This is a genomic window from Arthrobacter mangrovi, from assembly GCF_026011795.1.
GTDB lineage: Bacteria > Actinomycetota > Actinomycetes > Actinomycetales > Micrococcaceae > Crystallibacter > Crystallibacter mangrovi.
In genome coordinates, this window is sequence record NZ_BRVS01000001.1 from 1 (window position 1) to 455,717 (window position 455,717).

A 455,717-nucleotide genomic window follows, 5' to 3' on the forward strand; every position below is an offset into this window, starting at 1 on the left:
CCGCTATGGCCTTCGACGGCGGCGTCCTCGCCCTCCGCGGTGGCCGTGAGCCAGAACCAGCCCTCTTCTTCCGAGTAGCCGTACGGCTCGATCTTCTTGACGAGCTTCAGGGTCGTTTTGCAGCTGACCTCATTAACGACGACGAACTCGTTGGCGCCATGGTCCAGCTCGAAGGTTCCGACGCCCTCTTTGCTCTCGAGCCAGCAGCTGTCGGGGAGGTCGGTCTCCTCCTTGATCGTCACGTCCTTGCCGCGCCGGTAGTCGGCGTAGTCGTAGCCCCACTCGGCGTCGCTGAACTGGTCCTCGTCCTTCGGCTGCGAGAGCTTCAGGTCGGCGTCGAAGCCGTCGGGCTGCTCCCCCTCGGCGTAGTACTCGCCGTCGATGTACCACTTCTTGTCCACGCGGACGGAAGCCTCTTTGCCGTGGCCGCCGGACTCGTCGTCCTCGGATTCTTCCTCGTGCTCGGCCTCGTCCTCGGCTTCCTGCTCGCCTTCGGCCTCAGACTCCCCCTCGGCTTGCTGCCCGAAGTCCCCGCCCTCGGGGCCGGTTCCTGCCGCGGTTTCGTCGACGGGGGCCGCCTCGGGCGCGGCCGCGGCGGGCCCCGGAACCGGGCCGGCTTCCGCAGCGGGCGCCTCGGCCGCAGCCGGGTCGGCCGGCGCCGGAGCGGGAGCCGGCTCCACGGCGGCCGCTTCCGCAGGCGCCTGTGCCGCCGGGGCCTCCGCCGCGGGCTCGCTCGCAGCCGTCGGCGCGGCCGGCTCTGCCGGCTCTGCTGCCGCGGCTTCGGTGACCGCGGCTCCGGCCGGTGCGGCCGCCGCCTTTTTGACCAGCTCCGCCGCGCTGTCGGCGGGAGGTGAGCCCCCGCCGTCGTCCGCTAGAGCTGCCGGCATGACGCCGCCGACGGTCAACGCGCACACCGCCGCAGCGCCCAGCGCCCCTCGCAGCCGCCTGCGCGCCGTGTTGCCGCCGGACCGGCTTCCACCGTCCCCGTCCGGCCGACCGTACCAATGCATGGAATCACCCATATCGAAGTTCCCTCTCGCCGGCCCGTCAGCGGGCCGTCCCAGGTGCGAATGCGCGGACCCGTTCCCCCGTCCGCCTGACACATGAGCGCGCCGAAGCACGCTGCGGCCGCCGTCCCCGCCGGCCGCACCACGCAGCCTCCCCCAGAGGCTGCGTCCCCAACGGCCGCCTCCGTCCGCACTGCAGTGCGCACAGAAGCCACCGACCGCCGGCCGTCCTGACGGAGCGGATCGGGCGGTATTCGAAAGCGTAGTGGCGCACCTGCGGCGGGGCTAGGTGAATCCATTAGTTAGTTGGCCGCGGGGCCGGTTTCCCAAGGATTCTTCAAGGTTTTTCGCCAGCCGGCCGGGGCAAAGGGCCCATGACACCCGGTGCAGTGATTGGAATACTGGGGGCCATGCAGGCGAGCGGCAAGGACCAGCGGGGCATGTCGGACCGGAACCTTGCCCTGCTGGCCGACGGCTTGCTTGCGGCCGTGGGGTACGACGCCGTGCTCCGGCCCTGGATGCGCAACTGGGGAAGCACCGCCGCCGAGCGGACGATGCGGCTGGCGGGCGACGACGTTCCCGCGGACGTGCGGGAGCACTATACGAAGGCCGTGACCATCGAGGCCGACCCGGAGGACGTCTGGCCGTGGCTGGTGCAGATCGGCGACCGGCGGGCCGGGTTCTACAGCTACGACTGGCTCGAGCGGCTCCTCTTCCCCGGACTGATGCACTACGCGGAAAAGACGCACTCGGCGCGGCGGATCCACTCGGAACTGCAGGACCTGCGGCTGGGCGACCGGATCAATACCGGCTCCATCGGGAAGCTATCGGTCGGTGCCGACGTGACCGTCCTGGAGCCCGGCCGGGCGCTCGTGGTGGGAACGTGGGCCTTCATCCTGCAGCCGATGCGCGGCGGCCGGACACGCCTGCTGGTCCGGGACAGGGACACCGGCTGGCTCAAGCTGCTGGTGCCGCGGCGGTTTGCGCTGGCGCGGCTGGGACTGGGCCTCATCGACTACCTGGTCGGCGATCCGCTGCACTTCGTCATGGAGCGCCGCATGATGCTGGGGCTCAAGCAGCGGGCGGAGAGCAGCCGCCGACTCGAGACCCTGCTGAGCGCGTAGCGGCGGAAGCCGCCCTTCCAGCTCGACGGCTGGGCCCATCGACGGCGCGGGGGCAAAGCCCCGACCCGCCAATGACTGAACCGCTGGCACCCTTTCCAGGAAGGGAAAGGGCACCAGCGGCTCAGTCAATCCGAGTGGTCCGTCAGTCGGGGCCAGGGCCGGCGTCAGGCCTTGCCGTCGAACAGGCTGGTGACGGACCCGTCGTCGAACACTTCGCGGATGGCGCGGGCAATCAGCGGGGCGATCGACAGCACGGTCAGCTGCGGGAACTGCTTCTCCGCCGGGATCGGCAGCGTGTCGGTCACGACGACCTCGCGCGCACCCGACTCGGCGAGGCGGCGTGCGGCCGGGTCGGAGAACACGGCGTGCGTGCAGGCGATGATGACGTCCTTGGCGCCGGCGTTCTTCAGCACCTGCACGGCACCGGAGATCGTGCCGCCGGTGTCGATCATGTCGTCGATGAGCACGCATTCGCGGCCCTCGATCTGGCCGACGACCTGCTTGGACACGGCCTGGTTCGGCACGTTCACGTCGCGGGACTTGTGCACGAAGGCCAGCGGTGCGCCGCCGAGCCGCTCGGCCCACTGCTCGGCGACACGGACGCGGCCGGTGTCCGGGGAGACGACGGTGACGTTGTCCAGGTCCACGCGGGTCCGCATGTAGTCGGCCAGCAGCGGGATGGCCATGAGGTGGTCAACCGGGCCGTCGAAGAAGCCCTGGATCTGCGCGGTGTGCAGGTCCACCGAGATCAGCCGGTCGGCGCCGGCCGTCTTGTAGAGGTCAGCCACCAGGCGGGCGGAGATCGGCTCGCGGCCGCGGTGCTTCTTGTCCTGCCGGGCGTAGGGGTAGAACGGAGCGACCACGGTGATGCGCTTGGCTGAGGCGCGCTTGAGCGTGTCCACCATGATCAGGTGTTCCATCAGCCATTCGTTGATCGGGGCCGGGTGCGCCTGGATCACGAAGGCGTCCGTGCCGCGCACGCTCTCTTCGAAGCGGACGTAGATCTCGCCGTTGGCAAAGTCGTAGGCGCTGGTGGGGAGCAGGTCGATCTCCAGCTCCTTCGCGATCTCCCTGGCAAGCTCCGGGTGGGCCCTGCCCGAGGCAAGGACGAGCCTCTTTTCGCCTTGGGACTTGATTCCGGTCATGAATGATCACTTTCTGATGGGGTGGGGGTGGGGGAAGTCTGCTGGGCGGACTGCGCTGCCTCGGCGGCCGTCGCGGCGGCGGTTCCGGCGCGGTTCTGCTGGACCCAGCCCTCGAGGTTGCGCTGGGCGGCCACGTTCAGGGCCAGCGCGCCGGGCGGCACGTCCTTGCGGATCACGGCGCCGGCACCGGAGTAAGCGCCGTCGCCGATCTGCACGGGCGCCACGAAGACGGTGTTGGAGCCGGTGCGCACCTCCGAGCCGATGACCGTGCGGTGCTTGTTCACGCCGTCGTAGTTCGCGGTGATGTTGCCGCAGCCGATGTTCGAGTTCTCCCCGATTTCGGCATCCCCGGCGTAACCGAGATGACTGAGCTTGGAGCCCTTGCCGATGATCACGTTCTTGGTCTCGTAGAAGGCGCCGATCTTGCCCTTCTCCCCCAGCTGCGTGCCCGGCCGCAGGTAGGTGAACGGGCCGACCTTGGCGTTCGGGCCGATCCGGCTGTCCGAGCCGTGGGTGCGGGTGACGGTGGCGCCTTCGTCGATGACCACGTTGGTCAGCGTGCAGTCCGGACCAACGACGGCGTTGGCCGCCACGTGCGTCGCCCCGTGCAGCTGGGTGCCGGGCAGCAGCGTCACGTCCGTACCGAAGGTCACGGTGGAATCGATCCAGGTGGTGGCCGGATCCACGATGCTCACGCCGGCACGCATTGCCGCCTCGCACACGCGGCGGTTGTGCTCCGCGCCGAGCTGGGCCAGCTGGACGCGGTCGTTGGCGCCCTCGACCTGCCACCGGTCCGTGGTGACCACCGCGGCCACCCGGCCACCGGCGTCGTTGGCGATGGCCAGCACGTCCGTGAGGTACTTCTCCCCCTGCGCGTTGTCCGTGGTGATCTGCTTCAGCGCGTCGCGCAGCATCTTCGCGTCGAAGGCGTAGATGCCCGAGTTGATTTCGCGGATGGCGCGCTGTTCCTCGGTGGCGTCCTTGTGCTCGACGATCCCCTGCACGGTGCCGTCCGCGCTGCGGATGATCCGCCCGTAGCCGGCGGCATCGTCCAGCACGGCGGTCAGCACGGTCACGGCGTTGCCGTCCCGGTCATGGGTGGCGACGAGCTCGCGCAGCAGGTCGGTAGTGAGCAGCGGCACATCGCCGTAGGTAACGACGACGGTGCCGTCCAGCTCCGCGGGCAGCGCCTCGAGGCCCACCTCCACGGCGCGTCCCGTGCCCGGAACCTCGTCCTGGTCCACGATCAGCGCGTCCGCGTCCAGGTCCTGGATGTGCTCGGCGACGCGGTCCCGTTCGTGGCGGACGACGGCGGCCAGCATCTGGGGTGCCAGCCCGCGGGCCGCGGCGAGGGCGTGGCCGACCATGGAGATGCCGCCGATTTCATGGAGGATCTTCGGCTTTCGCGACTTCATCCGGGTGCCGGCGCCTGCGGCGAGAACGATGACCGCCGCCGGATTCTGCGCCGGCGCTGGGTTGGCTGGACTGTTGTCTGTGGGGCTCACTAAGTGGCACTCCTACCCGGATGGGAATCCGTCTTGAAGCTCAGCAGGGACTAAAAGCCATGCTACTTGCCGGAAGCGGCACCGCCCGCGGCGGGCCGTCCGCGTTCCGCCCCTAGGACTCGAACCTAGACTCCACGGCTCCAAAGGCCGGGGTGCTGCCATTACACCAGGGCGGACCGTGCCGCGCTGCGCAGGGGCGGAACACCCCGTGCTGCTTGGCACAAGAAATCATTTTGCCACGTTTGCCGAGCCCGACGCGACTTGCGACCTGCGCGGCGCACAAGCCGCGCCGGCCGTATCCGGGTCAGTTTCCGGCGCCGGCGTCCTCGGCGAACTGCGCCGTGGCAACGGCGACGCCCTGCTCGATCTCCTCGGCCGTCGCGGTGCCCGAGGCTTCGGCGGCAGCAGCCCAGGCATCGATCGACTGCCGCGAGGCCTCCCGGACCTCCCGTGAGTTCTCCCACTCGCTGGGATCTCCCGTGAACCGTCCGGCGAGGAACAGGCCGAGGGCCACGAGCGCCAGGTCCCAGCCCGGACCGACGAAGAGCGCGCCGGCACCGCTGCCGGCGGTTTCCAGATCCACGGTGTGTTCGAATTCCAGGGCCGTGTGGCTCCCGTGCTCGGCGAGCCTGATCTCCACCACGCTGGTCGGGCTGCCGAAGGTCAGCCGCAACAGGGCCGGCGCCTCGCACTTGAGGATGCTGCCGGCGGCGTTCCCCTCCAGCTGAAAGGTTCCGCCCGGCTCGAGCTCGCCGGAGACCGGCAGGAACCAGCGCCGCAGCATCGCGGGATCCGTCAGGGCCTTCCACACGTCCTCGGCGGCGGCCTGGTACTCACGGCGCAGCAGCAGGCCGATCCCCTCGATGCCGTCCGCCCGGACCTGGTGGACGGAACGCTGCAGGCCGTTGAGTTCGCTGGTGATATCCATGCTTCCATCCAAACATGCGGCACTGACGCCAACGCCGGCAAGGCATACTGAAACCATGAAGCAGCTGCTCGTCTTCCTGGCCATTGCCGCAATCGTCCTGCTGGTCCTGGGCCTCGCGGTGCAGACGGTCCGGCTGCTGGTCTATCTCGGCACCGGCGTGCTGATCGTGGCCGGAATCCTCTATTTCCTTCGGCGGGATCGGGACTGACCGGACCTGCGGCGCCAGCGGCCTGCCTTTGATCACCCTGCTGCCTGCTCGTCCGCCGTGCGGTCCTGGATCAGGGAACTGGCGGCGCAATTGCGGGTGGTGTTGATGGCATCGACGGCGTCCGATTTTGACCCGTGGGGAACGGACTCGGCGACCAGGCGGCCGTCGTCGTCGAGGATCCTGAAGCGGAACTTTGCATCGGAGTCCTGATACAGCTCGAATGCGCCCATGTCGGACCTTTCTTCGCGTACTCGCCGGTGAGTAGGGGAAGCCTAGCACTACCAGCCGGTAGCTCCGCCAGGGGAAGCCCTAGCTGGCGCCGCGCTGCCGGGTCTGCTCCACGGCGGCAGCCACCCCTCCGCTCCATGGTTCGCCATGGCCGGGCAAGGCAGCCCGGGCACCGGTCGCAGCCAGCGCCTGGAGGGATTCCAGCGCCCGGCGGGTGTCGGCCGTCGCCGCCGCGGAGACAATGTGCGGTCCCTTCGTTCCGGTGTAAGGGTCCAGGGTCACCAGGGCGTCGCCGGTCAGGACAGCGTCCCGATCCGGAAAATGCAGGGCGCAATGGCCCGCGGTATGGCCCGGCGTGTAAATGACCTGCGGCCTTCCGGGCAGGGCGCTGACGGCCCCATCCTGCAGGGAGCGCACCTTGCCGACGCCCTTGACGTTCAGCGCCCCGCCGGCCGCCATGCGCGCCAGGATGGGAATACAGCGCGGATACCTCACCGGATACAGCAGCCGGCTCTTTTCGTGCCTGTAGCGGTAAGGATGGGCGGCTATGTAGGCGTCGCCGGAATGCACATAGATGGGTATCCCGAGCTCACGCTGCAACCTGGCGGCGAACCCGACGTGGTCGAAGTGCCCGTGGGTCAGGATGAGAGCTTCTACGTCCCGCGGCGAGCGCCCAAGATCGCGGATCGCCTGTCCGGTCATCCGCCACATAGCGGGCAGGCCGGCGTCGACGAGCAGCAGGCGGCCTCCGTCCTCCACGATGTAGCAATTGACGTCTGCATGCTCGATCAGATGGATTCCGTCGGCGACACTGCGGTGGAACATGTGCTTCTCCTGCCTCCCGGGGTGATGCAGCCTCCTCCCCATCGTGGCAGCAGGTCGGCCTCTAGGGCAGGTGATCGGGCATCTCGCCCTGGAATTCGCGGACTTCCACCGGCAGCGTCGTGGCCCGGGCAAGCTTGCGGGCCCAGCCGAGGGCTTCCTTGAAGTCCCGCGCCTTCAGGATGGTCAATCCGCCGACGTGTTCGCGCCCTGGATCGTAGGGCCCCTCGGCGATCACGACCTCGCCTTCCCGAAGGCGGGCGACGGCCGCCGCAGCGGGCGGCTGCAGGCCCCCGGCGAAGACCCAGGCGTCCGCTGCCTTCAGTTCGGCGTTGAACGTCTCGACATGCCGCATGATCGGCTCCAGCACCTCGGGCGCAGGCGGACCGCCGTCGGGCTGCTGGATGGCGAGCAAAAAGTGCTTCATGCGGTCAAGGTACTCCCTCTTGCTTGGAGCCACCTTAGCTCTTGGCCCAGATCCCAATGCCGCAATAGGCCTAGCTGGGACTGTGCCCCGGGAGTACGGTCGGTTGCAGATGGAAAGGGGTGTTGTCATGGCAAATACATCAGGTAACGAGACTCCGAACACACCGAATGTAAGCGAGTCCGAACTGCGCGGGATGAAAGCAGATGAGCTGCGGGAGGAAGCAAAAAAGGCAGGTATCAGCGGCGTCCATGACATGCGCAAGGAAGAACTGGTGGACGCGGTCGCCCAGGCGAGGTCCGGCAGGGATTCGGGGCAGAGGGAGGACGACGCGGGCGCCGGCCCCGACGGCGGCAAGCTGCGGACGGGACCCGGGACCTCGGATTCGCTCAAGTACTCGCAGGAGGTGACCTCTCCGGAGGACGAGCCGGAACGCGAAGGGCGCAGTCTTGTCACCACGCACCACGAGGTAATCAAACAATGGGCGGAGGCGCGCGATGCGGTGCCGGCCACCGTTGAAGGCACGGAACACGAAGGCCATTTGGGCGTGCTGCGCTTCGACTTCGGCGGAGACAATAAGGACCTGCGGCATGTCAGCTGGGACGAGTGGTTCGCAACCTTCGACGAACGCCGGCTGAACTTCATCTACCAGGAGCAGCGAAGCGACGGCTCGGAGTCCAACTTCTTCCAGCTCGAGAATCCCGAGCGCGAAGACGCCTAAGCCGGTTGGTCAGGCCAACGGCGCTCATGCGTGGGCGGCAGGACCGGCGGTGCTGGGGCAAAAGTCCCGGTCTAAAGGAGACTTCGTACACCGCCGGCCCTGCCATCTTACGAACTGCGCGCTGCGGCTACCCCCTGCCGGCGCAGTCCGGAACGAGGTCGTCCGCCAGCGCCGGTGCGGGTCCTGCGAGGGCGGACTCGGCCCGGCCAACGGCAGCCGCGAGCGCCGGCGCCGGACTGCTGAGCGCGGCGGCGAGCGCCCGCCGGCTTCTGACCTGCAGCTTGTCGTAAACGCGGTAAAGGTGGCCTTCCACCGTCCGCACCGGGCTGCCGAGCTGTTGGGCGATGTCCGGGCAGCGGAACCCGCAGGCCGCGAGCGTGGCCACGGAGCGTTCCCGGACGGTGAGCCGGCCGGGAACATGGACCTCATCCAGCTGAAGCAACGAAACCACTCCGGGCAGCTGCCGGCGGAGTCTCTGCAGCAGCCGCACCGCATCCCGGTAGCGGCCGCCCATCCCCTGCCCGGCCAGCAGCCGGGCTGCGTGCCGTGCCGCCTCTGCCGCCAGCAGCAGGTAGCCCGAGTCCGCTGCCGTCCGCGCCATCACCAGCAGCGCCTCGCCGTCCTCCGCCAGCAGGGCCTCTGCAAGGACGTGCAGGAGTTCCTGCTCCATCCCTCCTCCGCCGGCGGTGGTATCGCGCAGCCGCGGCAGGGCGTGCCCGTCCCCCAGCCGCAGGCGCAGCAGCTGGACCTCGGCCTCTTCGGTAATGCGTCCGGCCCCGGCCAGTGCCGCGGCCAGCACGGCCAGCTCCCGCCGGGAGGCGTGCTCCGCATCGGCCCGGGCCCTCTCGGGAGGTGGAGAGGCCGGCACGGCTTCGAGGGCGGAAGGAACACCTGCCGCGGCACCGGCGGCAATAATCCGGGCCCGCGCCGTCACCGGCATCGCCGCGTGGACGTTCCGGCGGCCGTGCAGGAGCAGATCGCGGAACGCCTCTGAGCTGGCCGCCAGGATGTCCGGTTCGTCCAGCTGCCCGGCCGCATCGGCGGTCAGCCCCAACGCATACTGCAGCAGCTGGTGGGGATCCTGCAGCCGAAAGGCCTGGACGACGGCGGTCAGCATCGGGAGTGCCTCCTGCAGCCGGCCCTGCCTGAACGCAATCCAGGCGCGCAGGAATTCCACCGTGCCGCCGAAAACCCCCAGCGCCTCCAGGCGCTGGTGCTCGAACAGGTCCAGCTGTGCGGCGGCGGCCGCCAGGTGCCCGGCCCGCACCAGGCAGCGGATGTTCCGCAGCGCCAGCGAGTTGTGCAGGATCGCCTCCGTCCCGGCCGGCGCCTGGAGCCGCCGGAGGGTCTCCGCGGCCAGCTCGGCCGCGGCGGAGTGGCCTCCGATGGCGAGTTCGGCTTCGGCAAGCAGGCTGCGGGCGACCAGCACCGGATCGCCGTCGTCGTTGGCTTCCGCAGTCAGCTGCCGCAGCCCGGGGAGGCTTTCCGCGTAGCGCCCCTCCAGCTGCATGGCATGGTGGCGCAGTAGCCGCCCGATGCGGCGCTCGCCGCGCAGCTCCGGCGTGCGGGCCGCCGCGCGGGTCCATGCATGGTCCAGCCGCTCCAGATCGACGGTGCTCCCGCCGCTGCGCACCACGGCTTCCTGGCCCAGGAGCGCCGCCCGGCGGAGCAGCTCCGGCTCCGTTGCCCGCGCCAGCACGTCCATCAGCCGCAAGGCTGCACGGCCCGCGTAGCCTTGGCGGAGGTAGAGCCGGACGATCTCGACCTCGGCGGCCGGCCTCAGCTCCGGTGCCGACACGAGCGCGGCGCTCCGCAAGGCCAGGGCGGTGTCGCGGCTCCGGTTGGCCAGGCGTGCCGTCTCGACCAGCACAGGGTCAGGCAGCGTCAGGTGAAGGTCCAAGGCCCAACGGGCCGGCCCGACACCCTGCGCAACCAGGTCCGGGGAAGCGGAGGCCGCGGCGCAGTACCGCTCGAAAAGTTCCCGGCTCAGGTCGGCGGGGACGATCCGGCGCAGCGGCGGTGCCGGGAATGCCGGCGCCAACCGCACCGCCGGTCCCCGTGCCAGCTGTGCATCGTCGTCCGCCGGCTCGAAATCCAGTACGCCTTGGGCCTGCAGCGTCTCGAACAACCGGGGCCCGGCAATCCTGGCCAGCAGCGGCAGCCGCAACGGGCCGGCCAGCGCTACGGTGTAGACGGCGCGGCGCTGGGCAGCGGTCAGCCGCTCCAGCTCACGGCGCAGCACGTCCTGCAGCACGGCGCCGGACTCCGGCAGCACTCCTGCCGGCAGCCAGCAGCCGTCGCGCTCGACCACGCGGTGCTGCCGCCGGCTTTCATCGAGCAGCGCCACGAGGTTCCGCGGCGACCCGCCGGCGGACCGGGACAGCAGCAGCGCGACGGCCGGCAGGACCGGTCCGCCCAGGACCTGCCGGCACAGCGCCAGCGCCTCCCGCTGGTCGAGCGGACCGAGCGTGTGGCGGCTGAGCAGCCCCTCGTTGGCCAGTTCCGCCAGCCCGTAGTGCAGTTGGGCACCCGGCCGGGCAGACAGCAGGATCCGGACCGCGCCGCTGCCGGCCAGCCTGGCCAGCAGCTCGGCGCTTCCCTGGTCGAGCTCCGCCGCGTCGTCGACCACCAGCACCGGCGCCTGCGGCAGCCCGGACAGGCGGGCGATCATCTGCCGAAGCGCCGCCAGCGAGGGCATCGCGTACGCGGACGTCCGGTCGCCGAGCAGCGGGGCCAGCGCATTGAACGACGGCGGGACAGGCGCGGGTCCAGCTGCATCCTTTGCCAGACCTGTCGGACCGGCCAGACCAGCCGGACCTGCCGGCACAGGCACCAGCGCCGGCACAGGTGCGCACGTCAGGCGGATGAACCGGAACTCGCCGGCCAGCTGCCCGGCCACGTGCCGCAGCATGGTTGTCTTGCCCGCCCCGGGTGCCCCGACGATCAGCGCGCCCCGGACGGCGTCATTGTGCAGGCTCGCGGCCAGTTCCAGGACCGCGCGAGCACGCAGGATGTGCTCCCCCATGATGACTCCCCAACGTTCCCCTTCAAAGATGCTCGCCGCCCGCCGTCGTCGTCAAGAAGACGCGGCGGACGGTTTGCCTCCCCCGGATCCAGGCCGACGAGCCGGCCGAAGAAACCGGTGGTCCAGCCTGCTGTTTCCGATAGTTCCGCGGCAGCTGCCCCGCCGTGCGGGTGGACGGCTGCCACCGTGCCGCGATCTCCGCGATGCCGGAACACGCCGCAGCGGCGGCGGTTTGCCGTTCCCGTCCGCCCGGCGTGTTCCGTGTACTGCCGGCCCGCGGGGCACATTCCCGCGGCCGGCCCGACATCCTGCTAACCGCACGCCCAAGCCGGCGCGCGGAGTGGAAAAGCCGGTCCTCCTGGAACCGGCCGATGGCCCCGTCCCGGGCTCCGGGGGTGGACGGGGCCATCGCGGCGAGGAACCGGATCCCGCGCGGGAGGCGTGAGGATCCGGGCCGCTGCGCCGGTTTCTCGGGAGAGGCCTGAACCCGCCCGCCCACCGGTAGGAGGACCGGGGGCAGGCCGGGCGGCATGGATGGTGGCTGTTGTGGGTGCGAGTGGTTGCTCAGCATCGTACGACCCCATTGGCTAAAGCTCTGTGTTTCGAGCCTAGGACCGGCGGGACACCACGTCTTGCGTATGACCTACCGGTCCTTGGAACCGATGGAAGGACAGTACTCGGCGGTTCTTGCAAAAAGCCGGATGCCGGCGCGGGCCCGGTACTCGACCGGTTACCTGCGGTCTGGCCGCTGCGCGGGCCGGCGGGCCCCTCAACCCAAATGGGCCACATCGAGTTCGTCCCGGCTGCCGATGTGCAGCTTGGCGAACATCCGGTAGATGTGGCCCTCCACGGTCCGCACGGACAGGCCCAGCCGCTCGGCGATGTCGGCGTTCTGCATTCCTTCCAGCACCAGCGTGCCGATTTCGTGCTCCCGCCGGGTCAGCTTCACGGGCGGAGTCTGCGGCACGTCGACGGCGGTCCCGGCGGCCGCGGTTCCCGCGGCTCCGGCTGCAGCCGAAGTCCTCCGACCGGCCCCCGGATGCCCTGCGCCGCCGGCTCCGGCAACGCCAGTGCGCCCCCCACCGGCCGGCCGGCGACCGGGGCCGGACCGACCGGCCCCGGCGGCGGTTGCTCCCGCCGCCCCGCTTCCCGCCGGGCCGGCTGCCGCAGCAGCGCCGCCGCCAGCCTTCGCCGCGCCGCCGCCAGCTTTCGCCGCGCCGCCGACAGCTTTCGCCGCGCCGCCCTTGCGCCCGCCGCCATGAACACCGGCCGGGCCCGCGTCAGGCTCCGCCGGCAGGGACTTCTGCAGCTGCCGCCTGGCCTGGGCCAGGAAGTCCCGCTGGCTCGGAGTCCCGCGGGCTTCCTCGGCCGCCAGCACCGGCGAGCGCAGGCTTAGCATCGTCGCGCGGAGCAACGGGCGGGATCCTGCGCCGTCGACCATCCGCAGCAGGGCGGGCATGTCCTCATCGCGCAGGGCACGAACCAGCGCGGTCAGCTGTGCCGCGGCGGCTCCCTCGGTGAACTCGGCCAGTTTGACCAGCTGATCGAGTCCGCGCAGGCTGCCCAGCCGCAGCGCCAGCACCCGCAGGTCCAGTTCCTCGCTGAAGCAGCCGCGCCGCCTGGCGTCTTCGACGAGGTCGAATAGCCGGTCCAGCTCCGCGGGCTCTTTCCGCAGCCGGAACCCGGCGGCCGCCGCAAGCCCGTCGCCCATCAGGCGCACGCGCTGCCGCGCCTCGTCTGCGACCTCCGCATAGCCCGCCAGGTATCCCTCCGCCAGCTCGCTCCGGCCGGCGGCAGCGGCGGCGTGGGCGCCGGCGGCGAGGGCCAGCGGCAGCAGGTGCTCAAGATCGAGCTGGCGCAGTCCCTCGACCGCCGCGGCCAGCAGTGCCAGCCCCGGCACCGTCCTGGACTGCATTATTTCCACCGCGGCAGAGGCCAAGGCGACCGTGCCGCTGTAGTAGAAGAGGCCGCGCAGCCCGGTGCCGGCGTAGCGTTCCAGTTCGCGGGTGGCGTCGTCGTACTCCCCCAGCCGCAGCAGCGCGGTCACGTGCGGGACCAGCACGAATTCGTAGTACCCGAGCAGCGTGCCCTCGTTCGCGTGCAGCAGCTCCAGCCCGCGCCGCGTCAGGGCGGCCGCGGAAAGCAGCCGCCCGGTGGCACCGTAGACCTCCGCCAGCAGCGTCCGCGCCACGAGCTCGATTTCGGGGCCGGGATCCGCACCCTCCAGCACCTGCAGCAGCTCCGTCTCGGCGCCGGCCAGCTGCCCGTCGTCGATCCTGCCGCGGATCCGCAGCAGCCGGCAGCCGGTGCGGGAGTGTACGACGGCGGGTGTCCCGGCCAGGCGCGGGTGTTCGGCTTCCAGCCGGTCCAGGGTGGCGGACCACTCGTCGGCGAGGGCCCCGAGCTCGGCGGCCCCTCCGCGCCGGAAGAGCAGCAGCTGCGCGCTGAGGACGGCCGCCGACTTCGCGGCCGCCAGGTCCCGGGCATGCTGAAGCACTCCGCCGAGCAGTTCTTCCGCCAAGGCGAATTCGCCGTCGTGGTAGTGCGCCCAGGCCATTTCCACCTGCGCCGCGGGCCGGTAGCGCCCGGGCGGGACGGCGCCGGCGGCGCGAAGGGCGAAGCGCGAGTTGAACAGAGCGTTGGCCAGCCGCGCCGCCTCCACCAGCCGGCTCGCCGGGACCGGGAGGCCGCACTCGAGCGACCAGTCGACCTGCCGCAGCAGCGACTGGAGCGTAGGGGGGCCGGAAAACAGGCGTGGAGCCAGCTGCTGCCGCAGCCGCAGGCTCCGGGCGGCCGGCACCATCGCCCGCAGCACCTGCCCGTACAGCGGGTGCGCCACCCGGACCAGCCGCTCCGCGTCGTCGCCGACGGTCACCAGCCGCGACTCCACGAGCGCATCCACCAGCCCGCCGTCGGCCGATTCCAGCAGCAGCCGAAGCGGGATCGGATCGGCCAGCGCCACCGTCTCCAGCACCTGCCGCTGCTGGGGCGTGCACCCGCTGAAGTGCCCCTTGATCAGGTCGGTCAGCCGCCGGTCCGGCCGCGGCGGTTCACCGGTGAGCAGCCATACACCGTTGCGTTCGACCAGCGTTCCGTCGCGGCGTTCCTGGGCCAGCAGCGCTAGCATGAACATCGGGTTTCCGCCGGAGGCCGCAACCAGCGACTCGCTGAGGCAGGGCAGGATCTGCCCGCCCAAGGCCTGCCGGCAGAGGTCGAGGGCCGCGCCCGAGTCCAGCGGCTGGAGCGGCCGACGAACGATCAGGCCGTCCGAGGCCAGCGACTCCAGTTCCGGCGGCACCGCCGGAACCGTCCGGCTCATCGCCAGCAGCTTCACCGCCCCGGATGCCACCAGTTGGGCGGCCAGCATGGCGCTGGACTCGTCCAGGTCGTGCGCGTCCTCGATCACCAGCAGTACCGGTCTCTGCCCCGGCGCCAGTGCGTTGATGTGCGCCAGCACCGAACGCATCGCGGCCAGCACCGAGCTGGTCTGGTCTTCCGGCAGCGAGGCCAGGTACGGCGCCAGCGCCCCGAACGGTATCCGCGACAGGGTCGGGCTCGCGTGGATCCACAGCGGAACGACGCCGTCGCCCAATTCGGCCAGCACGGCCTTGGACACGGCGGTCTTGCCCAGGCCCTGGTCCGCCACCAGCAGCGCGCCCCCGCCCCCGGTCACCGCGTCGACGACGGCCCGGACGTCAGCGTCCCGGCCGACCAGAGAGAATCCCCCGAATCCCTCCATGGCGGCTACGTCAGCAACTCGGCGAGTTCGGCGCGGCTGGAAACGTGCAGCTTCACGTAGATCTTGCCCAGGTGCCAGTCCACGGTGCGCGGCGAGAGGTTGAGCTCCTTGGCCAGCTCGGAACTGCTTTTGCCGCCCGCGGCCGCCACGGCCAGCTCCTGCTCGAACCGGCCCAGCATGCCGAACCTGCGGCGCAGTCCATGCTCCGGGCGGAGCCGCCGGAAGCTGGCGTTGGCCAGCTCCCGCGCCTGCCGCGCGGCCAGCTGGTCGGCCGCATACGGCTGGGCCGCGGCCGCCGCCTGGCATGCGAACAGGTCGTTGCCCTCCGCGGAGGCGAGCCGCGCCGCCTGCAGCAGCGCGGCGCCGTCGTTGCGCAGCAGTCCCGCCGCGAAGAGCTCGCCCAGTTCGCCCGCCGGCCCGCAGTCCTGCGGCGCCTCTGCGAGCAACCGTGCTGCGGCCTCGGTGTCCCCGAGCCGGGCGGCCGCGGTCAGGAACGCGCCGCCGCTGGCGGGGAGGCCGAGCCGGGCGGCGTGTTGAGCCTCGGCCAGCAGTTTGGCCGTGAACCGGCCGGGGCCGGCGGCCTCGGTTGCCTTGGCCTGGCGGGGGCCTTCCCCCACCACGCCGAAGCCGGCGAGCGCCGCCCGCGCCAGCACCTCGAAATACCGGGTCCACGAGCGGATGCTCCACGCGAGTTCCTGCTCCGAACGTTCCAGCTCGTACAGGCAGCGCTCGGCCCGCCCGGCGTCCCCCTGGAGCGCGCTGGCGTAGGCCGCAGCGGCCAGCGCGAGCGGGGCCGTGCCCGCCGGATCCCGCCGCTTCAGCTTGGCCAACGCCGGCAGCAGCAATTCCAGCGCCTCGTCCGGATGCCCGCAGGCGGCATGCAGCAGCCCGGCCGCCAGCTCCCCGGCGGTGCCGCGGGCCGCGCCGACCCGGCCGGCGCCCGGCTGCGGGGCCAGCAGCTCCCGGCAGCGCCGCCACTGCCCGCTGGCCAGCAGCACCTCGAAAATCCGGACCAGCACCGTGTCGCGCATCGACGGCGAAAGCGAGGGGTTGGCTGCGCCTGCCTCCAGCCAGGCGACGATGGCCAGGGCGTCCCCGCACCGGCCGGTCAGCACCCACGCCTCGGCCAGCAGGCAGCCTGCATAGAGCCGCATGCCCAGCGGCAGCGACTCGTTGCCGTAGAGGTCCTCCAGTTCAGGCGGAAACTGCGCGTGCCGGCCCTCGAACGCGGCGAACTCCGCCTCGAGCAGCACGGCCTCCCAGGCCAGCGAGGCACCGCCGTCGTTATTCCCCGGGGCGGCGGCAGCGGCCCGGCGAATGGCCGCGACGGCGTCCGCGGCCTCCGGTGCCCGGCCCGGCAGCCGGCGCAGCACGCGGTGCCGTTCCACGCCCAGGCGCACCCAGAGCCGCAGGTCCGCCTCCGCACGCGGCTGCACCGCCTCGAGCACGGCCGCGGCTTCCTCGAGCCTTCCCAGCGCGTGCAGCGCGGACGCTTCCTCCAGGACCAGTTCCGGCTCCAGCGCGTAGCCGGGCACGTTGCGCACGAACCGCAGGGCGCTGGCCGGATCCTGCAAATGCCGGGCGCGGCGGGCCGCCCGAATCGCGGTGGGGGCCGCCAGCGGCACCCCGCACGCGATGCTCCACGCCGCAAAACCCAGCAGTGTTCCGGCGGGAATCTCCACGGCGCTAACGACGGCGGCGAGCGCCTCCCACAGTTCCCGGCTGCGGGCCGGCGGCACGGATTCGCGGACCACTTCGGCCATCAGCCGCTGGTTCAGCTGGACCGCCGGCGGGATGCTGGGCAGGACGCGCAGGTGCCCGTCCTCCTCCAGCCGGTCCAGTTCGAACGGGTCGGACAGCCGCAGCAGTACTTCCAGGGGCAGCTCACCGGCGAAGGCCAGCAGTTCGATGATCCGGCGCTGGCCCGGCTCCAGCCGTGCCACCTGCGCGCGGACCACGTCGGCGATCTCGCCCGACCGCACCATCGGCGCGACCAGGTCCCACACGCCGTCCTGCAGGACCAGCGACCCCGCCTCGCGCTGTTCGCGGACCAGCAGGCGCATGTACAGCGGGCTCCCCGCGGTATGGGCCCACAACTCCTCGGCGGCGCTGCGCGAGACCAGCCCGCCAAGCAGGCGGGAGGCCAGTGTTTCCGCCTCCGCCGGAGTGAACGGGGCAAGGTCGAACCGCTTCAGCCGCCCGTCCGACCACAGCTGCACGAACTCCTCGGCCGCGCCGGTGAGCCCGCGGGCCAGCACCAGCAGCCGGGCCTGGCCCGACAGCGCCAGTTGGATCACCGCCGTCACCGACAATGCGTCCAGTTCATGGGCGTTGTCCACCAGCAGCAGCACCGGCCGGCCCGCGGCCTTTCGGCGCAGCAGCCGTGCCAGCCCCTGGTAGGCCAGTACCGGATGCGCCAGCGCGGGTTCCGGCAGTTCGCTGAGCAGGTAGCCGAGCGCGCCATAGGGCAGTTTCGACGACACGGCGCTGCCGCGGACGTGCACTATATGGTGGGTCTCCTGTACGGCCTGCAACGCCTCGAGTGCCAGCACCGTCTTGCCGATGCCAGCACCGCCGAGCACCAGGGCGCCTAGCCGTGCCGGGTCGCGCAGGGCAGCAGAAACGCCGTCGAGCTCTTCTCCGCGGCCTATGAAAACGCCGCGCGGCCGCGCGGCTCCGTGGCCCCGTCGGACGGCATCTGCGTCCGCGGCGGGATCGGCCGCGGCCCCCAAGGCACGGCTCTCCACGGATCTTTGCACTGGTTCACTGCTCACACCTGCCACACATTCCCCAACGTCGGCGCTTTGCATCTGCGCGCTAGCATACTGACCGCACGTCGAAGTGGCCAGTAGTCTGCTTAAAGCTGTAACGCAATAGTGACACGGCAATCCGCCTTTGGGGAGCCCCCGCGTGCCGCCTCCGGTTCACAACCGCCGGTTGTGGCCCATAGGCTGGGCACATGTCTGATCCAGCCTCACCGACCACCGTGAACGAACGCGAAATTGCCGACCCTGCGGCCCATGCCCCGGCGGAGCCTGGCGAGGCGATCGGGAGCCCTGGCCCGGAGTCCGAGGATCCGCCCGCGGAGCCGGCCGCGGCTGCCGCCGTCATCGACGGCCGTCACTTCGCACCCGTATCCAACACCGCCACCGGCGAGGTCGGCGCCACCACGGTCTTCCACTACCACCAGGACGGCAAAGTCATCTGGGCCGAATACTCCGGAGGGGCGGTCGTGCGCGGCTATCTGGTCGGCACCCGCAGCGGCGACCGGATGAGCTTCCGCTATTCGCACCTGAACATCGACCTGCAGACGGCCAGCGGCGTCTGCGAGACCCGCATCGCCGTGCTCGACGACGGACGGGTCCAGTTCCGCGAAACGTGGCAGTGGGAGTCCAGGCCGGAACACGGGACCAGCATCGTGGAGGAGCTAGCCGTGCCGGGAGAACGGCCGTGAGGTTCACCATAGTTGGCCCTCTGACCGGGGGTTTTGCCGCCTACGGGCTTGGCTGCCTGCGCAAACACGATACTCTACAACGGTAGAGTTGATCGAAGATGCCCGCACCATCAGGAGAACACTTGTCCGTGGAACCTTTATTGTCCGCTGCCCAGGCGCGTGCCGCCGCCTCGGTCCCCATCCCCGCCTCCCCGGAACCGGAGCCGCGCACGGAACGGCGCACCCTGATCGCCGAGGCCGGAACCGAGATCATCGCCCATGAAGGCCTGCGCTCCCTGACCCACCGCGCCATCGACACGCATCTCGACCTGCCGACCGGCTCCACCAGCTACTACTACCGGACCCGGGACGAACTGCTGGAAGCCATCGTCAACTACCTGCGCACGCGTTCGGCCGCGGACTATGAGAGGGCCACGCTGGAGGTGCCGAACGCGATCCACGGCGGACGCGACATCGAAGACATCGCCTCGCACATCGCGCACTACCTGAACATCCAGCTCAGCACTCGGCCGCACCACATCAAGGCACGCATCGCCCTCACGCTGGAACTGTCCGAGCGCGATGAATTCGCCGGCATCATTTCCGACGTCCTGGTCTCCCAGCGCCAAATGCGCGAACTCTTCGACTCCCTCGGATCGGCCGAGCCGGACATGCTCGCCAAGGGCTTCACGGCACTGGTCGAAGGCCTGGCCTTCCGCAGCCTGCTGGAATCGGACCACCAGGAGCCGGACGCCCGGACACGCAGGGTGGCCATCTTCCGGGAAGCCATCGCCTCCTACCTGCTCGGCGTCGGCGAGTAATCACCCGCACAGCCGTAACAGGCCCGACCTGTTACGGCGTCCGGCGGCGGAACCGCCCTTGGCACATCAGGTCAGGGCGAGAATAATACCCCACGTCAGGGCAGCCGCCCCGAACACGATCAGCACGACACCCACGGCCAGCACCAGCCGCCGTCGGGCTTCCTGACGCTCATTCACCTGGAACTCGACCCTTTCACGCGAGTCAATCTGCATAACCCCGTCCTCCCCATAGTATTCCCCCGGGAAACGCGGCGCCGCGCCGCCCTTCCCCTGCCCCGAGCGTACCGGCGTTCGCGCGAAACCGCGGGACGCTTTCCACAGTGCCGCCCGGCGTGGCCGCCCGCGGTATCCGCCGCCGGCCCTTGGCCGCCATACTCCCGGGCCGCCCCTTGGAAAACCTTGCCCCGCCCGGCCGCCTGCCAGCTGTTCCTTCGCCCCGCAGAACTTTGACCTGCGGCGTTATGTAGCCGCGGCCCTGTTGCGGGGTTAGCATATGCGTGTGCATGTGCGCTGAATCACACGTGCAGGCGGGACCGCCAGGTTCCGTGACGGCTCGAAGAGGAGTCCTGGATGGGCAACGCCGCCGCAGTCATGACCGGCCTGAACAGCATCGAGATCCAAGAGCGCCCCGTACCTGAACCCGCTCCGGGCCAGGCCGTGATCAGGGTGGAAGCCGTGGGAGTCTGCGGCTCGGACGTTGCATATTACCGCTACGGCAAGATCGGCCCGTTCGCCGTCGACGGCCCCTTCGTCCTGGGCCACGAGGTCTCCGGACAGGTGGTGGCGGTCGGTGATGGAGTCGAAAATGTCCGCGTCGGCGACCGGGTGGCCGTCGAACCGGGCACACCGGACCGCACCTGCGACCAGTGCCGGGCCGGACGCTACCATCTCTGTCCCGATCTGGAGTTCCTGGCGACGCCGCCGTATGACGGCGCGCTGCTGCAGTACCTGGCCATGGACGCCCGCTGCTACTTCCCGATCCCGGACTCGATGAGCTACGAGGACGGCGCGCTGATCGAGCCGCTGTCGGTGGGCCTGTGGGGCTGCCAGCGGGCGAACCTGAGGCCGGGCGATGACGTGCTGGTCACCGGCGCCGGGCCGGTGGGCCTGCTCGCCGCGGAGGCGGCCCGGGCCCTTGGGGCCGGGAGCGTCACGCTCACGGACATCTCCGACTACCGGCTCGGCGTCGCCCGCGACCACGGGTTCGGCGTGGAGAAGAGCGATCCTCCGGCCTCGCGGACCTTCGACGTGCTGCTGGAATGCTCGGGCGCCAACGGCGTCCTCGCCGCCGGCCTCGGCCGGTTGCACGAGGGGGGACGGGCAGCGGTCATCGGGCTGGCCAAGACAGACGAGGTCCAGCTGCCGCTGTCGATGCTCAATTGGAAAGAGATCACCATTTCGATGGTGAACCGCTACAACAACACCTGGCCGCTGGGCATCGCCCTGGTTTCCTCCGGCCGGATCAACCTGGACGGCCTGGTCACGCACAGCTTCCCGCTGTCCCGGACCGCGGCCGCCCTGGAAAACACCTCCACCGAACCCGAATCGCTCAAGGCGATGATCTACCCCCAGCGGCTTTGACCGCAGTGCGCCACGCAGCTATCGGCAACGGGGCAACCACCAGCAAAGAGGAGTTCCGATGAAGAAGCACCTACGGGGAATCCTGGGCCTCACCACCGCCCTGTTTCTGGCCGCAGGAATGACCGCCTGCGGGAACGGCGGCGGAGGCGGCAGCGGCGAGACAGGAGGAGGGGGCGGCGAAGCCTCGGGCAAGATCGCGTTCCTGATGCCGGACCGGGCCTCCACCCGCTACGAGCAGCAGGACAGCCCGCTGTTCAAGGCCAAGGTCGAGGAGCTCTGCAGCGAATGCGAGGTGCTGTACCAGAACGCCGACGGCGACGCGAACAAGCAGCAGCAGCAGGCCAACGCCATGATCACCCAGGGCGTGAAGGTCCTGGTGCTGGACGCGGTAGACAGCACCGCCGCAGCCTCGCTGGTCAGCACCGCCAAGGGCCAGGGCATCAAGGTCGTCACCTACGACCGTCCGGTCCCGGACACCCCGGCCGACTTCTACGTCTCGTTCGACAACAAGAAGATCGGCAACCTCATCGCCACGGACCTGGTCAAGAAGCTGGACGCGGACGGAGACAAGACCGGCGGCGTGCTGATGGTCAACGGCTCCCCCACCGACCGCGCGGCGCAGCTGATCAAGGAAGGCGCCCAGGAGGCCATCGATGCGAGCCAGCACCCGGTGCTGGCCTCCTATGACACCCCGGAGTGGCAGCCGTCGAAGGCCCAGGACTGGGTCGCCGGCCAGATCACCCAGTTCGGCGACAAGATCACCGGCATCGTAGCCGCCAACGACGGCACCGCGGGCGGCTCCATCGCGGCACTGAAGGCCGCCGGCGTCTCCCCGTTCCCGCCGGTCACCGGCAACGACGCCGAAGTCGCCGCCATCCAGCGCATCATCAGCGGCGACCAGTACAACACCATCTCCAAGCCGATCAAGATCGTGGCGGAGAAGGCCGCCGAGGTCTCGGTGCAGCTGCTGAACGGCGAGACGCCGGAGCCCGACGCGACGCTCTTCGACACCCCGTCGGCGCTGTTCGTGCCGACCGTGGTCACCAAGGACAACGTCAAGGAAGTGATTTTCGACGGCGGCATCTACAAGGCGTCGGAAGTCTGCACCGGCGAATACAAGAAGGGCTGCGACGAGCTCGGCATCAAGTAGCTCAGCGGCCGGCGGTGCCGCGCCCACCGCGGCACCGCCGTCGTTACGGGAAGGGGAAGGCAGTGTCCACTCTGTCAGCGGAACGGCCGGAGGCAGCCGCACCGGTGCTGTCCATGCGGGGCGTGAGCAAGCACTTCGGTGCCGTTGCCGCCCTGACCGACATCGACCTGGACGTCCACGCCGGCGAAGTCGTCGCGCTGGTCGGGGACAATGGCGCCGGGAAGTCGACCCTGGTCAAGATCCTGGCGGGCGTGCACCCGCAGGACGCCGGGACGGTGAACTTCGACGGCAAGGACGTGACGATCCACTCGCCGGTTGATTCCATCCAGCTGGGCATCGCCACGGTCTTCCAGGACCTGGCGCTCTGCGACAACCTGACCGTCGTGGACAACCTCTTCCTGGGGCGGGAGCTGGGGCCGTGGCGGCTGAACGAGGTGGAGATGGAGGTGCAGTCGTGGAAGCTGCTGCGCCAGCTCTCGGCCAAGATTCCGTCGGTCCGGATCGCGGTCGCCTCCCTCTCCGGCGGCCAGCGGCAGACCGTCGCGATCGCCCGGTCGCTGCTCGGCAGCCCCAAGCTCATCATCCTCGACGAGCCCACCGCGGCGCTCGGCGTGGCGCAGACGGCCGAGGTGCTGAACCTCGTGGAACGGCTGCGTGAAAACGGCCTCGCGGTGATCATGATCAGCCACAACATGCAGGACGTCAAAGCCGTCTCCGACCGCGTGGCGGTGCTGCGGCTGGGCAAGAACAACGGCACCTTCCGGATGAAGGACGTCTCCACCGACGACCTGATCGCCGCCATCACCGGCGCCACCGACAACGTCGTGACGCAGCGGGCGGCACAGGCCGGAGCGGCACAGGCCGGGGCGGGAGAGACCGGGGCGGCGGGCGCGGGGGCCGCGGCCGGCTCTGATGCCCTGGCCGACGAGGGCGCGCAGGACTCGCGCCCGGCCGACTGGCCCGGCGAACCCAACGAAGGACCGGGCGGGCAGGGGCCGGGCGGGCGCGGACCCGGCGGGGGCGGCCTTCCGCCCGGACAGGCGGGCAGCGCAGGGCAATCGGGGCCGGGGGCAGCACCGGAAGAAGGGACCGTACCATGACAACGAATCCAGCCAGCCCGGCCATCCCGGTGGCTACCGACCTGCAGGACGAACGGCTGATCCGCACCGAGGGCTTCAAGGGCGCGGTCAAGGTCGGCATCAACCGGGTCCGCGGCGGCGACCTGGGCGTGCTGCCCATCATCGTCGGCCTGCTGGTTATCTGGACCATCTTCCAGCTGCTCAACCCCTTCTTCCTTTCCAGCGCCAACCTGGTGAACCTGCTGCTGGAAAGCGCGGCCGTCGGCGTCATTGCGCTTGGCATCGTCTGCGTCCTGCTGGTCGGCGAGATCGACCTCTCCGTCGGCTCGGTCAGCGGCCTCTCGGCGGCGATCGTCGGCGTCACCTTCGTGAAACAGGACTGGCCGGTCGGGCTGGCGATCCTGGCCGCGATCGCCGTGGGCGCCGCCATCGGACTGCTCTATTCGTTTGTCTACACCAAGTTCGGGGTTCCGTCCTTCGTGATCACGCTGGCCGGCCTGCTGGGCTTCCTCGGCCTGCAGCTGTTCGTCCTCGGCGTCGAGGGCACCATCAACCTGCCGTTCGATTCCTTCCTGGTCTGGTTCGGCCAGCAGGCGTTCGTGCCGGTCTGGCTGTCCTACGTGCTGGCCGTCCTCGGCGTGGCCGGCTTCTTCCTGAGCCAGCTCTCGCTCTCCCGCCAGCGGGTCAAGGCGGGCCTCTCCGGGCGGCCGATGCGGCTGGTCGTGGTCCAGACGATCGTGCTGGCCGTGATCCTGCTCTTCGCCGTCTGGTACCTGAACCAGGCCCGCGGCGTCGGCTGGATGTTCGTCTTCTTCGCCGCCCTGGTGCTGGTGATGCACTACGCCTTCACCCGCACCAAGTGGGGCCGCTCCGTCTACGCCGTCGGCGGCAACCGCGAAGCGGCGCGCCGGGCCGGCATCAGCGTGAACCGCATCTACGTCTCCATCTTCATGCTCTGCTCGACGTTCGCGGCCGTCGGCGGCATCCTCGCCGCGGGCCGGCTGGCGGCCTCGGCGCAAAGCAGCGGCACGGGCGACGTCAACCTGAACGCCATCGCCGCCGCCGTGATCGGCGGAACCAGCCTGTTCGGCGGCCGCGGCTCCGCCTTCTCGGCGCTGCTCGGCATCCTGGTCATCCAGTCCATCTCCAGCGGCCTGACCCTGCTGAACCTCGAGTCGTCCTTCCGCTACATGATCACCGGCCTGGTCCTGCTGCTGGCCGTGATCCTCGACGCCGTTTCGCGCAAGTCCCGCACGTCGCACGGCCGCGCCTAGTGGCGGGCCGTCGCAGCGCCATGTTCCTGGGCATCGACATCGGCACGGGCAGCAGCAAGGCGGTGCTGGCCGATGCCGAGGGGCGCGTCCTGGACAGCGCGACCGCCACGCATGACGTCTCCTACCCGCGCCCCGGCTGGGCTGAGTTCGACGCCGAGGGCGGAGCATGGGCGGAGGTGGTCCGGCTGTGCCGGGAGCTTTTCGCCAGGAACGACGCCGGGGCTGTCGCCGGCGTGTGCGTCAGCGCGATGGGCCCCTGCCTGGTCGTCACGGACGAGGACCTGATGCCGCTGCGCCCGGCGATCCTGTACGGGATCGACGCGCGCGCCGTCGTCGAAATCCGCGAACTCACCGAGGAGTTCGGCGCGGAGGCGATCTTCCGGGACGCGGGAAAGGTCCTGTCCTCGCAGGCGGTGGGGCCGAAGCTCCGCTGGCTGCGCAACCGGGAACCGGAGGTATTCGCCCGCGCCCGGAACTGGCACAGCCTCAACTCCTTCATCCTCGCCAAACTGACCGGCGAACTGGTCCTGGACCACCACACCGCCAGCCAGTGCGATCCCCTGTACGACCTGCGCGGCAACCGCTGGCACGAGCAGCGCTACGGCGCCGTCGCGGGCCACCTGCCCCCGCCCCGGCTCGCGTGGCCGGCCGACGTCGGCGGCCGCGTCCACCGCCGGGCCGCCGAAGCGACCGGGCTGCCGGAGGGCGTCCCGGTCTGCGCCGGCACCGTGGACGCGTGGGCCGAGGCCTTCAGCGCCGGTGTGCGGCGTCCCGGCGACCTCATGCTGATGTATGGCTCCACCATGTTCTTCGTCCAGGTCCTCGGCGAGTTCCGCGCCGAACCCAAGCTCTGGACCACGGCCGGGGTGGACCCGGGTTCCCTGACGCTGGCCGCCGGCATGTCCACCTCGGGCAGCCTGACCACGTGGCTGCAGCGGCTCTTCGGCGAGGTTCCGTTCGAGCAGCTCGTCGCGGAGGCGGCCGCGGTGCCGCCGGGTTCTGACGGCCTGCTCCTGCTGCCGTATTTCGCCGGCGAGCGGACGCCTGTGTTCGACCCCGACGCCCGCGGACTCGTCACCGGCTTGTCGCTACGGCACGGCCGGGGCCATCTGTTCCGCGCCGCCTATGAGGGTATCGGTTTCGGCATCCGCCAGATCCTGGAGTACCTCGAGAACGCCGGCGAACCCATCCGTCGCGTCGTGGCTGTCGGGGGCGGCACCAAGGCACGGCTGTGGACGGAAATCGTCAGCAGCATCACCGGGCGCGCACAGCTCGTCCCGGAACAGACCATCGGGGCCAGCTACGGAGATGCCCTGCTCGCCGCGATCGGGACCGGGGCGGTGCCGGCGGAAACCGACTGGGCTCGGACCGCGGCGGTGGTCGAGCCGGACCCGTCCACCGCGGCGCTGTACGAGAAGCTGTACGCCACGTACGGACAGCTCTACCCCTCCAACCGGGAGCATATGCACGTGCTCGCCGCCCTGCAGGAGCCCGGCGGCCCCTAGGCACGCGGATCAAGTGGACAGGAGAGCAGATGCCACCGCATTGCGACACCATGGACGGTCCCGTCGTCAGCGCCGCCAAAACAGCCCTGGAGAAGAGGAACGTCGACCTGGTGCTTCCGTTCGTCCCGGACGCAGCGGAAGAGGAAATCCGCGGGGCCTTCGAGCGCACTATCAAGGCGCGGGTCCTCGGTCCGGAAGCCCGCGAGGTCAGCGACCTCTACCTCTTCGAGACCGTGGTGCGGACACACCGGATGGGCGAGGGCGCTCCGTACACCGGACTGAAGCCCGCGGGCCAGTCCGAAGGGCCGGCAATTCCCCTTGCCGAAGCGGCTGTTGCGGGCGGCTCCGTTGCAGAAGTCAGCGCCTTCCTCGCGCAGGAACTGCATGCCGAGCTCGAACGGCGGCTCGAATCCGTCAGGGCCCTCGCGGGCCGGGCCGACGAGTCCGTCGCCGCTGCACGCGAATATGTCGAAGCGATGCTCGGCTTCGAGGTGTACACCCACAAGACCTACCTGGCTATCCACGCCCAAGGGCACCATCGGCCGGACGACGGCCGGCACTGAGCGGCGTGTCAGCCCGCAGCAGGCAGCGGGATGATGGTGCGGTACTTCCCGCCGACGCTCTGTTGCGGGGCTTCGGCCACCGGTTCCACGTCGACGTGGCCCAGGCCCAATTCGGCCAGCAGGGCCCTGACCGCTTCCCCTGCCGCTGCCCGGACGGTTCCCGCCTCCGAGCCCGGCGCCGGGATCACCCGAACCCGCAGCTGCGTCGGCGCGTCCTGGACGATCTGGAACAGCCCCACCCCGGGAATGCGGTCGATAACCGTGGCCAGGGCGAGGGGCGGGACCGGCACCTTGCCCTGCCCGTCCGCCGTCGGGAACAAGAGGACATCCGATGTCCTGCCCTGCACGCGAAGGGCGGGGGCAGGATCCCCGCACGGGCAAGCATCCGGCCGGACCAGGACGCGGTCGCCGACGTCGTAGCGGATGATCGGCTGGACGCGGTTGGCCAGGTTCGAGATCAATAAGGTGTGCGAAACCGTGCCAGCCGGCACCGGGCGGTAGCTGGCATCGACGGGCTCCACGATCACCCAGTCCTCGAGCAGGTGCAGCCAGCCTTCGGTGCAGCTGCAGGCGGCGTAGCCGGACTCGGTGCACCCGTAGACTTCGCCGACGACTGCGCCGAAGGCCTGCTCCACTCGCGTCCGCTCTGCCGGCGGCAGCCCCTCGGCCGTGCTGACCACCAAAGCCGGGCGCACGTGCAGCCTCCCGGCCTGCTGCTCTGTGGCGAGCAGGCGCAGGATGCTGGCATAGCCTCCGAGCAGGGCCGGTTTGAAGGCGTTCAGCTGATCCACCAGTTGAGGAAGGGGTGTGTGGATGGAGAACACTCCCAGTCCCCGGTGACGCCGCGGCTTCTCGCGCCGCTCCCGGGTACTTGCGGCGACGGACAGGAAGTGCCCGCCGGTGGCTATGACCGCCGCCGAGCGTCCTCCGCCGCGCAGCAGGCGCACCAGGTCGCGCCAGGACAACCACTTCCGGGCGAGGATGCCCATCATCCCCGAGGTCACCGCCCAGTACCGGTCGTCGAGCACAAAAATGCCGCGCAGCCCGGTGGTGCCGGCAGTCGTTGCCACCAGGTATTTCCCCGCGAACCGGCCACCGACGCGGCCCCGGTCGGCCACGAATTCCCGGACCGAGTCCAGGGTCACCGCCGGATCGGTGGCGACCTCGTCGAAGTGGAACATCAGCTCCCGCTTGTTCGTCACGGGCAGTTCGGCGACGTCCTCGATACGGTCCGGCAGGCCCTGGTAGAGGCGCCGGTAGTAGCCGGAGTGTTCCCGCGCGAAGGACACCTGGTCCGCGAGCCGCTCCCGCTGCCGCTGCCGGATGGCTTCCGGGCCCCGGCGGCGGATCCGGACGGCCTCCCACCACAGCCGGGCCGCGCTGCCCGCCCGATCCCCGTCCCTCGTCCGTCCTCGTGTACGCACAGCACCATCGTAGGAACCGCCGGCTGCCCGGGGAACGGCAAAAAGCCCCGGCCATCGGACTCGTGGTCCGATGGCCGGGGCCTGCGGGTGCGCCGGATCTGCGGCGCCGAAGTTCCTTGGAACCTAGTTGGAGGCGACGGCGGCCTCGGCGCGGACGGCCTCCATGGCGCGGGTCCACGGGATGAGCTGGTCCAGCATCGGAGCCAGGGTGCCGGCGTTCTGCTCGGTCGGCTTGAACTCGGAGAAGTTCTCGAAGTCGGTGAAGAGGGAGAACATGACCTGGTTGCGGACATGGGCGATCTGCAGCTCGGAGAGCACGTTGCGCAGGTGCTCGGCGGCGCGGGCGCCACCCATGGAGCCGTAGGAAACGATGCCGGCGGCCTTGTTATTGAACTCGACGTTCAGGTAGGACAGGGCGTTCGCCAGGGCCGGGGTCAGCGTGTGGTTGTACTCGGCGGTCACGAAGATGAAGCCGTCGAACTCGCTGATCTTGGCGGACCATGCCTTAGTGTGGTCATTCTGGTAGTTCTGGTAAGCGGCCGGGTAGGCCTCGTCCAGCAGCGGGAGGTTGAAGTCTGCGATGTCGACAAGTTCGAATTCGGCGTCGGTACGGCCGGCGGTCTGGGACAGAACCCAGTCGGCTACGCCCTTGTTGTTGCGGCCCGGACGGGTGCTGCCGGTGACGATAGCGATCTTGGTCATGTGGTAAACCCCTTCAGGTTGTTGACACGTCATCGTTTGTTGACATGTCAATCATGCACGAAGGAAACTTGAAATGTCAACCATGGAGAAAGGGAAGCCCACTGTGAGCTCCGACACCCGCTGGCTCAGCGAGCACGAGCAGGAGGTCTGGCGCGCCCTGCGCGAGCTGCTGTGGGGCTTCGAATCCGCCATGGACCGCCAGCTGATTCGGGACTCCGAACTCTCCGCCGTGGAGTATTCCGTCCTCGCTGCGCTTTCGGAGGCCGACGACGGCGTCCTGCGGGCCCGCGACCTCGCCCGGCAACTGGACTGGGAGCGCAGCCGCCTCTCCCACCTGCTCAAGCGCATGGAAACCAAGGGCCTGGTCACGCGGGCCGAGTGCCCCTCCGACCTCCGCGGCTACAACATCATGATGACCAAGGCCGGCCGCGACGCGATCGTGCAGGCTGCCCCCGGCCACGTGAGCTTCGTCCGCGAGAACGTCTTCGATCCGCTGACCGACGAAGAACGCGAGGCTCTCCTCTCCGCGGCCACCAAGATCCAGGCCTCGATCCGGGATGCGGGCCTCTGGCAGAACCCGGGCGGCCAGAAGGGCTGACCTGCCGCGTCCCTGGCGCCCGGGGTACCGCTGCGCTCCCCCGGGAGGCCGGCACCACAAGACACCGGAAACCGGACAGGTGCTGCTTGCTACTCGAGGACCTCTGAGGCCTCGAGCCACTCCATCTCGAGCTCTTCCTGTTCGGATGAGACATCCTGCAGCTTGGCGTTCAGGTCGGCCAGCAAGGCGAAGTCCACGTCCGCCTTGGAGCCGGCGTCGTTCATCTGTTCCTTGAGCTTGTCCGCCTGCTGGGCGAGCTTGGTCAGCTGCCGCTCGATCCGGTTCAGGTCCTTCTTGGCCTGCCGCTTCTCGGCCTCGCTGTGCGAGGACTTTGCGGACTGGGCCGGGGAGCCGCCGGCGGCAGCACCGGACTGCCCCTGGCCCGAACCTGCGCCGGTCGCCGTCGCCGTTCCTGCGACCTCCCCCGAGGCGAGCGCCTCTTCGCGCAGCTGCAGGTACTGGTCCACGCCGCCCGGCAGCCCGCGGAGCTTGCCATCGCCGAGCAGCGCCATCTGGTGGTCGGTGACGCGCTCGAGCAGGTAGCGGTCGTGCGAGACGACGACGAGCGTGCCGGGCCAGCCGTCGAGCACATCCTCGACGGCGGCGAGGGTGTCGGTGTCCAGGTCGTTGGTCGGTTCGTCGAGCATCAGCACGTTGGGCTCGCCGACCAGCAGACGCAGCAGCTGGAGCCGCCGCCGCTCGCCGCCGGAAAGGTCCCGCACCGGCGTCCACTGCTTCTCCTTGGAGAAGCCCAGCTGTTCGACCAGCTGCCCGGCGGACACCTCGCGGCCGCCGACGCTGAAGACCTGGCGCTCGCGCTGGATGACTTCGATGACGCGCAGGTCCAGCACGTCGTCGAGCTCCCGGACGTCCTGCGTCAGGATGGCGGTCTGGACGGTCTTGCCGCGCTTGAGCTTGCCGGAATCCGGCTGGATCTCGCCGTTGAGCAGCCGCAGCAGCGTTGTCTTGCCGGCGCCGTTCACGCCGACCAGGCCCAGCCGCTCCCCCGGCGCCAGGCGCAAGGTGATGTTGTCGAACAGGGGCGCACCGCCGTCGTTCCCGGCGTCTCCCTCGCGCGGCGGCGGCGTGTAGCTGACCTTCTCCAAATCGAGGACGTCCTTGCCGAGCCGGGCCGTGGCCATCTTGCTCAGCGCCACCGTGTCCCGGGGCTCGGGCACGTCGGAGATGAGGTCGTTGGCCGCCTCGATCCGGAACTTCGGCTTTGAGGTACGCGCGGGCGCGCCGCGGCGGAGCCAGGCCAGCTCCTTCTTCACCAGCTGCTGGCGCTTGCTTTCGACGACGGCGGCCATCTTGTCGCGTTCGGCGCGGGCCAGAACGTACGCGGCATATCCGCCCTCGAACGGATCCACGGTCCCGTCGTGGACCTCCCAGGTGCGGGTGCAGACCTCGTCGAGGAACCAGCGGTCGTGGGTGACGACCAGGAAGGCGCCCTCGTTGGAGCGCCAGCGTTCCTTCAGGTGCCGGGCCAGCCAGGCCACGCCTTCGACGTCCAGGTGGTTCGTCGGCTCGTCCAGCATGATCACGTCATGCGGCTCGATCAGCAGCTTGGCCAGGGCTACGCGGCGGCGCTGCCCGCCGGAGAGCGAGGAGATCTTGGCGTGCCACTCCACGTCCTCGACCAGGCCGGCCATGATTTCGCGGATCCTGGGGTTGGCGGCCCATTCGTGGTCCGCGGCCTCGCCGACGATCGCGACGCCGACGGGCAGGTCCCCGTCGAGGACGTCCTGCTGGTCCAGATAGCCGATGTTCACATCGCCGCGCTTGGTCACGCGGCCCTCGTCCGGCGTCGTCCTCATGGCCAGCAGGCGCATGAGGGTGGATTTGCCGTCGCCGTTGCGCCCGACCATGCCGATCCGGTCGCCCTCGTTCAGGCCAAGGGAGACCGAGTCCAGGACGGTGCGGATGCCGTAGGAGACGCTGATGTTCTCAGCGCCGAGCAGGTGGGCCAATGTCTGTCTTTCTGTTGGTGGCAGGGCCGGGTCAGGCCATAATGCGGGCGCCGTGCACGGGCCCATGGACCGCCAGGGCCGCGACGCCGGCCACGTCCGACAGCCGCTGGGACAACTCCTCCGCGTCCAGCCGGTCCGCGGCCAGGAACGCCAGCGTGGGGCCGGAACCGGAGACCAATCCGGCCAGCGCGCCCTCGGCGATACCAAGGTCAAGAATATCCGCCAGTTCGGGAGCGAGCTCAATCGAGGCGGCCTGCAGGTCATTGCCCAGGGCGTTGGCAAGGCTGTCCACGTCCCCGGCGTGCATGGCCTTCAGGATGCGAGGGTCCACGTTATCCGGGTCCGTCGCGGTGAAGCCGGCCTCTTCGCGCAGCCGGTCCGCGGTGGCGTAGACCTTGGGAGTGGAGAGTCCGAACGAGGCCGGCACCAGCACCCAGTGCAGGTCGCGGCGGGCCAGCGCCGGGGTCAGCTGGTCCCCCACGCCGAGGCCCACGGCCACGCCGCCGAGCAGGGCGAAGGGCACGTCGGCGCCGAGGTCCGCGGCGATGCGCACCAGCTCGTCGCGGGAGAACCCGGTGTCCCAGAGCGCACTGCAGGCGACCAGCGCCGCGGCGGCGTCCGCGGAACCGCCGCCCATGCCCCCGGCGATCGGCACGCGCTTGACGATGTCGAGATGGACGCCCGTGGATCGGGCGGTCATGGACCGCATCAGCTCCGCCGCCTTGACGGCGAGGTTGGATGAATCCAGCGGGATGTCGTCCACGTCCAGCGGCAGCGGCGAACCATTGCGGACGCTCACTGTCACCTGGTCGTCGTCGCGCCGGGTCGCCGTGACCTCCTCGTAGAGCGAGACGGCCAGGTACACGCTGGCGACCGAGTGGTAGCCGTCCGGCCGCGGCGGACCCATCCGGAAGGACACGTTGATCTTGCCCGGGGCCATCACGCGGACGGATCGGGTCTTGCTCATCAGGCTGCCTCCACAGTGCGAATTTCCAGCTCAGGCCACCGGGGGCCGCTTGTATTCGGCGATCCGGGCGAAGGCTTCGACATCCAGCACCTCGCCGCGTGCACCGGGATCCACATTAGCCGCGCGCAGGGCAGCCTCCGCCTCCGCGGCGCTCCCGGCCCAGCCCGCCAGCGCCGCCCGCAGCGTCTTCCGCCGCTGGGCAAAGGCCGCGTCGATCACGGCGAAGACCTCCTGCCGCGTTGCCCGGGTGGCCGGCGGCTCGCGCCGCGTGAACCCGACCAGCCCGGAGGCGATCTTCGGCGCCGGCCAGAACACGTTCATGCCGATCACGCCGGCCTTGCGCATCTGGCTGTACCAGGCGGCTTTGACGCTCGGCACGCCGTAGATCTTCGAGCCCGGCACGGCCGCCAGCCGGTCCGCCACCTCGTCCTGCACCATCACCAGTCCGTGCCGCAGCGAGGGGAAATGTTCCAGCAGGTGCAGCACCACGGGCACCGCCACGTTGTAGGGCAGGTTGGCCACCAGCGCGGATGGCTCCCGCGGCAGTTCCGTCACCCGCATCGCATCGGCCAGGACGACGTCGAGACGTCCGTTCGCGTCGGGCCGGAACTTCTGCGCGGTGTCCGGGAGCTTCGCCGCCAGCTTGGGGTCGATCTCGACCGCCACGACGTGCGCGGCCGCATCCAGCAGGCCCAGCGTCAGCGAGCCCAGCCCGGGTCCGACCTCCAGCACCGTCTCATCCGGCTCCACGTGGGCGGCCGCGACGATCCTGCGGATGGTGTTGCCGTCGATCACGAAGTTCTGCCCCAGCGTCTTCGTCGGCCGGACGTCCAGTTCCTCCGCCAGCCGGCGGATATCCGCAGCCCCCAGCAAAGGCATGGTCCCACGCTGCGCCCCGGCCCCGTCGTCGTGCCCGGGCTCGGACTGGGGCTGGCCAGGCAGGCCGGAGGCATTCGCATCTGTCACTGTGCCATCGTAGCCATACAACCCCGCCCGCCCGTTAACCGGCCTGTAAACCCTCGGCGCCGTTCGGAGCGCCGCGGCGCGCCAACGAAGCATCGCCTTCTAGCCCGTCCTGCCGCTCCTCCGGCTCGCACGGCCCGGTTAAACGCGTCGGACCCCCGGTGTCCCGGGGATCCGACGCGACGCGGCCGGCGGGGCGGAGCAGACGCCCGCGCCCGGCGGCGGGCTAGAGCAGCCCGAGCTTGGCGGCGCAGGCCGGCCAGTGGCCCCAGCCGCCGTTGCTGCGGAGCACCTCGGCCGTGGCGATCTGCTCGGCAGCGCTGGCCATGTGCGGCAACGGGGCGTACTTCCCGCCGCCGGCGCCCAGCCAGGAGCTCTGGTTGAACTGCAGGCCGCCGTAGTAGCCGTTGCCGGAGTTGATGGACCAGTTGCCGCCGGATTCGCACTGGGCGAGGGCCTGCCAGGTGCCTCCGACGTTGGTGTTGTCGGTCTTGGGCTCCGGCTCCGGCCGTTCCTTGGTTCCGACGGAGACCTTCTCGCTGACCGGCTCGGTGGTGACGCGGTCCTTGACCAGCTCGCGCTCCGTTTCCTTGCCGTCGACCAGCACGAGCGCGTAGGTCTTGGTGCGCTCACCCGCAATGCCGGTGCGGGTGACGACCTTTTCGTCCTCGTACATCGAGGAGTCCTTCTTGGTCTCGGTCTCGAACGCGATCGGTTCGGTGATCTCGATCTTCTGGTCGCGGTCGATGCGCGTGATCTTGAGCTTCAGCTTCTCTTTGACCGGCGTGGACTTCGGCTTGGACAGCTCGTCGTCCTTGCCCAGCGTGATCTTCTGCTCCGTGAGCAGGTCGCCGACGGTCGCGGCGGTGGTGATCTTGTCCTTCGTCTTGCCGTCCACGGTAATGGTGACGGTCTTGGGCGTGGAGATCACCACGTTGCTGACGGAGGCCAGGTCGGCGTCCAGGGGCGCGGAGAGATCGGAGTCTTCCTCGACGCCGAGTTCGTTGATCAGGTCCTTGACCGTGGCTGAGGTGGATTGCACTATCTTGCTGGCGCCGTCGAGGGTCAGCTTCACGGGCTTTGCGGTAATGACCTGGATGCTGCCGCCGTTGCTGATTTCGCTTGCGACGGCGGGAGTCACCTCGTCGTATCCGTCCACCTGGACGCCGGCTTCGTCGAGCACGTCCTGGACCGTGGTCCCGAAGGTGGAGACGTTGCTGGCCTGTCCGTCGACGGTCAGGGTGACGCTCTTGTTGTTGCCTACGAAGGCCACGAGGCCAAAAACGAGTGCGGTCATCACGATCACCTGCCCGGTGATTTTCACCCAGCGGTTCTTCAGTGCGTTTGCCACGGTACCCAACTTTGTCTCGAACATCCGGGCACGGGGACATGAAGACACGAGCAGAAGCGCGCCGAATCCCACGGCACGATGCGTTGTGCAGGCAAACCAAACTGGAGAGTGTTTGGGCGTACGAACGGAACGTCCAACCAACCTCGGATGCGGGAGTGTACTGTCCGGATGCCTTCCCCGACCCCGGCCAATAGTCCCCTACCGTAACCGAACCGTGACTTCGCGCAAAACCGGATCCGGGCACATGTCACGGATCGGACACGCGGCGAAGGCCCAAGTCAGCGCCGGTGAAACGCGTGAAACGCCGGGCTGACTAGGAAAAATACCGGCCGGTAGCTTAGTCGTTCCATCGTCCGTAAATTTTTTCCGTGTTGCCCGCCACTTCCTCACACAACAAGCCGAGGTCCTTGTCGAGGACCTCCGCCATCGAGCGCAAGGTGTACGGAACCATGTAGCTGGCGTTGGGCCTGCCGCGGTACGGGTGCGGGGTCAGGAACGGCGCGTCGGTCTCCACCAGGACCAGCGCCGGATCGGCCACCAGCAGCGCATCCCGGAGGTCCTGGGCGTTCTTGAACGTGACGGTGCCGGCGAAGGACATCATCCAGCCATTCCGATTGCAGGTCCGGGCCAGCCCGGCGTCGCCCGAGAAGCAGTGGAAGACCACCTTCTCCGGGGCCCCCTCCTCGCGCAGGACCCGCACCACGTCGTCGTGCGCGTCACGGTCATGGATCTGCAGCGCCAGCCCCAGCCGCTTGGCGATGTCTATGTGCCGGCGGAACGAGTACTCCTGCGCCTTGAGACCCTCCCCCTGGGTGCGGAAGAAGTCCAAGCCGGTTTCGCCGATGGCCCGGACCCGCGGGTGCGCGGCCAGACGTTCGATCTCGGCGAGGGCCTCCTCGAGCTGCCCGTCGGCGGCGAGCGGCGGGGCGTCGTTGGGGTGGAGCGCGACGGCGCCGAGGAGCCTCGTGTCCGCCTCCACCGCCTGCACCGTAAAGCGGGAGGACTCGAGGTCGCAGCCGACCTGGACGGCACCCTTGACCCCCAGGGCCTCGGCGGCGTCCAGCGCGTCCCGGACGGTCACGGAGACGTCGCCGTCGCCGAAGTCCAGATGGGTGTGGTTATCCATGACCGGCACCGGCAGCGGCTCGGGTGCCGGCGGATAGTCCAGGCGGCGGCGCCGGCCGCTCTTTTCCTCTTCGGGACTACGGGTGCGGCCTCCGTCCGGCGCGGCTTCCTCCGGACGGTAGGCAGCGGGTGTCTCTCCGGGCACGGCTAGGGCGTTCTCAGGCATGATTCAACATTACGGCTGCCGCGCCTCCGATATGCGAAAGAGTCGTTTCAGGCTCTACCGCGGTGAAACTTCTGCCAGTACTGTGGTTACATCCCGCCTGCGGGGAAGGCGATGCGGAAGGTTCGGCATGGATATCCAGCAGCACACTGCAGCCACCGGTTCCGTCCATTCCGGATCTTCCGAGGAAGACACCGGCGGACCGGGGCCGGCCGACCGGCTGCCGCTGGCTGATTTCCATGACGCCTGCGGGCGCATCCTCGCCTCGATCAACACGGTCATCGAGGGCAAGCAGGAAGCCGCGCGGCTGGCGCTGACCGTCCTGCTCGCCCAGGGCCATTTGCTGGTTGAAGACGTGCCGGGCGTGGGCAAGACCATGCTGGCCAAGACGCTGGCCCGGACCATCGACTGCAGTGTCCACCGGATCCAGTTCACCCCGGACCTGCTGCCCTCGGACGTCACCGGCGTCTCCATCTACAACCAGGACAAGCACCGCTTCGAGTTCCGCCCCGGTCCGGTGTTCGCCAACATCGTGATCGGCGATGAGATCAACCGGGCCTCCGCCAAGACGCAGTCCGCGCTGCTCGAATGCATGGAAGAACACCAGGTCACCGTGGATGGCCGGTCCTACACGCTGGATGCGCCGTTCATGGTGGTCGCCACCCAGAACCCGATCGAGATGGAGGGCACCTACCCGCTGCCCGAGGCCCAGCGCGACCGGTTCATGGCGCGCATCTCCATGGGCTACCCGGATCCGCGGGCCGAAATGCTGATGCTGGAGACCCACCAGTCGATGTCGCCGCTGCGGGAGATCCGCCCGGTGGTCGGCGTCGGGGAGGTTCGGGCGATGGTGGCGACAGTGCAGGACGTGTACGTCTCCCCCGCAGTGAAGGAGTACGTCGTCGGCATCGGCCGCGCCACGCGCGAGCACCCGCACCTGCGGCTGGGTGCCAGCCCGCGCGCGCTGCTGCAGCTGCTGCGCGCCGCGAAGGCCGCCGCCGCGCTGGACGGCCGGGACTTCGTGCTGCCGGATGACGTGGGCTCGGTGGCCGAATCGGTCCTGGCCCACCGGCTCATGCTGGACCGCAAGGCCATCACGGCCGGCGAAAACGCCTCCGGGATCGTCGCCGGCATCCTGGCCAAGGTTCCGGTGGGCGCCGAAGCCCGCCGCACGGCCTCCTAGGTCAGGCCATGGACCGGCTCGGCTGGCTGCCCACCCGCTACATCACGCCGCGCGGCTGGGGCATGATCGCCACCGCCGCCGCCGTCCTGTTGCTGGCGCAGGTCCTGGGCCGGCGGGACCTGCTGACGCTGGCGGTCTTCCTCGCCGCGCTACCCCTCACCGCCGCCGGGGCGATGGTCCTGCTCAAGCCGCGTTTCGCCGTCGAGCGCAGGTTCCGCCCACCGTCGGTGGAAACCGGCCTCGTGACGCAGGTCCATCTCACGCTGCGCCGGGACAAAGGCTTCGGCACGGCCTACATGGAGGAGCAGCTGCCCGTGCGCTTCGGCCGCTCGCCGTCCTTCCGTTTCCCCGCCCGCTTCCCCTCGGCCTCCGGCGAAAGCGTGTACGAATACCGGCTGCGCTCGGCCCGGCGCGGAGTGTTCGCGATCGGGCCGGTCACGGCCGACTTCCAGGATCCGTTCGGGCTGGCCCGGCATCGGCACAGCCTCGGCGCGGCCTCGCGCCTGGTGGTCACGCCGGCGCCGCTGGAACTGCCGGCCACCTCGCTCACCGCCGCCCGCGGCACCGACGGCACGGCGACGACGCGCCGGCAGGCCAACCCGAGCGACGACGATGTGATGACGCGCGAGTACCGGCACGGCGACCCGATGCGGCGCGTCCATTGGCCGGCCACGGCGCGGCAGGGCGAACTCATGGTCCGCCAGGAGGAGTCCGTCACCACGCCGCAGGCCACGATCATCCTGGACCAGCGAGCCTCACTCTTCGAATCCGGTTTCCTTCCCTCGCACGCCGGCGCGCATGAGGACGACGGCGATCTGCTGCACACCTCGCCGTCATTCGAATGGGCGATCACCGCCGTCGTCTCCGCCGCCCACGACTTCATCCAGCGCAACTACACCGTCCGCCTGCTGGACTGCCACGGCGAACCGGGCACCCTCCGGTCCCCGTCGGCCCCCTGGCCCGGGGACGAAAGCTTCACCGGGCTCCCGGGCTACCAGAACCTGGCCGAGGGGCTTGCGGCGTTGGGGCTGGCCGCGGAACCGCACCGGCGGACCGAGCGCCCGCACGCCGGGAACGAGGCGTTCAGCGACCGGCTGATGGACAAGCTCGCTGCGCACAAGCTCAAGGGGCCGCTGCTGGCGGTGCTGGGCGACATCGGGCCGGAGGACGCTGCACGGCTGGCGCCCGCGGCGGAGTTCGGATCACACGCCTTTGCCCTGGTTGTCTGCGACCACCCGCACGATTCGCCGGCGCTCCAGTCACTGCGCGACGCCGGTTGGCGGGCCGTCGCGGTGAGCGCCAAGGCATCGCACGCCGCGGCGTGGAGCCATTTCGACGGCGGATCCCCGGTCAGCGAGGCCACCGCCCGCGGCGGCTGGCGCCGGCACGGCGCAGCCCCCGACCCCGCCGAGGCGGGGCGATGACTGCCATGCTGGACCGGCCCGTGGCGCCGGACCGGCCGTCCCGGGGCGGCGAACGGCGACGCGCCCCGGGATTTGCACCCTGGCTCATGTCCGGGGCGGTTGCCTTGGCCACGATCCTGGCGGCGGCGAACATCCACGGCGTGATCGAACACTGGAGCTGGCTGTGGCCGGTGATCATTACCGTGCTGGCCGTAGAGGCAGGACCGGGCCTGGCCAGGGCGATGCGCTGGTCCCCGGTCGCCGGAACGCTGCTGGGCCTGGTTGGGCTCGCCGGCTCCGTGACGGCACTCTTCCTGTCCTCGACGAGCATCCTCCTCGTGATCCCCGGACCGGGAAGCCTGCGGGCGCTGGAGTTCCTCATCGCCGACGCGCAGGACGCGGTCATCTCCCAGGTGGCGCCGGTGCTCGCCTCGCCGGGGATCGTCATGGTCGCCTGCGTCGGCGTGGGCCTGGTCGCCCTGCTGGTGGACACCATGGCCGTGCCGCTGCAACTGCCGGCCGCATCGGGCTTCGGCCTGCTGGCCATCCTGGTGGTGCCGGCGATCATCAAGCCCCACAGCCTCGGCCCGGCGGGCTTCCTCGCCGCGGCCGCAGGCTACCTGGCGATCCTTGCGGCGGCACAATGGCTGGACGGACTGGACGAGGCGCCGCCCGGCCGGACCGCCGCCGGACAGTTCGGCCGCGCCGCCGGCATCGGCGCCGGTGCGCTCGCCCTCGCCCTGCTGCTGCCGCTGGGCATCCCCGGCTTCACCACCGGCGCCTTCCCGCAGGGTTCCCGGCTGGACTGGCTCGGCGCGCCGACGGGCCTCAACCCCATCCTGAGCCTCGGCGACAACCTGCGCCGGCCGGGCGCCTTCGGCCGGATAACCTATGCCACCGACTCGAAGACGCCGCTGTACCTTCGGACCGTCACCCTGGAGAACCTCACGGGCGCCCGCTGGAGTCCCACGGACACCCGGGATGAGCAACGCGAAGGGGTGGAAGAGATGGGCACCCCGCGGATCCGCGAACTCCTGGACGAGGGAACGGTGACGACCACCGCCATCGAGACCCGTTCCTTCACGAGCCCGTGGCTGCCGGCCCCCTACGCCCCCGCCGAGATCATCGGCGTCGACGGCGATTGGTCCTGGGACCCGGGAACGCTGGCGGTCCAGGCGTCGCTGGGCACCAGCAGCGCCAACCAGGACTACATCGTCCGCAGTGTCACTCCGGACCTGACCCGGGAGAACCTGCAGGACGCGGATCCGCTGGACTCTCCGCGCGTGGACGGGATCTTCACCAGCCTGCCCTCGGACATGCCGGACATCATCGTCGACACCACCGAGGAGGTCCTGGACGGGCTGGAGGATCCGTACGACCAGGCGATGGCCATCCAGAGCTATCTGCGCGGCCCCGGCTTCGTGTACTCCGAGCAGGCGCCCGTGGACGGCGGCTATGACCAGAGCGGCTTCGAGGTGGTCGCCGCCTTCCTGGAAGAGAAGGCCGGCTACTGCGTCCACTACGCCGCCACCATGGCCATCATGGCGCGCGAGGCCGGCATCCCCAGCCGCATCGCAGTCGGCTATGCTCCCGGCCGCGAAACCGGCGAGACCGTGGAAGTGGACGGCCGGGAACTGACCGAGCACGAGGTCGACTCCCGCGACGCCCACGCCTGGCCCGAGCTCTTCTTCGAGGACATCGGGTGGGTCGCCTTCGAACCCACCCCTGGCCGCGGGGCCGTCCCCGCCTACGCGCAGCAGCCCACGGCGCCGGTCCCGGACCAGGCGGAGCGCGAAAACCTCAATCCCGGCGGCAACCGCGTTCCGAGCCAGCCCTCGCTGCCCCGGGCCGGGGGTTCCCCGGACGGTTCGGCCGCCGCGCAGGACGCCCCGGCTACCGGACCGTGGACCGCAACCGGCCTCGGCATCCTGGTGCTCGCGCTGGCCGCCCCGGCCCTCATCCGCCGCTCCCGCACCCGCCGCAGCCGTAACCAGCTGCTCACCGCCGACAGGCCCAGCCGGGACACCGCCCTCGTGGCCTGGCGCGAGGCGCGCGACGCCGCCGCCGATTACGGCATCAGTGCCGCGCCTGAGGAGTCAGCCCGTGCCTTCGAGCGGCGGCTCGGGCAGGAGCTTGACGGTGGCGCCGCCGCGGCACTGGCGCGGCTCCGCGAAGACTACGAGATCGCGGCCTACGCCAACCCTGCCGCTCCGCGTCCAGGCTCCATTGGGGCCCGCGGCGCCGCTACGGATGCCGGGGGCGGAACCGGGAGCCAACGGCAATGGAGCGACGTCGAGTCGGTCGCGGGCGGACTGCGCAGGAACAGCACGTGGCAGCAGCGAATGCTCGGCCTGCTGTTCCCCCGCTCGCTGTTCATCCGCCGATGATGTGCCTCTGAAGATCCGCCACGGCAGCGTCCACACCTGGTCAGATGCTGCGGACGATCTTGGCGGGATTGCCGACGGCAATGACATTCGCCGGAAGGTCCTTGGTGACAACGGCCCCGGCCCCGATCACGGTGTTCTCGCCCACGGTGACTCCGGGCAGGACAATGGCCCCGCCCCCGATCCAGACGTTGTCCCCGATGACGATGGGCTTGGCCGCTTCCAGCTTCTCCCGCCGCAGCTCTGCCTGCACCGGGTGGGTGGGAGTCAGCAGCTGCACGTTCGGGCCGATCTGCACGTCGTCTCCGATGGTAATGGGCGCGACGTCCAAGGCGGTCAGGTTGTAGTTGATGAAGGTCCGGGCGCCCACGGTGATGTACTTCCCGTAGTCGACGAACAGCGGCGGCCTGATCTCCGTGCCCTCGCCGATCGAGCCGAGCAGTTCCCTCAGCAGTCCCGCCGCTTCCTCCCGGTTGCCCGGCCAGACCCGCGCATACCGGTCCGCCAGCTCGAGGGCTCGCACGCTGTCCGCGGCCAGTTCCGGGTCGTCGGCGATGTACAGGTCGCCGGCGAGCATCCGCTCCCGCATCGACCGGTCGTCGCCATCAAAATACTCGTCCACGTCCATGCGTCCTCCTGCACCTGCCGGTTCACGGGCCAGTCTACGCACCCGCAGCCTTCCCCGCCCGGGTGGGCAGCGCCGTCGTTCGCTCCCCGCCCGGGTGGGCACCGCCGTCGTCAACCGTCCGCGACGGGGCCCGGAGTTAAACGGCAAGCGGGGCGGCAGGCCGTGGCCCGCCGCCCCGCTAGTGCAGGTCGGTTACTGCTCGTCCGCGTACGGATCGGCGATGCCGACGTACTGGGTGTAGAGGTACTCCTCGATGCCCTCTTCGCCGCCCTCGCGGCCCAGGCCGGACTGCTTGACGCCGCCGAACGGTGCGGCGGCGTTGGAGATGACGCCGGCGTTCAGGCCGAGCATGCCGGTCTCCAGCTTCTCGCTCACCCGCAGGCCGCGGTTGAGGTCCTTGGTGTAGACGTAGGCGACCAGGCCGTACTCGCTCGCGTTGGCCAGCCGGACGGCGTCCTCTTCTGTGCTGAAGGTGACGATCGGGGCGACCGGGCCGAAGATCTCCTCGGCGAGGATGCGTGCCTTCGGCGAGACGTTGGTGAGCACGGTCGGCTGGTAGAAGTAGCCGGGGCCGTCCACCGGAGCGCCGCCGGTCACGGCCTTGGCGCCGTGGGAGATGGCATCCTCGACCAGTTCGTGCACGCCGTCGCGGGCCTTGCCGTCGATCAGCGGTCCGACGTTCGACTCGGGCTCGGTGCCGCGGGCCGGGGTCAGTGCGGCAATCTTGGCGGCGAACTTCTCGGCGAAGGCGTCGGCGATGGAATCCTGCACGATGAAGCGGTTGGCCGCGGTGCAGGCCTCACCCATGTTGCGCATCTTGGCGGCCAGCGCGCCTTCAACGGCCTTGTCCAGGTCGGCGTCCTCGAAGACCAGGAACGGGGCGTTGCCGCCGAGCTCCATAGAGGTACGCAGGACGCGGTCGGCCGAGTCGCGGATCAGGGCCTGGCCCACGGGAGTGGAACCGGTGAAGGAGAGCTTGCGGAGCCGCTCGTCCTTGATCAGCGGGCCGGTGACCTTGCCGGCGGTGGAGGTCTGGATGACGTTCAGGACGCCGGCGGGCAGGCCGGCTTCCTGCATGACCTGGGCGAAGAGCAGGCTGGTCAGCGGGGTCAGAGTGGCCGGCTTGAGGATCGCGGTGCAGCCGGCGGCGACGGCGGGCGCGATCTTGCGGGTAGCCATGGCCAGCGGGAAGTTCCAGGGGGTGATGAGCAGGCAGGGGCCGACCGGCTTCTTCTGGACCAGCAGGCGGTTCTTGCCGTCGGGCGCGGTGGCGTAGCGGCCGCCGACGCGGACGGCTTCCTCGGAGAACCAGCGCAGGAACTCGGCGCCGTAGGCCACCTCGCCGCGGGCCTCGGCCAGCGGCTTGCCCATTTCCAGGGTCATCAGCAGAGCGAAGTCTTCGGCGCGCTCGGTCACGAGCTCGAAGGCACGGCGCAGGATCTCGCCGCGCTCGCGCGGAGCGGTCTTGGCCCAATCGGCCTGGGCGGCCGCGGCTGCGTCCATCGCAGCGGCACCATCTTCCGGCTGCGCGTTGGCAATGGTGAGCAGGACCTTGCCGGTGGCGGGGTCTTCGACGTCCAGCGTCTGGCCGCCGGCAGCGTCGCGCCACTCGCCGTTGATCAACAGACCGGTGGGAACCTTTGCGAGCAGTTCCGCTTCGCGGTTGGCGGTTTCAGCCATGGCGGTGCCTCCAATGTTGGTAAGTGATTGGTCGGGCTTCGGTGCCCTACTGCATCCACCGTAGGTGCTGAGCCTCACGCCGGTAAATGCGGTACTGCACTACATTACATCCGAGGTGCTGTGCAGATAGACAAAGGATCTTTGTACGATCCTGTATGACGAAACGGCCCTCCGCCCGGGCCCCGCGCCGGGGAAACCCGAGGTGCTCAGGCCTTGGGCGGCCGCGCGGCAAGGACCGCGGAGTAGAGCTCCCGCTTGCTGATCCGGGCGTCGGCGGCGACCGCTGCGACGGCGTCCTTCAACCGCGAGCCTTGGCCGATCAGTTCGTTGACCTCCGCGACGTGGTCCTTCGCCTGCTCGGGCGGGGCCTCCGGGGCTCCCGCTACGACGACGGCGATCTCGCCGCGGACCTCGGAGGCCTCGGCCCATTCCAGCAGCTCGCGGACGGGGCCGCGCAGGACCTCCTCGTGCAGCTTGGTCAGCTCCCGGCACACGGCGGCGCGCCGCTCCGGGCCGAAGGCCGTGTCCAGGGCCCGCAGCATCGGCTCGAGGCGGTGCGGGGCTTCGAAGAACACCATCGTGCGCTTCTCGGCGGCGAGTTCGGACAGCCGGGCCTGCCGCTCGCCCTGCTTGCGCGGCAGGAACCCTTCGAAGGTGAAGCGGTCGGTCGGCAGGCCGGACAGCGCGAGGGCGGTCAGCACGGCGGACGGCCCGGGGACGGCCGTCACCACCAGGCCGTCGGTGACCGCGGCCTCCACCAGGCGGAAACCCGGGTCGGAGACGGCGGGCATGCCGGCGTCCGTCACCATGACCAGGGTGCTGCCTCCGCGGACCAGGTCGAGCAGCTCGGCCGTACGCGTGGCTTCATTGTGCTCGTGGTAGCTGATGATGCGCCCGCTGGCCGTGATGCCCAGGGCGTGCAGGAGCTTGTGCAGGCGACGGGTGTCCTCGGCCGCCACGACGTGCGCGGTCTGCAGCAGTTCAACCAGCCGCGGCGAGGCGTCGCCGATGTTGCCGATCGGCGTTCCCGCCAGGACGATCTGGCCGGGGCCGCCGGCTGCCTGCTCATTCACAGCATCAACCCTACCGGGCCGCGCACCGGACCCGGAGCCTGCGGCGACACAGCCCGCGGCGGGACAGCCCGCGACCTAAGCCGGCGGACAGAGCGGCTACGCGTAGAGCTCCTACGGGTAGAGCAGGTCCGCGGGGACGCTGCCGAAGCCGCCGGTGTCGTAGTACTTCGCCACCTTCTCCATGTAGCCCGTCCACTGCGCGCCGGCGATCGAGGAGCCGTCCACGAACTCGCGGGCCACGCCGTTGACGGGCACGTAGTTCAGCGAGGAGTAGGACTGCCAGGTGCCGACCCAGGACGCCGTCGAAATGCCCTGCGTGTAGCCGACGGTCCAAGTCTGTTCGGAGAGGTCGGTGGTGCCCGTCTTCGCGGCCGCCGGCACACCGATCGGCTCGATGCTCCCGGGCGCGTTTTCCACGAGCTTCTGCAGTGGCTTGCTGATGGCGGCCGCGACCTCCTTGGAGATGGCCTGGCTGCACTTCTGGTCCGGTACGTCGTAGTTGGTGCCCTGTGAGTCCGTGACTTCCAGCAGCGCGATCGGCTCGCAGTAGCGGCCGCCGGAGGCGAACGTGGCATAGGCTGCGGCCATGGTCATCGGCGCAACCTCCTGGCCGCCGATGATGAAGGACGGGCTGGCGACCGACAGCGGCTTGCCGTCGACGGCCCGGTGCACACCCATCCGGGTGGCGGCGTCCTGGATGTCGCAGAGGTCAAGCTGGGCCGCCTGCGCCGCGGTGGCGGAGTTGACCGAATCCGTCAGGCCCTCGCTGACCGTCATGGGCCGGGCATAACCGGGCAGCGCGTTCTTGAAGCTCCACTGGCTGAACACGGTGTTCTTCGGGGCGCAACTGGCCTTCCAGTCATAGCCTTCCGGGTAGAAGGTCCGGCTGGCGTCAACCACCTCGTTCAGCGCCCGCCCCGCTTCCAGCCAGGCCACCGTCGTGAACGGCTTCATGGTCGAACCGGGCTGGAAGCCGTAGGGGGTTCCGCCCTTGGAGGCGTCCACGTTGAAGTTCAGCTCGGTGTTGGAGGCCGCGGGTTCCGGGCTGTAGTTCGTGTTCTGCGCCATCGCCAGGATCTTGCCGGTGCCGGGCTCCACCGAGACCATCGAGGAACCGGCCCCGGACTCGTCGCCCATCGGGACCTGCTTCTCGATCTGTGCCTGGGCCTCCTTCTGCAGCCGCGAGTCGAGCGTGGTCTTGATGGTCAGTCCACCGCGGGCCAACAGCCTCGCCCGCTCGGTGGCGTCCTTGCCGAACACGTCCGACTGCAGCACGAGGTTCTCCACGTAATTGCAGAAGTAGTCGCCCATCGTCGCGGCCGTGCAGCCGGAATGGATCGGCTGCGGGTCCAGGTCCAGCCCGGACGCCTTGGCCTCCTTGTATTCGGCCTCGGTGATCTTGCCGTTCTTCAGCATCGCCGCCAGGACCATGTTGCGGCGTTCCTTGGTCACGTCCGGGTTGGTCACCGGGTCGAAGTAGTTCGGCGACTGCACCATGCCGGCGAGCATGGCCGACTGGGCGATGTTGAGTTCTTTGGCGGGAATCCCGAAGAACGACTGGGAGGCCGCTTCCACCCCGTAGGTCTGGCGGTTGAACAGCACGATGTTCAGGTAGCCCTGCAGGATCTCGTCCTTGGAGTACTCGCGTTCCACTGTGACGGCCAGCTTCGCCTCGCGCACCTTGTCCGCTATTGACTTGGTGCCGCTGATCGTCAGCTCCTCGACCGGCTTGCCCGCCTGTACGCCCGCGTCGATCAGGACGTTGTTGACGTACTGCATGGTGATCGTCGACGCGCCCTGCAGCCCGCCGCCCGCTGCGTTGTTCACCAGCGCCCGTGCCATGCCCTGCAGGTCCACGCCGCCATGGTCGTAGAACCGGGCGTCCTCGATCGAAATGATCGCATCCTGCATGTGCTGCGAGACATCCTCCAGCTTCACCGGTTCGCGGTTCTCGGCGTAGAAGGACGCGATCAGCTTCCCGTCCGCGCTGTAGATTTTCGACGGCGCGTCGAGCGGCGCGCGCTCCAGCTCGCCGGGAAGGTGCTCGAAGAGTTCCGCGATCTGGCTGCCTCCCGACGCCGCCACCGCCGTGGCCGGAACCAGCAGTCCGGCAGTGAGGACGCCGCACAGCATGCTGACCGCCAGGAACAGGGCGATCTTCCCGCGCTTGGTGAGGGAATCCGGCAAGGACAGACGAGGCTTAGGCACCCTGTAAACGTTATGGCAACCGGCTGAGAGGATTCTGGAAGCCACGCCACCCCCGAAACGCGGCGTGCCGGCGCGGGCCGGCAGATGCCCTAGAGTCGGAGGGTGGCTTCATGCGTCCCCGGGTCGATCCGCCGCCCAGACGGCGGCTCCCCGCGGCGCACTCCCGAGGTTACCGGCGGGTAGGATGGCGGACGTGAATTACGCCACCGGCGCCGCGCGGGCCCCCGAACGGCGCTGGATCGAATCCCCCGCCCGCGCGTTCTCCGAAGCGGTGCTGACGCGGCGCCTGCTCGGTTCCCCCGCGTTCTTCGGGAAGTGGGGCTGGCTTGTCCCCCTGCTCGTCGCGGCCATCGGCGGCGTCCTCCGCTTCTACCGGCTCGGCGAACCGGGCTCCCTGGTCTTCGACGAAACCTACTACGTCAAGGACGCCTACTCCTACCTCCATTTCGGCTACGAGCGGGAGTGGCCGGACGACGCCAACGATGCTTTCAACGCCGGCAGCCCCGGACAGCCCCGGGACGAGCCCGAATACGTGGTGCATCCCCCCGTCGGCAAGTGGATGATCGCCTTCGGCATGGCGCTCTTCGGCACCGACAACGCCTTCGGCTGGCGGTTCGGCGCGGCCCTGACCGGAACCGTCTCGATCCTGCTCATCGCCTTGATCGCGCAGAAGCTGTTCAAATCGACGGCGCTCGGCGGCGTCGCGGGGCTGCTGACCGCCATCGACGGCCACCACCTGGTGCACTCGCGCACCTCCCTGCTCGACATTTTCCTCAGCTTCTGGATCGTGGCCGCGTTCGGCGCCTTGCTGCTGGACCGGGAACACGGACGACGGCGGCTGGCCGCCAAGGTGGCGGCCCTCGCCCGGGGCGAGGGTACTCCCCGGGAGTCGGACCTGCTGTATGGGCCGCCGGTGCTGTGGCGCCCCTGGCGGCTTTCGGCCGCGGTGTGCCTGGGCCTGGCTGTGGGCACCAAATGGTCGGCGCTGGCCTTCCTCGCGGCCTTCGGACTGATGGCGGTGCTGTGGGACATGAACGCGCGCCGCGTCGCCGGCATCCGGCACTGGTTCGCCGCCGGCGTGGTGCGGGACGGGCTGCCCGCGTTCTTCACCATGATTCCGCTCGCCGCGGCCACCTACCTCGCCACATGGACCGGCTGGTTCCTCTCGAAGGACGGCTATGACCGGCAGTGGGCCCGCGACCACGGCGGCGGCATCTGGGGCTGGGTCCCCGACCCGCTCCGCTCGCTGGCCGAATACCACCGCAGCGCCTACACCTTCCACAGCGGCCTGGATTCCTCCCACCCGTACGAATCCAGCCCGTGGTCCTGGTTGTTCATGGGACGGCCGACATCCTTCTACTACCAGGGCGAAGAGCAGGGCGTGAACGGCTGCCCCGTGGCGGACTGCTCCACCGCGGTCACCGTGGTGGGCAACCCGATCATCTGGTGGGCGGCCGCACTGGCGCTGATCGCCGTCGTCTTCGCCTGGCTGGGACGGCGCGACTGGCGGGCCGGCGCCATCCTCTCGGGCATCGCCGCCGGATACCTGGTCTGGTTCCTCTACCCGGAGCGGACCATGTTCTTCTTCTACGCCATCGCCTTCCAGCCCTTCCTCATCCTCGCGCTGACCTACGTGCTGGGGCTGGTGCTGGGGCGGAGCACCGACCCGCCATGGAGGCGACGGCAGGGCCTGGTCATCGTGGGCCTGTACCTGGTCACCGCGCTGCTGGTGGCTGCGTTCTTCCTGCCCGTCTGGACCGCGGAACAGATTCCGTACCAGGACTGGCGGTGGCGGATGTGGATGCCAAGCTGGGTATGACGGGCGCACGAGACCAACTCCTCAACGACGAAAGGCGCGCAGATGCGGGAAGCAGCGACTGAACTTCTGGCCCGGATGCCCGAGGGCACCAATATCACCGATCTGCTGGTGTCCCGGCAGCGGCGGGAGCCCGGACGCGCCCTCTACGCGGTCAAGCGGAACGGGGCCTGGACCGACGTCTCGGCGGCCGAGCTGCACGGCCAGGTAAGCGCGCTGGCGAAGGGCCTGATCAACGCCGGCGTCGAGCCAGGCGACCGGATCGCCGTCATGTCCAAGACCCGCTACGAGTGGACGCTGGTGGACCTGGCCAGCTGGTACGCCGGCGCCGTCGTCGTTCCCATCTACGAGACCTCCTCGCCGCACCAGGTCCAGTGGATCCTCGCCGACTCCGGCGCCAAGCTGGTCTTCGCAGAGGACGCCGCCCGGGCCGGGACGGTGCAGAGGTCGATGCAGGAGCTGCCCGAGCCGCTGCCGGTGTGGACGATGACCGGGCCCGGTTCCGGGCTGCTGGAGCTGCAGGCCAAGGGCGCGGACGTCACGGATGACGAGCTGGAGCAGGCCCGGACGTCGCGCACTTTGGAGGACCCGGCGTCGTTGGTGTACACCTCCGGTACGACGGGCCGGCCCAAGGGCTGCATCATCACCCACGGCAATTTCGCCGAACTCGCCGTCAACACCACCGAGTTCCTCGCCGAGATCCTCAAGGAACCCGGCGCCAAGTCGCTCATGTTCCTGCCGCTGGCCCACGTGCTGGCGCGAGCCGTGCAGGTCATCTGCCTCGCCGCCGGCGTCAAGATGGGGCACACGGGCAACATGGGCGAGCTGATCGAGGACCTGGGCACCTACAATCCGACGTTCCTGCTAGTGGTGCCGCGCGTGTTCGAAAAGGTCTATGCCACCGCGCGGCAGAAGGCCGAGGACGGGGGCAAGGTCAGGATCTTCGACGCCGCCGCAGCCACCGCGATCGCCTGGTCCAAGGCGGTGGACGCCGAATCGCGCGGCGAGGGTGTGGGCCCCTCGCTGCTGCTCAAGGCCAAGCGGGTCGTGTTCAACAAGCTGGTCTATGCCAGGCTCCGCGCGGCCTTCGGCGGACAGGTGGGCTTCACCGTCTCCGGCGCAAGTGCGCTGAGCCCGGAGCTGGCGCACTTCTTCACCGGCATCGGCATCCCGGTGCTGGAGGGCTACGGACTCACCGAATCCACCGCCCCGGCCACGGTCAACCTGCCGAACCGCAATAAGATCGGCACCGTCGGCCTCCCGCTGCCCGGCACCACCGTCCGGATCGCCGACGACGGCGAGGTCCTGATCAAAGGCATCGGCATCACCCGCGGCTACCACCACAATGACGAGGCCAACGCCGCCGGTTTCGCCGACGGGTTCTTCCGCACCGGCGATCTCGGCCGGCTGGACGACGACGGCTTCCTCACCATCACCGGCCGCAAGAAGGACCTGCTGGTCACCGCCGGCGGCAAGAACGTGGCGCCCGGTCCGCTCGAAGATGCCCTGCGCGAGCATCTGCTGGTGGCGCAGGGCGTGGTCATCGGCGAAGGCCGGCCCTTCGTCGCCGCCCTGCTCGGCCTGGACCCCGAGGGCCTGGCCCGCTGGTGCCGCACCCACGGCAAGCTGCAGCTGGACATCGGCGCCGCAGCCACGGATCCCGACGTCCTCGCCGAGCTGCAGCGGGCCGTGGACCATGCCAACCGCCTCGTCTCCCGCGCCGAGCAGATCCGCAAGTTCAGCGTGCTGCGGCAGGAGCTGACCGAAGCCTCGGGCCACATGACCCCGTCCCTCAAGCTCAAGCGGAACCAAGTGATCGAGGACTTCGCGACCGAGGTCGAGAGGCTCTACGGGAAGCCTTAGCCGCCTTGGGGGACGCCGGTACGCCGGGCCGGGTTACCGGGCCTGCTCCGGCTCCCCCATGTACCGGGCCCGGGTGGCCTCGAGCTTCTCCGAGCTGCGCACGCGCCGGGACTTGGTCGGCCAGGTGAAGGCCATGACCAGCGACGACATCAGGAAGACCAGCACCCCGATTACGATCCCGGCGTCCATCCAAAACTGCCCCGGGAACAGCCGGATCAGCGTGTCGTTCGTGAAGAACGTCCAGGTTCCCTCGGCGAAGAAGATCCTGTGAAACTCAGTGAAGAACAGCTGCCAGTTCAGCGCGCCCAGCACGCCGAGGACCACGATTAGCAGCACCGTCGCCACTGACCCGGCGAACAGCCCGCGCCGGATCCCTCCGGGGTAGTGCCGCGCCAGGTAGATCGCGCACAGGATGGCCAGCACCAGCAGCACGGCGCCGCCGATCCAGGCCCCCATGATGACGGCCTTTACGTCCGCCATGTGTCCCACTTCGGTGTCGAGGAAGAGCTGCCGCCCGTCCGTTCCGACGAGGTCGCCGAGGTACCGCGGCCCGGACCAGTTCAGCAGGTAGTCGACGGCGTACGAGCCGTAGGTCATCCGGTCATCGGTGCTGAAGCCGAAGCCGTCCGCGGGGAAACCCGGGCGGTTGTACTCGGCCCACAGGAACAGCGGAGTGCATACGAGCCGGATCGCACCGATCAGCAGCAGGAACGGGAAGCAGACGGCGAGCACAACCTGCAGGATCCGCCCCGCCACCGGCTTGGCCCGCAGCGCCTCCTCACGCTGGTTGGCCCGTTTGATGACCTCCGAGCGCGGCGGGCTGGTGGGCAACGAGCCGGTGTCCGGATTTGTCTCGTCGGAGGGGGCGCCCCCGGCGGGCCGGGCGGGACGGCCGGTCCGGGCCCGGTCACCGGTCTCTGCCGCATTCCGGGCTCCACCGGTTTCGTCGGCCGTGCGCGGCTCTTCGTCCCGGGGCGGCTCACCGGCTTCGCCCGGTTTTCCGGCGGTTCCCCGCTTGGCGGCCTGTGCGGCTACGGCCGCAGCGCCGGCGACGCCAACTGCGGCGGCGCCCACCGCCACACCAGACGGCTTCGTAGCGGACGACGACGGCGTTCCACCCGCGGGTGTGCCGTCGCCCTTGGTTTCGGGGCGGACTTCTATGCCGGCCTTCTCTTTCCCGGCCCGGGTTTCGGGACGGCCTTCGCTGCCCGGCTTCACTTCCTCGGCCCGGATTTCGGGACGGCCCTCGCTGGCCGGCTTCTCGCCGTCGGCCGGTGTCTCGAGCCCGCCCTCGCTGGCCGGTTTCGCTTCCCCGGCCCGGGCCGGGGTAGCAGGAGGCGTCGAAGCACGGGTGAAAGCCGCTCCCCCGGCCGCGAGACGGGCAGCCTTCTTCAGGTCGGCATCACGCGATTCCTCCCGCGCGGCAGAGGACGGGGCACTTGGCTGGCCCGGCCGCCCCTGGTCGGCTTGATCGGCCTGCCGCTCCTGGTCGGCCTGCCGCTCCTGATCGGCCTGCCGCTCCTGGCCGCCCCGATCGGCCTGTCCTTCCTGCCCGGCCTGGTCGACCGGCCGCTCCCGGGCCCCTGCGTCGCTTGGCAGTTCGGCATTGCCACCGCCGTTCTGGCGACCGTGGCGTTCGGCTTTGGCCTGTTCCCGGCCTGCCCCGAACATTCCGCTGAGGAAGCGGATCTTGTCGGCACGGTTCGATCCGGTGGAGGCCGCGGGCTCTTCATTCCGACCGGGGGCTCCCCCGGCTTCCGGACCGCCCGCGGCAGCGGCAGTGCCTGCTGTTGCTCCTGCCGCCATTCCGGGAGGGGTCGGCTCGCCCCAGCCGGGAACGGCGTCCGGGCGGAAGCCTTCAAAAGACCTGCCGCTCCGCGGTGCCTCGCCCAGCCCGGCCTTCACCCCTTCGTTCGCCCCGCCGGTCCGCCCGGTGGACTCCGGCGGGACTGGAGTGGACCCGGCGCTGCCTTCGGACAGCCGTCCCGTGTTCCGGTCCGACCCGCGGTTCACCTCGAACCTGTCGGCATTCCTGTCCTCGCGCGCCACGTTGTCCTCTTTCCTGGAATAGCTCTGCTGACCCTCACTATCGACAGTACCCGCGTCACCCTCGGCGGCTGCGGAATGCCACGGATGCGGAATGCCACGGAACCGCCGAGCCGTTCTGCGGGACGCGCAGCACCGCCGTCGTTCCGGCTGCAAGGGAAATCCGCCGCCGCAGGCTCCGGAACACCGGGCACTGCGTCAGCTGGTCCGGACGACCTCACCGGCGTCGAAACGGCCCAAGTCCCCGCGTTCGCCCGCCGCATACGCGCGCCGGCCAAGCACCAGCGTGTACACCCAGTACCCGGCAAGCACCAGCGCGCCGATCCCCAGCCGCGCCCAGTGCGGCAGCCCGCTCGGCGTCACGAAACCCTCGACCAGCCCGGACACGAAGAGCACCAGCACCAGGCCGAGCGCCACCGTGATCAGCGAGCGGCCCTCCCGGGCAAGCGACGCCGACCGCTTCATCCGTCCCGGCGACACCCACGCCCAGAAAATCCGCAGCCCCGCTGCGCCGGCGATAAAGATCGCGGTGATCTCCATCAGGCCGTGCGGCAGGATGTACAGGAAGAAGGTGTCCAGCTCGCCGTAGGCCGCCATCATGCCGCCTGACATGCCGACACCCTGGGCGTTCATCCACAGGATGAGCGGCACCCATACGCCGGTCACGCCGAAGGCCACGCACTGGGCCGCGATCCAGGCGTTGTTGGTCCACACCATCCCGGCGAAGGACGCCTGCGGGTTCTCCGAGTAGTAGTTGACGAAGTCCTGCTCCACGTAGCGGCGCAGCTCGGCGTCCGAGCCCATTGCCTTGATGACCTCGGGGTTGCCGGCCACCCAGGCTCCGAACAGCCAGGCGACCAGGATGAAGGCGGCACCGATGATGACCGTGAGCCAACGCAGCCGGTAGAACGCCGCGGGCAGCGCGAAGACGAAGAAGTTGGCGACGTCCTCGGTGAAGTTTGAGCGCGCGCCCGTGAACCGGGTACGGGCGCGGGAAATCCGGGTGGAGAGCGCAGCAGAGAGCTGGCTTTCGGGCGCGATGGAGCGGATCATCGACAGGTGCGTCGAGGCACGCTGGTAGAGGACCAGCAGCTCGTCCGCCTCCGCGCCGGTCAGCCGGCGTTTGGCGCTGAGCTCATCCAGGCGCTTCCAGTCATGCTGGTGCACCGCTGTGAAGGCATCGATATCCACGATCCCAGCCTATCGGCAGCAGTGCCGCCCGAGGTGCGCGGCCGCCCGCGGCCGCCGCGCGCCGTCGTCGTTGTTTTGAGGCAGTGCACGCACGCGGAGCGCCGCTAGAGTGAAGGTATGAGCAACATCGTCACGGGCGAGGCCGTTGTCCTGGAGCTGCGGCCGGCGTCCTTCGGGGTGCGCGCGGTGAGCTCGATCATCGACTGCGGCACGAACTTCCTGCTGCTGGTACTGGCCATCGCGTTCTTCGCCGAGACGCTGCAGCTGAACTTCGACGCGGCCGCGGCGCAGGCCCTGAGTTTGACGCTGTTCGTGTTCTTCCTGGTGATCGTGCCGGTGGGCGTCGAGACACTGACGCGGGGGAAGTCGCTCGGACGGCTGATCATGGGGCTGCGGATCGTGCGCGACGACGGCGGTGCCATCCGCTTCCGGCATGCCCTGATCCGGGGGCTCGTAGGGGTGTTCGAGCTCTACCTGCTGCTCGGGTCCGTCGCGTTCCTGGCGGCCCTGTTCAATGACAGGTCCAAGCGGGTCGGGGACCTGCTGGCCGGCACGTACAGCATGCGGGAGCGGGTCGGCGTCATCCACCAGCAGCTGCCGCACACCCCGCCGCAGCTGGTGCCGTGGGTCAAGCTGGCGGACATGGGCCGGCTGCCGGAATCGCTGGCGCGCCGGGTCTCGCAGTTCATCACGCAGGCGCCGAAGATGATCCCGGCCTCGCGGCAGCACCTGGCCGTAGACCTGGCCACGGAGACGGCCCAGTATGTGTCGCCGGCCCCGCCGCCGGGCACCGCGCCGGAGATGTTCCTGATCGCGGTGATGGCCGAGCGGCGCGAACGCGACTTCGCCCGGCTGACCCGGCAGTACGAAAGCTCCCAGCAGCGCAGCCAGCGGCTCCACTCGCTGCCCTTCCGGGACTAGCCCGCGGGCCGAGCCGGGCGGTGCACCCTACGGCTGCAGTGCTGTCTCCGCCTGGACGAGGCCGAGGCCACCGAGCTGTCCACGTTTGAAAGGGCCCCTCGGCATCGCCGCAGGTCAGCGCGTTGCTTGAAGCTGAAAGTTGGACAGTTAGGCCTAAACGTGGACCGGAAGGCGGCGGCGCAGGCAGGGGCCAGCCGGACGGGACGCGAACGGCGGGCAAATGCGCAGCGTCGCGACGGACGCACGGCGGCCACGGGAGCCACACCGACCGGACGCGAACGGCGGGCCGGCCACGCGAAGGTGGCCGGCCCGCCGTCGTAAGCGGAAACCCGGAGGCGGAGCGCCTCGGCTCAGTAGCGGTAGTGGTCCGGCTTGAACGGGCCGGCCGCATCAACATCCAGGTAGGCGGCCTGTTCCTTGGTCAGCTGGGTCAGCTCGACGCCCAGCGCGTCCAGGTGCAGCCGGGCGACCTTCTCGTCCAGGATCTTCGGCAGCACGTAGACCTGCTTGGCGTACTCGGGCTCTCCGGTGGTCGAGTCCGCGGCGGGCTTGCCGGCCTTGGTGAACAGCTCGATCTGCGCGATGGTCTGGTTGGCGAAGGAGTTGCTCATCACGAAGGACGGGTGGCCGGTGGCGTTGCCCAGGTTCAGCAGGCGGCCCTCGGAGAGCACGATGATGGATCGTTCGCGGTCGGTGCCGGCGTCGAAGGTCCACTCGTGCACCTGCGGCTTGATCTCGACCTTGCGGACGCCGTCGATCTTCTCCAGGCCGGCCATGTCGATCTCGTTGTCGAAGTGGCCGATGTTGCCCACGATGGCTTTGTCCCGCATCCTGGCCATGTCGGCCGCCATGATGACGTCCTTGTTGCCGGTGGTGGTGATGAAGATGTGGCCCTCGCCGACCACCTTGTCCAGGGTGGTGACCTGGTAGCCGTCCATCGCGGCCTGCAGCGCGCAGATCGGGTCGATCTCGGTGACGATCACGCGGGCGCCCTGGCCGCGCAGCGCTTCGGCGGCGCCCTTGCCCACGTCGCCGTAGCCGCAGACGACGGCGATCTTGCCGCCCATCAGCACGTCGGTGGCGCGGTTGATGCCGTCCGGCAGCGAGTGGCGGATGCCGTACTTGTTGTCGAACTTGGACTTGGTGACCGAGTCGTTGACGTTGATCGCCGGGAACAGCAGCTGGCCCTGCTCGGCCAGCTGGTAGAGGCGGTGCACGCCGGTGGTGGTTTCCTCGGTCACGCCGAGGATGCCGCCGGCGGTCCGGGTCCACTTCTGCGGGTCGGCGGCGAGGGACTTGCGCAGCACGTCGAGGATGATCGTGTACTCGTGGGCGTCCTCCGCGGTGGCCTCCGGCACGGCGCCGGCGGCTTCGAACTCCACGCCCTTGTGCAGCAGGAGGGTGGCATCCCCGCCGTCGTCAAGGATCATGTTGGGGCCCAGCTCAGGGTTCTCGGCGGCGCCCGGCCAGGTCATGATCTGCTCGGCCGTCCACCAGTATTCCTCGAGGGTCTCGCCCTTCCACGCGAACACCGGGACGCCCTGCGGGTCTTCCGTAGTGCCGTTGCCGACGACGACGGCCGCGGCCGCCTCGTCCTGGGTGGAGAAGATGTTGCAGGATGCCCAGCGGACCTCGGCGCCGAGCGCGGTCAGGGTCTCGATCAGCACCGCCGTCTGCACGGTCATGTGGAGGGAGCCGGCGATCCGCGCGCCCTTGAGCGGCTGGCTGGCACCGAACTCCTCGCGCAGGGCCATCAGCCCCGGCATTTCGTGCTCGGCGAGCCGGATCTGGTGGCGTCCGGCCTCGGCCAGGGAGAGGTCCTTGACCTTGTAATCGAATGACATGTGGGCTCCTGGGTAGTGGTGCGGAAAGTCAGGCGTAGTCGGTGTTCAGGCGCTGTGCGAGGTGCGCGGATTCGCCTCGCGGGCAGCAGCCAGCAAATCCGGCGGAAGCAGCAGCGGGATGCCCTGGTCGATCGGATACCGCCGCTTCTGCCCGTCTGCGCCGACGCCGGTGGTCACGAGTTCGCTGCCCTCCTGCACGAGCGAACTGCCCGTGACGGGACAGCGCAGGATGGCGATCAGTTCCGGGGAAAGGTTGGCCATGGGGGTCCGTTCTTGTTGGTCTTGGCGCCTACTGCGGCTCGCGCAGGATGCGCAGGTGCCCGCGCCGTGCGCCGCCCGGTTCTGCCGGCGGTTCCAGCGGTTCGCGGTGGCCGCGCTGCGCGGGCGGCTCTTCCACGGGCGCCGGCTCCGAGCCCGCCTCGCGGACGGCCTTGGCCAGCGCCATCAGGTCATCCGTGTTGGGCACCGGGGCCTGGTCCGGCAGCGCCAGCCGCAGCACCTCCCAGCCCCGCGGGACGGTCAGCCGCTGCGCGTGGTCGGCGCACAGGTCGTAGCTGTGCGGCTCGGCATAAGTGGCCAGCGGCCCCAGCACTGCGGTGGAATCGGCATAGACGTACGTCAGAGTTGCGATGGCCGAACGCTGGCAGGCCGAGCGTGAACATTGACGTATGGATCCCACGACTAAGCATCTTACCTGCCAATCCAGCCGGGTCGGGAAAGCGGCACGGCCGAGGCTGGAATACGCCCCGGGCTCCACGCGGGCTTGTTCCGTGCGGGGGCCGTGCGGACGGCAGCGGCTCCACGTTGACGACGCCGGTCCCTCCCCTGCCGTCGTGCGTTCGGCGGGGTGCGGGGCTAAAGTCGGTATATGGAAAACGGACCTTCACTCAGCATCAGAGTGGGCGATTCGGCGGAACCAGCAGCCACGCCGCGTTCGTTTGGGGAACGACGGCGGAACCGCCATGGGCGCGGACTGCGCGGTCCCCTGCTGCCCGCCCATCTGCCGGGCAACCTCAGCCGGGCCGAACGGTTCGAGGGCTGGGTCTCCGATTCCGCGGAACGGCTGCACTATTTCTGGGGCGATCCGATCGAAGCCGCGCAGTTCGTGGTGGCGGACATCCCGCCGGATCTGGAAGTCCTCGTCGCGCGGGGCGATCCTGCCCCGCTCGGAAGCTTCACGCCGGCCGGCCCGGGGCGGCCGGCCGTGGTCACCGTGTACCGCAGGCCGGTGGAGATCGCCGCCCACAGCCGGGAGGAACTGCCGGAACTGGTGCACGACGTCGTCGTCGAACAGACCGCTCACCTGCTCGGGATGTCTCCTGAAGCTGTCGATCCCGGCTACGGCCACTCCTGACCCTTCAGGACTTCGGTCAGTAGCCGATGACGACCGGCACGCTCTGCTGGCCCTGGGTGCCCTGCGGGATCGGCAGCACCGAAATGTCCGGCTTCGATCCGTTGGTGACGACCTGCGAACCGTAGACCGCATCGCCCGTGGCACTGACCAGGAGCGCGGCAGGATCGCCTCCGTCCTTGGCATCGGCCGTCACTGTGGTCCCGGCGGGCACCGAAATCTTCCGCTCCGCCCCGATATTGCCCTTCACGTCCACCGGGCGCAGGCTGATTTGGGCATCGCCGTCCGGCGCGGTGAAGGACAGCTTGGAGCTTCCGGCCGGCGGCAGCACGGCCAGGTGCTCGCTTCCGAGCCTCCCAGACGAGGGCGCCCAGCCGAAGTCCACCGGCTTATCGGTGCCCGTGCCGCGGCTGACGCGGGCAGCAGCGTTGATCGAGACGTTGGACGAGATGTCCGCCGAGTACGTTCCGGCCGGCAGCGAGTCCAGCGGGATGGAGAGCACGCTGCCCCCCGCGGCCGTCAGCACGCCACCGCCCGGCAGCTCAACCTGGCCCTTGGGACCGAACAGGCGGACCTCGAGCGTGGCATCGCCGCTGCCCGGGACCACCACTTCAAGGGCCGGCGCCGCCTTCTCGTAGCCGCTCTGGCCGCGGATCTGCCGGGCCACCTTCGCGTCCTGGACCTCGATGCCCGTGACCACCTCGCGCAGGCCCGGGCCGTTGCCCGGCTGCAGCAGTTCGACGCCGCCCGGGGTCAGCCCGCGCAGCACGCTCTGCTGGATGGTTCCCGCGACCGCCCCGCCCGAGGAACTGACGTGCACGGCCAGCGATTCCTGGCCCGCGGCGAGCCCGGCAAGCACCCAGGAACGGCTCTCCCCCGGTGCCAGCAGCAGCCCGCGGCTTCCCGCGGCCTGGATAGGGCCCTTGGATCCGATCAGTTCAAGGTCAACGGTCGACGGCGTTTCGCTTGCGTTGTAGAGGTTCAGCACGGAACTGGCACCCACGGTTGTGGAGGCGCCGAGCAGCCAAAAGTCATTCGATGGGGTAAGGCAGTTGGCTGCCGCCAGGCCGCGCAGGTCGCCGTCAGAAGCGGTGTAGCTCATGGCGGCTCCGGCGCGCGCGTGCTGTTCGCCCAGCGGTTCCACCGACAGTACCGTCGGCGCCGTAATGTCCTGCCCGGCCACCACCTTGGCCACAACCTTCGTCTCTCCGGCCTCATTGCTTCCGCTGGAGCCGGCCTTCCCCGTGAAGTCAGCGATCTCGATCAGTGGCGAATCCGCACCGAGTTCGGTGAGGGCGCTGCCCGGGATGGTGCCGCCGAGGTCGCTGAAGACGGTGGCGCGAGCCTTCGTGACGGCCGTCTTCGAGACCGGGCTGAATTCGGGGTCCACTTCGTCGGCGGCGCTGTCCAGCAGCTTCAGCGGCTCCGGGCACACGGCGGTGAGGTTGCCGGCAGGGACTGCTGCGGAGATGGGATCAAGCTGCGCGGCGCCGCGCGGCGGCTCGAAAAAGCTGCCCGCTGCAACCGCGCCGACGCCCAGCAAGAGAACTCCGACGCCGGCCGCGGCCCCGAGCAGGGGACCTTTCCGCCGGGCGTTCCGGGGTTCGCCTCCGGCCCCCGGGATTGCGGAAGAACCGGAGGAATCGGGGGCCGATGCCGGGACCGGATCGGATCCCGCGGAACCCGCCGGCGGGACAGTCGCGGCTGAGGCGGAAGCATCCATGTCCGGAGGCCCGGCGGCTGCCGCGGTGGCAGCCGCCCCGGCAGCCGTGGCCTCGCCAGCCTGCCCGGCGGCCGTCGCCTGGTCAGCCTGCCCGGCGACCGTCGACTGGTCGGCCTGCGCGGCAGCCGCGGCCTTGTCGGTCTTGCCGGTCTTGCGCGCCTTCTTCGCTGCCTTGGCTTCCTTGGCGGCCTGCGCCTTATCCGCTGCCTTGGCGGCTTTGTCCCGGGTAGCTTCCCGCGCTGCCCGGGCCTTCTCGGCTTCCCGCGTGGCCTTCCGTGCCTGGCGCCCCTGCGCCGGGGCAACGTCCGGCTCCGGCAGTTGCTCTTCTCCTGGCTTGTCCGCCATGGCTATGTGTCCTTCCCGGCCGTGGCAGGCACGGAGTCGTCCCGGCGGTCATCGTCAGCGCGGGCGCTGTCCGGCTCCGGTCCGGCTCCAGCCCCGGCGGCCGGACTCTCCTGCCGGTCCTTTCCTAGGCCCTCTGTCAGGCCATCGTCCGGACCTTCCGCCAGGCCTTCCGCCTGGCCTTCGCCCCGGTAGTCCTCGATGCGGTCGATCTCGTGCGCCGCCACCTGCAGTTCGCCCGGGCTGCTGTCCGAGCCCGTGGTCTTCACATGGTCGATCCGCCGCGGGACGAACCGCCGGCGTGCAGGGATCGGCACTGCCAGCAGCACGGTGACTCCGATCAGCAGCACCTGTACGGTCCCGATCCAGACTCCCCAGGGGTTGCTCAGCCAGATCCTCAGCTCGCCACCGGCATTCTCGGGAATCCTGAACCCCTGGGCCCACCCGTTGTCCGCCACCTCCAGCGGCTGGCCGTCCAGCGTGGCCCGCCAGCCTGGGTTGATCCTTTCCGCAAGCATGACGGTGCGCCCCGATGGACCTTCCGGAACGGTGGCCCCGGCCGAAACCCAGGATGAGTCGATCGTCTGCAGCAGCTTGCCGTTCGCGTCGACAACCCGCACCCGGCTGGTCGATGTCCCGGCCGCGGGATCCTCCTCCGTGCCTTCCGGAACCACGCGCCAAAGCCAGCCCGCGTCCGTGCGCCCCACGGCGGCCAGGCCGGGGACGGAGTCGATCTTGTGGGCCAGCAATTCGGCAGCGGTATCCGACTGCTGCAGCACGACGAAACCTACTCCGAGGCGTGCGAGCTCTTCACGCGGATCGGCGCCGCTGGCAGCGGCCAGGATCGCGACCGTATCCCGCGTCGCCGCCGCCGCACCGTCGTCTTCGCGCCGGACCGCATCCAGCAGGCCTCCGGTGATGGGCCGGGCGGCGTAAATGCTGGACAGTTGGTCCATGGTCGTGCCGCCGCTGTGCATCACGGCCGCCGAAATTTCCCCGCCCTCGGTTCCCAGTACCAGCGTGCGGGTTCGCTCCGCCGACATGCCGCGGTCCGTCGCGGTCGCCGGCAGGATCCGTTCGCCGCCGGGGGCAACGAGCATTCGCGTGCCGAAGTCCGTGAGCGTCCGGCCCTCGGCCGCTACCGCCTCCTCCTGGATCAGCTGCGGAAGCAGCCAGTGTGCCAGGTTGAGGACCGGCCCCGCGGCCAGGACAACGACGGCGATGGTTGCGATCGCGCGGTAGGCGCCTTGCCGTGTGCGGCCCAGGCCTTCCACGCGCGCCAGCCAGCGGTCCGCTCCGACCAGCGCGGCGACGGCCAGCAGGAAGAGCGCGAGCGAGACGAACGGCCCGGTAAAAGGGGTGACCATGGTGCCCGGAGCGATGCCGGTGGCCACCATGGCGGAAACCCAGCTGGCGGCCAAGGTGGCTGCGGCACCCAGCCAGGCCACACGTGCCACGCCGCGCCCTGGACCCGGCAGCAGTGCCCCGGCCGCCGACAGCACGAGCATGGGCACCGCAGTCAGCAGCGCGAAAACCAGCGCCCAGGGCGCCGCGGCCCACGACTCCAGGAGACCGAAGGCACCCAGTCCGGCACTGGCGTCGAACTCCACGGGGAAGCCCATCACCTGCTGCCAGAGCGGAGCGGCGTCGAAGCCCAGCGGCACGCCCGGGTCCCCCAGCAGCGCGCGCGGCGTGTCCAGCGCGGAAATGACCATCGGCAGCGCGAGGGCCAGAGGGGGCACGAGCGCCCACCAGACGGTGCGGGCGCGCCGGCCCAGCGACAGGCTGATGACGCCGACGAAGACAATGATGACCGGCAGCAGCGCCGGGGCGGAAGCGGTGATGACAGCGAAGGCCAGGCCGCCCGCCGCCGCGGCAGTCCAGGACGGGATGCCGTTGATGCCGGGCTTGTGCACGATCTCGGGGCGCGGCTTCAGCGGGTCCGGATTCTGCCGCTGGAGGGCCGACCCCGTCGCGCGCGCCAGGCCGAGTACAGCCCACGGGATCATCAGGTGGGCAATGAGGGCTCCGAGACGCCCGGAGCCGAGCGCCACCTGGAGCGCGGGCAGCGCAGCCCAGAAGAACGCAGCCCATAAGCGCAGGGCGCGCCGCTGGGTGAAGGCACCGGCGGCCATCCATGCCGCGACACCGGCCAGCGGCATCGCCAGCAGGACCAGCGCCAGGACTGCGGCCGACCCGTTGCCCAGCCCGAGCAGGGCAAGCAGCCACAGCACATAGCCGAACGGGTCGCCGTGGCCGGGAAGGCCCGAGCCCAAGCTGATCCACCACGTTGAGGCGTTGTTCCAGATTTCGCCCAGGTCCGCGGAGACGGGCCGCAGGGCACCGCCGGCCAGCGCGGGCACGCCGAGGAAACCGAACATTCCAATGATGGACACCAGGGCAAGGACCAATGCGGCAACCACGGCGCCGGTGCCTACCCAGGAGCGCAGCGGCGCCGCGAGGGCGGCGAAATCGTCCGAGCCGCCGGTCGGCTCGTGGCTCCCGGCGGAGTCCGTGCCGGTGCCGTCCCCCACCACGTGCTCGGCGCTCAGCGACTCCATCAGCGACCGGCGGTAGGCGAAGACGTCCTGCCGCCGGACCATCAGCGGGCGCACGATGTTGCGCGAGGTTGCACGGGTCCGCGCGGCCTGCTTGCGGGACTGGAGGAAGTCCATCGGCCGGAACAGCGCCTGTAACGTCGCAATCAGCTGACGCAAGCCGTGTCCGGGATCCTTGGCCACCGTGCTGGCGACGAAGCTGAACAGCCCGCCCAGCAGGCTTCCGGCCCACAGGAACGGCAGCTTCCACAGCGGAGCGTGCTTCAGGCGGAGGTGGACCTGGGCCCGGCGGGCGGCCATGGCGGACGAATGGTGGTTGGCCCGGGCCGCCGTCGCGTGCCGGACGATCGCCGTCGGAACGACCACTACCCGGTGCCCGGCGAGCCTGTTGCGCCAGCAGAGGTCCACGTCGTCGCCGATCCCGGGAAGCCCCGGGTCGAAGCCGTCCAGCTGGTCGAACACGTCGCGCCGGATGAGCATGCCGGCGGAATTCACGGCAAAGAAGTCGCTGCGGCCGTCGTACTGGCCCTGGTCGAGTTCGTCCAGGTCGATCATGGTGAGCCGCTCGGCGCCGCGGCTGATGGTCAAGCCGGCATCGATCAGCTTGCGCGGGTTGTCCCAGTCCACCTGCTTGCAGCCGGCAATGGTCACCGACGGCGCGGTTTCGACGGCGAGCAGGAGTTCTTCCAGAGCCTGGGGTTCCGGAGCGGAATCGTCATGCAGCAGCCACAGCCATTCCTGCACCTTGCCGCCCGGGCCGGCCTCCCCGCCGGCCATGTCCGCCTGCTCAAAGGGATGCCTGCCGAGTTCCTCCACCGCAACGCGGACCGCGGCGCCGAAACCGTTCCGGTCCGGCGCCGTCGCCACCGGGCTACCCTGCGGCAGGGCCGAGCGCAGCACGTGGCCGGACGCGTCGGTCGAACCGGCGTCCACGCCGATGTGGAAGTCGGCCTTGCGGGTCTGTGCGTCGAGGGCTTTGAGGGTGCGGGGCAGGTAGCCGGCGCCGTTATGGGCTACGACGACGGCCGTTACGCGAACTTGCTGGTGAATCAGACTGCTCTCTTCCGTAAGCGGCGGCGCTCGCGCTCCGAGAGCCCGCCCCAAATGCCGAACCGTTCGTCGTGTTCCAGCGCATACTCCAGGCATTGCGCCCGCACGGTGCAGGAACCGCAAACCTTCTTGGCGTCCCGGGTGGAACCGCCCTTTTCCGGGAAGAACGCTTCCGGGTCAGTCTGGGCGCACAGGGCGTCCGCCTGCCAGGCCAGTTCCCCTTCGTCCGCCGGATCCAGGCCGGGCAGGCCGATCCAGACAGCCTGCTCCTTGCGCTCCGGTGCCTCGCGCAACCGGCGGCCCGGCTCCTGCAGCCCCTCGGCTTCCTCCGGAGCGTCGCCTGCGCCGGCGTCCAGCGCCTCGTGCGCGGCCAGGAAGGCGGTCGCCGCGTCGTCCAGGGAGGGCCGGCTAGCCTCCCGGTAGCGGTCCGCGGCGGACGGGTCGGCCGGATCGACATACCAGTCTGCAGGTACGCCGCGGGAACCGTAGCTGACTGAAGCCTGCGCTTCCAAGTCTTCACGGTATTGAATTCGCTCTGCCTGCCCCATGAGCCCTCCCGGTTCTGATGTACCAGCCTGATGCCAAGATGCGCTTCTGCCCGTTCGCAGACGCCGCGGCCGTTGCTGTTCCACCCATAATTACATTGGTGTAATACGGCTAAGTCAAGCGAAGGCGGGAATCTTAGCCATTGGCCATCGCAATTTGCGTGTACGCCACGCCCGGGCGCGTGGGATGCTTTGTGGCAACAGGCCGACCGAAGCCCGCCGATCCTTGACGATAGCTTTAACCGAGTACAGCTGCCACCGCCTGTGTCCTTCCGCACAGGCCGATTTTCCACAGGAGAAACCGTGAGCCAAGCCCGCACCATCGACCAACTGCTTGCCCTGCTGCGCCCGGACTCCTCCCCCGCGCTCGTCTGGTACGGCCCGGACGGCGAACGCGTGGAACTCTCCGGCCGCGTGCTGGACAACTGGGTGGCGAAGACGGCGAACCTGCTGGCCGAGGAACTGGACGCCGAACCGGGCGCGGTGGTCAGGCTGGCCATGGCACCGCACTGGCGGTCGGTCGTCTGGGCGCTGGCGAGCTGGCAGGTGGGCGCGACGGTGGATGTGGCCCCCGGAGGCAACGCCCGCGCGGAAGGCGCGGACGTCGTCGTCAGTTCCGATCCCGCGGCGCTGGGTGCGGGTCCCGCCTACCAGGTGGCCGTGGCCGAGGGCGCCCTGGCTCTGGGCTGGCCCGGCGAGCTGCCGGACGGGGTGCTGGACTACGCGGCCGAGGTGCGCTCGTATGCGGATGTGTTTTTGGGGGCCGGGTCCGCGGATCAGCATGCCATCGCCCTAAAGCACGACGGCGGGGAGGTCACCTTTGCGCAGTTGCTGCAGCTCGAACCCGCGGCGCGAAACATCCTGGTGCCGGCTACGGCGGACTGGGCGGACGTGCTCCGGACCGCGGTGGCGACCTGGCTCGGCGGCGGCACGACCGTGCTGGTGCACCCGGCGGCACACAGCCCCCACATCGTGGAGAACGAGCGGATCAGCGAGCAGCTTTAGCCCGCCGCCAGCCGGGCCCGTCAGCGTTCCGGCGTGCTGCCGGCCCCGGGACGTTTCGGGGCCTTTTCTCCCGGCTGCGCCCCGTGGCTGCCGTGCCGGCCGTGCGGGGCCTGGGCGGGCTCCTCGTCGTGCTCGAAGATTTCGTGGTCATGCGCGAATTCCGGCTCGGAGTCCAGCTCCGCGTTGAAGACGAGGAAGCGGTAGGCGAAAAAACGGACCACGGTGGCCAGCACGGTGCCGAAGACGCCGGCCGCCAGCAGCTCGGTCCGCCCGTCGATCTCCAGCAGGTACTTGGCGACCCAGACGCAGCCCGCCGAGATCAGCATGCCGATGACATTGATCACCACGAACATGATGAGTTCCCGCACGGGATTGGGCTGCCGCCGGTCCCGGAACGTCCAGTAGCGGTTGGCCAGCCAGGAGAACAGGGTGGCCACGGAGGCCGAAACCAGCCGGGCCTTGACCTCGCTCTGGGACATCGGGCCATTAATGAGCCACCAGTACAGCCCGTTGTCGATAACGAAGGCGACGCCGCCTACCGTGCCGAATTTCGCGACTTCGCGCCAGAAGAGCGAGACGAGGCCCCGGATGCGTTCTGCCATCGTTCTGTGCATAAGCTGCGCTTCGATTCCTCTCATGGATGCGGGCGGCACGGGCGGACGCCAACGGCCCATTGTAGGACCGCCGGCTGGATGGTTCCTAAGAGCGGCCCGCCCTGAACGGGCGACGCGCGCGCTTGCCAGCCGGTGCTCAGGCGGGTTCGGTACGCTTACTGAGTGACTTTCCCCGTAATCGGCGTGGTTGGCGGAGGCCAGCTCGCGCGCATGATGGCGCCCTGCGCAATTGCCCTGAACTTCGAACTCCGCGTCCTGGCCGAGGCCGAAGACGTCTCGGCGGTCGCCGCCGTCGCCAATGCCCCGGTGGGCGACTATAAGGACCTGGACACGCTGCGGCGCTTCGCACAGGGCCTGGACGTGATGACGTTCGACCACGAACATGTCCCCACCGCCCATTTGCAGACCTTGATCGCCGAGGGCGTGAACGTCCAGCCGCATCCGGACGCCCTCATCCACGCGCAGGACAAGCTTGTGATGCGCTCCGTGGTGGAGAAGCTGGGGCTACCCAATCCGGCCTGGGCAGCCGTGTCCACCGTGGAAGAACTGGTGGAATTCGGCGATAAGGCCGGCTGGCCGGTGGTGCTGAAGACGCCGCGCGGCGGGTACGACGGCAAGGGCGTCCGCATCATCGACGGCCCCGAAGCCGCCGCCGAGGCCGCCGGCTGGTTCACCGGCACGCCGCTGCTGGCCGAAGACAAGGTTGACTTCAGCCGCGAGCTGTCGGCGCTGGTCGCCCGGACCCCCTCAGGGGAAGCCAAGGCGTGGCCCGTGGTCCACACCATCCAGGTGGACGGCGTCTGCGACGAGGTCATCGCCCCCGCGCCGGAACTTCCCGCCGAGGTGGCCGAGGCAGCCAGCCAGGCAGCGCTGCGGCTCGCGGAAGAACTCGGCGTCACCGGAGTCATGGCCGCCGAGCTCTTCGAAACCCCCGGCCAGGGGGCCGGCTTCGTCATCAATGAGCTGGCGATGCGCCCGCACAACACCGGCCACTGGACCATGGACGGCTGCGTGACCAGCCAGTTCGAGCAGCACCTGCGCGCCGTCCTCGACCTCCCGCTCGGGGGCACCGAACCGCTCGGGGACGTCGTCGTCATGAAGAATTATTTGGGCGGCGCGAATACGGACCTGTTCAGCATGTATCCGCAGGCCCTGGCCGCGGAACCGGACGTCAAGGTACACGGTTACGGCAAGTCCGTGCGTCCGGGACGGAAGATCGGACATGTTAACGTGGTGGGCCGAAAGGCTTCGGCCGTTGACGAGCTGCGCCGCAAGGCATCGCGCGTGGCTGCCATCATCCGCGACGGGATAGACCCGCAGGAAGGTAACTAATGAGCGAAACCCCACTTGTCGGCGTCGTTATGGGCTCCGATTCGGATTGGCCGGTGATGCAGGCAGCTGCCGACGCACTGGCGGAATTCGGCGTCCCCTACGAAGCCGATGTGGTCTCCGCGCACCGCATGCCCGAGGACATGATCAATTACGGCAAGCAGGCGCAGGACCGGGGGCTTCGCGCCATCATCGCCGGAGCCGGAGGAGCCGCGCACCTGCCGGGCATGCTGGCATCCGTCACGGCGCTGCCCGTGATCGGGGTGCCGGTTCCGCTGAAAACCCTCGACGGCATGGATTCGCTGTTGTCGATCGTGCAGATGCCGGCGGGCGTGCCCGTAGCGACGGTCTCGATCGGCGGCGCCCGCAATGCCGGGCTGCTCGCGGTGCGCATGCTTGCAGCGGGCACGGACGACCTGGCCGCGCGGCTGCGTCCCCAGCTGGCGGAGTTCGCCACCCAGCTGCGGCAGAGCGCCTATGACAAGGGCGCGGCGCTGCGGTCCAAGTTGTCATGAGCACGGACAGCGAAGGCGGCAGCCGCCACAGCGCCTACGGGTCCACCGACCCCGTCCGCTACCCGCAGAGCGCCGCGGCGCCGGTCCGGACCAAGCGGGCTTTCGTCCTGCTCCTCCTGACCGTCTTCATCCCGGGCAGCGCCCAGCTTGTCGCCGGCAGCCGCAGCCTCGGCCGCAAGGCGCTGGCCGTCACGCTGAGCGTCTGGGCCGTGCTCATCGCCGCCGGCATCATCGCCTTGATCAACTGGCCCTTCCTCGTCACCCTCGTCACCCACCGGTGGACCTCGCTGATCCTCGTGGGTGTGCTGGCCGTCCTGGCCGTGTTCTGGGCACTGCTGTTCCTGGACACGCTGCGCATCATCCGCCCGAAACTGCTGGCGCCGGGGATGCGGCCGATCATCGCCGTCAGCCTCGTGGTGCTGATGGGACTCACGGCCGGTTCGCTGGGCTACTCGGCCTACCTGCTCAATGTCAGCCGCAACACGATCGGCAGCATCTTCGAGTCCCGGCCCGCGTTCGATCCGGTGGACGGGCGCTACAACTTCCTGCTGATGGGCGGGGACGCCGGCGCCGGCCGCACCGGGCTTCGGCCGGACAGCATCCAGGTCGTGAGTGTGGACGCCGAGACCGGACAGACGGTCATGTTCGGCATCCCCCGCAACCTGCAGAACGCGCCTTTCCCCGACAATTCGCCGCTGAAGCAGGTTTACCCCAACGGCTTCGACTGCGGCGACGAGTGCATCATCAACGCCCTCTACGAGGATGTCGTCCAGAACCACGCCGACCTCTACCCCGGCGCCAAGGACCCCGGTGCCGAGGGCATGAAGGACGCGGTCAGCGGCGTCCTCGGCATCGAAATCCAGGCGTACGCGCTGGTGGACATGGGCGGCTTCGAACAGCTCGTGGACGCCATGGGCGGCATCACCGTCGACGCCGGCAACTGGGTTCCGATCTCCAACCGGTCCATTCCGGGCACCAACCAGCACTATCCCCCGAAGGGCTGGATTGCCCCCGGCGTCCAGAAGCTCGATGGCTACCATGCCCTCTGGTACGGGCGGTCGCGCGAATTCGCCACGGACTACGACCGCGTGCAGCGCCAGCAGTGCGTAATGCAGGCGATGGTCAAGCAGCTCGATCCGGGCACCGTCCTGACCCGCTTCCAGCAGCTAGCGGCCGCGGGTGAGCAGGTCGTGGAGACCGACATTCCGGGCGAGCAGCTGGGCAGTTTCGTCTCGCTGGCGATGAAGGCCAAGGGCGAGAAGATCGAGAGGCTGACCGTCGGCCCGCCGGACTTCGGCACCGCCGCCGACAACTTCGTCACCTACCCCGATTTCGATAAGGTCCACTCCCGCGTTCAGGAGATGTTCATCCAGAAGCAGGAGACTAAGAGCAAGGCTGCGTCCAAGCCCAAGGAATCGGGCAACGACGACGGCGGCAGCACCTCCGCAGACCAGGGAACCTCGGGCGGCGGCACCGGCGGGGAATCGTCCTCGCAGGAAACGCCGGCGGAACAGGCCCCGGCCACCCCCGAGCCCGAGATCACCGAGGAGTACCTGCAGCAGCTGGCCGAGATCGGCGACACCGCCACGCTCGGGGCGCTGCTGGCGGACAACGGCAACTGCAAGGTGCCCTAGGCTTACCCCTAGGGAGGTCCCCGGCCCTCGGGCTGCAGGACTCCACCGGCAGGCAGGTCCGCTGCGGCGGCAGGATCCGACAGAAGAGGCATCAAGCATGTATCGGTTGACCAACGTGATGCGACCCTACGCATGGGGTTCGCTGACCGCCATCGCGGACCTGTTCGGCCGCAAGCCCTCGGGCGGCCCCGAAGCCGAACTCTGGATCGGCGCACACCCCGATTCGCCGTCGACCGTTACCTTGCCGGACGGGGAGGAACAGCCGCTGACGGACTTTATCGACGACGCCCCCGGCCTCGCCCTCGGCGACGACGCGATGGGTCTGTTCGGGCCGAAGCTGCCCTTCCTCACGAAGGTGCTCGCCGCCGAGGAGGCCCTGTCCCTGCAGGTGCACCCCACGCTGGAGCAGGCCCGCGCGGGGTATGCCCGGGAGAACGAGGCCGGCATCCCGTTCACCGCCCCGGAGCGCAGCTATCGCGATGACAACCACAAGCCGGAAATGATCTTCGCGCTGACGCCGTTCCAGGCACTCTGCGGCTTCCGCGATCCGGCGGAGTCCGCCGCGCTCTTCCGCAACCTCCTCGAGCACCTGGTGACGGCCGACGCCCAGACCGACCTGCTGGAGCGCGTCATCGCGCTGCTCGAGGGACCCGAGCCCTCTGCCGCCATCCGGGACGCGTTCGTTGCGCTGCTCGACGGCGGCGCCGACGCCGCAGCCCTGGTCGACAGCACCGCCAACGTCCTGGACAAGCTGCCGGAGGGCGGCATCGGGCCCGAGCTCACCACGGTCCGCTGGCTGATCGAGCTGTACCCGAAGGACCCCGGGACCTTGATCTCGATGCTGCTCAACCTGGTGACCCTGGAACCGGGCGAGGCGCTCTACCTCCCGGCCGGAAACGTCCACGCGTACCTGAACGGCCTGGGCATCGAGGTGATGGCCACCAGCGACAATGTGCTCCGCGGCGGCCTCACCCCCAAGCACATCAACATTCCGGAACTGCTCACGATCACGGACTTCCATCCGATCGAGCCGCCCTACGTCCGGCCCCAGTTCACCGACGCCGGCCAGGAAATCTACTGCCCGCCGTTCGCCGAGTTCCAGCTCCAGCGGATCGAACTGAACGACGGCGCCACCCCCGTGGCGCTGGCGCAGCACGGTCCCGCCGTGGTGCTGGCCGTCAGCGGCGGGGCTATGCTGGACTCGCCGGTGACGGACCTGACCCTGCGGCGCGGCGACTCCGCGTTCATCCCGGCCTCCGAGCAGCCCGTGCTGGTCCATCCCGTGATCGACGGCGGTTCCCCCGCCGTGCTCTTCGCCGTGACCTGCGCAGGCAACGCCGCTGAATTTGACGAACAACGAACGGAAACCTACGAATGACTTCCTCCATCCTGCAGTCCGCCGCCTGGGCCATCTTCCAGCGCAGCCTCGGGAAGAAGGTATTCGAACAAAGCGGAGACGGCTGGTCCTTCCTGGCCATCCAGGAGAAGACCCCGCTGGGCAGCTTCCTCTACACCCCCTACGGCCCCACGGCGGCCGACGTCCCCGCCCTCGACAGCGCACTCGAAGCCCTGGCCGCATTGGCCAAGGCCGAGGGCGCACACTACGTCCGGGTTGAGCCCGTCGGCGCGGATCTAGGTGCCGACGCCGCCGCCGTGCTGTCCGGCCTCGGCCTCGTGAAGGCCCCGGCCGACATCCAGCCCCATCTGACGTGGATGGTGGACCTGACCCAGGACGAAGACGCCATCCTCGCCGGGATGCGCAGCACCAGCCGGAACCTCTACCGGAACATCCACAAGAAGGGCGTGACCTTCGAGGTTTCCACCGATCCGGAAGACATCTCCATCCTGCTCGGATTCCTCCACGACGTCTCCGAGCGCGCCGACTTCAAAGCCCAGTCGGACGACTACCTCACCCACGCTGCCCGCACCCTCATCCCGGCCGGCGCCGCCAAGCTCTTCATCGCCAAACTGGACGGCACCCCCATCGCGGCAGCCCTCTCGTACGATACGGAGACCACCCGCGTCTATGCCCATGCCGCCGCCGACGACAGCCACCGCAAGCTGAACGCCGGCATCCCGCTCGTCGTCACCATGATGATGGACGCCAAGCAGGCCGGCATGAGCCGGTTCGATATGTGGGGCGTCTCCCCCGAAGACGAACCCGACCACAAGTGGGCCGGCTTCTCCCGCTTCAAGCGCTCCTTCGGCGGCTTCGAAGTGGCCTACCCCGGCTCCTGGGACCTCCCCGTCAACAAGACCATGCACACCGCCTACGGCATCGCCCGCCGCCTGAGGGACGCCGCCGGCCCCGCGCTGCACAAGGCCCGCGCTGCCGCCGGCCCCGTCCTGCACAAAGCCCGCACCGCCGCCGGTCCCGCGCTGCAGAAGGCCCGCGCTGCAGTCGGCAAGGTCCGCAGCAGCCGCTGACCGCCCGGCGGGGACGCCGCGACTCGAGCACCCACCCGGCCTCCCCGCCCGCCAGCCACCCCGGCTTCCCCGCCCACCGGCTCGGCCTTCCACGTCCGCGGACCGCCCCGGGCTCGCCTTCCAGCCACCCTCGCGTCGGCCATCCCGGCCCTCCACCCATCGGCTCGGCCTCCTTTGCACGCCCAACTGTCCACGTTTAAGACGGGCCACTGGCATCGCCGCAGGTCAGGGCCTCGCTTGAAGCGTAAACATGGGCAGTGGGTCCTAAACGTGGGCAGTTCAGCCCGGCAGCTGCCCTGCCCCGGCACCCAGGCCCCTGCACCCTGACCCGGAGCCCGGCACCCAGGCCCCTGCGCCCTGACCCGGAGCCCGGCACCCCCGCAGCCGCCCCAACCCGGCGCTCGCACCCCGGCAGCCGCCCCCGCCCCTCCCCGGAACGCAAGGAACCCGCCGCGACCCGGAGGTTCCACCCCCAAGAGGCGGTCACCGCCCTGCCCAAGGCCTCCCTCACGCCCAACTGTCCACGTTTAAAACGGGCCACTGGCATCGCCGCAGGTCAGGGCCTTGCTTGAAGCGTAAACATGGACAGTCAGGCCTAAACGTGGACAGTTCAGCCCGGCAGCTGCCCTGCCCCGGCGCCGGGCACCCGCCCCGCCTCGGCGCCCTGGCCCCCGCCCCAACCCGGCGCTCGCACCCCGGCATCCGCCCCCCCCCGCCCGCTCCCGGCACCCGCCGCCTCGCCCCTCCCCGAACGCAAGGAACCCGCCCCGGCCGAAGCCGAGGCGGGTTCCTGGAAGCCGGAAGGCTCAGCGCTTGCGCGCGTAGGTCTCCCACTTGTCCGCACGGTGCTCGCCCTCGACGAAGCGGATGGTGCCGGACTTCGAACGCATGACGATGGACTGGGTCAGCACGCGGTTCGGCTTGTAGCGCACGCCGCGCAGCAGGTCGCCGTCGGTGATGCCGGTAGCCACGAAGTAGCAGTTGTCGCTGGTGACCAGGTCGTCCGTGGTCAGCACCCGGTCCAGGTCGTGGCCGGCGTCGATGGCCTTCTGCTTCTCCTCGTCGTTGGTCGGCCACAGGCGGCCTTGGATCACGCCGCCCAGGGACTTAATGGCGCACGCGGCAACGATGCCTTCCGGGGTGCCGCCGATGCCCATGAGCACATCCACGCCCGTGCCTTCGCGGGCCGCGGCAATCGCGCCGGCCACGTCGCCGTCCATGATGAACTTGGTGCGTGCGCCCGCGTCCCGGATCTCCTGGACCATCGGCTTGTGCCGGTCGCGGTCGAGGATCATCACGACCACCTGGTTGATCTTCTTGCCCTTGGCCTTGGCGATCAGGTGCAGGTTCTGCTTGATCGGCAGGCGCAGGTCCACGAGGTCGGCGGCCTCCGGGCCGGTGACCAGCTTCTCCATGTAGAACACGGCGGACGGGTCGAACATGGTGCCGCGTTCGGAGACAGCAAGCACGGAAAGCGCGTTGTTGATGCCCAGCGCGGTCAGCCGGGTGCCGTCGATCGGATCCACGGCCACGTCGCACTCGGCGCCGGAGCCGTCGCCGACCCGCTCGCCATTGAAGAGCATCGGTGCTTCGTCCTTCTCGCCTTCGCCGATCACCACGACGCCGTTGAAGTGGACGGTCGAAAGGAAGGAGCGCATGGCGTCGACGGCGGCGCCGTCCGCGGCGTTCTTGTCGCCGTAGCCCACCCAGTGGCCACCGGCGATCGCCGCGGCTTCGGTGACCCGCACCAGTTCCAGCGCGAGGTTGCGGTCCGGTTCATCATCGCGCACCGCCAGGGACGGCGAAAGCGTGGAGTACTGGGCGGCCTGAACAGCTTTGGACACGAGAACCTCATCTTCGAGCGGTTGGACACGGTTGTGCTTCACTTTCGATCATAGTCCGCCGCACCCGCCGCGACGTTTGTGACTGTGCACACGCAACCGGCAACCGCGTACGACGGCGGTGCCCGGCCCGTGCGGGTTAAGGGACAATGGAGGGGTGAGTGAAGTGCGTCCCGAAGCGACCGACCAGCCGGCCCCGACCCCCGTCCTGACGGCCAAGCAGGCCAAACGCGCCAATGCGACCGTCACCGGCATGCTGATCGCGATCGGGTTGACGATCGCCGTCTTCCTCCCGGTCTTCTTCCTCAACCCGGGCAGTAAGTCGGAAGTCTACGAACGTAACATTGACGTCCCCGGCGTGGCCGCGCAGGCGGAGGGGGCCGCCGGCTACCTGCCGCTCTCGGTCGAACTGCCGGAGCCGTGGCGCGCCAACTATGCCCGCTGGAACTCCGGCAGCAGCAGCCGGGTGCCGGCGTGGGAGGTCGGCTACCTGACGCCGAAGGGCCAGCACATCGCCCTGGTCGAGACGGACAAGGCCAACCCCACGTGGACGGCGCAGGCAACGGACAACGCCCCCGTCACGGGCGACCGAAAGGCCGGCGGCGAATCCTGGGAACTCCGCGACCGCGGCGAAGGCGAGAAGCATTTGGTCCTCGAGAAGGACGGCTACACGGTCATCCTCAGCGGGGCCGGGGAACTGGACGAGTTCGACACCGTGGCCGCCGCCGTCGTCAAGGAACTGGACGCCCCGGCCTCGCAGTAAGGTAAGCAGGGTGACTACCAACCTCACCCCCTCAGAAGCCTGGAAGAAACTGCTCGAAGGGAACGCCCGCTTTGTGTCGGGCGAGTCCGTCCATCCGAACCAGGATGCCGCCCGGCGCAGTTCGCTGGTCAATGAGCAGAATCCCTTCGCCATCATCTTCGGCTGCTCCGACTCCCGGCTGGCCGCGGAAATCATCTTCGACCTAGGCCTGGGCGACGCCTTCGTGGTCCGTACCGCCGGACATGTCCTGGACGAGGCCGTGGTCGGCTCGCTGGAATACGGCGTGGACGTCCTCGAGGTCCCGCTGATCGTCATCCTTGGCCACGACAGCTGCGGCGCCGTGACGGCCGCCAAGGAAACCGTGGACACCGGCGAGATGCCCCGCGGCGGTATCCGTGACCTGGTCGAGCGCATCACGCCGTCCGTGCTCTCCGCCCGCCGGGCCGGCAATGACACCCTCAACGACATGGTGATCGAAAACGTGCGGCAGTCCTCGGCGCGCCTGCTGGACAGCTCGCGGGCCATCTCGGAGGCCGTCGACGCGGGCCGGACGGCCGTCGTCGGCGTCGCCTACCGGCTTGCCGACGGACGCGCGGACCTGGTCGCCGGGCACGGCGCCCTCTAGTTCCGCGTCCCATGCCGAGCGCCGCCGCCGGGTGCGCAACACGATTCGGACCCGGCGCGGCGCAGGCATAAGCTTGGAGCCATGACTTCCACGACTGCCGACTCCGTTGAGTACCGCATTGAACACGACACCATGGGCGAGGTCCGCGTTCCGGTAGACGCCCTCTACCGCGCCCAGACCCAGCGTGCCGTCGAGAACTTCCCGATCTCCGGCAAGACGCTCGAGCGCGCGCACATCGAGGCACTCGCCCGCATCAAGAAGGCCGCCGCGACCGCCAACGCCGAGCTGGGCGTGCTGGACGGCGAGCTGGCGAAGGCCATCGAGGAAGCCGCGGACAAGGTCGCCGGCGGCGAATTCGACGGGCACTTCCCCATCGACGTGTTCCAGACCGGCTCCGGCACCTCCTCGAACATGAACACCAACGAGGTAGTCGCCGAGCTCGCCACGCGTGCGCTGAAGGATGCCGGCAGCGACAAGGTCGTCCACCCGAACGACCATGTGAACGCCTCGCAGTCCTCCAACGACGTCTTCCCGACTTCGGTCCACGTCGCCGCCACCTCCGCGCTGATCAACGACCTGATCCCGGCGCTGGACTACCTGGCTGCCTCGCTGGAGCGCAAGGCCGAAGAGTTCAAGGACGTCGTCAAGTCCGGCCGCACGCACCTCATGGACGCCACCCCTGTCACCCTCGGCCAGGAGTTCGGCGGCTACGCAGCCCAGGTCCGCTACGGCATCGAGCGCATCAACGCTTCCCTGCCGCGCGTGGCCGAGGTCCCCCTCGGCGGCACCGCCGTCGGCACCGGCATCAACACCCCGGCCGGCTTCTCCGCCCGCGTCATCGAGCTGCTCGCCGCGGATACCGGCCTGCCGCTGACCGAGGCCCGCAACCACTTCGAAGCCCAGGCCAACCGCGACGGCCTGATCGAAGCCTCCGGCCAGCTGCGCAACATCGCCTATTCCTTCATGAAGATCAACAACGACCTGCGCTGGATGGGCTCCGGCCCCAACACCGGCCTGGGCGAGATCGCCATCCCCGACCTGCAGCCGGGTTCCTCGATCATGCCCGGCAAGGTCAACCCCGTCATCTGCGAAGCCGCGATCATGGTCGCCGCGCAGGTCGTCGGCAACGACACGACCATCGCCCTGTCCTCCACCAACGGCGCCTTCGAGCTCAACGTCGGCATCCCGGTCATGGCGGCCAACCTGCTCGAGTCCATCCGCCTGCTCGCCAACACCTCCCGCGTGATGGCGGACAAGATGATCGACGGGCTCACCGCCAACGTGGAGCGCGCCCGCTTCCTGGCCGAGGCCTCGCCGTCCATCGTGACCCCGCTGAACAAGTACATCGGCTACGAGAACGCCGCCAAGATCGCCAAGCACTCCGTCAAGGAAGGCCTGACCGTCCGCGAGTCCGTCGTGGCCCTCGGCTTCCTCGAGCGCGGCGAGCTCACCGAGGAGCAGCTGGACAGCGCCCTGGACGTGCTCTCGATGACCACCCCGCCGCAGGCCAAGTAGCAAGCCTCCGGCCTCCCGGCGCCCCCGGTCCCCTGCGGACCGGGGGCGCCGCTGTGTTTCCCGCCATATTGTTGTGCACTTTCACTTCATGAGTGCAAAACTTTACTCTCGTGAGTGGGAGTGCAAAGTACGACGGCGGCGGGCTGAGGGAGCGCAAGCGCGCGGCTACCCGCCTGGCCATCACCGATGCCGCCCGTGCCTTGACCGCGGCACACGGGATCAGCGGCTTCACCGTGGAACAGCTGTGCGAAGAGGTTGGCGTTTCGCGCCGCACATTCTTCAACTACTTCCCCGGCAAAGAAGATGCCATACTCGGTGATCCGACCGACAGCATTCCGGAAGCCCTGGCCAGGGCCTTCGTCGAGGGCGGCCGGAAGTTTGCCCCCGTGCCGCAGACCGGCGCCCTGACGCCAACGCTGCTCGACGACTTCATCGAACTGGCCGCCGCCATGACCGAGCGCCTGGCGATGAGCCGGAAGGAACTCCTGCGGCTGCAGCAGGCCATTTCCAGCGAACCCAAGCTGATGGCCAAGGCCACTCACGGTACCCGGCAGGCGCAGGACGCCTTTGCCCAACTGCTGGCCGCCCGCGAGCGGCTGCTTCCCGAGGACCGCCGCATCCGCCTGGCCGTCAGCCTCCTGTCCGCCGTCGCCGAGCGCGCCGGAGCCGAATTCTTCGCCGAGTGGAACACCCGCAGCTACCGCGACATCCTTACCGACACCGTCAACACCGCCCGGGCCCTCCTGGCCCCCGAACAAGGACCCCTGTGAAAACTAACGCAGTCACCGCTGCACCCACTGAACCGCTGCTGCTGACCCAAAAGCGGATCTGGATCATCTTCTCCGCCCTGATTGCCGGCATGATGCTCTCCAGCCTCGACCAGACCATCGTCTCCACCGCCATGCCCACCATCGTCGGGCAGCTCGGCGGGGTGGAGCACCAGACCTGGATCACCACGGCCTATCTGCTCGCGACCACCATCGTGATGCCGATCTACGGCAAGTTCGGCGACGTCCTGGGCCGCCGCAATCTCTTCCTGTTCGCGATCGCCATCTTCACCCTGGCCTCGGTCGGCTGTGCCTTCGCGCCGGATTTCTGGACCTTCGTCGTCTTCCGCGCCATGCAGGGCCTGGGCGGCGGCGGGCTGATGATCCTCTCGCAGGCCATCATCGCGGACATCGTGCCGGCCAACGAACGAGGCAAGTACATGGGCCCGCTCGGCGGCATCTTCGGCCTCTCGGCGGTGGCCGGTCCGCTGCTCGGCGGCTACTTCGTGGACCACCTGACCTGGCAATGGGCGTTCTACATCAACATCCCCATCGGGATCGCCGCGTTCCTCATCGCCTATTTCGCCCTCACCCTCCCCACGAAGAAGGCACAGAAGCGGATCGACATGGCCGGCGTCGTACTGCTGTCCGCGGCCACGGCCTGCCTGATCTTCTTCACCGACTTCGGCGGGCGCAATGACTACGGCTGGGATGCGCCGCTGACCTGGCTGTTCGGCGCCGGCATGGTCCTCGCGGGAGTCCTGTTCGTGCTCGCGGAGCGCCGGGCCGAGGACCCGATCATCCCGCTGAGCCTGTTCCGCAACCGCATCTTCGTCAACAGCACCGCCATCGGGTTCACGCTCGGCGTCGCGATGTTCGCGGCCATCGCGTTCGTGCCGACCTTCCTGCAGATGTCCTCGGGCACCTCGGCCGCGGTCTCCGGCCTGCTGATGCTGCCGATGATGGTAGGCATGATGGGCACCTCGATCTGGTCCGGCATCGCCATCACCAAGTCGGGTAAGTACAAGGCCTACCCCATTGCCGGTGCCGCCGTCGTCATTGCGGCCATGCTCTGGATGACCACGCTGGCCGCGGCCACGCCGATCTGGGTGATCTGCGCCCAATTGTTCCTCTTCGGCGCCGGACTTGGCCTGATCATGCAGGTCGTGGTCCTCGTGGTGCAGAACTCCGTTCCCGCGGACCAGATCGGCACCGCCACGAGCTCGAACAACTACTTCCGCGAAGTCGGCGCGGCCCTCGGCGTCGCCATCTTCGGCGCGATGTTCACCTCCCGGCTCACCACGTCGCTGACCGAGGTCTTCTCGGGCTTCGGCGCCTCGGCACAGGACGCCGCCAACGCCACGGCCACCCTCGAGCCGCACGCCATGAGCCAACTGCCGGAGCAGCTCCGGGAGGGCATCGTCACCGCCTACGCGGAGTCGCTGGCACCGGTCTTCTGGTACCTGGTGCCGTTCCTTGTCATCGCGCTCGTCCTGGCCCTCACGATGAAGCAGATTCCGCTCTCCGACGTGGCCGGCATGGTGGCCCGGGGCGAGGCCATCGGCGGCGAGGAAGCAGAGCGGCTGGAAGCAGAGCGGTTCGCATCGGACCGCCGGGGCGGCGTTGACCGTACGGAGGTCGAACGGGAGCCGGCTTCCCGCCCCTAGGCAGCCCGGAAGGCGGCGGTCGGGCCGTTCGTAACGCATGCCGTCATGCCCGTAACCCCCAACTCTTTCCGGTGGGGGTTACGGGCCTTCCCGCAGCCTGCAGCCCGGGCGCCCACCGGCCCGCCCTCCCCCGCCATTCCGCCGAAAACCAAGGATGAAGGCGTCCGGGAACCGCCGCCGTCGGGCTCTTCCCGCCACCCTCCCTTAGCAGGTGCGATGGCCCGTTCAACCCCCAAACGTGGGGGCCGCTGTTTTCCCTCACCGGGGGTAGCCCGGTGCTACTGTAGGGGACATTCCGAGCAGCAACTCTGGACGGCCAGGCTCGCAGGTTTCGTCCACGGGGGAGTTGGTGCGCGCTCGCCCTTGGGGGGACCATGGCGTACGTACTTGGCATTGATGTCGGCACGAGTTTTACGGCCGCGGCGGTAGCCCGGACCGGCTCGCAGGGACCGGCAGGACCGCAATCGTTTCACCTCGGCCAGCGCGCCGCGACCATCCCGTCGGTGGTCTTCCTCGGCGGGGACGGCCAGGTCCTGGTCGGCGACGCCGCCGAGCGGCGCGCCGTCGACCAGCCCGAACGCGTGGTGCGCGAATTCAAACGCCGCGTCGGCGATTCCGTACCCATCGTCGTCGGCGACCGGTTCGCCGCCCCGGAAGAACTCCTTGCCACCATGGCCCGCTGGGTGGTGGACCGCGCAACGGAACGCGAGGGTTCCGCGCCGCTGGCCGTCACCGTATCCCATCCCGCGTCCTGGGGCGGCTACAAGTCCGAACTGCTGCGCCAGGCCCTGGCCCAGGCCGGCCTCGCGGATGCCGCCCTGGTCAGCGAACCCGAGGCCGCGGCCCTGCACTACGCCTCGCAGGAGCGCGTCCCGGAGGGCAGCCTTGTCGCCGTCTACGACCTCGGCGGGGGCACCTTCGACGCCGCGGTCCTCCGCAAGGACAGCAGTACCAGCTTCAGCCCGCTGGGCAGGCCGGACGGCATCGACCAGCTTGGCGGCGCGGACTTCGACGAAGCCGTGTTCAACCACGTGACCGCCAGCGCGGCCGAAGCCTTCGACGGACTCGACACTGCCGATCCCGCGGTCCTGCTGGCGCTCGCGCGGCTGCGCCGGGAATGCACCGAAGCCAAGGAAGCGCTGTCGTCCGACTCGGAGGCGACTATTCCGGTGCTGCTGCCCGGGGCGCAGACCCAGGTCCGGTTGGTGCGGCAGGAATTCGAGGCCATGATCGACGACGCCATCGGGCAGACCATCGGCACGCTCCGCAACACGCTGGAGGCGGCCGGCGTCGATCCCGTGCAGCTCAGTGCGGTGCTGCTGATCGGCGGCTCTTCGCGCATCCCGCTGGTGGCGCAGCAACTCTCGGCCGAGCTGGACCGGCCCCTTGCCATCGACGCCGACCCGAAGGCCTCGATCAGCTTGGGTGCCGCGCTCGCTGCGGCCGCCGCCCTGCCCGTTCCCGCGGCCGGGGATCCGGAGGCAACGGACGACGGCGGCAACGGCCCGGGCGCTGATCCTACCGATGCGGAGGAGGGCCGGGATGTGCTGTTGCCCGGTGCCGCCCCGACGCACCGGCCGGCGGAGGCCAAGCCCCGCCAGCACACCGCCGTGCGGGTCGGCGCCGTGGCCGCAGCGGTCGCCGGCCTGGCCGTGCTCAGCGCCACCGCCGCCCAGGCGCCGCTGGACCTTGGTTCCTTGGCGTCGATCGCTGGCGCGGGCACCGCCGACGCCGCCACGCCGGAAGGAACCGCCGGAACCTCGGGCACCGGCGGCGGGGGCGGCACCGCCGCAGGCGGCGGCGCCGGAGCCGTTCCCGCCTTCCCGCTCGGACCCGACGGTATGGGTCTGGACGGCAACGCCGGCCCCGGCTCCTCCCCCAGCCCGTCGACCCTGGCCGGAGGAGGCGATGCCCCGCGGATTCCGACGGGCGGCACGGATCAGCAGCAGGCCCCGGCGTCCGCGAGCCCGAGCGCGCCCGCCGCCGACGGGGTGTCATCTCCTGCGGCACCATCCTCCGGGACACCTGCCGCCGTCCCCTCCTCGGCACCGCCGGGCACCCAGGCACCCGCGCCGTCGACCCCGGTGACGCAGCCGGAGGCGCCCGCCCCGGCGCCGCAGCCTACGCAGCCGGCGGACCCTGCACCCGTCGATCCGGGGCCGGCACCGGATCCCGTGCCCGCCGACCCGCCGCCCGCAACCGACCCGGCCCCCGTCGAACCGCCGCCCGCAACCGAGCCGGCCCCGGTCGAACTGCCGCCCGTCACCGACCCGGCCCCCGCCGAACCGGTGCCGGTGCCCGCACCTACGGTCGCGCCCGAAACGGTGGCGCCGACCTCGGAGCCCGCGACCGTGCCTCCCTCCGACCCGGCACCGCCGGCACCGGAAGGGTGAGCCGGTTTGAATCCCGCGACGTCATCGCGCAGTTCTTCCTGCCTTCCGCCGGCTGCTGCCTGGGGCGGCCTTCTCGGCGACGCCGAGTCTGTTCCCCCGGGCAGGCTGTTGGCGGCCATCGCCGGCGCCGGAGGAACCGGCAAGAGCGCCCTGCTCGACGAGCTGGAAAGCCGGTTTGCCGCGCGCGGTGTTGAGGTCAGGCGCATCCGTGACGACCAGGGCTGCTGCGCCTTGCCAACGCGCGGGGCGGTCCTCGTCGACTCGGCCCAGATGCTCGGCGACGACGCGCTGTCTAGGATCCACGCCCTCGTCGCCGCTCCTGAGGTGAGCCTGGTGGTCGCTTATCGTCCTCGGCGGATATCGAACGCCTTGGAGCTGCTGGTGCGCGAACTCGAACAGCACCATGCCCCCGTGGTGCTGGGGCCGCTCACCGCCGTCGAGGTCGCCGAACGCGCCTCCCGGCTCCAGGACGTGCCGGAACCGGAGGCCTTGGCCCGCGTGGTTGTCGAGGCTACCGGCGGACTGCCCTGGCTGGTGCATCGATATCTCGCCGCCGCGACCGCCGGTTGGCGCGGTGCCTTTTCGAAGGACAACGACAGTCAGCTCCCGCCCGGCCTGCTGGACCAGCTGGCTTACGAGCTCGACAGGCTGGAGCCCACGCTCCGGCAGCTGCTGCTGCTTCTTGCCGTGGGCTTCGACCTATCGGCCGCCGCCCGGCCGGTGGAGGAACTCGGCAATCCCGACCTGCTCGTGCTCGAGGCCAAGGATGCCGGCCTGATGCTCCCCGATGGCCGGCTGGTCCCGCTGCTGCGCCGTGCCCTGCTGGAGACGACGCCCGCCCACCAGCTGCACGGCCTGCAAAGGGCCCTGGTCGACTCCCTGACTGCCGGTGGACTTCCTCTTGGCCGCGCGGCCCGGCCGCTCGCGCACAACGGGCTTAGGGACCCCCGGGTCGCGGCCGCGCTGGAGCGTGCGGCAGACCGTGCCCTTCCCACCCAGCCCGGCCTCGCTGCGGAGCTCTACGACGAAGCCCGGGCAGCGGGAGCGGAGGGGCTCGAGACCGCGGCCCGGCGCGCCCAGGCGGCCTATGTGCTGGGCGACCTCGACGGCGCCGGCCGGATCCTGGACCGGTTGCTGGTGCAGGACGATGCCCCGGACGTGCTCCGCGCTGCCGACGTCGCCGCGGCAATGTGGGCACAGCGCGGCATGTTCCTGCGCGGAGCCGATGTCTACCGCTGGCTCGGTCCGGAGCGAGCCGGCGCCTCGGCACCGCTGGCGGTTGTCGCCATGGTCGCCACCGGGGACCGCCATGGAGCGGAGGAGATGGCCGCCGCTCCGCCCGCGACCGGTTCGCCCACGCTGAAGGCCGTGGCCGTCCGGCTGATGGCCCAAGGCACCCTGGCGACCATCGGCGATGCGCCCGCGCAGGTCCTGCCGACATTGATCCGGGCCTCCGACATGATGACCGCATCCGGGTCGCTCGACCCAGTGCCCGAACTGCCCGCGGCCCTCGCCGCGCTGGCCGCGTTGCATGGCGGCGAACTCGAGATTGCGGATTCCGTCCTCACCGCGGCTATCGACGGCGGCCAAGGCGGAACCGTCGGCCGCCGGCGACTGCTGCTGCTTCGGGCGTGGTCACGCATGCTGCAGGACCGTCCCGAAGGTGCCCGGGCCGCCATGGCCGAGGCCGCCGCCGTCGATCATCCCGTCGCGCCGCGCGACGAACTGCTGCTGCTCGCCCTCGACGTGGGACTCGCCCGCCGGACGGACGACGTCCCGGCGCTGGTGCGGGCCTGGCGGCGGGCTCGCGAAGGCCTTCTCCACGTGGCCATCGACCTGTTCAGCCTGCTGCCTCTCGGCGAACTGATGGTGGCAGCGGCAAGGCTCCGGGAGACCGCCAGGCTGGAGCCGCACCTCGCCGAGGCGTGGTCATTGCTGGACCGGCTGGGCGACCCGCCCCTGTGGGCCGTTCCGCTGCACTGGCAGGCCGTCCAGGCCGGCATCCTCTCCGAGCGCCCCGCGGATTTGGCACCGCACGCCGCTGCCCTGGTCAGAGCCTCGCGCAGCAACCATCTGGCCGCCGTGCTCGCGGCCGCCGGCCGGGCCTGGGTGCAGGTGCTGTCGGGGCAGGTGGAGGCGGACGCCGTCGAGACCGCCGCCAGGGGGCTGGCCACAGTCGGCTTGACCTGGGACGGTTCGAGGCTCGCGGGCCACGCAGCCGGACGCGCGGAGGAGCGCCGCGATACCACGAGGCTCCTCGCCTGCGCGCGCGATCTCCATCCGGGATCGGCCGACACCATGGATCCGGTCCAGGCGCCGGCACCGGCCGAGCCGCCGCTGGAGCGGCGCCCGGCCGCCCTCGGCAGGGCTGGCCTGCCGCCTTCGCTGTCGCAGCAGGCAGATTCCGGGCAGAGCTCGCGGCTCAGCACGCGCGAGCGCGACGTGGCCCGGCATGTCCTGGCCGGGAAGACCTACCGGGAGATTGGCGAGGCGATGTTCATCTCGCCGCGGACCGCCGAGCACCACATCGCGCGGATCCGCCGGCGGCTCGGTGCCTCCTCACGCTCCGAACTGCTAGACCAGCTGCGGCTTGAGCTCGTTGACGAGGCCCCCTCATCCGGGGGTCCCCCACCCCCCGTGCCTTAGGGCCCCTCCCTCCCTAATCGGGGGCGGCCGGATCCCCCCACCATCGGGGTTTCGGTAGGGGAACTATCACCGATGCCGGCCCCGCTCGCCCGGACCTACGTTGGAACCAGCCAAGCACCGAGCCTGGCGAACGACCTTCACACGCACATTCGAATGAGGAGTTTGCAATGACGACTTCGATCACGACCATGCTGGTTGATTTCCTCATGGACCTGTTCCGCGACCCGGACAAGGCCGCGGAATTCCGCGACGATCCCGAGCGCGTACTCCAGGAGGCCGGCCTTGAGGGGGTCTGCAGCCGGGATGTCGACGCAGTCCGCCCCGTCATCCTGGACTTCGCTCCGGTTTCCGTCGACTCGTCCTTCGACCGGGAGTACAACACCGGCCGCAACGAGTCCTCCATCGAGGACAACAACCCGTTCAACCCGGTCAGCGGCGGCAACGACGACAACGGCGGAGGCGGCGGCTGGGACCGGGACGACGACGACAACGGCCGGCATGACGACGATGACGACCACGACTGGGACGACGACGATGACGACGATGGCTGGGATGACGACCATCATCACGCCGTCACGCAGCTGACCCACATCCTGAACCACTACTCCTACACCTCGGAGGTTGACGACCGCGACACCATCGTCGACCAGTCCGTGAACCAGAACATCTGGGCCGACGGCGACGTCCACCAGATCTTCGACAACGATTCCGTGGTCGCCTCCGGCGATGACGCCGTGGCCGCAGGCGACGACGCGAACGTGGCCAACGGCGACGACTCCATCGCTGCCGGCGGCGACGTCGACCAGGACAACTCGGAAGACAACTCCACCAACATCGATGTCGAGGGCAACGCGGACGTCGAAATCGACAGCGACGACACCCTGGTCAACGATTCGTTCAACACCGACGTCGACATCGACGACTCCTACAACGAGGACAACAGCGAAGACAACGACGGCATCGACGGCAACGGCAACACCGTGGACATCGATGAGACCAACGTCGATGTGTCGCTTGAGGACTCCTTCAACGACAACTCCGACAACTCCGTCAACGACTCTTACAACGACGAAACCGAAGTCGCCATCGAGGACTCCTTCCAGGACAACTCCGAGGTCGACAACTCCCACAACCTCGACAATGTCGGCAACGAGGAGATCAACGTCGACATCGAGGATTCCTTCCAGGACAACTCGGAGGTCGACAACTCCGACAACCTGGACCTCGTCGTCGAGGATTCCTTCCAGGACAACTCGACCGACGTCGGCGACGTCGACGTCACCCAGACGGAAATCGGCGACATCGACGCCGAGTTCACCGAGATCGAGGATTCGACCATCGTTGCGGACAACGAGGTGGACGTCGAAGCGAACACCGAGGTCACCGTCGAAGACTGATCCTTTCGGACTTCACGGCGCACAGCCGGCCCGGCAGGAAGGGAGGGAGTTCCTGCCGGGCAGGTCTGTGCTTAACGCTGGCACGCAGGAGGAGGCAGGTATGGCTGAGTTGGCCAAACTCGTGGAGCAGAGCATCGCACTGGCAGCGGAGGCCGATCGGACGGATCTGCGCCGGAGGCTGGAGCAGACCCGGCGGCGGGTGCTCGATCCGGCCGTCCGCGTCATCGTGGTCGGCGAGTTCAAGCAGGGCAAGAGCAAACTGATCAACGCGCTCGTCAACGCCCCCGTCTGTCCGGTCGATGACGACATCGCTACCTCCGTGCCCACCGTGGTCCGGCACGGAAGTCCGGCCTCCGCCAGGATCATGGTCCCCCGGGACGGCGGCGAGGACACCGGCGGCGAGCCCGAACTCGAGCGCCGCGAGGTGCCGATCGAGGACCTGGCCCGCTACGTGTCCGAGAACGGCAATTCCGGCAACCGGCACCGGCTGGCCGCCGCGGAAGTCTTCCTCCCGCGCAAGCTCCTCTCCGGCGGGCTCACCCTGGTGGACTCCCCGGGAGTCGGCGGGCTCAATTCGACCCACTCCTTCACCACGCTCACCGCGCTGCCGACGGCGGATGCCATGCTCCTGGTCTCCGACGCCTCGCAGGAGTACACCGAGCCGGAGATCCGCTTCCTGCGCCAGGCCATGCGGATCTGCCCGAACGTCGCCTGCGTGCTGACCAAGACGGACCTCTACCCGCAATGGCGGCAGGTGGCCGCACTCGACCGGACCCATCTGGCGGAGGCAGCCCCCGGCGTCGGGCTCTTCCCCGTCTCCGCCGACCTGCGGCTGCATGCCGCCCGGCTACAGGACACCGAGCTCAACGCCGAGTCGGGGTTCCCGGAGCTGATCGCCTACCTCCGCCAGGACGTGCTCGGGCGCGCCGAGCAGCTGCAGCGCCGCTCGGTGGCGCAGGACCTGCTCTCGGCCTCCGACCATCTGCGCCTGTCGCTGCAGTCGGAGCTCAGCGCCCTGCAGGACCCGGAGAGCACGCCCGCGATGATCGCCGGGCTGGAGGCCGCGAGGCAGCGCGCCGACGACCTGCGCCGCCGCTCGTCGCGCTGGCAGGTGACGCTCAATGACGGGATCAGCGACCTCATTTCCGACTTGGAGCATGACCTGCGCGACCGGCTGCGGCGGATCCAGCGCGAAGCGGAGGAGGCCATCGACCTCTCGGATCCGGGCAAGATGTGGCCGCAGTTCGTCGAATGGCTCGAGCAGCGCAGCGCCGCCGCCGTCTCCGACACCTTCGTCTGGACCAGCGAACGCGGCCAGTGGCTGGCCGCCGAGGTCGCGGGGCACTTCGCCGAGGACGAGCCGCCCCTGCCCATGCTCCGGGTCGAAGACACCGAGGACGTGCTGGACCCGGTGGAGCTGGTGCCTGAGCTGGACCCGGGCCGGCTCGGACCCATCGAGAAGGTGCTGATCGGCATGCGCGGCTCCTACGGCGGCGTGCTCATGTTCGGCCTGCTCACCGGGCTCATGGGCATGGCCCTGGTCAACCCGCTCTCCGTCGGCGCGGGCCTGCTGCTCGGCGGCAAGGCCTACCGCGAGGACAAGGAAAACCGGCTCAAGCGGCGCCAGGCCGACGCCAAGAACCTGGTCCGCCGCTACATCGACGACGTCATCTTCCAGGTCGGTAAGCAACTCAAGGACCGCCTCCGCCTGATCCAGCGCGCCACCCGCGACCACTTCACGGAGATCGCCGAAGAGCACCACCGCTCCCTCGGCGATTCCGTGGCCGCCGCGCAGAAGGCGGCGACCACCTACGCGAAGGAGAGCGAGCAGCGCATCCGGGCGATCCAGCTCGAACTCAGGAAGGTCGAGGCACTGCATAAGCAAGCCCAGTCCCTCGCGCCGGAGTCGGCGCTGGCGGGCCGGCCGTGACGCTCCGGCCGGCTGCCACGGGCCCCTCCGGCATCGGTGCGGAGGTCGCCGCCCTGGTGCGGGACGCCGCCGTTGTTTACGACGGCGACGCGCACGCGTCCGCTCTGCTCGCCGGTTACGCGCAGCGGCTTCGGGAGCCGCTGCGCGTGGCCATCGCCGGCATGGTCAAAGCCGGCAAGTCAACCCTGCTGAATGCGATCATCGGCGAAGAGATCGCGCCGACGGACACCGGCGAGTGCACCAGGATCGTCACGTGGTACCGATACGGCGATACCCCGGGGATCACCCTGTACCCGGCCGATCCGGCGGCCGAGCCCCGTTCGCTGCCGGTGCGGCGCTCGGCCGGCCGGCTGCAGTTCGACCTCGGCGGGTTCCGGGCCGAAGACGTGGCGCGGCTGGTGGTGGACTGGCCGGCCCGCAGCCTGCGCGAGCTGACCCTCATCGACACCCCCGGGATCGCCTCGCTGTCCACGGACGTGTCCGCTCGGGCCAGCAGCTTCCTGCTGCCGGAGGACAAGCCTTCCGAGGCGGATGCCGCCGTCTACCTGATGCGCCACCTGCACGCCTCGGACCTGAACTTCCTGGAGGCCTTCCGGGATACCGCCACCGGGCAGTCAGGCACGGTCAATGCGCTGGCCGTGCTCTCGCGTGCGGACGAGATCGGCGCCGGACGGATCGACTCACTGCTCTCGGCTGCCGGCATCGCCGAACGCTACCGGCAGGACCCCGGGCTGCGGACGCTGGCCCTGGGCGTGGTGCCGATCGCCGGCCTGCTCGCCCAAAGCGCGCGCACCCTGCGCCAGCGGGAGTTCGCCATGCTGCGGGACGTTGCCCGGCTGGACCGCAACGCCCGCGAACGGCTGCTGCTCTCCGCGGACCGCTTCGTGCGAGCCGGCGGCGCAGGAGGCACCGGCGGAGAAGCCGCCGGCTTCGGAGGCACCGAGCGGGAGCGCGCCGAGCTGCTGGACCGGTTCGGACTGTTCGGCATCCGCCTGGCCGCGGTGCTGATCCGCGGCGGCACCGCAGATCCCACGGAGCTGGCCCACGAGCTGGCGCGGCGCAGCGGACTGGACGACCTGCTGCAGCTGCTGGCCGGCCAGTTCAGGGCCCGCGCTGAGCACCTCAAGGCCCGCACCGCGCTCATCGGCGTGGAGAAGCTGCTGCGCGAGCGGCCGCGCACGGGGACCGCGCCGCTGGAGGCAGCGCTGGAGAGGATCCAGTCGAACGCCCACGAGTTCCGCGAGCTGCGGCTGCTGGCGGACGCCCGCACCGCAGGCCTCGGTCTCGCTCCGGCAGACGCCCGGGAAGCCGAGCGGCTGATCGGCGGCCAAGGCGTGGGGCCCGCCCGGCGGCTGGGACTGGACGAGGACGCCACCGGCGCCGAGCTGCGCGAACGGGCGCTGGAAAGCCTCCACCGCTGGCGGGCGCTGGCCGCCAACCCGCTCACCGGCCGGTGCGCCGCCGGCGTGTGCCAGGTGGTCCAGCGCAGCTGCGAAGCGCTTCTCACCCAGCTGCCTCCTGCTCCGGGCCGGCCGCAGCAGGAGGCAGCGGGAAAGTCCGGGCTGCCGGTGCCGGCGGGTTCAGTTAAGGCCGGGGTCCAATGACGCCGTAACGCGCGTCATTGCAGCCTGCGGCGGGTCGGCTCGTGCGTGGCCCGGAACCACCGCTCCGCCCCCGGCAGCAAGCTGGTCAGCAGCCCGGCGGCGGCGAGCGCCAGCTGGGCCAGGAGCAGCACGCGGAGATAGGGTCCCTGCTCGGCGACGTCCACCAGGACGGCGTCGGCGAGCACCGTAGCGCCGCCGTGGAGCAGCAGGACTCCCAGCTGGACCCACCGGACGCCGCTGCGCCGGCGCATCAGTGCGGCCAGGAGCACCATCTCCACCAGCACCACCAGTCCCACGACGGCCAGGCTGCCCCAGAGTACCGCGGAGGCCACGGCGTGCAGCGTGTCCGCGTCCGCCTGCTGCATCCCGTTGATCAGCTGGCGCAGCCGCTCCAGTTCCTTGTCCCTGGCGAAATAGGCGATCGTCCCCATCAGCGCCGCCGCGAGGAAACTCAGGATCCATGCGGCCCGGGCGGCCTTGATGGTTCCGGGCGGCGGGATGCGCGCGTGGATCGGCGCCGGCGTAAGGTCCGACATTTGCGGCCGGCGCGGCATGGTGCGCTCCGGCGCCCGCTGTTCCCCCAGACGGCGTGAAGCGGAATCCCCCGGTTCCTGTCCTTCAGACATGGCCTGTAATGTATCCGCCGCGGGGGCGGGATGCAACCACTGTCCGAAATTAGCGGACGAACTCCGGAACGCCGCTGGAGCGCAGCGCCGCCTGCAGCCGGTCCTGGTGGTATGCCGGCAGCGGCGGCAGGTCATCGAGCGGAAACCAGCCCACCTCGGAGGACTCGTCGTCGTTCACCCTTGCCTCGCCGGACACGTAGCGGCAGCGGAAGGTCAGCGTCAGGAACTGCGCCCGGTCGCCGTTGACGAACTCCATCGGCCCGCCTGCATAGACCTCGGCCAGGTGTTCGACCTCGGCTACCACCGAGGTCTCCTCGTAGATCTCGCGGACCATGCCCACCGCCGGCTGCTCCCCCGGCTCGAGGATGCCGGTGATCAGCGTCCACACCCCGTTGTCGGCGCGCCGGCCGAGCAGCACGCGGCCCTCCCCGTCGAGCACCACCGCGGTGGTCCCGGGCAGCCAGAGCAGGTCGTGGCCGATTTTCTTGCGCAGCTCAAGGATGAAGTCAGGGGTGGGCATTCCCCCAGCCTACTGTCCGGCGCCCGCCGGCCGGCGCAGCCGGGCTCACCCCGACGCCGGGAGCGCCAGCGTCAGCAGCGCGCCCGCAATCATGAACGGCCCGAACGGGATGGCCGATTTCAGGCCTGCCCGCCGCAGCGCCATCATCGCGACCCCGTACAGTCCGCCGAGCAGGAACGCCGCGAACGTCCCCCACAGCAGCAGGATCCAGTCCACGTAGCCCAGGTACAGCCCCAGCACGCCGGCCAGTTTGACGTCCCCGAAGCCCATCCCTGCCGGATACACGAACCGGACGGCAAAGTAGAAGAGCCACAGCAGCGCCCCGCCCGCCGCGAGCCCCCACAACCGGCCCGGCTCGCCGCCGGCGAGCGCCGCCGTGCCCAGCAGGACGCCGGCAACCGGGTAGGCCGGGAAGACGATCCGGTTGGGCAGCCGGTGGGTGCGCAGGTCTATCCAGCTCAGCCGCGCCCCGATGACCAGCAGGTAGGCTCCGGCGGCCAGCAGCGCGCCGAACGCGAGCGGGTATGCCGGCCACAGCCGCGCCAGTTCCAGGAGCATGGTCCCAACGTACTTCACCGCCGGCGCACAGCCGGGGGCGAAGACCTACACTGTGGATATGGTCAGCCCGACGGACGCCGAACGCTTCCGCTGCCTGTGCCGCTCCTCGCCCTGGCGCTGGCAGAGCCTGCGCTTCGAGTACCACGCCCTGCCCTCCGGTTCCGAAAGCCAGGACGCTTCGGCAGCGGCCGGCCTTCGCGCCTGGGCCCGGCGGCCGAACGCGCTGCGCGTCGAATCGATCGACGGCCTGCTGCTCTACAGCACCAAGGACATCAACGATTCCAAGGACGACTTCTATGTCAGTGCCACCCGCCGCTCCTGGCTGCTGCCTCCGCAGCTGGTCCATCCCGTCTACACCAACGAGGGCCTGGTCCGCCGCCGCCCGGAGGCCGCCTACGGCGAACCCGTCTTCGGCAACGGCCGATGGTCGTCCATGCTGGACCCGGTGGAGCTGGCCGGCCCGGCGCCCGTGTCCTTCGAGACGCCGTATGCCAACGTAGCGGAACTGCTGAGCGTCGAGGAGGCTGAGCACGAGGGCCGCGGGGTGCTGGAGGCCATCCTCTCCCCGAACCAGGGCTATCGCCCGTACGACGCCGGCCATCCGCTACTTGCGCCCGGCAGGACTTTGGTGCGGCTCGACCGCGAGACAGCCGTCTGCGTCTACAGCCTCGCCCTGGACGGGCCCGGCGCGGGCGCCGGCCACAGCCTGGCCATCCGAGGCGTCGACGAATACATGCTGGACGACCTGTTCGTCGAGGTGAGCATGAACCTCACCGATGTGCGCGCCCACATCCCCTGGCCGCTGCAGCCCGGGCCGCCCTGAGCCCTCGAGGGTTCCCGGCGAGCACGGGAAACAGCGTGACGGCGGGAAAGCCGCAGGCACCGTAAGCCGCCCGAAGAAAAGCCCGGGCCCCGGCGTTTGGGGGCGATGCCGAGGCCCGGGTTCTTTCATCGACGGCACCTTCCGGTGCCACCTGCGCGGTTGCCGGACATCCGTCCTGCCCGGCAGCCGCAGCTGCAGGTTCCCCAACCATGGCCCGGCCCTATTGGGAAAACCCTTGGCCGGTGAACCGATAAAGGGTGATCCGCGCCACCCCCCAACATTAGGGGGCGGGATGGGGCAAATTGGGGGTTGTTACTCGTATCACCAACCAGCACTATGGAACCAGCATTCGTTGGGGGTGCTTACTACGAGGGGGACGTCGTGGAGCAAATGTCAGTCGGGCATGCCATGCCCATTTCCGTCAAAATCATTGGCAACCTGCAGGTCCACCGGGGTGAAACGGTCTTGACCGCGGCCTCGCTGGGCGGCCCGAAGCCCAGGCAGATCTTCGAAATCCTGCTGCTGAACCTGGGCACGCCGGTGTCCAAGGACCGGCTCATCGATCTTCTCTGGGGCGGCCGCGCACCCGGCGAAGCGTTGGCCACCTTGGAAAGCTATGTCAGCGTGCTGCGGCGCAACCTGCAGCCGGGCTGCGCGAAGACCGGCCCGCTGCGGACCGCGAACGGCGGCTACGTGCTGGAGCAGTCGCTCGTGGACCTGGACCTGCACCGGTTCAACGCGCTGATGCTCCGCGCCGAGCACAGCACGCCCGCCGAGGCCTACCCGCTGCTGGTCGAGGCGCTGGCCCTGGCGACCGGGCCGCTGCTCAGCGACGAACTCGCACCGGAGTGGGCCGGAGAGGCGCGGGAAAACCATGCCGCCGATGTCACGGCCGTGCAGATCATGGCGGCGGAGGCCGCGCACGCCGCAGGCCAGGCCGACAAGGCCGTGCACTGGAGCCAGCAGGCCGTGGCGGCCGAGCCGCTGAACGAACGGGCCTGGTCCGCGCTGGTCAGCGGATACGAGGCGGCCGGCCGCTATTCCGAGGGCCTGCAGGCCTACGACAAGTGCCGCCGGCTGCTCGACCGCGACCTCGGCTGCACCCCGGGCCCCGGGCTCCGCGCCGCGCACGCCCGGCTGCTGCAGGCCACGGCGGCCTCCGACGGCGACCTGTCGGAAGTGCTCGAGGCGCTGCTGTATCTCAATGACCAGATGCACAGCCATACGCTGCAGCCGGCCGCCCGGGCGGCGGTTCCGGCCAAGTCCCGTTCATTCCCGGCAGGCGCCGGGCACGAACGGGCCGGCAGGGTCATCAGCACCTTCCTGAACCGCGCCCTGGCCACCGCCTAGGCGCAAGAGGTGCGCCGGCGCCGTCGTACTTGGCTAGCTGCATACGCGACCGGACGCGCCGCCACAAGGCGTCATCGACCCTTGTGGCGGCGCGACCCGCCATCCGCGGCTATGTACATCGGTTCAGCCATGGCGCATACTGCATTATGACCGTGTCGGGGGGCTTGGGTTGGGGACTTGCTATGGCCGAAGGAATACGGGATACGTCCCGAGTCGTGGTCGTTGACGACCATACGACATTTGCGGAACTGCTGTCGGATGCATTGGACCGGCAGGAGGATTTGGAGAATGCGGGCACCGCCAGCGGCGTCCGGGAAGGCATCGCCCTGTGCCGGGCGGAACAGCCGGACGTGGTGGTCATGGACTACCACCTGCCGGACGGCAACGGGCTGGACGCGGCGCGTGAAATCCTGGCGGACCGTCCGGATACCAGGATCATCATGCTCACCGGCAATGCCGCCGCGGACATCCTGGCGCAGGCGGCAGGGTCGGGCATCTGCGGTTTCCTGCCGAAGGACGGATCGCTGACCACCTTGCTGGACACCCTGCGGCACGCCCGGAGCGGATCAATGGTGATCCATCCGTCGCTGCTCGCCATGATCGGCAAGCAGACGGTGCCGGAGCAGCCTGACGCGCCGGCGTTGACCACGCGCGAACGGCAGGTCCTGACGCTGATGGCCCAGGGGCACGATGTGCGGGCCAATGCCAAGCACCTGGGCATCACGGAGAACACCTGCCGCGGCTACGTGAAGTCCATCCTTGCGAAGCTGGACGCGCACACGCAATTGGAAGCTGTCGCCGTCGCCGGCCGGCTGGGGCTGCTGGCCTCCGGCCACCATGAGTAGCACGCTCGAGGTCCGAACACCCGAGCAGCGCGATCCGGAACCGGGCAGCAGACCCGGCAACGGGACGCGCCGGCGTGCCCGGCGCGGGATGCCTGCCCGCCTCGCCGGTTTCGTCCGCCGGTCCGATCCTGCCGGGTTCGGCTCGGACCGCGCTGACCGTTCGGAGCTGCACAAGGCCATGCGGCGCTTCGCCATCAGCACCTTCGCAACGCTGCTGATCGTCGTCGTACCGGTGGTGTTCGGTGCCAGCGCGATCGCGCGGGAGCAGGCGCTGGACCACGCGATCCAGCGCACGCAGGGAACCGCGGACTTCGCCGTCGGCCCCTTCGTCACCGAACACCTGGTGCAGCGCCACCCGGAAGACCTGGCCTGGATGGACCGCCTGCTCGCTCCGCGGTTCGAACGCAACGCGATCATGCGGATCAAGATCTGGTCCAGTGACGGCACCATCCTCTATTCAGACCAGCATTCGCTGATCGGCCGGAACTTCGGGCTGCCGGAAGGCTCCGACCGGCTGCTGGCCGGGGGCCCGGGCTTCGCGCATTTCGAGGAACAGAGCGAGTCCGAGAACCAGCTGGAGGCCGGTTCCGGCAAGCTCGTCGAGGTATACGTCGGCACGAACAGCGCCGCCGGGGAACCGATCATCTTCGAGATCTACTACACGGCGCACGAGGTGGAAGCGGACCAGCGGGGCATGATGCTCGGCATCCTCCCGCCGATCCTTGGCGCGCTGGCCGTCCTGCAGCTGGTCCAGCTGGTGCCCGCCCTGCGCATGGCCCAGCGCCTGCAGCGGGACAACGCCACCAAGCGGGCCCTGCTGCAGCAGGCCATCGACGCCTCCGAAGTGGAGCGCCAGCGGCTCGCCCGCGACCTGCATGACGAGGTGATCCAGGACCTCTCCGGACTGGCCTACTCGCTCGAATCCTACGAGCTGCAGGACCGCCCGCCCGGCCGGGAGTTCCTGGGCCGCACGCGCATGCTGGTGCAGGACAACATCAGCACCCTGCGCGGCATCACCACCGAGCTCTACCCGCCGGACCTGGCGGCCCTCGGCCTGGCCGGAGCCCTGGAACGGCTCGGCGACCCGGTGCGCGCCCGCAACATGGCCTGGTCGCTGCGGCTCCACGGGGCGCCGGAGACCGACGAGCAGCAATCCGCGCTGCTGTACCGGGCGGCCCGGGAGGCCGTCACGAACGCCGTCAAGCATGCTGGTGGTGCGAGCCTGGTCAGCGTTTCGCTCACGCGCACCGCCTCGGGGCACCTCGAGCTTGCGGTGTACGACGACGGCGAGGGGTTCGTGCCGGCCGCCGCCGAACGGGCGGGGCACTTCGGCCTGCAGATCCTGCAGGACACGGTGCAGGCCGCCGGAGGAACGTTGTCGCTGCATTCGGCACCCGGACAGGGGACGGAGGTCCTGGTCAGGCTGCCCGCGTGATACACAAGGGAGATGACGCGACTGACCGAGCTGTGGCCGCTCTTCGGCCTGACCCTGGGGGCCGGCGACCTGACGTTGCGTCCGGTCGCCGATGACGACCTTCCGCCGCTGGTCGATGCCGTCCTGAGCGGCATCCACGAGCCCGGCGAGTCGCCGTTTGCATTCCCGTGGACCGATGTCCCGCCCGAAGACCTGCCGCGCAACACCGCCATGCATGTCTGGCAGCTGCGCTCGAAAACCAGCCCGGGCAGCTGGTCGCTCCTGTTCGGCGTGTGGCGCCGCGGGGAATTCCTGGGCTGCCAGGAACTGCTCGCGTCGAGCTTCGCCGAGACCCGGACCGTCAGCACCGGCTCCTGGCTTAGGCGATCGGCACAGGGGCAAGGTGTCGGCACCGGGATGCGCGCCGCCGTCGTCGGTTATGCCTTCGACTACCTGGGCGCGGAAGTCGCGGAGAGCGAGGCGATGGACTTCAACAAGGCTTCCCTAGCCGTGTCCCGGTCGCTCGGCTACAAACCCAACGGGGTCTGGCGCCATTCCGGCGGCCGCAGCCAGGTCACCAATATGCAGCGGATGCGCCTGGTGCCCGAGGACTTCCGGCGGCCGGAATGGACGCTCGAGGTTGCGGGCCACCCGGAGGCGGCCCGCTTCCTCGGCGTGCAGGCTGCCTAGATTTCCGCGCCCTCGAGCAGCTCGGTCACCAGCGCCGCGATCGGCGAGCGCTCGGACCGCGTCAGGGTGATGTGGCCGAAGAGCGGGTGGCCCTTGAGGGTCTCCACCACGGCGGCGATACCGTCGTGCCGTCCGACCCGCAGGTTGTCCCGCTGCGCGACGTCGTGGGTCAGCACGATCTTCGAGTTCTGGCCGATCCGGCTCATGACCGTCAGCAGGACGTTCTTCTCCAGGGACTGCGCCTCGTCGACGATCACGAACGCGTCGTGCAGGGAGCGGCCGCGGATGTGCGTGAGGGGCAGGACCTCGAGCATGCCCCGGTCCATCACTTCCTCGACCACCTCGGTGGAAACCAGCGCGCCCAGCGTGTCGAAGACGGCCTGCGCCCAGGGGTTCATCTTCTCCGACTCGGAGCCCGGGAGGTAGCCCAGCTCCTGGCCGCCCACGGCGTACAGCGGCCGGAAGACCACCACCTTGCGGTGCTCGCGGCGTTCCAGCACGGCTTCCAGGCCGGCGCAGAGGGCCAGCGCCGACTTGCCGGTACCGGCGCGGCCGCCCAGGGAAACGATGCCGACCTCCTGGTCCATCAGCAGGTCGATCGCCAGCCGCTGCTCGGCCGAGCGGCCGTGCAGCCCGAAGACGTCGCGGTCCCCCTTGACCAGGCGGACCTGCTTGTCGGCCCCGACGCGGCCCAGCGCGGAGCCGCTGTTGGACAGGAGGACCAGGCCGGTATTGCTCGGCATCTCGGCCGCCGCCGGGATGAAGACGGGCTCGTGGTTGTACAGCGCGTTGACGTCGTCCTCGAAGACCTCCAGCTCGGCGACGCCGGTCCAGCCCGAGTCCTTCACCAGCTCATTTCGGTACTCGTCCGCCTGCAGCCCCATCGCAGAGGCCTTCACGCGCATCGGCAGGTCCTTGGAGACCACCGTGACGTTCTTGCCCTCGTCGGCGAGGTTCTTCGCCACAGCCAGGATCCGGCTGTCGTTGTCGCCGCCGCGGAAGCCCGCGGGCAGCACGTCCGGCGAAATGTGGTTCAGCTCCACCCGCAGCGATCCGCCCTCTTCCCCGAGAGGGATCGCGTGGTTCAGGCCGCCGTGCTCGACCCGCAGGTCGTCCAGCAGGCGCAGCGCCTTCCGGGCGAAGTAGCCAAGTTCCGGATCGTGCCGCTTGGCCTCCAGCTCGGTAATGACGACGACGGGCAGGATCACTTCGTGCTCCGCGAAACGTTTCAGGGCGAGCGGGTCGGACAGCAGGACCGACGTATCGAGCACGAAGGACTGGGCCGTTGGCGCCGCCGGTTCCAAGCCGGGCTGCCCTTCCGGACCGGAAACAAGAGGACCGGCGGCAGCGGCGGAAACATCCGGTTCCTTCGCCGCGCGGCCGGTCCTGGCAGCTTGACTCGTCATTTCAAAGGTGGCCACATTAACTCCCGTCCGGAGCGCAGTTGCTCCGAATCGTTCGGATTGGGGCGACTCGGCAAGGCCACCTGGCCGGTACCGGCCTCCCCCCATGCTTCTGCATGTGGCGACCTCCCGATCAATCGGCGGGGTTGCCGATCGATACCCTCAAACTACGCCCTTGTAATTCGGCGGCACAATGCCCCCGGCGGGACGATTGGGTAAATTCCCTGTGAACGCCGGCGTCAGGCGCCGAAACGCCGCTGGCGGCTCGCGTAATCGCGCAGCGCGCGCAGGAAATCCAGTCGGCGGAAATCGGGCCAGAGCGCCTCGCAGAAGTAGTACTCGCTGTACGCGCTCTGCCACATCAGGAAGCCCGAGAGACGCTGCTCCCCCGAGGTCCGGATGACCAGATCGGGGTCCGGCAGCCCCCTCGTATAGAGATAGCGGGAGATGTCGTCGACCTCCAGGGTCTCTGCCACGGATTCGACGTCGCGGCCGGCCTTCCCGGCGGTCCGGAGCAGTTCCTTGACGGCGTCCACGATCTCCTGCCGGCCGCCGTAGCCGACGGCCACGTTCACGTGGACGCCCTGGACCTCGGCCGTCTGCTCCGCCAGCGCGCGCAGCTTGCCGGACAGGTACGCGGGCAGCGTCTCGAGCGCCCCCACCGGCCGCACCCGGACGTTCTTGCCCTCGCCCAGCCGGTCCAGCGTGTTGGCGATGATGCCCATCAGCTGGTCCAGCTCCTCGCTGGAGCGGTTCATGTTGTCGGTCGAGAGCATGTACAGCGTGACGACCTTGACGCCGAGCTCGTCGCACCAGCCAAGGAACTCGAGGATCTTGTCGGCCCCGGCCTGATGGCCCTCGCGGGTGGGGCTTCCCGCCAGCTTCGCCCACCGGCGGTTCCCGTCAACAACGACGCCGATGTGCCGGGGAATGCGGTCAGCGGCCAGGGAACGCTGCAGCCGGCGCTCGTACATGCGGTAGGCAACTGCGGGGAATCTCAAACCGCTCCCGCCTTTCCATTACCGCGATCGAGGACAGCCGCCGGACAGCGGACACCGGGAAAGATTCTATCGCCTCGGCTCCGACGGAACGGACGCGGCCAACCCGCCGCCACCCATTCCCCCTTTATTCCGACTGTTTTCGGCCGGTAAGCCGGTGCCCTTCGGCGGCGGTAGAATCGGCCCATGAACCCGCGCGGCCCTGTCCCTTCGACCCAACCGGCCGGGGGTCCGGATCGCATAGACGGCCCTGTGGAAACCGCCGTCGAGAGCCTTGCCGACGCCCTCAATATCAAGCCCAAGTTCCGCGGCTGGCTGCATGCGGGAGCAACGCCGCTGGCCCTCATCGCAGGGCTTGTCCTCGTCGCCCTGGCCCCTACGGCGGCGGGAAAGACGGCCTCGGCCATCTACGCAGTCACGGGTCTGCTCCTCTTCGGCGTCAGCGCCGTCTACCACCGGGGAAACTGGCAGCCGAAAACCAAGCTGGTCCTCAAACGGCTCGACCACAGCAACATCATGCTGGTCATCGCCGGCACCTATACGCCGTTGGCCTGGGCGCTGCTCGAGCCGTCCAAGGCAACACTCCTGCTGTGGCTCATCTGGTGCGGCGCTATCGCCGGCGTCGCCTTCCGCGTCATCTGGACGCACGCGCCCCGCTGGCTCTATGTCCCGATCTACTGCGCCCTCGGCCTCGCCGCACTCTTCTACGTGCCGGACTTCTTCGCAGCCAACCCCGCCGCGGCCGTCCTGGTCATCGCGGGAGGCGTGTTCTACATTGCCGGCGCGGTGTTCTACGGCATCAAGAAGCCCAACTTCTCGGTCACCTGGTTCGGTTTCCACGAACTCTTCCATGCCTTCACCGTCGTCGCCTTCAGCTGCCACTTCGCGGCCATCATGCTCGCCGTCCTAGGCCGGTCCTAGCTGTCCTCGGGACAGCCCGATACAGCCCGCACCGCGTCCGATCCACCGTGCCCGGTGCGCCTGCTGACAGCCCGATTCCGGCAAGAAGGCCCCTGCAGACTCACCCCCGCCTCCGCCGGTTTCCGTCCGCTACCGGCCGGATGACAGCTCGGCCAGCAGCTCGTCCACGGTGGCGACCGGGCGCCGGCAGACCATGCCTCGGCACACATAGGCCAAGGCTCCGGATTCAGGGGCCGACTTGCCCATAAGGAGGGGCACGCGTTCAGCACTGTATCCGGGAAGCTCCGGTCCCGCGCCGGCCGGTTCCCGGGCCTGCGCTATGTCCTGAGCCTGCGCCGGCTCCCGAGCGTCCGGGGTCCTGCTGCTTTTCCGTACGGCAATGACCAGGCCGGGACTGCCCGTGGCCCTCGCCGCGGCAACCAGCTCTTCCGCCGGCCCGGGCTCCCCTACGACGGCCAGTTCCACCGGTCCCGCCCGCAGCGCTTCGGCGACGGCCAGGCCCCATCCCGCTACCCTGGGAACCTTCGGGGCAACACGCCCAAGATACTGCAGCAGCTGCTCGGCCAGCTGCCTGTGCCGGGAGGAGCCGCTGTAGCCGGCATAGGTCAACAGCACTCCGGCCAGCAGGTTGGTGCCGCTGGGCGTTGCGGTTTCGAACGGATCGGCCGGATTGGCCGGGCCGCTGGCCGCGGCCAGCTGGCTGGGCTTGACGGCGGAGTCATTGAGCACGCCCTCATTGAGGAAGGTCCGCTCGGCCTCCAGGACCAGCCGTTCGGCGAGCACGTACCAGCGGTCTTCTCCGGTGGCGGCATAGAGCGCGAAGAGGCCTTCAGCGAAGCCTGCATAGTCCTCCAGGAGCCCCTGGACCGCACCGGCGGTGCCGTCGTGGGAAACCCGGAGGAGCGTTCCGTCGTCGTCAAGGTGCACACGCCGGACGTACTCCGCCGCCCCGGCGGCAGCCGCCAGGAGGTCCTGGCGGCCAAGGAGCCCGGCGGTCTCTGCCAGCGCGGCGATGGCGAGGCCGTTCCAGCCCGCTACCACCTTCTCGTCCCGGGCCGGCTGCGGCCGCCGGTTGCGGACTGCGAGAAGCGCCGGCCTGATCCTGGCCCACCGCCGCTGCCCTTCCGGGTCCAGCCGCCGTCCGGGATGCAGCGGCGAGCCGGTCGCGGTCACGGTACCGGCCTCGCCGACTCCCATGATGTCCGCAACCCACTCGGCGTCCTCGCCAACGGCCTCCCGCAGCTGATCGAGGCTCCACAGGTAGGTGCCGCCCTCCTGGTGCCGGCCCTCGATCACCGTGTCCGCGTCCAGGGAAGAGGCAAAACCCCCGCCGGGCAGGCCGAGCCGGCCGATCATCCAGTCGGCCGTTCCGGCGGCAACGGCCCGGGCGAAATCGCGATCGGCCGCCTGGCCGGACTGGGCGGCCCACTGGGCGTAAGCGCGAAGCAGCTGCACATTGTCGTACAGCATCTTCTCGAAGTGCGGGACGGACCACTGCCGGTCGACGGCGTAGCGCGCGAAGCCGCCCTCGAGCTGGTCGTAGAGGGCCGAGGTCGCCATGGCGTCCAAGGTCCGTTCGGCGAGGCCGAGGGCCGGTTCTGCGGCGGATTCCCTGTCCGCGCGGTCCCCGCCGGATGCCGGGCCCTCGGTCCTGGGCCGGGCGGCGGCGTGGCGGAGCAGGAACTGGATGATTGACGACGGCGGGAACTTCGGCACGTCTCCAAACCCGCCATAGTCGGGGTCTTCCTCTCCGGCCAATACCAGCACGGCGTCATCGAGCATCGGGCGCGGAAGGCCCAGCGCGGTCGGCCTCTCGTCCGGGTCGAACGGCAGGAGATTGCCCATCAGCTTGCGGTTGTTATCCGCGGCGCCTTCGAGGACCTCGACGAGGGCGGCCGCGCTGGCCTCCACGCCGGACCGGCGCTGGTGCCAGGCATCGTTGACCGCCTCCAGCAGCTGGCCGAAGGATGGCATACCCGGCGCCGGCCGCGGCGGATAGTAGGTTCCGGCGTAGAACGCCCGGCCGTCCGGCAAGGTGAAGACGCTCATGGGCCAGCCGCCCTGGCCGGTCATCGCTTGGGTGGCCGCCATGTACACGGCGTCCACGTCCGGCCGCTCCTCGCGGTCGACCTTGATGCTCACGAAGTGTTCGTTGAGGTAGTCCGCGGTCTCCTGGTCCTCGAACGATTCGTGCGCCATGACGTGGCACCAGTGGCAGGCGGCATAGCCCACGGAAACGAAAACAGGCACGTCGCGCAGACGTGCCTGTTCGAAGGCCTGGTCACCGAAGGGCCACCAGTCAACCGGGTTTTCGGCATGCTGCCGCAGGTAGGCCGAGGCTTCGCTGCGCAGTCTGCCGGCCATGGTCAGCTCCCGGCCGGCCCGTTGTCGGTCGGACGGCGTCCGGACGCGCCTTCCGTCGGCGAACCCGGATCCCTGCGGCCCGTCACCTTGTCATTGAGTTCTTTGTCCAGGCGGCGCCGGCGCTCTTCCTCGGTCTCCCTGCGCTCCCCTCGGCCGGAGGCGGCAGGAGAGCTCCCGCCGTCGGACGCGGAAGGCGCGCGCTCCCCCTCGGCTCCAGCCCGCTGCGCGTCCTGCTCCATCTGCTCGCGGTACCTCACCCTGCGGATGCGCCGGGTCATATCCCAGATCAGCAGGATCACCACCACCGCGAGGCCGAAGGTGATGAAGAAGCCCCACGGGCCGGGCGTGACCTGGTTCGGGTCCAGGCCCGGCTTCAGTGTCGGTTCCCCGCTGGGTCCGGCGGCGGCGAGCAGGTGCAGCAGATGCAAGATGGATCTCTTTCTGGCAAGGGCCGGACCGCCGCGGCGGTCCGGAAGTTCAGCGGCTGGCTTCCTCTATCGTATGCCCGCGAAGAAGTCGGTTTCAGGCAGCGTGGTCTCCACCCTCGCATCCACGAGGGTGTAGTCCTCCCAGGGCCAGATCCTGCGCTGCATGTCCGGCGATACGGCGAAGAAGAACCCTTCGGGCTCGATCTGGGTCCGGTGCGAGAGCAGGGCGCGGTCCCGGTGCTCGAAGTAGTCCCCGCAGTCGATCTGGGTCGTGGTCCGGTGCTTGGGCATCGGCGGCTGGTGGCCCTCCGCGTCCGCTTCCTGCCAGGCGGCCAGGCGCGCGGCGTAGGGCGACTGCAGGCCCGCTTCCTCCAGGGCGAAGTGCAGGGCGCGGAAGCGCTCCGGATTGAAGGCGCGGTCGTAGTAAAGCTTCAGCGGAGTCCAGGCTTCGCCGGCCTCCGGATAACGCTCGGGGTCAGCGGCGGCGTGGTAGGCCTCGACCGCGACCTTGTGGGCCATGATGTGGTCCGGGTGCGGGTAGCCGCCGTTCTCGTCGTAGCTGATGATGACGTGCGGCTTGAAGGACCGGACCAGCCGCACCAGCGGGGCGGCCGCCCGCTCCAGCGGCAGGGTCGCGAAGCTGCCGAACGGCAGGGGCGGCAGCGGATCGCCCTCCGGGAGGCCGGAATCGACGAAGCCCAGCCAGCGGTGGGCGACGCCGAGTTCGCGGGCGGCCTTGGCCATCTCCCGACGCCGGAGTCCGGGCAGGTCGCGCAGCGCGTGCGGCTCTGATGCGGCCTGCGCGTTGAGGATGTCCCCCCGTTCGCCGCCCGTGCAGGTGACGACCATGGTCTCGACGCCGGCGGCGGCGTAGCTGGCCATGGTGGCCGCACCCTTGCTGGACTCGTCGTCCGGATGGGCATGCACCGTCAGGAGGCGCAGGCCATCACCACGGCGGACTTCCGGGGCTCGTTCGGCAGCTTCTGCGGGGATGCTCAACTCAGACTCCTGGTGATCGGACATAACGTGCAACACGGTAAGGTTGTAGGCGTGAGCACTACCGGCCCGACTCCCACGCACCCTACTTCTTCAGGGATAAGCGTAGCCAATCGGTACGGGGCCCCAAAGCAGCGGCTTAGCCGCGGAGCCAAGCGCGGCCTGGCCATCGCCGCGCTGGCGGTCGCTGTCGTGCTGGCCGGCTACTTCGCCTTCCTGCAGAGCAAGCCCGCGGTCTCCGGCACGGACGTTGGCTTCAATGTGTCGGATCCGCACCACGCCATCGTTGATTTCCAGGTCACCAAGGACCCGGAAGCGACCGCCCAGTGCGCCATCCAGGCCCTCAACGAAACCTACGCCGTGGTCGGGTGGAAGGTCGCGACCATCCCTCCCGCGGCGGAAGGCGAGGGGAACGACGGCGGACGCACCACCGTGCACCGGATTCAGCTAAGGACTGAATCGCCTTCTGTCACCGGCGGCGTCAACGCCTGCTGGATCGTTAAGTAGCTATCGGAATCGTCCCGGTTCTTGGGAAATGGCCGCGGGACTGACTACACTTATTCAATACATTCTGCCCCGCCCATACGGTGGTCTCGCCGATTCAGTTATGAACGAGTCACCAGTGAGCGGGGTCTTTGCTTGATGTGGCGGCCCTCAGCGGCCCGTCGGGCGAGGGAGTACCCATGCTGAGGCAGCGGGAAGCCGCCGCTTCAGGCCATACTAAGGAGAAGTACGTGTCTACATCCAGCGCATCCGTGGCTTGGCTCACTCAGGAGTCTTACGACCGCCTGAAGGCTGAACTGGATTATCTGTCCGGCCCGGGCCGTACGGAGATCGTCGCCCGCATCGAGCAGGCTCGTTCCGAGGGGGACCTGAAGGAGAACGGCGGCTACCACGCCGCCAAGGAGGAACAGGGCAAGGCCGAGGCCCGCATCCGCCAGCTGACTGAACTGCTGCGGAACGCCCATGTCGGCGCCGCTCCCGCGGATGACGGAGTCGTCGAACCGGGCATGGTCGTGGAGGCGAAGATCGCCGGGGACACCGAGACGTTCCTGCTCGGCAGCCGCGAGGTTGCCGGCGACGCCACCATCGACGTCTACAGCGAGAAGTCCCCGCTGGGCGCGGCGATCAACGGCAAGAAGGCGGGCGAAACCGTCGCCTACACCGCGCCCAACGGCAAGGAAATCAAGGTGGAGATCATCTCCGCCAAGCCGTACGCAGGCTAACCGGGCGCGCCGGACCATAACCGGCGCAGTCCACAGCTCTGTCCCCGAACCGTCGGGCTGCAGGCGAAGGGCGGGCCGGTTGCTCCTCGAGCAACCGGCCCGCCCTTCTGCTATCGCAGCTGGTTCCGGCTGCGGCCGCGGACCCGGTCCTTGCGCATCAGGACGGCGGCCAGCACTCCCCCGGCCGCGCCGAACAGGTGCGCCTGCCAGGAAACCCCTGCTCCCGCCGTCGGCAATAGGCCCAGCAACACGGAGCCGTAGAACAAGAAGATGACGACGGCGAGCAGGACCTGCCGCCAGCTGCGGTTGTAGAACCCGCGGACGAGCAGGTAGGCGAGGAAGCCGAACACGATGCCGGAGGCCCCGACCGTCAGGCCCTGGCCAGTCAGCCAGACCCCGATCCCGGACACCAGCCAGCTTGAGGCGAGTACCGCGGCGAAGCGCCGGGCGCTTTCGAGGAACACGAGGAATCCCAGCACCACCAGGGGCAGCGTGTTGCTGGCCAGGTGGTTGGCGTCGGCGTGCAGCAGCGGCGAGAAAAGGATGCCGTCCAGGCCCTCGACCCGTCGCGGGATATTGCCGAGCAGGTAATAGACCTGGCCCCCGGCCAGCAGGGTCAGCAGGAAGACCGCCCACAGCACCCCTGCCATGCCCAGCAGGGCGCCGAGCGCGCGCCGTGCCCGGGACCCCCGGCTGGCCGCCCTCACTGACTGCGCTCCACCTGGTGCATGGCCTAGTGCACGACGACGGGCTGGAAGCCCTCCGCACGAAGGCTGCCGAGCACGAGTTCGCAGTGCTCGTGGCCCTTCGTCTCGATGTCGATGGTGATCGCCACGTCGCCCATGCTGATCGAGCCGCCGATGCGCGTGTGGTCCACGCGGGTGACGTTGGCATCGGATTCGGCGATGATGCGCGAGATCTTCGCCAGGGAGCCGGGACGGTCGTCGAGCATGATCCGCACGGAGAGGAACCTGCCGGAGGCGTAGAGGCCGCGCTGGATGACCTTCAGCATCAGCATCGGGTCGATGTTGCCGCCGGAGAGGATGACCGCGGTGGTGCCGGGGTTCTCGATGACGCCTTCCATCAGCGCCGCGACGCCGACGGCGCCCGCCGGCTCGACCACCAGCTTCGAACGCTCGAGCAGGAAGATCAAGGCCCGGGCCAGGGCGTCCTCGCTGACCGTGACCACGTCATCGACGAGTTCCCGGATGATCGAGAACGGCAGCTGGCCCGGCCGGCCCACGGCGATGCCGTCCGCCATCGTCGAGACCTTCTTCAGCGGGACCAGCGCGTCCGCAGCGAGGGAGGGCGGGTAGGCCGCGGCGTTTTCCGCCTGCACGCCGATGACCCGGATGTCCCGGCCGAGCTCCTTCGCCCGGGCTTTGACGGCGGTGGCGACGCCGGCCAGCAGCCCGCCTCCGCCCACCCCCATGACGATGGTGTCCACGTTGGGAATCTGGTCGAGGATCTCGAGGCCGATGGTGCCCTGGCCGGCAATGATGTCGGCATTGTCGAACGGGTGGACGAACACGGCGCCCGACTGCTCGGCGAAGCGCTGGGCCTCGGCCAGGGCCTCGTCGACGTTGTGGCCGTGGAGCACGACCTCGGCGCCGTGGCCGCGGGTGGCGGCCAGCTTCGGGAGCGCGACGCCGAGCGGCATGTAGATCCGTGCCTTGATGCCCAGGCGCGCGGCCGCGACGGCGACGCCCTGGGCATGGTTGCCGGCCGAGGCCGCGACGACGCCGCGGGCCTTCTCTTCTTCGCTCAGCTTGGCCATGCGCACGTAGGCGCCGCGGACCTTGAAGGATCCGGCGCGCTGCAGGTTCTCGCACTTGAAATAGACGTCGGAGCCGGTCATGCGGCCCAGGGCCCTGGACTGCTCGATCGGCGTGGTCTCAATGACGCCGTCGAGCAGCTCGGCGGCGTCCATCACATCGTCCACGGTGACCGGCAAGGTCTTCAGATCTATCATTTCGGCAGTTCGTTCCTGTCCTCAGTGGCGGTGCCACTCTCGTCCCCGCCCGGGGCTTCTTTCTGGCGCTTGGTTCTGGCGGTCGTCCGTGCTGTCCCGGCTTCGGCCTGCAGGACCGGATCGGGTGGCCGCAGCCGGCCGCCCAGCGCGTCGTCGTGCTCCCAGCCGCGGGCGGCAATGTATTTGACCACTGTATTCAGGATGGCCATCACCGGAACGGCGAACAGGGCGCCCGGGATGCCGGCGACCATGGTGCCGCCGGCGACAGCCAGGACCACGGCGAGCGGGTGCAGCGAGACGGCCTTGCCCATGATCAGGGGCTGCAGCACGTGGCTTTCCAACTGCTGTACGCCCAGCACGATGGCCAGCATGATGATGGCGTTGACCCAGCCGTTGGCGACGAGCGCGAGCAGGACGGCGACGAAGCCGGTGACCAGGGCGCCCACGATCGGGATGAAGGAACCCAGGAACACCAGCACGGCCAGCGGCAGGGCCAGCGGCACGCCGATGATGGCCGCGCCGACACCGATGCCAACGGCGTCGACGGCGGCTACGAACACCTGGATGCGGATGTACTGGACCAGCGAAGTCCAGCCCTTGCGGCCTGCACCGTTGGTGGCCGAACGGGCGCGGCGGGGCATCAGCCCCACGAGGAACATCCAGATCCTCTCGCCGTCGAGCAGGAAGAAGATGAGCGAGAAGATCGCCAGCAGCAGGCCGGTCACAAGGTGGCCGGCGGTGGAGCCCACGGTGAGGGCGCTGGAGAGGATCGTGCTGCTGTTGTTCTGCAGCTGGACCAGCAGGTCGTTGATGTAGTCGTTCAGCTGTGCCGAGGTCAGCCGCAGCGGTCCGTCCATCAGCCACGTCTGGATCTGCCGCACGCCCTCGAGCACCTGGCCCCACAGCTCGCGGAAACCGAAGTAGAGCTGACGTCCCACGAGCGACAGCGCCCCGCTGACCAGGCCCAGGAAGCCAAGGATCGTAATGCCGACGGCCAGGCCCCTCGGCACCTTGGCCTTGAGCAGGAACCGTACGACCGGCTGCAGCAGGCCGGCCATCAGCGCCGCGATCATCACCGGGATGAGCAGCAGCGACACGTAGCTGAGCAGCCAAATGAGCACCCCGACCACGACAATGACGAGGCCGATCCGCCAGGCCCAGGACGCCGCGATCCGCAGTGCGTACGGAACATCGTCCCGGGTCGAGTCCGGCACGCGCGGCGCAGGACCGGCGGGGCCCTGCGGGTTGTTGTCAGGGATAGGCCGACTCATAGAGACAATAATTTCACATCCTCAGCCGGCTACGGCCGGATGAAGCCGGCCACTGATGCCCCAGCTGCCGCCGAAGCGCCCGCCCGGCTCGAGCCAGACAAGCCCGTCGCCGGAATTCAGTGCGTTGGCCGGCGCCGTCATGGGCTCGACGGCGACCGCCAGCGTGCGCCCGGGGAACGTGTCGGTCACGAAAACCTGTACGTAGGGGAACGATTCATCCTGCCACAGTGTGACGGAGCGGCCGTCGGCAGATGCCAGGGTCGTCTCTGCCCGCCCGTCCGCGGCTGCCAGGTCCGTGTAGGCGCGGTCCAGCTTCCGCAACTGCCCGACGGCGGCACCGCCCCGCAGGTCCATCTCCCCGGCGACCGGCGCGGAACCGGACGGAATGAGCGTCTCGTCCGCTTGCAGGAAGGTGGCTCCCGGGACGGTCAGGGTCAGGTCTGCCGCTTCCAGGTCCCCGAGCCGCAGGTAGGGATGGGCACCCAGCGCCACCGGCGCGGCGGCCGCCGAGTGGTTGACCAGCTCCTGCGTGACCTCCAGGTCCCCGGCCTCGTCGATCCGGTAGCGGACCACGTGGGTCAGCCGGAACGGGTAGCCGTGCTGCGGGAAGATCCCGGCCGACAGCTCCACCGCGTGCTCGCTGCGGTTGACCAACCGGTAGCCGGTGTTGCGCAGCAGGCCGTGGCTGGCGTGCCCGCGCGTCAGCTCGGTGATGTCCAGCTTCTGCACCTTGCCGTCCAAGGTCCACTTGCCGTTGGCCACCCTGTTCGGCCACGGCGCGAGCAGGATGCCGGACGCGCCCGGCGGGATGTCGCCGTCGTCGAAGGACTCCGTGAGCTGGACGCCGTCCTTCACGAAAATGCGCAGGCAACCGGCCAGCTCGGTGATCACCGCATACGAGTTGCCCCGCTCGATCCTGAACTGTTCGCCGGTGGCAAAGGTATGGTGGCTCATAGCTAAAACGTACCGGAGAATCCTCGCAGGAGCCGCGATGACCATCATGACCCCCACCAGGCTGTCGGATGGCCGGGAACTGCTGTACTTCGACGCCGGCGAGGAAGCGGCCGGGCGGCACCGCGACCCGGAACAGGTCCGCGACCGCAGGAGCCTGCCGGCCCGCGGCACGGACGCAGGCCAGGTCCGCTTCGACGAGCTGATCGGGGAATGGGTCGCCGTCGCGGCGCACCGCCAGGACCGCACCCACCTTCCTCCGGAGGATGAGTGCCCGCTCTGTCCCTCGGACGGAGCCCGCCGGACCGAGATCCCCGCCGGCTACGAGGTGGCGGTCTTCGAAAACCGGTTCCCGTCCTTCGGTCCCCGGCACGGCATCCTCCCGGCGGATCCCGGCCCCGAGGTCGGCGAGGTAGCGGAACCCGCCTACGGGCGCTGTGAGGTCATCGCCTTCACCGACTCCCACACGGGCTCCTTCTCCCAACTTCCCTACGACCGGGTGCGCACGGTGGTCGACGCCTGGGCGCAGCGGACCGAGGCGCTGTCGGCCCTGCCCGGAGTGCAGCAGGTGTTCTGCTTCGAGAACCGCGGCGCGGAAATCGGCGTCACGCTGCACCACCCGCACGGGCAGATCTACGCCTACCCCTACGTCCCGCCGCGCTCCGTCCGGATGGCCAAACAGGCCCGGCGGCACTTCCTCCGCTCCGGCGGCCTGGAGAGCCAGACCGCTGCCATCCTCGCCGCCGAGCGCGCCGACGGCTCGCGGATGGTGCTCGAGGGGCGGCACTTCAGCGCCTACGTCCCCTTCGCCGCGCGCTGGCCGCTCGAGGTGCATCTGGTGCCGCACCGCCAGGCGGCGGACCTGGCCGGGCTCCACGGCGAGGAACGCGACGAGCTGGCCGAACTGTACCCGGAACTCCTGCGCCGGTTCGACGCCCTCTACGACTCCCCCACGCCCTACATTGCCGCCTGGCACCAGGCTCCGGTGGACGCCGAACTGCGCCCGGCCGGCCATCTGCACCTGCAGCTCACCTCGCCGCGCCGCGCCGCCGGGAAGCTCAAGTACCTGGCCGGGTCGGAGGCCGCCATGGGGGCCTTCATCAACGATACGGTGCCGGAAGAGACCGCGGCGCGGCTCCGTGAGGCGGCGACGGCGTGACCGGCCCGGCCGCCGACAGCGCACGTGCGGTGCTGGCGGCGGCCGCCCGGGCCGGTTTCGCCGCCCGCTACGGTTCGGCCCCGGACGGGCTCTGGGCCGCCCCGGGCCGCGTCAACCTGATCGGCGAGCACACGGACTACAACCAGGGGCTGGCCCTTCCGCTGGCCATCGACCGCACGACGGTTGCCGCCGCCGCGCTGCGCCGGGACGGGACCGTCCGGGTGTCCACGTCACTGCGGGACAGGAACGACGCCGTGAGCCTGCCTGCCGCGGGGATCGCGCCGGGGGCGGTGTCAGGGTGGGCGGCCTACCCGCTGGGCGTCGTCTGGGCCTTCGCCGCCTCCGGCTTCCCGGTGCCCGGCCTGGACCTGCACCTGGAGACGGACGTTCCCCTCGGGGCCGGGCTGTCCTCTTCGGCGGCCGTCGAGTGCGCGGTCGCGGCGGCTTTGGAGGACCTGCTGGGCTCCGGGTTCGGGAGCGCCAGACTGGCCAGGCTGTGCCAGCAGGCGGAGAACGAGATGGCCGGGGCGCCGACCGGCCTGCTGGACCAGACGGCGTCGCTCGGCGGGCGCCGCGGCCATGCCCTGCTGGTGGATTTCCGCAGCGGCACCGCCCGCCCGGTCCCGCTTCGATTGCAGGAGAGCGGGCTGAGCCTGCTTGTGATGGACACTAAGGTCACCCACGCCCATGCCGGCGGGGGCTATGCCGGGCGGCGCCGCGACTGCGAACGGGCCGCCGCCTTGCTGGGGGTGGGTTCCCTCCGCGAGCTATCCGGCGAGGACCTGGCGGGCGCCAAGGCCCGGCTGGATGCGCCGGCCTTCCGCCGGGCCCGCCACGTCGTCACGGAGAACGAACGGGTGGAAAGGGCCGTGCATCTGCTGGAAGCCTGCGGGCCGGGAAGCATCGGGCCGCTGCTCGCCCGTGGCCATGCCTCGCTGCGCGACGACTACGAGGTCTCCTGCCCGGAACTCGATCTCGCGGTTGACACCGCCCTCGGGCACGGTGCCCTGGGGGCACGCATGACCGGCGGCGGCTTCGGCGGCTCCGCCCTTGCCCTGGTCCCCCGGTCTTCCGCCGCCGCGGTGGCAAACGCCGTCGTTAATGCCTTCCTGGCTGCCGGATACGCCCGGCCGGACGTCTTCCCGGTCGCGACGGCTGACGGCGCGGGCCGGCTGGCCTGAACCGCCACGAACACGCGGCTTCCGCCAAGGACGGGCTGTTAAACGGCCGTGGGACCCCGCCTCGGCGGAGTCCCACGTTATTGTTCCGGACGCCCGGTCTTAGTCCTCTGCGACGGCGCGCAGGATGGCCAGCAGGCGCAGGATCTCGACGTAGAGCCAGATCAGCGTGACGGTCAGGCCGAACGCGGCGGTCCAGGAGTACTTGCGGTCAACGCCCTGGCGCACGCCTTCCTCGATCGAGGTGAAGTCCATGATCAGCGAGAAGGCCGCCAGACCGATGGCGAAGATGCCGATGATCACGCCCAGGGGAATGCCCATGACCTCCATGCCGCGCACGCCCCACGGGGTGTCCAGCACGCCGAACAGCTGCAGGCCGAGGTTGACCAGCGAGAACACGGCGTAGCCGATGATCGCGATCATGAAGAACTTCATCGCCTTCGGTGTCGCACGCACCTTGCCGCTCTTGAACAGCAGCAGGGTGACGCCGAAGACGCAGACGGTGCCGAGCACGGCCTGCGGGGCGATGCCGGGGTACATCCCGTCCAGCACGGCGGAAATGCCGCCGACAAACAGGCCTTCGGCCGCTGCATAGCCCAGGATCAGGCCCTTGGAGGGCTCCCTCTTGAAGGCGTTGACCAGACCCAGCACCAGGCCGACGAGCATGCCCGGGATCATCAGTGCGGGGATCATCCAGCCTACGGCCGCACCGGCGAGGACGAGGGCCAGGCAGGCCAGCGTCTTCATGATGACGTCGTCGTAGGTCATCCGCCCGGTCTGGGCCGGACCCGCCGACGGCTGGTTGTACAGGTCCTGCAGCTGCTGGCTGGACATCTGCGACTGGCCGGCGAGCATGCCGGTGCCGGCGTTCGCGGAACTGTGCGGTTGGCTGCGGAATACGTTGGGATTACTGAATACGGGATTTCCACCCATGGCCATGTTTGTCCTCCGATCAGGGGGTACGAGCTACTTCAACCCTACCAATGCAACGTCCGGCGCCTCCGGTTCTATCCCGCCGGATTCCCGCGGCCTGCGGGGAGCTTAGACTGTTGGCGTGAATCCTCGCCCCGCCGCCGAACGGAACCAACGCACCGCGCCCGCCAACCTCCCGCTGCGAATGCTGCACGACCGCATCTTGGTCGCTCCGGACAAGGACAGCAGCGAGCGCCGCTCCTCGTCCGGAATCGTGATTCCGGCGACGGCCGCCATGGGCAAGCGCCTGGGGTGGGCCACCGTGGTGGCCGCCGGCCCGAACGTGCGGCAGGTCGGCGTCGGCGACAAGGTGCTGTTCGATCCGGAGGACCGTGCCGAGGTGGAGGTCAACGCCGCCGACTACATCCTCCTGCGCGAACGGGACATCCACGCCGTCGCCGAACCCGAGGAAGCGGACAAGGGCACCGGCCTCTACCTCTAACCTCCGGGCGAACCTCCGGAGGGCACCGCCCTCGTGCCCTTCACGTGGGGCAGTTGTTATGCGATCGCGACCTAAAGCAAGCATTTCGCAACATGCTGAACACATTCCCCGAGTAACATGAACGACACGTCAGTGACCTGGTTCACACGGCGTGGTCAGCGTTGCCGGTTCCTGGGGGCCGGCAAGCCCCCACTGTGGAGGTTCATAACTTGAGAAGATTGCCGAAGCTTGCCCGGCCGATGGGACTGCTGTTCGCGTTACTCGCGGTTTTCGCAGCCCTGCTGTTATCGGCACCGGCCGGGCAAGCCCAGACCTTGGCCGCACCGCTTTCCACCTCGACGCCGGCACCATCGCCAGCCGAATCGACCGGGCCCCCCGAATCCTTCCCCAATACCATCAACGGCGTCCTGCGGAATGCCGGGCAGCCGGTGGCCGGGGTGACCATCCGGGCGACCGGCGAAGGCTTCAGCGGCGAGGCCGTCTCCTCCGCGACCGGCGGCTGGAGCATCGGCGTTCCGGTCCAGGGCACCTACGAGGTGGAGCTGGACGTCAGCACGCTTCCCGAGGGCGTCACGCTGGCCGAAGGGGCACAGAATCCGCGCCAGGTCACGTTCGCCAACACGTCCAACGCCGGCGCGATCTTTCCGCTCGGCGCAGGAATCGTGGTCCAGACCCAGTCCTTCGGGGAGCTCCTCGTCGAACGCATCCTGGCGGGCCTGAGCTTCGGCCTGCTGCTGGCGCTGGCCTCCGTGGGCCTGTCGCTCATCTTCGGCACCACGGGCCTGACCAACTTCGCCCATGGTGAGATGGTGACGCTCGGGGCGGTGCTGATGTTCTTCTTCAGCGGGCTCGGCATGCCGGTCTGGCTGGCGGCCGTCCTGGCCGTCGTCGGCGGCGGCCTCTCCGGGTACCTCCAGGACTCCGGCCTGTGGAAGCCGCTGCGGCGGCGCGGGACCGGCATCATCCCGATGATGATCGTCAGCATCGGCCTGGCCCTCGCGGCCCGCTACACCATCCAGCTGTTCTTCGGCGGCAGCACCCAGCAGCTGCCGGGCGCGCGAAGCCCCCAGATCGAACTGGGATCGGTATCGATTTCCCAGAACACGCTGATCTCGCTGGTCATCAGCACGGTCGTGGTGCTCATGGTGGCCTTCCTGCTGCTGAAGACACGGATCGGCAAGGCGACGCGCGCGGTGGCCGACAACCCGGCGCTTGCGTCCGCCTCCGGCATCGACGTGGACGGGGTAATCCGGATCGTCTGGACGGTCGGCGGCATCCTGGCCGGGCTCGGCGGCATCCTCTGGGCCTACTACCGGCCCGGCGTGACCTTCAACATGGGCCAGCAGATCCTGCTGCTGATCTTCGCCGCGGTGGTCCTGGGCGGCCTGGGCACGGTCTTCGGCGCGCTCGTCGGTTCCATCATCGTCGGCATCTTCGTCGAGGTATCCACGATCTGGCTCGAAGCGGACCTCAAGTTCGTCGGCGCCCTGCTGATCATGATCATTGTCCTGCTGTTCCGGCCCCAAGGCATCCTGGGCCGCAAAGAGCGCGTAGGTTAGGAGGCTCGGAATGGACTTTCTCAATATTCTCAGCGGTGCCCTCGGCGAGGTCATCAGCCCGACGACGGCCGCCTACGCCCTGGCTGCCCTCGGCCTGGCCGTGCACTTCGGCTATACGGGCCTGCTCAACTTCGGACAGGCCGGCTTCATGGCCATGGGCGCCTATGGATTCGCCATTTCCATCCTGACGTTCAACGCGCCGTTCTGGGCCGCGGTCCTGGTCGCGCTGGCCTGCTCCGTAGGCTTCGCCTTCCTGCTGGGCATCCCGACCCTGCGGCTGCGTGCGGACTACCTCTCGATCGTGACGATCGCCGCTGCCGAAGTGGTGCGCTACATCGTGACGACCAACAAGCTGACGGATGTCACCGGTTCCGCCGGCGGGCTCAACGGCTTCGCCGGCGGCTTCTACGCGCTCAATCCCTTCCCGGAGGGAACCTACGACCTCGGCTTCGTGTCACTCAGCGCTCGGGACCTTTGGGTCCGGGTCGCCGGATGGGTGCTCGTGGCCATCTGCTGCTTCCTGGTCTGGCTCCTCGTCCGCAGCCCCTGGGGCCGGGTGCTCAAGGGCATCCGCGAGGATGAGAACGCCGTCCGCTCGCTCGGCAAGAACGTCTACTCCTACAAGATGCAGGCGCTGATCATCGGCGGCCTGCTGGGCACGCTGGGCGGAATACTCTTCACCCTTCCCCGCAGTTCCGTCCAGCCGGCCAACTACGGCACCGAGCTGACCTTCTTCCTGTGGACCTGCCTCCTGCTCGGCGGCGCGGCCACGGTGCTCGGACCGGTGCTCGGCGCCATGCTGTTCTGGGTCGTGCTCTCGCTGACCCAGGGCCTGCTGTACGGCGCGATCAGCGCCGGGTACATTACTTTCATCTCCATTCCCCAAGCCGGCCAGCTGCGCTACATCATGGTCGGTATTGCGTTGATGCTGCTGATGATCTTCAGACCGCAAGGCATGCTGGGCAACAAGAAGGAGCTGGTGTTCTCGTGAGCATGGCCAATGCAACGCCGGACGAGTCCGGAACCGCCGGCGCCCGGACCGACACCGTCGACTACATGACCGACACGCGCCCCATCGCTTCCGAACCGGCAGCCCCGGGCTGCCGTAAACGGGACCCGATCCTGGTGGCCAAGAACGTGACCCGTGCCTTCGGCGGAATCAACGCCGTCGATGTGGAGTACCTCGAAATCCCGCGGCACAAGATCACGGCCCTGATCGGCCCCAACGGCGCCGGCAAGACCACGTTCTTCAACCTGCTGACCGGCTTCGACCAGCCGAACTCGGGCGAGTGGACCTTCGACGGCACATCGCTGCACGGCGTCCCGTCCTACAAAGTGGCCCGCATGGGCATGGTCCGGACTTTCCAGCTGACGAAGGTCATGGGCAAGCTCACGGTCATCGAAAACATGCGCCTGGGCGCAACCCGGCAGGAGGGCGAGAAGCTCTCCAAGGCCCTGTTCAAGAACATCTGGGGCGGCCGCGAGCGGGACATCACCCGGCATGCGGACGGGCTGCTCGAGAAATTCAAGCTGGATGCGAAGCGGGAGGACTATGCCGCCTCGCTCTCCGGCGGCCAGCGCAAACTGCTGGAGATGGCCCGGGCCCTCATGGCCGATCCCAGGCTGGTGATGCTGGACGAGCCAATGGCAGGAGTGAACCCGGCCCTGACCCAGTCGCTGCTGGACCATGTCCGGAACCTGAAGTCCGAAGGCATGACGGTGCTCTTCGTCGAGCATGACATGCACATGGTCCGGAACATCGCCGACTGGGTCGTGGTCATGGCCGAGGGCAGGATCGTGGCCGAGGGCCCGCCCGCTGAGGTCATGAAGGACCAGGCCGTGATCGACGCCTACCTCGGCGCGCACCATGACGTGGACCTCGGCGCCGCCGAGGGCATCGAGGCCCTGGAACAGCAGCTGTCCCAGGACGAGGAGTCCGTCGTCGGCACCGCGGACGAGGGCATCCTCGGCCACGCAATCACCGAACAGGACGGCCGTGGTCCGGACGAAGATGAGGGCCGGGACAGGAAGGACGCACCATGAGCCAGCAGACTCCGGAGGGCGGCAGCGCCGTCGTCACGGTAACGGACCTCGTCGCGGGGTACCTGCCCGGCGTCAACATCCTCAACGGCTGCAGCATCGAGGCCCGCCCCGGGGAGCTGATCGGCATCATCGGCCCCAACGGCGCGGGCAAGTCCACGCTGCTGAAGGCCATGTTCGGCCTGGTCAAGATCCACTCGGGCAAGGTCGTGGTCCGCGGCGAGGACATCACCGGACTCAAGGCCAACAAGCTGGTAACCCAGGGCATCGGCTTCGTGCCCCAGACCAACAACGTCTTCGCCACCCTGACCATCGAGGAGAACATGCAGATGGGCATGTTCCAGCGGCCGAAGGACTTCAAGGAACGCTTCGACTTCGTCACCGGCCTCTTCCCCGAACTGGGCAAGCGCCGCCAGCAACGGGCTGGTTCACTCTCCGGCGGCGAGCGCCAGATGGTGGCCATGGGACGTGCGCTGATGATGGATCCCGCCGTGCTGCTGCTGGACGAGCCCTCCGCGGGCCTCTCCCCCGTCAAGCAGGACGAGACATTCCTGCGCGTGCACGAGATCAACCGCGCCGGCGTCTCGGTCATCATGGTCGAGCAGAACGCCCGGCGCTGCCTGCAGATCTGCGACCGGGCCTACGTGCTGGACCAGGGCCGGGACGCCTACACGGGCACCGGGCGGGAGCTGCTGAAGGACCCCAAGGTCATCCAGCTCTACCTGGGCACCTTGGCCGAATCCGCCTAGCCGCCCCGCTGCCGCAGCGTCAGACGGCGGTCTCCCCCGGTGCGGGGAGGCCGCCGTTTCCGGCTGCCGCAGGCTGCCGCAAAGAGCGGACCGGACCCCCGCCGGTCACGAGGAAGCCCCCGCCGGCGCTTGGACCGGCGGGGGCTTCCTGCTTCAGTGCGAGTGAGGTACCGAAGCTCTAGAGTTTGCCGAACTCCTCGCGGGCCGGCTGCGGGACGTTGTTGGAATCGTAGTTGTAGATGCCGATGTAGGCCTCGCTCGGGTCGCCCTTGTCGCTGAACGTGACCGGTCCGGAGAGCCCGTCGTAGTCGATGTCCTTGCCTTCACGCAGCAGGGTCACGCAGCTGGCGAAGTCCGTGCACTTCTCGCCGTCCTTCGAGATGCCCTCCAGCTCCTTGGCAATGTCCTTGCCATTGGTGCTGCCGGCCGCCTCTGCGGCCAGGGCGATCATCGTCGTAGCGTCATAGGATTCGCCCGCGTACGCGTAGTCCTTCAGTCCGTCATCCACCGTCTTGAGGTCCGCCCGGAAGTCCTCCTTGGCGAAGGTGCCCGGGATGGTTCCCTGTGCCCCCTCCATTGCGCCCGGATCCAGGTCCTTGCTCAGGTCGGCGGTGTTGCCGTCCACCAGGAACAGCTGCTTCGGGTCCACTCCCTTGGCGAGCAGCAGCGGGGCGATGCTCTTGATCTCGTCGAACGTGATGACCGCGATCGCGTCCGGCTTGGCCGCCACCACCGCGTCCACCTGCGAGCTGAACTGCGAGTCGCCGGTGTTGAACATTTCCTCTGCGACGACCTGCCCGCCTGCGCCCTCGAACGCCTGCTTGACGTTGGCCTGCAGGCCCGTGCCATACGGGTCGTTCAGGACAATCATGCCCAGGGTCTGGGCGCCGCAGGAGATCATGTAGCTGCCCAGTGTCCGGCCCTGCAGGACGTCCGACGGCGCCGTGCGGAAGTAGAGCCCGTTGTCCTTGTAGTCGGTGAAATCGGGCGACGTGTTGGCCGGCGAGAACTGGACCACGCCGGCGTTGGTGATCTGGTCGATGACGTTGAAGGAGACGCTCGACGAGGCCGCACCGACAATGGCGCTGACATCCTGGCCCAGCAGGTCCGTCACGGACTGGGTGGCAATGTCGGTCGTGGTGTCGCCGGAATCGCGGTGGACGACATCCACGTCCTTGCCCAGCACGCCGCCGGCGGCATTGATTTCCTTCACGGCCAGGTTGGCGGCAGCGATTTCGGGCGGACCGAGGTAGGACAGCGTACCCGTGGTCGGCAGCAGCGTGCCGATCTTCAAGGGCTGGTCCGTGGAACCCTTGCTCGCGGGAACGGCGGACGGATCGCCCTTGGTGCGCTTGGCGCCCGCGCCGTTCTGCGTGGGTTCGGGGCAGGTCAGGCCCGAAGCGGCGGCCGGGGCCGACGACCCCCCGCCCTGCTCGGGCGTGCTGGAACCGCCACAGGCTGATGCGAAGAGGGCTACCCCCAAGCCAAGCGCCGCCAGCTTGGCGCCACGCGCGCCATTGCCGAACAGCACTGCATTACGTGTTGCAGTCATAAAGTCTTCTCCTCGATCACAAGGTCCGCGAACCCTTGATGCAACCACCATGGATTCGGTGATTATGAGAAGAAACTAGTGCAGAAAGCAACAAAAAATAAGGCTATTGGGTTACATCCTTGTAACGCTCATCACAGCACGCGACTCCGATCGGAAACAAACCGTTCAGAGTTGCCGGGGCGGTCCATCGGTACCCCAGGTGGGACTCGAACCCACACTGAAACGATTTTAAGTCGCTTGCCTCTGCCATTGGGCTACTGGGGCGGGCCCCGTGTGAAGGGCTCCATCCAGCGTACTGGATCGGGGGCCGGAGCACGACGGCGGCGCTACCGGCACGGGAGCCGGGGCACGCGCTTCGCGCCGAGGCCAGGAACCCGGCGGGAGCCCGAGCCTACGCGGGCAGCGCGGTCAGAGCCTCGAGAAGGGCTCGGCGTAGCGGAAGGGGCCGGCGGGGACGTCGCGGTCCGCCAGCCGCAGCGCCATGAAGTGCTCGCCCCACTGCGGATCCGGTGCCTGGATGCCGAGCTCCGCAGCGGGACGGTAGCCGAAGCGCGGATAGTAGCCGGTGTGCCCGAGCAGCACGATCACGCAGTCGCCGCGGGCTTCGGCGCGGATCCTGGTCTCTTCCAGCAGGGCGGCACCGATGCCCCGTCCCTGGAATCCGGGCAGGACCGAGATCGGTCCGAGGCCCAGGGCCGGCTGCCCGTCGATCCAGCCGCGCGTCGTGATGGAGTGGCCCGCGAGCACGGACGCGCCGCCGGGCTGCCCGGCGACGGCCACGATGGACAGGTCCGGCAGGTACTCGTCGCAGCCGAAAAGTTCGGAAAGCAATCGCACCTCCACGGGTTCCCTGCCGTCCCGCCCGTCGAAGGCGCGCGCCGTCAGCCGGAGCACTTCGTCCCGGTCCTCCGGCCGTTCGCTGCGCAGTTCCACCGTCTTGCCGGCCTCGACTGCCATCGCTCTTCCTTCCATCGGGCGGGGGTCCGCCGTGCGGTTAACGCCCGACGGCGGGACCAAAGGTTCAGCTGTAAGCGCTGCCTCTGCCCCGCCGTCGTTGTGGTCCAGGTCCGGACCGGACCGATGCTACCGGGAGTCGGCGGGCGCCTGCGTGCCGGCCTTGTCCTCTGCCTTCTGGCCGTCCTTCGCATCCTCGGCCTTGTCCGCCGGCTTCTTGGCGGGGGTGGCGGCGGACCGGAACGCCCGGTACGGGGTCTCCAGGTCGGCGATCTCGGTGGTGTCGCGGCCGAGGACGGCGTTGAGGAACCAGTCGGCGATGACGCGCACCTTGCGCTCCCAGGTCGGCATGGCGAAGCCGTGGTACCCGCGGTGCGCGAGCCAGGCCAGCGTGCCCTTGAACTTGATGCCCATGACCTTGGCGACGCCCTTGTTGATGCCGAAGCCGGCCACGGCCCCGAGGTTCTCGTGCTTGTACTCGGTCACCTGTCCCACGCCCCAGCGCTCGGCGTAGATGTTCTTGGCCAGGTGCTTGGCCTGGCGGACGGCGTGCTGCGCGTTCGGGACGCAGAAGCCGCCGACGCCGCCGCCGGTGAGGTCCGGCACGGCCGCTACGTCGCCGGCGGTCCAAGCGCCCTCGACCGGCTGGCCGTTGTCGTCGATGATGCGCAGTTCGGCGTTGGCCTTGACCCGGCCGCGCTCGTCCAGCGCGAAGCCGAAGTTGCGCACCACCGGGTTGGCCTGCACGCCCGCGGTCCACAGCAGGGTGTCCGCCTCGAAGGTCTGGGCCGGGGTCTTGTCCGGCATATTGATCAGCTCGAGCTTGCCGTCCACCGCGGAGGCCAGCGAGGTGTTCAGCAGGACCTCGATGCCGCGCGAGCGCATGTGCTCGACGACCCACTCGGCCTGGTGCTCGGTGACCTCGGGCATGATCCGGCCCATGGCCTCGACCAGCACGAAGCGCAGGTCCGAGCGCTTCAGGCGCGGGTTCTGCTCGGCCGCGTGGCGGGCCATGTCCTCGATCTCGGTCATCGCCTCGATGCCGGCGAAGCCGCCGCCGACGCCAACGAAGGTCAGCGCGCGCTTCTTCTCCGGGCCGTCCGGCAGGATGGAGCCGGCTTCGATGCGCTCCAGCACGGTGTTGCGCAGCTCGAGCGCTTCCTCGATGGTCTTCAGGCCGATGCCCCGCTCGGCCAGGCCCGGGATCGGGAAGGTGCGGGTCACGGCGCCGGCGGCGATCACGACGTCGCGGTACGGCAGCTCGAAGGTCACGCCGTCTTCGGAATCGATGGTCGCGGTCTTGTTGGCGTGGTCGATGGAGGTGACGCGGCCGGTAATGACCTCGGTCTGCTTCAGGTGCATCCGGTGGGAGACCACCGCGTGGCGGGATTCGATGGAGCCGGCTGCCACCTCGGGCAGGAACGGCTGGTAGGTCATGTACGGCAGCGGGTCCACCAGGGTCACGATCCCCCCGTGTTCCCGGACCTTCTTCTGGAGTTTGAGAGCCACGTAGAGGCCGACGTAGCCGCCGCCGACGACCAGGACGCGGGGACGGTCTGAGAGCGCAGGAGTGTATGCCATGGCACCAGTGTAGCCCCTATTGTGAAAGTTTTCACGAACTCATGCAGCCGCATATTTCAGCCCGCCGGGGCGTGCTTTTCCGGCCTCGCCGTACCCCGGCCTCAGCGGCCGGCTGGGTCCGCGGACCCTCCGGACTTGCCGCCCTCGGGGCCTGCCCCGGTGCCTGCCCCGGTACCTGCCCCGGTGCCTGCGTGCCTGCGTGCCCTGACCGTCTGCTGGACGCCCAGGACCACAATCACCAGCAGCAGCGCACCGAACCCGATCACGAGGATGCCGGGCAGCACGTCGCCCTGCAGCCTGGGCTCCTCGGCCGCGGGCGTGGTGGGCTCGGGAACCGCCGGCTCTTCCTTGACGTTCTTGTGCACGGGCGCCTGGCTGGGCGGAGCGACCTCGCCCCTGCGGTGGATGGTGATCCACTGCGCGAGGGACCCAAGCGGATTGGCGCCCGCCTCGGGCACGTCCGCGTTCAGGGCGGCGTCGGCATCGAGGATGCCGAACCCGTAGATGGGATCGTGGCCGGGAACACCGGCGTCGGACGCCGTGGAAATGATCCGGTTGATGACCTGGCCGGCGCTCATCTGCGGATACTTCGACCGGATCAGCGCGGCGACCCCGGAGACCAGCGGCGTCGCGCCGGAGGTGCCGGACCAGTCCGCGTATCCTCCGCCGGGCAGGCCGCCGACCAGGTCCTCCGCCGGGGCGGCGACGCCGATGACGATGCTCTGCGCGGAAGCCTTCTGGCTGGCCTTGCCGTCGCGGTCGAGTCCGGCCACGGTCAGCACGCCGGGAATCGTGGCGGGGGCACCGGACTGCTCGGTCCCGCCGGCCCGGTTGCCTGCCGCGGCCACGATAACGACGTCGTTCTGCTCCGCGTAGAGGAAGGCATCGTCCCAGCTTTCGGGCCAGGAGGTCGTGGAACTGGTTAGCGACATGTTGATGACCTTCGCGCCGCTGTCCACGGCCCAGCGCACGGCGGCCGGGATCTGTTCCTCGATGCCGACCCCGGCGGGGTTCGGCGAGCCGAGCCAGGTGGAGACGGCGAGCAGCTCCGCCTTGGGTGCCACCCCGATGACCCCGTCGGAGCCGGCACCGACGCTGCTCGAGCGCTTTTTGCCGTCCTGCTTTTCCTCGTCCGATGCGTGGCCGCGTCCGGCCAGCAGGGTCGCGACCAGCGTGCCGTGCTCCGGCGTCTGGCCGATACCGCTCTGCCCCTCAGGGTTTCCCGCCCCGGAGACGTCCGTACCGCCGGCCACCGCGCCCTTGAGATCCGGGTGCTTTGCGTCGATGCCGCTGTCGATCACGGCGACCTTGACGCCCTCGCCCTGCGAGGTCTTCCAGGCCTCCCGGATGCCGGAGGAATCCAGCCAGTATTCCTGGTCGCGGTACTGGTCCGCGACGGCGGCGGGGGCGAATACGGCGCCGCCTGCCAGGGCCAGCACGGAGACCATGGACAGCACGAGGGTGCGGGCCGCGCGCCGCATGGAGCCCTGTCCGGGCCGGAGGCTCCGGCGCGCGGCTCGCGGCAGCTTGTCGTCCATTTCTTCCACTTTCCGGATTCTGCGCTGCGGCTAGTTGGCCTGGGAGCGCGGCCGGGCGGCGCTCAGGGCAATGCCATCGAGGATATCGTGTTCGCTGGCGGTCGCGCCGTCGACCCGGCCCGAGGTCAGCTCCCCGACCCGGTCGTTGATGGTGCGCCAGATGAGGGCGCCCGCTCCGATGACGTCGACGCGCCCCGGGTGCATGTAAGGCAGGACGGCCCGTTCGGCGCGGCTCATCTCCAGCAGCGACGTGCAGGCCTCCCTGGTCTTGGCGGCGTCCAGGGCCGTGCCGTGGATGGCGTCCGGCTGGTACTCCACCAGGCCCAGCGCGTGCGCGGTCACCGTGGTGATCGATCCGGCGACGCCCACCAGCCGGTCGGCCTCCCCCAGCGGCACGTCGTGGAGCACCTCGTCGATGTAGGCGTTGATTTCCTTCTCGGCCGCCGCGATCTCTGCAGCCGTCGGCGGGTCGGAGGCGAGGTGGCGCTCGGTGAACCGGACGCAGCCCATGTCGGTGCTGCGTGCTGCCAGCACGCCGGCCCCGTTGCCGAGGACGAATTCGGTGCTGCCGCCGCCCAGGTCCACGACCAGGATCCGCTCGTCGGGGCCCGCCGACAGGGCGCTGGCCGCCCCGACGAAGGACAGCTCCGCCTCTTCCCCGCCGCTGACGACTTCCGGCTCGACCCCGAGCCTTTCGCGGATGCCGTCGACGAAGACCTGGCGGTTGCCGGCGTCCCGCGTGGCCGATGTCGCCACGAAGCGCAGGCTTTCGGCGCCGTGTCCGCGCAGCTCCCCGGCGTAATCCTCGGCCGCGGCGAACGTTCGGGCGAGCGCCTCGTCCGCCAGGATGCCGGTTGCGTCCACGCCCTGGCCCAGCCGCACGACCTTCATGGTGCGCACCACGTCGGTAAGGCGTCCGCCGTCGTCAATATCCGCAATCAACAGGCGGATGGAATTGGTTCCACAGTCAATGGCTCCGACCCTCATGACAGTCCTTCCTTCCCGGCATCCTGCCCGGCTTCCCGGGCGGCGCGGCGTTCGGCACGCTTGGCTTCGAGTTCCTCAGGGCTGAGCCCCTGCGTCTTGGTGTGCCGGCTCAGGTCCCGATCAGGAGCGGGGCCGGATTCGTCCCAGGCGCCGGCGCAGTAGCAGCGGTCCGTGGTCCACCATTCGGCGATGCCGTCGAGCGCCTCGTCCCCGAGCGGGTTCACGCCGCGGCCGGCGGCAAGCGAGTGCCCGACCAGCACGTGCAGGCACTTGACCCGGGACGGCATCCCGCCGGCGGAGACGCCCGCGATTTCCGGCACCGCGCCGACGCCGGTACGCTGCCCGATCTCGTCCCGGCTGCGCAGGTAGGCGTCATGGGCACGCCGATAGGCCGCCGCAAGCTGCTCGTCCTGCTCCAGCCGCTCCGTCATGTCGGTCATGACGCCCGCGGCCTCCAGCCGGGAGACCGCCGAGGTAATGACGGGGTGGGTCAGGTAGAACGTGGTCGGGAACGGGATCCCGTTGCCCAGCCGCGGTGCCGTGGTGGCAACCAGCGGGTTGCCGCAGATGCAGCGAGCCCCGATTTCCACGACGTCGCGGGCGGGACGGCCCAGTTGCCGGCTGATGGTTTCGAGGTCCGCCGGGGTGGGCGTGCGCTGGGCGGTATCCATGGCGCGGTGGTCCTTCCAGATGGTTCTTGTCGAAGACTGGTCGCGCTTCGAGAGGCGATGCGGCGTCGGCCGGCCGGCTAGTCCTGGGCCGGCTTGTCCGTGGCCGCGCGTTTGACCGAGTCCCACAGGGCATCCACCCACGGCAGTTCGGCCGGAGCCGCCTCGGAGGCGTGCTCTTCGGAATCAGCCAAGCCTTCGGCGCCGGTCACCAGGTAGCGGGTTTCGCCCGGCATTACATAGAATATGCGATCCCGCGCCTGCTGCTTGATGTAGGCCGGGTCGTCCCAGCGGGCCAGTTCCCGCTCCAGCTTGTCCTGGCGTTCCTGCTGGGCGCTGATATCCCGCTGCAGCGCTGCGATCTCGGAGCGCTGCTCGATGAAGACCCGCACCGAGGGGGCCAGCAGGACGGTGATGGTCACCAGCACGACGGCGAGTGCCAGCATGCGGCCCGAGAACGCCTTCGCGGGAACCGGTTCGGCATTGTCGTCGTGCCGTTCCAGGAACTTCGGCTCCCCGGATGCCGGCCGCTTCCCGCCCGGCTGCCTGATGGCCTCCGACAGTTCCTGCCGCTCGGCGGCCCGCGCCTCGGACGGCGTGGGCTTCGCCCTGTCGGCGGGAGCGCGCGCCGGCTTCCCCGGCGCCCGATGCCTCTCGGATGAAGGCTTTTCCGGAGCATGGTCCTTGCCGCCGTTGAAGTCGGCGCGGATGACTTTTCCTCCGGAAACGCCGTCACCCGACGCCCCGTGGTCCGGACCATGTGGTCCGGACCCGTTGCCTCCGGCCGGACGAGCGGCCCGCGGCACTTTGGGACGTCGGGTGGACATGCAACTCCTTGGGACTTCCGTCTAGGTCAGCGCCGCTGAGGCGCCGTCTTTAAGACGATACCCAGTCCTGCGGCGGTTCAGGCTTTGAAACGCGGGAAAGCCGAAGCACCGGCGTAGCGTGCCGCGTCGTCGAGCTCTTCCTCGATGCGCAGCAGCTGGTTGTACTTGGCCACCCGCTCGGAGCGGGCCGGGGCACCGGTCTTAATCTGGCCGGCGTTGGTGGCGACGGCAATATCGGCGATGGTGGTGTCCTCGGTTTCGCCGGAGCGGTGCGAGGTGATGGTCGTGTAGCCGCTGCGCTGGGCCAGGGCCACGGCCTCCAGGGTCTCGGTCAGGGAACCGATCTGGTTGACCTTCACCAGGAGCGAGTTGGCGGTCCTGGAGTCAATGCCCTGCTGCAGGCGCTCCGGATTGGTGACGAACAGGTCGTCACCGACCAGCTGGACCTTGTCGCCCAGGTCTGCGGTCAGCTTGGCCCAGCCCTCCCAGTCGGATTCGTCCAGCGGGTCCTCGATGGAGACCAGCGGGTAGTCGGCCACGAGCTGGGCGTAGTACTCGCTCATTTCCGCGGCGCTCAGGGACTTGCCCTCGAACTGGTAGCCGCCGTCCTTGTAGAACTCGGAGGAAGCGACGTCGAGCGCCAGCGCGATGTCCTTGCCCGGGGTGTAGCCGGCGCGGGTGATGGCCTCGGAGATCAGGTCCAGCGCGGCACGGTTGCTCGGCAGGTTCGGCGCGAAGCCGCCCTCGTCGCCCAGCCCGGTGGACAGGCCCTTCTCGTTCAGCACCGTCTTGAGCGTGTGGTAGACCTCGACGCCCCAGCGCAGGCCCTCGGAGAAGGTGGCGGCACCGATCGGCGCGACCATGAACTCCTGGATGTCCACGTCGGAGTCGGCGTGCGAGCCGCCGTTCAGGATGTTCATCAGCGGCACCGGCAGCACGTGCGCGTTCGGCCCGCCGAGGTACTTGTACAGCGGCAGGTTCGAGGCCTCGGCCGCGGCGTTGGCGACGGCCAGCGAGACGCCCAGGATGGCGTTGGCGCCCAGGTTCGACTTGTTGGACGTCCCGTCCAGGTCGATCATGGTCTGGTCGATCAGGCGCTGGTCGGTAGCGTCGATGCCCAGCAGCGCCGGCTGGATGGTGTCGATGACGGCGTTGACGGCTTCGCTGACGCCCTTGCCCAGGTAGCGGTCCTTGATGCCGTCGCGGCGTTCCACCGCTTCGAATGCACCGGTGGAGGCACCGGAGGGCACTGCGGCGCGGCCCATGGAGCCGTCCGAAAGCAGAACCTCGACCTCGACCGTGGGGTTACCGCGGGAATCGAGGATCTCGCGCGCATGGATGGCATCGATAAGCGCCATTGATTTGCTCCTGTTCGTTGGAACTCAAGAGGGAACGAGACATTGGATTCTCGTCATGACAGCCGCCAGCGGCAGCACTGTCGCTCTAAGCGTAGTCGAGAAGGCCGGTCCCTCACGGGCCCGTTACGTCGCGTTGAAACCGCCTCACTGCCGCGCGCAACGCCTGCTCGGCGTCGACTCCGTTCGCCGTGGCGCGGCGTACGACGTCGAACAACAGGTTGCCGACGTCCTCTTCCGTTACGGGGCCGGGCGCGCTGGCTTCCTCCGCCCCGTCGGTCCCGGCCGTCCCGGCCCGCGCAGCACGGTCCAGCGACTTGGCCGCGAGCGTGAGCGCCGGCAGGGAGCGCGGGATGCCGTCGAACGGTGTCCGCCGCCCGGGCTTCTCCACCGCCTTCGCCGCGTCGTACCCGGCCACGATCTCCTCCACCGCGGCCGGAAACGAATCCTGCAGGGTCCCGTCGGGCCGGAACACATGCCGGTTGCGGCGTACCAGCTTGTCGGTGAGGAACCGCGCGACCTCGTCGAAATCGAAGCTGCCGCGTTCCTGCTGGATCCGGGCGTGCAGCAGTACCTGGAAAAGGACATCGGCCAGTTCGCCCTTGAGCTCCTCGGCGTCCTCCGTACGGGTGTGGCCCGTCTCGATCGCCTCAGCCAGCTCGTAGGATTCCTCGACCAGGTACTCCACCAGCGACTCGTGCGTCAGGGCCGCGGTCCACAGGCAGTGTTCGCGCAGCTGCGCCACGACCTCCACGAGCCGGGCCACCGCCGTCGACCCTCCACCTGCCGTCCCGCTTGTAGGCGCTCCGCCCATGCCAGGCCTCAGCCCTGGGCCGCGCGGAATCCCTCGGCGATGTACTCGACCAGCGCCTCGCGCTCCTCCAGCGGCAGGAATGCGGCCTCGGCGGCGTTGAGCGTCAGCTGGAGGAGGTCGTCGAGGTCGTAGTCGAACGTCTCCACGAGCAGCTCGTACTCGTCGGACAGGCTCACGCCGCTCATCAGCCGGTTGTCCGGATTGATGGTGACCTTGAAGCCGGTCTGGTACAGCAGATCGAACGGGTGGCTCTCGATTCCCTCGCCGAAGACCGAGATGGCGCCGGTCTGCAGGTTCGACGACGGGCTGCACTCGAGCGGAATGCCGCGGTCGCGGACCCACGCGGCCACGCGGCCGAGGGTCACCATGCCGACTTCGGCCTCGTCCTCGGAACCGTTGTCGCCGGAGAAGTCGACCTGGATGTCTTCGGCGATCCGGACGCCGTGGCCGAGGCGCAGCGCGCGGCCGCTGACCAGCGCGTCGACGATGCTGTCCAGCCCGGCGGCCTCGCCGGCGTGGACGGTGACCGGGAACTGGTTCTCGGCCAGGTAGGTGAAGGCGTCCTTGAAGCGGTAGGGCGGGAAGCCGTCCTCGGCCCCGGCAATATCGAAGCCCACGGCACCCTTGTCGCGGTGCCGGACCGCCAGCTCGGCGATCTCCTGGCCGCGGTCCGCGTGGCGCATGGCCGTGATCAGCTGGCCTACCTGGATCGGCCGGCCGGTGGCTTCCACCGCGGCCACGCCCGCTTCCAGCCCGGCCTCGACGGCTTCCACGGCCTCGTCCAGCGTCAGCCCCTTGGCCAGGTGCTGCTCCGGTGCCCAGCGCACCTCGCCGTACACCACGCCGTCGTCCGCGAGGTCCTCCACGAACTCCTTGGCGACCCTGAACAGGCCCTCCTTGGTCTGCATGACGGCCACGGTGTGGTCGAACGTCTCCAGGTAGCGCTCCAGCGACCCCGAATCGGCCGACTCGAGGAACCACTCGCCCAGCGCGACCGGGTCCGTCGACGGCAGCTGGTGCCCTGCTTCGGCGGCCAGTTCGATGATGGTGGCCGGCCGCAGCCCGCCGTCCAGGTGGTCGTGCAGCGAGACCTTCGGCAGGCTGCGGATGTCGATATCGACGTCGGGGGCGGGTTCGGCAGAGAAGTTAGGCTCAGTCACAGGCACCACCATACGCGACGGCTCCGGCCCGGTAACCCCCGTGCGGCAAGCGGCTACGCCGCGGAGGCATCCTCGCGGGCGTCCCCGGGCATCCCGTCCGCTTGGCCGCGTTCCGCCGCCGCGGCCTCGGCCGCCCGCCTGGCCTTGCGGGCACGCCGGCGGTAGGCCAGTTTCAGTCCGTGGTCCACCAGCACGCCAAGCAGCAGGGCGAGCACGATGGCGATGCCCGCGGCGACCAGGCTGTGGTCATGGAACCACTGGCCGGCCAGCGCGCCGATGGCGACTGAATAGGCGGACCAGGATATGCCGGCAATAACGCTGAAGAAGACGAATTTGCGCTGGTCGAAGCCCGTGGCGCCCGCCGTCATGTTCACGGCGACGCGGCCGACCGGGATGTAGCGGGCGCTGAGGATCAGCAGCGCGCCGCGGCGGTCCAGTTCCTTGCGGGCCCAGGCGAAGGCCGAGATCACGCGCGGCCGCTGCGACCAGCGGAAGCCGCGGGTGCCGACCTTGCGGCCGATCAGGAAGGCGACGTTGTCTCCCGCAATGGCGCCCGCGGCGGCCACCAGCGCGACAAGCCAGAGGTTCGGGGCGCCGGAGGACACCGCCAGCGCCGCCAGGGCGACAACCACGGATTCGCTCGGGATCGGTGGAAAGAACCCATCGACGAAACAGCAGACGAGGAGCACCGGATAGACCCACCACTGGGCGGCCGCATCGATAACGAAGACGTTGAGGGCGTCCATGAAAGCCTGCACGAGAAAGTCCTATCCGCTGGTCGGTAGTTCCAACGGTTTCACATCGGAATTAGTGCCGCCATCGGGTGTCGCCCTGATCCGGCCCTCAGGAAGTCCCCTCAGGAGATCCGGTCGATGATCAGCTGCTGGGCCGGCCGGTCCCCCTCGGGAGCGATCAGGACGGCTTCCGCCAGGGCCTCGCGGGCGCGATCGAACTTGTCCGGGGTATCGGTCAGCAGGGTCATGAGCGGCTCGCCCGCGCGGACCACCGCGCCCGGCTTGGCGTGCAGGCGGACTCCTGCGCCCGCCTGCACCGGGTGCTCCTTGCGGGCCCGGCCGGCGCCCAGCCGCCAGGCGGCGACGCCGACGGAGAGCGCGTCCAGTTCCAGCAGCACCCCGTCCGCCGGGGCGTAAACGACGTCGGAATGCTTCGCCTCGGGCAGCTTGGCCTTCGGGTCTCCGCCCTGCGCGGTGATCATCGCGTTCCAGACGTCCATGGCGCGCCCGTCCTTCAGCGCCGCGGCCGGATCCGCGCCGGAAACCCCGGCGGCCTGGAGCATCTCGTCGGCGAGCCGGACGGTCAGCTCCACGACGTCCTCGGGGCCGCCGCCGGCCAACACTTCCACGGCTTCCTCGACCTCGATCGCGTTGCCGGCGGTCAGGCCGAGCGGGGTGGCCATATTGGTCAGGAGGGCGACGGTGTTGACCCCCGCGTCCTGGCCCAGGGCGACCATGGTCTCGGCCAGCTCGCGCGCGCTGTCCTCGTCCTTCATGAAGGCGCCGGAGCCGACCTTGACGTCCAGCACCAGTGCCCCGGTGCCCTCCGCAATCTTCTTGCTCATGATGGACGAGGCGATCAGCGGGATGGCTTCTACGGTGCCGGTGACGTCGCGCAGCGCGTAGAGCTTCTTGTCTGCGGGAGCGAGCCCGGCCCCGGCGGCGCAGATGACCGCCCCGACGTCCGACAGCTGGGCCATCAGTTCATCGTTGGACAGGTCCGCCCGCCAGCCGGGAATGGACTCCAGCTTGTCCAGCGTGCCGCCGGTGTGCCCGAGTCCGCGGCCGGAGAGCTGCGGGACGGCGACGCCGAAGACCGCAACCAGCGGAGCCAGCGGCAGCGTGATCTTGTCCCCCACTCCCCCTGTGGAATGTTTGTCCGCCGTCGCCTTGCCGAGCGAGGAGAAGTCCATCCGTTCCCCGGAGGCGATCATCGCCGTCGTCCACCGCGAGATCTCCGCCCGGTCCATCCCGTTGAGCAGGATGGCCATGTTCAGCGCGGACATCTGCTCGTCCGCGATGACGCCCCGCGTGTAGGCGTCGATGGTCCAGTCGATCTGCTCCGCGGTGAGCGTGCCCTTGTCCCGCTTGGTGCGGATGATGTCGACGGCGTCGAAGTTCTCGGTCACTGGCTCTGGCTCCTTCTCAGGTGAGGTTCTCTGGTCCGAACGCGTCCGGCAGTACTTCGTCCATGGTGCGGACCCCGGAGACGGTCAGCAGCACCATGCCCGGGGCACGGAATTCGTACAGCAGCTGGCGGCAGCGGCCGCACGGCATCAGCACCTTGCCCTTTCCGTCGACGCAGCTGAACGCCGCCAGCCGGCCGCCGCCGGTCATGTGCAGCTGGCTGACCAGCGAGCACTCCGCGCAGAGCGTGAGGCCGTAGGAGGCGTTCTCGATGTTGCAGCCCGAGACGATTCGGCCGTCCTCGGTCAGCGCGGCCGCCCCGACCGGGTACTTCGAGTAGGGCACGTAGGCCCGGCCCATCGCCTCCCGCGCGGCCTGCAGCAGGGCGTCCCAGTCGACGTCGGGCCCTGCGTTGCCACCTGTCTTGACGGTATCCATGCCGCTCCTTCTGTCAGCCCTTGATGTACGGAATGCCGCTGGCGGCCGGCGCCCGGGACTTGCCGACCAGCCCGGCGACGGCGAAGATCGTCACCAGGTACGGCAGCATGGCCAGGAACTGGTTGGGTACCGGCGTCCCGAGGAAGCTGAGCACGGACTGCAGGTTGGTCGCGAAGCCGAACAGCAGCGCTGCGAAGAAGGCACCCAAGGGGTTCCAGCGGCCGAAGATCAGCGCGGCGAGGGCGATGTAGCCCTGGCCGGCGGTCATGTCGCGGCCAAAGCTGGAGACCAGGACGAGCGTGAAGAAGGAGCCGCCGAGGCCGGCAACGGCTCCGCCCAGCAGCACGTTGGTGAACCGCATGCGGTTCACCTTCACGCCCAGGGTGTCCGCCGCCTTCGGGTGTTCGCCGACGGCCCGCGTCCGCAGGCCCCACTTCGTGTGGTAAAGAGCGACATAGATCACGGCCACCGAGAGGTACATCAGGTAGCCGACGATCGACTGCTCGAAGAGGATCGGGCCGATCACCGGGATGTCCGACAGGAACGGGATCGCGATCGGGCTCAGCCGCGGCGGCGAATTCCAGGTTTCGGCATCCGCGCTCATCACGGTGGAGAAGAGGAACCCGGTCAGGCCGGAGACCAGCACGTTGAGCACGACGCCGACAATGACCTGGTTGACGATGTACTTGATGCTGAAGACGGCCAGCACTGCGGACACCAGCATGCCCGCGAAGACAGCGGCCAGCAGGCCGACGAACGCGCTCCCGGTCAGCGAACCCGCCACCGCCGCCGCGAAGGCGCCGGAGAGCAACTGGCCCTCGATCGCGATGTTGACCACTCCGGAGCGCTCGCACAGCACGCCGGAGAGCGAACCGAAGATCAGCGGCACCGCGAGGGTAACGGAGCCGGCCAGCAAGCCGTAGAGGGCGACGTTCGGGGTCTCGGCGCTGCCGACCACCCAGGTCAGGAAGCCCGCCACGAAGAAGACGGAGTAGACGGCCACCAGCCAGACGGGCACCGTTCGGCCTGCGCGCACCAGGACGAACGACCACGCGGCGGCGGCCAGCAGGACGAGCGCGCAGACCCAGCCGGTCACCGTTGCCGAGACGACAATCGGAGGCAGGACAATCGGATCGTTTTCCCCGGTGAGGCGGAACGTCACGTCGTTCGAGGGGGCGCCGATGGCGAAGACCAGCAGTGCGGCGATGGCCAGCACGATCAGGATCACCGGCGTCTTCCAGTTGCGCACCTCGGTGACCGTGGTGCCGCCCGTTTCCGGGGCGGTGGACGTAGCCGTGCTCATGCTGCACCTCCAGCGGTAGCGTTCTTGCGGGCCTTCGGGCCCTTGCGGACGGCGCCGGGCGCCGGCAGCCGGAACACCGAGCGGACCAGTGGCGGGGCGGCGATGAAGAGCACGATCAGCGACTGCACGACCAGCACGATGTCGATGCTGGTGCCGGTGTTGGTCTGCATGACCACGCCGCCGGCGCGGAACGCTCCGAACAGCAGGCCGGCCGCGAACGTGCCCCACGGGGTCGACCGGCCCAGCAGGGCCACGGTGATCGCGTCGAACCCGAAGCTGGCCGCGACGCCGGCGGTCAGCACATGTTCGGTGCCGGCCACCTGCGCCACGCCTGCCAGGCCGGCGAGCGCGCCCGCGATGACCATGACGACCACGTAACCCTTGGTGACGCTGATTCCCGCGGTGCGCGCCGCCGTCGGATTTGCCCCGACCGCGCGCAGCTCGAAGCCGATCGTGGAGCGGTTGAGCAGCCACGAGACCAGGACGGTCAGCGCGATGGCAACCACGAAGCCCCAGTGCAGCCGGAACCCGTCGCCGAACATCAATGGATACAGCGCGGTGTCGTCGAGCTGCGGACTGATCGGATTGGACGAACCCGGCCGCTGGAAGGCGGGGGTGGTCAGCAGGTACAGGACCAGGTTGATGGCCACGTAGTTGAGCATGATGGTGAGGATGACCTCGTGCGCGCCGGTCTTGGCCTTGAGCAGGCCGACGATGCCGGCCCAGAACGCGCCGCCGACGATGCCGGCAATGATCACCAGCAGCAGGTGCAGTCCGACCGGCAGGTGCCAGGTGAAGCCCACCCAGGCGGCAAGCGTCGCGCCGATGATCATCTGGCCCTGGGCACCGATATTGAAGAGGCCGGCGCGGAACGCCAAGGCGACGCCGAGGCCCGCGCAGATGAGCGGGGTCGCCACGGTGAGCGTCTGGGTGAGCGGATAGATCATCCCGGCGAAGGTGTCCGCCTCCCAGTTGAAAACCGCCCCCTGGAAGAGCGCCAGGTAGGCCTCCGAGGCCGCCGTCCAGGCGGCCGAGAGCATGTCCCCCGGGCGGGCGAAGAAGTAGCCGGCGGCCTCGGCCACGCGCTCGTCGGTGATGGCGATCAGCAGTCCGCCCAGGATGAGCGACATGATGACCGCCAGCACCGCCACCAGCGCGTTGCCGGTCGCGATCCGCTGCATCAGGCTCTGCGACTCGCGCAGCCCGGGCTGCAGCTCGCCGCTCTGTGCCCCGGCCGGCACCGCGGGCGGAGCCTGGTTCCCGTCGCCGAGTTCGGCTGCGGCCTCGAGCCGGACCTCTTCGTCGTGGGCCGCGGTGCGGCTGAGCTGCCGTTCGGTCTTCTGCTCGTTGCTCATAGCTCCCCGCTTCCGGGCTCGGTTCCGAATTCCTGTTCCTGCCCGAGGGCTTCTTCCGCAGGCATGCCGGCCATCATGAGGCCGACGACGTCGCGCGAGGTGTTCCCGGGAACAATCCCCATCAGCCGGCCCCGGTAGAGCACCGCGATCCGGTCCGCCAGCTCGAGCACCTCATCCAGTTCGGTGGAGACGATCATGACCGGGGTGCCGCCGTCGCGCTCCGCGACGATGCGCTTGTGCAGGAACTCAATGGACCCGACGTCGACGCCGCGGGTCGGCTGGGAGGCGATGAACAGCTTCAGCGGGCGCGACAGCTCGCGGGCCATGACGACCTTCTGCTGGTTGCCGCCGGACAGGGTGCCCGCCGCGGCCTGCGCCGACTGGGTGCGGACATCGAACTCGGCGATCTTCTCCCGCGCGTTCTGCTGGATGACTGCCGGTTTCAGCCCGAGGCCCTTGGCGAAGGGCTCCTGGTCGTAGCGGTTGAGGATAAGGTTCTCGGCCACGGAGAACGGACCGACGAGCCCCTCGACATTACGGTCTTCGGGAACGAAACCGACGCCCGCGCGAATGATCTCCTTCACGCTGCGGCCGACGAGCTCGTGGCCCTCAAGCGTGATGGAACCGCTGACGTGGCCCTGCAGGCCGAGGACGGCCTCGGTGAGCTCGGTCTGGCCGTTTCCCTGCACTCCGGCGACGGCGAGGATCTCGCCGCGGCGGATTTCGAGGCTGATGCCGTCCACCACGCGCTGGCCGTTAGGCGCGAGGACGGTCAGGTCGGTGATGCGGAAGGTCGCCTCGCCGGGCTGGGCGGGAGCCTTGTCCAGGGTCAGGCTGACCGCGCGGCCGACCATCAGGGATGCCAGCTCGGTGGTCGAGGAGTCCGGATCCGCGGTGCCGACGACCTTGCCGCGGCGGATGACGGTGATGAGGTCCGAGACCTGCTTGACCTCGCGCAGCTTGTGCGAGATGAAGACGATCGATTTGCCGTCCGACTTCAGCTGGCCCATGATCGCCAGCAGCTCGTCCGTCTCCTTCGGGGTGAGGACCGCCGTCGGTTCGTCCAGGATCAGCACCTCGGCATCGCGCACCAGGGCCTTGATGATTTCCACGCGCTGCTGGACGCCGACGGGGAGGTCCTCGACGATCGCGTCGGGATCCACGTCGAACCCGTACTGGTCGGAGATCGCCTTGATTTTCGCGCGGGTCTGGCTGAGGTTGAGCATGCCGGTGGCCTTGGTCGCCTCGTTGCCGAGCGCCACGTTTTCGGCGACGGTGAAGACCGGAACGAGCATGAAGTGCTGGTGGACCATGCCGATCCCGGCGGCCATCGCGTCGCCGGGACCGCTGAATGACACGGGCTGCCCGTCGACGAGGATACGTCCCTCGCTCGGCTCGTAGAGCCCGTACAAGACGTTCATCAGCGTGGATTTACCGGCGCCGTTCTCGCCGAGCAGGCTGTGGACCTGGCCCGGCTCGACCACCAGGTCGATGTGGTCATTGGCCACCAGAGAGCCGAACCGTTTGGTAATTCCCTGCAGTTCCAGTTTCACAACCGAACCAACCTGTTCCTGAGTTTGCTTCAACGTTCTTGCACGCGAACATGGTCAAGCTGTCCCCAGCCTAGACCGCTCGTGCGCCAAACAGCACGGACCGCCGCCTGCTGCCGGTGAATTTCCCGGCGCAGACGGCGGTGCAGTTACTGCTTGGTTACTTGGGGCTGGCCTTGGACTCGACCTTGATGTCGCCGGAGATGATGCCGGCCTTGATCTCGTCCAGCTCCTTCTTCAGGTCGGCCGGAACCTTGGAATCGAAGTCGTGGAACGGCGCGAGCGCGACGCCCCCGTTCTCGAGCGTGCCGACGTACGGCGAGCTGTCGAACTTGCCCTCGACGTCGGTGGAGATGACTTCCTCCACTGCCTGGCCCATCAGCTTCATGACGGAAGTCAGGATGTATTCCTCGGCCTTGCCGGCCGTTTCGTAGCCGTCCGAGTCCACCCAGACGACCTTGACCTGCTCTTCGGCCGGCTTGCCCTCGTTGGCTTCGATGACCGCGTCCAGCGTGCCCAGGCCTACGGGGCCGGCCACCGGCATGATGACGTCCGCGCCTTCATTGATGAAGTTCTGGGTGTCCGTCTTGCCCTTGCCCTGGTTGTCGAAGCCGCCGTTGAAGGTGCCGTTCTGCGACTCCTTGTTCCAGCCCAGCAGCTCGACGTTCTTGCCCTTCTGCTCGTTGTAGTAGGCCACGCCGTCGGCAAAACCGTCCATGAAGATCGTGACGGTGGGGATGTTCAGGCCGCCATAGGTGGCAACCTTGCCGGTCTGGCTCATGCCGGCCGCCGCATAGCCGGCCATGAACGCAGCCTGCGCAGTGTCGTAGACGATCGGCTTGACGTTGTCGCTGAACTCGGGGTCCGAGTAGTCGACGATGGCGAAGTTCGTGTCCGGGTTGTCCTTCGCGGCTTCCTTGGTGACGTCGCCGAGCAGGAAACCGACGGTCAGAACCATGTCGCAGCCGGCCTGGACCATGCTGTCGACGTTCGGGCCGAAGTCCGTCTCCGCCTGCGATTCGGCTTCCTTGGTCTTGATGCCAAGGTCCTCCTCGGCCTTCTTGAGGCCCTCGTAGCTGGACTGGTTGAAGGACCGGTCGTCGAAACCGCCGGCATCGGAAACGATGCAGCCCGTGTAGTCGACGGCGGAAGGAGCAGCGCTGCTGCCGCCTTCCTCGGGCGGCGCGCCACAGCCGGAAAGGACGAGTGCGGCAGACGCGAGCACGGCGGCGGAGAGGCCGGTGCCACGCTTGGTCATGCGCAGTGAATTCTTCAATGTTCCTCCAGGAAAGATGCGATGCTCCGTGCCCGTGGTCCGCGGGCGGCGGCTACAGCCACCCTAGTGGGCCGGACGCGCGAGTGTAACGAATCCATCGCGATGGCCCGACATTGTTGAAAAGTTGTTACTTTTCGGTAGCTGCCGGAATGTTCAGTATTCCTTGCCGTGGCAGGCCAGCACGGCGGCGGCAGCCATCACCCGCACGCCGACCCCGATGGCGTGCTCGTCCGGGGCGTAGTCCCCGCGGTGCAGGTCGAAGGTCTCTCCGCCGGGCGTCCTCGTGCCCAGCCGCATCATGGCCCCGGGCACCAGCTGGGTCATCCAGGCGAAGTCCTCGCCGCCCATGGACTGCGGCGTCAGCGTCACCGCGCCGCCGCCGAGTTCGAGCCGCGCCGCGGCCTCGATCAGGCCGGTCTCGCGCTCGGTGTTGACCACGGGAGGCACGCCGCGGATATGTTCGAGCTTGACCTCCACGCCGAACGGCGCGGCCACCTGCTGGACCACCTCGTCCAGCAGCTCGCCGGCCGCGTGCCAGGCGTCCCCGTCCAGGCAGCGCATGGTGCCGGCCATGAAGCCGTGGGCCGGGATGGCGTTCGGGGCGGCGCCGGCGCGGATCTGGCCCCAGACCACGGACACGGCACTGCGCACGTCGATCCGCCGGCTGAGGACGCCGGGCACGTTGACGGCAATCTCGGCCAGCGCGAACACGAGGTCTTCTGTCAAATGCGGCCGGGAAGTGTGGCCGCCACGGCCGGTCAGTTCGATCCGGATAGTGTCGGACGCGGAGGTGATGGCGCCGATCCGCGTGCCCACCTGGCCGACGTCGACGCGCGGGTCGCAGTGCAGTGCCAGGATGCGGGGAACCGCCTCGAGCACGCCCTGCTCGATCACGGCCAGGGCTCCGCCGGGCATCGTCTCTTCGGCCGGCTGGAAGATGACCCGGACACGCCCGCCCAGCTGGCCCTCCTCGTGGAGCTTGCACAGCACCAGCGCCACACCCAGCATGACGGTGGTGTGGATGTCGTGGCCGCACGCGTGGCTGATGCCCTGGTTCACCGAGGCATATTCGAGCCCGGTCTCTTCCATGATGGGCAGCGCGTCGATGTCCGCGCGCAGGCCGATCGCGATCGGCCCCTCCCCGATATCCACGTACAGCCCTGTGCCGTCCAGCGGCACCGGGTCGAGCCCGGCAGCGCGCAGGCGCTCCAGCAGCTTGGCCGTCGTCTTGAATTCCTTATGCGAGAGCTCCGGGTGCTGGTGCAGATCCCGCCGGAACCGCCGCAAACCATCCACGAACGGTGCGGCCCACACGCCGATCCGAGGAATGCTGTCCGAGGTCTCCGTAATTGTCTGCACACACAAACTGTACCCAGTGCCGTCAGGCCGCGCCCTCCCCGGCACGGAAATCCGTCCGGCGCGGCGCACGGCCGGGAGCAGCGTCCTAGAGGACGTCGGTGTCGCCGCTGGCGCGGAGGTGTTCGACGGCCTTCTTGACCTGCTGGGCGTGTTCCTTGGTGGTCACCAGCAGCGCGTCCGGGGTATCGACGATCACGACGTCGTCGATCCCGATCAGCGCGATCACGCGTTTGGTATCGGAGACCACGACGCCGGTGGCCTTGTCCGCGTACACCCTCGCCCCGTCGCCGAGCACGGTCAGGTTGTTCGTCTCCGACGCCGCGTTCAGCCGCCCGATCGCGGCGAAGTCCCCGACGTCGTCCCAGGAGAACACGCCCGGGACCATCGCGACGTCCCCGGCCGCCGCGGCCGGCTCCGCCACCGCGTAGTCGATCGCGGTCTTCGGCAGCCCCGGCCAGACCCGGCGCACCACCTCGCGCCGCTTCGGCGTGTCCCACGCCGCGGCGATCTCCATCAGCCCCGCATACAGCAGCGGCTCGTTCGTCTCCAGGTGCTTCAGCAGCAGGTCCACCGGCGCGACGAACATGCCCGCGTTCCAGTGGTACTCCCCGGACGCCACGTAGGCCTCCGCGGCCTCTTGGTCCGGCTTCTCCACGAACTCCGCCACGCCCTGGGCCGTCGGCGCGCACTCGATGCCCAGGCTGCCCGAGGTCCGGATGTACCCGAACCCGGTCGACGGGTGCGTCGGCTTGATCCCGATCGTCACGATGTACCCCTCGGCCGCGGTATGCACCGCCGCCCGCACCGCGTCCTGGAACTGCTCCACCGGGTTGATCACCTGGTCCGCGGCGAACGAACCCATGATGATCTTCGGATCCCGCCGGTACAGGATCGCCGCGGCCAGCCCGATCGCCGCCGCCGAATCCTTCGGCTCCGACTCCAGCACCAGGTTCGCCTTGCCCAGCTCAGGCAGCTGCGCCATCACCGCCTTCCGGTGCAGCGCCCCGGTCACCACCATCGTCCGCCCGTCGCACAACGGCCGCAGCCGCTCGTACGTCGCCCGGATCAGCGTGCTCCCCGAACCCGTCAAATCATGCAGGAACTTCGGCGCCGCAGCCCGCGACAGAGGCCACAACCGGGTCCCCACCCCACCGGCCGGAATCACCCCGTAAAACCGGTCCAGCACATCGTCTTCAGCCGGGTCCTGGCCCAGCGGCCTGTCAGTAGTCATCACTCCAAAGGTAAACCAGCCGCTGCCTCGGCGGGTCATTCCTTAGGCTGATTTCACTGAAGGCGGCACAGCTCCCGCTATAGGGGAAACACGCCGCCGGAGAGGAAATTAGCGCACAATTAAGTTGCGTAAATCGTGAAGCCATCCCCGCGCGGGCCGCGCCATTCCGCGCCACCTCGGCGGAGGTGTTAAAAAGCTCACACCGCGAGTTCCCAAATTGAATAAGCTCTGAGCGAAGCCTAGATTAGATCTGACAAAGAGCACTCTCGCACTGGCGTAATTCTGCGTGGTCCACGCTGGCGCCGTTGCGATGCAGGGAGGTTAATTCAGTGTCGAAGACACCAGCAGGGACCCTCTACCGCGGCCGCGAAGGCATGTGGTCCTGGGTAGGACACCGCGTCACCGGCGTCGCAATATTTTTCTTTCTCTTGGTACACGTCCTGGACACCGCTCTGGTGCGCGTATCGCCTGAGGCATACAACGTCGTGATCAATACGTACAAGAATCCGATCATGGCACTCCTGGAAGCCGGCCTCGTTGCCGCGATCGTCTTCCACGCCTTCAACGGCCTCCGCGTGATCCTCGTGGACTTCTGGAAGAAGGGCCCCAAGTACCAGGCCAAGCTGCTCTGGGGCGTTATCGGACTGTGGGTCGTCGTCATGGTTCCGTTCCTCATCCGTCACCTCACGCTCGCCTTCACCGGGGGTCACTAATCATGGCAGCAACAACTGAAATCCAGGCGCCGCGTTCCGGGCGCATCGCTCCCGAGTACAACCGGCACGGCAGCAGCCGCGGCAACTTCGAGATGTTCGCATGGCTGTTCATGCGCGTCTCCGGCCTCGTGCTCGTCGTACTCGTCTTCGGGCACCTGTTCGTCAACCTCATGGTCGGCGAGGGCGTCCACGCCATCGACTTCGGCTTCGTCGCAGGCAAGTGGGCCGACCCGTTCTGGCAGGTCTGGGACCTGGCCATGCTCTGGCTCGCCATGCTTCACGGCACCAACGGCGTCCGCACCATCATCAACGACTACGCGGAAAAGGACGGCACCCGCTTCTGGCTCAAGGCCGTGCTCTACGCGGCGACCGCCGTCATCATCGTCCTTGGAACCCTGGTGATCTTCACCTTCGATCCGTGCCCGCCGAACGCGGCAGCCGACTTGCTGCCGTCCTTCTGCCCGGCACCGTAAGGGCATGACGGGCGCTGCCAACCGCAGCGCCCGTTTCCTTGAGAAGAACCTTTAGTTTCAACAGAAAGAGCATCCAGTATGCAGGTCCATAAGTACGACGTCGTCATCGTCGGTGCCGGTGGCGCCGGTATGCGCGCAGCCATCGAATCCGGCCAACGCGCGCGAACCGCAGTACTGACCAAGCTGTACCCCACCCGCTCCCACACCGGTGCAGCACAGGGCGGCATGTGCGCCGCCCTGGCAAATGTCGAGGAAGACAACTGGGAGTGGCACACCTTCGACACCGTCAAGGGCGGTGACTACCTGGTAGACCAGGACGCAGCCGAGGTCATGGCCAAGGAAGCCATCGATGCCGTGCTGGACCTGGAAAAGATGGGCCTGCCGTTCAACCGCACCCCCGAAGGCAAGATCGACCAGCGCCGCTTCGGCGGCCACACCCGCGACCACGGCAAGTCCCCGGTCCGCCGGGCCTGCTACGCCGCGGACCGCACCGGCCACATGATCCTGCAGACGCTGTACCAAAACTGCGTCAAGCACAACGTCGAGTTCTACAACGAGTACTACGTGCTCGACCTGCTGCTCGTGGAGGAGGACGCAACCCGCGCCGATGGCACGCCGTACAAGCAGAAGCGCGTTGCCGGCGTCGTTAGCTACGACCTCGCCAGCGGCGAGATCCACGTCTTCCAGGCCAAGTCGGTCGTGTTCGCCTCCGGCGGCGTGGGCAAGGTCTTCAAGACCACCTCGAACGCCCACACCCTGACCGGCGACGGCATGGGCATTGCCTTCCGCCGCGGCCTGCCGCTGGAAGACATGGAGTTCTTCCAGTTCCATCCGACCGGCCTCGCCGGCCTGGGCATCCTGCTCTCCGAGGCCGCCCGCGGCGAAGGCGCGATCCTGCGCAACTCGGAAGGCGAGCGGTTCATGGAGCGCTACGCACCGACCATTAAGGACCTCGCGCCGCGTGACATCGTGGCCCGTTCGATGGCCAACGAGGTCCGCGAAGGCCGCGGCTGCGGCCCGAACAAGGACTACGTCCTGCTCGACCTGACGCACCTGGAGCCGGCGCATATCGACGCCAAGCTGCCGGACATCACCGAGTTCGCCCGCACCTACCTGGGCGTGGAGCCGTACACCGAGCCGGTCCCGGTCTTCCCGACCGCGCACTACGCCATGGGCGGCATCCCGACCAACATCAAGGCCGAGGTCCTGCAGGACAACGACACGGTGGTCCCGGGCCTCTACGCTGCCGGCGAGGTCGCCTGCGTGTCCGTCCACGGCTCCAACCGCCTGGGCACCAACTCTCTGCTGGACATCAACGTGTTCGGCAAGCGCGCCGGCATCGCCGCGGCGGAGTACGCCAAGTCCGCCGACTTCGTCGAGGTCCCGGAGAGCGCCGACCGCTTCACGATCGACCTGGTCGAGGGCGTCCGCGCCGCGAACGGCACCGAGCGCGTGGCCCAGCTCCGCAAGGAACTGCAGGACACAATGGACGCCAACGTCCAGGTGTTCCGCACCGAGGAGACCCTGAACGAGACGCTGAACGTGATCGCCTCGCTGCGCGAGCGGTACAAGAACATCAGCGTCCAGGACAAGGGCCGGCGCTTCAACCTGGACCTGCTCGAGGCCGTCGAACTGGGCTTCCTGCTGGACATGGCCCAGGTCATGACCGTCGCTGCGCTGCACCGCCAGGAGTCCCGCGGCGGCCACTTCCGGGAGGACTTCCCGGACCGCGACGATGTGAACTTCATGAAGCACTCGATGGCGTACAAGGACGAAACCGCCGAGACCGAGCATGTGGCCGGCATCCGCCTGGAGACCAAGCCTGTTGTCTTCACGCGCTACGAACCGATGGTGAGGAAGTACTGATGACCACCCCGACCGAAATTCCCGAAGGACCGTCGAAGGTCGAACTGGCTCCCGGCGTCGGCGGCGGCGGAGAAATCCCCAGCTTCGACATCACGCTCAAGGTCCGCCGGTACGATCCCGAGGTCTCCGACGAGGCCCGCTGGGACGAGTTCAAGCTGACCATGTACGGCACGGACCGCGTGCTGGACGCCCTGCACAAGGTCAAGTGGGAACACGACGGCTCGGTGTCCTTCCGCCGCTCCTGCGCCCACGGCGTCTGCGGCTCGGATGCCATGCGCATCAACGGCCGCAACCGCCTCGCCTGCAAGACCCTGCTGAAGGACCTGGACACGGACAAGCCGATCCTCGTCGAGCCGATCAAGGGCCTGCCGGTGGAGAAGGACCTGATCGTGGACATGGAGCCGTTCTTCCAGTCCTACCGCGAGATCATGCCGTTCCTGATCAACTCGGGCCACGAGCCGACGCGCGAGCGCCTGCAGTCGGCCGAGGACCGTGAGCGCTTCGACGACACTACCAAGTGCATCCTGTGCGCGGCCTGCACGTCGTCCTGCCCGGTCTTCTGGACCGACGGCCAGTACTTCGGCCCGGCCGCGATCGTCAACGCGCACCGCTTCATCTTCGATTCGCGCGACGACGCCGGCGACATGCGCCTGGAGATCCTCAACGACAAGGAAGGCGTGTGGCGCTGCCGCACCACCTTCAACTGCACCGAGGCGTGCCCCCGCGGCATCCAGGTGACCAAGGCCATCGCCGAGGTCAAGCAGGCGGTCCTGAACCGCAAGATCTGATCCCCCGGCGGGATCACGCGGCCCCTCGAGGGCCCGAACTTCGGCCTGAGGTGCCGGCTCGTCGAGCCGGCACCTCAGGCGCTTAAGCGCAGCCATCCGGTGAAAGGGAACCCCGATGCCGTCCATCGAATCCGTCAAGTTTCCGTCCGTCAGCGGTGCGACGCTGGCCGGGGTCGTGGACGTTCCCGACGGCGAGGTGAGGGCGTGGGCCGTCTTCGCCCACGGCTTCACGCTGGGCAAGAACAGCGCCGCCGCTTCGCGGATCTCGAAGGCCCTGGCGCGCCACGGGATCGGGGTCCTGCGCTACGACGCGGCGGGCCTGGGAAGTTCCACCGGGGACTGGTCGGAGACCACGTTCTCGACCAAGGTCGACGACATTAAGCAGGCCGCCGCCTTCATGGCCGAATCCGGGCGGCCAGTCTCGCTCCTCATCGGCCATTCTTTGGGCGGAGCGGCCGTCCTCGGCGCCATCGGCTCCCTGGAAGAGGTCAAGGCCGTCGTGACCATTTCCGCGCCGTTTGAGCCGTCCCACGCGCTGCATCTCCTCGACGAGGCGATGGACGACGTCGAGCGCGAGGGCGTCGGCGAGGTCACCTTGGGCGGCAAGCGCCTGCAGATCCGGAAGCAGCTGGTGGACGATCTCCGCCGGGCGGATCTGAGCGCCTGCATCCACGGCATGCACCGGCCTCTGCTGGTCATGCACTCCCCCACCGACCAGACCGTGGGGATCGACAACGCCGGCCAGATTTTCGAGACGGCCAGGCACCCGAAGTCCTTCATCTCGCTAGAGGGCAGCAACCATCTGCTGACCGACAAGGTGCAGACGGATCGCGCCGCCCTGCTCATCACGGCCTGGGCCGACCAGTACCTGCCCGCTGGCTGAACCGGGTCAGGCGCCGGCGTGGGTGGCCCGCCGGTGGCGGAGCCGCGGGCGGTGCCGGCCGTGCAGGCGCCTGGACTCCTGCCGCGCCGACCTGGCCCGCCTGCGCACGTCCCTGTTGCTGACCGGCGCGCGGGCGTCGGCCATTCCCACCGCGCCCCAGGCCACGGCGACCAGATAGACCTGGCTGAGGAAGAAGAACCAGACGAACAGGCCCAGGACCACGGCGAACGGCGCCAGCAGGGGATTCTTGGCCACGCCGTCGAGCAGTGCCGACGCAAAAAACCGCAGAGCGGCGCTGCCGGCTGCCACGATCAGCGCAGCCTGCCACATGACGGCCCGCTTCATCTGCAGCCCTGATGCGAGCCGGAACAGCACCACCGCCACCGCCATGTCCAGCAGGAGCATAATGAGCAGGCCGGTGGCCACGGCCAGCGGCTCCGCCCATGCACCGACAAACCGCAGCCAATGGGCCACCGCGTCCAGCAGGCTGCCGGCGACAATGACCAGGATGGATGTGAGCACCAGTGCTAGGGCCAACAGCAGCAGCACGCCCAGGTCCTTGGCCTTGATCAGGAAATAGTTCCCGGTCATCCGTGGCACGCCGAAGATGGCCCGCATGCCGTCGCGCAGGCCTGCGATCCAGCCCAGCGAGGTCAGGAGCAGCGTGATGGCCGAGATCACCAGGGTGAGGCTGAAGGTTGCCCCGTGGGAGAAGAGCTGCTCCGGGGTGACGAACCCGCCGTCTCCGGTGTCGATCAGGCCCGGAACGGAATAGTTGAGCACCGAGATAATGGCAGACTGCAGCCGCGGCGTGTTGGAAGCGACCAGCCCGAACACGGCAAACCCGGCCACCAGCATGGCCGCCACCGAAAAGAACATGTTGTAGGCGCTGCCTGCCGCCATCAACGGTCCTCGGCGCATGAGGTAGAGGTTCCAGACCCGCATCGGCCGGGTCGCGTTGAACCAGGCCGTCACGTAGCTGCCCAGGACCACCAGCTGCCTGGGGACGCCCGCTTCGTGCCGGGACCGGGCGAACTCGCGCCGGCGCCGGAACACCTGGTTGCGCAGCTGACCGCGCTTGAGCGGAAGCGGCTCCGCGGACTCAGTCCCGGCCGCCTCCGGCACAGCCGGTATGCTCCGGCTCCGCGTCAAAGCTCAGCTCTTCCCGTAGGATCCACACGCCCGATTGGTCGTGCTCGTACAAGCCCATGCTACTGACCGTGAAAGTCGAGGCATAGTCGGCCAGCTTCTCCTCGGCGGCGTCCATCCCGGCCTGGCTGACATCGTGTGCCACGGTGAGGTGCGGGTGGAAATCGAACTCCAGGTCGCGTTCCAGCGGGCCGGACTGCAGCTTGCCGTGCAGCGCCACGCAGTCCTCGAAGCCTTCGGCGATGTTCAGGAAAACCACCGGGGATACCGGGCGGAAGCTGCCGGTACCGCGCAGTCCCACCGTGAACGGCGCCTGCGTCTTCGCGATGCGGCGCACGTGTTCGGTTGTCTCCTCCCAGTCGTCAACAGGCGTCGTGGTGACGAGGGTGATATGCGGCGGGATGACGGCCGCGAGCGGATCTCCGAACGATGCGCGCCAGCTTTCGAGCTCGCCCGCCAACGGCTCGGGGATGGAGATGACCACGCCGACGCAGCCGCTCCGGGCACCCGGGCGGGGATCGCCGTCGTTAGTGGCGGTAGCTTTTTTGGACTGCAGGTGCTGCCCGCACATTGCTAGCGCCTGGCTCCCGCGGGGAGGAAACCTACCTTGTCGTAGACATCCGCCAGCGTGGCAGACGCGATGGCGCGGGCCTTCTCCGCGCCGCGGGCCAGCAACCGGTCCAGCTCGGCCGGATCGTCCAGGAGCTCCTGGGCCCGGGCCTGGATGGGCGCCAGCCGCTCCACCACAAGCTCGGCCAGGTCCACCTTGAGGTGCCCGTACATCTTGCCCTGGTAGTCCGCGACGATCGAGTCGATGCTCCTGCCGCTTAGCGTCGAGTAGATGGTCAGCAGGTTGGAGATGCCCGGCTTGGCCTCCCGGTCGAAGCGGATCTCCGTGCCGTCATCCGTGACCGCCGACTTGATCTTCTTCGCCGCGGCCTTCGGGTTGTCCAGGATGTTGATCAGGCCGGCCGGGGAATCCGCCGACTTGGACATCTTGGCGTTCGGGTTCTGCAGGTCGTAGATCTTGGCGCCCTCGGCCGGGATCACGGCCTCCGGCACGACGAACGTTTCGCCATAGCGGTGGTTGAAGCGCTGGGCCAGGTTGCGGGCCAGCTCCAGGTGCTGCCGCTGGTCCTCGCCCACCGGCACGCCGTAGGGGCGGTAGAGCAGGATGTCGGCGGCCATCAGCACGGGGTAGGCGAACAGTCCGACGCTGGCGTTCTCCGAACCCTGCTTGGCCGACTTGTCCTTGAACTGCGTCATCCGCGAGGCCTCGCCAAAACCGGTGATGCAGTTGAGCACCCACGCCAGCTCCGCGTGCTCGGGTACATGGGACTGGACGAACAGGGTGGACTTCTCGATGTCGATGCCGCCGGCGATGTACTGGGCCACCGTGACCCGGGTGCGCCGGGCGAGATCCGCCGGGTCGTACTGCACTGTGATGGCGTGCATGTCCGGGACGAAGTAGATCGCCTCGTATTCGTCCTGCATGCTGACCCAGTTGACGAGCGCGCCCAAGTAGTTGCCCAGGTGCAGGGAATCCGCAGAGGGCTGCATGCCGGACAGCAGCCGCCGCCGCGTGGTCTGTGCGAGGCCGGAGGCGGCCGCAGGACTGCCGCTGGTTTCGGGCTTTCCGCTGGTTTCAGTTGTGCTGGTCATCTCGTCCTTAGAACTGGTAGTCCACGACCACGGGGGCGTGGTCCGAGAAGCGGGCGTCATAGCTGGCGGCGCGGTCGACGACCGCATGCGCGGCCAGCTCCGCGAGTTCGGGGGTGGCCATCTGGTAGTCGATGCGCCAGCCCGCGTCGTTGTCGAAGGCCTGTCCGCGCCAGGACCACCAGGTGTAGGGGCCGGCCACGTCACCGGCGAAGACGCGCTGGACGTCCTTCCAACCGAACTCGTCGCCGAAGAACCGGTCGAAGTAGGCGCGTTCCTCGGGCAGGAACCCGGACTTCTTGACGTTGCCCTTCCAGTTCTTGATGTCCAGCGTGGTGTGGCCAACGTTCAGGTCCCCGACCACCAGCGCGTAGTCCTTGCCGTTCCTCAAGTCCGCGAGGCGGCCGGCCATGACATCGAGGAAGCGGTACTTGTCCAGCTGCTTGGGGGTGTCCGCCTCGCCGGAATGCACGTAGGCGCTGACGACGGTGAGCAGCTTGGTGCCCCCGGCATCCGGAACCTCGAAGTCCGCTTCGACCCAGCGGCCGGATGTCAGGAAGTATTCGTCCCCGATGTGGTCGCGGGTGGCGACCGGGGCGACGCGCGAAGCGATGGCGACGCCGGCGCGGCCCTTCGCTTCGGCCTCGGCGTGGAGGATGTGCCAGCCGTCTCCGAGCAGGCTGCGGACAATTGCGTCCGGAGCGCGCACTTCCTGGAGGCAGAGAATGTCCACGTCCCGGTCCGCCAGCCAGTCCCCCATGCCGCGCTTGTAGGCGGCGCGGATGCCGTTGACATTGACCGTTGCCACCCTCAGCCGGTGCCCCGCGGGCATGCCTGTTGCCGCTGCCGAGCCGGTGGTTTCCTCAATGACGATTTCGGGTGCCAAACTCACTCGACTACCTTACCCAAGCCCGCGGTTCAGTTGATAACCGTGCCCGTGACGGGGCCCTCGCCGTCGTTGTCCTTGATCATGCCGCGCCCATTGTGCGCGGTGATCTCGATCGTCTCGATCGCCCGGGCCACCATGCCCTCGTCCTTGCCCAGATGGTCGCGGATCACTTTGGCCTGCACCTGCACGATCTTGAAGCTGTGGTCCAGCTTCTCGTCGCGGACCGAGTTGGCCCGGGCCACATGTTCCTCCACCAGCGTGGTTGTGCCGGTCGAGGCGGCGGCCTGCTGCGCGGCGAAGCCGGCCTGCGCGGTGGCGAACTTCTCCTTCGCCTTCCTGGTGGCGCCGCGGACGCTGAAGACCACGAACGCGGCCAGCACCAGCCAGCCAAGGGCGATGATGGCCACGATCCAGCCGATCACATCGTTCTGGTTGGCCGCGAACACCACGGCGAAGAGGAACACCAGCACCATCACGGCGATGCCGATGTTTCCGGCCTTGAAGGGGACGGCCCGGCTGGCGGACGTATTCGGGGATGAGCTGCCCAAGGATTGCATGCGCCTATTCTCTCAAACCGGGGCGCCTGACACGGCCGGCTTCCACCGCAGGCGAACGGATGCAGCCGGCTGCCCGCTGGCCGGGTGTCACGCCGCGTGGGTGTCCAGCCCGAGTGCGGCTCGATGGGGAGGGTGCTCCATTCCGACGCCCGGTTGTGGAAAACTCCTGCGGCCGGCCCGCGAAGCAGGCCTAATAGTGGGATGAACCGCCGTGTCCCGCTGCCGGAGCCGCTCGGCTCAAGGCCTTTCCTGCTCTCCGAGTCGGATGGCTTGAGCGTGCCGCGCCGCCGCACTGCCGCGAACGACGTGCGCACTCCGAGCCGGGCTATTCGGGTCCCGGTCGGAGTGGAGTTGTCGCTGCTCCAGCGATGCCGGCCCTATACCGACGTCACCCCTGGCTCTGTTATCAGCCATTTCACCGCGGCCCGAATCCATGGCTTCCCGATGCCGGTCGACTTTGACTGGCCCCCGCTCCTGGATGTGGCACGTCCGCGTGGGGCGGCAGCTCCGCGGAGGAAACATGTCCGGGGCAGGCGCCTTCGGTTGGACGAGGGCGACATCGTCACGCTGGATGGCGTCGCGGTGACATCAAGGGCACGGACCTGGCTGGACCTCGGCAGCGTATTCGGTGTGGGAGATCTGGTCGTCATAGCCGACTACCTGGTTTCCGAGCACAACCGGAACTTCGGCCCTGCCCGGGAGGCGATGGTGCCGCTGGATGAGCTGCGCGCCTACATCGAGTCGAAGTCGCGCATCCCGGGGCTGGCAATGTGCCGTCAGGCCCTGGGCCTCGTCCGGGTCGGCGTCGATTCGCCGCAGGAATCACTCCTGCGGCTGATGCTGCAGCGGGCCGGCCTACCGGAGTTCCATCCGAACTACCCCATCTGCGACACATCCGGGTACCCCAGGATATGGACGGACTTGGGCTGTCCCGAGTTCCGGACCTGCGTGGAATACGAGGGCACGCATCATCTGTCCGCGGAGCAGCAGGCCTCCGACCATGACCGCGATTTCACCACGTCATCATTGCTGTGGCATCAGGCGAAGATCAACAAAACGGACATGAAGCGCGGCGAAGTCCACGTGGTGGGCAAGGTCAGCCGGATGCTGAAGCGCGGGGGTTGGGAGCCGAAGGCGTGACCCCGGAAGTGCCGAGGCTGCGCGGCCCATCGTGTGAGCCGAGGCGTGCACCCGCGGGCCGCCGGGATAGCCCAGGCTCCGTGACCCCGGGGAGAGCCGAGGCGTGCACCCGCGGCCGCCCGTTTCGTGAGCAGATCACCACAGTGATGGGGGTCCCACATTGGGCTGATCTGCGCACGAAACGGCAGGGGGCCTCGCGCACGGGGCTGATCTGCGCACGAAACGGCAGGGGGCCTCGCGCACAGGGCTGATCTGCGCACGAAACAGCCAAAGCGCCTCCCGCACGGGGCTGATCTGCGCACGAAACAGCGGCTGGAACCGGTCAGCCGCTTTTTGCGCCGCCGCTGGTCCCGCCGAGCCGTGTTGGCAGCGACTGGTGCCGGCCGATGTGCTGCAGGACGCCGCAGGGCTACTTCAGGAACAGCGAACGCAGGCGGCCGGTGGTCAGCACCAGCCCGAGTCCGATCATGACCACGTAGTACAGCACGTGGATGCCGGTGGCCGCGGTGAACGCGCCGGCGCTGATCTGGCGCAGCAGCTCCACGCCATGCCACAGCGGCATCGCCTGGACCAGCCATTGGATCGGCTCCGGGTAGACGCTGAGCGGGTAGAACGTGGCGGAGAACAGGAACATGGGCAGCATGATGAAGTTGATCCAGTCCATCTGCTGGAACGTCTTCATGAAGCTCGTGATGCCCATCCCGAACGAGGCGAAACCGAAGGCGATCAGCACGGAGGCCGGGATCATCAGCAAGGCCCACGGCGTGGTGAGCAGGCCCATCAGGCCCATCACGGCGGTGAAGCCGGTGGCGTAGAGCGCGCCGCGCAGCAGGGCCAGCGTGATCTCGCCCAACGCTACGTCCAGCGGCCCCAGCGAGGTGTTCAGCATGCCTTGGTACAGCTTGGCGAAGTTGAGCTTGAAGAACACGTTCCAGGTCGAGTCGTACACCGCGCCGTTCATCGCGGACACCGCCAGCAGCGCCGGCGCGATGTAGGCGATGTAGCTGATCTCGGTGCCGCCCGGCCCCTCCACGGTTCCCACCAGCGAGCCGAGCCCGATCCCCATGGCAATCAGGTACAGCACCGGTTCGACGAAGCCGCTGGCCATGACCGCCCAGTTGCTCCCCCAGGTCGCCTTCAATCCACGTCCGACGACGGCACGGACGTTTCCGGAGTAGAGGGACCCGAGGGGGCGGCGCGAGAGGCTCAGCCGGATTCCGCCGGCGGGCGGGGGCGGCTGTCCGGCCTGGTCATGGCGGAGGCTCATATGCCCAGCCTCCTGGTGTAGTTGCGCTTGGCCAGGACCCAGCCGGCGGCAGCCAGGACGGCGAGGTAGAGCACGTGCGCCGCGGTCAGCCAGGCGGGTTCGGCATAGCCGTAGCTGAGCACCCGGCCGAGCTCGGTGGAGTGCCACAGCGGCGAGATCCAGCCGATCCACTGCACGGCCCACGGCATCGACGCGAGCGGGAAGAAGGTGCCGGAGAACAGGAAGAGCGGCATGACCACGAAGCGCTGCACCATGGCGAACTGGCCCTTGTCCTCGACGATGCTGGAGGCGTACGCCATCAGCGGCAGCCCGAAGGCCATGCCGCCCAGGGCCGCGGTGAAGATCATCAGCCAGCCGGCGGGGTCGGGGACGGCGCCAAACAGCAGCAGGAACAGGTAGTAGAGCCCGGTCGTCAGGAGCAGCCGGAACAGCACGCCGAGGCTATGCCCGTTGACCAGCTGCGCGCTGGACAGCGGCGACGCGTTCGGACCGTAGTAGGTCCGGCGCCACTTGAAGCCGGACATCACCGAGTAGGTGTTCTCCTCGGCGGCGACCATGATGCCGGCCGTCGCGAGCAGCGCGGGCGCCACGAACACCAGGTAGGGCAGGCCGTCACCGCTGCCGCCGCCGAGGGAGGCTCCGGTGTTCGCGTCGATCAGGGTCGCGAGCCCGACGCCCATGGCGAAGAGGTACACCAGCGGCGTCCCGACGGCGGTCATCACCACGGTCCAGCCGTAGCCGCGCATGGTGCGCAGCCAGTGCTCGGCGAAGTACAGGGAGCCGAACCGCCGCGCTTTGGCGGCTGACTCTTCCGGGGTCAGCGGCACCCGAAGGGAAAGCAGCGGCGCCGTCGCGTCGGCCTCCCGGAGCGTGGGCCGCTGCGGCTCAGTCAACGAGGCTCCTGCCGGTCAGCCGGAGGAAGACGTCCTCCAGGCTCGAGCGGCGCACCAGCGAGGTCACCGGATGAAGCCCCCGGTGACGGACCTGCTCAAGGGCCGCTTCGCCGTCGTTCGCGTAGATCAGGACCCGGTCCGGGAGGGTCTCGAGCCGTTCGCCGATGCCCTCCAGCTGGCCCGCAACGGTGGAGTTGCGCTGCGACCCGAAGCGCAGCTCCAGAACCTCCCGCGTGGAGTACTCCTGGATCAGCGATGCCGGCGAGCCTTCCGCCATGATCCGGCCCTTGTCGACGACGATCAGCCGGTCGCAGAGCTGCTCCGCCTCGTCCATATAGTGCGTGGTGAGCACCAGCGTCACGCCCTGCTCCTTCAGCCGGAACAGCCGGTCCCAGAGGATGTGGCGGGCCTGCGGGTCCAGGCCGGTGGTCGGCTCGTCCAGGAGCAGGATCTTCGGCTCGTTGATCAGCGAGCGGGCGATGGTCAGCCGGCGCTTCATGCCGCCGGAGAGCGAGTCCACCCGCGCCTTCGCCTTGTCGGTCAGCTGCGCGAACTCCAGCAGCTCGTCCGCCTTGTGCCGCAGGTAGCTGTAGGGCAGGCCGAAGTAGCGCCCGTAGACGATCAGGTTGTCGCGGACCCGGATCTCGTCATCCAGGTTGTCCTGTTGCGGCACCACGCCCAGATGCGCCCGCACCTCCGGCCCGTTCCGTTCCGGGTCCAGCCCCATGATGGACAGCTCGCCCGATGTGCGCTGCGAGACGCCGCCGATCATCCGCATCGTGGTGGACTTGCCGGCACCGTTGGGCCCGAGCAGGCCGAAGGACTCCCCCGCCGGCACGTCGAAGGAGATGCCGTCGACCGCGGCGAAATCACCGTACTTTTTGACGAGCTTGCGGGCCGAAATCACGGTCTTGGTCAGCTGTTTCGGGACTGTGGCATGGGACACGCCACCAGCCTAGAACAGCGCCGCGATTGAGGAAAGCCAATCGATGCCCGATTTGCTTGACTTATCCACTTTCACCAACAACACTGGCCCTATTCGAGCCCCTCGACGATGCGGGGCGCATGTTGGGGATGTGGTGAATATGCAAATTCCTGCTGCCTTCGATTACGTCCGTGCCAGCAGCATCGACGACGCCCTGGCGCTGCTGCAGCAGCACGGCCCGGAGTCCCGCGTGCTGGCCGGAGGGCACAGCCTGCTGCCCATGATGAAGCTCCGGCTGGCCCGGCCCGAGTGGCTGATCGATATCAATGAACTGACCGAGCTGGACTATATCCGGCGGGACGCGGACGTGCTGCGCATCGGCGCGATGACCAGGCATACCACGCTGCTCGAATCCCCCGACGTGGGCCGGCTCTTTCCGATCGTCCGCGACGCCGAGCAGGTGATCGCCGATCCCGTGGTCCGCAACCGGGGGACGATCGGCGGTTCGCTCTGCCAGGCGGATCCGGCCGAGGACCTTTCGACGGTGTGCAAGGTGCTTCGCGCCGAGGCCGTGATCCGGGGGCCGAACGGCGAGCGCGTGCTCCGGATGGACGAGTTCCACCGCGGCCCCTACGAGACGGCGCTCGAGCAGACCGAGCTGCTGTGCGAAGTCAGGCTGCCCGTCCGGCAGCGTTCCGGCAGTGCCTACGAGAAGGTCGAGCGCCGGGTCGGCGACTGGGCGGTGGCCGCCGCGGGGGCGGCGGTCGCGCTGGCACCGGACGGAACGATCGAGGACGCCGCCGTCGGGCTCACCGCCGTCGGGCTTGAGGGTACGGCGACGGAAGCGGAAACGCTGCTGCGGGGGAAACGCCCCGCCGAGGAGCTGTTCGCCGAGGCGGGCCGGGCGGCGGCGGCGGCGTGCGACCCGGTGGCGGACCAGCGCGGTCCGGTGGACTACAAGAGGCATCTGGCCGACGAACTCACCCGGCGGGTCCTGCGCCGGGCGTGCGGGCGCGCCGGCGCGGAACGGGAAGGCTGAACGATGCAGGTCAGCATGAAAGTCAATGGCGAAGAGGTCACGCGCGAGATCGAACCGCGGGTCCTGCTGGTCCACTTCATCCGCGAGGAGCTCGGGCTCACGGGCACGCACTGGGGCTGCGACACCACCAACTGCGGCACCTGCGTGGTCCTGCTGGACGGGCAGCCGGTGAAATCCTGCACCGTCCTGGCCGCCTCGGCGCACGGACACGAAGTCCGGACGGTGGAAGGGCTGGCCTCGAACGGATCGCTGGATCCGGTGCAGCAGGGCTTCATGGCCGAGCACGGGCTGCAGTGCGGGTTCTGCACGCCGGGCATGATGCTCACCGCCCGTGCCCTGCTCGATAAGAATCCACACCCGGACGAGCTGCAGATCCGGCAGGCGATCTCGGGACAAATCTGCCGTTGCACGGGATACGCCACGATTGTGCGCTCCGTGCAGTGGGCGGCGGAGCATCCGGCCGCCGCCGGGGACCCGCCCGGCACCGGTACCGACGAGGAGGACGTGCGGGCATGACCACCACCCACGAGCATCCGGCCAACCCTGCTGCCGGGGATCCGGACCGGCCGGTCGGCTTCGGCCGGATCCAGCGCAAGGAAGATCCCCGGTTCATCCGGGGCAAGGGCCGCTACATCGACGACATCGTGCTGCCGGGCATGCTGCACGGGGCCATCCTGCGCTCTCCCGTGGCGCACGCACGGCTCGTTTCGATCGATATCAGCGCCGCGGCGGCGCATCCCAAGGTCAAGGCCGTGGTCACCGGCAAGGATCTCGAGGGCCTCAAACTCGCGTGGGCGCCGACGCTGTCCGCCGATGTGCAGGCAGTGCTGGCCACGGACAAGGTCCGCTTCCAGGGCCAGGAGGTGGCCTTCGTGGTCGCCGAGGACCGCTACGCCGCCCGGGACGCGCTGGAGCTGATCGAGGTGGAGTACGACATCCTGCCTCCGGTGGTCAATGCGCGCCGGGCGCTGGACGCGGACGCTCCGGTCATCCGGGACGACATCGAGGGCCGTACCGACAATCGGATCTTCGACTGGGAGATGGGCGACGCCGGCGCCACCGACGCGGTGTTCGCGCGGGCCGACGTGACGGTTGCCCAGGAGATGGTCTATCCGCGCGTGCATCCGGCACCGATGGAGACCTGCGGCGCCGTGGCGGACTTCGATCCGATCGACGGCGGCCTTACCCTATATGAAACGACGCAGGCCCCGCACGCCCACCGGACGCTCTACGCCATGGTGGCCGGCATCCCCGAGCACAAGATCCGCGTGGTGTCGCCGGACATCGGCGGCGGCTTCGGGAACAAGGTAGGCATCTATCCGGGCTACATCCTGGCCGTCGTCGGTTCGATCCTCACCGGCAAGCCGGTCAAGTGGGTCGAGGACCGGTCGGAGAACCTGATGTCCACATCCTTCGCCCGGGACTACCTGATGAAGGGCGAAATCGCCGCCACCCGGGACGGGAAGATCCTGGCCGTCCGCACCAGCGTGCTGGCCGACCACGGGGCGTTCAACGCCACCGCCCAGCCGACCAAGAACCCGGCCGGCTTCTTCAGCATTTTCACCGGCAGCTACGACCTTGAGGCCGCCTACTGCTCGGTCACCGGCGTGTACACCAACAAGGCCCCCGGAGGCGTCGCCTACGCCTGCTCGTTCCGCGTCACCGAAGCCGTCTACCTGGTGGAGCGGATGGTGGACGTGCTGGCCGCGAAGCTGCAGATGGACCCGGCCGAACTGCGGCTGAAGAACTTCATCCGGCCCGAGCAGTTCCCCTACAAGAACAAGACCGGCTGGGAGTACGACTCGGGCAACTACGCGCCGGCGATGCGGCTGTCCATGCAGCTGGCGGGCTACGAGGACCTGCGGCGCGAGCAGGCGGAGAAGCGCGAACGCGGCGAGCTGATGGGCATCGGCGTCTCCTTCTTCACCGAGACCGTCGGCGCCGGCCCGCGGAAGCATTTCGACATCGTCGGCCTGGGCATGGCGGACGGCGCCGAACTGCGGGTGCATCCGACCGGCAAGGCCGTGGTCCGGCTCTCGGTGCAGTCGCAGGGTCAGGGTCACGAAACCACGTTCGCGCAGATCGTCGCCGAGGAGCTCGGCATCCCGCCGGAGGATATCGACGTGGTGCACGGCGACACGGACCAGACCCCCTTCGGCCTGGGCACCTACGGCAGCCGGTCGACGCCGGTAAGCGGGGGTGCCGTGGCATTGGTGGCCCGCAAGGTCCGCGAGAAGGCCAAGTTCATTGCCGCGGCGATGCTGGAGACCCGGGCCGAGGACCTCGAATGGGAAAAGGGCCGCTGGTTCGTCAAGGGCGATCCCGGCGCCGGCAGGACCATCGCCGAGATCGCGCTGGCCGCGCACGGCACACTCGCGCTGCCCGAGGGCATCGACGGGAACCTGGACGCGGAGGTGACGTACGATCCGCCGAACCTGACATTCCCGTTTGGCGCCTACATCTGCGTGGTGGACGTCGACCCCGGGACGGGACGGGTCAAGGTCCGCCGGTTCATCGCCGTCGACGACTGCGGCACGCGGATCAATCCGATGATCATTGAGGGCCAGGTCCACGGCGGTCTCACGGACGGCGTGGGAATGGCGCTGATGGAGATTATCGAATTCGACGACGACGGCAACTGCCTTGGCGGCTCCTTCATGGACTACCTGATTCCCACCGCCATGGAGGTGCCCGACTGGGAGACCGGCTTCACCGTGACTCCCTCGCCGCACCATCCCATCGGTGCGAAGGGCATCGGCGAATCGGCCACCGTGGGTTCGCCGCCGGCCATCGTCAATGCGGTGGTGGACGCGCTGGCTCCCTTCGGCGTCACCCACATGGACATGCCCTGCACGCCGGCCCGCGTCTGGGAGGCCATGCAGGGCCGGGCGACCCCGCCGGTGTGACATGACGTGGCAAAGCGAAGCGCTGTCGGCGCGGACCAGGGAACTGGAGGACCGGCGGGAGCCGCACGTCCTGGCCACGGTGGTGCGCGCCCAGCATCCCAGCAGCGCGCACCCCGGGGACAGCGCCGTGATCCTGGCGGACGGCAGCATCGAAGGCTTCGTCGGCGGCAACTGCGTGGAGGCCTCCGTCCGCGACCACGGCCTGCGCGTGCTCGCCGGCGGCGAACCGCTGCTGCTGCGCGTCCTGCCCGGTCCGCTTCCGGACGATCCCGGCGAGGGAGCCGTCAACGTTGCGAACCCCTGCCTGAGCGGCGGCGCCGTGGAGATCTTCCTGCAGCCCCGGCTGCCGGCTCCGCGGGTGCTGCTGGTCGGGACTTCCCCGACGGCCCGGGCGTTGCAGGCCATAGCAGAGGTGCTGGGCTTCGAAACCGAGCTGGCGGATGGGGCCGCGCTGTCACCGACCGCAGCGGACGCCGCCGTGATCGTGGCGTCGCACGGTGCGGACGAAGAACCGGCGCTCGAAGCCGCGCTGCGGGCCGGCGTCCGGTATGTCGCGCTGGTCGCGAGCAGCCGGCGCGGCTCCGACGTGCTGGCCTCGCTCGACGTCTCCGATGCCGACCGGGCGCGCGTGCACTGTCCCGCGGGGCTCGCCCTGGGCGCCCGGACGCCGGCGGAGACCGCCCTGTCCATCCTGGCCGAGCTGGTTGCGGAACGCCGCCTGCGCAGCCCCGCACCCTCCCTGCAGCCGGCCGCCGCCCCGGCCACCGCCGTCGACCCCGTCTGCGGCATGAGCGTCGCGGCCGTGGAAGCGAGCCTGCACGCGGAACACGCGGGCGCCACGGTCTACTTCTGTTCGCCCGGCTGCCGCAAGGCGTTCCTGGCCGCACCGGAGCGCTATGCCACAGCCTCCTGACCCGCGGACCGCAGGCCTGGTCCTCGCCGCCGGCGCCTCGCGCCGGCTCGGCCGGCCCAAGCAGCTGCTGCCCTATGCCGGCGGCACCGTGCTCGGCGCCGTCCTGCAGACCGTCCGCCGCTGCGGGTTCGACCAGCTGCTCCTGGCCCTGGGAAGTTCGGGGGAGGAAGTGCGGCGGCGGGTGGACACCTCGGGCTTCGAACTGGCCGACAACCCGGACTTCGGCTCGGGCTGCTCCTCGTCGATCGCCGCGGCCCTGCCCGCCCTGCACCCCGGCACGGAGCTGCTGGTGCTGCTGCTCGGGGACCAGCCCGGTATCCGGGCGGAAAGCGTGCGGCTCCTGCTGGCCGGACGCGGCGATGCGCCGCTGGCGGTCTGCCGCTACGACGACGGCATCGGCCATCCCTTCGCCTTCGCCCGCCGGGTCTTCGGCGATCTGGCCGCCCTGCACGGCGACAAGGGCGTGTGGAAAATGCTGGACCGGCGGGCGGACGAGGTCGCGGAGGTTCCGGTGCCGGGCCGGATCCCGCCGGATATCGATACCGAGGCGGACTACGAGCGGGCGCTGGCCAGGCTGCGGAGCGCATGATGGGCGCCCCGGAGGAAGGCCCGCGGGAGGAGTTGCGGCAGCGTTTTCCGGACCCTGCCGCGCTGGCGGGCGCCCTGGACGACGTGGACTACCTGGCCGATAACGGCCTAGCCACCGCCCTCTTCCTCGCGCTGCGGCTGCCCCAGCCGATCCTGCTCGAAGGCGAGGCCGGCGTGGGCAAGACGGAGGCGGCCAAGGCACTGGCCCGGGTGCTGGACACGCCGCTGTTCCGGCTGCAGTGCTACGAAGGGATCGACGCCGGCGAGGCCCTCTACGAGTGGAACCACCAGCGCCAGCTGCTCGGCATCAGGCTCGCCGAGATGCACGAGGACAGCCTCGACGAATCGGATCTGTTCTCCGGGCGGTACCTGTTGCGCCGGCCGCTGCTGCAGGCCATCGAGCATCCCGGTCCGCGGCCGGCCGTCCTGCTGCTGGATGAGATCGACCGGGCCGACGCCGAGTTCGAGGCGTTCACCTTCGAGCTGCTGGCCGAAGCCGCGGTCACCATACCGGAGCTCGGCACCATCCGCGCGCTCCACCCGCCCATCGTGGTGCTGACCTCGAACCGGACCCGGGACCTGCACGATGCCCTGACCCGCCGCTGTATCTACCACTGGATCGACTACCCGCCGGCCGAGCGGATCGCCAGGATTGTCCGCCGCAAAGTGCCCGGCAGCGCCGCTCCGATAGCGCTGGAGGCGGCCGCTGCCATCACCCGGCTGCGCGCCCTGGACCTGGTCAAGCCGCCCGGCATCGCCGAAGCGATCGACTGGGCTTCCGCCCTGGACGTGCTGGGGACGGAGCATCTCGACGCCCGCGCCGTGGAACAGACCTGGGGCGCGGTCCTGAAAAACCGGGAGGACCTGGCCGCGGCCAAGGAACGCGGCGCGGCGTGGCTGGCCGGAGGCGGACATGGCTGAGACCGCGCTCCGCCGCCTTGAGCCCGCCGAGCTGGCCGCGGCCCTGGTCGCCGCCCTGCACCGCGCCGGCGCCGGCGGCTCGCCCGAACGCGCCGTCTGGCTCGCCCAGGCGCTGCGCCTGGTGCCGCCGACTACCCGCGCCAGCCTCTACTGGACCTGCCGCATCGTCCTCGTTTCGGGCAAGGATCAGCTTCCGGTCTTCGACGCCGTGTTCGCCGCGGTCTTCGGCGAGTACGACGACGACGCGGAGCTCATGGGAGCCCGGGGCGAGAAGAACGCGCCGCAGCCGGCGCAGCGTCCCGGCATCCGCCGGACCCCGGCCGGTGAAGGCGCGGCGCCAGCGGTCCAGCCCGGTCCCGCTGCCCCGCCTGCCCCGGCTCCCCCGGCGGCGGGCAGCGGCGTCGAGGGACCGGACCGGGAGGCCATCCTGCTGACGGCCTCCGCCGAGGAGCGGCTGCACACCACGTCCTTCGCCGAACTGACCGAGGATGAGCAGGCGCAACTGCGCCTGCTCATCGGCCGCCTCCGGCTCGCCGCACCGGTCCGGCAGTCCCGGCGGACCCGCCCGACGGCCCGCACCGCGGGCCGGCTGGACCTGCGCCGCACGGCACGGGCCGCACGGCGCACCGGCTCCGACCCGGTCCGGCTGGTCTTCGCCCGCCGCCGGCGACAGCCGCGCAGGCTGGTCATGCTCTGCGACGTGTCCGGTTCCATGGAGGCCTTCACCCGGGCCTACCTCACGGTGCTGCAGGCCGCGGTGGCGTCCGCGAAGGCCGAGGCCTTCGTGTTCGCCACCAGGCTGACCCGGCTCACCCGGCAGCTGGCCATGCATGACCCGGACCAGGCCCTCGCGCGGGCAGCGGCCGGAGCCGAGGACTGGTCGGGCGGCACCCGGCTGGCGGACGGGCTCCGGAGCTTCATCGACGCGCACGGCCGGCGCGGAACCGCGCGGGGCGCCGTCGTCGTAATTTTCTCCGATGGCTGGGCGCAGGATGACCCGGCGGACGTGGCCGCCCAAATGGCACGGCTGCGAAGGCTGGCGTTCCGGATCATCTGGGTCAATCCGCGCAAGGCCGCGCCCGGCTACCAGCCGCTGGCCGGGGGCATGGCCGCGGCACTGCCGTTCTGCGATGCCTTTGTCAGCGGCCACAGCTACGACGCGCTCGCCGAACTGGCGTCCGCCATCCGTTCCGGCGCCGCCGCCGGACCCGCTACCGCGACACGAAGGATACTGTGATGGATCTCGAGCGTACTTTCACCGTCAACGCACCGATCGGCACCGTGTGGGATGCCCTGATGGACATCGAACGCGTGGCCGGCTGCGTGCCCGGGGCGCAGGTGCTGCAGAAGCTCTCCGAGGACACCTACCAGGTGGGCATGAAGGTCAAGCTGGGGCCGGTCAGCATGCAGTACAAGGGAACGCTCAATGTGGTGGAACGGGACGAGGCCGCCCGCCGCGCCGTCATGGAGGGCCAGGCGCAGGAGACGCACGGGCAGGGGACGGCCAAGGCCCGGGTTGACCTGCGGCTGGCGGAGGAGGGAAGTACGACGACGGGAACGGCCGCCGCGGCCATCACGCTCTCCGGGAAGGCCGCGGTGATGGGCCGGAGCGTGATCGGCAGCGTTGCCGACCAACTGCTCGGGGTCTTCACGGGTAACCTGCAAAGCATGCTGAACTCTTCCAGCGCTCCCGCGGCGGCCGACGCACCGTCGCAGCAGCCGGCGCGGCCGGACGACAACGCCGCTCCGGCCTCATCCGCGGGGAACACGGCTCCGCCCGCTTCCGACGCCGCTGCGGGTTCGGCCTCAGCTGCCTCCGCCGACGCTGCGGTCCCGGCCGCTTCCGCCAGCGCCGCGCCTCAGGCTGCCCCCGGGAAACCCACCGGCCCGACCGGAGCCTTCCCCGGAACGGGCGCCCCGCCGTCGTCCGCTGACTCCGGCCTGGACGCCTTGGCCGTGGCCAGGGGAATGCTCGCGGACCAGCTGGCGAACCCGGGCAAGGTCCTCGCCCTGCTCGCCGCGGCCGCTGTGCTCGGCTACCTCGCCGGCCGCTGCTCCCCCGGGCGCAGCGGGAGCCGCCATGCGTGATGTGCTCGAGGCGCTGCTGCGGGACTGGCGGGCCGGCGGAACCGCGGGCCTGGCCACGGTGGTGCGGACCTTCGACTCCGCGCCGCGGCCGGCCGGCGCCTCGATGCTGGTGGCCTCTGGCGGCGAGGCCGTGGGCTCGGTCTCCGGCGGCTGCGTGGAGGCGGCGGTCTACGAGCTGGCCACCGAGGTGGTCCAGCGGGGCCGGCCGGAGCTGGTGCGCTACGGCATCAGCGACGATGACGCGTTCGCTGTGGGGCTGACCTGCGGCGGCATCATCGACGTGTTCGTCGAGCCGGTGTCCCGGCGGACCTTTGCCGGCCTGGACGATGTCGGGGCCGACGTCGAGGCGTCGCGGCCGGTCGCCGTCGCCACCGTGATCGAGCATCCGGACGAGGCCTGGCTGGGCCGGCACCTGGTGGTGCGCCCGCACGGTTTCGACGGCGACCTGGGCTCGGAGCGGGCCAACCATGCGGTCAGCGACGACGCCCAGGGCCTCCTGGCCGCCGGCCGCAACACCACGCTGACGTACGGCCCGGACGGCGAGCGCCGCGGCGAGGGCATGCGCGTGTTCTTCTCCAGCTTCGCGCCGCGGCCGCGGATGCTGGTGTTCGGCGCCATCGATTTTGCCGCGGCGCTGGCCCGGATGGGCAGCTACCTTGGCTACCACGTGACGGTCTGCGACGCCCGGCCGGTTTTCGCGACGCCGGCCCGTTTCCCGGAAGCGGACGAGGTAATTGTCGATTGGCCGCACCGGTACCTCGCCGGCCAGTTGGACGCGGGACTGGTCGATGCGCGGACGGTGGTGTGCGTGCTGACCCACGACCCGAAGTTCGACGTGCCGCTGCTGGAAGTCGCCCTGCGGGCCGGGCCGCTGGCCTACCTCGGGGCGATGGGTTCGCGGCGGACGCACGAGGACCGGCTGGCCCGGCTGCGCGAAGCCGGCCTCACCGACGAGGAGCTCGCCCCGCTGCGCAGCCCGCTCGGACTGGACCTCGGCGCGCGCACGCCGGAAGAGACCGCGGTGTCGATCGCGGCCGAGATCATCGCCGAGCAGTGGGGCGGCAGCGGCCGGCCCTTGGGCAGCCTCGACGCACGGATCCACCACGACGAAATCCACGAGCCGTCCTCCGGGGCGGGCAGCGGGCTAACGACGGCGGGTGGCGGGCCCTAGCTTCCGCCTCCCGTTCCGGGCGGGGAATGCTGCGTGTTCGGCGCGGCGTTGGCGGCGAAGGCCACCATCGCCTCCGCGCGGTCGGTGAGCCTGATGGACTCGGGCCAGATCATCTTCACGGCTACGGGCCTGACCGCGGGGCTGATCGGCTTGGCGACCACGGTCCGGCCTTCGTAGGAGCGGTCCACCGACGGCCGCTGCACCAGGACCGAGTAGCCGACTCCCCTGCCCACCAGCGAGCGCGTGAGCTCGAAGTCGCGGGTGCGGTACCGGATGTCGGGCCGGACGCCGGCCTGCTCGAAGAGCGACAACGTGTGGTGGCTGCTCGGCGGTGCGTCCAGCAGGATCATCGGGTCCTCGGCCAGCTCGGCCAAGGTGACGTCGGGCTGGTCCGCAAGGCGGTGCGAAGCGGGCAGCAGCACGTAGGCGGAAACTTCATAGAGCAGCACCGAGCCCACCCCCGGCCGCAGGTCCATGTCGTAGACGATGGCCAGGTCCATGTCGCCGGCCAGCAGCCGCTCCTGGATCACGTCCTGGGCGCCCTCCACGAAGTCGAGGCCGACCTGGGGATGGTTGACGCTGAATCCCTCGATCAGCACGGGCAGGATCGTCGGGGCGACGGTCTGGTAGCAGCCGATGACCAGCGGCCCGGCCAGCTCGCGTCCGCCGCTCGCGGTGCTCAGCTCCAGCTCCTCGGCGGCCCGCAGCAGTTCGGCCGCCCTGGCGTTCAGGTAGCTGCCGGCCGGGGTGAGCGAGACGCCGTGGGCCTTCCGCCTGACCGTCAGCTGCGTGCGGAAGATCCGCTCCAGCTCGGTCACCGCCGCGGCGACCGCCGTCTGCGAAACGTGCAGCTTCGCCGCCGCCGCCGAAATCGAGCCCGCGTCTGCCACCGCGGTGAAGTAGGCCAGCTGCCGCAAGGTGTAGCGCGCCATGTTCGCCCTCCCGACTATGCACTCCTCCGTTTTTCCGGGGAGATATCCCGCTTCTTTGAACTTTACCTGCGGATATGGGTCGGGTCACACTCTAGTGAGAGACACAGCACAGCGCCGGCGTCGTACCCGTCGACCGCTGGCAGAAGGTTGCCTGCGTGCAGGAGACAGCCGCTTGGCAAGAGCAAAGGAGCCGCACATGACCGCCGAAGCACTCGAAGCCCGGCCCGTTCCCACCGCGGACTGGGTGACCATCCCGGACCTGCACCGCAATCCGTTCCCGATCTTCCGCAAGATGCGCGACGAGGCTCCCGTGCACTGGGTTCCGGCGGTCAACCGCTACATGGTGACCAGCTACGAGGCCTGCCACATCATCGAGAACGACCAGGAAATTTTCTCGGCCAACGAGACGAACTCCCTGATGAAGCGGGCCATGGGCCACTCGATGCTGCGCAAGGACGATCCGGAGCACGACGTGGACCGCAAGTCCTACGGCTCGGTGCTGCGGCCCAAGGCCATCAAGGAGCACTGGAACGCGATCTTCCAGGCCAACAGCGACAAGTACCTCGCCCGGCTCAAGGCCGCCGGCCCGGGCGCCGACCTGATCCGGGAGTATGCCGCGCCCTACGCCGCCGAAAACCTCCGCCTCATCATGGGCTTCCACAACGCCACCCAGGAGGACATGCAGCGCTGGTCACAGACCATGATCAACGGCACCGGCAACTATGCGGATGATCCCGAGGTCTGGGCCGCCTCGGAGCAGTCCTACAACGAGGTCGACGACGCGATCGACGAGATCCTGCCCTACCTGCGCAAGAACCCGGATTCCAGCCTGCTCTCCGGCATGACCAGCATGCCGATCCCGCTGGAGGCCATCCGCGCCAACATGAAGATGACCATCGGCGGCGGCCTGAACGAGCCCCGCGACGTCCTCGGCGTCGCGGTCTGGGCACTGCTCTCGAACCCGGAGCAGCTGGACCGCGTGCTGGCCGACACATCGCTCTTCCCCGCCGTCTTCGAAGAGTCGGTCCGCTGGGTCGCGCCGATCGGCATGTACCCGCGCGAGACCACCCGGGACACCGTGCTCGAGGGCGTGCAGCTGCCCAAGGGCGCCCGCCTCGGCGTCGTGGTCGGCGCCGCCAACCGCGATCCGAAGATTTTCGAAGACCCGGACAGCTTCAACATCTTCCGCGCCAAGAAGCCGCACCTGGCCTTCGGCGGCGGCAACCACTACTGCGCAGGGGCGTGGGTGGCGAAGGCCTCGGTCGCCGGCATCGCCCTGCCGCAGCTCTTCGCCGAACTGCCCAACCTGCGGCTGGATCCCGCCCGGCCCGCGGTCGACGCCGGCTGGGTCTTCCGCGGCATGACCTCCCTCCCCGTGCTCTGGGACAGCAAGTAGTCCCGCCGTTACCCCCTACAGAAAGGCCAACACCATGGCGAAAATCAGCTTCCACCACTCTGACGGCAACGTCGACGTCCTGGACGTGGACCCCGGCACCTCGATTATGCGCGCCGCCGTGACCAACGGCGTCGCCGGCATCGTCGGCGAATGCGGCGGCCAGGCCATGTGCGCCACCTGCCACGTCTACGTCCGCCCCGAATACCTCGACGGGCTGCCGGAGATCGGCGACGACGAAGAGGAGATGCTCGACTGCACCACCGAGGAGCGCGACGGCGAGCGCTCCCGCCTCGGCTGCCAGCTCAAGGCCGGCGAAGCCTTCGATAACATCGAAGTCGACCTTCCCGCCAGCCAGATCTGATCCGCTCCAGGTCTGGTCCACAGCAGGTTTGATCCACGAAAGGCAGCACGCATGACCTCCGAGGAACGCATCGTCATCGTCGGCAACGGCCAGGCCGGCATCCAGCTCATCGATTCCCTCCGCAGGGAGGGTTTCGCCGGGCCGGTCACGGTGATCGGCGAGGAGGAGCACTTCCCGTACCAGCGGCCCCCGCTATCGAAGGACTACATGTCCGCCGACAAAGCGGCGTCCCCGCTGCCGCTGCGGGCGGAGAAATTCTTCGCAGAGAACGACGTCGACTCCCGCTTGGGCGTTCAGGTCACCTCCATCGACCGGTCCGGCCATACCGTGTCCTTGTCGGACGGCAGCACCCTCGGCTACTCGAAGCTGGTGCTGGCCACCGGGGCGGCCAACCGCGAACTGACGGTGCCCGGCGCCGAGGCGAGCGGGATCTACGGCCTGCGGACCCTCGCCGATGCGGAGGCCGTGCAGGCGCAGCTCGAGGCGGCGGGCACCATCGTCGTTATCGGCGCAGGCTTCATCGGGCTGGAATTCGCCGCGGCCGCGCGGAAACGCGGACTGGCAGTCACAGTGCTCGAGTACGCGGACCGGCCGATGGCCCGTGCGCTGTCGCCCGTAACGAGCGCCTGGTTCGCCGAGGCGCACCGCGGCCTCGGGGTGGACCTGCGCCTCGGCGAGGGCATCGCGTCCTTCGCCACGGACGACGGCGGCCGGGTCACCGCCGCGGTCAGCACCACCGGCCGCGCGTATCCGGCTGACTTGGTGCTCGTGGGCATCGGCGTCATCCCCCGCACGGAACTCGCTGAAGCCGCGGGCCTGCCCGTCGCCAACGGCATCCTCGTGGACAGCGCCATGCGGACCGAGGATCCGGACATCTTCGCGCTCGGCGACTGCGCCAACTACCCCAGCCACCACGCCGAAACCCGGACCCGGCTGGAGTCCGTGCAGAACGCCACCGACCAGGCCCGGCACACCGCCAAGTCCATCCTCGGCCGCCACGGCGATGCCGAACACTACCGAGAACTGCCGTGGTTCTGGTCCAACCAGGGCGACCTGCGGCTGCAGATCGCCGGCATCGTGCAGCCGGGGGACGAAACCGTGCTGCGCGGCGACCCCGCCTCCGGCAAGTTCTCCGTGTTCTGCTACCGCAAGGGCCGGCTCGCCGCCGTCGAGTCCGTGAACCAGCCGTCCGACCACATGGCCGCCCGGCGCCTGCTGGCGCAGGAACGAAGCCTGCCGCCGGAACAGGCCGCCGACCTTGCGTTCGATTTCAAGGCCTACTCCAAAGCCGCGGCCGCCGCGGCCTGAGAGCGCCGGGCTTCGCCGTGCAGGACCTCCACGGCGAAGCCCAGTACCGCCTGCGCCCGCGGACTGAGCCGCATCTCCTCCGGCCAGATCCCCACGACGGAGGTCCGCGAAGCCGGCGGACTGATCGGCCGCACCGCTACCGGCAGGCCCTCCAGCGAGACGGCCGGTGAGTTCGGCCGCGACATCAGCAGCGCATAGCCCAGCCCCCGCCCCACCATCGCCTGCACCAGCACCAGCTGCGGCATGTTCGTCAGGACCTTGGGCCGCAGCCCGCGCTCGGCGAAGACCTGGTAGGTGTTCGCGGTGCTGGGGCTCGTGTCGTACATGATCAGCGGCTCGTCGGCGAGCTGCGCCAGGTCCACGGTCTCCTGCGCCGCCAGCGGATGGCCGGGCGGGAGCACGGCCTCGAGTTCCGTCGCATAAATGGTGCGCTGGCTGTAGCCGCCGGGCAGCAGCATGTCGTAGACGATGGCGAAATCCAGCAGCCCGGCGTCCAGGGCGGGCAGCAGGTCGTCATGGGTGCCGATGGTGACGTCGATGCTGATCCCCGGGTAGGCCTTGGGCAGCCCTTGGAGAATGGCCGGAAGGACATTGCTGGCGAAGCTGCCGAAGCATCCCAGCCGCACCGGCCCCTTCAGCTCGCCGGTGCGGCCGGCCAGGTCGTGGATTAGGCCGTCTGCCTCCTGCAGCAGCCGCCGGGCCCGCTGCGCGAAGAAGACGCCCGCCGGAGTCAGCTGCAGGCCGCGTGCCTTCCGCCGCACGCAGAGCTGCTCGCCCACCAGCTTTTCGAGGGCCGTGATCGCCTGCGAGAGCGCCGATTCCGAGAGACGCAGGCTAGCCGCGGCCGAGCTCAGCGTCGTGTGGTCCGGCAGGGCGGCGAAGAGTTCCAGCTGGCGGAGCGTGAAGTCCGGCATTGTTCAGTCCGATCAAAGAAGTAATGCGGTTTTATGAAGTTTACTGGAGGAAGATCACATGTGACACTGGCTACACCCGTGTATTACCTCCGGCCATGGCGACATGGCTGCTCGATAAGGAAACCTCATGAGCACTTCCGTTCGCGCGCACTCCGCTGCCGCCAATCAGCGGCGCGTGGCCTTTGCCACCATCGTCGGCACCACGGTGGAGTGGTACGACTTCTTCATCTACGCCACGGCCGCCGGCCTCGTCTTCGCCCAGCTGTTCTTCGAGCCCGCCGGCTCCCAGATCGGCCTGCTGCTCTCCTTCGCGTCGGTCGGCATCAGCTTCCTCTTCCGGCCGCTGGGCGCCTTCCTGGCCGGCCACTACGGCGACAAGATCGGCCGCCGTGCCATGCTCGTGCTGACGCTGCTGCTCATGGGCGGTGCCACGACCCTGATCGGCGTCCTGCCGACCTTCGAGACCGCGGGCGTCATGGCCCCCGTGCTGCTCCTGCTGCTCCGCATCGTCCAGGGCATCTCCGCCGGCGGCGAATGGGGCGGCGCGGTCCTGATGGCCGTCGAGCACGCACCGAAGGACCGCCGCGGACGTGCCGGGTCCTTCCCGCAGCTGGGTGTCCCGCTGGGCATGCTGCTCGCCTCCGGCATCACCGCCCTGATGACCGGCGTTATCTCCCCCGGCGAGGCGTTCCTCGAGTGGGGCTGGCGCGTGCCGTTCCTGCTCAGCTTCGTGCTGATCATTGTCGGCTACATCGTCCGCCGCGCGGTGGACGAGAGCCCGGTCTTCCAGGAGATCGCGGAGAAGAAGCAGCAGGCCAAGGTCCCCGTCGTCGAGCTCTTCAAGAAGCACTGGCTGCTGGTCATCCTGGCCGCCCTGGTCTTCGCGGGCAACAACGCGGCCGGCTACATGGCCACCGGCGGATTCATCCCGAGCTACGCCACCAGCGACGCGGTCGGCCTGGAGCGCACGGACGTGCTGCTGGCCATCACCTTCGCCGCCGCCATGTGGTTCGTCTTCACCGCGCTGGCCGGCGTCCTGTCGGACAAGATCGGCCGCAAGAAGACCTACCTGATCGGCTTCTCCGCCCAGCTGCTGGCCGTCTTCCCGCTGTTCTGGCTGATCAACACCGGCTCGCTGGGCATGCTCTACGTGGCGCTCGGACTGTTCACCGTCGGCCTCGGCCTGGGTTACGGTCCCCAGGCCGCCTGGTACAGCGAGATCTTCCCCGCCTCGGTGCGCTTCTCCGGCGTGTCCATCTCCTACGCCCTCGGCGCCATCCTGGGCGGTGCGTTCGCCCCGACCATCGCCGCCGCCCTGGTGCAGGCTACCGGCGGCAGCACCGCCGTCTCGGTCTACCTGTTCATCATGACGGCCGTTTCCATCGCCGCCGTGCTGATCCTGCGCGACCGCCCGGGCATCGACCTGAGCATCAACAACGAGGCCGAACAGGAAGTCGGAGCCACCATCTTCGATTCCCGCCGCGCCGCCCCGTTCGAGGCGCCGGTCAAGGCCGACGCCTAGCGGCGCCGCCGAAGCCCCAGTCAACGGGTGGCTCCCGTCCGGTTCGCCGAGAACCGGACGGGAGCCATCTGCGTTGCGGAGGTTGAGGCCGACGACGGCGGGCGCGGCGCTTCGGCGGTCAGCGTCCGTCCACCCGGCCGGACAGCCGGGAGGTGTCGACGCGGCCGCGCCCGAAGGCGTCGATCCGTCCCCAGCGGCCTGCGATGTCGAGCAGTTCCAGCCGGCCGATGGTCGTCGGGAGCGCCGGATCCACCACCAGGTGGTCCCCCATCGGTTCGAGGCCGAGCATGGTGCGCAGGAACAGCAGCGGCGCGCCGGTGGACCATGCCTGCGGGCTGCACGCGGTCGGGTACTGCACCGGGTACTTCGTCATCGACCGCGGGTAGCCGCCGAAGGCCTCCGGCAGCCGCCCGTCAAAGTACGCAGAGGCTTCGAGGTTGCCGGCCGCAACTGCGGCAGCCTCGTCCTTGAAGCCGTAGCGGCGCAGCCCCCAGGCGATGAACGAGTTGTCGAAGGGCCAGATCGTCCCGTTATGGTAACCGATCGGGTTGTACCGGCTCTCCCCCACCGCCAGCGTGCGAATGCCCCAGCCTGTGAACAGCCTCTCGCTCATCAGGTGTTCGGCGACGGCCCGGGCCTTCGAATCGTCGACGATGCCGCTCCACAGGAGGTGCCCGTTGTTGGAGGTGAGCGAGTCGACCTGGCGTCCATCCGCATCGAGGGCGATCGCATAGTATTCGCCGTCGGCCACCCAGAAGTCGCGGTTGAAGCGCTGCTTCAAGTCCGCAGCTTGCTTTTCGAGCCGCCGCGCGAGCACGGGATCCTGCCACACTTCGCGTGCCAGCCGGGCGCCGCGCATCTTGGCGTCATATGCGTAGCCCTGCAGCTCGCAGGTGGCCCGCGGGAAGCCGGGCAGCGTGCCGTCCCGGTAGGAGATCGAGTCCCAGGAGTCTTTCCAGCACTGGTTTTCCAGGCCGGTCTCGGCGTTGCGCCGCTGGTATGAGATGTAGCCGTTGCCTTGAAGGTCGGCGTAGGCGTCGATCCAGTGCAGCGCGGCGCGGGCCTCGCCCTCGAGCTCGCGGACGAGGTCCGTGTCTCCGGTCCACCGCTCATATTCATCCAGCAGGACCACGAACAGCGGCGTGGCATCGGCGCTCCCGAAGTAGGGAGAATGCGGACGCTCTTCGAACGCGGTCATCTCGCCGTAGCGCATCTCGTGCAGGATCCGCCCCGGATCCTCGTCGCGGAAGTCGTCGATGCGGGTTCCCTGGCGCAGCCCGAGCTCGCGCAGCGTCGTCGCCGCCAGCCCCGCGGTGAAGGGCAGTGCCTGCAGGCTTGTGAAAATGCTGTCGCGCCCGAACATGGTCATGAACCACGGCAGTCCTGCAGCCGGCAGGCTGTTGCCCCCGGCCGTCAGCGGAGAGAAGCGGAGCGCTGCCAGGTCGACAAGGCTGCGGCGGTAGGTCCTCTGCAGTGTTTCCCAATCGCATTCGAGCCGCGGGGCTTCCCCGAGCCAGCGGGCGAGGTTGCGTGCCATGTCCGGAATCGGCCGCTTTACCTGGTCCTCGAGCGTCCGGGCCACGCCCCCGATCTCCTGTCCGGGCTCCGCGATTTGCTGTCCCAGCATCTGGATGGCGACATCGAGTTCGGTAGTCCAGGCCGCGTGTGGGTCGATGGTGATCGTGAATGTCAGCCCGCCCTCGTCGAATGCGCACGGCTGCGACGACGAAATCGCCGTCGACCGTACATAGGTGCCGCGGCGGTACAGCAGGAGCAGTGAACTCTCGCCTGCCTGCCTCGCATAGGCCCCCTGCTTCCGCAACGTGTCCTTGACCTCGAACAAATCCGCGAAGTCGGAATCGGCGTCGAGCCGGACCGTGAGGTCGACCGGAACGTCGTCATGGTTCAAGAGCGAGAGCACCTCGAGGAAGCCGTTGCCGACCGAACGCTGGCGGATCACCGACAGCGTAGCGTTCACATAGACGCTCCCGACCCCCGGGACGAGGAAGAACCGCGCCTCGAAGTACTGCAGGTCGTCGGTCGACAGCGACATGAGACGGTCGCCGTTGATGGTCAGCACCCACTTGGACAAGAACCGGGTGTCGAACGAGAACAGTCCCGTCGGGTCCGACGGCGAGGCCTCGATGTCGCCCCGCGCGTCGCTGACGACGAAAGTGTTGCCGTTGAGGATCTTCACCATGCCGTCGCTCATCATGCACTCCTGGTGCCCGCAGTCGGATCCCACCCCCGGGGCGGGGCCGGAAAAATCCGCTGGACAGCCCACATCAACTCGAGATCGCCATCGCAGGCCAACGCACCGCGCAGGACCGCAGCCATGAAGTTCATCCGGCCGGCGACGAGTTCCGCGAAGACCGGAAGGTCCCCGCGAACCGTGCAGTCTGCCTGGGACGCATCGCTGGCCAGGGCGAGCTTGCCCTCGTCGATAACCAGGAGTCGGGACTCCGCGCCAGGCCCGTCCGCAAGATCGAACCGGACCCGCCCGGAGACCTTGCGCAACAACGGCTCATCGCCGCGCCGCGCGAGTTCGTCGAAGAATCCGGCCACGCGATCGTCCGCTGCTGCCGAAGACGAAGTCGACATACGATCATCTCCTTCCACCCGGGAGATGCCGGCGGGATGGTCGGCAGAGGGGGTCACGCGCCCATACTGCCTGCGCCCAGGCACGGACGCATCACCCTATGCGGATGAATGCGGCGGACTGGAGTGCCTCCCGGAACGGCAAGGGGACGCACTCCATGCAGGAGTGCGTCCCCTTCGCTGTCCGCGGCCGGTTCAGGCCTCGAGGCGGCTCAGCCGGCCTGGCGCTCGGCGGCCTCCACGACGTTGGCCAGCAGCATGGCGCGGGTCATCGGCCCGACACCGCCGGGATTGGGCGAGATCCAGCTCGCCACTTCCCTGGCTTCGGGATCAACGTCGCCGGTGACCTTGGCCTTGCCGGATTCCTCGTCCTCCACGCGGCTGACACCGACATCGAGCACGATGGCGCCGGGCTTGAGGTCCTCGCCCTTGATCATGTGCGGCATGCCGGCTGCTGCGATGACCACATCCGCCTGGCCGAGCTCGGCCGCCAGGTCCTCCGTTCCGGTGTGGGCCAGCGTGACCGTGGCATTGATCGAGCGGCGGGTCAGCAGCAGGCCGAGCGGGCGCCCGACGGTCACACCGCGGCCCACGACGAGCACCTTCCTGCCCTTGAGGTCGATGTCATGGCGCAGCATCAGCTCCACGCAGCCGTGCGGGGTGCAGGGCAGCGGCGAATCGAGCGGCTCGTTCACGTTGAGCACCAGCCGCCCCAGGTTGGTCGGGTGCAGGCCGTCCGCGTCCTTGGCCGGGTCGATCCGCTCCAGGATGGCGTGGGTGTCGATGTGCTTGGGCAGCGGCAGCTGCACGATGTAGCCGGTGCAGGCGGGGTTGCTGTTCAGCTCGTCCAGCACTGCTTCCAGCTCCGCCTGGGAAACGTCCTCGGGAAGGTCGCGGCGGATGGACTCGATGCCTACCTCGGCACAATCCCGGTGCTTGCCCGCCACGTACCACTTGCTGCCCGGGTCTTCTCCGACCAGCACGGTGCCCAGGCCCGGCGTGATGCCCTTGGCCTTCAGCGCCGCGACGCGCTCGGCGAGCTCGGCCTTGATCGTCGCAGCGGTTGCCTTGCCGTCCAGGATCCGGGCCGGCTGCGGGGTTGTGTACAGGTTCATCACCACTCCTCGTGTCCCGGGTAAAGCGGGAATTGTTGCGTCAGTTTGGTTACGCGGTTGCGCAGCTCTTCGACATCGGCGCCGCCCTTCAGCGCGGCGGCGATGATGTCGGCCACCTCGGTGAACTCGGTCGCCCCGAAGCCGCGGGTCGCCAGCGCGGGCGTGCCGATCCGCAGGCCGGACGTGACCATCGGCGGCCGCGGGTCGAACGGCACCGCATTGCGGTTGACCGTGATCCCGACGGAATGCAGCAGGTCCTCGGCCTGCTTGCCGTCCAGCTGCGAGTTGCGCAGGTCCACCAGCACCAGGTGCACGTCCGTGCCGCCGGTCAGCACGGAGACGCCCGCCTCCGCGACGTCCGGGGCGCTCAGCCGGTCGGCCAGGATGCGGGCACCTTCCAGCACCCGTTCCTGCCGCTGCCTGAACTCCTGGCTGCCGGCAATCTTGAAGGCCACGGCCTTGGCCGCGATGATGTGCATCAGCGGCCCGCCCTGCTGGCCCGGGAACACGTTGGAGTTGATCTTCTTCGCCATCTCCTGCTTGCCCAGGATCACGCCCGAGCGCGGACCGGCGAGGGTCTTGTGCACCGTGGAGGTCACGACGTCGGAGTGCGGCACCGGGCTCGGGTGCAGGCCGGCGGCCACCAGGCCGGCGAAGTGCGCCATGTCGGTCCAGAAGTAGGCACCGACCTCGTCCGCGATCGAGCGGAAGGCCTCGAAGTCCAGGTGGCGCGGGTAGGCGGACCAGCCGGCGATGATGACGTTGGGCCGCTCGGCCAGCGCCTGCTCGCGGACCTTGTCCATGTCCACGCGGAAGGTCTGCGGGTCCACTTCGTAGGCGGCGACGTCATACAGCTTGCCGGAGAAATTCAGCTTCATGCCATGCGTCAGGTGCCCGCCGTGGGCCAGGGACAGTCCCATGATCTTGTCGCCCGGATTGATCATCGCGGTCAGCGCGGCGGCGTTGGCCTGTGCGCCTGCATGCGGCTGCACGTTGGCGAATTCCGCACCGAACAGGGCCTTGACCCGCTCGATCGCCAGGTTTTCCGCCACGTCGACATGCTCGCAGCCGCCGTAGTAGCGGCGTCCCGGGTACCCTTCGGCGTACTTGTTGGTCAGCACGGAGCCCTGGACCTCCAGCACCGAGCGCGGCGCGAAGTTCTCCGAGGCGATCATTTCCAGCGTGTCGCGCTGGCGGCCGAGCTCGGCATCGAGGACGGCGGCAATTTCGGGGTCTACCTCGGCTAAGGGCAGATCAGTGACTGGCAAGGTGGAAGACGTCACGGTTTCTCCTGGGAATGGAAGCAGTTGTGCTACAGGTCAGGCTACCGGTTGTGCCTGCGCCGCCGCATGATCCATGTCACGGGCGCGCAATCATGACCGGTTGGACATGACCCTCGGCCCAGGCGTGCGATCCGTGGTCTGCGCTGCCGGTTGGCGGGTGCCCGCCGGCCGCCGCTTCCTGATGGTGCCCCATCTAACGCCAGTCGCGGCGTTCTCATCCTACCGCGATGACCACCTTGCCCTGCACCTGCCCGGCACGGAGCCGGCGGATGGCGGCCGGGGCCTCGCCCAGCGGATAGACCCGGTCCACCGCGGGCGCCAGCTCGCCGGATTCGATCAGGTCCTTCAAGTCCTTCAAGTCCTGCCTGCCCTCCGACGACATGAGGATGCGCAGCTTGCGGCGGGAGAACGGCGCGAGCAGCAGCGCCCGCAACTGCCGGTCGACGCCGCCGAAAATGCGTCCGCCGCCTTCGCCCCCGGCAATGACGAGCGTTCCTCCGGGCGCCAGCGCGCGGCCGAGCCGGCGCAGCGGGTTGTTGCCCGCGATGTCCAGGATGAGGTCGTACCGCCCCGTGCCGTCCGCGAAGTCCTCGCGCGAGTAATCGATGACGCGGCCTGCCCCGAGAGCGCGGACCAGTTCCGCTTTGGACCCGCTGCACACTGCCGTGACCTCGGCCCCCCAGGCCCTGGCCAGCTGGACCGCGAAGGTGCCCACGCCCCCGCCTGCACCGATGATGAGCACGCTCTGGCCCGGCCGCAGCCGCCCGGCGTCGCGGAGCCCGTGCAGTGCCGCGCAGCCGGACACGGGCACCGCGGCAGCCTCCGCGAAACCAAGGTTCACGGGCTTGTGCTCGAGCCTGTCCTCGCCCGTGCTCGTGAACTCGGCGTAGGTCCCGGTCAGCGAGGTGCCGAAGACTTCGTCGCCGGGACTGAATCGCGTGACGCTGCGGCCCACCGCGGCCACAATGCCTGCCACATCCCGGCCGCGGATCCGCAGCCTTGGACTCCGCAGCCCGAAGCCGAACAGCCGCAACAGGTAGGGCCGGCCGGACATGAGGTGCCAGACCCCGGCGTCGACTCCGGCCGCACGAACCTGGACCAGGACATCGGTGTCCCCCAGCTCCGGCCTGCCGACCTCCTCCAGCCGGAGCACCTCGGACTCGCCGTAGGTATCCTGCACGATTGCTTTCATGGTGTCTCCCCCTCCTGGACCGGATACTGGAATACATCGTCGAGCGGGACTCCAAAGACCCGCGCTATCTGGAAGGCCATCTCGAGCGACGGCGAGTAGCGGCCCTGTTCGATGGCGATCACGGTCTGGCGGGTCACGCCGATCCGCTCCGCCAACTCCGCCTGGGTCATCTCGCCGCTGGCGAACCGCAGCCGGCGGATCTCGTTCCTGACCTTCGTCGGCTTCACCACTCCGGCAGGCCCCTGCGGTAGGCGACCAGCTTGGCCACGGAGGCCAACACTGCGGAGAGACCGAATGCGAGATAAACGGTGTTGGCGATCCAGAAGTGCGGCACCTGTGCCATCGCCATGACCAGGACGCCCACGCCGCCGAGGACCAGGAAGGACTGGCCGACGTACTCACCGAATCTGTAGATTTCCCGGTCCCGCTGGTCCTTCCGCGGCGAGCCCTGCATCAGCAGCATTCCGCCGAGAATGTTCAGCACGATGCCTCCGATGATCGCCCCGAAGATGCTCCACAGCATGGCCGCGACATAAGGCACCTCGGCCAACGGCATCGACGACCCCAGCCCGAGGACCACCCAGAGGTAGATCCCATAGGACACCAGCGTGACGATCAGCATGACCCACGCGCTTCGTTCTTCCGAACCCATATCGTGCTCCCCCCGCTCGCCGTTGATGTAAAAAATAGCTGACATTAAGTCAAGAATCAATGACTTTTTTGGGGAATCGCGTCAGCCGGAATATCGGATCGCAGCACATGGTTGGAGAAATAGTTGACACTTCAACATCCAGCGAAGAGGGGCGGATCAATGGGATCGGCGACAACAGGAGATGCAACCTCCGCGGCGGAGACACACACCGAGACACACGTGGAGCCGCTCGACGTCGTCGTCGTTGGCGCCGGCCAGGCGGGCCTCAGCGCCGCCTACTACCTGCAGCAGCGCGGACTCCGGCCGGACCGGGACTTCGTGGTGCTCGACGCCAACGACGGACCCGGCGGCGCCTGGCGCCACCGCTGGCCGTCCCTTACCTTCGACGTCGCGCACGGACTTCATGACCTCCCCGGACTGCCGCTCGGCGTTCCGGACCCGAAGGAGCCGGCCTCCGCCGTCGTCAGCCGCTACTACGGAAGCTACGAGCAGGTGAACGGCCTCGCCGTGCACCGCCCGGTCCGGGTGGCGCGGATCGAGGACGGCCCGGACGGACTGCTCACGGTGACCGCCGCCTCCGGCGGGACTTGGCGGACCCGCACCGTAGTCAGCGGCACCGGCACCTGGGACCGCCCCTACTGGCCTTATTACCCGGGCCGCGGGATCTTCGCCGGCCGCCAGCTGCACACCCATGGCTTCCGGTCGGCCGAGGAATTCCGCGGCCAGCGCGTGCTGGTGGTCGGCGGCGGCACGTCGGCGCTGCAGTTCCTGCTCCAGCTGGACGCCGCGGGCGCAACAACGTTCTGGTCCACCCGCCGGGCCCCTGACTTCACCGCAACTCCGTTCGACGCCGAGTGGGGCGTCGACGTGGAGCGCCGCGTCAACGAACGCACCCGCGCCGGGCTGCCGCCGCTGAGCGTCGTGGCGTCCACCGGGCTGCCGCTGAACGAGACGTACCGCGCCGGCATCGACGCCGGAGTGCTGGTCTCCCGCGGGAAGCTGGACCGGCTCACCGAGGACGGCGTGGTGTTTGCGGACGGTAGCCGCGAAAGGGTGGACGCGATCCTGTGGGCCACCGGCTTCCGCGCCTCGCTGGACCATCTGGCCCCGCTGCAGCTGCGCGAGCCCGGCGGCGGCATCCTGATGGCCCCGGACGCCGTGTCCGTGGTGCGCGAACCCCGGCTGTTCCTGGTCGGCTACGGTTCGTCCGCCTCCACGGTGGGGGCGACCCGGGCCGGCCGCGCCGGGGCGGCCGCCGCACTGCGCAGGCTGAAAGCCGACGCCGACCGCAAGGTAACCTTGTCTGCGTGACTGACGCCGCCTCGGATACCCGGATTGCCTACAACCTGACCCTCTCGTGCGCCGACCAGCCCGGCATTGTCCACGCCGTGTCGGGGGCCCTCGTGCAGGCAGGCTGCAACATCGTGGATTCGCAGCAGTACGGCAGCCCAGCCTCCGGCCGGTTCTTCATGCGCGTTGCGGTAGCCTCGGACCGGCCGCGCACGGAACTCGAAGGCCGGCTGGCCCCCGTCGCCGAGTCCTACGGAATGGAGTGGAGCCTGGACCCCGAGGGCGCAAGAATGCGCACCCTCGTCATGGCGTCGAAGTCCGGGCACTGCCTCAATGATCTGCTGTTCCGCCAGCGCTCCGGCACGCTGCCCATCGAGATCCCGGCGATCGTCTCGAACCATACGGAACTGGCAGGCCTGGCGGAGTTCTACGGCATCCCGTTCCACCACATCCCGGTGACGCCGGAGACCAAGGCCCGCGCGGAGCAGGATTTGCTGGACCTCGTCGCGGAGCACGACGTCGAACTGGTGGTCCTGGCGCGCTACATGCAGGTGCTCAGCAACGACCTCTGCCGCAAGCTCGAGGGCAAGGCCATCAACATCCACCACTCCTTCCTGCCCTCCTTCAAGGGCGCACGGCCCTACCACCAGGCGCACGACCGCGGCGTGAAGCTGATCGGCGCCACGGCGCACTACGTGACGGCGGACCTGGACGAGGGGCCGATCATCGAGCAGGAAGTCATCCGCGTGGACCACTCCCGGTCGGCCCGGCAGCTCGTCACCATGGGCGAGGCTGTCGAGGCGCGCACGCTGGCCCAGGCGGTGCAGTGGCACGCCGAGCACCGCGTGCTGCTGGACGGCCACCGCACCGTCATCTTCAACTGACGACGACGGAGTCCGGCCGCGCGGTTTCCCGCGCCTTTTCGGGGCCCGCCCTTCTGGTCCGCGCGGACTCCGCGTAGGGTCGGACCATGGGCAACCCCGGAAACGAGCCGGATCGGGATCCGGACCGCGACGCCAAGCGGGACGAGTTCATCCGGCAGCTGACCAGCGAGCGCCGGCACCAACTGCTCGAGATCGGCTGCGGCGATGGCGAGGACGGCCTGGCATTCAAGGCCGCCGGCATCAACTACACGGGCGTCGATAGCTCCGAGGCAAATGTCCGGGCCGCCCGAGCCAGGCATCTGGAAGCATCGGTCGCCGTCCCGGATTCGCTGCCCTTCGCCGACCGGACTTTCGACGCCGCCTGGTGCATGGGCACGCTGATCCATGTCTCGAACACCGAGCTCTACGGGGTGCTGGACGAGTTCCTGCGCGTGCTCAAACCCGGGGCGCCGCTTGCGGTGGGGCTCCGGTCCGGCGAGGACGAGGAACGGCTGGACCTGGTGGACGGCTACGCCACCCGCCTCTTTTCCAGCCTCCGATCCGACGAAACGGTGCTGAGCCTCTTCGAGCCGCACGGCAGCGTCAAGGACTTCACCACCTGGGAGTCCCCGGGCCAGCCGGGCCACTTCCAGTACTTCATCCTCGCGAAGTTCTGACCAGGGGCCGCCGGGAAAGCCAGTAGGGTGGTGCCATGGCTCACATCATCACCATCGCCGGGCAGACCCCGGCCGCAGACCCGTCCGCTTTCCTCGCCCCCACCGCCGTCCTGAGCGGCGACGTGGAACTGGCAGCCGGTGCCAGCGCGTTCTACGGCGTATCCGTCCGCGGCGACTCCGCCCCGATCCGCGTCGGCGAGGGCACCAACCTTCAGGACAACGTGGTGCTGCACGCGGATGCGGGCTACCCCTGCACCGTCGGCGCGGGAGTCAGCGTCGGCCACTCGGCCGTGGTCCATGGCTGCACCGTCGGGGACAACTGCCTGATCGGGATGAGCGCCACCATCATGAACGGCTCCGTCGTCGGCGAGGGCTCCCTGGTAGCGGCCGGGGCCGTGGTGCTGGAGGGAACGCAGATTCCGCCGCGTTCCCTGGTGGCCGGTGTTCCGGCCAAAGTACGCCGGGAACTGAACGACGACGAATACCAGTCGGTCCTCGACAACGCCTCGCATTACGTCGAGCTGGCCAAGCTCCACCGCGAAGCCACCTCCTGACGCCCGCACTAAAGTCGGCGCCGCTGGCCAGCCTGCTGGACAGCAAAGAGGACCCTGCGGACACAAAGCGGCGCCGCAGCCCGGCCAATCAAGGCCTTGCTGCGGCGCCGCCCATGAACTTTCCGGCCAGCGCTAACTTTCCGGTCAGCGCTCCCGCGGACGCTGGTCGCCAAGGTCGCCGTCACGCGCGACGTGCCGGCCGTCATCGCCCCGGTCCGGATCGGGCCCCTGTTCACTGTGAGCTCCGCGGTCGGCCTCGCTGCCGAGGCCCTGCTCACGGCCGGTCCCGCTGGCAGCGTCACGGTCAGCACCGCGGTCGTAGCCGGCAGCGCCGGCGGTCCGGTCCCCGCGGGACCGCTTGTCGGTATTGACGTCCGGATCCAGCTCATCGGCTTCGCGCAGCCGGCCCTGGGCCTGCTCGCGGATGCCTTTGGCGTCCTGGGCCCGCGCCTCGGCTTCCCTGCGCATCCGCTCCGCTTCCATGCGGGCGCGCTCGGCCTCGATATCCGCCTGCTCGGCGTCCACCTTGACACGCTGGGCCTGGGCTTCGCGCTCGCGCGCCCCCAGTTCCGTCGCCTGTGCCGCTTGGCGCAGCTCCGCGGCCTTGCGGCGGTCAGCCTCCTGCCGCTCGAGAACCTTGGCCTTATTCCGCTTGTTCGCAAAATAGGCAATCAAGCCGATGATGACGAGCACCACCACAACCGCTACGACTATCCAGATGATTGTTGAAGAATCCATAGGTATTGCGCCTCTTCCTGCTGGACGGGAACCTCAGCGTACTTACTTTTGTATCACTGGTTGCTCCTTCGGCATAGGGCACAGGCACAATGGACGATGCCGTCCTGAGCAGGAATGATGGTGCGCATGACTATGCCCCAGCGGATCATTACACCGCCCTGTGCCGAACCGGGGGCGCCCGGTCCGCTGCAGGCGACCGGCCGCCTGCTGCGCTGGGGTGTCGTCTCCACCGGCAGGATCGCCGGCAAGGTCAGCGGGGATCTGGCCCTGCTCGAAGATGCTGTCCTGCAGGCGGTCAGCTCGCGGGTCGAGGCCAACGCCCGCGCCTTCGCCGACCGGCTCGGCTTCGCCGCCTCCTATTTCGACACTGCGGACGGGAAGGGCTACGACCAGCTCTTCGCAGACCCGGACGTCGACGTCGTCTACGTCGCCACCCCGCATGGCCAGCATTACGAAATCGCCAAGCTCGCCTTGGAAGCCGGCAAGCACGTGCTGTGCGAGAAATCCCTGACCATCAACGCCCGCGAGGCCCTTGAACTTGCCGACCTCGCCCGGGCCAGGAACCTCTTCCTGATGGAGGCCGTCTGGACCCGGTTCCTGCCCATCATCCACCGGGCCTGGGACATCGCCCATTCCGGTGAACTCGGCGACCTCCAGTGGCTGCAGGCCGACCTCGGTTTCCCCGCCGCCTACGACGCGGCCTCCCGGCTGTGGAATCCTGCGGCCGGCGGCGGGGCGTTGCTGGATCTGACCGTCTACCCCTTGACCTGGGCGCTGGGCATCTTCGGTTTCCCGCGGACAGTCCTGGCCAACGGCCATCTCAACGACGACGGCGTGGACGCCCAGAACGCCCTGACACTCACGTACGCATCCGGTGCCCAAGCCCAATTGACGTCGTCGTTATTGGCTTCCTCCCCGCGGACCGCCACCGTCTGCGGCAGCGCGGGCTGGCTGCGCTCCGGGGCACCGCTGCACCACCCCACCGAGCTGACCATCCACCGGCACACCGGGGGCCAGCGGACCGAACAGTTCGGCCGGATTGGCCAGAACTACGTATACGAGCTCCGCGAAGTGACCCGCTGCATCCAGGAGGGACTGACCGAGAGCCCCACGATGCCGCTGGACGACACCCTCAACACGATGCGGCTCTTCGATGGGGTCCGGGCGCAGATCGGCGTCAGCTACGCCAATGACAAGGCAATCCCCGTCCTCGACTAACCGAGCCGCGCCTGCCCGCACCCGACTGAACAGGCTGGCCCCGCAGCCCCGGACCCGACTGAACAGACTGACCGCGCAGCCCCCTGCCCCGGGGTAGCCCCGGGGGACAGAGGGCCGCGCGACCGCCTATCGCGCGGTTACGGAATTGCCAGCTTCCGGTTCCGCACCCGGGACAGGGATACCCAGGCACCGGCCGCAATCAGCAGCAGCCCGGACCACAGGATGGGCCGTGTCGACCAGCCCGTTTCCGCCAGCGTGTTTCCGCCCTGGGCGGCCCCGCCCGCTGCCGGACCAGCGCTTGCAGCCATCAGCCGGCGGTCGGCCGAAGCATCGGCCACACCGGGAGCGGTGCCGGAACCAGCAGTCACGGTGCCCGGAGCAGCACCCATGCCGAGGGACGCATCACCCGCGTCTTCGGCTATGGCGCTGATGCCCATCGTCGCTTCGCGGTTATCGTCAGTGTCCGCGCCTTCGCCGACCGCGCCGCCTGCCTCGCCTCCCGGCACTTCCCCGGCGTTCGGTGCTTCCTCACCAACCGTGCTTTCGCCGCCGGCACTGTTTCCGCTGTCGCCTTCGGGCGAAGCAGCGCCATCGCCGGTACCTCCAGCGGCCGCGGTCCCGTCACACCCGGACGACGAAGCAGGTCCACCGAGTGCCACGGCTGCGTCAAGGCAAATGTCGGCCGTAACGCCGGTCCCGTCGGCAGACAGCAAGTCGCCGGCATCGATCCCGACCTCGGCGACCGTCTCGGAGGCCACATCAGCCACCGGCTCACCGCTCCCGGCCTCCGCACCGCCCAGCGCCACATCCGCGTCACCCAGAACATCCGCGGCCACATCAGCCACCGATTCGTCCACAACGGCTTCGCCACCGCCCAGCGCCACATCCGCGTCCGCCACAACATCGGCCGCCACATCAGGCACCGGCTCACCGGCCCCGGCCTCCGCGCCACCCAGCGTCACGTCCGCATCGGCCGTGACGTCCGCTACCGCTTGTGTCTCCTGGGGCGGTGCGGCCTGTCCGACGGTCAGGATCTGCGCGTCGATCGGGACGTCGGCCGCCGCATCAAGGCCAAGGACTTCGGCGTCGAGTTCGACATCGGCCGCCGCATCGACCGCGGCGTCCGGCGAGAGGATGTCGACGTCGGCAGCAACGTCCGCCGCCGCCGACACGGCATTGTCCGTCACGGACAAGATTTCCGGTGGTTCGGCTTCGGCAGCCGAAGCCGCGGCCGTTCCGAGGACCAGCAGTCCTCCACTCAAGGCGACGCCGCACAGCGTCGTGCGCAATATTGCTCGCATGATTGTTCTTCTCCTGTTTTGGGTTTGTGCCGGCTGATGCAGCCAGCGTGGTCCTTCTAGCCGCACGAAATGGAGCGGCCGGGACCGAATCAATCAGGAGAAGAACCGGGACTTAGGGAAGGAGAGGATGGCAGGGTCCAGCCATCCGGCGGCAGAAGATAGACGAACAGCCGGGGATCCAGCCCAGTGCCGGGGGCAAGATCTGCAGGTGCAGCGCCAGGCGCCGGCCCCGCTCCGCTCAAGGCCCCCGAAGGTCCTACCGCGGGCAGGCCGGGCTGCACTGGATGGGGAGGACCCGGGAGCTCCGTGGGCAGAATGGCTCCGGTGTTTGGAACGGCATCACGCGCCACGCTCCCGCCCTCAAAGATGAAGGCCGCGGACGCACCGAAGCCGGGCCCGGCGTCGTTGGATAGCGCGGGGGCAGAAGGCCTGAGCGTCCTGTCCTCCAATATCGGCGCCGCCTCGACGCCCGAGTCAGTGGAATGGATCGCTCGGCCTGCAAGGGCTGCGTCGGTCGGCTCGGCCTGCTGCCGAACAGGGCGGTCCAGCAAAGAGCCGGCGACCGCTCCCCCGGTTACCTCGTCGAGGGGTTCTCCGACGTTAACGTGTTCTTCGAGCGGTGCGAGGGATTCTTCGACCGGGGCAAGGGCGCGGCCCACCTGCTCGACCACCGGCTCAGCAAGGCGACCGGCAGGCTCAAGGATCGGTTGGGCTGCGTCAAGGACGGGATCCGCCACGTCGGAAACCGCACGCGTGACGGTCCCTGTGGCGGGACGGACTGGTTCGAACACGGGCTGGGAGACCGCTTCGACCGGCTCGACGACCGAGGCCACGACGGGTTGAACCGCCAGGCCCGCCGGCTCGACGGCCGCAGCGGTGACGGGTTGAGCAGCCTGGCCGACTGCCTCGATCACGCCGGCCGCGGACGGCTCGGCAGATTCTGTTGCCGTTTCCAGCAGAGGCTGGACGGTCTGGGAGGCCGGCGCTTCTGCCACTTGGGCGACGGTCGAGATCGCCCTGCCGGGTCCGTCCGGTTCATCGTCAGCGGCCTGAGCCGCGGTGACACCCAGCAGAGTGAGTCCGAAGGTTGCACCGGAGATGAGCAGGGCGCGGCGCAGGAGGCAGTGAGCCTGCTCCAATGAGGCAAAGCCCATGGAAACCACCCCCGCAGCTCCGGTTCGGATAAACGATCCATGAACAGATTACGACTGGGGACACCGGCCGTCTACGGCAGAGCCCCGATTGCCCGCCCTACCGAAGAACCGGCGGGCGCGGCTGTTCGCTCTGGGCAATCGCCCAGACTCTTGGCACTCTCAGCGCAGAGTGCTAACTTGGAGTTGTAGTTGAGCCAAAGACGCTCAACTATCCTCATGGAACCGCCCGCAGGGGCCAAGAACTACAGGAGTTGATTGTGATGGCTGCTCGATTCGACCCGTTCCGCGAAATCGACCGCGTGGCCGGTGCCCTCTTCGAAAACCGCTCGGGCCTGCGCCTGATGCCAATGGACCTGTACCGCGACGGCGACCACTACGTCCTCAACGCGGACCTGCCCGGCATCGACCCCGGCTCGGTCGACATCGACGTCGACGGACAGCTGCTGACCATCCGCGCCGAGCGGACCCTGCGGGGCCCGGACAGCGGGGTCAAGTGGCTGGCCAGGGAGCGCGAGGGCGGGTCCTTCCTCCGCCAGCTGAACCTCGGCCAGGGGATCGACATCGACGCGATCACCGCGCACTACGAGAACGGCGTGCTCTCCGTGACCATTCCGGTCAGCGAACGGGCCAAGCCGCGCAAGATCGAAGTGGTCAGCGCGCCGGCCGACCGTGCTGTGGAAGCCGGCGGCGCCGAGCAGAAGCAGGCGGACGCCTGATCCGGCCAATCCGCTTACCTGCCCAATAGCGACGACGGGGCGCCCCTTCCGCACGGAAGGTGCGCCCCGTCGTCGTACCCGCGGTGATGCCCCCTGTGCTGTACAAGGGCGGGGCGCAGTGATTACCTTCAACCATGGGCGCAGAAGTCAAGACCAAGACCTTCACCCGCGAACAACGGACCCGCTACCGCGAACGGCTGCTCGAAAACCTGGAAACCTTCGCCGACTACCTCTCCACCGGCAAGTTCGCGCACACCGGCACGATCGGCCTGGAGCTGGAGCTGAACCTCACCAACGCGGACTGCTCCCCCGCCCTGCGCAATTCCGACGTGCTGGAGGCGATCGCGGACCCGTCCTTCCAGACCGAGATCGGCGCGTTCAACATCGAGATGAACCATCCGGCCCTCTCCGTTTCCGGGCAGGGGCTCAAGGACCTCGAGGACGGCCTGCGCCGGCAGCTGAACCGTGCGGAGGAACGGGCCGCGGCGGTCCGCGCCCAGATCCTGATGATCGGCATCCTGCCCACGCTGAAGCAGGACCTGGTGGAGGACATGTCCTGGCTCAGTCCGGGCAAGCGCTATGCCGCCCTGAACACCTCCGTGCTGCAGGCCCGCGGCGAGGACGTGCTGATGGACCTGCGGGGCCTGGAGTCGGTGTCCTTCTACGCCAAGAACATTGCGCCGGAGGCGGCCTGCACCAGCGTGCAGCTGCACGTCCAGCTCGAACCGGCGGAGTTCGCCCCGGTGTGGAACGCGGCGCAGGTCATCGCCGGGCCGCAGGTCGCGCTGGCCGCGAATTCGCCGATCTTCATGGAGAAGCTGCTCTGGCACGAGACGCGGATCGAAGTGTTCAAGCAGGCCATCGACACCCGGCCGCCGGAGATGCGCAACCAGGGCGTGCGGCCGCGCGTGTGGTTCGGGGAACGGTGGATCACCTCGATCTTCGACCTCTTCGAGGAAAACGTGCGGTACTTCCCGTCGCTGCTCCCCGAGCTTTCCCGCACCACCGCCCGCCAGACCCGCGGCGGGGCGCCGCTGCTCCCGGAGCTGCGGCTGCACAACGGCACGGTCTACCGCTGGAACCGCCCCATCTACGATCCGGGCGGGGAACTGCCGCACCTGCGGCTGGAGAACCGGCTGCTGCCGGCCGGCCCGACCGTGCTGGACACCGTGGCCAACGCCGCGTTCTTCTTCGGGCTGGTGCGCCGGCTCAGGACAGCCGACCGGCCGCTGTGGTCCCGGCTCGCGTTCCAGAGCGCCGAGGCGAACTTCCTGGCCTGCGCCCGCCACGGGCTCGAGGCCACCGTGTACTGGCCGGGCCTCGGCGACCTGCCCGTCGTCGAGCTGATCATCCGCCATCTGCTGCCGCTCGCCGCGGAGGGCCTGGCCGACCTGGGCGTGGATGCCGACCTGATCGAGGAGTATCTCGGGGTGCTGCGGGAGCGCGCGCAGTCTGAACAGAACGGCTCCAAGTGGCAGATCGAGACCCTGCGGCGGCTGGAGTCGGAGGGCCTGGAGCGCAGTGCGGCCCTGGCCCGGCTGACCAGCCTGTACGCCTCCAACATGCACAGCAACCTGCCCGTCCACACCTGGCCCGTCGCCGCCGTCATCGGCTGACCGTCCATCGACGACGGCGGCCCGCACCTTGACGTATCAGGGTGCGGGCCGCCGTCGGACTGGTTCGCGAACTACTTGCTGCTGCGCCGCCAGAACGCAGCCACAAGCGCGCCGGAGACGTTGTGCCAGACCGAGAACACCGCCCCGGGAAGCGCTGCCTCGGGTGCGAAGTAGGTCTTGGCAAGGCCGGCCGCGAGGCCCGAGTTCTGCATTCCGACTTCAACGGCCATCGTCCGGCGCGAAGGTACCGGCAGGCGGAAGAGCTTGGCGGCGCCGTAGCCCAGCAGGTAGCCGCCGGCGTTGTGCAGCACCACGGCCAGCAGGATCAGCAGGCCGGCACTGAAGATGGCTTCCGCGCTCCCGGAGACCACCGCGATGACGACGAAGGTGATGGCCAGGACGGAAACCCACGGCAGCGCGGGAAGCACGCGGTCGACGAGGCCGGGGATGAGCATGCGGGCGGCAAGGCCAAGGACCACCGGAATCAGCACGATCTGCACGATGCTCAGGGCCATCGCGCCGGCGTCCACCGGCATGTACTGCCCGGCGAGCCACAGGGTGAGGAGCGGCGTGAAGAGCGGTGCCAGCAGGGTCGAGACACTGGTCATGGTCACGGACAGCGCCACGTTGCCTTTGGCCAGGTAGGTCACGACGTTCGAAGCCGTGCCGCCGGGCGCGCAGCCGACCAGGATGACGCCCGCGGCGAGGGCCGGCGGCAGCTGGAGCAGCAGCGAGACGCCGAGGCCGAGCAGGGGCATGATGACGTACTGCGCCACGACGCCGAGCAGCACCGGCAGCGGCTGCCGGACCACGAGCGCGAAGTCCGGCAGGGTCAGGGTCAGGCCCATGCCGAACATGATCAGCATCAGGGCCGGGTTGATGAAGGCGGCCAGGCCGGTGAAGGGCGACGGGAAGAACAGCGCCAGCGCGCCGCCGGCAAGGATCAGGAGGGGAAAGAGGGTCACCGCGACGCGGGCACTGCGCTCTTCGGCGCTGGCGGCGGCAACCTCTGCAGGATCGGCAGTCCGGACCGCCTGCGGGTGGGAGGAATTGTCAGTAGGCATAAGGAATATCGTTTCAGCTGCCTCGGCTGCGGCGTGAATTCATGACCTTGCCCGTTGCGCTCCGCGAACGACGGCGGCCGGTACCTTTCCGTGCGAAAGGTACCGGCCGCCGTCGTTATGGCCTGGCGCGGTCGGTTAGGACAGCGTGGCCAGGATTTCGTTCAGCTTGGCCGAGGGGCGCATGACGGCCGAGGCCTTCTCGTCCTCGGGGCGGTAGTAGCCGCCGATTTCGGCCGGGGCGCCCTGGACGCCCAGCAGCTCGGAGTTGATCTGCTCCTCGCTGCCCGTCAGTGCCTCGGCGACCGGGGCAAAGGCGGTGGCCAGCTCGGCGTCCTGGTCCTGCTTGGCCAGTTCCTGGGCCCAGTACCGGGCCAGGTAGAAGTGGCTGCCGCGGTTGTCGATCTCGCCGACCTTGCGGCTCGGGGACTTGTTTTCCAGCAGGAAGGTGCCGGTGGCGCGGTCCAGCGTGTCCGCGAGGACCTGGGCGCGCTTGTTGCCCGTGGTGTTGGCCAGGTGCTCGAAGCTGACGGCCAGGGCCAGGAACTCGCCGAGGGAATCCCAGCGCAGGTGGTTTTCCTTCAGCAGCTGCTGCACGTGCTTCGGGGCCGAGCCGCCGGCGCCGGTTTCGAAGAGCCCGCCGCCGTTGATCAGCGGGACGATCGAGAGCATCTTGGCGCTGGTGCCCAGCTCGAGGATCGGGAACAGGTCGGTCAGGTAGTCGCGCAGCACGTTGCCGGAGACGGAGATGGTGTCCTCGCCCTTGCGGATGCGATCCAGGGTGAAGGCGGTGGCCTTGACCGGGGACATGATCTCGATCTGCAGGCCCTCGGTGTCGTGTTCCTTGAGGTATTCCTTGACCTTGGCGATCAGGTTGGCGTCATGGGCACGCTCTTCGTCCAGCCAGAACACGGCCGGAGTCTGCGAGGCGCGGGCGCGGTTGACGGCGAGCTTGACCCAGTCGCGCACCGGCACGTCCTTGGTCTGGCAGGCGCGCCAGATATCGCCCGGGGCGACCTGGTGCTCGATCAGGACGGCGCCCGAGCCGTCGACGATCTGGACCGTGCCGGCGGTCTGGATCTCGAAGGTCTTGTCGTGGCTGCCGTATTCCTCGGCGGCCTGCGCCATGAGGCCGACGTTCGGCACGGTGCCCATGGTGGTCGGATCGAACGCGCCGTTGGCCCGGCAGTCGTCGATGACGACCTGGTAGATGCCGGCGTAGGAGCTGTCCGGCAGGACCGCCAGGGTGTCGGCTTCCTTCCCGTCCGGGCCCCACATGTGGCCGGAGGTGCGGATCATGGCCGGCATGGAGGCGTCCACGATCACGTCGGAGGGGACGTGCAGGTTGGTGATGCCCCTGTCCGAGTCCACCATGGCCAGCGCGGGGCCTTCCTCGAAGCCCTTCTTGATGGCGGCTTCGACGCCTTCGCGGACGTCGGCCGGCAGTTCGGCGAGGCCGTTGAGGATCGAGGCCAGACCGTTGTTCGGGCTCAGGCCGGCGTCCTCCAGCTGCTCGCCGTACTGGGCGAACAGGTCGGGGAAGTAGGCGCGGACCACGTGGCCGAAGATGATCGGGTCCGAGACCTTCATCATGGTGGCCTTCAGGTGCGCCGAGAGCAGGACGCCCTCTTCCTTGGCACGGGCGACCTGGGCGGCCAGGAACTCATCGAGCGCGGCCGCACGCATGACGGTGCCGTCGATGAGCTCTCCGGCCAGCACCGGGAAGGAGTCCTTCAGGACGGTGGTGGTGCCGTCCTCGGCGACCAGCTGGATCTTGATCTTGTCGTCGGCGGGGATGACCACGGACTTCTCGTTGGAGCGGAAGTCGTCGGATGCCATGTGGGCGACGTTGGTCTTCGAGTCCGCGGACCAGGCACCCATGCTGTGCGGGTTCTGGCGCGCGTAGTTCTTCACCGACAGCGGGGCACGGCGGTCCGAGTTGCCCTCGCGCAGCACGGGGTTGACGGCGCTGCCCTTGATCTTGTCGTAGCGGGCGCGGATTTCCTTTTCGACGTCGGAGGACGGGTCGTCCGGGTAGTCCGGCAGCGCGTAGCCCTTGCCCTGGAGCTCGGCGATGGCCGCCTTCAGCTGCGGGATGGAGGCGCTGATGTTCGGCAGCTTGATGATGTTGGCTTCCGGCTTCTTGGCCAGCTCGCCCAGCTCGGCCAGCGCGTCGCTGATCCGCTGCTCCTCGGTGAGGTGGTCGCCGAAGGCGGCGATGATGCGGCCCGACAGCGAAATGTCCCGGGTCTCCACTTCCACACCGGCCTTCGAAGCGAAGGCTTCAACGATCGGCAAGAACGAATAGGTGGCCAGCATGGGCGCTTCGTCGGTGTGGGTATAGATAATCTTGGCCATGAGTGAGGCGTCTCCCTGAAATGTGGGTTTCTATTGGGGTCTCGATATTCAACTTACCCGAGGTGCGGGCGTCGATCTGTCAGTGGAAGAAGTGGCGGGCTCCCGTGAAGTACATGGTGATCCCGGCCGCGTTCGCCGCGGCGACGACTTCCTCGTCCCGCACGGAACCGCCGGGCTGCACCACGGCGCGGACCCCGGCGTCGATCAGGATCTGCAGGCCGTCCGCGAACGGGAAGAAAGCGTCCGAGGCGGCAACAGCACCGCGGGCCCGCTCCGGAGCACCGGCGCCCTCGACGTTGGCTGCTCCGCCGGCCGCGTCAGCGCCGCCGTCGACGGCCACGCCCAGGGTGTTGGCCCGCTCCACGGCCAGCTTGCACGAATCCAGCCGGTTGACCTGCCCCATGCCGATACCGACGGCTGCGCCGTCATGGGCCAGCAGGATTGCGTTGGACTTGGCCGCCCGCACGGACTTCCAGGCGAAGGCAAGGTCGGCGAGGGTCGCGTCGTCCGCGGCCGGGCCGGCCGCGAGCGTCCAGTTCTCCGGGCTGTCGCCGTCGGCCTCCAGGGTGTCCGAAACCTGGACCAGGACGCCGCCGGAGACCTGGCGGATCTCGGCGGGGTCGCGCCGGTAGCCCTCCGGCAGGGTCAGCAGCCGGATGTTCTTCTTCCGGGACAGGATCTCCACGGCCTCCGGCTCGAAGTCCGGCGCGATGACGACCTCGGTGAAGATGTCCTTGACGGTGTTGGCCATGACGGCGGTCACCGTGCGGTTGGCGGCAATCACGCCGCCGAACGCGGACACCGGATCGCAGGCGTGGGCCTTGGCATGCGCATCGGCGATCGGGTCCTCGGCGCCCGGCGTCGCCACCGCCACGCCGCAGGGGTTGGCATGCTTGATGATCGCCACCGCGGGGTCGGCGTGGTCGAAGGCGGCGCGCAGCGCGGCGTCCGCGTCGACGAAGTTGTTGTAGCTCATCGGCTTACCGTGCAGCTGGTCCGCCTGCGCGATACCCGGGGTCGCACCGTGCTCGACGTAGAGCGCGGCCGCCTGGTGCGGGTTCTCGCCGTAACGCAGCACCTCGGAACGCTCCAGCGCCATGCCGGCGTACGGCGGCCAGGCCTTGCCTTCGTCGGTGCCGTCGCCGAACTGCGCCGCGGTCCAGCTGGCGACCGCATTGTCGTACGCAGCGGTGTGGGCAAACGCGGAAGCCGCCAGCCGCCGTCGTGCGTTCAGGTCAAAGCCGCCCTCCGCAGCAGCGGTGACAACCTCCGAGTACCGCGAGGGGTCAACCACGACGGCGACACTCGGGTGGTTCTTGGCCGCGGCGCGGACCATCGACGGCCCGCCGATGTCGATCTGCTCGACGACCTCGTCCTCGCCGGCACCGGACTTCACGGTGTCCACGAACGGGTAGAGGTTCACGACCACGAGGTCGAAGGCCTCGACGCCGAGTTCCTTCAGCTGGGCCACGTGGTCGTCGCGGCGGCGGTCCGCCAGGATGCCGGCATGAACGCGCGGGTGCAGCGTCTTCACCCGACCGTCGAGGCACTCCTGGAAGCCGGTCACCTCCGAAACCTCGGTGACGGGCACACCCGACTCGGCGATCCGTTTGGCCGTGGAACCGGTGGACACGATGCTCACGCCGGCTTTATGCAGACCTTGAGCGAGTTCCTCCAGCCCTGTCTTGTCGTAGACCGAGATCAGGGCCCGGTGGATGGGAACACGGTCAAGCTGCTTCAAGCTCACGCAAACTCCAAAGGTTCTTCGGTAGGGGTTGCGTCCCAGTCTAGTTCACGCGCCCGGCCGCGCCGTGACTGTGAAGCCGGGCAGCCCCGAGGGTCCGCGGAAGTAGGACTACTCCGCCGTGGGCGCGCTGGGGGCGGAAGCGGCGGTTGGAGCCGAAGCCGGAGAGACGGGGCTTGGGGCCGAAGCCGGCGAGACCGGTGTGGGTGCGGACACCGGGGACGGGGCCGATTGCGCCGATACCGGGCTCGGAGCTGAATGGGCGGTCGGTGCGGACATCGCCGTCTCGACCGGCTGGATGGACAGGTCGACGCTGGCCGGGGACACCTTTGCCTCCGCCCGACTGGTCGCACCCATGACGGCCGCCCGGTCGATGATGCTGCTGCCCAGGTCCTGCTGCTCCTCCGGCGCGCTTGCGGCAGCCGCTGCCCCCGCGCCGAGCGCCAGTACTGAGAGCGAACCGGTGGCGGTCCAGAAACTACGCTTATGCATGATGTCGAGCCTTCCTCGGGTGTGCGATGTCCAACTGCACGAAAGTCTGCCCGGGGAAAGTGAGACAATAAGGAGGGCCAAATGAGAGCCCTCTCATCAAGCAAAAGGCCTAGCCACGGGCGCGTAGAACCTGGCGTTCCGTTCCACCTCCCCCGGAAGGCACCATGACCGAAACCCAGCGGCTTCCCACCGGCGACCAGATCGTGCAGGAACTGCCGTGGCGCTGGAAGGTCCAGGGCAAGATCTTCATCATCGGCGGCCTCGGCTTCATGTTCGACGCCTGGGACGTGACCCTCAACGGCGTGCTCATCCCGCTGCTGTCGGACCACTGGGACCTTCAGCCCTCGCAGGCCGCCTGGATCGGCACGGCCAACCTGATCGGCATGGCCCTCGGCGCCTTCATCTGGGGCTCCGTTGCCGACCTCATCGGCAGGAAAGTCGCCTTCACCGCCACACTGCTGGTCTTCTCGATCTTCACCGTCTGCGGCGCGTTCGCCCCCGATATCGTCTGGTTCTGCATCTTCCGCTTCATTGCCGGCTTCGGGCTCGGCGGCTGCGTCCCCGTGGACTACGCCCTCGTCGGCGAATTCACCCCGCGGCGCCAACGCGGACGGGTCCTGACGGCCATGGACGGCTGGTGGCCGGTGGGAGCGGCGCTCTGCGGCTTCGTCTCGGCCGCCATCATGGCGACTTTCGCGGACTGGCGGTACACCATGCTCATCATGGTCTTGCCCGCCCTGCTCGTCTTCTGGGTCCGGCGCTCCGTTCCGGAATCGCCGCTGTACCTGATCAGCAAGGGCCGCGGCGAGGAAGCCCGCCGCATCATCGACGAACTCGTCCGCAAGACCGGCGGCACGGCGACCAACTGGCGGCTGCCGGACCCGGCCGCAGCGCCCAGGCTGTCCGTCGGCAATGTCGCCGACCAGCTGCGCGCCATCTGGCGCTTCGACTGGAAAATTACGACGGCGGCATGGGCCTTGTTCTTTTCCATCCTCCTCGTCTACTACCTGGCACTGACATGGATGCCCCGCATCCTGATCGAATCCGGCTTCGCCGAAGTCAGAGCGTTCATCACCACCGCGGGCATGGCCGCAGTAGGCCTGCTCGGCGTGATCGTCGCCGCCTACTTGGTCGAAAAGACCGGCCGCAAGTGGATCCTCGCCATCACTGGTCCGCTGTCCGCGCTCACGCTGGTCATCGTCGCCCTGAGCGTAGACGTGCCGGCTGCGGTCGTTACCTGGCTGCTGGTCTACGGCTTCATAGTCCAAATCGCCATCCCGGTTCTCTACGCCTACGTCTCTGAGCTCTACCCCACCGAACTCCGAGGCTCCGGCTTCGGCTGGGCCTCCACGTTCTCCCGCGTCGGCGCCGGCTTCGGACCGCTCATCTTCGTCTCCGTCATGTGGCCCTACCTTGGCCTCGCGACGTCCTTTGCCATCGCCGCCGCCTTGGTCATCATCTCCGTCCTATGGATGGCCAAGTTCGCACCCGAAACCAAAGGCGCCCAACTCCACTGATCAGCATCCGGCCCCATTCGGATTCTCCAAACAGTTGTCCGCGTAGTTGTTGACGACCGACCGCCATACGCTGATCGTGACAGGGGCAGCCGTGAATGTGCCAGTACCAGGAATCGGTATAGCCGGGCCTCCATTCACGCTGTACGTACCGCTGAACGTCGTTGTCAACGAGACGGCATAGTCCCCGGTAGATTCATAGACGTGACTGGTTGGAGTGACCTCGCCCCAACGTTCGCGTGGCAAGGGGCCGCCTGGCGTCGCTAGTGATACAGGGGCTGAGCCATCTCCATAGTCCCACCGGTATTCTTTCGGCGTCGCCTCGATCTTGATGTCTTGTCCAAGCAACCCAATCTCCATGGTTTGGGAATCGACCGAAGCGTAGACGTTCGTGTTCGCGCCAATGAGGGTATGAGGGCTTGGTTCCGTCGATATTGAACCCGCATCAATTGGAAGATTCCTAAACTCCGTCAATATGCGGTCAGCGATGTCGTCTAGCACGTCTTCCGGGTTGCTCGAGTAGACACAGCCGTAGTCTGGATGCGCTGACCAGTCTGGCATGCCGAGTGAAGCACTCCGCCAAAACCACTGAACGGGTGACCCGTCGTCTCCAGCATCACAGGCTGGCAATGTTGGCAAACACGCAATTTCTATATCGTCGCCATCTAAACAGGCAACCTCAAATCGATACTGAGCATCAGAAATACCGGGCACTGATGGAAGTTTGCCCCAAAAGTCTGTGCCAGGAAGCGGAACATACCCGCCGACCTTCACTCCTGTCTCATCCCACAGGGGTGTTGGTTCCGACGCCTTCGCTACGAACGGAATAAAAATGCTCACTAGGCCCGAAGCAAGAACTGCCCCGAAACGGTGCACCTTAAGGTCCTTTGATGACGCCAACATCTTGAGCTGTCCATTCGCCCTTTTCATATCTCGCCATGAATAAATCCAGGGTCAGACCGCCGGGTGCATCGGTAGAATGCTTCTCCCCATCTACATAATGAGTTGCTCCCATGCGCTTCAATTGCACTGGCAACTGATAAATACCGTTTGAGTCTGCGGCGAAGTTTGTACTTATCTGTTGAATCTGAACTTCGCCACCTATTGTCCAAGTACTGCTTTCCTGAGCTTCCAGACCCTTGTAGACCATCTGGCAACGTTCACAGTCGCCGCTCGTTATCGCTTTCAAGGGCGCCGCATCCCCTGACTCGTACGCATAATTCAATAAGGCATACCAATGACGGGCAAAGGCCTCTAACCCAGCATGGGTCTTTTCCTTGGCTTCCTTCGGCATCTTGGGGAGGGGCACGTTTTCGGCGGGCCCGTCGGCGGAGGCGGGCTTGTAGCTCGGCGTTGCGGCCGGCGTCGGAGTGGGAGTCTGCGCCGCGGCCGAGGTTGCTGGAGATGCCGTGGGGTCCGGTTGGCCTTCGGCGTCCCCGCCACAGGCTGTGAGCGCGAGCGCTGCCGCGGCCAGCAGGGCGCTGGCGGCGAGGCGGGCACGCTGGCGTGCGTGGGTGAGGAACATGTGGCTCGGACCCCCGTTGGTCGGCTGATGAGGCGGTGTTGCCGCCAGTGTAGTCAGACGTTTAAGCGGGCGTGAACCTTATCCACAGGCCTTCGGGGTCCCGGAGCCAAAATAATTCGGGGGGCGGCGCCGTCGCCTCAGCCGATGCTGGTGCCGAGGGCGGCGAGGGTCTGGACGAGGAGCCTGCGCTCTTCGATTTTGATGCGCTCGTGGAGGGTCTCCTCGGTGTCGCCCTCAAGGACGGGCACTGCGGCTTGGGCCAGGATGGGTCCGGTGTCGACGCCGGAGTCGACGAGATGGACCGTGACGCCGGTGACCTTGACGCCGTGGGCCAGGGCATCGCGGACGCCGTGTGCCCCGGGGAAGGACGGGAGCAGGGCGGGGTGGGTGTTGACCAGACGCCCGTCGAAGGCGGCCACAAACTCGGCGTCGAGGATCCGCATGAAGCCTGCAAGGAGGACGAGGTCGGGGGCGTACTCCATGATGCGGGACTGCAGGGCGCGGTTCCATTCTGCCCGGCTGGCAGAGTCCCCGGGGGCCGCGGTGAAGGTCGCGATGCCCGCCTTCTCTGCCCGCTCGAGTCCGAGGCACCCCGGCACGTCCGATCCGACGGCGAGGATCTCGGCGTCGAGTTCTCCACCGTTGACTGCATCGATGACGGCTTGGAGATTGGTGCCGGAACCGGAGACGAGTACCACTATGCGCATGCGGTCAACTTTATGCTCCGGGCTCGCCTAGGCTTAAACCCATGCAACAGCAGACGCGGCCGAGGCCGACCGATGAACAGCTCAAGACGTCCAGCCTCTATCTGCGGATTGTCCTGCTGCTCATGCTGGCCACCTTGCTGGCGTCCTCGCTCCCGTTGCCGTGGAAGGCTGCGGCCGCAGCAATCGCCCTGGTCACGGCGGTCGTCTCGATCGTGGGTCTCGTCAAGGTCGTCCGCGCGGGCCTTCCGGGAACGTTCCGGATCACGTTCGTGCTGGGCCTGATCGCCGCGGGCTTCTTCCTGCTCACCAGCCTGGCGCAGATCGTGTTCTGGCCGGTAACCGCCGATTTCGAAGCCTGCACCCGCGCTGCGGTCACGCAGTCGGCGCAAGAGGCCTGCACGAAGGATTATTCGGACCGGCTGATGCAGTACAACAACCTGTTCAACCCGCAGGACTGAAGCGGTTACTTCTTCTTCGCGTCGGCTTTCGCGCGGCGTGGTTCGCGTTCCAGCCACGGCCCCAGGGCATGGCCAATAACGACGCCGAGCGCGACTTCCCCGGCGATCCATAGTCCGGCCCACAGCGGGTGCGGGCCGAGGTCCACCAGCCGGCCGACGCCGAGCGAGCCGCGCGTGATCCAGAGCAGGCCTGCGGCCGCGGCGCCGGCCACGAGGCCGATGAGCAGCCCGAGCACCACGGTGGACGCCGACGCGGTGAACCAGCGGGAGCTCATCTTGATGGACAGCCACTCGTCGAGGTGGTTCTCCCCCTCGCGCAGGAACCACCAGCCGGCCAGGACCCCGGCCAGCACGGGCAGGGCCAGCGCCACCAGCCCGTAGGTGAGTTCTCCGGTCGGCAAAGCGCCGAGCAGCGGGAATGCCGGCATCGGCCCCACGGTGGTGGCCATCGGCGTGACGGAACTGCCCGTCCCGACGGCAAAACCGGCGCCGCTGGCCCAGGCGAGGGTCCAGCCGACGAAGTTCGGCAGGAGGCCCAGTTGCGCCACGGTCAGCACGGCACCGCCGACGATCCCCGGGCTCAGCTCCTGGTAGATCTCGAGAATGTCGGCCCAGTGCAAGGCAATGTCCGCAGCCAGCAAAGCCGCGGAGAGGCAGACGGCCGCGGTCGTCGCGAGCAGCCCGGCGCGGATGGCGGCCCAGACGTAGGACCCTGCCCAGCGCGAATGCTGGCTGGTCTTGGCCACCCATGCGGCCGCGTCCACGCCGATCAGCCGGCCCCAGGACTTGGCCTCGCGGTAGGCCCCGACGATCAGCCCGGCGCCCGCGGGAAGGAGCGGAATCAGGGCGCCGGCGGTGAGCGAGATGCGAACCTCGTCGGTCTGCACCAGGTAGGCCGTGGCACCGCCGACGAAGGCGTAGATGCCGAGCGCGCCGAGGAACGCCTGCCAGAGCTGGTCCGTGTAGGACGCGCGGGCCAGCCGCCTCCCCGCGCGCCAGCACAGGAAGAACGGCAGGAGCGAGAGCCCCAGCGGAATCAGCGAGAGCGTGCCGTGCTGCGTGTCGGCCGAGCTGGCGCCCATTATGATCTCCAGCTGAAGCGGTACTCCGTGGATCAGCAGCCACGCCTGGCCACCGAGCCGGGCCAGCGATTCAAAGCTGCGGTCCTCGAACCCGTCGGCGAACCAGACGCCAACCAGCGGCAGCAGCACCACGATCGCGGAGAGCAGCGCGCTTTGGAACAGTTCAAAGGCACCCTGGAGCCAAAGGGGCATGGGCAGCCCGTTCTGGCCGCCCGGTCGCCATGTCAGTTTCATTGCTTCCATGGTGCCAGTTCCGGACGCCGCCGCCGCTCAGCGACGCGGGCCGGAGCGCATTCCGGCAGCGCAGCTAAGGCTGGAGCACCACCTTGATGCAGCCGTCCTCCTTCTTCTGGAAGATCTCGTACATCTCCGGCGCGCGGTCCAAGGGCACGCGATGGGTGACCAGATCGGACAAAGCCAGCGGATCGGCGTCGTCCTCCACCAAGGGAAGCAGGTCGCTGATCCAGCGCCGCACGTTGCACTGTCCCATGCGCAGCTGGATCTGCTTGTCGAACATCTTCAGCATCGGCATCGGGTCCGCTTCGCCGCCGTAGACGCCGGACAGGGACACCGTGCCGCCGCGGCGCACGGCGTCGATGGCGGTGTGCAGCGCGGCCAGCCGGTCCACGCCCGCGTGGCTCATCGCCAGCTTCGCCACCGGGTGCGGCAGGATCCCGACGGCGGCCTGGGCCGCGGCGGCCACGGGCGAGCCGTGCGACTCCATGCCGACCGCGTCGATCACCGCGTCCGGGCCGCGGCCCGAGGTCACCTCGCGCAGGTCGTCCGCGCAGTTCTTGTTCCAGTCCAGCGTGGCGATCCCGTGCCGTTCCGCCATCGCCCGGCGCTCCGGAATGCGCTCGACTGCGATCACCCGGTAACCGAGGTGGCGGCCGATCCGGCTCGCCAGCTGCCCGACCGGCCCCAGCCCGAACACCGCCAGCGTGCCGCCCTCGGGTACATCCGCATAGTCGACCGCCTGCCATGCCGTGGGCAGGATGTCGGACAGGAACAGGTAGCGTTCGTCCGGAATCCCGGTATCGCCGACCTTGATCGGACCGTAGTTCGCAAAGGGCACGCGCAGATATTCCGCCTGCCCGCCGGGCACCGAACCGTAGAGCTCGGTGTAGCCGAACAGCGCGGCACCCGATCCGCTCTCGCGGACCTGCGTGGTTTCGCACTGCGACTGCAGGCCGAGGTTGCACATGAAGCAGTCGCCGCAGGCAATGTTGAACGGGACCACCACCTTGTCGCCGCGCTTGATGTTCGTGACGGCGCTGCCCACCTCTTCCACGATTCCCATCGGCTCGTGCCCGAGGATGTCGCCGCGGTTCAGGTAGGGCCCCATGAGCTCATACAGATGCAGGTCCGAGCCGCAGATCGCCGTCGAGGTGATCCGGATGATCGCGTCGGTCGGCTCCTGGATCGCGGGGTCCGGGACCTCTTCGACGCGTAGCTGCCGCTTACCTTGCCAGGTCAGTGCTTTCATGCCCAGGAGCTCCTGTCGCTGATCCGCGGGCCGCGCCGGGCCCCTTACTGGCGGGTTTTGTCCCCACGGTACGCGTCCGGCTGAAGCCGGGCTAGGGGAACGTACGACGCCGGTGCCTCCTCTTTTCCGCCCGTCCCGATCAATGCGCGACGGGTTCCGCGGCCGCCGGCAGGATGTTCTGGTTGCCGTGGAAGACGTTCTCCGGATCGTAGTTCCGCTTGGTCTGCGCCAGCCGGGCGTAGTTCTCTTCGCCGAAGGCCGCCCTGATCCGGTCCTGCCCTTCGTTGCCGATGAAGTTCAGGTAGACCCCGCCCGATGTGAAGGCGGCAATGTCCCGGCGGAAGCCCTTCGCCCAGCCGATGGCGTCCTCGGTCCTGGCCGGATCCTGCCACAGGGTAAAGGGGTGTGTGACCCAGGTGGCGTCCCTGCGGGCCATCGGGGTCAGGACGGCGTCTGCCTTCGCTACGGCTCCTCCCCACGGAACCAGCAGCAGTTGGGAGGACTCATGCGGGAGCCGCCGCCCGTAGTCGAGGAAGATATCGACGGCGTCGTCGGGAAAATCGTCATGGTAGTCCGCGCTCCAGTAGTTCAGCTGACCGGGCTGGTCGTCCAGCATGCACTGGAAGTCGGCGTACGGACGCGGAGCGATGATGTCGACCGCCGGAGCCAGCCCCCGAAGGGGACGCATCGACTGCTCGGCTTCCGCCGGATCGCCGGCGTACACGGCCACGGCCCCCAGCGCCGGCTTGCCCTGGAGGCCCGCCGGCACGAACTCCTCGGGCGGCGCGACCAGGCAGGCCAGCGCCCCGCCGAGTCCCGCTGGCGCCGTGGGCAGGTAGTCGCGGCATGCCAGTGCCGCCTCCCGGGCGGCATCGATGGGCCAGAGCAGAAGGCCGCAGAGCAACTCCTGCCCCACATCATGCAGCCTGAACGTGAACGATGTGGCAACGCCGAAGTTTCCGCCGCCGCCGTGCAGCGCCCAGAACAGCTCCCGATTCTCGTCGGCGCTTGCCGTCATTTCCTCGCCGCTTGCGGTCACGAGGTCAACCGAGACCAGGTTGTCGCAGGCCAGCCCCCAGGAACGCTCCAGCCAGCCGGACCCGCCGCCGAGGGTGAATCCGGAGACGCCCGTGGTCGAGACCCTGCCACCCGTGGTCGCAAGCCCGTGCCGCTGGCCCGCCCTGTCGAATTCGCCCCAGGTCACGCCTCCGCCGACCGTGGCAGTACGGGATTGAGGGTCGAAGGAAATCTGCTTCATCGGCCGCACGTCGATGACCAGTCCGCCGTCGTTAAGGGACATCCCGGCGACCGAGTGCCCTCCGGAACGCACCGCGACTTCCAAGTGGTTCTCGCGGGCGTACATCAGCGCCGACCGCACGTCCCCGGCGGTGGCGCACTGGGCGATGACCGCTGGTCTGCGGTCGATCATCGCGTTGAAGACTGTTCTGGCCTCGTCATAGTCGCTGTCGCCAGGCCGGACCCATTTCATGGCAGTGCTCCTTGGGATACTGCTGGGCCACCCCGCTTCATGATACGCACGGCGGCCGGGGCCGGCCAGCACCAAATTTGAGCCTTGCACTGCGTTATCGGAGGCATAAAAAGCAGCAGGAATTGGAAAGGGCGGCTGGTTTCCCTAAAAGAAAACCAGCCGCCCTATCAGGCGGATGCACCTCTCCGGCAAATCAACGCAAACGTCATTGTCCGCGGAAGGCAACGGAGATCCTCCGCCCGCTTTATTGCCCGGGCCGCAGTTTCCAAAGGCGGCTGTAGCCCGGCTCCCAAACTAGCGGGCGTCCTTGCGGCGCTTCGGAAGGAACTCCTCGGTGGCCGCCTTGGCACGCTTCTCGGCGCGCTTTTCCTTAACGGATTTTCCCTGTTTTTTATTATTCGCACCGCGTGGGGATTTATCTGACATTCCAGCTCCTTCAAGCAGAAACACAATCGGTAAATCCACACCATACCCGATAAAAAAATAAAAGCCAGCGACTTAAAGAATGCGCACGCCAAAAGGTTTCGGAGATGCGGCGCTACGCGTTCAGGTCCAGCATGCCCTTGACCATCGCCGCGGCGGCACCGACGAACGCGATCACGATGACGCCGGTCCTGGCATGGTGGTCCTTGATGTGCCGCATGAGCTTCTCCCCCGCCCAGATCCCGGCGACGATCATGCCGGCGAGCGCGACCCACATCCACCACTGCAGCTGCGGGACATCGTTGGGATCAAGCCAGGTCCGCACGCCCACGGTGGCCAGGCAGAGCAGCAGGAAATAGGGCTGCAGAGTGGCGGCGAATTCGCGCTGCGGCCAGCGCGCCAGGACCGCGTAGGCGCTGACCGTGGGGCCGCCGACCCCGGCCAGCGCGTTGGTCAGGCCGGAGCCCAGCCCGGCGAGCGCCTTGGGCGGGTTGCCGCTGACCGTGACCGAGGCCCGGTTCAGGAGGACGGACAGAGCCAGCGCGGCGATCACCACCGCCCCGACGGCGATGACCAGCGGGGCCGCCGGCAGGTTGACCGCCAGCACCGATCCGCCCACCGTGCCGACCAGCGCGGGAACGCTCAGCCAGCGGAACATGCTCCAGTCGATCCGGGACCACACGCGGGGAACAATCAGCCCGCAGGAGACGACGCTGCAGATGTTGATCATCATGATGCCGGTGTGGGCTCCCAGCAGCATGACGAGGACCGGGGAAAGCAGCAGCGCGAAACCCACGCCGGCGATCCGCTGGGCCACCGAGCCCACGAAGATCGCCACCAGAATCACGCCGAGCAGTCCAATAGTCACCGGTCCACCTTAGACGCCTCGCGCCGGACCGCCGTCTCCGCAGCGCGACGCGGCGTGCCTGCACCGGCGAGCCACCGCCGTCGTCAGGCTTTGGCTTGGTGTTCACCGCCCCGTCACGTCCCGCTCCCCCGCCGTCCCACCGCGGCGTCCACGCTGGCTGCGTGAGGATAGCCATTGTTGCTGAATCGTTCCTGCCGCATATGAACGGCGTCACCCATTCGCTCCTCCAAGTGATCGCGCATCTGCGCCGCCGCGGAGACGATGCCCTGATCATCGCGCCGGCCTCCTCGTGGCTCGACGACGAGGCGCCCGCCGAGGTCCAGGGCTACCCGGTCCACCGCCTGCCGTCCATCCCGCTGCACGGCTACCCGAATGTCCGCGTTGCCGCCGGGACCGTCGCCCGGATCCGGCGCATCCTCGCCGATTTCGCCCCCGACGTGGTGCATGTGGCCTCGCCCTTCGTGCTCGGCTGGCGTGCGGTGCAGGCGGCGCACCAGCTGGGCCTGCCCGCCGTCTCCATCTACCAGACCGAGGTGCCCGCGTACGCGGCCCGCTACGGGGCTCCCTGGCTCGAGCAGTTGCTGTGGCAGCACGTGCAGAACATCCACGAGCTCTCCACCGTCACGCTGGCCCCGTCGAGCTTCGCGATGAACCAGCTGCATGCGCATTCGGTGCCGCGGGTGCACCTGTGGCGGCGGGGCGTGGACAGCCTGCGCTTCAATCCGGAGAAGTACGACGCCGGGTGGCGGGCTTCCGTGGCGCCGAACGGTGAGCGGATCATCGGGTTCGTGGGCCGCCTCGCCGCCGAGAAGCAGGTCGAGGACCTGGCCGTGCTGTCGGACATTCCGGGCACGCGGCTGGTCATCGTTGGCTCGGGCCCGCTGAAGGACACGCTGCGGCAGAAGCTCCCGGGGGCCTACTTCGCGGGGTTCCAGGGCGGCGAAGACCTGGCACGGATGGTGTCGAGCTTCGACCTGTTCGTCCATCCGGGCGAGTCCGAGACGTTCTGCCAGACAATCCAGGAGGCGCAGGCCGCCGGTGTTGCCGTGGTTGCCGTGGGCCGGGGCGGGCCGCTGGACCTGGTGAACCCCTCGCGCACGGGCTGGCTGTACACGCCGGGCCGGCTCGATGAGCTGCGCGGCTACGTCACGGACCTGGTGGGCGACGACATCAAGCGCCGCGCCTTCGGCCGGGCCGCGCGGGAGGCCGTGCGCGGCCGGACCTGGCCGGTGCTCTGCGAGCAGCTGGTGGGCTACTACGCGAAGGCCATCGAGGTGAAGCGGCGCACGCTCAACCTGGAGGCGCGGACCTACCTCGGCTGAGCCGCGCTTCCCCACCGACACCCTGCCCCTGCCGCCCTTCCCCCTGCCGTTGAGTGCGCAGCAGATGCCCGTTTCGCGTGGAAAAGGGGCATCTGCTGCGCACTCGTTGGGGCAGGTGTGAGGGGCCTCGGGGAAGCAGGCTGCTCAGTAGCTGGCGGGGGTGCCGGCGGGGGCGTCGTGGGGTGCTTGGATGAACGTGGCCGCGAGGGCCTCCGTGCCGCGGGCCAGCAGGGCGACGTCCGCACCGACGTTGACGAAGTCGGCCCCGGCGTCGATGTAGCGGCGCGCGGAAGCTTCGACGAAGGCGTTGACCCCCACGAACTTGCCGGCGGCCTTGACCTCGCGGATGCTCTGCAGCACGGCCTCGACCACATCCGGGTGCTCCTGCTGCCCGAGGACGCCCATCGAGGCGGCCAGGTCGGAAGGACCGATGAAGACGCCGTCGACACCGTCAACCCCGGCGATGGCCGCGGCGTTCTGCACGGCCTCCGCCGCTTCGATCTGCACGATCAGCGTCAGGGTGTCACCCGCCCGGTTCAGGTAGTCCGGAATCCGGTTCCAGCGCGCGGAGCGGGCGAGCGCCGAGCCGACGCCGCGGATGCCGCGGGGCGGATAGTGCATGGCGGCGACGGCGGCCTCGGCCTGCTCGGCGTTGTTGACCATGGGAACGATCAGGGTCTGGGCGCCGAGGTCCAGGTACTGCTTGATCAGCACCGCGTCATTGAACGGCACCCGCACCACGGAAAGGCACGGGTAGCCCGCGACCGCGCGCAGCTGGGCCAGGATCGACTCCAGGCCCATGGGCCCGTGCTCGCCGTCGATCAGCAGGTAGTCCAGCCCGGAGCCGGCGCAGATCTCCGCGACGCCCGCATCGCCGGAGCAGACGAACATGCCGGCGACAGTGCGGTCGGTGGAGCGGATGAGATCCTTGAAGGACGGCGCGGCTTCTACTCGAAACGGCATGTGATGGTTCCCAGCTTTCCGTAGTCGGCGAAGACGGTGTCACCCTCGTAGACCCACATGGGCCGGGTGAAGGAACCGGCGAGGATGGTTTCGCCGGCCTTGAGGTGGTCGCCGTGGGGCGCGATCTTGTTGGCCAGCCAGTAGACGCCGGCGGCCGGGTGGTTCAGCACACCGGCGGCGACGCCGGTTTCCTCCACCGTCTGGTTCTTGTAGAGGATGGCGGAGATCCAGCGCAGGTCCACGTCCTGCGGCCGGACCGGGTTCCCGCCGATGACCATCGCGCCCATGGCCGCGTTGTCCGAGATGGTGTCGACGATGGTGCGTCCCTCCATCTCGATCCGCGAGTCGAGGATCTCCAGCGCCGGGACGACGTACTCGGTCGCGTTGAGCACGTCGAAGATCGTCGCGTTGGGCCCCTTGACGTCGCGGTTCAGCACGAAGGCCAGCTCCACTTCGATGCGCGGGTGCGTGTACTGGTCCCACTTCACCGTGCAGCCGTTTTCGAGGATCATGTCGTCGAAGATGATGCCGTAGTCGGGCTCGGAGATGCCGGTGGCGTACTGCATGGCCTTGGACGTCAGTCCGATCTTGCGCCCGGCCAGCTTCCGGCCGTTGGCCTCGCTGCGCTCCCGCCAAAGGTTCTGCACCGCGTAGGAATCCTCCACGGTCATCTCCGGGTAGCGCGCCGTCAGCCGCGGCACCGGCTGGCGGTTCCGGCCGGCGTCCACGAGTTCGTCGGCAATTTTTTCAATGGTCGTCTGATCAAGCACGCGACAGGCTCCAGTTCGAGAATCTTCGGCTGCGGGCAGCACCGGCGGCAGTCCTGCCCGTGCTGTTGGACCGGCCCTGGCGGCTCCGCCGGCCGGTCCAGCACCCATAGTACGGTTCCCCCGGGCCGAATGAGACTTCGGTTACAGCCCGCCGCGCTTGTCCGCCTCCACAGGCGGCAGGACCGCCGGGTTCGCCCACATCACAGGCGCCCGGCATACCCCCGAGGTCTCCGGCTGGCCTAGCATTGATGGGTGCAGGTCTTGCCCGGCAGGGCTCCTGCCGCGGTGTGCGCAGCCGCCACCCGCCGATAAGTCGAGGAAGTTGCCCAATGTCGTTTCCCTTCCGTACCCCCGCCCGGGGTGTGCCTGCCGCGGCAGGTGCCGTGGCCGCCGTCGTACTTCTGGCCGGATGCAGCGGGGGCGGCGGTTCCTCCGACAACGGCGGGGAGCCGGTCAGCGGCGGCAACCTGGTCTACGCGACGGGCGACGCGGAGCCCACCTGCCTGGACCCGCATGTCGGCGGCAACTACCCGCAGGCGCTGATCTCGAGCCAGTACCTGGAGCCGCTGGTGTCGAGGAATTCCGACGGCGAGACCATCCCGTGGTTGGCCAGCAGCTGGGAACAGAGCGAGGACGGCCTGAGCTGGACGTTCACGCTCCGCGAGGGGGTGAAGTTCACCGACGGCACACCGCTGGACGCCGAGGCCGTGAAGGCGAACATCGAGCACGCGCAGGACCCGGCGACGGCGTCCTCGACCGGCTACCTGGCGCTGCGCAAGATCAAGAGCGCCGAGGCGGTCGACACGCAGACCCTGAAGCTGACCCTGAGCTCGCCGGACAGTGCGCTGCTCGAATCCTTGAGCATGCCGTGGGTGGCGATCCAGTCCCCGAAGGCGCTGGAACGCAGCCAGGAGGAAAATTGCGCCGCGCCGGTGGGCACCGGACCGTTCGTCGTGGACAAGTGGGTCAAGCAGGAATCCGTCACGATGGTGCGCAACGAGGACTACTCGGCTCCGCCGGCGGAGGGCTGGCATGCGGGCCCGGCCTACCTGGATTCCATCACCTGGCGGTTCATTCCGGAATCGGCCACCCGGTACGCGGCGCTGCAGGCCGGCGAGGTGCAGGTCATCGACAACGCGCAGCCGGACACCGTCAAGGCGGCCGAGGGCAGCGACGTGATCAAGCACCTTGATGCCCCGCGGCCCGGCGCGTCCAACCGCCTGGAGCTAAACAGCAGCAAGGCGCCGTTCGATGACCCGAAGGTCCGCGAGGCGTTTGTCCGTTCCGTGAACGTGAACGACGGCGTGTCCACCCTCTTCTTCGGCACCGCCAAGAGGTCCTACTCACCGCTGTCCAGCGTGGAACCGCTGGCCTATTCGGACCAGTCCCTGTTCGGGTACGACCTGGAGGAAGCCAACCGGCTCCTGGACGAGGCCGGCTGGACGGCGCGGGATTCCGCCGGTTACCGGGTCAAGGACGGCAAGCGGCTGACCCTGCAGTTCCCGGTCAGCACCAACCAGTCGATTCCTGCGGAACAGTCGCTCTTCGAGCAGTTCCAGGCGACGGCGAAGGAGGCCGGGTTCGAGGTCAAGCTGAACCTGCTGGACCTCTCCAGCTGGTACGGCGCGCTGGCCGAAAACAACTACAACCTGGTCAGCGCCCCCTACACCAAGGTCGGGCCGGACGTCCTGCGGATCCTGTTCCACTCGGACAGCACCAAGCCCGCGCCCAGCGGCTACTTCGCCAACCTGTCGCAGGTGAAGTCGGATGAGCTGGACGAGCTGCTGACCAAGGCCAGCGAAACTTCGGAGCCGGCGGAGCGCGAGAGGCTCTACGAGGAGGCGCAGAAGATCGTGCTCGAGGGCTACTACATCCTGCCGCTGTATGACCAGCAGAACCATTTCCTCTACCGCTCCGAGGTCTCCGGCGTGAAGGCGCTGCCCACCGTTTCCACCCCGACCTTCCACGATGCGTGGCTGACCAACTGAAGCCCGTCCGCTGGGTGCTGGCCAAGGTCCTGGGCGCGGCCTTCGTGCTCTGGGCCGTGGCCACGCTCATCTTTTTCGGCATCCGGATGATTCCCGGGGACCCGGCCGAGGCGATCCTGGGCGGACCGGGTTCGCAGGCCTCGCCCGAGGCCCTGGAGCAGGTCCGCCGGGACTATGGCCTGGACCAGCCGCTCCTCGCGCAGTACGCCGCGCAGCTGGGCCGGCTCATCCGGGGCGATCTGGGTGATTCCTACTCCCTGCGGATGCCGGTGGCGGACCTGATCGCAAACCAACTGCCGGGCACGCTGCTGCTGTCGGCGCTGTCCCTGCTGGTGGCCTGGCTGCTGGCCCTCGGCCTCGCCGGCTGGTCGACGCTCAACGGCCGGGCGGCGGGAGTCGTGGCCTCCGGGCTCGAGATCGCCGCCGCGGCAGTGCCCCACTTCTGGCTGGCGAGCGTGCTGATCCTGCTGTTCAGCAACTCGCTCGGCTGGCTGCCACCGGTGAACACCGGTTCCGCCGACGGGCTCATCCTGCCGGTCGTCACGCTGGCGCTGCCCCTGGCCGGCTTCCTCGGGCAGGTCATGCGCGAGTCCATGCTCGCCGCCATGTCCAGCCCGTTCGCGCTGTCGGCCCGGGCCCGCGGCGAGGGCGAGTCCGGGGTACTCTTCCGCCACGCCCTGCGGCACGCCGCGCTGCCGGGCATCGCGCTCTCCGGCTGGGCCTTCGGGAACCTGCTCAGCGGCGCCGTCGTGGTGGAATCCATCTTCGCCCGGCCGGGGCTGGGCCGGACGCTGCTGAACGCGGTGACGCTGCGCGACATCCCGCTCGTGACCGGCGTCGCCTTGGTTTCCGCGCTGGCCTACGTCCTGGTGATGGCGGCCAGCGACGTCGCCGAACGGGCGGCAGATCCGAGGCTGCGGACGGCATGAGCATCTTCTCCAGCAGGCGCAGCCACCGGGATCCGGCGCTGGCTGCCCGCTTCCCCGGCCTGCGCGGCCTGGAAATCGCCGCGGCCGCCGCCGCGCTCTTCCTGGTCTTCGCCGCCTGCTTCCCCACCCTGCTGGCGCCGTTCGACCCGCTGGCCATCAACCCGGCCGACGCGTTCCAGGCGCCCTCCGCGGCGCACTGGTTCGGCACCGACGAATCGGGCCGGGACATCTACTCCCGCGTGGTCCACGGTGCCCGTCCCTCGCTGCTGATCGGCGCCGCCGCCACGGCCATCGGCCTAGGGCTGGCGCTGCTGCTCGGCACCGCAGCCGGGCTGGGCGGACGCTGGCTGGACTTCGGCATCGGACGGATCCTCGAGGTGCTGTTCGCCCTGCCCGGGCTCCTGCTCGCGCTGGTCTTCATCGCAATCGCCGGCCCCGGCATCACCACGTCCGTCGTCGCCGTCGGCCTGTCCACCGCGCCGGGCTACGCCCGCATCATCCGCGGCCAGATCGCGCAGGTACGCTCCTCGCCGATGGTGGAGGCCGCCGTCGTCCTGGGCCGCAGCCCGGCCCGCGTGCTGGGACGGCACATCCTGCCGAACGCCCTCGCCCCCGTGTTCGTGCTCGGCACCCTCGGCCTGGGCCAGGCGGTGGTGTGGGCGTCGTCCCTGAGCTTCCTCGGTCTGGGGGCTCCGCCGCCCGCCGCCGAATGGGGCGCAATGCTCGCGGCCGGCCGCACCTACCTGGGCACGGCATGGTGGATGACGCTCTTCCCGGGGTTGGCGATCGTGTTGGCTGCCGCGTGCTCGACGGTACTGGGGCGTGCCCTGCAGCGGCGGGCGGTCTCGCGGTGAATTCCAACAACGAGGCCGTGCTGCGGCTGGAGAACCTGAACGTCGCCTTCAACGGCGAACCGGCCGTGCGCGGCGTGTCGCTGGAGATCCCGGCCGGGGAATGCCTGGCGCTGGTGGGCGAATCGGGGTCCGGCAAGTCCGTCACAGCGCGGTCCCTCATCGGCCTGGCCGGGACTGGCGCGAAAGTCAGCGCGGACCGGCTCGAGTTGTCCGGCAGGAACCTGGCCACGCTCAGCCAGCGCGCCTGGCGGCACGTGCGCGGCCGCCGGATCGGGTTCATCCTGCAGGACGCGTTGGTCTCGCTCGACCCGCTGCGCACCATCGGCCGGGAGATCGATGACGCGCTCCGGCTCGGCTCGGAATACAGCCGGCGGGACCGCGCCCGCCGGGTCCTGTCGCTGCTCGAGGACGTGGGCCTGGACAACCCGGCCCAGCGCGCCGGCCAGCGCTCCGGCGAGCTCTCCGGCGGCATGCGCCAGCGTGCCCTCATCGCCTCGGCCATCGCGCTGGATCCGGAACTGGTCATCGCCGACGAACCGACCACCGCGCTGGACGCCACCGTGCAGGCCCAGATCCTGGACCTCCTCGCCGGCCTGCGGGAGCGTGGCTCGGCGATGCTGCTGATCAGCCACGACCTGGCCGTCGTGGAGTCGGTCGCGGACCGGGTCGCTGTGATGACCGATGGCCGGATCGTGGAGTCGGGGCCCGCCGCCCAGGTGCTGGGATCGCCAAGCCACGACTACACCCGCAAGCTGCTGCGCGCCGTGCCCGCGGACCATGCCCGCGGCACCCGGCTCTCCGCGTCGCCCGCGCCGGCCGGCCAGGCCGCTGCGCACGTTTCCGGGCAGGCAGCAGCCGCCGGAGTGTCCGGAGCATCCGAAGCGCCCGCAGGACCGGCCGCGGTCCGCCAACGGCCCCTTCCCGTTCGGGTCCCGGCGGGCCGGCCGCCCGCCGGCACTCCGGTCCTGCAGGCGGCCGGGCTCACGAAATCCTTCCGCACGCCGGACAAGAAGCCGTTCACCGCGGTCGACGGTGTCTCCTTCGAACTGTCCGCCGGCGAGACGCTGGGCCTGGTCGGCGAATCGGGCTCGGGCAAGACCACCGCTGCCCGCCTGGTGCTGGGCCTGGCCGAGCCGGACGGCGGTGAGGTCCGGCTCTTCGGCCGGCCTTGGAGCGGGCTCCCCGAACGGGAGCGCCGCAGCCGCCGCACGCTGATCGGCGCCGTCTACCAGGACCCGCTCAGCTCATTCGATCCGCGCCTGACGGTCGGCCAACTGCTGGCCGACGCCTTGTCCGGCGGGCGGAGCCTGAATGCCAAGGCGCATGCGGCGGACACGGCCCGGCTGCTGGACCTGGTCGGTCTGCCGGCCCGCTTCACCGCCCGCGGCCCGCGGACCCTCTCGGGCGGGCAGCGCCAGCGCGTGGCCATCGCGCGGGCGCTGGCACCCAAGCCGAAGATCGTCATCTGCGACGAGCCGGCCTCGGCGCTGGACGTGTCCGTGCAGGCGCAGATCCTGGACCTGCTGGACGACCTGCAGCGGGAGTTCGGACTGAGCTACCTGTTCATCTCCCACGACCTCGGCGTGGTCCGGCACATGAGCGACCGGGTGGCCGTGATGCAGCGCGGCAGGATCGTGGAACAGGGTCCGGCGGAGCAGCTCTTCGCGTCCCCGCAGCATGCGTATACCCGGCAGCTACTCGCCGCCGCGGTCCATCCTCCGCGCACCTGAAGCTGGCGGGAGGGCCACAGCGCCGCTGGGATTACTATTGGAGGGAATCCACAACATTCTCCCCGCCATGAAAGAGGATCCTTCCATCACGGACTCGCTTGCCCCCACTGACATTGCCGGCGCCTACTTCGGCGCGCCGGAGCCGGAGGAGACCCAGCGCGACGTCGTCGAGGTCACTTCACCTGCCGCCGTCGCACGCCTGGAGGACCGCGACGACGTCGTCAAGGTCAAGCGGCGCTACGCCCTCGTCAACCGGGACCGCACGCCGCACGAGGCCATGGTCGAGGACCTGCTCTTCATCCGCGGAGTGCTCGACGGCGCGGGCCTGCCCTATCTGCTGGTCCGGGGCAACGACGCGCGCCCGGTCATCGCCGTCAATTGGGAAGACCGCAAGGCGCTGCAGTCCGCGCTGGCCGATGCCTGCCGCAACGAGCCCTTCTACTCGATGACCGTCGACGCGAAAAAGAGCACCGCGTTGCTGGTCGGCGACGGCCGGCTCGCCGAGGGGAACAAGGCGCGCATCTTCCGGCTCTACCGCCCCCGCATCGAGCCCAACGGCGGCCTCGTCTACGGGCAGTCCGCCGGCGTGCAGATCGAGCTCTGGCGCTGGGAGGGCGACAACGTAGTCCTGCCGATCGAGAATTCGCTGACCCGCCGCTCGCTTCCCGGCGCCGAAGCCGTCCGGGGCACGGTTTTCCGCTACGGCCTGGAATGGCCCACGATCGAGAACATGTTCGCGGACCATGCCACGGACATCGACTTCGAGATCGACATCGTCTTCTCCTGGGTGGACGGCAACGACCCGGCCTACCAGGCTGCCCGCAGGAAGCGGCAGGAAGGCGTCGTCCTCGGCGAAGGCGACGAGGCGGACGCCCGCTTCCGCCAGATCAACGAGCTCAAGTACGCGCTCCGTTCCGTGCACATGTTCGCCCCCTGGATCCGGCACATCTTCATCGCCACGGACTCCCCCGTTCCGGCATGGCTGGATGCGGAGCATCCGGCGATCACCATCGTGCGCAGCGAGGAGCACTTCAAAGACCCCTCCGTGCTGCCCACGCACAATTCGCAGGCCGTGGAGGCCCAGCTCCAGCACATCGAGGGCCTGAGCGAACACTTCCTCTACTCCAACGACGACATGTTCTTCGGCCGCCCGGTCGGCCCGGACGTCTTCTTCTCCCCCGGCGGCATCACCAAGTTCATCGAAGCCAGCACCCGGATCGGCCTCGGCGACAACCATCTGGACCGCTCCGGCTTCGAGAATGCCGCCCGGGTGAACCGGAAGCTGCTCTACGAACGCTTCGGCCGGATCACCACCCGCCATCTCGAGCACTGCGCCGCGCCCCTGCGCAAGAGCGTGCTGTTCGAAATGGAGGACGTCTTCGCCGAGCAGTTCACCGCCACCGCCGCCAGCCGGTTCCGTGCCAAGGACAACATTTCGGTCACCAACTCGCTCTACCACTACTACGCCCTGCTCACCGGCCGCGCCGTCACGCAGACCGAGGCCAAGGTGAAGTACGTCGACACGACCATGTACTCGGGCCTGAGGCAGCTGGCCCGGCTGCTCAAGAAGCGCAACCACGACTTCTTCTGCCTCAACGACGGAAGCTTCCCGGAGGTCCCGGCGGACGAGCGGCAGGATGTCGTGACGGACTTCCTCGGGAAGTACTTCCCGATCCCCGCGCCCTGGGAGAAATGAACGGCCTTTCGCCACTTCCCGCCGGGTTGGCCGGCGCCTAGGCTGGCAGCATGTCCAACGACTCCTCAGCGGCTGCCCCGGCCGAGCGGCGCAGCATCCTGTCCATGCTCTCCGAAGACTTCAAGTCCTTTGCCTGGCGCCGCTCCTTCGGCGATCCCGTGCAGGTGGGCGACCAGCAGGTCATTCCCGTGGCGCTGGTGAAGGTCGGCTTCGGCGGCGGCGGAAGCGGGAACGACGGCGGCGGGGGCGGGGGCGGCGCGGTGCTTCCGGTCGGCATCCTGGCCGCGGACGAGAACGGCCGCGCAAGCTTCATCCCGAACCCGATTGCCGTGCTTGCCGTCATGGTTCCGCTGGTCTGGGCCAGCGGGCATGCGGTCGCCCGGATCATCTCCGCCGCGCGGAACCGCTGAACGGCCCGGGGCGGGACCCGCTAGTAGCAGGCACCGCCGCTAGACGCGGCTGAGCTCCCGGCTGCCCTCCGGGATCCGGATCCTGGCGGCCGCCAGCCGGCGCTGTGTCTCCTCGGCGTCCACGTACTGCCCCACGGTCGGGTGCTCCCCGACCGGCACGACGGAGTGGACGATCGTCTCGTCGTAGACATGCACCAGGTTGTAGGCCTGCGCTCCGTCCCGTCCGCGGGTGCCGCCCACGGGCACGTTCAGGTCCTGGGTGTAGCAGGTGGCCGAGGCGACGGAGACGGGGACGCCGGCGAAGGTAGCCGTCGTCGAATAGTGCAGGTGGCCGGCCAGGATGGAGCGCACGTCGCTGCCGCGCACCACGTCCGCCAGCCGGCGCTGGTCCCGCAGCTCCACCAGCACGGATAGATCCAGCACGCTGGGGACCGGCGGGTGGTGCAGGGCCAGGATGGTCCCGTCCGGCGCGGGGACTGCCAGCTCGGCCTCGAGCCACTCCAGCTGCTCGTCGCTGACCTCGCCGTGATGGAAGCCCGGGACGGTGGAGTCCAGCGTCACGATGCGCAGGCCGCCGACGTCGTAGCTCTTGTCCAGCGGGGCCATGTCAGCCGGGAGGTCCATCAGCCCGGTCCGCAGGTTCGCCCGGTCATCATGGTTGCCCATCACCCAGATCACCTCGGCCCCGAGGCGCCGTGCGGACGGCTCGACGATGGCGCGCAGCTTCTCGTACGCCTCCGGCTCTCCCTTGTCCGCGAGGTCACCGGTGAAGACAATCGCTTCCGGCCGCGATCCCGATGCCTCGAGGCCGTCGAAGACCTCGCGCAGCCGCGCCTCGCTGTCGACGCTTCCATAGAGGGGGTCCGAGCCGCCCACCAGGTGGGTGTCGCTCATGTGCAGTATGAAATGGTTTGGCCTGGGATGCTCGGCCTGGATGTAATCCATCATTTGCCTTCTGCTGGTTGAACCGGGTTTAACGGTTCCTACTTCAATCCATACAAGCAGACGGGGCTCAAACTTCAAGTTAACAAGCCGTCGGACTACGCATTATTGCGCTCTGGCGGCACGCGGTTTAGGGACGTAGGCTCTAAACCGTCGACCGTTTCCGGCGTACGAGAGGACCACCATGAAGCTCAGCCATATTCCGCTCCGGCTCGCCACCGGCGGATTCATCCTGAATTCCGGCCTGGGCAAGACGGATCTGGACAAGGAAAGCGCGGCCGGCATCCAGGCCATGGCCGCCAACATCTTCCCGCAGGTCAAGCAGATGGAACCGGAGCAGTTCGGCAAGTTCGTCAGCTACGGGGAGATCGCCGTCGGCGGCATGCTGCTGGCACCCTTCATCCCGAGCCGGCTGGCCGGCCTGGCCCTGGCCGTCTTCTCCGGATCGATGGTCGGTATGTATTTGAAGACTCCGGGCATGACGCAGGAGGGCAGCGTCCGGCCGACCGCCGAGGGCACCGCCCTGGCCAAGGACGTCTGGATGCTCGGCATCGCGCTGTCGCTGATCCTAGACCGGAAGAAGCCGCGCAGCTCCCTCTCCGTCGGGTAATCCGCCGGGCAATCCGGGCCAGGCAGGCGGACCGTTTCGATGCACGGCGGAGGCGCACGCCTAAGATGGTGCGCGTGAGTAACGTGACACCTCCCGCCGCGGAAGCACCGCCGTTGCCAAGCATCCGTGCCGCCCTCCCGGGCGAAGGCGCCGCACTGGCCGAGTGCGCGGCGGCCACCTTCCCCATGGCCTGCCCTCCCGAGATGACGGCCGAGGACATCTCCGACTACGTGGCTGCGAACCTGGGCGCACCGCATTTCGAGCAGTACCTGGCCGATCCGCGCCGCAGCCTGCTGGTGGTCGAGGACGACGCGGAGGGTTCGCCGCGGCTGGCCGGGTACAGCATGCTCATCCACACCCCGCCCGCGGATGAAGAGGTGCGGGCGGCGCTCACAATCCGGCCGGCGTCCATGCTGAGCAAGTTCTACGTCCGCGCCGATGCCCACGGCAGCGGGCTGGCGCACCGGCTCATGGCCGCGACCCTCCACACCGCGCGCCATGCCGGCGCCCGCGCGGTGTGGCTCTCAGTCAACGAGCACAATCTGCGCGCGCAGAAGTTCTACGCGAAGAACGGCTTCCGCACGGTCGGCGGCATGGACTTTCCCACTGCCCGGCTGGTCCTGCGCGACCACGTGCTGGAGCGCCGGCTCCAGGCCGAACCCTAAGGCCCGTTCCAGCGGTAGGACGCCCACACCAGGTCCAGCCCGGCGTGCGGGCAGTCGATGTTCCACTCGGTGTACTCCCCCGCCACCGAGCCGGGGTGGTCCGAGGCGAACAGGACCACGCCCGGATAGTCCCGGACCAGGCGAGCCAGCACCGCCGTACCGGCGTGGTCCAGGTCTGCGTCGATCCGGTTCAGGACCAGCAGCGGCGGGTCGCCGAGCGTGGCCCTGGCCAGCAGCAGACGTGCCCGCTCCGACGTCGACAACGGTTCACCGCCGCGCTTCAGCTGGGTCTGCTCCCCGCGGGGCAGCCGGGCGATCCGTTCGGCCAGACCCATCCGTTCCAGCGCGGAGGTGCCGGCCGCCGGGTCGAGGTCGGGCATCCGGTAGCGGACGCTGCGCGCGATCGAGCCGCGCTCGAGATGCGTTCCCGCGGCAGCGTAACCCAGTAGCGCCCGCCTCGTGCGGCCGCCGCTGTCCAGCAGGGACTTCCCGTCGATCAGCGTGCAGGCATCCGGGTCGCTGCGCACGCCGATCAGCTTTTCCAGCACGCGCGTTTCCGCGGCCGGGTCCGCGGAGACGATCCGTATCCGGTCCCCCGGGCCGGCCCGCAGCTCCGGTACGGCACAGTTGCGGCACTCGGAGAGGCCGGTCACCAGCAGCGAACCCGGCATGTTCCCGCCCTCCGTTCCCGCCGCCGCGCCTGGCCCCTGCGGGATCACTCCGGGGTTGCGGCGCCGTCGTCCTTCCCGGGCGTCCGCCGCCACGGCCAGCGCCGGCGCCAGGATGCGCCGGGCAGCCTTGAAGTTCTGCCGGTACTCGACCACCCGGCCCAGGTCCGCCACGGGTGCGGCAATCATGCCCACGATCGTCAGCCCCGCCGCGATGGTCGGCGTCGGCACCGCCTGCCATACCCCGACGGCGGCAACCGCCGCGCTGCCCAGGGCGGCGCCGGCTGCCGCGGATCCGCGGATCCAGCCCGCGATCGCCGCGCGGTGGACGGCGGCATCAACGACCTTCCGGCCGGCCTTGTCCACCTGGCTGACCTCCCGGGCCTCGCCGCCGGCGGCCCGGATGGTACCCGCGGCGATCACGGTGTCGGCCAGCCGTGCGGCCAGCCTCCCGCGCTGCTGCCGGAGCGTCCGGGCGCGGTGGAAGGCCGGACGGGCCAGCAGCGCCAGTCCTCCGGTGAGCACTGCCAGGGGAACGACGACGGCGGCGGAGAGTGCGGGGGCGAGGAACCACAGCGCCACGGCCGTCCCAAGGATCATCGGGATGCCCACGGCCAGCGGCGCAATTCCCAGCGCGATCCAGTTCCGCACGCTGGACAGGTCGTTCGTACTGCGGGCGATCGTCACGCCGGGCGACGGTCCGCGGTCCGTGGCCAGCGCCGATTCCACCAGCCCCTTGCGGATCCCGTGGATGTAGTCCTGGCCCAGCTTTTCGGCCAGTACACGCTCCAAGGCACGCAGCGCGCCCCCACCCAGCGCGGCGGCGGCGAGTCCGGCGACCACCGGCCCGGAGCCCGCACCGGCCGCTGCCGCGCCGTCCAGCAGCCGCGTCATCAGTAGCGCGCTCGCCCAGGCCAGCACGGCCATGGCCAGCCCGGTGCCGATCAGCAGGGCCATCAGCCCCCGGCGGCGGCCGGCGAACAGCTTGGGCAAGGAGTTCCCGGCCATGGTCCGCCTACTTGCCCGCCGGCAGCAGCTTCACGGCCGTTGACGGATTGCACAGCTCGTAGGTATCGATGACGGGTGCGTCGATGACGCCGGACGCTTCGCGGGCGGCCAGCGGCGACGCCGTCAGCAGGCCCGAGACGGCGGCAAGGTGCACGCCGCCCTGGCGCAGGACCTCGACGCCGGCTGCTGCGCCGAGGGCATCGGCGGCCGCGAAGACCACGCGGTCCACGGCGTTGTGGAACACGGGATCGCGCAGCAGCCGCGCAGTCTCCCCCTGGTAGACGCCGTCGGCAATCTCCACCACGACGACGTCGGTCTCGGCCGTGGTCAGCGCATCGATCATGCTGGTCAGCAGGCCGCGGACCGTCGGATAGTCAAGCAGGTAGGTGGTCGGGAAGCCGAAGTCGGTGAAGTCCAGCACGCGCCGGGCGCCGGCATCGGTGAAGAGCCGCGGATCGTTGCCGGCTCCGGTACCGGTCGCCTTGCCTGCGGACACCGTCAGTCCGGCCCTGCCCAGGCCGTTGACCATGCAGCCCAGGGTGGTGGATTTGCCGGAGTTCATCGAGGTGCCCAGGACCGCGATGACCTGCGGCCGGCCGGGGAGCGTTGTCACAGAACTGACCCGGTGCGGAGCGAAGTCCTGCAGGTTGACCACCGCGCCGTTCCTGGCGAGCAGCCCGATCGGCTCGATGGAGGTTGCCTGGACGATATCGGAGTGCTGCTCGACGACCATAGCGGCCAGTCCGCCGCCGGCCACCAGCGAACACGGGGCAAGGTCTGCGGGAACTACGGCACGGAACTGGTCCGGTGCGTAGCGGTTGCCGTAAGCGACCAGGATTTCGTCGCCCACGAACATGGCCTGCCGGCGCGAGTCAGGGCTTTCCAGGCGCTTGTGGTGCCCGATGGCCGCTACCCGTGCCAGCACCACGTCGCCGGCCGAGGGAGCCGCATCCCACAGTTCATATCCGCCGGCATCCTCGGACAGTGCATCGGCCAGGAAGCGCGTGGTGTAGGCCTTTTTGGCCCGGCGCAGCCGTTCCGGATCGACGTGCTCCTCCGCCATTGAGGGGAAGTCGCGGGGGTGGATTACGAGGCTCATCTGTTTGCTCCTTTGTGCGGGTTCCGTTGACATTCACCAGTGAACCGGGTCCGCATGATACGAGGATGATTCCTGCATGAGAGCGCCCTCATGAATCGTTTACCTTCCATTCACGGCCGCTCTCCGCCTCCCTGGCCCGCGTTTCCGATCCGCGCAACGTTAGGGCAGGATGGAGGGGGACCGAAATGAGGAGGCCTGAGAGTGCTGGCATTGGTGCGACATGGCGAAACGGATTGGAATTCCGCAGGACGCCTGCAGGGACGGACCGACATTCCGTTGAATGACCTGGGCCGGAGGCAGGCGAACGACGCCGGCGCCGCCCTCGCCGCACAGGATTGGGACCTGCTCGTATCCTCCCCGCTGCGCCGCGCGGTCGAAACCGCGGAAATCATCGGCAGCCACGTCGGACTCGACATCTCACTCACCATTCCCGACCTGATCGAACGCGACTTCCGCGGGGCCGAGGGGTCCGTCCTGCTTGGCATGGAGCGCGAGGACATCGACAAGCTGCTGCTGGTTTCCGAATCCGAGGCCGAAGTCGCGGCGCGCAGCGTGGATGCACTGCAGCAACTGGTCAGGGAGAATGCCGGCCGCCGCATCATCGTTGTCGCCCACGGCACGCTCATCCGGGTCACGATGGGCCTGCTTCGGGGCGAGCCGCACGCCCACGTGCTCAACTGCGAGACCATCGAACTCGAGCCCGAACTCCTGATGGGCTTCGAGCCCGAGGCGGCAATCCGCTAGCCCCCGCCACCCGAAGCCGCGGATACCTGCCGAAAGACCCAAGACAGGGAGGCAGGCCTCGTCCTATGCTGAAGGTGACCTGCGTGCGGCAACGGAGCCGCGCACCGGAGAGCCGAAGGACATGGAATGCGGGATTTCCAGTACTCAGCGACCGCGAAAACGAACAGCAAGCACCCGTACGACTGGGGCAGGGCGATGGCCCTCGCGGTTGCCCGCCTTACGGCCCAGGCGGAAGGCGAAGGCCTCGGACGCCGTCGTGATCTCTACGACGAAGACCTGACGCTGCGGATCAGCGAACTCGCCGACGGCATGCAGATTACGTTGTCTTGGACTCCCGGGGCGGAAGAGGAGACGGCAGCGCCCGCGCACCGGGTCCGCGAGGCGGCCTCCGTGATCCGCGAGGCGATGCCCGGCGCGTCCTCGGTCGGCGCCAAGTCTGTAGCGGAGGAGGCGTTCCGCGCCGCGCCGGCCTCCTGACAACGGTCCGACGCCTGGCAGGCCCCCCTTCGCCGCATCGTTGTCCGATTCCTGCGCCCGGTCAGTTGCCTTCGGACGACGAGTCCGCAGGTACTTCCATACGGAAGCCGCACGCGCAGCTCAGCAGCACGGTTTCCATCTGGACCTGCGGCAGGGCCGCGCCCTCCATCGGCGCCTCATTGGACACCGGGTCGTAGATTGGGTGCAGCCCGGCCTCGGCCACCCGCATCGGCTCGCCGCAATGGACGTACCCCGCGTCGTCGGCGACGAGCCGGCTCAGGCTGTCATCCAGCCCCGGCAACGGCCTGCGGGTCAGGTGCCCGTAGAAGCTGTCGCACTCGGAGCACGAATAGCTGATATTCCAGAGCGGGCGGCCGGAAGGATCGGCAGCGGCGGCCCGCTCCAGGTCCTCGACAATCAGATACTCGTCGGTGCCGCATTCGATGCACCATGGGTCCGCGACGCCGTCTTCCCCGTCCATTGCCCAGTACTGCGGAGCGCTTTCCGCGGTCATCGTTGGTACTCCTTCCAGTGAGCCGGAAGCATCACGGCTCCCCTGATGACCCCAGTATAGCTAACCATAAGCATGCTTAGTGCATAATGGGCGTTTCTGTTTTCGGTGCTGCAGAAGCGCCGCCTTACGCCGCCGGCCATAACCGGAAGTGAGCTTGGACACGGTGACCATTTGGTTGGCCAAACCAAACAATTTGATTGGTCAAACCAAACTAATGGGGGCTAGAATCGAAGCATGCAGGAAGTCTCCGCAGACCCCCCATCAGACGAATCCCCGACACCCGGAGACCTCGTCCGCGCCGGCGTAACCCAGCTCATGCGCTGGACCACCAGGGCCCAAGGCCGCAAGGAACTTTTCGGTCCCGCGGCGGAGGATATGTCGGCGAACGACGTCGTCCTGCTCGATTTCATCCACAACTTCGGCCCGGTCAGGCTTTCGGAATTGGCCAGCCAACACGGCGTGGACAAATCAACCATGACACCCCAAGTCAATAGGCTGGACAGTAAGGGTCTCATCGAACGGCACAACGATCCGGATGACGCCCGAGCCACCCTGGTCAGCACGTCGCCGGAGGGCCGCGAACTGCAGCGCCGCATCGGCGCCGCAGGAGCAGAACTCTTCGACGAACTGCTCGCCGGCTGGTCCAAGAAGGACCGGCAGGCGCTGGCCACCCTCCTCGACCGCTTTGTCCGCGAACTCATCGCCTCGCACCCGGGCGACTCCACAACCTAAGGAAAGGAGCACCAAGTGACTTCCCCGTCTCCCAGCAAAACCTCAGAGCAGCGCAGGACCACACCCGCAAGCCGCCTCATGGATGGCTGGCGCCACGCCGCAGAGCGGATTCGGGAAACGGGCATCGGTGTTCCCCTTGCCGTCCTGGCCGTCATCGCACTGTTCTGGGTGGCCCTCAGGCTCGCGAACTACGCCCAGCAGAACGCGATTTCCCCCGTCGAGGCCCTCGTGCGAATCTACGGAACCGGTGCCGCCGTGCTGCTGACCCTGGTCATCGCCGCCGCATCGGTCTGGACGATCATCGAACGGCTCGGCTACACGGACAAGTTCTTCGGCCCCGAATCCACGGGTGCCCGCCCACAGGCCGAAAGGCCGCAGCCGGTCTTCCTGGAAGCCACCGGCACGGCCGCCGTCCCGGTGGTTCCTGCCTCACGTCAGCTTCCGCCCGCGCCGCGTCAGCACCCCCAGGCGACGCGTTCGCCCCTGCCCGTCCCGGAGCGTGCCGGGGGTGCCGGGGGGACAAGGAACGACGGCGGCGTCCCCGACGTCCCGGCGCCAGCCACCCCCGCTGCGTCCCGCCGGACGGAACCCGCCCCGGTCCGCCCGGAAGCTGCGGCATCAGCCCCGGCCCGTCCGGCTGCACCCGCCGCCAAGCCCGCTTCGTCTGCCGGGGCCACGCAGTCCGGCCAGCGCAATGCGGCACCGGCCCGCCCGGCGGCGCAGCCTGCCTCCACGGACAAGCCCGCTTCATCCGGCAAACCCGCGGCTGCCGGCAAACCGGACAAGAGCAATCCCCTCGCCAAGGGCAAGGGCACCAAGTCCAAGTCCGGCAAGCCGCGGGGACGAAACGCCTGAGGCACTCAGCCGGTCAGCCGGGCAGCGAGCAATGGCCCTGCCTTCCTTGAAGGCAGGGCCATTCTTGTGCAGCTGCCGCGGATTCCTGCGCTTCCCTGGCTCCCGCGCGCTACTCGTCCGGGTCGAGCTGGGCGGCCGCCGCTGCCCAGTGGTCCGGATCGCCGGTTGCCAGCGCGTAGGCGCCGTAGCCGATCGGCCCGGCCGCCATGATCTCGGCGCACTGCTCCGCCAGCCGCCCGGGAATGCGGCCGCCTTCGTCGAGATAGGTCCGGACCGTCAGCTCGAAGGCCTCCGGCGTGGACATGCTGTGGTGGAACATGAAGTCGACCGCTGGGTCGCCCACTTTCGCCGTGGTCCAGTCCAGCACCGACCTGATTTCGGCGTCGTCGTCCAGCAGCAGATGGGCGGGATAGAGCTCGCCGTGGGTGAAGACGGTGAAGTCGGGCCAGTAGCTGTCTTCGTCCAGCCAGGCGTTCCACCGGTCAAGCAGCCGCCCGGCGATGCTGAATTCCGCGCTGACCTTGGCCAGGTTGGTGCGCCACTCCTCGCGGACCTCGGCCGGGGTAAGGGTCGGGATCCTGGCGGCCTGGGCCGCCTCGGCATCGATCCGGTGCAGCTGCGCGATGAGCCGGCCCAGGGACCGACAGTACGCCGTCGACTCCCGGTCGAAATGCCAGGCCGCTTCCCCGTCCTCCACGGTGAGTCCGGGATACCCGGGCAGCGCGGGGTAGGCGACCAAGGTCCGGCTCCGGATGCGCCAGTCCGGGACTGAGACCGAAAGCCGGCCCTTGACGAGCTTCAGGATGCGGGCCTCGTCGGCGGTCTTGACGGCGGCATCGGGCCGCCGCGGAATCCGCAGGACCCACGCCTTGCCGTCCTTGGCAGTCGCGAAGGCCACCAGATAGTCAAGTCCCGCCTCGTTGAACTCCACGCTGGCGGGAATGATGTCGAGCCCGTGTTCCTGGGCGAGGTCGGCCACGTAGGCCGGGGTGTAATCGGGGCCCTCTGTCATCTGCATCCTCCCTGAAGATGCTGCCACTGTACCGCCGCAGGCGGCAGTACGTCCGTCAGCGGGGCGCGACGGCCGCTGCCCGGTCGGCGGCGACGATGCGGTCGGCCGTCTGCCGGCCTATCCGGATCGCGCCGTCGACATGCTGGTACCCCTCGGCGGCCAGGTCGGAGCTCGACCAGTAGATGGGGCCGACCGGCTTGAGCTGGTCCGGCCCGTAGCGGTGCAAGCCGCCGAGGTCGTAGCTGGCGGCGTAGGCGCCGCGCGTCCATTCCTCGGAGCCCCAGTCGGATTCGTAGTAGACCTCGGGATTCAGCGCCTCCGGGCCCAGGTAGCCGGCGATGGATTCGAGGATGCGCTGCCGGCGTTCCTCAACGGTCAGCTCGAACACCGCGTCCGCCTTCTCGTCCGAAACGAAACCCACCAGCGTGCCGCGGTCGTCGCCGTCGTTGGTGTTGTCGTAGACCTCCTGCACCAGGGCGCCGGGACCGAAGCAGGTGCCCGACAGGCCGTCCTTCCGCCAGAACGGCGTGCCGTAGACGGCATGGACCTTGATGACCAGGCCGAGCGACTGGTGCTGGTGCATCTGGTGCTGGCGGCGCGGCAACGGGGGCTCGAAGGACACGCGTGAGTAGAGGTTGGGCGGCACGGCCATGATGGCGTAGCGCGCCTGCACGGTCGCGCGGTCCGAGACGGCGGTGACCCCCGTGCCTTGGCCGCTTTCGCCGCCCCACCGGAGCGTCCGTACGGGACTTTTGAGTACGACGTCGTTCCCCAGCTTTTCGGCGAGGCGTTCGGACACCTGCTGCATGCCGCCCGCAACGCGGCGGTCCAGGATGAAGTTGTCGTCGACCAGGTTGCTGAAGGAGCCCGCGGAGGCCGCCATCAGCACGGCCTGCAGGGCGGAAAAGGAGTGGGCGGGCTTGGTGAGCATGCCGCCGGCGATGAAGAGTCCGATGTTGTTGCAGGCCGCCTCGTCGGAAGACTGCCGGCGGAGCCAGTGGTGGAAGGAGACGGTGTCCAGCTCGCGGGCCAGCGGGTGCGTCCAGGGCGCCACGGGGCCCGCCTCGGCCGCGAGAGTGTCCAGCAGGGCGATCAGCCGTTCCATCTCGGCCTGCGTCTGCGCGCCGACCGGGAACATCTCGCCGGTGTAGCGGGTGCGGGTGCCATCCTCGGCGAGATACACCGAGTCGCCCTCGCGGTAGCGCTGGAAGGTCTCGAGGCCCAGCTCTTCGAGCGTCTCCAGCAGCGCCGTCTGGTCCGGGGAGACCCACTGGCCGCCGATTTCCAGCATGGCGCCGTCGATGGTTTCGGTCCAGGTTCGGCCGCCGACCCGGTCCCGGGCCTCGAGGACGGCCACGGAGAGCCCCTCCTGCTGCAAACGGCGGGCTGCGCTGAGGCCGGATGGTCCGGCCCCGATGACGACGACGTCGCGTTCCATGTTGGTCATGGTCTCCACTCCTGCGGGTCCAATAAAATGAATGCTGTTCATTTAGAACAATGGTAGCGGCATCGTCGGTCCGTGTGAAGACAGAACGTAGGATGAAGTCCGGGCCCCGAGCCGGTGCCCCAAGATCCGTACGCGTAGCCGATGGAGGAAGCCGCAGGTATGGCAGTCGAGGCAGCATCCGGGGCGCACCGCCCGGCGGGAAGGCCAACGCAGAAGGTCCTGTCCAAGGAGCGCATCACCGCGGCGGCTCTGAAGCTCATCGAGGCGGGCGGCTACGAACGGCTGACGATGTCCGCCCTCGCCAAGTCGCTGCAGGTGGCCCCGTCCGCCCTGTACAACCATGTGGCCTCCAAACAGGATGTGCTGGTGCTGGTGCAGGACGACATCATCACCAGCATCGACGTCTCCGCCTTCGGGACCGAGCCGTGGGCGGCCGCGATCCGCCGCTGGGCCTGGTCGTACCGGGATGTCTTCACCCGGCACACGCCGCTGATCCCGGTGATCGCGGTGCTGCCGGTCACCGGTGCCGGGCAGACCCTGCGGATGTACGAGACATTGACCGCTGCCTTCCTGGACGACGGCTGGCCCGAGCCGCTGGTCGTGCCGGCCATCGTGGCGCTGGAATCCTTCATCTTCGGGTCCGCCTTCGACGTCACGGCACCGGCGGACATCTTCGAGTCCGGTGAACTCGCCGAGGCGAACCCGAAGTTCACGTCCGCCGTCCGGAGCCAGGGCCTCGGCGCGGGCGGATCGGCCGCGGACGCCGCCTTCCGGCTCGGGCTGGAGGGCCTGATCGTCGGGCTGCAGGCGCAGCGCGACGCCTGGGCCGCAGGCTGACCCAACTATTCGGGCTGCCGGCGGCCCCTCCGGCTAGCGGGCCGCGAGCAGCTTGGCCCGCCGGCTGGCCAGGACCTGTCCGCCGATAACCACCAGCAGGGCGACGATGAACATGGCCGAGCCGATGACGTTCGCCTGCGCGGGAATTCCCCTGGTCGCCGCCACGTAGATGAACTTCGGGAACGTGTCGACGTTGCCGGAGTTGAAGTTCGTGATGATGAAGTCGTCGAAGCTCATCGCGAAAGCCAGCAGCGCGGCGGCGACGATGCCGGGCAGCAGCAGCGGGAAGGTCACCCGCCAGAAGGCCTGCATCGGCGAGGCGTAGAGGTCGGCTGCGGCCTCCTCGAGCTTCGGGTCCAGGCTGGCGACGCGCGCCTTGACGGTCACCACGACGAACGAGATGCAGAACATCGTGTGGGCGATGATGATCGTGCCCATCCCCAGGTCGGCACCGAGGTTCAGGAACTGCGCCAGCAGGGACGCGCCCAGCACCACTTCCGGGGTGGCCAGCGGCAGGAAGATCAGCATGTTCGCGGTGGCGTTGAACCTGAAGCGGTACCGCACCAGCCCGATGGCAATAGCCGTTCCGAGGATCGTCGCCAGCAGGGTCGCGGTGGCCCCGATCTGCAGGCTGTTGCCGAGCGCCTGGCAGACCGCCGGGGCGCCGCAGGGATTCTGCCAGTTCTCCAGCGTGAAGCCGCGCCATGACAGGTTGGTCCGTCCGGCGTCGTTGAAGGAAAACGCGAAGACGTACGCGATGGGGACCAGCAGGAACAGGAACGCGAGCCCGCCGATGGCCGGGACCAGCCAGCGTCCGATGGTTTGCCGCATGCCGCCTGACCTCCTTATCTCAAAGTAGTTCTTTGGTGCCGAAGCGCCGGACATAGAGGATGACCAGGGCGAGGATCGCCAGCATCAGCACGAAGGACAGCGCGGAGGCGCCGGGATAGTCCACCACGCGGAAGAACCTGGAGTCGATGACCTGCCCGATCATGGTGGTGTCCTGGTTATTGCCCAGCAGGGCGGCGTTGATGTAGTCGCCCGACGCCGGGATGAAGGTCAGCAGGGTTCCGGCCATCACACCGGGCATGGACAGCGGCAGCGTGACCGTCCGGAACGTCTGGAACGGGCTGGCGTACAGGTCCGTGCCGGCCTCGATCAGCCGGGTGTCCAGCCGCTCCAGGTTCGCGTAGATCGGCAGCGTCATGAAGGGCAGGAAGTTGTAGGTCAGGCCGCAGACCACGGCGAAGGCCGTGGCGGTCAGCCGGCCGTCCTCGGGCAGCAGGGCCACCGCGCGCAGCACGGCCACCACCGGCCCCTCGTCGGCCAGGATCTGCTTCCAGGCCTGGGTGCGCAGGATGAAGCTGGTGAAGAACGGCGCGATGATCAGCACCAGCAGGATCCCCTGCAGCAGCTTCCGGCCCCGCAGCCGGACCGCGACCAGGTAGGCCATCGGGTAGCCGATCAGCAGCGCCGCGACCGTGGCGACCAACGCGAAGGCGAAGGAGCGCAGCAGCTCCTGCCAGTACGCGCCGAGCACGTCGGCGTAGTTGCCGAACTGCAGCGCCGGCACGAACTGGCCGACATCCGCGCCCGGCGGCTTCGCGTAGAGCGAGGTGGCGAGCAGCGAGAAGACCGGCAGCACGAAGAACAGCAGCATGAACGCGAAGCCGGGCAGGATCAGCCAGTAGCCCATCCGGCTGCGGCGGCGCTCGGCTCCGATTTCGCCGGCGCTGCGCGGGTCCTTCCCGCCGGGCCGGGCGGCCTTGCCGGAGGCGTCTGCAGCCGGGCCGTTTCCACGGTTGCGGGCCAGCAGGCTCATGGCGCCGCGGCTTCCGCGGCCTCGGCCGCGCCGGCGCTGGAGTCCTCGCGGCCATCCAGCCCGAAGGCGTGGGCGGTGTCCCAGCAGAGCACGACTTCATCGCCCGGCCGCGCCAGCTGCTGGCCGTGGTTCTGCGAGAACACGCCCAGCCGCCCGACGCCGGGAACGTCCACCAGGTAATCGGTGCTGACGCCGGTGAACGACGTGTCCGCGACGCGGCCGTGCAGCATGTTGTCCGGGTCCCCCGCGGCATCCTGCGGCCACATCATCTTGAGTTTCTCCGGGCGGATCCCGACCAGCACCCGGCCGTGGTGCGCCGCGGCCCGCTCCTTGAGTACGGTGAGCCGGTTGCCCCGGGCATTGACGACGACGGCGTCCCCGCGGTCCTCGATTACCTCACCGGGGACGAGATTGGACTTTCCCAGGAAGTTCGCGACGAAGGCGGTGCGCGGAAGCTCGTAGAGTTCCCGCGGGGCGCCCATCTGCTCAACCCGGCCGGCATTCATCACGGCAACCGTGTCCGCCATCGTCATGGCCTCTTCCTGGTCGTGCGTAACGTGCACGAAGGTCAGGCCGACCTCGAGCTGGATATTCTTCAGCTCCACCTGCATCTGCCGGCGGAGCTTCATGTCCAGGGCGCCGAGCGGCTCGTCCAGCAGGAGCACGGCCGGCCGGTTCACGATGGCACGGGCCAGGGCAACACGCTGCTGCTGCCCGCCCGAGAGCTGGCCGGGACGGCGGGCGGCCAGATGGCCGAGCTCCACCAGCTCCAGCGCGCTTTTGGCCCGGGCCTCGGCGCCACGGATTTTCCGACGCTTGAGGCCGAACGCCACGTTGTCCAGCACGCTCATATGCGGGAACAACGCGTAGTTCTGGAACACGGTGTTGACCGGGCGCTCGTGCGCCCCGGTGCGGGTGATGTCCCGGCCGCCGATGCTGAGCGTGCCGGAGGTGGGCTGCTCCAGCCCCGCCACCATGCGCAGCGTTGTCGTCTTGCCGCAGCCGGAGGGTCCGAGCAGCGCGAAGAACGAGCCCGCCGGTATGGTCAGGTTCAGGTCGTCCACGGCGACGAAGTCGGCGAAGCGCTTCGTGACCGAGTCCAGCACGAGGTCGGCTCCCCCGCTGTCCCGGCCCGCCGCCGTCGTTGTTTCCTCCGCAAGGCGTTCCTGGACCATCAATTGCCGATCGCTTTCTGGAACCGGTCGCTGAAATCGGTCTCCTCTTCCGCGGACAGGGTGCGCAGTACGTGCGCGTTGGCAAGGAAGTCCTCCGTGGGGAAGATCAGCGGGTTCTCCACCAGTTCAGGATCGATGGCCTCCATGGCCTCGCGGGCGCCCTCGACCGGGCAGATGTAGTTCACGTACGCGGCGACGGTGGCGGCATTCTTCGGGTCGTAGTAGTAGTCCATCAGCGCTTCGGCGTTGGCCTTGTGCGGCGAGCCGATCGGGACCATCAGGTTGTCCGACCAGAGCGTGCCGCCGGCGTCCGGCAGGGCGAACTCCCACTTGTCGCCTTCTTCGAAGTTCAGCTGCGTGATGTCGCCGGACCAGGCGATGACGGCGAGCGCGTCGCCGGAGATCAGGTCCTCCTTATAGGAGTTGCCCTTGACCTGGCGGATCTGGCCGTCGGCGATCTGCTTGCTGAGGACTTCGAGGGCGGCATCGTACTCGGCGCTTCCCCACTCGCCGGAAATGTCGACGCCGTTGTCCAGCATCAGCAGCCCCATGGTGTCGCGCATTTCGTCCAGCACCTCCACGCGGCCCTTGAGCTCGGGCTGCCACAGGTCGGCGACCGTGCGCAGTCCGCCGGGAACGGCTTCCTTGTTCCACGCGATGCCCGCGAAACCGGATTGCCAGGTCAGCGAGTTCTTCCGGCCCGGGTCGAAGTCCACGTTCTTGAGGTTCTCGAGCAGGTTGGCCGAGTTGGGGATGTTGGCCAGGTCAAGTTCCTGCGTGTAGCCGAGGCGGATCAGCCGGGCGGCCATCCAGTCCGTGAGCGTGATGATGTCCTGGCCGATATCCTGGCCGGCGGCCAATTGGCCCTGCACCTTGCCGAAGTAGGTGTCGTTGCCGTCAATGTCCTCGGAGTAGTTGGCCTGGATGCCGCTGGCTTGGGAGAACGCGTCCAGCGACGGGTAGGTCTGGGCCTTGTCGTCATAGTCCAGGTACAGCGTCCAGTTGGCCCAATTGACCACCTTCTCCGATCCGGACAGGTCCGCCGCGGGAGTTGGCGTTCCGCCGGCGGCGGAGTTGGTCGTGGAGCCACCGGTGCCGCAGGCAGCCAGCAGGCCGGCCAAAGTCAGTCCGCCCGCTCCCATCAGGACATTGCGGCGGGAGAACTGGGCCGATACCAGGCGGCGCAGGCGGGGGTCGTCGGGTAGGCGCTGTGGCATGTGGGCTCCTGGTCAGAGGCGGATGCTGTTGTGCCGTCGATACTGGCAGACCCCCTGCACGCAGACAAGGTTTTCAGTTGTAAATTTTTTGTTACCCAACTGATCTCATCGTCAGATCAAGGATTTACCACTGGTTCCGCAGCTAGGGGTCTTGCGCAAGCCAGCGGCAGCGACTTCAATAGCAGCATTCCCACGAAGCCTTCGAAGGAGGTGGAACTCCCATGAGCACCCAGCACGGCGGCGGCGCCGCTCCCGGGGCGGCCGGCCCGATCGATGATGTTTCCAAGGCGATCATCGAGCAGTTGCAGGAAGATGGCAGGCGGTCCTACGCGAACATCGGCAAGGCCGTCGGGCTCTCCGAGGCCGCCGTGCGGCAGCGGGTCCAGAAGCTCACCGACAGCGGCGTTATGCAGATCGTCGCCGTGACGGATCCCCTGCAGCTCGGCTTCTCGCGCCAGGCGATGCTGGGCATCAAGGCCGACGACGATTTGGTGGCCGTTGCCGACAGGATCGCGGCGCTCAACCAGGTGGACTACTGCCTGGTCACCGCAGGGTCCTTCGACATCCTGGCCGAAGTGATCTGCGCGAACGACGACGACCTGCTGCGGCTCATCACCAGGATCCGCGGCATCGACGGCGTCCTCAGCACGGAAACGTTCATGTACCTCTCCCTGCGGAAGCAGGAATACAACTGGGGAACCCGATGACTCAAACCAGCACCGAACGCACCTACAGCACGCCGCGCGGCACCGACCGCCAGCAGGCGGCGCGCGACCATTTGTGGATGCACATGGCCCGCCACTCCAACCTGGCCGCCGGCGGCACCGTGCCCGTCATTACCCGCGGCGAGGGCCACCTGATCTACGACGACCAGGGCCGCGAGTATATCGACGGCCTGGCCGGGCTCTTCGTGGTCCAGGTGGGCCACGGGCGCGAGGAGCTTGCGCAGGCTGCGGCCCGCCAGGCCCGTGAGCTGGCGTTCATGCCGCTCTGGTCCTACGCCCACCCGGCCGCCATCGACCTGTCCGAGCGGCTGGCGCACCACGCCCCCGGCGACCTGAACCGCGTCTTCTTCACCACCGGCGGCGGCGAGGCTGTGGAGACGGCATGGAAGCTGGCCAAGCAGTACTTCAAGCTGCGGGGCAAGCCGAACAAGACCAAGGTCATCTCGCGCGCCGTGGCCTACCACGGCACCCCGCAGGGGGCGCTGTCCATCACCGGCATCCCGGACATGAAGACCCCGTTCGAACCGCTCGTGCCCGGCGCCTTCCGGGTTCCGAACACCAACCAGTACCGCGCACCCGCAGGCCTCGAGGACCCGGAGGCCTTCGGCCGCTGGGCCGCGGACCGGATCGGCGAGGCCATCGAGTTCGAGGGACCCGATACGGTCGCCGCCGTGTTCCTGGAGCCGGTGCAGAACTCCGGCGGCTGCTTCCCGCCGCCTCCCGGCTACTTCAAGCGCGTGCGCGAGATCTGCGACGAGTACGACGTCCTGCTGGTATCGGACGAGGTGATCTGCGCCTTCGGCCGGATCGGCTCTATGTTCGCCAGCGACGACTTCGGCTATGTGCCGGACATGATCACCTGCGCCAAGGGCATGACCAGCGGCTACTCCCCCATCGGCGCCATGATCGCCTCGGACCGGCTGTTCGAGCCGTTCAAGCACGGGGACACGACCTTCTACCACGGCTACACGTTCGGCGGGCACCCGGTCTCCGCCGCCGTCGCCATGGAAAACCTGGACATCTTCGAGCGCGAGGGCCTCAACAACCACGTGAAGCAGAACGCACCGCTGTTTCGCGCCACGCTGGAGAAGCTCCGGGACCTGCCGATCGTCGGAGACGTGCGCGGCGAGGGCTACTTCTACGGGATTGAACTGGTCAAGGACAAGGCCACCAAGGAGACCTTCACGGACGAAGAATCGGAGCGGCTGCTCCGCGGCTACCTGTCCAACGCGCTGTTCGACGCCGGCCTCTACTGCCGCGCGGACGACCGCGGGGACCCCGTGGTCCAGCTCGCTCCCCCGCTCACCATCGGCCCCCGGGAGTTCGATCAGATCGAGCAGATCCTTCGCTCCGTCCTGACGGAAGGCCTGAACCACCTGTAGCGGTCCGCCCCGTCCCCGGGCCCTTCGGCAAGGGTCCGGGGACGTTCGCCGCGTGGTTCCGCGCGCCAGAACGAGCCCGGACAGGAAGCACCAATGGCCGGCCGAAGGCCTATCTGCCGGATTCCTTCTCCAGCAGGGCCCGCTCCCAGAAGCTCGGGCCGACGGGTTCATGGAAGTCGCTCCGGGCGACCAGGTAACCCTCGCTGTTCACCGTGATCGGCAGCTGCGGCAGGGCTCGGGACGCCGGGCCGAAGATCACCTTGCATTGCTGCGTCACGTCGAAGGTGGACTGATGGCAGGGGCAGAGCAGGTGGTGGGTCTGCTGCTCATACAGGGCCACCGGGCAGCCGACGTGCGTGCAGATTTTGGAATAGGCAACGATGCCGTTGTAGGCCCAGTCCTCCCGGCCGGGACTGGGATGCAGGTCCTCCGGGTTCAGGCGCATGAGCAGGACCACGGACTTGGCTTTTTCGTCGAGCTTGCCTTCATGCAGTTCGTTCAGGCCTTCGGGAATGACGTGGAAGGCCGAGCCGAAGGTCACGTCCGCGGCTTTGATGGGGGTTCCCTCGGGGTCGCGTGCCAGGCGCGTCCCTTCCTTCCACAGGGTATGTCCCAGTACAGCGGGGTCGAGGTTCTTGGACAGGTCCCGCAGGATGCCGATGGGCGGCAGGATGGCCAGCACCCCGGCACCGATGAGGGTGTAGCGGATCAGCCGGCGGCGCTTGATGCCCGACTCCGAGATGATCTCGCTGACCATCGTTTCCGCGATCTGGCGGTCCTCCTCGGTGCGGACTGCATGCCGCTCTTCGGCGATTTCGTGGTCGGGCATCAGGGTCTTCGCCCAGTGCACGACGCCGACGCCGATCCCCAGCATCGCGAAGGCGGTGCCCATGCCGAGCAGCACGTTCTGCAGGCGCAGCGTGGAAATCGTGGTGGATTCATCCAACGGGATGGCAAAGTATCCGAAGAAGAAAAGCAGGGTACCGATCACCGAAATTGTCAAGAGAACTGCAACCTGCCGCTCGGCACGATTGGCGGCCCGGGGATCCTTATCGGCAAGGCGCGGGCGATGGGGAGGTAATCCGGGATCCTGGAACTTCTCTACTTGGCCCTGGCCAGCCTTGGCAACGCTGTCGGAGGTGGTCGGGTCGCCGTGGTTATGGTCGCCCATGATCTCTCTCGTCCTTCGCAGAGATTCTGTATATGACTCTAAGAGTGTGCCTGCGTTATTTCAACGGTCTTCCCGCCGGCCCCTCGGCGGGCGGCGTCGCGGTTGAGCAGTCCGGCGCGACTATGTGAAGCAATCGGTGAACAAGGCTTTTCCAAGAATCCCCGCCAGCATGATCGGGTCAAGCCAATCGGGGGAAAGGCAGGCCGCGCCATGGCACGATTCCGTGCAACAGAGGCACACCACACACTTAGCGAACCGCAGGAAAAGGCGGGAGGTTCCACCGCGCGCGGGGGGCCGGTGCTCAGCAGACGGCAGCTTGGGTTGCTGTTCGGAGGCGGCGCGGCCGTCATTATCGGCGGCGCCAGCTTCGGCGTTGTCGCCAAGAGCGTCCAGCACGCCAGGACGGAGGCGGCGACGGCGTTCGGCTCGGTGCGGCTGCTACGCGCGGCACGCCTGGCCCGGCTCTCGGCGGACGGTTCGCCGTCTCCGCTGGTCGGACGGGTGGCACTGGCGCGCATGTCCGGCCAGCCCGTGACGGCGGCCGGCGCGGGAATCGGTGTAGCCGTGCCCGCAGCGGCAGCGGGACACGGGGGACACGGCGGTGCGATACCGGGGCTGCGCTGGCCTCAACCGGAGAACCATACCTGGGGCGACGTCATCCTGGTCGAGCTGGAGGTGACCAACACCGGCACCGAGCACGTGCCGTTCTCGCCGGGCCAGCTGCGGCTGCGACCGGCGGCCGGCGGGTTCAGCACCAGCCTGCAGGACGCGGACCGCGACGCCGGGGCCCTCGTCCCGGGAAGGCCGGAGCGACTGTGGGTCAGCTTCCTTGCGCCTGAAACGGCCGGGCGCTTCCTGGTGGAATTCACCGACCCGCTGCAGGACACGACGGTGGACCTGCACGTACCCGATCTCGTCACTGTACTGGAGCGATCATGAACACCTTGGACATCCATATCAATGACGGCTACCTGCCGATGGTCGACGGTTCGCTGGTGTACCACCGCGGCTACGGCGACCGGCACACGGCGACGAAGGATCCGAAGCCGGCGCTGCAGCTCAGCCCGCACGTCTTTACCCAGGACGGCGACGTGGTGAAGAGCCGCCACTACCCGCTGGACGCCGAGCTGCCGCCGCACGGCCGGCCGGAACCGGCTTTCAAGGATCCGTTCAACCCCGGCGAGTACCTGGTGCACCGGGCCTTCTGGGCCAGCTTCTACCCTAAGCGCGCCCTGATCGCCGAGACGGGCAGCACCATCCGGCTCCGCGTCACGAACCACCTGGCCCAGCCGCACGCCCTGCAGTTCCTCGACGTCGGCGATCCGGGGAACCACGAGGGCACCGGCAGCATCCCGCCGGGCGGATCCAAAGTGCTGGAGTTCGAGGCGCCGGCGCCGGGGACCTACGTCTACTGCGACCCGGGCGGCGATGAAGACGACGCGATGGCCGATCCCGTCCAGCGCATCCTGGGCCTGTACGGCGCGCTGCTGGTCACCGACCCGTCCGAGCCGTGGCGGCTGCAGCCGGAGGGGCCGGAGTTCGAGCGGCAGTGGCTCTGGATCCTGCACAACGTGGATCCGCAGTGGGCGGCCCAGGCCTCGCGCGGCCAGGAGGTGGACCCGGACAAGACGCCGGCTCTTCCGCGCTACTTCACGCTGAACGGCCGCAGCGGCTTCCAGTCCCTGGCCGTGACCACCGACCTCGCCTTGAACGAGGAACGCGAGGAGGACTCGCTGATGTCCGGCTCGGCGCGATCCATCGACGTCCGGGACTTCAGCCAGCAGGCCACCGAGGACACCGTGCGGACCGGCCAGCTCATGCGCTTCGTCAACGCCGGAGTCGTGCACCACCAGCTGCACTTCCACGGCAATCACATCTGGACAGTCCGACGCAACGGCACGTTCTTCCCGCGCAGCGGCGGCTTCGTCGACGACGAGAACCACGTGGTGCTGCAGCAGTGGGAAGACGTCGTGGAGGTCCATCCGCTGGACCGCAAGGACTCGGTGCTTCCGGTCCGCCGGCCTCCGGAAGCCACCGAACAGGTCTGGGATGCCCGGGCCGGCGACTGGCACTACCCGATGCACTGCCACGCCGAGCCCTCGCAGGTCGCCCGCGGCGGCATGTACCCCGGCGGGCTGGTGGGGCACTGGACCGTGGCCGAACCAGCCGATGTCCCGGAGCCGCCGCCCGGCAGCGTGACCCCGCCGCCCGGTCCGGAACCGGAGCCGCCCCGGGCCCTGACCGCTAAGCCGGGCACTGCCATCCGGCCTCCGGACCATAAGCTGTACCGCACCCAGGTGGACTTCAGCTCCGACCAGATCCACGAGGGCAGCCCCAAGACGGAGTTCCCGCTCAAGCCGGACCGCAAGGAGGAGTTCGATTTCTTCAGCCGCAAGATGAAGTTCGACGACCGCGCCGAGCACGAGATGTGGACGTTCGAGACGGAGAACTCCGGCCGGATCTTTCCCGCGCCGCTGCTCCGGCTCACCGAGGGCCAGGTCTTCCACGGCACGGTCAAGCCCAGCAAGAAGGTCCACACCATCCACTGGCACGGCATCGAGCCGGACCCCCGGAACGACGGCGTCGGCCACACTTCCTTCGAGGTCTCCGGGCACTACACCTACCAGTGGCGCACGGAAAAAGGCCGGCCCGGCAACCCGAACTTCGGCTCCTCCGGCACCTACTTCTATCACTGCCACGTCAACACCACGCTGCACGTGCAGATGGGCATGTTCGGGCCGCTGATCATCGACCCGCACGTCCACCCGGACTATCCGGTCAGCAAAGGGTCGCGCCGGGCCTTCGTCGACGGCCCGGAGTACGACATTGCCACGGAGACGATCCTGGTCCCGTATTCACTCGACCCGCGCTGGCACGAGCTGAACCACGCCGCGGGATTGTCCGGCGAAGACGTCGGGCTGGACAACTTCCGGCCCCGGCACTTCTACCTGCTCGGCGGCAACCTCGCCGCGCGTCCCAAGAAGGAGGGGCCCACCTTCTTGAAGGCAATGACCGCCAACGTCGAAGGCGGCGGCCGCAAGCCCACCCTGCTGCGGCTGCTCAACGCCAACTACTATCCGGTCAACGTGCGGTTCACGGACATGTCGGGCAACCCGGTGCGCATGGCGGAACTCATCTCCCACGACGGACGGCCCTTCCGTGACACGTCAAACCCGGCCGGGCCGTCCCTGCCGACCGGCGAGACGGACAGCCCGCTTATCGCTTCCGCCCTGAACTTCGGCGCCGCCGAACGCTACGACATGCTGCTCCGGCCCCCGAAGGCGGGCAAGTACAAGCTGACCGTGGAGCTCACGCATTGGATTACCGAGGCGGTGCTGTTCAAGCGGGAGGTCATCGTCACCGCAAGCTAGGGCCGGGGCCCGGATACGGCGGCGCGAAACCGCCAAAGCCGTCCTCGTCCAATCCTGCAGGTCCGCCCGCAGGACCGCTGCCGAGCAGGCTGTGGGTCAGCAGGGCGCTGTCCGCCATCAGGTCGTCCACGGCGGAGCGCAGGTGGGCGTCCCCGGGTACCGAGCCGTCCACAGCGGCGGCCAGGGCCGTGCGCCGGACGAGTTCCTTGGTGAAAGAGGCGGTGGTTCCGGCGGTCCGCTCGGCGGCATCGGCGATGGCCGCGCGGCTGAGGGCCAGCTCGCGGCCGTACAGCCCGAGCAGTGCCGCGCGTTCGGTGGTTCCCGGCAGCGGGATCTCGACCGCCAGGTCCACGCGGCCGGGGCGCTGCGCGAGCGCCCGCTCGAGCATGTCGACCCGGTTGGTGGTGAGCAGGAAGGTCACGTCCGCGTCGTCGTCGAGCCCGTCCATGGCGTCCAGCACCTCGAAGAGCAGCGGCTGCGGGCCGTGGCCGAAGCTCCGGTCCTCGGCGATCAGGTCGCAGTCCTCGAGGATCACCATCGACGGCTGCAGCGCCCGGGCCATCCGTGCCGCTTCGGAGATGAAGGCGAGGGAGCCGCCGGCGAGGATGATCGCCGTCGTACCCGCACTGCGGCTCAGCAGGTAGCGGACGGTGTGGGTCTTGCCGGTTCCGGGCGGTCCGTAGAGCAGGATTCCCCGCTTGAGGTGCTGGCCGAGCCTCCTGAGATCGTCCCGGTGCTCGGCAATGCCGACGACGTGCCGCGCGATCCGGTCCATCACGCCCTCGGGCAGGATGACGTCCGCGTCCGTCAGGTCCGGCCGTTCATGGAAGGTCACCCCAGCGCCGCTGGAGCCGAAATCGTCCATCGCCAGGGAGACGACCTGTCCCTTGAGCACGCTGAAGGTCTGCATCCGTGAGCGCAGCTCCGCGAGGAGACCCGCGCCCGCCTCCGGCTGCGCCGACAGCACCTCCAGCTGCGCCGCCTCCCGCCCGTAGCGCGGGCTGGCCTCGCGCTGGAGCACGACCACCGGCGAGCCGCCGCGCTTGAAGAGCCAGACGCCGAGGGCGATGGTCTGCCGCTGTTCGCCGGGGCCCACTGCCGAGTTGGAGTAGTCCGGCTGCGCCAGCGGGAACTGAGCGTACAGCTGCGCGTGCTGGAGCATGTCACTCAACCCGGCATGGTGCCGGCGGTCCCCGCCGCCGATCCCGACGAGCCGGTGCCCCGGGTCCTCCCCGGCGACGCCCGCCAGCAGGATGTCCGCGTCCACGTACCGGTGCCTCGGAATCTCCTCTACGACCACCGGCAGCTCGTGCGCGGGCACGCCGAGGTGTGCCGTGAGGACGTCGATAAGCTGCTCGCCCTTCCGGAACCGGTGCCCGCCGGACTGGGCCAACTGCACCAGCTCGGCGAAATGGTCCATGAACCTGCCCAGTTCCTCCGTCATGGCACCGACCCTACCAGCGGGCAAGGACGGTTCCGCTAGAGCCCCTGCAGCCTGTGGACCAGCAGCGCCACGTGCAGCGATGTCCGGGATTCGGCGTCGTCAAGCCGCACCCCCAGCCGCTGCTCCAGCCGCGCCAGCCGGGCGTAGAGCGTGGGCCGGCTCAGGTACCCGCTGCGGGCCAGTTCCGACTTGTTGCCGCCGCTCTCCAGGTACCGCTGCAGCAGGTCCAGGTCCCCGCCGTCGTTCCCGGACTCCAGCACTCCGGCCAGTTCGGCCTCCACGAACGTCTGCACGCGCGGATCGTGCCGCAGCAGCGTGAGCAGGCCGCGCAGCCGGACATCGGTCGAGCGGTAGAATCGCTTGGCGCCGGCGGGCAGCGTGCTCGCCGTCTCGGCGACCTGTCCGGCTTCGTCAAGACCGGCGGCCGCCTGCAGCAGCCGGGCGTGCGGGCGGCCCACTCCCGCGGTCCAGCGCAGGTCCTCGGCCGCGCCCGCCGACCGGTCTGCCAACTCGCCGCAGATGCGTTCCAGCACGGAGTCCTCCAGCTGCCGCGCGGGCAGGGCCAGCAGCACGGCGACCGAGCCGGTCTGCAGACTGGCCGCGAGCGCCGAGTTCCGGGAGGCGGCAAGCACCCGGTTGACCAGTTCCAGCAGGGCACGCTCCCGGCGCTGCAGGGCGATGGGCTCCGCGGTGGAGGCGTGGTCCAGGCGCAGCACCACGGGCAGGTAGAGCGGCGCCGGCGGCAGTCCTAGGGCGGCTGCGCGGGTCAGGGCCTCCGCCTCGTCCAGGGAACGCGGCTGGCGCAGTTCATGCAGGAGGCCGGCCTGCGCCTGGTGGCCGAGTTCGCGCTGGTCACGCTCCGCCATCCGGTTGATGGTCAGTGCCTGTCCCGCCCGCTCCAGCACCATGGCCGCCTCCGCCTCGTCGCCCAGCAGGCCCGGCACCACGAGCCGGCCCCAACGCTGGCCGCGCAGCCCCACCGGCGTCTGCAGCCAGCCCTCGTCGCCGGTGCGCGCGGTCTCCTCCCGGTAGTGCGTGGCCCGGGACCGGCGCTTCCAGTCCGCCAGCAAATCTCCCGGTGCGGTGCCGGCGGGGTCGAAGGCGAGGACCAGGTGGGCGACGTCCTCGAGCACGACGGCAGATTGGATCAGCTTCGCTGTGCGCGCGACGATCTCCTCCGGCGAGGCGCTTTCGAGGCTGAGCATGGTGAAGACCTCGTGCACCTCGCGGGCCTTCTCCACCCGTTCCAGCTGGGCGGCGACGATCAGCCGGTGCACCACCTCGGTCACTTCCACGAACCTGACCCGCCGCGTCACCAGCACCACCGGCAGCGCCGCGTCGCGGGCGGCCTGCCGCAGTGCGGCTTCGGCCTCGGGGCGGTCCGCGGTGATTTCGACGACGACGCCGGCGGCCCCCAGCGCGGCCAGTTCACCAAGGTAGCGGGCAGCTTCGGCGGCGGACGTGCCGAAGCCGAGGCCGGTGGTCAGGACCAGCTCGCCGCCTTCCAGCAGACCCGCGAGGCTCTTCAGTTCGGCGACGTGGACCCAGCGGACGGGATCCTGCAAATGGTCGGCCCCGGCCAGCACCTCCGGCCGGCCGGAAGCCAGCGGGGGAAGCCGCAGGATGCGCTCGAGTGTGACGTGCATTGACACAGTGTAAACGGAACGACGGTTCTTCTGACAGTCTGGCAATGGTGCTCGCGCCCCCGGAAGGAGCACGATGGAGCCAGCGGCAGGCCACCGGCCGGCTTCACCAGCGAACCACCAGGAGTTTCCTTCATGCAGACCATCCAGCACTGGATCAACGGCGCCTATTCCTCCCCCGCCGACAGCCGCCACGCGGACGTCACCAACCCCGCCACCGGCAAAGTCTCCGGCCGCGTCGCACTGGCGAGCGCCGCCGTCGTCAATGATGCGGTTGCCGCGGCCGCGGACGCGTTCCCGGCCTGGCGCGACACCTCACTCGCCCGGCGGACGCAGATCCTGTTCAGCTTCCGCGAACTGCTCAACGCCCGCAAGGGCGAGCTCGCCGCCATCATCACCTCGGAGCATGGCAAGGTGCTCGACGACGCCCTCGGCGAGGTCAGCCGCGGCCAGGAAGTCGTGGAATTCGCCTGCGGCATCCCGCACCTGCTCAAGGGCGGCTACACCGAAAACGCTTCGACGAAGGTGGACGTGCACTCGATCCGCCAGCCGGTGGGCCCGGTCGCGATCATCAGCCCGTTCAACTTCCCCGCCATGGTCCCGATGTGGTTCTTCCCGGTCGCCATCGCGACCGGCAACACCGTGGTGGTCAAGCCCAGCGAGAAGGACCCGACGGCCGTGAACTGGGTCGCGGAACTGTGGAAGGAAGCCGGCCTGCCGGACGGCGTCTTCAACGTGGTGCACGGTGACAAGGAAGCCGTCGACACGCTGCTGGAGCATCCGGAGATCAAGTCAGTCTCCTTCGTCGGCTCCACCCCGATCGCGAAGTACGTCTACGAGAAGGGCACCGCCGCAGGCAAGCGCGTGCAGGCCCTGGGCGGCGCGAAGAACCACATGATCGTGCTGCCGGATGCGGACCTCGACCTGGCCGCCGACGCCGCCGTCAGTGCCGGCTACGGCTCCGCGGGCGAACGCTGCATGGCCATCTCGGCACTGGTCGCCGTGGGCGGGATCGCCGACGAGCTGGTCGCCAAGATCGCCGAACGTACCCGCACGCTGCGGATCGGCGACGGGCTGCGCGGCACCGACATGGGCCCCCTGGTCACCAAGGCGCACCGGGAGAAGGTGGCCGGCTACATCGAGGCCGGCGAGGCTTCGGGCGCCACGGTGGTGCTGGACGGCCGGCAGGTGAAGGCGGACGCGGAAGGCGACGGCTTCTTCCTCGGCCCGACCCTGTTCGACAACGTCACGCCGGACATGTCCGTCTACACCGACGAAATCTTCGGTCCTGTCCTCTCCGTGGTCCGCGCCGAGACCTACGACGAGGCGCTGGCCCTGATCAACGCCAACCCGTACGGCAACGGCACGGCGATTTTCACCAACGACGGCGGTGCCGCCCGGCGCTTCGAGAACGAGGTCGAGGTGGGTATGGTGGGCATCAACGTGCCGATCCCGGTGCCGATGGCGTACTACTCGTTCGGCGGCTGGAAGAATTCGCTCTTCGGCGACAGCCACGCACACGGCACCGAGGGCGTGCACTTCTTCACCCGCGGCAAGGTCGTCACCACGCGCTGGCTGGACCCGAGCCACGGCGGGCTGAACCTCGGGTTCCCGCAGAATGCCTGAGGCAGCGGACCCAGCCCGGAACCGAAGCCGTCGTTGCTAGAAAAGGAGACCTGAATGACCACCACCGCAGCGCACACCGGCGCCGAGGTCAGCGAGGCCGAGCTCGAGGCCGGCCGGCGCGCCTACGAACTGGACCGCAAGCACGTGTTCCACTCCTGGTCCGCCCAGGAGCAGATCAAGCCCATGACCATCGTGCGCGCCGAAGGGTCCTATGTCTGGGACGGCGAGGGCAGCAAGCTGCTGGACTTCTCCTCGCAGCTGGTGAACACCAACATCGGCCACCAGCATCCGAAGGTCGTCGCGGCGATCCAGGAGCAGGCCGGCAAGCTGTGCACCGTCGCGCCGCAGCACGTCAATGACGCACGGTCGGAGGCGGCGCGGCTGATCGCCGAACTGACGCCGGGCGAACTGGACAAGATCTTCTTCACCAACGGCGGCGCGGACGCGGTGGAGCACGCCATCCGGATGGCCCGGCTGCACACCGGCCGGTACAAGGTGCTCTCGGCCTACCGTTCCTACCACGGCGGCACCGCGCTGGCCGTCAACGTGACCGGAGACCCGCGGCGCATCGCCAACGACTACGGCAACGCCGGCACGGTGCATTTCCACGCGCCGTTCCTGTACCGCTCGCAGTTCCACTCCGCCACCGAGGTCGAGGAAACCCAGCGCGCGCTGGAGCACCTGGAAACGACCATCCAGCTCGAAGGCGCCGACCGCTTCGCGGCGATCATCCTGGAGTCCATCCCGGGCACCGCCGGTATCATGGTGCCCCCGCCGGGCTACATCCAGGGCGTGCGCGAGCTGGCCACCAAGTACGGGATCATGTTCATCGCGGACGAGGTCATGGCCGGCTTCGGCCGCTCCGGCAAGTGGTTCGCCATCAACCATTTCGACGTGGTGCCGGACCTGATGACCTTCGCCAAGGGCGTGAACTCGGGCTACGTCCCGCTCGGCGGCGTGGCCATGTCCCCCGAGATCTACGCGACGTTCGCGGACCGGGCCTACCCGGGCGGGCTGACCTACTCGGGCCACCCGCTGGCCTGCGCGGCCGCCGTCGCAACGATCAACGCGATGCGCGACGAGCAGATGGTGGAGCACGCCGCCGAGCTGGGCGAAACCGTCTTCGGGCCGGGGCTGGCCGAGCTGGCCGCCAAGCACCCCTCCATCGGCGAGGTCCGCGGCGTCGGCGCGTTCTGGGCGATCGAGCTGGTCAAGAACCGGCAGACCCGGGAGCCGCTCGCAGCCTACGGCGGTTCCAGCCCGGCGATGAATGAGCTGATCGGCGCCTGCAAGTCCCGCGGGCTCCTGCCGTTCGCCAACTTCAACCGTATCCACGTGGTCCCGCCGCTGAACATCGCGGCGGAGGACGCCCGGGCCGGCCTGGCCATCCTGGACGCCGCGCTGGAGACGGCGGACAAGCACGCCGAGGGCTGAGGCTGGCGAACGCCCGCCCAGCGGGCGGGACCGGCAGAGCTGCTGCTGCCGGTCCCGCCGCTTGCTTTAACCGTGCAGGCTTCAACCGGGCAGTCGGGCCTCGATGCCATCGAGCAGCAGGTCGAGGGCGAAGGCGAAGTTCTCCTCGTCGCTGATGCCCGGCATGGCGGCCGCGGAGGCCGCGGCGTTCGGGAACCGGTCGGCCGGAGCCTGCGCGTAGGCTTCGGCCCAGGCGCGGTTGTCCGCCTCGGACTTTTCGCCCAGCGACTTCAAGGCGGCGCCGAAGCCGGTCCAGGCCAGCATGAAGTCGGCGCAGGCCCGGTAGATCCGGACTGCCTCGTCACGCCCGAAGCCGGCCTGCCGGAGCGTGGACAGCATGGTCTCGATGAACTGCATCTCGGACTCCTGCCGGGTCACCCGAACCGCGGCCAGGGCGGCCACCTGCGGGTGGGCCAGGTAGGCGCGGCGGCCCCGGACCACCAGGTCCCTGATGGTGTCCCGCCACGAGGGGCCCGGTTCGAAGTCCCGCAGGGCTTCCCCGATCAGCCGGTCCGCCAGCGCCAGCAGCAGCTCGTCCTTGTCTTTGAAGTGCCGGTATAAGGCGGTGGGGTCGGCGCCGAGCAGCCGTCCGATGCGGCGGAAGGTGAGTGCCGAGCCGCCCGCTTCGTCCGCCAGCTGCAGGCAGGCGTCGACGATGACCTCGCGCGAGAGTCCCTTGGCTCGCTGCCGAGGGGCGCTCGTCCCGGTCGCTGCCATTGCGTCCATCCTCCTGTCAGCCGGTGCGTCACTCCACTGTAGCCGCGGCCGGCTCCTGGCCGCGGGCGGCTTCGGGCAGGTCCCTGCCGCGTTCGGAGACGCCGCTGCGGCGGGAGATGGCGAAGAGCAGCGCACCGAAGGCGAGGCTCGGGACGGCGATCACCAGCCCGAGGGCGTGCGGGCCGACCACGCCCACCAGGTTGCCGCCGACGACCGGGCCCAGGGCGACACCGACAATGTAGACGCCCATGACCAGCGTTCCAACCCTGCCGGACAGGTCCATCCGGGCGGCCAGGCCGAAGACCAGGGCCAGGACACCGGCCAGCAGGGCCGCCGCGGCCAGCCGGTTGACGATCATCGCCGTATTGACGGTCTTGTCCGGGTCGCGCGTGGCCGAGGAGGCCGCCGTCGCCGTGGCCACCACGATGCCGGCGCCGAGGCCTCCCAGCACGACACCCCGCCACGACGGCAGCCGTCGTCAGGGTCACGGCGCCGAGGCCGAAGCCACGGACATACCGAGGTCGGCAATGAGCGCGCGATGAGGACGGGAACCAGGTTGGCGGCGAGCAGGGCCAGGACCCAGGTTCCGAGAAAGCCGATCACGACTTTGGGAGTGAGGGCGGCTAGAGGTGCAGCAGATGGTATCGAAGGTCCTTACGTCGAAGGAACGGACATCATCGTCAACAACGTTGACTGAACCATTCCATACACAACAGGCTCCGACAACCCAAAATGAATGTGATTCAAATAATTCACGGAATCGCAGTCAACACTGTTGACACCGGGCCTGCGTTTGAGTTCGATAAGTGACACCATCGACATCCATCACGAAAGCAGGACACTGTGGGCGCAGACTGGATCTTCCACTCCGGCCGGATCTTCGACGGGCGGCAGCTCCATCCCGCGGCCACGGCGGTGGCGGTGGCGGACGGGCGGATCACCGCCCTCGGGAGCGACGCCGAGGTCCGCGCCGCGGCGGGCACTGCCACCGAGACCGTGGACCTCGGCGGCCGCCTGCTCACGCCCGGCTTCACCGACGCGCACGTGCACGCCGTGTATGGCGGCGTCGAACGGCTCGGCTGCGACCTTTCCGAACTCTCCGGGCTGGACACCGTGCTGGAACGCGTCCGCGGGTATGCCGCGTCCACGGACCGGCCGTGGATCACCGGCGGCGGCTGGCACAAGGCGGATTTTCCCGGCGGCTACCCCACCCGCGAACTGCTCGATGCCATCGTTTCCGACCGGCCCGTCTACCTCATCAACGCGGACCACCACAGCGCCTGGGTCAACTCCCGGGCGCTGGAACTGGCCGGGGTGGACGCAGCCACGCCGGACCCCGAGGACGGCTGGGTGGAACGCGAGACCGACGGCCATCCCGCCGGCACCCTGCATGAGGGGGCAATGGACCTGGTCAACCGCTTCCTGCCGCCCTTGACGGACGAGGACCTCGAGGCGGGGCTGCTGGAAGCCCAGCGCTACCTCCACTCGGTCGGGGTGACCGGCTGGCAGGAGGCGATCTTGGGCGACTATGCCGGCTACCCGGACGCCAGCAGCATCTACCGCAGCCTGGCCGGACGCGGACTCCTGACCGGGCGGGCATCCGGCGCACTCTGGGTGCCGCGGAGCACCACGACGGAGAACGTCATGGAACTGGTCGCGGACTTCGAGGAACGACGGCGGAGCAACCGGGAGGCGGGATTCGGCACGACCAGCGCCAAGATCATGGTGGACGGGGTGCCCGAGAACCGCACCGCCGCGATGCTCGATCCGTACCTGCGCCCCTGCCGCTGCGGGGAAGCGGATGGCCCGGGCGGGCACGCCGTCCAGGCCGAGGAGGATGACAGCCGCGGCCTGCTGTACCTGCCCGAGGAGGTGCTCAATGAGGTCTCCGCGGCACTGGACGCGGCCGGCTTCGACCTGCACATGCATGTGATCGGCGACCGGGCCGTGCGCCGAGGCCTGGACGCCGTCGAACATCTGCGGGCCCGCAATCCGCGCACGCCAGGAGGTTTCCGCGGACGCCACCACATGGCCCATCTGCAGATCGTCCATCCGCAGGATGTCGCCCGCTTTGCCGCCCTCGGGGTCACCGTCAACGCGCAGGCGCTCTGGGCCTGCAACGACGACCAGATGCTGCAGATGACCGTACCGCTGATCGGTGACACGCGGGCGGGCTGGCAGTATCCGTTCCACTCGCTGCTGGCCCGCGGTGCCCGGATGGCGATGGGTTCCGACTGGCCGGTCTCTACGCCCGATCCCTGGCAGGCCATCCACGTTGCGGTCAACCGCGCCCACCCGGCGTACCCGGACGCTCCGCCGCTCCTTCCCGCCGAGGCGGTCACGCTGCAGACCGCGCTTTCCGCCTACACTGCGGGCTCGGCCTGGCTGAACCGCCACGACGACGGCGGCGGGATCCTCCCGGGCCGGGCCGCCGATCTGGTGGTCCTGGATGTGGATCCCTTCCGGCTCGACCCGGCCGACCTCCACACGGTCGGCACGGCCCTGACCATGGCGAACGGCCGGGTCGTCCATGCCCCTTCCCGTTCCGGAGCCCTGGCGTGAGCCGGCCCGGCAGCCCGGGCCGGACCGTCTACGAGCGGGCCGAACGGCAGATCCCGGACAGCCGCATCACCGCAGCCCTGGCGGACGCCCGGCGGGAATCCTTTTGGCTGGACGACCCGGCCCGGCCGGAGCCCCTGCCTCCGCTGGCGGGCCCGGCGGATGCGGACCTGGCCGTTGTGGGCGGCGGCTATTCCGGACTCTGGACCGCGCTGCTGGCCAAGGAACGGAATCCGGACCGCCGCGTGATGCTGCTCGAAGGGCGCCGGATCGGCTGGGCCGCCTCCGGCCGCAACGGCGGGTTCTGCGAGGCGAGCCTCACCCATGGTGACGCCAACGGGGAGAAGCACCTGCCGCAGGAGGCCGCCCGGCTGCGCGAACTCGGCCGGGAGAACCTCGGGCAGATTGCTGCCGCGGTGGAGAAGTACGGCATCGACTGCGGCTTCGAATGGACCGGCACGCTTACGGTGGCGACCGAGGGCCACCAGGTCCAGTGGCTCCGTGACGAAGAGGGACAGGACCCGGACGTGCTCTTCCTGGACCAGGAGGCCGTCCGCAAGGAGGTCGGCTCGCCGCTCTACCGCGCCGGCCTGTGGGACAAGAAGAGCACGGCGATGCTCAACCCGGCCCGGCTGGCGTGGGGGCTGCAGCGCGCGTGCCTGGCGGCCGGCGTCGAAATCTTCGAACACACCCCGGTGCGAAGCCTGCGGAAATCCGGGACCGCCGTCGAACTCCGCACCGACCGCGGAACGGTCGCGGCGGACCGGGTCGCGCTGGCCACGAACGTGTTTCCCTCGCTGCTCAAGCGGACGCGCCTGCACACGGTACCGGTCTACGACTATGCCCTGATGACGGAGCCGTTGGCCCCGGAGCAGTTGCGCGCGATCGGATGGCACAACCGGCCCGGCCTGGCGGACCTGGACAACCGTTTCCATTACTACCGCCTGGCCACCGATCCCGCCGGCGGCACCCGCATCCTGTTCGGCGGCTACGACGCCGTCTACCACTACGGGCGCGGCATGCGGCAGGACTACGAGCAGCGCGACGCCACGTTCACCCGCCTGGCCGCGCATTTCTTCGCCACCTTTCCGCAGCTCGAGGACGTGAAGTTCACCCACCGGTGGGGCGGCGCCATCGACACGTGCAGCCGCTTTTTCCCGTTCTTCGCAACGGCCTGCGGGGGCCGGGTCGCGTTCGCCGCCGGCTACACCGGGCTCGGCGTGGGCGCCACGCGCTTCGGAGCCGACGTCATGCTCGACCTGCTTGCCGGGACTCCGACCGAGCGCACCCGGCTGGCGATGGTGCGGCGCCGGCCGCTCCCCTTTCCGCCGGAGCCCCTCGCGTGGCTGGGCATCAAGGCAACGACGGCGGCACTCGTCCGTGCGGACCGGAACCAGGGCCGCCGCGGACCATGGCTGAAGGCGATGGATTCCATCGGCATGGGCTTCGATTCCTGAACCATGTCCGTTACCAAGAATTCACTACTGAAAGGCAACTGCCCCATGCACCAGTTCATTGACGGCGGCTTCCGCGAAGGCCGCGGCGACGAGGCCAAGCGGATCAACCCGGCGACCGGCGAGACGGCGGAAACCATCCGCTATGCGTCCATCGAGGACGTGGACCAGGCCGTCGCCGCAGCCGCGCGCGCCTTTTCCGGCTGGTCCCGCCTGGCTCCGGCCGAACGGTCGCAGGCGATCCATAAGCTGGCGGCCGAGCTTGAGCTCCGCGCAGGCGAACTGGCGGCTGTCGAGAGCGCCCAAACGGGGAAGGCCATCCGGCTGGCGAAGGAGTTCGACGTTCCCGGCACCGTGGACAATGCCTCCTTCTTCGCCGGGGCCGCCCGGCAGCTGCAGGGGCTGGCCGCCGGCGAATACGGGGCGGGCGGAACCTCCATGATCCGGCGCGAGCCGATCGGCGTGGTCGGCTCCATCGCCCCCTGGAACTATCCGCTGCAAATGGCCGCATGGAAGATCCTGCCCGCCATCGCCGCCGGCAACACGATTGTCCTGAAGCCCTCCGAGCTGACGCCGGGGACCTCGCTGCTCTTCGCCGAGGCCGCCAAGGCGGCAGGCATCCCCGACGGCGTCATCAACATCGTCACCGGCCCCGGACGCGGCGCCGGGGAGCACCTGGTCACGCACCCGGACGTCGCCATGACCTCCTTCACCGGCTCCACCGCGGTGGGCCGGCGGATCATGGAGCTGGCTTCCCGGTCTGCGAAGCGGGTGCACCTGGAGCTCGGCGGCAAGGCCCCGTTCGTGGTCTTCGACGACGCCGACGTCGACGCTGCCGCGCATGGCGCCGTAGCCGGCGCGATCATCAACGGCGGCCAGGACTGCACCGCGGCGACCCGTGCCTACATCCAGCGGCCGCTGTTCGACGCGTTCACCGCCCGCGTCACGGAGCTCATGGACCAGGTGGTCGTCGGGGACCCGACGGACGATGACACCGACCTGGGCTCGCTCATCAGCCACGCCCACCGGGACAAGGTGGCCGGCTTCGTGGAGCGGGCCCGCGGTTACGGTGCCCGGGTCCTTGCCGGCGGCGCCGCACCCGGCGGGGAGCTGGCGGCGGGCGCGTACTACCGGCCGACGCTGGTAGTGGACGCGGCGCAGGACTCCGAAATCGTGCAGGACGAGGTCTTCGGCCCGGTGCTCACGGCCCTGCCGTTTGATACCGACGACGAGGGCCTGGCGCTGGCAAACGACACCCCGTACGGGCTGGCCGCCTCCGCGTGGACCCGGGACCTCGAGCGTTCCCTGCGTGCGAGCGCCGAGATCCAGGCTGGCTGCGTCTGGATCAACGACCACATCCCGATCGTCTCCGAACTGCCGCATGGCGGCTATAAGGCCTCAGGGTTCGGCAAGGACATGTCCGCCTACTCCTTCGAGGAATACACGAACATCAAGCACGTCATGCTGGGCCGGGACGGCAGCACCCACAAAGCCTGGCAGGACACCGTCTTCCGCCTCCGTCCCTGAAGGATCACTGGTTCGGGTTCACCAGGATTTTCACGTGCTCCTCGTTGTTGTTGATGAGCTGTTCGAAACCGCCGGTGATGAGCTCATCCAGCGGAATCCTCGCGGTGATGAAGGGGGCCAGGTCGAGTTTGCCCTCCTGGACCAGCTTGATGGTGCTCTCATGGTCGTTGGCGTACCCGATCGTGCCGCGCAGGTCGATCTCCTTGAGCACGAGCGAGGGCATGTCGACCTCCGGCTTCCGGCCCCAGATCGAGACGTTGACGATGACACCGCCGGGCCTGACTGCGTCCATCAGCATGTCCAGGACGACCGGAACCGAGCTGCACTCGAAGCCGACGTCCGCCCCCTTGCCGCCGGTGAGCTCGCGGACCTTGCCGGCCACGTTGCCCTCCCGCGGATCGAACACCTGGTCGGCCACCCCGGTGTCACGCGCCATCTTCTTCCGGGCCTCGCTGAGTTCCGAGATGTAGACGGTCAGGCCCGAAGCCTTGAGCACGGCCGCGGTCAGCAGTCCGATGGGGCCGGCTCCCCCGACGATGGCGGTATCGCCGGCCTTCGCGCCGCTGCGCACAAAGGCATGGTGCCCGACCGAAAGCGGTTCGATCAGGGCCGCCTGGTCCAGGGGAATGTCACCGACGGGGTGCACCCAGCGCCGTTCCACCACGATCTTCTGTGACAGGCCGCCGCCCCGGCCGCCGAGGCCGATGAAGTTCATGTCCTTCGACAGCTGGTACGCCTCCCCGGGGCCGGTATCGACGTCGTCCCGGATGATGTAGGGCTCGACAACCACGCTCTGGCCGGCCTCAAGGTCCGTCACGCCCTCGCCGACCGCGCTGACAGTCCCGGAGAATTCGTGCCCCAGCGTGACGGGGGCCTCCTCGCCCGAGATGGGATGTGGAGAGCCCTTGGGCGGAATGAAGATCGGCCCTTCCAGGTATTCGTGCAGGTCCGTGCCGCAAATGCCGCACCAGGCGACGTCGATGGCCACGGTTCCGGGTTTCAGCTCCTGTTCCGGGATGTCCTCGATCCGGATGTCCTTCCGGGCGTAGTAGCGCGCAGCCTTCATGACGGTTCCTCCTTCGTGGCGTCCACTGAAGCCCTCAGCCTAATGACCGCCTGTTCGACTGTGAACCACCCCATCACCCGATACGCCCGGTCATGCGCCGGTCGGGGCCGACGCGAAATAAAAGAACGCCATTCATTTAAACTCTTGTGCGGCAGGCCACAGGCCTGTATAAATGAATCTTGTTCATTTGTGATCTGCATCCCATGGAGAACCCGCCATGCTAGAACTGACCCGGCTGGATCCGCCCGCCTCCCCTGCCCGCACCGAACCTGCCAGCCGCCCGGCGCTGCGCGTCGGCCTGGTCCAGCACCGCTGGCACGCCGACCCGGCCGAAACCATTGCCGAGCTCAACGAGGGCATCGCCCGCGCCGCCCGGCTGGGCGCCGCCGTCGTCTTCCTCCCGGAACTCACGCTCTCCCGCTACCCGGCGGACACGCTCCCCCAGCACCGGGCGGCGGAGCTGGCCGAGGACCTGCTGACCGGACCGACCTTCGCCTTTGCCGCCGCAGCGGCCCGCGCCAACAACGTCTGCGTGCACGCGTCGCTCTACCAGCGGGCCGACAGCCCGGAGGACGAACTCGGCCTGAACACTGCGATCCTGGTCTCCCCCGCCGGAGAACTGGCCGCGAAAACCCACAAGCTCCACATTCCGGTCACCGCCGGCTACTACGAGGACAAGTACTTCCGTCAGGGTCCCGCCGACGCGGACGCCTACCAGGTCCACACGCCCGCAGACCTCGGCGGCGCCCGGCTCGGCATGCCCACCTGCTGGGACGAGTGGTTCCCCGAGGTCGCGCGGATGTACTCGCTCGGCGGCGCCGACCTGCTGGCTTACCCGACGGCCATCGGCTCCGAACCGGACCACCCGGACTTCGACACCCAGCCGCTGTGGCAGCAGGTGATCGTCGGCAACGGCATCGCCAACGGCCTCTTCATGGTCGCCCCGAACCGCTGGGGCAACGAGGGCACCAACACCTTCTACGGCTCGTCCTTCATCTCCGACCCGTACGGGCGCATCCTCGTGCAGGCCCCGCGGGACGAATCCGCCGTGCTCGTCGCGGACCTGGACCTCGACCAGCGCCGGGACTGGCTGACGCTCTTCCCGTTCCTGTCGACCCGCCGCCCGGACACCTATGCCCGGCTCACCGACCCGGTCCGCCCCGGCGAGCCTTTCGGCAGCGGAGCCCGGGCCGTTCCAGCGCAGGCGGGTGCCTGACCATGGGCTGGATGATGCCCGCCGAGACCGCGGAGCAGGAACGGATCTGGATGGCCTTCCCGCCCGGCGGCTACACGCTCGGCGAAACCGCGGCGGAGGCCCACGCGGCCCGGTCCACCTGGGCCGCCGTCGCCAATGCCATCGCGCGGTTCCAGCCGGTCACCATGCTGGTGGAGCCGAAGGACGAGGAGACGGCGCGCTCCTACCTGTCCGCGGCCGTCGAGCTGGAACCTGCCCCGCTGGATGACGCCTGGATGCGGGACATCGGCCCCACGTTCGTCCTCAACAACGACGACGGCGGGCGGCTGGGTGCCGTGGACTGGGTCTTCAACGGGTGGGGGCAGCAGGACTGGGCCCGCTGGGACAAAGACGCAAAGATCGGCGCCGTAGTCGCCCAGCTCGCCGGCGCCGAGCGGATCGGGTCCTTCCTGGTCAACGAGGGCGGCGGCATCCAGGTCGACGGCGAAGGCACCGTGCTGGTGACCGAGACCGTCCAGCTGGATCCGTTCCGCAATCCCGGCCTCGGCAAGGCCGAGGTGGAGGCCGAACTGGCCCGCACCCTCGGCGCCACCAAGGCCGTCTGGCTGCCGCGCGGCCTGACCCGCGACTCCGCACGCTACGGCACCCGCGGCCACGTGGACATCGTCGCGGCGATCCCCTCCCCCGGGACCGTGCTGGTCCATATGCAGGACAACCCCGAGCACCCCGACTACGAGGTCAGCCGCGAGATCGTCGCCTGCCTCGCCGGCACCACCGATGCCGCCGGGCGGGACTGGAACATCGTCGAAGTGCCGGCGCCGCAGACCTTGCGCGACGCGGAGGGCTTCGTCGACTACAGCTACATCAACCACTTGGTCATCAATGGCGCGGTCATCGCCTGCACCTTCGACGACCCGGCAGACGAAAAGGCCCTCGCCATCCTGGCCGGCGCCTACCCCGGCCGCGAGGTCGTCGGCGTCGATGCCCGCGAACTGTTCGCCCGCGGCGGCGGCATCCACTGCATCACGCAGCAGCAGCCGCGCCCATCCCGAAAGGCCCGCCCATGAGCCAGGCAACCGGCATGACAACCCCCGCCCCGCCCGCACAACGCGGCAAGGGCCTCGCGGCCGGGCAGCTGGGCCTGCTCGCCGTCGTCGTCCTCGGCATTTCCACCATCGCCCCGGCCTACGTGCTCACCTCCACGCTGGGACCGACGGTCCAGGCCATCGGGCCGTACCTGCCGGCGATCTTCATCGTCGGCTTCATCCCGATGTTCCTGGTCGCGCTGGGCTACCGCGAACTGAACGCCGATTCGCCGGACAGCGGCACCACCTTCACCTGGGTGACCAAGGCCTTCGGGCCGTTCATCGGCTGGATGGGCGGCTGGGGACTGCTCGCCGCGAACATCATCGTCCTCTCCAACCTGGCCGGCGTCGCCGTCGACTTCTTCTACCTCTTCCTCGCCCAGCTGACCGGCAACGCGTCCCTCGCCGAACTGGCGGCCAACAAGCCGGTCAACGTCCTGACCTGCCTGGCCTTCATGGCCCTGGCCGTCTGGGTCTCCTGCCGCGGCATGAAGACCACCAAGCACGTCCAGTACATCCTGGTGGCTTTCCAGCTCGGGGTGCTCGCCTGGTTCACCTTCGGCGCCCTCAGCCGGATCGGCAGCGTCCCAGGGACCGAGCCGCTGGCCTTCAGCTGGGAGTGGTTCAACCCGTTCGGCATCGAATCCTTCTCCGCCTTCGCCCTGGGCCTCTCGCTGTCCATCTTCGCCTTCTGGGGCTGGGATGTCTGCCTGACCGTGAACGAGGAGACCACCAACGGCCGGCACACGTCCGGGGCGGCGGCCGCAATCACCGCCATCGCCGTCCTGGCCATCTACCTGGCCGGGTCCGTCGCCACGGTGATGTTCGCCGGCACCGGGGAGACGGGCCTCGGCCTGAACAACCCGGACATCTCCGAGAACGTCTTCACCGCGATTGCCGGGCCGGTCATGGGCCCGTTCGCCATCCTGCTCTCGCTGGCGGTGCTCTCCTCATGTGCGTCGTCCCTGCAGTCCACCATGATCTCCCCGGCCCGCAGCCTGCTGGCCATGGGCTACTACAAGGCCCTGCCTGACGGTTTCGCCAAGGTCGGCGCCCGGAGCAAGTCCCCGGTCTTCGCTACCGTGGTCGCCGGCGCCATCTCCGCCGGGTTCTACGCCCTGATGCGATTCGTCAGCGACAACGTCCTGAACGACACCATCATGGCGCTGGGCCTGATGATCTGCTTCTACTACGGCCTCACGGCGCTGGCCTGCGTCTGGTACTTCCGCCGCACCGCGTTCAGCAGCGCCCGCAACCTGTGGTTCCGCTTCGTCTTCCCGCTGCTGGGCGGGCTGGCCCTGGTGGTCGTGTTCCTGCAGACGGCCGTGGACAGCTGGGACCCCGCGTTCGGCAGCGGCTCCGAGATCTTCGGCGTCGGCCTGGTCTTCGTGATCGGCGTCGGCATCATCGCCCTCGGACTGCTGGTCATGCTCTGGATGTACCGTCGGCGTCCGGAGTTCTTCCGCGGCGGAACCCTTCGGAAGGAGAGCCCGGCGCTCGAGATCCCGGAGTAGCCATTGCCCCGCGCAGCAGCGCACCGCCGGTAACGGGCGACGCCGGTAACGGGCGACGCCGGTGCCCCGCCTTGGGAAGGCGGGGCACCGGCGTCGTTATTTGGGATCTATCCCCGGCTGCCGCCGCTCAACCCGCCAGCAGCGGGACCAGCAGCGAGGTCAGGAAGAGCACCAGGGCCCCGCCCACCCGGTTGGTCAGGGCGGCGAAGGGCATCAGGTGCATACGGTTGGCGGCGCTGAGCACCGAGACGTCGCCGCTGCCGCCCGTGTCCGCCATGCACAGACCCGGAGTGATCGCCGCCTCGACGAAGTGGAACTTGACCAGCCAGCCCAACAGGCCGGAGGTCAGCGTGGCGATGATGACGGTGGCCACGGTGAGGACAATGAACATCGGGTTGCTCAGCGAGGCGAGCACTTCCTCGATGTTGATGAAGGTAATGCTCACGCCCACGAGCAGGGCCGGAACCATGGTGCTGGAGATCATGTCGCCCCACTCGGAACTGGCTTCCTCCAGCTCCTTGGGGAACAGGCCGAAGATCTTGATGGCCGCCGCGGCGATGATGGTCCAGGCATAGGGGTGGAGGGCCGGGAGGTAGGCGCCGATCAGCTGGCCCAGGACGAAGAGGCAGCCGGCGATGACCAGGCCCTTGCCCAGCGAGATGAAGGAAGACACATCCTTGGCCGGGGGCATGGTCAGGTCCTCCGACTTGCCCTTCACCCGCAGCAGCTGGCCGTGGCCGTTGAAGCCGACGAACAGCTGGGTGCCGCGCTTGGTCAGCCCGTTGTAGATGCCGGCGACCAGGATGCAGACGACGTTCGCCATGACGACGGCGGAGATCAGGTCGCCCATGAACGCCTCCGAGGTGCCGCCCGTACGGGCTGCGTACATCTCGGACATCGGCACCGCGCCGAGGCCCAGCCCGCCGGCCATGATCGGGGCGGCGATGAAGAGGATTCCCTCGACGAACCCGAACCCGGTGGCGGCACCGAGCAGGCCGACCAGCCCGAAGGTGGCGACCAGGCAGCCGACTACCGGTACGGCGAAGCGCGGCCCGGCCTTGAGCAGCAGCGCCCGCGGCATGCCCAGGATGCAGCCGGCAATGATGGTGACGACGAAGAAGTCGAGGAAGCCGTGGCCGTCCACGAAGTTCTGCACCACCGTGACGAGGTTCTCCGGCAGGAGGCCGAGGAAGAGCATCGTGGCGGGGACGAAAGTGCAGAGGATGGTCGGCAGGCCGTAGTCCCGCACGACGGGGAAGAGGTTGCCGATCCAGATCAGCAGTCCGCCGAACATGATGGTCGCGGCGAAGCCGGCAATGATCGTGTCGGGCAGGTTTCCGGTCAGGGCCGCGACCAGGAGGAGGGCGAAGAGGGCGAAGTAGATCCCGCCGGGCATGCTGGTGATCCGGAAGCCGCGGCGGCCGGGGTAGTGCACACCCGGCAGCTTGGCGGCCGGGGCCGCTCCCCCGGCGGCCCGGCTCTGCTGCGCGGTTTGGGCGGTCGCGTCGTTGGCGGAGGGACCGCTCGTTTGGGTGGTGTTGGACATCATTGTCTCCCGTGGATTGGGAGCGGCAGGCACGGGACGGGCCGGCCGCGTCGAAGGAGGGGCCGCTGCAATCAGCCTGCGGCGGGTTGGACGGCGGAAACTGCCGGCGAAGCGGCGACGATGGAGCGGGCGAGGCTGACGGCTTCAGCCAGGCGCTGCTCGTCGATTCCGGTCTCGTGTCCGCCGGCATGGAGGTGGCGGACCAGTTCCTCGGTGGCGATGTTGCCGTGTGCGCCGGGGGCGAACGGGCAGCCCCCGAAGCCGCCCAGGGCGGCGTCGAAATTCGTGATCCCGACGTCGACGGCGGCGCTGACGGTAGCCAGCGCCTGGCCGTGGGCGTTGTGCAGGTGGAGATAGTAGTTCAGGTCCGGCTCGGCGGCGCGGACGTAGTCCAGGCTCGCCATCAGCCGTTCCGTGGGCGTGGTGCCGAGCGTATCGGCCAGTCCGATGTTGCCGATGCCCATCGCCTTGAAGGCGCGGACCACGCGGAGCAGGTAGGCCGGGTCGATGTCGCCCTCGAAGGGGCAGGTGAACGCCGTGGAGATTCCGGCGACGAACTCGGCTTGCGGATGGCGTGCCACTTCCTCGCCGAGGCCGGCCAGCGCGTCCTCGATGCTCCGGCCCGCGTTGGCGCTGCTGTGCGCCTGGCTCGCCGAGGTCACGACGGAGATGTTCTGCACGCCGGCGTCGACGGCGCGCTGGATCCCGCGTCCATTGAGGGCCAGGGCGGTGTAGGTGACGCCCCCGGCGGCCGGGAGCCCGGCGAAGACCTCGGCCGCATCACCCATCTGCGGCACCTTCTTCGGATTGACGAAGGAGCCCGCCTCGATCCGGTCCACGCCCGCGGCGGTCAGCGCCTCGGCGATGGCCAGCTTGTCCGCAGTGGAGACGACGACGTCCTCGTCCTGCAGTCCGTCGCGGAGGAAGACGTCGGTGATCCGGACCTTCATGCGCGCACACCGCCCGCGGTGAAGTCTGCGATCTCTTCCGCGTCCAGGCCGGCCAGGTCGCGCAGCACCTCTTCGGTGTGCTCGCCCAGTTCCGGGCCGACCCACTTGACCTCGCCGTCGTGGCCGGGAATCTTCGGCACGACGCCGGGGAAGCGGACCTTTTCCGGCTTGTCCTCGATCACCACGTCGTGCGTCTGGATCATGCCGCGGGCCAGGTAGTGCTTGTCCTCGGCGATGCTGGGCGCGTCGTAGACCGGTCCGGCCGGGACGCCGGCGGCGTCCAGCAGGTCCAGGACCTCGGTGAGCTTGTAGCTGCCGGTCCAGGCCGAGATGGCGCCGTTGAGCTCTTCCTCCCGGGCCGCGCGTGCCTCGGTGGTCAGCAGGGACTCGTCCGCCGCCAGGTCGTCCCGGCCCATCGCCTTCATCAGCCGCACGAACACGGAGTTGGAGTTGCCGCCGATGACGACCTCCAGCCCGTCGGCGCAGAGGTAGGAGCCGGTGGGCACGACGCCGGGCAGCTGGCCGCCGGTGCGCCGGCGGACCATCCCGTACGCGTCGTAGTCCGGCACCAGGGATTCGAGCAGGCTGAACACGCCCTCGTACAGCGCCACGTCCACGGTCTGCGGGCCCTCGTGCCGGATGCCCTTGGCCTTCTGGAGCATCAGCATCAGGGCGCCGATCACGCCGTAGAGCCCGGCCACCGTATCGCCCATGCTGGCCGCGGCGCGCCCGGCCGGACGGTCCGGCTCACCGGTGATATAGCGCAATCCGGCGAAGGATTCGGCCGAGCTGCCGAAGCCGGCACGGTCCTTGTACGGACCTGTCTGGCCGTAGCCGGAAATCCGGACAATAACGACGTCGGGGTTCAGCTCCGTGAGCACGTCCGGTCCCAGCCCCCAGCGCTCCAGCGTTCCCGGGCGGAAGTTCTCGATCACCACATCGCACTGTGCCGCGATCTTCTTCACGGCCGCCTGGCCCGCCTCCGAGCGGAGGTCCAGCGTCACGGACTTCTTGTTGCGGCCCAGCGTCCGGAACAGCATCGAGGTCTGGCCGCGCGTCTTGCGCCAGTCGCGCAGCTCGTCGCCGCCATTCGGGCGTTCGATCTTGATGACCTCGGCGCCGAAGTCGCCGAACAGCCGCGCGGCGAACGGAGCGGCAATGAAGTTACCGAGCTCGAGCACGCGGATGCCTTCCAGCGGAAGGCTGTTGGCCAGCCGTAGATTCCCAGTCACAGATCCTGCTTTCATCATCCGTGGCGCAGATTCCCATTGGATGGGAACTGCATGCCGTTTAGCGGGAAGATGCTAGCAAGTGACCTGCCGCACACACAAGCCCTTGGGGTGAAGGATTGCCTTCAATCCTGCGTCGACCGGTCCAGCTCCAGTCCGATCCGCTCAGCCGCCGCGCGCACTTGGCCGCCGAAGTCCCGGCCGGGGGACTCCTGCACGCGGGTCAGCGGCACGGCCAGGCACACCGTGGCGATCAGGTCGCCCCGCGCCATGACCGGCGCGCTGACCGACCCCAGCCCCGGGGTGCGCTTGGCAACGGATTCGACCCAGCCCTCGCGCTCCAGTTCTTCCAGCGCGTCCGGCTGCCGCGCCAGCAATCCGCCGCTGGATCCGGCCGGCAGGGCAAGGCGGGCTCCGACCGGCAGCGTCGCCTTGAGTTCCTGCTGGCTGTCCACGCTCAGCGCGCAGATCCGTTCGTCGCCCCGGCGCAGCCAGAGCTGGGCCGTCTCGCCCGTGGCGTCACGCAGCCCGGTGAGCACGGGCAGGGCCGCGGACTCCAGGGCGGTACGCACGAACCTGTGGCCCAGCTGGAAGTCGCCGCCCTCGGTCCTGCGCAGGAAGCCGTATTCCACCATGGAGAGCGCCAGCCGGTGCGCGGTCGACACTGAAAGACCGGACCGGCGGGCCAGTTCGCTGGCCGAGGCCGCGGACCCCTCCACGGCGTCGAGGATCGCAACAATGCGGGCGAGCATCCGGTTGCTGCCGGATGATTCAGGCGAAGTCATTGCTTCAGCGTAATGGCTGGGCAGGACCCGGCACCTGAAGGTTGAGTGCCGTCAGTGCCGGCGGCCTCCGGCATGCTCCATGCAGAACCGGGCTTCCGGGCGCGCCTCGAGCCGCTCATCGGGAATCACCTTGCCGCATTTTTCGCAGCGGCCGTAGGTCCCCGCATCGAACCGCGCCTTGGCGGCGAGCAGTTCACCCAGCGCCTCCTCTGTGCTTTCCAGCAGCGTGACCTCCCGTGCCCGTTCCAAGGTCAGGGTCGACCCCTCGGGGTCATGTTCGTCGTCGGCGGGGAAATCCTTGGCGGCGAGCGTCGCCTCCTGGATGTCCAGCGTCAGGCGGTCGATCTGGGCCCGGGCCTCGGCGATTTTCTCGTCGAGCAGCAGCCCGAACTTCGCATCTGCAGGTGCGGCCGGAGCGGCTCCTGCGTTCTCCGAGGCTTTGTCCACGATGGAACTTCCTTCCACTGATTGATTCCAGCATCATAGTCCTGTTTGGACCGCTTGCTACCGATTCACCGCAGTACTCTCACAGGCAGGAGGGGCGCCATGGACAGGCGGCAGATCGAGACGGAGGTCCTGGTGGTCGGCGCCGGCCCCACCGGGCTGATGCTGGCCAACTGGCTGGCCAAGCTGGGTGTGGCCTTGGTGCTGGCGGACGGCAAGTCCGGCCCCACCAGGGAGTCCCGCGCGCTCGGCCTGCAGTCCCGGAGCCTGGAAATCTACGACCAGCTGGGCCTCGCGGAGGCGGTCGTAGCCGACAGCACCCGCACCCGGCGGCTGTACCTGGGCTACCAAGCCAGGATGTTCGGCATGCTGCCGATCGGCCGGTTCGCCCGCGGACTGACCCCCTTCGAAGGCATCACCTTCTACGAGCAGAGCAAGAACGAGAAGCTGCTGGCCGACAACCTGGCGTCCCTCGGCGCCAGCGTGCTTTGGAACCACAGGCTCACGGCGCTGGACGACGCTCCGGACGGCCGGGGCGTCGTCGCCGTGCTGGCCGGGCCGGACGGCGAGGCAGAGGTCCGGGCCCGCTACTGCGTCGGGACGGACGGCGGCTCCTCCACGGTACGCGGCCTGCGCGGGATTCCCTTCGAGGGCATCACCAACCCGGCAACCTTCTACGTAGCGGACGCCACCAAGGTGCGCGGCCTCGCCCCTGACGGCATCAACGTCCGGCCCGGTACCGAGGACTTCCTGCTCGGCTTTCCCATGGGCGGGGACGCCCACGTCCGGCTGATCGGCACGGTCCGGGACACCTCCCCTCCCCCGCCGGCGGCTCCCTCATCGAGCCTGCCCGCCGCACCGGGCATCCTCACCGAGGAGGAGGTGCGGGAGCGGCTGGCCCGCGTGTACGGCGTGGACTACGGGCCTTCGGCCTGGTTCGCCACCTACCGCGTGCACCACCGGATCGCCGCCCGGTTCCGGGACGGCGCGGTCTTCCTGGCCGGAGACGCCGCGCACGTGCACTCGCCGGTGGGGGCACAGGGCATGAACACCGGCCTGCAGGATGCCCATAACCTGGCCTTCAAACTGGCCGACGTGCTGCAGGGCCGGGCGAGCGAGTCCTACCTGGACCGCTACGAGGCCGAGCGGCGGCCGGTGGCGCGCCGGCTCGTGGCGACGACGGACCGCCTGTTCGGCTTCGTCACCTCGGTCAATCCGCTGGCCCGGACGCTGCGGCGCGGCCTCATGCCCGTGCTGGCACCGGCCGCGACGTTCGTGGCCCCGCGGACCCGGCGGGCATCCCGGCTGTTCGAGTACGTCTCGCAAATCCGGATCCACTACTGGATGTCGCCGGGCGCCAAGGAGGCGGCGCACGGACGGCGCGGCACCGTCGTCGGGCGCAGGCTGCAGTACACCGGGGACAACTTCGAGCCGCTGCGTTCCCTGCAGTGGCAGGTCCATGCCTACGGCGCCATGCCGCCCGTGGCCGCGCACCATGTCCGCTCCGCGCTGGGCCTCGACGTGCACGTGCTGCCGCTGCACGGGAACCGCCGGCTGCAGCAGGGCCTGTTCTACCTGGTCCGGCCGGACGGGTTCGTCGCTGCCGAGTCCCGTCCGGCCACCGCCGTATCGACGTTCGCCGCGGCGCTCAAGCGCTGAACGGGCTCAGCCGCCCGGCGTCCAGTCCGAGTCGTCCGGCCGCACCGGGTGCTGGCTGACGATGGACAGGCGGTTGAACGCGTTCATGGTCAGCACCACCCAGCTGATCGCCGAGGTCTGGTCCGCTGTCAGCCGCTGGCGGGCGAACGCGTAGTCATGCTCGGCCAGCTCGTGCGGGGGAAGGTCGGTGATCGACTCGGCCAGGGTGAGAGCCGCACGCTCCTGCTCCGAGAACAGCGCCGTGTCGCGCCAGGCGGTCAGCACGGCCAGCCGCTGCTGGCTCTCGCCGGCGTCCAAAGCCATTTTGACGTGCATGTTGAGGCAGTAGGCGCAGCCGTTGATCTGGGAGACCCGCACGTTGATCAGCTCGACGAACTTCCGGTCGAAGCCGGCTTCCTCTGCGGCCTCCCGGGCCTTCAGCCCGAGGCCGTTCAGGGCCCGGTAGGCCGCCGGGTGCTGCTTGTCGAGGAACACCCGGTCATGCTTGACGGAAGCCACCTGGCTCATTTGGCTCCCCCCGCGGCCTGCTCCGCCCGGTCATGCGCCTCGATCTGCTGCTCCGACGGCAGGTCGGTAATGTCGGCATATCCAGGATGCTTGCGGATGTAGGCGCGGATGTACGGGCAGAGCGGCACGATCCGCCGTCCCATCGACCGGACGTCGTCCAAGGCGAACCGGGCAAGCTGCGAGGCCAGCCCCTGCCCCGAATAGGCGTCGTCCACTTCCGTATGGACGAAGACCATCTGGTTCTGCTCGGAGCGGTAGCGGTACTTGGTGAAGCCGATGGTGTTCCCGTCGTCCCGCAGTTCATAGCGGCGGAGATCGGCATTATGGACGACGGCGATGGGCCGGTTTTCGTACCGGGCGGGAGTTTCGGTGGCCATGTTTTCCTTTCTGGCGCGGCGCCGGTCAGCGCCGCGGACGGATACGGGCGTTGGGCAGGACGGGGGCGGGCAGGTAGTCCAGGGTGTTGTCGACGACCTTGCCGAACCGGCTGCTTTCGGCGCTGCCGTCCGCGCGCGGTTCGGCGCCGATCTCGGCCTGCCAGTTCTTCCGGTACTCGACGATCTCGTCGTGGTCCCGGCCGACGAAGTTCCACCACATCACGATGGATTCACCGAGCGGCTCACCGCCCAGCAGCAGGAGCCGGACACGTTCCCCCGGCTCGGCCGAGAGCTCGATAGAGCCATGGCCCGGAGGCAGGTAGGCGAGCTGATCCGCCGTCGTTAGCGTCCCGTTGAAACGCACGCTCCCGCTGTCCACCAGGACGCCATGCTCGAAGGAGGTGTCGGCGTCGAACGCCGCGCCGGCGCCGGCCTCGAGCAGCAGTTCGGCGCCAAGCAGCGGCGAATGCAGGGGCACGGGAGACGTGCTGCCGGCGAGGGACCCCATGAAGACCCGCAGCTCGTAGGTGTCCGTGACGACGGGCTCCGGAGCGTAGTGGTCGAACCGGGGCTCGATGAAGCGGGCCTTCTCCGGCAGCGCGGTCCAGAGCTGGGCGCCGTGCAGGATATCCGTCCCCGGCGTGGAAATCTCGGAGTGGCAGATGCCGGAGCCGGCGGTCATGAGGTTCAGCTCGCCGGGGCGGACCATCGCGTGGTAGCCGGCGCTGTCGCGGTGCTCGATCTCGCCGGTGAAGAGCCAGCTGACCGTCTGGAGGCCCGTGTGCGGATGCGGCGGCACGTGCATGCCGCCGGTCTCCGACACGCGGTCGGGGCCGTAGTGGTCGAGGAAACACCAGGCACCGATCAGGGAGCGGTTGCGCTGCGGCAGCGTGCGGCGCACGTTCATGGCGCGCGGGCCGCCGAGCGGAACGTCGCGCGGCTCCAGCAGTTCCACCGGCGACTGAGCCAGCCTGGTCTTCCGCTCTTCCTCGCAGACCAGCTCCAGCGGGTCCCGTTCAAGATTGCTCATGGCTCCCTGCATCCTCCCTCGTCATCGCCGGCTGCGCGCCCCCACGTCTGCGCCCGGCTCCGTTTCGGCCCGCCCGCTCCGCCTCGAAGGGGAGCAGCGCGCCCAAGCGGAGCGTGGCGTACCGTCCGGGCCCTTCCTTGGCCGCCATCAGTATCTTTGCATGCAAATGCATGGAATGCCATCCCGGCCGGCAGCAGGGTCACGCAGGCTCTTTCGGGACCACCATCATCGGGCAGCTGCCGTGGTGCAGGACGGCCTGGCTGACCGAGCCGAGCAGCAGGCCCGGAAAGCCGCCGTGGCCGCGGGTGCCGAGCACCATCAGTTCCGCCGTGCGCGTGATGTGGACGAGGATCTCGGCAGGCTTGCCGATGTAGAAGTTCCAGCTGACGTCCAGCTCCGGGTACCGTTCCCGGACTTCGGCGAGCACCGGGTCCAGCTCGCCGGCAACGTCCTCGCGGAAGCGGTCCGCATTCTCCCCGTGGTCGAGCCAGATGGAGTCCCGGTAGAAGGGCGCTCGCGTCGAGACCAGCCGCAGCGGGCGGCCGTGCGCCTGCGCCGCGGAGGCCGCCGCCCAGACCGCCGGGTTGCTGACGCCCAGGGCATCGATACCCACCACCACCTGGCCGCCGTAGTTCCAGCTGGAGTCCCTGTCGTCCGGATGCAGCCCCTTGTTGCCGCGCATGCCGGGCGGCGAGGAGACCAGCCAGGGCAGGTAGCCGGTCTCCGGGCGGCGGGCCTTCACGCGGGCGTTGTCCGGGGTCCCGCCGTCGCCGCCGGCCGTCCAGTTCTCCGGCACCACCACGGTGGGACATGCGGCGTGGGCTGCCAGGGCCGAGGAAACGCTCCCCAGCAGCCGGCCGGCGAATCCGCCGCGTCCGCGCTTGCCGACGACGGCGAGGCCGGCATCGTGCGAGAGGTCCACCAAAATCTCACTCGGGTCGCCCGCCACCACGCGGCTCTCCGCCGGGACGTTGCCGGCCTTGGCGCGTTCAAGCGCCTCCTGCAGCAGCGTGTGCCCGCCGTGCGCGGCCGCGTCGGCGTAGCGTTCGCTGACCATGGGATCGTCTACCGGAGCCGGAGTGAAAGCGCTGACCAGCTGAACCGGCCAACCGCGGTTTTTCGCCTCCGCGAGGGCCCAGTCGAGGGCCTGCCTGCTGGTGGGCGAACCGTCAAAACCTACGAGCACGACCTCTTCCATGTACCCACACTATGGGAGTGCCGCGCCGCTGAGTAGAGGCAGGCAGCCGCCCCGGCCGCAGGCCGCGAAGACAGCATAGCGGGGCGGGAACCGGCCCCCGTGAACCGGCTCCCGCCCCGCGTGCGGGGGCAGTCAGGACTTGAAGATGTCCGCCCGGACGCCCATCACGATCCGGTCCCCCGGCTTGGCCGTCTTCAGGTACTTCGTGACGTTGGACAGGTCCAGCGCGATGCAGCCGTAGGTCGGCACCGGGTTGGCGTGCAGGAAGATCGCGAAGCCCGTTCCCTGCCGAATCGGCGAATCCGGCGGGCGGTTGTAGTTGATCACCGCGCCCTGCCGGTAGTCTCCGGTGGGCGCCCGCATGATGTTGTACATCTGCTCGTCCGGCCAGCGGTTGAAGGACGACTCGAAGTACATGTTGTAGCCGCTTCCCGGAGTCCCCGACCACTGCGAACGCGAATTGAGCTTCCGGTAGGCCAAGCCGGTGCCCGGATTGCCCTCCCCGAACGCCTCGGTCACGGAGAAGCTGCCCTGAGGAGACCATCGATACATGGTGTGGCCCGAGGCGACGCCCGGCTTCTTGAACCCGCTCAGGCCGACCGTCGCCTTCGTGGTCTTCCACTCCTGCCGGTAGACCGAGCCGACCCGCACGCAGTTGATGAAGCTGGCCTTGTAGGTGCCGTACTTCTCCGAGACCGCGAACGAGATCCGGTCCTTCCAGTAATGCGCGTACCGGGTCTTGTGCGCGCCCAGCGCCCAGCATTCGTTCTTCGGGTACATCACCGCGCCAACGTTCGCCGCCACCAGCGAGCCGCCCTGGAAGACCTGGGTGGTCTTGCCGCTGCGGGTGGCGCCGTCCTGGATCGGATAGCCCAGGGCCCCGTTCTGGCCGCCGCGCGCCTTCCAGCTGTGCAGGATCCGGTCCGTCATGGTGTGCGCGCCCGCGGCGGGGGAATAGCTGATCTGCCCCTTCTGGAAGGTCTGTACGCAGCCGGAGCCGCGCAGCCCGCACTTCATATCGGACGTGGGGTATCCCATCACCCCGCGCTCGTAGCGCACGCCGGCGAATTTGCGGCCGACGGCGTGCTTCAGGTTCACTGCCCGCGCGCCGGTCTTCGCCGTCCAGTACAGGGCCACCCGGGCCGTGCTGGTCGAGGAGTACTTGTACGTCCGCACGCAGCCGGAGCCGGCCAGGTTGCAGTTGTAGCCGTTCACCGGGACGTAGCGCAGCTGCTTGGCCCGCGCGTCCAGGCCCTGCCGCCCGTAGAACACGTGCGTCTCCTGCATCGATACTCCGGCTGAGCCGGCCACCAGGACGCCGCCCTGGTAGGGCTGGTGGAGCGCGCCTGCGGTGGTCCTCGCCTGGCCCTTCGGGTAGCCGAGCGTTCCGTCCTGGCTGCTCCGCTTCTGCCAGGCGGCCAGGAACGGCTCGAGCACCGGGACGGCGCCCGTCGCCGGCGAGTAGGCGATCTGGCCGTGTTCGAAGTTTTGCCGGGCCCCCTTGCCCTTCAGTCCCGTGGCCATGTCGGAGGTCGGGTAGCCCAGCTTGCCGCCCTCCCAGCCCGCCGCGCGGTAGGCCTTCCCCAGGGCGTGCGTCAGTTCGACCGTGTGTGCGCCGGTGTCCTCACTCCAGTAAACCGCGATGACCCGGCTGCTCGAGGCAGACGGCTTGTAGCTGCGCACGCAGCCTCCGTCCGGCAGCCCGCAGTTGAAGTCATTGAGGGGCAGCAGCCGCAGCCCACGGGCGCGGTCATCCACGGCCAGTTCGCCGCGCGTCGCGGAAATCCTGCCGTGCTGGAAGGTCTGCGAGGCGTTGCCGGCGCCGTCGACCACCAGGTCGGAGACGGGATAGCCGTACTCCCCGGCCTCGTACCGCGCCTGCTTGAAGATACTGCCGACGTAGTGCCGCAGGTCGACGGCGTGCGCCCCGCTTGCCGGGCTCCAGTAGATCGCGATCCGCTTGGTCCCTTCCGGTTCGGCGGTATAGGTGCGCACGCAGCCGCCGCCGGCCAGTTCGCATTTGAACTCGTTGTGCGGCACCAGGTCCAGCTCTTCCGCCTTGGCCTCGATCGCCCCGCGGCCGTCGTCGGCGGCAGCGGCGGCCTGGCTGCGTTCCGGCTCGGGGGCGGGTGACGGGGACGCGGACGACGGCGGGACGGCGCCTTCCGCCGGAGCGTCCGTCTGCGTCGCCGTAGGTGAGGGCTCCGCAGGAGCCGGCGTTCCCGGTTCCGTGGCTTCAGCGGTTCCCGGCTCGGTGGCCGGCATGGAACCGGTGGCCGGGGCGGTTTGTCCTCCGGGCGCGGGTTCGGTGGCCGGCGGGGACGCCGAGCCGGGATCCGGCTCGGCGGACGGGGCCGGCTCGGTGGACGGGGCCGGTTCGAAAGCAGGATCCGTGGACGCCTGCGTGGTGGCGTTGGCCGTCACTTGGCCGGACGCGGTTCCTGCGGCCTGCTCGGCGGTGGCGGCCTGGGCCGGGACCCCCGCGAGCACCAAGGCCGATAGCGCGAGTGCCGTGGCGGCGGTCCGGGTTGTCCCGGCAAGCCACGAAGCGGTGAGACGTTTAATGACGGACCCCCAATGGTGCGGACCTGCAAAAGTACGAGCGGATAGGAAGTGCCGCTCCTCACAGCGGTGCTCCCCATGGACAGTATGGAACACAACCGGCAGAATCCGGCCTGCGCCCGGCCCGGAACAGCGCGCGGAGACCCAAAAAGGTCAGCCAGGTGCCGCCGTCGTTCGGTGCATTATTCTGCTCGGTGCATTTCAAGACGCACATCCGCAGGCCGGACGGCGTGCAGGCCGCCGCCCTGATGCACTGTCAGGGATGCCCGGGCTGCGTGCGGGCGACGAGCAGCAGGTGGCAGCCGACCAGCACCAGTACTGCGGCCGCCGCCATGACGAGCAGCGGGACCACCGGCTGGCGGAAGACGTCCAGCGAGCCGGAGGCTTCCAGGGCGCTGATAACGCCGTTGATCGCCAGGAAGTTGTGGAACACCACGGTGCCGTAGACGCTGCGGGACACGAAGAAGAAGATGCTGGTCACGAAGCCGATCAGCGTGAGCAGCAGCGCCAGTTCCCACGTGTTGAACGGCGGCGAATGGGCGAAGTGGTAGAGCCCGAAGAACACGCTGGAGACCACGGTGGCAACCAGGACGGCCAGCCAGCGGTCCAGGTGCAGCAGCGACGCCTCCACCAGGCTGCCGAGGACGCACCAGCAGACCAGGACCTCGGCCATCGAGACCACGAGGACCTGCGCGTAGACATTTACCAACACCATCGGCTCCAGCAGCCGGCCGCCCTGCGCGAGGTAGAGCACAAAGCCGAGCACGGCGCCGGCCAGCACGGCGACCAGGGAATAGCGCCAGCCGTTGAACCCGGCTCGCCGGAGGTCCACCGTGCCGGCCTTGGTAAAGATCCACAGCACCAGGACCGAGCCCAGGACGCCGACCACGAGGTTGGCGACGAGGGCGTACACGAGCCGGTCCGTGACCGCCTCCGGCCGCCGCAGCGTCAGGCGGAGGCCCTCGAGGAGGTAGGTTGCAGCCATCCACACGGCGAACAGCATTACCGCGGCGACGACGGCCTGCCCGGCATAGGGAACCGCGGACCTGCGCTTCGAAACACCGCGCATCAGCGGACACCCGCCCGCTCTAAGGCTGTTGGGTGGGACATGGCAGCTCTTCCTCCACCCCCGGCCCATGCTAAGCCAGCGCGTGGCTCCGGCCCATAGGGAGAAGGTCCCGGCTCCCTCAGAGGATCATGACGAGGAAGCCCGCCAGCAGGGACAGCACGCCTACTGACGTCAGGATCTTGCCCAGCAACAGCGGCACTTCGCCGGGCTTGGACGGTTCCGCGGTGCGCCAGCGGGTCGGGTCGTGCGAATCGTAGTAGACCAGGACGTCTGATCCCGTCGCCGCCGGGAGGGTCTCGCCGGGGGCCAGCACGGCTTCGAGGAAGCCATGCTCATTGTCGAACCAGCGGACGCCGCTCCGCACGCCGTCATCGAACGCCACGCCCTCGGCGCTGCGCCATTTCACCCCGGCGGCCCTGGCCAGCCAGGCCACGAGCAGCAGCACCAGGCCCGGAGCCAGCGTCGCCCAGGTCACCAGCTCCGAGATCAGACCTATGGTCTCGAGAGCGTCGGACATGCACTGATCGTACGCTCAGCCGCCCCGTTCCGGATGGCGGCGCGATTGCGGAAAGGTAAATTGTCTTTCCGCTGCTCCTCAGGCTCCCGGCCCCTGGTCGATCCGGTCGACCTGGGCCGCCACGAAGCGGATGTGCTTCCAGCCTCGCCGGGCGGCTGCCGAAGTCTGGCTGTCGACGATGGCCCGCTTGTTCTCCAGCACCGCCAGCAGCGTGGCGTCCACGATGTCCTGCCGCAGTTCCTTGAGCCAGCCGCTGCGGATGCCCGGCTGGACCGGCAGGCGCAGCCACTCCGTGACGACTCCGCCGAGGTACATGGCCAGCAGGATCGAAGCGATGCCGATGAACACCAGGTACAGCAGCGGCACCGCGAAGCTCACGGCCAGCACGGAGGGCACGATCAGCAGCACGATCAGGAACAGCCGGAGGAACATGGCCCTCGAGAGCATGCCGGCCTCCTGCCGGCGGGCGATGACCGGCGCGAGGCCGCGGGTGTAGTTGGAGCGGGCCTTGAGCAGCCACCGCTTGGGCTTGCCCAGTTTCGCATTGACGATCTGCTCGGCCTCCTGCAGCTCTGCCGGATGTGCCTCCCGCAGCCGCACCAGCAGCTCGTCGTCCTGGTCCGCCCATTTCCGCGTCAGGCGATGGTCCGCAGCCGCAGCCAGATGATGCAGCCCCAGCTGCCCGGCCTCCCTGGCGACGGCCTCGGGATTGCCGCGCTGGCTAGCAGGCTGGAGCTGTTCACTGTCCTGGTGCTGGGTGCGCACGCCATAGCGCGGCGACCCGTCCTTGAGCTGGTACACGGCGATACTCGATCCGGTCAGGCACATGGCGGGGCAGGTCGTCGGGGTCCGAATGCGTCGACGGAGGCGGCCCCCTGCTGCCGTGAATTTTTGCCCTACTAGATTACTCCAGATCGGCGCGGATTTACATGGCCGGAGGACAGCGCTTTCGCCCCAAGCACCCCTCAAATGACTACACTCTGAGCATCACCGCAGACCAGGCAGGAGTTCGCTTCCATGACAACTTCGGGGAAGCCCGGCGTCCTTTTTGACGTCGACGGGACGCTGACGGACACAACGTACCTGCACACGCTCGCCTGGTGGCACGCGTTCCGGCAGCAGGACGTGCTCGTTCCGATGGCGTTCATCCACCGCGCGGTGGGGATGGGCGCCGACAAGCTGATGGCCCACCTGCTCGGCGAGGACCGGGACCGCTCGCTGGACTCCGTCATGGAGGACGCGCATGCAGCGGTCTTCTCCACCTACTGGCCCTCCGTCCGCGCTTTCGACGGCGCCAAGGACCTGCTCCTGCGCTGCGCCGGCTCCGGGCTGACCGTGGTGCTCGCCTCCTCCGCAGTCCGTCGGGAGCTGGAAGTGCTCACCGCGGCACTCGACGCCGACGAGGCCCTCGCCGCGGCCACCAGTGCCTCCGACGCGGAGCAGAGCAAGCCGGCGCCCGACATCCTCGAGGCCGCCCTTGCCGCGGGCGGCCTGCGCGCCGGCGACTGTGTGTACGTCGGCGACACCGTGTGGGACGTGGAGGCCGCGCAGCAGCTGGGCATGCCGACGATCGGTCTCACCTGCGGCGGCACCAGCGGCGCCGAGCTCCGGGAGGCGGGAGCCGCGGAAACCTACCGGGACCCGGAGGAGCTCCTGGCGGCGTTCGATGCCAGCCTGCTCGGCGGGCTGGCTTAGGCCCGGCCCGCTGCCTCCAGCCCGGCCAGCTCCACCAGCGTGTCCAGCTGCTGCTCAAACAGCTCCTCGGGCCGGCTGAAAGTTCCGCCGTACTGCCCGAAAACCTCGAAGCCCACCGCACCGAAGAGCGTGGCCCAGACCTGCAGCCAGCGGCTAACGACGGCGGCGGGCGCTTCCAGCGCGTACTCGCCGCGGATTGCCTCGAGGTCCTTGGCGAGCTGCTGAGGAAGCGGACCCGTCTCCGGTAACGCAAGGGCCCGGGCCCGCCAGGCACCTTCGGCGATCGCCACCAGCGCCAGCACGACGCGCGTCCCCGGTCCGGTAGTCCGCTCCGACGGCGCTTCATAACCGGGCACCGGGCTACCGAACAGCAGCGCGTAGCGCGCCGGCTCCCGCAGGGCCCAGCTGCGGACGGCACGCGCCAGTGCCCTGAGCCTTCCGGGAAAGTCCGCTTCGGGCAACCTGCCCACCGCCTCGTCGACCGCGTCGCCCAGCTCGTCGTAGGCATCGACGACCAGCAGGGTCAGCAGCTCGTCCCGGCTCTTGACGTAACGATAGACCGCAGAGGAGACGACGCCCAGGTCACGGGCCACCGCGCGAAGCGAGAGTGCCGCCGCGCCCTGGGAAGCCAGATGCTCCCGGCCGATCCTGACGATGTCGCTGATGGTTTGTTCGCGGGCGCGTTCACGCGGGGTGCCGGACATGGCTCCACCTTGGACAAAAGAGAGAGCGCTGTCAACTTTCAAGAGCACCGCTCTTGACATTCGCCGTGCGCAGCGCCATCGTTGGGGAGAGCAGCGCTCTCCCATCTCCGCCCCACAATGAACAGGAACATCCATGCCGCAGCTACAGATCGTCACGGGAGCAGGACCGGTCGGCTGGACCATCGCCGAACAACTGGCCGCCCAAGGCCACCCGGTCCGCGTGCTGACCCGTTCGGGGTCCGGCCCCGACCATCCGCTCGTGGAGCGGCGGGCCGTCGACGTCTCGCGGGCCGAGCTGCTCGAAACCGAGTTCGAGAACGCCGCGGCTGTCTTCCACTGCATCCACGGCAGCGCCTACAGCGCACGGGCCTGGAGAGCGGAATTGCCCGCTGCCGAGCAGGCCGTACTTGGCGCGGCCGGCGCGGCGGGCGCCGTCGTCGTCTTTCCTGAAAGCCTTTACGCTTATGACCACCCGCAGCCGGCCATGGCCGAAAACAGTTCGCGTTCCGCCGCCGGCGGCAAGCGCGGCATCCGCACGCAGTTGCTCAAGGCCCGGGAGGCTTCGCGTACTCCGACGGTCAGCGTGGCCGCCTCCGACTTCTTCGGTCCGCGGGTGCGCAACGCCCACGCCGGCGAGCGCATGGTCCCCGCCGTGCTCGCGGGGAGGACCGTCCGTGTCATGGGCCGGCCCGATGTGGCGCACTCGTTCACGTATGTCCCGGACCTGGCCGCGGCGATGATCCGTGCCGCGCAGCAGCCTGAGGTGTGGAACTCGGTGCTGCATGCCCCGACCGGACCGGCCGTGACACAGGAAGGCCTCGTCCGGGTCTTCGCCGATGCGGCCGGCGTCGAGGCCCCGAGGGTAGGTTCGCTACCGGGCTGGCTGATCCGCGCTTTGGGAATCGCGCTTCCCGGTCTGCGCGAACTGGCCGAAACCCTCTATCAATTCGAGGAGCCGTTCGTGCTGGAGTCAGGCCGCACCCAGGAACTCCTGGGGCTCACGCCCACGCCGCTGGGCGACGCCGCCGCCGGGACCGTGAAGTGGTGGCGGGCGGAGCTTCGGCGTCCCGCCGCGGCATGATTGTCCGGCCCTCTGCATGCGGCGTATCCTGACAGCACGCGGGCACCCAGGTGACGCGAACCATCCACCAACCGGCCATCGCAGAGTCAAGGGGCCGAACATGACCATCCCCCAGCCGCCGCCCGAGCCCAGCCCCAACCCCACCTCGCCGCAGCCGCCGCCGGGCGGACCGGAGCCCGTTGAACCGGAGCCCTTCCCGAACCCGGGGCCGGATCCGGTCGAACCCGGCCCCTTCCCGGACCCGGGACCCGAACCCGGCACGCCCGGGCGCGAACCGCCGCCGCCCTCCCCCGGTCCGGCCCCGGGACCGCTGCCGGTACCCGAGCCCGGCCCCTTGGTGCCGCCGCGGCATCCCCGCCCCGGGCAGCACTGAGCCTCTGCACGGGGCGGCCGGGCGCCGGAAATGGATCGTTGCCCGGAACGGGTCATTAAAGAAAATATCGGGCGCGCCCTCACCGGTCATTGTCCCCATTGACCCTTACCGGCCGGTCCTGCAGACCCCCTCTGCTGGACCCACGGGCGCGCCCGCATTCCAGCATGCCGGGTATCGGATTGGGCCAATAGGGCTGAAGGTCCCGCCTCTGCTCTGCTAGCCTGCCTGTAACGACGGCGGTCCCGGGCTTTTTTGGGGTGGCTATCCGCCGTTTGTCGTGCAGCCACAGGAGGTTGATCATGGCGCCGTGGAGGGTGCGGGACTCGAAGGATCTGGCGCGCGCGGAACACCATATCCAGGAACTGATTTCGGCCATCGTCTCCATCGCCGAAAACCACAGCCTCGGGTCGATCCTGGAACAGGTGGTGCAGGCCGCCTGCACCCTGGTGGATGCACGATACGGCGCCTTGGGTGTGGTCTCCAGCGACGGCCAGCACCTGGAGAACTTCATCACCGTCGGCATGACCCAGGAGCAGATCGACCGCATCGGGCCTCTCCCCGTCGGGCACGGCGTGCTGGGCCTGCTGATCCGCGACCCGAAGCCGATCCGAATGCACGATCTGGGTAAACATCCGGATTCCTACGGCTTCCCCCCGAACCACCCGCCGATGGAGTCGTTCCTGGGCGTGCCGATCCGCGTCTCCGGGAAAGTCATCGGCAACCTCTACCTGACCGAAAAGCGCGGCGGCGGGGACTTCACCCAAGAGGACGAGGAACTCGTGGTCGCCTTGGCCGCGGCCGCCGGCGTTGCGGTCAACAATGCGCGGCTGTTCACCGAATCGGAACGCCGCGAGCAGTGGCTCGAGGCCTCCATGGCCGTCGGTGCCGCCATCTCGTCGAGGGTCCCCGAGACGGCCGACATCATCGCCCGCAATGCCCTGGCCATCCCGGACTGGGCATGGGCGGCCGTCGGCTTCCCGTCGGAAGACGCCAGCCGGCTCATCATCGCCGCCGTCGGGAGCGAGGCGCTGGGAGGAACCCGCGCCGGGGACATTGACCTTCCATCGCCGGTACTCACTGCCCTTTGGGACCTCGAGGAGCCGATGGTCCTAGACGACGGCACCGACTTCCTCGGGGACGAACTCGGCCCGAAACTGGGGCCGCTGCTACTCACGCCGATCTGCCCGCAGGAAGGACCCAAGGGTGTGCTGATCCTCGGCCGTATCCGCAACACGGGGCCCGTTCCCGGGGTCGACCATAAGTTGAGCACGGTGTACTGCACCCACGCCGCGCTGGCCTTGGACTCTGCGCGCGGCCAGCGCATGCGGGAGGAGCTGGTGGTTTTCGAGGATCGTGACCGGATCGCCCGGGACCTGCACGACGTGGTCATCCAGCGGCTCTTTGCCGCGGGGCTGAACCTACAGAGCCTGCGCCGCTACTCAGCCGCGCAGCCCGTGCAGGACAGGATCAGCGCCCTCGCCGCCGACCTGGACAACACGATCCGCCAGCTGCGGGACACCATCTACTCGCTCAAGCCGGTTGGGGCAGGGGAACTGCTCAGCAGCAGGATCCTCCAAACTGTCCAGAACACCGTGGAATTCGTTCCGTTCTCGCCGCGGGTCCGGATGGAGGGGCGCGTCGACGGGCCGGTGCCCCACGAAGTGGCAAGCCATCTGCTGGCCGTGCTGATAGAGGCCCTGAGCAACGCCATCCGGCATGCCAACGCCAGCGCCATCGACGTGGCGGTTACCGTCCACGAAGAAGCCGCCGGCGAACCGGCGTCGCTGGAGTTGGTGGTCCAGGACAACGGACGCGGCATCAAGGGCGAATTCCGCAGCAGCGGCCTGGCCAACATGGAGCAGCGCGCCGTCCTGCTGGGCGGCTTTCTGGAACTGGCCAGCGGAGCCGGCCGGGGAACTCTCGTCCGCTGGCAGGTGCCTCTGCCCTAGTGCTCGTGCAGGTGCCCCGGATCGGCCCCGTCCGCCCCTTGCTTGGCTACGTAGACCGCGGCCTGGGTTCGGCGCTCGAATCCGAGTTTGGCCAGGACGGAGGAGACGTAGTTCTTCACGGTCTTCTCGGCGAGGAACATTTCCTCGCTGATCTGCTTATTGGTCAGCCCCTGCCCGATCAGGCCAAGGATCCGCTGCTCCTGGGGGCTGAGGTCTTCCATGCGCGGGTCGACGGCGCCCGGCTTCGTCATGCCCTCGACTACGCGGGACTCGATGCCCGGGTCGAACAGCGTCTCGCCGGCTGCGGCGCGCCGCAGGGCTGCGACCAGGTCATTGCCGCTGATCTGCTTGAGGACGTATCCCACTGCCCCCGCGAGGACGGCGCTGCGCAGGGACCGCTCGTCGTCGTAACTGGTCAGGATCAGGCAGCGCAGCGACGGGTCGATGGAACGGACGTCCCGGCAGACCTCGATCCCCGTACCGTCGGGAAGGCGGACATCGAGCACGGCCACGTCCGGGTGCAGCGCGGGAATCAACTTGGTAGCTTCCCGCGCGGAGCCGGTCTGGCCGACGATCTCGAAACCTTCACCCTCCAGCAGGTCCTGCAGGCCCCTCCGGACCACCTCATGGTCGTCCAGGATGAAGATCCGCAGCCGTTTAGTGCCGTCCCCTGCGGCCTGATCCGATGCCAGCTTCACGAATGTACGCCTTTCCCCTTCCGCGGCGCCGCTTCCCGGCTCCCCCATCGACCCCTGCCGGGTGCTGGGCGCCATCCTTGACCATCTTGCCGTTCGCTGTGATCCAAGACAAGGTATGAAGGTCCCGTGACCTTCCGGTGGTCCTGCCGGGGCACCCGGACATAACGATCCGGACCACCGCCTAGGAGCCGCGGAATTTCATGCACGGAGCACACGCAGGAAGCGTACATTTAGAGGTACGGCGCAACGCTGCTCCTGGGAGGTCGACATGTCGCTGTCGGACGAAGAACAACAACGGCTGGCCAAGCTTGGGCGCCAGCTGGAAGAGGAAGATCCGCGCCTCGCCAAATCCCTCTCGGGGAACGGAGTCAGGTTCTTCGGATTCACCATCGGGGCCGGTGCCCTCGTGGCCCTGGCCGGCGCTCTGCTGCTCTTTGTCGGGATCGCCGGCAACTCGCTGCTGCTGGCGATGCTCGGCATCATCGCGTTCTGCGCCGGGCTAATGGTCTCCGGTGCCGACTGGCTCCGCGCGCACGTACGGCACCGCCGCTGAGGCCAGTCGCCGCCACTGCCGCGAGTCACCGCCGCCGCTCCGGGCGCGCGTGCTGCCGGGCCCGGCTGCCGTGAGCGCGCCGGGCCGGCGGGACGATCAGATGAAGCCGCGCGGACTGTATCCCCGGGCCGGGCGGCAGGTCAATGCCGGTGTTCGTAGGTCAGGCAGTCGGCGTTGTCCGCACCGGGACCGACATGGACCTGCGGCGCCTGGCAGAGCAGATGGTCGTTGTGCGTGCATTCGGCCCGCTGGCAGGCGCCGACCGTAGCCAGCACCTTGGGCAGGCCGCCATGCTTGCCGATATCGACGAAGGTGGCGCACGCCGCGTGGTCTTCGCCGCCGCCGACCGTAATGGCCGGCGCCGAGCAGTTGTCATGGTCGTTAAAGGAGCATCGGGTCACGCTGCAGTCGGCAACGCTGGTGTTCACAGTCATGTTCACTACCTCCGTGCTGTGGCGGCCGGCCCCGGGCGGGCCGCGCCCTTCCAGCCAGCTTAGGCCCGCCCCCGGCCGACTAATTAGTGCCGCTTTTGTGACCTATTAGGCCTATGCGGCCGGGCGCAGTCCTTTCCGGATGCCGGGGCCGGGCCGCACCGCCCGGCGACCTGCTAGCCGCGCGTGATGTGGATCTTGCGGGCCGGTTCCTGCTCCGATTCGGCCGGCAGCGGCGCACGGACTTCCAGCACGCCGTCCCGGTAGGTAGCCGAGATATCGTCGTTCTTCACGCCCTTGGGCAGCGGGATGCTGCGCGAGAACGAGCCGTACCGGAATTCGGACCGGTAGCGGTCCTTGCCCTTCTCCTCCGTCCGCTCCTGCCGCTGCGCGCGGATGTGCAGATGCTCCTCCGCGACGGAAATATCAACGTCCTCCTCCGGATCGATGCCCGGAAGCTCCGCACGGACCACCAGGGTGTTCCCGTCGACGAGTTCCTCAACCCGGATGGAAGACGATTCCATGTCTCCCTCGAACATGCGGCGCAGCGGCTCCATCATTTCGAAGGGCGAGCGCCGCAGGTCGAAAGAGGGCCGCTTGAAAACTTCATTCATTTCTAGCTCCTCACGTCAGGACAGTGCGGTTGGGGCCGCACAGGGTCAAGACTTCCAGCCCGCCGGAAGCCCCGCAAGGGCATAAAGCCGCCGACGCGGACGGGCTCTTAAAGGATGCCTGCTGAGCGGGCCGGCCGGCCTTAGGCGTACCAGAACCAGCCTGGCGGTTCCCAGCCGTCGGGGACCGCATGGGCGGAAAACTGGCCGCATTCGATGCAGGTATAGCTGGCCTCGGCCGGCTTGGCGGCGCCGGCCGCCAGCACCCGGGCCGGGATGAACTCTTCGTAGACCAGGAATTCGTCGCTTCCGCAGGCCTCGCAAAACGGTCTCTGCGGGGTTGCCAGGCGGATCGGTCCGGACTGCGACGGGCGGGTTTTCAGGAAGGGCATCTTCGCTCCAATGATGAGTCCAAATTCGCGCTGGGGATGGACCAGCCGCCCACGCTTCGACCGGTCCTTGTCGCGTCGTTTAAGCATGTAACGGATCTGTGACGGCGGGGAGGGCCTTAAGTCCCGGCACCCGCCTCGCGGCTCCCGCGCCTGCCGACAGGAGCGCCCGGGAGCGCTTTGTACACTGGTGACCGTGCCCCAGACCCCACGCGGCGCCGGCCGCTTCGCCCCCAGTCCTTCCGGCGACCTGCATGTGGGGAACCTGCGCACCGCCATCCTCGCCTGGCTGTTCGCCCGCAGCACCGGCCGCCGCTTCCTGCTCCGGATCGAGGACCTGGACCGCGCCCGCGCCGGAGCCGAAGCGACGCAGCTGGCCGACCTCGCCGCCGTCGGACTCGACTGGGACGGTGACGTGGCCCGCCAGACGGACCGCATGCCCCTGTACCGGCGCGCCATTGTGCAGCTGGCAGAGGCCGGCCTGGTCTACGAATGCTTCTGCACCCGCCGGGAAATCTCCGAAGCCCCGAGCGCTCCGCATGCACCCGCAGGCGCCTACCCCGGAACGTGCCGCAGCCTCACGGACGGCGAACGGGAACGACGGCGCCAGGAGCGTCCGGCGGCCCTGCGGCTGAGGGCTTCGGTCACCGCCTACACCGTGGCCGACGAGCTGCACGGAGACTTTACAGGGACCGTGGACGACTTTGTCCTGCTCCGCAACGACGGCGTCCCCGCCTACAACCTCGCCGTGGTCGTCGACGATGCCGACCAGGGCATCGACCAGGTGGTGCGCGGGGACGACCTGCTCAGCTCCGCTCCGCGCCAGGCCTACCTCGCCTCGCTGCTGGGCCTGCCGCGCCCGCACTACGCGCACGTCCCGCTGGCGCTGAATGCACACCACCGCCGGCTGGCCAAGCGCGACGGCGCCGTCACCCTCGCGGCCCTGGCCCTCGCCGGGCTAGGCGCCGAGGAAGTGCGGCACCTCATCCTGGCCTCGCTCGGCCTCCCGCCGGGATCGCTGGCGGACGCGCTGCCGTCCTTCGACCCGGCACGGCTCCCGCGGGACGCCTGGATCTTCGACCCGCCCTCCCTCCCCGATCGAGTGGGCAGCTGATGCCTCTTTCCGGCCAAGAACGGGCATCTGCCGAACCTTGATCCGGGAGCGGAGGCCGGGGTGTTCCTATTCGAAGTCGGCCAGCCAGAGGTCCGGACCGAACACCTCGTACTGGATGTCCTTCGCGGGGATGCCCCGGGCGATGAGGGCGGTGCGGACGGCCTTCATGAAGACCAGCGGTCCGCAGAGGTAGAACTCGGCGTCCGCCGGGAGTTCGGTGTCGGTGAGGTCCATGTAGCCGACGTTGACGCCCTCGACCTCCTGCGTCCGATGGCCCGGTTCTTCGTACCAGACCGCCATCGAGCCGTACTGGAGCTTCGCGAGGTCCTCGGTCACCTGGTTGCGCAGCGCGAACGTCTCCTCGGAGTGGTCGGCGTGGAACAGCACCGTGGTCCGGGTCGAACCGTCCTTGACCAGGTGGGAGAGCATTCCGGCCATCGGCGTAATGCCGATGCCGGCGCTGGCCAGCACGATGGGCCGGTCGGAGTACTCGAGCACGACGTCGCCGAAGGGCGCCGAGAGCACCAGCTCGTCGCCGACCTTGATGTCCCGGTGCAGCAGGGTCGAGACCTCGCCGTCGGGTTTTCCCGACTCGTGCACCCGCTTGACCGAGAACTGCCGGTGCTCGCCGTCGTCGGCACGGGTCAGGCTGTACTGCCGAGGCTGGTGCACGCCGTCCGGCATCAGCTGCTTGAGCGTTACGTACTGCCCGGGCAGCGACGGCTTGACCGGGCGGTCGTCCGTCCGCTCCACCACGAACGTCACAACGTCGGCGGTCTCCTCGATCCGCTCCGCCACCCGCCAGGTCCGCCAGACCGTGTCCGGCTGCAGGTGCACCGCGTCATAGAGCCCGCGTTCCTTGTTGATCAGCAGGTTGGCCATGAGCCAGTAGACCTCGTCCCAGGCCTTCGCCACGGGTTCGGTCACCGCCTCGCCCAGCACGTCAACGATGGCCCACATCAGGTTGTCGTGGACGATCTGGTACTGGTCCGGCCGAAGGCCGAGCGACACGTGCTTGTGCGCGATCCGCGAGAGCAGGTGGTCCGGCAGGTCGTCCGGGTTCTCGATCAGCGTCGTGGCAAAAGCGGCGATCGATCCTGCGAGCGCCTGCTGCTGCCGGCCGTCCGCCTGGTTGCCGCGGTTGAACAGCCCGTCCAGAAGTTCCGGATGCTCGCCGAACATGTGCTTGTAGAAGCGCTGGGCGATCTCCTGGATGTTCTCCCCCACCACGGGGAGCGTCGCCTTGATGACGGGGGTGGAAGTATCGGACAACATGCTCAAGACTCCTTCGCTGGCCGTGCCTGTCGTTCGTTCCAACAACCCCTAGCTTCCTCCCCTCCGCCCCGAAGCACCACCCAAAACCTGCCCTAGGCACCAGCCGGGAAAATCCGCCGTCGTCCCTCTTGACCGTTACGGAGTGCGGGAGTAGATTCATTCATCAACCACATGGTTGATAAATGAGGAAGTTGACTAATGGACGCGGACGACGGCACCCTCGACCTGGCCTTCATGGCCCTGGCCGATCCGGTCCGCCGCCGCATCATCGCCCGGCTCAGCCGCGGGCCCGCCACGGTCAACGAACTGGCGGAACCGTTTGAGATCACCAAGCAGGCGGTTTCCAAGCACATCCAGGTCCTCGAGCAGGCGCAACTCGTGACCCGCACCCGCGAGGCACAGCGCCGGCCCGTCCACCTGAATCCCGCGCGGCTGGAGGCCCTGACGTCGTGGATCGACCAGTACCGGCTGGTCCGCGAGGCGCAGTTCAGGAGCCTCGATGCCGTCCTTCGCTCCCAAGCCGCCGCCGGCGGTCCGCGACCCAAGGAATGACCATGAGCAACGACCTGAAACTCGATCTCCCGTCACACCTGCCCTTCATCGACTACGAGCGCGATTTCGACTTCCCCGTGGGCGATGTCTTCCGCGCCCACAAGGATCCGGCCCTGCTCAAGCAGTGGCTCGGCCCGCGCGGCCTGCACATGGAGGTGGAGCACTACGATTTCCGGACCGGCGGCAGCTACCGCTACATCCACACGGATCCGGCCGGGACGCCGTACACCTTCAGCGGCATCTTCCATACCGTCCGCGAGAACGAATCCGTCATTCAGACCTTTGAGTTCGGCGGCTACCCGGACGTCGTGAGCATCGAGTTCCTGACCTTCCAAGACCTCGGCGAAGGGCGCTGCCGCCTGGTCGGCCACTCCGTCTACCCCAGCATCGAGGCGCGGGACGGGATGGCACAGTCCGGCATGGAGGGCGGCATGAGCGAGGGGTACGAGCGCCTGGAGGAACTGCTCGCCGCGCAGCGGGTGTCTTGAAAGCAGCGGGTGCCTTGAAATAACGACGCCGGCGCCCCGCCCGGGTGCCGGCCGGACACCGGAGAGGAGCACACCATGAGCAACGCACTGACCGTCAGGAATCCGGAGGGCCTGCCCTACACCGAATACGAGCGCGAGTTCGAGGCCCCGGCCGCCGCCGTCTTCCGGGCCCACACGGACCCGGAGCTGTACCTGCAGTGGATCGGCCCGCACGGCCTGACCACACGGATCGAGGAGCACGACTATCGGGCGGGCGGGTCCTTCCGCTTTATCCAGCACGGGAACGACGGCGTCGAGTACGCCTTCCGCGGCACGGTCCACAACGTGCGGGAGGGCGAGTTCATCCTCAACACCTTCGAATACGAGGGGTGGCCTGACGTCGTCACCCTCGAATACACCAGCTTCGAGGACCTGCCGGGCGGCCGGTCGCGGCTCACCGGGCGCTCCGTCTTCCCCGATCTGGAATCCCGGCAACGCTACCTGGAGGAAGGGATGGAGCGTGGCATGACCGAAGGCTACGATCGGCTCGACACCCTCCTGGCGCAGGCCAGCTGAACCACCGGAAAGGAGCCTCCATGGACTGGACGCTCGAAGTTGTCATCGTCCCAGTGAGCGATATCGGCCGGGCCATCCGCTTCTACCGGGACCAGCTGGGCTTTGCCCTGGACCACCACACCGTGCACGGGGAAATGGATTTCGCGCAACTCACCCCGCGCGGCTCGGGCTGCTCGATCGTCATCGGCAACCTGCCGGGGCAAAGCGAGATGGCGCCGGGTTCGCTGCGCGGCCTGCAACTGGTGGTTTCGGACGCCGAGGCGGCCCGCGAGGAGCTGCTGGGCCGCGGCGTCGACTGCAGCGACATCTCCGTCATCGACCCGCGGGACGGGGGCACCTTCTTCGGCTTCAGCGACCCGGACGGCAACACCTGGGCCGTGCAGCAGCTGAAGGTGCGCGCGGAAAAGCCGCTGATTCCCCTCGAGGCGAGAATCTGAACGAAGCCAGGCGCCGACGGGCCCGTCGGCGCCTGTGCCGGTCCGTTCGGACGCGACCGGATTATTTGAGGGTGTCGCCCCGCTCCACGTGACCGCGGGTGGCTTCGAGGTCTGGATCGTTGCCCTCGATGACCGTCCGCTCCGTCTCCACCACGACCGCGTCGGGCGGGGTCAGCACTTCGTCGGTGACGACCACGGTCTCGTCGTCGTCCTTCTTGCCCGCTGCCGCTGCTGCCGCGACGCCCGCGGCCGCCGCACCCGCCGCGGCCACGCCGGCAGCGGCGGCCTTGCCGGAGATACCGGCCTTGCCCGAGTCACCCAGCGAGGTGGCGGCAGCTTCGGTGCCGGGCGTTCCGACCGCCGCGCCTTCGTTGACGGAGCCTCGCCAGGCGCCGGTGGCGTACCGCTCCGACTCGATGAACTCCTTGAAGCGTTCGAGGTCGCCCTCGGCCTGCTTCTCGACGACATGCAGCTTGTCGCCGACCTTTTCGACCAAGCCCTCGGGCTCATATTCGAGGGACAGGCTGATCGAGGTCTGGCCGCCGCCCACGTCCTCGAATTCCACGGCGCCGGCATTGGTGGCGCCCTCCGTAGCTGCCCAGGCGACCTTGCGGTCCGGCACCTGCTCCAGGATCCTGGCCTCCCAGCGCCGCTTGACGCCGGCAATTTCCGCGACCCATTCCAGCCGATCGTCGCTCAGCTGGGTCACGCTCTTGACGCCGCCCATGAACTGCGGGAAATCCTCGAACTGCGTCCACTGGTTGTAGGCGGTGCTGACCGGAACATTGACGAGGATTCGCTTTTCGACCTTGGTGCTCATTGCTTCTCCTTCGACGGTGGGGTCCTGACCAACATGCATCAATTAGTCAGGTTGCTTACGATACCGGCCATCACGTTCTCCCAACACCCAAACCGGCAGATCCGGCCTCAACCGGTTTCACCTGCGGAACGACACAGGCGCTTTTCCAAGGGCGCCGGCCAACAGCTCACTTCCGGGACGGGAGCACCAGCAGGGCATCGCCCACGGCACGCTGGAGACCGCCGTCGTTGGAGGGCACATTGACCACTTCACCGCCCGCAACCATAGTCGTGGACCCGCCGCCGTCGAGGTTGACGGCGTCGACCATGCCCAGCGACTTTGCCACGGCCGCGGCCTCGTGGATGCTGAGGCCGAGCGCCGAGGCCTGCCGGCCGTCGGCGGTGACCAGCATGAGCCGGCCCGCCGCGTCCACGCCCGCGATGGTGCGGGGGTTGCGCTGGTGGACCCACCCGTAGAACATGCCCGGGTTGTCGGCGTGCACCATGCCATCACGCCCGGCGGTGACCATCAGTTCGCCGTCCTGCAGCAGAAGCGGGCCCCCGTTGACGACGTGGCTTTCCTTGCCCAGCCGGAGGTCCTTGCCGTCCGCGCCGGCGAACGCGGAGCCGACCTTCAAGGGCGTCCCGCTCCGTGCCAGTTCCGCCAGGCGGCCGGCTTCCCGGCCCGTGGCCTGGACCGTTTGGCCACCGGCCGGCACCGCGGTGCCGCGGCTGCCGTTGATGGCCGTGACCCTGCCGCGGGCATCCAGGACGACTTCGAGGCCGGGTCCGGAGGGCGTGGCGGACCCGAAGTCGCCGGTGAAGGCGACCAGTTCGTCCGCATCGGTGCAGGTGGCGTCGTGCTTCGGCGCGTCGCCCGGCTGGTCGCCGGTGCCGCCGCAGTTGCGGACCAGGCCGGGCACCCGGTTGATCCCGTCCAGGGCCAGCTCTTCTCCCCCGGCGGCGACGGTTCCCTGCCAGGTGAGGCGTTCGACGGCGGCGCTGGCCTTGCCCCCGTCGATCACCAGCGAGGGACGGTCGCCGACCGCCTCGCTGAGCACCTTGCCGCTGTACGCCCCCGCACCTGCCGGATCGCCCTCGGCGCCGTGGGATGCGCTGAAGACGAAAAAGCCCGCGTTCACGGCGGCCAGGGCACCGGCGGCCGCGGCCAACTGGCTGGTGGTTTCGCGCTTCTCGAGGTCCGGCCCGAAGTCCGCCGCGAGTTCGCCGTCGAACTTCTTCGGGTCGATCGCCAGGACCTCGAGGTTCCAAGGGCCGTGCTGCTGGTCGGCGCCGGCAGAATCCCCGTCCCAGCCGGTGTACCACATGGCGGAGGCATAGCCCGCGGCCTTGATCCGTGCCACCGTTCCGGCGCCGTCCTCGCGGCTGCCGAATACGCCGGCGCGCACACGGTAGCCGAGATCGCCGCCGGAATCGGCGAGCCGTTCGGACACGACGTGCTCCACCCGCGCCTCGATGCCGGCGGCAGCCAGCTCGCCTTGGACGCGGCGGGCGGTGTCCTCATTGGCGACGGCGGAGTCCGCGACGCCCGGGGTGCCGGAGGGCAGCTTCACCTCGACGGTCCAGGACAGCCGCTCATTGCCGGCTCCCCGGCTGATCGCGGTATGGGTGACGCCCGGCGCGAGTTCCCTGACCGTACGGGTTTCGGAAAGGCCGGCGGCGCCGAGGTCCAGGAACGGGGCGGCGCCCGGGAGCGCGGTGCCGCTTCCGCCGGAGGCAAGGGCCGACTCGGCCCCGGGGAGGGAACCCGGCTCGGCCGCGGCGGTCCCGGGCAGGACGAGGGGCAGCACGATGGCCCCGGCAGCGAGCGTCGCCGCGGCCGCGAGGGCTCCGCGCTTCAAAGGGCGCGGGGCCGGGGGCGAGGTGGCCAGGGCGGTGCCGGCCCGGTGGGGATCGGCCGGGATGGGGTCGGGGGCGCTGGATGCTGGTGCGGAAGACTCGGTCACAGCCACAAAGTAGGTCCGGCGCCCGGTAGCGGAGGCACGGAACCCGGCGGGTTCGGCGAGTGTTGGCCCAGGGTTCAACGCCCCGTCCGGTGCGGAACCCGGCGTTCACCGGCGGCGCCGAACGTTCACGTCCGGCTTCCCTTGGAAGGCCGGGAAGGCACAACGCCGGTGCCCCGCCTGCGGGAGGCGGGGCACCGGCGTTGTGGTGCTGTGGCGAGGCCGAGGTCAGTGGTTCTTGAGGAAGATGCTGACGTCGTCGTTGTTGATCAGGTCCGGGACCGTCCAGCCGTCGAGGTCGTACTCGCTCATGCACTGGTCCGCGAATCCGGTCATCATGTCCGTATGGCCCTGGGCCTGCGCGGCGAAGAGGATCTCGGCCTTGACGTTCTCGTGGTTGCCCGCATAGTTGCGCTCATACAGCTCGTGCCGGCCGCCGAATTCGGTGCCGATGGCGTCCCAGAGCAGCTTCATGAGCTTGACCCGGTCCACGGCCTGGATGCCGTGCGACCCGCGGATGTACTTGTCCAGGTAGGGGCGGATTTCCGCCGTCTTGAAGTCCAGGGCCGAGGAGTTCAGGTAGATCAGGCCGGAGGCCACGTCCTGCTCGATGATCTCCTTGATCCGCGGGTAGCCGGTCGCCATGAACATCCGGTAGGCCAGCCCGTAGTCGAGCTTCGGCAGGACGGTGCCGTTGGGGCCCTGGTCCGGGTTGGCAGCCATGGCGTCGGCGAGGGCGTAGAACATGTTGCGCCAGCCGATGACCTCGCCGGCCCGGGCCTGGACGCCGCGGAAGTCCTTGGTGCCGGCGATCTCCAGGGCCTTGAGCAGCAGGCCGGCGATGAAGTCCAGCTTCACGGCGAGGCGGATCACGCCCTGGTAGGTGAAGCGGTTGAGGAAGCCGGTCTGCGGCAGGAAGTTGTTGACCTTTTCCACGTCCCCGTAGGCGAAGACGTTCTCCCACGGCACGAGCACCTTGTCGAACACGAACACCGAATCGTTCTCGTCGAGGCGGGAGGAGAGCGGGTAGTCGAAGGGGGTGCCCATCACGGCGGCCTGGTGGGAGTACGACGCGCGGGAGATCAGCTTCACGCCCGGCGCGTCCATCGGGACCGTGCAGATCAGCGCGAATTCCTTCTTCTTGATCGGCAGCCCGTAGTGCGCGATGAAGTTGTACTGCGTGATGGCCGAACCGGTCGCCACCACCTTCGCGCCGGAAACGACCAGGCCCGCGTCGGTCTCCTTCTCCACCTTCATGAACACATCGCCCACCTGGTCCGTCGGAAGGTGGCGGTCGACCGGCGGGTTGATGATCGCATGGTTCCAGTAGAGGACCTTCTCCTGCGACTCCTTGTACCAGCGCAGGGCGTTCTCCTGGTACGGATCGTAGAAGTCCGGCATCCCGCCCAAGGTTCCCAGGAAGGCTGCCTTGTAGTCGGGGGAGCGGCCCATCCAGCCGTACGACATCCGGGCCCAGGTCTCGATCGCCGTACGCGAGGCCTTCAGGTCCTCGACGCTGCGGGAGGCCTTGAAGAACGGGTTCGTCTGTCCTCCGGAGCCGGTATCGGTCGGGGCCAGCAGCTTGTCCGCGGTCTCCGGATTGTGGAAGCCGTCATAGAGCCGCGCGACCATCCGGATGGAATTGCGGAACGCCGGGTGCGTCGTGACGTCCTTGACCCTTTCGCCGTAGATCCAGACCTCGCGGTCGTCCTTGAGCGACTCGATATACTCGTCGCCGGTCTGCGGCTTGAGCGGATTGGCCGGCGCTGTCCGGGCGGACATATCGACGGCGGCGGTTTCCAGCTTCTCGAGGGTTTCAGTCATGGGGGTGTTTCCTTCCGTGCGGGGGTTGAGGGGCCGGCTGAGGCCGGCTGTTCGGGGAGGGCCCGGCCTGCCGGTCAGGCGGGGACCAGGGTCTTGAAGGAATCGGCGCCGGAGAACCAGCCGGCGTCCAGCGAATCGCCGCAGTGGTGCCACGGGCTGGGACCGGACAGGGGCCCGATCTCGCGAAATTTGCCGCCGAAGAACAGCAGCGGATCCCGTCCGGTGGTCTCGAGTTTGTGGACCTCGCCGATGACGATCACGTGGTCGCCGCCGTCGTAGACCTTCCAGGGCCGGCACTCGAGCGTGGCCTTGTTCTCCAGCAGCACCGGGACTTCGCCGTCGAGGGCCCACGCCGGTTCCTCCGGTAGTGTCTTGCCCGCGAAGTGCCAGGCGGTATCGAGCTGGTCCTGCGAGAGGATGTTGATCGCGAACGGCGAGTCTTCCAGGTACCGGGCTGCCTTGGAGCTGCGGGTCAGGGTGACCTGCGCCAGCGGCGGATCCAGCGAGACCGCGGTGAACGCGTTCACGGTGGCGCCGTGGGGTGTGCCGTCGGCGGACCGGCAGGTCACCACGGTGACGCCGGTGGCGAATTGGCCGAAGGTGTTGCGCAGTTCCCGCGGATCGATCGTCGGCGTTCCGGCCGCCCGCCCGCGGGGACCGGGCGACGGCTGGTTGCTGGTGGTCATGTCACTCTCCTTCATGCGGCCGGTTGTCCTTCCGGCAGTCATGAGTGTTCCAAGTCACACCAGCCTGCGGGTGGACGGACCGCGGATGCGGCGGGAGAGTGAAAAAGCGCGTCCGCCGAGTGCAAAAACTACGACGGCGGGGTCCCGGCTGACCTGCGCGCCTGCAGCGGAGTCACGCCGAACCGGGCTTTGAAGGCACGGCTGAAGTAGCTTTGGGACGCGAAGCCGGTCCGCCCCGCTATGGTTCCGACCGGCGTCATGCTCTTGTGCGGATCGGCCAGGATGCTGCGGGCGAGCTCCAGCCGCCGGCCGAGGATGTACTGGCTGGGCGGCTCGCCGTTTTCCGCGGCAAAGATGCGGGCGAGGTGGCGTTCACTGACCCCCACCGCGGCGGCCACTACGGCCGGACAGAGGGCCGGGTCGCCCAGGCGGTCCTCGATGCAGGCCTTCGCGGCGGCCAGGTATCCCTCGCCGGTGCCGCTGCGGCAGCCGGACGCCAGCAGGCCCAGGAGCTCGAGCGCGCGGTGCTCGGCCGGCTGCGGGTCGGCGGCCGGGTCCTGCAGCGTCCCGCTGACGAGCTTCGCCAGGGCATGCATGTGCAGGTCCGCGGCGCCCTGCCGGTCGAAATCGAACACCTTCGGCCGAAGCAGGTCGCGGCCGCCGGAAAGTTCGCGGTACGCCTCGCGTGGAATGGTCAGCACCATTTCGCGCACACCGCTGCTGAAGCCGCGCATGAACGGCCGGTCCACGTCATACATCACGGCCTGGCCGGGCCGCAGCGCCTCGAGGCCGCCCTGGTAGTAGAAGAAGGCCTCGCCCTCCAGGGCGAAGAACACGGCGATGACGTCCATGGGGTTCTGCCGGATGTACTTTTCGTTGCGCTCGACAATCTGGGGGCTGCCCTTGACGTGCGCCAACTGCAGCGTCGGAAGATGCAGGTTCACCTCCGCGGCGCAGAGCGGGGCCTCGTCCATGGTGCGGATGTCCAGCGAGATGAGCGCCTTGGCATTGTGGTGGGCCCACAGCTCCATGCGGTTGGCAGCAGGGATGCCGGTGGTACTGAACCTCAGGGACCTGGCCGTCATGCTCATGAACCCAAAAGTGTAGCGTGCGTCACATGGGCGGCCCAGCTTCCCCTTCCGCTGGATGGGATTACCTAGGTTTCGCGATCCTCGCCGGGCAGCCCCGCCCTACCAGCCGGCCAAGTTCCGTGGCAGAGTGGCCGCATGAACGACCTCCCGCGGCTTCCGGATGCCGAGCACCCCGTGCAGGTCCTTACGGAGGCCGAATGCCGGGAACTGCTGGCGGGCGCGCAGCTGGGCCGGCTGGCCCTCAGCCACCGCAACGAGCCGGACATCTTCCCGGTCAACTTCTGGACCCACGGGGACACCTTCCTGGTGCACGGCCCGCAGGACGTGCGCGCCGCCGTCGGCCGCTCCAGCCAGCACGTCGTACTGGAAGGGGACGGGCGTGAAGCCGGTACCGTGTGGAGCGTGATGGCCAAGGGCACCATCAGGGAGCTCGACCGGCCCGAGGACCTGGAGACCGTGCGGCAACGCCGCTTGCGGGCCTGGATCCTCGCCCCGGACAGCGCCTTCCTGGAACTCAGCCCCGCAAAGATCACCGGCCGGCGCATCGCGGTCGGACCCGAAGAACGCTACTGACCGAGGACCCCAGCAAGGAGCCGGCATGTCCGAGCAGCATCCGACGAGCCCGCACCGCCGGCCGTTCATGGCCGGCGTCACGGAACCGAAGCTCCACCACCCCGCACCGGGGGCGCCCCCGCCGCCGCTCCCCGGGCCGGAGAATCCCGTGCTGGAGCTGGACCAGGAGGAATGCTGGGACCTGCTGATCGGCACGATGCTTGGGCGGCTCGCGGTCAGTGTCAGGGACCGCCCGGAGCTGTATCCCGTCAACTTCCTGGCGCACGACCGGCGCCTCCTCATCCGCACGGCGCAGGGCACCAAGCTCGCCGCCGCCACGGTGAACAGCAGCGTGGCGCTCGAAGCGGACGGCCGGTCGCTGCATTCACTCTGGTCCGTCGTCGTGAAGGGCACCGCCCGCATCCTGCAGACGCAGGCGGAGCTGGCGGCCGCGGAAGCCCTGCCGCTGCACCCGTGGACAGCGACGACGAAGACCACCTACGTCGAGATCGTGCCCACCGGCATCAGAGGCCGGAGGATCGCTCTGGCCGAGGGTTTCCGGCTGGAAAGGTAAGGCAGCCGCCGCGAACTGCGGGAATCCGCCGTCGACGGGGATACCCGCGGGTAGTATGGCGCCGCTCACAATCATTACTGCACTGTGTCCTGCCGCTCGGCGCTTGTTCGGCCTATTGCTGTACCTTTTGCTCAACCGGGGCGAACGCTGATCATGCATCCGCACATTGACGCGTCCCAAAAAAGTACTTTGGTTCAACGGGGAAAGAAGGACAGCAGAATGACGCAGACCGCAGCGGAGCAGGCCCAGGCCTTGCCGGCGTCCGGCACGGCGATGAAATCGGCCGGGCATGTCATTGTCGACACGCTCCTGGCGCACGGCGTCAAGCGGACCTACGTGGTCCCGGGCGAAAGCTTCCTGGACGTGCTGGACGGCCTGCACGAGTCCCCGATCGAGACGGTTGTCTGCCGGCATGAAGGCGGCGCCGCCTACATGGCCGAGGCCGACGGCAAGATGAACCAGCTGCCCGGCATTGCCATGGTCACCCGCGGCCCGGGTGCGGCCAACGCGCACGTCGGCCTGCACACCGCCTGGCAGGACTCGACGCCGATGGTGCTCTTCGTGGGCCTGATCCCGTTCGAGCACCGCGACCGCGAGGCCTTCCAGGAGTTCGACATCAAGGGCTGGTTCGACACCGGCGCCAAGCGCGTGATGGTCCTCGACCACCCCGAGCGCGCCTCCGAGATCGTCGCCGAGGCGATGTTCGCGGCCATGAGCGGCCGTCCCGGTCCCGTCGTCGTCGGCCTGCCCGAGGACATCATCCGCGAACAGGTCGACGCCACCCTGCACCCGGCGATCCCCGTCGCCCCGGGCGGCATGAGCGTTACCGACTGGAAGGCCCTGAAGGCCGCGCTGGAAGAGTCCAGGAAGCCCCTCTTCGTTACCGGCGGCAACGACTGGACCCAGGAGGGCGCGACCCTGTTGACCCAGTGGCTCGAGGAGCACAACATCCCCGCCGCCGCCGAATGGCGCTGCGAGGGCAACATCCCGTTCAGCTCCCCGTCCTACGTCGGGCCGATCGGCTACGGCCGGCCCAAGCCCACCTACGACCTGCTCGAAGAGACGGACCTGCTGGTCTTCGTCGGCACCGTCCCGGGCGACGTCATCACCGACGGCTTCCTGGTCCGGCAGGACTGGGACAAAAAGAACTTCCTGGTCACCATCGACCCGTCCCTGCGCGGCCGCTCCGGCCCCGTCTCCTGGCAGATCGTCGCCAAGCCGGACGTGTTTGTCCGCGACCTGGTCATGATGGACATGCCGGTCAAGGAGGAATGGAAGGCCTGGACCCAGCGGATGCGCGCCGAGCAGGAGAAGTTCGCCGCCCTGCCGCCGGCCGAGCCCTCCGCGGGACAGGCCAGGATGGATACCCTGATCGCCAACCTCGTGCCCACCCTGCCCGAGGACGCCGTGATCACCCTGGGCGCCGGCGAGCACACCAACTGGGCCCACCGCTACTTCCCCACCGAGCGCTACGCCTCAATGATCAGTGCCCGCAACGGCTCCATGGGCTACTCCATCCCCTCCGCCGTGGCCGCCTCGCTGGCCAATCCCGGCCGCCGCGTCGTGACCATCGCTGGTGACGGCGAGTTCCTCATGAACGGCCAGGAGCTGGCCACCGCAGCCCAGTACGGAGCCACCCCGCTGGTCATCGTCATGGACAACCAGGAATACGGCACGATCCGCACCCACCAGGAGCGCCACTACCCCGAGCGGATCTCCGGCACCCAGCTGAAGAACCCGGACTTCGCCCTGATGGCGCAGGCCTTCGGCGGCTTCGGCGTCCGCGTCGAGCAGGATGCCGACGTCCCAGCCGCCGTCCACGCCGCCCTGAAGGCCATCGACGAGGACAAGACCTTCGCCCTGATCCACCTGATCGTGGACCAGCGCGTCAAGGCGTACTGACAGACAGCTCCAGCTGCCGGCGGCGGCGGTGCCTCCCCTGCCCGGGGAGGCACCGCCGTCGCCGTTTCCGCCTTCCTGTCAGCGGGTGTGGTGCGATTCCTGCAGCTCGTAGACCGGTGTCGGCAGGCCTTCCATCCTCGCCTTGAGCTGGAGCGCCAGGTAGTTGGAGTAGTGCCGGCTCTGGTGCAGGTTGCCGCCGTGGATCCAGAGGTTCTCCACGTTGGTGGGCTTCCACATGTTGCGCAGCTCCCCTTCCCACGGACCCGGGTCCTTGGGGGTGTCCGAACCGTAGCCCCAGCACTTGCCGACGCGGTCCGCCACCTCGGGCGAGACCAGGTCCGCGAGCCAGCCGTTCATCGAGCCGTAGCCGGTGGCGTAGACGATCAAATCGGCCTCGAGCTCGGTGCCGTCGTCCAGCACCACGGCGTTGCCGGTGATCTTGTCGACCTGCCCGGCGGCCAGCTTGACCCGGCCGTCGATGATCAGCTGGGAGGCGCCCACGTCGATGTAGTAGCCGGAGCCCCGCCTCAGGTACTTCAGGAACAGGCCGGACCCGTCCACGCCGAAGTCCAGCTGGAAGCCGGCGTCGGCCAGCTGCGCGTAGAACCCGGCATCACGCTCCGCCATCTGCCGGTACACCGGAATCTGTGCCTCCGGCAGGATCCGGTACGGCAGCGAGGCGAAGAGCATGTCGGCCTTCTCCGTGGTGATGCCGTTGGCCAGCGCCCGCTCGGAATACAGGTCTCCGAGCGCGAGGTCCATCAGCGACTCGCTCCGCGAGATATGGGTCGAGGAACGCTGGACCATCGTCACGTCCGCGCCGTGCTCCCACAGATCGGCGCAGATGTCGTGGGCCGAATTATTGGAGCCGATGACTACGGCCTTCTTGCCCGTCCAGTCACCGCCGCCGGGGTGCTGCGACGAGTGGTGCTGCTGGCCGAGGAAGGAGTCGGCTCCGTCGAACGCAGGGATGTTGGGGTAGCCGGAGACACCGAGCGCGAACACGAGCTGCTTGGGCCGCAGGGTGACGGGCTTGCCCTCGCGGACCACGTCCACCACCCATTCGCCGGCCGCCTCGTCGAACCGGGCCTTGGTGCACTCGGTCCCGGACCAGTAGTTGAGCTCCATGATCCGGGTGTAGTGCTCGAGCCAGTCGCCGATCTTGTCCTTGGCGGCGAAGACCGGCCAATCGTCCGGGAACTTCAGGTAGGGCAGGTGGTCGTACCAGACCGGGTCGTGCAGGTGCAGGGACTTGTACCGGTTGCGCCACGAGTCCCCCGCGCGCTGGTTCTTTTCCACCACGATGGTCGGCACGCCCAGGCGCCGCAGGCGGGCGGCCAAGCCGATGCCGCCCTGTCCCCCGCCGATGATGACGCAGTAGGGCTGCTCCTCGTAACCCAGCCGGGCCTCGTGCTCCTCCTTGAGCTCCAGCCATGACTTGCGGCCCTTGGTGATCCGATGGGCCACGCCCTGTTCTCGGTTCGGCCCCTTCTTCTCCTCGAAGCCCTTGAGCTCCTGCATCGTGGTCAGGAGCGTCCAGCACTTGCCGTTCCGCAGCCGCAGGTGGGCCCATCCCCGGGCGGCGTCCGTCTCGAAATCGACCCACGCTTCCGTGGCCGCTTCGTCCCCGCCGGCATCTTCGGCCAGCTTCCAGCCGGAAGGACGCACGTCCGCCAGCCGGGCCTCGAGCATCCGCCTGATGTCGTCCTTGCCTTCCAGGGTCTTCAGGTTCCAGGTGAAGGCGACGAAGTCCCGCCAGTAGCACTCCTCGTCGAAGAGTTCGAGTGCGCCATCGATGTTCCCCGCCTGCAGGGCCTCGTCGAGGTCGCTCAGCCATGCCTGGGCGACGGCGTTCGGTGATTCCGCCATATCCACTCCTTGTCATTAGATCGGGCCGGTCGGGCTCGCAGCAGCGGGGCCAGTGCACGTATGCTGTTGCGGGACGTGATCGACGTCACCATTCAAGGGCAGCGGGGGTTGCAGCGGCGTTGCATGCGGCGCAGCTTGGCCGCGGGTACGGGGAAGGGAGCGCCAGTGCCTGGCATCCGGCACGGAAACGGCGGGTCCGCCGCAGCACGGCCGGCGGCGCCGGAATCCGCTCTGCGGTTCACGTCGCCGTCGGAGTACGACCGGCTGCTGCGCGCCGCCCACGAACAGGTCATCAGCGGGTCGTCCCGGCCGGAAATCCCTACCGGCCTCGTGGCTTCGTGGCGCCGTTCCATGGCCATGGGCATCAGTCCGGACCAGCACAGCCCCCGGCACCTGCACGAGCCGCGGGCCGTGGCGGAGCTGCGGCGCACGCACCCGCTCCAGGCCGCCGTCCCGGCCCTGGCCGACCTGCTTGCGGACGAGGGGCCGGAGGGGCGCCACCTGCTGATCATCACGGACGCGCAGGGCGAGGTCCTGTGGAGGATCGGCGGGCGAAGCGTGCTCCGCAAGGCAGATTCGCTGGAGTTCGTCGAAGGGGCCGACTGGTCCGAAGCCGGCATCGGCACCAACGCCATCAGCGAGGCGCTCACGACGGGCAATCCGGTCCAGCTCTTCTCCGCCGAGCACCTGGTCCGGACCCACCACGATTGGGCATGCACGGCCGCACCCATCAGGGAACCCGGGACCGGCCGGCTGCTGGGGGTGCTGGACGTATCGGGACCGCTGGAAACCCTGACCACCGACAGCCTGCGGATGGTGCGCTGCGGCGTCCGGGTCGCCGAAGAACTGCTCGCCAGGGAGGCCCTCAAGATACCGGCCAAGGACGACGACGCCGTCCGGGCCTCCGTTCCCGCCATGCCTTCCGTTCGGGCTCGGGGGCACGCCGGGGTCGATGCGCTGGAGCTGCTGGGCGATCAGCCCGCTGCTGTCTTCGGAGATGGCCGGCGCGTGCCGCTGACCCTGCGCCGGGCGGAAATCCTTGCGCTGCTGGAATCGCGGCGCCAGGGCTGGAGCGCGGACGAGCTGGCCCTTGCGCTCTACGGCGACTCCGGGACTGCAGCGACCATCAGGATCGAGATGCACCGCATTCGTGCCGCACTTGGCCCGGTCATCGAATCGAACCCCTACCGCCTGGCGCCGGGTCTGGCGGGCGCCTCCGACGCCTGCCGTGTCCGGCACCTGCTGGCCGGCGGCGAGGTCGGCCTGGCTGTCGAAAGCTACAGGGCTCCCTTGGTGAGCCGCTCCGCCGCGCTGGCGGTCGAGGAACTGCGCCACGAACTCGATGTGGCAGTGGCCGATTCCGTCAGGGCGAGCGGTTCCGTGGAGGCCATCACCGCGTGGCTTTCCTCGGACATGGGCTCGGCCGATGTGGAAGCCCTGGCCGGATTGCGGCGACTCATCGGCCCGGACGACCCCCGCTACTTGGCCTTCCGCGCGCGCAGCGGAAGGCTGCAGCGGGCCCTGCTCTAAGGACACGGCCATACCGGGAGGGCCTGACGTCACAGCGGGGAGCCGCCGGTGGCGGCTCCCCGCTGTCGGCGCCTACGGCCTAAGCGAAGTCCGCCGTGGCCGGGTCCGCTCCGATGCGCCCTGCGGCACCCTTGTCGAGCGCGTCGATGGCGGCGATATCCTCGTCCTCCAGCACCACGTCCAGTGCGCCGAAGTTCTCGGCGATCCTGGCCGCCGTGACGGTCTTCGGGATCACGACGTTGCCGAGCGCCAAATGCCAGGCGATGACGACCTGTGCAACGGTCGCGCCGCGGCGGTCCGCGATGGCACGCAGCGTGGCGTCTTCCAGCAGGCCCTGGCCCTGGCCAAGCGGCGACCAGGCCTGGTGCAGGATGCCCTTGTCCGCCTCGAAGGCGCGCAGTTCCGCCTGGTTGAAGTAGGGATGCGTCTCGACCTGGTTGATGACCGGAACGACGCCGGTCTCGGCGATGATCTCGTCAAGGGCGCCTGACGTGAAGTTGGAGACACCGATGCTCTTTACGCGGCCCCGCCGCTGAAGCTCGATGAGGGCCTTCCAGGTGTCCACGTACTTGCCCTGCTTCGGCTGCAGCCAGTGGATCAGGTAGAGGTCGAGGGTTTCCAGGCCCAGCCGCTCCATGGATGCGTCGAAGGCCCGCAGCGTGCTCTCGTAGCCTTGGTCCGCGTTCCAGAGCTTCGTGGTGATGAACAGCTCGCTGCGGTCCAGCCCGGACGAGGCGATGGCCCTTCCCACGCCCTCTTCGTTGCCGTAGATGCGTGCAGTGTCGATATGGCGATAGCCGGCGCGGAAGGCCTCTCCGACGACTTTCTCCGCCACCTCGTCCTCGACCTGCCAGACACCGTAGCCAAGCTGCGGGATGGTCCGGCCGTCGTGGAAGGTCAGGAGGGGGGACTCGGTCATGGTTCTCTGCGATGTAGTCACGGGGGCGACAACCGAAGTAGCTTGGAGAATATTTCATCGGCACGTCAGGAGCGTCCATTGACTACCCACGGAGAGCATTTCGCCGTCTTCCAGAAGCAGCTGCCCGGAGCCATCGCGCCGCCCCTGCGCATCTACCGCGGGCAGCCGGGCCTCCTCGCCGAGCAGTTGGCCGAAGCACTGGACAACCCGGAACTGCTCGCCGGGAACTGGGAACTGGTGCACACCTTGGCGCGTCCCGCGGCCAACGCGGACGACGCCGCCAGCCAGTTGCGCGCCGACGCCACCTTGCGCTGCGAGCCGGGGAATGAAATCGACGCCGGCGCCTGGCAGATCCTTCCCCTGCCGGACTTCCGCTTCGCCTAGGCGGCGGGCCCGAGGTTCACGTTTCGGCGGTCCGGCCCTAGGCTTTCGACATGGCCAGATACTTCGACGTTCACCCGCAGGACCCCCAGCCACGGACGATCGGGCAGGTTGTCGATCTGCTGCGCTCCGGCGGGCTGATCGCCTACCCGACGGACTCCTGCTACGCGCTGGGGGCGCTGCCGGGCAACCGCGAGGCACTGGACCGGATCCGCCTGATCCGGCAGCTCGACAGCAAGCACCACTTCACGCTCGTCTGCAAGGACTTCGCCCAGCTGGGCCAGTTCGTGAACATCGACAACAACGTGTTCCGCAGCATCAAGGCCGCGACCCCGGGGCCCTACACCTTCATCCTGTCGGCGACCAAGGAGGTGCCGCGCCGGATGCTGCACCCGAAAAAGAAGACGGTCGGCGTACGCATCCCCGACCACAAGGTGGTCCATGCCCTGCTGGACGAGCTCGGGGAGCCGCTGCTGTCGAGCACGCTGCTGCTGCCGGACCAGGAGGAGCCGCTCACCCAGGGCTGGGAAATCAAGGAGCGGCTCGAGCACCAGGTGGACGGCGTCGTGGACTCGGGCGACTGCGGGCCCGAGCCGACCACGGTCGTGGACTTCTCGAACGGCTACGCGGAGATCGTCCGGCGCGGCATGGGAGACCCTTCCCTCTTCGAATGACGGGCCGGAAAAAAATAATCACAGAACCGTAACCTTTCACCTCGCCGCCTCGATTAGTCGGGTGTACGGGCACGCCGCGGGCAGAAGCCGCGGCGCCGCCGTCGCCAATGATTGAGGAGATCCATGACCAACCGTTTCCGTACCCTGAGCCTGCCTGCCAAGGGCGCCGCGCTGGCCGCCATCATCGCCGTCGGCGGTGCCGGCGCAGCAGTGGCCGCACCGGCGCTGACCGGCGCTGAAGAGAACGTAAGCGCCGTGACTCCGGCCGTCCCCGCCACCCCGGCCGTTTCCGCCGAAGACGCCGAGCAGGCCATTCCGGCCGTTCCGGCAATCCCCGCCGAGACCGAGGCCAAGGCCAAGGCCGACGCCGCCGCCGAAGTCGAGGCCGACGAAGAAGGCGCTGAAGTCGAGGCCGAAGCCGGCGCAGAGACCGAGGCTGCCGCCGAAGAAACGGCCGGCGAAGAAGCTGCCGCCGAGGTCGGCGCGGGCGCCGACGTGACCCCGGCCGTTCCCGCTGTCCCGGCCGTTCCGGGCACCGACGGCGAGCCGGCCGTCCCCGCGACCCCGGCCATCCCGGCCGCTCCGGAGCTGCCCGAGTCCGCCAGTGCCGGCGCCCAGGCGAAGATCGATGCCCGCACCGACGCCGCCGAGCTGCGCGCCGAGACCAGCGTGTCCGTCTCCGGCAGCGCCAACGCCGGAAAGTAACTTCCGCGTCCGGGCCCGGCGCGGGCGGCTACACTTGATGCCGCCCGCGCCCGCCCGAACAGATGTAAGGACCTGTCTTGAGCCCAGCGCTTCCCGATGACGTGGTGACCGCCGCGCAGTCCGGGGACGCCGCTGCCTTCAGCCGGATCTATGCCGCCCTGGCGCCCGGGGTCAACGGCTACCTCAAGGTCCGCGGCCTCGAGGACCACGAAGGCGCCGCCCAGGAAGTCTTCCTCACAGTGTTCTCGCGGATCGGCTCCGTCCACGGCGGCTTCCAGGGCCTGCGCACGTTCACCTTTTCCGTGGCGCACGCCCGCTATGTCGACGACGTACGCCGGCGTGCCCGCCAGCCGCACGTTTCCGGCTACGACCCCGACACGGATGTCCGTGCGGTGGATTCGGCGGAAACTGCCGCGCTGGAGTCGCTGGAGGCAACCGGCGTCGGCCAGCAGCTCAAGCAGCTGAAACCGGAGCAGCAGGAAGTGCTGCTGCTCCGCGTGGTGGCCGACCTGTCGCTGGAGCAGGTCGCCGAAATCATGGGCCGCACCACCGGCTCCATCAAGCAACTGCAGCGCCGTGCGCTGCTCAGACTCAAATCGATCGTTGAACGGGAGGAGGCCCTGGTATGAATCATGCAGTGAGCCATAACGACGACGACGTCCGCCACCTGCTGGAGGATGCCGGCCTGGAGCAGACGTCTCCACTCGAGGCCTCCCTGATGGCGCTCCGGGCAGCGGGCCACGAACCCATGCAGACCGCTCCCTCCCCCGAACTGCTGGCCTTCATGGGCCCCGCGGCCGACCCCTCGTGCGAGCCCTCGGCCGAGCCCTCGGCCACACCATCGCCCGTGGCACCGGTCGTTCCGCTCCGCCGCCGCCGTACGATGCGCGGTGCGGCGCTGGGCCTGGCCGTCGTCGCCGCCACGGGGCTGGGCGTCTCCGGCGTTGCCGCCGCGAGCCCCGGGTTCCGTGCCGCAGCCGGAACCGCGGTGGAACAGGTGGTGGGCTTCTTCGACCCGTCGGAGGCCGGCCGGCAGGCAGTGCCGTCGACCGAGGCAAATCCCGGGGACGCAGATGCGCCGGAGCAGCCCGCCTTCGGAACCAGCGGAAACCGCACCGATTCCGGCCCGGCGGGCCATGGAACCGCCGGTGCCGGCGGGGAGTCGGAGGACAATGCCGGCGGCAGCCGTAGCGCTGGCGAAACCGGCCGGGACGTCTCGGGCTCCGGCTCCGGCCGCTCCGACAGCCAGCCGGCCCCTGCCCCGCAGCCGGAGCGGGCCGGCAACGGCGCCCTCCAGGATCCCGGCAGCATTCCGGCCGAGGCCGGTGACACCGCGAAAAAGCTGGTGGAGGATGCCGGCGGAACGCAGCCCTCCGACGTCGTACCCTCCCTTCCTGCAGACGACGTCCTGCCCGCACCCGGCAAACCTGACAGCGGTGTGAAGGACCTGCCCGCGCCGCCCAAGGACGCCCCGGCGCCGAGCCAGTAGCTTTTTCCGTCCCCACGCTGGTTGAACTGCCTGCCCAGCGGGTACAAATGATGCATGGGGAAAGCCCCGCTGGTCCTCGGACCGATGATGAGGCATGTCGATACGACCTCGGCGAGCATCTGGGTGGAAACGAGCGATGCCGCCCGGGTGGTGATCCGCGCCGGGGATCGGAGCTGGCAGGCCGGCACCTTCACCGTGCGGGGGCACCACTATGCCCTGGTGGAAGCCGACGGCCTCGACCCCGGCTCGTCGACCCCGTACAGCCTGGAAGTCAACGGGCTCCAGGCCTGGCCGGAACCCGGTTCTTCCTTCCCGCCGCCCGTCATCCCCACGCTGGCCGAGGGCGGGCGGCTGCGCCTGGCCTTCGGGTCCTGCCGCACCAGCACGGACCATGGAAAATCCGGCAACCGCACGCACGGCGTGGATTCGCTGCGGGCCTTCGCCCTCCGGCTGGCCCGCGAGCCGGAGCACCGGCGGCCGGACCTGCTGCTCTTCCTCGGCGACCAGGTCTACGCGGATTCGACCACCAAGGAGATGCAGAAGTTCATCCGGGCCCGCCGCGACATCAAAGAGCCTCCCGGGAAGGAACTGAAGGACTACGAAGAGTACGCGGAGCTGTACCGGCTGGCGTACTCGGATGAGGCCAACCGCTGGCTGCTCTCCACGATGCCCAGCGCGATGATCTTCGACGACCATGACGTGCGCGACGACTGGAACGCCTCGCTGAGCTGGAAGCGGAAGATGGAGTCGACGTCCTGGTGGCAGGGACGGATCGTCGCCGGCCTGGCGTCCTACTGGGTCTACCAGCACCTCGGCAATCTCTCCCCCGCGGAGCGCGCGCGGGACCCCCTCTGGCAGCGGATCGCCGCGCACCAGGCAGGGAACGGCGACGGCGGGAGCAGCGAGCTGGACCTCACCGAGGACATCGAAGCCTTCGCCGACAGGGCGGACAAGGAGCCGCGCAGCTACCGCTGGAGCTACTGCCGGGACTTCGGCTCCACCCGGCTGATCGTCGTGGACTCGCGCGCGGCCCGGGAGCTGGCCCCGGAGCACCGGGCGCTGATAGACGAGGACGAGCTGGCCTGGCTGGACGAACGCCTGCGGGGCGGGTTCCGCCACCTGCTGATCGGCACGTCGCTGCCCTTCCTGCTCCCGCCCGGCCTGCACCATGTCGAGTCCTGGAACGAGGCGATGAGCGAAGGGGCCTGGGGTCCCAGGGCCGCCTGGATCGGCGAACGGCTGCGGCAGGCGATCGACCTGGAGCACTGGGCGGCCTTCCAGAACAGCTTCCGCGAGGTCGCCGGCCTGGTGCAGGAAGTCGCGGACGGCCGGCGCGGCGCCGCTCCCGCGATCATCGCGTTCCTTTCGGGGGACGTGCACTACTCCTACGCCTCCGAGGTCCAGCGCTCCGCCGGCAGCCGGATCGTCCAGGCGGTCTGCTCGCCGATCCGCAATCCGCTGCCCCGGCTGATGCGCTCCTTCACCGCGGTCATGTCCTACGGGGTGGCCACTCCCGTCGGCGCGTTGGTGGCCCGCTCCATCAAGGTGCCTGAGCCCCCGTTCACGTGGCGGGGTTTGCGGGGTCCCTGGTTCGACAACAACCTGGCGACCCTCGAAGACACCGGGAACGGCCTGGCCATCCGGTGGGAGAAGGGCGAGGCGGACCGTAAGGACCATGAGCGTCCGCGGGTGCGCGAGGTGGCCAGGGTGCTGCTGGAGCCCCGCCGGGCGTCCGGGCCGCATTCGGAGCCACCGCCGGCGCAGCCAGCGCAGCCTTCAGATCGGCCGGCGCACCGGTCCGGGCCGCTGCAGAGCTGAGGGGCCGGCGATGGACAGGATCACGGTTCCCCTGGGCGATGTCGGCGCCGGCATGCTGGCCGAAGCCGGCGGCAAGGCGGTCAACCTCGGCGTCATGCTCGCCGCGGGACTCCCGGTCCCGGATGGTTTCTGCCTAACGACGGCGGCCTACCGCCAGGTGGCGGCGGCTGCGGGGCTCGAGTGGCTGCTCGCCGCGATGGAATCCGCCGCCGCAGAGACGCTGCGTCCAGCCGGGGAACCGGGCAGGACGGCCGGTGATGCGGCCGCCGCCGCGAGCCTGCAGCATCTGGCCCGGGAGGCGCGCGACCGACTGTCCGCCGCACCGCTGCCGGAACGCATCGAACGGGAACTGCGCCGCGCCTACGTCCTGCTCGGCGAGGACGTGCCGGTGGCCGTGCGTTCCTCGGCCACCGCCGAGGACCTGCCCGAGGCGAGCTTCGCGGGCCAGCAGGACACCTTCCTCAACGTCGTCGGAGCGGACGCGCTGCTCGAGGCCGTGCGCGGCTGCTGGGCGTCGCTCTGGACCGGGCGGGCAACGGCCTACCGCGAGGCGAACGGAATCGGCCAGCGGAAGGTGCACCTCGCCGTCGTTGTCCAGCGCATGGTGGACGCCGCCGTTTCCGGGGTCATGTTCACCGCGAACCCGCTCACCGGTGCCCGTGGGCAGACCGTGGTGGATGCGAGCCCCGGGCTGGGCGAGGCCGTGGTCTCCGGCGCCGTCAACCCGGACCAGTTCGTCGTGGACACGGCGACCGGCCGGATCCTGAAGCGCACCGTAGGCGACAAGCGGGTGCAGGTCCGGCCGCTGCCCGGCGGCGGCACGGAACAGCTGCCCCTGGCCGGCGGGAGCGAACCGAGCCTCAGCGACGCGCAGGTACGCGAGCTCGTGGGGCTCGGCCGCGCCGCGCAGGAGCTCTTCGGGGCGCCCCAGGACCTCGAATGGACGCTCTCCCCCGCCGGTCGCTTCGCGCTGGTGCAGACCCGGCCGATCACGACGTTGTACCCGCTGCCGGAGGCGGACGGGACCACTCGTGCCTACCTCTGCGCCAGCCTGCTGCAGGGCCTGACGCGGCCGCTGACGCCGATGGGGCTGTGTGCGTTCGAGACCCTCGCCGCGGCCTGGAAGCCGGCGGGCGGCGGGTCCGGACCGCCGCCCGCATTCCGCTACCTCAGCGTCGGCCTGCGGCTCTTCGTGGACATCACCCCGGTGCTGCGCAGCCCCGGGGGACGGCGGCTGATCCCGCGGATGATGAAGGGCGCGGATGCCCGGTCCGTCGGCGTGCTCGAGCACCTCATGGAGGACCCGCGTTTCGTCGTGGCCAGGCGCCGCGTCCCGCGCTCCCCCTCGGGGTTGCTGCGGTCCGTGCCCCAGCTGGTGCTGCTGCCGTCCGTGCTGCATGCCCTGTTCCGGCCGGCTGCCGCGCTGCGACGTTCCCGGGCGGCGGAACGGGAGTTCGACGCCCGGCTCCGGCTGGCCGAGCCGGCCACCGCCGCTCAGCGGCTGGACTTCGTGGAACGGATGTTCAGCCGGGAGGTCACCGAGAGCCTGCTCCGGCTGCTGCCGCCGCCGGCGGCCGGCTACCTCTGGCTGGGTGCGGCCCGCTGGCTGCTGGGCACACTCGTCGAACGCGGCGAAGTGCAGGAGGTGCTGCGCGGGCTGCCGCACAACGTCACGACCGAGATGGACCTGAAGCTCTGGGACGCCGCGACCGCCATCGGCCGGGACCCGGCCTCCGCCGCGGCCATCCGGTCCGCGGCCCCGGCGGAGCTGGCCCGCGCCTACCTGGAGGGCAGCCTTCCGGCGGAGGCGCAGCGCCGGCTCGCGGCCTTCCTGGCCGTGTACGGGCACCGCGCGGTCGCCGAGATCGACATCGGCGTGCCGCGCTGGTCGGAGGATCCGTCGCACATCATCAACGTCATCGCGAACTACCTGCGGCTGGACGATTCCGGGCAGGCGCCGGACCGCCAGTTCGCGCGCGCCGCAGCGCAGGCGGACGCCAAGGTCGCCGACCTGGTCCTGCGCGCCGAGGCTCTGGGTCCGGTGCGCAGCCGGCTGGTCGCCTACGGACTGCGCCGCGCGCGCGCCTGCGCCGGAATGCGCGAGTACCCGAAGTTCCGGCTGGTCACCGCACTCGCCGCCCTGCGCGCGCAGCTGCGGAAGGTCGGGGAAGAGCTCACCGCCGCCGGGGCGGTTGCCGACGCGGAAGACGTCTTCTTCCTCGACCTCGCCGAGGCCCGGGTGGGCCTGCGCGGGGCGGACCTGCATGGCATCGTGGCCGGACGCCGCCGCACCTATGCCCGCGAAATGCGCCGCCGGCACATCCCGCGGCTGATCCTTTCCGACGGCACTGACGTGGAGGCCGCCATCGCCGCTGCGGCCTCAACGACGGCGGGGGGCCGGGTTCCGCCGGGAACCCTCGTGGGGGCGCCGGCCTCCGCGGGTACGGTGACCGGAACCGCCCGCGTCATCCTGGATCCGGCCGGGGCGAGGCTGGAGCCGGGCGAGATCCTGGTCGCCCCGTCCACGGACCCGGGCTGGACCCCGCTCTTCCTGACCGCCGGGGCCCTGGTGATGGAGATGGGCGGACCCGTGTCGCACGGAGCGGTGGTGGCGCGCGAGTACGGGATCCCCGCCGTCGTCGGTGTTCCCGATGCGACCCTCCGGATCGCCACCGGGGACACGATCACCGTGGATGGCGCCGCCGGCACCATCGTTCACAGCGCGCGCACAGCTTCTTCCTAAGGAGGGCTTAAGCGGGCCCCCAAGGCTGGGGGCATGTCACTCAGCGCACCCCTGCCCACCGCCGTGTCCGCCAAGCCCCGGCTTGCCGGCGTCGATGCCGCCCGCGGCGTGGCGCTCGTCGGCATGATCGCCGTCCACGTCTTCAGCTTCTACCTTCCGGAAACCGACTCTGTCTCCTGGCTGGTCCCGGTCTTCTCCGGGCGCGCCGCCGCCCTGTTCGCCGTGATGGCCGGCGTCGGCCTGGCCCTGACCAGCGGCGGGAGGCACCGCCGTTCGGGGGAACAGGCCGCGGCCGACCGGCGCGGTATCGCGGTCCGGGCCGGCGTGATCGCGGCCGTTGGCCTCACGCTCGGCCAGGTCGAAGTGGACATCGCCGTCATCCTGGTCTTCTATGCGTTGCTGTTCATTTTGGCCCTGCCGCTGATCCGCGTGGAGCCCCGGAAGCTGGCCGTCCTCACCGCCGCCTGGATAGTCCTGGCCCCGCCGATCGCCTACCTGGCCCGCCAGGCGCTCTATGCCGCGCCGTTCCTGGTCGTGCTGCCGGGCGACCCGAACTGGACCAGCGCGCAGGATCCGGTGGCGCTGCTGTCCACCCTGTTTTTCACCGGCACCTACCCTGCCTTCCAGTGGCTGGGGTACTTGCTCCTCGGGATGTTGCTGGGCCGCCTGGGCCTGGGCTCCCCGCGGATCCGGCTTTGGCTGGTCCTCGCCGGGGCGGCCGCAGTGGCCGCGGCGCAGCTGGCGAGCGCCTTCCTGCTGCAGGTGCTGGGCGGCGCCAAGGCCCTGCTTGCCACCGGAGAGATCGACCCCTGGTACTTCCAGGCCTGGGACCACCGGCTGCTGATCGACCTTTCCGAGGTGGACGAGGGCACGTCCGGCTGGTGGCTGGCATTGGACACGCCGCACTCCGGCACCAGCCTGGACCTGCTCAACACAATGGGCAGTGCTGCCTTGGTGCTGGGCCTGTGCCTGCTGCTGGGGGGCACCGGGGACGGTCCGCGCGGGGGCGGGAGCCGGCCGCTGCCGGTGCTCGCCGGCCCGGGCTCGATGACGCTGTCCCTCTATACCGCCCACGTCCTCGTGATGGGGGCCGTCTACGCGAGCGGGGCGGAGGTCGGCGAGGCAGCGCTGTTCTGGAGCCAGATGGTGGTCTTTACCGGCGCAGGCATCGCCTACAAACTGGCCAGCCGGCGCGGCCCGCTGGAGCACCTGACGGCCGGCGCGGTGCGGACCGTTCGTCGCGGTGCGGACCGTTCGGCGCGCCCGGCAGCCTAGACCCGCCGCGTAAGGCACGCCGGATTCCACAGCAGCTTCACAGTTTCGCCACAGTGGCAGCTTAAGCCCGGGCCGCACCTTGGAAGCATGACAAACCACATTGAGAAAGCCCCCAATACCTTCCTCTTCGGCACCACCGGACACAGCGATCCGAACCCTGCACGGCGGGACGACGAGCCGTACCGTCCTCTATTCCGGCGGCCCCGGTTCGTCTTCGCGCTGCTGCTGCTCGTGGTCCTGTTCCTCGCAACGTTCGCCTACCTGTTCTTCGCCTGGGGGCTGCCCATGCTGATGGACGCTATCGACAACCTGAAGGCGTCCGGATTCCGGATTTTCTGACCGGTCCTCTCCGGCTACCAGAGGAGGTACCCATGCCGAGCACGACCGCCCCGGAGGTCCGCGGCAGCCTGCTGAACGACCGCTACCAAGTGGGTCCGATGATCGGCCGGGGCGGCATGGGAACCGTCTACCGGGCCGTGGACCGTGTCCTTCGGCGGGAAGTCGCCGTCAAGGTCTTCCACCCGGATCTCCACCAGCCCGGCCTGCTGGACCCGCAGCGGCTGGAGACCGAAACCATGGCGCGGCTGAACCATCCCGGCCTCGTCGCCCTCTACGACGCAGGCATCGCCAGCCATGACGGCCACCAGCTGTCCTACATGGTCATGGAGCTCGTTGCGGGCGTGGACCTGCGGCTCCAGCTGGCGGCGGCACCACTGGGCCTGGAGACGACGGCGCGACTCGGAGCCCGGTTGGCCGCCACCCTCCATTACATCCACGACCGGGCAATCATCCACCGCGACGTCAAACCCAGCAATATCCTGCTGGCCAGGTATTCCGACGACGAAGACCCGCAGCCCAAGCTGGCCGACTTCGGGATCGCCACCCTCGTCGGGCGGCCGCGGGCCATACCGGAGCCGACCGTCGGCACCGCCGCCTACCTCAGTCCCGAACAGGTCCGCGGGCTGGAGGCCGGCCCGCCGTCTGATATCTACTCGCTCGGGCTGGTGCTGCTGCAGTGCCTCACCGGCGAGACGGAGTACCAGGGACCGCCCATCGACTCGGCGCTGGCCCGGCTGTCACGTCAGCCGCGGATCCCCGAGGACCTTCCCGGGGACGTCGCGGACCTTCTCCAAGCCATGACGGCTTTGGAGGAAGGACCACGGCCCACCGCCGCCGAAGTCGCCTTCTCGCTCAGGTCCGTCGGCAGCGCTCCGGACACCGCGCGGCCGCCACGCGACGCCCGGCAACACCAAACGCCAAGCGTCCGGCTGCCCGATCGGGCTTCGCTGATTCCAGCCCTCCGGCCCGCAGAACTCACCAACGCCACCAGGGCCTTCCTGCCCACGGCCGTTGCGCCGGCCCCGCCGACGGCCAGCCTCGGCGGACTGCTCCTCCCCGAAGACGTGCCGCCGGCAGCCCGCCGGCGCCGCTTCCCGCGCAGGCGTGCCGCCATCCTCGCCGGGGCCGCCGCCGCTGCGCTTGCCGCCGTCGCGGTCCTGCCCGCCGTACTTCCCGCCGTTCTTTCCTCCGACACGGCGGGGTCCGCGCCCGATTCCGCAGTCCTCCAGCGCGTTGACGACAACCTGACCCTGCTCGAAGAAAGCCTGGCCCCATGAACATTTCCGTGCCCTTCGCCAAGCCCCTCATCGGCGGCACGGTTGCTGCCCTGCTGCTGGCCGGCTGCTCGGCCCCACAGGCTCAGGTTCCGCAGGCTGCTGCCGGCTCGCTGCAGGAACGAGCCCAGACCGCCATGCAGCTGGCCAGGAACAAGGACTATGCCGGCGCGCTCGCGGAGATCGATTCCCTGACCGACGACGTCCGCGACGCGGGTGCCACCGGAGAGCTGCCCCGGCAGCAGTGGCTCCAGGCCGAGGCAGCGCTGGCGCAGCTGCGCGCCGATCTCGAGACCCTCACGGGAGGTGTCTCGCCCGCCTCCGCGGACAACGCGTCATCTGTGCCCGCCCCCTCCGCCACGCCATCGCCCTCCACCGCACCCGGGGACGACTGCGACGGCGGGCAGGACCAGGACCACGACAGTGGCAGTGGCAGTGGCAGTGGCAGTGGCAGCGGCACACATAGCAACACCGCAACCACTGACGACGAGGAAGACTGGCAGGAATGGCAGGAGGAGCACGATGACTGGAACGACCAGACCTCGGCCGACGCCGGCAACAGCTCCGACAGCGACGACGACGAATGGTTCGCGGAGGCCGAGTGGCGGGACGGCTAGGCAGCGGCCGGCTTGAGAACGTAGCCGGCGCCGCGGAGGGTATGGATCATCGGCGGGCGTCCGGCGTCGATCTTCTTGCGCAGGTACGAGATGTAGAGCTCGACGATGTTGTTGTGGCCGCCGAAATCGTAGTTCCAGACCTGGTCCAGGATCTGGCCCTTGCTCAGGACGGTCCGCGGATTGTCCATCAGGTAGTGCAGCAGGTCGAACTCCGTGGTGGTCAGCTGGACTTCTTCGCCGCCCCGCGTGACTTCCCGGGTGTCCAGGTTCATCACCAGGTCCCCGACCACCAGCTCGACCGTCCGCGCCGCAGCCGCACCGGAACGCTGCACCAGCCGGCAGAGCCGCAGCAGCAGCTCCTCCATGCTGAACGGCTTGGTGACGTAGTCGTCGCCGCCGGCGGCCAGGCCGCTGATCCGGTCGGACACCGCGTCCTTGGCGGTCAGGAACAGGGCGGGCACCTCCGGCGCGAAGGTCCGGATCCGGTTCAGGGCGTCCAGCCCGTCGAATCCCGGAATCATGACGTCCAGGACCAGCACGTCCGGCCGCGTGTCCCGGGCCAGCCGCACGGCCGAAGGACCGTCGTCGGCCACCGCGACTTCCCAGCCGGCCAGCTGCAGGCCCATGCGGACCAGGTCGGACAGCTGCGGTTCATCGTCGACGACCAAGGCGCGGATCCGGCTGCCGTCCGGCCGGCTCAGCCGGGGCAGGCTGGCCACGAAGTCGAGGGAATCCTGCACGGCCATACAAGCGCTCCTGAAGATCACGTCAACGGGCAGATGCTGAATCAACAATAACCATTACAGTTACCTACATCACCTTGGGAAGGAGCTGGGAGCTCCGCTCGCGAAGACAAGCCCGGAAGACAAACATGGACACTCGGGGGAAGCCGGATACGGCGCAGGGAGGCACTGACCAGGCCGTGCCCAAGGCACAGGGCGGGCGGGGCCGCCGCTTGTTCCGGCCCTGGCAGCTGAGGACCAAGCTGGTGATCATCGTCCTGGCCCTGCTGGCCGCGATCTGCGCCGCGGTCGGCCTGTCGGCGCACGCCGCGATGGAGTCCTTCCTCAGCGGCCAGCTGAACGAGCAGCTCGAACAGGCCTCCAACCGCGCCCTGCGGTCGCAGGAGGATTTCCGGCCCGACGACGAGGACGACCACAACGGGGACGGCCGCGACAGCGAGTCGGAGCAGCACGGGTCCGGACAGGTGCCCGAACCGGCAGATCCCCTGACCACGCCTGGCCAGGTCGTCGGCGTGCTGAACGCCCGCATCAGCGAGGATGAGGTCCGCAACGCGGGCGTCTTCATGCCCGACGGCGAACGCCAGGACCTTACGGCGGCAGACACGCGCGTCATCAGGAGCCTGGAGCTGAATGCGGCTCCCGAAGAGCACCGGCTCTCGGTCGGCGAGTACCGGCTGGTCGCCCGCTGGAGCGAGCGCCGCGAGGCCACGATCGTCACGGGCCTGCCGCTGCTCGCGAAAGAGCAGACCCTGGAGTCGCTGACGCGGACCATGACCGGCGTCTCCGCTGCGGGGCTGTTGGCGGCCGCGCTCGTCGGCACCCTGATCATCCGCCGGACCCTGCGGCCGCTGGGGCAGCTCTCCGGGGTCGCAACCTCGGTCTCCCGGCTGCCGCTGGGGCAGGGCCACGTCGCCATCGGCGAGCGCGTCCCGGCGAAGATCGCGGTCCCCGCCACCGAAGTCGGGCGGGTCGGCCATGCCTTCAACCTGATGCTGGACAACGTAGCGGGCGCCTTCGATGCCCGGCACCGGAGCGAGACCAAACTGCGCCAGTTCGTGGCCGACGCCAGCCACGAACTTCGGACTCCGCTGACCGCCATCCGCGGCTACTCCGAAATGATCCGGCTGACCGAGCAGCTCAGTCCCGAGGGCCGGTCCTCGATCGGGAAGGTGGAGTCCGAGGCCAAGCGGATGACGGCCCTGGTCGAGGACCTGCTCCTGCTCGCGCGGATGGATGAAGGCCAGCGCGCGGAGCAAAGCGAGGTCGACCTGACCGCGCTGGTCGCCGAGTCCGTCAATGATGTCCGCGCCATCGCCCCAAGCCACCGCTGGGTCCTCGACGTCCCCGACGATCCGGTCACCCTCCGCGCCAATCCCGGCCAGCTGCGCCAGGTCCTGGTCAACCTGCTGACCAACGCCCACCGGCACACCGGCCAAGGGACCACGGTCGTCACGTCGCTGGCCCGGGACGACGGCTACGTGCGGGTGAGCGTGGCGGACGACGGGCCCGGGATCCCCGAGGGCTTCGCCGGCCAGATTTTCTCCCGCTTCGCGCGCGCGGATACGTCCCGCTCCGACCGCAGCGGCTCGCACGGCCTCGGCCTGTCGATCGTCAAAGCCATCGTCACCTCGCACGACGGCACGGTCGGCGTGGACAGCCGCCCGGGCCGTACCGAATTCTTCGTGCGCCTCCCCTCCGCCGGGACCGTTCCCGCGAACAACTGACGGACGACGGCGGGTGGCCGGGACAGCAGCCCGACGTCCGGCCGTGGGCCAAGGACGATCGTACCGGTGCCGCCCCGGGCCGGGGACGATCGGCCGTTGCCGCATCCGCCGCTCCAGGAGGAACATGGCCTTCGGAGAGGAGCAGCCATGCCGCATCCCGACGAAGGCGCACCCGCCCCGGCCACCCGGGCACCGGCGTCGTACCGTGCCGCCGGAATTGCCGGCGTCGCCTCCTACCGGCGGATCAACAGCTTCCTGACCACGTCCGTCTACGCGCGGCGCCGGGACGAACCGGGAGTCTGCGACTTTGCCCTCGGCAACCCGCACGACATGCCCTCGGAGCAGTACGTCTCCGCCTACCGCGAGGCGCTCACTCCGCGGAACGAGGCCTGGTACGCCTACAAAACCAACGAGCCGAGGGCGCGGGAGGCCGCCGCGGCCTCCCTGGATCGGCACCTCGGCATAAGGTTCCGGGCCGAGGACCTTTACCTGACCACCGGCGGCTTCACGGCGATCGCCATGGCCCTCAAAGCCGTCGCGGATCCCGGCGACGAGGTCATCTACAGCCTGCCCCCGTGGTTCTGCTACGAGCCGCTGATCACCGAGGCGGCACTGGTTCCGGTCAAGGTGAAGGTCAACACGGACACGTTCGACGTCGACCTGGCCGCCATCGCCGCGGCCGTCACCCCGCGCACGCGGGCCGTGATCGTGAACTCCCCGAACAATCCCACCGGCCGGATCTACCCGCCGGAGCTGCTCACCGCCCTGGCCGGAGTGCTCGAGGAGGCCTCGGCGCGCACCGGCCGGCGCATCTACTTGATCTCCGACGAGGCCTACAACCGCATCGTGTTCGACGGCCTCCGCTTCCGCTCGCCCGCCGAGTTCTACCCCTACACCCTGGTGGCGTACACCTACGGGAAGACCCATCTGGCGCCGGGTGAGCGGATCGGCTACCTCGCCCTGCCCGCCGCCATGCCGGTCCGCCGGCAGCTCGCCGAGCCCCTGGCCGCCCTCCAGCTGGCGATGGGCTGGATCTACCCCAACGCGGTGCTGCAGCAGGCACTTCCCGCGCTCGAACAGTTCACCATCGACGTCGGCGCGCTTCAACGGAAGCGGGACCTGATGGTGGAGGCGCTGGCCGGGATGGGCTATCGGATCAGGAAGACTGAGGGCAGCTTCTACCTCTACGTCCCCTCCCCCGAGCCGGACGACATGGCCTTCACGGAAGAGGTGGGCGCGGAAGGGGTCCTCGTGATGCCCGGGGCGCTGTTCGAGACCCCGGGCTTTTTCCGGATCTCCCTGACCGCCAGCGAGGACATGGTCCGGCGTAGCCTTCCGGTCTTCGAGCTGGCCATCCGCCGTCGCGGCTAGCGGGCACCGGCAGCCGGAGCTGGCGCCCCTGCCGTCCGGGAGATCCGTCCGGCACCCGGGCGGCCGGCGGCGGGACATGACCCGCCGCCGGCCCGTTCCCGGGGCCTCCTGCCGGGCGGCCCCTACTTGGCTGCCGGAATGCGAATGAGCTTCTTGTTGACGAACTCCTGCATCCCGTAGCCCGCGAGCTCGCGGCCGACGCCCGAGCGCTTCACGCCGCCGAACGGCAGGTCCGCCTGCGTATCAGCAACGGAGTTGATGAAGACCATGCCGTGTCCAGCCTGTCCGCGACGTCCTTGGCCTTGTCCACGTCGGCGCTGAATACCGCTCCGCCGAGGCCGTAGGGGGAACTGTTGGCCAGCTCGATCGCTTCCTCGGCGTCCGCCACCTTGTAGACCACGGCGGCCGGACCGAAGAGCTCTTCGGTGTAGGCCCGCATGCCCGGCTCCACTCCGGTCAGCACCGTGGGCTCCACGTAGGCGCCGGGGCCGTCGACCAGGTGGCCGCCGGTGTGCAGGGTGGCCCCCTTCGAGACGGCGTCGTTGATCTGCTCCACCAGCCCCTCGGCGGCGGCGCGGGAGGACAGCGGGCCGAACCGGGTGGCGGGGTCCAGGGGGTCGCCGGGCGTGATGCGCGCCATCCGCGCCGTGAACTTCTCGACGAACTCCTCGTAGAGGTCCTCGACGACGATGAACCGCTTGGAGGCGGTGCAGGCCTGGCCCGCATTGCCCATCCGTCCGCCCACCGCCTCCTTCACGGCGGCGTCCAGGTCCTCCGCGTCCAGCAGGATGAACGGGTCGCTGCCGCCGAGTTCCAGCACGTACTTCTTCAGGTGCTGCCCCGCCAGGGCCGCCACGGCGGCGCCGGCGCGTTCGCTGCCGGTCAGGGAGACGCCCTGGACGCGCGGGTCGGCGATGATGTCGGCGACCTGGTCGTTCGTCGCGAACACGTTCACGTAGGCGCCCTCGGGCAGCTGTGCGTCACGGAAGATCTGTTCCATGGCCAGCGCGGACTGCGGGCAGCTCGGCGCGTGCTTGAGCAGGATGGTGTTGCCGAGCATCAGGTTCGGTGCCGCGAACCGCGCCACCTGGTAGTAGGGGTAGTTCCACGGCATGATTCCCAGCAGCACGCCGACGGGCGCGGAGCGGACTACCGCCTCGCCGCCGCCGCGGACCTGAAGCGGCTCGTCCGCCATGAATCCGGGGCCCTCTTCGGCGTAGTACTCGTAGATGTCAGCCACCAGGCCCACCTCGCCCAGCGCCTGGCTGACCGGCTTGCCCATTTCGAGGCTGATCAGTTCGGCGAGTTCCTGGCGGCGCTCGCGGTACAGCGCGGCCACGCGCCGCAGGACCTCGGAGCGGTCCCCGACGGCCGAATGCCGCCACGATTCGAAGGCCGCCTGCGCCTGCTTCAGTGCGCTCTGGATTTCCTCGTCGCTGGCGGTGGCCGCTTCGAAGATCGTTTCCCCGGTGGCTGGATTGATGCTCTGGTAATAACTCATGTTCCCCAAAATATCCCCTCAGCCGGACGGCCGTTCCAGCATTTCCCCACATTTCTTCTAATTCTCCCGCGCGCGAACAAGCGCGAACATATCCGTTCGCAATATTGAAATATGCCCGCGCCGGCAGAGTAGAATATCGTCATTCCCGGCAGTGGCCAGCCGTCATGCCTGCCTGGATCCGGCCTTAAGGAGAGATCGTGGCGTCACCCCCGGTGCTGCAGTCGCAGATCTACCGCTCCTTGCCCGAGATGGAGCGGTCGGAAGCCATCGTGCGCCGGATTTCGACGGCGATCTCCCTCGGCATGCTGCGGGTGGGCGAACGGCTCCCGGCGGAGTCCGAGCTCTCCGAGATGTTCGGCGTCGCCGGCGCGACCCTGCGTGAGGCGCTGGCCGCGCTCCGCGACCAGGGCGTGGTGGAAACCCGGCGCGGCCGCAGCGGCGGAACCTTCGTGGTGAAGTCCCCCGCCACGCAGGCCGAGCAGCTGCGCCGGTACCTTCAGGAAACCTCCATCGCGGATTTGCGCGACCTCGGCGACGAGCAGACGGCGGTCGCGTCCGCCGCCGCCCGCCTGGCCTGCGACCGAGCGCACCCCAATGACCTGGACCGGCTGGAGCAACTGGCCCGGGGGCTCGACCGGGCGGACTCCCCGGAGGGCCGGGCCCGCGCGGACAGCCGCTTCCACATCGAGCTGGCCGTGGTCGCGCAGTCGCCCCGGCTGACCGCGCAGGAGATCCGGCTGCAGGCTGAAGTCGGCCAGTTGCTGTGGACGCCGCTGGCCGGTATTTTCGACTCCGCGGCAGCCGCCCGTGAGCATCTGGAGATCGTCAGCGCCGTCCGGGCAGATGACCCGGACCGGGCCCAGCGGCTGGTCCACGAGCACATCCGGCGGAACACCTACCACCTGATCGACACCAAGCTCACGCTGACCCATGCCGGCGACGAAGAGGAGATTCGATGAACGCGCCCGTATCGGCCCGCGCCGCTGCTACGTCCGTGGCCGCTGCGATCGAGTCGTGGCTGAACGCGCTGTACAAAGACCTCTCGTCCACGTGCGCCGAGGTGGAAGAACAGCTGGAAGCGAAGGTCGGGGCTGGCGATAAAATATCCCGGAATGACATTTCCGGGCTGCGTGGAATATCCGCCGAATTCCTGGATTCCCATCCTATTGTCGTCGGGGCAGGAGTCATTTTCTCCATTTCGGCATTAAAGGACGCTGAAGGCGTCCTGGAATGGTGGTTCCGGAATGGAGCGGGGGAAATCGAAAAGCTGGATTTCGATCTGACGCCCGACGGCGAACGGTTCTACGACTACGAGCAGGCCCCCTGGTTTTCGATTGCCGCCAAGACCGGCCGGCAGTCCATCGCCGGCCCGTACGTCGACTACCTGGGCTTCGACGAGTACATCATGACCTGCACCGTGCCCAGCTATATCCACGGACAGTTCATCGGGGTCACCGGCTGCGACATCCGGATCCGGGACCTCGAGAACACCTTCATCCCGTTCGTCCGGCGGATCCCGGGCGACGCCGCGATCCTCAACGGCCAGAACCGGGTCATTTTGGGAAACTCCGGCCGCTTCATCGTCGGGGAACGGGTCAAGACGGAGCCGGAAGGCTTCTGCTTCATCCCGCTGGACGTGCCGAACCTCGACCTGCGCCTGATCTGCGCGGCGGAGTAGCCGCACGGACCAGGCGCCGCGCGAGGCAGCAGGGGCGCGGTCTGCCAATACCCCGCCCCGCCGACTCAGGCCCGGCCCGCCTCCGCCAGATCCCGCACCTCCGCCCCGCCGCTAGCCCGGCTCTGCCGCACGAATTCCTCGAACAGCAGCGAGCGGTGCCCCGCGTCGCCGTCGGAATCCTCCGGGTGCCACTGCACGCCGACCACCCAGGTCCTTGCCGGATGTTCGGTGCCTTCGACCACGCCGTCCCGCGCCACCGCCGCCACCGCGAGTTCCGGAGCCACGGTCCCGACGGCCTGGTGGTGGCCCGAGCGCACGGTCACCGAGTCCCGGCCCAGGACGGCGGCCACCTTGGAACCGGGCAGCAGGTCCACTTCCTCGTCCAGGAACATCGGCTCGCCGGGACCGCCCCGGTGCAGGTGCCACGGGTCCAGGTCGGGCACCAGCGTCCCGCCGCACGCCACGTTGAGCAGCTGCGAGCCGCGGCAGATGGCCAGCAGCGGCTGGTCCCGCTCCAGCACCCCGCGGATCAGCTCCAGGCAGTACTCGTCCGCGCGCAGGTCCACGCCGTACGAATTCGGCACCGGATCCGTGTGGCCGTACAGCGACCCGTCCACGTCCCCGCCGCCGAGGAAGAGCACCCCGTCGTAACGGGCCAGCTCGGCCTCGGGCAGCAGCTCTTCGGCCGCGCTGTCCACCAGTTCGGCCCGGGCGCCGGCCGCGTGCAGCGTCTCGAACGCCACCCGGGTGAACCGCTCCATCAGTTCCAGCGTCTGTTCCGTCATGCCGGGGAAGGTCAGGGACACGACGACGGCGATGCGCGGCGCCTCGGGGCCAAGCGTCCCATTGTCCCGGGGCAGCACCGCGGCCGGATCCACGCGCAGCGGTTGGGCGTTCATCGGGCACCTGCCAGCTGCCCGCCGGCACCGGCACTCTGCGCCGACGCGCCTTGCCCCGCGCCGTCCCGCCGGGCCCGGGCGGCCTCGACCACCCAGGCGAACAGGGCGTGGTCGGCGGGATTGCTGTCGGCGGTGTCCTCGGGGTGCCACTGCACCGCCAGCAGCGGCGCACCCGGAACCTCGAGGGCCTCCACGACGCCGTCGTCGGCAACGGCGGTGACCTGCAGGTCCGCGCCCACCTGCCCTGCCGCCTGGTGGTGGTAGGAGGAAACCTCCACCGGCCCGGAACCGACCACGGACGCGAGCAGCGACCCCGCCGTGACCGAAACTGGATGCACGGCGCCCTTGTGCTGGATGCTGCCCGCTTCGCCGCCCGGCTCCAGATGCGGGATCAACGTGCCGCCGCGCGCCACGTTGAGCAGCTGCAGCCCGCGGCAGATCGCCAGCGTCGGCACCCCGGCGGCGACGCACGCGGCCAGGACCTCGGTTTCGAACGCGTCCTGTCCCGCGTAGTCGGCGGGCCAGTAGTGCTCGTCCGGCTCCGCCCCGTACAACTCGGGCGAGACGTCCGCCCCCCCGGGGAGCACGACGCCGTCGAACCTGCGCACCTGGTCCGCGGCGGCGGCACCCTCCGGGAACATGATGACGGGCTCCCCGCCGGCCGCCGCGATGCTGCGCAGCACCTGCGCCGCCACTGCGACGCCCTCGAAGCGCAGCCCGTGCACCGAGCTGGACCACATGCCCGGCACCCCGATCAGCGGCCGGCTCATGCCGGGACCCCCGCGCCGAGCGGGAACGGCAGCTGCGGCATCCACTGCCGCCAGGTCCGCTCCAGCCGGCCGTCCGCCACCACTGCGGCGAGCGCGGCGTTGAGGTCGGCGAGCAGGAACGGGTTGTCCTTGGCCACGCCTACTCCCCACCGGTTTCCGGTCGGGTGCGTGAAGGCCACGTCGTAGGCCGGGTCTTCGCCCAGCGGGACGGTGACGACGTCGTCGTCCACCATCGCGTCCACCTCCCCGCTGCGCAGGGCGGCGAGCATGTCCCCGAAGACGTCCTCGCCGGTGAACGGCACCGGGACGGCGCCGGGGAAGGTCACCGCGAGCTTCATATTCGCGCTGCCCTCGATCGCCGCCACCCTGTAGCCGGCCAGGTCCTGGGGCGAGCGCGCCGGATCGCCCCTGCGGACCAGCACGGTTTCGTCGAAGACCGCGTAGGGGTCGGTGAAGTTCACGATGGCCTGGCGCTCGGGGATGATGCCCTGGCCGCACCAGACGGCGTCCACCCGGTGGTCGCGCACGGCCGGCAGCATGTCGTCCCAGGCCAGGAACGCCCACTCGATGCGCAAACCCAGCACTGAGGCCACCAGTTCGGCCGCGGCCGGCTCGTAGCCGCGGCGGTGCCCGGCGCCGTCGGCCAGGTTGAACAGCGGCGGCGCCTCCGAGTCGATGCAGGCCAGCCGCAGGAGGCCGGGGGAAAGGGTCGCGGGGCTCACGGGATGGTCTCCCAGTACATCTCGCGGTCCCACTCGGTGATGGCGCCGCAGTACCGCGCCCACTCCTCCTGCTTCAGCTGGGTGTAGATGGAGACCAGGTCCGCCGGCAGCGCCGAGGTGAGGTAGGTGTCCGACACGAACGCGTCGATGGCGTCCCCCAGGGTGAGCGGCAGCTGGCCGCCGATCGCCGGCACGTCCGCGCCGCCGTCGTCGGGCCGTCCCGGATCCAGCTGCCGGTTCAGGCCGTCCTCCATCGCCGCGATCAGCAGCGTGTGGGACAGGTAGGGGTTCACGGCGGCGTCCGGCACGCGGTACTCCATCCGGCCGTTGGAGGAGATCCGGACCAGGCATCCGCGGCTGTCCAGGCCCCAGTTGGCCGTGCTCGGGGCGAACTGGCCGGCGTCCCAGAACCGCTTGTAGGAATTGACCGTCGAGGCCATGACCGCCATGGAACCGGGGGCGTGCGCGAGCAGGCCGCCGATGGCATGCTGGGCCGTCTGCGAGACATGCAGCTCCACCCGCCCGGCGTCCTCGGTGACGTTGGTGTCCCCGTCCCACAGGCTCAGGTTGTGGTGGCAGCCGTTGCCCATCTGGCCGTTGTAGGGCTTGGGCATGAAGCTGGCCGTGACGCCGAACTCGCGGGCCACCTGCTTGCAGATCTGCCGGTAGGTGACCAGCCGGTCCGCGGTGTTCTCCACGCGGTCGTACATCCAGTTCAGCTCGAGCTGGCCGTCGTCCTCGTAGTCGCCCTCGATCATGTCCAGCCCCATCGCCTTCGCGTAGGTGACCAGCTGCTTGTAGATCGGGCGCATCCGCTCCAGGTTCTCCACCTGGTAGGCCGGGCTGGTGCCCGGCTTCTTCACGACCTCGAGGCCCGGCCCCTCCCAGGTCATCTCCGGTTCGGTACCGGAGCGGACCTCGAACCCGGTGCGGGCGGTGAAGGCCTCGTGGCTGCGGATCAGCAGCGAGCGGGTGTCGATCGGCAGCAGGCGGCCGCCGACCTCCGGCAGGTGCGGGGGCTCGTAGGCGGTGCAGAAAATCCGTGCCACCGAGGTGTCCCAAGGCAGCACCACGAAGGTGTCGGGCTCCGGCAGCGCCCAGAACTCGCCGGCCTCGATGCCGCCGCCGATCAGGTTTCCGTAGCGGTCGTTCTGCAAGTCGGACAGGGCGGTGCGGTGGAAGCAGATGCCCTTTTCCAGGTTGCGCTTGAAGTGGTTCGCCGGGACCATCTTGGCCACCATGCGCGAGCCGATGGTCGGCAGCGCGTAGTAGACGTACTCCACGCCGGCTTCCTGGATCTTGCGTCCCAGGTCGCGGACGACGTCGGGGCGCAGGTTCCGCTCGCGGTGGCGGGCGAACGCTTCTCGGTCGTTAAGTCCGGCCAGCAGGTCGGTTCCGGCCACATCGGGCCGTACGGGGGTGAGGGTCATGGCAGTCTTCTTTCAGTCGTTCGTAGCCGGCGGTTTAGACGGCGGCCAGGCGTGCGGCCACGCCGGCATCGGTCACGAGCTTGCGGTAGTGCAGTTGCTTGTCGGCGGGCAGGGCACAGGTCACGGCTCCGATGAGCCGGCCGTCGCGGTAGTAGCCCAGCGCGGCACCGGCGGCGGGGCGGTCCGGGTCGCCTTCGAGGACCTCGATCCGCTCGGCGAGCGCCGGGCTGCCGACGCCCTGGATCCGGATCTTGAAGATGTCGGTCCAGAAGGAGGGCAGCGGCGCCGCGGGTTCCGGCACCGCTTCGCCGTTGAGCCCCGCGACCAGGGCGGGCGCGGCGATCTTTGCCGTGTCAGCCGGGGTGGCCCAGTGCTCGACGCGGCGGGCTCCGGTGCCCGTGCGCTGGTCGGGATAGCGGGCGACGTCGCCGACCGCGACCACGGACGGCAGCGCCCCGCGGGCGCCGATAACGCGCATCGACTCGTCGCAGAGCACGCCGTCCGCTAGGTCCAGCCCGTTGCCGGCCAGCCACTCCGTATTCGGCTTCGAACCCACGGCTTCGATCACGACGTCGGCGGGGACCTCGGTGCCGTCCGACAGCCGGACGCCGGCGCACCTGAGGTGCGATCCGGCGTCGTACCCGTCCCCTGTCTCCGACAGGAATTCCACCACGCGGCGGCCGGAAACACAGTGGACGCCCTTCTCTGCCAGGAAGCGGCGGACGCCGTCGCTCAGCCGCCGGCCGAGGGGGCGCTCCATCGGTCCGCTGCCGCCCTCGACGAGCGTGACCTGGCAGCCCAGGGACGTCGCGGTCGCGGCGGCCTCGCAGCCGATGAAGCCGGCGCCGACCACCACCACCCGGGTGCCCGGACACAGTTCGCGGTGCAGCCCCAGCGTGTCATCGATCGTGCGGATGACGTGGCGGCCGTGGCGCGGTCCCGGCACCTCGACCCTTGCGGGGCGCAGGCCGGTGGCGATGACCAGGCCGTCGTAGGCCAGTTCCTCGCCGGTGGCCAGCGTCAGCGTGCGGGCGGACAGGTCCGCCCGGGTGACCGGCGCGCCGAGCCGCCAGTCGATGCCGGTGGCGGTCCTGCGCTGGCGCAGCGTGACCGCGGCGAGCGCCTCGGCGGCCGAGCCCGGCGCGGCCAGCAGCTCCTTGGACAGCGGCGGCCGGTTGTAGGGCGGGTGGGACTCCTGGCCGAGGACGACGATGTCCTCCTCCCAGCCAGCCGAACGCAGCTGTTCGGCGGCCCGCAGCCCTCCCATCGAGGCCCCTGCGACGGCTATTCTGCGGGTCATCGCTAGTCCTTCAGGAAGATCGCCTGGACGGGGCAGACGTCGATGGCTTCTTCCACCTCGTCCAGCAGGGCGTCGTCGAAGGTGGGTTCGTATTCGAGCACGCCGTCGGTGTTCATCCGGAACACTTCGGGGGCGGCGATGGCGCACTGGCCGTGGTTGTCGCAGAGGCTGCGGTCGACGTCGATGGTCCTCATGGGAAAGTCCTTCCGTAGGTGGTGCTGTGGTGCTGTTGGTGGGCTAGGAGCGCTTGGTGAAGCCGATGGGCAGGCGGATCGGGCCGGTGTTGCCGGAATCCGGCAGCCACTCGTCGCCGCCGACCAGGTGCGGGTTGGCCAGGCGGCTAGCCAGCAGCGGCAGCGCCTCGCTCATGTCCGCCCGGGCAACGAAGTGGCCGAGGCAGTGGTGGACGCCGCCGCCGAATCCGTAGTGCGGCGCATGCTCGCCGAGCAGGTCCATCTCCGGGTTCGGGAAGGCGCGCGGATCCGTGCCGGAGGACTGGGTGAACAGGTGCACGGTGGTGCCCTTTGCGATGGCCAGTCCCTGGTACTCGAAGTCCTCGACGGCCTCGCGGGTCACCCAGGTGACGGTCGGGTTGGTGCGCATGACTTCCTCCACGGCCTTGCCGCCAAGGTCGGGCCGCTCCGCCAGCAGTTCCCACTGCTGCGGGTTGCGGATGAAGGACTGCATGGCCAGGCCCAGCTGGTTGCGCGTGGTGTCCATGCCGCCGAAGATCAACAGCACCAGTGCGTTGCGCAGTTCCTCGTCGCTGAGCCGGTCGCCGTCCCGGCTGGCCAGCACCAGGCGGGAGACGAAGTCCTCGCCCGGGTTGGCCTGCCGGTCCCGGATCAGCTCCTCCGCATAGTCATAGAGTTCGGCGACGGCCGCCTCGACCTTGTCCAGGTCCTGCTTGAAGGTCACGCCCAGGGCCAGGCCCACGGTGGAGGCGAGCCGCGCGATCTTGGGCCACTCGCTCTCCGGGATGCCGAGCAGGATGGTCAGCACCCGGGTGGCGTAGGGCTCGGCGAAGTCGCGGATGAACTCGCACTCGCCCTTGTCGATGAATGCGTCCACCAGCTCGTTGGCCAGTGCCTGGAACCGGGGCACCAGCTCCTTGATCAGGCGCGGGGAGAAGGCCGGGTTCAGCAGCCGGCGGATCCGGTGGTGGTCCTCGCCCTCCAGCACCAGCAGGTTCTTGGTCCACCAGTCGAAGAACAGTCCGCCGTGGACGCCGTTGTGCGCCGGCCACTTGGCGCTGCCCTGGGAGAGCTTGGGGCTCTTGAGCAGCTTGCTCACCTCGTCGTAGCGCAGCACGGCCAGCCCGAAGTTGGTCCGGGCGTACCAGCTCTGCTCGCGGGCGGTGCGCAGCTCTTCGGACTGCATCGCGAACGACGGGTCCGAGATGTTCAGGTAGGGAACCTCAACGGTGGACGTGCTCATGGTGGAACCTGTTCTTTCGTCTGTGTGACTGGTCTGATGCTGAAGGGGTGCTGGAGGGCTGAGGGATGCTCAGTCGCTGAAGGAGTGCCGGGGTCCGGACGGGATGGCGTCTCCGGCGGGTGCATCGCCCTTCAGGTAGGGCTTCTTCCAGGCCATGTAGACCAGGCCCAGGACAACGACGCCGACGGCGGAGATCAGCACGATGTAGTTCGAGAACCAGCCAGCCTCCGGGGTCCGCGGCCAGGCCATGTTGACCATGCCGAGGACGCCCCAGGCGAGCGCGGCGACGTTGACCGGGATGCCCCAGGCGCCGAGCTGGAAGGCACCGCGCGGCCGCCAGCCCTTGAGCCGGGCCCGCAGGGAAGCCAGGACCACCATCTGGAAGCCCATGTACATGCCCATCGCGGCGAAGGAGATGATGGTGACCAGCGCGTCCTCGGACACCTTGGAGCCGATCACGATCAGCGCCGGGACGAGGCCGGCCAGCAGCAGGGCATACGGCGGCACGTGGCGGGACTCGCTGAACTTGCTGAGGAGTTTGCTCGCCGGGAGGATGCCGTCGCGGGCCATCGAGTAGGCCAGCCGCGAGGACGCCGCCTGCAGGCTCAGTACGCAGGAAACGAAGGAGATCAGGACGACGGCGAGGACCACCTTCATGCCGACCGGGCCGAAGGCCGCCAGGAGCACGTTGCCGACCGGATCGGCGTCGGTCCCGCTGATCACCGCGCCGAAGTCCGGCACCGCCAGGATCAGGGACAGGCAGACGAACATGGCGGCGAAACCGCCGATGTAGATGGTCATGCGCATGGCCTTCGGGATGGTGCGCCCCGGGCTCGGAACTTCCTCGGCCACATCGCCGCACGCCTCGAACCCGTAGTACTGGTAGATGCCGATCAGGCCGGCCGCCGCGAAGGCGATGAAGTAATTGCTGCCCTCGCCGGCGCCGAAGCTCTGGAAGAGGACGCTCAGGTCATGGTGCCGGGCGGTCACGATCAGCCAGAAGCCGACCACCAGCGCGCCGCCGAGCTCGGCGAGCAGCCCGAGCATGGCGACCTTGTTCAGCACCTTCGTGCCGCCGAGGTTCAGGATCGTAGCAAGCAGGATGACTCCCAGCGCCGCCAGGATGACCGAGTTGACGCTGCTTTCCATGCCGAGGAGCGAGCTGAGGAACGGGCCGGCGCCGTAGGCGACGCTGGCGATGGTGGCCAGCAGCGCGCAGAGGTAGACCCAGCCGTTCATCCAGCCCCACTTGCGGCCCCACAGGCGCCGGGACCAGGGGTACACGCCGCCGGCAACCGGGTAGTTGGAGACCACTTCGCCGAATACGGTTGCCACGAGCAGCTGGCCGCCGCCGACGATAATGAGCGACCAGAACATGGGCGGTCCGGCGATCCCCAGGGACGCGGCGAACAGCGAGTAGATGCCCACCACCGGAGACAGGTAGGTGAAGCCGAGGGAGACGTTCCCCCAGAAAGTCATTTCGCGCTTGAATTGCTGATCGTACGAGTAACCTAGGCTGGCCAGATGCTCGGCATCCTCATCGATGCCGGCCTCCCCAGCGGGCCGCGTCATTTCGGCTGACATTGCGCTCCTTCAGGACTGATAGTTATAAGCGGTCGAGCGTGGCCTCCGAGGAGCCCCATTCCCCGTTGTGACGAAGGCCACGTGATCGCCATCACGGAAAAACCCTACAAATGAATGATTTAGAACGCAAGGGTCATCCAGTAGGTTTCTTGGCGGCGCCACGCCTTGGAAGGCCGATGCCGCACTGCTGCTACGGTATTGCGCCCCGAAATACGCGGAATATGACGGGGCTCACTAAAGGTGTAAACGCTGGGAAAAGCTTTATTATCGACAGATTTCCTCGCCCTGCTACAGCAACGGCCATACCCGGCGCCGCAGGTCGTACAGCTCCCACGCCCGGGGAATCAGGTCGCAGGCGGCATCCGAAGCCCGGCGCAGCTGGGCCATGCCGCCGGCGGCTTCGCGCGCCGCGCCGGAACCGGCGAATCCACCGCCCGGACTGCCGTCCCCTGCACCAGCACGGCCGACCCCGCCGCCGTGGCCGCTAAAGGGCCCCGGATAGCTGCCGGGGTTTCCGGCGGCCCATTCCAGTCCGTGCGAGTAGCCGCTGCAGAACTGCCAGATGTAGATCAACTCGGCCGGGACGCCGCCGTCCGCCCTCAGATCCTTGAGGATCGCGGTCTGCGTCCTGTTCTTGGTCGCGTAGCCCCAGTGGCCGCCGGCCTTCCTGGTGAAGATCGGCGACAGGCCGGCAGCCCGGGCCGCCTCGTTGACCTCATGGCGGAGTCCCTCGAAGCTGTCCCGCGCATCCGGATGCAGCTCCGGGTGCAGCTCCTCGAGGTAGGCATCCCAAAACGAGGCGGCATTGAAGACATCCCTGGCGACCAGCACCAGGCTGCGCCGGATTCGCTCGCGGCCTTCCTCCGGCTGCAGCGCCCAGAGCACCGTCGTGCCGCATTCGATCACGGTCCGGACCAGCGAATACGGCGCGTGCGAGTTCAGCCGGTAGAACACCCCGCCGGACGGCTCCTCCACGAACAGCAGCCGGCGCAGGGCCTGCAGGTTGTCCATCGCCGCCGCGAGCGACTGTTTGAGCAGGCCGCTCACGCTCCGCGACGCGGCAAAATGCCGGTCCATCGCAGCCAGCGGCGAGCCCGGCTCGATCTCCTCGCCCGCAGCATCGCGCGCACTGTAGGGAGCCAGCGCATCGAGCCGCGCCAGGATCGCCGCAGCCGCCTGGCCGTCCGGTTCCGGGCCGCCGACCAGGCCGGCGCAGCCCTCGGGCACCCGCCCGTCTCCCATGCGGACATCGTAGTCCCGCCCGCTCCCTCGCGCTTCCGCCCGGACCGCAGCCTCCCCCTCGTCGGCTGCCGGTCCTTGTGCATTCCATCCCGCTCCGGGCCGAGTCGTCCAATGCGGGGAGCCGAATGGCCTTCCTAGACTGGTCGCCAGTTCCGGGCCGACAACGGTCCGGCATCTCTCCAGCGAAAGGGCACCGATGCCTGCACAGCCCGGCCTCCCGCCGTCGTCCGCTGTACGTCCGTTGGAAGGCGTTCTGGTTGCGGACTTTTCCCGTGTGCTGGCCGGACCGCTGGCCACCATGACGCTGGCCGATCTGGGCGCGCGGGTGGTCAAGGTGGAACGACCGGAGGCCGGCGACGACACCCGCAGCTGGGGCCCGCCGTTCTCCCCGACCGGATCGACCTATTTCGAGAGCGTCAACCGCAACAAGGAGTCCGTCTGCCTGGACCTGTCCGACGCCGGGGACCTGGCCGCGGCCCGCGAACTGGCTTTGCGGGCGGACGTCCTGGTGGAAAACTTCAAGCCCGGCGGCATGGCGAAGCTGGGCCTGGGCTACGACGAGCTGTCTGCGGAAAATCCCGGGCTCATCTACGCCTCGATTTCCGGCTTCGGGTCGGCCCAGGGGGCATCGCTGCCGGGCTACGACTTCATCGTGCAGGCGGTCGGCGGACTGATGAGCATCACCGGCGAGGCGGACGGCTCCCCCTACAAGGCCGGCGTCGCGCTGGTCGACGTGCTGACCGCGAAGGACGCGACGATCGGTATCCTCGCAGCCCTCAATGCGCGCAGCAGCTCCGGGCGCGGGAGCCTGCTGGAGGTCAACCTTCTCTCCAGCTTGCAGGGCGCGCTGGCCAACCAGGCACAGGCCTACCTCGGCGCCGGCAAGGTGCCCGGCCGGATGGGCAATGAACATCCCTCGATCGTGCCCTACCAGCTGCTGGAGTGCGCCGACGGGCCGCTCGCCATCGCGTGCGGAAATGACGGGCAGTTCCGGCGGCTGGCCGAGGTCCTGGGGCGGCCCGAGCTGGCGGAGGACCCGCGGTTCGCCACCAACAGCGCCCGGGTGGAACACCGCGCGGAACTGATCCCGCTGCTGGAGCAGGCCCTCGGCACCGCGACCGCCGCCGTCTGGCAGGACAAGCTCGTCGGCGTGGGCGTGCCCGCCGGACCGGTGGCCACGATCGACGCCGGCATCGAGTACGCCGACTCCCTCGGGCTGCAGCCCACCATCGACGTCCAGGACGCCGCCGGCCGGACGGTCGGCCGGCAGGTCCGGCATCCCATCAGCTGGACGCCCGCCTTCGAGCCGCGCAGCAGCGCACCGCCGGCCCTCGGCCAGCACACCGACTCCGTGCTGGAGTGGCTGCGCCGCTGAACCAGCCGGAAGACCGGACAGTGGAGGTAGTCACAGTCCGCGGCGGCGCAGGGCGAGCCAGAGGTGGGCGGCCGTGTCCGGATCGTCGAGGCTGACGCCGAGCAGCCGCTGCGCGACGGCGATCCGGTGGCGGAGCGAGTTCCGGTGGATCGCGAGGTCGCGCGCCGTCTCCTCCCAATGCCCGCGGCGGCGCAGGTAGGCGGCGACGGCACCGAGCAGGTCCGCGCGCTGGTAGCCGGCGAGCGCGTCCACCCAGCGGTCGGCGCGGGAATCCTCATCCCCCGCGGTACCGACCAGCCGGCCCGCTGGTGCCTGCAGGGCGGCGCGGCGCAGGACGGCTGCCTGGGAAGCGGCGTCGGCGAGCGGAACGGGTCCGGTCCAGGCCGCGCCGGTGCGCGGCCGGCCGGCGGTGTCGCTCCCGGATTCCCGCCCGGCCTGCTCGCCAGCTGCCGGCCGGCCAGGCTGATCGGCAGTCGTCAGCCGGATGGAGCCGTCCGCCTCCATTCCCGCGGGAAGCGGTTCCCCGTGGGCGCGCGCCTCGGACGTCCCCGACGGCGACCCGCCCGCCGCGTCGGGCCCGCCCTCCCATGGCAACAGTCCGCCGTCGTACTCTTCCGGCTCGGGTGCGGCAGCCGGTACCAGGTCCGCCGTGTCCAGCAGGAAGAATCCGAGGCCGTCCTCGGCGAAGCGGAGCCGGCTCATGGCCAGGGCGGCCCCCGGGCCCGGGGCACCGTCCTCCACAGTGAGCCCGGCGACGGTCACGGCAAGGGCCCGCAGGTCGCCGTCCTCCGTCCGCGCCGCCAGCATCCGCACCCGCTCCGGCAGCGGGCCCAGCCCGACGTCGGCCGCCAGCAGCCGGGCCGCTTCGACGTGCCCGCGGACAATCAGTTTGGCCACCGCGGACCCCAGCACCGCCGACGAGCCGGTCAGCTCCTCGTGCTGCTGCGCCTTGAGGGCAAGCAGCACGCAGACGGTCATGATGATCTGCCGGTCCGCCTTGGTGACGGTGCGGCCCGACCCGATGGCCAGGAAGCCCTCGATCCGCCGGCCGACCAGGATCGGGTACTCCACCACGGGGCTGCCGTGCAGCCAGAACGTCGCCGCCGAGTGCGCGCCCGCCCGGTTCAGCCTGGCCGTTTCCTCGCGCAGGTGCGGCAGCAGCGCCGCGGATCCCGTGGGCCAGATCGTCTCGGCTCCGCCGTCGGCCGGGAGGTAGGCGGCCCAGCCGCCGAGTGCCTGCGCCAGCCCCTGCACCACGGATGGCAGCGCATCCGGCCGCATCGCCGCCCGGGCCAGCGCCGTCTGGGTGCCAAGCCCGGCAATCAGGTCCGCCTGCCCGCTGCGGCCGGCCAAGTCCCAGAACGCGCGCGAGACATCGAGGAACGGGACGCCGTCCGGCACCACCATCAGCTCCAACCGCTCCCCGGCGCAGGCCTCGATGAGTGCCGGCGGCACGCTGTCCAGTCCCTCGCCGAGCCCCAGCCCGAGCGCGGCGACGCCCCTGGCGGCCAGCCGGCGGACGTAGGCGGAGGCCGTCGCCGCCGTTCCACCGAGGGGAATGCCCGTGGTCAGCAGGAGCTCGCCGCCTTCCAGGTAGGCGGTGGGGTCCTCCAGTTCGGACACGTGCACGCCGCTGAGCTGGACGCCGGGCACCGTCCCGGGAACTGCGCGGTGCAGGGAGGGGCCGAGTTCGGCGCTGAGCTGGGCGAGCGAAACCATGGTCCGATTATCCAACGCCACGGGCATCCGTGGACAGAGCATCCAATGACCGGACGGTTGCGCCGCCGTTAGCGTGGTCCCATGACCGTACAGACCTCGGGCCCCGCCCCGCTCCCCCAGTCCCGCCATCTGGCCACCGCCATCCCCGGCCCCCGCTCCGAGGCGCTGCATGCCGAGCGGCGGGCGCAGGTAACCGACGGCTTCGGCATCGCCCTGCCGGTCTTTGTCGAGCGCGCGGACGGCGGCATCCTGGCGGACGTGGACGGCAACCGCCTGATCGATTTCGCCTCCGGCATTGCGGTCACGAGCATCGGCGCCAGCCACCCGCGGGTCCGCGAACGCGTGGCCGCCCAGCTGGAGCGCTTCACGCACACCTGCTTCATGGTCACGGAGTACGAGTCCTTCACCCAGGTCGCCCGGTGGCTCAACGAGCACACCCCCGGCGACTTCGAGAAGCGCACTGCCCTATTCTCCACCGGCGCCGAGGCCGTCGAGAACGCGGTCAAGATCGCCCGCTCCGCCACGGGCCGGCCCAAGGTCCTGGTCTTCGACGAGGCCTACCACGGCCGTTCGCTGCTGACCATGGCCATGACGGCCAAGGAGAATCCGTACCGCCTGAACTTCGGCCCGTTCCCCGCCGAGATTGTGCGCGCGGCGTCGGCCAATCCGCTGCGTCCGGGCGCCGGCACCTCCACGGCAGGAACCAACAACGACGGCGGCGCCGTCTCGGGTGCCGATGTCACCACCGCGGCCCTTGCCTCGGTCGAGGCAACGCTCGCCGAGCACGGGGCAGACGCGTTCGCCGCCATGGTGATCGAGCCCATCCAGGGCGAAGGCGGCTTCGTGGTACCGGCGCCCGGCTTCCTCAAAGGGCTGCGCGACATCGCCGACCGGCACGGCATCGTCCTGGTGATCGACGAGATCCAGGCCGGCATGGGCCGCACCGGCACCCTGTTCGCCAGCGAGCACGAGGGCGTCGCCGGTGACATCACGCTTAGCGCCAAGGCACTGGCCGGTGGCCTGCCGCTCAGCGCCGTGACCGGGCGGGCCGACCTGATGAACGCCGTCCACGCCGGCGGCCTCGGCGGCACCTACGCCGGCAACCCGCTCGCCTGCGAGGCGGCACTGGCCGTGTTCGAAGCGTTCGAGGACGGCAGCCTGCTGGCCAACGCCCGCTCCATCGAAGCCGCCGCCCGCGAAGTCCTGGAACCGCTCGCGACCGAAACGGACGTCGTCGCCGACTTCCGCGGCCGCGGCGCCATGCTCGCCCTCGAGTTCGCGGACCGGGACACGCTCGCCCCGCGCGCGGACCTGGCCAAGGAAATCTCCGCGCGCTGCCACGCCCAGGGCGTCCTCACCCTGACCTGCGGCACGCACGGCAATGTCATCCGGCTCCTGCCGCCGCTGGTCATCGGGCACGAGCTGCTCCGCGACGGGCTGGCCGTACTGCGCCAGGCGATCCTGGATGTGGCCGCGGAGGCCGGCGCCCGCACCGCCGAAGCCTCCGCTCCCGCCCTCGCCTGACCGCCGCGCCCGCCCTCGCCTGACCGCCGCCGTCGTTAGCCCTTTCACCGAGCCGCCGCCCCTCCCGACAGAAAGCAGCACAATGTCCCTCGACTACGACCTGATCAGCTTCGAATCCCTCCTGACCGAGGAGGAGCGGCTGCTGCAGAAGAGCGTCCGCTCCTTCGTGGATGCCACGATCAAGCCGAATATCGCCGGCTGGTACGAGGACGCCGTCTTCCCGCTGGAGATCGTGCCGGAGATGGCGAAGCTGGGCCTGCTCGGCATGCATCTGAAGGGCTACGGCTGCGCCGGCCGCTCCGCCGTGGAGTACGGCCTGGCCGGCGCCGAACTGGAAGCCGGGGACTCCGGCCTGCGCACCTTCGTCTCGGTGCAGGGCTCGCTGGCCATGAGCGCCATCTACAAGCACGGCTCCGAGGAGCAGAAGAAGGAGTGGCTGCCGCAGATGGCCGCCGGCGAGGCGATCGGCTGCTTCGGGCTGACCGAGCCCACCGCCGGCTCGGACCCGTCCAGCATGAAGACCTTCGCCCGCCGGGACGGTGACGACTGGGTGATCAACGGCGCCAAGCGCTGGATCGGCCTCGCCTCGGTGGCGAAGGTCGCCGTCATCTGGGCGCAGACCGACGACGGCGTCCGCGGCTTCGTGGTTCCCACCGACACCCCCGGGTTCACGGCCACGCCGATCGAGCCGAAGCTGTCCATGCGTGCCTCCATCCAGTGCGACATCGAACTCACCGACGTGCGTCTGCCCGCCGACGCCCTGCTGCCCAACGCCAAGGGGCTGCGCGGCCCGTTCGAATGCCTGAACGAGGCCCGCTACGGCATCATCTGGGGCTCGATGGGCGCCGCCCGCGATGCCTGGCAGGTCGCCGTCGACTACTCGAAGGAGCGCCTGCAGTTCGACAAGCCGCTGGCCGGCTACCAGCTCACGCAGGAAAAGCTGGTCAACATGGCGCTGGAAATCAACAAGGGCTTCCTGCTCGCGCTGCACCTCGGCCGGCTCAAGGACGCCGGGCAGCTGCAGCCGCACCAGATCTCCGTCGGGAAGCTGAACAACTGCCGCGAGGCCATCGAGATCGCGCGGGAATGCCGCAGCATCCTCGGCGGCAACGGCATCACGCTCGACTACTCGCCCCTGCGCCACGCCAACAACCTCGAATCCGTCAGGACCTACGAGGGCACCGACGAGGTGCACACCCTGGTCCTCGGCAACAAGATCACCGGCATCCCCGCCTTCCGGTAGCCAGAGGGGTCCGGCCGCGGGGCCAGCCAGCTCCGCGGCCGGACCCGCGCTCCGCCCCTCCAGGCAGCCCGCTTGCCCGGCCGTCCCTGCCCGTCATTTCCCTCCCTGACCTTGCCCGGCCACATCCCCTTCCTTCCTCCGTCCCGCCCAAGGAGCGCGCATGACCTCCCCCACGCCCGTACAGCTGCAGCACTACATCGACGGCGCCTGGCTCGAAGGCGACGGTTCCACGATCGCCAGCACCAACCCGGCCCGGCCGGAAGAGACCGTCGCGCAGGGGCGGCAGGCCGGCGCCGCCGAGGTGGACCGGGCCATGGCCGCCGCCGTTTCCGCCAAGCGGGAGTGGGCGCGGACCCCGGCGCACGAGCGCGGCGCGGTGCTGCTCCGCGCGGCGGCCGAGCTGGAGCGGAACGCCGACGACTGGGGCCTGGAGCTGGCCCGTGAGGAAGGCAAGACCCTCGCCGAAGGCCGCGGCGAGGTGCTGCGCGCGGCCCAGATCTTCCGGTACTACGGCAACGACGGCGACCGCACGGCCGGCGAGATTTTCGCGTCGCCGCGGCGCGGCGAGAAGATCCTCGTCACCCGCAAGCCGCTCGGCGTGATCGGCGTGGTCACCCCGTTCAACTTTCCGATCGCCATTCCGGCGTGGAAAATCGCTCCGGCGCTGGCCTACGGCAACACCGTTGTCTGGAAGCCGGCCAGCACCGTCCCGCTCCTGGCCGTGCGCCTGGCCCAGGCGCTGGACTCCGCCGGCCTGCCCGCGGGCGTGCTGAACCTGCTGATCGGCCCCGGCTCCATGGGCAACGCCATCGTCGAACACCCCGCGCTGGACGGGCTGACCTTCACCGGTTCCACCGGCGTGGGCCGCCGGCTCGCCGCCGCGGCCGCCGGCCGGGGCATCCCGGTCCAGGCGGAAATGGGCGGCAAGAACGCGGCCGTTGTGCTCGCCGACGCAGACCTGGAGCTGGCCGCAGAACAGGTCATGCTCGGCGCCTTCCGCTCCACCGGGCAGAAGTGCACCGCCACCTCGCGGCTGATCGTAGCCGAAGCCGTCGCGGATGACTTCCTCGCGATGCTCTCCGAACGCGCCTCCTCCCTATCGGTCGGGGACCCGACCGATCCATCCGTGGCCATGGGGCCGGTGGTCAACGACGCCGCGCGCAAGTCCATCCTGGACGGCGTCGGCACTGCGCTGGCACAGGGCGCGGAACTGATCGCCGGAGGCAAGGCGTACGACGACGGCCTGCTCGCCTCAGGCTATTTCGTGCCTCCGACGGTTTTGGAGCTGCCCGCCGACCGCGAGCTGGATGTCTGGCGCGAAGAGCTCTTCGGCCCGGTCCTGGCCGTCCGGCGCGCCGCCAGCACCGAGCAGGCCTTCGAACTCGCCAACGACAGCGAGTTCGGCCTCTCCGCCGCCCTGTTCACCCAGGACGTCACCCGGGCCCTGGATGCCATCGACGATCTCGACGTCGGCATCCTCCACGTGAACTCCGAATCCGCCGGAGCGGACCCGCACGTCCCGTTCGGCGGTGCGAAGAAGTCCGGCTACGGACCCAAGGAACAGGGCGCCGCGGCCAAGGACTTCTTCACCCACACCACCACCGTCTACCTGCGCGGCGGAACTGCCGGCGTGTAGCCCGCGCCGGCAGTTCCCCGCACCTAACCGCGCCACCCGCCGTCGTCCGCCAGCCGCTCCCCCGGCCACCCGCCGTCGTCCGCCTCCCGCTCCTACCCGAAGGAACCATGAGCACCCCCAGCATCGAGAACATCAAGCACATCCTCGTCATCGGCTCCGGCGCCATGGGATCGCAGATCGGCATGGTCGCGGCCCTCGCCGGCTACCGCGTGAGCGTCCAGGACATCGCCGAAGACATGCTCGCGCAGGCCAAGGAGCAGCTGTCCACGCGGATGCAGGCTAACGTCGCCAAGGGCAGGATGGACGCGGAGGACGCCGAGGCGGCGCTGGGCCGGCTCGCGTTCACCACGGACCTGGCGGCTGCCGCGGCGGACGCCGACTTCGTGATCGAGGCTGCCACCGAGCGGCTGGACATCAAGCGGCAGATCTTCGAGCAGCTGGGGGCACTCGCGCCGGCCCACGCCATCCTTGCCACCAACTCCTCCACCCTCGGCTCCTCCAAGGTCGCCGACGCCAGCGGACGGCCGGAGCAGGTCTGCAACATGCATTTCTTCAATCCGGCCCTGGTCATGAAGTGCGTCGAAGTAGTCCGGCACGGGCAGACGTCCGACGCCACCGTCGAAGCCACCATGGAACTGGCCCGCCGCTTCGGCAAGGAGCCGGTCCTCATCAACCGCGAGATCCCGGGCTTCGTCGCCAACCGGCTGATGGGCGCCGTGCAGAAGGAGGCGCTCGCCCTCCACAGCGCGGGCATCGCGAGCGTCGAGGACATCGACACCACGGCGAAGGCCGCGCTCGGCCATCCGATGGGGCCGTTCGAGCTGATGGACATGGTGGGCCTGGACGTCATCGCGTTCATCGCCGAGGCGACGCACGCCGAAACCGGGAACGACGACGATCTTCCGCACCCGGCCATTGCCCGCCTGGTCGCGGAGGGCCACCTGGGCCGCAAGTCCGGACAGGGCTGGTATACCTACGGCAAGTAGCTCGTTCCCCCGGATCGAGTGTGCAGCAGGTGCCGCTTCACCACGCGAAAAGGGGCATCTCCTGCACAGTGGTTGGAGGATTGGCCCAGCCGGCTCAGTCGATGGCGTCGGGGCCTCGTTCGCCCGTCCGGACCCGGACCACGTCGGTGAGCGGGACCGCCCAGATCTTCCCGTCGCCGATGTCGCCGGTGCGCGCCGCGGCCACGATGGCGCCGATGATCCCGTCCACGTCCTCGTCGTGAGCCAGGACCTCGATCCGCACCTTGTCCACCGTGTCCGTCTGGATCCGCGCGCCGCGGTAGGTTTCGGTGTGGCCGCGCTGCCGTCCCATCCCCGACACCGATGAAACGGTCATGCCGCGCACGCCGAGATCCTGCAGGGCCTGCGTCACCGCCTCGGCCTTCGCGGGCTGGACCACGGCTGTTACGAGCTGCATGGGGCTCCCCCTTCCTCGACTGCGTCCGCCAGCGGCCCACCATTGGCGTGGGCCGTGGCGCACCTCACTCTTATGCTAGCCAGGGCGCCGGCTATTTCCCGCGCCCGGCGCCGGCCAGGTCCTCCATCACGGACCGCCCGGGGACCGGAGGCAGCCCGGCCCCGACCAGCGACGCGATCTCCTTGCCGACGCCCGCGGTGTCCATACCCATGCCGGGCCCGGAAAGCTGCGGCAGGCCGGCCAGCACGTGCACGGCCGCGGCCTCGATCGCCAGAGCTGCCTCCCGTTCGCCCAGCGAGGCCAGGCACATTGCGGTGGAGAGGACGGCGCCCACCGGGTTCGCCCAGCCCCGCCCGGCGATGTCCGGTGCGGACCCGTGGATCGCCTCGAACATGCTCGGGGCCGAGCCGTCCAGGTTCAGGTTGGCGCTGGCCGCCACCCCCAGCCCGCCCTGGATCACGGCGCCGAGGTCGGTGATGATGTCGCCGAACAGGTTGTCCGTCACGACCACGTCGAACCGCTCCGGAGCGACCGGCAGGTGGAAGCACATCGCGTCGACGTGCACGTAGTCCACCTCAACGTCCGGATAGCGCCGGCCGACCTCGTCCACGGTGTCCTGCCACAGGTTTCCGGCCTCGACCAAAATGTTCTTCTTGTGGCATAGCGTCAGCTTCTTCCGCCGCTGCTGCGCCAGCCGGAAGGAGTAGTCGACCACGCGCTCGATCCCAGGCCGGGTATTGACGGACTCCTGCACGGCCACCGCGTACGGGGTGCCCGCGTGCACCGTGGAACCGCGGCCAACGTACGCACCCTCGGTGTTCTCCCGCACGATCACCAGGTCGCAGCGTTCCGGCGTCAGCCCGGCGATCGGCGTCGCCACTCCCTCGTACAGCTTGACCGGGCGGAGGTTCACCGCCTGCTGGAAGGCCTTGCGCATTGCGAGGATAAAGCCTCGCTCCAGGACTCCCGGCTGCACCGCCGGGTCGCCCATCGCGCCGAACAGCACTGCGTCGTGGCCGCGCAGTTGCTCTTCCAGTTCCGGCGTCCACAACTCGCCCGTGCGCAGGTAGTGTCGGGCGCCCGCCTCGACCCGTGTCAGCTCCGTGCCGAATCCGAAGGCGGTTTCCGCCGCGGCGAGCACCTCGAGGGAGGCGTCGATGACTTCCGGGCCGATGCCGTCGCCGGGAACGACGGCGATCCGATGGTTGCGCACAGAGGTTGCCTTCCTTCTCACGTGAGGAGTCTCGCCAGCCACGGTACGACGGCGGCGGCTCCCACCGCGCTTCGTGACGGAATTGTGGCATGGACCACGAAAAGTATTGACCGGCCCCTCGACCATTGGCTAGCCTGACGAAGCCACTGGTCTGACCAGTCAACGAGCTGACCGTGGATGAGCTGAGGGAGGAAGCGGTGTCCAGCTATTCGAAAGCCCACCCGGACGGCCTGCCCGTCGGAGGCGGCTGGGTTCCCTGCGCCGACAGCGCTCCGGTTGTTTTCCCCTTCGACGGCACCGTCGTCGGCCATGCTCCCGTGGGAACCGTGGACCATGCCCGGCAGGCGCTGGACGCGGCCGAGAAGGCTTTCAAGGAAGTGGCCGGCCTCGGCGCGGGGCGCAAGCGGGCCCTGCTCATCGCGGTCCACGATGCCTTGGCGGAACGCGCTGCCGAACTCGAGGAACTGCTGGTGCTCGAGACCGGCAAGCCCCTCATCGACTGCCGCACCGAGGTCGCCCGGACACTCACCACCTGGGCCGCCGCCGCGGAAGAAGTCGCCCATACCCACGGCGAGACCGTGCCGCTGGACCTGCAGCCCCTGGGTGAAGGAATGGTGGGCTACTGGACCAGGCGCCCCGCCGGCGTCGTTGTTGGCATTGCCGGGTTCAACTATCCGCTGCTGCTCGCCAGCCACAAGCTCGCGCCCGCCCTCGCCGCGGGCTGCCCGATCATCCTCAAGCCCGCGCCGAACACGCCCCTCGCCACATTGTGGGCCGTGCACCTGATCCGCGAAGCCCTCGCCGCCCAAGGCATCGACCCCTCGGCCGTGCAGCTGGTCACCGGCGGGGTCGACGTCGGCGAAACCCTCGTCGCGGACCCGCGCTCCGCCGTCGTCAGTTTCACCGGCTCCGCCGCCGTTGGCCATGCGATCGCCCGCAGCGCCGCGCCGCGCAAGGCGGTGCTGGAGCTCGGGTCGAACACCGGTTTCATCGTCGCCGCCGACGCCGTGGTTGCCGACGCCGTGGACGCCGTGATCCGCGGCGGCTTCTACGCCAACGGCCAGGCATGCATCTCGATCCAGCGGATCGTGCTCGAGGAGCCGATCGCCGCGCAGTTCGAGCAGGCGCTGCTGGCACGGCTCGGCGAGGTCACCGTCGGAGACCCCCGGTCACCGGAAACCCGCGTCGCCCCGGTCATCAACGAGGCGTCGACGCAGCGGATCCTGGGCTGGATCGACGCCGCACGGCAACGAGGCGCACGGGTGCTCGCCGGCGGCGCGCTGGATGGCCGCAGCATCCAGCCGACCGTCATGGCGGACGTGCCCGCAGATTCCGAGCTCTGGTGCGAGGAGATCTTCGGGCCCGTGGTCTGCCTGCAGACCGTTCCCGATATCGACGCCGCGATCGCGCTGGTCAACCAGTCCCGCTACGGGCTGCAGGCCGGCATCTTCACGAAGTCCCTGCCCACGGCCTTCCGTGCGGTGGACGAACTGGAGGCCGGCGGCGTCGTGGTCAACGAGATCCCGGGCTTCCGCTCTGACATCATGCCGTATGGCGGCGTGAAGGACTCCGGCATCAGCCGCGAAGGCCCGCGCTTCGCCATCGAAGAATTCACCGTCACGCGCATGGCGATGATCCGCCCATGACCCCGCACGAAGGACGCCCCATGGACTACACCCGGCTCTTCCAGTTCGACGGCGACCGCGTCCTGGTGGTCGGTGCCGGCAGCGGGATCGGCCGCGAAGCCGCCCTCGCCCTCGGTGCCCACGGCGCCAGCGTCATCTGTGCGGACCGGGACAGTACGACGGCGGCAGAGACCGCGGCGATGATCGGCGGCTCCGCCACGTCCACGGTCCTGGACGTGCTGGACCAGGACGCCGTGCGCGCCGCCGCCGACGAGTACTTTGACATCGCGGCGCTCGTTTTCACCGCCGCCACCAACGTGCGCAAGCGGATCGCCGACTACACCATGGAAGAGTTCGACCGCGTCGTCAGCCTCAACCTGAAGGCCTCCTTCGCGCTGATCCAGGCCTTCGCCCCGAAGATGGCGGCCAACGGCGGCGGTTCGATCATCGGCTTCGCGTCCATCCGCGCGTTCACGGTGGAACCCGGCCAGGGCGCCTATGCAGCGACCAAGGCCGGCCTCGTCCAACTCGCCCGCACCGCCGCCGCCGAGTTCGGCCCGTCCAACGTCCGGGTCAACGTCATCGCCCCCGGCGTCGTCGAAACCCCGCTCACGGCCCAGATCAAGGCCAGCCCGGAGTGGTACAACGCCTACGCCGAGAAGGGCGCGCTGGGCCGCTGGTCCACGCCGGACGAGCTTGCCGGCGCCGTGGTTTACCTCGCCTCCCGCGCCTCCACCTACGTCACCGGTTCGGTGCTCATGGTCGATGGCGGATGGACGGCGGTCGACGGGCGCTTCGACCCGCCCAGCTCCTGACGCCGGCTGCCTGTTCCGACGCGCGACGCCCGTTCCTAACGCGGGCTGCCGGGTCCTGACGCAGTTACCCTGGCCCGACGCCCTCTTCCTTTGCAGGCCGCGCTAGCGAACCTCGATGACCGCCATCATCCCGTTGTCCTCGTGATCGAGGATATGGCAGTGGAAGACGGACCGGCCCACATGGTCGTCGAACGCGATCCTGACACGGGCCTGCCCGTTCGCGGGAACGTTGACCACGTCGCGCCAGAGGATGTCGCGTACAGGCCGTCCGCCGGTTTCGATGAGCTGCATCGGCCAGATGTGCAGGTGGATGGGATGGTCCATCGGGCTGGTGTTGGTCAGCGTCCACTCCTCCACGCTGCCGGCCTTCGCCCGGACATCGGTACGCGCCGGATCGAACTCGCGGCCATCGATGGTGAAGCGGCCGAAAGCCGGCCCGCCGTCCGGACCCCCGACCGGGCCTCCACCCATCATTCCGCCGAACGCTGCGGAGAACACCAGCTCACGCGTGCCCGCCGGCGCCTCGCCTCGCAGGTCGCGGGATGCAGGCCGGGCGGCCACAGGTGCCGGAGCCGGAGCCTGCTGCCCCGCCACCACCAGGGCGGCGAGGGTATGTTCCCCGCCGGAATCCTGCCCCATCATGTTGCCCATTCCGCCCATGTTGACGCGGTTGTAAGGCAAGGCGCGCAGCCGCGACGTCCCCGCCACGGTCGTCACAAGCAAGTCCGCCCGGTTGCCGGGCGCCAGGAACACCTCATCGACCGCCCGCGGAACCGCATAGTGTCCGAGATCCATGCCGAGCAGCTCCATCTGCTGCCCGTCGAGCCTCAACCGCAGATACCTCGAGACGCACGCATTGACTACACGCCACCGTTCCCGTTGACCCGGGCGGGCCTCCAGCTGGGGCCGGACCTGGCCGTTGAGCAGCAAGACGCCGCCCATGCGCCCCATCATCCGGTCCATGAAGGACGGGCTCTGGACCCTCCCCGAAGGGCCCAGCGAGACATCCGAAATCATCAGCACGCGTTCCCTGCTGACTGCGATCGGTTCCGGGTCCTCGACAATGATGGCACCGTACAGGCCGCCCGACACCTGCTCCGCCACGCTTCCGTGCAGGTGCGGGTGGTACCAGAACACCCCGGACGGGTGGTCCGCCGGGAGCTCGTACTCATAGTTGAAGGTGCTTCCGGCTCCGATATGGACGAATGGATTGTCCCCGTTGTCCTGCGGCGAGACGTGGAGGCCGTGCACATGCAGGTTCGTGGCCTCGGGCAGGTCGTTGCGCAGGGCTACCTTCAGCCGGTCCCCGGGCCGCAGCCGCAAAGTCGGTCCCGGCAGCATTCCGTTGTAGCGCAGCATCGTGGCTTCCCCGTCGCCGAGCCGGACGGGCCCGCGCGCCGCCGTCAACTGCACCTCGAGGTTCCTTCCGCGGCTCTTCAGCTCCCGCGGCGCAGCCAAGGCTCCGCCCGCAGGACCATCGAGCCGGACCGCTCCGCGAACCAGCCCGGCGGTGCCGAGGGCCGTCGCCGCGAGCCCGCCCGCGCCCCACAGCAGCAGCTGTCGCCGACTAACCGGTTCCACCGGGCCCGCCGGGTGCCGTTCCACCGGGTGCCGTTCCACCGAATGCACCCCGTCCACCGGTTCCACCGGGGCCGCCCGTTGCACTCGGCCCGGCCATTCCACTCGGCCCGCCAGGTCCGACCGGTCCGCCCCGGAGCGCCCCGAGCACTTCGCGGTACTGGTCGACGGTCAGTTCCCCGCGAGCCAGCCGCTCCTCAAGGATCTGTTCGGCGCTGCTTCGAGGCATGGGCGGAGGCGCGGACCTGCCGCCCGCACCGACGCCGCCACCCAGGACCCGGACCAGCAGGACAATAAGGACGACCAGGCCGGCCAGCGCCAGCAGACCGCTGATCACCATCCAGGCGGCCATCCCCCAGCCGCCCCAGCCGCCCCAGCCGTTGCCATCCCACCACATCATCGCGGGGCCTCCTTATCCGCTCACACCAGGCAGGCTGCTCCAGCCCGGTTATTCCAGCCCGGCGCGGCTGGCCTCGTCGAGGGAAATCCACCACGCCTTGGGCTGCACCACGGCGAACCGGCGGCCGGTGACCGTCGTCGGAACAATCCGCACGAAGTGTTCCTTACGCCCGCCCTGCCACGGAAAGAGGACCCTCGCCACGGAGTCGAGGAACTCCTCGGTAGGCACGACTTCCTCCGCCCGCCCCTTCAACACGACACTCCACGCGATACCGGTCTCGGCGTTCACGCCGTCCGCCTCCAGCGCCAGCGGCGTATCGCCTTTGACCGCCGCCAGCTTGGTCCCGGCTCCGGTCCGGAATACCAACGTGTCCCGATCCACGGTGTAGTTAACGGGAAAGATATCGGGGTGGTCCTCCACCCAGACCGCTAACCGGCCCAACGAGACGCGGCGCAGCAAGCGCCAGCATTCCTGTTCGTTCAGGATTTCCGTGTCCGGTGACGCTCCGTGGTTCGGCATGAGGCACATGCTAGTCCCGGTCCGGCCAGCGAAACAGGGCACAAAGTGCCCGATCATGAATGTCCCGCAGGCGGCGACGAATATTGTCAGTAGCGGCGCCTACCGTGGATTCATGGAGGAATTCCAGCAAGAAGGTCCGACGGCGTCGCGGGGCTTACCGTCCCGGCCCGCCGGCGCCTTTTCCCTGCTCGAATACAACCTCCACAGGGCTCTGCTCGAACGGCGCCTTCGGTTGCTGTACCCGGAGGCGGGCGGTCCTCCGAACGAGGCGCCGACCGTCCAACCGTATTTTGTCCCGGCGCCGTCCGGGTACCGTGCCCCCACCGCTCCATTGGTAGGAAAATCCGCTTCGCGGGAACTAGTTCGCCGCCCGGAACTATCGGCCCAGCAGGTCGAAGTGTTCCGGATGCCGGCTGCCCCGAGCAGCCTGCCCATAGCTCCGCCGACCCAGGCCCGGCCAAGCCAAGGCACCTCACCCGAGGCCCCGCCGACCCAGGCCCAGCCAAGCCAAGGCACCTCACCCGAGGCCCCGTCAACCCATGGAACCTCACCCCAGGGCACGCCTATTCAAGGCACCTCACCCCAGGTCCCGTCGGCCCCGGGCACCTTGCCCCGCAGCATCTCGTCCTCCAGCGGCCCTGACCAGGCTCCGACCACCGCCAAGGAGCTGGAGACAACCGCAGACAATGCGACCCCGGCGGACTGGCGGGATGTCTGGGAACAGGTCCCGCCCGCAACGTTGGCAGTCCTCCTCGACGCCGTCGACGTCTGTTCACTCTCCGATGCGGACACATTGGACTACTTGGCCGCGACCGGACGAGTAACGGCATGGGCGCAGGCACTGAAAGTTCGCGGCATGGCTCGCTTCGCGGAGCATAGGGCAGAGGACGGGACCGGTATCACGGGCAATGAAGGCTATTCCCGGTTTGCCGCCGGGGAAATCGCCCCGCACATCCATCAGTCGAAGCGCTCCGTCAGCAAGGAGCTGGCGGACGCCGTCCAGCTGTGGAATTGGCTGCCGGGGACAGTGGCTGCAATGGCGTCGGGCACCATCGACCTTCCGCGGGCCGCGGCGATCGCCCACGGCGCCCGCGGCCTGCCGGACGATCTCCTCCCCGTTTACGAAGCGAACGTACTCCCGGGCGCCGGGAACATTCTCAAGGAGTCCCTGCAAAAGCGAATCCGCCGCGTGCGGAATGACCTGCACCCGGAAAGTCTCACCGTGCGGCACGAGCGCGAAATGGAAGGACGGGGCGTCTCCTTCTTTCCCCAAGAGGACGGCATGGCGGAACTGTACATCCGCACCAGCGCGGACAAGGCACTGCTGATCTACGACCTGCTCCAGACGCATGCCAAATTCCTCAAGACCGCCGAGGAAACGCGCACCTTGGGCCAGCTTCGCGCCGATGTCCTGGCCGACCTGCTCCTGGAAACGCCGGGTCATGCCTTCCGGACGGCCACAGACACCGGCGCAGGCACTGGCACCGGCGGCCTCAGCACCGGCGGCCTCGGCGGCGACGGCCTCGGCGCGGACGGTGCCTGCGGATCATGCGGCCGCGGACCGGGCCCCATCACCATCGGCGGCAACATCACGGCGTCCGTGGCGGTGACCATCCCCCTGGCGACAGCAGCCGGCATCAGTACTGAGCCCGGCCATCTGGCCGGCTACGGACCGGTCCCGCCGGAGACCGCCCGCAATATCGCGGCATTGGCGAAGAGCTGGCTACCGGTGCTGATCGATGAAAACGGCGAGGCCGTGGCCGTCGCAAAGGAGATGCGGCATCCGCCCGAATGGCTCAAACGCTTGGTCCGGCTCCGGGACGAAAGCTGCCGGGGACCCGGCTGCCTCGTCCATTCCAGGCATTGCGACCTGGACCACACCGTCGCCTGGGAAGCCGGCGGCAAGACCGAACTGGGCAACCTCGCGCCGTACTGCAAACCCGATCACATTGCGAAGCACGAGGGTGGCTGGCGAACGACCCAGGAGGACAAGGGGGTGCTCCGCCACCAGGGCAAGAGCGGCCACGCCTACATCAGCTACCCGGACGGCACCTGGATCCGCCTCGGCGTCCAACCGCCGCCCGAGCCACCGCCCGACCCCTTCGCCGATCCGACGCCGCCGCCCTTCTGATCCCGCTGGCCTCCCTGATCCGTCGACTTCCGCCAGGGGACGACGAAGAGCGGGTGCAGGGCGCGGATGACGATCACCGTATCCAGGCCTAGCCCGACCGGTGCGACCACAGAGCCGGTGCGCCCACTGACACGAGGAGACTAGTGACACGAGGAGGCTAGTCGAGGCCGGCCCAGTCGGGAACGGCACAGGACGGCCGGGCGGCCTCGTACCATGCCGCGACGTGGAGGATCCGGTCATCCGCCCCGACGCGCCCGGCCAACTGCAGGCCGATCGGACGGCCGTCGGCGGTGAAACCGCAATTGACGGTCGCCGCGGGCTGGCCGGACATGTTGTACGGGACGGTGAAGCCGATGTGGGCCATCGTGCGGTCGGGATCGTCGACGGGCATCGGCTGCTCCGCGGGGAAGGCGGCCATCGGCGACACAGGTGAGAGAACGACGTCGTAATTTGCCGTCGCGGCAATGGTCGCCTGCTGCATCCGGTCAATGCTCCCGAAGTTGCGGATGGTCTCGGCCCCGCCGAACTCCGCACCGCGCGAGCACCACCGCGCGATGTAGGGCAGGACCTTGTCCTGCTCGGACGGGCTCAGCTCCCGGTAGTCCGCCCAGGACCGGGTGCGCCAGAAGTTGTCGAGGCCGTCGAGCATGTCCTGGGTGATGAAGGGGCCGATCCGTTCCACCGTGGCCCCGGCGTCGGCGAACAATGCGGCGGCGGCCTCGACGGCGGCGAGGACCTCCGGATCGGGGCAGGCCCCGGCCCCGGCGTCGGTCTGCAGCGCGATCCTGAGCGTGGAGACGTCCGGCTTGTCGGCAAGGTCCCAGTCCATGGCGGGATAGGGCCGGGCGGTGTAGTCCCGGATGTCCGGCTGCGCCAGGATGGTCATGAACAGCGCCGCGTCCCCGACCGTCCGCGCCATCGGTCCGGCGGCCCGGCCGATATAGGGAACGTCGAGCGGAATCAGCCCGGCGCTGGGCTTGAGCGTGGCCAGGCCCTGCCAGGTTCCGGGCAGCCGGATGGAGCCTCCGATGTCGGTGCCGACGTGCAGCGGGCCGTAGCCGGCGGCGGCGGCCGCACCGGCGCCGGAACTCGAGCCCCCGGTGGTCCAGGCCGGATTCCACGCGCTGCGGGTGATGCCGTGCAGGCTGGAGACGCCGGAGGAAAGCATGCCCCAGTCCGGCATGACGGTGGATCCCACGATCACGCCGCCGGCCTCGAGGATCCGGTCGGTGACGGGCGCGTTGGCCTGGGGCACCTTCGGGTTGGAGAGCGCTGTTCCGGACGGCATTGGGACGCCGGCCCGGGCGATGTTCTCCTTGACGGTCATCGGTACGCCGTCCAGCGGGCCGCGGGCGGTGCCCTCCATCCAGCGCCGCTCGCTCGCCTTCGCGTCCGCGCGTACGGCCTCCGGCTCGAATTGGTACAGGGCGTTCAGCACCGGCTCGCGGGCCTCGATCCGCTCGATGACGGCCTCGGCCGCCTCCACCGGCGAAAGCTCCTTCGCGGCATAGGCCTCGCCGAGTTCCCGGGCGCTGAGGTTGTGCAGTGCTGAACGGGGCTGCTGGTACATGGTGCGGGCCTTCCGATGGTGCGGGATGGATCAAGGTTGCTGGAAGCCGGTGGCGGGTTCAAGGGACGGCAGATCCGGCTGCGGGGCTGCGGGCGTCGGCGCCGGGGAACCCTGCGGACGGGCACCGACCCGGGGAACCACACGCGGACGACCGCCGGCCCCGGGGAACCACACGCGGACAGGCGCCGGCCCGGGGGAACCGGGGCCGCCCGTCACCCGGACATGGCGGCTTCCCGTGCGGCAAGCTCGGCGCGCAGCGACATGGAGGAATTGACCAGCGTCCGCGTGTACTCGTGCCTCGGTGCCTCGTAGATCTGCTCGGTGCCGCCGCTCTCCACGATCTGCCCGCGGTTCATCACCACCACGTTGTCGCAGATGTACCGCACCACGCCGAGGTCGTGCGAGACGAAGACCAGGGTGAGCTGGTACTCGTCAACCAGGTCGGAGAGCAGGTTCAGCACCTGCGCGCGGACCGAGACATCGAGCGCGCTGACCGGCTCATCCGCCACCAGCACGCGCGGCTGGCAGATCAGTGCCCGGGCGATCGAGATGCGCTGGCGCTGGCCACCGGAGAACTGGTGCGGGAAGCGATCGGCGGAATCAGCGGGAAGCCCGACGGCGCCGAGCATCTCCGCGACGAGCCTCCGCTGCCGCGCGCTGTCGAGCTTCTGGCCGGGGGCGAGCAGAGGCTCGGCGACGATGTCCTGCACCTTCATGCGCGGATTGAGCGAGCCCATGGGGTCTTGGAAGACAATCTGCAGCTGCCGGCGCAGCTCGGCCAGCTCGCTTTCCTTGGCCCCGGCCACCTCGTTCCCGGCCACCCGCACGCTGCCGGAGGTCGGCTGGTCCAGCCCGGCGAGGATGCGCAGCAGCGTGGACTTGCCCGAGCCGGACTCCCCCACCACGCCGAAGCGCTGGCCGGTGGCGACGTCGAAGGAGATTCCGCGCAGCGCCTGCACCTCTGTCCGCTGGCCGAACAGCGAGGTGCGCTGCCGCTGGTAGGTCCGGACCAGGTCCCGCACGCGGATCACCGCGGCGTCGGTGTCGTGCGCGTGTTCCGGAGTAACGACGACGGCGCGGCTTGCGGCGGCGGGGCTCACGGCGGCGGGGGCTTCGGTAAGGGCGGTTTCGGCAAGGGCGGTTTCGGCCGTGTCCGGGTCTGCCTTCGGTCCGGCTGGCTCGCCGGACAGGTGGAGGGCGGTGGCGGGTACTTCATCGAGGACCTGGTCCGGGGCGGGCGGGATATAGCCGCCGGCCGAGGCTACGGTGAAGAGCCGGCCGTCGTTGTCCGTGGCGTCGAGGTCCGAGGCTGCGAGCAGGCCCCGGGTGTAGGCGTGCTGCGGCCGGGAGAAGACGTCCTCGGTCGACCCCTCCTCCACAACTTCGCCGTGGTGCATCACGAGCACGCGGTCGCAGATGTTCGCCACGACGGACAGGTCGTGGGTGATGAAGAGCAGGCCGGTGCCGCGCCGCTGCACGGACTCGAGGATCAGGTCCAGCACCTGCCGCTGCACGGTGACGTCCAGCGCGGTGGTCGGCTCGTCGCAGAGCAGCAGCGCGGGGTCGTTGGCGAGCGCCATTGCCAGCATCACGCGCTGCCGCTGCCCGCCGGAGAGCTGGTGCGGGTAGGCCTTCGCGGCCTCCGCCGGGTCCGGCAGCTTTACGTCAGCCAGCAGTTCGACGGCGCGTGCCGCCGCCGCGGAGCCGGATGCAGCGGTCTTGTGCTTGAGCATGATCTCGGCGACCTGCGGGCCGACCTTCATCAGCGGGTTCAGCGCGGTCAGCGGCTCCTGGAAGACCATGGTCATGTCGTTCCCGCGGATCCGCCGCAGCCGCTTGTCCGGCGCATCGACCAGGTCCAGGTCGTGCCCGGCGAGCCGGATGGACCCCGAGGCTGAGACTCCCTCCGGCAGCAGGCCCATGAGGGCCGTCGTCGTCATGGACTTGCCGGATCCGGATTCGCCAATCAGGCCGATCCGCTCGCCACGCGCCATCGTGAGGTTGAACTGGGATACGAGGGGCCGGTCCTTGGTGGCGACTGTCAGGGACTCGACGCGCAGCAGGGGCTCGGCGGTTTCGCCGCGGTTTGGGTCCTGACTGGGGGCAGTTTCACCTAGGCGTTGCATGCTCAGCGGCCTCCGTTCAGCTTCGGATCGAACTTGTCCCGCAGGCCGTCGCCGACCAGGTTGAACCCGAGCACCGCCACGGCGATGGCCAGGCCGGGCCAGACGGCGAGCATCGGGTAGGTGCCGAGGAACTGCTGCGACTCCTGCAGCATCCGCCCCCAGGACGGGACCGGCGGCGGTGTGCCCAGGCCCAGGAAGGACAGCGCGGCCTCGGCCAGCACCGCGATAGCGAAGGAGACCGAGCACTGCACCACGACCATGCCGGCGATGTTCGGCAGTACGTGCCGGCGCGCGATCCGGAACGCGCCCTGGCTGGAGGCCTTTGCCGCGAGCACGTACTCGGTGCTCATGACCTGCAGCGTCCCGCTCCGCGCGACCCGCGCGAAACCGGGGATGGAGCCGATCCCGATGGCGAGCATCGCCGTCGTCGTACTGGCACCGAAGACCGCGCCGAACATGATGGCGACCAGCAGCGCGGGGAAGGCGAGCAGGATGTCCGCGGCGCGCATCGACACTTCCTCCACAGCCCCGCCGCGCATGCCGGCGAGGATCCCGAGCGGCGTGCCGATGAGCAGGGCGATGCCGACGGCGACCAGCCCCACGAGCAGCGTTATCCGGGCGCCGTACAGGATCCCGGAGAAGACGTCGCGCCCGTAGCGGTCCGTGCCCATCAGGTGCGCGGCGCTGGAACCCTGCAGCCGGTCCGCCGGGGCGGCCTGCACCGGGTCGTACGGGGTCCAGACGAAGGAGATGAGCGCGGCGAGCACCACCAGCAGCACCAGCGCGGCGCCGATCAGCAGGGTGGGCGCCGGCCTGCGGCGGGTGGAACGGACGACGGCGGCGGGCTGGGTGGTCATGACGCCTTCCGGATGCGGGGGTCGAGGATCGTGTAGAGCACGTCGACCACCAGGTTGATGATGAGCGTGATGGCCACCAGCACCATCACCACGGACTGGACGGTGAGCAGGTCGCGGTTGCCCACCGCGTCCAGCAGCATCGAGCCGAGCCCGGGGATGACGAAGACCCGCTCGATCACGACCGCGCCGATGATCAGCGCGGCCAGCTGCACGCTGGTCACGGTCAGGACCGGGATGGACGCGTTGCGCAGCCCGTGCTTGAACAGGGCCTCCATCTTGCCCAGCCCCTTGGCCCGGGCGGTGCGCAGGTAGTCCTCGCTCATCACCTCCATCACGGCAGAGCGGACGTAGCGGGTGAGGATGGCGCCCTGCACGGAGGCGAGGGCCAGCACCGGCAGCGCCACGCGGGAGGCGAAGTCGCCGAAGTCCTGTCCCGGCGGGGTCCAGCCGTTCGCCGGGAACCAGCCCAGGCCGACGGCGAAGACCACCACCAGCAGGATGCCGGCGAGGAAGTTCGGCACGGCCACGCCGAGCTGGCTGAGGCCGCTGACCAGGATGCCGCCCGCGCTGCGGTGCTTGACCGCAGCGAGCGTGCCGAACGGGATAGCGATCAGCAGCGCCACGATCATCGCCAGCACCACCAGGATCAGGCTGACCTGCACCCGGTCCAGCACCAGCGGGCTGATGTCCTGGCGGGTCACGTAGGAGGTGCCGAAGTCGCCGAACGGCAGCCCGAGCGCCCAGTCGAAGTACTGCACGACCAGCGGCCGGTCCGTCCCGAACTCCGCCCGGGTCTGCGCCAGCAGCTCCGGCGTCGCGTTCACGCCAAGCGCGATCTGCGCCGGATCACCCGGAATGGCGCGCATGAACAGGAACACCAGCACGGTCGCGGCCACGTAGGTGACCGCGAACCGCGCCAGGTTGATCAGCAGCCGGATCGCCATCGAGCGGTTACTTCCAGCCGATGTTGGTCAGGTCCAGCGCCTCCGTGACGGAGTTGGCCGGGATGCCGGTCACCTTGGCATCCGCCACGACGATGTTCGGGAAGATGAACAGCACGTCCGCCGCGGCGTCGTCGACGATGGTCCGGACGACGTCCTTCATGCCTGCGGCGTAGCCGGCCTCGTCCGACGCGTCGGCCTTCGCCGCGGCGTCCTTGATCTTCGAGTTGTCGTAGCCGAGGTAGTAGTCCGGGTTGTTGAACATCGCCAGCACGTCCCGGCTCTCCACCGCCAGCACCACCGACATCTGGTAGTCGTGCTTGGTGAAGACCTGGTCCAGCCAGACGGCGGGGAATTCGGCGGACTCGATCTTCGCGTTGATGCCCACCTCGGCCAGCTGCGAGACCACGATCTCGGACACCGCCGTCGCATACGGCCGGGTAGGCACGGTGAACGTGATGTCCAGGTTCTCCGCGCCGGCCTCCTTCAGCAGTTCCTTGGCCTTGGCCGGATCGTACGGATAAACGTCGTTGAGGTCCTCGAAGTACGGATCCGTCGGCGGAACCGGCCCGCCCACCACGGTGCCGTAGCCGTTCCACGCGGTGTCGACGACGGCCTGCCGGTCGATCGCGTGCATCACGGCCTGGCGCACCCGCACGTCGTCGAACGGGGCCTCCTTATTGTTCATCGACAGCACGATCTCGCCGTTGGACGTGCCCTCGAGCACCTGGAACTTGTCGTTGCTTTCGAACGAAGACAGCAGCTCGGGAGCCTGCATGTTGTAGACCACGTCGACGTCGCCGGACTGCAGCGCGTTGGTGGTGGCCACGGCGTCGGCAAAGTAGCGCAGCGTCGCGGTTTCGACGCCCGGCTTCTCGCCCCAGTAGTCGTCGCGGGCGGCCAGCTCGATCGACTGCCCGCGGTTCCACGCCTCGATCGTGTACGGGCCGGTGCCGATCGCCGTGTTGGCCAGGTCGTCGACGCCGCTCGGGTCGAACATCGCGCCGACCAGCGTGCCCATGTCGAAGAGCCACGCGTTGCTCGGCTGCTTCAGCACCACCTCGACCTCGGTATCGCTGAGCACGTTGACGGCGTCCACCACGTCCATCTTCGACTTCAGGCTCGAGACCCACTCATCGGACTGCACGCGCTCGATGCTGAACTTCACGTCCTCGGCCGTGAACGGCTCGCCGTTGGAGAACTTCGCACCCTCCCGCAGCTTGAACGTGTAGGTCTTCCGGTCATCGCTGAGCTCCCAGGACTCCGCGAGCAGCGGCTGGATCTTGCCCTCCTGGTCAATCTCCACCAGGCCCTCGTACACATTGGACATCAGCGCCTGCGGAATCGCCGCACCCGCCGTCGTCGTGAAGTCCAGGTTCACCGGCTCCCCCGTGAGCGCCACCGTGACCGAGTCCTGCTGCGCCTCCGGCGACGCGCTGGAACCCGCGCCGGCATTGCACGCCGTCAGGGACAGGGCACCGGCCAGCACCGCCGCGGCCAGACCGAACTTCTTATTCGAACGCATGGGCCCTCCATCGAACCGAACTTCTCAACTCATCAGTGTGATCCATCCAACACTATGGCAGGATGATGTTGCTATCTAGTTACATGGTCTGACCAGTTGTGTGAAAATAACGACGACGGAAGGCGGGTTCATGGGCGACGTCACCTTTTCACCGGCCGTACCCACGCTTACCTACCAGCGCGTGGTCGAGCAGATCGAGCAGGCCATCCTGTCCGGCAGCATCAAGCCCGGCCAGCACCTGCCCAGCGAACGGGACCTCATGGTCCAGTTCTCCGTCAGCCGCCCCACCATCCGCGAGGCCCTGCGCGTCCTGCAGAGCCAGGGCCTGATCGCCTCCAAGCCCGGCGGGCGCGGCGGGCCGCAAGTGCAGGCCCTCTCCCCCGACAGCCTCGGCCGCTCCTTCACCAACCTCGCCCGGATCGCCTCGCTCTCGCTCTCCGAGCTCGTCCAGTTCCGGATCGTGCTCGAAAGTTCGGCCTGCCAGCTCGCCGCCGCCCTGCGCACGGAAGAACAGCTCGAAAAGATGCGCGACGCCGTCGTACGAATGGAAGCCGAAGCGGCGCACGGTTCGGACAGCTTCAACCGCGCGGACCTGGACTTCCACGCCGCCGTCTGGGAAGCGAGCCACAACGCCCTGCTGCGCATCTGCGGCGAGGCCGTCGCGGACTCCATCCTCAAACTCATGAACGACCGGATGGACCGTTCCGCCAACAGCGCCACCGCCATGCAGGAATCCGTCGAACGCGACCGCTCGATCCTGCAGGCCATCGAAACGCGCGACGCCGCCGCCGCCGGCAGCACCGCCAGGAACGCCATCGCCGCCTACTTCGCCGACTATTTGGACGCCGACGGGGCCCTCGGACTGCAGGCACTCACCGGCGGCATGGAACACCAGCTCCCGAGAACCGAATAGGCGCCCATGGGCCGCAGGTGGCCGCCGGGACGCTAAATTGGAACCATAAGCACGCTGAGTAAACCCGGCCGCGGGACGTCCGCGGGCGGCTTCCACTCCAGCATCGGCGGAAGGAGCATTGAGCATGGCAGAAGAACGCGAAACCCTCGGCAGCCCGACGCCGGAGCCCGCCGGCGGCATCCAGCGCGACCCCGAAGACTGGGTCACCGGCGACGAACCGATGACCGCCGCCCAGCGCAGCTACCTCGATACCCTGGCGCGCGAAGCCGGCGAAGAGCTTCCGGCGGACCTGACCAAGGCGCAGGCCTCCGAGCACATCGACCGGCTGCAGAAGCACAGCGGACGGCTCACCGGGGACGACCAGGGAACGCGCTGATCGAGCGCTGACCCGGAAGTCCGGATCCCCGAGCCACCGGGGACGGATGCAAAATCATGGCTCGATACAGAATCGTCATCTGCCGCTCATGACGCGGCTACCCGTTGGTAGTACGCTCCACCCATGACAATCGACGCCACGCCGCGTGGGCCCGGCGAGCCCGCGCGGCCCGCGGGGAGCAGCCGGTGATAGAGCGGGTGGATCCGTTCATCGGAACGGAGATCACCGACCTGCCCGAGCCCGCGGGCCTTCCGTCCACCTGGTGGTGGCCGAAACCCGCCGTGGGCAACACGCATCCGGGTGCCGCCTATCCGCTGGGCATGGTGTCGGCCTGCTCGTACTCGGGCGCCTACCCCACCGGCTACGGCCGCTACGACCTGTCCACCGAGGGCCTGCCGCCGACGATCCATGGCCGCCAGGTTGCCTCGGGCTTCACCCATTTCCAGCAGTCCGGCACCGGTGCCATCCGCAAGTACTACAACTACTTCCGCGTCACCCCGATGCTCGAGCCGCTGGATTCGCTCGGCCGGCACTGGGATCTGGACGAGGAACGCGCCGAGCCGGGCTGGTACGCCGCGACGCTGGACTCCGGAGTGCGCGCCGAAATCACCGTCGGGCCGAAGAGCGCCGTGCACCGCTACACCTTCCCGCGGCACCGCGACGCCCGGCTGGTGGTGGACTTCTCGCTCGGCGGCCTCTCCATTCCCTACGGCATCACCGTGCCGCTGCGGGCGCACCTGGAATCCGTCGGAGCGGGCGTGGCGCAGGGCGAGATCGTGATGGAGGGTGCCCCGCTGGCCGTGCATATCGAATGCGACGCGCTGCAGTGGCGCCAGATGCTCTGGTACGACCGGCGGCTGATGCCCGGCGGCACCCGGCTGGACTTCGACCATATCCGTCCGACGACGCTGCGGCCCTTCGGGCTCATGTGGGCCGGCCCGAGCGAGCCCGGCCAGTCGGTGGAACTGCGGTTCGGCTTCTCGCTCCGCGGCGTCGCGCAGGCCGAGCAGAACCTGCACCGGGACTGCGGCACCGGCCCGGGCCGCTTCAGCGCCCGCCGGGCCCAGACCAACGAGGCGTGGAAGGACCACCTGCGCCGGGTCAAGGTGGACACTCCATCGCGGGACCGGCAGACCATCTTCTCCACCGCCCTCTACCACTCGCTGATCAAGCCCTGCCTGGCAGAGAACGAGAGCCCGTTCTGGCCCGCCCGCGGCCCCTTCGCCTTCGATCTCTGCACGATGTGGGATATCTACCGGACCCAGCTGCCGCTGCTGACCACGCTGCTGCCGGCGCGCGCCGTCGAACTTGGCCATGCCCTCCTGACGATCTGCGAAGAGGAAGGCAACTTCCCGATCGGCTACCGCATGGCCCGCGGCGAAGACCGGTTCTCCCGGCAGGGCAGCGCGCTCGCGCACACCTTCCTGGGCGACCTGTGCCAGCTCGAGCTGCCCGGCATCGATTGGGACTGGGCGCTCGTCCACATGCACAACGACCTGCGCCGAACCTACGGCGAGGACTACCTGGTCGCGGGCCTGGCCCATCCGATCAGCCACACGCTGGACCTGGCGCTGGGCTACTGGTGCACGTCGAAGGTCGCGCGCCACGTCCAGGACAACACCCTGGCGGCCGAGTTCCAGCCCCTGATCCGGCATTGGGCCAACGCCTTCGACCCGACCACCGGCCTGCTCATCGACTCCACGTACTACGAAGGCAGCAAGTGGAACTACTCGTTCCGGCTGCTGCCCGACATGGCCGCACGGATCGAATTGGCCGGCGGCGACGGGCCGTTCATGGCGCTGCTGGACCAGTTTTTCGGCTTCGGCGCGGACCCCGTCAAGCAGCCCGGCCTGCGGCCCTCCGTCGAGGAACTGCTGGCCGGCTACTCCCTGGGGCGCTTCGAAGGCCTGAACAACGAGCCGGACATGGATGCTCCGTGGGCCTACCAGTACGCCGGCCGCCCGGACCGGACCGCCGGCATCGTCCACGACATCGTGCAGCAGCAGTTCGGGACCGGCCGCGGCGGCCTGCCCGGCAATGACGATTCCGGCGGGCTGAGCTCCTGGTACGTCTGGGCCTCCCTCGGCCTGTTCCCGGTCGCGGGGCAGAACCTGGTGCTGGTCAACGCCCCGTCCTTCCGTGAAGCCACCATCAGCGTCGCCGACAAGTCGCTGGAGATCCTCACCCGCGGCTTCAGGGAACCGGAGCACGGCGGCCCGCCGCAGTACGTCCAGTCCGTCGAGTTCAACGGCAAGCCCCTGGAACGCAGCTGGCTCCGGGGCAACGAACTGCACCGCGGCGGCCAGCTGGTCCTGCACCTCGGCCCGGACCCGTCCGGCTGGGCCACCACCAACCGGCCGCCCTCGGATTCAACCTCAAACCCGACCCCCTCGGAGGTACTCGCATCATGACCCGACAGCCCGTGAACCGCCTGGTCATCGTTGTCCGCGCCGATCCCGTCATCTGCGGCCATTCCGGCGAGGCCCGCAACCTGGCCGAGGCCGCCCGCGAGCGCGGCTTCGACGAAGTCCGCATCGTCACCTGGCCCATCGAACGGCTCGAAGCCGCCGGCCTGCCGCTCAAGCCCCTGGACGGCGTCCTGCCCTACAGCGACGGCATTATCGTGGAGCGGCCGGAACCCGTGGGCGATTACAAGGTCCCGGACGGCCGCTACCTCGCCGGTCTGACCGGCCGCCTCATCGAATTGTTTACCGACGGCGTTCCCACCGTCTGCCTCTCCCTCTACCTCAGCCCGCACACCGTCGCGGTGGCCGACGCCGTCCGCGCGGCCTGGAGCACGGGGCTGCCCGTCAATGTCACGACCATCGCCGAAGCCGTCGGTTCCGACGTCACCAACGTGGTCCGCGCCTGCGTGACCGAAGGCCGCTTCGGCGCCGCCGCGCACATCCTCTCCAGCTACCTCAGCCAGGACCACTGCGTCGCCGTCTCCGAGTACACCCGGGACCTGATCGTCGAGTCCGCGGCGCAGATCGATGCCCGCCACGGCACGTCGTTCGCCCCGCAATGCAGGGAACGCATCGGCATCTCCTACCCCGCCATCAACACCGCCGCCTACCTTGACCTGGACCCGGCCGAGCAGGAGCGCGTCCTCTCCACCCGCGGCCTCGCCAGGGACGGCTACGTACTCTTCCTCTCGCGCCTCGCCGCGGCCAAGGGCGTCGACGACCTGATCCACGGCTTCGCCGCCAGCCGCTCCGGCGCCGGCCTGGAACTCGTCATCGCCGGCCGCGGCCCGGAGGCCTCGCAGCTGCGCGACCTCGCGGCGGCATCCCCCGCCGCGGACCGGATCATCTTTCTGGACGATGTCGACGACGCCGAGAAGCCGCACCTCATGGCCGGCTGCGCCGCCTTTGTGCTGCCTAGCAAGCCGCGTCCGGAGTTCGTGGAAACCTTCGGCATCGCCCTGGCCGAGAAGATGCTCGCCGGCGGCGGCCCCGTCATCACCGCCGACACCGGCGGCATCCGCGAGGCCGTCGGCGACTGCGCCGCCTTCGTCCCCGTGGACGACCCGGCAGCGATCGCCGCGGCGCTGGACCACGCCATCCTGGAGACCAGCGCGGCCGAGCGCGCCGAGCAGGAGCGCCGGGCCCGTGAGTTCGCCCTGCAGTTCGACCGCGGCAACGTCTTCGACCGCATGTTCGCCCTCCTGCCGGACGGCATCCCGGGCCTCGAACCCGCGACCCGGCCCTGACGGGCGTCCCCTTCAACGGGGCATAGCTTCGTCTCTCCACGCCAAGACGACGTCGGCACCCGGGCCGGGTGCCGACGTCGTACTCTCAGCTTCGGTTGGCTTCCGGCGCTTCCGGTGCGGACCAGTAGACGCGGGACTCGCCGTTGAGGGAACTCCTCGGCTGGACGAACAGTTCAGCGTCCTGCCCCGCCTCCGGCGGAATGTCCATGCAGACCTGGTAGTCGCTCCGGCCTCCGTTCTCCAGCGTCGGCACGAGCACCGCCGCCTTCTCCAGCGTGGCCCGGCAGTGTTGCGCATCGTACTGCCGCGCGTCGCCGCCGCTCAGTTTCACGGACAGGTCCAACCACGGGTCACCCTCTGCCGGGCCGGTGTACTCGACAGACAGGTCCACCAGCACGTATTGTCCCTTCGGTGCCTCATTGAAGCCGCTCATGCTGATGACTTCCTCCGTTGCGTCGAGGTTTACGGACTTCACGGTCACCTCGTAGTCACTCACGGCGGCCGAATCGCCCAGCGAGAGGGCAGGGCCGGCCGCCTGCCGCTGCTCCGGCACGGCGCCCCCGGCGCTCTGCCCGGCGGACTTTTCAATACCGGCCAGCACGCCGCTGTAGAGCACCTGGGAGACCATGAACCCGGTGACCGCCAGGGCGGACATGATCAGCGCGGCAATCGGCATACCCGTCCCCGCCCGGCGCCTGGCCGCAAAAACCAGCGCGGCTGCCCCGAGACCGAGGCCGGCAACACCAGCTGGCAGCACAAGGAAATTGGCGGCCGGCAACAAGCACAGCAGCAGGGCGACGAGTGAACTGACGAGGGCGGCGATCGCCAGTCCTTGGCCTCCCCTTGGCTGCGGTTCCCCTAGGCCGCCTGCAATGAATGGACCCGGCGGCGCAGGTTGCTGAGGTGCCGGGCGTTCCCCCGTGGCAAAGTCTGGCACGCCCGGCGGTCCCGGCTGGTCCGGCATGCCCGGCTGCCCGAGCTTCCCCGGCTGTCCCGGCTGGCTTGATTCGTCATAGTTTGGCCGCGGCTGGGTCGGTGCGGCCGCTCCCGGCGCAGTAAGCGGCTGTCGTGAGTCGTTCAAGCCCATGGTTTCCCCCGGTGCTGAGTGGATTCGGTTCCCCCGTCGCTGACATCGATGCGGCGGACTGATGCCAACCCTATGGAGCGAGCCGGGCGGTTTGAACCTTCAACCCCTCGCCTGTGGATAACGCCGTGGACAGTGAGCAACGCCATATCGGGTCGCGGCATCGGCGCCGCCGCGGCAGCCCGATAATTTGAAGGAGCACCTCCGTGCCAGGGCTTTCGCCCGTCCCTTCCAGTCTCCAGGACAGCCCATGTTTTCCCTTGCCGCGATCCGCCGCGCCGTCGCGTCCGACGCAGCAACGCCGGTTATCCTCGCCGTGTTCTACACAGTCGTTCTGTCGGCCGGCGCCGCGATCCTGGCCACGGGCGGCACCAGCACCACGGGTGTCCTGATCGGGGCGCCGCTCGCGACCGCGTCCTGCATCCGGCTGGTCCAGCTGGGCTATACGGCTGTGCGGCGCTTCAGGAACAGGTAGCTCCCGGCCAGGCTGAAAAGTACGACGGCGGGTGCCCCGCCTTCGTGGCGGGGCACCCCTCAGTTCGTGGTTACCAATCCCAAGCCTTCATGGGTCTCACCCTTTCCAAGTACTCCGGCCGAACGCCGCCACGCGCGGCGGCGTTCGGCAGCTGAATGTTCGTCAGATCCGCACCAGGGGCTGTGGCCGGCAAACGGCCCGCAGAAGGCAGCGTCCAATGAAGCGCTGAGCCCGTGCGAGGGTTGCGGTCGGCCCCACAGACATCGGCGCATGACCGCGGCTACCGGAGCAAAGCCGGTCCGTTCGCGGCCCGGGCGCTGAAGATGCCGGGGCTGAGTGCGGGAGTGTTCATGGGTGCCGCCTGTCCGGAACCGAGACAGGCAGGACTGGATCAGTCGGGCGTGGAGCCAGGATCGAATTCCGGGGCTGCGGGCAGGGCCGTGCCGTCCGCTATCCGGGTCAACAGGCTGGCGAGCTCTAGGTGCTGACCGTCCGGCAGGAAGGCGTCGGCCGATGCGGAACCGGCAGCTCCCGTGCCGGCGCCTCCCGTTCCGCCGCTGGCGGTGGGGGCCGGGCCGGCAGGAATGCCGCCGGAGTAGGCCGGAAGGACCGCAGGGCGAGCAATGGCGCCGATCGATGGCGCAGCTACTCCGGTGCCCGCGATGCCGGAAAGGTCCTGGTAGCTCAGTATCTGCGGCTGGCTCGCTTCCGTGCCGGCATCTGGGCGAACCGGAGCGGCCGTAGCGGATGCACCGGTCGATGCCCGGGCGCCTGCTGCCGCCGCCAGCGGCGGCACCCGCGTTACAGCCGCTGCGTCCGGTTCAGCAAGAGCAGGCCCGGCTACCGGATCGCCGGCCTGGTCAACAGGGCCCTCAGGCGCGGACTCAACAGGAGGATCGGAGGATTCCTCGGGCTTATCTGGCTGGGACGGAGCCCCGGGCAGCAAAGGCAGCTCAGGTAGCGACGGCGCCAGCGGGTCGGTCACGGGACGGAGCGGATCCGTCACTGGCTCAAGCACCTCGGCCACCGGTTCGATAACCGGACGCAACTGGTCCGCCGCCGGAGCCAGCACCTCGGCCACCGGTTCGATAACCGGGCGGAGTTGACCCGTCGCGGGCTTGAGCGCTTTGCTTACCGGCTCGGTCACGGAGCTGAGCTGCTCCGTGACCGGCGTGAGGACCTCGCCAACTGGGGCGGTGACAGGCTCGAGTTGATTCGCGACGGGCTTGAGCAGTCCACCCGCCGGCTTGGTCACGGCGCCGGCGGGTTCGGCAACGGCCGCGGCGACGGGTTCGACGAGCTCTGCTACCGGTGCCGCGGCCAAGGCGCCGAGTTCGGCAACAGGGGCGGTGACTTGGGCCGCGGCCGTTCCGGCCCGGGCCGCAGCGTCTTCCAATTCCGCTGCGGCCTCGGCCGGCAAGACACGGGCTCCAGCAACTGCGTCGGCAACGGCTCCGCCAGCTGCGCCGACGACGTCTCCGGCGGCGAGCGCGGCGCGGTCAGCCCCATGACTGGCCGGCTCTGCGGCGGCCTGCACCACCCCCGCTACCGTCTGCGAGCCGCGGGCATCCGAAGTGGCGGCCTCCGCCGTCGTCGTGGTGAAAAGAGTCCAGCCTAGGGCACCGACGCCGGCCGCTATGCAAACGCGCGCGGCGGCGGCCGAAATAGCGATGCGAAATGCCACGGCCCCTCCCCCGGCAAAACCGGCCCCAAAATCCCCTGATGTGCCCCACCAGAGGTGGAACGTGAAACCTATAAAAGCACTGTCCGGCGGCCGTTGTAAATAGGTCCATCAGCGCCGCAGGCGAACCCCCATGTCAGCGCGAAAGGCCGGTCTGCCCTTGTCCTGCTTTCCCGTCCCGGACTAGCCTTCCAATAGCCGGTCTTCCCCTACACAGCTCACCAATCAGCGGGCCTCTCCGCCGCGGGCCGGCAAGGAGGAGCAGCACATGGCACGGATCCTGATGGTCGTCTCGGCCGCCGATTCCCTGACGATGAAGGACGGGACGGAGCATCCCACCGGCTTCTGGGCGGAGGAACTGGTGACCGCTCACCGGCTGTTGACCGAGGCCGGGCACACCGTGAACATCGCGACGCCCGGCGGCAAGAAGCCCACCGTGGACGCCATCAGCCTCGATGCGCAGAGTGCCGGCGGCCAGGACAAGGCGGACGATTTCGCCGCCTACCTGAAGGAGATCGAGCCGGAGCTGTCCGCGCCGCTGGTCCTCTCCGAAGTCAGCGCGGACCACTACAACGCCATCGTGCTGCCCGGCGGCCACGGGCCGATGGCGGACCTCGCCTCGGACGCGAACCTGGGCCGGCTGCTCGTGGAGGCGGACCGGGAGGGCATCATCATCGCCCCGTTCTGCCACGGCCCCGCCGCCCTGCTCAGCGCCACCAACGACACCGGGGATTTCGCGTTCGCGGGCCGGCACCTGACCGTATTCACGGACGAAGAGGAACTCGGTGGCGGCACCGGAGACAATACCCCGTGGCTGGTCGAATCCACGCTGCGGGACGCGGGCGCGATCGTCCAGGCCGGACCCGCCTGGCAGCCCAACCTGGTCCGCGACGGCAACCTGATCACCGGGCAGAATCCGGCTTCCAGCGAGGTCGTAGCCCGGGAAGTCCTCGCCGCCCTCGGGCCGGCCCCCGAGGCCGCGCAGGACGACGAAGCCGACGACGAATCGGACGAAGACATCCAGTAGCATCCAACGGCACCCGCAGAAGGAGCGACGAAATGCGACGAGTCACCTCCGGCCTGTTCCACTCGGTCGACGGCGTGGTCCAGTCCCCCGACCAGTGGCAGTTCGACAGCTTCGACGAGGAGCTCGGCGCCGGGATGGGCGACTTCATGAACCGGACCGACACCGTCATCCTGGGCCGCACCACCTACGAGGAATGGGCCGGCTACTGGCCCACCGCCACCGACGAGTTCGGCGGATTCATCAACCCGGTGCGGAAGTTCGTCGCCTCCCGGACGCTCAGCGGCGACCTGGAGTGGGAGAACTCGCAGCTCATCGATGGCAGCCTGGAGGACTTCGTCCGTGAGCTGAAGCAGGGCGCCGGCGGGGACATCGCCGTCTGTGGCAGCATCTCGGTGGTCCGCCAGCTGCTCTTCGCCGGCCTCCTGGACTCCCTCATGCTGATGCAGCATCCCGTCGTCGCCGGCAAGGGCAAGCACCTGTTCGAACCCGGTGATCCCACCACCCGCCTGGTCCTGCAGGACTCGCAGGTCACGAGCAAGGGGAACGTGATCATGCAGTACGGCCTGCGCGGCGAGAACCTCAACTGAACAACGACGGCGGAAGGCGGTTTAGCGGATGGGCTTCAGGAGCGCGCTGTTCGCCTCACGCTACGATTCGGCCACCCGCCACATGGAGGAGACCGAGCTCGGACGCCGCCGGGCGGCGCTGCTCGCCGGGCTGACCGGCGACGTGCTCGACATCGGTGCCGGGACCGGCGCGAACCTGCCGCACTTCCCGGCGTCGTGCACGGTCACGGCCGTGGAACCGGACCCGCACATGCGGCGGCGGCTCGAGGAGAAGGTCGCCTCCGGTGCCGCCGGCGCCGCCGTCTCCGTTTCCGACGGCTCGGCCGAGGCACTGCCCGCCGAGGACGGAACCATCGACGCCGTCGTCTTCACCCTCGTGCTCTGCACCGTCCCCGACCAGCCCTCCGCCCTCGCCGAAACGCGCCGCGTCCTCAAACCCGGCGGCCGGCTGCTCTTCCTCGAACACATCCGCGGCACGGGTCGGCACGCCAAAGCGCAGGACCTGCTCCGGCCCTTTTGGTCCTTTGGTGCCCAGGGCTGCCAGATCAACCGGGAAACCCCCGCCGCCATCGCCGCCGCCGGCTTCGTCCTGGACCTGCAGGAGCAGTTCAGCCTCGATCCCGGTTGGCTCCCCGTCAACCCGTTCGTCGTCGGCACCGGCACGAAGGCCGGATAGTCGGCTTCCGGCGGCACAAGCCCCAATCTGGTCCGTTGTCAGGTTGACCGGCCGCCCCTAGAATGGCGACCACCATGAGCTCCGGCGCATTGCGCTGGACCGTGACCGGGCGGGGCACCTGAGGACCGCGGGCCCGATGGGGTGCACATCCGGCAGCGCCGACAACTGCGAGCGCCATTCACTGTTGGAGCAGGGGCGGCGGGCCCCTTGGCACGGAACGGGCAGACCGATGAACACAGGCCATTACGGGGAAGAGGACGGCGATATCGACCGCCTCCTGGCGGAACTCGACGAGCGGATCGCAGGCTCGGTGATCCGGCCGCAGGACCCGGGGTACGACGACGCCCGGGCGGTATGGAACGGCATGATCGACCTGCATCCTCGGGCCGTCGCCAGGGCCGGGGCGGTTTCCGATATCGACGCGGTCCTCGACGCGGCCAGGCGCAGCGGCCTGCCGCTGGCAGTGCGCGGGGGCGGGCACAACATCGCCGGGCACAGCAGTGTCGAGGGCGGCCTCGTCCTGGACCTCGGCCCGCTGCGCAGCGTGGAGGTCGATGCGGAGCGCCGGCTGGTGACCGTGGGTCCCGGCGCGACGCTGAGGGACGTGGACGAGGCGACGGCTCCGTACGGTCTGGCCGTGCCGCTGGGAGTGATCAGCGCGACAGGCGTCGCCGGCCTGACCCTGGGCGGCGGGGTTGGCTGGCTGACCCGTTCCAACGGGCTGAGCCTGGACAACCTCGATTCGGCCGAGGTCGTCACCGCTTCCGGGGAGCACGTGCATGCGAGCGAGGAAGAGAACCCCGAGCTGTTCTGGGGGCTGCGCGGCGGGGGCGGGAACTTCGGCGTCGTTTCCTCCTTCACCTTCCGTGCCCGGCCGCTTCCGGCCGGGGTGCTGGGCGGAAACTTCTTCTACCGTCCGGAGCACTGGAAGGGCGCGCTGGGTGCCTTCGACCGGTGGACGCAGGACCTGCCGGAGGAGATGAACCCGATTACGTCCTTCCTGGTCCTCCCGCCCGAGTTCGACATGGGCGACGCCCCGTGGATGGTCGTCGGATTCGCCTGGTCGTCGGAGAACCACGAGCCCGGCCTCGAGCTCATCGAACGGCTGCGCCAGGACGCCCCTCCGGACGCCGAGGAGGTCGGTCCCGTCCCCTGGCTGGAGTGGCAGTCGGCGATGGACAGCCTCTTCCCCAAGGGCTCGCGCGGATACTGGAAGAACGTGTCATTCTCTCGGCTGGACGAAGAAGCGATCGACGTCCTGGTCGGTTTCGCCTCCGAGGTGACGTGGGCCGGAACCGGGATCGACATCCACCACATGCAGGGTGCCTTCGGGCGCGTCCCTGAGGAGGCGACGGCCTTCCCCAACCGCGCGGCGAAGTACTGGCTGAATATCTACGGGTTCTGGCAGGACGCGGCGGAGGACGCGCGGCTGAGCGAGTTCGCCAGGAAGGCCCACGCAAGCATGCAGCCGTTCGCCGAGCACGGCCAGTACGTCAACTTCCTGGGCGCCGAACGCGGCCAGGACATGACGGAGGCGGCCCGCCAGGCCTACGGGCCGGCGACCTACGAGCGGCTGGTCGCGCTGAAGAACCGCTTCGACCCGGACAACCTTTTCCGGCTAAACCACAACATCGTGCCGGCGCCCGCCTGAGCCCCGTCGTCGTTCCCCTGGCGTCCGCTTGGCGCCAGGCCCGCGGCCACCGCCGCTACGCGCGCAGCAGCGCGTCCTTCTGCTGCCGGGACATGTCCGTGCGGCCGCCGCAGTTCGCGCAGACCGAGTAATACTTGCGGCCGGTCGTGAAGAGCGGGATGAAGAAGACCGTGAACTTGCCGGCCTCCTCGATAATGCGGTGCGGCCCGTAGACCCCGCAGTAGGCGCAGGAACCGGGACGCATGGTCAGGACGCGGGGCCGCCGGGTGAATCCGAACAGGATGAACAAACGCTGCTCCTTGCTGGGCGGCAGGAAAAGGACCGGCCCGGCACCCCCCAAACAATCTGGTTCGTGCCGGGCCGGAGTCTGGAAAAGGCCTGCGGGTCAGAGACCGAACTTGTCCCCCATGCCGCCAAGCTTGTCGCCCAGGCCGCCGGGGAGCTTGCTGAGCAGGTCGTTGACGTCGATGCCCAGGTTCGATAGCAGGCCCGAGTCGCGCTCCGTGTCCACCTGGTCCGGCAACTGCTGGTCCGCCTGATCCGCCTTGTTGGTGTCGCCGGTCGACCTCAGGAGGTCAAGGATCTGCTGCTTGTCGATCTGCATTACGCGCTCCTTATGCATCAGATGATCAGGACGCTTACTACTCTGGCGAGGGCGGCGGCGGATGACAACCCCTTTGGCCAACTCCGGCAGCCCTGAACCGCTAAAAGGGCGCTCAGGCCTTGGCCACCACGTGCTCGCGCAGGGCGGGCATAATGGTTTCGCCGTAGACCCGCAGCGTCTCTTCCTTGTTGTCGTGCTGCAGGTAGCCGGCGAACTGGGTCACGCCGAGGGCCTTGAGCTTCTCCAGCTTCTCGATGTGCTGCTCCGCGGTGCCGAGCACGCAGAACCGGTCGACGATCTCGTCCGGGACAAACAGCGTGTGCACGTTCCCGGCGCGGCCGTGCTCGTTGTAGTCGTAGTCCTGGCGGCCGGCGATGTAGTCGGTGAGGGCATGCGGCACGGCGGAGTCCGTGCCGTACTTGGCCACGATGTCCGCCACGTGGTTGCCGACCATGCCGCCGAACCACCGGCACTGGTCCCGCATGTGTGCCACGTCCGAGCCCACGTACATGGGCGCGGCGACGCAGAACTTGACGGCCATCGGATCGCGGCCGGCGTTGGCCGCGGCCGTGCGGACCGTCTGGATCATCCATTCGGCGATGTCCACGTCGGCCAGCTGCAGGATGAAGCCGTCCCCCACCTCGCCCGCGAGCTTCAGCGCCATGGGGCCGTAGGCGGCGACCCAGACCTCCAGCCGGGACCCCTTGCTCCAGGGGAACTGGAGGGTGGCCCCCTTGTACTCGACCGGGCGTGAGTTGCCCAGCTCGCGGATCACGTGGATGGCCTCGCGCAGGGTCTTCAGGGTGGTCGGCGCGCCGTTGGTCACGCGCACCGCCGAGTCGCCGCGGCCCACCCCGCAGACCGTCCGGTTGCCGTACATCTCGTTCAGGGTGGCGAAGGTCGACGCCGTGACGGTCCAGTCCCGCGTGGCGGGGTTTGTGACCATCGGCCCCACCTTGATGGTCCGTGTCTCGGCGAGGATCCGGCTGTGGATGACGTAGGGCTCCTGCCAGAGCAGGTGCGAATCGAACGTCCAGACGTAGTCGAACCCGTGCTCCTCGGCCCTCTTCGCGAGCGCTACCGTGCGGGCGGCCGGCGGGTCGCACTGGAGTACCGTTCCGAATTCCATTCACTCGCTCCTAGATCAGGTACTGGCTGGGATCACGCCGCAGGAACCGGCCGTGCGTCTTGCTGCCCAGGTACTGGTCGCCGTCGACGATGACCCGCCCGCGGGACAGGACGGTGTCCACGTGGCCGTCGATCTCGAACCCTTCCCAGGCGGAATAGTCCATGTTCATGTGGTGGGTCTTCTCCAGGCCGATGGAGGTGTGTCCCGCGGGGTCGTAGATAACGACGTCGGCATCGGCTCCCGGGGTAATGGCACCTTTCCTGCCGTACATCCCGAACATGCGCGCCGGCGTCGTACTGGTGATCTCCACCCAGCGCTCCAGCGAGATCCTGCCGTCCACCACGCCCTGGTACAGCAGGTTCATCCGGTGCTCCACCCCGCCGATGCCGTTGGGGATCTTGGAGAAGTCCCCCACGCCCATGTCCTTCTGGCCCTTCATGCAGAACGGGCAGTGGTCCGTGGACACCATCTGGAGTTCGTTGGTGCGCAGCGCCTGCCACATGTGGTCCTGGTGGTGCTCCTGCTTGGAGCGCAGCGGCGTGGAGCAGACCCATTTGGCGCCCTCGAAGCCCGGGGCGCCGAGCTGGTCCTCCAGCGACAGGTACAGGTACTGCGGGCAGGTTTCCCCAAAGACGTTCTGGCCGTTGCTCCGGGCGGCGGCCAGCTGCGCGACGGCCTGTTTGGCGGAGACGTGGACGACGTAGAGCGGGGCGCCGGTGAGGTTGGCCAGCATGATGGCCCGGTGGGTGGCCTCCTCCTCCATCTGCCAGGCGCGCGCGACCCCGTGGTAGTACGGATCCGTCTTGCCCTGCGCGAGCAGTTCGGCGACCATCGCATCGATGGCGGGGCCGTTCTCGGCATGCATCATGGTCATCAGGCCGGTGTCCGCCCCGACGCGCATGGCCTTGTAGATCTGGGCGTCGTCGCTGTAGAAGACGCCCGGGTAGGCCATGAACATCTTGTAGCTGGAGACCCCCTCGCCGATCAGGCCCTCCATGGCCTTGAGCGAATCGTCGTTGACGTCGCCGATGATCTGGTGGAAGCCGTAGTCGATGGCGCACTCGCCGTCGGCCTTCTCGTGCCAGGACTGCAGCGCGTCCATCACGCGCTCACCATACTTCTGGATCGCGAAGTCCACGATCGTCGTCGTACCGCCCCAGGCCGCCGCCCGGGTTCCGGTCTCGAAGGTGTCGCTGGCCTCGGTGCCGCCGAAGGGCATCTGCATGTGGGTGTGTGCGTCGATGCCGCCGGGGATGACGTACTTGCCGGCGGCATCGAGCACCGTGTCCACGGAGGACTTCAGGTCGTGGCCCAGCAGGGCGGACCCGGGGGCCAGCACGGCGGCGATCGTTTCGCCGTCGATCAGGACGTCGGCTTCCGCGCGGCCGGTGGAGCTGACCACGGTGCCGCCGGTAATCAGGGTTGTTGGCATGGCTGCTCCTCCTGCCGCTCGGTCCTCTGCTGGCTGCCGTGCTGGTTACGGTGCTGGTTATGGTGCGACGATCGGCCCGTACGCATCCGGGCGGCGGTCGCGGTAGAACTGCCAGTTGTTGCGCGCGGTCCGGACCAGCTCCATGTCCAGGTCGCGGATCAGCAGTTCCTCCTGCGTGCCGCTGCCCAGCTCGCCGACGTAGTTGCCCTGCGGGTCCGCCACGTAGGAGGTGCCGTAGAAGTTCACCGCCTCGTCCCCGAACTCGTTGGCCTCGGAGCCGACCCGGTTGGGCACCACCACGTAGTAGCCGTTCGCCGCCGCGGCGGTGGGCTGCTCCAGCTCCCACAGGCGGTTGGAGAGTCCGGGCTTGGAGGCATTCGGGTTGAACACCAGCTGCGCGCCGTTGAGGCCGAGGACGCGCCAGCTCTCCGGGAAGTGCCGGTCGTAGCATATGTTCAGGCCGACCTTGCCCACGGCGGTGTCGAAGACCGGCCAGCCGAGGTTGCCGGGCCGGAAGTAGAACTTCTCCCAGAACTTGTCCACATGCGGCAGGTGGTTCTTGCGGTACTTGCCGAGGTAGCTGCCGTCCGCGTCGATCACCGCGGCGGTGTTGTAGTAGATCCCGGGCTGCTCCTCCTCATAGACGGGGAGGATGATGACGATGTGGTGCTCGGCCGCGAGCGCCGAGAAGCGCTCGGTCAGCGGCCCCGGCACCTGCTGCGCGAAGTCGTAGTACTTGCGGTCCTGGACGATGCCGAAGTACGGCCCGTGGAAGAGTTCCTGGAAGCAGATCACCTGCGCGCCCTCGGCCGCGGCCTTGCGGACGAAGTCCTCGTGCTTGCGGACCATGGACTCTTCGTCCCCGGTCCAGGTGGTCTGCGTGAGTGCCGCCCTAACGATGGTCATCGACTGCCTCCGATATCCGGTCCTGCGCGCACAAGAACGCGTGCATCGATTCGTGCCTGAAACATTAGCCCCGCAAGGCTGGGAAAACCATGGCCAGGCGGCTTGGATCCTCGCACTGCGCCCGTTCGCGCGCCTATACTCTGTGCCAGACCCGCCGGTTGCGTATGGCCGGCTCCCGCGGCCTGGATTTAGGCCGCCGGTCACCGGCCGCTGCCGGTTCCTTGCAGAAAGCCCGGTGCCGTTTCCGGATCCTGTCCAACCGTTTCCGGACCGCCGCCGGCTGACGAACCGAGGTCCCATGCGCACTCCCGCCGTTTTCCTCCGGAGCCTCCCCGTCCTGGCCGCTGCCTCCCTGCTGCTCAGCGGGTGCGGCGGTCCCGCCCCGGCCGGCGCCGGACCTGACCCGGCGGCAGCCGGATACCCGACCGATACTACGACCGCACCCGACGGCGGCGCGGCGGGTTCGCCGTCGGGCTTTCCATTCACGGTGGACAACTGCGGGACCAAGGTGACGGTCAGCGCCCCGCCCGAGCGGGTGGTCACGATCAAGTCCACGAGCACGGAACTGCTGCTCGCCCTCGGACTGGGCGACCGGATCGTGGGAACGGCCTTCGCGGACGGTCCCGTGCCGGAACAGTGGCGGCAGGATCTCCCGGTGATCTCCGAACAGCTCCCCGCCCGGGAACCCGTGCTGGCGCTGGAGCCGGACTTCGTCTACGCCGGCTGGGAATCGAATTTCTCCGCCGACGGTGCCGGCGAGCGCGCGTCGCTGGGCAAGCTGGGCATCAACACCTACGTCTCCCCCGCGGCCTGCCGGGAGCCGGGCTACCAGCCGGATCCGCTGACCTTCGACGGGCTCTTCGCGGACATCCAGGAGGCCGGCCGGATCTTCGGCGCCGGCGCCCGGGCGGACCGGCTCGTCGCCGAACAGCGCAGGCAGCTCGACGCCGTCGTGCCCGACGGCAAGGGGCTGTCCGCGCTCTGGTACAGCTCGGGCTCCGACACCCCGTATGTCGGCGGCGGCACCGGCGCTCCGCAGCTGGTGATGGAGGCGGCGGGGCTGCGGAACATCGCTGCCGACGTGGACCAGGCCTGGTCGCCGCTGTCATGGGAAGCCGTCGCGGACCGGAACCCGGACGTGATCGTGTTGGTGGATTCGAGCTGGAGCAGCGTGAAGAAGAAGATCGGCGTGCTGGAGCAGCATCCGGTGATCTCGCGGCTGGACGCGGTCAAGGAGGGCCGGTACCTGGTGGTGCCGTTCGCCGCCTCCGAGGCCGGGATCCGCAGCGTCGAAACGGTCCAGTCGCTGGCGGACCAGCTGGCGAAGCTGGAGGCACCATGAGCCTGCGAGAGCACAGCAGGCAGGAAACAACGACGGCGGCGTCCGGCTCCGCGGCCAAGGCACCGGGATCGGGGGTGCTGTGGAGCCTGGTCCTGCTGGCCGCGCTGGCGGCCTCGGTGCTGGCGGCCGTCTCGTTCGGACCGGCCGGCATCTCGCCGCCGCAGGTCCTCTCTTCCGTCCTCCGGCATCTGGGGCTCGGGACTGAGCCCTTCGGTGCCGCCGCCCTGACGCCGATCCAGGACGCCATCGTCTGGGAGCTGCGGCTGCCACGGCTGCTCACCGCGGCGCTTGTCGGAGCCGGCCTGGCCGTCAGCGGCGCGGTCATGCAGGCGCTCACGCGGAATCCGCTGGCCGATCCGTACCTGCTCGGGCTGAGCTCCGGGGCGTCGCTCGGCGCCGTCGCGGTCCTCCTGCTGGGTGCCGCCGTGCTGCTGCCGGTGGCGGCCTTCGCCGGCGCGATGACGGCGATGGTGCTCACCCTCGGGCTGGCCTCGGCCCTCGGCGTCATCACGCCGACCCGCACCGTGCTCGCCGGGCTGGCCGTCTCAGCGCTGGCCGCCGCGCTGACGTCCTTCATCATCTTCTTCTCCGCGCAAGGCGACTCCTACCGCGAGGTGCTCAGCTGGATGATGGGCTCGCTATCCGCCGCCAGCTGGAGCTCGGTCGCGGTCGCCGGCATCGCCTTCGCGGCGGCGGGGCTGCCGGTGCTGCTGGCCGGCCGGATCCTCGACGGCTTCGCCTTCGGCGACACGGCGGCGGCGGTCCTCGGGCTCAACGTCAGCGCCGTCCGCTGGCTCCTGCTGGGCGGAACGGCGGTGCTCACCGGGGCCATGGTCTCGGTCAGCGGCTGCATCGGATTCGTCGGCCTGGTCCTGCCGCACGCCGTCCGGCTGCTGACCGGCGCACGTCACCGCGCCCTGCTGCCGCTGAGCGCCCTGGCCGGGGCCGTCTTCATGGTCTGGGCGGACACGCTGGCCAGGACGCTGTTCGACCCGCGGGAAATCCCCGTCGGCATCATCACCGCCCTGCTCGGGGCCCCCGTCTTCATCGCCATGCTCTGGCACAGGAGGGACGCGGCATGAGCCTGCGCGGAACCGGCCTCGAACACCGGGCAGGCGGCACGCTGATCCTCGACGGGGTGGACTGCACCGTCCCGGCCGGATCCGTGACCGGGCTGCTGGGGCCCAACGGCGCCGGCAAAACGAGCCTGATCCGGCTGCTGGCGGGGGTCGCCGCACCGCAGGCCGGCGCCGTCCTGCTGGAAAGCGCAGACCTGCACCGCCTCCCGCGGAGGGAGCGCGCCCGCCGGCTGGCCTTGGTCGAGCAAAGTGCCGGCACCGACCTGCCGCTGACCGTGCTGGACGTAGTGCTGCTGGGCCGGATACCCTACCGATCCGTGCTGGCCGGCAGCGGCAGCGAGGACCTGCGCGTCGCCCGCCGCAGCCTAGGCGCAGTGGGGATGGAAGCCTTCGCCGGCCGCCGGTACTCCACCCTGTCCGGCGGCGAGCGCCAGCGGGTCCAACTGGCCAAGGCCCTCGCCCAGGAACCCGAGGTGCTGCTGCTCGACGAGCCCACCAACCACCTGGACGTGAACGCCCAGCTGTCCGCCATGGAGCTGGTCCGGACCTTGGCGGCCGGCGGCGTGGGCGTGCTCGCCGCCCTGCACGACATCAACATCGCGGCCGCCTGCTGCGACCGGCTCATCGTGCTGCACCGGGGCCGGGTCGCGGCGGCCGGCCCCACCGCCGACGTCCTGGTTCCCGCCCTGATCCGCCGGGTCTACGGGGTGGAAGCCGTCGTGCTCGACCACCCGCTCACCGGCAGGCCGCTGGTGGCCTTCAGCCCGTTGCCGGAAGAGCCGCCGGCGGCCGCCTCGGCTGATTCCGCGGCGCGCGGGCGGTCCGCCAGCCCTGCCTCGTAGCCCTGCCGGAAGCCTTCCCGCCGGCCCGCCTCGAATCCTTCCTGGCGGCCCGCCTCCATCGCCTCGGCCGTGCCGAGGCGGAACATGTCCTGCTCTGCGGAGCGGATGAGCGCAGCCGCACCCGCTTCCCCGGGGTTCGCACCGCCGTCGTTGTCCACAGCCGTGACCAGCACGCCCAGCCCGCGCACCACCGCCACGGGGCAGCCGCTGGTCTTGCCCTTGACCAGGTCCGCGGCGGACGCGATCTCGTCCGCGACGGCCGTGACCGTAGCATTCAGCCGCCGGCCGGCGCTGTCCACGGAACCGCGCAGGTCCGCCAGCGGCGCCAGCCCGGCGACGCCGATCGCGGCGTCCGTCTGCCCGTTCCGCCACGGCCTGCCGAGGGTATCCGTAATGACGACGCCGACGTTCACACCGCAGCGCCGGCGCAGTTCCGCGCGGAGTGCGCGGGCGGTGGCGTCCGGGTCCAGCGGCAGCAGCAGGACGGTGCCCTCCGGCGTATTGCTGGCATCCACGCCGGCCGCGGCCGAGACGATGCCCAGCCGGTTCTCCACGATGCGGGTCGCACCGTCCTCATGCGCCCGCGTCGCCACGACCCGGACCGTCTCCGCGGTGATCGCCTCCTCCCGGTCCGCCGCCGGCAGCAGGCGGCCCTCGGCCTTGGACACGATCTTGGACGTCACGGCCAGGATGTCGCCGTCCTCCAGGTACCCGCCCGCGGCCGCCTCGATGATCGCGGCCAGGTCGTCGCCGGCGGTGATTTCGCCAATCCCCTCGACCGCGAAGACCGACAGCGCGCGCGGGCTCATCGGGTCAGCGCCGGGATCACGTTGGCGCCGAAAACCTCGATCCACTCGCGCTGGTTGCGGCCCACGTTGTGCAGGTAGATCCGGTCGAAGCCCAGGTCGGCGAACTTCTGGATGGCGGCGCGGTGCACGTCCGGGTCTTCGGAGATGACCATCCGGCCTTCGAAGTCCTCGGGACGGACCAGCTTGGCCATCTGCTCCAGCTCGAAGGGCGAGCGGATGTCCGCCTTGGGGAACTTCATGCCGCCGTTGGGCCACTCGGTCATCGCGTTGGACAGCGCTTCCTCGTACGTCGAGGCCCAGCTCAGGTGCAGCTGGAGCACCTTCGGCATGCCGGACGGGTCCTTGCCCGCTTCCTTGGCTCCGGCGTCGAACCGGTCGAAGAGCATGGCCACCTTGTCCAGCGGCGCCCCCACGGTGATCAGCCCGCCTGCATGCTTGCCCGCGCGCTTGGCGGTGACCGGGCCCGCGGTGGCCACCAGGATCTCCGGCGGCACCTCGGGCATGGTCCACAGCCTCGTCGACTCCAGCTTGTAGTAGGTGCCGCTGTGCCGGACGTCCTTGCCCGCCAGCGAGCCGGCGAAGAGCTTGTTGATGATCTCGATCGCCTCGAACATCCGGTTGATCCGCTCCGGCGGCTCCGGCCAGTACTGCGCCACGATGTGCTCGTTCAGCGCCTCGCCGGAGCCCAGCCCCAGCCAGTGCCGGCCCGGATACATGGCGGCGAGGGTAGCCGAGGCCTGCGCGACCATCGCCGGGTGCCAGCGGAAACTCGGGCAGGTCACGCCCGGCCCGATGTCCCCCGTGATCCGCTCCCCCAGGGCGGTGAGCACGTTCCAGACGAAGGCCGACTCGCCCTGCGCCGGCACCCAGGGCTGGAAGTGGTCCGCCGCCATGACGCCGGAGAAGCCGTTCCGCTCCGCATGCTCGGACAGCGCCACCGCCTCGGTGGGGTGGAACTGCTCAAGCATGGCCGCGTAGCCGACGGTCAGTGACTTTGCCATGACGGCATGATTCCACCCGGGGGTTGGGGAAACAATAGTGCCGCTGCTAGCGGGCCGGGCCCGCCGCGAGCGCCTGCCGCACCAGTGCCGGGGCAGGATTGGTCAGCACCTCTCCCCCGAGGATCACGGTCGGCACCGTCTCGTTCCCGCCGTTGTGCGCGCGCACGAACCCGGCCGCCTCCTCATCGCGCCAGATATTGACCCACGTGGCCTTGCGGCCGTCGCCGCCCAGCGCCGCCTTCAGCCGCAGGCAGTACATGCAGCCGGGCCGCCAGAAAATCACCACGGCCGGCCGTGCTCCGGCCTCTCCCGGCCGCTGCCACTTCGTGTGGCGGCCACGGTAGAGCGGGCTGATGAACCAGGACAAGGCCAGGAGCACGACGGCGGCAGCAACGGCGGGAAGCCAGCTCTCCTCCGGCTTGTGCAGGACCAGTGCCAGGACGGCCACGGCGGCGAGTGCGGCGGCGGCGCCCCAGCGGTTCAGCCGGTTCATGCCTGCTTCTTCTTGGCCTTCTGGGCCTGCTTGTATTCACGCACGGCGACCAGGGTTTCCGGACCGGTGACGTCGGCGATCGACATGGCGACGTCGGGCCGCCCGTAGTCGCCCGCGGCTTCCCGCCAGCCGGGCGCTTCCACGCCGCGCTGCTTGCCGAGCAGGGCGAGGAAAATCCTGGCCTTCTGTTCGCCGAAACCGGGCAGTGCCTTCAGCCGTGCCAGGACCTCGGCCCCGTCCGGGTCCCCCGCGGTCCAGATGCGGGAGGCATCGCCGTCGTAATCCTCCACGATGACCCGCGCAAGGTCCTGCACGCGTCCGGCCATGGACTTCGGGAAGCGGTGGACGGCGGGCGTCTGGCGGAATGCTTCGAGGAACCCGTCCGGGTCCATTTCAGCAACCTGCTTCGGGTCGAGGCCGCCGAGCCGGTCGGCGAGCTTGGCCGGGCCCGCGAAGGCGACCTCCATCGGGATCTGCTGGTCCAGCAGCATTCCGGTCAGCAGGGCGAACGGGTTGGCGGCCAGCAGTTCGTCGGCGGCTGCGTCTCCGGCCAGGTGGAGTTCGGTCATGGCTCAGGGTCCCCTTGGGCTCAGTCTCGGTCTGTCTTCCCGCCCAAGCTACCACCGGATTTGTCGGAAGCGGCGGCGGGGCCGTGCAGGTGCGCGCGGTCGCCGTCGTGGTCGAAGATGGTGAGGATTTCGACCGGGCCGCCGTGCGCGCCGATGGCGTGCGGGACCATGGTGGAGAACTCGGCGGCGTGGCCGGGCTCGACCAGGATGGTCCGCTCGCCCAGCTGCAGGCTGACGGTGCCGGACAGGACGGTGAACCATTCGCGGCCGGGGTGGACCTGCGGCTGCGAGGTCTCGCGTTCCGGGGTGATGAGCATCTTCGCCACCGTGACGCCGTTCAGCGCGCCCTCGCGCGAGAGCAGCCAGGTGGTGAGCCCCTTCGCGTGCTCGGGTTCGGGCCGGATGACCACGTCCTCGTCCTCGGCGGATTCGACGAGCGCGTCGAGCGTGGTGCCGAGGGCGCGGGCGATCGGCACCAGCTGGTCGAGCGCGATCCGCCGGTGTCCGGTTTCGATCCGGCTGAGCGAGGACGGGCTGATGAAGCAGCGGGCGGCCAGCGAGTCGAGGGACCAGCCGCGGGCCAGGCGCAGGCCGCGGATGCGCTGGCGGATCACGGCGTCGAAATCGAGTTCTTGCGTCATACGCAAGATTGTATGCCAGAGCCGCAGGAGCCGCTTAGGCTGGAAGCATGACGACGCAGCATCACCACGGTTCCGGCCACCGGCGGGGCCATCAAAACGATCACCCCGGCCACGGGCACGACCACGGCCGCGAGGACCACGGTGGCAAGGCCGGAGTGGCCGAGCTGCTCGAACTCGAGGCGGCGGCCCTCGGCCCCTACTCCGACGAGATCGCGGACTGGGCGGCCGGCCTCGCCGCGGCCGCCCCGCGGACCATCGTCGACCTCGGCGCGGGCACGGGGGCCGGCAGCATCGCGCTGGCACGGCGCTTCCCGTCGGCCGAGGTGGCCGCCGTCGACAATTCCCCGCACATGCTCGAGCGCGTCGGGGAGGCCGCCGCGCTCCACGGACTCGGCGGCCGCGTCATCCCGCTGCTTGCGGACCTGGACGAAGAGTGGCCGGACATCCGGGAGGCCGGCCTGATCTGGGCAGCCTCGTCGCTGCACGAGGTGGCGGAGCCGGAGCGGATCCTGGCGGATGCCTTTTCCGCGCTGGCGTGGGATGGTTTGCTGGTGGCCATCGAGATGGACACCCTGCCCCGCTTCCTGCCCCACGACGTCGGCCTCGGCGAACCCGGGCTCGAACTCCGCTGCCACGAGGCACTCGCCCGGGCCGGCTGGAACGCGCACCCGGACTGGCGGGAACCCCTGGAGCGGGCGGGCTTCCGCGTCGCGGCGCAGCGCAGCTTCATGCCGGAAGCGCGGCCGGGCGAGGCCGCCGGCCGCTACGCCCACGCCTTCCTGGCCCGCGTCCGCCGGGCCCTGGACGGCGAACTCCCGGCCGCCGACCGACGGACCCTCGACCACCTCCTGGACGCCGGCAACCCGGACGCCCTCGTCCAACGGCGCGACCTGGCGGTCCGCGTCAGCAGGACAGCCTGGGCGGCCCGCCGCCCCTGAACCACCCCCCGGACCAATCCCAGCCAAGGAGCCACCATGGACACTGATTTCACCCACGACGTCGCCGTCATCGGCGGCGGCGCAGCCGGCCTCAGCGCGGCCGTCGCGCTCGGACGCTCGCTGCGTTCCGTCGTCGTTATCGACGCCGGAGAGCCGCGCAACGCCCCCTCGCATGCGGCGCACAATCTTCTCGGCCAGGAGGGCATCTCCCCGCTGGAGCTGGTCGCCACCGGGCGGCGCGAGGCCGAGCAGTACGGGGCGGAGTTCCGCGAGGGTCGGGCCGTTGCCGCGCGCCGCGTCGACGGCGGTTTCGAGGTGGAGTATGACGGCGGTGCCTCCGTCCGCGTGCGGCGTCTCCTTCTGGCGTCGGGACTGGTCGACGAACTGCCCGACGTGCCCGGCGTCCGTGAGCACTGGGGGCAGAGCGTGCTGCACTGCCCCTACTGCCACGGCTGGGAAGTGCGCGGCCAACGCATCGGCGTGCTCGGGACCAGCGCCCACAACATCCACCAGGCCTTCCTGTTCCGCCAGCTCAGCGAGGACGTCACGCTCTTCCTGAACACGATGCCCGAGCCCGAGGACGCGGCGTGGGAGCAGCTGGCCGCGCTGGACATCAACGTAGTGCGCGGAAAGGTCGAGCGGCTGCGCAGCGAAGACGAGGCCCTGCGCGCCGTTGTCCTGGAAGATGGGAGCGAGCACCAGCTGGACGCGGTCGTCGTCGCGCCCTGCTTCATGGCGCAGGCCGACCTGTACGAGCAGCTCGGCGGCACCCTGGCGGAAATGCCCCTGGGTAAGTTCATCGAGGCCGGCCCGATGGGCGAGACGAAGATCCCGGGCGTCTGGGCGGCCGGCAACGTCAGCAACCTCGGCTCCATGGTCGCCTCCGCGGCCGGGGCGGGCGTGCTGGCGGGGGCCGCCATCAACGCGGACCTGGTCAACGAGGACACGCGCGCCGCCGTCCGCGCCCGGGCCGATGCGGCCGCTCAGCTGTAGATCTGCGCGTACAGCTCCTCGATCTCCTCGGCGGTCGGAATGACCGGGTTGTTTCCCGGGGACCCGGAGGCGAGGGCCTGCTGCGCCATCAGCGGGGCGAGCTCCTGCCACCTGTCCTGCCCTATGCCGAGGCTTTGCGGAGTCGGCACGTCCAGGTCCTTGCAGAGGACCTGGAGGGCCTCGACCAGCCGGCCCGCGGCCAGGGCATCCGGGTCCGCCTCGCCGGCCACGCCGTAGGCCCGGGCGCATTCCGCGTACCGGGCTTCTGCGCCGCCGACGGAGAACGCCGTGACGGCCGGGAACAGCATGGCGTTGGACAGCCCGTGCGCGAGGTGGAAGTGCGCGCCGATCGGGCGGCTCATGCCGTGCACCAGGGCCACGCTGGAATTGGAGAATGCAATGCCGGCCTGGGTGGCGGCGAACATCATTGCCTCCCGGGCTTCCCGGTCCTCGCCGTTCTCGTACACCCTGCGGATGGTGCGGCTGATCGTGCTGATCGCAGTCAACGCCAACCCGTCGGAGAACGCGTTGGCCTTCCGGCTGACGAAGGCTTCCACGGCGTGCGTCAGGGCATCGACGCCGGTGTCCGCAGTCAGCCGCGGGGGCATGGACAGCGTCAGCTCGTAATCGACGATCGCCGCGGCCGGGAGGAACGCCTGGCCGGTGCAGAGCATCTTCTCGTCCGAAGCGCTGTCGGTAATGATGGTGAACTGCGTTGCCTCGGAGCCGCTGCCGGCGGTGGTCGGGATCTCGATCACCGGCAGGGCGGGACCGCGGTTGTCCCGGGGAGCCTTGTAGTCGCGCATCTCACCGCCTTGGACAGCCAGCAGCGCCAGCGCCTTGGCTGTGTCCATCGGGCTGCCGCCGCCGAGGCCGACCAGGCAGTCCGCCCGGTGGGCGCGGACCTGCTGCACCCCGGCAACCAGCGAGTCGGTGGTGGGATCCGGCACTGTCCCGTCGAACAGCGCGGCGTCCAGGCCCGCTTCCGTGAGTGCGGTCAGCAGCCTGCCGGCCAGGCCAGTGCCCACGAGGAAGGAATCAGAGACCAGCAAGGGCCTGGCTGCGCCCAGTCCGGCCACAACGTCAGGCAATTGATCGACTGCTCCCCCGCCCACGCGCAGGTTGCGGGGCAGTGCAATAGATGTAATCAAGATCGGACGTCCTTTCACTGCAATGCTGGTTCCCCGATCAGGGAAGGCGAATGACTACTTTCATTGTTCCCTCTGCCGCTTCGTGCGCCAGGGCGAAAGCGTCCTTTGCCTGTTCGAACGGGATGATGTGCGAAACCAAGGCTGCAATAGTCTCTCTGTTGGATTCCACGAGCCGGACGGCTGCGGCGAAGTCATCGAGGGCAGCGCAACTGGATCCGCGGATTGTGACTTCCTTTTCCGGAAGGATGCCGGAGGGGAAGGGTGCGGTTCCTCCCGTCAGACCGACAACGACGACGTCCCCGCCCCGCGCCACGAGGTCAACTGCCTGTGCAAGAACAGAGGGGATGCCGGTGGTATCGATGACTATGTCCGGTCCAAAACCGCCGCCCCACTTCCGCAGTTCCTGCGCTGCCGGCTCCTCGTCCGCGTCAAGTGCCAGTTGCGCCCCAAGCCGCTGCGCCAGAGCCCTGCGATCCTCTTTGGGATCGACGACGGCGGTAGCTGCACCCCAAATTTTCGCGGCCAGGGCAACCGCCTGTCCGATCGGTCCGCCACCCAGCACCGCTAGGCGCACGCCATCTGCCGGACGATCCTCGCCAATGTTCACTCGTGCTAGTGCGTGCACTGCCACCGACAGCGGTTCAACGAAGGCGGCAATTTCCGGCTGCGTGCCGGAGATCTGAAACACTGAGCGCTCCCGGACCAGAAGACGCTGGCTGAGGGCACCGTCCCGGTGGACCCCGATAATCCGCATGTCGTAGCAGGCGTTTTCCCTACCGTGACGGCAAGCGCGGCAAGTCCCGCAGGTCTCGAGGGGCCACACCGCTACACGGCTTCCCACGGGAATCCGGTTCCGATCGGCACCTGCGCCTACGGCCTCGACAATTGCCGAGAATTCATGGCCGATGACACGTGGAAACCAGTCGCTGCCTCCTGTCAGGGCTGCTACGTCGCCGTCGAAGTAGTGCAGGTCGGAACCGCAGATTCCCACTGCTTCCGGTCTGAGGAGGACCTGCCCGGGAGCGGGAGCTCCGGGACCCTCCAGGCCCCGGAGCTCCAACGAACCGGGCGCGGTCAGAACCGCCGCCCGAATTTCAGAATTCATTGGCATTGGCCTCGGTGATCGGGGTTCCCTCGATCTCCACGTGGTTGGTAGCCGGGAGGGTCCCGTCCTTGAAGTAGATGTCCATCGCGTCGACTACTTTGCCAATGATGGCGGGCCAGTCCTGCAGGACCGTCGCAATGAAGGGGCCGCCCTTGGCAATTTCGGCAATGGCGAAGTCGTCGCCGTTCATGCTGGCCACGGCAACACCTTCGGCGCCCGCTGATTCAACGGCTTGGACTGCTCCGAACCCTGCAGCGTCGAAGCCTGCCCAGACGCCGACCGGGGCTTGTTCCCCCGGATGCGACTGCAAGTAGTCCTGCACGAAGGACAGAGCTTCTTCCTGGGCGGCACCGGGAGACTGGATCTGATGGTTGGCAGCCACGTTGAAGCCATTTTTCTCGAAGAGTTCCGTGGCAACATCGGTACGCAGGCGAATGCCGGGGTGCGAATCCCACCCGACGATCAGGACGTCACCGCCGTCCGGGTTGGCGTCAATGATCGCCTGTGCGCTCGCGGTAGCAAGCTGGGTGTTGTCGCTCGTCACGTTCAGCGCGTAGGGCTTATACGGTTCCACACCTGCGTCGATGGCGAAGACCGGGATGCCCGCGTCATTGGCGGCCGAGACGCCCAGGCTCGTCTTTTCCTGCGACGTGTACCCCATAACGATGGCGTCAACGTCCCGGGAGATGGCGTCCTGCAACTGAGCGTTCAGCTTGTTGTAGTCATTCGCACTGTCCGAGACGGAGACCTGCCAGCCCTTTTCGGTTGCCTGCTCCTCGAACATATCCACGCCGGTCTTAACGGCTGGAGTCGCGTAGGAAGCGGTGAAGACCGCGACCACCGGTGCACCGGCGGCCTCCGGATCCGCCGTCGCGTCCGACCCTCCTCCGCAGCCAGTGAGGGCCAGGACCGAGACCGCAGCGGTGGCTGCGGCAGCCAAGAGTCTGTTGTAGCGCATGAGTGATACTGCCTTTCAGCGATGAGTGTGTAGATCAGGATTTAAAGCTGTCCAGGTTGTCCTTGTTGACGAGGACACCGGGCATTTCTTCGTAGTTCTGCTCAGGATCGGTGCCCTTGAAATCGGCTTCCATCACTTCCGCCATGCGTCCGACGATGGCGTCCCAGTCCTGGAATACCGTGGCTGCGAAGGGTCCGGCTTTGCCGATCTCCGCTACCGCCTGGTCCGTGGCGTCGATGCCCGTGACCGGAACGTCGGTACGGCCCGAGGAATTGAGCGCTTGGGTGACGCCCATGGCAGCGGCGTCCCAACCCGCCCAGACTCCATCAAGGGCGCCTGCGCCCCCGTTGGCCTGCAGGAAGTCCGTGGTGAAGTTGAGGGCTTCGCCCTGGGATGACGCGGGTTCCTTGACCTGCTTGATGTCGACGATTTCGGCGCCGGCCTTCTCAAGATAGGAGATGGCCTCCTGGGTCCTCAGCCGGATGCCCGGGTGCGGATCGTGGCCAATAACCAGCACCTTGCCGGGCCCGCCCATGGCGTCGAGCAGCGCCTGCGCGCTGATCTCACCCAACTGCACTGAGTCACTGGTGACATTCAGGGCGACACCCTCCATCGGTGCAGTGCCGCCGTCGATCACGTACACGGGAACCTCGGCATCGTTGGCGGCCTGAAGGCCCACGGTAATCTGCTCGGGTGTCGGGAAGCCCAGGACGATCGCGTCCACCTTCCGCAGCGATGCGTCCTGCATGAGGGAGTTAACCTGGTTGAAGTCGAAATCCGTGTCCGCCACTGTGACGTTCCAGCCCTTGCCGGTGCCGAGCTCCTTGAAGGCATCGATGGCGTACTTGGCCGCCGGCGTTCCGTAGGAACCGGTAATGACGGCGACGTCGACGCCCTCCTCCGTCCCCTGTCCTGACGATGCAGCATTTCCGCCGCAGCCCACCAAGCCCAAGGCCATGGTTAGGCTGCCAAGCAGTGCGAGCAGTTTTTTCATGTCAGGAAGCTCCCTTGTTGCCCAGCCGCGAGAACGCCACGGCAGCGATGATGATGACGCCGGTCAGGAACTGCTGCACATAAGTACTGACGCCGATGATGTTCAGCCCGTTGCTGAGGACTCCGAGGATGCCGACGCCGATGAGGGTTCCGCCGATATTCGCCGTTCCTTCCTTGGAGATGGTCATGCCCAGGAACACGGCGGCGATGGCCAGCAGCATGTAGGAGTCGCCGCTCGTTGCGGTTGCGCTAGCCAGCCTGCTGGTGAGGACAACGCCGGCAAGAGCGGCGCCGACTCCCGCTACCACGAAAGCCAGGAACCGGACGCGGTTCACGTTCACACCGCTCAGCTTGGCAACCTCCGCGTTGCCGCCCACGGCATGCCAACGGCGGCCGATAGTGGTGTTGCGCAGCACGAACCAAACGACCAGCGCGACGGCGACTGCCATGAAAATGGGAATCGGCAGATTGAACCAGCGCCCCTGGCCGAGCGACATGAAGCCCTGCGGCAGGCCGAACAGCGTGGTTCCGTCGGTGGTGATGAAGGCCAGTCCGGAGACCGACGTCATTGTGGCCAGGGTGGCAACGAAGGCCGACAGCTTCAAATAAGCCGTCAGGTAGCCGTTGACTGCGCCCACCAGCGCTCCGACAACCAGTGCTCCGGCGACCGCCGCCGCGGTTCCTTGTCCGGCGATGAGCAATTGCGCGACGATGGCTCCGGAGAGGGAGGCCGTGGCACCAACCGAGAGGTCGAAGTTGCCGACGACCATGACCACAGTCTGCACGGCAGCGATGATGGCCAGAATCGCCACCTGCTCCAGGACGTTGCGCAGGTTGCCGAAAGTGAGGAACACGTCCGGGCGCATCATGCCGAAGGCGGCGACGAGCAAGACAAAGCCAATGATCGTACCGCCCGATTTGATGGGCCCCAGCCCCGGGACATAGCGGCGTTTGCCGGCTGCTGCCGCCGGTCCGTTCCCGGGAAGCGGCGATTTCGACGCCTTGTTCTCCACCCGGGTTTTTTGTGCAGTGTTCATGATGCTGCCCTTCCATAGCAGTAGGTCAGTAGCTGCTCCTCGTCGGCGCCCTCGGCAGGAACCTCGCCGGATATCCGCCCCTCGTGCATCAGGATGATGCGGTCGGCCAGCCCGATCAGTTCCGGCAGTTCCGAACTGACCACGATGACCGCAGTGCCCTGTGCCGCCAGGCGGCGTATCAGCCCGTAGATCTCGGACTTCGTGCCGACGTCGATGCCGCGCGTCGGTTCATCGAGCAGCAGGACTTTGGGATTGCGCGCCAGATACTTGGCCAGGACGACTTTCTGTTGGTTCCCTCCGGAGAGCTGGCCAACAATTTGCTGGGGTCCCCTGCTCTTGATCTGCAGCTCCGCTATGGAGCCCGAGGCCAAGGACCTGATGCGGGAACCTGCGACCAGCCCCCACTTGCTGATCGCCTTCAAATTTCCGACGGCGATGTTCTCACCGATCGACTGGGACAGGACGACCCCCTGGCTGCGCCGTTCCTCCGGCACGAGCGCGATGCCGCGGTCCAGCGCGGCTGCCACCGTCCGGTGGCTGCACTCCTGCCCGTCGAGGGCGATCCGTCCGGAGGAGGAACGCTGTGCGCCGGCAATCATGCGCAGCAATTCGCTGCGTCCGGAGCCGGCCAGCCCGCCGATGCCCAGTACTTCGCCTGGCCTGACTGAGAACGAGACATCTTTGACCCGCCGGCCGGTCAGGCCGGACACTTCCACGGCCTTCCCCGCGCCTGGTACTCCCCGGGCCGGAAACAGCTCGTCCTGCCTGCGACCCACCATGGTGGAGATGACTTCGTCGATGGTTGTGTCCGCGACGTCCGTCGTCGTTATCACAGCGCCGTTGCGCATGATGGTCGCCCGGTCGCACAGCTCGAACACTTCCTCCAGTCGGTGCGATACGTAAAGGATCGCTACGCCTTCGGCCTGCAGGCTCCGCAGCACCCTGAACAGGTCGCGGATTTCATGGTCGGTTAATGCAGCCGTGGGCTCGTCAAGGATCAGGACCTTCGCCTCGACGGCGATGGCCCGGGCGACGGCAACCATGGTCTGCTGCACCGGAGTAAGGCGGCCGGCCATGCGGTGGACGGGAATGTGTCCCTGGTTGAGCCGCTCGAGCTGCTTGCGCGCGGCACTTCGCAGTTCTTTCCAGTCGACAAGTCCTGCACGGGTGGGCAGGTCGTCCCCCAGCACGATGTTCTCCGCGACCGAGACGTTCGGCACGATCGACAGTTCCTGGTACAGCGCGACGACGCCTGCTTTGTGGGCAGCACTGACACCTTTGAAGGCGGCAGGGGCGCCCTCCATCCGGATGCTGCCCGAATCCGGTGTATAGACGCCGGTGAGGACCTTGATGAGGGTGCTCTTGCCCGCCCCGTTTTCGCCGAGCAGCGCATGGATCTCACCGGGGCGGATCCGGAGGTCGACACCGTTCAGGGCGAAGACGCCGTCGAAATGCTTGGTGATGCCCTCGGCTTCGAGGACATGCTGAATTGTGGTGGTCATCGTGTGGTCCATCCCTAGGTCTGGAGTGAAGGCCGGAGGAAATGCGCGCCGGTGCCGCTCAGCGCGCGTGCGATAGGGCCAGGGCGCCGCCGTCAATGACATAGGCCCCGCCAGTCATGAAACTGGAAGCCCTGGAGGCCAGCAGGAGTGCAAGCCCTTTCATTTCCTCCGGGTCCGCCATCCGGCCGAGCGGGATCGTCTGCGCCCACAGGCCGTTGAGCTCCGGAACGTCCAGGGCCCCTTCGCCGGCAATATTCGTCCTGAACGGGCCAGGTGCAATGGCATTGATCCGCACGCCGCGCGGAGCCAGTTCGAGCGCTGCCTGCCGGACGATATTCAGGACAGCTGCCTTAGTGGCGACGTAGGCATAGCCGACCATTGGATCCGCGCGGAAGCCGGCGGTGGATGCTGTGACCACGATCCTGCCGCCGTCGGCGATCCGCCCTGATACGGCCTTAAGCGTGTTGAAGACCCCATTCAGGTTTACGTCGATAACGGCGTTCCAGTCATCCTGCGGCGTCCCGGTCAGGGTACCGCCGGCTTCCGTGAAACCAGGCCCGCGGGAGATGCCGGCGTTGGCGAAAGCGATGTCCAGCCTTCCGAACCGGCCCCTGATACCCTCCACCGCAGAGGCGATCGATTCCGGCGCCGAAACGTCGGCGGCGATGCCGAACGTTTTCCCGCCGCAGGCCGCTATGCCGGCCGCGACCGATTCGATCCGGTCCTGGTCAACATCAATGAGCCCGACGTTGGCTCCCGCTTGGGCGAGGATTTCTGCAATGGCCTTCCCCAGTCCGCTGCCGGCCCCCGTCACGACGGCCGCTTCCCCGGACAGGTCGAACATTTCCCGGATACTCTGCGGTGTTGCGGCATGCTCCATTTGGGCAGTAGACATCGTCGTCCGCACGTCCTTTTTGTCGGTGATCGCTTGGCCGGAAAGCTGCATCGCGCCAGCCTTCCGGGGCCTGCTGGCCTGTCCCAGAGCGTATTAGTGATCCATGTCACCGGCATCCAGCAGCCGTGCACGCCAGTATCGAATCCGTGCACTGCTCGACGCGCCGCCACCCGGCCCGCGGCACCAACCACCACCACTGCTTCATATGTGACGCGCGGCACAAGCGGCACGCTAGAATGCATCAACCCGTCAGTCGTGCAGCGCGGCGGCCGGGACAGGATTCGCCAGGCATTCCGGGGAGGATGTTTGCAATGGCTCTTGCCGATTCAGTAGTAGCTCCGCGCCCTATCCTGCGGACGGACCAGCCCGTGACATTCAGCGGTTGGGGCGATACCGTGGCGCGGTCGCTGCTCAGCTTTGAGTTCGACTTCGAGGAGCCCCAGTCATTCAAGGGCGTGGTGAAGAGTAAGCCTTTCGCGGACCTTGAATTCATCGACATGGTCTGTGGCCGCCATGCCGCCTACCGCGACGCGTCCAAGATCGAACAGGGCCAGCGTCCCGAGTACCTGATGACGCTCCAGCTTTCGGGTGAATTCCGGCTGACCCAGGAGGGCCGGACCGCCGTCCTCAAGCCGGGGCACTTCACGTTCTACGATTCGACGAAACCGGCTGCGCTCGAGAGCAGCGATGACTACCGCTCGCTGTGCATCAAATTCCCGAAGAAACTCATCGGCCCGGCCGGTGACGCCGTGAGCGAGCTGACCGCGACCCGCATCGACGCCGACTCCGGCCTGGCCCCCTCGGTCTGGGCGCTCCTGAGCACACTCAACGAAACACTGGATACAGTCTCCAATGTCAACCGGTATTCGACAGTCAGCGGTGTCATGAACCTGGTCGGAACGATGCTCGCCAGCCACGTCGGCCCGCCCGCATCAGCACACCCCAAAGAAACCCGAGCATCTCTCCTGCAGCGCATCCACCAGTACATTGACGAACATTTGGCCAATCCGGAACTGGGTCCGCAGGAAGTCGCCGGCGCGCACTTCATCTCGGTGCGGTACCTCCACAGCCTCTTCCAGGACAGCGGGTCCAGTGCGGCGGCATGGATCCGCGACCGGCGGGTGGAGCGCTGCCGCATTGATCTGGCAGACCCGGCACTGGCCAACGTGCCGGCAGCGGCCATCGCCCGCCGCTGGGGCTTCAAAGGCGCCTCGCACTTCGGCCAGATCTTCAAAGCGGCCACAGGGCTGACGCCGGCGGAATTCCGGCACCACGCCCTCACAGGAATCCACTGATCCCGCCCCTCTCCTGACGTGCCCTGACCGGCTGCCGCCTCCATTCGCCCTGCCCATGACGTCCGTTCGCGCAGTGCGCCGGGCATCCTTCCACCTCTGCCCGCTTCTCGTGTGCCGTCGTCCTGCCCTATGGGGACACCGTGGCTTTCGCGAACGCTGCACGGATTCGACATTGGTGGTCACTCTCAGGTGATTTCAGTGATCTGGATCATAACTACGGTGGTGCCAACCCCGTAGAAAACAACCGGGTCCAGCCCCTGTCAAAGGAGACAAACCATGGCTTATGTTGAAGGTTCGCACCACGTGACCTTGTCTGTCGGCGGTGCACAGGAGGACGTGGACTTCCACGTCAAGACCTTGGGCATGCGCTTCATCAAGCGCACGGTGCTCTTCGACGGCTCCAAGCCGATCTACCACCTGTACTACTCCAACGCCAACGGCGATCCCTCGTCGGTGGTCACCACCTTCCCGTGGGCCCAGGCCGGCCTGCACGGCAAGCGCGGCACGAACCAGGCCCGCGAAGTGCTGCTCTCCGTTCCCGATGGCTCGCTGGATTTCTGGCAGAAGCGCCTGACCGAGCACAAGGTCGAGGTCGAGAACATCGAGCGGTTCGACCAGCGGCGCCTGGCCTTCCGCCACCCCTCGGGCATCGAATACGTCTTTGTCCCCACCGTCGGCGACGAGCGCGAAGGCTTCGCCGGCAACGGCGTCCCGGCCGAACACGCCATCCACGGCATCCACGGCGTCGGCATCCACGTCACCACCCCGGAGCGCATGGTCGACTTCGCCAATGACACCTTCTTCTCCCAGGGCAACATCTCCGAAGACGGCGACCTCGCCCGGTTCCAGGTCGGCAACGCCAAGTACGGCAACCACGTCGAACTGACCGCGAACATCAGCGAGGACCAGGGCACCTGGCACTACGGCGCCGGTACCTACCACCACTTCGCCTGGAACCTGGACACCCTCAAGAACCAGGACGACGTCAAATTCGAGATCGAGGGCGCCGGCTACACCGACATCTCCGAACTCAAGGACCGCAAGTACTTCAAGTCCGTGTACGTCCGCACCCCGGGCGGCGCCCTCTTCGAACTGGCCGTCACCCACGAGGACGGCGGCTGGACCTGCGACGAGTCCCCGCAGGAACTGGGCAGCGCGTTCCAGCTGCCGGAGCAGTTCGAGCACCGCCGGGCGGAAATCTTCGAACAGCTCGAGCACATCGACGTCTAGGCCACCTTCGGACCAAGGAGAACATCATGACTGAACAGACCCTCGCCACGTCCCGCCTGCATGTCAGCGATGAGTTCGATGCCCTCATGGAGCGCCTCGACGCCATCACGCCGCTGCTGAAGGCGAACGCAGACGCAAATGAAGCCGGCGGCCGGCTCACCCCCGAGGTGGAAGCCGCGCTGAAGGAATCCGGTGCCTACAAGGTCGGCATCCCCCGCAGCCTGGGCGGCTACGAATTCTCGCCCCGGCAGGTCATCCAGGCCATCGAGAAGATTTCCTACGCCGACGCGTCCGCAGGGTGGGTCTTCATGGCCCTGCAGATGATCACCGGCACCACCGCCGCGTGGCTGCCGGCAGAAGCGACCGCCGAGCTGTTCCCCAACGGGGAGGACTACGCGCTCATCGCCGGCCAGGGCACGCGCCTGGGCAAGGCGGTAAAGGCCGACGGCGGCTACCGGCTTTCCGGGTCCTGGTCCTTTGCCTCGGGCATGCACCAGGCCACGCACATCCACACCGCCGCCTTCTGCGAGGAGACCGGCCAGGCGCTGGTCTTCACCCTGCCGAAGGAGCAGGCGACCCTCATCGACAATTGGGACGTCATGGGTCTGAGGGCCACCGGCTCGATCGACTACGTGATTGAGGACGTCTTCGTGCCGGAGAGCTACGTCTACGAGGTGTCCACTATGGATTCCCTGAACGGCGGCGCCATCTACCATCTGGGCCTGGCCAACATGTCCGGCATCTGCCACACCGGCTGGGCGCTCGGCGTCGCACGCCGCGTGCTGGACGAGATGAAGGACCTCGCCCGGAAGAAGTCGGGTGCTCCCGGTGCCACGGTGGACACCGACCAGTTCCACGCGGCCTTCGCACAGGCCGAGGCCAAGCTCCGCTCCGCGCGGGCCCTGGTGATGGAAACCTGGGCGGACAACGAGGCGACCCTGGACAGGGGCGAGCTGCTCTCCACCGAGCAGGAAACCCTGACCCGGCTGACGCTGAACAACACCACCTGGTCCGCGCACGACGTCGTCATGACCGTGTACAAGTGGGCCGCCACCGCCGCGCTGCGTTCCGGCGACCTGCAGCGCTTCTTCCGCGACATGCACGCCGGCACCCAGCACGTCACCTCCGGTCCGGTGGTCCTGCAGAACTGCGGCCGCCACCTGGCCGGGCTGGCGCCCAACGCCCACTGGGTCTTCCTCGAACTGCAGGACCAGTAGGCTCTCCGCCGCGGCGTGCCGGCCCCTTCGGCCGGCACGCCTTCGACCATCTCCTCCGACTCCAGGAGCTCCCCATGCCCTGCACTTCCACCCAGGCCACCGACCGCCCGGCCGCGCACTTCGACCAGCTGCTCGCCGCGGAGGACTTCAAGGCGGCCTTCCGCAACCACCCGGCCGGCGTCTCCATCGTCACCGCCGACCCCGGCGACGGCCCCGTCGGCCTCACCGCCACCTCGGTCTTCTCCGTCTCAGCCAATCCCCCGCTGCTCGTGTTCTCGCTCTCCGGGCACTCCTCCTCGGCGCCTGCCCTCAGGAGGGCGGAAACCGTCGTCGTGCACTTGCTGGGTGCGGACCAGCTGGAGCTGGCGAAGACGTTCTCCACCAGCGGGATCGACCGCTTCGCGGACGCCGGCAGCTGGACCCGGCTGGTCACCGGCGAACCGGTCCTTCCCTCGGCCAACGCGTGGCTGCGCGGGAAGATCGTGAACCAGATGGAGGCCGGCGATTCGACCGTGGTCGCCGTCCAGGTCCTGCAGGCCAAGGTGCCCGACGACGAGGCCCGCGCCGCCGGGCAGTCGCGCCCGCTGGTCTACCACAACCGCACCTGGCACCACCTCGGCGACCATTCGGCCCTCTCATGACACCCAACCCGCACCTCGAGCAGGAGCCGGTGTTCCACGGGACCGCGCTGGACGAAGCCGGCCTCGCCGTCCTCGCAGTCCACGGCAGGGGTCAGTCCCCCGCCTTCATGCAGGACCTGGCGGACCGGATCGGGCTGCCCGGCCTCGGCTACCTGATGCCCGCGGCGGCCGGCGGCACTTGGTATCCCGGCGGCTTCATGCAGCCGGTCGATGACAACCAGCCGCACCTCGACTACGCGCTGGAGGCCGTCGGCGCCCAGCTCGACCGGCTGCGCGCCCGCGGCTTCGGCCCGGAGCGGACCGTGCTGCTGGGCTTCTCGCAGGGCGCCTGCCTGCTCTCGGAGTACCTGCTGCGCCACCAGGACCGCTACGCCGCCGCCATCCTGCACACCGGCGGCTATCTCGGCCCGGAGGAACACGGCTGGCCGGAGGAATCAGGGCTCGAGGGCGTGCCCGTCCTCCTCGCCTCGGCTACCGAAGACGCCTGGGTGCCGCTGCCGCGGATCGAAGCCACCGCCGTCGCACTCTCCAAGGCGGGCGCCGCCGTCGAACTCACCACCTATGACGATCCCGAACACCACATCAACGACGATGCCGTCGACCGCATGCGCCGCCTCCTGCGCGCGCTCACCACGAAGGAGTCCTGAATGTCCGCAGCACCCCACCTCTCCGAAACCCCTGTGGTCACTTCGCGCCGCGGACAGTTCTGGGTGCCCGGGGAGAGAGTCACGACGCCGGGAGGCACCGTCCAGCGCGCGCCCATGTTCGTCATGTGGGAGGCGCCGGAAACCATTACCCGGCCCTACCCGCTCGTGCTGGTGCACGGCGGCGGCGGCCAGGGCACCGACTGGACCGGCACGCCGGACGGACGGCCGGGCTGGGCCCAGCGGTTCGTCGAGGCAGGCTTCGCCGTCTACGTCGTGGACCGCCCAGCGCACGGCCGCTCGCCGTACCACCCGGACATCGTCGGGCCGATGGGCGGCGCCTTCCCGTACGAGGCCGCCGGCGGGCTGTTCCTGCCCGAGGAAGCGGCCGGCGCGCAGACCCAGTGGGGCTACGACCGGGAGGTCGGCGCCTGGCATTTGGACCAGCTGACGGCGTCCATGGGGCCGCTGCCGGCCGACCTCGCGGAATCGCAGGCCATGGACGCGGACCGCCTCGCCGCGCTGCTCGACCTGATCGGACCGGCCGTGCTGGTCACGCATTCCGCCGGCGGTCCCGCCGGCTGGCTGGCGGCCGACGCCCGCCCTGACCTGGTCAAGGCGATCGCCGCGATCGAACCCGTCGGCCCGCCCTTCGCGGAGCTGCCCGGCATGGGCACGCTCTCGTGGGGGCTGACCTCAGCCCCGATCGGGTACCGGCAGCAGTTCGCCAGCGCCGACGAAGCGCGGGAGGCTGATCCCGACACCTTCGCCATTCCCGGCCTGGAGGGCAAGCCGGTGGCCGTGGTCGTGGGAAGCGCCTCGCCCTTCGCCGCCTTCGAGCCGGCGGTCGTGTCCTTCCTGCAGGCCGCCGGGGCCGAGGCCGAGCTGCTGCCGTTGAAGGAACACGGCATCGAGGGCAACGGCCATGGCCTGATCTTCGAATCCAACTCGGACGAGACGGTCAAGCCCGTCATTGCATGGATCGAGGCGCACTCCCCGCAAGGGTGACGCGGACAGGGTACCCGGCCCGCCGCCGTCGTTCAGTCCGTGCCGCCCGGTCATCAGCCGGGCGGCACGGCGCCGGGAGGTGCCGCCCACATAGAATGGGCAGGTGACATTTACCCGGGGGACGGCATGAGTTCGCGGCTGCATAGCCTGGTCATCGAGGCGCTCGGCCAGCGCATCGTCTCCGGAGAGCTCGCGCCGGGAGACACCATGTTCTCCGAGCGGCTGGAAGAGGAGCTCGGGGTCTCGCGCTCCGTGGCCCGCGAGGCGGTGCGGGTGCTGCAGTCGCTGGGGCTGGTGGAGACGGTCAAGCGCGTGGGCATCCGCGTGCTGCCGCGGGAACGCTGGAACGTCTTCGACCCCTCGGTGATCCGCTGGCGGCTGGCCGACGCGGGCAAGGGCGCGCAGCTGCGGTCGCTGACCGAGCTGCGGTCCGCCGTGGAGCCGGCGGCGGCGGAGCTCGCGGCGCAGCACTCCCCCGAGGACATCGCGGCGGAACTGCTCGCGGTCGCAGCCAGGATGCGGAAGCTGGGCCGGGCCGGGGACCTGCAGGGCTTCCTGGAACTCGACATCCATTTCCACGCGCTGGTCCTCGCCGCCTCCGGCAACGAGATGTTCGCGCAGATGGAGTCGATGATCGCCGAGGTGCTGCGCGGCCGGACGGACTACGGCCTGATGCCGGCCCACCCGCACGAGGAGGCGCTGCAGCTGCACGTCGACGTCGCCAACGCCATCCAGAGCGGGCAGCCCGAGGCGGCACGCGAGGCGATGGACAAGATCATGCGGCGGACCGTGGCCGAGGTCGAGAGCGTATGGCGGGACGAGCCGCGCGTCTTCAGCTGAAGCTGCAAACCCTGCCGGGGCGGTGCCTGACGAAGGAGTTTGCGGCAGACTAATCGCGTGAGCTCAATCCCGTGGGTGCTGCACGTCGACCTCGACCAGTTCATCGCAGCGGTCGAGGTGCTGCGGCGGCCGGAACTCGCAGGGAAGCCGATCATCGTCGGCGGCCGGGGCGATCCCACGGAACGGGCTGTCGTGTCGACCGCATCCTACGAAGCCCGTGCGTTCGGCGTGGGTTCCGGAATGCCCCTGCGCATCGCGGCGCGGAAAGTGCCGGATGCGGTGATCCTGCCCGTCGACCAGGAGGCCTACCTCGCAGCCTCCGAAACCGTGATGGCCACCCTGCGCGAGCAGCCCGGCGCCACGGTGCAGGTGCTCGGCTGGGACGAGGCGTTTGTCGGCGCCGAGACGGAGGACCCGGAGGCCTACGCCCGGCAGCTGCAGGCCGCCGTCCTGGAGCGGACGAAGCTGCATTGCAGCGTGGGCATCGGCGACACGTTGGTGCGGGCAAAGGTTGCCACCGGCTTCGGCAAGCCCGCCGGCGTCTTCCGGCTCACTGCCGGGAACTGGCTCGACGTCATGGGCGACCGGCCCACCAAGGAGCTGTGGGGCGTCGGCGCCAAGGTCTCCGGCCGGCTGGCCAAACTGGGCATCAACACCGTCGCCGAGCTCGCCGCGGCCGACCCCCAGGACCTGGTCCCGGAGTTCGGCCCGAGGATGGGTCCCTGGTACGCGGAGCTCGGACGCGGGGACGGAGCCAGCGTCGTGGACGACACCCCGTGGGTGGCCCGCGGGCACAGCCGCGAGACCACCTTCCAGCGCGACCTGACCGAGCCCGCCCAGGTGGACGAGGCAGTGCGGGAACTGACGGCCCACGTCCTCGAGGACGTCGTCGCCGAGGGCCGGCCCGTGGTCGGGCTGACCCTCAAGGTCCGCTACGCCCCGTTCTTCACCAAGACCCACGCGAAGAAGATCCCCGAGACCTTCGACCGGGACGAGATCCTCGCCCGCGCCCTGGCCCTGGCAACTGCCATCGAAGCGGGCCGGCCGATCCGGCTGCTGGGCCTGCGGGTCGAGATGGCTATGCCCGACGACGCCCGCAAGGGGCACACGCCGACGCGCGGCGGCTGGTGACGGCGTAACGCTCAGCCGCCAGCACCGGCTGTCCCGCGCCCGCCCGGCTACTCCGCGTCGCCGAAGCGCAGCAGCACCTTGCCGCTGCTCGCCGAGTCGCGCGCCATTCCGAAGGCCTCGAGGGCATCCTCGGCGCCGTACTCGTGCGTGATCACCGGGTCCGCCTGCAGGCTGCCGTCTGCCAGGGCCGCGATCACGTCGTCGATCTCGTCATTGAACCGGAAGGAGCCGACCAGCTCCAGCTCGCGGGTGATTGCCAGCGAGACCAGCGCGGGCTGTTCACCCGAGGGCAGCAGCCCGACCATGACCACGCGCCCGCCGCGGGTGGCGCCGCGGACGGCCGAGGCCAGGCCGCGGTAATTGCCGGAGGACTCGAAGCAGACATCGGCGTCGACGGCGACGATCGCCTCCGCGTCCGTGGCGTGCAGCGTGCGGGTGGCACCGACCTCGCGGGCGATCTCCAGCGGCTTGTCGTGCATGTCGACGGCGACGATCTCCGCGGCGCCGACGCTGCGCAGCACTGCGACGATGAGCGCGCCGATCGGCCCGGCGCCGATGACCAGCACGCGTTTGCCCTTCACGTCGCCGGCCCGCGAGACGGCATGCCAGGCGACGCTGGCCGGCTCCACCAGCGCGGCGCGGCGCAGCGGCAGCCCGGCTGGCAGCTCGCGCAGCATCCGCGCGGGCAGGTTGATGTAGCGGGCGAATGCGCCCTCGGTGTGCGGGAAGCGCGCGGCGCTGCCCAGGTAGGTGCAGCCCGGGGACAGGTTGGGCCGGTCCTGCGGGTAGCGCGCGCCGTCACCCTCGCCCGGCGTCGCCGGGTGGACTGCGACGGCGGTGCCCGCCTGCGGTCCGTTGCCGTCCGCGGCCGCGGCGGCGACCCGCCCGACGACCTCGTGGCCCAGCAGCATCGGCGCCTTGAGGATGGACTCCCCCGCCGCGCCGTGCTGCCAGTAGTGCAGGTCGGAGCCGCAGATCCCGCCGTAGACGATCTCGACGACGGCCTCGTCGGGCTTCGGTTCGGGCCGCTCGAAGGGCTCGACGCGCAGGTCGCCCGCGCCGTGTGCGACGACGCCCAGGGCCTGGGTGGGAAGTTCGGTCATCTCGGAGGCTCCTTGTGGTTCTGCAGGCTCAGACAACGGTGGTCATGCCGCCGTCGATGAAGACGACCTGGCCGTTGACGAAGTTGGCGGCGTCCGAGGCCAGCCACAGGGCCGGGCCGATGATGTCTTCGACCGTGCCCCAGCGGTGCGCCGGCGTGCGGCCGAGGATCCAGTTGTTGAAGGCCTCGTCGTCGACCAGGTTCTGTGTCATCTCGGTGTGGATGTAGCCGGGGGCGATCGCGTTGATCTGCAGGCCGGAGGCGGCCCACTCGGCGGTCATCGCCCGGGTCAGGTTGCGGATGCCGCCCTTGGAAGCGGTGTACGGGGCGATCGTCGGCCGGGCCAGGTCCGTCTGTACCGAGGCGATGTTGATGATCTTGCCCTCGCCGCGCGGGATCATGTGCCGCGCGGCCTCGCGCCCGACCAGGAACGCGCTGGTCAGGTTGGTGCGCAGCACCCGCTCCCAGTCCGCCACGTCCAGGTCCAGCATCGGGACGCGGTGCTGGACTCCCGCATTGTTGACGAGGATCCGCAGCGGTCCGACCTCGCGCTCGACCCAGGCAACGCCGTCGGCCGTGGCTTCCGCGTCGGTGACGTCGAAGCCCTTGGCGAAGATCCGCTCCTCGCCGAACTCCGCGGCCAGCTTCGCGCGGGCGCCCTCCAGCCGGACCGGGTCCAGCCCGTTGAGCACAACGATGGCGCCCGCGGCGGCCAGGCCCCGGGCGATGGCGTTGCCGATGCCGCGGCTGGAGCCGGTCACCAGGGCGACGCGGCCGGAGATGTCGAACATGTTCACAGGCATGGTGGTTCCTTGCGGAGCGGGGACGACGGCGCCGTCCCCGCTCCCGGTGCTAGTAGTGCTTCAGGTGCTAGAAGGATGTGGCGACCAGGAAGATGCCGAGCGCGATAACGAAGCCGATCACGCCGATCAGCGCCTGGCCCACCGTCCACGTCTTCAGCGTGGTCTTGGTGTCCATGCCGAAGAAGCGGCTGACCAGCCAGAAGCCGGAGTCGTTCACGTGGCCCGCGAACACGGAGCCCGCGGCCAGCGCCAGCACGATCGCGGCGAGCTCCACCGGGTTGTAGCTGGGGTTGCCCGCCACCACCGGCTGGACCAGCGCGGCGGCCGTGGTCAGCGCGACCGTGGCCGAGCCCTGGGCGACGCGGACGATCGCGGCGATCACGAAGCCGGCCACGATGACCGGCAGGCCGATGGCGTCCAGCGATTCCGCCAGCGCGTTGCCGATGCCGCTGGCGCGCAGGACGCCGCCGAACATGCCGCCGGCGCCGGTGATCAGGATGATCGAGCAGACCGGGCCGAGCGCGCTGTCCACCACGGTCTCCGTGAGGCTGTGCGGCTTGCCCTGGCGGTGGCCGAGCATCCACATCGCCGCGAAGACGGTGATCAGCAGCGCCACCGGGGTTTCGCCGAGCGTGCGCAGGATCTGGACCCAGGTGTCCTCCAGCGAGACGGCCCCCGCGGTGGCCAGCATGTTCAGGCCGGTGTTCATGAAGATCAGCACCAGCGGCAGCAGCAGGAGGAAGAAGATGGTGCCCAGCTTGGGCGAGGACTTGAACTCGGACTCGGCCGAGCCCTGCGGCGCGTCCAGGATGTCCGGCACGGGAATGTCGAACTTGCGGCCCAGGAAGGTACCGAACAGGTAGCCGACGATGTACCAGGTCGGCAGCGCGACGATCAGGCCGAGGACCAGGACCAGTCCGACGTCGGCGCCGAGCAGACCGGTCGCGGCGACCGGGCCCGGGTGCGGCGGCACGAAGATGTGCATCACCGAGAACGCCGAGGCGGCGGGGAACGCGTAGAGCAGCAGCGATCCGCCCAGTCGGCGGGCCACCGTGAAGATGATCGGCAGCATGACCACCAGGCCGGCGTCGAAGAAGATCGGGAAGCCGAACAGCAGCGACGCCACGGACAGCGCCAGCGGGGCACGCTTCTCGCCGAAGCGGCGGATCAGCGCGTTCGTCAGCACGTCGGCGCCGCCGGAGACTTCCAGCATGCGCCCCAGCATCGCGCCGAGGCCCACCAGCAGCGCTACGCTGCCCAGCGTCGTGCCGAAGCCGAGCAGTAGCGTCGGCACAATGTCGGCGGCACCGATGCCGGTCGCGACGGCGGTCAGCAGGCTGACCAGGATCAGCGCGAGGAACGCGTGCACGCGGAAGCGGATAATCAGCACCAGCAGCGCCGCGATCGCCGCGGCGGCGACGCCCAGCAGGGCCGGCGTACTCAACGTCCAGTTGAGTTCGAGGTCGGTCATCTTTGTCCTATCAGGGGTGGGGAAACTGCCGGCGGCTTAGCGGCCGCCGGCGAGCGCGTCGGCCACGGCCTCAGCGATGTCTTGGGGGGAAAGCGTGATGTCAAGGACGATGCCCGCTTCGTCGGCCTCCAGCGGCTCCAGCGTCTGGAACTGCGAGTCCAACAGCGCCGGCGGCATGTACTCGTGGTTGCGCCCGGTGAGCCGGTCCGCAATCAGGTCCTGCTCGCCCGCGAGGTGGACAAAGCGGACCGCCGGCGCGAAGGAGCGGATCAGGTCCCGGTAGCGGCGCTTCAGCGCGGAGCAGGCGATCACCCGCGCTTCCCCGTGCTCGAGCCCCTCGGCCAGGCTGCGGCCGATAATGGACAGCCACGGCTCGCGGTCCTCGTCGGTCAGCGGGTTGCCGGCGGCCATCTTCTGCTTGTTGGCCAGCGGGTGCAGGTCGTCGCCGTCGATGAAAGGCAGGCCCAGGCGCGCGCCGATGGCCCGGCCGGCCGTCGACTTCCCGGATCCTTGCACACCCATCACGACAACCGGGGGCAGGTTCTGCTCTGCCATGGGAAACTCCTCAGACGCATCTTCACATCTGATTTCGAGTGGCCCAGCCGACAATAAATCAGATTTATCTGGACTAAGATAGCACAGCAAATAGTGGCGCTGCGCACAGGGAAAACAACGACGCCGGACGTCGCCGTAGCGCGCCGCAGTACCTTTCCTGCGGGGCGGCATCGGCCGGCCGCTGCCACCTGCCTGCCACGCTACCGGCAGAAGCGGAAGCTGTGCGGGCCGGTGCCAGATCCGGCGTGCAGGACTACGCTTAATCTCATCCCCGACCTAACGCCGCCCCTGGAGGCAGTCATGCTCAGCATCGGCGCCATCGACATGGACATGCTGATTACGGCCATGGAAATCAGCGACACCTTCGAAGCCCAATGGTGGCTCGATCCCAGCACCGGCCAGGTCGAAATGACCAGCGACGATGCCGGCAACTCCCTCCCCAGCTGGGACCTCGACGGCCACGGCGCCGTCCCCATCCCCCCGGACGATCCCCAGCGCGGCTACCGCGACATGCGCGACTTCATCGCCACCCTCGACGACGAGCAGGTCCGTGCCGCCCTGCACCACGCCATCGAAGGGAAGCGGCCCTACCGCCGCTTCAAAGACGCCGTCTACCACTACCCCAAGGTTCGCGACGACTGGTACACCTTCCATCAGAAGCGCATGCGCAACCACGCCATCACCTGGCTCATCGCCGAACAACTCGTCGACCCCGCCGAAGCCCAGCAAGCCATGGCCCAGGCCTGACCCGCCTGCCCGCACCCGCCTGCTCAACCCCGGCACCAAGTCCCGCCTGCTCATCCCCCGCCCCTCAGCACCCGCCTTCCCGAACCACGCGCCTCAGCACCCGCCTTCCCGAATCCCGCGCCTCAGCACCCGCCTTCCCGAACCACGAGCCTCAGCCCCGCCTGTTCAAACGATTGGCCCGAAAAGGCTCGTTTACAGCGCCTAAAGGGGTCGTTTCGGGCCAACAGATGCCGGACCAGGCCGCGCACCTCGGTCCGGCGAATGCCGAACAGGCCGGCCCTAGAGCGGCGGCGTCATGTCCGCCCACGGCCTGGCCTGCTCGACGGCGGCGCCGATGCGGAAGACGGTGTGGTCGTCGAAGGGGTGACCGACGATCTGCACGCCGGTGGGGATGCCGACGTCGGCGAGGCCGCTGGGCACGGCGAGCACCGGGCAGCGGTTGTTGATGTTGAAGGGTGCGGTCATGTGCGCCTCCCAGTAGTGCTGCAGCCTCACTCCCCCGACGTCGATCCCGTCCAGGTAATCCTCGTCGGCCTTCAGCGCGGACACGGCGGAGGCCGGGCAGACGAGGGCATCAAAGCCGGCCATGGCCTCGGCGAGCTGCGTTTGGATCCGGGCCTCGGCCGTCAGCCCTTCTAGGAGCGTGTGGCGCGACGCGGCAGCGCGCGCGTCGGCGATGAACCGCCGGGTGTACGCCGCGAGCCGGTCCTCGCTCCCGGCGGTGGCGGCCTCCATCGCCGGGCCGAGGATGTGACCGAAGTGCGTGAAGATGGTCTCGCTGATCCCGCGGCTCGTCCACGGCAGCTCGATCTCCTCGACGACGGCGCCGGCCGCCTCGAGCGCGGCGGCAACGGCCCGCGTGTTGGCCTCGACGTCGGGCATCACCGGGTAGTCGCCCAAGCGGATGCACAGCGCTATGCGCATCCCCTCGACGCCGTCGTACTCCAGCGGCAGCGGCGCGGCCGGACCAACGGAGGTGTGGTCCAGCGGGTGCGGGCCGGCCATCACGTTCGCCAGCAGCGCCGTGTCCGCCACGGTCCGCGCCATCGGCCCGTCGCCGCGGTACCAGTCGGCGGAGAGCGGCGGCATCCCCGGGATCCGCCCGTACGGCGCCTTGTAGCCGACGTTTCCGGTGAACGACGCCGGAAGCCGGGTCGATCCCGCAATGTCCGAGGCGGTGGCCAAGGTAGTCATGCCGGCGGCGAGCGCGGCGCCGGCCCCGCCCGATGAGCCGCCGGGCGAGCATTCCGGATTCCACGGGTTCCGGGTGACGCCCCACATCGGGCTGTGCGTGACGGTCGCGCAGCTGAACTCGGGCGACGTCGTGCGCGCGTGGATGATTCCGCCGGCGGCCTGGATCCGCTCCACCACGGGGTGGTCGACGGCGGCGACATCGTCAGAGCAGGCCAGCAGCCCCTGGCTCAGCGAACGCCCGGCGATCGAGTGCTTCTCCTTCGTCGCGACCGGCAGGCCCAGCAAGGCGGAGACGGCGGCGGATTGCGCAGCAGCGGAGCCGGCCCTGCCAGTGGACGACAGGGCGCCGTCGTCGTAATCACCCCGCAGATAGCGCTGCTCGGCAGTACGGGCCGCGGCCATTGCCTCGTCCTGCAGCTGCTCCGTGAAGGCGTTGACCGTGCCATTCACCTCGGCCGCACGGTCAGTGACGGCCTGCAGCAGCTCCACCGGCGACAGCTCGCGGGAGCGGAAGAGGCGGAGGGCTTCGACGGCGGATAGATAGTGCAGCTTCGTCATCACGCACCTGCCTCGGCCGTGGCGGCCGCGGCAACACGATCATCGACCAGCGCCCCGAACACCAGCTCGCGCGCCACCGCCGTCAGCGCCTCCACGCCCGCCACCATGTCCTCGTCCGTGCTGAACTCCCGCTCGCAGTGGCTGACCCCGTCCACCGACGGAATGAACATCATCACCGACGGCACAATCCGGTTCATGGCCACTGAGTCGTGCCCGGCCATGGTCTGCATCCGCCGCACGCCCAGCCCCAGCTCCGCCGCGACCTTCTCGGTCAGCTCCACGCCGGACTCCGGGTAGTACTGGTTGGCGCGGATGTCGAAGTCCTTCACGTTGATCCGGATGTCGTGCTCCTCGGCCAGCGCCGCGATGTCCCGCAGCAGCGAATCCCGGGCGGCCTCCACAATCGACTGCGAGTTCGACCGCAGGTCAGCCACCAGGTGCACCCGCCGCGGCACCACGATCGGCGAGTTCGGCTCCAGCGTCAGCTGCCCCACCGAGGACACCAGCGCCTCCTCCTCGAAGTCGCCGGTCACGTCGTGCACCATCAGCACGATCTTCGACGCCGCCACCAGCGCATCGTGCCGGTCAGCCATCGCCGTCGCCCCCGTGTGGGACTGCTCGCCGAGCACCTCGATGTCCAGCTTCTGCGTGTACCAGCTCGAATCCACTGCACCCAGGGCCAGCCCCTCGCGCTCCAGGATGCGGCCCTGCTCAATGTGGATCTCCGCGTAGCTCACCGGCTCCGGCCCGGCGTCGGAGCCCAGGTACCCGATCCCCGCGAGCGCCTCCCGCACGGACACGCCCTGCAGGTCCTTCACCTCCAGCATCTTCTCCCGGTCCATGATCCCGGCGAACACCGAGCTGCCCATGATGGACGGCGCGAACCGCCCGCCCTCCTCGTTGAACCAGTTGACCACCGCCAGGTTGAACGGCGGCAGCTCCCCGCCGGCCCGCACCTCATCCTCAAGACGCGCCGCCGCGTGCAGCCCGGCGAGCACGCCGTACGCCCCGTCGAACCGCCCGCCCAGCGGCTGGCTGTCCAGGTGCGAGCCGACCACCACGTACTTCGCGCCGGGCCGGAACTCGAGCAGCGCGAACATGTTGCCGATCGCGTCCACCCGGACCTCCCAGCCGCGCTCGTCGGCGAACCCGGCGAACCAGTCGCGGGTCCGGCGGTCCTCCTCGGTGGCCGCCTGCCGGTCCACGCCGTTGTTGGGCGTGGCGCCGATCGTGGCGACGTGGTGGAAATCCTTCAGGAAGGCGTCAGCGGACATGGCGGAGTACTCCTGGTTCTCAACGTGGTGCGGGGCCGGCAGCGGCGGCCGGCGAAAGTAGCAAGAAAGGTACGGAAAGTACGACGGCGGAAGGCAGGCTCCCGCCGTCGTCCTCCTTTAGCCCAAACGGCCGCGGGTCTCCGGCACCTTGGTCAGCGTCAGCAGCAGGAACACGATCACCGCCGCCCCGCAGAGCCAGTAGGCCGGCGAGTACGAGACGCCGGTGGCGTTGACCAGCGCCGTGCCGATGAACGGGGCGGTGCCGCCGAAGAGCGCGTAGCCCACGTTGTAGCTGACCGCGGCCGAGGTGAAGCGGGTCTTGGTGCTGAAGATCTCGACGAAGAAGGTGTAGCAGCCGCCGCCGTAGATGCACAGCGGCAGCACGAAGAGCAGCTGTCCCAGGATCGCCAGGCCCAGCGAGCCGCTGGTCACCAGCATGAAGCACGGGAACGCCAGCAGCGCGATCGCAGCCGAGCCGGCAATCAGCATCGGCTTGCGGCCCACCTTGTCGCCGATGATCCCGCCGATCGGCAGCAGCAGCGCGTAGGTCAGCATCGCCACCGCGTTGGCCAGCAGGGACGCCTCGCGGCTGAGGTTGCCGGTGGTCTGCACGTAGCCCACGAAGTAGCCGGTCAGGAAGTAGAAGCCCATCGCGGTCATGCCCATCACGAAGATGACCTGCAGCATCCGCACCTTGTTCTCGCGGAACGCGTCGCGGATCGGGCTGTACTCCTTCTGGTCGGCCTTCGCCGCCACCTGCTTGAACGCCTCGGACTCCTCCGTCTTGGAGCGGATCCACACGCCGAACAGGGACAGCGGCAGCGCCAGCAGGAACGGAATCCGCCAGCCCCAGGCGAAGAACGCCTCGTCCGACATGCTCTGGCTGAGGATCAGGATCATCGCGCCCGCCACCACGGACGGCAGCGCGGTGGCCGCCAGCGTGATGTTGAGCCAGAAGCCGCGGCGGTGCACCGGCGCATGTTCGAACACGAACGCGGGAGCGCCCACCGATTCGCCGCCGGCCGAGAAGCCCTGCAGCAGCCGGCACAGCACCAGCAGCGCCGGAGCCAGCGCACCGATCGCCGCATACGGCGGCAGCAGGCCGATCGCCGCCGTCGCCCCGCCGATCGTCACCAGCGTGATGTAGAGGACCTTGCGCCGGCCGAGCTTGTCGCCCAGCTGCCCGAAGAACAGGCCGCCGATCGGCCGCGCGATGAACGCGACGCCGAACGTCGCGAACGTGGCCAGCAGCCCGACCAACGCATTCTCGCTCGGGAAGAACAGCTGCGAGAGCGTCACGGCGGACAGGCCGTAGAGCGCGAAATCGTAGAACTCGATGAACTGGCCAACACTGCCGCCGGCGAGCACGCGCTTCTGCATGCCGGAGGTCTTGTTGGACTGTGCGAACGCCGTGGCGCTGGCGGCTCCCTGCCGCATCTGGGTCTCGTTGGTCGTCATGACTGCCAACCTACGGAGGCGGAATTGCGGTTCAGTTGCCCGGCGTTACGGCGGTGTAAAGCGTTCGGGCGGGAAAGGTTTCGGGCCGGACCCGGTTCAATGGGGCCTCCGGTAATCGAACGGAAACATGGCAGGTTCTGTCGCAATGCAGTTCCTCCTGGTTGCGTTGGCCGAACCGCGGCTCCTGCCCCGTATCTTCACGGGAACACCATCACCACCGGCCCGGCCCTTCGGGAATGCACCCCAGTCTCTGTGACCGCGCTCACAGCTGTCCAATTGATAATTTCTCCAGTCGCCATCGATTCCTTCTATTCGAAGAACGACGGCGGCACCACCCTTAGGTGGTCATCTCCCCTACCGGTCCGCGCCGTAGAGCTTCTTGCAGATCGCCTCGAAGGCCAGGGCCCGCCTGGTCGGGCGCAGCCCCTCCGGGCGGGCAATGACGACCTCGATCCCCGGCAGCTCGTCCACCAGCCGCAGCGGCACCACCTTCCCGCCGGAGTACGTCAGGTTGTGGTGCAGCCGCTGGTTCAGCACCGAGTAGCCGTGCCCGCGGGCCACAAAGGACCGCACGGTCTCATAACCCGTCACCCGGTGCCGGATGTTCGGAGTGATGCCGGCGATCTGGAACAGCTGCAGGTAGTACTCCCGGGTGTGCGGCAGATCGAGCAGGATCATCGGCTCTTCCTGAAGGTCCCGCAGCGCCACTTCTCCCTCAGGATCCGCCGCCAGCGGATGCCCCTCGTGCACCAGCACGTGCGGCGGCACCCGCTCCACGAGCTGCGTGCTCACTCCATCCAGCAGCCCGAGCGTGTACATCAGCGAGACCTCGCAGCGTCCCTCGAGCAAGGAACGGCGCAGGAACTCCTGGTCGCCCTCGAGGAAGGACACCCGCACATCCGGGTACTGCTGCTCGAACGCCTGCAGGATCACCGGCGCCCGGAACGGAGCCAGCGGCGCGAACAGCCCCACCGTCAGCTCGCCCGTCAGGTTCTCCGACATCCCCCGCGCCGACTCGTACAGCGAATCAGCATGCTCCAGGAACGCCGGTAGCTCCTTTGCGAACTCCCGCCCCGCCGGGCTCAGCTTCAACCCCCGCTGAGGCAGCCGGATGAACAGCTGCACCTCCAGCTCCTGCTCCAGCTGCGAAATCGCATTCGACAGCGCCGACTGCGTAATCCGCAGCCGCTGCGCCGCCGCCGTCATGTTCTCCGTCTCCGCCACCACCGCGAAGTACCGCAGCTGAATCAGAGTAAAAGGCCTCGCCATGGTTGTCATTTTGACAGGATTGACAGGCAACTAGAGGAGATATCGGATTGGGATGTCGTGGCCATACCTGTCAGGGCCAGACGCTAAAGTGAGACGACGACAGCAACACCGCCCATGACTACAGGGCGTGTGCCCACCGGAGGTCCTGTAACAAAAATGAGCGGCTTATCTCGCGCCCCATACGAACGCGATATCTCAGCGTCTTCCATAACCATGCTCGATCTGTTCGCCGGTGCTGGCGGACTGACGAACGGCTTTTATGCCGCCGATGACCGCTTCGTGACCAAGCGAGCCGTTGAGTTTGATGCTGCGGCTGCTGCGTCTTTTGCCGCGACATACGGACAGAAAGTATACGCAGGCCCAATTCAGGACTGGCTTCATGAAGAGCAAACGCCCCAGGTCGACATCGTCATTGGTGGCCCACCATGCCAGGGGTTTTCCCTCCTTGGGAAACGCGATGAGAATGATGAACGCAATCAGCTTTGGCAGCAATACGCGCAGACGCTAGCCAAAGCCCAACCCAAGTACTTTGTCGTCGAAAACGTTGCGACATTCGTTAAGTCCAAGCAGCTTCTCGACTTTCACGAGGCCACCTCACCTACTGGCCTGCTAGCGGATTACGCCTTTGAGTGGCAGATCCTTAATGCTGCTGATTTCGGCGCGCCTCAAGCTCGTAAGCGGGCTATTCTCATCGGCCATCGGAGAGACATGGAGAAACCCGTCTTTCCGACGCCGACTCACGTTGGTAGACACCGGACAGTCCGTGACGCGCTTGAAGGTATAGATTTCCTGCCTGACGGCCGAGAACTCGGGCCTGCCCGAATCCAGACTGCCACTCGTCCTATGCCTGGCCCCTTTAGGACGATAGACCTTCATCTAGACCGGGATTACAGAGCCATTTCCCTAAAGCGATTCGCCGCGATCCCTCCCGGAGGGAACCGGATGGACCTGCCGGATGACCTCAAAGCCACATGCTGGTTGGGTCACTTGTCAGGTTCTGGCGATGTAATGGGACGACTTCACTGGGACAAACCTTCTGTAACTATACGGACGGAGTTCTTTAAGCCAGAGAAGGGGCGCTATTTGCACCCAGAGGCAGACAGGGCCATTACCCACCTAGAGGCAGCTCGTTTGCAAGGTTTCCATGATGAACACCGTTGGGTTGGATCAAAAACCGCGATCGCAAAGCAAATAGGAAACGCTGTACCACGTTGGCTGGGTCAAGCTATTGCCAGTAGTTTGCTCCCTTATGTGAAATAATCCTTTAAGCTGTTGGGGTAGGCGTACCCCGCCCCACATGTGAATCTTGTCAGTGACGACGAGTAGATATGTAGGGACAGCAGACGCTGAAGTCGTAAAGGTTGGGGGCAACCATGCTAGAGCAATGGGCCGGAATTGACGGAACGATAGCAAAGTTTATTCGTACAGACGCACAATCCGCTCTTGAGGCGTATCGCGTGCGGCCGGATCTGGTGCGCGAACACAGCAACATAGAGCAATCCATCTCGCAAAGCGGATACGGCCGGAAGCAGCTCAATGAACTAATCCAGAATGCGGCAGACGCGATGCGTGGCCACGGCGGACGTATCGCAGTCGTACTCACAAACGACGCCTTGTATTGCGCCAACGAAGGAGCGCCGTTCACTAGCAGCGGCTATCAGACACTAATGCTGTCCCACTCCTCGGACAAGCGCGATGACCAAATCGGACGATTCGGCTTGGGCTTCAAATCCGTGCTGCAGGTTTCGGACACGCCGCAGATCTTCAGTCGCTCCGGCTCGGTTTCCTGGAGCAGGCAACGGAGCCAGCAGTTGCTGGAATCCGTCTTACCAGGGTTGGTCAACTATCCCGTCCTGCGTCTCGCCGAACCGATTGACGCTAGCGCCGAGGCGGAGAATGACAACGAGCTTGCCTCCCTCATGTCATGGGCTACGACGGTAGTCCGACTTCCCCTGCGTGGCAACGCGTCGTGGCTACATGACGAACTTGCATCGTTCCCACATCATTTCCTGCTTTTCTCCCCTGACATTCATGAACTGCGGTTTGAGGACCGTGTAAAGCAAATATCAACTGCCTGGACGTCGGAACGGACCGGCCAGCGAATCACTCTCTCCAGCGAGGGAGCAACCGAGGAATGGCTACTGCTTGAGCACGTGCACACGGTCTCGGAGACCGCGGCCGCAGATGCGGGTAGCATCTTTGCACGCCGTGAAGTCCCGGTAAGCTGGGCTGTGCCGCTGGATATCAAGTCCAGGCGCCAACTTGGCACCTTCTGGAATTACTTCCCGACCCAGCACAGGACTTCGCTCCGCGGCATTATCAATGCGGCCTTCAAAATGAACGAAGACCGGGTCAGCATGTTGGAAACTCTCTACAACAGGGAAATACTGACTCAGGCCGTTCCTCGGATGGTCGCTGGCGCCATGCCGTTTCTGAGTACAGGTAACGACCCAGCAGCCCATTTCGATGTTCTTCCGTCGCGCGACCGAGAAACGCGAAGCTGGGCAGATGGCGTTATTTACGATCCAATAATGACTGTATTGGCTTCCGTTCCATTCCTACCGGACCGATCCGGAACGCTTCAGACTATTACCAGCATGCGTATCCAGCCGGAGCTGACCGAAGCCATGGCAATCGAGGCTATGTGGGAAGCGGCCGTTGGAGCAGATCGACCTTGGGTTCACAAGAGCGCTTTTGCCACTAAGGAGCGCAACGGTCTCCTCAATCGTCTATTGTTCAAAGCCAACAAGAAGCGCGCCTCAGTCACCGAATGGATTGAGGAAGTTGTGCAGGAAGGCAGCCTGCAATCCTACGAAAACGCATTGCAAATCGCTGCCGAGATCGATCGCCGCCAACCTGACCACATTGCTGAGATGCGCCGAAGCCGCATCGTCTTGATGGCCGACGGAAGAATTGAAGCACCGATCGCAGGTCGGCTCGACTTGCCCACGGACAGCGACGAAGCCGGCGAGACCCTTGTCGCCTACGAGCTCCTGCACTACGGTCAATGCGCTGTGTACCTCCGAGCACTCGGGCTCGAGGTCCTCGACGGCATAGGCAAGATCAACAAACTTGCCCGGGCAGTCGCTGACGACTACTCGGATCCGGAGATGGCGCAATCGCTTTGGCGCGTTGCGCGCACCTTTAATGCGCCAGACGTGATCGAAGCACTGGGGAAATACACAGAGGCTTCGAAAATCCTCGTCAGGAGGCAAAGCGGATCGTGGAAGCCGCTGGGCACCGCCTGGCTGTCCGGACCGTACCTCAGCCATGAGCGTCCTGAGGATGCCCCGCTCGTCATAGATCCCCAGTTCCATGCACGAGATCTGGACCTTTTCCAGCGTCTCGGAATTCGCAAGACCCTGCCTGAACACACCTCGAACAAAGGCGATGCCTACGAATCTTGGAAAAATGCGGAAGCTCAGCGGCTTTCCAAAGAGTCGGAACAGAGTCCCGAACCCGTCGCGGCTGCTTCCATCAATTTCAATGTTGTACCGCACACCGAGCGGCTCCAGGAGCTCAGCATAGCCTCGGCTCAATCCCGGGAAACGATCACACGTGAGTTGTTGCGACGCACGCAGTATCGGGCTGTTGCCAAGTTTTCGTCGGCGTACAAGCGGGACGTCCCCCTCGAAGGTCCGGACCTTTGGTGGGTGAGGAACTTCGGTGTTTTCAATACGCCCTTGGGTTGGGTTGAAACCAAGTACTGCAGCGGAGATCCCGATGGGTTCCCGTCGGCCTTCCTGCCCTACCCCGGGGCGGAGGAAGCTGCAGCCCTAGCATTGCCGGATTCCGTTGACGCGATCCAGTGGCAGTATGTCGTTCCACTCGCAGAAAAGACGTTGTGCCTCGACGACGTCCACGTCCTGTATGGGCTCATGGCCAAGCATGGAGCGAGGGCACCCAAGGAGCTCCTCGTAGCCTATGGCCGAGGTCAGACGACGCGCTATCGCTCAGAAGACGTTAACGTTGCCGAGGATGCCAGCAGCCATGAATATCTGTCTGCCAGCGGTCGCCACGCATCAATCTACACCAGGCACAGCGAACTGAACGCAGCACTGGCCGAACACTGGGGCCTCACTCCGGTGTCCGTAGAGTTGCAAACCGAACTGCGAACAGTCGAAAGTAAGGATTCGGATCGTCAACCGGCGAACGAGCTCTTTCCGTTCATTGACCGTGCAAGCAAGGTCAAGCGGTCGACACTCTGTATCCCTTGCACCTCGATCGAACGCGTTCGACGTAACAATGTCGATGACCAGAAGGTCGTTGAAAGCCTCCAAATCGTTCGGGATAAGGACAGTGGTTACGTCTACTATGACGAGTCCCTGACCCGTAAAAAACTACTGCAAGGGCTTCTGGACGCCTTCGACGAAACACGCTCCTTACAGGCGATCGAAGACAAGCGTAAGTCGCTGATTGCCGACGCCAAGCAAAAAGCGCTCGTCGATAAAATCCGTGACGCAGACGGCCCGGCGCAGAAACTAATGGCGCTAGTCGGTCGGGAAGCCCTCGAAAGTTTGATCCCGCAGCCAGTGCAAGCGATGCTTCAGATGCGCCAGCTCACTCTGACTGATCAGTTGATCTTCGATGTGGTCAGCAACCTCTACGGCACAAACCTGATGCAGCGGCTCGAACCAGCGCTCAATGAGACCGGCATCGGCAACGTGGAGATCTTCCAGGGAAAGACGAGTGATGCCCGCGCTTTCCTGCGCGAACTCGGATTCTCGCCGGAGCTGATCAACGAGCCATCGGTCCGCAAGCCTCAACGCGAGGAGATCGTCGGGCCGGTGAGGCTTAAGGAACTTCACGATTACCAAAAATCGACTTCCCAGAAACTCAAAGCCCTTCTGTCGGGAACTACGGAGCATCACCGCGGTGTTGTCCAGCTGCCCACAGGGGCCGGCAAGACACGGGTCGCGGCGCAAAGCGTCATCGAACATCTGTCTGTGCAGGCAAAGCCGCAGCTTGTTGTATGGATTGCCCACTCTGAGGAGCTATGCGAACAGGCCATCGAATCATGGTCGAACGTATGGCAGGCTGTTGGGCCGGAAGGCGAGCGGATGGCCGTCAGCCGTTTATGGGGTGGAAACTCAGCTCAACAAGAGAACACCCGCCTTCACCTCGTCGTCGCCACCATTCAAACGTTGTCGCGGATTGCTGACGATGCCGACCGTGGCGAACCTCGCGGTCTTAAATACTCGTGGCTAAGCAACCCGGATATCGTGATTATCGACGAAGCCCACGGAGCCATCGCCACGAGCTACACGGGTGTATTGAAGTGGATGAAGCGTTCGGCCCGCAATTCTGCCGGTCCTCTGATCGGCCTGTCGGCCACCCCCTATCGGGGCACCAATGAGATTGAAACCGAGAGGCTGGTCAACCGCTTTGAAGCCAACCTCATCGAACCAAATGAGTTCTCCGCTGAGGATGCCCATGAGTATCTTCAAGGAATCGACGTGCTGGCCAGGGTACGGCACGAAGTGCTTGAAGGCATTAAGCTGACGCAGCGCAACACGGCCTCGGAGCGGAATCTGCCGGAAGACGATGCTCGCAACGCAATGCTCGATCAGCGGGTTGACCTGGATCTCGTTGCAGCGAGTGCAGAGCGGAACGAAAGAATTCTGGCGCATCTAAGCGATAACCAGGATTCGATCGCGCACGCTCTCGTATTCGCTGCATCTGTAGACCACGCGGAAGCTCTGGCAGCAGTACTCAGCGCGACAGGCATTCCCGCTGCCTCGATCTCCGGCAGGACCGGTTCCGCGCATCGGCGCAGCCTGATCGAGCGTTTCCGCAAGGGCGAGCTCAAGGTCCTGACCAACTTCGACGTCCTCAGCCAGGGCTTTGACGCCCCCAAGGTAGACGCCGTTTACCTGTGCCGGCCGACGTTCTCTCCCAATAAGTACATTCAAATGGTTGGACGAGGCCTTCGCGGACCGGCCAACGGCGGCAGCGAGGAAGTGTTAGTCGTAAACATTCAGGACAACCTGGACCAATTCGGCACCGCATTGGCCTACACCGAATTCGATTACCTGTGGAACCGTACGGAGTCCTATGCAGTCTGAAATTGAGCTGGATCCAAGCCAGCAGGACGTAGCCCACGCAGCGCCCGAAGAGCGACGATTCGTGGTCGCTGCGGCTGGCCAGGGCAAGACCGAGGTACTGCTGGAACGTATCCGTTCCTTGAGGGCCGACGGGCTGAATCCGGCAGATGAAGTGCTAGTACTCAGCTTTTCCCGGGCAGCGGTCGAAACGGCACGTCGCCGTTCTCTGCAACAGGGGCTCGACGGCGTACTCATCTTGACGTTCGATGCGCTGGCTGCCCGTCTGCTGCTGGACGGCGCCACAGATGCCAATCCGCTGGCCGGCAGTTTTGAACAACGGATTAGGCGGGCCACCGAGCTCGTACGGGACGGGGACCTTCCTCCCTTGCTGGAGCCGGTACGTCACATTCTCATCGATGAAGCACAGGACGTCGTCGGGGACCGTGCCGAACTGGTTCTGGCGATCTTTGATGCCCTTGGCGATGACCTAGGCTTCACAGTGCTGGGTGACCCGCTGCAGGGCATCTATGACTTCCAGCTCGACGAGTCAGTCTCACAGATGACGTCCTCCGAGTTCAGACGACGTCTCTTTGATGACTACGCTCCAGAGCTCGTGCAGCTGGAGGGCCATTATCGGGCGACCAGCAGCCAGATGAGGTCGTTGATCGATATAGCGGGCAGGATTCGGCCGAGCGACGGCGACGTGGAGGTTGTGGAGAGCGCCCACGAAGTTTTGGACCGGTTCCGACGCAGCATCACAAGCAGCAACTTTTTGGATGAAGCAGGTGTCTTAGAGCCGGACGACGGTGATACTACAGCCGTTCTTACTTCAACGAACTACGAGGTCTTGATTGCCAGTGAGCTGTTGTGGAATGAGGGAATCAGCCATGTTGTCCGCCGCAGAAGCCAGGACATGCGCGTTGCTCCGTGGGTGCATACCGTTCTTCATAACCTTGAAGCACGGTCCTATCCGGAGAAGGTAATTCTCGACAAACTGTCAGCGCTAGGTGACGAGTCCGTCGAGGACCGATGGAGGGATCTCAAGACGGCAGAAGGTGATTTCCGCTCGCACAGCTCGCTCAATGTCGCCTTGTTGGGCCAACGCCTGAGGCATCTGTCCGTCCCTGTCTCGCTGACTGTCAGCGACCATCACGCATTGACAGTTTCCACTGTACACCGGTCCAAAGGCTTGGAGTTCACCAACGTCATCTATTTGCCGCCTGGACCGAAGGCGCCAGCGGGGCAGCGAACCTGGCCGACGCTTAGGCAAAAGTATGTTGCTTTGAGCCGAGCTCGTGAGCAGCTCATCTCTTCCGGGTTTCCCAAGGGTGCCACAAAGGCGTGTAAGACCTTGGGGACTAGCAATCGCTGGAGCGAGCTGCGCTTTTATGGCGGACGCTCGAATACAGCGCGGATGGAATTCCTGAATGCAGACATTGACGATCAGCTGCCCTTCGGACGTTCAGTCCAGGAAGCTCTGGAGGTGCAGTTGCGCCTAAGCGAACAAGACGTCATCGGCACACCAATTCACGGAGTCCTGGATGAGTCGAGTGTGCAAGATGGCAGCGCGGCGAGATACTTCCTCTTCGACGAGGCGGGCAATGCCGTCGGCCGTACGGCAGAAGGATTTGGCTGGGACCTCAGGAGAGCGTTCCGTCTCGGCCGGAAGTGGAACTGGCCCGAGAGCTTCTTGGGTGCCCGCATCACCTCGGTGGAATGCGCGACGGGAAACCCTCAGGAAACCATGGATGCCAGCATTGGAGCCTCCGGTATGTGGCTGGTTCCCAGGTTGACAGGCTTGATTCGACCCATTTGGAAGAAAGAGCAGTGATGGAAACCCTCGACTCAAAATATGCCTTTCGCCGTGAAATGATTGACCGGCTCAAGACGGATCTCTTCGGGCCGGGATCCCAGGATGAAGTGATCAACGAACGACCGCTGGAACGCTACGTGACCGGCATCCTCTGGCCGGCGGCGGACGAGTCTGTCGAAGAGGTTCCGGATGACCCAGAGTCAGTTGCGGCAGCTAACGGAGAGGCCGCACCGGATAGCCCGGTAGCCAACGCTCGTCTTGCCTTCCCCAGCAGTATCGGGCTCACAGTTGCCGTCGACCTTTCCCTGACCAACGAGCTCATCGTCAGGCCTCGCGCGGCCCGCTATGAACCGGCCGAGAATGACGCGTTGGAAACGGGCAAACGGATGCTAAGCCCGGATTGGCGTCGGATCGAACTCGAAGAACGGCCTATCACGGTTCCTCTGAAAACCGGTGCTTCCACACGCAAAGTGGATGAAGGACTTGAACTATATACCTTAGTACGTCCGCGGCAGGACGGCGTTTCCTCGGTGACGCTTGTACTGCGGAATCGGAAGCCCAAACCGCCTACCGGCACGGACCGCGATATCGCCTGTTGGTTCCAGGTTGGCCTCACCGTCGAAAGCCCGGACTTCTCGTTGACTGATCGGTCCAAACTTCGAACCACGGTTTCAAATGACGCAGATCTGGCTTCGGCCGAGCTCATCTACCGCGAGCACATGATCTTTGCCGCCGGACACGGTTGTGCCGTAACCGTTGACGACCAAGACATTGACGAGGCGAAGTGCCGACGTGTCTCGACCACGTTTGTACCAACCGTCGATGTCCATCGTTCAAAGGCAGGAAGCAGTGCTGCAAACCTGCGGCTCGGTTTCCTCGGCTCGGCCCCGCGCGAAGAGGTCCTGCAGCAGCTCGAAGCCCTTGCCTCCGACTACGAAGGGTGGATCCGGTCCAAGACGGCGTCAATCGATGCTCCCGACACGGGCGTCCCAGATCATCTCCGTAAGGTGGCGCAAGACCACATGGACGATGCGAGCAAGGCGCTGTCCAGAATCCGCAACGGCATCCAAACCCTGCGCGATTCCGATGAAGCCTTCGAGGCATTCCAGCTAGCCAACCAGGCCATGCACATGCAGCGCTCCCGCCAGGACTGGGTGCGCAGCGGCCGGGCCAAGGACTTCGGGTTGGAAGACAAGCAGGCCTGGCGGCCGTTCCAGCTTGCCTTCATCCTCATCAATCTGCCGTCGGTTACAGATGGGAACCACAAGGAACGTGACGTTGCCGATCTGCTCTGGTTTCCCACCGGCGGGGGCAAGACCGAGGCCTATCTTGGTCTCATCGCGTACCTGATCCTGCTTAGGCGGCTGCGCGACCCTGGTGCCAAGGGGGTGGCCGTCATCATGCGTTACACCTTACGCCTGCTCACCATCCAGCAGTTCGAACGAGCAGCCATGCTGATCTGCTCCCTGGAATCTGTTCGCATCGCAAGTGATGGGCGTCTAGGCAACGAAGCTTTCGGCATCGGCCTCTGGGTTGGCTCCGGCGCTACTCCGAACAACATCAAAGACGCCAAGGCCAACCTCAACAAACTGATGCGCGGCGACAATGTGGTCGAGGGCAACCCCTGCCAGATTGAAGCATGCCCATGGTGCGGGAGCCGCCTCCGGCCCGAGAACTACGTTGTATACAAGACCCCAATGGACCAGATGAAGGTCCGCTGCCCGAATGACGAGTGCGATTTCCGTGAAGGCCTTCCGGTTCACATTGTAGATACCGACGTATACCGGGAACGGCCGGAACTGGTCATCGGCACTGTCGACAAGTTTGCGCGTATGGCTTGGAATGGCGAAATTTCAACCATGTTCGGCCGGCTGGACAAAAATGACCATGGTCCGGATCTGATTATCCAGGACGAACTCCACCTCATTTCCGGCCCCCTCGGTTCCACGGTCGGGCTGTTCGAGACGGCGGTCGATCTCGCAGCAGGCGGCCGCCTGCGACTGAACGAATCCTCCAATGGTCAACGGCGTCCTAAAATCATCGCCTCGACGGCGACGATCAGGCGGGCAGGAGACCAGATTCGCTCGGTCTTCAACCGTGAATCGGAGTTGTTTCCCCCGCCGGGACTCAGCCCCGACGACTCGTTCTTCTCGGAGAAGGCTCCTGCCGATGAACTAGGTACCCGCCAATACGTCGGCGTTATGGCGGCAGGCACCAGCCATGCCACGCTCATGGTGAGGACCTATGCCTCGCTCCTTCATTCGGCCATGGTTGTTGAGTCAACGGAGGAGGACCGCGACCCGTACTGGACTCTTATCGGATACTTCAACAGCCTGCGCGTGCTCGGCTCCGCCCACCTTCAGGTCTACGACGACGTCGCTGCACGGCTCCGGCTTCTGGCGCACCGCGAGGGACGGGAGAACGCACGGGAGGTTCAGCTGTCAGAGTTGTCCAGCCGCGTCGAAAACAACCTGATACCCGCCGCCCTTAAGGCGCTGGAACAGCGTCTTGGTGGACAGCTCACACCGCAAGACGTAGTGCTTGCAACGAACATGATTTCAGTCGGCCTCGACGTCGACCGGCTTGGACTAATGACGGTCATGGGACAGCCCCAGTCCAGTGCCGAGTATATCCAGGCCACCAGCCGGGTGGGGCGCAAGCATCCGGGGTTGGTCGTGACCATCTTCAATTCGGCAAAAACCCGTGACCGCTCTCACTTCGAAGGATTCACCGACTACCACGGAGCCCTCTACAGGGCTGTCGAAGCCACGAGCGCCACCCCCTTCGCAGCCCGCTCCCGCGACCGGGCGCTTCATGCGATGTTCGTCTCCGCCTTGCGTATGGTGGCCCCTGAGCTGCGGTCGAACACCGACGCCAGTAGCGCCCGCGATGCCTCCGCCGTCATTGACCAGGTGCGCAACGTGGTTCTGGACCGTGTCAGGAAGGTTGATGAGCGTGAGCTCGCGGCGACAGGGAACGAGCTGGAAACCCTTCTCACCACATGGCGCACCGCGATCAACAACAATGACCAGCTGGTGTACGACAACCGCAGGAACCCCCAAGGTGCCTTGTTGGTGAACGCTACAGATGCCCTCGATGACCCGGAATTTGCCTACTCCACGGCGTCAGTGCCGTGGCCCACGCCATCGAGCATGCGGGACGTCGACGCCGAAACAACCCTGCGCCCCTCCCGCATGCGCAAAACCGCTACTGAACCGGGATTCCAGCGAAAGGACGGCAACTGATGGCCCGGACGAACTATGCGGCCCGTCGTGCCCAGCTCATTTCCACCTTCGGCGTCGGAAGCCTCTTTCCCGCCGAAAACAACAGCTTCATGATCACGAGCACTGACCAGTGGGACGAGAAGCGGCTCAAGCGGGTTTCCGAACCCCGGCTGGCCAGAAACCTCAGGGTCAATGAGCTGTGTCTTCCTCCGTCAGGGAAGAGCGGACACATCCCAGTGGTGCGTTTCCCGGACATGCTGGTCTGCCCACGCTGCAACCGGCTGGGGAACCTCAGGGAGCTCAAGTCCCGTTACGACGACCCGGTCTGCGGCCTTTGCTCCAAGAAAGGCGAGCTGGCACCCTCACGTTTCGTCGTCGCCTGCGAGAACGGGCATCTGGATGATTTCCCCTACGCATACTGGGTCCACAGCTACAATCCGGAAGACCGCGAAAACCATAAGCTGAGCCTGATCTCCGAGGGGCGGACGTCATCGCTCGCCGACATCATCGTTCGTTGTTCCTGCGGCAAGGCACGTTCAATGGCCGATGCCTTCAACCCCCTTATGCTCAAGGAGATGCGCTGCGGAGGCAACCGGCCGTGGCTGGGCTGGGGTTACCGCGAGAAGGGCTGTGACAAGCAGCCCAAGACGGTGCAGCGCGGTGCCTCTAACGTGTGGTTCCCCGCAGTACGGTCCGCCATCTCCATCCCGCCGTACTCGGAGTTCCTCAGCCGGCTCGTGACGCAGCGGGCGCCTCAGCTCTCCAACCCAAAGATCCTCGAACCGGTCGCGGAGTTCCTGCTTGAAGACATCGTCAAGGAATTCCAGGGGCGGTTCTCCCTTAAGGAACTTCGGTCAGAGATCGAACGCCAGTTCCACGGAGGCGAAGAGGACGAACTGAGCGAGAAGGAACTGCGCGAGCAGGAATTCCTGGCCTTGATGAACGGCCGCCAGGACAACCCGGACTCCGAGTTTGTGGCCGAGGTGATGTCTGTGCCTGAGAAACATTGCGCTTGGATTCAGGCCGTCCGGAAGGTAACGCGCCTCAGGGAAGTTAGGGCGCTGTACGGGTTCAGCAGGTTGTTTCCCCGTGAACAAAATCCCGAGGCCAAGCTCTCACCGCTGTACCCGGAAGATAATGTCCAGCACTGGCTGCCGGCGATTGAAACGCTCGGCGAGGGCCTTTTCATTGCCCTGGACAGGGAACAGGTCGACGCATGGGCCGCGACCAAGTTCGCGCGGTCCCGCTATGAGATTCTGAAACGCAATGCCGATCAGGCCGCGGCCGCACGTAATACAACACCGGTCCCTGTCGACATTGTCCAGGTTCTCCTCCATACCCTTTCCCACATGGTCATCGACCAATTGGCACTGGATGCTGGCTATCCAGCGTCGTCAATCCGGGAACGCATCTACATCAGCGAAGAACAGTGCGGGGTTCTCCTGTACACGGCCACAGCGGATTCCGCAGGCAGCCTGGGCGGCATCGCTGCCCAGGCACACGCCGACCGTCTCGGAGCGGCCCTCTCCGAGGGGATCGAACGGACCTCATGGTGCTCGGCAGACCCCGTTTGCATAGAGTCCCAGGGCTCAGGAACCGACGCGCGCAATTTGGCGGCTTGCCACTGTTGCGTGCTGTTGCCTGAAACGAGCTGTGAACTCTTCAACAGTGAACTGGATCGTGCCTGTCTGTTCGGCATTCAAGGCCAGGAAGCACAAGGGTTCTTTGCGTGGGCTGAGAGCTCAGGACACCGGCCCCAGACAGGTGACCAGGCGGAAGAAACGGGGATTGTGGTGCCTCCGGCAATCGAAGACAGCAAATGGGAGAGCATCTATCTGGGTGAACCGAAACTTCGCGAACTGATTGAGGAGATCGCCGACGCGGACGTTCCTGTAGCTGAATGGGGTCAGGATGCTGGCCTTGAGAACCAGTGGCAGATAGACCTGTCCTGGCGCAGTGAATACGTGGCTGTATTGATTGACAAGAACGCCGAACGTGACGAGTGGCTCGAAGATCAAGGGTGGAACGTCTTCCACCTCGACGATTATGCGCCGAGCGACCTGGCACACCGCATTAGCCAGGATGTCTACTAAGTTCCTTGCAGGCAGCCCCGAATGGACCGGGCCGGGACACCAACCAACAGTGTCCCGGCCCCTTTCATCAATTTAGGTAGTATTCGCGCGTCATTGCATTATGTTCTCAGTGGCTGCCCCGACTACTTCATACCAAGCAGCTCCGATGGCTTGCCGCTCCATGTCACTACAAGCCCATCTCGAGCCCTGGTCGCTGCTACATAGAGCAGGGACCGTTCCCGAAGCAGAGCATCCGCGCGCTCCGCTGGCGCCACATTACTGACTTGGTGCTTTGCCGGAAGCGCCTGGTCGGAGATGCCAAAGAGCACGACTCGTGTGAACTCCATGCCCTTCGAGCGGTGCATTGTCATGACGGTTGGTATGCCAGGCTCGTCGCGGCCCACCGAGGCGGTTTTAGCGGTCAGCCCTCGTTCCTTGAGTCCGTCAACAACCTTTGCAACCTGATAGTTTGCACGGACTAAGACCCCGACATTCTCCAGTGCCACGCCTTCGTCACGCCACTGGGTCAAGTAGTCTGCGAGGACGTCCAGTTCGTCTGCAAAGGAACCTGCGCTGCGCTCCTCAGGCAGTGGGCCGGTGCGCGCCGAAATATATCCGCTATCCGGCACCTTCCCACCTTCCATATCCGTCATGGCCGCCCCTGTCAGCAGTCGAACGGCGTAGTCAAGGTTTTGCTGTGTCGTCCGGTAATTGAGGGTCAGGCGGCGTGACCGACCCACGATGGCAATCCCAAAGCGTGACAGGGGTACTTTCTGCCCGTAGATCCGCTGCTGGGAGTCTTCTGCGATGAACAGATCGTCTGCATGTACATCCGCCAGTTCCCTGAGAAAGAGCCAGTGGCCGGCATGAAGGTCCTGCGACTCGTCCACGAGCACGTGGTCAGCCAAACATCGGCCTCCCAGCGCCGTACGTTGCCTGAGAACGGCAGTCGCCAGATGGGCAAGCTCCACGAAGGAACAGTTCATTTGGATACTGTTGTAGTTGCGGTAGGCGGCGATTATCGTCCAGATATCCAGGCGCTTCGAGCGGTTGAGGGCCGTTCCGCGGCCGGTGCGCGGCACCGTGAGATAGGCATCCTTCGAGCTGATGAAGTTTGGAAGCACGACGGTCTCATATTCCTGCTGGAGGAATGTGGCGTTGGCCAGCTCCGGTTCCAAGTTGTGGGTGACATCATTGATCGCCGCCTCCCACTGATGCCGGGCCAACGCGGCGTCGAGTACTTTGCCGGGGATAACGCTCTCAGTGCCGAAAACCTCTTTCATCGCCCGCCGCTGCTCTACATCAGTGGCGCCGTGCAGTACCCTACTGACGAGGGAGTCCACACCACCTATATAGATTCCGGGATAGCCGGGAGCTGCCGACCGCGGGAGATCCGCGTCCAGCTTGCCGAGTCCCGTGGACAAAGAGTCTGCCAGCGTCGTGGTGTAGGTAGTCAGGACGATTCGTGACTGCGGTTCAGATAGGGCCAGCATCCTTGCCCTGTGGAGCAGCACGACAGTCTTACCGGTGCCGGCCCCGCCAGAGAGACGGAAGGAACCGTTGTAACGGCGCTCCGCGTAGATGCGCTGTTCCGGGTGCAGGAAGGTGCGCCAAGCGTCGAAATCACCGCCCTCAATGACCTGCTTCAGTTCCTCGGGGTTGTCGCCCACGAAGGTGAACTGCATCTTCGTGGCCGGATGCTCGAGGGCCTTCCGAATCTTCTCTTCCTCGGACTCGTCGGGGTTGTCGACGTAGCCAGTGAGGGACAGCTTTTCCTGGATCTCTGCTATGCATGTCCCCGCAGCCAATTCAAGCAGCGCTGTTGCCTGCCATTCCGGAGCTTCTGCCATTACGTCGAAAAGGTCTTCTTCGGACGACGCGGCAAATACGTGATCGACGATCTCGGCGTCAAGTCCGAGGTCCTTCACGAGGTCCGCCGCAACGAGCCCATAACCAATCAGTGGGTTCGACCACAGCTCTCCGGACGGTTCGCGCTTCTCGTCGCCGGCCTGCGAATCCTGCTCGCCAGCCTTCTTCTCTTTTTGCGGCGGAGTTGTAGTCACGGGGTCCGGCGTGGACTCGCGGATGACTTCCAGAACGCCATTGACCGAATTCACCTTGAGAACACTCGACCGGGCAATATTGATGGCCTCGTCGTGCGGCCAGGCTCCGTAGTAGAAGTAGTGCGGGATCGTTTCATAGAGCACCTTGAACAGCACGGCACGGTAGTTGAGGTCGATCCGCCCTGTGCGGACCCGGGGATCAGCCGGGGTGTGCATCGGCTCGATGTGAAGGCCAGGGGCGGTGTCATCCTTTTGGAGCTTTTCGAAGAAGGAATAGACCTTCGCCTTCATGGCGCCGTCGATCTTGTCCTTCTGCTTAATCCATGTCACTAGTGCCATGTCAGGCTCCCCCTATTGTGATACCACATCAGTCACGTATAAATGTGAGTCCTTCTGCTTCCGAAGGCGGTTTCTACGGCTAGTGCCTCCGCCTCACCTCGGGCCCGCCCGAGCGATTAGTTCCATTGGCGAACGGTCATACGGCACGCGGCCTTGCCTCAAAAAGTCTTGGTTCCAATGTGCAGGAATTATCGAGGGCACCCTGGATCGTGTATAGCTCCGGCTGTTTTGCGCCGAAACGAAAGACACGGTAGAGGTGGTAACGCTCTGCCTCTTCTCGCGAAAACCGCACTTCGTTTATGCCCACTAAGAATGGCCATTCTCTAACTCGCCGGGTCGTCTTGACGGAAATATATCGTTCGCGCCCACCCACGTCGAAGGACAGGACGTCGTACCCCACGACGTGGGAATCAAATGGGGACATGCCCTCGACTCGCTCAGCCAGTCGATCTAGACCAAGGCTTCGGAGTCTTTGCTGCTCAAACTCGACGACCGCCAGTTTGCCAGCCTGCTTCAGACCCAGCTTTTCCGCTTCAATTTTCACGTAATCAAACGGCGCCGCGTTGCCCTCAACGATGTAGTCATCGACCTCGACGGTCGGCGCCTCCACTAACTTCAGGGCAGCGCAATCAGGAGAGTCCGGTATCGGTTCGTCAGCTACTTTCAGCATGAGCCCATGAAGATCAGAATCGTGCACCCAGCGTTGCACCACGGCTTCGCGCAGCGCACCTTGTACATTCGCCCTCGGTTTATACCCCTCTATATAGAAGGATTTAAGCCCCTGCAGAACTGCACTAATGTTGCAGTGCTTGAACTCAACAGCACCCTTGCTACGACCGGTTACCGCCTGCACCCGCCGGTTCTCTTCTGCCTTGTTATATTGCTTACCAGTCAATTCTTGACGGAGCATCCTGAAGTAGCTTTCCACAGTCACATCAATCTCATCGTGACTCCAGAAATGACCGATTTCCCCCCTGTTCATCACACCAGGCTACCTTGTCGTATGGCCGGGAAACGTAAATCCTCAGGGGGTCCAGCTGACAGCAGCAGGACGAAAATCCGTCGCCTCCCATCGAGCATCGAAATATGCGCATATTAGAGGACGGCCGCACCTGCTTTCGGCCAGCTAAAAGGGCTAACTATGAGTTTCGCCGGAAAACTGTCGGCACCCAAGCCTTGGATCTCGGCCGGGTCTCCGTCGGTAATTCCGTCGGTCGGGAGGAGGTCTGGTCCAGAAGCTGGCCGAGAATAGCGCCTATCAGATCCTCGCCCAGGAGGATCTCTTGTACCGTGCAGGGTCGCGAAGGGTGAGTGCGCCGGTAAACAGGAGTAGAGCGAAAACGAGAACCGTTCTGATCACATAGCCACATGTGATCTTTGGCCTCGTTCCTGAGTGCAGACTGGAGTTGCTGCACAGAAACGAGCATACTGCTGTCATTCGCAGCCGACGCCGTCACCGTCGCGATCGAATTTGGTGTCCCATCCTGGGTCGCCCACCCTTATCGGTGCTACGCCGGCGGAGCGTACAGCAGTGCAGTTCTTGTAGACGACATCAGGACCGCTGACAGGACCGGGAACAGGTGCCGTGGGCGTATCCTGCACTGTTTCTGGTACCGGCGCGGGCTCAGCAGCAATAGGAACGGCTACACCACCCTCGTCCGTTGGAACTGGCTGATCTGGACACGATGACGTCAGGATTCGCTGAATTGCATCGTGCTCCGCCTGAGTCATCCACAGCCCATACTTCGCTTTCACAGCTGTCTGGATTGCCACGTATTCACATCGGAAGGATTTGTTAGGAGGAAGCCAGGTTGCCGCATCTCCATCGCTCTTAGCCCCGTTAGTAGGCCCATCCGTAGCCAACAGATTTAGCGGATCATTGCCGAAGGCTTCTCGCTGCTCGGGCACCAACTGTTGTGCCCCTTTTTGCCACGCGTCGGACAACGGCACAACATGGTCAATTTGTACTGCAGTGCTGGTTGCGTTGCCACGGACGAAGTGAATCGTCGTTGCCGTGAACGGGTCTGCTAGAACGCCGGATGCGACGACACACCTGTGAGTCCCGGGCTTATGTACTGTATTGGTCAGATCGCGGTTGAGGATGTCGTTACGGGCATCGCATCCGTTCCGATCGAGATCTTTCCACCCCTGACCGAACACGTCTCGGTCATATCCGGTCTTTGGAGCCCGCCCCTTGATCGCAATAGTTTCGAGCTGCGCCAGAGCAGTCCCCGCTGACGGATCGGCCGGCGCCCCCCTGACAGACTCCTCCCCCATGGGTGTGGGGGCCCGCTCGCTGATGATGGGCAACTCTGCCGGTGCTGCAGTGGCCGGAGCAGTGTCAAGGGTTTTAGAGGACTCGGGCGGCGTTGCACTGGCGGAGTTGGACTGACAGCCGGTTCCAGCGAAGAGAATCGAGATGGCGACCAGCGCGGAAAGGCCTTTGGCCTGAAGATTCTGCATTTTGTACCTTCGGTGGTGTCCTCCCACAACGCAAGCCGTTGCGGGAGGACCCGTCGAATTCGGGTTGAAGAGGTTACGACTCGCAGGCCGCGCCGTCGCCATCGCTGTCGAGGTGAGAGCCGTACCCGGGGTTTCCCCGATAGAGAGGAGCAGCCCCTGCAGCCTTGGCTGCAGTGCAGTTCGCGTAGTAGGCCGCCGGCGCAGGTGCCGGAGCTGCGGGCTGCTCGACTGGGGCCGGGCCGCTGCCGCCGCCTGATGAATCTTCGCAGGCGACGCCGTCGCCATCAGAATCGAGTTCCGGATTGTAGCCCCGTGAACCGGAAGTGATGTTGGACAGACCGTCGTTCGCTGCATCTGTGCAGCTTGCATAGCGGTTTGCCTGGGCTTCGGCCTCGCGTTCCGCTCTCGCTTGGCGCTTCGCTTCTTCCGCTGCCTTACGTTCTTCCAGGGCTTTACGCTTGGCCTCCGCCTTCTTAGCAGCCTCCGCCTTGGCCTTCTTTTCGGCGGCGGCCTTCTCTGCGGCTTCTTCCTTGGCCTTCTTTTCCTCCGCGACCTTCTTGGCTTCCGCTGCCTTTCGCGCTTCTTCTTCAGCGATTACAGCAGCTACCACTTTGTCGTGATCGTCGCGATCCATCCACAAGAACACTCCATCTTGATCTTCGGTGCAGATGTAAACCTCGCCGTTGATCCCCTGAATCATGCCTTCTGAGTCGCACTCGGTGAATGCCACCGTGCTGACACTGGGGGACGGAGACGCCGTGAAGCTGCCAGTAACCGGTTCAAGTTTTTCTTCGGCAGTGGCTGAGGCCCCTGTGACTACAAGCCCCAACACAAACGCCAGGACACCGAACATCGAGGTCATTTTGGCTGCACCCCGGCTGCCGAGCCCCATCCACGAGCGACGCTTGAACACAAGCGCGAACAGGCCAGAGACAGCAGCAAGGATGCCGAGAATTACGAGATAGGGACCGAACCCGCCGTTTGCAAGAAAAATTATAAGCAGCATCAAAAGGAGTGCAACTGTTATCCAGAAAGAAACAGTGGGACGCCACTTCGGAGACCGATTTTGAGCAGGCTGATAGTACGGATTGTCATACATGGTTTCCCCCAACGAGACATGATAAAGCGTTTATGTCGAGGGAATGGTATCAGCTGGAATGCAATTCGGCATAGAGGAAGCCGGATTGCGAGCAGGCTCGCTGGGATCAGTCTTTACTGACTAAAGACTTGAAAGCGTCGAGCATCTGCTGCAGGCCTGAACTGCCGCCCAGGCTAATGGGCATCACGTCACCCGCGGCGCCCTTGCGGGTAAAGACTGCCTCATCAGCAGTTAGAAGTAGCGCGATGGGATCAACGTCTCGCCAGCGCACCCTCTCAAGGTTAGATCTACGGAATGAGCCAGAAAAAATGGGCGTCAGGAAATCTGCGGGAGTAGCCGCCCCAGAGTCTTTCCTCATGACAACGACGCGAAATTCCTCGACGGACGGGGCAACGGCCACCCCCTCCTTGACCGTGGCTAGAACCGTCGAAGCCAAGGCAGCAACGTATATTGCATTGCGGTCCGCTTTAGTTCGCTTCTTCGTCGTGTGTCTGCCCGTTGGTGTGAAGGACGGTGTCCTCTCGGGAACCATCTGCGCTGATCCAAACAGAATGACCACCGTGGCGTAGTTGGTGCCGTCTTCGGTCCCTACGTCGACGCAAGTCGCTTCAGAAGCGTTGTCAGCAAAAGCTTCCTCCAGCGCCATCATGACTGCCTCCGGCTCATGACCGAGGAGCTTTTCCCAGTTCTCCTGGGCCAGTCCGCAATGAATCCGGTAGCTGCGCTGCCACTCCGCTTCGAGTCGAGCCTTCTCGGCATGAGCCATTTGGTCGGCTTGGACCTTCGCTGCCTTGCGTTCAGCCAACTGAAAGCGACCGATTCCGGCCAGCATCTGCTGAGACAACGCGTCACGGATGAGTTCGTAGTCAGCTGTGGGCGGCACTGGAACGTCGACTGGCGCGGCCCGCTCAAAATCCTCGTGATGGAGCGACACCAAGGCGTTCTCCAACACAGCGAGCTCCGCGATCTGCGCTTCGGCGGCAGCTGCCTTTTCAGCACGCGCAAGTTGCGTGAGGCTGGGACGTTTCGGTTGGAATGAATTACTCGAGGGACGCCTCGTCGTCGAGGTGGGGCTCGACTGGCTCACTCGTACTCCGCCGATCTTCGCCGACGAATATATCCCGCCGCTGCCGAAGGAGACCCGCGCCTTGCTGCTTCCGACGCTCGTCCGGATTCCCCTGCTGGAGGCACTGATTCGAACGCCTGGAGCGATCTTGAAACTTACTCGTGCCATGACTTCTCCCCCAAAAGAAACGCTTGACTGCGCTACAGCCTATCCGATTGGCGACAGCCAAGACTGGTTTCCGGAAAAAACACCGACCTCCTACGGCATTCACTCTCTAGCGAATCGCAAAGTTCTGACTTTCAGTTAACAGCCCTTGCCAGAATCGCAAACAACGACTAGCTTCGACGCATGGCATCAAATGAGACCGGCGTCACAGAGCGGGTTCGGGCGTCGATTCGGAACTCGGGGATGGCCCAGCGCGAGATCGCGCATCACATGGGTCTGGACGAGACGAAGCTGTCCAAGGCGTTGAATGGCACGCGGCGGTTCCATCCGGAGGAGCTGACGAGCCTGGCGGACATCACCGGCGTAACGGTGAACTGGCTGCTGTCGGGTTCGGACGAGACGCATGGGCCGTCGGTTCCGCCGCCGGCGATGGTCCTTCCGACCCGGCATCCGGAAAACAACGAGCACGCGCAGAAGCGGCGGGCGATCATCGAGGCGGCGTGGTGGCTGTTCGCGCGGCGCGGCTATTCGGCGGTCCGCGTGGCCGACATCGCGTACGCCTGCAGCCTGAGCACGGCCGCGATCCACTACTACTTCTCGGGCAAGCGCGAGATCTTCGCCGAGGCGCTGCGCTACTCGATCAAGCTGGCCTTCGACCGGCAGATCGCCGAACTGCTTCAGGTTAGCGACCCGGTGCGCCGGCTGAAGCGGCTGATCGAGCTGCAGTTGCCCGCCGGCGAGCGCGGCCAGGCCGAGTTCTCGATCTGGCTGCAGACCTGGGCGGACGTCGCCGTCGAAGGTTCCGGCAAGGAGAACCACGCGCAGGGCTACCGGCGGTGGCTCAAGACCGTGGAGGACGCGATCGTGCAGGGCCAGGAGGCCGGCGCCTTCGTGGTCGTCCCGTCCGACCAGCTCGCCATGGAGCTCACCAGCCTGATCGACGGCCTGGGTATCAAGGTCCTGACGGGCATGCTGACTTCGGATCAGATGTACCGGCATATCGAAAGTTTTATCGACCGCAATATCGTCCTCGAACAAGGGAGCCCTGCATGAACCGCAAGGTCATCGTCACCTGTGCCCTCACCGGCGCCGGCGACACCACCGGCAAGAGCGAGCACGTGCCCGTCACTCCGGAGCAGATCGCGGACAACGCGATCGCCGCCGCCCGGGCCGGCGCCTCGGTGGTCCATATCCACGTGCGCGACGTCGAGACGGGCCAGGGATCGCGCGATGTGGCGCTGTACCGCGAGGTCGTCCGGCTGGTGCGCGAGAGCGACGTCGACCCGGTGATCAACCTGACCGCAGGCATGGGCGGCGACCTCATCCTGGATCCAGGCGAGCCGACCAAGCAGCTGCCGGGCACGGACCTGGTGAACGCGATCGAGCGGCTGGCCCACGTGGAGGAGCTGCGCCCCGAGATCTGCACCATCGACTGCGGCTCGCTGAACTTCGGCGAGGGCAGCCAGGTCTACATCAGTACGCCGGACATGCTCCGCGAGGGCGCCGAGCGGATCAAGGAGCTGGGGGTCAAGCCGGAGATGGAAATCTTCGACACCGGCAACCTGTGGTTCGCCAACATCATGGTCGAGGAGGGCCTCATCGCTCCCCCGCCGCTCTACCAGCTCTGCATGGGCATCCCCTACGGCGCCCCGGTCAACGCGGGCCTGCTGCAGGCCATGGTCAACATGCTGCCCGACGGCGCCCAGTGGACGTCCTTCGCGATCGGCCGCGACCAGCTGCCGTGGGTCGCCCAGTCGGTCCTGCTCGGCGGACACGTCCGCGTGGGCCTCGAGGACAACCTCTACCTCAGCAAGGGCGTCAAGGCGACCAACGCTCAGCTCACCGAGCGCGCCATCCAGATCGTGCACGACCTCGGGTCCTCCGTCGCCACTCCGGACGAGGCCCGCGAAATCCTCCGGCTCGAGAAGAAAGCGTGAACATGACCGAAGACTTCACTCCCCTGGACATGAACGACGTCGACACGATCGCCTGCGTGGGCATCGGCACCATCGGCGGGGGCTGGGCCGCGTACTTCCTGGCGCGCGGCTTCCGGGTCAAGGCCTGGGACCCCGCACCCGACGCGGAGCAGAAGCTCCGCCGGCTGATCGACGCCGCGTGGCCCGCCCTGACCAAGCTCGGGCTCGCACCCAATGCGTCGAAGGACAACATCAGCGTCCACACGGACCTCGCCGAGGCGGTCGACGGCGCCGGCTTCGTGCAGGAGAGCGCGCCGGAGGTCCTGGAACTCAAGCAGTCGCTCCTGGCGCAGATCGACGCGGTGACGGCCCCCGACGTCGTTATTGCCTCCTCCACTTCCGGGTACGGGATGACGGAGATGGCGACCGAGGCGAAGAATCCGTCCCGGCTGGTGGTGGGGCACCCGTTCAATCCGCCGTACCTCATCCCGCTGGTCGAGGTGGTGGGCGGCGAGCAGACCTCGGCCGCCGCGGTGAAGTGGGCCTCGGCCTGGTACGAGCTGATCGGCAAGTCCGTCATCACCATGGACCGCGAGGTTCCGGGGTTCATCGCCAACCGCCTGCAGGAGGCGCTGTGGCGCGAGGCCCTGCACATGGTGGACAACGGCGAGGCCACCGTAGAGCAGATCGACCTGGCCATCACCGACGGGCCGGGCCTGCGCTGGCCGCTGCAGGGGCCGATGCTGACCTTCCACCTGGCCGGCGGCGAAGGCGGCATGGCACACATGCTCGACCACTTCGGGCCGTCGCTGCTCTCCCCGTGGACCCGGCTGGATGCGCCCGAGCTGACGCCGGAGCTGCGCAACGCGGTCATCGCAGGCTGCGACGAGGAGGCCGCCGGGCGGTCCGTCGTCGAGCTGGTGGCCGAGCGCGACGAGGCAATCATCGCGATCCGCAACGCCATCGCCCAGGTCCGGGCCGGCGGCGCATGAGCTCGGCGGCTGCCGGCGTGCTGCCCGCGTACCGGTGCCGGGTGCAGCCCGAGTGGATCGACTACAACGGCCACATGTCCGAGGCGTTCTACGTCCTGGTGTTCGGCTTTGCCACCGACCAGGTGATGGAACAGCTCGGCATGGACGAGGAGTACCGGCGCTCCACCGGGTGCTCGCTCTACACGGTCGAGGCTCACATCCGATATCTCGCCGAGACCGGCCTGGACGCGGAGCTCACGGTGACCTCCCGGATTGTCGCCGCCGGGCCGAAGAAGCTGCATCTGGCCCATGAGATGCGTTCCGGGGAAACGCTGGTTTCCACCGAGGAACTGCTGACGCTGCACGTGGACCAGCAGTCCGGACGCAGCACCGGGTTCACCCCTTCCGTCATGGACACCATCACCTCATTCCTGCCCGGCCCCGGTGAGCCGGCACCGGGATGGACCGGCAGGACCGTCAGCTCCTAGCCGTCCCTTTTTCAGAAAGAAGGACCAGTGGAAACATCTCCTGTTCTTCGCGGGCACCTGCCCGATAGACCTGCCCTGGCGCCGACCCGGCGCCGGGTGCTCGGGATAGGCCTGGCCCTCGGGCTGGGCGGCTTCCTTGCCGCGTGCGGCACCGGCCCCGCCGCGGTGCTGTCCGCACCCAGCGGCCCGCCTCAGCGTGGAGGCCGGCTGCGGGTGGGGCTGGCCGGCGGCGGCGCAGCCGACAGCCTGGACGCCCACTCCTCCGTGAGCACTACCGACATTGCCCGGATCGTGAACCTGTACGAGCCCCTCCTCTACCGGGACGAAAACTACGAACTGAAGCCGCTGCTGGCGGCCAAGGTCACGCCGTCGGCCGATGCCCGGGTCTGGACGGTAGACCTGCGGCGGGACGTGCTGTTCCACGACGGCCGCCCGATGACCGGCAAGGACGTGGCCACGAGCTTCAAGCGAATTGTGGATCCCAAGGATCCCAAGAGCGGCGCCGCCGCGCTGGCGATCCTGGACGAGGTGGCCGTAGTAAACGAGCACCGGGTGGAATTCCGGCTCAACAGTCCCAGCGCAACGTTCGACGACTCGCTGGGCCAGTACACGCTCGGCATCGTCCCGGCCGACTACGACCCGGCCAACCCCGTGGGCACGGGTCCCTTCAAGTACCGGTCCTTCGCTCCGGGGCGGAACAGCGTCTTCGTCCGCAACGAGCGCTACTGGCGGGACGGCGAGCCGTACCTGGACGAGCTGGAGATCCTGAATTTCAACGACGACGACGCGCTGATCAACGCGCTGCTCTCCACCCAGGTCGACGCGATCGGACAGATCCCGCTGACGCTGCTGGAGGTCATCGACGCGGACCCCCGGATCAGCATCCTTTCCGCCGAAACCGGCGCCTGGATGCCGTTTACGATGCGAGTGGACCGGCCGCCCTTCGACGACAAGCGGGTGCGCGAAGCCTTCCGGCTGGCCGTGGACCGGGAGCAGATGATCGAGCAGGTGCTCAGCGGCAACGGCAGCCTCGGCAACGACATGTACTCGCCGTTCGACCCGGGCTATCCCTCGCATCTTCCGCAGCGCAAGCAGGACATTGCACGGGCCAAGGAGCTGCTGGCCGAGGCCGGCCATCCGGACGGGCTCACGGTGGAGCTCGTGACGGCGCCGATCCAGTCCGGCGCGGTGGAGGCGGCGCAGGTCTTCGCCCAGCAGGCCGCGGAGGCCGGGATCATGGTCAAGATCCGCCAGGTGGATACAACCACGTTCTTCGGCGACAGCTACCTGAAGTGGGACTTCGCCCAGGACTTCTACTACACCCGCAACTACCTGCCGCAGGTCAACGCGAGCACCCTGCCGACGTCGCCGTTCAACGAGACGCACTGGGACCACCCCGAGTTCAACGCCCTGATCAAAAAGGCCAACGCCACCGTCGACGACGACGAACGCAACGCGCTGATCGCGCAGGCCATGGAGATCGAATACAACGAAGGCGGCTACATCATTTGGGGCCACGCGAACCAGGCGGACGCCTACCAGCAGTACGTCGCGGGCCTCGTCCCCAGCCGCACTGGGCTGGCCCTGTCCGGCTTCGAATTCCGCCGCGTCTGGCTAGGAGGCGCCTCATGATGCCCATCATCCTTCGCAGGCTCGCCACCAGCGTGCTGATCCTGCTGGCGGTGTCCGTACTGGTCTTCGTGGCCACGCTGCTGCTGCCCGGCGATCCGGCGCAGGCCATCCTGGGCCAGCAGGCCACGCCCGAACGGCTGGCCGCGCTGCGCGAGCAGATGAACCTGAACGACCCGGTCTGGCAGCGCTACCTCACCTGGCTGGGTGGCCTCTTCATCGGCGACTTCGGTGTCTCGGCTGCCTCCGGCGGCGCCGTCAGCGCTCTGCTGGGAGAGCGGATCGGCGCCTCGCTGGTTCTGCTGGTAGCGGCAGGCGCCATCAGCATCCCCGTCGGCCTGCTGCTGGGCACCTACAGCGCGCTGCGCCGCGGCCGGGCTGGCGACCACATCGCCACCGGCACCAGCCTGGTGCTGGCCGCGCTGCCGGAATTCGTCATCGGCATCGCGCTGGTCACGCTGTTTTCGACGACGGTGTTCACCATCCTGCCGTCCGTCACCATGGCCCCGCCCGGGGAGCCCGTGTGGAACTATCCGCAGCAGCTCATCCTGCCGACGCTGACCCTGGTCCTCGTGGTCACGCCCTACATCATCCGGATGATGCGGGCGACGATGCTGGAGGTCCTCGAGTCCGGCTACGTGGAGATGGCCCGGCTCAAGGGCGTGCCCGAACGGCAGGTCATCCTTAAGCACGCCCTGCCCCACGCGCTCTCCCCCGTCGCCCAGGTCGTGGCGATCCAGCTGGCGTGGATGGCCGGCGGCGTGGTCGTCGTCGAGTTCCTCTTCCGCTATCCCGGGATCGGCCAGGCCCTCGTGGACGCCGTCACCAACCGGGACGTGCAGGTGGTCCAGGTGCTCGCCATCCTCATCGCCGCCGTCTACATCGTGGTGAACCTGCTGGCCGACGTCGTCGGCATCCTGACCAATCCGAAGTTACGCACCGGGGGTGCCCGATGACCGCCATTGATTCGCCTCAGCTCGTCACGCAGGAAACCAAGGCACCGCCCGGGCTGCTCCGCCGGCTGGTGGCACAGCGCCAGGCGAAGATCGGGATCGGGCTGACCGCCGCCGTCGTACTTCTGGCCCTGCTGGGACCGGTCCTGCTGCCCGTGATCACGGGCTTCACCAGCACCGAATTCACCGGGCGGCCGTTCCAGCCGGACGGCGTGTTCGGCACCGACAACCTGGGCCGCGACGTCCTCAGCCGCTTCCTCGACGGCGGGCTGCGCCTGCTGGCCTACTCCGCGCTGGCGACGCTGCTGGGCATGGTGCTCGGCGTGCTGGCCGGGATGACCGCGGCCTACGCAGGCGGCCGGGTGGACAGCCTGATCATGCGCAGCAACGACGTCCTGCTGGCGCTGCCATCGCTGGTGTTCGCGCTGCTGGCCATCACGGTCCTGGGGCCGGAGGGCTGGGTGCTGGTGGCGGTCATCGGCATCACCCACGCGCCGCGGATTGCCCGGGTCACGCGCTCCGCCACGGTGGACGTCATCACCGAGGACTTCATCCGCGCCGCCGAGATGTACGCGGTGCCGCGCTGGAAGATCCTGGTGCAGGACGTGCTGCCGAACATCACCGGCCCGCTCATGGTGGAGCTGGGCCTGCGCATGACCTACTCGATCGGCGCCGTGGCGTCCCTGTCCTTCCTGGGCCTGGGCATGCAGCCGCCGACGGCGGACTGGGGGCTGATGATCAACGAGAACCGGATCGCGCTGGTCATCCAGCCGTGGGGCGTCATCCTGCCGGTCCTCGCCATCGCCGTCCTGACCGTCGGCATCAACCTGATCACCGATTCGTTGGCCCGCGCGGCGGCGAACGCGAACGTGGGAGCAAGCAAATGAGCACGTCCCTGCAGGATCCGATCAGAACGGCAGTCCTCAGCGCCACCGGCCTCAGGATCGCCACCACGGCAGGCAAGGAGATCCTGCACGACGTCTCCTTCGAACTGCAGCCCGGGAAGATCCTCGCCCTCGTGGGCGAGTCCGGCTCGGGAAAAACGACGGCGGGACTCGCCTGCCTGGGCCACTTCCGCGCCGGGCTGACGCACACCGGCGGTGAGATCCGGATGGCGGGTTCCGGTCCGTCGTCGAACATCCTGGACCTGCCCGAACCGGAACGCCGGAAGCTGCGCGGCGGCGTCATTTCCTATGTTCCGCAGGATCCGGCGCTGTCCCTGAATCCAGCGATGCGGATCGGCGACCAGATCATGGAGGTGCTCCAGGTGCAGGGCCACGGCAGTTCCGACGCGGAGCGGCGGGCCCGGGTTGCCGAGGTGCTGGCGGAGGTCGGCCTCAAGAACGACGACGCGTACCAGCGCCGCTACCCGCACCAGCTTTCCGGCGGGCAGCAGCAGCGCGTCGGCATCGCGATGGCGTTCGCGTGCCGGCCCAGCGTCATTGTGCTGGACGAGCCGACCACCGGCCTGGACGTCACCACGCAGGCGCTGGTGCTGCAGACCATCGACCAGCTGGCCGAGCTGCACAACGTCGCCGGGCTCTATATCACCCATGACCTGGCGGTGGTGGCAAAGATTGCCGACGAGGTGGTGGTCATGCTCTCCGGAGAGGTGGTGGAACAGGGGCCGACGGAGCGGGTGCTGTACCAGCCGCAGCATGACTACACGCGGAAGTTGCTCGATTCAGTGCCGGACCTGGCGGGCAAGCGCAGGGTCGGGCGGACCTCGGTGATCACCGGGGAGCAGCCCGTGGTCGATCCCCGGCCGGCCGCGGCCGAGGACCGCACGCGCCGGGAGGCATCCGCAAACTTCCTGGAAGTTTCCGGCCTGCGCCTGGCCTACGGCAGCAACCAGATCCTCGACGGCATCAGCTTCACGCTGGCGCCGGGCGAATCGATGATGCTGCTCGGCGAATCGGGCTCCGGCAAGACGACGCTCTCCCGCTGCGTGGCGGGGCTCAACGACGACTATTCCGGCGAGGTCCGGCTCTCCGGCGACACCCTGTCCGCGGGCACGCGGGCGCGCACCGCCGAGCAGCGCCAGCGCATCCAGTACGTCTTTCAGAGCCCGTTCTCCTCGCTGAACCCGCGGCGGACCATTTGCGAATCCGTCGAGGTGCCGCTGCAGATGTCCGGCAAGATGGGCCGCAAGGAACGGCGGCGCCGGGTGCTCGAGGCACTGGACCAGGTCCGGCTCGGCAGCAGCTACCTGGACCGCCGGCCCGGAGACCTCAGCGGCGGCGAGCGCCAGCGCGCGGCGATTGCCCGGGCGCTGGTCAACGCGCCGTCACTGCTGGTCTGCGACGAGGTCACGTCCGCACTGGACGTCTCGGTGCAGGCATCCATCATCGACCTGCTGCGCGCCCTGCAGCACGAGACGAAGATGTCGATGCTCTTCGTCACGCACAACATCGCGCTCGCCCGGCACATCTCGCAGCGCATGGCCATCCTGCAGCACGGGCAGATCGTGGAGTCCGGCAGCACCGACGAAGTGCTGGAGCATCCGCGGCACGAGTACACGCGCGAGCTGCTGGCCAACGTCCCGACGTTCTGAGCAGCCAGTGCCTGGTGCCGGCCTGCCCGCGCGAAGTCCCCTGCCCAGTTCTGACCCCACCCGACCTGTTTGAGAAGGAGAATCGTGGACCTGGATTTTGAGAGCCATAACGACGGCGGCCTGCCGCCAGCCGGGTTTGCCGGCTTGCGTGAGGTTTTCGCCCGGCATCTGGCGGCAGCGCAGGGCGGCATGGCGTTCTGCGTGTACCGCAGCGGCGAACCGCTGGCCCGTTTCTACGGCGGCAGCACCAACAGGCGTGCTGCTCCATCGGCCGAGGTGGAGGAAGCCTGGAGCCCGAAGACCATGGCTGTCATGTTCTCCGGCACCAAGGGCGTGGTCGCCACAGTGGCGGCGATGCTGGTGGACCGCGGCCTGCTCGACGTCCGCAAGCGCGTGGCCGAGTACTGGCCCGAATTCGCCGCCGGCGGCAAGGAAGCCGTCACCGTTTCCCAATTGCTGAGCCATACCGTTGGCCTGCCCTACGTCGACCCGGAGCCCGAGGGCGACGACCCGCAGCTGGACAACCAGGGAAACGCGCGCGCCCTCGCCGCCCAAGCGCCGCTCTGGGAACCCGGAAGCAAGGTGGCCTATCACGCCGCCACTTACGGCTATCTGATGACCGAGGTCTTCGGCCGCGCCACGGGCAAGCCGGTCGGACAGCTCATCGCCGAGCTCATCCGCGAGCCCCTCGGCCTGGAGATCTACCTCGGCCTGCCGGAGGAGCTCGATCCGCGGGTGGCCACCGTCTTCCGCTCCGATAGCTACGCGATCAGCACCTACCTGCAGGATCCGGAGCGGCGCAAGATCGTCGAGCGGATGTACCGGAACCTGGTGGATCCGGACAAGGACTCTTTCAACAGCATCGGCATGCGCCGAGGCGAGATGTCGGCCGGAGGCGGCATCGGAACCGCCGATGCCATGGCCAGCCTCTACTCCCGCCTGGCCGATCCGGCCGGAGGCGGCATCGGAACCGCCGATGCCATGGCCAGCCTCTACTCCCGCCTGGCCGATCCGGCCGGCGGAGTGGTCAGCCCGGCCGCGCTGGCCGACGCGACCACCACCTGGTCGGAGGGCGTGGACGCGATCAATGACCGGCCCCTGCGCTTCGGCCTCGGCTACGAACTCGCCGACCCCATCGGAACCTACGGCCCCGTCGCCCCCGCCTTCGGCCACTCCGGCGCCGGCGGCGGACTGCACGGCGCCTGGCCCGGCAAGAACGTCGGCTTCTCCTTCCTGACCAACGAGATGCTCGCCGAGAACCAGGACCGGAGGGCGAAGGACCTGCTCGCGGAGCTGGCCAAGCTCGTCTGACGGCCCGCACGGAAGGCGGGAAAACCCCTAACGGAACAGCCGCCGTCTTAATAGCACTACGAACCCACACTGATCTGCAGCGCTATTGCTTCGCGGCGCGGCCAGAAGGAGAGTACTGGTTAGGGTGGAACCATGCGAAGCGACTTCAGCCCTGAGGAACTATCGTCCCGGGATTTCTACCGGCTGCTGACAGCAGTTGTGGTTCCTCGACCGATCGCTTGGGTTTCGAGCACGTCCGCGGACGGCGTGGACAATCTGGCGCCCCATTCATTCTTCACCGTGGCGTCGGTGAACCCGCCGATCGTCCAGTTCACCTCGGTGGGCGAGAAGGACTCGCTGCGGAATATCCGGGCGACCGGAGAATTCGTAGTGAACCTTGCCACGGCTGGCCTGTTGGCTGAGGTCAACGCGACCGGCACGAACTTCGATCCTGAGGTGAGCGAGTTCGACGCAGCAGAGGTGACGAGGGAACCGAGCCGGACAGTGAAGCCGCCGCGGGTGCAGGAGTCCCCCGTGGCGCTGGAGTGCAGACTGCACCAACTGCTGCCGATGGGCGACTGTACGTTGGTGTTCGGAGAGGTCGTGCATGCTGCCGTCTCGTCCGACGTGCTGGAAGGGACGCACCCTCGGATCGACCAGCTGGATCCGCTGTCGCGGCTCGGGCTGGATGAGTGGGGAACGATGGGCGAAATCCGCGAAACCAAGCGGATCAGGAAAGCAGAATGGCCGGGCCATTTCCGTCCGGGCCCCGTTGAGGGGTAAGGGAAAATAGGCAGGCAAAGGTGACGGCGGCCCGCCCCTCGACTCCGGAACCGGAGTCGTAAAGGGGCGGGCCGCCGTCGTACTTTCCTTCACCGCACCTGGCAGGCGCGGCCAGAATCAGCCGATGCCGAGCTGCACGAAGACCAACCACACGAGCAGCGGCACAACCGCAATCATGGCGACGGCCCAGAGCAGCAGGGCGCGGAAGAACATGCGCTCGTCCTTGGGCTGCGCGCTGGCCATCAGCAGGGCGCCGCTCGTGGACATCGGGCTGACATCGACGACCGAGGAGCTGATGGCAATGGCAGTGACGACGCCGATCGGAGTGAGGAGCGGATCCATCGCGATCGGGGTCACGATGGGGCTGATGACGCCCAGGGTGCCGGTGGTCGAGGCGAAGGCCGACACGATGCCGACGACGTAGCTGGTGATCAGCGCGGCTACGGAGCTGTTGCCCAGCCCGGCGATCCCGGCCTGGAGTTCCTCGAGGGCACCCATCTCCTCCAGCATGCCCACGTAGGTGACGATGCCGGTCACGAGCACGATGGCGGACCACGGCATGCTCTCAACGGCGGGCTTCTGGACACCCGGATTCAGGATGATCAGCGCAAGCGCAACGACCAGCGAGGCCACGCCGACGTCCAGCCCGAACGTAGTGGTCATGACCAGCAGTGCGCCGATGCCCAGCAAAGTAGCGACGCGGATAGGCGTAGCTGCCACCTTGACCGGCGTCCTTTCGGCGGCTTCAACAACGACGGCGGCCGGTGCGGTCATGAGTGCCGTTGCGCCTCCGCCTGCGGTCGGCGCAGGAGATCCAAGCCCCTCAGACCCGGACTCCGGCGCGCCGTTACCTTCGGCTACCGCGGCGCGGGCGGCCCGCTTCTTCATGATGCTTTCAATGAGGAGGTAGGCGATCACGGCGAGCACCGCGTTGAAAGCGAAGCAATAGAGGTACAGCTTCAGGGAGTCCTGCGATGCTCCGGCGTCATCGAGCATGACGTTACCAAGCACGCCGAAGGGGTTCACCGGCGAGAAGGCACCGGCATTGGCGCCCTGGACGATCACCAGGCCCATGGAGAGCGTGCTGATCCCGAACCTGGAACCGAGTGCCAATCCGACCGGTGCCACGATGGCGATGGCAGCCGGGGTGAACGCGCCGGCCGAGGCCAGGGCTGCGGTCAGCAGGAACATCAGGACCGGAACCAGGAAACGTCGGTTTCCCGCCAGCAGTTCGGCCCAGTAGGCCAGCAAGTCGATCGTGCCGTTGATTCGCACTATGGCAAAGAGCAAGGTGGCGCCGACGAGGATGAAGAACAGCCCGGCGGGGAACTGGCCGATCACGTCCTTGATGGTCAGTCCGGCCACGAGGGTCCCGACGCCGAAGGCAGCGACGGTGGCGATCAGGCCGGCGTTGATGCGGGTGAACGAGCCGACGGCGAATGCAGCGATAAGTACGGCGAAGGCGATAAGCGACACTGACATGGCTGCTCCCCTTTAGATCCCGGTGGGCAGCTTGACCGGCGCACCGGAGAGCAGGCTGCCGGCTCCGCTGATCGAGGGCTTGTGGCCCAGGACCTTGAGGATCTCGTACGTGGTTGCCGTTGCCGCAGTGATGACCGGCAGGCCCAGCTCGTCCTCGACCAGCTGGACGGCAGGCAGCGACGGCATCTGCACACAGGCGGACAGGACAATCGCCTCCGCGCCCTCATGCTGGAGGTCGCGGGCGATCTGCGGCAGGTTCTGCGGGTCCAGGCGACCGACGGCGAGGTTGTCGGCAACTTCCAGGCTGACGGCGTCGAGCACCTCGATGCCCGCACCCTCGATGTACTCGCGGACCATCTGCGTCAGCGGCTTCATGTAGGGGGTCACCATGGCGATCTTCCGGACGCCCATCTCCTGGAGGGTGCGGACCAGCGCTCCGGCGCTGCTGGTGACGGCGGCAGGATGGCCGTTTTCGGCAGCAGCTTGGGCGATGCTCTCTTCCGATCCGGTGTGCGCGTTGGGCCCCTGCGCCATAACGGCAACGAGGCAGGCATAGGCGATGGCGTCGACGTTGGCATCGGAGATGGCGGCAGCGCAATCCGCGGCCTTCGCCACCATGGCCAGCAGCTCTTCGCGGTTGACGTTCTTCATGCCGGCGCGCGCCGAGTGGAAGGTGTATTTGTGCCCGGTTGCCTCAGCCTGCCGGCGGAAGAGCTCGGGCAGTTCCGTCTCCATGGTCGTGTTCGAGCTGGGAACGATCAGTCCGATGCGGGACAGGCCGGCCTGCTTCGGGGCCGGAACGGTCTCGCATGCCATGTCAGGGGTGTTCACGTAGTTCTCCATGCTTCTCGGTGACAATCAAACCCACTTAGTGGGATCGCAACCCATAATGCGGGTCACACTCTGGCTATGTCAACTGGGTCACATCCCGGGCGGCCGGTTCGGCCGGCCTCATAGCGCGCCGGGAACGCGACGGGAAGGCGATAGGATTGCGGGGCATCGACAGCAACAACCAGGGCAAGGAAATCCAGTTTGGCGGCGGAGAACAACGGCGGCTCGTCCCCGATCCTGGTCCTCCATAAAGTGACCCAGATCCTCAACTGCTTCTCCATTGAGGCGCCCGATCCGACGCTTCAGGAGATCATCCGCAGGACCGGGTTGCCGTCCAGCACCTGCCAGCGGCTGGTCCAGAACATGGTGCGGGAAGGCTTCCTTGACCGCGACGGCGACCGGTACCGGATCGGGATTGGACTGGTGCGGTGGGCTACCCCCGGAACGCTCGGTCTCGACGTCGTACGCTTGGTCAAGCCGATCCTGCAGCAACTGCGCGACGACACCGGCGAAAGCGCCTGCTTCTACGTCCGCGACGGCGCATTCCGCACGATTGTCGCCGTCGCCGAAACCCGCCACGTGGTCATGCGGCCCTTCATGGTTGGGCAGGTCATGCCCATGCACGCCGGCGCGGCCGGAAAGATTTTCCTCGCTTTCGACCCGGAGGCACGGTCCGCCATCACCGGGTCGCCACTAACGAAGTTCACGCCCGCCACCCCCGGCAATCTTGCCGACCTGGACCGCCAAGCTGAAGAAACACGCAGGCAAGGCTTCGCCGCGGCCTTCGGCGAGCGCCACAGCGACGTCGGTTCCATCAGTGCGCCGGTCTTCGACCACGCAGGCCAGCTTGCAGGCGCCCTCGGACTCGGCTTTCCGACGCAGCGCGTAGGCCCGGAGGACGTGGATCTGCTGGGCCCGAAAGTCGCGGAGGCCGCTCGTTCAGCCAGCGAGGCCCTCGGCTACCAGGGCCCCTCCATCTAACGGGCGGCGTCAGCCAGTCGGCATGGCAAGAGTTGAGTGCCCGGGGCTGTCCTGCACCAGGCCTGCCCCCGTAGCCAGCACATGTCGGCGCATCGCGTCTTCAGCCGCATCTTCATCCCCGGCCCGCAGGGCGGCGCAGACCTCGCGGTGTGCGTCGACCGACGCCTGCTTCACCTCTGCCGTGCTCCAGTAGTCCTGCTTGTACGGCAAAGGCACCTCAAGCTGACGCCGCGCAATGTGTGTCAGCCGGTCGTTCCCGACGAGGTCAAAGATGAGCCCGTGGAAGAACTGGTTCTCCAGGTCGCACTCCTCAGCGGCCCCCACCCGGAGTTCTTCCAAGCGGTCGCAGCTGGCGTCGAGGGCAGCCAGGTGGCTCGGTGAAACATGCATGACCGCCCGGCGCGCGACCTTACCCTCCAGCACACTGCGGATTTCATGGATTATGGCCACCTCCTCAGCGCTGTAGACCCGCACCTTGGCGCCGCGTCCGGGCAGCAACTCGATGAGCCCTTCGGTCTCGAGCACCCGGAATGCCTCACGAACAGGCGTGCGGCTGACCCCCACCCGCTCGGCAATTTCGGCCTCCTTCAGCCGCTCGCCCGGCGCGTAATCGCCGCGCAGGATGGCGGACCGGATTGCCTCCACCGCCCCGGCGTTGTGGGTTGTGCTGCTGGCCAAGGATCGTCCCTCCCTCAAACTTCTCAAGACAGCTGGCCCCGCAGTAGCGGATATGTCCTGCATCACACCATATGCTACGGTGGAGCGGATTGCATGCAATGTATGCAATCTCACGTCCCGATCCTCCAAGGGAACTCATGACTCCTGAAATCGTCTCGATCATCGTCCTGGCCGGGCTGTTCCTGGTCGCCACAATCCGATCCGTGAACATGGGCGTGCTTGCGTTCGTCGCGGCCTTCGCTGTCGGGGTTCCCGTTGTCGGAATGGCTACAGACGACGTCATTGCCGGCTTTCCGGGCGAGCTCTTCCTCGTCCTGATGGGCCTGACGTTCCTCTTCGGCTTCGCCCAGCAGAACGGCAGCATCGACCTGCTGGTCCGCTGGAGCCTTCGGGCGGTCCGCGGCAAAGTCGCCGCCGCGCCCTGGATCTTCTTCGCGCTTTCGGCCCTGCTGATCTCCGTCGGCGCCCTCTTCGCCGTAGCCGTTGTCGCGCCGCTGGCCATTCCGTTCGCCCGCCGCTACCGGATCAACCAGCTCATGATGGGCATGATGGTCGTACATGGGGCGCTGGCCGGTGCATTCTCCCCCATCAGTGTCTACGGTGCGTTCATCAACGGCTATCTCGCGAAGGAGGGACTGCCGGTTAGCCCGCTGGCCCTGTTCTTCGTGCCGATGGTCTTCAATACCATCATTGCCGGCATCGTCTACTTCAGCATGGGCGGCCGTAGCCTGAAGGGCCTCCGCATTACCGACGACGGCCCCGGCACCGGCGGCCGGCTTCCGTCCTCCGGACTTCCGGCCGGCGGTACTGCTCCACATAGCGGCGGAACAGCGCTGTTGACCAGGCCGCAGGTCGAGGCACCGGACGCTGGACCGGGTCCGCAGAAGGCAACCCCGTACCAGAAACTGACCCTCGTCGGCCTTGCCGCCCTGGCGGTGGGTACCGCGGTCTTCGGCCTCGACGTCGGAATCCTCTCCCTGAGCATCGCCTCGGTGCTGGCCATCTTCTCGCCCAAGGCGGCCAAGGATGCCATGAACAAGGTGAGCTGGTCCACCGTGATCCTCGTGGCCGGTGTGCTGACCTTTGTCAACGTTCTCGAGACCGCCGGGACCATCGAATTCGTGAGCGCAGGCATTGCCTCTATCGGCATCCCGCTCGTCGCTGCCCTGCTGCTGTGCTACCTGGCAGGCATCACCTCCGCCATGGCGTCATCTGTCGGCATCATTGGCGTGGCGATCGCCCTCGCGGTGCCATTCCTGCAGTCCGGTGCCATCGATCCCATCGGCTTCGTCGTCGCCCTGGCGATCGCTGCCACAGTGGTGGATGTCAGCCCGTTCTCGACGAACGGCGCGCTTGTGCTGGCAAACGTCGATGACAAGGACCGGGACAAGTTCTACCGGAAGATGCTCATCTACGCGGGCATCGTCGTCGCCGCCGGTCCCGGCCTGGCCTGGCTGACCGTCCTGGTTCCGGGCTGGCTCTGAGCCCGGCCCCACGGATACCGATCTATCGAGGACTGACATATATGGGCAATGCTGTGAAGGATTCCGCTGCCTTGCCGGAGTCCGGTAGCGATGCGCTTCCCGAGAGCCGGGGACGGCATCCCGGACTCACGGCCACAGCAATGGCTTCCGCCACCACCATTGTGACCGTGCTCCCCGTGTTCCTTGTTGGCGGGCTGGCCATCCAGCTGGAAGATGACCTTGGCATGAGCGCCGCGCTCCTTGGTGCCGGCGTCGCCACTTTTTGGGCCGTTTCGGCCCTGCTCTCCACGACGGGTGGCCGCATTGCGCAACGGCTCGGTGCCCGCAACGGGATGCTGCTGTCGGTCGGTGGAGGCCTGGCGTCACTGGCGGGAATCGGTTTCGCTACTCCGCAGTGGCCTTGGCTATACGCTTGGCTGGCCCTGGGCGGTGTGGCAAATGCCCTTGGCCATCCCCCGTCGAACGGTCTGATTGTCCAGCAGGTCGGCGTCCGGAACCGTGCCTTTGCGTTCGGGCTCAAGCAGGCCGCCGTGCCGGCGGCCACGTTGATCGCGGGCATCTCCGTCCCCGTCCTCGCGCTGACCATCGGCTGGAAATGGACGTTTGCCATCGGTGCCCTGTTCGCCATGCTGCTCGTTCCCGTGCTGCTCGGCGTCACTCCCCGGCGACGGCAGGCGACAGCAACGGCCGGGCACGGGGCGGACAAGCACCCTCTTCCGCGGGAGCTGAAAAGGTTTTTGGTCCTTACTGCCGTTGCCGCAGCATTGGGATCTGCGCAGGCAAATGCGCTGGGGGCTTTTACCGTCATTTCGGCCTCCGCGGCCGGTTTCGATGTCGCGACAGCAGGCCTGCTGCTCGGCTTAGGCAGCGCCGCCGGATGCCTGATACGGCCGCTTGTCGGCTTGGCCGCGGACCGTGGATTCGGTGGCTCCATGGCTACCGTCGCCGGAATGCTGGCCATTGGATGCACCGGCTTGCTAGCCATCGCGTGGGGCAATAACGTTGCCTTCGCCATCGGGTGCACCCTTGCATTCGGTTTCGGCTGGGGCTGGAATGGTCTCATCCATTACGTCGTTTCGCACAAATCCCACCCCTACACTGCCCGGGCCACAGGCATCGCACAAAGCGGGACTTACATCGGCGGAACGGTGGGCCCGTTGGCCTTCGGACTGGTGCTCGCGCAGTTTGGGCCTACCGTCGCCTGGACATCGGCCGCTGTATTTGCTGTCCTGGGCGCCGGCTTCGCCCTGCTGGCCCATCACCAGGAGAAGAGCATTCCGCACGTGGGCTGACCGGAGGCGTACGACGGCGGTGGCCGGCAACACTGCCTGCCCACCGTCGTCAGACCTATAGCAGGAGCTATGCCGCTGAGCCGGTTGCTGCCCCGACTGCATCAAGGCATTGGCGCAATGCAGGAAGCGGGTCAAGGGCATAACTGCCGTCGCCGAACAGCTCGAAAGTCATAAAGCCCGAGTAGCCGATGTCGGCCAGCCCCGCCAGGTACCGGCGCAGGGGCAGTTCTCCGTCTCCCCAGGCAAGGTGGCCCGCCGGGGCGCCGTCGATCAGGTGCACATGCCGGACCCTTTCTCCGAATGCAGCTCCGTAGTCCTGCACACTCTCTCCGGCCACCGCCATCGCGACCGTGTCCAGCGCAACGCCGAGGTTGGCGGAGCCCACGTCTGTGAGCATCTTCTGCAGACCGGCGATGTCGTTGACGAGATTGGATTCGGTCCTCTGCAGCGGTTCGAGGACGCAGCCCACGCCCTGGGACGCCGCATAGTCGACGACCGCCGCCAGCGATTCAGCTGCCCTGCCCCAGGCCTCCTGCACCGGTTCGTCTTCGAGCCCGCGGCCCGCGGTCAGGAACAGCAACGGCGCCTCAAGATCGGCGCAGATATCGGCGGCCTTGCGGAACATCCGAATACTCTGTTCCCGCAGCCAGCCGGTACCCGAAGCAAGGTTCACGGGATATGCCACCTGCTCGGGGGTCAGACATTCGACGCTTAGGCCCCGCTCATTGAGCTGACGCCGGATGCGGCGGAGGTCCCCCAGTCCGAGCGCGGGAATGTGCAGGTGCGGCGCCACTCCCCAGAGCTCGACGCGCTGTCGCCCGAGCACGGCCATATCATCCAGGAACCGTTCGAAGCTCAGGTGCTGGTAGGCGAAATTGGATCCCGTAATCCGCTCCAGGATGTCCGGCCCGACGTTCACTTGCCGACTCCGTCTGCCAGCCCCTTGATGAAGTAGCGCTGGCCGGCGAAGAACAGCAGGACCACGGGCAAGGCCGCTATCGCCATGCCGGCGAAGACAACGGGATAGTCGGTCCCGTGTTTGCTCATCAGGCTGGTCAGTCCCACGGGGAGAGTCTGCATTTCGGTGCCGCTGGTAAAGACCATGGCGAACAGGTACTCGTTCCAGGCGAACAAGACATGCAGGATCACCGTGGAGACGATGATCGGTTTGCACATCGGCAGGATGATCTTCCAGAACGTCGTTGCCTTGCTGGCGCCGTCGACCTCGGCGGCCTCATCCACTTCCCGGGGCAAGTCGATCATGTAGGCGCGGATCAGGAAGGTCGTGAACGGGATCCGGAAGGCCGTATAGAGGATGAGCAAAGCCCAGAAGGTGTTGTAGAGGCCCAGGGACTGGAAGAGCTTGACCAGCGGCACAAGCGCGACGGTCGGAGCGAGCATCAGTCCGCCGAGGATGAGGGTGACGATGGTCCGGCTGAAGGGGATATTCACCCGGGTCAATCCGAACGCCGCCCACGCACTGATGAAGACGGTGGCTACGGTGGACGTGATGGTCACCAGGACGCTTGTCATCAGGTAGTTGTCGACGCCCCGGTTCCAGGCGTCCACGTAGTTCTCCCAGTTCCATGCCACGGGCAGGGCAAACGGGTTGCCGAACAGCTCGGCGTTCTCCTTGAAGCCGTTGAGAACCATCCATAGCAGTGGGTAGAGAACAACGACCGCGAGGCCGAGGAGGAAGGTCCACGTGAAAATTCTGGTGATGCTGAGGAGGAAGGAACTGCGAGTCACCATTCAACCCTTCGCTTGCGGGAGATGTAGAGCTGGCCTAGGGCCAGACCGAGCGTGACGACGAAGATCACGGTGGCGATGGCCGCCGCATAGCCGAAGTCGTTCCGGACGAAGCCGTTGCGGTAGAGCCAGGTGCCGAGCACTTGGGTGGAGTTGTTCGGCCCGCCGCTGGTCATCACCATGACTTCGTTGAAGACCTGGAAGGCGCCGGAGATCGTCACGATGATCATGAGACCGGACATCTCCCGGACGAGAGGCATGGTGATGTGGAACAGGCGGCGGGCGGGTCCGATGCCGTCCAGGGCCGCTGCTTCATACAGTTCGGACGGAATCCGCTGGATCGCCACCGCGAAGAGCAGGGTCGAGTAGCCGAAACCCTGCCACTGGCTCATCGCGATCACCGCGAGCATGGCGGTGCTCTCCTGCCCGAGCCAGGGCTGGGCCCAGGCCGCGAGGCCGAGCGTCTCCAGCACATAGTTGAGCATCCCGAGGTTGGGTTCGTAGATGAAGTAGAACAGCAGACCGGCCACCGTCAGCGAGATGGCGGACGGGATGAAGTAGATGGCCCGCAGAGCGCGACGCCAGCGGTCGCTGCGGATGCCCTCAATCATCGCGGCCAGCACGATGGCGCCGAAGACCTGGAAGGCGATGGAGATCACCGCGTAGAGGACGTTGTTGCCCAGCGCGGACCAGAACACCGGGTCCTGCATGAGCTTGACGTAATTGTCGCCGCCGATGAATGTCTGGCGGCCGGAGTAGATGTCCCATTCCAGCGTGCTGAACGCAAAGTTCTGCAGCAGCGGCAGGTAGACAAAGGAGCCCAGCAGCAGCACCGCGGGCAGGACCCACGCGAAGCTGCGCAGGCGTACCGAGGACAGCCGCCCCGAGGACGAACGATCCCGCCGCGCCCCGGGCCTCCGCAGCCGGCGCCGACCGGGAACTGGCTGAACCAGGCCGGCGCCGGAGGCGGTCTTACTTGGCTGCTGCAGAAGCATTGCGCACGCTCTCGAGTACTTCTTCCGGAGTGGCATCGCCGCTGATCAGCGCTTCGCCGCCGGCGAGCCAAGCGTCCGCAACCTCGGGAACCGTGACGGTGTCCAGCCAGATCACCAGCTGCGAGGCGTCGTTGACCCGGCCGATGCCTTCGAAGACGGCGGCGCTGGAGGTGTCCTCGGTAACGGCGCCCACCACCGCGCTCGGTTGTCCATACGGGGGCGCCGAAAGCGTGGATGCGTTCTCCGCCGTCGTCGCGAATTTCATGAAATCGACGGCCAGGGCGGCCCGCGGCGATTTGCCGTTGATCAGGTAGCCTTCGGGCGACCCCTCGATGGCGCCGGGGTCCCCCGCCGCCCCGGTGGGGACGGGCAGCGGGAAGATGCCGAAATCCTCAGGTTTGAGCTGGGTGCCCTCGGCCGTCACGGTGTCGAACTCGAGGACCTCCTGGTAGTACATCGCGGCCTTGCCGCCAGCCAATGCTTCCTGGGCTGTCGTGTAGAGGACGCCGTTGGTTCCCCGGCCGGTGTCGGTGCACTCGTCAACCAGCGCCTTGAACTGTTCCAAGGACTTGATGTAGCCCGGTTCGTCCAAGGTGGCCGATTCCGGAACGAAGTCCGCACTGAGCTTGTCGCCCGGAACGTTGTAGGCAAAGAGCTGCTGCAGGTAGTGCAGGCCCGGCCAGCCGTCCTTGTTCCCGAAGGCGATCGGTTCATAGCCGGCTTCCCGGATGGCGGAACAGCTACTGAGGAGCTCTTCGAAGGTCGTCGGCACTTTGACTCCGGCCTTCTCGAAGACGTCCTTGTTGTAGCCCATGAACTTGCCATTGTTGTACAGCGGGATTCCGTAGTACTTGCCCTCATAGGAGAACGCGTCCAGCGAGGCCTCCCCAAAGGAGCCGCCCCACTCCGTGTCCGGCCCGAGAACCTCGGTCAGGTCGGCGGCAAGCCCGCCCCGCACAAAGTTCTCCGCCCAGTTCCCGGTCCAGGAAAAGTAGATGTCCGGCAGTGCTCCCGATGCTGTGAGCGTCTTGGTCTTGTCCTTGATGCTCTGGTCTGTTTCCTGGATCAGTTCCACGGTGACGTCCGGGTGCAGAGCCTCGTACTCCGCAGCCAGGTCCTCGAAGTAGGGCTCCAGCGGCTCGCCGGCGAACTTGGTCAGGATGCTCAACGTGCCGGCGTACTCCGGCGCCGCGCTGACATCGGCTGCCGCCTCGGGGCTCCCCCCGCCGCATCCGGTGAGTGCCAGGGCTGCCAAGGCCGAGACGGCCGTGACCGTTGCGAATCTGCGTGCGTTCATTGTCTTCCTTCATCTCGCGCCTGCTGCTGGCCGGACGGGACTGCCGATCTGGATCGGGGGAGCCCCTCTTCTCCAGTGGCCCCCGCCACTGTTCGTGTGGTGCGACTCTACAGAAAAAGTGATACCGGTACCAGAGATTTTTTCCGGAAAATCAAAAAACTTGGCCATTGACGAGCAATGAGGCGTGTGCCACGATGTAGCTCGGCTGATACCGGTATCAGATGTCCTCTGTAAACCGACGCCACCCCTCCCAGAAAACCTTCCGAAAGGATCCACAGATGCTCGGTTTCGACGAATCGGAGTTCCGCGCCCAGACGGCGAGCGCCGTCGGTCTCAGGCCGCAAATCGAAGAGCTCGTCCAGAGCCTGACCTCGCAGGGCTTCGACAACCTGTTCCTCGTCGGGGCCGGCGGGACGTACGCAGCCATGTGGCCCTACGAGCACCTGGCGGCGAAACACTCGACTCTTCCGGTCAAGGCAGCGATCGCGGCGGAACTCACCGCCGTCGGCGACGCAACTCTGGGGGAACGCTCGGTGGCCATTTTCACCTCGGTCTCCGGCACGACGGACGACAGCCTGCGCGCGATCGAGTTCTGCAAGGCGAAAGGCGTACGCACCATCGCTTTTACGGGCTACCCGGACTCGCCGATCGCCCAGGCCGTCGACGTTGCTCTCGTTTCGCGGCCGAAGACCTGGCCGTTCGACATGCAGATGCTGCTGTTCATGACCTGCCTGCTCTCCACCCGCGGCGAATTCGCCGGCTACGAGAAGTTCGCGGACGAGCTTGCCAACCTTCCCGACGTGCTCGTCGAAGTCGCCCGGCAGGCAGAGCCTGTGGCGGCGGCGTTTGCCGAAGCACACCGGGACACCGAGTACCACTTCCTGGTAGGCGGCGGGAACCTGTGGGGCTTCACCTACCTCTACTCCATGTGCATCCTCGAAGAAATGCAGTGGCTGCGCACAACCCGTGTACACAGCGCCGAGTTCTTCCATGGCTCGCTGGAACTTCTGGAAAAGGACACCAGCGTCATCCTGTTCCAAGGCGAAGACGAGGCCCGTGTCCTGACCGACCGCGTCGAACGGTTCGTCCGCAAGGTCTCCGACGACGTGACCATCTTCGATACGAAGGACTATCCCTTGACCGGGATCAGCGAGGAATTCCGCGGCATTCTCGCTCCTATGGTGCTCGACACGGTAACCGGCCGGGTGAGCAAGCACCTGGAGCGCGTGCGCGAGCATTCCCTGGACCTCCGCCGGTACTACCGGGTGATGGAGTACTAGGAGGCCGTCGCACACAGCTGATCAGCACCGCCGCAGGCGCTGCCGGCATCGAGGGTGCCGGCAGCGCCTGGACTGGCCCGGAAAGGGGCATGCAATGAAGGTTCTTGGTTTCGGTGACAACATCATCGACCGGTTCAACGACCGCCGCGTGGTCTACCCGGGCGGAAACTGCGTCAACTTCGCGGTATTCGCCCGGAAATTGGGTCTGGACGCGGATTACCTCGGCGTTTTCGGCAATGACGACTATGCGGACCTGCTTCGCGGTGCCATTGCCCTCGAAGGAGTAGGCACGCCGCACTGCGTGATCCGGGAAGGACCGAGCGGCATCAGCAATCTCACGGTCGTCGACGGCGAGCGGGTCTTCGGCGGCTGGAACGGCGGTGGCGTCACTGTGTCTGAACCGCTCACCTTGGATCCGGCTCTCCTGGCCTACGCAGCAGAGTTCGCGCTGACGCACTCGAGCGTCTATTCCAGGTCAGAACATGACCTGCCCGCCTTGCACGGGCTCGGCAGGTTGGTCAGCTACGACTTCTCCAGCGAGGACGATTTCCGCACCCACGGCTATCTGTCCCGCGTCTGCCCTTCCATCGACCTTGCACTGTTCTCGTGTTCCCACCTCAGCGTCACGGAGACCACCGCCCTGCTGGAGAAGGCGGTCCGGCTCGGTGCTCGCATGGCCCTCGGTACCCGCGGCACTGCAGGAAGCATCCTCTGGGACGGCAGGAATCTCCTGGCAGGAAGTTGCGAACCTGTCGACGAAGAAGCCATTGTCGACACCATGGGCTGCGGCGATGCCTACCTGGCGGCTTTCGTGGCCGCCATGCTGTGGGCCGGTTGGACAAGGGAAGAACTGCCTTCCGCCGCCCAGCGCGCCGAATGCCTCACCTCGGCCGCATCCTTCGCCGCGCGCCAGACCCTGGTGGACGGCGCTTTCGGGCACGGCCAGCCGGTCGGCGATGGCGCGACAACTAGAATGTGAGTCATCCCATCCCCCTTTCCAGAGACAAGTAGGTTTGTGCCAATGGCTGCGGAGCGAGTTCGCGGTACGTCCTCACCAACCATTTCGGAAGTCGCCGCCGAAGCCGGAGTAGGCAGGGCGTCGGCCGCCCGCACGTTGGGAAACTACGGCTATGTCAGCCCGGAGCTTCGCGAGCGCGTGCTCGCCGCGGCCGAGAAGCTCGGCTACCGGGCAAACGCGTTGGCCCGCAGCGTCTCGACCGGGGTGAGCCATACGCTTGGCGTGGTGGTCGCCGACATCGGAAACCCGTTTTTCGCGGGCGTGGTGCGCGGAATCAGCGACACCTCCCGTGCCAGCGGCTTCGACACCATCGTCCTGAGCAGCCACGAAGACCTGGCCGAGGAAAAGGCCTCCATGGGCGTACTGCTCGACAAGCGGGTGGACGGGATCATACTGGCCTCGGCCGCCGTCAGCCCCAAGGAGGCGAAACACATCCAGGAGGCCATGGACGTCGGCATCCCGGTAGTCCTGGTGGACCGGGCGCTGGAACACGTCGCCGCCGACGCCGTCGTCATCGACAACCGGGATGCCTCGCGCCGCGCCGTCGAAACACTCATCGCCGTTGGCCACCGGCGGATCGGCTTCGTCTGGGGACCAAGCTCCACGCGCCCGGTGGCGACCCGACGCGAGCTACTCGCCGCGGCGGCCAAGAGCCTCTGGACCGACAGTGAGCGGCTGCGCGGTTACTTGGACGCGCTCGACGACGCCGGCATCGCCTTCGACCCGAACCTGATCATGGTGGGGGTCAAGACGGAGGCGACGGCGGCCGACGCGGCCGCACAGATGCTCAGGCTGCCGGATCCTCCGACCGCCCTGCTGTGTACCGAGAATGATGCCATGACAGGCGCCCTGCGCGCCGTCCGCGCTGCCGGGCTGAAGTACCCGGGAGATATCTCGCTCATCGGGTTCGATGACAGTTCCTGGGCAGCGGTAATGGATCCCCCGCTCACAATGATCGAACAGCCGATGCTGCGGCTCGGCGCCCTCACCGCGGAACGGCTCCTTGCCCGGATCAAAGGGGAGGACCCCGAGCCCGAAGTGCACACGCTCGAGTCTCGTTTCATCGAGCGCGGATCGGTGGCTCCGCCCCGGCACTGACCGCACAGGTCAGGCGAGAAGGACGGGACGGACCACTGGTGACCCGCGTTTCCGTTCCGTCCTCCTCATGACTGCGGCCACCTGGCCAAGCGCCTGACGATGACGCTTGTGCCCGTGAAGACAGCGGTCTGCTTGCCTAGGCCTCGGTGCCTGCCGGAATGCCGGTAATGAATTCGGCGGCTTTCTCGCCGATGAGCACTGAGGGGGCGTTGGTGTTGCCGGTGGGGACGAGCAGCATGATGGAGGCAGAACAACGGCGCGCTGCCGATCGCCTCCGACGCGGACAAGACCTCGCTGGTCCTGAAGGACAACGCAGGTGTCGCGATGAATCCCGCGCTGCTGGGATGCCGAAGCGGACGTGTGGAGCACGCCGGCAGGGGACTACACCGTCCGCGTCGGAGGATCCTCGGGCGATATCGAGCTGTCCAGCACTGTCAAGGTCAGCACCTCCAGCGGGCAGAAGGACTGAGCGGCCCGCTGGCTGAAGCCCGGAAATCGCGGGCCGCCTGACCACCCAGGCAGACGGCAACGCCGGACAGGGGTGGCACCGGAGAAAATCCGGTGCCACCCCCTTTTTTGCCGGCGGCATGTTCGAGTCCGGCCGGTTAGCCTGGCTCCACCCGATTAATCAGCTTGCCAGCTCTGCTGCTTCGCGGGATCGGATAGTAAATCCGCGGTAGCCGTCGGCGGCGATTTCCTGGGTGAGGCGGCGGTAGTTGTGGACGCCGCCGAGGTACGGCAGGATCTGGCGGGGCTTGCCCTCAACGTTGGCCCCGGAGTACCAGGAGCTGGACTGCGGGAACAGCGTGAAATCGGCGACTTCACTGGCGTGCCGAACCCATTCCTGCTCGGCTTCCTGTGTGGGCTCGATCCGGTCGATGCCTTTCTCCTCCAGGTAGCCGAGGCAGGCGGTGATCCAGTCGACGTGCTGCTCGATGGAGACCATCATGTTGCTCAGCACGGAGGGGCTCAGCGGGCCAGTGACCGTGAACAGGTTCGGGAAGCCGTTGACGGCCAGCCCAAGGTAGCTGCTTGCCGCGGCGTCCCACTTTTCCTTGAGCGACTGGCCGCCGACGCCGCGGACATCGATCCGTGTGAAGGAACCGGTAACGGCGTCGAACCCCGTGGCCAGCACCAGGTAGTCGACCTCATAGGTGCGCGCCGCCGTCGTAATTCCCTTCTCGGTGACCTCCGTGATGGGTTCCTTGAGCAGGTTGACCAGGGTGACGTTCTCGCGGTTGAACGTCTCGTAGTAGCCGGTGTCGATGCAGAGGCGGCGGGTGGCGATGGGATAGCCGGAGGGTGTCAGGGCGGCTGCCGTTTCCGGGTCCTTGACGCGCTCGGCGATCTTGCGTGCGACGAATTCGGCGGCGGTGGCGTTGGCCTTCAGGTCGGTCATCTGGTCTATGAACATGCCCTGGAATTTGAACGGCGCACCCTCCTCATACACTTCCTCGAAGATAGCGTTGCGCTCTTCCTCGGTGACGTCGAAGGCGGACTTGCCCGTGTTCTCCAGCGCGAGTCCGTCCAGCGAATCCCGGGCGGCGGCGCGCAGCCGGGCATACTCCCGCTTGACCTGCTCCAGCTCCTTCGGCTGCAGGGGCCGGTTCTTCGCGGGCAGGCTGAAGCTGGGGGTGCGCTGCAGGACGTAGAGATGCTCGGCGCTCTTGGCGATCTCGGGTATGGCCTGGATGCCGGAGGAGCCGGTGCCCAGCACGGCCACGCGCTTGCCGGTGAAGTCGACGGGTTCTTCGGGCCAGTCGAAGGTATTGAGGAGGGTGCCTTGGAACCGGGAGAGGCCCCGCAGGTCCGGGATCTTCGTGGCAGAGAGCACGCCGGTGGCGAGGATGCAGAACTTCGCGGTGAGGCTTTCGCCTTCCTCGGTGCGGAGAGTCCAGACGCTGGCCTCGTCGTCGAACTTCGCGGAGCTGACCTTGGTGTTGAACTGGATGTCTCGGCGCAGGTCGAAGCGGTCCGCCACGTGCCGGGCGTAGGACAGCAGTTCCGGCTGAGCGGCATAGCGCTCGGTCCAGTTCCATTCCTGCTGCAGTTCTTCGTCGAAGGAGTAGGAGTAGTGGATGCTTTCGACGTCGCAGCGGGCGCCCGGGTAGCGGTTCCAGTACCAGGTGCCGCCTACCTCCGGTGCAGCCTCGAGGACGCGGGCGGAGAAGCCCCGGCTGCGGAGGCGGTGCAATGCCATGAGGCCGGACCAGCCGGCGCCGACGATCAGGACGTCGAAATCAGTGGTGTGGGTCATCTCTGGACCTTCCTAGGCGTCGAGGGGCTCGGAGACGGCGGAAAGCTCTTCGGCTGCGTCCAGGCGCGCGGCCAGGAACCCGCCGGCGGCTGCGAGCGCGTCCCGGCCTTCGCTGAGCATGAAGGCGAAGAGCGGCCAGTCGTGGAACAGTCCGGCGCCGATTTCCAGGCGGGCGCTGGTGCCGGCCGCCCCGGCGCGGGCGGCCAGACGCACAGCGTCGTCGAGGAGGATTTCCGCTGACCCGGCGTGGATGAACAGCGGTGCCAGGCCGGAGAGGTCCGCGTAGATGGGCGAGGCCATTGGGGTCCGCGGGTCCGCTCCATTCAGGTAGTCGTCGGCCGTCTTGCTCAGCCCCGGGGCGTCGAGGAGCTTGTCCTCGTCCGCCTTGGAGACGACTGTTTCGCCGGTGAGGGCCAGGTCCGCCCACGGCGAGAGCAGCCAGGCTCCGGCCGGCTGGAGCAATCCGGCGTCCTTGATGGCGACCAGCAGCGCGGCGGCCAGTCCGCCGCCCGCCGAGTCCCCGGCCACGGCGATCTGCTGGGGTGCGAAGCCTTCCTCGAGCAGGCCGCGGTAGGCATCCAGTGCGTCGTCGATGGCCGCCGGGTAGCGATGCTCCGGTGCGAGCCGGTACTCCGGCGAGAAGAGCGAGGTGCCGGCGGCGCGGGCGATGTTGGCCGCCAGGGAGCGGTAGCCGAAGGCCGTTCCGACCACATAGGCCCCGCCGTGCAGGTACAGCAGCACGCGGTCCTGGCGGTCTTCGCCGGCCAGCCAGACTCCCTCGATCCCGCCGATGGTCCGGGTTTCGAATTCCAGGGTCTCGTCGACCGGCAGGGACGCCAGCAGTTGATCGAAGTCGCTGCGGGCCTTGCCGGTTTCGTCCTTGAAGTCCGGTCCGCCCTGCTTCATGAGCTCCATGATCTGGTTCAGCTCGGCAGTAGTCACTGTGTTTTCCTCTCACGCTCGCCGGCTGGGATGCCGGGCATGCATCCATGGTTGCAGTGAGCTGGATCACTCTTCTGGTGATTCCGTGCGGAACGGTGGAGCGAGAGTGCAGTCTTTCAGCGCATGCTTCGACGGAGGCTGGAGGGCGGAACGCCGAAGGCCTGCCGGAAGGTCTTGCTGAAGTGGCCGGCGTCGAGGAAGCCCCAACGCGCGGCGATTTCCGAGACCGACTGCGCGGCCAGCAGCGGATCACCCAGGTCCTGGCGGCAGTGCTCGAGCCGGCGGGTGCGGATCCAGGCGGCGACGGTGTGGCCCTCCGTCCGGAACAAGCTATGCAGGTGCCGAATGGAGATGAAGTGCGCGGCGGCAATGGACGACGGCGTGAGGTCCGGTTCCGGCAGATGGTCCTCAATGTAGCGGTAGATCTGCCGCAGCTGCACGGACGCCCCCTGCTGAGGAAGGGCATCCAGCTTGTCGGCCAGGAGGGTGCCGATCAGGTCCAAGCCGATGCGAGACAACCGCTCCCCCGTCGGTCCGTTGAGCTCGTCGAGGTTCTTGATCAGTCCGTGCATGTAGGAGGCAACCATGGCGCCGAGCCCGGTGGTGCCGTCGATCTTGAGGCCGGCAAACGACTGCGCGTCAGGAGCAACGCAGCGAATCACGTCGGCAGGGAACATGGCGACGAGGAAGGAGAAGTCTTCCTCGTGCACCATGGAATAGGGCCGCGAGGTGTCGTACAAGGTCATATCGCCGGGCTGCAGGACGACTTCCCGTCCGTCCTGGACCATGAGGCTCGTGCCGGTGAGGTGCAGCGAAAGCTTGAGGTACCCGCCGTCGTTCTTTGAAATGAGGTCCGGCCGGCGCTCAATGATATGGGCGGACGAAGAAATGTGGGACATGAGCAACTGGTTGGAACCGGCGGCACGCACATGGCCTCTGAACCCCTTGGAACCGGGCAGCGACATGCGCAGCGGCGGGAAGGCGGCGCCCACGATCGATTTCCAGCGCGCGAAATTCGTGGACGTCTCGCCCGCAAAGTCCACATCGGTTTTCCGGACAGTCAGCTTCGACATCAGGTACCTCTCTGTACTGCCAGTCATTGTGCCCTCCCCCAAGCGGAAGGCTGGAGTTGATTACGGAGAAGTCCCCGCATGGTCATCCATGCGGGGACTTCCGTTACCGGCTCAGGCGCTGGTGCCTGCTGGGATTCCGGTGATGAACTCGGCGGCTTTTTCGCCGATGAGGACCGAGGGGGCGTTGGTGTTGCCGGTGGGGACGAGCGGCATGATGGAGGCGTCGGCGATGCGGATGCCGTCGAGGCCGCGGACCTTGAGGCTGCGGGGGTCGACGACGGCGAGCTCGTCCAGGCCCATCTTGCAGGTGCCGACCTGGTGGTGGTAGGTGACGGCGGTTTCGCGGACGTAGCGCTCCAGGTCCTCGTCGCTGTCGGAGTACTCGGCTCCGGGGTAGACCTCTTCGGGTCCCCACTCGGCCAGGGCTGCGGTGCGGCCCATCTCGCGGCACTGGCGGACCGACGCAACCAGGGCGCGGACGTCCTCCTCGGCGGTGAGCGCGCCGAGGTCGATATTGATCGGGTCCTCCGGGTTGGGGCCGGAGAGTGTGATTTCGCCGCGGCTGAGCGGGCGGACGATGCCGCCGATGAGGGAGAACCCGTTCTCGGGACCGGTCATGTCGTCCAGGAAGTACATGGGGATGGAGAAGTGGATCGGCTGGGTGTCGGGCACGGCCAGGTCCGGGTTGCTCTTCCAGAAGTGGTGGGTCTCCGCGGCGGCGACCTGCGACGGCGGGACTTCCTTCTTCGTGGTCGTGTAGATGACCGGCGAGAGCAGGTGGTCATGCAGGTTCTTGCCGACGCCGGGCAGGTCCAGCACGGGCTCGACGCCGGCCTCGCGCAGCTCCTCGGCGGGGCCGATTCCGGAGCGCAGCAGCAGTTCGGGCGAGTTGATGGCGCCGGCGGCCAGGACGGTCTCCCCCGCGCTCAGCCGGTGCAACTGGCCGTCCTTTTCGTATTCGACGCCGGTGACGGTCCCGTCCGTAATCAGCAGGCGCCGGACGTGCGCGTTGGTGATCAGCGTGAGGTTCTGGTGCCCGACGACGGGCTTCAGGTAGGCGTGCCAGGTGTTGAACCGCTTGCCGTTGCGGACGTTGAGCTGCATCTTGGAGACGCCCTCGACGTCGCCGGAGTTGTAGTCCTCGTTGAGCTTCACGCCGACTTCCTGCGCGGCCTCGAGGATGTCGTCCTGGACCGGGTTCCGCGGGAAGTCCTCCACGACGTCGAGCAGGCCGGAACCACCGCGCGTATCGGAAGCACCGCCGTCGTACTTTTCAATGGCCTTGAAGACCGGCAGGACGTCCTGCCAGTTCCAGCCCGGGCAGCCCAGGTACGCCCAGGTGTCGTAGTCCTGCTTGGCGCCGCGGACCCAGATGGTGGCGTTCAGCGCGTGCGAGCCACCGGTGACCTTGCCCCGCGGCAGGTGCAGGCGGCGGCCGCCGCAGGCCTGCTGCTCGGTGGTGAAGTAGTCCCAGTCCTCCGGGCCGTGCCAGAGCGCGCCCGCCGCGAAGACGTCCGCAATCACCGGGTTGGTGTCCTCGCCGCCGGCTTCCAGCACCGCCACGGTCTTCCCCGCGTCAATCAGCCTGCGGGCGACGACCGAACCGGCCGAACCGGCGCCGACCACAATGAAATCCAACTCGTTGACTGCCATCCTTATACTCCCAACGTTGAGGTGATTCGGCTCACGCAATTACTGGTTCTTCAGTCTGTGATGAACGGAGCAGGAGTGGCTTGGATATCAGCGCAGGGTGCATGGAAACGGGTGCACTCAACAGGCGGCTCCATCCCGGTACAGTCGGCGTAGCTCGCCACCACTGGGCGCTGACACGGGATCGTCTTGCGGTGACGAGGCAGTGCCCGTGAATCAGGCAGAGGCGCAGAACGATACGATCCACCGCACTGTGAGGATGTTTACCGCCTTGATCGCCGCCGCCCGATCGCGGGGCTTTGCCGCTGTCGGCCTTACTGTGCCGGCTGATTCAATGCACCTTTGAAAGCATCTTTCTTGTCCTACACACAGCCCTTTTTCGGGTGCATCCCGAATATGTCTTCGATAGCGTTAATTCATGGCAATCGCGACTTTCGAAGCGCAGCAGGAAGCCCCCGGCTTCCTCGCTTCCGTGCGCTGCGCGTTGCGGGAATTCGCCTTTGCCTTTCGCCAAGACGCGGCCTTACAAGATCCCCAAGAACTGGCCGAGTGCGTGGCGCTCTTGGAGGATCTCTCAAGGACTGTCGAACAACTGCAGATAACTGGCGCGCATGCCGTCGACCAACAGAATCTAGCGGCGTTGCTCGGCCGCGACCCGAATAACCCGGAGTCGAAGTCCGAGTTCCGCGACACTTCGGATTACCTCCGTTCCCGGCTGCGCATCAGCCGGAGCGAAGCCAACCGCAGGATTCGCCTAGGCGCTGGCACGATGCCGCAAACGCTCATCAGCGGCGGCGAAGCGCCGCCGAAGTACGAACACCTGGCAGCCGGATTGGCTGAGTCCGAAATCGATGGCAAGGCCGCAACGCTCATCCACGACACGCTGGAACGGGTCCGTCCCGTCGCTTCCCCTGAGGACTTCGCTGCGATGGAGCAGCAACTGACCCGGCAGGCCGCCGAGTCCGATCTGGACACACTGCGCGTCATCACCAGGAACTGGGAAGCCGCCATCGACTCCGACGGCCGGGAGCCGAGCACCGAACAATTGGCCGCCCAGCAGGGTGTGTTCGTCAAACCGAAGCGCTGGGGCCTCAACAGGTTAGAAGTCGTTGCGACCGACGAACAGTACGAACACCTGATCACCGCCATGAACACGCACACGAACCCGCGCCTGCGCAAGACGTTCGCGGCCGAAGGCGATTCCTCGGCCGCGCAGGACGCCGGCTTGGACGTGGATGACCGCCCGGCCCCCGACTGGCCGATGCCTACCCGCCCCCAACAGTTGCTGCAAGGCCTGGTCGGCTCCTGCCAGATCGCCCTGTCCACGGACGGACTCCCCGCCAGCGGCGGCCACCGACCGCAGGTCATGGTCACGATCGACTTCCAGGATTTGGTGAAGCAGATCGGCGCCGAAGCCGGGACCTCGGGGCAGGCCGTGTTCGGCGGACTCATCACACCCCGCACCGTGCGCAAAATGGCCTGCGACGCCGACCTCATCCCCGTCGTCCTCGGCGGAAAGGGCGAAGTCCTCGACGTCGGACGCGCCCAGCGCCTCTTCACACCCGCCCAGCGCCGCGCACTCGTTGCACGCGACAAAGGCTGCGCCTTCCCCGGCTGCACCATGCCCGCGCACTGGACCGAAGCCCATCACATCCGCTTCTGGAAAAAGCACAAGGGCCGGACATCGGTCGCAAACGGAGTGCTGCTCTGCTCGTTCCATCACCACCTGGTTCACGCGCAAGACTGGACGATCGAATCCGTCGACGGGATACCGTGGTTCATCCCCCCGGCCTACATCGACCCGTCCCAGGTGCCACGACGCAACCGCTTCCGGCATCTGCCTGCCCTGAAACGCGGCGAACGACTCGATGCCGCGGCTCCGCAAGAAGACGAGCGGAGCCTGACCATGGACGGACGTCTCCTGTTGGCGACTGCCTCGGGCTCATCCAGCCAGCCATCGACCGAACCGGCCGAGGGCTGGAGGCGACCCTTCGGCGACGGGCCGCTGCAGCCGGATGCGCCTCCTTGGTAAAGCGCCACGGCAGCGCTCGTTCCGCCCGGGCCCTCCTGGTGGGGTGCCGATATAGCCCAAAAGCCTTGTGCACGTCACGTCTGGCAGCAAACCATACATACGCCCTCACGACATTCCCGCGAAAGCAAGCGGCCGCCGTCGTAATAGCCCAATCCCGGTACGGAATGCAGTTCCTTGGCCCGTAGTGCCTTTTGCCGCCCGAGGACTATAGTGATGCGACCGTGGAAGGGAACGGGAGCATGACTGAGATTTTGCTCAGGCAGGGAAACGGCTGGGCTGCTCCTAAGGTCGCCGGATATGCATTGGAAAGCGAGATGCAGGCACTGCTTGCCGCCCATCCCGCGCTGGTGCCCGGGGTCGGGCCGGCGGCCGCGTCCTGCCGCGAATTCCTGACGGAGCCGGGACCGATAGACCTCGTCATTGTGGACGAGAACGGCGAGCTCACCCTGGTCGAGTGCAAGCTCGCCGCGAACCCGCAGATCCGGCGCGAAATCGTCGGGCAGCTCTTCGACTTCGCGTCCTGTTTCTGGAAGATGGACGTCAATGACTTCCTGGCGAAGTGGCGCCACCGGGGTTCGGACCTGCTCGCGGCCCTGGACGACGAGAAGGCCGACGTACTGCGCGAGGCGATCGCCCGGAACCTGTCCGACGGGCGGTTCCGGCTGGTCCTGGCCGCCGACCAGATCAACAGGCCGCTAAGGCGCATGGTGGAGTACTTGAACGCCATGAGCGGACCGGAAACGTCGGTGATCGCCGTCGCGTACACGCGGATGTTCCACGGGGAGGTGGAGCTCCTGGTGCCGGAGATCTACGGGCAGGAGTCGGCCGAGGCCAAGGCCAACAGGTCGAGTGCGGCCAGGGTTGTCTGGGACCTGCCGACCTACCGCTCGTGGATCCAGGAGAACGACTCGCAGGCAATCGCCGGGTTCGACGTGCTGGTGTCGGCGGCGGAGCTGGCCGGACTGATGCTCACCGGCTCACTGGCCGCCAAGCCCTCCGCGGGCTTTCCGATCCCGGACTGCTCCGGAAAACAGCTCGGCACGTTGTCGGTGCTGGCCTACAACGGCATGGGCACGTCGGTGGAGCTGAACTTCAACCGGCTGGCGTCCAAGCCGGAGGACGAGCGGCCTCCGGCCGGAATCGTGCAGGCGTTCCTGGACAACCTCGCGGACATCCCCGAGTTCAGGCCCGTTGCGGACAATCTCAGGACGACCGATTTCAGGAGCCGCGCACCCAACGTGCCGCTGCGCGTCCTCTCGCCGGGCACGATCGACAAGCTCGTGGCCGCCCTCAAGGGACTGATGGCGCGTCCGCAGTAGTTCCGTCACGCCTGCGGTTCCCGATGCTCTCGGACGAAAAGTTCGCCCTGCAGGAAGCCCTGGACCTACCAGGTCTTCAAATGGCTGGCAGCCAACCCGCGCTGCTGGCATCGGCCGCCTTCCATTCACAAATGGTGGGCATCACCCAAGCTTCTTCCAATGCCCTTCGGAAACGACCTCAACGGAGCCGTCGGTGACCTTGATAGCTGTCTGCTCGTCGATGGCGTAGGCAGGGACGCCTATGTCGGCAGCCCACCGCTCGGCGTGGGCCAGGGTGTTGCCCGGGAAAGCGTCCAGGTGCGGAAAGATCGAAAAATCCACCACCCCCAGAGTCCGATCATCCGTCGCGGACGGCCACTCGACGAAGTATTCGCCGATCCGGGGCGTCATCACCATGCTTCCGGCACTCACTCCCACCCACACCGTGTCGGGAAGTGACGGCAGTAGCTCGGCCAGTCCGGATTCCCGCATCCAATGGGACAGGTACGTCGCGTCGCCGCCGTCGACCAAGAGCACATCAGCCTCCCGAACCCAAGGGACCCACCGATCCGCGCCGATGGTGGGCAGCGCGGTGAGCTCGAGAACACCGAGCGACGCCCAGCCCAAACCGGACAAATGACGGAAGTCGTGCCCGGCGGCCAGGAGGCCCCGCACCGATGCCGGTCCGCACATCGGGTGACCCCACTGCGCTGTAGGAACGACCAGGGCGCGGCACTGGGCGACCGGCTTGTCGAGAAGCTGCACGAGCGCCGCGTGAATGCTCGGGTTCGTCACGCCGCCTGAGGTAAGCAAGAGCTTCAAACGTGCCTCCAGAGTCAGTAGGTGCGCGTGGACGCAGACCTCACGTTGGTCTGCCCCTCCATGATAGAAATACCCGGCGCTGGCCGATCCCGCTGGCTGTCTGGGTAAGGGATCCTCGAACGGATGCTCGGAGGCGCTTAGTCCGTTTCCGGTCCGAAGCAGTATGCACAATCCGGCTCGGAGCAAGGTGCGTCGTAAGGACCGAGGTTCTCCGACGAAAAAAGCCCGGCGCTGTCGGGGACTGCACTGCCAGGGCCTGCACTGCCGGGGCCTGCTGCGGTGGTCAGAGTACTCGTCATTGAGTCGCTCATGCGAAGTGCCTTTCATCGGCGTTGAAATTAGATGCTGCTAGCCCAGCTTTGCAGGTTGCGTTTCGTCGAGTAAAGCGAGCTTTTCCGATGCGTACCGGTCGGCGAAACCGAACAATAAACGGCGCTGGCCGCGGGCTTCACTGTTTCGTTCGCTACTGTGCCGCGGCCGGAAAGCCCCACGCGCCAAGTCCCAAGCGATGGTGCGCCCGGAAACATCCCGGGCGCACCGCCGTCGTTGTTGGTGTAGGTACCTACCGGCCGATGGGCTTGGCCAAAAGCCGGTTGGCGGCGAAGCGCGCGGGGCCCAGGAAGTCCAGGTCGACGAAGGGTGTCTCCCCTAGGGCTATCTGGGCGGCGAGTTCGCCGATGGCGGGGGCATGCTTGAAGCCGTGTCCGGTGTCGCCGCTGGCAACGATGACCCTCGAGGCCGGGTTCAGCCGGCCGAGGAGGAACTGGCCGTCGAGGGAGTCCGTGACCATGCACATCTTGGCCTCGATGGGTTCGGGGTCCAGACCGGGGAAGGCGTGGGCGACGAGGCCGGAGAGCTGCTGCCAGTCCCGCTCGCGGGTGACGGTGCGGTCGATGGTGTCGGGGTCGCAGTCCTCGAAGTTGGTGCCGTCGTCCCACATGCCGACCTTGATGGCGTGGCCGGGTCCGGAGCCGTGGCCCCAGATGCCGGAGCCGCTGGGGAGGTCGCGGATGAAGGCCGGGAACTGCGGGAGCGCAAAGCTGTCGGTGTCGGCGGCCGGGCGGAACCAGAACATCGGCATGCGGCGGGGCTGGAGCACGTCGGACAGCTCCGGCAGCAGGCCGGGGGCCCAGCAGCCGGCGGAGACGACGACGTGTTCGGCGCGGATGATGTCGGCGTCGGTCTCGATGGTGACGCCGCCGCCGTCGTCGCTGATGGAACGGACCGGCGTGCCGGTGAGGACGCGGGCGCCCAGTTCGACGGCCTGGCGGGTCGCCGCTTCGACGGCACGCTCCGGGTAGTTGATACCGCCGAAGGGATCGAGCAGACCGACGTCGTCCGGGTCAAGGTTGCCGTACTGCGGGAACCTCGAGCGCAGCTCATTGTGGGCGAGGAGTTCCGTCTTGATGCCGGCGGCCTCCGCGGCGGCGAGGGAACCTTGAATGGTTTCGCTGCCGTAGCTTCCCACCATGAGCGCCTTGGTGGTGGTGAGCTGGACGGTGCGGGTGTCGCTGCCTAACTCATCCCACAGTTCCAAGGCGCGCAGCCCGACGGGGCCAAGCTGCGGATGCTCGCGGCAGGCCACGCGGAACAGCCTCGTGAGGCCGTGGGACGAGCCTTGGTCGTGCGCCGTAGACCGCGCCTCGATGCCGATCACCGAGACTCCGCGCTTGGCCAGCCGCCACAGGGCGTTCGAGCCCCAGCCGCCGAGGCCCACTACGACGACGTCTGCCTGCAGTTCCATGCTTTCCTCTTCTCTTGGTTGTCTTGCCTCGCGGTCGGGCCGAGGGGCCGGAAGCAACAGCGTGCTGCTTTAGCGGTGTGCCTGTCAGGCCGGACGGCCGGCGGCAATGGTGTGCTCCGCGACCCGTTCGCGCAGCCAGTCGAGGATCTCCTCGCGGAACTCCCCGAAGCCCTTGTGGGCCACGAGGTCCGGCGGCAGCTCCTCCATCACGGCGTGCAGCTGGGAGGCCCATTCGGGGACGGTGACGATGTCGGCGAGCGGGCACAGGTGCGTCTTCACGAGGAACAGCACTGCATTGGACGTCGGCAGCCGGACGCTGTGCTGGACCTCGACGCGCAGCCGGGTCTCCCCGTAGGCGCCGTCTTCGGTGATGCGGCGCAGCGTATCGGCACCCCAGGTCGGGAACTGCTCCAGGCTCATGTCCAGCCGGGGGCTGACCGCGATCACCCAGCTGGTCCGGCGGTAGTTCTCGCCCGGCACCAGGTTCATGAGGAACTGTTCGGTGCGGGACACCATGCCGTTCTCGTGGATGCGCGGGACCGGCCCATGGATGTCGCCGAAGCCCATGCCCACCACGAACGTGTTCGACCACGTGCCGGAGAAGCTGAGGGCGACGCCGTCGGCGAACAGCCGGCCTTCGCGCTGGTCCAGCAGGACGATGTCTTCCTGCAGCTGGGTGGCGGCGAAGCGCAGAGGGGGCATCGGGAGGGAACTTTCGACGCCGAACTCGAAGTCCGCGGTGATGTCCAGCAGGTCGTTCCGCCAGTGGTAGGTGTCGCCGCTGCGGTCCAGGTGCATGGACTCCGGGTAGGTCGCCGCGAGCTCGGTGAGGCAGAACAGCAGCGTGTCCCAGGCCGCCACGTCCATGTGCGGCAGGATCCGGCAGCGCTCCGGCTCGGCGTCGAAAATGCTCAGCCGCAGCGCGACGGTCTCGGCGTAGTGCTCGTCGATGTCGAGGATGTTGCCGCCCCACTCCCCCGCCGCGGTGGTCCGCACGGTGCGGGCCGGTTCCACATTCGCCGAGTAGCGGAAGACGGAATCGGCCAGCGGCCAGGGGTAACGCTCGATCGGGGTCTTGATCACAGCTCCAGCTCCAGTTCGTCGGTCTGCGCCCGGGAGACGCATGGGTAGAAACAGTCGTTGGCCTCGCGTTCGCGGGACGTGAGGATCAGGTCGCGGTGCTCGGGAATGCCAGCCGAGACGTCCACCCGGCACTGGCCGCAGACGCCCTGCCGGCACAGCGCGGGCACGGCGACGCCGGCTTCGGCGAGCGCGTCCAGGGCGCTGGTACCGCTGGGGACCGCGACCGCCCGGCCGGAAGCGAGCCGCACGGTGAACGGCTCTCCGGGCTCCCGCTCCGGTGCGGCGAAATGCTCGACGTGCAGCCGTTCCTCGGGCCAGCCGAAGCTGCCGCCGAGCTCCTGGAACGCCGTCATCACGCCGGCCGGCCCGCAGGCGTAGGCGTGCGTCCCGACCGGCTGCTGCCTCAGCCGCTCGGCAAGGACGTCGGCCAGCCGGCCGCGGCCCGCCGCCTCGAACAGCCGGCCCGGTGCCAGCCGCCGCAGGTCCTCCAAGTGCGGGGCTCCGGCTGCGGAGTAGCCGTAGACCACCTCGAAGGAGCGGTTCCAGCGCAGCGCGGCGCGGACGTGGGACAGGATCGGCGTGACCCCGATCCCGGCGGCGACGTACAGGTGGTGCTTGGCCGTCGCCACCGGGGCGAAGGCCGAACGCGGCGGGGACAGCCGGACGCTGTCACCGGGACGCAGCCGGTCGTGCAGCCAGGCCGAACCGCCGCCGTCGCCCTGGCGACGCACGGAAATGCGGTAACCGTCCGCCGTCGTTCCGTCACCGGTGAGCGAATAGGCGTTCGCCTTGCCGGACATTTCGACGACGATGTGCGAGCCGGGCGCGTATGGACGGAGCACGGCGCCCGGGCCAGCGGGCCGGAAGGTGAACTCCTTGACGTCCGGGGAGACCTCGCGGATGCTCTCCGCGACGAACACATCAGCCATGGAGCGCCTCCTGCAGGTCCGGAGTGCGGCTCTGACGTACCCGGCGCCGCTCGCGCGCGGCCCGGTCCGTGCCGAGGTACATGCCCGTGTGCAGGGACAGGTGCGGGTGCACTTCCAGGTCGAGGGCGCAGCCGGAGCAGCGGACCACCGAGCCGGGCCGGGCCTCGGCGAGGGTGTGGGACTTGCAGTGCGGGCAGTACACCCGGATGCGGCGCGAGTCCGTGACGAACAGCGTCAGCTCCACGTCCAGCAGCCCGGCCTCGCGGGCCGCGGCGGCAACGGCCAGCACCGCAGATTCCTCCCCGGCGGCCGCGATCCGCCATCCGACGCGCCGGCCGGCGGCCAGCGTGACCATTGTCTGGGGCAGGTCCTCGATCCAGGCCGCCAGGTACCGGGTGTCAACAACGACGGCGTCGTGCGGCACGGCTGCGTCCTCCAGCGTCCGTGCCCATCGCCTCAGCACGGCTTTGTCGGCTTCCCCGAGCGAGAACAGCGTGTAGCTGACGGCCGCGGGGTCGAGGCGGCCGGGTTCCGCCGGCCAGTCCGGCATGGACGTCTTCGGCGGGTACGGTGCGTCATCCATGGTCCGGGGCATCGGAGCGCCTCAGGCCGCGAGGAACGCGCGGGTGCGTTCGTTCTTCGGCGACTCCAGGACCTGCCGCGCGTCGCCCTGTTCGGCGATCAGCCCCTGGTCCATGAACACGAGCCAGTCGGAGACGTCGCGGGCGAAGCCGACTTCGTGGGTCACCACGACCATGGTCATGCCGGTCTCCGCCAGCTCCTTCATGACGGCGAGCACGTCCTTGGTGGACTCCGGGTCCAGGGCGGAGGTGGGCTCGTCGAAGAGCAGCACCTGCGGGTTCATCGCCAGGGCGCGGGCGATGGCGACGCGCTGCTGCTCGCCGCCGGACATCTGGTCCGGGTAGGCCAGGCCGCGGTGCCGCAGGCCTACGCGGTCGAGCAGCTGGACGGCGCGTTCCTCCGCCTCCGCCTGGGACCGGCCGCCGACCTTGGTCTGCGGGTAGGTGATGTTCTCGAAGGCGGTCAGGTGCGGGAAGAGCAGGAACTTCTGGAAGACCATGCCGATCTTCCGGCGCAGCGCGGGAAGATCGTGCAGGACCTGGCGGCTGCTGAAGAAGACCTGCTCGCCGAGGACCGTCATGTCCGCGGTGTCGGGCACCTCGAGCAGGTTGAGGCAGCGCAGGAGGGTGCTCTTGCCGCCGCCGCTCTTGCCCATCAGCGTGACGATGCTGCCGGCGCGGACGTCGAGGTCGATGCCCTTGAGCACCGGGCGGCCGTGGTAGGACTTCTCCAGGCCGCGGACGGAGATCGCTGTTTTCCCGGTGTTGGCGGGGGCTGAGGTGAGGGGCTGGTCGAGAGTCATCATGCGTTCACTTTCTGCGCGGGCGAATAGGACTCGAGGAGCGCCGCGGCGTGCTGCAGGCGCTTGCGGCGGCCGGGGCCCAGCGGCTTGCCGGCGGCCAGGCGGCGTTCGAGCCAGAGCAGGAACTGGGACAGCGGGTAGCACATCGCGAAGTAGAGGACGGCGATGACGAGGTAGACCTCGAGCGCCCGGAAGGTCTCGGAGGCGATCAGCTGCGCCTGGGTCATCAGTTCGGCCGCGGAGATGGTGATAAGGAGCGACGTCGATTTCAGCAGGTCCACCAGCATCGTGTTGGTTCCCGGCAGGGCGGTGCGCAGTGCCTGCGGCAGGATGACCGAGAAGAGCGTGGAGACCCGGCCGAAGCCAAGGGCCAGCGAGACCTCGGTCTGCCCGGTCGGCACGCTGGAGATGGCCGAGCGGAAGATTTCGGACAGGTAGGCACCGTAGAAGGCGACCAGGCTGAGCGTGCCGGCGGACAGCACGTCCAGTGTGATGTCCACGGTGGCCAGCCCGAAGTAGATGAGGAAGATGACCGCCAGCAGCGGGATGTTCTTGAACAGCTCGGTGTAGGCGGCGGCCAGCCCCCGGAGGACTTTGAACCGGCTGAGCCGGATGAGGGCGAGGGCCAGGCCGAGGATGAACGCACCGACGAAGCCGAGGACCGTGTACTGGAGGGTCGCGATGATGCCGTCGACCAGGTCGTCGGCATAGTCGGCCCAGGGAACGTTGAACATAGTCGTCACTTTCTGCTGGTCCCCGGCGGCGGCAGGTGCGCCGCCGCCGGGGTGAAGTGCTGGAAGGTTCGTTCGGAAGGCGTCAGTCGATGGTCGGCAGGGCCCAGTCGGCGTCGCGGTCGGCGGCCTGGCGCAGTTCGAGCATGCCCGGGCTCGGCTTCAGGTACGCTTCCGGATCCCCGCCCCACTTGGTGACGAGTTCCTCCATGGAGCCGTCGGCGTACATTTCGCCGATCTGCTCGCTGATGGCATCCGCGAGATCCTGGGACTGCTTGGCAACGTAGAAGCCGGTCATCGACGGCGTCAGGTACTGCCAGCCCGGGTGTTCCTTGATCTCCTCCGCCGTCGGGCTCTCGATGTACTGGGTGTTGAAGGACAGCTGCGGGTTCTTCTGTTCGGTGTAGCTGATGACCAGCGGGTCCAGCATTCCGACGGCGATGCGGTCCGCCTTCAGGTCGTTGAAGGTTCCGTTGGCGTCGGGGTAGGTATGCAGCGTGGCTCCAGGGGTGTCCTGGATGCTGGCGGTCCAGCTGTAGCCGGTGACCGTGCCCATGTGGAGCCCCTCGAGATCCTCCGCCTTTTCGTAGGTCTTCCCGTCCCCGACGGCCAGGGCCACCGGCGAGTAGTAGGGCGGGTCGGTGAAGAGCCCGGTCTCCTCGCGTTCCGGTGTCCAGAAGATCGAGCCGAGGGCCAGGTCGACGCGGTTGGTCTGCACCGCCGAGAGCATGCCCGAGAAGTCGGTCTGCTCGATCTCGATCTTGTAGCCCAGTTCCTCCGCGGCCGCGTTGAGGATTTCGCCGTCGAGCCCTTCAAGCTTGCCGTCATCCTCCCCGACGTATGGAAGGTACGGCATCATGGCGACCTTGATCGTGCCCGGCGTGAGGGTGGTCAGTTCCACCTTGGGCCCGGCGGCCTCTGCGGTGTCGCCGGACGACGCCGAACATCCCGCGAGCAGTCCCGCGGAGAGCGCGGCGGCGACGGCAAAGGCTTTCCTCGAATTGGCTTTCATACACGGGCTCCTGGATCTAGTGCGGGGTTTGTCTGTGATCCCCCAACTGACTGGTTCCAACCTAGTGAGCGCCTATTACCGCCGTATTACTAAGCCGTTGCGGTTTCCGGCGATGTTCGGGGCTTTTGTTTCAGGTTCCGTCAGGGAGGCACCACCGAAGTGCGCCGCCATACCACCCAAGCCGCGCGCTTACTAATATGGCAGTACTAAACAGTTGGCAGGACCCAGTGCGCCCGCCATGCCAAGGCAGGACCTTCGACCTTCGACCTCAACCACCAAACAGGACAGCGACATGACCGCAAACGCCGCAGGACGCCCGCCCGGGAACAGGGCCGCCATCGTCGACGCCGCCATCGAGGTCATCTCCCGCACCGGGCTGGCGGGCGCGCGCCTCAAGGACGTGGCGGCCGAAGCCAAGGTCTCCGTCGGGACGGTGCAGCACTACTTCGGTTCCAAGGAGAACCTGGTCGACGAGGCGCTCTACAGCATCGCCGCCGACACGGTGAACGCGATCCTTCGCTCCTCGCAGGCGGCAAGTTCCAAAACGGCCTGGGAGGAGCTGTGCGGCATGCTGGCGACGTATCGGGAGTGGGGCGATTACCCGAAACGCGCGCGGATGTGGCTGACCTTTGCCGCCTCCGGCCTGGACAACCCGGCCCACCGGCGCCTGATCCAATCCGTCTCGCAGCAGTGGGTCGCACCGTTCACCCAGGTCATCAGGCGAGGAACCCAAGACGGCGAATTCCACCCGGTCGCACCAG

Annotated in this window: 399 protein-coding genes, 2 tRNA genes and 5 pseudogenes (1 of these 406 running past the window's edge); 191 read left to right on the plus strand and 215 right to left on the minus strand. The window is 68.3% G+C overall.

Annotated elements, in window-relative coordinates; translation table 11 throughout:
• Positions 1-1,022 (minus strand): annotated as a pseudogene (locus AHIS1636_RS00005) (hypothetical protein); the annotation flags it as partial.
• 359 nt (positions 1,023-1,381) lie between these two features.
• Between AHIS1636_RS00005 and AHIS1636_RS00010 the strand changes: the two are divergent.
• Positions 1,382-2,131 (plus strand): SRPBCC family protein, encoded by a 750-nt coding sequence (locus tag AHIS1636_RS00010; RefSeq protein ID WP_264793759.1) that lies wholly within the window; start codon positions 1,382-1,384, stop codon positions 2,129-2,131.
• 164 nt (positions 2,132-2,295) lie between these two features.
• Here the strand turns inward: AHIS1636_RS00010 and AHIS1636_RS00015 are convergent, their stop codons facing one another.
• The 4 genes from AHIS1636_RS00015 to AHIS1636_RS00030 all read right to left on the minus strand — a co-directional run bounded on the left by AHIS1636_RS00015 (position 2,296) and on the right by AHIS1636_RS00030 (position 5,709).
• A complete protein-coding gene (locus AHIS1636_RS00015; RefSeq protein ID WP_262103571.1) occupies positions 2,296-3,276 on the minus strand; it encodes a ribose-phosphate diphosphokinase in 981 nt (326 codons plus the stop codon).
• Positions 3,273-4,781 carry a bifunctional UDP-N-acetylglucosamine diphosphorylase/glucosamine-1-phosphate N-acetyltransferase GlmU gene (gene glmU, locus AHIS1636_RS00020; RefSeq protein ID WP_264793760.1) on the minus strand — a complete coding sequence of 503 codons (1,509 nt, stop codon included), beginning with the start codon at positions 4,779-4,781 and terminating at the stop codon, positions 3,273-3,275. The genes AHIS1636_RS00015 and glmU overlap by 4 nt, the downstream gene beginning before the upstream one ends.
• Positions 4,782-4,885: 104 nt before the next feature.
• Positions 4,886-4,957: transfer RNA gene (locus tag AHIS1636_RS00025), tRNA-Gln, on the minus strand.
• 128 nt (positions 4,958-5,085) lie between these two features.
• Positions 5,086-5,709 carry an SRPBCC domain-containing protein gene (locus AHIS1636_RS00030; RefSeq protein ID WP_264793761.1) on the minus strand — a complete coding sequence of 208 codons (624 nt, stop codon included), beginning with the start codon at positions 5,707-5,709 and terminating at the stop codon, positions 5,086-5,088.
• 55 nt (positions 5,710-5,764) lie between these two features.
• Here AHIS1636_RS00030 and AHIS1636_RS00035 point away from each other — a divergent pair, with 55 nt between their 5' ends.
• The gene (locus AHIS1636_RS00035; protein WP_264793762.1) at positions 5,765-5,917 is read left to right on the plus strand and encodes a hypothetical protein; all 153 of its coding nucleotides are present in this window, start codon (positions 5,765-5,767) and stop codon (positions 5,915-5,917) included.
• Between the two features lie 32 nt (positions 5,918-5,949).
• On the opposite strand, the gene AHIS1636_RS00040 is transcribed toward AHIS1636_RS00035, so the two are convergent.
• The 3 genes from AHIS1636_RS00040 to AHIS1636_RS00050 all read right to left on the minus strand — a co-directional run bounded on the left by AHIS1636_RS00040 (position 5,950) and on the right by AHIS1636_RS00050 (position 7,394).
• Positions 5,950-6,147 (minus strand): YegP family protein, encoded by a 198-nt coding sequence (locus tag AHIS1636_RS00040; RefSeq protein ID WP_264793763.1) that lies wholly within the window; start codon positions 6,145-6,147, stop codon positions 5,950-5,952.
• Positions 6,148-6,226: 79 nt separating this feature from the next.
• Positions 6,227-6,970, minus strand: coding sequence for an MBL fold metallo-hydrolase (locus tag AHIS1636_RS00045; RefSeq protein ID WP_264793764.1), 744 nt, complete (start codon positions 6,968-6,970; stop codon positions 6,227-6,229).
• A 61-nt stretch (positions 6,971-7,031) separates the two neighbouring features.
• Complete coding sequence (locus AHIS1636_RS00050; protein ID WP_264793765.1) at positions 7,032-7,394, minus strand: YciI family protein; 363 nt, start codon at positions 7,392-7,394, stop codon at positions 7,032-7,034.
• A 127-nt stretch (positions 7,395-7,521) separates the two neighbouring features.
• Between AHIS1636_RS00050 and AHIS1636_RS00055 the strand changes: the two genes are divergently transcribed.
• Positions 7,522-8,112 (plus strand): Rho termination factor N-terminal domain-containing protein, encoded by a 591-nt coding sequence (locus AHIS1636_RS00055; protein WP_264793766.1) that lies wholly within the window; start codon positions 7,522-7,524, stop codon positions 8,110-8,112.
• Positions 8,113-8,239: 127 nt separating this feature from the next.
• On the opposite strand, the gene AHIS1636_RS00060 is transcribed toward AHIS1636_RS00055, so the two are convergent.
• The 3 genes from AHIS1636_RS00060 to AHIS1636_RS00070 form a co-directional block, all read right to left on the minus strand.
• Positions 8,240-11,137 carry an AAA family ATPase gene (locus AHIS1636_RS00060; protein ID WP_264793767.1) on the minus strand — a complete coding sequence of 966 codons (2,898 nt, stop codon included), beginning with the start codon at positions 11,135-11,137 and terminating at the stop codon, positions 8,240-8,242.
• 769 nt (positions 11,138-11,906) lie between these two features.
• Positions 11,907-14,876 (minus strand): helix-turn-helix transcriptional regulator, encoded by a 2,970-nt coding sequence (locus tag AHIS1636_RS00065; protein WP_264793768.1) that lies wholly within the window; start codon positions 14,874-14,876, stop codon positions 11,907-11,909.
• A 5-nt stretch (positions 14,877-14,881) separates the two neighbouring features.
• Entirely contained in the window at positions 14,882-17,623 is a 2,742-nt protein-coding gene (locus AHIS1636_RS00070; RefSeq protein ID WP_264793769.1) for a helix-turn-helix transcriptional regulator, read from the minus strand.
• A gap of 212 nt (positions 17,624-17,835) precedes the next feature.
• On the opposite strand from AHIS1636_RS00070, the gene AHIS1636_RS00075 reads away from it, so the two are divergent.
• Both AHIS1636_RS00075 and AHIS1636_RS00080 read left to right on the plus strand, forming a co-directional pair.
• Entirely contained in the window at positions 17,836-18,330 is a 495-nt protein-coding gene (locus tag AHIS1636_RS00075) for an avidin-fold protein (RefSeq protein WP_264793770.1), read from the plus strand.
• Positions 18,331-18,458: 128 nt separating this feature from the next.
• The gene (locus AHIS1636_RS00080) at positions 18,459-19,130 is read left to right on the plus strand and encodes a TetR/AcrR family transcriptional regulator (protein WP_264793771.1); all 672 of its coding nucleotides are present in this window, start codon (positions 18,459-18,461) and stop codon (positions 19,128-19,130) included.
• Between the two features lie 66 nt (positions 19,131-19,196).
• Here the strand turns inward: AHIS1636_RS00080 and AHIS1636_RS00085 are convergent, their stop codons facing one another.
• Entirely contained in the window at positions 19,197-19,343 is a 147-nt protein-coding gene (locus tag AHIS1636_RS00085; protein ID WP_264793772.1) for a hypothetical protein, read from the minus strand.
• 357 nt (positions 19,344-19,700) lie between these two features.
• Here AHIS1636_RS00085 and AHIS1636_RS00090 point away from each other — a divergent pair, with 357 nt between their 5' ends.
• The 6 genes and pseudogenes from AHIS1636_RS00090 (at position 19,701) to AHIS1636_RS00115 (ending at position 26,282) form a co-directional block, all read left to right on the plus strand.
• Positions 19,701-20,711 carry an NAD(P)-dependent alcohol dehydrogenase gene (locus AHIS1636_RS00090; protein ID WP_264793773.1) on the plus strand — a complete coding sequence of 337 codons (1,011 nt, stop codon included), beginning with the start codon at positions 19,701-19,703 and terminating at the stop codon, positions 20,709-20,711.
• 58 nt (positions 20,712-20,769) lie between these two features.
• On the plus strand, positions 20,770-21,861 hold the full coding sequence (locus AHIS1636_RS00095) for an ABC transporter substrate-binding protein (RefSeq protein ID WP_264793774.1): 1,092 nt from the start codon (positions 20,770-20,772) through the stop codon (positions 21,859-21,861).
• Positions 21,862-21,974: 113 nt separating this feature from the next.
• Positions 21,975-22,712 (plus strand): annotated as a pseudogene (locus AHIS1636_RS00100) (ATP-binding cassette domain-containing protein); the annotation flags it as partial.
• 245 nt (positions 22,713-22,957) lie between these two features.
• A complete protein-coding gene (locus AHIS1636_RS00105; RefSeq protein ID WP_264793775.1) occupies positions 22,958-24,214 on the plus strand; it encodes a sugar ABC transporter permease in 1,257 nt (418 codons plus the stop codon).
• Positions 24,214-25,719: an FGGY-family carbohydrate kinase gene (locus tag AHIS1636_RS00110; protein ID WP_264793776.1), complete on the plus strand. Its 1,506-nt coding sequence runs from the start codon at positions 24,214-24,216 to the stop codon at positions 25,717-25,719. Before AHIS1636_RS00105 ends, AHIS1636_RS00110 begins: the two co-directional genes overlap by 1 nt.
• 29 nt (positions 25,720-25,748) lie before the next feature.
• On the plus strand, positions 25,749-26,282 hold the full coding sequence (locus AHIS1636_RS00115; RefSeq protein WP_264793777.1) for a DUF6448 family protein: 534 nt from the start codon (positions 25,749-25,751) through the stop codon (positions 26,280-26,282).
• 8 nt (positions 26,283-26,290) lie between these two features.
• Here AHIS1636_RS00115 and AHIS1636_RS00120 read toward each other — a convergent pair whose 3' ends face one another.
• The gene (locus AHIS1636_RS00120) at positions 26,291-27,706 is read right to left on the minus strand and encodes a phenylacetate--CoA ligase family protein (protein ID WP_264793778.1); all 1,416 of its coding nucleotides are present in this window, start codon (positions 27,704-27,706) and stop codon (positions 26,291-26,293) included.
• A gap of 123 nt (positions 27,707-27,829) precedes the next feature.
• Entirely contained in the window at positions 27,830-28,408 is a 579-nt protein-coding gene (locus AHIS1636_RS00125) for an NADPH-dependent FMN reductase (protein ID WP_264793779.1), read from the minus strand.
• Between the two features lie 103 nt (positions 28,409-28,511).
• Between AHIS1636_RS00125 and AHIS1636_RS00130 the strand changes: the two genes are divergently transcribed.
• Positions 28,512-29,006: a MarR family winged helix-turn-helix transcriptional regulator gene (locus AHIS1636_RS00130; protein ID WP_264793780.1), complete on the plus strand. Its 495-nt coding sequence runs from the start codon at positions 28,512-28,514 to the stop codon at positions 29,004-29,006.
• An 89-nt stretch (positions 29,007-29,095) separates the two neighbouring features.
• Here AHIS1636_RS00130 and AHIS1636_RS00135 read toward each other — a convergent pair whose 3' ends face one another.
• From AHIS1636_RS00135 to AHIS1636_RS00160, 5 genes are all read right to left on the minus strand, one after another.
• Positions 29,096-30,976, minus strand: coding sequence for an ABC-F family ATP-binding cassette domain-containing protein (locus AHIS1636_RS00135; RefSeq protein ID WP_264793781.1), 1,881 nt, complete (start codon positions 30,974-30,976; stop codon positions 29,096-29,098).
• A gap of 31 nt (positions 30,977-31,007) precedes the next feature.
• The gene (locus AHIS1636_RS00140; protein ID WP_264793782.1) at positions 31,008-31,943 is read right to left on the minus strand and encodes a 4-(cytidine 5'-diphospho)-2-C-methyl-D-erythritol kinase; all 936 of its coding nucleotides are present in this window, start codon (positions 31,941-31,943) and stop codon (positions 31,008-31,010) included.
• A gap of 30 nt (positions 31,944-31,973) precedes the next feature.
• A complete protein-coding gene (gene rsmA / locus AHIS1636_RS00145) occupies positions 31,974-32,822 on the minus strand; it encodes a 16S rRNA (adenine(1518)-N(6)/adenine(1519)-N(6))-dimethyltransferase RsmA (protein ID WP_264794160.1) in 849 nt (282 codons plus the stop codon).
• A 310-nt stretch (positions 32,823-33,132) separates the two neighbouring features.
• Entirely contained in the window at positions 33,133-34,257 is a 1,125-nt protein-coding gene (locus AHIS1636_RS00155) for a resuscitation-promoting factor (protein ID WP_275116354.1), read from the minus strand.
• A 337-nt stretch (positions 34,258-34,594) separates the two neighbouring features.
• Positions 34,595-35,548 (minus strand): TatD family hydrolase, encoded by a 954-nt coding sequence (locus AHIS1636_RS00160; protein WP_264793783.1) that lies wholly within the window; start codon positions 35,546-35,548, stop codon positions 34,595-34,597.
• Positions 35,549-35,675: 127 nt separating this feature from the next.
• Here AHIS1636_RS00160 and AHIS1636_RS00165 point away from each other — a divergent pair, with 127 nt between their 5' ends.
• From AHIS1636_RS00165 to AHIS1636_RS00175, 3 genes are read left to right on the plus strand one after another with little or no spacing between them, the layout of a single operon-like run.
• Positions 35,676-36,728, plus strand: coding sequence for an AAA family ATPase (locus tag AHIS1636_RS00165; RefSeq protein ID WP_264793784.1), 1,053 nt, complete (start codon positions 35,676-35,678; stop codon positions 36,726-36,728).
• An 8-nt stretch (positions 36,729-36,736) separates the two neighbouring features.
• Positions 36,737-38,152, plus strand: a complete 1,416-nt coding sequence (locus tag AHIS1636_RS00170) for a DUF58 domain-containing protein (protein ID WP_264793785.1) — start codon at positions 36,737-36,739, stop codon at positions 38,150-38,152.
• Positions 38,149-40,518 carry a transglutaminase TgpA family protein gene (locus tag AHIS1636_RS00175; protein ID WP_264793786.1) on the plus strand — a complete coding sequence of 790 codons (2,370 nt, stop codon included), beginning with the start codon at positions 38,149-38,151 and terminating at the stop codon, positions 40,516-40,518. The genes AHIS1636_RS00170 and AHIS1636_RS00175 overlap by 4 nt, the downstream gene beginning before the upstream one ends.
• Before the next feature lie 40 nt (positions 40,519-40,558).
• On the opposite strand, the gene AHIS1636_RS00180 is transcribed toward AHIS1636_RS00175, so the two are convergent.
• The 4 genes from AHIS1636_RS00180 to AHIS1636_RS00195 all read right to left on the minus strand — a co-directional run bounded on the left by AHIS1636_RS00180 (position 40,559) and on the right by AHIS1636_RS00195 (position 46,104).
• Positions 40,559-41,143, minus strand: a complete 585-nt coding sequence (locus tag AHIS1636_RS00180) for a sugar O-acetyltransferase (protein WP_264793787.1) — start codon at positions 41,141-41,143, stop codon at positions 40,559-40,561.
• Between the two features lie 192 nt (positions 41,144-41,335).
• Positions 41,336-42,823 (minus strand): NAD-dependent succinate-semialdehyde dehydrogenase, encoded by a 1,488-nt coding sequence (locus AHIS1636_RS00185; protein WP_264793788.1) that lies wholly within the window; start codon positions 42,821-42,823, stop codon positions 41,336-41,338.
• A 206-nt stretch (positions 42,824-43,029) separates the two neighbouring features.
• The gene (rsmI, locus tag AHIS1636_RS00190; RefSeq protein WP_264793789.1) at positions 43,030-43,896 is read right to left on the minus strand and encodes a 16S rRNA (cytidine(1402)-2'-O)-methyltransferase; all 867 of its coding nucleotides are present in this window, start codon (positions 43,894-43,896) and stop codon (positions 43,030-43,032) included.
• A 111-nt stretch (positions 43,897-44,007) separates the two neighbouring features.
• Positions 44,008-46,104, minus strand: a complete 2,097-nt coding sequence (locus AHIS1636_RS00195; RefSeq protein WP_264793790.1) for a transglycosylase domain-containing protein — start codon at positions 46,102-46,104, stop codon at positions 44,008-44,010.
• A 184-nt stretch (positions 46,105-46,288) separates the two neighbouring features.
• Between AHIS1636_RS00195 and AHIS1636_RS00200 the strand changes: the two genes are divergently transcribed.
• Positions 46,289-47,923, plus strand: coding sequence for a dolichyl-phosphate-mannose--protein mannosyltransferase (locus tag AHIS1636_RS00200; RefSeq protein ID WP_264793791.1), 1,635 nt, complete (start codon positions 46,289-46,291; stop codon positions 47,921-47,923).
• Between the two features lie 42 nt (positions 47,924-47,965).
• Positions 47,966-49,783 carry an AMP-dependent synthetase/ligase gene (locus tag AHIS1636_RS00205; RefSeq protein WP_264793792.1) on the plus strand — a complete coding sequence of 606 codons (1,818 nt, stop codon included), beginning with the start codon at positions 47,966-47,968 and terminating at the stop codon, positions 49,781-49,783.
• 33 nt (positions 49,784-49,816) lie between these two features.
• Here the strand turns inward: AHIS1636_RS00205 and AHIS1636_RS20370 are convergent, their stop codons facing one another.
• A complete protein-coding gene (locus AHIS1636_RS20370) occupies positions 49,817-51,832 on the minus strand; it encodes a TIGR01906 family membrane protein (protein WP_309298543.1) in 2,016 nt (671 codons plus the stop codon).
• A gap of 195 nt (positions 51,833-52,027) precedes the next feature.
• Entirely contained in the window at positions 52,028-53,020 is a 993-nt protein-coding gene (locus AHIS1636_RS00215; RefSeq protein ID WP_264793793.1) for a stage II sporulation protein M, read from the minus strand.
• 117 nt (positions 53,021-53,137) lie between these two features.
• Here AHIS1636_RS00215 and AHIS1636_RS00220 point away from each other — a divergent pair, with 117 nt between their 5' ends.
• Positions 53,138-53,941, plus strand: coding sequence for an RDD family protein (locus tag AHIS1636_RS00220; protein ID WP_264793794.1), 804 nt, complete (start codon positions 53,138-53,140; stop codon positions 53,939-53,941).
• A 350-nt stretch (positions 53,942-54,291) separates the two neighbouring features.
• Here the strand turns inward: AHIS1636_RS00220 and ahcY are convergent, their stop codons facing one another.
• The 3 genes from ahcY to AHIS1636_RS00235 are packed head-to-tail and all read right to left on the minus strand — an operon-like array spanning position 54,292 to position 56,464.
• Positions 54,292-55,785 (minus strand): adenosylhomocysteinase, encoded by a 1,494-nt coding sequence (gene ahcY, locus AHIS1636_RS00225; RefSeq protein WP_264793795.1) that lies wholly within the window; start codon positions 55,783-55,785, stop codon positions 54,292-54,294.
• A 45-nt stretch (positions 55,786-55,830) separates the two neighbouring features.
• Positions 55,831-56,046 carry a Trm112 family protein gene (locus tag AHIS1636_RS00230; RefSeq protein WP_264793796.1) on the minus strand — a complete coding sequence of 72 codons (216 nt, stop codon included), beginning with the start codon at positions 56,044-56,046 and terminating at the stop codon, positions 55,831-55,833.
• Between the two features lie 28 nt (positions 56,047-56,074).
• Entirely contained in the window at positions 56,075-56,464 is a 390-nt protein-coding gene (locus AHIS1636_RS00235; protein ID WP_264793798.1) for a DUF3499 domain-containing protein, read from the minus strand.
• A 189-nt stretch (positions 56,465-56,653) separates the two neighbouring features.
• On the opposite strand from AHIS1636_RS00235, the gene AHIS1636_RS00240 reads away from it, so the two are divergent.
• Complete coding sequence (locus AHIS1636_RS00240; RefSeq protein WP_264793799.1) at positions 56,654-57,139, plus strand: metallopeptidase family protein; 486 nt, start codon at positions 56,654-56,656, stop codon at positions 57,137-57,139.
• Positions 57,140-57,155: 16 nt separating this feature from the next.
• Here the strand turns inward: AHIS1636_RS00240 and AHIS1636_RS00245 are convergent, their stop codons facing one another.
• Genes AHIS1636_RS00245 through AHIS1636_RS00255 form a run of 3 tightly spaced genes read right to left on the minus strand, consistent with a single transcriptional unit; the run spans position 57,156 to position 63,357 of the window.
• Positions 57,156-59,204 carry a DUF5719 family protein gene (locus AHIS1636_RS00245; RefSeq protein ID WP_264793800.1) on the minus strand — a complete coding sequence of 683 codons (2,049 nt, stop codon included), beginning with the start codon at positions 59,202-59,204 and terminating at the stop codon, positions 57,156-57,158.
• A gap of 2 nt (positions 59,205-59,206) precedes the next feature.
• The gene (locus AHIS1636_RS00250) at positions 59,207-62,863 is read right to left on the minus strand and encodes a glycosyltransferase family 2 protein (protein ID WP_264793801.1); all 3,657 of its coding nucleotides are present in this window, start codon (positions 62,861-62,863) and stop codon (positions 59,207-59,209) included.
• Entirely contained in the window at positions 62,809-63,357 is a 549-nt protein-coding gene (locus tag AHIS1636_RS00255) for a WhiB family transcriptional regulator (RefSeq protein WP_264793802.1), read from the minus strand. Before AHIS1636_RS00255 ends, AHIS1636_RS00250 begins: the two co-directional genes overlap by 55 nt.
• Positions 63,358-63,657: 300 nt before the next feature.
• Here AHIS1636_RS00255 and AHIS1636_RS00260 point away from each other — a divergent pair, with 300 nt between their 5' ends.
• Positions 63,658-64,359 carry a TIGR03089 family protein gene (locus AHIS1636_RS00260; RefSeq protein WP_264793803.1) on the plus strand — a complete coding sequence of 234 codons (702 nt, stop codon included), beginning with the start codon at positions 63,658-63,660 and terminating at the stop codon, positions 64,357-64,359.
• A 20-nt stretch (positions 64,360-64,379) separates the two neighbouring features.
• On the opposite strand, the gene AHIS1636_RS00265 is transcribed toward AHIS1636_RS00260, so the two are convergent.
• Complete coding sequence (locus tag AHIS1636_RS00265; RefSeq protein WP_264793804.1) at positions 64,380-64,973, minus strand: GtrA family protein; 594 nt, start codon at positions 64,971-64,973, stop codon at positions 64,380-64,382.
• Positions 64,974-65,135: 162 nt separating this feature from the next.
• Here AHIS1636_RS00265 and AHIS1636_RS00270 point away from each other — a divergent pair, with 162 nt between their 5' ends.
• From AHIS1636_RS00270 to AHIS1636_RS00290, 5 genes are all read left to right on the plus strand, one after another.
• Entirely contained in the window at positions 65,136-66,305 is a 1,170-nt protein-coding gene (locus AHIS1636_RS00270; protein ID WP_264793805.1) for a 5-(carboxyamino)imidazole ribonucleotide synthase, read from the plus strand.
• A complete protein-coding gene (gene purE, locus AHIS1636_RS00275) occupies positions 66,305-66,817 on the plus strand; it encodes a 5-(carboxyamino)imidazole ribonucleotide mutase (protein WP_264793806.1) in 513 nt (170 codons plus the stop codon). Before AHIS1636_RS00270 ends, purE begins: the two co-directional genes overlap by 1 nt.
• Positions 66,814-68,451, plus strand: a complete 1,638-nt coding sequence (locus AHIS1636_RS00280) for an LCP family glycopolymer transferase (protein WP_264793807.1) — start codon at positions 66,814-66,816, stop codon at positions 68,449-68,451. Before purE ends, AHIS1636_RS00280 begins: the two co-directional genes overlap by 4 nt.
• A 97-nt stretch (positions 68,452-68,548) precedes the next feature.
• Complete coding sequence (manA, locus tag AHIS1636_RS00285; protein WP_264793808.1) at positions 68,549-69,829, plus strand: mannose-6-phosphate isomerase, class I; 1,281 nt, start codon at positions 68,549-68,551, stop codon at positions 69,827-69,829.
• On the plus strand, positions 69,826-70,878 hold the full coding sequence (locus AHIS1636_RS00290; RefSeq protein WP_264793809.1) for a lipid II:glycine glycyltransferase FemX: 1,053 nt from the start codon (positions 69,826-69,828) through the stop codon (positions 70,876-70,878). The genes manA and AHIS1636_RS00290 overlap by 4 nt, the downstream gene beginning before the upstream one ends.
• Positions 70,879-71,684: 806 nt before the next feature.
• Here AHIS1636_RS00290 and glpX read toward each other — a convergent pair.
• Entirely contained in the window at positions 71,685-72,722 is a 1,038-nt protein-coding gene (glpX, locus tag AHIS1636_RS00295; RefSeq protein ID WP_264793810.1) for a class II fructose-bisphosphatase, read from the minus strand.
• Positions 72,723-72,876: 154 nt separating this feature from the next.
• Between glpX and AHIS1636_RS00300 the strand changes: the two genes are divergently transcribed.
• The 10 genes from AHIS1636_RS00300 (at position 72,877) to AHIS1636_RS00345 (ending at position 88,026) form a co-directional block, all read left to right on the plus strand.
• The gene (locus AHIS1636_RS00300; protein WP_264793811.1) at positions 72,877-73,482 is read left to right on the plus strand and encodes a DUF4245 domain-containing protein; all 606 of its coding nucleotides are present in this window, start codon (positions 72,877-72,879) and stop codon (positions 73,480-73,482) included.
• A 10-nt stretch (positions 73,483-73,492) separates the two neighbouring features.
• Positions 73,493-74,107 (plus strand): carbonic anhydrase, encoded by a 615-nt coding sequence (locus tag AHIS1636_RS00305; RefSeq protein WP_264793812.1) that lies wholly within the window; start codon positions 73,493-73,495, stop codon positions 74,105-74,107.
• 81 nt (positions 74,108-74,188) lie between these two features.
• The gene (locus tag AHIS1636_RS00310; RefSeq protein WP_262103621.1) at positions 74,189-75,622 is read left to right on the plus strand and encodes a class II fumarate hydratase; all 1,434 of its coding nucleotides are present in this window, start codon (positions 74,189-74,191) and stop codon (positions 75,620-75,622) included.
• 110 nt (positions 75,623-75,732) lie between these two features.
• Positions 75,733-76,392, plus strand: coding sequence for a TetR/AcrR family transcriptional regulator (locus AHIS1636_RS00315; RefSeq protein ID WP_264793813.1), 660 nt, complete (start codon positions 75,733-75,735; stop codon positions 76,390-76,392).
• Positions 76,389-78,056 carry an MDR family MFS transporter gene (locus AHIS1636_RS00320; protein WP_264793814.1) on the plus strand — a complete coding sequence of 556 codons (1,668 nt, stop codon included), beginning with the start codon at positions 76,389-76,391 and terminating at the stop codon, positions 78,054-78,056. Before AHIS1636_RS00315 ends, AHIS1636_RS00320 begins: the two co-directional genes overlap by 4 nt.
• 374 nt (positions 78,057-78,430) lie before the next feature.
• Positions 78,431-80,449, plus strand: coding sequence for an Hsp70 family protein (locus AHIS1636_RS00325; protein WP_264793815.1), 2,019 nt, complete (start codon positions 78,431-78,433; stop codon positions 80,447-80,449).
• Positions 80,450-80,557: 108 nt separating this feature from the next.
• Positions 80,558-83,095, plus strand: coding sequence for a LuxR C-terminal-related transcriptional regulator (locus AHIS1636_RS00330; protein WP_264793816.1), 2,538 nt, complete (start codon positions 80,558-80,560; stop codon positions 83,093-83,095).
• 167 nt (positions 83,096-83,262) lie between these two features.
• Positions 83,263-84,492, plus strand: a complete 1,230-nt coding sequence (locus tag AHIS1636_RS00335; protein WP_264793817.1) for an IniB N-terminal domain-containing protein — start codon at positions 83,263-83,265, stop codon at positions 84,490-84,492.
• 100 nt (positions 84,493-84,592) lie between these two features.
• Positions 84,593-86,422, plus strand: a complete 1,830-nt coding sequence (locus AHIS1636_RS00340) for a dynamin family protein (RefSeq protein WP_264793818.1) — start codon at positions 84,593-84,595, stop codon at positions 86,420-86,422.
• Positions 86,419-88,026 carry a dynamin family protein gene (locus tag AHIS1636_RS00345; RefSeq protein WP_264793819.1) on the plus strand — a complete coding sequence of 536 codons (1,608 nt, stop codon included), beginning with the start codon at positions 86,419-86,421 and terminating at the stop codon, positions 88,024-88,026. The genes AHIS1636_RS00340 and AHIS1636_RS00345 overlap by 4 nt, the downstream gene beginning before the upstream one ends.
• Before the next feature lie 14 nt (positions 88,027-88,040).
• On the opposite strand, the gene AHIS1636_RS00350 is transcribed toward AHIS1636_RS00345, so the two are convergent.
• Genes AHIS1636_RS00350 through AHIS1636_RS00360 form a run of 3 tightly spaced genes read right to left on the minus strand, consistent with a single transcriptional unit; the run spans position 88,041 to position 89,730 of the window.
• Positions 88,041-88,652 (minus strand): hypothetical protein, encoded by a 612-nt coding sequence (locus AHIS1636_RS00350; RefSeq protein ID WP_264793820.1) that lies wholly within the window; start codon positions 88,650-88,652, stop codon positions 88,041-88,043.
• A 49-nt stretch (positions 88,653-88,701) separates the two neighbouring features.
• Positions 88,702-89,172: an NUDIX hydrolase gene (locus AHIS1636_RS00355; protein ID WP_264793821.1), complete on the minus strand. Its 471-nt coding sequence runs from the start codon at positions 89,170-89,172 to the stop codon at positions 88,702-88,704.
• Between the two features lie 45 nt (positions 89,173-89,217).
• Complete coding sequence (locus AHIS1636_RS00360; protein ID WP_264793822.1) at positions 89,218-89,730, minus strand: prepilin peptidase; 513 nt, start codon at positions 89,728-89,730, stop codon at positions 89,218-89,220.
• A 58-nt stretch (positions 89,731-89,788) separates the two neighbouring features.
• Here AHIS1636_RS00360 and AHIS1636_RS00365 point away from each other — a divergent pair, with 58 nt between their 5' ends.
• The 5 genes from AHIS1636_RS00365 to AHIS1636_RS00385 all read left to right on the plus strand — a co-directional run bounded on the left by AHIS1636_RS00365 (position 89,789) and on the right by AHIS1636_RS00385 (position 94,852).
• Positions 89,789-90,553 (plus strand): hypothetical protein, encoded by a 765-nt coding sequence (locus tag AHIS1636_RS00365; RefSeq protein ID WP_264794162.1) that lies wholly within the window; start codon positions 89,789-89,791, stop codon positions 90,551-90,553.
• Positions 90,554-90,943: 390 nt separating this feature from the next.
• Positions 90,944-91,903: an AfsR/SARP family transcriptional regulator gene (locus tag AHIS1636_RS00370; RefSeq protein WP_264794163.1), complete on the plus strand. Its 960-nt coding sequence runs from the start codon at positions 90,944-90,946 to the stop codon at positions 91,901-91,903.
• Between the two features lie 182 nt (positions 91,904-92,085).
• Positions 92,086-92,748, plus strand: coding sequence for a response regulator transcription factor (locus AHIS1636_RS00375; protein WP_264793823.1), 663 nt, complete (start codon positions 92,086-92,088; stop codon positions 92,746-92,748).
• Positions 92,741-94,183, plus strand: a complete 1,443-nt coding sequence (locus AHIS1636_RS00380; protein WP_264793824.1) for a sensor histidine kinase — start codon at positions 92,741-92,743, stop codon at positions 94,181-94,183. The genes AHIS1636_RS00375 and AHIS1636_RS00380 overlap by 8 nt, the downstream gene beginning before the upstream one ends.
• Before the next feature lie 12 nt (positions 94,184-94,195).
• Positions 94,196-94,852, plus strand: coding sequence for a GNAT family N-acetyltransferase (locus tag AHIS1636_RS00385; protein WP_264793825.1), 657 nt, complete (start codon positions 94,196-94,198; stop codon positions 94,850-94,852).
• On the opposite strand, the gene phoH2 is transcribed toward AHIS1636_RS00385, so the two are convergent.
• The gene (gene phoH2, locus AHIS1636_RS00390) at positions 94,849-96,258 is read right to left on the minus strand and encodes an RNA 5'-3' helicase PhoH2 (protein WP_264794164.1); all 1,410 of its coding nucleotides are present in this window, start codon (positions 96,256-96,258) and stop codon (positions 94,849-94,851) included. The two genes, AHIS1636_RS00385 and phoH2, sit on opposite strands and share 4 nt — an antisense overlap.
• Positions 96,259-96,494: 236 nt before the next feature.
• Entirely contained in the window at positions 96,495-97,256 is a 762-nt protein-coding gene (locus AHIS1636_RS00395; RefSeq protein WP_264793826.1) for an isoprenyl transferase, read from the minus strand.
• A 183-nt stretch (positions 97,257-97,439) separates the two neighbouring features.
• Here AHIS1636_RS00395 and trhA point away from each other — a divergent pair, with 183 nt between their 5' ends.
• Positions 97,440-98,174, plus strand: coding sequence for a PAQR family membrane homeostasis protein TrhA (trhA, locus tag AHIS1636_RS00400; RefSeq protein WP_264793827.1), 735 nt, complete (start codon positions 97,440-97,442; stop codon positions 98,172-98,174).
• A 129-nt stretch (positions 98,175-98,303) separates the two neighbouring features.
• Here trhA and AHIS1636_RS00405 read toward each other — a convergent pair whose 3' ends face one another.
• From AHIS1636_RS00405 to mca, 3 genes are all read right to left on the minus strand, one after another.
• Positions 98,304-100,538 carry a thioredoxin domain-containing protein gene (locus AHIS1636_RS00405; protein ID WP_264793828.1) on the minus strand — a complete coding sequence of 745 codons (2,235 nt, stop codon included), beginning with the start codon at positions 100,536-100,538 and terminating at the stop codon, positions 98,304-98,306.
• A 2-nt stretch (positions 100,539-100,540) separates the two neighbouring features.
• Complete coding sequence (locus AHIS1636_RS00410; protein ID WP_264793829.1) at positions 100,541-100,966, minus strand: hypothetical protein; 426 nt, start codon at positions 100,964-100,966, stop codon at positions 100,541-100,543.
• A gap of 66 nt (positions 100,967-101,032) precedes the next feature.
• Positions 101,033-101,965, minus strand: coding sequence for a mycothiol conjugate amidase Mca (mca, locus tag AHIS1636_RS00415; protein WP_264793830.1), 933 nt, complete (start codon positions 101,963-101,965; stop codon positions 101,033-101,035).
• 51 nt (positions 101,966-102,016) lie between these two features.
• Here mca and AHIS1636_RS00420 point away from each other — a divergent pair, with 51 nt between their 5' ends.
• Together AHIS1636_RS00420 and greA are read left to right on the plus strand one after the other, a co-directional pair.
• Entirely contained in the window at positions 102,017-102,469 is a 453-nt protein-coding gene (locus tag AHIS1636_RS00420; protein WP_264793831.1) for a DUF4307 domain-containing protein, read from the plus strand.
• A gap of 176 nt (positions 102,470-102,645) precedes the next feature.
• Positions 102,646-103,188, plus strand: coding sequence for a transcription elongation factor GreA (greA, locus tag AHIS1636_RS00425; protein WP_264793832.1), 543 nt, complete (start codon positions 102,646-102,648; stop codon positions 103,186-103,188).
• Positions 103,189-103,298: 110 nt separating this feature from the next.
• Here greA and AHIS1636_RS00430 read toward each other — a convergent pair whose 3' ends face one another.
• Genes AHIS1636_RS00430 through AHIS1636_RS00445 form a run of 4 tightly spaced genes read right to left on the minus strand, consistent with a single transcriptional unit; the run spans position 103,299 to position 107,385 of the window.
• On the minus strand, positions 103,299-103,895 hold the full coding sequence (locus AHIS1636_RS00430; RefSeq protein ID WP_264793833.1) for a rhomboid family intramembrane serine protease: 597 nt from the start codon (positions 103,893-103,895) through the stop codon (positions 103,299-103,301).
• Between the two features lie 26 nt (positions 103,896-103,921).
• Positions 103,922-105,160, minus strand: coding sequence for a threonine ammonia-lyase (gene ilvA, locus AHIS1636_RS00435; protein ID WP_264793834.1), 1,239 nt, complete (start codon positions 105,158-105,160; stop codon positions 103,922-103,924).
• A complete protein-coding gene (locus tag AHIS1636_RS00440; protein WP_264793835.1) occupies positions 105,157-106,431 on the minus strand; it encodes an AI-2E family transporter in 1,275 nt (424 codons plus the stop codon). The genes ilvA and AHIS1636_RS00440 overlap by 4 nt, the downstream gene beginning before the upstream one ends.
• Positions 106,432-106,452: 21 nt before the next feature.
• Entirely contained in the window at positions 106,453-107,385 is a 933-nt protein-coding gene (locus AHIS1636_RS00445; protein WP_264793836.1) for an aldose 1-epimerase family protein, read from the minus strand.
• Between the two features lie 37 nt (positions 107,386-107,422).
• Here AHIS1636_RS00445 and galT point away from each other — a divergent pair, with 37 nt between their 5' ends.
• Together galT and galK are read left to right on the plus strand one after the other, a co-directional pair.
• Positions 107,423-108,541, plus strand: coding sequence for a galactose-1-phosphate uridylyltransferase (gene galT, locus AHIS1636_RS00450; RefSeq protein ID WP_264793837.1), 1,119 nt, complete (start codon positions 107,423-107,425; stop codon positions 108,539-108,541).
• Positions 108,538-109,722, plus strand: a complete 1,185-nt coding sequence (gene galK, locus AHIS1636_RS00455) for a galactokinase (protein ID WP_264793838.1) — start codon at positions 108,538-108,540, stop codon at positions 109,720-109,722. The genes galT and galK overlap by 4 nt, the downstream gene beginning before the upstream one ends.
• A gap of 99 nt (positions 109,723-109,821) precedes the next feature.
• Here galK and AHIS1636_RS00460 read toward each other — a convergent pair whose 3' ends face one another.
• A complete protein-coding gene (locus tag AHIS1636_RS00460) occupies positions 109,822-110,658 on the minus strand; it encodes a Bax inhibitor-1/YccA family protein (RefSeq protein WP_264793839.1) in 837 nt (278 codons plus the stop codon).
• Positions 110,659-110,773: 115 nt separating this feature from the next.
• Here AHIS1636_RS00460 and AHIS1636_RS00465 point away from each other — a divergent pair, with 115 nt between their 5' ends.
• The 5 genes from AHIS1636_RS00465 (at position 110,774) to AHIS1636_RS00485 (ending at position 115,481) form a co-directional block, all read left to right on the plus strand.
• Positions 110,774-111,133: a GroES family chaperonin gene (locus tag AHIS1636_RS00465; RefSeq protein WP_264793840.1), complete on the plus strand. Its 360-nt coding sequence runs from the start codon at positions 110,774-110,776 to the stop codon at positions 111,131-111,133.
• Positions 111,134-111,372: 239 nt separating this feature from the next.
• On the plus strand, positions 111,373-112,692 hold the full coding sequence (locus tag AHIS1636_RS00470) for a branched-chain amino acid ABC transporter permease (protein ID WP_264794165.1): 1,320 nt from the start codon (positions 111,373-111,375) through the stop codon (positions 112,690-112,692).
• A 10-nt stretch (positions 112,693-112,702) separates the two neighbouring features.
• Positions 112,703-113,683 (plus strand): branched-chain amino acid ABC transporter permease, encoded by a 981-nt coding sequence (locus AHIS1636_RS00475; protein WP_264793841.1) that lies wholly within the window; start codon positions 112,703-112,705, stop codon positions 113,681-113,683.
• Between the two features lie 2 nt (positions 113,684-113,685).
• The gene (locus AHIS1636_RS00480) at positions 113,686-114,735 is read left to right on the plus strand and encodes an ABC transporter ATP-binding protein (protein ID WP_264794166.1); all 1,050 of its coding nucleotides are present in this window, start codon (positions 113,686-113,688) and stop codon (positions 114,733-114,735) included.
• Positions 114,732-115,481 carry an ABC transporter ATP-binding protein gene (locus AHIS1636_RS00485; protein WP_264793842.1) on the plus strand — a complete coding sequence of 250 codons (750 nt, stop codon included), beginning with the start codon at positions 114,732-114,734 and terminating at the stop codon, positions 115,479-115,481. Before AHIS1636_RS00480 ends, AHIS1636_RS00485 begins: the two co-directional genes overlap by 4 nt.
• A gap of 178 nt (positions 115,482-115,659) precedes the next feature.
• Here the strand turns inward: AHIS1636_RS00485 and AHIS1636_RS00490 are convergent, their stop codons facing one another.
• The 20 genes from AHIS1636_RS00490 to AHIS1636_RS00585 form a co-directional block, all read right to left on the minus strand.
• The gene (locus AHIS1636_RS00490) at positions 115,660-117,033 is read right to left on the minus strand and encodes an ABC transporter substrate-binding protein (protein ID WP_264793843.1); all 1,374 of its coding nucleotides are present in this window, start codon (positions 117,031-117,033) and stop codon (positions 115,660-115,662) included.
• Positions 117,034-117,224: 191 nt separating this feature from the next.
• Positions 117,225-117,297 (minus strand) — tRNA-Leu (locus AHIS1636_RS00495).
• Positions 117,298-117,441: 144 nt separating this feature from the next.
• Entirely contained in the window at positions 117,442-117,990 is a 549-nt protein-coding gene (locus AHIS1636_RS00500) for a GNAT family N-acetyltransferase (RefSeq protein ID WP_264793844.1), read from the minus strand.
• Positions 117,991-118,116: 126 nt separating this feature from the next.
• Positions 118,117-119,568 carry an NAD(P)/FAD-dependent oxidoreductase gene (locus tag AHIS1636_RS00505; protein WP_264793845.1) on the minus strand — a complete coding sequence of 484 codons (1,452 nt, stop codon included), beginning with the start codon at positions 119,566-119,568 and terminating at the stop codon, positions 118,117-118,119.
• Between the two features lie 101 nt (positions 119,569-119,669).
• Positions 119,670-121,016 (minus strand): S8 family serine peptidase, encoded by a 1,347-nt coding sequence (locus AHIS1636_RS00510; protein WP_264794167.1) that lies wholly within the window; start codon positions 121,014-121,016, stop codon positions 119,670-119,672.
• Positions 121,017-121,136: 120 nt separating this feature from the next.
• Positions 121,137-122,093: a Ppx/GppA phosphatase family protein gene (locus AHIS1636_RS00515; protein ID WP_264793846.1), complete on the minus strand. Its 957-nt coding sequence runs from the start codon at positions 122,091-122,093 to the stop codon at positions 121,137-121,139.
• Entirely contained in the window at positions 122,090-122,764 is a 675-nt protein-coding gene (locus AHIS1636_RS00520) for a DUF501 domain-containing protein (protein WP_264793847.1), read from the minus strand. The genes AHIS1636_RS00515 and AHIS1636_RS00520 overlap by 4 nt, the downstream gene beginning before the upstream one ends.
• A gap of 77 nt (positions 122,765-122,841) precedes the next feature.
• A complete protein-coding gene (locus tag AHIS1636_RS00525; protein WP_264793848.1) occupies positions 122,842-123,588 on the minus strand; it encodes an FtsB family cell division protein in 747 nt (248 codons plus the stop codon).
• Positions 123,589-123,665: 77 nt separating this feature from the next.
• Positions 123,666-124,946: a phosphopyruvate hydratase gene (gene eno, locus AHIS1636_RS00530; protein ID WP_264793849.1), complete on the minus strand. Its 1,281-nt coding sequence runs from the start codon at positions 124,944-124,946 to the stop codon at positions 123,666-123,668.
• A gap of 112 nt (positions 124,947-125,058) precedes the next feature.
• Positions 125,059-125,757 (minus strand): MazG nucleotide pyrophosphohydrolase domain-containing protein, encoded by a 699-nt coding sequence (locus AHIS1636_RS00535; RefSeq protein ID WP_264793850.1) that lies wholly within the window; start codon positions 125,755-125,757, stop codon positions 125,059-125,061.
• A gap of 8 nt (positions 125,758-125,765) precedes the next feature.
• Positions 125,766-126,917: an adenosine deaminase gene (locus AHIS1636_RS00540; protein WP_264793851.1), complete on the minus strand. Its 1,152-nt coding sequence runs from the start codon at positions 126,915-126,917 to the stop codon at positions 125,766-125,768.
• A 53-nt stretch (positions 126,918-126,970) separates the two neighbouring features.
• The gene (locus AHIS1636_RS00545) at positions 126,971-127,675 is read right to left on the minus strand and encodes a DedA family protein (protein ID WP_264793852.1); all 705 of its coding nucleotides are present in this window, start codon (positions 127,673-127,675) and stop codon (positions 126,971-126,973) included.
• A 98-nt stretch (positions 127,676-127,773) separates the two neighbouring features.
• Positions 127,774-129,060: a thymidine phosphorylase gene (locus tag AHIS1636_RS00550; protein ID WP_264793853.1), complete on the minus strand. Its 1,287-nt coding sequence runs from the start codon at positions 129,058-129,060 to the stop codon at positions 127,774-127,776.
• Between the two features lie 16 nt (positions 129,061-129,076).
• A complete protein-coding gene (locus AHIS1636_RS00555) occupies positions 129,077-129,496 on the minus strand; it encodes a cytidine deaminase (protein ID WP_264793854.1) in 420 nt (139 codons plus the stop codon).
• Between the two features lie 13 nt (positions 129,497-129,509).
• Positions 129,510-130,799, minus strand: a complete 1,290-nt coding sequence (locus tag AHIS1636_RS00560) for an ABC transporter permease (RefSeq protein ID WP_264793855.1) — start codon at positions 130,797-130,799, stop codon at positions 129,510-129,512.
• Complete coding sequence (locus AHIS1636_RS00565; protein ID WP_264793856.1) at positions 130,796-132,154, minus strand: ABC transporter permease; 1,359 nt, start codon at positions 132,152-132,154, stop codon at positions 130,796-130,798. The genes AHIS1636_RS00560 and AHIS1636_RS00565 overlap by 4 nt, the downstream gene beginning before the upstream one ends.
• Positions 132,151-133,662 carry an ABC transporter ATP-binding protein gene (locus AHIS1636_RS00570; protein ID WP_373875766.1) on the minus strand — a complete coding sequence of 504 codons (1,512 nt, stop codon included), beginning with the start codon at positions 133,660-133,662 and terminating at the stop codon, positions 132,151-132,153. Before AHIS1636_RS00570 ends, AHIS1636_RS00565 begins: the two co-directional genes overlap by 4 nt.
• A 202-nt stretch (positions 133,663-133,864) precedes the next feature.
• Positions 133,865-134,962, minus strand: coding sequence for a BMP family lipoprotein (locus AHIS1636_RS00575; protein WP_264793858.1), 1,098 nt, complete (start codon positions 134,960-134,962; stop codon positions 133,865-133,867).
• Between the two features lie 171 nt (positions 134,963-135,133).
• Positions 135,134-136,309 carry an amidohydrolase gene (locus AHIS1636_RS00580; protein ID WP_264794168.1) on the minus strand — a complete coding sequence of 392 codons (1,176 nt, stop codon included), beginning with the start codon at positions 136,307-136,309 and terminating at the stop codon, positions 135,134-135,136.
• Positions 136,310-136,424: 115 nt separating this feature from the next.
• Positions 136,425-137,570 carry a mannose-1-phosphate guanylyltransferase gene (locus AHIS1636_RS00585; protein ID WP_264793859.1) on the minus strand — a complete coding sequence of 382 codons (1,146 nt, stop codon included), beginning with the start codon at positions 137,568-137,570 and terminating at the stop codon, positions 136,425-136,427.
• Positions 137,571-137,899: 329 nt separating this feature from the next.
• Between AHIS1636_RS00585 and sdhC the strand changes: the two genes are divergently transcribed.
• From sdhC to AHIS1636_RS00610, 5 genes are all read left to right on the plus strand, one after another.
• The gene (gene sdhC / locus AHIS1636_RS00590) at positions 137,900-138,283 is read left to right on the plus strand and encodes a succinate dehydrogenase, cytochrome b556 subunit (protein WP_264793860.1); all 384 of its coding nucleotides are present in this window, start codon (positions 137,900-137,902) and stop codon (positions 138,281-138,283) included.
• A 2-nt stretch (positions 138,284-138,285) separates the two neighbouring features.
• A complete protein-coding gene (locus tag AHIS1636_RS00595) occupies positions 138,286-138,756 on the plus strand; it encodes a succinate dehydrogenase hydrophobic membrane anchor subunit (RefSeq protein ID WP_264793861.1) in 471 nt (156 codons plus the stop codon).
• A gap of 78 nt (positions 138,757-138,834) precedes the next feature.
• A complete protein-coding gene (gene sdhA, locus AHIS1636_RS00600) occupies positions 138,835-140,622 on the plus strand; it encodes a succinate dehydrogenase flavoprotein subunit (protein WP_264793862.1) in 1,788 nt (595 codons plus the stop codon).
• Complete coding sequence (locus tag AHIS1636_RS00605; protein WP_264793863.1) at positions 140,622-141,410, plus strand: succinate dehydrogenase iron-sulfur subunit; 789 nt, start codon at positions 140,622-140,624, stop codon at positions 141,408-141,410. Before sdhA ends, AHIS1636_RS00605 begins: the two co-directional genes overlap by 1 nt.
• Before the next feature lie 115 nt (positions 141,411-141,525).
• The gene (locus tag AHIS1636_RS00610; protein WP_264793864.1) at positions 141,526-142,293 is read left to right on the plus strand and encodes an alpha/beta hydrolase family protein; all 768 of its coding nucleotides are present in this window, start codon (positions 141,526-141,528) and stop codon (positions 142,291-142,293) included.
• Between the two features lie 6 nt (positions 142,294-142,299).
• Here AHIS1636_RS00610 and AHIS1636_RS00615 read toward each other — a convergent pair whose 3' ends face one another.
• The 5 genes from AHIS1636_RS00615 to AHIS1636_RS00635 form a co-directional block, all read right to left on the minus strand.
• Positions 142,300-143,418, minus strand: coding sequence for a YihY/virulence factor BrkB family protein (locus AHIS1636_RS00615; RefSeq protein WP_264793865.1), 1,119 nt, complete (start codon positions 143,416-143,418; stop codon positions 142,300-142,302).
• Positions 143,396-144,013 (minus strand): 2'-5' RNA ligase family protein, encoded by a 618-nt coding sequence (locus AHIS1636_RS00620; protein ID WP_264793866.1) that lies wholly within the window; start codon positions 144,011-144,013, stop codon positions 143,396-143,398. The genes AHIS1636_RS00615 and AHIS1636_RS00620 overlap by 23 nt, the downstream gene beginning before the upstream one ends.
• A 2-nt stretch (positions 144,014-144,015) precedes the next feature.
• Complete coding sequence (trpS, locus tag AHIS1636_RS00625) at positions 144,016-145,104, minus strand: tryptophan--tRNA ligase (protein ID WP_264793867.1); 1,089 nt, start codon at positions 145,102-145,104, stop codon at positions 144,016-144,018.
• Positions 145,105-145,111: 7 nt separating this feature from the next.
• A complete protein-coding gene (locus AHIS1636_RS00630) occupies positions 145,112-145,933 on the minus strand; it encodes an exodeoxyribonuclease III (RefSeq protein WP_264794169.1) in 822 nt (273 codons plus the stop codon).
• Positions 145,934-146,019: 86 nt separating this feature from the next.
• On the minus strand, positions 146,020-146,547 hold the full coding sequence (locus AHIS1636_RS00635; RefSeq protein ID WP_264793868.1) for a hypothetical protein: 528 nt from the start codon (positions 146,545-146,547) through the stop codon (positions 146,020-146,022).
• Between the two features lie 543 nt (positions 146,548-147,090).
• Between AHIS1636_RS00635 and AHIS1636_RS00640 the strand changes: the two genes are divergently transcribed.
• Positions 147,091-147,687, plus strand: a complete 597-nt coding sequence (locus tag AHIS1636_RS00640; RefSeq protein ID WP_264793869.1) for a putative endonuclease domain-containing protein — start codon at positions 147,091-147,093, stop codon at positions 147,685-147,687.
• Between the two features lie 409 nt (positions 147,688-148,096).
• Here AHIS1636_RS00640 and AHIS1636_RS00645 read toward each other — a convergent pair whose 3' ends face one another.
• From AHIS1636_RS00645 to AHIS1636_RS00655, 3 genes are read right to left on the minus strand one after another with little or no spacing between them, the layout of a single operon-like run.
• Positions 148,097-148,954: an ABC transporter permease gene (locus AHIS1636_RS00645; RefSeq protein WP_264793870.1), complete on the minus strand. Its 858-nt coding sequence runs from the start codon at positions 148,952-148,954 to the stop codon at positions 148,097-148,099.
• The gene (locus AHIS1636_RS00650) at positions 148,951-149,847 is read right to left on the minus strand and encodes an ABC transporter permease (protein WP_264793871.1); all 897 of its coding nucleotides are present in this window, start codon (positions 149,845-149,847) and stop codon (positions 148,951-148,953) included. Before AHIS1636_RS00650 ends, AHIS1636_RS00645 begins: the two co-directional genes overlap by 4 nt.
• Positions 149,840-150,793, minus strand: a complete 954-nt coding sequence (locus AHIS1636_RS00655) for an ABC transporter ATP-binding protein (RefSeq protein ID WP_264793872.1) — start codon at positions 150,791-150,793, stop codon at positions 149,840-149,842. The genes AHIS1636_RS00650 and AHIS1636_RS00655 overlap by 8 nt, the downstream gene beginning before the upstream one ends.
• A 139-nt stretch (positions 150,794-150,932) precedes the next feature.
• On the opposite strand from AHIS1636_RS00655, the gene AHIS1636_RS00660 reads away from it, so the two are divergent.
• Genes AHIS1636_RS00660 through AHIS1636_RS00700 form a run of 9 tightly spaced genes read left to right on the plus strand, consistent with a single transcriptional unit; the run spans position 150,933 to position 160,398 of the window.
• Positions 150,933-151,811, plus strand: coding sequence for an FAD binding domain-containing protein (locus AHIS1636_RS00660; protein WP_264794170.1), 879 nt, complete (start codon positions 150,933-150,935; stop codon positions 151,809-151,811).
• A gap of 3 nt (positions 151,812-151,814) precedes the next feature.
• On the plus strand, positions 151,815-152,327 hold the full coding sequence (locus AHIS1636_RS00665) for a (2Fe-2S)-binding protein (RefSeq protein ID WP_264793873.1): 513 nt from the start codon (positions 151,815-151,817) through the stop codon (positions 152,325-152,327).
• Positions 152,324-154,717: an aerobic carbon-monoxide dehydrogenase large subunit gene (locus tag AHIS1636_RS00670; protein WP_264793874.1), complete on the plus strand. Its 2,394-nt coding sequence runs from the start codon at positions 152,324-152,326 to the stop codon at positions 154,715-154,717. Before AHIS1636_RS00665 ends, AHIS1636_RS00670 begins: the two co-directional genes overlap by 4 nt.
• A 1-nt stretch (position 154,718) precedes the next feature.
• Entirely contained in the window at positions 154,719-155,630 is a 912-nt protein-coding gene (locus tag AHIS1636_RS00675; RefSeq protein WP_264793875.1) for an XdhC family protein, read from the plus strand.
• Positions 155,614-156,219 (plus strand): nucleotidyltransferase family protein, encoded by a 606-nt coding sequence (locus AHIS1636_RS00680; protein ID WP_264793876.1) that lies wholly within the window; start codon positions 155,614-155,616, stop codon positions 156,217-156,219. The genes AHIS1636_RS00675 and AHIS1636_RS00680 overlap by 17 nt, the downstream gene beginning before the upstream one ends.
• The gene (locus AHIS1636_RS00685; protein WP_264793877.1) at positions 156,219-157,139 is read left to right on the plus strand and encodes an AAA family ATPase; all 921 of its coding nucleotides are present in this window, start codon (positions 156,219-156,221) and stop codon (positions 157,137-157,139) included. Before AHIS1636_RS00680 ends, AHIS1636_RS00685 begins: the two co-directional genes overlap by 1 nt.
• Entirely contained in the window at positions 157,132-158,376 is a 1,245-nt protein-coding gene (locus tag AHIS1636_RS00690) for a vWA domain-containing protein (RefSeq protein ID WP_264793878.1), read from the plus strand. The genes AHIS1636_RS00685 and AHIS1636_RS00690 overlap by 8 nt, the downstream gene beginning before the upstream one ends.
• Entirely contained in the window at positions 158,376-159,227 is an 852-nt protein-coding gene (locus AHIS1636_RS00695) for an SRPBCC family protein (RefSeq protein WP_264793879.1), read from the plus strand. The genes AHIS1636_RS00690 and AHIS1636_RS00695 overlap by 1 nt, the downstream gene beginning before the upstream one ends.
• Positions 159,220-160,398 carry an XdhC family protein gene (locus AHIS1636_RS00700; RefSeq protein WP_264793880.1) on the plus strand — a complete coding sequence of 393 codons (1,179 nt, stop codon included), beginning with the start codon at positions 159,220-159,222 and terminating at the stop codon, positions 160,396-160,398. The genes AHIS1636_RS00695 and AHIS1636_RS00700 overlap by 8 nt, the downstream gene beginning before the upstream one ends.
• Here the strand turns inward: AHIS1636_RS00700 and AHIS1636_RS00705 are convergent.
• A complete protein-coding gene (locus AHIS1636_RS00705; RefSeq protein WP_264793881.1) occupies positions 160,395-161,330 on the minus strand; it encodes a LysR family transcriptional regulator in 936 nt (311 codons plus the stop codon). The genes AHIS1636_RS00700 and AHIS1636_RS00705 overlap by 4 nt on opposite strands.
• A gap of 196 nt (positions 161,331-161,526) precedes the next feature.
• On the opposite strand from AHIS1636_RS00705, the gene AHIS1636_RS00710 reads away from it, so the two are divergent.
• The 3 genes from AHIS1636_RS00710 to AHIS1636_RS00720 are packed head-to-tail and all read left to right on the plus strand — an operon-like array spanning position 161,527 to position 164,395.
• Positions 161,527-162,726, plus strand: coding sequence for a cytochrome P450 (locus AHIS1636_RS00710; RefSeq protein WP_264793882.1), 1,200 nt, complete (start codon positions 161,527-161,529; stop codon positions 162,724-162,726).
• 34 nt (positions 162,727-162,760) lie between these two features.
• Positions 162,761-163,087, plus strand: a complete 327-nt coding sequence (locus AHIS1636_RS00715) for a 2Fe-2S iron-sulfur cluster-binding protein (RefSeq protein ID WP_264793883.1) — start codon at positions 162,761-162,763, stop codon at positions 163,085-163,087.
• Between the two features lie 51 nt (positions 163,088-163,138).
• Entirely contained in the window at positions 163,139-164,395 is a 1,257-nt protein-coding gene (locus AHIS1636_RS00720; protein ID WP_264793884.1) for an NAD(P)/FAD-dependent oxidoreductase, read from the plus strand.
• Here the strand turns inward: AHIS1636_RS00720 and AHIS1636_RS00725 are convergent.
• A complete protein-coding gene (locus tag AHIS1636_RS00725; RefSeq protein WP_264793885.1) occupies positions 164,365-165,309 on the minus strand; it encodes a LysR family transcriptional regulator in 945 nt (314 codons plus the stop codon). The two genes, AHIS1636_RS00720 and AHIS1636_RS00725, sit on opposite strands and share 31 nt — an antisense overlap.
• 127 nt (positions 165,310-165,436) lie before the next feature.
• On the opposite strand from AHIS1636_RS00725, the gene AHIS1636_RS00730 reads away from it, so the two are divergent.
• The gene (locus tag AHIS1636_RS00730; protein WP_264793886.1) at positions 165,437-166,831 is read left to right on the plus strand and encodes an MFS transporter; all 1,395 of its coding nucleotides are present in this window, start codon (positions 165,437-165,439) and stop codon (positions 166,829-166,831) included.
• Between the two features lie 118 nt (positions 166,832-166,949).
• On the opposite strand, the gene AHIS1636_RS00735 is transcribed toward AHIS1636_RS00730, so the two are convergent.
• From AHIS1636_RS00735 to AHIS1636_RS00765, 7 genes are all read right to left on the minus strand, one after another.
• A complete protein-coding gene (locus AHIS1636_RS00735) occupies positions 166,950-169,043 on the minus strand; it encodes an amylo-alpha-1,6-glucosidase (RefSeq protein ID WP_264793887.1) in 2,094 nt (697 codons plus the stop codon).
• Positions 169,043-169,432: an SCP2 sterol-binding domain-containing protein gene (locus tag AHIS1636_RS00740; protein ID WP_264793888.1), complete on the minus strand. Its 390-nt coding sequence runs from the start codon at positions 169,430-169,432 to the stop codon at positions 169,043-169,045. Before AHIS1636_RS00740 ends, AHIS1636_RS00735 begins: the two co-directional genes overlap by 1 nt.
• Positions 169,433-169,641: 209 nt before the next feature.
• On the minus strand, positions 169,642-170,544 hold the full coding sequence (locus tag AHIS1636_RS00745) for a bifunctional methylenetetrahydrofolate dehydrogenase/methenyltetrahydrofolate cyclohydrolase (protein ID WP_264793889.1): 903 nt from the start codon (positions 170,542-170,544) through the stop codon (positions 169,642-169,644).
• Positions 170,544-171,827, minus strand: a complete 1,284-nt coding sequence (gene glyA, locus AHIS1636_RS00750) for a serine hydroxymethyltransferase (RefSeq protein WP_275116355.1) — start codon at positions 171,825-171,827, stop codon at positions 170,544-170,546. The genes AHIS1636_RS00745 and glyA overlap by 1 nt, the downstream gene beginning before the upstream one ends.
• Before the next feature lie 214 nt (positions 171,828-172,041).
• Positions 172,042-173,019 (minus strand): NAD(P)-dependent alcohol dehydrogenase, encoded by a 978-nt coding sequence (locus AHIS1636_RS00755; protein ID WP_264793890.1) that lies wholly within the window; start codon positions 173,017-173,019, stop codon positions 172,042-172,044.
• Entirely contained in the window at positions 173,016-173,249 is a 234-nt protein-coding gene (locus AHIS1636_RS00760) for a helix-turn-helix transcriptional regulator (protein ID WP_264793891.1), read from the minus strand. Before AHIS1636_RS00760 ends, AHIS1636_RS00755 begins: the two co-directional genes overlap by 4 nt.
• Complete coding sequence (locus tag AHIS1636_RS00765) at positions 173,243-173,716, minus strand: hypothetical protein (protein WP_264793892.1); 474 nt, start codon at positions 173,714-173,716, stop codon at positions 173,243-173,245. The genes AHIS1636_RS00760 and AHIS1636_RS00765 overlap by 7 nt, the downstream gene beginning before the upstream one ends.
• A gap of 114 nt (positions 173,717-173,830) precedes the next feature.
• On the opposite strand from AHIS1636_RS00765, the gene AHIS1636_RS00770 reads away from it, so the two are divergent.
• The 4 genes from AHIS1636_RS00770 to AHIS1636_RS00785 all read left to right on the plus strand — a co-directional run bounded on the left by AHIS1636_RS00770 (position 173,831) and on the right by AHIS1636_RS00785 (position 177,055).
• Positions 173,831-174,982: an FAD-dependent oxidoreductase gene (locus AHIS1636_RS00770; RefSeq protein WP_264793893.1), complete on the plus strand. Its 1,152-nt coding sequence runs from the start codon at positions 173,831-173,833 to the stop codon at positions 174,980-174,982.
• Positions 174,979-175,845 carry a formyltetrahydrofolate deformylase gene (purU, locus tag AHIS1636_RS00775; RefSeq protein ID WP_264793894.1) on the plus strand — a complete coding sequence of 289 codons (867 nt, stop codon included), beginning with the start codon at positions 174,979-174,981 and terminating at the stop codon, positions 175,843-175,845. Before AHIS1636_RS00770 ends, purU begins: the two co-directional genes overlap by 4 nt.
• An 86-nt stretch (positions 175,846-175,931) precedes the next feature.
• A complete protein-coding gene (locus AHIS1636_RS00780) occupies positions 175,932-176,501 on the plus strand; it encodes a class I SAM-dependent methyltransferase (RefSeq protein ID WP_264793895.1) in 570 nt (189 codons plus the stop codon).
• A 35-nt stretch (positions 176,502-176,536) separates the two neighbouring features.
• On the plus strand, positions 176,537-177,055 hold the full coding sequence (locus AHIS1636_RS00785) for a gamma carbonic anhydrase family protein (protein WP_264793896.1): 519 nt from the start codon (positions 176,537-176,539) through the stop codon (positions 177,053-177,055).
• Positions 177,056-177,199: 144 nt separating this feature from the next.
• Here AHIS1636_RS00785 and AHIS1636_RS00790 read toward each other — a convergent pair whose 3' ends face one another.
• Positions 177,200-177,793 carry a hypothetical protein gene (locus AHIS1636_RS00790; protein ID WP_264793897.1) on the minus strand — a complete coding sequence of 198 codons (594 nt, stop codon included), beginning with the start codon at positions 177,791-177,793 and terminating at the stop codon, positions 177,200-177,202.
• Positions 177,794-177,919: 126 nt separating this feature from the next.
• Here AHIS1636_RS00790 and AHIS1636_RS00795 point away from each other — a divergent pair, with 126 nt between their 5' ends.
• Positions 177,920-179,011 carry a Gfo/Idh/MocA family protein gene (locus tag AHIS1636_RS00795; protein ID WP_373875761.1) on the plus strand — a complete coding sequence of 364 codons (1,092 nt, stop codon included), beginning with the start codon at positions 177,920-177,922 and terminating at the stop codon, positions 179,009-179,011.
• A 137-nt stretch (positions 179,012-179,148) separates the two neighbouring features.
• Here the strand turns inward: AHIS1636_RS00795 and AHIS1636_RS00800 are convergent, their stop codons facing one another.
• On the minus strand, positions 179,149-180,312 hold the full coding sequence (locus AHIS1636_RS00800) for a hypothetical protein (RefSeq protein ID WP_264793898.1): 1,164 nt from the start codon (positions 180,310-180,312) through the stop codon (positions 179,149-179,151).
• Positions 180,313-180,794: 482 nt separating this feature from the next.
• Between AHIS1636_RS00800 and AHIS1636_RS00805 the strand changes: the two genes are divergently transcribed.
• From AHIS1636_RS00805 to AHIS1636_RS00815, 3 genes are all read left to right on the plus strand, one after another.
• Positions 180,795-181,454, plus strand: a complete 660-nt coding sequence (locus AHIS1636_RS00805; protein ID WP_264793899.1) for a hypothetical protein — start codon at positions 180,795-180,797, stop codon at positions 181,452-181,454.
• A 272-nt stretch (positions 181,455-181,726) separates the two neighbouring features.
• Entirely contained in the window at positions 181,727-182,182 is a 456-nt protein-coding gene (locus AHIS1636_RS00810; RefSeq protein WP_264793900.1) for an Hsp20/alpha crystallin family protein, read from the plus strand.
• Between the two features lie 134 nt (positions 182,183-182,316).
• Positions 182,317-183,798 (plus strand): glutamate-cysteine ligase family protein, encoded by a 1,482-nt coding sequence (locus AHIS1636_RS00815; RefSeq protein WP_264793901.1) that lies wholly within the window; start codon positions 182,317-182,319, stop codon positions 183,796-183,798.
• A 71-nt stretch (positions 183,799-183,869) separates the two neighbouring features.
• Here the strand turns inward: AHIS1636_RS00815 and AHIS1636_RS00820 are convergent, their stop codons facing one another.
• The 4 genes from AHIS1636_RS00820 to AHIS1636_RS00835 all read right to left on the minus strand — a co-directional run bounded on the left by AHIS1636_RS00820 (position 183,870) and on the right by AHIS1636_RS00835 (position 189,453).
• Entirely contained in the window at positions 183,870-184,862 is a 993-nt protein-coding gene (locus tag AHIS1636_RS00820) for a bile acid:sodium symporter family protein (RefSeq protein ID WP_264793902.1), read from the minus strand.
• Between the two features lie 135 nt (positions 184,863-184,997).
• Positions 184,998-187,217 (minus strand): NADP-dependent isocitrate dehydrogenase, encoded by a 2,220-nt coding sequence (locus AHIS1636_RS00825; protein WP_264793903.1) that lies wholly within the window; start codon positions 187,215-187,217, stop codon positions 184,998-185,000.
• Positions 187,218-187,296: 79 nt separating this feature from the next.
• Positions 187,297-188,964 (minus strand): bifunctional phosphoribosylaminoimidazolecarboxamide formyltransferase/IMP cyclohydrolase, encoded by a 1,668-nt coding sequence (gene purH, locus AHIS1636_RS00830; RefSeq protein WP_264793904.1) that lies wholly within the window; start codon positions 188,962-188,964, stop codon positions 187,297-187,299.
• A 108-nt stretch (positions 188,965-189,072) separates the two neighbouring features.
• On the minus strand, positions 189,073-189,453 hold the full coding sequence (locus AHIS1636_RS00835; protein ID WP_264793905.1) for a hypothetical protein: 381 nt from the start codon (positions 189,451-189,453) through the stop codon (positions 189,073-189,075).
• A gap of 164 nt (positions 189,454-189,617) precedes the next feature.
• On the opposite strand from AHIS1636_RS00835, the gene AHIS1636_RS00840 reads away from it, so the two are divergent.
• Positions 189,618-190,970, plus strand: coding sequence for an MFS transporter (locus AHIS1636_RS00840; protein ID WP_264793906.1), 1,353 nt, complete (start codon positions 189,618-189,620; stop codon positions 190,968-190,970).
• On the opposite strand, the gene AHIS1636_RS20400 is transcribed toward AHIS1636_RS00840, so the two are convergent.
• From AHIS1636_RS20400 to purN, 3 genes are all read right to left on the minus strand, one after another.
• Positions 190,971-191,897: a PKD domain-containing protein gene (locus AHIS1636_RS20400; protein WP_373875762.1), complete on the minus strand. Its 927-nt coding sequence runs from the start codon at positions 191,895-191,897 to the stop codon at positions 190,971-190,973. It lies immediately after the preceding gene.
• Complete coding sequence (locus AHIS1636_RS00845; RefSeq protein ID WP_264793907.1) at positions 191,845-192,492, minus strand: DUF6318 family protein; 648 nt, start codon at positions 192,490-192,492, stop codon at positions 191,845-191,847. The genes AHIS1636_RS20400 and AHIS1636_RS00845 overlap by 53 nt, the downstream gene beginning before the upstream one ends.
• Before the next feature lie 137 nt (positions 192,493-192,629).
• The gene (gene purN / locus AHIS1636_RS00850; protein ID WP_264793908.1) at positions 192,630-193,199 is read right to left on the minus strand and encodes a phosphoribosylglycinamide formyltransferase; all 570 of its coding nucleotides are present in this window, start codon (positions 193,197-193,199) and stop codon (positions 192,630-192,632) included.
• A gap of 41 nt (positions 193,200-193,240) precedes the next feature.
• Here purN and AHIS1636_RS00855 point away from each other — a divergent pair, with 41 nt between their 5' ends.
• Positions 193,241-193,657, plus strand: coding sequence for a hypothetical protein (locus tag AHIS1636_RS00855; protein ID WP_264793909.1), 417 nt, complete (start codon positions 193,241-193,243; stop codon positions 193,655-193,657).
• A gap of 5 nt (positions 193,658-193,662) precedes the next feature.
• On the opposite strand, the gene AHIS1636_RS00860 is transcribed toward AHIS1636_RS00855, so the two are convergent.
• The 5 genes from AHIS1636_RS00860 to AHIS1636_RS00880 form a co-directional block, all read right to left on the minus strand.
• On the minus strand, positions 193,663-194,973 hold the full coding sequence (locus AHIS1636_RS00860; RefSeq protein WP_264793910.1) for a cell division protein PerM: 1,311 nt from the start codon (positions 194,971-194,973) through the stop codon (positions 193,663-193,665).
• 73 nt (positions 194,974-195,046) lie between these two features.
• Positions 195,047-196,225 carry a zinc-dependent alcohol dehydrogenase gene (locus AHIS1636_RS00865; RefSeq protein WP_264793911.1) on the minus strand — a complete coding sequence of 393 codons (1,179 nt, stop codon included), beginning with the start codon at positions 196,223-196,225 and terminating at the stop codon, positions 195,047-195,049.
• A 139-nt stretch (positions 196,226-196,364) separates the two neighbouring features.
• A complete protein-coding gene (locus tag AHIS1636_RS00870; RefSeq protein ID WP_264793912.1) occupies positions 196,365-197,714 on the minus strand; it encodes an FAD-binding oxidoreductase in 1,350 nt (449 codons plus the stop codon).
• A gap of 294 nt (positions 197,715-198,008) precedes the next feature.
• Complete coding sequence (locus AHIS1636_RS00875) at positions 198,009-198,140, minus strand: hypothetical protein (protein WP_264793913.1); 132 nt, start codon at positions 198,138-198,140, stop codon at positions 198,009-198,011.
• 112 nt (positions 198,141-198,252) lie between these two features.
• Positions 198,253-199,005, minus strand: coding sequence for a sulfite exporter TauE/SafE family protein (locus AHIS1636_RS00880; RefSeq protein WP_264793914.1), 753 nt, complete (start codon positions 199,003-199,005; stop codon positions 198,253-198,255).
• 161 nt (positions 199,006-199,166) lie between these two features.
• On the opposite strand from AHIS1636_RS00880, the gene AHIS1636_RS00885 reads away from it, so the two are divergent.
• Positions 199,167-200,327, plus strand: a complete 1,161-nt coding sequence (locus tag AHIS1636_RS00885; protein WP_264793915.1) for a glycosyltransferase family 4 protein — start codon at positions 199,167-199,169, stop codon at positions 200,325-200,327.
• Between the two features lie 144 nt (positions 200,328-200,471).
• Here the strand turns inward: AHIS1636_RS00885 and AHIS1636_RS00890 are convergent, their stop codons facing one another.
• Both AHIS1636_RS00890 and hpaH read right to left on the minus strand, forming a co-directional pair.
• Entirely contained in the window at positions 200,472-201,290 is an 819-nt protein-coding gene (locus AHIS1636_RS00890; protein ID WP_264793916.1) for an aldolase/citrate lyase family protein, read from the minus strand.
• Positions 201,275-202,060: a 2-oxo-hept-4-ene-1,7-dioate hydratase gene (gene hpaH / locus AHIS1636_RS00895; RefSeq protein ID WP_262103729.1), complete on the minus strand. Its 786-nt coding sequence runs from the start codon at positions 202,058-202,060 to the stop codon at positions 201,275-201,277. Before hpaH ends, AHIS1636_RS00890 begins: the two co-directional genes overlap by 16 nt.
• A 329-nt stretch (positions 202,061-202,389) precedes the next feature.
• On the opposite strand from hpaH, the gene AHIS1636_RS00900 reads away from it, so the two are divergent.
• The 6 genes from AHIS1636_RS00900 to AHIS1636_RS00925 all read left to right on the plus strand — a co-directional run bounded on the left by AHIS1636_RS00900 (position 202,390) and on the right by AHIS1636_RS00925 (position 209,667).
• The gene (locus tag AHIS1636_RS00900) at positions 202,390-204,048 is read left to right on the plus strand and encodes an ABC transporter substrate-binding protein (RefSeq protein WP_264793917.1); all 1,659 of its coding nucleotides are present in this window, start codon (positions 202,390-202,392) and stop codon (positions 204,046-204,048) included.
• Positions 204,033-204,977, plus strand: a complete 945-nt coding sequence (locus AHIS1636_RS00905) for an ABC transporter permease (protein ID WP_264793918.1) — start codon at positions 204,033-204,035, stop codon at positions 204,975-204,977. The genes AHIS1636_RS00900 and AHIS1636_RS00905 overlap by 16 nt, the downstream gene beginning before the upstream one ends.
• Positions 204,974-205,831, plus strand: coding sequence for an ABC transporter permease (locus AHIS1636_RS00910; RefSeq protein ID WP_264793919.1), 858 nt, complete (start codon positions 204,974-204,976; stop codon positions 205,829-205,831). Before AHIS1636_RS00905 ends, AHIS1636_RS00910 begins: the two co-directional genes overlap by 4 nt.
• On the plus strand, positions 205,732-207,561 hold the full coding sequence (locus AHIS1636_RS00915) for a dipeptide ABC transporter ATP-binding protein (RefSeq protein WP_373875763.1): 1,830 nt from the start codon (positions 205,732-205,734) through the stop codon (positions 207,559-207,561). The genes AHIS1636_RS00910 and AHIS1636_RS00915 overlap by 100 nt, the downstream gene beginning before the upstream one ends.
• 67 nt (positions 207,562-207,628) lie before the next feature.
• Positions 207,629-209,257 carry a stealth family protein gene (locus tag AHIS1636_RS00920; RefSeq protein WP_264793921.1) on the plus strand — a complete coding sequence of 543 codons (1,629 nt, stop codon included), beginning with the start codon at positions 207,629-207,631 and terminating at the stop codon, positions 209,255-209,257.
• A 50-nt stretch (positions 209,258-209,307) separates the two neighbouring features.
• Entirely contained in the window at positions 209,308-209,667 is a 360-nt protein-coding gene (locus AHIS1636_RS00925; protein WP_264793922.1) for a hypothetical protein, read from the plus strand.
• A gap of 39 nt (positions 209,668-209,706) precedes the next feature.
• On the opposite strand, the gene AHIS1636_RS00930 is transcribed toward AHIS1636_RS00925, so the two are convergent.
• Positions 209,707-210,612, minus strand: a complete 906-nt coding sequence (locus tag AHIS1636_RS00930; protein ID WP_264794173.1) for a phosphodiesterase — start codon at positions 210,610-210,612, stop codon at positions 209,707-209,709.
• 181 nt (positions 210,613-210,793) lie between these two features.
• Here AHIS1636_RS00930 and AHIS1636_RS00935 point away from each other — a divergent pair, with 181 nt between their 5' ends.
• Together AHIS1636_RS00935 and AHIS1636_RS00940 are read left to right on the plus strand one after the other, a co-directional pair.
• The gene (locus AHIS1636_RS00935) at positions 210,794-211,219 is read left to right on the plus strand and encodes a DoxX family membrane protein (protein WP_264793923.1); all 426 of its coding nucleotides are present in this window, start codon (positions 210,794-210,796) and stop codon (positions 211,217-211,219) included.
• A gap of 74 nt (positions 211,220-211,293) precedes the next feature.
• On the plus strand, positions 211,294-211,884 hold the full coding sequence (locus AHIS1636_RS00940) for a GNAT family N-acetyltransferase (protein ID WP_264793924.1): 591 nt from the start codon (positions 211,294-211,296) through the stop codon (positions 211,882-211,884).
• Here the strand turns inward: AHIS1636_RS00940 and AHIS1636_RS00945 are convergent.
• Complete coding sequence (locus AHIS1636_RS00945; RefSeq protein WP_264793925.1) at positions 211,881-213,560, minus strand: ABC transporter transmembrane domain-containing protein; 1,680 nt, start codon at positions 213,558-213,560, stop codon at positions 211,881-211,883. The genes AHIS1636_RS00940 and AHIS1636_RS00945 overlap by 4 nt on opposite strands.
• Positions 213,561-213,567: 7 nt before the next feature.
• On the minus strand, positions 213,568-214,659 hold the full coding sequence (locus AHIS1636_RS00950; RefSeq protein ID WP_264793926.1) for a DUF1611 domain-containing protein: 1,092 nt from the start codon (positions 214,657-214,659) through the stop codon (positions 213,568-213,570).
• Between the two features lie 201 nt (positions 214,660-214,860).
• Here AHIS1636_RS00950 and AHIS1636_RS00955 point away from each other — a divergent pair, with 201 nt between their 5' ends.
• Positions 214,861-215,403 (plus strand): histidine phosphatase family protein, encoded by a 543-nt coding sequence (locus AHIS1636_RS00955; RefSeq protein WP_264793927.1) that lies wholly within the window; start codon positions 214,861-214,863, stop codon positions 215,401-215,403.
• A gap of 126 nt (positions 215,404-215,529) precedes the next feature.
• Positions 215,530-215,880: a hypothetical protein gene (locus tag AHIS1636_RS00960; protein ID WP_264793928.1), complete on the plus strand. Its 351-nt coding sequence runs from the start codon at positions 215,530-215,532 to the stop codon at positions 215,878-215,880.
• A gap of 61 nt (positions 215,881-215,941) precedes the next feature.
• Here the strand turns inward: AHIS1636_RS00960 and AHIS1636_RS00965 are convergent, their stop codons facing one another.
• Positions 215,942-216,394 (minus strand): hypothetical protein, encoded by a 453-nt coding sequence (locus AHIS1636_RS00965; RefSeq protein WP_264793929.1) that lies wholly within the window; start codon positions 216,392-216,394, stop codon positions 215,942-215,944.
• 234 nt (positions 216,395-216,628) lie between these two features.
• Between AHIS1636_RS00965 and AHIS1636_RS00970 the strand changes: the two genes are divergently transcribed.
• Positions 216,629-217,126 carry a MarR family winged helix-turn-helix transcriptional regulator gene (locus AHIS1636_RS00970; protein ID WP_264793930.1) on the plus strand — a complete coding sequence of 166 codons (498 nt, stop codon included), beginning with the start codon at positions 216,629-216,631 and terminating at the stop codon, positions 217,124-217,126.
• Between the two features lie 15 nt (positions 217,127-217,141).
• Positions 217,142-217,981, plus strand: coding sequence for a hypothetical protein (locus tag AHIS1636_RS00975; protein WP_264793931.1), 840 nt, complete (start codon positions 217,142-217,144; stop codon positions 217,979-217,981).
• Between the two features lie 109 nt (positions 217,982-218,090).
• Here the strand turns inward: AHIS1636_RS00975 and AHIS1636_RS00980 are convergent, their stop codons facing one another.
• On the minus strand, positions 218,091-218,993 hold the full coding sequence (locus AHIS1636_RS00980; protein ID WP_264793932.1) for a macrolide 2'-phosphotransferase: 903 nt from the start codon (positions 218,991-218,993) through the stop codon (positions 218,091-218,093).
• Between the two features lie 55 nt (positions 218,994-219,048).
• Positions 219,049-220,440, minus strand: a complete 1,392-nt coding sequence (locus AHIS1636_RS00985) for a flavin monoamine oxidase family protein (protein WP_264793933.1) — start codon at positions 220,438-220,440, stop codon at positions 219,049-219,051.
• Positions 220,441-220,599: 159 nt separating this feature from the next.
• Between AHIS1636_RS00985 and AHIS1636_RS00990 the strand changes: the two genes are divergently transcribed.
• Positions 220,600-221,277 (plus strand): TetR/AcrR family transcriptional regulator, encoded by a 678-nt coding sequence (locus tag AHIS1636_RS00990; protein ID WP_264793934.1) that lies wholly within the window; start codon positions 220,600-220,602, stop codon positions 221,275-221,277.
• A 33-nt stretch (positions 221,278-221,310) separates the two neighbouring features.
• Here AHIS1636_RS00990 and AHIS1636_RS00995 read toward each other — a convergent pair whose 3' ends face one another.
• From AHIS1636_RS00995 to AHIS1636_RS01010, 4 genes are read right to left on the minus strand one after another with little or no spacing between them, the layout of a single operon-like run.
• Positions 221,311-222,108 (minus strand): ABC transporter permease, encoded by a 798-nt coding sequence (locus tag AHIS1636_RS00995; RefSeq protein ID WP_264793935.1) that lies wholly within the window; start codon positions 222,106-222,108, stop codon positions 221,311-221,313.
• A 19-nt stretch (positions 222,109-222,127) separates the two neighbouring features.
• Positions 222,128-223,099, minus strand: a complete 972-nt coding sequence (locus tag AHIS1636_RS01000) for an ABC transporter permease (RefSeq protein ID WP_264793936.1) — start codon at positions 223,097-223,099, stop codon at positions 222,128-222,130.
• Positions 223,096-224,274 carry an ABC transporter ATP-binding protein gene (locus tag AHIS1636_RS01005; protein WP_264793937.1) on the minus strand — a complete coding sequence of 393 codons (1,179 nt, stop codon included), beginning with the start codon at positions 224,272-224,274 and terminating at the stop codon, positions 223,096-223,098. The genes AHIS1636_RS01000 and AHIS1636_RS01005 overlap by 4 nt, the downstream gene beginning before the upstream one ends.
• A complete protein-coding gene (locus tag AHIS1636_RS01010; protein ID WP_264793938.1) occupies positions 224,274-225,491 on the minus strand; it encodes an ABC transporter substrate-binding protein in 1,218 nt (405 codons plus the stop codon). The genes AHIS1636_RS01005 and AHIS1636_RS01010 overlap by 1 nt, the downstream gene beginning before the upstream one ends.
• Before the next feature lie 221 nt (positions 225,492-225,712).
• Between AHIS1636_RS01010 and AHIS1636_RS01015 the strand changes: the two genes are divergently transcribed.
• On the plus strand, positions 225,713-226,198 hold the full coding sequence (locus AHIS1636_RS01015) for an Lrp/AsnC family transcriptional regulator (RefSeq protein WP_264793939.1): 486 nt from the start codon (positions 225,713-225,715) through the stop codon (positions 226,196-226,198).
• Complete coding sequence (locus AHIS1636_RS01020; RefSeq protein ID WP_264793940.1) at positions 226,195-227,598, plus strand: aspartate aminotransferase family protein; 1,404 nt, start codon at positions 226,195-226,197, stop codon at positions 227,596-227,598. Before AHIS1636_RS01015 ends, AHIS1636_RS01020 begins: the two co-directional genes overlap by 4 nt.
• A gap of 109 nt (positions 227,599-227,707) precedes the next feature.
• Here AHIS1636_RS01020 and qcrA read toward each other — a convergent pair whose 3' ends face one another.
• Entirely contained in the window at positions 227,708-228,769 is a 1,062-nt protein-coding gene (gene qcrA, locus AHIS1636_RS01025; protein WP_264793941.1) for a cytochrome bc1 complex Rieske iron-sulfur subunit, read from the minus strand.
• A 297-nt stretch (positions 228,770-229,066) separates the two neighbouring features.
• Here qcrA and AHIS1636_RS01030 point away from each other — a divergent pair, with 297 nt between their 5' ends.
• Together AHIS1636_RS01030 and AHIS1636_RS01035 are read left to right on the plus strand one after the other, a co-directional pair.
• Entirely contained in the window at positions 229,067-229,708 is a 642-nt protein-coding gene (locus AHIS1636_RS01030; protein ID WP_264793942.1) for a DUF4352 domain-containing protein, read from the plus strand.
• The gene (locus AHIS1636_RS01035) at positions 229,705-232,140 is read left to right on the plus strand and encodes a multicopper oxidase domain-containing protein (protein ID WP_264793943.1); all 2,436 of its coding nucleotides are present in this window, start codon (positions 229,705-229,707) and stop codon (positions 232,138-232,140) included. Before AHIS1636_RS01030 ends, AHIS1636_RS01035 begins: the two co-directional genes overlap by 4 nt.
• Here the strand turns inward: AHIS1636_RS01035 and AHIS1636_RS01040 are convergent.
• Both AHIS1636_RS01040 and AHIS1636_RS01045 read right to left on the minus strand, forming a co-directional pair.
• Positions 232,127-233,584, minus strand: coding sequence for an AAA family ATPase (locus AHIS1636_RS01040; protein WP_264793944.1), 1,458 nt, complete (start codon positions 233,582-233,584; stop codon positions 232,127-232,129). The two genes, AHIS1636_RS01035 and AHIS1636_RS01040, sit on opposite strands and share 14 nt — an antisense overlap.
• 35 nt (positions 233,585-233,619) lie before the next feature.
• Entirely contained in the window at positions 233,620-235,230 is a 1,611-nt protein-coding gene (locus tag AHIS1636_RS01045; protein WP_264793945.1) for a PucR family transcriptional regulator, read from the minus strand.
• A 132-nt stretch (positions 235,231-235,362) separates the two neighbouring features.
• Between AHIS1636_RS01045 and AHIS1636_RS01050 the strand changes: the two genes are divergently transcribed.
• A complete protein-coding gene (locus AHIS1636_RS01050) occupies positions 235,363-236,853 on the plus strand; it encodes a CoA-acylating methylmalonate-semialdehyde dehydrogenase (RefSeq protein WP_264793946.1) in 1,491 nt (496 codons plus the stop codon).
• Between the two features lie 54 nt (positions 236,854-236,907).
• Positions 236,908-238,287 carry an aspartate aminotransferase family protein gene (locus AHIS1636_RS01055; RefSeq protein WP_264793947.1) on the plus strand — a complete coding sequence of 460 codons (1,380 nt, stop codon included), beginning with the start codon at positions 236,908-236,910 and terminating at the stop codon, positions 238,285-238,287.
• Positions 238,288-238,368: 81 nt separating this feature from the next.
• Here the strand turns inward: AHIS1636_RS01055 and AHIS1636_RS01060 are convergent, their stop codons facing one another.
• Positions 238,369-239,043, minus strand: a complete 675-nt coding sequence (locus AHIS1636_RS01060) for a TetR/AcrR family transcriptional regulator C-terminal domain-containing protein (RefSeq protein WP_264793948.1) — start codon at positions 239,041-239,043, stop codon at positions 238,369-238,371.
• 28 nt (positions 239,044-239,071) lie between these two features.
• Positions 239,072-239,494 (minus strand): hypothetical protein, encoded by a 423-nt coding sequence (locus AHIS1636_RS01065; protein ID WP_264793949.1) that lies wholly within the window; start codon positions 239,492-239,494, stop codon positions 239,072-239,074.
• Positions 239,495-239,886: 392 nt separating this feature from the next.
• Between AHIS1636_RS01065 and AHIS1636_RS01070 the strand changes: the two genes are divergently transcribed.
• From AHIS1636_RS01070 to AHIS1636_RS01080, 3 genes are read left to right on the plus strand one after another with little or no spacing between them, the layout of a single operon-like run.
• Positions 239,887-241,605, plus strand: a complete 1,719-nt coding sequence (locus AHIS1636_RS01070; protein ID WP_264793950.1) for an amidohydrolase — start codon at positions 239,887-239,889, stop codon at positions 241,603-241,605.
• Positions 241,602-243,059, plus strand: a complete 1,458-nt coding sequence (locus tag AHIS1636_RS01075; RefSeq protein WP_264793951.1) for an NAD(P)/FAD-dependent oxidoreductase — start codon at positions 241,602-241,604, stop codon at positions 243,057-243,059. Before AHIS1636_RS01070 ends, AHIS1636_RS01075 begins: the two co-directional genes overlap by 4 nt.
• Positions 243,060-243,104: 45 nt before the next feature.
• Positions 243,105-244,583, plus strand: coding sequence for a gamma-aminobutyraldehyde dehydrogenase (locus tag AHIS1636_RS01080; RefSeq protein ID WP_264793952.1), 1,479 nt, complete (start codon positions 243,105-243,107; stop codon positions 244,581-244,583).
• A 4-nt stretch (positions 244,584-244,587) separates the two neighbouring features.
• Here AHIS1636_RS01080 and AHIS1636_RS01085 read toward each other — a convergent pair whose 3' ends face one another.
• Complete coding sequence (locus tag AHIS1636_RS01085) at positions 244,588-245,649, minus strand: 2,3-butanediol dehydrogenase (RefSeq protein WP_264793953.1); 1,062 nt, start codon at positions 245,647-245,649, stop codon at positions 244,588-244,590.
• A 217-nt stretch (positions 245,650-245,866) separates the two neighbouring features.
• Between AHIS1636_RS01085 and AHIS1636_RS01090 the strand changes: the two genes are divergently transcribed.
• Genes AHIS1636_RS01090 through AHIS1636_RS01100 form a run of 3 tightly spaced genes read left to right on the plus strand, consistent with a single transcriptional unit; the run spans position 245,867 to position 249,443 of the window.
• Positions 245,867-246,865, plus strand: a complete 999-nt coding sequence (locus AHIS1636_RS01090; protein ID WP_264793954.1) for a nitrilase-related carbon-nitrogen hydrolase — start codon at positions 245,867-245,869, stop codon at positions 246,863-246,865.
• A 2-nt stretch (positions 246,866-246,867) separates the two neighbouring features.
• Positions 246,868-247,911, plus strand: coding sequence for an agmatine deiminase family protein (locus AHIS1636_RS01095; RefSeq protein ID WP_264793955.1), 1,044 nt, complete (start codon positions 246,868-246,870; stop codon positions 247,909-247,911).
• Positions 247,908-249,443, plus strand: a complete 1,536-nt coding sequence (locus AHIS1636_RS01100; RefSeq protein ID WP_264793956.1) for an APC family permease — start codon at positions 247,908-247,910, stop codon at positions 249,441-249,443. Before AHIS1636_RS01095 ends, AHIS1636_RS01100 begins: the two co-directional genes overlap by 4 nt.
• 127 nt (positions 249,444-249,570) lie before the next feature.
• Here the strand turns inward: AHIS1636_RS01100 and AHIS1636_RS01105 are convergent, their stop codons facing one another.
• From AHIS1636_RS01105 to AHIS1636_RS01125, 5 genes are all read right to left on the minus strand, one after another.
• On the minus strand, positions 249,571-250,989 hold the full coding sequence (locus AHIS1636_RS01105; protein ID WP_264793957.1) for a 2-hydroxycarboxylate transporter family protein: 1,419 nt from the start codon (positions 250,987-250,989) through the stop codon (positions 249,571-249,573).
• A gap of 71 nt (positions 250,990-251,060) precedes the next feature.
• A complete protein-coding gene (locus AHIS1636_RS01110) occupies positions 251,061-251,939 on the minus strand; it encodes a hydroxymethylglutaryl-CoA lyase (RefSeq protein ID WP_264793958.1) in 879 nt (292 codons plus the stop codon).
• Positions 251,936-253,171, minus strand: coding sequence for a CaiB/BaiF CoA transferase family protein (locus AHIS1636_RS01115; protein ID WP_264793959.1), 1,236 nt, complete (start codon positions 253,169-253,171; stop codon positions 251,936-251,938). Before AHIS1636_RS01115 ends, AHIS1636_RS01110 begins: the two co-directional genes overlap by 4 nt.
• Before the next feature lie 122 nt (positions 253,172-253,293).
• Positions 253,294-253,953 carry an IclR family transcriptional regulator gene (locus AHIS1636_RS01120; protein ID WP_264793960.1) on the minus strand — a complete coding sequence of 220 codons (660 nt, stop codon included), beginning with the start codon at positions 253,951-253,953 and terminating at the stop codon, positions 253,294-253,296.
• Between the two features lie 51 nt (positions 253,954-254,004).
• The gene (locus AHIS1636_RS01125; protein WP_264793961.1) at positions 254,005-254,400 is read right to left on the minus strand and encodes a TraR/DksA family transcriptional regulator; all 396 of its coding nucleotides are present in this window, start codon (positions 254,398-254,400) and stop codon (positions 254,005-254,007) included.
• Positions 254,401-254,499: 99 nt separating this feature from the next.
• Here AHIS1636_RS01125 and AHIS1636_RS01130 point away from each other — a divergent pair, with 99 nt between their 5' ends.
• Positions 254,500-256,056: an FAD-dependent monooxygenase gene (locus tag AHIS1636_RS01130; RefSeq protein ID WP_264793962.1), complete on the plus strand. Its 1,557-nt coding sequence runs from the start codon at positions 254,500-254,502 to the stop codon at positions 256,054-256,056.
• Positions 256,057-256,062: 6 nt separating this feature from the next.
• Here the strand turns inward: AHIS1636_RS01130 and AHIS1636_RS01135 are convergent, their stop codons facing one another.
• The 8 genes from AHIS1636_RS01135 to AHIS1636_RS01170 all read right to left on the minus strand — a co-directional run bounded on the left by AHIS1636_RS01135 (position 256,063) and on the right by AHIS1636_RS01170 (position 264,117).
• Positions 256,063-256,563: a carboxymuconolactone decarboxylase family protein gene (locus AHIS1636_RS01135; RefSeq protein WP_264793963.1), complete on the minus strand. Its 501-nt coding sequence runs from the start codon at positions 256,561-256,563 to the stop codon at positions 256,063-256,065.
• Positions 256,560-256,940 (minus strand): GNAT family N-acetyltransferase, encoded by a 381-nt coding sequence (locus tag AHIS1636_RS01140; RefSeq protein ID WP_264793964.1) that lies wholly within the window; start codon positions 256,938-256,940, stop codon positions 256,560-256,562. Before AHIS1636_RS01140 ends, AHIS1636_RS01135 begins: the two co-directional genes overlap by 4 nt.
• Before the next feature lie 25 nt (positions 256,941-256,965).
• Entirely contained in the window at positions 256,966-257,970 is a 1,005-nt protein-coding gene (locus AHIS1636_RS01145; protein ID WP_264793965.1) for a pirin family protein, read from the minus strand.
• Positions 257,971-258,169: 199 nt separating this feature from the next.
• Positions 258,170-259,168, minus strand: a complete 999-nt coding sequence (locus tag AHIS1636_RS01150; protein WP_264793966.1) for a universal stress protein — start codon at positions 259,166-259,168, stop codon at positions 258,170-258,172.
• A 132-nt stretch (positions 259,169-259,300) separates the two neighbouring features.
• Positions 259,301-261,658, minus strand: a complete 2,358-nt coding sequence (locus tag AHIS1636_RS01155) for a L,D-transpeptidase family protein (RefSeq protein ID WP_264794174.1) — start codon at positions 261,656-261,658, stop codon at positions 259,301-259,303.
• Between the two features lie 328 nt (positions 261,659-261,986).
• Complete coding sequence (locus AHIS1636_RS01160) at positions 261,987-262,799, minus strand: CPBP family glutamic-type intramembrane protease (protein WP_264793967.1); 813 nt, start codon at positions 262,797-262,799, stop codon at positions 261,987-261,989.
• A 118-nt stretch (positions 262,800-262,917) separates the two neighbouring features.
• A complete protein-coding gene (locus AHIS1636_RS01165) occupies positions 262,918-263,316 on the minus strand; it encodes a hypothetical protein (RefSeq protein ID WP_264793968.1) in 399 nt (132 codons plus the stop codon).
• Positions 263,317-263,394: 78 nt separating this feature from the next.
• Positions 263,395-264,117, minus strand: coding sequence for a hypothetical protein (locus AHIS1636_RS01170; protein ID WP_264793969.1), 723 nt, complete (start codon positions 264,115-264,117; stop codon positions 263,395-263,397).
• 216 nt (positions 264,118-264,333) lie between these two features.
• On the opposite strand from AHIS1636_RS01170, the gene AHIS1636_RS01175 reads away from it, so the two are divergent.
• Entirely contained in the window at positions 264,334-265,011 is a 678-nt protein-coding gene (locus tag AHIS1636_RS01175; RefSeq protein ID WP_264793970.1) for an HAD family hydrolase, read from the plus strand.
• On the opposite strand, the gene AHIS1636_RS01180 is transcribed toward AHIS1636_RS01175, so the two are convergent.
• Positions 265,008-265,715: a TetR/AcrR family transcriptional regulator gene (locus AHIS1636_RS01180; protein ID WP_264793971.1), complete on the minus strand. Its 708-nt coding sequence runs from the start codon at positions 265,713-265,715 to the stop codon at positions 265,008-265,010. The two genes, AHIS1636_RS01175 and AHIS1636_RS01180, sit on opposite strands and share 4 nt — an antisense overlap.
• 133 nt (positions 265,716-265,848) lie before the next feature.
• On the opposite strand from AHIS1636_RS01180, the gene AHIS1636_RS01185 reads away from it, so the two are divergent.
• The 3 genes from AHIS1636_RS01185 (at position 265,849) to AHIS1636_RS01195 (ending at position 269,118) form a co-directional block, all read left to right on the plus strand.
• Positions 265,849-266,796 carry an NAD-dependent epimerase/dehydratase family protein gene (locus AHIS1636_RS01185; protein WP_264793972.1) on the plus strand — a complete coding sequence of 316 codons (948 nt, stop codon included), beginning with the start codon at positions 265,849-265,851 and terminating at the stop codon, positions 266,794-266,796.
• A gap of 100 nt (positions 266,797-266,896) precedes the next feature.
• Positions 266,897-267,169, plus strand: coding sequence for a hypothetical protein (locus AHIS1636_RS01190; protein WP_264793973.1), 273 nt, complete (start codon positions 266,897-266,899; stop codon positions 267,167-267,169).
• Positions 267,170-267,468: 299 nt separating this feature from the next.
• Positions 267,469-269,118 (plus strand): GAF domain-containing sensor histidine kinase, encoded by a 1,650-nt coding sequence (locus AHIS1636_RS01195; RefSeq protein ID WP_264793974.1) that lies wholly within the window; start codon positions 267,469-267,471, stop codon positions 269,116-269,118.
• On the opposite strand, the gene AHIS1636_RS01200 is transcribed toward AHIS1636_RS01195, so the two are convergent.
• Positions 269,115-269,816, minus strand: coding sequence for a response regulator (locus AHIS1636_RS01200; RefSeq protein WP_264793975.1), 702 nt, complete (start codon positions 269,814-269,816; stop codon positions 269,115-269,117). The two genes, AHIS1636_RS01195 and AHIS1636_RS01200, sit on opposite strands and share 4 nt — an antisense overlap.
• A 268-nt stretch (positions 269,817-270,084) precedes the next feature.
• Here AHIS1636_RS01200 and AHIS1636_RS01205 point away from each other — a divergent pair, with 268 nt between their 5' ends.
• A complete protein-coding gene (locus tag AHIS1636_RS01205) occupies positions 270,085-270,369 on the plus strand; it encodes a DUF3040 domain-containing protein (protein ID WP_264793976.1) in 285 nt (94 codons plus the stop codon).
• 140 nt (positions 270,370-270,509) lie between these two features.
• On the opposite strand, the gene AHIS1636_RS01210 is transcribed toward AHIS1636_RS01205, so the two are convergent.
• From AHIS1636_RS01210 to AHIS1636_RS01220, 3 genes are all read right to left on the minus strand, one after another.
• Positions 270,510-270,797: a DUF1540 domain-containing protein gene (locus AHIS1636_RS01210; protein ID WP_264794175.1), complete on the minus strand. Its 288-nt coding sequence runs from the start codon at positions 270,795-270,797 to the stop codon at positions 270,510-270,512.
• Positions 270,798-270,976: 179 nt separating this feature from the next.
• Complete coding sequence (locus tag AHIS1636_RS01215; protein ID WP_275116357.1) at positions 270,977-271,414, minus strand: Hsp20/alpha crystallin family protein; 438 nt, start codon at positions 271,412-271,414, stop codon at positions 270,977-270,979.
• Between the two features lie 140 nt (positions 271,415-271,554).
• Positions 271,555-271,890 (minus strand): hypothetical protein, encoded by a 336-nt coding sequence (locus AHIS1636_RS01220; RefSeq protein ID WP_264793977.1) that lies wholly within the window; start codon positions 271,888-271,890, stop codon positions 271,555-271,557.
• A 106-nt stretch (positions 271,891-271,996) separates the two neighbouring features.
• Between AHIS1636_RS01220 and gluQRS the strand changes: the two genes are divergently transcribed.
• Positions 271,997-272,914, plus strand: coding sequence for a tRNA glutamyl-Q(34) synthetase GluQRS (gene gluQRS, locus AHIS1636_RS01225; protein ID WP_264793978.1), 918 nt, complete (start codon positions 271,997-271,999; stop codon positions 272,912-272,914).
• A 66-nt stretch (positions 272,915-272,980) separates the two neighbouring features.
• Here gluQRS and AHIS1636_RS01230 read toward each other — a convergent pair whose 3' ends face one another.
• Entirely contained in the window at positions 272,981-274,189 is a 1,209-nt protein-coding gene (locus AHIS1636_RS01230; protein WP_264793979.1) for a globin domain-containing protein, read from the minus strand.
• 198 nt (positions 274,190-274,387) lie between these two features.
• Here AHIS1636_RS01230 and AHIS1636_RS01235 point away from each other — a divergent pair, with 198 nt between their 5' ends.
• The 4 genes from AHIS1636_RS01235 (at position 274,388) to AHIS1636_RS01250 (ending at position 276,221) form a co-directional block, all read left to right on the plus strand.
• The gene (locus tag AHIS1636_RS01235) at positions 274,388-274,741 is read left to right on the plus strand and encodes an ArsR/SmtB family transcription factor (protein ID WP_264793980.1); all 354 of its coding nucleotides are present in this window, start codon (positions 274,388-274,390) and stop codon (positions 274,739-274,741) included.
• Between the two features lie 2 nt (positions 274,742-274,743).
• Positions 274,744-275,229, plus strand: a complete 486-nt coding sequence (locus AHIS1636_RS01240) for an SRPBCC family protein (RefSeq protein WP_264793982.1) — start codon at positions 274,744-274,746, stop codon at positions 275,227-275,229.
• A 75-nt stretch (positions 275,230-275,304) separates the two neighbouring features.
• Entirely contained in the window at positions 275,305-275,784 is a 480-nt protein-coding gene (locus AHIS1636_RS01245; RefSeq protein ID WP_264793983.1) for an SRPBCC family protein, read from the plus strand.
• A gap of 20 nt (positions 275,785-275,804) precedes the next feature.
• Positions 275,805-276,221, plus strand: coding sequence for a VOC family protein (locus tag AHIS1636_RS01250; RefSeq protein ID WP_264793984.1), 417 nt, complete (start codon positions 275,805-275,807; stop codon positions 276,219-276,221).
• A gap of 61 nt (positions 276,222-276,282) precedes the next feature.
• On the opposite strand, the gene AHIS1636_RS01255 is transcribed toward AHIS1636_RS01250, so the two are convergent.
• The 5 genes from AHIS1636_RS01255 to AHIS1636_RS01275 form a co-directional block, all read right to left on the minus strand.
• Complete coding sequence (locus AHIS1636_RS01255) at positions 276,283-277,041, minus strand: SRPBCC family protein (protein WP_264793985.1); 759 nt, start codon at positions 277,039-277,041, stop codon at positions 276,283-276,285.
• 166 nt (positions 277,042-277,207) lie between these two features.
• A complete protein-coding gene (locus AHIS1636_RS01260) occupies positions 277,208-278,986 on the minus strand; it encodes a phosphodiester glycosidase family protein (RefSeq protein ID WP_264793986.1) in 1,779 nt (592 codons plus the stop codon).
• Between the two features lie 225 nt (positions 278,987-279,211).
• The gene (locus AHIS1636_RS01265; RefSeq protein WP_264793987.1) at positions 279,212-280,807 is read right to left on the minus strand and encodes a 4-hydroxyphenylacetate 3-hydroxylase family protein; all 1,596 of its coding nucleotides are present in this window, start codon (positions 280,805-280,807) and stop codon (positions 279,212-279,214) included.
• Between the two features lie 74 nt (positions 280,808-280,881).
• On the minus strand, positions 280,882-281,493 hold the full coding sequence (locus tag AHIS1636_RS01270) for a flavin reductase family protein (protein ID WP_264793988.1): 612 nt from the start codon (positions 281,491-281,493) through the stop codon (positions 280,882-280,884).
• 128 nt (positions 281,494-281,621) lie between these two features.
• Positions 281,622-282,584 (minus strand): AraC family transcriptional regulator, encoded by a 963-nt coding sequence (locus AHIS1636_RS01275; protein ID WP_264793989.1) that lies wholly within the window; start codon positions 282,582-282,584, stop codon positions 281,622-281,624.
• Positions 282,585-282,719: 135 nt separating this feature from the next.
• Here AHIS1636_RS01275 and AHIS1636_RS01280 point away from each other — a divergent pair, with 135 nt between their 5' ends.
• The 3 genes from AHIS1636_RS01280 (at position 282,720) to AHIS1636_RS01290 (ending at position 285,612) form a co-directional block, all read left to right on the plus strand.
• Entirely contained in the window at positions 282,720-283,157 is a 438-nt protein-coding gene (locus tag AHIS1636_RS01280) for a pyridoxamine 5'-phosphate oxidase family protein (protein ID WP_264793990.1), read from the plus strand.
• 25 nt (positions 283,158-283,182) lie between these two features.
• On the plus strand, positions 283,183-283,710 hold the full coding sequence (locus tag AHIS1636_RS01285; RefSeq protein WP_264793991.1) for a pyridoxamine 5'-phosphate oxidase family protein: 528 nt from the start codon (positions 283,183-283,185) through the stop codon (positions 283,708-283,710).
• Positions 283,711-283,929: 219 nt separating this feature from the next.
• Positions 283,930-285,612 carry a thiamine pyrophosphate-dependent enzyme gene (locus AHIS1636_RS01290; protein ID WP_264793992.1) on the plus strand — a complete coding sequence of 561 codons (1,683 nt, stop codon included), beginning with the start codon at positions 283,930-283,932 and terminating at the stop codon, positions 285,610-285,612.
• Between the two features lie 78 nt (positions 285,613-285,690).
• Here the strand turns inward: AHIS1636_RS01290 and AHIS1636_RS01295 are convergent, their stop codons facing one another.
• Positions 285,691-287,481 (minus strand): NAD(P)/FAD-dependent oxidoreductase, encoded by a 1,791-nt coding sequence (locus AHIS1636_RS01295; RefSeq protein WP_264793993.1) that lies wholly within the window; start codon positions 287,479-287,481, stop codon positions 285,691-285,693.
• Between the two features lie 165 nt (positions 287,482-287,646).
• Here AHIS1636_RS01295 and AHIS1636_RS01300 point away from each other — a divergent pair, with 165 nt between their 5' ends.
• Complete coding sequence (locus AHIS1636_RS01300) at positions 287,647-289,011, plus strand: GAF domain-containing protein (RefSeq protein WP_309298547.1); 1,365 nt, start codon at positions 287,647-287,649, stop codon at positions 289,009-289,011.
• Between the two features lie 79 nt (positions 289,012-289,090).
• Here AHIS1636_RS01300 and AHIS1636_RS01305 read toward each other — a convergent pair whose 3' ends face one another.
• Positions 289,091-289,930: an aldo/keto reductase gene (locus AHIS1636_RS01305; protein ID WP_264793994.1), complete on the minus strand. Its 840-nt coding sequence runs from the start codon at positions 289,928-289,930 to the stop codon at positions 289,091-289,093.
• Between the two features lie 78 nt (positions 289,931-290,008).
• Here AHIS1636_RS01305 and AHIS1636_RS01310 point away from each other — a divergent pair, with 78 nt between their 5' ends.
• The 11 genes from AHIS1636_RS01310 (at position 290,009) to AHIS1636_RS01360 (ending at position 301,245) form a co-directional block, all read left to right on the plus strand.
• Positions 290,009-290,314, plus strand: coding sequence for a hypothetical protein (locus AHIS1636_RS01310; RefSeq protein ID WP_264793995.1), 306 nt, complete (start codon positions 290,009-290,011; stop codon positions 290,312-290,314).
• 50 nt (positions 290,315-290,364) lie between these two features.
• Positions 290,365-290,985: an L-threonylcarbamoyladenylate synthase gene (locus tag AHIS1636_RS01315; protein ID WP_264793996.1), complete on the plus strand. Its 621-nt coding sequence runs from the start codon at positions 290,365-290,367 to the stop codon at positions 290,983-290,985.
• A gap of 123 nt (positions 290,986-291,108) precedes the next feature.
• Entirely contained in the window at positions 291,109-291,690 is a 582-nt protein-coding gene (locus AHIS1636_RS01320) for a hypothetical protein (protein ID WP_264793997.1), read from the plus strand.
• Positions 291,691-291,767: 77 nt separating this feature from the next.
• A complete protein-coding gene (locus AHIS1636_RS01325) occupies positions 291,768-292,319 on the plus strand; it encodes an RNA polymerase sigma factor (protein WP_264793998.1) in 552 nt (183 codons plus the stop codon).
• Positions 292,316-293,179, plus strand: coding sequence for a hypothetical protein (locus AHIS1636_RS01330; protein WP_264793999.1), 864 nt, complete (start codon positions 292,316-292,318; stop codon positions 293,177-293,179). The genes AHIS1636_RS01325 and AHIS1636_RS01330 overlap by 4 nt, the downstream gene beginning before the upstream one ends.
• 54 nt (positions 293,180-293,233) lie before the next feature.
• On the plus strand, positions 293,234-294,997 hold the full coding sequence (locus tag AHIS1636_RS01335) for an alkaline phosphatase D family protein (RefSeq protein WP_264794000.1): 1,764 nt from the start codon (positions 293,234-293,236) through the stop codon (positions 294,995-294,997).
• A gap of 10 nt (positions 294,998-295,007) precedes the next feature.
• Complete coding sequence (locus AHIS1636_RS01340; protein WP_264794001.1) at positions 295,008-297,740, plus strand: PEP/pyruvate-binding domain-containing protein; 2,733 nt, start codon at positions 295,008-295,010, stop codon at positions 297,738-297,740.
• A gap of 33 nt (positions 297,741-297,773) precedes the next feature.
• Positions 297,774-299,015, plus strand: coding sequence for a heparan-alpha-glucosaminide N-acetyltransferase domain-containing protein (locus AHIS1636_RS01345; protein WP_264794002.1), 1,242 nt, complete (start codon positions 297,774-297,776; stop codon positions 299,013-299,015).
• A gap of 87 nt (positions 299,016-299,102) precedes the next feature.
• Positions 299,103-299,354, plus strand: a complete 252-nt coding sequence (locus AHIS1636_RS01350; RefSeq protein ID WP_264794003.1) for a hypothetical protein — start codon at positions 299,103-299,105, stop codon at positions 299,352-299,354.
• Between the two features lie 32 nt (positions 299,355-299,386).
• A complete protein-coding gene (locus tag AHIS1636_RS01355; RefSeq protein WP_264794004.1) occupies positions 299,387-300,631 on the plus strand; it encodes a serine/threonine-protein kinase in 1,245 nt (414 codons plus the stop codon).
• Complete coding sequence (locus tag AHIS1636_RS01360; RefSeq protein ID WP_264794005.1) at positions 300,628-301,245, plus strand: hypothetical protein; 618 nt, start codon at positions 300,628-300,630, stop codon at positions 301,243-301,245. Before AHIS1636_RS01355 ends, AHIS1636_RS01360 begins: the two co-directional genes overlap by 4 nt.
• On the opposite strand, the gene AHIS1636_RS01365 is transcribed toward AHIS1636_RS01360, so the two are convergent.
• Positions 301,242-301,991, minus strand: a complete 750-nt coding sequence (locus AHIS1636_RS01365) for a response regulator transcription factor (RefSeq protein WP_264794006.1) — start codon at positions 301,989-301,991, stop codon at positions 301,242-301,244. The two genes, AHIS1636_RS01360 and AHIS1636_RS01365, sit on opposite strands and share 4 nt — an antisense overlap.
• Before the next feature lie 125 nt (positions 301,992-302,116).
• Between AHIS1636_RS01365 and AHIS1636_RS01370 the strand changes: the two genes are divergently transcribed.
• Both AHIS1636_RS01370 and AHIS1636_RS01375 read left to right on the plus strand, forming a co-directional pair.
• Positions 302,117-303,712: a sensor histidine kinase gene (locus AHIS1636_RS01370; protein WP_264794007.1), complete on the plus strand. Its 1,596-nt coding sequence runs from the start codon at positions 302,117-302,119 to the stop codon at positions 303,710-303,712.
• A 147-nt stretch (positions 303,713-303,859) separates the two neighbouring features.
• Complete coding sequence (locus AHIS1636_RS01375) at positions 303,860-305,083, plus strand: aminotransferase class I/II-fold pyridoxal phosphate-dependent enzyme (RefSeq protein ID WP_264794008.1); 1,224 nt, start codon at positions 303,860-303,862, stop codon at positions 305,081-305,083.
• 122 nt (positions 305,084-305,205) lie between these two features.
• Here the strand turns inward: AHIS1636_RS01375 and AHIS1636_RS01380 are convergent.
• Positions 305,206-306,584 (minus strand): annotated as a pseudogene (locus AHIS1636_RS01380) (NAD-dependent succinate-semialdehyde dehydrogenase).
• A gap of 197 nt (positions 306,585-306,781) precedes the next feature.
• Between AHIS1636_RS01380 and AHIS1636_RS01385 the strand changes: the two are divergent.
• A complete protein-coding gene (locus AHIS1636_RS01385; protein ID WP_264794009.1) occupies positions 306,782-307,543 on the plus strand; it encodes a FadR/GntR family transcriptional regulator in 762 nt (253 codons plus the stop codon).
• Positions 307,540-308,262: a cache domain-containing protein gene (locus tag AHIS1636_RS01390; RefSeq protein ID WP_264794010.1), complete on the plus strand. Its 723-nt coding sequence runs from the start codon at positions 307,540-307,542 to the stop codon at positions 308,260-308,262. The genes AHIS1636_RS01385 and AHIS1636_RS01390 overlap by 4 nt, the downstream gene beginning before the upstream one ends.
• Before the next feature lie 65 nt (positions 308,263-308,327).
• Here AHIS1636_RS01390 and AHIS1636_RS01395 read toward each other — a convergent pair whose 3' ends face one another.
• The 9 genes from AHIS1636_RS01395 to AHIS1636_RS01435 form a co-directional block, all read right to left on the minus strand.
• Positions 308,328-309,161, minus strand: a complete 834-nt coding sequence (locus AHIS1636_RS01395; protein ID WP_264794011.1) for a gamma-glutamyl-gamma-aminobutyrate hydrolase family protein — start codon at positions 309,159-309,161, stop codon at positions 308,328-308,330.
• Entirely contained in the window at positions 309,158-309,931 is a 774-nt protein-coding gene (locus tag AHIS1636_RS01400; protein ID WP_264794012.1) for a gamma-glutamyl-gamma-aminobutyrate hydrolase family protein, read from the minus strand. Before AHIS1636_RS01400 ends, AHIS1636_RS01395 begins: the two co-directional genes overlap by 4 nt.
• The gene (locus tag AHIS1636_RS01405) at positions 309,928-310,653 is read right to left on the minus strand and encodes a transporter substrate-binding domain-containing protein (RefSeq protein ID WP_264794013.1); all 726 of its coding nucleotides are present in this window, start codon (positions 310,651-310,653) and stop codon (positions 309,928-309,930) included. Before AHIS1636_RS01405 ends, AHIS1636_RS01400 begins: the two co-directional genes overlap by 4 nt.
• Positions 310,650-312,083 carry a glutamine synthetase family protein gene (locus tag AHIS1636_RS01410; RefSeq protein ID WP_264794014.1) on the minus strand — a complete coding sequence of 478 codons (1,434 nt, stop codon included), beginning with the start codon at positions 312,081-312,083 and terminating at the stop codon, positions 310,650-310,652. The genes AHIS1636_RS01405 and AHIS1636_RS01410 overlap by 4 nt, the downstream gene beginning before the upstream one ends.
• A gap of 34 nt (positions 312,084-312,117) precedes the next feature.
• Positions 312,118-313,383, minus strand: a complete 1,266-nt coding sequence (locus AHIS1636_RS01415; protein ID WP_264794015.1) for an NAD(P)/FAD-dependent oxidoreductase — start codon at positions 313,381-313,383, stop codon at positions 312,118-312,120.
• Between the two features lie 2 nt (positions 313,384-313,385).
• Positions 313,386-313,577, minus strand: coding sequence for a ferredoxin (locus AHIS1636_RS01420; protein WP_005273960.1), 192 nt, complete (start codon positions 313,575-313,577; stop codon positions 313,386-313,388).
• 43 nt (positions 313,578-313,620) lie between these two features.
• Entirely contained in the window at positions 313,621-314,820 is a 1,200-nt protein-coding gene (locus tag AHIS1636_RS01425) for a cytochrome P450 (RefSeq protein ID WP_264794016.1), read from the minus strand.
• A gap of 69 nt (positions 314,821-314,889) precedes the next feature.
• The gene (locus tag AHIS1636_RS01430; protein ID WP_264794017.1) at positions 314,890-316,404 is read right to left on the minus strand and encodes an APC family permease; all 1,515 of its coding nucleotides are present in this window, start codon (positions 316,402-316,404) and stop codon (positions 314,890-314,892) included.
• Between the two features lie 288 nt (positions 316,405-316,692).
• On the minus strand, positions 316,693-317,646 hold the full coding sequence (locus AHIS1636_RS01435) for a hypothetical protein (RefSeq protein ID WP_264794018.1): 954 nt from the start codon (positions 317,644-317,646) through the stop codon (positions 316,693-316,695).
• A gap of 196 nt (positions 317,647-317,842) precedes the next feature.
• Between AHIS1636_RS01435 and AHIS1636_RS01440 the strand changes: the two genes are divergently transcribed.
• A complete protein-coding gene (locus AHIS1636_RS01440) occupies positions 317,843-319,021 on the plus strand; it encodes a CaiB/BaiF CoA transferase family protein (protein ID WP_264794019.1) in 1,179 nt (392 codons plus the stop codon).
• 30 nt (positions 319,022-319,051) lie between these two features.
• Here the strand turns inward: AHIS1636_RS01440 and AHIS1636_RS01445 are convergent, their stop codons facing one another.
• Positions 319,052-320,740 carry a PucR family transcriptional regulator gene (locus AHIS1636_RS01445; RefSeq protein ID WP_264794020.1) on the minus strand — a complete coding sequence of 563 codons (1,689 nt, stop codon included), beginning with the start codon at positions 320,738-320,740 and terminating at the stop codon, positions 319,052-319,054.
• Between the two features lie 81 nt (positions 320,741-320,821).
• Here AHIS1636_RS01445 and AHIS1636_RS01450 point away from each other — a divergent pair, with 81 nt between their 5' ends.
• From AHIS1636_RS01450 to AHIS1636_RS01465, 4 genes are all read left to right on the plus strand, one after another.
• Positions 320,822-322,264, plus strand: a complete 1,443-nt coding sequence (locus tag AHIS1636_RS01450; protein WP_264794021.1) for an aminotransferase class III-fold pyridoxal phosphate-dependent enzyme — start codon at positions 320,822-320,824, stop codon at positions 322,262-322,264.
• Positions 322,265-322,346: 82 nt separating this feature from the next.
• Positions 322,347-323,507 (plus strand): acyl-CoA dehydrogenase family protein, encoded by a 1,161-nt coding sequence (locus AHIS1636_RS01455; RefSeq protein ID WP_264794022.1) that lies wholly within the window; start codon positions 322,347-322,349, stop codon positions 323,505-323,507.
• 160 nt (positions 323,508-323,667) lie between these two features.
• Positions 323,668-325,143: an aldehyde dehydrogenase family protein gene (locus tag AHIS1636_RS01460; protein WP_264794023.1), complete on the plus strand. Its 1,476-nt coding sequence runs from the start codon at positions 323,668-323,670 to the stop codon at positions 325,141-325,143.
• 107 nt (positions 325,144-325,250) lie between these two features.
• Complete coding sequence (locus AHIS1636_RS01465; protein ID WP_264794024.1) at positions 325,251-326,129, plus strand: 3-hydroxyacyl-CoA dehydrogenase family protein; 879 nt, start codon at positions 325,251-325,253, stop codon at positions 326,127-326,129.
• A 94-nt stretch (positions 326,130-326,223) separates the two neighbouring features.
• Here AHIS1636_RS01465 and AHIS1636_RS01470 read toward each other — a convergent pair whose 3' ends face one another.
• On the minus strand, positions 326,224-326,565 hold the full coding sequence (locus AHIS1636_RS01470) for a P-II family nitrogen regulator (RefSeq protein ID WP_264794025.1): 342 nt from the start codon (positions 326,563-326,565) through the stop codon (positions 326,224-326,226).
• A 91-nt stretch (positions 326,566-326,656) separates the two neighbouring features.
• Complete coding sequence (locus tag AHIS1636_RS01475) at positions 326,657-327,778, minus strand: 3-isopropylmalate dehydrogenase (RefSeq protein ID WP_264794026.1); 1,122 nt, start codon at positions 327,776-327,778, stop codon at positions 326,657-326,659.
• A 173-nt stretch (positions 327,779-327,951) separates the two neighbouring features.
• Between AHIS1636_RS01475 and AHIS1636_RS01480 the strand changes: the two genes are divergently transcribed.
• Entirely contained in the window at positions 327,952-329,424 is a 1,473-nt protein-coding gene (locus AHIS1636_RS01480) for an aldehyde dehydrogenase family protein (protein WP_264794027.1), read from the plus strand.
• Positions 329,421-330,218: an SDR family NAD(P)-dependent oxidoreductase gene (locus AHIS1636_RS01485; RefSeq protein ID WP_264794028.1), complete on the plus strand. Its 798-nt coding sequence runs from the start codon at positions 329,421-329,423 to the stop codon at positions 330,216-330,218. The genes AHIS1636_RS01480 and AHIS1636_RS01485 overlap by 4 nt, the downstream gene beginning before the upstream one ends.
• A gap of 102 nt (positions 330,219-330,320) precedes the next feature.
• Here the strand turns inward: AHIS1636_RS01485 and AHIS1636_RS01490 are convergent, their stop codons facing one another.
• The 3 genes from AHIS1636_RS01490 to AHIS1636_RS01500 are packed head-to-tail and all read right to left on the minus strand — an operon-like array spanning position 330,321 to position 332,715.
• Complete coding sequence (locus AHIS1636_RS01490) at positions 330,321-331,799, minus strand: multicopper oxidase family protein (RefSeq protein ID WP_264794029.1); 1,479 nt, start codon at positions 331,797-331,799, stop codon at positions 330,321-330,323.
• Positions 331,786-332,196: a hypothetical protein gene (locus tag AHIS1636_RS20375; RefSeq protein WP_309298548.1), complete on the minus strand. Its 411-nt coding sequence runs from the start codon at positions 332,194-332,196 to the stop codon at positions 331,786-331,788. The genes AHIS1636_RS01490 and AHIS1636_RS20375 overlap by 14 nt, the downstream gene beginning before the upstream one ends.
• Positions 332,197-332,244: 48 nt before the next feature.
• On the minus strand, positions 332,245-332,715 hold the full coding sequence (locus tag AHIS1636_RS01500; protein WP_264794030.1) for a pyridoxamine 5'-phosphate oxidase family protein: 471 nt from the start codon (positions 332,713-332,715) through the stop codon (positions 332,245-332,247).
• 607 nt (positions 332,716-333,322) lie between these two features.
• Here AHIS1636_RS01500 and AHIS1636_RS01505 point away from each other — a divergent pair.
• The gene (locus tag AHIS1636_RS01505; protein WP_264794031.1) at positions 333,323-334,846 is read left to right on the plus strand and encodes an HNH endonuclease signature motif containing protein; all 1,524 of its coding nucleotides are present in this window, start codon (positions 333,323-333,325) and stop codon (positions 334,844-334,846) included.
• Positions 334,847-335,003: 157 nt separating this feature from the next.
• Here the strand turns inward: AHIS1636_RS01505 and AHIS1636_RS01510 are convergent, their stop codons facing one another.
• From AHIS1636_RS01510 to AHIS1636_RS01530, 5 genes are all read right to left on the minus strand, one after another.
• Positions 335,004-336,416, minus strand: a complete 1,413-nt coding sequence (locus tag AHIS1636_RS01510; protein WP_264794032.1) for an amidase — start codon at positions 336,414-336,416, stop codon at positions 335,004-335,006.
• A 212-nt stretch (positions 336,417-336,628) separates the two neighbouring features.
• Positions 336,629-338,542, minus strand: a complete 1,914-nt coding sequence (locus AHIS1636_RS01515; protein ID WP_264794033.1) for a dipeptide ABC transporter ATP-binding protein — start codon at positions 338,540-338,542, stop codon at positions 336,629-336,631.
• A 2-nt stretch (positions 338,543-338,544) separates the two neighbouring features.
• Complete coding sequence (locus tag AHIS1636_RS01520; protein ID WP_264794034.1) at positions 338,545-339,399, minus strand: ABC transporter permease; 855 nt, start codon at positions 339,397-339,399, stop codon at positions 338,545-338,547.
• Complete coding sequence (locus tag AHIS1636_RS01525) at positions 339,396-340,343, minus strand: ABC transporter permease (protein WP_264794035.1); 948 nt, start codon at positions 340,341-340,343, stop codon at positions 339,396-339,398. Before AHIS1636_RS01525 ends, AHIS1636_RS01520 begins: the two co-directional genes overlap by 4 nt.
• Positions 340,344-340,350: 7 nt before the next feature.
• A complete protein-coding gene (locus tag AHIS1636_RS01530) occupies positions 340,351-341,865 on the minus strand; it encodes an ABC transporter substrate-binding protein (protein ID WP_264794036.1) in 1,515 nt (504 codons plus the stop codon).
• Positions 341,866-341,995: 130 nt separating this feature from the next.
• On the opposite strand from AHIS1636_RS01530, the gene AHIS1636_RS01535 reads away from it, so the two are divergent.
• From AHIS1636_RS01535 to AHIS1636_RS01550, 4 genes are all read left to right on the plus strand, one after another.
• A complete protein-coding gene (locus tag AHIS1636_RS01535; protein ID WP_264794037.1) occupies positions 341,996-342,778 on the plus strand; it encodes a FadR/GntR family transcriptional regulator in 783 nt (260 codons plus the stop codon).
• A gap of 124 nt (positions 342,779-342,902) precedes the next feature.
• Positions 342,903-343,154, plus strand: a complete 252-nt coding sequence (locus AHIS1636_RS01540; protein ID WP_264794038.1) for a DUF3072 domain-containing protein — start codon at positions 342,903-342,905, stop codon at positions 343,152-343,154.
• Between the two features lie 185 nt (positions 343,155-343,339).
• Positions 343,340-345,565 (plus strand): glycoside hydrolase domain-containing protein, encoded by a 2,226-nt coding sequence (locus AHIS1636_RS01545; protein WP_264794039.1) that lies wholly within the window; start codon positions 343,340-343,342, stop codon positions 345,563-345,565.
• Positions 345,562-346,866: a glycosyltransferase gene (locus tag AHIS1636_RS01550; RefSeq protein ID WP_264794040.1), complete on the plus strand. Its 1,305-nt coding sequence runs from the start codon at positions 345,562-345,564 to the stop codon at positions 346,864-346,866. The genes AHIS1636_RS01545 and AHIS1636_RS01550 overlap by 4 nt, the downstream gene beginning before the upstream one ends.
• 85 nt (positions 346,867-346,951) lie before the next feature.
• Here the strand turns inward: AHIS1636_RS01550 and AHIS1636_RS01555 are convergent, their stop codons facing one another.
• Positions 346,952-347,542, minus strand: a complete 591-nt coding sequence (locus tag AHIS1636_RS01555) for a DUF4352 domain-containing protein (protein ID WP_264794041.1) — start codon at positions 347,540-347,542, stop codon at positions 346,952-346,954.
• A gap of 658 nt (positions 347,543-348,200) precedes the next feature.
• Here AHIS1636_RS01555 and AHIS1636_RS01560 point away from each other — a divergent pair.
• Positions 348,201-348,425 carry a hypothetical protein gene (locus tag AHIS1636_RS01560; RefSeq protein WP_264794042.1) on the plus strand — a complete coding sequence of 75 codons (225 nt, stop codon included), beginning with the start codon at positions 348,201-348,203 and terminating at the stop codon, positions 348,423-348,425.
• 391 nt (positions 348,426-348,816) lie between these two features.
• Here AHIS1636_RS01560 and AHIS1636_RS01565 read toward each other — a convergent pair whose 3' ends face one another.
• Complete coding sequence (locus tag AHIS1636_RS01565; protein WP_264794043.1) at positions 348,817-350,109, minus strand: hypothetical protein; 1,293 nt, start codon at positions 350,107-350,109, stop codon at positions 348,817-348,819.
• Positions 350,110-350,374: 265 nt separating this feature from the next.
• On the opposite strand from AHIS1636_RS01565, the gene AHIS1636_RS01570 reads away from it, so the two are divergent.
• From AHIS1636_RS01570 to AHIS1636_RS01585, 4 genes are all read left to right on the plus strand, one after another.
• A complete protein-coding gene (locus AHIS1636_RS01570) occupies positions 350,375-351,133 on the plus strand; it encodes a type 1 glutamine amidotransferase domain-containing protein (RefSeq protein WP_264794044.1) in 759 nt (252 codons plus the stop codon).
• Positions 351,134-351,165: 32 nt separating this feature from the next.
• Positions 351,166-351,720, plus strand: coding sequence for a dihydrofolate reductase family protein (locus tag AHIS1636_RS01575; RefSeq protein WP_264794045.1), 555 nt, complete (start codon positions 351,166-351,168; stop codon positions 351,718-351,720).
• 28 nt (positions 351,721-351,748) lie between these two features.
• On the plus strand, positions 351,749-352,375 hold the full coding sequence (locus AHIS1636_RS01580) for a class I SAM-dependent methyltransferase (protein ID WP_264794046.1): 627 nt from the start codon (positions 351,749-351,751) through the stop codon (positions 352,373-352,375).
• Between the two features lie 229 nt (positions 352,376-352,604).
• Entirely contained in the window at positions 352,605-354,026 is a 1,422-nt protein-coding gene (locus tag AHIS1636_RS01585; protein WP_264794047.1) for an FAD-binding oxidoreductase, read from the plus strand.
• 55 nt (positions 354,027-354,081) lie between these two features.
• Here AHIS1636_RS01585 and AHIS1636_RS01590 read toward each other — a convergent pair whose 3' ends face one another.
• The 5 genes from AHIS1636_RS01590 to AHIS1636_RS01610 form a co-directional block, all read right to left on the minus strand.
• Positions 354,082-354,315, minus strand: a complete 234-nt coding sequence (locus AHIS1636_RS01590; RefSeq protein ID WP_264794048.1) for a zinc-ribbon domain-containing protein — start codon at positions 354,313-354,315, stop codon at positions 354,082-354,084.
• Positions 354,316-354,411: 96 nt separating this feature from the next.
• Positions 354,412-354,630: a hypothetical protein gene (locus AHIS1636_RS01595; RefSeq protein WP_264794049.1), complete on the minus strand. Its 219-nt coding sequence runs from the start codon at positions 354,628-354,630 to the stop codon at positions 354,412-354,414.
• 112 nt (positions 354,631-354,742) lie between these two features.
• Positions 354,743-355,759, minus strand: a complete 1,017-nt coding sequence (locus AHIS1636_RS01600; protein ID WP_264794050.1) for a TIGR03842 family LLM class F420-dependent oxidoreductase — start codon at positions 355,757-355,759, stop codon at positions 354,743-354,745.
• Between the two features lie 10 nt (positions 355,760-355,769).
• Positions 355,770-357,191, minus strand: coding sequence for a dihydropyrimidinase (hydA, locus tag AHIS1636_RS01605; RefSeq protein WP_264794051.1), 1,422 nt, complete (start codon positions 357,189-357,191; stop codon positions 355,770-355,772).
• Between the two features lie 57 nt (positions 357,192-357,248).
• Positions 357,249-358,097 (minus strand): nitrilase-related carbon-nitrogen hydrolase, encoded by an 849-nt coding sequence (locus tag AHIS1636_RS01610; RefSeq protein ID WP_264794052.1) that lies wholly within the window; start codon positions 358,095-358,097, stop codon positions 357,249-357,251.
• A 298-nt stretch (positions 358,098-358,395) separates the two neighbouring features.
• Between AHIS1636_RS01610 and AHIS1636_RS01615 the strand changes: the two genes are divergently transcribed.
• The 3 genes and pseudogenes from AHIS1636_RS01615 to AHIS1636_RS20380 all read left to right on the plus strand — a co-directional run.
• Entirely contained in the window at positions 358,396-359,439 is a 1,044-nt protein-coding gene (locus AHIS1636_RS01615) for a putative F420-0 ABC transporter substrate-binding protein (protein WP_264794053.1), read from the plus strand.
• The gene (locus AHIS1636_RS01620; RefSeq protein ID WP_264794054.1) at positions 359,436-360,521 is read left to right on the plus strand and encodes a putative F420-0 ABC transporter permease subunit; all 1,086 of its coding nucleotides are present in this window, start codon (positions 359,436-359,438) and stop codon (positions 360,519-360,521) included. Before AHIS1636_RS01615 ends, AHIS1636_RS01620 begins: the two co-directional genes overlap by 4 nt.
• A pseudogene (locus AHIS1636_RS20380) lies at positions 360,518-360,958 on the plus strand (ATP-binding cassette domain-containing protein); the annotation flags it as partial. The gene AHIS1636_RS01620 and the pseudogene AHIS1636_RS20380, both read left to right, overlap by 4 nt.
• A 260-nt stretch (positions 360,959-361,218) precedes the next feature.
• Here the strand turns inward: AHIS1636_RS20380 and AHIS1636_RS01630 are convergent.
• From AHIS1636_RS01630 to AHIS1636_RS01650, 5 genes are read right to left on the minus strand one after another with little or no spacing between them, the layout of a single operon-like run.
• Positions 361,219-362,169 (minus strand): coenzyme F420-0:L-glutamate ligase, encoded by a 951-nt coding sequence (locus AHIS1636_RS01630; protein WP_264794055.1) that lies wholly within the window; start codon positions 362,167-362,169, stop codon positions 361,219-361,221.
• Positions 362,166-363,170, minus strand: coding sequence for a TIGR03557 family F420-dependent LLM class oxidoreductase (locus AHIS1636_RS01635; protein ID WP_264794056.1), 1,005 nt, complete (start codon positions 363,168-363,170; stop codon positions 362,166-362,168). Before AHIS1636_RS01635 ends, AHIS1636_RS01630 begins: the two co-directional genes overlap by 4 nt.
• Before the next feature lie 46 nt (positions 363,171-363,216).
• Positions 363,217-363,663: a glutaredoxin domain-containing protein gene (locus AHIS1636_RS01640; protein WP_264794057.1), complete on the minus strand. Its 447-nt coding sequence runs from the start codon at positions 363,661-363,663 to the stop codon at positions 363,217-363,219.
• On the minus strand, positions 363,660-364,232 hold the full coding sequence (locus tag AHIS1636_RS01645; protein WP_264794058.1) for an HhH-GPD-type base excision DNA repair protein: 573 nt from the start codon (positions 364,230-364,232) through the stop codon (positions 363,660-363,662). Before AHIS1636_RS01645 ends, AHIS1636_RS01640 begins: the two co-directional genes overlap by 4 nt.
• A gap of 20 nt (positions 364,233-364,252) precedes the next feature.
• Entirely contained in the window at positions 364,253-364,873 is a 621-nt protein-coding gene (locus tag AHIS1636_RS01650; protein WP_264794059.1) for a helix-turn-helix domain-containing protein, read from the minus strand.
• A gap of 47 nt (positions 364,874-364,920) precedes the next feature.
• Here AHIS1636_RS01650 and AHIS1636_RS01655 point away from each other — a divergent pair, with 47 nt between their 5' ends.
• Both AHIS1636_RS01655 and AHIS1636_RS01660 read left to right on the plus strand, forming a co-directional pair.
• The gene (locus AHIS1636_RS01655; RefSeq protein WP_264794060.1) at positions 364,921-365,811 is read left to right on the plus strand and encodes a class I SAM-dependent methyltransferase; all 891 of its coding nucleotides are present in this window, start codon (positions 364,921-364,923) and stop codon (positions 365,809-365,811) included.
• 36 nt (positions 365,812-365,847) lie between these two features.
• The gene (locus AHIS1636_RS01660) at positions 365,848-366,804 is read left to right on the plus strand and encodes an NAD(P)/FAD-dependent oxidoreductase (protein WP_264794061.1); all 957 of its coding nucleotides are present in this window, start codon (positions 365,848-365,850) and stop codon (positions 366,802-366,804) included.
• Here AHIS1636_RS01660 and AHIS1636_RS01665 read toward each other — a convergent pair.
• The 8 genes and pseudogenes from AHIS1636_RS01665 to AHIS1636_RS01695 all read right to left on the minus strand — a co-directional run bounded on the left by AHIS1636_RS01665 (position 366,795) and on the right by AHIS1636_RS01695 (position 374,445).
• Positions 366,795-367,955, minus strand: a complete 1,161-nt coding sequence (locus AHIS1636_RS01665) for an iron-containing alcohol dehydrogenase (protein WP_264794062.1) — start codon at positions 367,953-367,955, stop codon at positions 366,795-366,797. The genes AHIS1636_RS01660 and AHIS1636_RS01665 overlap by 10 nt on opposite strands.
• A gap of 37 nt (positions 367,956-367,992) precedes the next feature.
• The gene (locus AHIS1636_RS01670; protein WP_264794063.1) at positions 367,993-368,643 is read right to left on the minus strand and encodes a zinc-dependent alcohol dehydrogenase; all 651 of its coding nucleotides are present in this window, start codon (positions 368,641-368,643) and stop codon (positions 367,993-367,995) included.
• A pseudogene (locus AHIS1636_RS20405) lies at positions 368,644-369,066 on the minus strand (alcohol dehydrogenase catalytic domain-containing protein); the annotation flags it as partial.
• Complete coding sequence (locus tag AHIS1636_RS01675; RefSeq protein WP_264794064.1) at positions 369,050-370,000, minus strand: sugar ABC transporter substrate-binding protein; 951 nt, start codon at positions 369,998-370,000, stop codon at positions 369,050-369,052. The pseudogene AHIS1636_RS20405 and the gene AHIS1636_RS01675, both read right to left, overlap by 17 nt.
• A gap of 52 nt (positions 370,001-370,052) precedes the next feature.
• On the minus strand, positions 370,053-371,012 hold the full coding sequence (locus AHIS1636_RS01680) for a sugar ABC transporter substrate-binding protein (RefSeq protein WP_264794065.1): 960 nt from the start codon (positions 371,010-371,012) through the stop codon (positions 370,053-370,055).
• A 1-nt stretch (position 371,013) separates the two neighbouring features.
• Positions 371,014-372,048 (minus strand): ABC transporter permease, encoded by a 1,035-nt coding sequence (locus tag AHIS1636_RS01685; protein ID WP_264794066.1) that lies wholly within the window; start codon positions 372,046-372,048, stop codon positions 371,014-371,016.
• Positions 372,045-373,550: a sugar ABC transporter ATP-binding protein gene (locus AHIS1636_RS01690; protein WP_264794067.1), complete on the minus strand. Its 1,506-nt coding sequence runs from the start codon at positions 373,548-373,550 to the stop codon at positions 372,045-372,047. Before AHIS1636_RS01690 ends, AHIS1636_RS01685 begins: the two co-directional genes overlap by 4 nt.
• Positions 373,551-373,608: 58 nt before the next feature.
• Positions 373,609-374,445 carry an SDR family NAD(P)-dependent oxidoreductase gene (locus tag AHIS1636_RS01695; RefSeq protein WP_264794068.1) on the minus strand — a complete coding sequence of 279 codons (837 nt, stop codon included), beginning with the start codon at positions 374,443-374,445 and terminating at the stop codon, positions 373,609-373,611.
• A gap of 368 nt (positions 374,446-374,813) precedes the next feature.
• Here AHIS1636_RS01695 and AHIS1636_RS01700 point away from each other — a divergent pair, with 368 nt between their 5' ends.
• The 8 genes from AHIS1636_RS01700 (at position 374,814) to AHIS1636_RS01735 (ending at position 382,451) form a co-directional block, all read left to right on the plus strand.
• Entirely contained in the window at positions 374,814-375,740 is a 927-nt protein-coding gene (locus AHIS1636_RS01700) for an AraC-like ligand-binding domain-containing protein (protein WP_264794069.1), read from the plus strand.
• A gap of 276 nt (positions 375,741-376,016) precedes the next feature.
• Positions 376,017-376,970 carry a VOC family protein gene (locus AHIS1636_RS01705; RefSeq protein WP_264794070.1) on the plus strand — a complete coding sequence of 318 codons (954 nt, stop codon included), beginning with the start codon at positions 376,017-376,019 and terminating at the stop codon, positions 376,968-376,970.
• Between the two features lie 26 nt (positions 376,971-376,996).
• Entirely contained in the window at positions 376,997-378,187 is a 1,191-nt protein-coding gene (locus AHIS1636_RS01710) for an acyl-CoA dehydrogenase family protein (RefSeq protein WP_264794071.1), read from the plus strand.
• A gap of 74 nt (positions 378,188-378,261) precedes the next feature.
• A complete protein-coding gene (locus AHIS1636_RS01715) occupies positions 378,262-378,828 on the plus strand; it encodes a flavin reductase family protein (RefSeq protein WP_264794072.1) in 567 nt (188 codons plus the stop codon).
• Complete coding sequence (locus AHIS1636_RS01720) at positions 378,825-379,475, plus strand: alpha/beta hydrolase (protein WP_264794073.1); 651 nt, start codon at positions 378,825-378,827, stop codon at positions 379,473-379,475. Before AHIS1636_RS01715 ends, AHIS1636_RS01720 begins: the two co-directional genes overlap by 4 nt.
• Positions 379,476-380,480, plus strand: coding sequence for an alpha/beta fold hydrolase (locus AHIS1636_RS01725; RefSeq protein ID WP_264794074.1), 1,005 nt, complete (start codon positions 379,476-379,478; stop codon positions 380,478-380,480).
• A gap of 126 nt (positions 380,481-380,606) precedes the next feature.
• The gene (locus AHIS1636_RS01730; RefSeq protein ID WP_264794075.1) at positions 380,607-381,320 is read left to right on the plus strand and encodes a FadR/GntR family transcriptional regulator; all 714 of its coding nucleotides are present in this window, start codon (positions 380,607-380,609) and stop codon (positions 381,318-381,320) included.
• Between the two features lie 57 nt (positions 381,321-381,377).
• Positions 381,378-382,451: a DNA polymerase IV gene (locus tag AHIS1636_RS01735; protein WP_444979308.1), complete on the plus strand. Its 1,074-nt coding sequence runs from the start codon at positions 381,378-381,380 to the stop codon at positions 382,449-382,451.
• A 47-nt stretch (positions 382,452-382,498) separates the two neighbouring features.
• On the opposite strand, the gene AHIS1636_RS01740 is transcribed toward AHIS1636_RS01735, so the two are convergent.
• The 4 genes from AHIS1636_RS01740 to AHIS1636_RS01755 all read right to left on the minus strand — a co-directional run bounded on the left by AHIS1636_RS01740 (position 382,499) and on the right by AHIS1636_RS01755 (position 386,382).
• A complete protein-coding gene (locus AHIS1636_RS01740) occupies positions 382,499-383,554 on the minus strand; it encodes an L-idonate 5-dehydrogenase (RefSeq protein ID WP_264794076.1) in 1,056 nt (351 codons plus the stop codon).
• A gap of 28 nt (positions 383,555-383,582) precedes the next feature.
• A complete protein-coding gene (locus AHIS1636_RS01745; protein WP_264794077.1) occupies positions 383,583-384,356 on the minus strand; it encodes an SDR family oxidoreductase in 774 nt (257 codons plus the stop codon).
• A 67-nt stretch (positions 384,357-384,423) separates the two neighbouring features.
• The gene (locus tag AHIS1636_RS01750; protein ID WP_264794078.1) at positions 384,424-385,827 is read right to left on the minus strand and encodes a GntP family permease; all 1,404 of its coding nucleotides are present in this window, start codon (positions 385,825-385,827) and stop codon (positions 384,424-384,426) included.
• Between the two features lie 36 nt (positions 385,828-385,863).
• Positions 385,864-386,382: a gluconokinase gene (locus AHIS1636_RS01755; RefSeq protein ID WP_264794079.1), complete on the minus strand. Its 519-nt coding sequence runs from the start codon at positions 386,380-386,382 to the stop codon at positions 385,864-385,866.
• 300 nt (positions 386,383-386,682) lie between these two features.
• Between AHIS1636_RS01755 and AHIS1636_RS01760 the strand changes: the two genes are divergently transcribed.
• The gene (locus AHIS1636_RS01760) at positions 386,683-387,129 is read left to right on the plus strand and encodes a UPF0158 family protein (RefSeq protein WP_264794080.1); all 447 of its coding nucleotides are present in this window, start codon (positions 386,683-386,685) and stop codon (positions 387,127-387,129) included.
• A gap of 279 nt (positions 387,130-387,408) precedes the next feature.
• Here AHIS1636_RS01760 and AHIS1636_RS01765 read toward each other — a convergent pair whose 3' ends face one another.
• The 4 genes from AHIS1636_RS01765 to AHIS1636_RS01780 form a co-directional block, all read right to left on the minus strand.
• Entirely contained in the window at positions 387,409-388,881 is a 1,473-nt protein-coding gene (locus tag AHIS1636_RS01765) for an amidase (protein WP_264794081.1), read from the minus strand.
• On the minus strand, positions 388,881-390,197 hold the full coding sequence (locus tag AHIS1636_RS01770) for a M20 family metallo-hydrolase (protein ID WP_264794179.1): 1,317 nt from the start codon (positions 390,195-390,197) through the stop codon (positions 388,881-388,883). The genes AHIS1636_RS01765 and AHIS1636_RS01770 overlap by 1 nt, the downstream gene beginning before the upstream one ends.
• A 75-nt stretch (positions 390,198-390,272) precedes the next feature.
• Positions 390,273-391,613, minus strand: a complete 1,341-nt coding sequence (locus AHIS1636_RS01775; protein WP_264794082.1) for an MFS transporter — start codon at positions 391,611-391,613, stop codon at positions 390,273-390,275.
• A 354-nt stretch (positions 391,614-391,967) separates the two neighbouring features.
• Positions 391,968-392,882: a LysR family transcriptional regulator gene (locus tag AHIS1636_RS01780; RefSeq protein ID WP_264794083.1), complete on the minus strand. Its 915-nt coding sequence runs from the start codon at positions 392,880-392,882 to the stop codon at positions 391,968-391,970.
• Between the two features lie 213 nt (positions 392,883-393,095).
• Between AHIS1636_RS01780 and AHIS1636_RS01785 the strand changes: the two genes are divergently transcribed.
• The 5 genes from AHIS1636_RS01785 to drmB all read left to right on the plus strand — a co-directional run bounded on the left by AHIS1636_RS01785 (position 393,096) and on the right by drmB (position 406,056).
• Positions 393,096-394,142, plus strand: a complete 1,047-nt coding sequence (locus AHIS1636_RS01785; protein ID WP_264794084.1) for a DNA cytosine methyltransferase — start codon at positions 393,096-393,098, stop codon at positions 394,140-394,142.
• Positions 394,143-394,255: 113 nt separating this feature from the next.
• Complete coding sequence (locus AHIS1636_RS01790) at positions 394,256-398,947, plus strand: DEAD/DEAH box helicase (RefSeq protein WP_264794085.1); 4,692 nt, start codon at positions 394,256-394,258, stop codon at positions 398,945-398,947.
• A complete protein-coding gene (locus AHIS1636_RS01795) occupies positions 398,937-400,757 on the plus strand; it encodes a UvrD-helicase domain-containing protein (RefSeq protein WP_264794086.1) in 1,821 nt (606 codons plus the stop codon). The genes AHIS1636_RS01790 and AHIS1636_RS01795 overlap by 11 nt, the downstream gene beginning before the upstream one ends.
• Complete coding sequence (locus AHIS1636_RS01800; RefSeq protein ID WP_264794087.1) at positions 400,757-403,984, plus strand: helicase-related protein; 3,228 nt, start codon at positions 400,757-400,759, stop codon at positions 403,982-403,984. The genes AHIS1636_RS01795 and AHIS1636_RS01800 overlap by 1 nt, the downstream gene beginning before the upstream one ends.
• On the plus strand, positions 403,984-406,056 hold the full coding sequence (gene drmB / locus AHIS1636_RS01805; RefSeq protein ID WP_264794088.1) for an MrfA Zn-binding domain-containing protein: 2,073 nt from the start codon (positions 403,984-403,986) through the stop codon (positions 406,054-406,056). The genes AHIS1636_RS01800 and drmB overlap by 1 nt, the downstream gene beginning before the upstream one ends.
• 122 nt (positions 406,057-406,178) lie before the next feature.
• Here the strand turns inward: drmB and AHIS1636_RS01810 are convergent, their stop codons facing one another.
• The 5 genes from AHIS1636_RS01810 to AHIS1636_RS01830 all read right to left on the minus strand — a co-directional run bounded on the left by AHIS1636_RS01810 (position 406,179) and on the right by AHIS1636_RS01830 (position 412,951).
• The gene (locus AHIS1636_RS01810) at positions 406,179-408,437 is read right to left on the minus strand and encodes a 3'-5' exonuclease (protein ID WP_264794089.1); all 2,259 of its coding nucleotides are present in this window, start codon (positions 408,435-408,437) and stop codon (positions 406,179-406,181) included.
• Between the two features lie 136 nt (positions 408,438-408,573).
• Positions 408,574-409,419 carry a protein NO VEIN domain-containing protein gene (locus AHIS1636_RS01815; protein ID WP_264794090.1) on the minus strand — a complete coding sequence of 282 codons (846 nt, stop codon included), beginning with the start codon at positions 409,417-409,419 and terminating at the stop codon, positions 408,574-408,576.
• 452 nt (positions 409,420-409,871) lie between these two features.
• On the minus strand, positions 409,872-410,900 hold the full coding sequence (locus AHIS1636_RS01820) for a GmrSD restriction endonuclease domain-containing protein (protein ID WP_264794091.1): 1,029 nt from the start codon (positions 410,898-410,900) through the stop codon (positions 409,872-409,874).
• A 73-nt stretch (positions 410,901-410,973) separates the two neighbouring features.
• Positions 410,974-412,011 carry an excalibur calcium-binding domain-containing protein gene (locus tag AHIS1636_RS01825; protein ID WP_264794092.1) on the minus strand — a complete coding sequence of 346 codons (1,038 nt, stop codon included), beginning with the start codon at positions 412,009-412,011 and terminating at the stop codon, positions 410,974-410,976.
• A gap of 94 nt (positions 412,012-412,105) precedes the next feature.
• Complete coding sequence (locus tag AHIS1636_RS01830; RefSeq protein ID WP_264794093.1) at positions 412,106-412,951, minus strand: hypothetical protein; 846 nt, start codon at positions 412,949-412,951, stop codon at positions 412,106-412,108.
• 58 nt (positions 412,952-413,009) lie between these two features.
• Between AHIS1636_RS01830 and AHIS1636_RS01835 the strand changes: the two genes are divergently transcribed.
• From AHIS1636_RS01835 to AHIS1636_RS01885, 11 genes are all read left to right on the plus strand, one after another.
• On the plus strand, positions 413,010-413,372 hold the full coding sequence (locus tag AHIS1636_RS01835; RefSeq protein ID WP_264794094.1) for a hypothetical protein: 363 nt from the start codon (positions 413,010-413,012) through the stop codon (positions 413,370-413,372).
• Positions 413,373-413,473: 101 nt separating this feature from the next.
• A complete protein-coding gene (locus tag AHIS1636_RS01840) occupies positions 413,474-414,283 on the plus strand; it encodes a TetR/AcrR family transcriptional regulator (protein ID WP_264794095.1) in 810 nt (269 codons plus the stop codon).
• Positions 414,280-415,167 (plus strand): beta-keto acid cleavage family enzyme, encoded by an 888-nt coding sequence (locus tag AHIS1636_RS01845; RefSeq protein ID WP_264794096.1) that lies wholly within the window; start codon positions 414,280-414,282, stop codon positions 415,165-415,167. Before AHIS1636_RS01840 ends, AHIS1636_RS01845 begins: the two co-directional genes overlap by 4 nt.
• A 2-nt stretch (positions 415,168-415,169) precedes the next feature.
• A complete protein-coding gene (locus AHIS1636_RS01850; RefSeq protein WP_264794097.1) occupies positions 415,170-416,138 on the plus strand; it encodes a 3-hydroxyacyl-CoA dehydrogenase NAD-binding domain-containing protein in 969 nt (322 codons plus the stop codon).
• Positions 416,135-416,605 (plus strand): thioesterase family protein, encoded by a 471-nt coding sequence (locus AHIS1636_RS01855; RefSeq protein WP_264794098.1) that lies wholly within the window; start codon positions 416,135-416,137, stop codon positions 416,603-416,605. Before AHIS1636_RS01850 ends, AHIS1636_RS01855 begins: the two co-directional genes overlap by 4 nt.
• A 105-nt stretch (positions 416,606-416,710) precedes the next feature.
• Positions 416,711-418,237 (plus strand): ABC transporter substrate-binding protein, encoded by a 1,527-nt coding sequence (locus tag AHIS1636_RS01860; RefSeq protein ID WP_264794180.1) that lies wholly within the window; start codon positions 416,711-416,713, stop codon positions 418,235-418,237.
• Positions 418,234-419,190: an ABC transporter permease gene (locus AHIS1636_RS01865; protein ID WP_264794099.1), complete on the plus strand. Its 957-nt coding sequence runs from the start codon at positions 418,234-418,236 to the stop codon at positions 419,188-419,190. Before AHIS1636_RS01860 ends, AHIS1636_RS01865 begins: the two co-directional genes overlap by 4 nt.
• Positions 419,187-420,074: an ABC transporter permease gene (locus tag AHIS1636_RS01870; protein WP_264794100.1), complete on the plus strand. Its 888-nt coding sequence runs from the start codon at positions 419,187-419,189 to the stop codon at positions 420,072-420,074. The genes AHIS1636_RS01865 and AHIS1636_RS01870 overlap by 4 nt, the downstream gene beginning before the upstream one ends.
• Positions 420,071-421,741: a dipeptide ABC transporter ATP-binding protein gene (locus AHIS1636_RS01875; RefSeq protein WP_264794101.1), complete on the plus strand. Its 1,671-nt coding sequence runs from the start codon at positions 420,071-420,073 to the stop codon at positions 421,739-421,741. Before AHIS1636_RS01870 ends, AHIS1636_RS01875 begins: the two co-directional genes overlap by 4 nt.
• 84 nt (positions 421,742-421,825) lie before the next feature.
• Positions 421,826-423,052, plus strand: a complete 1,227-nt coding sequence (locus AHIS1636_RS01880; protein WP_264794102.1) for a serine hydrolase domain-containing protein — start codon at positions 421,826-421,828, stop codon at positions 423,050-423,052.
• 132 nt (positions 423,053-423,184) lie between these two features.
• A complete protein-coding gene (locus tag AHIS1636_RS01885) occupies positions 423,185-423,814 on the plus strand; it encodes a flavin reductase family protein (protein WP_264794103.1) in 630 nt (209 codons plus the stop codon).
• A gap of 117 nt (positions 423,815-423,931) precedes the next feature.
• Here the strand turns inward: AHIS1636_RS01885 and AHIS1636_RS01890 are convergent, their stop codons facing one another.
• Positions 423,932-425,296 carry an SLC13 family permease gene (locus AHIS1636_RS01890; RefSeq protein ID WP_264794104.1) on the minus strand — a complete coding sequence of 455 codons (1,365 nt, stop codon included), beginning with the start codon at positions 425,294-425,296 and terminating at the stop codon, positions 423,932-423,934.
• Between the two features lie 12 nt (positions 425,297-425,308).
• Positions 425,309-426,127: a maleate cis-trans isomerase family protein gene (locus tag AHIS1636_RS01895; RefSeq protein ID WP_264794105.1), complete on the minus strand. Its 819-nt coding sequence runs from the start codon at positions 426,125-426,127 to the stop codon at positions 425,309-425,311.
• Between the two features lie 201 nt (positions 426,128-426,328).
• Here AHIS1636_RS01895 and AHIS1636_RS01900 point away from each other — a divergent pair, with 201 nt between their 5' ends.
• Entirely contained in the window at positions 426,329-427,108 is a 780-nt protein-coding gene (locus AHIS1636_RS01900; RefSeq protein WP_264794106.1) for an IclR family transcriptional regulator, read from the plus strand.
• Between the two features lie 9 nt (positions 427,109-427,117).
• Here AHIS1636_RS01900 and AHIS1636_RS01905 read toward each other — a convergent pair whose 3' ends face one another.
• Positions 427,118-427,786 carry a GntR family transcriptional regulator gene (locus AHIS1636_RS01905; RefSeq protein WP_264794107.1) on the minus strand — a complete coding sequence of 223 codons (669 nt, stop codon included), beginning with the start codon at positions 427,784-427,786 and terminating at the stop codon, positions 427,118-427,120.
• Between the two features lie 137 nt (positions 427,787-427,923).
• Between AHIS1636_RS01905 and AHIS1636_RS01910 the strand changes: the two genes are divergently transcribed.
• Both AHIS1636_RS01910 and AHIS1636_RS01915 read left to right on the plus strand, forming a co-directional pair.
• Complete coding sequence (locus AHIS1636_RS01910; RefSeq protein ID WP_264794108.1) at positions 427,924-429,270, plus strand: SLC13 family permease; 1,347 nt, start codon at positions 427,924-427,926, stop codon at positions 429,268-429,270.
• A 140-nt stretch (positions 429,271-429,410) separates the two neighbouring features.
• The gene (locus AHIS1636_RS01915; protein WP_264794109.1) at positions 429,411-430,562 is read left to right on the plus strand and encodes an MFS transporter; all 1,152 of its coding nucleotides are present in this window, start codon (positions 429,411-429,413) and stop codon (positions 430,560-430,562) included.
• 67 nt (positions 430,563-430,629) lie between these two features.
• On the opposite strand, the gene AHIS1636_RS01920 is transcribed toward AHIS1636_RS01915, so the two are convergent.
• The 4 genes from AHIS1636_RS01920 to AHIS1636_RS01935 are packed head-to-tail and all read right to left on the minus strand — an operon-like array spanning position 430,630 to position 434,603.
• Positions 430,630-431,481 carry a sugar phosphate isomerase/epimerase family protein gene (locus AHIS1636_RS01920; RefSeq protein WP_264794110.1) on the minus strand — a complete coding sequence of 284 codons (852 nt, stop codon included), beginning with the start codon at positions 431,479-431,481 and terminating at the stop codon, positions 430,630-430,632.
• Entirely contained in the window at positions 431,478-432,314 is an 837-nt protein-coding gene (locus AHIS1636_RS01925) for a carbohydrate ABC transporter permease (RefSeq protein ID WP_264794111.1), read from the minus strand. Before AHIS1636_RS01925 ends, AHIS1636_RS01920 begins: the two co-directional genes overlap by 4 nt.
• Entirely contained in the window at positions 432,308-433,306 is a 999-nt protein-coding gene (locus AHIS1636_RS01930; RefSeq protein WP_264794112.1) for a carbohydrate ABC transporter permease, read from the minus strand. The genes AHIS1636_RS01925 and AHIS1636_RS01930 overlap by 7 nt, the downstream gene beginning before the upstream one ends.
• Entirely contained in the window at positions 433,284-434,603 is a 1,320-nt protein-coding gene (locus tag AHIS1636_RS01935; protein WP_264794113.1) for an ABC transporter substrate-binding protein, read from the minus strand. The genes AHIS1636_RS01930 and AHIS1636_RS01935 overlap by 23 nt, the downstream gene beginning before the upstream one ends.
• 278 nt (positions 434,604-434,881) lie before the next feature.
• Here AHIS1636_RS01935 and AHIS1636_RS01940 point away from each other — a divergent pair, with 278 nt between their 5' ends.
• From AHIS1636_RS01940 to AHIS1636_RS01950, 3 genes are all read left to right on the plus strand, one after another.
• Positions 434,882-435,883 (plus strand): SIS domain-containing protein, encoded by a 1,002-nt coding sequence (locus AHIS1636_RS01940; RefSeq protein ID WP_264794114.1) that lies wholly within the window; start codon positions 434,882-434,884, stop codon positions 435,881-435,883.
• A gap of 94 nt (positions 435,884-435,977) precedes the next feature.
• Positions 435,978-436,862: a PfkB family carbohydrate kinase gene (locus AHIS1636_RS01945; RefSeq protein WP_264794115.1), complete on the plus strand. Its 885-nt coding sequence runs from the start codon at positions 435,978-435,980 to the stop codon at positions 436,860-436,862.
• 42 nt (positions 436,863-436,904) lie between these two features.
• On the plus strand, positions 436,905-437,999 hold the full coding sequence (locus tag AHIS1636_RS01950) for a LacI family DNA-binding transcriptional regulator (RefSeq protein ID WP_264794116.1): 1,095 nt from the start codon (positions 436,905-436,907) through the stop codon (positions 437,997-437,999).
• A 628-nt stretch (positions 438,000-438,627) separates the two neighbouring features.
• Here the strand turns inward: AHIS1636_RS01950 and AHIS1636_RS01955 are convergent.
• The 4 genes from AHIS1636_RS01955 to AHIS1636_RS01970 all read right to left on the minus strand — a co-directional run bounded on the left by AHIS1636_RS01955 (position 438,628) and on the right by AHIS1636_RS01970 (position 443,924).
• Positions 438,628-440,256 carry a flavin-containing monooxygenase gene (locus AHIS1636_RS01955; protein ID WP_264794117.1) on the minus strand — a complete coding sequence of 543 codons (1,629 nt, stop codon included), beginning with the start codon at positions 440,254-440,256 and terminating at the stop codon, positions 438,628-438,630.
• Between the two features lie 12 nt (positions 440,257-440,268).
• The gene (locus tag AHIS1636_RS01960) at positions 440,269-441,198 is read right to left on the minus strand and encodes an alpha/beta hydrolase (RefSeq protein ID WP_264794118.1); all 930 of its coding nucleotides are present in this window, start codon (positions 441,196-441,198) and stop codon (positions 440,269-440,271) included.
• A gap of 116 nt (positions 441,199-441,314) precedes the next feature.
• Positions 441,315-442,298, minus strand: coding sequence for an AraC-like ligand-binding domain-containing protein (locus AHIS1636_RS01965; protein WP_264794119.1), 984 nt, complete (start codon positions 442,296-442,298; stop codon positions 441,315-441,317).
• Positions 442,299-442,382: 84 nt separating this feature from the next.
• A complete protein-coding gene (locus tag AHIS1636_RS01970) occupies positions 442,383-443,924 on the minus strand; it encodes a GMC family oxidoreductase (RefSeq protein ID WP_264794120.1) in 1,542 nt (513 codons plus the stop codon).
• Between the two features lie 415 nt (positions 443,925-444,339).
• Here AHIS1636_RS01970 and AHIS1636_RS01975 point away from each other — a divergent pair, with 415 nt between their 5' ends.
• Together AHIS1636_RS01975 and AHIS1636_RS01980 are read left to right on the plus strand one after the other, a co-directional pair.
• Positions 444,340-445,953, plus strand: coding sequence for an HNH endonuclease signature motif containing protein (locus tag AHIS1636_RS01975; RefSeq protein ID WP_264794121.1), 1,614 nt, complete (start codon positions 444,340-444,342; stop codon positions 445,951-445,953).
• Between the two features lie 239 nt (positions 445,954-446,192).
• Positions 446,193-447,272, plus strand: coding sequence for a PDDEXK family nuclease (locus AHIS1636_RS01980; protein ID WP_264794122.1), 1,080 nt, complete (start codon positions 446,193-446,195; stop codon positions 447,270-447,272).
• Positions 447,273-447,413: 141 nt separating this feature from the next.
• Here the strand turns inward: AHIS1636_RS01980 and AHIS1636_RS01985 are convergent, their stop codons facing one another.
• From AHIS1636_RS01985 to AHIS1636_RS02020, 8 genes are all read right to left on the minus strand, one after another.
• Entirely contained in the window at positions 447,414-448,073 is a 660-nt protein-coding gene (locus AHIS1636_RS01985) for a Type 1 glutamine amidotransferase-like domain-containing protein (RefSeq protein ID WP_264794123.1), read from the minus strand.
• A 562-nt stretch (positions 448,074-448,635) separates the two neighbouring features.
• A complete protein-coding gene (gene solA, locus AHIS1636_RS01990; RefSeq protein WP_264794124.1) occupies positions 448,636-449,817 on the minus strand; it encodes an N-methyl-L-tryptophan oxidase in 1,182 nt (393 codons plus the stop codon).
• An 84-nt stretch (positions 449,818-449,901) separates the two neighbouring features.
• Positions 449,902-450,900: a heme-dependent oxidative N-demethylase family protein gene (locus AHIS1636_RS01995; protein WP_264794125.1), complete on the minus strand. Its 999-nt coding sequence runs from the start codon at positions 450,898-450,900 to the stop codon at positions 449,902-449,904.
• On the minus strand, positions 450,897-451,829 hold the full coding sequence (locus AHIS1636_RS02000) for a PDR/VanB family oxidoreductase (protein WP_264794126.1): 933 nt from the start codon (positions 451,827-451,829) through the stop codon (positions 450,897-450,899). The genes AHIS1636_RS01995 and AHIS1636_RS02000 overlap by 4 nt, the downstream gene beginning before the upstream one ends.
• Entirely contained in the window at positions 451,822-452,424 is a 603-nt protein-coding gene (locus AHIS1636_RS02005; protein WP_264794127.1) for a dimethylamine monooxygenase subunit DmmA family protein, read from the minus strand. Before AHIS1636_RS02005 ends, AHIS1636_RS02000 begins: the two co-directional genes overlap by 8 nt.
• A gap of 9 nt (positions 452,425-452,433) precedes the next feature.
• Positions 452,434-453,213 carry an amino acid ABC transporter ATP-binding protein gene (locus tag AHIS1636_RS02010; protein ID WP_373875768.1) on the minus strand — a complete coding sequence of 260 codons (780 nt, stop codon included), beginning with the start codon at positions 453,211-453,213 and terminating at the stop codon, positions 452,434-452,436.
• Positions 453,213-453,947 (minus strand): amino acid ABC transporter permease, encoded by a 735-nt coding sequence (locus AHIS1636_RS02015; RefSeq protein WP_264794129.1) that lies wholly within the window; start codon positions 453,945-453,947, stop codon positions 453,213-453,215. The genes AHIS1636_RS02010 and AHIS1636_RS02015 overlap by 1 nt, the downstream gene beginning before the upstream one ends.
• An 82-nt stretch (positions 453,948-454,029) precedes the next feature.
• On the minus strand, positions 454,030-454,956 hold the full coding sequence (locus AHIS1636_RS02020; protein WP_264794130.1) for a substrate-binding periplasmic protein: 927 nt from the start codon (positions 454,954-454,956) through the stop codon (positions 454,030-454,032).
• Positions 454,957-455,248: 292 nt separating this feature from the next.
• Between AHIS1636_RS02020 and AHIS1636_RS02025 the strand changes: the two genes are divergently transcribed.
• Positions 455,249-455,717 carry the 5' portion of a TetR/AcrR family transcriptional regulator gene (locus AHIS1636_RS02025; RefSeq protein WP_264794131.1) on the plus strand. Its footprint extends 164 nt past the window's final position, so 469 of the gene's 633 nt are visible here — the first part of the coding sequence; the start codon lies at positions 455,249-455,251; its stop codon lies off the right edge, out of view.

Coding starts and splice junctions, on each gene's coding strand:
- AHIS1636_RS00875 (WP_264793913.1), bottom strand. CDS start 198,140: ATGTCAGATAAATCCCCACGCGGTGCGAATAATAAAAAACAGGGAAAA.
- AHIS1636_RS00335 (WP_264793817.1), top strand. CDS start 83,263: ATGACGACTTCGATCACGACCATGCTGGTTGATTTCCTCATGGACCTG.
- AHIS1636_RS01650 (WP_264794059.1), bottom strand. CDS start 364,873: ATGACGCAAGAACTCGATTTCGACGCCGTGATCCGCCAGCGCATCCGC.
- AHIS1636_RS00925 (WP_264793922.1), top strand. CDS start 209,308: ATGTCCAACGACTCCTCAGCGGCTGCCCCGGCCGAGCGGCGCAGCATC.
- AHIS1636_RS01865 (WP_264794099.1), top strand. CDS start 418,234: ATGATGCCCATCATCCTTCGCAGGCTCGCCACCAGCGTGCTGATCCTG.
- AHIS1636_RS01095 (WP_264793955.1), top strand. CDS start 246,868: ATGGGCTGGATGATGCCCGCCGAGACCGCGGAGCAGGAACGGATCTGG.
- AHIS1636_RS01350 (WP_264794003.1), top strand. CDS start 299,103: ATGACAAACCACATTGAGAAAGCCCCCAATACCTTCCTCTTCGGCACC.
- AHIS1636_RS01265 (WP_264793987.1), bottom strand. CDS start 280,807: ATGACTGAAACCCTCGAGAAGCTGGAAACCGCCGCCGTCGATATGTCC.
- AHIS1636_RS01190 (WP_264793973.1), top strand. CDS start 266,897: ATGACCATCCCCCAGCCGCCGCCCGAGCCCAGCCCCAACCCCACCTCG.
- AHIS1636_RS00795 (WP_373875761.1), top strand. CDS start 177,920: ATGACTATGCCCCAGCGGATCATTACACCGCCCTGTGCCGAACCGGGG.
- AHIS1636_RS01445 (WP_264794020.1), bottom strand. CDS start 320,740: ATGGTTTCGCTCGCCCAGCTCAGCGCCGAACTCGGCCCCTCCCTGCAC.
- AHIS1636_RS01870 (WP_264794100.1), top strand. CDS start 419,187: ATGACCGCCATTGATTCGCCTCAGCTCGTCACGCAGGAAACCAAGGCA.
- AHIS1636_RS02010 (WP_373875768.1), bottom strand. CDS start 453,213: ATGACTCTCGACCAGCCCCTCACCTCAGCCCCCGCCAACACCGGGAAA.
- AHIS1636_RS00920 (WP_264793921.1), top strand. CDS start 207,629: ATGAAAGAGGATCCTTCCATCACGGACTCGCTTGCCCCCACTGACATT.
- AHIS1636_RS01285 (WP_264793991.1), top strand. CDS start 283,183: ATGTCCGAGCAGCATCCGACGAGCCCGCACCGCCGGCCGTTCATGGCC.
- AHIS1636_RS01840 (WP_264794095.1), top strand. CDS start 413,474: ATGGCCCAGCGCGAGATCGCGCATCACATGGGTCTGGACGAGACGAAG.
- AHIS1636_RS01955 (WP_264794117.1), bottom strand. CDS start 440,256: ATGACCCACACCACTGATTTCGACGTCCTGATCGTCGGCGCCGGCTGG.
- AHIS1636_RS01130 (WP_264793962.1), top strand. CDS start 254,500: ATGGACAGGCGGCAGATCGAGACGGAGGTCCTGGTGGTCGGCGCCGGC.
- AHIS1636_RS01500 (WP_264794030.1), bottom strand. CDS start 332,715: ATGCCGAACCACGGAGCGTCACCGGACACGGAAATCCTGAACGAACAG.
- AHIS1636_RS01750 (WP_264794078.1), bottom strand. CDS start 385,827: ATGACCGACCTCGAACTCAACTGGACGTTGAGTACGCCGGCCCTGCTG.
- AHIS1636_RS00720 (WP_264793884.1), top strand. CDS start 163,139: ATGACCTCCGAGGAACGCATCGTCATCGTCGGCAACGGCCAGGCCGGC.
- AHIS1636_RS00860 (WP_264793910.1), bottom strand. CDS start 194,973: ATGAAACTGACATGGCGACCGGGCGGCCAGAACGGGCTGCCCATGCCC.
- AHIS1636_RS01570 (WP_264794044.1), top strand. CDS start 350,375: ATGGCACGGATCCTGATGGTCGTCTCGGCCGCCGATTCCCTGACGATG.
- AHIS1636_RS00780 (WP_264793895.1), top strand. CDS start 175,932: ATGGGCAACCCCGGAAACGAGCCGGATCGGGATCCGGACCGCGACGCC.
- AHIS1636_RS01975 (WP_264794121.1), top strand. CDS start 444,340: ATGGCAATCGCGACTTTCGAAGCGCAGCAGGAAGCCCCCGGCTTCCTC.
- AHIS1636_RS00140 (WP_264793782.1), bottom strand. CDS start 31,943: ATGAGCAAGACCCGATCCGTCCGCGTGATGGCCCCGGGCAAGATCAAC.
- AHIS1636_RS00665 (WP_264793873.1), top strand. CDS start 151,815: ATGCAGGTCAGCATGAAAGTCAATGGCGAAGAGGTCACGCGCGAGATC.
- AHIS1636_RS00350 (WP_264793820.1), bottom strand. CDS start 88,652: ATGTCTGAAGGACAGGAACCGGGGGATTCCGCTTCACGCCGTCTGGGG.
- AHIS1636_RS01365 (WP_264794006.1), bottom strand. CDS start 301,991: ATGGCCGTGCAGGATTCCCTCGACTTCGTGGCCAGCCTGCCCCGGCTG.
- AHIS1636_RS01915 (WP_264794109.1), top strand. CDS start 429,411: ATGGCTTCCGCCACCACCATTGTGACCGTGCTCCCCGTGTTCCTTGTT.
- AHIS1636_RS00560 (WP_264793855.1), bottom strand. CDS start 130,799: ATGAGCACGGCTACGTCCACCGCCCCGGAAACGGGCGGCACCACGGTC.
- AHIS1636_RS01340 (WP_264794001.1), top strand. CDS start 295,008: ATGGACAGGATCACGGTTCCCCTGGGCGATGTCGGCGCCGGCATGCTG.
- AHIS1636_RS01150 (WP_264793966.1), bottom strand. CDS start 259,168: ATGGAAGAGGTCGTGCTCGTAGGTTTTGACGGTTCGCCCACCAGCAGG.
- AHIS1636_RS00310 (WP_262103621.1), top strand. CDS start 74,189: ATGACTTCCACGACTGCCGACTCCGTTGAGTACCGCATTGAACACGAC.
- AHIS1636_RS01595 (WP_264794049.1), bottom strand. CDS start 354,630: ATGCAGATCGACAAGCAGCAGATCCTTGACCTCCTGAGGTCGACCGGC.
- AHIS1636_RS01510 (WP_264794032.1), bottom strand. CDS start 336,416: ATGTACCAGCAGCCCCGTTCAGCACTGCACAACCTCAGCGCCCGGGAA.
- trhA (WP_264793827.1), top strand. CDS start 97,440: ATGAACCCGCGCGGCCCTGTCCCTTCGACCCAACCGGCCGGGGGTCCG.
- AHIS1636_RS01415 (WP_264794015.1), bottom strand. CDS start 313,383: ATGACCCGCAGAATAGCCGTCGCAGGGGCCTCGATGGGAGGGCTGCGG.
- galT (WP_264793837.1), top strand. CDS start 107,423: ATGACCATCATGACCCCCACCAGGCTGTCGGATGGCCGGGAACTGCTG.
- phoH2 (WP_264794164.1), bottom strand. CDS start 96,258: ATGACGAGTCAAGCTGCCAGGACCGGCCGCGCGGCGAAGGAACCGGAT.
- manA (WP_264793808.1), top strand. CDS start 68,549: ATGTATCGGTTGACCAACGTGATGCGACCCTACGCATGGGGTTCGCTG.
- AHIS1636_RS00205 (WP_264793792.1), top strand. CDS start 47,966: ATGCGGGAAGCAGCGACTGAACTTCTGGCCCGGATGCCCGAGGGCACC.
- AHIS1636_RS00740 (WP_264793888.1), bottom strand. CDS start 169,432: ATGTCGACTTCGTCTTCGGCAGCAGCGGACGATCGCGTGGCCGGATTC.
- AHIS1636_RS01290 (WP_264793992.1), top strand. CDS start 283,930: ATGACGCAGACCGCAGCGGAGCAGGCCCAGGCCTTGCCGGCGTCCGGC.
- AHIS1636_RS01580 (WP_264794046.1), top strand. CDS start 351,749: ATGGGCTTCAGGAGCGCGCTGTTCGCCTCACGCTACGATTCGGCCACC.
- AHIS1636_RS00610 (WP_264793864.1), top strand. CDS start 141,526: ATGCCGTCCATCGAATCCGTCAAGTTTCCGTCCGTCAGCGGTGCGACG.
- AHIS1636_RS00770 (WP_264793893.1), top strand. CDS start 173,831: ATGGGATCGGCGACAACAGGAGATGCAACCTCCGCGGCGGAGACACAC.
- AHIS1636_RS01430 (WP_264794017.1), bottom strand. CDS start 316,404: ATGTCAGCCGAAATGACGCGGCCCGCTGGGGAGGCCGGCATCGATGAG.
- AHIS1636_RS00900 (WP_264793917.1), top strand. CDS start 202,390: ATGTCGTTTCCCTTCCGTACCCCCGCCCGGGGTGTGCCTGCCGCGGCA.
- AHIS1636_RS01600 (WP_264794050.1), bottom strand. CDS start 355,759: ATGGAATTCGGAACGGTACTCCAGTGCGACCCGCCGGCCGCCCGCACG.
- AHIS1636_RS01875 (WP_264794101.1), top strand. CDS start 420,071: ATGAGCACGTCCCTGCAGGATCCGATCAGAACGGCAGTCCTCAGCGCC.
- rsmA (WP_264794160.1), bottom strand. CDS start 32,822: ATGCCTTTGCTGGGGGCTGCGGATATCCGCCGGCTGGCGGAGGAACTG.
- AHIS1636_RS00575 (WP_264793858.1), bottom strand. CDS start 134,962: ATGACCAAGCGTGGCACCGGCCTCTCCGCCGCCGTGCTCGCGTCTGCC.
- AHIS1636_RS01100 (WP_264793956.1), top strand. CDS start 247,908: ATGAGCCAGGCAACCGGCATGACAACCCCCGCCCCGCCCGCACAACGC.
- AHIS1636_RS00845 (WP_264793907.1), bottom strand. CDS start 192,492: ATGTTCCTCACCCACGCACGCCAGCGTGCCCGCCTCGCCGCCAGCGCC.
- AHIS1636_RS01630 (WP_264794055.1), bottom strand. CDS start 362,169: ATGAGCCCGCGCGCGCTGTCGGTCTTCGCGGTCGAGGGGATTGGCGAA.
- AHIS1636_RS01710 (WP_264794071.1), top strand. CDS start 376,997: ATGACTGAACAGACCCTCGCCACGTCCCGCCTGCATGTCAGCGATGAG.
- AHIS1636_RS00890 (WP_264793916.1), bottom strand. CDS start 201,290: ATGCCGTTTCGAGTAGAAGCCGCGCCGTCCTTCAAGGATCTCATCCGC.
- AHIS1636_RS00365 (WP_264794162.1), top strand. CDS start 89,789: ATGGTCAGCCCGACGGACGCCGAACGCTTCCGCTGCCTGTGCCGCTCC.
- AHIS1636_RS00040 (WP_264793763.1), bottom strand. CDS start 6,147: ATGGGCGCATTCGAGCTGTATCAGGACTCCGATGCAAAGTTCCGCTTC.
- AHIS1636_RS01855 (WP_264794098.1), top strand. CDS start 416,135: ATGAGCTCGGCGGCTGCCGGCGTGCTGCCCGCGTACCGGTGCCGGGTG.
- AHIS1636_RS01930 (WP_264794112.1), bottom strand. CDS start 433,306: ATGCTTCTGCAGCAGCCAAGTAAGACCGCCTCCGGCGCCGGCCTGGTT.
- AHIS1636_RS01195 (WP_264793974.1), top strand. CDS start 267,469: ATGGCGCCGTGGAGGGTGCGGGACTCGAAGGATCTGGCGCGCGCGGAA.
- AHIS1636_RS00825 (WP_264793903.1), bottom strand. CDS start 187,217: ATGGCCAAGATTATCTATACCCACACCGACGAAGCGCCCATGCTGGCC.
- AHIS1636_RS01315 (WP_264793996.1), top strand. CDS start 290,365: ATGGCCAGATACTTCGACGTTCACCCGCAGGACCCCCAGCCACGGACG.
- AHIS1636_RS00995 (WP_264793935.1), bottom strand. CDS start 222,108: ATGCGGCAAACCATCGGACGCTGGCTGGTCCCGGCCATCGGCGGGCTC.
- AHIS1636_RS01655 (WP_264794060.1), top strand. CDS start 364,921: ATGACGACGCAGCATCACCACGGTTCCGGCCACCGGCGGGGCCATCAA.
- AHIS1636_RS00505 (WP_264793845.1), bottom strand. CDS start 119,568: ATGGCATACACTCCTGCGCTCTCAGACCGTCCCCGCGTCCTGGTCGTC.
- AHIS1636_RS01760 (WP_264794080.1), top strand. CDS start 386,683: ATGCTCAGCATCGGCGCCATCGACATGGACATGCTGATTACGGCCATG.
- AHIS1636_RS01090 (WP_264793954.1), top strand. CDS start 245,867: ATGCTAGAACTGACCCGGCTGGATCCGCCCGCCTCCCCTGCCCGCACC.
- AHIS1636_RS01965 (WP_264794119.1), bottom strand. CDS start 442,298: ATGACTGGCAGTACAGAGAGGTACCTGATGTCGAAGCTGACTGTCCGG.
- AHIS1636_RS01725 (WP_264794074.1), top strand. CDS start 379,476: ATGTCCGCAGCACCCCACCTCTCCGAAACCCCTGTGGTCACTTCGCGC.
- AHIS1636_RS00585 (WP_264793859.1), bottom strand. CDS start 137,570: ATGACTACTGACAGGCCGCTGGGCCAGGACCCGGCTGAAGACGATGTG.
- AHIS1636_RS01235 (WP_264793980.1), top strand. CDS start 274,388: ATGGACGCGGACGACGGCACCCTCGACCTGGCCTTCATGGCCCTGGCC.
- AHIS1636_RS01695 (WP_264794068.1), bottom strand. CDS start 374,445: ATGTCTACTGCCCAAATGGAGCATGCCGCAACACCGCAGAGTATCCGG.
- AHIS1636_RS01245 (WP_264793983.1), top strand. CDS start 275,305: ATGAGCAACGCACTGACCGTCAGGAATCCGGAGGGCCTGCCCTACACC.
- AHIS1636_RS01685 (WP_264794066.1), bottom strand. CDS start 372,048: ATGAACACTGCACAAAAAACCCGGGTGGAGAACAAGGCGTCGAAATCG.
- AHIS1636_RS00645 (WP_264793870.1), bottom strand. CDS start 148,954: ATGAGCCTCCGCCATGACCAGGCCGGACAGCCGCCCCCGCCCGCCGGC.
- AHIS1636_RS00705 (WP_264793881.1), bottom strand. CDS start 161,330: ATGGCGCGCTACACCTTGCGGCAGCTGGCCTACTTCACCGCGGTGGCA.
- greA (WP_264793832.1), top strand. CDS start 102,646: ATGCTGAGGCAGCGGGAAGCCGCCGCTTCAGGCCATACTAAGGAGAAG.
- AHIS1636_RS00815 (WP_264793901.1), top strand. CDS start 182,317: ATGGGCGCAGAAGTCAAGACCAAGACCTTCACCCGCGAACAACGGACC.
- AHIS1636_RS01020 (WP_264793940.1), top strand. CDS start 226,195: ATGACTCAAACCAGCACCGAACGCACCTACAGCACGCCGCGCGGCACC.
- AHIS1636_RS00755 (WP_264793890.1), bottom strand. CDS start 173,019: ATGAAAGCAATCGTGCAGGATACCTACGGCGAGTCCGAGGTGCTCCGG.
- AHIS1636_RS01690 (WP_264794067.1), bottom strand. CDS start 373,550: ATGACCACCACAATTCAGCATGTCCTCGAAGCCGAGGGCATCACCAAG.
- AHIS1636_RS00520 (WP_264793847.1), bottom strand. CDS start 122,764: ATGGATACCGCCCAGCGCACGCCCACCCCGGCGGACCTCGAAACCATC.
- AHIS1636_RS02005 (WP_264794127.1), bottom strand. CDS start 452,424: ATGCCCCGGACCATGGATGACGCACCGTACCCGCCGAAGACGTCCATG.
- AHIS1636_RS01910 (WP_264794108.1), top strand. CDS start 427,924: ATGACTCCTGAAATCGTCTCGATCATCGTCCTGGCCGGGCTGTTCCTG.
- AHIS1636_RS01395 (WP_264794011.1), bottom strand. CDS start 309,161: ATGAACGCCCAACCGCTGCGCGTGGATCCGGCCGCGGTGCTGCCCCGG.
- AHIS1636_RS00440 (WP_264793835.1), bottom strand. CDS start 106,431: ATGAGTCGGCCTATCCCTGACAACAACCCGCAGGGCCCCGCCGGTCCT.
- AHIS1636_RS01010 (WP_264793938.1), bottom strand. CDS start 225,491: ATGCCACAGCGCCTACCCGACGACCCCCGCCTGCGCCGCCTGGTATCG.
- AHIS1636_RS00175 (WP_264793786.1), top strand. CDS start 38,149: ATGACTGCCATGCTGGACCGGCCCGTGGCGCCGGACCGGCCGTCCCGG.
- AHIS1636_RS01720 (WP_264794073.1), top strand. CDS start 378,825: ATGACACCCAACCCGCACCTCGAGCAGGAGCCGGTGTTCCACGGGACC.
- AHIS1636_RS00690 (WP_264793878.1), top strand. CDS start 157,132: ATGGCTGAGACCGCGCTCCGCCGCCTTGAGCCCGCCGAGCTGGCCGCG.
- AHIS1636_RS00200 (WP_264793791.1), top strand. CDS start 46,289: ATGGCGGACGTGAATTACGCCACCGGCGCCGCGCGGGCCCCCGAACGG.
- AHIS1636_RS00160 (WP_264793783.1), bottom strand. CDS start 35,548: ATGCCTGAGAACGCCCTAGCCGTGCCCGGAGAGACACCCGCTGCCTAC.
- AHIS1636_RS00280 (WP_264793807.1), top strand. CDS start 66,814: ATGAGCACGGACAGCGAAGGCGGCAGCCGCCACAGCGCCTACGGGTCC.
- AHIS1636_RS01425 (WP_264794016.1), bottom strand. CDS start 314,820: ATGAGCACGTCCACCGTTGAGGTTCCCTACCTGAACATCTCGGACCCG.
- purN (WP_264793908.1), bottom strand. CDS start 193,199: ATGCGCATAGTGGTACTCGTCTCCGGTTCCGGCACCAATCTCCAAGCC.
- AHIS1636_RS01560 (WP_264794042.1), top strand. CDS start 348,201: ATGTTTTCCCTTGCCGCGATCCGCCGCGCCGTCGCGTCCGACGCAGCA.
- AHIS1636_RS00105 (WP_264793775.1), top strand. CDS start 22,958: ATGACAACGAATCCAGCCAGCCCGGCCATCCCGGTGGCTACCGACCTG.
- AHIS1636_RS01635 (WP_264794056.1), bottom strand. CDS start 363,170: ATGGCAAAGTCACTGACCGTCGGCTACGCGGCCATGCTTGAGCAGTTC.
- AHIS1636_RS00870 (WP_264793912.1), bottom strand. CDS start 197,714: ATGAAATGGGTCCGGCCTGGCGACAGCGACTATGACGAGGCCAGAACA.
- AHIS1636_RS00480 (WP_264794166.1), top strand. CDS start 113,686: ATGGCCAATGCAACGCCGGACGAGTCCGGAACCGCCGGCGCCCGGACC.
- AHIS1636_RS01335 (WP_264794000.1), top strand. CDS start 293,234: ATGGGGAAAGCCCCGCTGGTCCTCGGACCGATGATGAGGCATGTCGAT.
- AHIS1636_RS00635 (WP_264793868.1), bottom strand. CDS start 146,547: ATGCAATCCTTGGGCAGCTCATCCCCGAATACGTCCGCCAGCCGGGCC.
- AHIS1636_RS01515 (WP_264794033.1), bottom strand. CDS start 338,542: ATGCAACGCCTAGGTGAAACTGCCCCCAGTCAGGACCCAAACCGCGGC.
- AHIS1636_RS01240 (WP_264793982.1), top strand. CDS start 274,744: ATGAGCAACGACCTGAAACTCGATCTCCCGTCACACCTGCCCTTCATC.
- AHIS1636_RS01175 (WP_264793970.1), top strand. CDS start 264,334: ATGACAACTTCGGGGAAGCCCGGCGTCCTTTTTGACGTCGACGGGACG.
- AHIS1636_RS01105 (WP_264793957.1), bottom strand. CDS start 250,989: ATGTCCAACACCACCCAAACGAGCGGTCCCTCCGCCAACGACGCGACC.
- AHIS1636_RS01800 (WP_264794087.1), top strand. CDS start 400,757: ATGGAAACCCTCGACTCAAAATATGCCTTTCGCCGTGAAATGATTGAC.
- AHIS1636_RS00010 (WP_264793759.1), top strand. CDS start 1,382: ATGACACCCGGTGCAGTGATTGGAATACTGGGGGCCATGCAGGCGAGC.
- AHIS1636_RS00680 (WP_264793876.1), top strand. CDS start 155,614: ATGCCACAGCCTCCTGACCCGCGGACCGCAGGCCTGGTCCTCGCCGCC.
- AHIS1636_RS00445 (WP_264793836.1), bottom strand. CDS start 107,385: ATGAGCCACCATACCTTTGCCACCGGCGAACAGTTCAGGATCGAGCGG.
- AHIS1636_RS00605 (WP_264793863.1), top strand. CDS start 140,622: ATGACCACCCCGACCGAAATTCCCGAAGGACCGTCGAAGGTCGAACTG.
- AHIS1636_RS00095 (WP_264793774.1), top strand. CDS start 20,770: ATGAAGAAGCACCTACGGGGAATCCTGGGCCTCACCACCGCCCTGTTT.
- AHIS1636_RS01795 (WP_264794086.1), top strand. CDS start 398,937: ATGCAGTCTGAAATTGAGCTGGATCCAAGCCAGCAGGACGTAGCCCAC.
- AHIS1636_RS01945 (WP_264794115.1), top strand. CDS start 435,978: ATGAAGGTTCTTGGTTTCGGTGACAACATCATCGACCGGTTCAACGAC.
- AHIS1636_RS00985 (WP_264793933.1), bottom strand. CDS start 220,440: ATGACCAACATGGAACGCGACGTCGTCGTCATCGGGGCCGGACCATCC.
- AHIS1636_RS01755 (WP_264794079.1), bottom strand. CDS start 386,382: ATGGCAGAGCAGAACCTGCCCCCGGTTGTCGTGATGGGTGTGCAAGGA.
- AHIS1636_RS01320 (WP_264793997.1), top strand. CDS start 291,109: ATGACCAACCGTTTCCGTACCCTGAGCCTGCCTGCCAAGGGCGCCGCG.
- AHIS1636_RS00220 (WP_264793794.1), top strand. CDS start 53,138: ATGAGCAACATCGTCACGGGCGAGGCCGTTGTCCTGGAGCTGCGGCCG.
- AHIS1636_RS00785 (WP_264793896.1), top strand. CDS start 176,537: ATGGCTCACATCATCACCATCGCCGGGCAGACCCCGGCCGCAGACCCG.
- AHIS1636_RS00960 (WP_264793928.1), top strand. CDS start 215,530: ATGCGGGATTTCCAGTACTCAGCGACCGCGAAAACGAACAGCAAGCAC.
- AHIS1636_RS01715 (WP_264794072.1), top strand. CDS start 378,262: ATGCCCTGCACTTCCACCCAGGCCACCGACCGCCCGGCCGCGCACTTC.
- AHIS1636_RS00385 (WP_264793825.1), top strand. CDS start 94,196: ATGACGCGACTGACCGAGCTGTGGCCGCTCTTCGGCCTGACCCTGGGG.
- AHIS1636_RS01775 (WP_264794082.1), bottom strand. CDS start 391,613: ATGACGACCAACGAGACCCAGATGCGGCAGGGAGCCGCCAGCGCCACG.
- AHIS1636_RS00660 (WP_264794170.1), top strand. CDS start 150,933: ATGCAAATTCCTGCTGCCTTCGATTACGTCCGTGCCAGCAGCATCGAC.
- AHIS1636_RS01885 (WP_264794103.1), top strand. CDS start 423,185: ATGCGAAGCGACTTCAGCCCTGAGGAACTATCGTCCCGGGATTTCTAC.
- AHIS1636_RS01585 (WP_264794047.1), top strand. CDS start 352,605: ATGAACACAGGCCATTACGGGGAAGAGGACGGCGATATCGACCGCCTC.
- AHIS1636_RS01815 (WP_264794090.1), bottom strand. CDS start 409,419: ATGAACAGGGGGGAAATCGGTCATTTCTGGAGTCACGATGAGATTGAT.
- AHIS1636_RS00800 (WP_264793898.1), bottom strand. CDS start 180,312: ATGCGAGCAATATTGCGCACGACGCTGTGCGGCGTCGCCTTGAGTGGA.
- AHIS1636_RS01215 (WP_275116357.1), bottom strand. CDS start 271,414: ATGAATGAAGTTTTCAAGCGGCCCTCTTTCGACCTGCGGCGCTCGCCC.
- AHIS1636_RS00525 (WP_264793848.1), bottom strand. CDS start 123,588: ATGTCCACCCGACGTCCCAAAGTGCCGCGGGCCGCTCGTCCGGCCGGA.
- AHIS1636_RS00485 (WP_264793842.1), top strand. CDS start 114,732: ATGAGCCAGCAGACTCCGGAGGGCGGCAGCGCCGTCGTCACGGTAACG.
- purE (WP_264793806.1), top strand. CDS start 66,305: ATGAGCGAAACCCCACTTGTCGGCGTCGTTATGGGCTCCGATTCGGAT.
- AHIS1636_RS00360 (WP_264793822.1), bottom strand. CDS start 89,730: ATGCTCCTGGAACTGGCGCGGCTGTGGCCGGCATACCCGCTCGCGTTC.
- AHIS1636_RS00595 (WP_264793861.1), top strand. CDS start 138,286: ATGGCAGCAACAACTGAAATCCAGGCGCCGCGTTCCGGGCGCATCGCT.
- AHIS1636_RS01455 (WP_264794022.1), top strand. CDS start 322,347: ATGTCCCTCGACTACGACCTGATCAGCTTCGAATCCCTCCTGACCGAG.
- AHIS1636_RS00855 (WP_264793909.1), top strand. CDS start 193,241: ATGCAACAGCAGACGCGGCCGAGGCCGACCGATGAACAGCTCAAGACG.
- AHIS1636_RS00990 (WP_264793934.1), top strand. CDS start 220,600: ATGGCAGTCGAGGCAGCATCCGGGGCGCACCGCCCGGCGGGAAGGCCA.
- AHIS1636_RS01660 (WP_264794061.1), top strand. CDS start 365,848: ATGGACACTGATTTCACCCACGACGTCGCCGTCATCGGCGGCGGCGCA.
- AHIS1636_RS00510 (WP_264794167.1), bottom strand. CDS start 121,016: ATGGTCTCCGTGCTGGCCCTGGCAGGCGGCGCCGTATTCGCCCCCGCC.
- AHIS1636_RS00185 (WP_264793788.1), bottom strand. CDS start 42,823: ATGGCTGAAACCGCCAACCGCGAAGCGGAACTGCTCGCAAAGGTTCCC.
- AHIS1636_RS00980 (WP_264793932.1), bottom strand. CDS start 218,993: ATGACAGAGGGCCCCGATTACACCCCGGCCTACGTGGCCGACCTCGCC.
- AHIS1636_RS00290 (WP_264793809.1), top strand. CDS start 69,826: ATGACTTCCTCCATCCTGCAGTCCGCCGCCTGGGCCATCTTCCAGCGC.
- AHIS1636_RS01390 (WP_264794010.1), top strand. CDS start 307,540: ATGAACGCGCCCGTATCGGCCCGCGCCGCTGCTACGTCCGTGGCCGCT.
- AHIS1636_RS01355 (WP_264794004.1), top strand. CDS start 299,387: ATGCCGAGCACGACCGCCCCGGAGGTCCGCGGCAGCCTGCTGAACGAC.
- AHIS1636_RS01980 (WP_264794122.1), top strand. CDS start 446,193: ATGACTGAGATTTTGCTCAGGCAGGGAAACGGCTGGGCTGCTCCTAAG.
- AHIS1636_RS00050 (WP_264793765.1), bottom strand. CDS start 7,394: ATGAAGCACTTTTTGCTCGCCATCCAGCAGCCCGACGGCGGTCCGCCT.
- AHIS1636_RS00170 (WP_264793785.1), top strand. CDS start 36,737: ATGGACCGGCTCGGCTGGCTGCCCACCCGCTACATCACGCCGCGCGGC.
- qcrA (WP_264793941.1), bottom strand. CDS start 228,769: ATGGGCGACCATAACCACGGCGACCCGACCACCTCCGACAGCGTTGCC.
- AHIS1636_RS01610 (WP_264794052.1), bottom strand. CDS start 358,097: ATGACCATCGTTAGGGCGGCACTCACGCAGACCACCTGGACCGGGGAC.
- AHIS1636_RS00620 (WP_264793866.1), bottom strand. CDS start 144,013: ATGTGCGGGCAGCACCTGCAGTCCAAAAAAGCTACCGCCACTAACGAC.
- AHIS1636_RS01370 (WP_264794007.1), top strand. CDS start 302,117: ATGGACACTCGGGGGAAGCCGGATACGGCGCAGGGAGGCACTGACCAG.
- AHIS1636_RS01470 (WP_264794025.1), bottom strand. CDS start 326,565: ATGCAGCTCGTAACAGCCGTGGTCCAGCCCGCGAAGGCCGAGGCGGTG.
- AHIS1636_RS00835 (WP_264793905.1), bottom strand. CDS start 189,453: ATGCATAAGCGTAGTTTCTGGACCGCCACCGGTTCGCTCTCAGTACTG.
- AHIS1636_RS00910 (WP_264793919.1), top strand. CDS start 204,974: ATGAGCATCTTCTCCAGCAGGCGCAGCCACCGGGATCCGGCGCTGGCT.
- AHIS1636_RS00810 (WP_264793900.1), top strand. CDS start 181,727: ATGGCTGCTCGATTCGACCCGTTCCGCGAAATCGACCGCGTGGCCGGT.
- AHIS1636_RS00355 (WP_264793821.1), bottom strand. CDS start 89,172: ATGCCCACCCCTGACTTCATCCTTGAGCTGCGCAAGAAAATCGGCCAC.
- AHIS1636_RS01050 (WP_264793946.1), top strand. CDS start 235,363: ATGCAGACCATCCAGCACTGGATCAACGGCGCCTATTCCTCCCCCGCC.
- AHIS1636_RS01255 (WP_264793985.1), bottom strand. CDS start 277,041: ATGAGCACCAAGGTCGAAAAGCGAATCCTCGTCAATGTTCCGGTCAGC.
- AHIS1636_RS00015 (WP_262103571.1), bottom strand. CDS start 3,276: ATGACCGGAATCAAGTCCCAAGGCGAAAAGAGGCTCGTCCTTGCCTCG.
- sdhA (WP_264793862.1), top strand. CDS start 138,835: ATGCAGGTCCATAAGTACGACGTCGTCATCGTCGGTGCCGGTGGCGCC.
- AHIS1636_RS00090 (WP_264793773.1), top strand. CDS start 19,701: ATGGGCAACGCCGCCGCAGTCATGACCGGCCTGAACAGCATCGAGATC.
- AHIS1636_RS00710 (WP_264793882.1), top strand. CDS start 161,527: ATGACCGCCGAAGCACTCGAAGCCCGGCCCGTTCCCACCGCGGACTGG.
- AHIS1636_RS01745 (WP_264794077.1), bottom strand. CDS start 384,356: ATGCCTGTGAACATGTTCGACATCTCCGGCCGCGTCGCCCTGGTGACC.
- AHIS1636_RS00470 (WP_264794165.1), top strand. CDS start 111,373: ATGGGACTGCTGTTCGCGTTACTCGCGGTTTTCGCAGCCCTGCTGTTA.
- AHIS1636_RS01535 (WP_264794037.1), top strand. CDS start 341,996: ATGGGCGACGTCACCTTTTCACCGGCCGTACCCACGCTTACCTACCAG.
- AHIS1636_RS00230 (WP_264793796.1), bottom strand. CDS start 56,046: ATGGCCAACCTTTCCCCGGAACTGATCGCCATCCTGCGCTGTCCCGTC.
- AHIS1636_RS01145 (WP_264793965.1), bottom strand. CDS start 257,970: ATGAGCAATCTTGAACGGGACCCGCTGGAGCTGGTCTGCGAGGAAGAG.
- AHIS1636_RS00490 (WP_264793843.1), bottom strand. CDS start 117,033: ATGACTGCAACACGTAATGCAGTGCTGTTCGGCAATGGCGCGCGTGGC.
- AHIS1636_RS01460 (WP_264794023.1), top strand. CDS start 323,668: ATGACCTCCCCCACGCCCGTACAGCTGCAGCACTACATCGACGGCGCC.
- AHIS1636_RS00935 (WP_264793923.1), top strand. CDS start 210,794: ATGAAGCTCAGCCATATTCCGCTCCGGCTCGCCACCGGCGGATTCATC.
- AHIS1636_RS01705 (WP_264794070.1), top strand. CDS start 376,017: ATGGCTTATGTTGAAGGTTCGCACCACGTGACCTTGTCTGTCGGCGGT.
- AHIS1636_RS00475 (WP_264793841.1), top strand. CDS start 112,703: ATGGACTTTCTCAATATTCTCAGCGGTGCCCTCGGCGAGGTCATCAGC.
- AHIS1636_RS01060 (WP_264793948.1), bottom strand. CDS start 239,043: ATGGCAGCGACCGGGACGAGCGCCCCTCGGCAGCGAGCCAAGGGACTC.
- AHIS1636_RS00735 (WP_264793887.1), bottom strand. CDS start 169,043: ATGAGCGACGGCATGGTGAAGATCCTCAACGGCAACACTTTCGTCGTC.
- AHIS1636_RS00035 (WP_264793762.1), top strand. CDS start 5,765: ATGAAGCAGCTGCTCGTCTTCCTGGCCATTGCCGCAATCGTCCTGCTG.
- AHIS1636_RS01785 (WP_264794084.1), top strand. CDS start 393,096: ATGCTCGATCTGTTCGCCGGTGCTGGCGGACTGACGAACGGCTTTTAT.
- ilvA (WP_264793834.1), bottom strand. CDS start 105,160: ATGATAGATCTGAAGACCTTGCCGGTCACCGTGGACGATGTGATGGAC.
- AHIS1636_RS01730 (WP_264794075.1), top strand. CDS start 380,607: ATGAGTTCGCGGCTGCATAGCCTGGTCATCGAGGCGCTCGGCCAGCGC.
- AHIS1636_RS01485 (WP_264794028.1), top strand. CDS start 329,421: ATGACCCCGCACGAAGGACGCCCCATGGACTACACCCGGCTCTTCCAG.
- AHIS1636_RS01120 (WP_264793960.1), bottom strand. CDS start 253,953: ATGACTTCGCCTGAATCATCCGGCAGCAACCGGATGCTCGCCCGCATT.
- AHIS1636_RS01280 (WP_264793990.1), top strand. CDS start 282,720: ATGAACGACCTCCCGCGGCTTCCGGATGCCGAGCACCCCGTGCAGGTC.
- AHIS1636_RS01440 (WP_264794019.1), top strand. CDS start 317,843: ATGCCTGCACAGCCCGGCCTCCCGCCGTCGTCCGCTGTACGTCCGTTG.
- AHIS1636_RS00630 (WP_264794169.1), bottom strand. CDS start 145,933: ATGCCCGCGGGGCACCGGCTGAGGGTGGCAACGGTCAATGTCAACGGC.
- AHIS1636_RS01950 (WP_264794116.1), top strand. CDS start 436,905: ATGGCTGCGGAGCGAGTTCGCGGTACGTCCTCACCAACCATTTCGGAA.
- AHIS1636_RS01740 (WP_264794076.1), bottom strand. CDS start 383,554: ATGACCGAACTTCCCACCCAGGCCCTGGGCGTCGTCGCACACGGCGCG.
- AHIS1636_RS01230 (WP_264793979.1), bottom strand. CDS start 274,189: ATGTTGTCCGATACTTCCACCCCCGTCATCAAGGCGACGCTCCCCGTG.
- AHIS1636_RS00965 (WP_264793929.1), bottom strand. CDS start 216,394: ATGACCGCGGAAAGCGCTCCGCAGTACTGGGCAATGGACGGGGAAGAC.
- AHIS1636_RS00045 (WP_264793764.1), bottom strand. CDS start 6,970: ATGTTCCACCGCAGTGTCGCCGACGGAATCCATCTGATCGAGCATGCA.
- AHIS1636_RS01620 (WP_264794054.1), top strand. CDS start 359,436: ATGAGCCTGCGAGAGCACAGCAGGCAGGAAACAACGACGGCGGCGTCC.
- AHIS1636_RS01435 (WP_264794018.1), bottom strand. CDS start 317,646: ATGGGAGACGGGCGGGTGCCCGAGGGCTGCGCCGGCCTGGTCGGCGGC.
- AHIS1636_RS00115 (WP_264793777.1), top strand. CDS start 25,749: ATGCCACCGCATTGCGACACCATGGACGGTCCCGTCGTCAGCGCCGCC.
- AHIS1636_RS01220 (WP_264793977.1), bottom strand. CDS start 271,890: ATGCTTAAACGACGCGACAAGGACCGGTCGAAGCGTGGGCGGCTGGTC.
- AHIS1636_RS01525 (WP_264794035.1), bottom strand. CDS start 340,343: ATGGCGATCCGGCTGCTGATCAACCTGGCGCGGTTCGCGGTCACCTAC.
- AHIS1636_RS02020 (WP_264794130.1), bottom strand. CDS start 454,956: ATGAAAGCCAATTCGAGGAAAGCCTTTGCCGTCGCCGCCGCGCTCTCC.
- AHIS1636_RS00945 (WP_264793925.1), bottom strand. CDS start 213,560: ATGGCCGGGAACTCCTTGCCCAAGCTGTTCGCCGGCCGCCGCCGGGGG.
- solA (WP_264794124.1), bottom strand. CDS start 449,817: ATGGAACTGCAGGCAGACGTCGTCGTAGTGGGCCTCGGCGGCTGGGGC.
- AHIS1636_RS00730 (WP_264793886.1), top strand. CDS start 165,437: ATGAGCACTTCCGTTCGCGCGCACTCCGCTGCCGCCAATCAGCGGCGC.
- AHIS1636_RS00745 (WP_264793889.1), bottom strand. CDS start 170,544: ATGAACCTGTACACAACCCCGCAGCCGGCCCGGATCCTGGACGGCAAG.
- AHIS1636_RS01645 (WP_264794058.1), bottom strand. CDS start 364,232: ATGACCGAACTCCACCTGGCCGGAGACGCAGCCGCCGACGAACTGCTG.
- AHIS1636_RS02015 (WP_264794129.1), bottom strand. CDS start 453,947: ATGTTCAACGTTCCCTGGGCCGACTATGCCGACGACCTGGTCGACGGC.
- drmB (WP_264794088.1), top strand. CDS start 403,984: ATGGCCCGGACGAACTATGCGGCCCGTCGTGCCCAGCTCATTTCCACC.
- AHIS1636_RS01540 (WP_264794038.1), top strand. CDS start 342,903: ATGGCAGAAGAACGCGAAACCCTCGGCAGCCCGACGCCGGAGCCCGCC.
- AHIS1636_RS01780 (WP_264794083.1), bottom strand. CDS start 392,882: ATGGCGAGGCCTTTTACTCTGATTCAGCTGCGGTACTTCGCGGTGGTG.
- AHIS1636_RS00535 (WP_264793850.1), bottom strand. CDS start 125,757: ATGGGCGGAGCGCCTACAAGCGGGACGGCAGGTGGAGGGTCGACGGCG.
- AHIS1636_RS00515 (WP_264793846.1), bottom strand. CDS start 122,093: ATGAGGGTCGGAGCCATTGACTGTGGAACCAATTCCATCCGCCTGTTG.
- AHIS1636_RS01845 (WP_264794096.1), top strand. CDS start 414,280: ATGAACCGCAAGGTCATCGTCACCTGTGCCCTCACCGGCGCCGGCGAC.
- AHIS1636_RS01080 (WP_264793952.1), top strand. CDS start 243,105: ATGCACCAGTTCATTGACGGCGGCTTCCGCGAAGGCCGCGGCGACGAG.
- AHIS1636_RS01615 (WP_264794053.1), top strand. CDS start 358,396: ATGCGCACTCCCGCCGTTTTCCTCCGGAGCCTCCCCGTCCTGGCCGCT.
- AHIS1636_RS00460 (WP_264793839.1), bottom strand. CDS start 110,658: ATGGCCATGGGTGGAAATCCCGTATTCAGTAATCCCAACGTATTCCGC.
- AHIS1636_RS00715 (WP_264793883.1), top strand. CDS start 162,761: ATGGCGAAAATCAGCTTCCACCACTCTGACGGCAACGTCGACGTCCTG.
- AHIS1636_RS01015 (WP_264793939.1), top strand. CDS start 225,713: ATGAGCACCCAGCACGGCGGCGGCGCCGCTCCCGGGGCGGCCGGCCCG.
- AHIS1636_RS00820 (WP_264793902.1), bottom strand. CDS start 184,862: ATGCCTACTGACAATTCCTCCCACCCGCAGGCGGTCCGGACTGCCGAT.
- AHIS1636_RS01925 (WP_264794111.1), bottom strand. CDS start 432,314: ATGGTGACTCGCAGTTCCTTCCTCCTCAGCATCACCAGAATTTTCACG.
- ahcY (WP_264793795.1), bottom strand. CDS start 55,785: ATGTCATTCGATTACAAGGTCAAGGACCTCTCCCTGGCCGAGGCCGGA.
- AHIS1636_RS00075 (WP_264793770.1), top strand. CDS start 17,836: ATGTCTGATCCAGCCTCACCGACCACCGTGAACGAACGCGAAATTGCC.
- AHIS1636_RS01275 (WP_264793989.1), bottom strand. CDS start 282,584: ATGAGCATGACGGCCAGGTCCCTGAGGTTCAGTACCACCGGCATCCCT.
- AHIS1636_RS01185 (WP_264793972.1), top strand. CDS start 265,849: ATGCCGCAGCTACAGATCGTCACGGGAGCAGGACCGGTCGGCTGGACC.
- trpS (WP_264793867.1), bottom strand. CDS start 145,104: ATGACCAGCACAACTGAAACCAGCGGAAAGCCCGAAACCAGCGGCAGT.
- AHIS1636_RS01575 (WP_264794045.1), top strand. CDS start 351,166: ATGCGACGAGTCACCTCCGGCCTGTTCCACTCGGTCGACGGCGTGGTC.
- AHIS1636_RS01820 (WP_264794091.1), bottom strand. CDS start 410,900: ATGCAGAATCTTCAGGCCAAAGGCCTTTCCGCGCTGGTCGCCATCTCG.
- AHIS1636_RS00725 (WP_264793885.1), bottom strand. CDS start 165,309: ATGCCGGACTTCACGCTCCGCCAGCTGGAACTCTTCGCCGCCCTGCCG.
- AHIS1636_RS01055 (WP_264793947.1), top strand. CDS start 236,908: ATGACCACCACCGCAGCGCACACCGGCGCCGAGGTCAGCGAGGCCGAG.
- AHIS1636_RS01045 (WP_264793945.1), bottom strand. CDS start 235,230: ATGCACGTCACACTCGAGCGCATCCTGCGGCTTCCCCCGCTGGCTTCC.
- AHIS1636_RS01140 (WP_264793964.1), bottom strand. CDS start 256,940: ATGGCCACCGAAACTCCCGCCCGGTACGAAAACCGGCCCATCGCCGTC.
- AHIS1636_RS01970 (WP_264794120.1), bottom strand. CDS start 443,924: ATGGCAGTCAACGAGTTGGATTTCATTGTGGTCGGCGCCGGTTCGGCC.
- AHIS1636_RS00065 (WP_264793768.1), bottom strand. CDS start 14,876: ATGGAGGGATTCGGGGGATTCTCTCTGGTCGGCCGGGACGCTGACGTC.
- AHIS1636_RS01005 (WP_264793937.1), bottom strand. CDS start 224,274: ATGGTCCAGGAACGCCTTGCGGAGGAAACAACGACGGCGGCGGGCCGG.
- AHIS1636_RS00325 (WP_264793815.1), top strand. CDS start 78,431: ATGGCGTACGTACTTGGCATTGATGTCGGCACGAGTTTTACGGCCGCG.
- AHIS1636_RS01465 (WP_264794024.1), top strand. CDS start 325,251: ATGAGCACCCCCAGCATCGAGAACATCAAGCACATCCTCGTCATCGGC.
- AHIS1636_RS00180 (WP_264793787.1), bottom strand. CDS start 41,143: ATGGACGTGGACGAGTATTTTGATGGCGACGACCGGTCGATGCGGGAG.
- AHIS1636_RS01035 (WP_264793943.1), top strand. CDS start 229,705: ATGAACACCTTGGACATCCATATCAATGACGGCTACCTGCCGATGGTC.
- AHIS1636_RS01940 (WP_264794114.1), top strand. CDS start 434,882: ATGCTCGGTTTCGACGAATCGGAGTTCCGCGCCCAGACGGCGAGCGCC.
- AHIS1636_RS01680 (WP_264794065.1), bottom strand. CDS start 371,012: ATGAAAAAACTGCTCGCACTGCTTGGCAGCCTAACCATGGCCTTGGGC.
- AHIS1636_RS01000 (WP_264793936.1), bottom strand. CDS start 223,099: ATGAGCCTGCTGGCCCGCAACCGTGGAAACGGCCCGGCTGCAGACGCC.
- AHIS1636_RS00375 (WP_264793823.1), top strand. CDS start 92,086: ATGGCCGAAGGAATACGGGATACGTCCCGAGTCGTGGTCGTTGACGAC.
- AHIS1636_RS00805 (WP_264793899.1), top strand. CDS start 180,795: ATGGATCGCTCGGCCTGCAAGGGCTGCGTCGGTCGGCTCGGCCTGCTG.
- AHIS1636_RS01205 (WP_264793976.1), top strand. CDS start 270,085: ATGTCGCTGTCGGACGAAGAACAACAACGGCTGGCCAAGCTTGGGCGC.
- AHIS1636_RS01360 (WP_264794005.1), top strand. CDS start 300,628: ATGAACATTTCCGTGCCCTTCGCCAAGCCCCTCATCGGCGGCACGGTT.
- AHIS1636_RS01135 (WP_264793963.1), bottom strand. CDS start 256,563: ATGAGCCAGGTGGCTTCCGTCAAGCATGACCGGGTGTTCCTCGACAAG.
- AHIS1636_RS01305 (WP_264793994.1), bottom strand. CDS start 289,930: ATGACCGAGTCCCCCCTCCTGACCTTCCACGACGGCCGGACCATCCCG.
- AHIS1636_RS02000 (WP_264794126.1), bottom strand. CDS start 451,829: ATGGCTGATGTGTTCGTCGCGGAGAGCATCCGCGAGGTCTCCCCGGAC.
- AHIS1636_RS01330 (WP_264793999.1), top strand. CDS start 292,316: ATGAATCATGCAGTGAGCCATAACGACGACGACGTCCGCCACCTGCTG.
- AHIS1636_RS00055 (WP_264793766.1), top strand. CDS start 7,522: ATGGCAAATACATCAGGTAACGAGACTCCGAACACACCGAATGTAAGC.
- AHIS1636_RS00790 (WP_264793897.1), bottom strand. CDS start 177,793: ATGGATTCTTCAACAATCATCTGGATAGTCGTAGCGGTTGTGGTGGTG.
- eno (WP_264793849.1), bottom strand. CDS start 124,946: ATGGCGCTTATCGATGCCATCCATGCGCGCGAGATCCTCGATTCCCGC.
- AHIS1636_RS00085 (WP_264793772.1), bottom strand. CDS start 19,343: ATGCAGATTGACTCGCGTGAAAGGGTCGAGTTCCAGGTGAATGAGCGT.
- AHIS1636_RS00675 (WP_264793875.1), top strand. CDS start 154,719: ATGACGTGGCAAAGCGAAGCGCTGTCGGCGCGGACCAGGGAACTGGAG.
- AHIS1636_RS00245 (WP_264793800.1), bottom strand. CDS start 59,204: ATGGCGGACAAGCCAGGAGAAGAGCAACTGCCGGAGCCGGACGTTGCC.
- AHIS1636_RS01110 (WP_264793958.1), bottom strand. CDS start 251,939: ATGAAGGTCCGGATCACCGACGTCTTCCTCCGCGACGGACTGCAGGAC.
- AHIS1636_RS00030 (WP_264793761.1), bottom strand. CDS start 5,709: ATGGATATCACCAGCGAACTCAACGGCCTGCAGCGTTCCGTCCACCAG.
- AHIS1636_RS01420 (WP_005273960.1), bottom strand. CDS start 313,577: ATGAGGACCATCGACGTCGACCGCAGCCTCTGCGACAACCACGGCCAG.
- AHIS1636_RS00970 (WP_264793930.1), top strand. CDS start 216,629: ATGCAGGAAGTCTCCGCAGACCCCCCATCAGACGAATCCCCGACACCC.
- AHIS1636_RS01400 (WP_264794012.1), bottom strand. CDS start 309,931: ATGAGCCGGCCGCTGATCGGGGTGCCGGGCATGTGGTCCAGCTCGGTG.
- AHIS1636_RS00915 (WP_373875763.1), top strand. CDS start 205,732: ATGGTGGATGACGCTCTTCCCGGGGTTGGCGATCGTGTTGGCTGCCGC.
- AHIS1636_RS01040 (WP_264793944.1), bottom strand. CDS start 233,584: ATGACGGAGGAACTGGGCAGGTTCATGGACCATTTCGCCGAGCTGGTG.
- AHIS1636_RS01810 (WP_264794089.1), bottom strand. CDS start 408,437: ATGGCACTAGTGACATGGATTAAGCAGAAGGACAAGATCGACGGCGCC.
- AHIS1636_RS00930 (WP_264794173.1), bottom strand. CDS start 210,612: ATGGATTACATCCAGGCCGAGCATCCCAGGCCAAACCATTTCATACTG.
- AHIS1636_RS01890 (WP_264794104.1), bottom strand. CDS start 425,296: ATGTCAGTGTCGCTTATCGCCTTCGCCGTACTTATCGCTGCATTCGCC.
- AHIS1636_RS00950 (WP_264793926.1), bottom strand. CDS start 214,659: ATGAGCCTCGTAATCCACCCCCGCGACTTCCCCTCAATGGCGGAGGAG.
- AHIS1636_RS01555 (WP_264794041.1), bottom strand. CDS start 347,542: ATGCCGATTGCCGCGCTGATCATGTCCGCCCTGGCGGTCACCGGGTTC.
- AHIS1636_RS00340 (WP_264793818.1), top strand. CDS start 84,593: ATGGCTGAGTTGGCCAAACTCGTGGAGCAGAGCATCGCACTGGCAGCG.
- AHIS1636_RS01450 (WP_264794021.1), top strand. CDS start 320,822: ATGACCGTACAGACCTCGGGCCCCGCCCCGCTCCCCCAGTCCCGCCAT.
- AHIS1636_RS01765 (WP_264794081.1), bottom strand. CDS start 388,881: ATGACGAAGCTGCACTATCTATCCGCCGTCGAAGCCCTCCGCCTCTTC.
- AHIS1636_RS00695 (WP_264793879.1), top strand. CDS start 158,376: ATGGATCTCGAGCGTACTTTCACCGTCAACGCACCGATCGGCACCGTG.
- AHIS1636_RS01250 (WP_264793984.1), top strand. CDS start 275,805: ATGGACTGGACGCTCGAAGTTGTCATCGTCCCAGTGAGCGATATCGGC.
- AHIS1636_RS01640 (WP_264794057.1), bottom strand. CDS start 363,663: ATGAACCGGCTGAACCGCTGGGGCGCCGCCGCCGCACTCGCCGCCGTG.
- AHIS1636_RS01550 (WP_264794040.1), top strand. CDS start 345,562: ATGACCCGACAGCCCGTGAACCGCCTGGTCATCGTTGTCCGCGCCGAT.
- AHIS1636_RS00685 (WP_264793877.1), top strand. CDS start 156,219: ATGGGCGCCCCGGAGGAAGGCCCGCGGGAGGAGTTGCGGCAGCGTTTT.
- AHIS1636_RS00555 (WP_264793854.1), bottom strand. CDS start 129,496: ATGGATACCGTCAAGACAGGTGGCAACGCAGGGCCCGACGTCGACTGG.
- AHIS1636_RS01530 (WP_264794036.1), bottom strand. CDS start 341,865: ATGCGTTCGAATAAGAAGTTCGGTCTGGCCGCGGCGGTGCTGGCCGGT.
- AHIS1636_RS00370 (WP_264794163.1), top strand. CDS start 90,944: ATGTCAGTCGGGCATGCCATGCCCATTTCCGTCAAAATCATTGGCAAC.
- AHIS1636_RS00380 (WP_264793824.1), top strand. CDS start 92,741: ATGAGTAGCACGCTCGAGGTCCGAACACCCGAGCAGCGCGATCCGGAA.
- AHIS1636_RS00765 (WP_264793892.1), bottom strand. CDS start 173,716: ATGTCAGCTATTTTTTACATCAACGGCGAGCGGGGGGAGCACGATATG.
- AHIS1636_RS01850 (WP_264794097.1), top strand. CDS start 415,170: ATGACCGAAGACTTCACTCCCCTGGACATGAACGACGTCGACACGATC.
- AHIS1636_RS00255 (WP_264793802.1), bottom strand. CDS start 63,357: ATGGGGCAGGCAGAGCGAATTCAATACCGTGAAGACTTGGAAGCGCAG.
- AHIS1636_RS00840 (WP_264793906.1), top strand. CDS start 189,618: ATGACCGAAACCCAGCGGCTTCCCACCGGCGACCAGATCGTGCAGGAA.
- AHIS1636_RS00565 (WP_264793856.1), bottom strand. CDS start 132,154: ATGAGCAACGAGCAGAAGACCGAACGGCAGCTCAGCCGCACCGCGGCC.
- AHIS1636_RS01295 (WP_264793993.1), bottom strand. CDS start 287,481: ATGGCGGAATCACCGAACGCCGTCGCCCAGGCATGGCTGAGCGACCTC.
- AHIS1636_RS00240 (WP_264793799.1), top strand. CDS start 56,654: ATGGAAAACGGACCTTCACTCAGCATCAGAGTGGGCGATTCGGCGGAA.
- AHIS1636_RS01085 (WP_264793953.1), bottom strand. CDS start 245,649: ATGAAGGCTGCGCGCTACTACGCCCGGAAGGACATCCGGATCGAGGAC.
- AHIS1636_RS00265 (WP_264793804.1), bottom strand. CDS start 64,973: ATGCACAGAACGATGGCAGAACGCATCCGGGGCCTCGTCTCGCTCTTC.
- AHIS1636_RS01160 (WP_264793967.1), bottom strand. CDS start 262,799: ATGCGCGGTGTTTCGAAGCGCAGGTCCGCGGTTCCCTATGCCGGGCAG.
- AHIS1636_RS01165 (WP_264793968.1), bottom strand. CDS start 263,316: ATGTCCGACGCTCTCGAGACCATAGGTCTGATCTCGGAGCTGGTGACC.
- AHIS1636_RS01375 (WP_264794008.1), top strand. CDS start 303,860: ATGCCGCATCCCGACGAAGGCGCACCCGCCCCGGCCACCCGGGCACCG.
- AHIS1636_RS20375 (WP_309298548.1), bottom strand. CDS start 332,196: ATGATGTGGTGGGATGGCAACGGCTGGGGCGGCTGGGGCGGCTGGGGG.
- AHIS1636_RS00165 (WP_264793784.1), top strand. CDS start 35,676: ATGGATATCCAGCAGCACACTGCAGCCACCGGTTCCGTCCATTCCGGA.
- AHIS1636_RS00700 (WP_264793880.1), top strand. CDS start 159,220: ATGCGTGATGTGCTCGAGGCGCTGCTGCGGGACTGGCGGGCCGGCGGA.
- AHIS1636_RS00060 (WP_264793767.1), bottom strand. CDS start 11,137: ATGGGGGAGCACATCCTGCGTGCTCGCGCGGTCCTGGAACTGGCCGCG.
- AHIS1636_RS01790 (WP_264794085.1), top strand. CDS start 394,256: ATGCTAGAGCAATGGGCCGGAATTGACGGAACGATAGCAAAGTTTATT.
- AHIS1636_RS01180 (WP_264793971.1), bottom strand. CDS start 265,715: ATGTCCGGCACCCCGCGTGAACGCGCCCGCGAACAAACCATCAGCGAC.
- hydA (WP_264794051.1), bottom strand. CDS start 357,191: ATGCCAACAACCCTGATTACCGGCGGCACCGTGGTCAGCTCCACCGGC.
- AHIS1636_RS00865 (WP_264793911.1), bottom strand. CDS start 196,225: ATGAAAGCACTGACCTGGCAAGGTAAGCGGCAGCTACGCGTCGAAGAG.
- AHIS1636_RS01345 (WP_264794002.1), top strand. CDS start 297,774: ATGTCACTCAGCGCACCCCTGCCCACCGCCGTGTCCGCCAAGCCCCGG.
- AHIS1636_RS01520 (WP_264794034.1), bottom strand. CDS start 339,399: ATGACCACCCAGCCCGCCGCCGTCGTCCGTTCCACCCGCCGCAGGCCG.
- AHIS1636_RS20400 (WP_373875762.1), bottom strand. CDS start 191,897: ATGAAAAGGGCGAATGGACAGCTCAAGATGTTGGCGTCATCAAAGGAC.
- AHIS1636_RS00670 (WP_264793874.1), top strand. CDS start 152,324: ATGACCACCACCCACGAGCATCCGGCCAACCCTGCTGCCGGGGATCCG.
- AHIS1636_RS01410 (WP_264794014.1), bottom strand. CDS start 312,083: ATGACCCTCACCCCCGTACGGCCCGATGTGGCCGGAACCGACCTGCTG.
- AHIS1636_RS01270 (WP_264793988.1), bottom strand. CDS start 281,493: ATGACCACCAGCAACCAGCCGTCGCCCGGTCCCCGCGGGCGGGCGGCC.
- AHIS1636_RS00125 (WP_264793779.1), bottom strand. CDS start 28,408: ATGACCAAGATCGCTATCGTCACCGGCAGCACCCGTCCGGGCCGCAAC.
- AHIS1636_RS00405 (WP_264793828.1), bottom strand. CDS start 100,538: ATGGCCGGCAGACTGCGCAGCGAAGCCTCGGCCTACCTGCGGCAGCAT.
- AHIS1636_RS01935 (WP_264794113.1), bottom strand. CDS start 434,603: ATGAACGCACGCAGATTCGCAACGGTCACGGCCGTCTCGGCCTTGGCA.
- AHIS1636_RS00500 (WP_264793844.1), bottom strand. CDS start 117,990: ATGGCAGTCGAGGCCGGCAAGACGGTGGAACTGCGCAGCGAACGGCCG.